Origin of the sequence: Streptomyces sp. NPDC101160 (assembly GCF_044768205.1) — a bacterium.
Taxonomy (GTDB): Bacteria; Actinomycetota; Actinomycetes; order Streptomycetales; family Streptomycetaceae; genus Streptomyces.
Window position 1 is genome coordinate 114,492 of record NZ_JBIWPJ010000005.1, and the last position, 452,796, is coordinate 567,287.

The 452,796-nt window shown below is 72.1% G+C and carries 396 protein-coding genes, 11 tRNA genes and 2 pseudogenes (2 of these 409 running past the window's edge); 233 read left to right on the top strand and 176 right to left on the bottom strand.

Translation table 11 applies throughout. From position 1 onward, the window contains the following. Positions 1-135: the final stretch of a TetR/AcrR family transcriptional regulator gene (locus ACIRSU_RS16800; protein WP_403792753.1), read on the top strand. The gene continues 567 nt to the left of window position 1, outside the view; the window shows 135 of its 702 coding nt (coding positions 568-702); its start codon lies off the left edge, out of view; the stop codon is at positions 133-135. On the opposite strand, the gene ACIRSU_RS16805 is transcribed toward ACIRSU_RS16800, so the two are convergent. From ACIRSU_RS16805 to ACIRSU_RS16820, 4 genes are all read right to left on the bottom strand, one after another. Continuing rightward, entirely contained in the window at positions 105-932 is an 828-nt protein-coding gene (locus ACIRSU_RS16805) for an L-threonylcarbamoyladenylate synthase (RefSeq protein ID WP_403792755.1), read from the bottom strand. The genes ACIRSU_RS16800 and ACIRSU_RS16805 overlap by 31 nt on opposite strands. A gap of 61 nt (positions 933-993) precedes the next feature. Beyond that, positions 994-2,040: a serine hydrolase domain-containing protein gene (locus tag ACIRSU_RS16810; RefSeq protein ID WP_403792757.1), complete on the bottom strand. Its 1,047-nt coding sequence runs from the start codon at positions 2,038-2,040 to the stop codon at positions 994-996. 270 nt (positions 2,041-2,310) lie between these two features. Beyond that, positions 2,311-2,386, bottom strand: a tRNA-Arg gene (locus tag ACIRSU_RS16815). 90 nt (positions 2,387-2,476) lie between these two features. Beyond that, positions 2,477-4,171 (bottom strand): ATP-dependent nuclease, encoded by a 1,695-nt coding sequence (locus ACIRSU_RS16820; protein ID WP_403792759.1) that lies wholly within the window; start codon positions 4,169-4,171, stop codon positions 2,477-2,479. A gap of 276 nt (positions 4,172-4,447) precedes the next feature. On the opposite strand from ACIRSU_RS16820, the gene ACIRSU_RS16825 reads away from it, so the two are divergent. Both ACIRSU_RS16825 and ACIRSU_RS16830 read left to right on the top strand, forming a co-directional pair. Further along, the gene (locus tag ACIRSU_RS16825) at positions 4,448-4,915 is read left to right on the top strand and encodes a GntR family transcriptional regulator (RefSeq protein ID WP_403792761.1); all 468 of its coding nucleotides are present in this window, start codon (positions 4,448-4,450) and stop codon (positions 4,913-4,915) included. Beyond that, positions 4,912-5,490 carry an HD domain-containing protein gene (locus ACIRSU_RS16830; RefSeq protein ID WP_403792763.1) on the top strand — a complete coding sequence of 193 codons (579 nt, stop codon included), beginning with the start codon at positions 4,912-4,914 and terminating at the stop codon, positions 5,488-5,490. Before ACIRSU_RS16825 ends, ACIRSU_RS16830 begins: the two co-directional genes overlap by 4 nt. Here the strand turns inward: ACIRSU_RS16830 and ACIRSU_RS16835 are convergent. Both ACIRSU_RS16835 and ACIRSU_RS16840 read right to left on the bottom strand, forming a co-directional pair. Next, a complete protein-coding gene (locus ACIRSU_RS16835; protein ID WP_403792765.1) occupies positions 5,478-5,951 on the bottom strand; it encodes an NUDIX domain-containing protein in 474 nt (157 codons plus the stop codon). The two genes, ACIRSU_RS16830 and ACIRSU_RS16835, sit on opposite strands and share 13 nt — an antisense overlap. A gap of 2 nt (positions 5,952-5,953) precedes the next feature. After that, a complete protein-coding gene (locus ACIRSU_RS16840; protein WP_403792767.1) occupies positions 5,954-6,670 on the bottom strand; it encodes an XRE family transcriptional regulator in 717 nt (238 codons plus the stop codon). Between the two features lie 638 nt (positions 6,671-7,308). Here ACIRSU_RS16840 and ACIRSU_RS16845 point away from each other — a divergent pair. From ACIRSU_RS16845 to ACIRSU_RS16935, 19 genes are all read left to right on the top strand, one after another. Beyond that, the gene (locus ACIRSU_RS16845; RefSeq protein ID WP_403792768.1) at positions 7,309-7,575 is read left to right on the top strand and encodes a DUF6284 family protein; all 267 of its coding nucleotides are present in this window, start codon (positions 7,309-7,311) and stop codon (positions 7,573-7,575) included. After that, positions 7,572-8,174, top strand: a complete 603-nt coding sequence (locus ACIRSU_RS16850) for a hypothetical protein (RefSeq protein ID WP_403792770.1) — start codon at positions 7,572-7,574, stop codon at positions 8,172-8,174. Before ACIRSU_RS16845 ends, ACIRSU_RS16850 begins: the two co-directional genes overlap by 4 nt. Further along, complete coding sequence (locus ACIRSU_RS16855; RefSeq protein ID WP_403792772.1) at positions 8,171-8,449, top strand: hypothetical protein; 279 nt, start codon at positions 8,171-8,173, stop codon at positions 8,447-8,449. Before ACIRSU_RS16850 ends, ACIRSU_RS16855 begins: the two co-directional genes overlap by 4 nt. Beyond that, positions 8,446-9,597 (top strand): conjugal transfer protein, encoded by a 1,152-nt coding sequence (locus ACIRSU_RS16860; protein ID WP_403792774.1) that lies wholly within the window; start codon positions 8,446-8,448, stop codon positions 9,595-9,597. The genes ACIRSU_RS16855 and ACIRSU_RS16860 overlap by 4 nt, the downstream gene beginning before the upstream one ends. Next, positions 9,594-9,932 (top strand): RRQRL motif-containing zinc-binding protein, encoded by a 339-nt coding sequence (locus tag ACIRSU_RS16865; protein WP_403792776.1) that lies wholly within the window; start codon positions 9,594-9,596, stop codon positions 9,930-9,932. The genes ACIRSU_RS16860 and ACIRSU_RS16865 overlap by 4 nt, the downstream gene beginning before the upstream one ends. A gap of 20 nt (positions 9,933-9,952) precedes the next feature. Then, on the top strand, positions 9,953-10,147 hold the full coding sequence (locus tag ACIRSU_RS16870) for a hypothetical protein (protein WP_403792778.1): 195 nt from the start codon (positions 9,953-9,955) through the stop codon (positions 10,145-10,147). After that, a complete protein-coding gene (locus ACIRSU_RS16875; protein ID WP_403792780.1) occupies positions 10,144-10,521 on the top strand; it encodes a DUF6251 family protein in 378 nt (125 codons plus the stop codon). The genes ACIRSU_RS16870 and ACIRSU_RS16875 overlap by 4 nt, the downstream gene beginning before the upstream one ends. A gap of 1 nt (position 10,522) precedes the next feature. Then, a complete protein-coding gene (locus ACIRSU_RS16880) occupies positions 10,523-10,714 on the top strand; it encodes a hypothetical protein (RefSeq protein WP_403792782.1) in 192 nt (63 codons plus the stop codon). Between the two features lie 247 nt (positions 10,715-10,961). Continuing rightward, positions 10,962-11,162, top strand: coding sequence for a DUF6257 family protein (locus ACIRSU_RS16885; protein WP_403792784.1), 201 nt, complete (start codon positions 10,962-10,964; stop codon positions 11,160-11,162). 94 nt (positions 11,163-11,256) lie between these two features. After that, positions 11,257-13,335: a cell division protein FtsK gene (locus tag ACIRSU_RS16890; RefSeq protein WP_403792786.1), complete on the top strand. Its 2,079-nt coding sequence runs from the start codon at positions 11,257-11,259 to the stop codon at positions 13,333-13,335. A gap of 152 nt (positions 13,336-13,487) precedes the next feature. Next, complete coding sequence (locus tag ACIRSU_RS16895; RefSeq protein ID WP_403792788.1) at positions 13,488-13,730, top strand: hypothetical protein; 243 nt, start codon at positions 13,488-13,490, stop codon at positions 13,728-13,730. Positions 13,731-13,884: 154 nt separating this feature from the next. Next, complete coding sequence (locus ACIRSU_RS16900; RefSeq protein WP_403792790.1) at positions 13,885-14,097, top strand: hypothetical protein; 213 nt, start codon at positions 13,885-13,887, stop codon at positions 14,095-14,097. After that, positions 14,076-14,423: a hypothetical protein gene (locus ACIRSU_RS16905; protein WP_403792792.1), complete on the top strand. Its 348-nt coding sequence runs from the start codon at positions 14,076-14,078 to the stop codon at positions 14,421-14,423. Before ACIRSU_RS16900 ends, ACIRSU_RS16905 begins: the two co-directional genes overlap by 22 nt. 78 nt (positions 14,424-14,501) lie before the next feature. After that, positions 14,502-15,230, top strand: a complete 729-nt coding sequence (locus ACIRSU_RS16910; protein WP_403792794.1) for a DNA methylase — start codon at positions 14,502-14,504, stop codon at positions 15,228-15,230. Next, positions 15,227-16,072 carry a bifunctional DNA primase/polymerase gene (locus tag ACIRSU_RS16915; protein WP_403792796.1) on the top strand — a complete coding sequence of 282 codons (846 nt, stop codon included), beginning with the start codon at positions 15,227-15,229 and terminating at the stop codon, positions 16,070-16,072. The genes ACIRSU_RS16910 and ACIRSU_RS16915 overlap by 4 nt, the downstream gene beginning before the upstream one ends. Positions 16,073-16,074: 2 nt before the next feature. Then, positions 16,075-17,550 carry an ATP-binding protein gene (locus tag ACIRSU_RS16920; RefSeq protein ID WP_403792798.1) on the top strand — a complete coding sequence of 492 codons (1,476 nt, stop codon included), beginning with the start codon at positions 16,075-16,077 and terminating at the stop codon, positions 17,548-17,550. 74 nt (positions 17,551-17,624) lie between these two features. Next, on the top strand, positions 17,625-17,921 hold the full coding sequence (locus ACIRSU_RS16925) for a hypothetical protein (RefSeq protein WP_403792800.1): 297 nt from the start codon (positions 17,625-17,627) through the stop codon (positions 17,919-17,921). Between the two features lie 565 nt (positions 17,922-18,486). Then, the gene (locus ACIRSU_RS16930; RefSeq protein ID WP_403792802.1) at positions 18,487-18,681 is read left to right on the top strand and encodes a helix-turn-helix transcriptional regulator; all 195 of its coding nucleotides are present in this window, start codon (positions 18,487-18,489) and stop codon (positions 18,679-18,681) included. Further along, positions 18,681-20,084 (top strand): tyrosine-type recombinase/integrase, encoded by a 1,404-nt coding sequence (locus ACIRSU_RS16935; RefSeq protein ID WP_403792804.1) that lies wholly within the window; start codon positions 18,681-18,683, stop codon positions 20,082-20,084. Before ACIRSU_RS16930 ends, ACIRSU_RS16935 begins: the two co-directional genes overlap by 1 nt. A 166-nt stretch (positions 20,085-20,250) precedes the next feature. Here the strand turns inward: ACIRSU_RS16935 and ACIRSU_RS16940 are convergent. Further along, positions 20,251-20,323 (bottom strand) — tRNA-Arg (locus ACIRSU_RS16940). A 273-nt stretch (positions 20,324-20,596) separates the two neighbouring features. On the opposite strand from ACIRSU_RS16940, the gene ACIRSU_RS16945 reads away from it, so the two are divergent. The 8 genes from ACIRSU_RS16945 to ACIRSU_RS16980 all read left to right on the top strand — a co-directional run bounded on the left by ACIRSU_RS16945 (position 20,597) and on the right by ACIRSU_RS16980 (position 29,746). Beyond that, positions 20,597-22,339 (top strand): dynamin family protein, encoded by a 1,743-nt coding sequence (locus tag ACIRSU_RS16945; protein ID WP_403792806.1) that lies wholly within the window; start codon positions 20,597-20,599, stop codon positions 22,337-22,339. Between the two features lie 4 nt (positions 22,340-22,343). Then, positions 22,344-24,125, top strand: a complete 1,782-nt coding sequence (locus ACIRSU_RS16950) for a GTPase (RefSeq protein ID WP_403792808.1) — start codon at positions 22,344-22,346, stop codon at positions 24,123-24,125. A 156-nt stretch (positions 24,126-24,281) separates the two neighbouring features. Next, positions 24,282-24,737, top strand: a complete 456-nt coding sequence (locus tag ACIRSU_RS16955; protein WP_403792810.1) for a single-stranded DNA-binding protein — start codon at positions 24,282-24,284, stop codon at positions 24,735-24,737. A gap of 245 nt (positions 24,738-24,982) precedes the next feature. Beyond that, positions 24,983-26,389 carry a Cys-Gln thioester bond-forming surface protein gene (locus ACIRSU_RS16960; RefSeq protein ID WP_403792812.1) on the top strand — a complete coding sequence of 469 codons (1,407 nt, stop codon included), beginning with the start codon at positions 24,983-24,985 and terminating at the stop codon, positions 26,387-26,389. Between the two features lie 199 nt (positions 26,390-26,588). Next, entirely contained in the window at positions 26,589-28,253 is a 1,665-nt protein-coding gene (gene ettA / locus ACIRSU_RS16965; protein WP_403792813.1) for an energy-dependent translational throttle protein EttA, read from the top strand. A gap of 7 nt (positions 28,254-28,260) precedes the next feature. Next, positions 28,261-28,686 (top strand): acyl-CoA thioesterase, encoded by a 426-nt coding sequence (locus ACIRSU_RS16970; protein ID WP_403792815.1) that lies wholly within the window; start codon positions 28,261-28,263, stop codon positions 28,684-28,686. After that, positions 28,683-29,360, top strand: coding sequence for a hypothetical protein (locus tag ACIRSU_RS16975; RefSeq protein ID WP_403792817.1), 678 nt, complete (start codon positions 28,683-28,685; stop codon positions 29,358-29,360). Before ACIRSU_RS16970 ends, ACIRSU_RS16975 begins: the two co-directional genes overlap by 4 nt. Further along, positions 29,357-29,746 carry a GNAT family N-acetyltransferase gene (locus ACIRSU_RS16980; protein WP_403792819.1) on the top strand — a complete coding sequence of 130 codons (390 nt, stop codon included), beginning with the start codon at positions 29,357-29,359 and terminating at the stop codon, positions 29,744-29,746. The genes ACIRSU_RS16975 and ACIRSU_RS16980 overlap by 4 nt, the downstream gene beginning before the upstream one ends. Here ACIRSU_RS16980 and ACIRSU_RS16985 read toward each other — a convergent pair. From ACIRSU_RS16985 to ACIRSU_RS17005, 5 genes are all read right to left on the bottom strand, one after another. Continuing rightward, positions 29,727-30,335 (bottom strand): hypothetical protein, encoded by a 609-nt coding sequence (locus ACIRSU_RS16985; protein ID WP_403792821.1) that lies wholly within the window; start codon positions 30,333-30,335, stop codon positions 29,727-29,729. The two genes, ACIRSU_RS16980 and ACIRSU_RS16985, sit on opposite strands and share 20 nt — an antisense overlap. Positions 30,336-30,382: 47 nt before the next feature. Continuing rightward, a complete protein-coding gene (locus ACIRSU_RS16990; RefSeq protein ID WP_403792823.1) occupies positions 30,383-31,402 on the bottom strand; it encodes an ABC transporter ATP-binding protein in 1,020 nt (339 codons plus the stop codon). Beyond that, positions 31,399-34,167, bottom strand: coding sequence for an ABC transporter permease (locus tag ACIRSU_RS16995; protein WP_403792825.1), 2,769 nt, complete (start codon positions 34,165-34,167; stop codon positions 31,399-31,401). The genes ACIRSU_RS16990 and ACIRSU_RS16995 overlap by 4 nt, the downstream gene beginning before the upstream one ends. A gap of 136 nt (positions 34,168-34,303) precedes the next feature. After that, on the bottom strand, positions 34,304-37,624 hold the full coding sequence (locus ACIRSU_RS17000; RefSeq protein ID WP_403792826.1) for an FtsX-like permease family protein: 3,321 nt from the start codon (positions 37,622-37,624) through the stop codon (positions 34,304-34,306). Positions 37,625-37,798: 174 nt separating this feature from the next. Then, on the bottom strand, positions 37,799-38,203 hold the full coding sequence (locus tag ACIRSU_RS17005) for a globin (protein WP_403792828.1): 405 nt from the start codon (positions 38,201-38,203) through the stop codon (positions 37,799-37,801). Positions 38,204-38,289: 86 nt separating this feature from the next. Here ACIRSU_RS17005 and ACIRSU_RS17010 point away from each other — a divergent pair, with 86 nt between their 5' ends. Next, positions 38,290-39,261, top strand: a complete 972-nt coding sequence (locus tag ACIRSU_RS17010) for a methyltransferase domain-containing protein (RefSeq protein WP_403792830.1) — start codon at positions 38,290-38,292, stop codon at positions 39,259-39,261. A gap of 13 nt (positions 39,262-39,274) precedes the next feature. On the opposite strand, the gene ACIRSU_RS17015 is transcribed toward ACIRSU_RS17010, so the two are convergent. From ACIRSU_RS17015 to ACIRSU_RS17085, 15 genes are all read right to left on the bottom strand, one after another. Then, positions 39,275-40,627 (bottom strand): FHA domain-containing protein, encoded by a 1,353-nt coding sequence (locus ACIRSU_RS17015; RefSeq protein WP_403792832.1) that lies wholly within the window; start codon positions 40,625-40,627, stop codon positions 39,275-39,277. 63 nt (positions 40,628-40,690) lie between these two features. After that, positions 40,691-42,031 carry a VWA domain-containing protein gene (locus ACIRSU_RS17020; protein WP_403792834.1) on the bottom strand — a complete coding sequence of 447 codons (1,341 nt, stop codon included), beginning with the start codon at positions 42,029-42,031 and terminating at the stop codon, positions 40,691-40,693. Between the two features lie 83 nt (positions 42,032-42,114). After that, positions 42,115-43,494 carry a PP2C family serine/threonine-protein phosphatase gene (locus tag ACIRSU_RS17025; RefSeq protein WP_403793610.1) on the bottom strand — a complete coding sequence of 460 codons (1,380 nt, stop codon included), beginning with the start codon at positions 43,492-43,494 and terminating at the stop codon, positions 42,115-42,117. 2 nt (positions 43,495-43,496) lie between these two features. Then, complete coding sequence (locus ACIRSU_RS17030; protein ID WP_403792836.1) at positions 43,497-46,004, bottom strand: tetratricopeptide repeat protein; 2,508 nt, start codon at positions 46,002-46,004, stop codon at positions 43,497-43,499. Further along, complete coding sequence (locus ACIRSU_RS17035) at positions 46,001-47,278, bottom strand: hypothetical protein (RefSeq protein WP_403792838.1); 1,278 nt, start codon at positions 47,276-47,278, stop codon at positions 46,001-46,003. Before ACIRSU_RS17035 ends, ACIRSU_RS17030 begins: the two co-directional genes overlap by 4 nt. A gap of 15 nt (positions 47,279-47,293) precedes the next feature. Further along, positions 47,294-48,310: a glutamate ABC transporter substrate-binding protein gene (locus tag ACIRSU_RS17040; protein ID WP_403793612.1), complete on the bottom strand. Its 1,017-nt coding sequence runs from the start codon at positions 48,308-48,310 to the stop codon at positions 47,294-47,296. A 224-nt stretch (positions 48,311-48,534) separates the two neighbouring features. Then, complete coding sequence (locus tag ACIRSU_RS17045; protein ID WP_403792840.1) at positions 48,535-49,998, bottom strand: hypothetical protein; 1,464 nt, start codon at positions 49,996-49,998, stop codon at positions 48,535-48,537. 306 nt (positions 49,999-50,304) lie between these two features. Further along, positions 50,305-51,294 (bottom strand): N-acetylglucosamine kinase, encoded by a 990-nt coding sequence (locus ACIRSU_RS17050; RefSeq protein WP_403792842.1) that lies wholly within the window; start codon positions 51,292-51,294, stop codon positions 50,305-50,307. After that, a complete protein-coding gene (locus tag ACIRSU_RS17055; RefSeq protein WP_403792843.1) occupies positions 51,285-52,628 on the bottom strand; it encodes a 6-phospho-beta-glucosidase in 1,344 nt (447 codons plus the stop codon). Before ACIRSU_RS17055 ends, ACIRSU_RS17050 begins: the two co-directional genes overlap by 10 nt. Before the next feature lie 3 nt (positions 52,629-52,631). After that, positions 52,632-53,537 (bottom strand): carbohydrate ABC transporter permease, encoded by a 906-nt coding sequence (locus ACIRSU_RS17060; protein WP_403792845.1) that lies wholly within the window; start codon positions 53,535-53,537, stop codon positions 52,632-52,634. A gap of 4 nt (positions 53,538-53,541) precedes the next feature. Then, on the bottom strand, positions 53,542-54,486 hold the full coding sequence (locus ACIRSU_RS17065) for a carbohydrate ABC transporter permease (RefSeq protein ID WP_403792846.1): 945 nt from the start codon (positions 54,484-54,486) through the stop codon (positions 53,542-53,544). 4 nt (positions 54,487-54,490) lie between these two features. Next, positions 54,491-55,840, bottom strand: coding sequence for an ABC transporter substrate-binding protein (locus tag ACIRSU_RS17070; RefSeq protein WP_403792848.1), 1,350 nt, complete (start codon positions 55,838-55,840; stop codon positions 54,491-54,493). 40 nt (positions 55,841-55,880) lie between these two features. Continuing rightward, positions 55,881-57,092, bottom strand: a complete 1,212-nt coding sequence (locus tag ACIRSU_RS17075) for an ROK family transcriptional regulator (protein WP_403792849.1) — start codon at positions 57,090-57,092, stop codon at positions 55,881-55,883. Positions 57,093-57,194: 102 nt separating this feature from the next. After that, positions 57,195-57,683, bottom strand: coding sequence for a hypothetical protein (locus ACIRSU_RS17080; RefSeq protein ID WP_403792851.1), 489 nt, complete (start codon positions 57,681-57,683; stop codon positions 57,195-57,197). Positions 57,684-59,100: 1,417 nt separating this feature from the next. After that, a complete protein-coding gene (locus ACIRSU_RS17085) occupies positions 59,101-60,174 on the bottom strand; it encodes a mechanosensitive ion channel domain-containing protein (RefSeq protein WP_403793614.1) in 1,074 nt (357 codons plus the stop codon). Between the two features lie 266 nt (positions 60,175-60,440). Between ACIRSU_RS17085 and ACIRSU_RS17090 the strand changes: the two genes are divergently transcribed. Next, on the top strand, positions 60,441-61,019 hold the full coding sequence (locus ACIRSU_RS17090; protein WP_403792853.1) for an HNH endonuclease: 579 nt from the start codon (positions 60,441-60,443) through the stop codon (positions 61,017-61,019). Between the two features lie 23 nt (positions 61,020-61,042). Here ACIRSU_RS17090 and ACIRSU_RS17095 read toward each other — a convergent pair whose 3' ends face one another. Beyond that, positions 61,043-64,105 carry a beta-N-acetylglucosaminidase domain-containing protein gene (locus tag ACIRSU_RS17095; RefSeq protein WP_403792855.1) on the bottom strand — a complete coding sequence of 1,021 codons (3,063 nt, stop codon included), beginning with the start codon at positions 64,103-64,105 and terminating at the stop codon, positions 61,043-61,045. 244 nt (positions 64,106-64,349) lie between these two features. Here ACIRSU_RS17095 and ACIRSU_RS17100 point away from each other — a divergent pair, with 244 nt between their 5' ends. From ACIRSU_RS17100 to ACIRSU_RS17110, 3 genes are read left to right on the top strand one after another with little or no spacing between them, the layout of a single operon-like run. Beyond that, the gene (locus ACIRSU_RS17100; protein ID WP_403793652.1) at positions 64,350-64,562 is read left to right on the top strand and encodes a hypothetical protein; all 213 of its coding nucleotides are present in this window, start codon (positions 64,350-64,352) and stop codon (positions 64,560-64,562) included. 1 nt (position 64,563) lies between these two features. Further along, a complete protein-coding gene (malQ, locus tag ACIRSU_RS17105) occupies positions 64,564-66,696 on the top strand; it encodes a 4-alpha-glucanotransferase (RefSeq protein WP_403792857.1) in 2,133 nt (710 codons plus the stop codon). A gap of 20 nt (positions 66,697-66,716) precedes the next feature. Continuing rightward, positions 66,717-66,947 carry a hypothetical protein gene (locus ACIRSU_RS17110; RefSeq protein ID WP_403792858.1) on the top strand — a complete coding sequence of 77 codons (231 nt, stop codon included), beginning with the start codon at positions 66,717-66,719 and terminating at the stop codon, positions 66,945-66,947. A 148-nt stretch (positions 66,948-67,095) separates the two neighbouring features. Here the strand turns inward: ACIRSU_RS17110 and ACIRSU_RS17115 are convergent, their stop codons facing one another. Further along, positions 67,096-67,617, bottom strand: a complete 522-nt coding sequence (locus tag ACIRSU_RS17115) for a MarR family winged helix-turn-helix transcriptional regulator (protein WP_403793616.1) — start codon at positions 67,615-67,617, stop codon at positions 67,096-67,098. Positions 67,618-67,807: 190 nt separating this feature from the next. Between ACIRSU_RS17115 and ACIRSU_RS17120 the strand changes: the two genes are divergently transcribed. The 5 genes from ACIRSU_RS17120 to ACIRSU_RS17140 all read left to right on the top strand — a co-directional run bounded on the left by ACIRSU_RS17120 (position 67,808) and on the right by ACIRSU_RS17140 (position 73,618). Further along, positions 67,808-68,746 carry an EamA family transporter gene (locus tag ACIRSU_RS17120; RefSeq protein WP_403792860.1) on the top strand — a complete coding sequence of 313 codons (939 nt, stop codon included), beginning with the start codon at positions 67,808-67,810 and terminating at the stop codon, positions 68,744-68,746. 4 nt (positions 68,747-68,750) lie between these two features. Continuing rightward, positions 68,751-69,707 (top strand): DMT family transporter, encoded by a 957-nt coding sequence (locus tag ACIRSU_RS17125; protein ID WP_403792862.1) that lies wholly within the window; start codon positions 68,751-68,753, stop codon positions 69,705-69,707. A gap of 20 nt (positions 69,708-69,727) precedes the next feature. Further along, the gene (locus ACIRSU_RS17130) at positions 69,728-70,642 is read left to right on the top strand and encodes a LysR family transcriptional regulator (protein ID WP_403792863.1); all 915 of its coding nucleotides are present in this window, start codon (positions 69,728-69,730) and stop codon (positions 70,640-70,642) included. A gap of 77 nt (positions 70,643-70,719) precedes the next feature. Beyond that, entirely contained in the window at positions 70,720-71,856 is a 1,137-nt protein-coding gene (gene alc, locus ACIRSU_RS17135; protein WP_403792864.1) for an allantoicase, read from the top strand. A gap of 43 nt (positions 71,857-71,899) precedes the next feature. Beyond that, positions 71,900-73,618: an FG-GAP-like repeat-containing protein gene (locus tag ACIRSU_RS17140; protein WP_403792866.1), complete on the top strand. Its 1,719-nt coding sequence runs from the start codon at positions 71,900-71,902 to the stop codon at positions 73,616-73,618. A gap of 59 nt (positions 73,619-73,677) precedes the next feature. Here the strand turns inward: ACIRSU_RS17140 and pepN (ACIRSU_RS17145) are convergent, their stop codons facing one another. The 4 genes from pepN (ACIRSU_RS17145) to ACIRSU_RS17160 form a co-directional block, all read right to left on the bottom strand. Then, entirely contained in the window at positions 73,678-76,254 is a 2,577-nt protein-coding gene (pepN, locus tag ACIRSU_RS17145; protein ID WP_403792868.1) for an aminopeptidase N, read from the bottom strand. A 153-nt stretch (positions 76,255-76,407) separates the two neighbouring features. Beyond that, the gene (locus ACIRSU_RS17150; protein ID WP_403792870.1) at positions 76,408-77,424 is read right to left on the bottom strand and encodes an aspartate-semialdehyde dehydrogenase; all 1,017 of its coding nucleotides are present in this window, start codon (positions 77,422-77,424) and stop codon (positions 76,408-76,410) included. A 182-nt stretch (positions 77,425-77,606) separates the two neighbouring features. Continuing rightward, complete coding sequence (locus tag ACIRSU_RS17155) at positions 77,607-80,936, bottom strand: S8 family serine peptidase (protein ID WP_403792872.1); 3,330 nt, start codon at positions 80,934-80,936, stop codon at positions 77,607-77,609. Positions 80,937-81,129: 193 nt separating this feature from the next. Beyond that, positions 81,130-81,672 (bottom strand): CGNR zinc finger domain-containing protein, encoded by a 543-nt coding sequence (locus tag ACIRSU_RS17160; RefSeq protein ID WP_403792874.1) that lies wholly within the window; start codon positions 81,670-81,672, stop codon positions 81,130-81,132. 143 nt (positions 81,673-81,815) lie between these two features. Here ACIRSU_RS17160 and ACIRSU_RS17165 point away from each other — a divergent pair, with 143 nt between their 5' ends. The 5 genes from ACIRSU_RS17165 (at position 81,816) to ACIRSU_RS17185 (ending at position 85,461) form a co-directional block, all read left to right on the top strand. Beyond that, the gene (locus tag ACIRSU_RS17165; protein WP_403792876.1) at positions 81,816-82,271 is read left to right on the top strand and encodes a VOC family protein; all 456 of its coding nucleotides are present in this window, start codon (positions 81,816-81,818) and stop codon (positions 82,269-82,271) included. A gap of 64 nt (positions 82,272-82,335) precedes the next feature. Beyond that, positions 82,336-83,232 (top strand): pyridoxamine 5'-phosphate oxidase family protein, encoded by an 897-nt coding sequence (locus tag ACIRSU_RS17170; protein ID WP_403792878.1) that lies wholly within the window; start codon positions 82,336-82,338, stop codon positions 83,230-83,232. Beyond that, entirely contained in the window at positions 83,229-83,735 is a 507-nt protein-coding gene (locus ACIRSU_RS17175; protein WP_403792880.1) for an HPP family protein, read from the top strand. The genes ACIRSU_RS17170 and ACIRSU_RS17175 overlap by 4 nt, the downstream gene beginning before the upstream one ends. A gap of 9 nt (positions 83,736-83,744) precedes the next feature. Then, a complete protein-coding gene (locus tag ACIRSU_RS17180) occupies positions 83,745-84,209 on the top strand; it encodes an NUDIX hydrolase (RefSeq protein ID WP_403792882.1) in 465 nt (154 codons plus the stop codon). 103 nt (positions 84,210-84,312) lie between these two features. Then, on the top strand, positions 84,313-85,461 hold the full coding sequence (locus ACIRSU_RS17185) for a serine hydrolase domain-containing protein (RefSeq protein WP_403792883.1): 1,149 nt from the start codon (positions 84,313-84,315) through the stop codon (positions 85,459-85,461). A gap of 3 nt (positions 85,462-85,464) precedes the next feature. On the opposite strand, the gene ACIRSU_RS17190 is transcribed toward ACIRSU_RS17185, so the two are convergent. Then, positions 85,465-86,316 (bottom strand): hypothetical protein, encoded by an 852-nt coding sequence (locus ACIRSU_RS17190; protein WP_403792885.1) that lies wholly within the window; start codon positions 86,314-86,316, stop codon positions 85,465-85,467. Between the two features lie 134 nt (positions 86,317-86,450). Further along, positions 86,451-89,012: an aminopeptidase N gene (gene pepN / locus ACIRSU_RS17195; protein ID WP_403792887.1), complete on the bottom strand. Its 2,562-nt coding sequence runs from the start codon at positions 89,010-89,012 to the stop codon at positions 86,451-86,453. Positions 89,013-89,173: 161 nt separating this feature from the next. On the opposite strand from pepN (ACIRSU_RS17195), the gene ACIRSU_RS17200 reads away from it, so the two are divergent. After that, entirely contained in the window at positions 89,174-89,809 is a 636-nt protein-coding gene (locus tag ACIRSU_RS17200) for a DsbA family protein (protein WP_403792888.1), read from the top strand. Positions 89,810-89,927: 118 nt separating this feature from the next. Then, the gene (locus tag ACIRSU_RS17205) at positions 89,928-90,845 is read left to right on the top strand and encodes a hypothetical protein (RefSeq protein ID WP_403792890.1); all 918 of its coding nucleotides are present in this window, start codon (positions 89,928-89,930) and stop codon (positions 90,843-90,845) included. 62 nt (positions 90,846-90,907) lie between these two features. Here ACIRSU_RS17205 and ACIRSU_RS17210 read toward each other — a convergent pair whose 3' ends face one another. Next, on the bottom strand, positions 90,908-92,344 hold the full coding sequence (locus tag ACIRSU_RS17210) for an amino acid permease (RefSeq protein ID WP_403792892.1): 1,437 nt from the start codon (positions 92,342-92,344) through the stop codon (positions 90,908-90,910). A gap of 117 nt (positions 92,345-92,461) precedes the next feature. Continuing rightward, entirely contained in the window at positions 92,462-93,892 is a 1,431-nt protein-coding gene (locus tag ACIRSU_RS17215) for an amino acid permease (protein WP_403792893.1), read from the bottom strand. Between the two features lie 260 nt (positions 93,893-94,152). Here ACIRSU_RS17215 and ACIRSU_RS17220 point away from each other — a divergent pair, with 260 nt between their 5' ends. Then, positions 94,153-94,746 carry a biotin transporter BioY gene (locus ACIRSU_RS17220; protein WP_403792895.1) on the top strand — a complete coding sequence of 198 codons (594 nt, stop codon included), beginning with the start codon at positions 94,153-94,155 and terminating at the stop codon, positions 94,744-94,746. A gap of 117 nt (positions 94,747-94,863) precedes the next feature. On the opposite strand, the gene ACIRSU_RS17225 is transcribed toward ACIRSU_RS17220, so the two are convergent. Then, positions 94,864-96,327 (bottom strand): amino acid permease, encoded by a 1,464-nt coding sequence (locus ACIRSU_RS17225; RefSeq protein ID WP_403792896.1) that lies wholly within the window; start codon positions 96,325-96,327, stop codon positions 94,864-94,866. A gap of 204 nt (positions 96,328-96,531) precedes the next feature. Here ACIRSU_RS17225 and ACIRSU_RS17230 point away from each other — a divergent pair, with 204 nt between their 5' ends. Next, positions 96,532-97,026, top strand: coding sequence for a ribose-5-phosphate isomerase (locus ACIRSU_RS17230; RefSeq protein ID WP_403792898.1), 495 nt, complete (start codon positions 96,532-96,534; stop codon positions 97,024-97,026). Next, on the top strand, positions 97,026-97,844 hold the full coding sequence (locus tag ACIRSU_RS17235; protein WP_403792900.1) for an Fpg/Nei family DNA glycosylase: 819 nt from the start codon (positions 97,026-97,028) through the stop codon (positions 97,842-97,844). Before ACIRSU_RS17230 ends, ACIRSU_RS17235 begins: the two co-directional genes overlap by 1 nt. 229 nt (positions 97,845-98,073) lie before the next feature. On the opposite strand, the gene ACIRSU_RS17240 is transcribed toward ACIRSU_RS17235, so the two are convergent. Next, positions 98,074-99,303, bottom strand: a complete 1,230-nt coding sequence (locus ACIRSU_RS17240) for a GNAT family N-acetyltransferase (RefSeq protein WP_403792901.1) — start codon at positions 99,301-99,303, stop codon at positions 98,074-98,076. 107 nt (positions 99,304-99,410) lie between these two features. Between ACIRSU_RS17240 and ACIRSU_RS17245 the strand changes: the two genes are divergently transcribed. From ACIRSU_RS17245 to ACIRSU_RS17255, 3 genes are all read left to right on the top strand, one after another. After that, positions 99,411-100,556 (top strand): PP2C family protein-serine/threonine phosphatase, encoded by a 1,146-nt coding sequence (locus tag ACIRSU_RS17245; protein ID WP_403792903.1) that lies wholly within the window; start codon positions 99,411-99,413, stop codon positions 100,554-100,556. Between the two features lie 5 nt (positions 100,557-100,561). Further along, the gene (locus ACIRSU_RS17250; protein WP_403792904.1) at positions 100,562-101,020 is read left to right on the top strand and encodes an HD domain-containing protein; all 459 of its coding nucleotides are present in this window, start codon (positions 100,562-100,564) and stop codon (positions 101,018-101,020) included. 160 nt (positions 101,021-101,180) lie between these two features. Continuing rightward, positions 101,181-101,375, top strand: a complete 195-nt coding sequence (locus ACIRSU_RS17255) for a hypothetical protein (protein ID WP_389206162.1) — start codon at positions 101,181-101,183, stop codon at positions 101,373-101,375. A 116-nt stretch (positions 101,376-101,491) separates the two neighbouring features. Here the strand turns inward: ACIRSU_RS17255 and ACIRSU_RS17260 are convergent. Beyond that, a tRNA-Gly gene (locus tag ACIRSU_RS17260) sits at positions 101,492-101,565 on the bottom strand. Positions 101,566-101,698: 133 nt separating this feature from the next. On the opposite strand from ACIRSU_RS17260, the gene ACIRSU_RS17265 reads away from it, so the two are divergent. The 5 genes from ACIRSU_RS17265 to clpX all read left to right on the top strand — a co-directional run bounded on the left by ACIRSU_RS17265 (position 101,699) and on the right by clpX (position 106,369). Then, positions 101,699-101,775, top strand: a tRNA-Pro gene (locus tag ACIRSU_RS17265). A 145-nt stretch (positions 101,776-101,920) separates the two neighbouring features. Continuing rightward, complete coding sequence (gene tig / locus ACIRSU_RS17270; protein ID WP_403792906.1) at positions 101,921-103,300, top strand: trigger factor; 1,380 nt, start codon at positions 101,921-101,923, stop codon at positions 103,298-103,300. A 260-nt stretch (positions 103,301-103,560) separates the two neighbouring features. Next, on the top strand, positions 103,561-104,178 hold the full coding sequence (locus ACIRSU_RS17275; protein ID WP_403792907.1) for an ATP-dependent Clp protease proteolytic subunit: 618 nt from the start codon (positions 103,561-103,563) through the stop codon (positions 104,176-104,178). Positions 104,179-104,251: 73 nt separating this feature from the next. Continuing rightward, entirely contained in the window at positions 104,252-104,917 is a 666-nt protein-coding gene (locus ACIRSU_RS17280; RefSeq protein ID WP_403792909.1) for an ATP-dependent Clp protease proteolytic subunit, read from the top strand. Positions 104,918-105,085: 168 nt separating this feature from the next. Further along, positions 105,086-106,369, top strand: a complete 1,284-nt coding sequence (clpX, locus tag ACIRSU_RS17285) for an ATP-dependent Clp protease ATP-binding subunit ClpX (protein WP_403792911.1) — start codon at positions 105,086-105,088, stop codon at positions 106,367-106,369. A gap of 75 nt (positions 106,370-106,444) precedes the next feature. On the opposite strand, the gene ACIRSU_RS17290 is transcribed toward clpX, so the two are convergent. Next, positions 106,445-107,437, bottom strand: coding sequence for a hypothetical protein (locus ACIRSU_RS17290; protein WP_403792912.1), 993 nt, complete (start codon positions 107,435-107,437; stop codon positions 106,445-106,447). A gap of 150 nt (positions 107,438-107,587) precedes the next feature. Between ACIRSU_RS17290 and ACIRSU_RS17295 the strand changes: the two genes are divergently transcribed. From ACIRSU_RS17295 to ACIRSU_RS17390, 20 genes are all read left to right on the top strand, one after another. Then, positions 107,588-110,209 carry a valine--tRNA ligase gene (locus ACIRSU_RS17295; protein WP_403792914.1) on the top strand — a complete coding sequence of 874 codons (2,622 nt, stop codon included), beginning with the start codon at positions 107,588-107,590 and terminating at the stop codon, positions 110,207-110,209. Between the two features lie 144 nt (positions 110,210-110,353). Then, complete coding sequence (locus ACIRSU_RS17300; protein WP_403792916.1) at positions 110,354-111,496, top strand: sensor histidine kinase; 1,143 nt, start codon at positions 110,354-110,356, stop codon at positions 111,494-111,496. A gap of 60 nt (positions 111,497-111,556) precedes the next feature. Then, positions 111,557-113,083: a bifunctional folylpolyglutamate synthase/dihydrofolate synthase gene (locus tag ACIRSU_RS17305; RefSeq protein WP_403792918.1), complete on the top strand. Its 1,527-nt coding sequence runs from the start codon at positions 111,557-111,559 to the stop codon at positions 113,081-113,083. A 5-nt stretch (positions 113,084-113,088) separates the two neighbouring features. Further along, on the top strand, positions 113,089-113,445 hold the full coding sequence (locus tag ACIRSU_RS17310) for a DUF4233 domain-containing protein (protein ID WP_403792919.1): 357 nt from the start codon (positions 113,089-113,091) through the stop codon (positions 113,443-113,445). 67 nt (positions 113,446-113,512) lie between these two features. Continuing rightward, complete coding sequence (gene ndk, locus ACIRSU_RS17315; RefSeq protein ID WP_403792921.1) at positions 113,513-113,926, top strand: nucleoside-diphosphate kinase; 414 nt, start codon at positions 113,513-113,515, stop codon at positions 113,924-113,926. 309 nt (positions 113,927-114,235) lie between these two features. After that, positions 114,236-115,255 carry a rod shape-determining protein gene (locus ACIRSU_RS17320; RefSeq protein ID WP_403792923.1) on the top strand — a complete coding sequence of 340 codons (1,020 nt, stop codon included), beginning with the start codon at positions 114,236-114,238 and terminating at the stop codon, positions 115,253-115,255. A gap of 115 nt (positions 115,256-115,370) precedes the next feature. Next, positions 115,371-116,390 carry a rod shape-determining protein MreC gene (gene mreC / locus ACIRSU_RS17325; protein ID WP_403792925.1) on the top strand — a complete coding sequence of 340 codons (1,020 nt, stop codon included), beginning with the start codon at positions 115,371-115,373 and terminating at the stop codon, positions 116,388-116,390. Continuing rightward, the gene (gene mreD, locus ACIRSU_RS17330; RefSeq protein ID WP_403792927.1) at positions 116,387-117,055 is read left to right on the top strand and encodes a rod shape-determining protein MreD; all 669 of its coding nucleotides are present in this window, start codon (positions 116,387-116,389) and stop codon (positions 117,053-117,055) included. Before mreC ends, mreD begins: the two co-directional genes overlap by 4 nt. Before the next feature lie 19 nt (positions 117,056-117,074). Continuing rightward, entirely contained in the window at positions 117,075-119,360 is a 2,286-nt protein-coding gene (gene mrdA, locus ACIRSU_RS17335) for a penicillin-binding protein 2 (RefSeq protein ID WP_403792929.1), read from the top strand. Between the two features lie 3 nt (positions 119,361-119,363). Beyond that, positions 119,364-120,563: a rod shape-determining protein RodA gene (gene rodA, locus ACIRSU_RS17340; protein WP_403792930.1), complete on the top strand. Its 1,200-nt coding sequence runs from the start codon at positions 119,364-119,366 to the stop codon at positions 120,561-120,563. Between the two features lie 92 nt (positions 120,564-120,655). Continuing rightward, positions 120,656-122,197, top strand: coding sequence for a CHAD domain-containing protein (locus ACIRSU_RS17345; RefSeq protein ID WP_403792931.1), 1,542 nt, complete (start codon positions 120,656-120,658; stop codon positions 122,195-122,197). 52 nt (positions 122,198-122,249) lie between these two features. After that, positions 122,250-124,181 (top strand): TIGR03960 family B12-binding radical SAM protein, encoded by a 1,932-nt coding sequence (locus ACIRSU_RS17350; protein WP_403792933.1) that lies wholly within the window; start codon positions 122,250-122,252, stop codon positions 124,179-124,181. Positions 124,182-124,251: 70 nt separating this feature from the next. After that, positions 124,252-125,811, top strand: a complete 1,560-nt coding sequence (locus tag ACIRSU_RS17355) for a hypothetical protein (RefSeq protein WP_403792934.1) — start codon at positions 124,252-124,254, stop codon at positions 125,809-125,811. Between the two features lie 122 nt (positions 125,812-125,933). Beyond that, positions 125,934-126,725 (top strand): TIGR03936 family radical SAM-associated protein, encoded by a 792-nt coding sequence (locus ACIRSU_RS17360; protein WP_403792936.1) that lies wholly within the window; start codon positions 125,934-125,936, stop codon positions 126,723-126,725. A 235-nt stretch (positions 126,726-126,960) separates the two neighbouring features. Next, positions 126,961-130,677, top strand: coding sequence for a ribonuclease E/G (locus ACIRSU_RS17365; RefSeq protein ID WP_403792938.1), 3,717 nt, complete (start codon positions 126,961-126,963; stop codon positions 130,675-130,677). A 97-nt stretch (positions 130,678-130,774) separates the two neighbouring features. Beyond that, positions 130,775-131,695 carry a UTP--glucose-1-phosphate uridylyltransferase GalU gene (galU, locus tag ACIRSU_RS17370; RefSeq protein ID WP_403792940.1) on the top strand — a complete coding sequence of 307 codons (921 nt, stop codon included), beginning with the start codon at positions 130,775-130,777 and terminating at the stop codon, positions 131,693-131,695. 188 nt (positions 131,696-131,883) lie between these two features. Next, positions 131,884-132,204, top strand: coding sequence for a 50S ribosomal protein L21 (gene rplU / locus ACIRSU_RS17375; protein WP_265862363.1), 321 nt, complete (start codon positions 131,884-131,886; stop codon positions 132,202-132,204). Between the two features lie 14 nt (positions 132,205-132,218). Next, positions 132,219-132,473 carry a 50S ribosomal protein L27 gene (gene rpmA, locus ACIRSU_RS17380; protein ID WP_403792942.1) on the top strand — a complete coding sequence of 85 codons (255 nt, stop codon included), beginning with the start codon at positions 132,219-132,221 and terminating at the stop codon, positions 132,471-132,473. A 107-nt stretch (positions 132,474-132,580) separates the two neighbouring features. Next, a complete protein-coding gene (gene obgE / locus ACIRSU_RS17385; protein ID WP_403792944.1) occupies positions 132,581-134,020 on the top strand; it encodes a GTPase ObgE in 1,440 nt (479 codons plus the stop codon). 69 nt (positions 134,021-134,089) lie between these two features. Further along, entirely contained in the window at positions 134,090-134,233 is a 144-nt protein-coding gene (locus tag ACIRSU_RS17390; protein WP_403792946.1) for a hypothetical protein, read from the top strand. 79 nt (positions 134,234-134,312) lie between these two features. Here the strand turns inward: ACIRSU_RS17390 and ACIRSU_RS17395 are convergent, their stop codons facing one another. The 9 genes from ACIRSU_RS17395 to rfbB all read right to left on the bottom strand — a co-directional run bounded on the left by ACIRSU_RS17395 (position 134,313) and on the right by rfbB (position 147,253). Beyond that, positions 134,313-135,863 (bottom strand): hypothetical protein, encoded by a 1,551-nt coding sequence (locus ACIRSU_RS17395; protein ID WP_403792948.1) that lies wholly within the window; start codon positions 135,861-135,863, stop codon positions 134,313-134,315. After that, positions 135,860-139,486 carry a CDP-glycerol glycerophosphotransferase family protein gene (locus tag ACIRSU_RS17400; RefSeq protein ID WP_403792950.1) on the bottom strand — a complete coding sequence of 1,209 codons (3,627 nt, stop codon included), beginning with the start codon at positions 139,484-139,486 and terminating at the stop codon, positions 135,860-135,862. The genes ACIRSU_RS17395 and ACIRSU_RS17400 overlap by 4 nt, the downstream gene beginning before the upstream one ends. Before the next feature lie 67 nt (positions 139,487-139,553). Further along, a complete protein-coding gene (locus tag ACIRSU_RS17405; protein WP_403792951.1) occupies positions 139,554-141,794 on the bottom strand; it encodes a CDP-glycerol glycerophosphotransferase family protein in 2,241 nt (746 codons plus the stop codon). Between the two features lie 95 nt (positions 141,795-141,889). Continuing rightward, complete coding sequence (locus ACIRSU_RS17410) at positions 141,890-142,795, bottom strand: glycosyltransferase family 2 protein (RefSeq protein ID WP_403792953.1); 906 nt, start codon at positions 142,793-142,795, stop codon at positions 141,890-141,892. Continuing rightward, positions 142,792-143,526: a glycosyltransferase family 2 protein gene (locus tag ACIRSU_RS17415; RefSeq protein ID WP_403792955.1), complete on the bottom strand. Its 735-nt coding sequence runs from the start codon at positions 143,524-143,526 to the stop codon at positions 142,792-142,794. The genes ACIRSU_RS17410 and ACIRSU_RS17415 overlap by 4 nt, the downstream gene beginning before the upstream one ends. Then, a complete protein-coding gene (locus ACIRSU_RS17420; RefSeq protein ID WP_403792957.1) occupies positions 143,523-143,933 on the bottom strand; it encodes a DUF2304 domain-containing protein in 411 nt (136 codons plus the stop codon). Before ACIRSU_RS17420 ends, ACIRSU_RS17415 begins: the two co-directional genes overlap by 4 nt. Before the next feature lie 172 nt (positions 143,934-144,105). Then, positions 144,106-145,380: a hypothetical protein gene (locus ACIRSU_RS17425; RefSeq protein WP_403792959.1), complete on the bottom strand. Its 1,275-nt coding sequence runs from the start codon at positions 145,378-145,380 to the stop codon at positions 144,106-144,108. Further along, positions 145,377-146,267, bottom strand: coding sequence for a dTDP-4-dehydrorhamnose reductase (gene rfbD / locus ACIRSU_RS17430; protein ID WP_403792960.1), 891 nt, complete (start codon positions 146,265-146,267; stop codon positions 145,377-145,379). Before rfbD ends, ACIRSU_RS17425 begins: the two co-directional genes overlap by 4 nt. Next, positions 146,267-147,253, bottom strand: coding sequence for a dTDP-glucose 4,6-dehydratase (gene rfbB / locus ACIRSU_RS17435; RefSeq protein ID WP_403792962.1), 987 nt, complete (start codon positions 147,251-147,253; stop codon positions 146,267-146,269). Before rfbB ends, rfbD begins: the two co-directional genes overlap by 1 nt. Before the next feature lie 80 nt (positions 147,254-147,333). Here rfbB and rfbA point away from each other — a divergent pair, with 80 nt between their 5' ends. From rfbA to ACIRSU_RS17475, 8 genes are all read left to right on the top strand, one after another. Next, positions 147,334-148,212 (top strand): glucose-1-phosphate thymidylyltransferase RfbA, encoded by an 879-nt coding sequence (gene rfbA, locus ACIRSU_RS17440; RefSeq protein WP_403792964.1) that lies wholly within the window; start codon positions 147,334-147,336, stop codon positions 148,210-148,212. A 96-nt stretch (positions 148,213-148,308) separates the two neighbouring features. After that, positions 148,309-148,914 (top strand): dTDP-4-dehydrorhamnose 3,5-epimerase, encoded by a 606-nt coding sequence (rfbC, locus tag ACIRSU_RS17445; RefSeq protein WP_403792966.1) that lies wholly within the window; start codon positions 148,309-148,311, stop codon positions 148,912-148,914. A gap of 202 nt (positions 148,915-149,116) precedes the next feature. Then, on the top strand, positions 149,117-150,136 hold the full coding sequence (gene galE / locus ACIRSU_RS17450; protein ID WP_403792968.1) for a UDP-glucose 4-epimerase GalE: 1,020 nt from the start codon (positions 149,117-149,119) through the stop codon (positions 150,134-150,136). Positions 150,137-150,257: 121 nt separating this feature from the next. Continuing rightward, positions 150,258-151,358 (top strand): glutamate 5-kinase, encoded by a 1,101-nt coding sequence (proB, locus tag ACIRSU_RS17455; protein WP_403793618.1) that lies wholly within the window; start codon positions 150,258-150,260, stop codon positions 151,356-151,358. A 206-nt stretch (positions 151,359-151,564) separates the two neighbouring features. Then, positions 151,565-152,068 (top strand): hypothetical protein, encoded by a 504-nt coding sequence (locus tag ACIRSU_RS17460; protein ID WP_403792970.1) that lies wholly within the window; start codon positions 151,565-151,567, stop codon positions 152,066-152,068. A 261-nt stretch (positions 152,069-152,329) separates the two neighbouring features. Continuing rightward, a complete protein-coding gene (locus tag ACIRSU_RS17465; RefSeq protein ID WP_403792972.1) occupies positions 152,330-153,613 on the top strand; it encodes a glutamate-5-semialdehyde dehydrogenase in 1,284 nt (427 codons plus the stop codon). 124 nt (positions 153,614-153,737) lie between these two features. Beyond that, positions 153,738-154,310: a hypothetical protein gene (locus ACIRSU_RS17470; protein ID WP_403792973.1), complete on the top strand. Its 573-nt coding sequence runs from the start codon at positions 153,738-153,740 to the stop codon at positions 154,308-154,310. 88 nt (positions 154,311-154,398) lie between these two features. Continuing rightward, positions 154,399-155,478 carry a hypothetical protein gene (locus ACIRSU_RS17475; protein ID WP_403792975.1) on the top strand — a complete coding sequence of 360 codons (1,080 nt, stop codon included), beginning with the start codon at positions 154,399-154,401 and terminating at the stop codon, positions 155,476-155,478. Here the strand turns inward: ACIRSU_RS17475 and ACIRSU_RS17480 are convergent. Then, the gene (locus ACIRSU_RS17480; RefSeq protein ID WP_403792977.1) at positions 155,463-156,683 is read right to left on the bottom strand and encodes a M48 family metallopeptidase; all 1,221 of its coding nucleotides are present in this window, start codon (positions 156,681-156,683) and stop codon (positions 155,463-155,465) included. The two genes, ACIRSU_RS17475 and ACIRSU_RS17480, sit on opposite strands and share 16 nt — an antisense overlap. 127 nt (positions 156,684-156,810) lie before the next feature. Between ACIRSU_RS17480 and ACIRSU_RS17485 the strand changes: the two genes are divergently transcribed. From ACIRSU_RS17485 to ACIRSU_RS17515, 7 genes are all read left to right on the top strand, one after another. Next, entirely contained in the window at positions 156,811-157,110 is a 300-nt protein-coding gene (locus tag ACIRSU_RS17485; protein WP_403792979.1) for a hypothetical protein, read from the top strand. Between the two features lie 83 nt (positions 157,111-157,193). Further along, complete coding sequence (locus tag ACIRSU_RS17490) at positions 157,194-157,352, top strand: hypothetical protein (RefSeq protein ID WP_403792981.1); 159 nt, start codon at positions 157,194-157,196, stop codon at positions 157,350-157,352. Positions 157,353-157,404: 52 nt separating this feature from the next. Further along, positions 157,405-158,025, top strand: coding sequence for a nicotinate-nucleotide adenylyltransferase (gene nadD / locus ACIRSU_RS17495; protein WP_403792983.1), 621 nt, complete (start codon positions 157,405-157,407; stop codon positions 158,023-158,025). A 19-nt stretch (positions 158,026-158,044) separates the two neighbouring features. Then, on the top strand, positions 158,045-159,796 hold the full coding sequence (locus ACIRSU_RS17500; protein WP_403792985.1) for an LCP family protein: 1,752 nt from the start codon (positions 158,045-158,047) through the stop codon (positions 159,794-159,796). Positions 159,797-159,876: 80 nt separating this feature from the next. After that, on the top strand, positions 159,877-160,314 hold the full coding sequence (rsfS, locus tag ACIRSU_RS17505; RefSeq protein WP_403792986.1) for a ribosome silencing factor: 438 nt from the start codon (positions 159,877-159,879) through the stop codon (positions 160,312-160,314). After that, a complete protein-coding gene (locus ACIRSU_RS17510) occupies positions 160,311-160,964 on the top strand; it encodes a histidine phosphatase family protein (RefSeq protein WP_403793620.1) in 654 nt (217 codons plus the stop codon). Before rsfS ends, ACIRSU_RS17510 begins: the two co-directional genes overlap by 4 nt. A 95-nt stretch (positions 160,965-161,059) precedes the next feature. Beyond that, positions 161,060-161,132 (top strand) — tRNA-Ala (locus ACIRSU_RS17515). Positions 161,133-161,210: 78 nt separating this feature from the next. Here the strand turns inward: ACIRSU_RS17515 and ACIRSU_RS17520 are convergent. Continuing rightward, positions 161,211-162,083, bottom strand: coding sequence for a helix-turn-helix transcriptional regulator (locus tag ACIRSU_RS17520; RefSeq protein WP_403792988.1), 873 nt, complete (start codon positions 162,081-162,083; stop codon positions 161,211-161,213). Between the two features lie 93 nt (positions 162,084-162,176). Between ACIRSU_RS17520 and ACIRSU_RS17525 the strand changes: the two genes are divergently transcribed. Both ACIRSU_RS17525 and ACIRSU_RS17530 read left to right on the top strand, forming a co-directional pair. Then, entirely contained in the window at positions 162,177-163,610 is a 1,434-nt protein-coding gene (locus ACIRSU_RS17525) for an MFS transporter (protein WP_403792990.1), read from the top strand. Between the two features lie 185 nt (positions 163,611-163,795). Next, positions 163,796-164,029, top strand: a complete 234-nt coding sequence (locus ACIRSU_RS17530; RefSeq protein WP_265862737.1) for a hypothetical protein — start codon at positions 163,796-163,798, stop codon at positions 164,027-164,029. Here ACIRSU_RS17530 and ACIRSU_RS17535 read toward each other — a convergent pair. After that, entirely contained in the window at positions 164,008-165,369 is a 1,362-nt protein-coding gene (locus ACIRSU_RS17535; RefSeq protein WP_403792992.1) for a glycosyltransferase 87 family protein, read from the bottom strand. The genes ACIRSU_RS17530 and ACIRSU_RS17535 overlap by 22 nt on opposite strands. A gap of 121 nt (positions 165,370-165,490) precedes the next feature. Between ACIRSU_RS17535 and ACIRSU_RS17540 the strand changes: the two genes are divergently transcribed. The 9 genes from ACIRSU_RS17540 (at position 165,491) to ACIRSU_RS17580 (ending at position 176,444) form a co-directional block, all read left to right on the top strand. Further along, positions 165,491-165,563 (top strand) — tRNA-Ala (locus ACIRSU_RS17540). Between the two features lie 14 nt (positions 165,564-165,577). Then, a tRNA-Ala gene (locus tag ACIRSU_RS17545) sits at positions 165,578-165,650 on the top strand. A gap of 283 nt (positions 165,651-165,933) precedes the next feature. Further along, on the top strand, positions 165,934-168,801 hold the full coding sequence (gene leuS, locus ACIRSU_RS17550; RefSeq protein ID WP_403792993.1) for a leucine--tRNA ligase: 2,868 nt from the start codon (positions 165,934-165,936) through the stop codon (positions 168,799-168,801). Between the two features lie 131 nt (positions 168,802-168,932). After that, positions 168,933-169,655 carry a hypothetical protein gene (locus tag ACIRSU_RS17555; protein WP_403792995.1) on the top strand — a complete coding sequence of 241 codons (723 nt, stop codon included), beginning with the start codon at positions 168,933-168,935 and terminating at the stop codon, positions 169,653-169,655. A gap of 102 nt (positions 169,656-169,757) precedes the next feature. After that, entirely contained in the window at positions 169,758-170,603 is an 846-nt protein-coding gene (locus tag ACIRSU_RS17560; protein ID WP_403792997.1) for a DegV family protein, read from the top strand. A 529-nt stretch (positions 170,604-171,132) separates the two neighbouring features. Beyond that, positions 171,133-171,918, top strand: coding sequence for a helix-hairpin-helix domain-containing protein (locus ACIRSU_RS17565; RefSeq protein WP_403792999.1), 786 nt, complete (start codon positions 171,133-171,135; stop codon positions 171,916-171,918). Continuing rightward, complete coding sequence (locus ACIRSU_RS17570) at positions 171,915-174,380, top strand: ComEC/Rec2 family competence protein (protein WP_403793001.1); 2,466 nt, start codon at positions 171,915-171,917, stop codon at positions 174,378-174,380. The genes ACIRSU_RS17565 and ACIRSU_RS17570 overlap by 4 nt, the downstream gene beginning before the upstream one ends. A gap of 8 nt (positions 174,381-174,388) precedes the next feature. Continuing rightward, positions 174,389-175,435, top strand: a complete 1,047-nt coding sequence (locus tag ACIRSU_RS17575) for an MFS transporter (RefSeq protein ID WP_403793003.1) — start codon at positions 174,389-174,391, stop codon at positions 175,433-175,435. Positions 175,436-175,556: 121 nt separating this feature from the next. Then, the gene (locus ACIRSU_RS17580) at positions 175,557-176,444 is read left to right on the top strand and encodes a YceI family protein (protein ID WP_403793004.1); all 888 of its coding nucleotides are present in this window, start codon (positions 175,557-175,559) and stop codon (positions 176,442-176,444) included. A gap of 6 nt (positions 176,445-176,450) precedes the next feature. Here ACIRSU_RS17580 and ACIRSU_RS17585 read toward each other — a convergent pair whose 3' ends face one another. Then, complete coding sequence (locus ACIRSU_RS17585) at positions 176,451-176,696, bottom strand: hypothetical protein (protein WP_403793006.1); 246 nt, start codon at positions 176,694-176,696, stop codon at positions 176,451-176,453. Between the two features lie 56 nt (positions 176,697-176,752). Here ACIRSU_RS17585 and holA point away from each other — a divergent pair, with 56 nt between their 5' ends. After that, the gene (holA, locus tag ACIRSU_RS17590; RefSeq protein ID WP_403793008.1) at positions 176,753-177,742 is read left to right on the top strand and encodes a DNA polymerase III subunit delta; all 990 of its coding nucleotides are present in this window, start codon (positions 176,753-176,755) and stop codon (positions 177,740-177,742) included. A 186-nt stretch (positions 177,743-177,928) separates the two neighbouring features. On the opposite strand, the gene rpsT is transcribed toward holA, so the two are convergent. Then, on the bottom strand, positions 177,929-178,195 hold the full coding sequence (gene rpsT / locus ACIRSU_RS17595; RefSeq protein ID WP_030211082.1) for a 30S ribosomal protein S20: 267 nt from the start codon (positions 178,193-178,195) through the stop codon (positions 177,929-177,931). A 186-nt stretch (positions 178,196-178,381) separates the two neighbouring features. Here rpsT and lepA point away from each other — a divergent pair, with 186 nt between their 5' ends. From lepA to hemW, 3 genes are all read left to right on the top strand, one after another. Continuing rightward, complete coding sequence (gene lepA / locus ACIRSU_RS17600; RefSeq protein ID WP_403793010.1) at positions 178,382-180,250, top strand: translation elongation factor 4; 1,869 nt, start codon at positions 178,382-178,384, stop codon at positions 180,248-180,250. Between the two features lie 235 nt (positions 180,251-180,485). After that, complete coding sequence (locus ACIRSU_RS17605) at positions 180,486-182,360, top strand: AMP-dependent synthetase/ligase (RefSeq protein WP_403793012.1); 1,875 nt, start codon at positions 180,486-180,488, stop codon at positions 182,358-182,360. Between the two features lie 73 nt (positions 182,361-182,433). Continuing rightward, the gene (gene hemW / locus ACIRSU_RS17610; RefSeq protein ID WP_403793014.1) at positions 182,434-183,666 is read left to right on the top strand and encodes a radical SAM family heme chaperone HemW; all 1,233 of its coding nucleotides are present in this window, start codon (positions 182,434-182,436) and stop codon (positions 183,664-183,666) included. A 156-nt stretch (positions 183,667-183,822) separates the two neighbouring features. On the opposite strand, the gene ACIRSU_RS17615 is transcribed toward hemW, so the two are convergent. Further along, positions 183,823-184,626: a DUF3097 domain-containing protein gene (locus ACIRSU_RS17615; protein ID WP_403793016.1), complete on the bottom strand. Its 804-nt coding sequence runs from the start codon at positions 184,624-184,626 to the stop codon at positions 183,823-183,825. Between the two features lie 10 nt (positions 184,627-184,636). Then, positions 184,637-185,359 (bottom strand): MBL fold metallo-hydrolase, encoded by a 723-nt coding sequence (locus ACIRSU_RS17620; RefSeq protein ID WP_403793018.1) that lies wholly within the window; start codon positions 185,357-185,359, stop codon positions 184,637-184,639. 156 nt (positions 185,360-185,515) lie between these two features. Between ACIRSU_RS17620 and hrcA the strand changes: the two genes are divergently transcribed. The 12 genes from hrcA to ACIRSU_RS17680 all read left to right on the top strand — a co-directional run bounded on the left by hrcA (position 185,516) and on the right by ACIRSU_RS17680 (position 197,165). After that, the gene (gene hrcA / locus ACIRSU_RS17625) at positions 185,516-186,535 is read left to right on the top strand and encodes a heat-inducible transcriptional repressor HrcA (RefSeq protein WP_403793020.1); all 1,020 of its coding nucleotides are present in this window, start codon (positions 185,516-185,518) and stop codon (positions 186,533-186,535) included. Then, on the top strand, positions 186,536-187,675 hold the full coding sequence (gene dnaJ / locus ACIRSU_RS17630; RefSeq protein WP_403793022.1) for a molecular chaperone DnaJ: 1,140 nt from the start codon (positions 186,536-186,538) through the stop codon (positions 187,673-187,675). A 111-nt stretch (positions 187,676-187,786) separates the two neighbouring features. Continuing rightward, positions 187,787-188,962 carry a nitronate monooxygenase gene (locus tag ACIRSU_RS17635; RefSeq protein ID WP_403793023.1) on the top strand — a complete coding sequence of 392 codons (1,176 nt, stop codon included), beginning with the start codon at positions 187,787-187,789 and terminating at the stop codon, positions 188,960-188,962. Further along, positions 188,959-189,702 carry a 16S rRNA (uracil(1498)-N(3))-methyltransferase gene (locus tag ACIRSU_RS17640; RefSeq protein ID WP_403793025.1) on the top strand — a complete coding sequence of 248 codons (744 nt, stop codon included), beginning with the start codon at positions 188,959-188,961 and terminating at the stop codon, positions 189,700-189,702. Before ACIRSU_RS17635 ends, ACIRSU_RS17640 begins: the two co-directional genes overlap by 4 nt. A 127-nt stretch (positions 189,703-189,829) precedes the next feature. Continuing rightward, positions 189,830-190,189 (top strand): histidine triad nucleotide-binding protein, encoded by a 360-nt coding sequence (locus ACIRSU_RS17645; protein WP_403793027.1) that lies wholly within the window; start codon positions 189,830-189,832, stop codon positions 190,187-190,189. Between the two features lie 15 nt (positions 190,190-190,204). Beyond that, entirely contained in the window at positions 190,205-191,107 is a 903-nt protein-coding gene (locus ACIRSU_RS17650; RefSeq protein ID WP_403793029.1) for a ribonuclease Z, read from the top strand. Positions 191,108-191,344: 237 nt separating this feature from the next. Further along, on the top strand, positions 191,345-192,340 hold the full coding sequence (locus ACIRSU_RS17655; protein ID WP_403793031.1) for an adenosine deaminase: 996 nt from the start codon (positions 191,345-191,347) through the stop codon (positions 192,338-192,340). 297 nt (positions 192,341-192,637) lie between these two features. Then, positions 192,638-193,774 carry a carbohydrate kinase family protein gene (locus tag ACIRSU_RS17660; RefSeq protein ID WP_403793622.1) on the top strand — a complete coding sequence of 379 codons (1,137 nt, stop codon included), beginning with the start codon at positions 192,638-192,640 and terminating at the stop codon, positions 193,772-193,774. A 107-nt stretch (positions 193,775-193,881) separates the two neighbouring features. Beyond that, complete coding sequence (locus ACIRSU_RS17665; protein ID WP_403793032.1) at positions 193,882-194,967, top strand: PhoH family protein; 1,086 nt, start codon at positions 193,882-193,884, stop codon at positions 194,965-194,967. Positions 194,968-194,979: 12 nt separating this feature from the next. Continuing rightward, a complete protein-coding gene (ybeY, locus tag ACIRSU_RS17670; RefSeq protein WP_403793034.1) occupies positions 194,980-195,477 on the top strand; it encodes an rRNA maturation RNase YbeY in 498 nt (165 codons plus the stop codon). 30 nt (positions 195,478-195,507) lie between these two features. Then, on the top strand, positions 195,508-196,815 hold the full coding sequence (locus tag ACIRSU_RS17675; protein WP_403793036.1) for a hemolysin family protein: 1,308 nt from the start codon (positions 195,508-195,510) through the stop codon (positions 196,813-196,815). Further along, complete coding sequence (locus ACIRSU_RS17680; RefSeq protein WP_403793037.1) at positions 196,812-197,165, top strand: MmcQ/YjbR family DNA-binding protein; 354 nt, start codon at positions 196,812-196,814, stop codon at positions 197,163-197,165. The genes ACIRSU_RS17675 and ACIRSU_RS17680 overlap by 4 nt, the downstream gene beginning before the upstream one ends. A gap of 1 nt (position 197,166) precedes the next feature. Here the strand turns inward: ACIRSU_RS17680 and ACIRSU_RS17685 are convergent, their stop codons facing one another. Beyond that, complete coding sequence (locus tag ACIRSU_RS17685; protein WP_403793038.1) at positions 197,167-198,585, bottom strand: MFS transporter; 1,419 nt, start codon at positions 198,583-198,585, stop codon at positions 197,167-197,169. Positions 198,586-198,711: 126 nt separating this feature from the next. Here ACIRSU_RS17685 and ACIRSU_RS17690 point away from each other — a divergent pair, with 126 nt between their 5' ends. The 7 genes from ACIRSU_RS17690 (at position 198,712) to era (ending at position 205,211) form a co-directional block, all read left to right on the top strand. Continuing rightward, positions 198,712-199,599, top strand: coding sequence for a helix-turn-helix transcriptional regulator (locus tag ACIRSU_RS17690; RefSeq protein WP_403793040.1), 888 nt, complete (start codon positions 198,712-198,714; stop codon positions 199,597-199,599). A gap of 220 nt (positions 199,600-199,819) precedes the next feature. Further along, the gene (locus ACIRSU_RS17695) at positions 199,820-200,554 is read left to right on the top strand and encodes a hypothetical protein (RefSeq protein ID WP_403793042.1); all 735 of its coding nucleotides are present in this window, start codon (positions 199,820-199,822) and stop codon (positions 200,552-200,554) included. 43 nt (positions 200,555-200,597) lie between these two features. Next, on the top strand, positions 200,598-200,960 hold the full coding sequence (locus ACIRSU_RS17700) for a cytidine deaminase (RefSeq protein WP_403793044.1): 363 nt from the start codon (positions 200,598-200,600) through the stop codon (positions 200,958-200,960). Positions 200,961-201,172: 212 nt separating this feature from the next. Continuing rightward, complete coding sequence (locus ACIRSU_RS17705; RefSeq protein WP_403793045.1) at positions 201,173-201,652, top strand: hypothetical protein; 480 nt, start codon at positions 201,173-201,175, stop codon at positions 201,650-201,652. A gap of 220 nt (positions 201,653-201,872) precedes the next feature. After that, the gene (locus tag ACIRSU_RS17710) at positions 201,873-203,207 is read left to right on the top strand and encodes a beta-xylosidase (RefSeq protein WP_403793047.1); all 1,335 of its coding nucleotides are present in this window, start codon (positions 201,873-201,875) and stop codon (positions 203,205-203,207) included. Between the two features lie 37 nt (positions 203,208-203,244). Further along, positions 203,245-204,222, top strand: a complete 978-nt coding sequence (locus ACIRSU_RS17715; RefSeq protein WP_403793048.1) for a WxL protein peptidoglycan domain-containing protein — start codon at positions 203,245-203,247, stop codon at positions 204,220-204,222. Between the two features lie 29 nt (positions 204,223-204,251). After that, a complete protein-coding gene (era, locus tag ACIRSU_RS17720) occupies positions 204,252-205,211 on the top strand; it encodes a GTPase Era (protein WP_403793050.1) in 960 nt (319 codons plus the stop codon). A gap of 51 nt (positions 205,212-205,262) precedes the next feature. Here the strand turns inward: era and ACIRSU_RS17725 are convergent, their stop codons facing one another. Beyond that, positions 205,263-205,529, bottom strand: a complete 267-nt coding sequence (locus ACIRSU_RS17725; RefSeq protein WP_403793052.1) for a protealysin inhibitor emfourin — start codon at positions 205,527-205,529, stop codon at positions 205,263-205,265. A 20-nt stretch (positions 205,530-205,549) separates the two neighbouring features. Next, positions 205,550-206,590: a M4 family metallopeptidase gene (locus ACIRSU_RS17730; protein WP_403793053.1), complete on the bottom strand. Its 1,041-nt coding sequence runs from the start codon at positions 206,588-206,590 to the stop codon at positions 205,550-205,552. Between the two features lie 295 nt (positions 206,591-206,885). On the opposite strand from ACIRSU_RS17730, the gene leuA reads away from it, so the two are divergent. The 3 genes from leuA to ACIRSU_RS17745 all read left to right on the top strand — a co-directional run bounded on the left by leuA (position 206,886) and on the right by ACIRSU_RS17745 (position 209,752). Continuing rightward, complete coding sequence (leuA, locus tag ACIRSU_RS17735; RefSeq protein WP_403793055.1) at positions 206,886-208,655, top strand: 2-isopropylmalate synthase; 1,770 nt, start codon at positions 206,886-206,888, stop codon at positions 208,653-208,655. Between the two features lie 62 nt (positions 208,656-208,717). Continuing rightward, positions 208,718-208,903: an LPXTG cell wall anchor domain-containing protein gene (locus ACIRSU_RS17740; RefSeq protein WP_403793056.1), complete on the top strand. Its 186-nt coding sequence runs from the start codon at positions 208,718-208,720 to the stop codon at positions 208,901-208,903. Positions 208,904-209,059: 156 nt separating this feature from the next. Then, positions 209,060-209,752 (top strand): TerB family tellurite resistance protein, encoded by a 693-nt coding sequence (locus tag ACIRSU_RS17745; RefSeq protein WP_403793057.1) that lies wholly within the window; start codon positions 209,060-209,062, stop codon positions 209,750-209,752. Between the two features lie 172 nt (positions 209,753-209,924). Here ACIRSU_RS17745 and ACIRSU_RS17750 read toward each other — a convergent pair whose 3' ends face one another. Continuing rightward, on the bottom strand, positions 209,925-211,421 hold the full coding sequence (locus tag ACIRSU_RS17750; protein ID WP_403793059.1) for a LuxR family transcriptional regulator: 1,497 nt from the start codon (positions 211,419-211,421) through the stop codon (positions 209,925-209,927). Between the two features lie 225 nt (positions 211,422-211,646). After that, positions 211,647-213,020, bottom strand: a complete 1,374-nt coding sequence (locus ACIRSU_RS17755) for an FAD-dependent oxidoreductase (protein WP_403793061.1) — start codon at positions 213,018-213,020, stop codon at positions 211,647-211,649. A gap of 232 nt (positions 213,021-213,252) precedes the next feature. Here ACIRSU_RS17755 and ACIRSU_RS17760 point away from each other — a divergent pair, with 232 nt between their 5' ends. Then, on the top strand, positions 213,253-213,711 hold the full coding sequence (locus ACIRSU_RS17760; RefSeq protein WP_403793063.1) for a hypothetical protein: 459 nt from the start codon (positions 213,253-213,255) through the stop codon (positions 213,709-213,711). 19 nt (positions 213,712-213,730) lie between these two features. Here the strand turns inward: ACIRSU_RS17760 and ACIRSU_RS17765 are convergent, their stop codons facing one another. The 4 genes from ACIRSU_RS17765 to ACIRSU_RS17780 all read right to left on the bottom strand — a co-directional run bounded on the left by ACIRSU_RS17765 (position 213,731) and on the right by ACIRSU_RS17780 (position 216,724). Beyond that, complete coding sequence (locus ACIRSU_RS17765; RefSeq protein WP_403793065.1) at positions 213,731-214,645, bottom strand: nuclease; 915 nt, start codon at positions 214,643-214,645, stop codon at positions 213,731-213,733. Positions 214,646-214,830: 185 nt separating this feature from the next. Next, positions 214,831-215,643, bottom strand: coding sequence for a hypothetical protein (locus ACIRSU_RS17770; RefSeq protein ID WP_403793066.1), 813 nt, complete (start codon positions 215,641-215,643; stop codon positions 214,831-214,833). Further along, entirely contained in the window at positions 215,640-215,909 is a 270-nt protein-coding gene (locus ACIRSU_RS17775) for a DUF397 domain-containing protein (protein ID WP_403793068.1), read from the bottom strand. Before ACIRSU_RS17775 ends, ACIRSU_RS17770 begins: the two co-directional genes overlap by 4 nt. Then, positions 215,891-216,724 carry a Scr1 family TA system antitoxin-like transcriptional regulator gene (locus ACIRSU_RS17780; protein WP_403793069.1) on the bottom strand — a complete coding sequence of 278 codons (834 nt, stop codon included), beginning with the start codon at positions 216,722-216,724 and terminating at the stop codon, positions 215,891-215,893. Before ACIRSU_RS17780 ends, ACIRSU_RS17775 begins: the two co-directional genes overlap by 19 nt. A 131-nt stretch (positions 216,725-216,855) precedes the next feature. Between ACIRSU_RS17780 and ACIRSU_RS17785 the strand changes: the two genes are divergently transcribed. From ACIRSU_RS17785 to ACIRSU_RS17795, 3 genes are all read left to right on the top strand, one after another. Next, positions 216,856-217,050: a hypothetical protein gene (locus tag ACIRSU_RS17785; RefSeq protein WP_403793071.1), complete on the top strand. Its 195-nt coding sequence runs from the start codon at positions 216,856-216,858 to the stop codon at positions 217,048-217,050. A 15-nt stretch (positions 217,051-217,065) separates the two neighbouring features. Continuing rightward, positions 217,066-217,281: a hypothetical protein gene (locus ACIRSU_RS17790; RefSeq protein ID WP_403793073.1), complete on the top strand. Its 216-nt coding sequence runs from the start codon at positions 217,066-217,068 to the stop codon at positions 217,279-217,281. Between the two features lie 123 nt (positions 217,282-217,404). Next, entirely contained in the window at positions 217,405-218,706 is a 1,302-nt protein-coding gene (locus tag ACIRSU_RS17795) for a S8 family serine peptidase (RefSeq protein ID WP_403793075.1), read from the top strand. A gap of 4 nt (positions 218,707-218,710) precedes the next feature. Here ACIRSU_RS17795 and ACIRSU_RS17800 read toward each other — a convergent pair whose 3' ends face one another. Beyond that, positions 218,711-219,379: a hypothetical protein gene (locus tag ACIRSU_RS17800; protein WP_403793077.1), complete on the bottom strand. Its 669-nt coding sequence runs from the start codon at positions 219,377-219,379 to the stop codon at positions 218,711-218,713. Between the two features lie 115 nt (positions 219,380-219,494). Between ACIRSU_RS17800 and recO the strand changes: the two genes are divergently transcribed. From recO to ACIRSU_RS17815, 3 genes are read left to right on the top strand one after another with little or no spacing between them, the layout of a single operon-like run. After that, the gene (recO, locus tag ACIRSU_RS17805) at positions 219,495-220,244 is read left to right on the top strand and encodes a DNA repair protein RecO (protein WP_403793079.1); all 750 of its coding nucleotides are present in this window, start codon (positions 219,495-219,497) and stop codon (positions 220,242-220,244) included. A 13-nt stretch (positions 220,245-220,257) separates the two neighbouring features. Then, positions 220,258-221,082, top strand: coding sequence for an isoprenyl transferase (locus ACIRSU_RS17810; RefSeq protein ID WP_403793081.1), 825 nt, complete (start codon positions 220,258-220,260; stop codon positions 221,080-221,082). Positions 221,083-221,105: 23 nt separating this feature from the next. Next, positions 221,106-221,612, top strand: coding sequence for a YcxB family protein (locus ACIRSU_RS17815; RefSeq protein ID WP_403793624.1), 507 nt, complete (start codon positions 221,106-221,108; stop codon positions 221,610-221,612). Positions 221,613-221,684: 72 nt separating this feature from the next. Here ACIRSU_RS17815 and ACIRSU_RS17820 read toward each other — a convergent pair whose 3' ends face one another. From ACIRSU_RS17820 to ACIRSU_RS17835, 4 genes are all read right to left on the bottom strand, one after another. Then, positions 221,685-222,095, bottom strand: coding sequence for a Fur family transcriptional regulator (locus ACIRSU_RS17820; RefSeq protein ID WP_403793083.1), 411 nt, complete (start codon positions 222,093-222,095; stop codon positions 221,685-221,687). A gap of 67 nt (positions 222,096-222,162) precedes the next feature. Beyond that, positions 222,163-223,059: a metal ABC transporter permease gene (locus ACIRSU_RS17825; protein WP_403793085.1), complete on the bottom strand. Its 897-nt coding sequence runs from the start codon at positions 223,057-223,059 to the stop codon at positions 222,163-222,165. A 15-nt stretch (positions 223,060-223,074) separates the two neighbouring features. Then, positions 223,075-223,842, bottom strand: coding sequence for a metal ABC transporter ATP-binding protein (locus ACIRSU_RS17830; protein ID WP_403793087.1), 768 nt, complete (start codon positions 223,840-223,842; stop codon positions 223,075-223,077). A gap of 32 nt (positions 223,843-223,874) precedes the next feature. Further along, positions 223,875-224,834 carry a metal ABC transporter substrate-binding protein gene (locus ACIRSU_RS17835; protein ID WP_403793089.1) on the bottom strand — a complete coding sequence of 320 codons (960 nt, stop codon included), beginning with the start codon at positions 224,832-224,834 and terminating at the stop codon, positions 223,875-223,877. A gap of 74 nt (positions 224,835-224,908) precedes the next feature. Between ACIRSU_RS17835 and ACIRSU_RS17840 the strand changes: the two genes are divergently transcribed. Together ACIRSU_RS17840 and ACIRSU_RS17845 are read left to right on the top strand one after the other, a co-directional pair. After that, the gene (locus ACIRSU_RS17840) at positions 224,909-226,372 is read left to right on the top strand and encodes a hypothetical protein (protein WP_403793091.1); all 1,464 of its coding nucleotides are present in this window, start codon (positions 224,909-224,911) and stop codon (positions 226,370-226,372) included. A 66-nt stretch (positions 226,373-226,438) separates the two neighbouring features. After that, positions 226,439-227,821 carry a glycine--tRNA ligase gene (locus ACIRSU_RS17845; protein ID WP_403793092.1) on the top strand — a complete coding sequence of 461 codons (1,383 nt, stop codon included), beginning with the start codon at positions 226,439-226,441 and terminating at the stop codon, positions 227,819-227,821. A 70-nt stretch (positions 227,822-227,891) separates the two neighbouring features. Here ACIRSU_RS17845 and ACIRSU_RS17850 read toward each other — a convergent pair whose 3' ends face one another. The 3 genes from ACIRSU_RS17850 to ACIRSU_RS17860 are packed head-to-tail and all read right to left on the bottom strand — an operon-like array spanning position 227,892 to position 231,008. After that, positions 227,892-228,482 (bottom strand): TetR family transcriptional regulator, encoded by a 591-nt coding sequence (locus ACIRSU_RS17850; RefSeq protein ID WP_403793094.1) that lies wholly within the window; start codon positions 228,480-228,482, stop codon positions 227,892-227,894. Between the two features lie 16 nt (positions 228,483-228,498). Next, positions 228,499-229,530 (bottom strand): aldo/keto reductase, encoded by a 1,032-nt coding sequence (locus ACIRSU_RS17855; protein ID WP_403793096.1) that lies wholly within the window; start codon positions 229,528-229,530, stop codon positions 228,499-228,501. A 41-nt stretch (positions 229,531-229,571) separates the two neighbouring features. After that, on the bottom strand, positions 229,572-231,008 hold the full coding sequence (locus ACIRSU_RS17860) for an MFS transporter (protein ID WP_403793098.1): 1,437 nt from the start codon (positions 231,006-231,008) through the stop codon (positions 229,572-229,574). Positions 231,009-231,109: 101 nt separating this feature from the next. Between ACIRSU_RS17860 and ACIRSU_RS17865 the strand changes: the two genes are divergently transcribed. Further along, positions 231,110-232,072: a helix-turn-helix transcriptional regulator gene (locus tag ACIRSU_RS17865; protein WP_403793100.1), complete on the top strand. Its 963-nt coding sequence runs from the start codon at positions 231,110-231,112 to the stop codon at positions 232,070-232,072. Here ACIRSU_RS17865 and ACIRSU_RS17870 read toward each other — a convergent pair. Then, a complete protein-coding gene (locus tag ACIRSU_RS17870; RefSeq protein ID WP_403793102.1) occupies positions 232,042-233,514 on the bottom strand; it encodes an MFS transporter in 1,473 nt (490 codons plus the stop codon). The two genes, ACIRSU_RS17865 and ACIRSU_RS17870, sit on opposite strands and share 31 nt — an antisense overlap. Before the next feature lie 52 nt (positions 233,515-233,566). Here ACIRSU_RS17870 and dusB point away from each other — a divergent pair, with 52 nt between their 5' ends. The 5 genes from dusB to ACIRSU_RS17895 all read left to right on the top strand — a co-directional run bounded on the left by dusB (position 233,567) and on the right by ACIRSU_RS17895 (position 241,640). Then, positions 233,567-234,703 carry a tRNA dihydrouridine synthase DusB gene (dusB, locus tag ACIRSU_RS17875; protein WP_403793104.1) on the top strand — a complete coding sequence of 379 codons (1,137 nt, stop codon included), beginning with the start codon at positions 233,567-233,569 and terminating at the stop codon, positions 234,701-234,703. A gap of 366 nt (positions 234,704-235,069) precedes the next feature. Beyond that, positions 235,070-237,781, top strand: a complete 2,712-nt coding sequence (gene ppdK / locus ACIRSU_RS17880) for a pyruvate, phosphate dikinase (RefSeq protein WP_403793106.1) — start codon at positions 235,070-235,072, stop codon at positions 237,779-237,781. A gap of 541 nt (positions 237,782-238,322) precedes the next feature. Further along, positions 238,323-239,381: an ArsR/SmtB family transcription factor gene (locus ACIRSU_RS17885; RefSeq protein WP_403793108.1), complete on the top strand. Its 1,059-nt coding sequence runs from the start codon at positions 238,323-238,325 to the stop codon at positions 239,379-239,381. A 110-nt stretch (positions 239,382-239,491) separates the two neighbouring features. After that, positions 239,492-241,114: a right-handed parallel beta-helix repeat-containing protein gene (locus tag ACIRSU_RS17890; protein ID WP_403793110.1), complete on the top strand. Its 1,623-nt coding sequence runs from the start codon at positions 239,492-239,494 to the stop codon at positions 241,112-241,114. Positions 241,115-241,217: 103 nt separating this feature from the next. Continuing rightward, entirely contained in the window at positions 241,218-241,640 is a 423-nt protein-coding gene (locus tag ACIRSU_RS17895; RefSeq protein WP_403793112.1) for a VOC family protein, read from the top strand. 54 nt (positions 241,641-241,694) lie between these two features. On the opposite strand, the gene ACIRSU_RS17900 is transcribed toward ACIRSU_RS17895, so the two are convergent. The 6 genes from ACIRSU_RS17900 to ACIRSU_RS17925 all read right to left on the bottom strand — a co-directional run bounded on the left by ACIRSU_RS17900 (position 241,695) and on the right by ACIRSU_RS17925 (position 248,660). Beyond that, positions 241,695-242,459: an SDR family NAD(P)-dependent oxidoreductase gene (locus tag ACIRSU_RS17900; RefSeq protein ID WP_403793113.1), complete on the bottom strand. Its 765-nt coding sequence runs from the start codon at positions 242,457-242,459 to the stop codon at positions 241,695-241,697. 39 nt (positions 242,460-242,498) lie between these two features. Continuing rightward, complete coding sequence (locus ACIRSU_RS17905; protein ID WP_403793115.1) at positions 242,499-243,854, bottom strand: MFS transporter; 1,356 nt, start codon at positions 243,852-243,854, stop codon at positions 242,499-242,501. Between the two features lie 84 nt (positions 243,855-243,938). After that, positions 243,939-244,523 carry a TetR/AcrR family transcriptional regulator gene (locus tag ACIRSU_RS17910; protein WP_403793117.1) on the bottom strand — a complete coding sequence of 195 codons (585 nt, stop codon included), beginning with the start codon at positions 244,521-244,523 and terminating at the stop codon, positions 243,939-243,941. A gap of 87 nt (positions 244,524-244,610) precedes the next feature. Next, a complete protein-coding gene (gene nirD / locus ACIRSU_RS17915) occupies positions 244,611-244,952 on the bottom strand; it encodes a nitrite reductase small subunit NirD (RefSeq protein WP_403793119.1) in 342 nt (113 codons plus the stop codon). Beyond that, a complete protein-coding gene (nirB, locus tag ACIRSU_RS17920) occupies positions 244,952-247,474 on the bottom strand; it encodes a nitrite reductase large subunit NirB (RefSeq protein ID WP_403793121.1) in 2,523 nt (840 codons plus the stop codon). Before nirB ends, nirD begins: the two co-directional genes overlap by 1 nt. A gap of 1 nt (position 247,475) precedes the next feature. Further along, entirely contained in the window at positions 247,476-248,660 is a 1,185-nt protein-coding gene (locus ACIRSU_RS17925; protein WP_403793122.1) for an NAD(P)/FAD-dependent oxidoreductase, read from the bottom strand. A 218-nt stretch (positions 248,661-248,878) separates the two neighbouring features. Between ACIRSU_RS17925 and ACIRSU_RS17930 the strand changes: the two genes are divergently transcribed. Then, complete coding sequence (locus ACIRSU_RS17930; protein ID WP_403793124.1) at positions 248,879-249,664, top strand: sulfite exporter TauE/SafE family protein; 786 nt, start codon at positions 248,879-248,881, stop codon at positions 249,662-249,664. Between the two features lie 16 nt (positions 249,665-249,680). Here ACIRSU_RS17930 and ACIRSU_RS17935 read toward each other — a convergent pair whose 3' ends face one another. The 3 genes from ACIRSU_RS17935 to ACIRSU_RS17945 form a co-directional block, all read right to left on the bottom strand. Continuing rightward, the gene (locus ACIRSU_RS17935) at positions 249,681-250,301 is read right to left on the bottom strand and encodes a class F sortase (RefSeq protein WP_403793126.1); all 621 of its coding nucleotides are present in this window, start codon (positions 250,299-250,301) and stop codon (positions 249,681-249,683) included. A gap of 98 nt (positions 250,302-250,399) precedes the next feature. Continuing rightward, positions 250,400-250,981, bottom strand: a complete 582-nt coding sequence (locus ACIRSU_RS17940) for a hypothetical protein (protein WP_403793128.1) — start codon at positions 250,979-250,981, stop codon at positions 250,400-250,402. Between the two features lie 222 nt (positions 250,982-251,203). Continuing rightward, positions 251,204-252,013, bottom strand: coding sequence for an aminotransferase class IV (locus ACIRSU_RS17945; RefSeq protein ID WP_403793130.1), 810 nt, complete (start codon positions 252,011-252,013; stop codon positions 251,204-251,206). Positions 252,014-252,099: 86 nt separating this feature from the next. Here ACIRSU_RS17945 and cutA point away from each other — a divergent pair, with 86 nt between their 5' ends. Further along, positions 252,100-252,831 carry a divalent cation tolerance protein CutA gene (gene cutA / locus ACIRSU_RS17950; protein WP_403793131.1) on the top strand — a complete coding sequence of 244 codons (732 nt, stop codon included), beginning with the start codon at positions 252,100-252,102 and terminating at the stop codon, positions 252,829-252,831. On the opposite strand, the gene ACIRSU_RS17955 is transcribed toward cutA, so the two are convergent. The 3 genes from ACIRSU_RS17955 to ACIRSU_RS17965 form a co-directional block, all read right to left on the bottom strand. Beyond that, the gene (locus tag ACIRSU_RS17955; RefSeq protein WP_403793132.1) at positions 252,812-255,079 is read right to left on the bottom strand and encodes a molybdopterin oxidoreductase family protein; all 2,268 of its coding nucleotides are present in this window, start codon (positions 255,077-255,079) and stop codon (positions 252,812-252,814) included. The two genes, cutA and ACIRSU_RS17955, sit on opposite strands and share 20 nt — an antisense overlap. Before the next feature lie 72 nt (positions 255,080-255,151). After that, positions 255,152-255,853, bottom strand: coding sequence for a vancomycin high temperature exclusion protein (locus tag ACIRSU_RS17960; RefSeq protein ID WP_403793133.1), 702 nt, complete (start codon positions 255,851-255,853; stop codon positions 255,152-255,154). 34 nt (positions 255,854-255,887) lie between these two features. After that, the gene (locus tag ACIRSU_RS17965; RefSeq protein WP_403793134.1) at positions 255,888-256,637 is read right to left on the bottom strand and encodes an aquaporin; all 750 of its coding nucleotides are present in this window, start codon (positions 256,635-256,637) and stop codon (positions 255,888-255,890) included. Positions 256,638-256,790: 153 nt separating this feature from the next. Here ACIRSU_RS17965 and ACIRSU_RS17970 point away from each other — a divergent pair, with 153 nt between their 5' ends. The 6 genes from ACIRSU_RS17970 to ACIRSU_RS17995 all read left to right on the top strand — a co-directional run bounded on the left by ACIRSU_RS17970 (position 256,791) and on the right by ACIRSU_RS17995 (position 264,433). After that, positions 256,791-257,438 (top strand): hypothetical protein, encoded by a 648-nt coding sequence (locus ACIRSU_RS17970; protein WP_403793626.1) that lies wholly within the window; start codon positions 256,791-256,793, stop codon positions 257,436-257,438. Between the two features lie 198 nt (positions 257,439-257,636). Continuing rightward, positions 257,637-258,515: a sirohydrochlorin chelatase gene (locus ACIRSU_RS17975; RefSeq protein WP_403793627.1), complete on the top strand. Its 879-nt coding sequence runs from the start codon at positions 257,637-257,639 to the stop codon at positions 258,513-258,515. Between the two features lie 55 nt (positions 258,516-258,570). Then, positions 258,571-259,893 (top strand): deoxyguanosinetriphosphate triphosphohydrolase, encoded by a 1,323-nt coding sequence (locus ACIRSU_RS17980; protein WP_403793135.1) that lies wholly within the window; start codon positions 258,571-258,573, stop codon positions 259,891-259,893. A gap of 149 nt (positions 259,894-260,042) precedes the next feature. Continuing rightward, positions 260,043-261,305: an NAD(P)/FAD-dependent oxidoreductase gene (locus ACIRSU_RS17985; RefSeq protein WP_403793136.1), complete on the top strand. Its 1,263-nt coding sequence runs from the start codon at positions 260,043-260,045 to the stop codon at positions 261,303-261,305. 74 nt (positions 261,306-261,379) lie between these two features. Beyond that, positions 261,380-263,278 carry a DNA primase gene (dnaG, locus tag ACIRSU_RS17990; protein WP_403793138.1) on the top strand — a complete coding sequence of 633 codons (1,899 nt, stop codon included), beginning with the start codon at positions 261,380-261,382 and terminating at the stop codon, positions 263,276-263,278. 69 nt (positions 263,279-263,347) lie between these two features. Continuing rightward, complete coding sequence (locus ACIRSU_RS17995) at positions 263,348-264,433, top strand: RNA polymerase sigma factor (protein ID WP_403793139.1); 1,086 nt, start codon at positions 263,348-263,350, stop codon at positions 264,431-264,433. Positions 264,434-264,437: 4 nt separating this feature from the next. Here ACIRSU_RS17995 and ACIRSU_RS18000 read toward each other — a convergent pair whose 3' ends face one another. The 4 genes from ACIRSU_RS18000 to ACIRSU_RS18015 form a co-directional block, all read right to left on the bottom strand. Beyond that, positions 264,438-266,366 (bottom strand): ABC transporter ATP-binding protein, encoded by a 1,929-nt coding sequence (locus tag ACIRSU_RS18000; protein ID WP_403793141.1) that lies wholly within the window; start codon positions 266,364-266,366, stop codon positions 264,438-264,440. Then, the gene (locus ACIRSU_RS18005; protein WP_403793143.1) at positions 266,366-268,099 is read right to left on the bottom strand and encodes an ABC transporter ATP-binding protein; all 1,734 of its coding nucleotides are present in this window, start codon (positions 268,097-268,099) and stop codon (positions 266,366-266,368) included. The genes ACIRSU_RS18000 and ACIRSU_RS18005 overlap by 1 nt, the downstream gene beginning before the upstream one ends. Positions 268,100-268,178: 79 nt before the next feature. Beyond that, a complete protein-coding gene (locus tag ACIRSU_RS18010) occupies positions 268,179-269,618 on the bottom strand; it encodes an FGGY family carbohydrate kinase (RefSeq protein ID WP_403793145.1) in 1,440 nt (479 codons plus the stop codon). A 43-nt stretch (positions 269,619-269,661) separates the two neighbouring features. Continuing rightward, positions 269,662-269,955 (bottom strand): YtxH domain-containing protein, encoded by a 294-nt coding sequence (locus ACIRSU_RS18015; RefSeq protein WP_403793146.1) that lies wholly within the window; start codon positions 269,953-269,955, stop codon positions 269,662-269,664. Positions 269,956-270,102: 147 nt separating this feature from the next. Here ACIRSU_RS18015 and ACIRSU_RS18020 point away from each other — a divergent pair. From ACIRSU_RS18020 to ACIRSU_RS18045, 6 genes are all read left to right on the top strand, one after another. After that, positions 270,103-270,175 (top strand) — tRNA-Asn (locus ACIRSU_RS18020). A 5-nt stretch (positions 270,176-270,180) separates the two neighbouring features. After that, positions 270,181-270,256: transfer RNA gene (locus ACIRSU_RS18025), tRNA-Asn, on the top strand. A 163-nt stretch (positions 270,257-270,419) separates the two neighbouring features. Next, positions 270,420-270,496: transfer RNA gene (locus ACIRSU_RS18030), tRNA-Ile, on the top strand. 495 nt (positions 270,497-270,991) lie between these two features. Next, positions 270,992-274,723 (top strand): LamG domain-containing protein, encoded by a 3,732-nt coding sequence (locus tag ACIRSU_RS18035; RefSeq protein ID WP_403793148.1) that lies wholly within the window; start codon positions 270,992-270,994, stop codon positions 274,721-274,723. A gap of 352 nt (positions 274,724-275,075) precedes the next feature. Beyond that, positions 275,076-281,996 carry a polymorphic toxin-type HINT domain-containing protein gene (locus ACIRSU_RS18040; RefSeq protein ID WP_403793150.1) on the top strand — a complete coding sequence of 2,307 codons (6,921 nt, stop codon included), beginning with the start codon at positions 275,076-275,078 and terminating at the stop codon, positions 281,994-281,996. Between the two features lie 11 nt (positions 281,997-282,007). Then, on the top strand, positions 282,008-282,547 hold the full coding sequence (locus ACIRSU_RS18045; protein WP_403793152.1) for a hypothetical protein: 540 nt from the start codon (positions 282,008-282,010) through the stop codon (positions 282,545-282,547). A gap of 174 nt (positions 282,548-282,721) precedes the next feature. On the opposite strand, the gene ACIRSU_RS18050 is transcribed toward ACIRSU_RS18045, so the two are convergent. Beyond that, positions 282,722-283,060 (bottom strand): tyrosine-type recombinase/integrase, encoded by a 339-nt coding sequence (locus ACIRSU_RS18050; RefSeq protein WP_403793154.1) that lies wholly within the window; start codon positions 283,058-283,060, stop codon positions 282,722-282,724. Here ACIRSU_RS18050 and ACIRSU_RS18055 point away from each other — a divergent pair. Continuing rightward, positions 283,060-283,232 (top strand): annotated as a pseudogene (locus tag ACIRSU_RS18055) (IS5/IS1182 family transposase); the annotation flags it as partial. The gene ACIRSU_RS18050 and the pseudogene ACIRSU_RS18055 overlap by 1 nt on opposite strands. Before the next feature lie 518 nt (positions 283,233-283,750). Here ACIRSU_RS18055 and ACIRSU_RS18060 read toward each other — a convergent pair. Then, a complete protein-coding gene (locus ACIRSU_RS18060; RefSeq protein WP_403793156.1) occupies positions 283,751-284,320 on the bottom strand; it encodes a carboxypeptidase-like regulatory domain-containing protein in 570 nt (189 codons plus the stop codon). A 4-nt stretch (positions 284,321-284,324) separates the two neighbouring features. On the opposite strand from ACIRSU_RS18060, the gene ACIRSU_RS18065 reads away from it, so the two are divergent. Next, positions 284,325-288,065, top strand: a complete 3,741-nt coding sequence (locus tag ACIRSU_RS18065) for a hypothetical protein (protein WP_403793157.1) — start codon at positions 284,325-284,327, stop codon at positions 288,063-288,065. A gap of 73 nt (positions 288,066-288,138) precedes the next feature. Here the strand turns inward: ACIRSU_RS18065 and ACIRSU_RS18070 are convergent, their stop codons facing one another. After that, positions 288,139-288,633 carry a hypothetical protein gene (locus ACIRSU_RS18070; RefSeq protein ID WP_403793158.1) on the bottom strand — a complete coding sequence of 165 codons (495 nt, stop codon included), beginning with the start codon at positions 288,631-288,633 and terminating at the stop codon, positions 288,139-288,141. A gap of 35 nt (positions 288,634-288,668) precedes the next feature. Next, the gene (locus tag ACIRSU_RS18075) at positions 288,669-288,998 is read right to left on the bottom strand and encodes a hypothetical protein (protein ID WP_403793160.1); all 330 of its coding nucleotides are present in this window, start codon (positions 288,996-288,998) and stop codon (positions 288,669-288,671) included. Positions 288,999-289,249: 251 nt separating this feature from the next. Here ACIRSU_RS18075 and ACIRSU_RS18080 point away from each other — a divergent pair, with 251 nt between their 5' ends. From ACIRSU_RS18080 to ACIRSU_RS18105, 6 genes are all read left to right on the top strand, one after another. Continuing rightward, on the top strand, positions 289,250-293,293 hold the full coding sequence (locus ACIRSU_RS18080; RefSeq protein WP_403793162.1) for an SGNH/GDSL hydrolase family protein: 4,044 nt from the start codon (positions 289,250-289,252) through the stop codon (positions 293,291-293,293). Positions 293,294-293,406: 113 nt separating this feature from the next. After that, positions 293,407-293,799 carry a hypothetical protein gene (locus ACIRSU_RS18085; protein ID WP_403793164.1) on the top strand — a complete coding sequence of 131 codons (393 nt, stop codon included), beginning with the start codon at positions 293,407-293,409 and terminating at the stop codon, positions 293,797-293,799. A gap of 139 nt (positions 293,800-293,938) precedes the next feature. Further along, complete coding sequence (locus ACIRSU_RS18090) at positions 293,939-295,264, top strand: ATP-grasp domain-containing protein (RefSeq protein ID WP_403793166.1); 1,326 nt, start codon at positions 293,939-293,941, stop codon at positions 295,262-295,264. Next, a complete protein-coding gene (locus tag ACIRSU_RS18095) occupies positions 295,261-296,403 on the top strand; it encodes a GNAT family N-acetyltransferase (protein ID WP_403793168.1) in 1,143 nt (380 codons plus the stop codon). The genes ACIRSU_RS18090 and ACIRSU_RS18095 overlap by 4 nt, the downstream gene beginning before the upstream one ends. Beyond that, positions 296,400-298,097 (top strand): ABC transporter substrate-binding protein, encoded by a 1,698-nt coding sequence (locus tag ACIRSU_RS18100; protein WP_403793170.1) that lies wholly within the window; start codon positions 296,400-296,402, stop codon positions 298,095-298,097. Before ACIRSU_RS18095 ends, ACIRSU_RS18100 begins: the two co-directional genes overlap by 4 nt. 9 nt (positions 298,098-298,106) lie before the next feature. After that, complete coding sequence (locus ACIRSU_RS18105) at positions 298,107-299,126, top strand: GNAT family N-acetyltransferase (RefSeq protein ID WP_403793171.1); 1,020 nt, start codon at positions 298,107-298,109, stop codon at positions 299,124-299,126. Here the strand turns inward: ACIRSU_RS18105 and ACIRSU_RS18110 are convergent. The 4 genes from ACIRSU_RS18110 to ACIRSU_RS18125 are packed head-to-tail and all read right to left on the bottom strand — an operon-like array spanning position 299,078 to position 302,843. Next, complete coding sequence (locus tag ACIRSU_RS18110; protein WP_403793172.1) at positions 299,078-300,076, bottom strand: EamA family transporter; 999 nt, start codon at positions 300,074-300,076, stop codon at positions 299,078-299,080. The genes ACIRSU_RS18105 and ACIRSU_RS18110 overlap by 49 nt on opposite strands. Continuing rightward, positions 300,073-301,431 carry a serine hydrolase gene (locus tag ACIRSU_RS18115; protein WP_403793174.1) on the bottom strand — a complete coding sequence of 453 codons (1,359 nt, stop codon included), beginning with the start codon at positions 301,429-301,431 and terminating at the stop codon, positions 300,073-300,075. The genes ACIRSU_RS18110 and ACIRSU_RS18115 overlap by 4 nt, the downstream gene beginning before the upstream one ends. A gap of 21 nt (positions 301,432-301,452) precedes the next feature. Beyond that, positions 301,453-301,680: a ferredoxin gene (locus ACIRSU_RS18120; RefSeq protein ID WP_403793176.1), complete on the bottom strand. Its 228-nt coding sequence runs from the start codon at positions 301,678-301,680 to the stop codon at positions 301,453-301,455. A gap of 5 nt (positions 301,681-301,685) precedes the next feature. After that, on the bottom strand, positions 301,686-302,843 hold the full coding sequence (locus tag ACIRSU_RS18125) for a cytochrome P450 (protein WP_403793177.1): 1,158 nt from the start codon (positions 302,841-302,843) through the stop codon (positions 301,686-301,688). A 303-nt stretch (positions 302,844-303,146) separates the two neighbouring features. On the opposite strand from ACIRSU_RS18125, the gene ACIRSU_RS18130 reads away from it, so the two are divergent. After that, on the top strand, positions 303,147-303,890 hold the full coding sequence (locus ACIRSU_RS18130; protein WP_403793179.1) for an SDR family NAD(P)-dependent oxidoreductase: 744 nt from the start codon (positions 303,147-303,149) through the stop codon (positions 303,888-303,890). Between the two features lie 241 nt (positions 303,891-304,131). Next, entirely contained in the window at positions 304,132-305,460 is a 1,329-nt protein-coding gene (locus ACIRSU_RS18135) for a LysR family transcriptional regulator (RefSeq protein WP_403793181.1), read from the top strand. Positions 305,461-305,537: 77 nt separating this feature from the next. On the opposite strand, the gene ACIRSU_RS18140 is transcribed toward ACIRSU_RS18135, so the two are convergent. The 6 genes from ACIRSU_RS18140 to ACIRSU_RS18165 form a co-directional block, all read right to left on the bottom strand. Then, the gene (locus tag ACIRSU_RS18140) at positions 305,538-307,214 is read right to left on the bottom strand and encodes an ABC transporter substrate-binding protein (protein WP_403793183.1); all 1,677 of its coding nucleotides are present in this window, start codon (positions 307,212-307,214) and stop codon (positions 305,538-305,540) included. A gap of 145 nt (positions 307,215-307,359) precedes the next feature. Beyond that, a complete protein-coding gene (argJ, locus tag ACIRSU_RS18145; RefSeq protein ID WP_403793185.1) occupies positions 307,360-308,541 on the bottom strand; it encodes a bifunctional glutamate N-acetyltransferase/amino-acid acetyltransferase ArgJ in 1,182 nt (393 codons plus the stop codon). A 189-nt stretch (positions 308,542-308,730) separates the two neighbouring features. Further along, entirely contained in the window at positions 308,731-309,708 is a 978-nt protein-coding gene (cs1, locus tag ACIRSU_RS18150) for a clavaminate synthase Cs1 (protein ID WP_403793187.1), read from the bottom strand. Positions 309,709-309,736: 28 nt separating this feature from the next. Further along, positions 309,737-310,678, bottom strand: a complete 942-nt coding sequence (gene speB, locus ACIRSU_RS18155) for an agmatinase (RefSeq protein ID WP_403793189.1) — start codon at positions 310,676-310,678, stop codon at positions 309,737-309,739. 62 nt (positions 310,679-310,740) lie between these two features. Beyond that, positions 310,741-312,273, bottom strand: a complete 1,533-nt coding sequence (locus ACIRSU_RS18160) for an asparagine synthase-related protein (protein ID WP_403793191.1) — start codon at positions 312,271-312,273, stop codon at positions 310,741-310,743. A 2-nt stretch (positions 312,274-312,275) separates the two neighbouring features. Continuing rightward, entirely contained in the window at positions 312,276-313,997 is a 1,722-nt protein-coding gene (locus ACIRSU_RS18165; protein WP_403793192.1) for a thiamine pyrophosphate-binding protein, read from the bottom strand. Between the two features lie 422 nt (positions 313,998-314,419). Here ACIRSU_RS18165 and ACIRSU_RS18170 point away from each other — a divergent pair, with 422 nt between their 5' ends. From ACIRSU_RS18170 to ACIRSU_RS18185, 4 genes are all read left to right on the top strand, one after another. Beyond that, a complete protein-coding gene (locus ACIRSU_RS18170) occupies positions 314,420-316,075 on the top strand; it encodes a penicillin-binding transpeptidase domain-containing protein (RefSeq protein WP_403793194.1) in 1,656 nt (551 codons plus the stop codon). Positions 316,076-316,267: 192 nt separating this feature from the next. Next, complete coding sequence (locus ACIRSU_RS18175; protein WP_403793196.1) at positions 316,268-317,056, top strand: BTAD domain-containing putative transcriptional regulator; 789 nt, start codon at positions 316,268-316,270, stop codon at positions 317,054-317,056. A 196-nt stretch (positions 317,057-317,252) separates the two neighbouring features. Continuing rightward, positions 317,253-318,251 carry an MBL fold metallo-hydrolase gene (locus ACIRSU_RS18180; RefSeq protein ID WP_403793197.1) on the top strand — a complete coding sequence of 333 codons (999 nt, stop codon included), beginning with the start codon at positions 317,253-317,255 and terminating at the stop codon, positions 318,249-318,251. 119 nt (positions 318,252-318,370) lie between these two features. Continuing rightward, positions 318,371-318,958, top strand: a complete 588-nt coding sequence (locus ACIRSU_RS18185) for a BLIP family protein (RefSeq protein WP_403793199.1) — start codon at positions 318,371-318,373, stop codon at positions 318,956-318,958. Between the two features lie 97 nt (positions 318,959-319,055). Here the strand turns inward: ACIRSU_RS18185 and ACIRSU_RS18190 are convergent, their stop codons facing one another. Both ACIRSU_RS18190 and ACIRSU_RS18195 read right to left on the bottom strand, forming a co-directional pair. Then, positions 319,056-321,110: a phosphocholine-specific phospholipase C gene (locus ACIRSU_RS18190; protein ID WP_403793201.1), complete on the bottom strand. Its 2,055-nt coding sequence runs from the start codon at positions 321,108-321,110 to the stop codon at positions 319,056-319,058. A 253-nt stretch (positions 321,111-321,363) separates the two neighbouring features. Next, positions 321,364-321,780: an organic hydroperoxide resistance protein gene (locus ACIRSU_RS18195; RefSeq protein ID WP_403793202.1), complete on the bottom strand. Its 417-nt coding sequence runs from the start codon at positions 321,778-321,780 to the stop codon at positions 321,364-321,366. 110 nt (positions 321,781-321,890) lie between these two features. Here ACIRSU_RS18195 and ACIRSU_RS18200 point away from each other — a divergent pair, with 110 nt between their 5' ends. The 4 genes from ACIRSU_RS18200 to ACIRSU_RS18215 all read left to right on the top strand — a co-directional run bounded on the left by ACIRSU_RS18200 (position 321,891) and on the right by ACIRSU_RS18215 (position 324,555). Further along, complete coding sequence (locus ACIRSU_RS18200; protein ID WP_403793204.1) at positions 321,891-322,463, top strand: MarR family winged helix-turn-helix transcriptional regulator; 573 nt, start codon at positions 321,891-321,893, stop codon at positions 322,461-322,463. 41 nt (positions 322,464-322,504) lie between these two features. Then, positions 322,505-322,972, top strand: coding sequence for a GNAT family N-acetyltransferase (locus tag ACIRSU_RS18205; protein ID WP_403793206.1), 468 nt, complete (start codon positions 322,505-322,507; stop codon positions 322,970-322,972). Next, a complete protein-coding gene (locus tag ACIRSU_RS18210; RefSeq protein WP_403793208.1) occupies positions 322,969-324,234 on the top strand; it encodes an MFS transporter in 1,266 nt (421 codons plus the stop codon). The genes ACIRSU_RS18205 and ACIRSU_RS18210 overlap by 4 nt, the downstream gene beginning before the upstream one ends. 147 nt (positions 324,235-324,381) lie before the next feature. Next, on the top strand, positions 324,382-324,555 hold the full coding sequence (locus ACIRSU_RS18215; protein WP_403793210.1) for a hypothetical protein: 174 nt from the start codon (positions 324,382-324,384) through the stop codon (positions 324,553-324,555). Positions 324,556-324,583: 28 nt separating this feature from the next. On the opposite strand, the gene ACIRSU_RS18220 is transcribed toward ACIRSU_RS18215, so the two are convergent. The 5 genes from ACIRSU_RS18220 to ACIRSU_RS18240 form a co-directional block, all read right to left on the bottom strand. Further along, positions 324,584-326,080: a carboxyl transferase domain-containing protein gene (locus ACIRSU_RS18220; protein ID WP_403793211.1), complete on the bottom strand. Its 1,497-nt coding sequence runs from the start codon at positions 326,078-326,080 to the stop codon at positions 324,584-324,586. Further along, positions 326,067-327,527 (bottom strand): acyl-CoA synthetase, encoded by a 1,461-nt coding sequence (locus ACIRSU_RS18225; RefSeq protein ID WP_403793213.1) that lies wholly within the window; start codon positions 327,525-327,527, stop codon positions 326,067-326,069. The genes ACIRSU_RS18220 and ACIRSU_RS18225 overlap by 14 nt, the downstream gene beginning before the upstream one ends. 183 nt (positions 327,528-327,710) lie before the next feature. Then, the gene (locus ACIRSU_RS18230; protein WP_403793629.1) at positions 327,711-329,099 is read right to left on the bottom strand and encodes a GAF domain-containing protein; all 1,389 of its coding nucleotides are present in this window, start codon (positions 329,097-329,099) and stop codon (positions 327,711-327,713) included. 110 nt (positions 329,100-329,209) lie between these two features. Next, on the bottom strand, positions 329,210-330,403 hold the full coding sequence (locus tag ACIRSU_RS18235; RefSeq protein WP_403793215.1) for a rod shape-determining protein: 1,194 nt from the start codon (positions 330,401-330,403) through the stop codon (positions 329,210-329,212). Between the two features lie 180 nt (positions 330,404-330,583). Then, entirely contained in the window at positions 330,584-331,180 is a 597-nt protein-coding gene (locus tag ACIRSU_RS18240) for a hypothetical protein (protein WP_403793216.1), read from the bottom strand. Positions 331,181-331,302: 122 nt separating this feature from the next. Here ACIRSU_RS18240 and ACIRSU_RS18245 point away from each other — a divergent pair, with 122 nt between their 5' ends. After that, the gene (locus tag ACIRSU_RS18245; RefSeq protein ID WP_403793218.1) at positions 331,303-332,145 is read left to right on the top strand and encodes a hypothetical protein; all 843 of its coding nucleotides are present in this window, start codon (positions 331,303-331,305) and stop codon (positions 332,143-332,145) included. 233 nt (positions 332,146-332,378) lie between these two features. Here ACIRSU_RS18245 and ACIRSU_RS18250 read toward each other — a convergent pair whose 3' ends face one another. After that, positions 332,379-332,825 carry a MarR family winged helix-turn-helix transcriptional regulator gene (locus ACIRSU_RS18250; protein WP_403793220.1) on the bottom strand — a complete coding sequence of 149 codons (447 nt, stop codon included), beginning with the start codon at positions 332,823-332,825 and terminating at the stop codon, positions 332,379-332,381. 89 nt (positions 332,826-332,914) lie between these two features. Between ACIRSU_RS18250 and ACIRSU_RS18255 the strand changes: the two genes are divergently transcribed. From ACIRSU_RS18255 to ACIRSU_RS18265, 3 genes are all read left to right on the top strand, one after another. Next, positions 332,915-333,934, top strand: coding sequence for an NADP-dependent oxidoreductase (locus ACIRSU_RS18255; protein ID WP_403793222.1), 1,020 nt, complete (start codon positions 332,915-332,917; stop codon positions 333,932-333,934). A 91-nt stretch (positions 333,935-334,025) separates the two neighbouring features. Next, positions 334,026-334,448 (top strand): organic hydroperoxide resistance protein, encoded by a 423-nt coding sequence (locus tag ACIRSU_RS18260; protein ID WP_190156521.1) that lies wholly within the window; start codon positions 334,026-334,028, stop codon positions 334,446-334,448. 102 nt (positions 334,449-334,550) lie between these two features. After that, positions 334,551-335,369 carry an EI24 domain-containing protein gene (locus ACIRSU_RS18265; protein ID WP_403793224.1) on the top strand — a complete coding sequence of 273 codons (819 nt, stop codon included), beginning with the start codon at positions 334,551-334,553 and terminating at the stop codon, positions 335,367-335,369. 16 nt (positions 335,370-335,385) lie between these two features. On the opposite strand, the gene ACIRSU_RS18270 is transcribed toward ACIRSU_RS18265, so the two are convergent. The 3 genes from ACIRSU_RS18270 to ACIRSU_RS18280 form a co-directional block, all read right to left on the bottom strand. Continuing rightward, complete coding sequence (locus ACIRSU_RS18270) at positions 335,386-336,636, bottom strand: serine hydrolase domain-containing protein (protein WP_403793226.1); 1,251 nt, start codon at positions 336,634-336,636, stop codon at positions 335,386-335,388. Positions 336,637-336,711: 75 nt separating this feature from the next. Beyond that, the gene (locus ACIRSU_RS18275; protein WP_403793228.1) at positions 336,712-337,932 is read right to left on the bottom strand and encodes a PP2C family protein-serine/threonine phosphatase; all 1,221 of its coding nucleotides are present in this window, start codon (positions 337,930-337,932) and stop codon (positions 336,712-336,714) included. 42 nt (positions 337,933-337,974) lie between these two features. After that, on the bottom strand, positions 337,975-338,940 hold the full coding sequence (locus tag ACIRSU_RS18280) for a LysR family transcriptional regulator (protein WP_403793230.1): 966 nt from the start codon (positions 338,938-338,940) through the stop codon (positions 337,975-337,977). Between the two features lie 144 nt (positions 338,941-339,084). On the opposite strand from ACIRSU_RS18280, the gene ACIRSU_RS18285 reads away from it, so the two are divergent. After that, on the top strand, positions 339,085-341,274 hold the full coding sequence (locus ACIRSU_RS18285; protein WP_403793232.1) for a M4 family metallopeptidase: 2,190 nt from the start codon (positions 339,085-339,087) through the stop codon (positions 341,272-341,274). A gap of 94 nt (positions 341,275-341,368) precedes the next feature. Here the strand turns inward: ACIRSU_RS18285 and ACIRSU_RS18290 are convergent, their stop codons facing one another. Next, positions 341,369-342,091 (bottom strand): carbon-nitrogen hydrolase family protein, encoded by a 723-nt coding sequence (locus ACIRSU_RS18290; protein WP_403793234.1) that lies wholly within the window; start codon positions 342,089-342,091, stop codon positions 341,369-341,371. Positions 342,092-342,402: 311 nt separating this feature from the next. Here ACIRSU_RS18290 and ACIRSU_RS18295 point away from each other — a divergent pair, with 311 nt between their 5' ends. After that, positions 342,403-343,608: a serine hydrolase domain-containing protein gene (locus ACIRSU_RS18295; RefSeq protein WP_403793236.1), complete on the top strand. Its 1,206-nt coding sequence runs from the start codon at positions 342,403-342,405 to the stop codon at positions 343,606-343,608. Here the strand turns inward: ACIRSU_RS18295 and ACIRSU_RS18300 are convergent. Continuing rightward, positions 343,605-344,201, bottom strand: a complete 597-nt coding sequence (locus tag ACIRSU_RS18300) for a TetR/AcrR family transcriptional regulator (protein ID WP_403793238.1) — start codon at positions 344,199-344,201, stop codon at positions 343,605-343,607. The genes ACIRSU_RS18295 and ACIRSU_RS18300 overlap by 4 nt on opposite strands. Positions 344,202-344,353: 152 nt before the next feature. Here ACIRSU_RS18300 and ACIRSU_RS18305 point away from each other — a divergent pair, with 152 nt between their 5' ends. Continuing rightward, a complete protein-coding gene (locus ACIRSU_RS18305) occupies positions 344,354-346,822 on the top strand; it encodes a glycoside hydrolase family 3 protein (protein ID WP_403793239.1) in 2,469 nt (822 codons plus the stop codon). Positions 346,823-346,883: 61 nt separating this feature from the next. Here the strand turns inward: ACIRSU_RS18305 and ACIRSU_RS18310 are convergent, their stop codons facing one another. Continuing rightward, positions 346,884-347,780 (bottom strand): SGNH/GDSL hydrolase family protein, encoded by an 897-nt coding sequence (locus ACIRSU_RS18310; protein WP_403793241.1) that lies wholly within the window; start codon positions 347,778-347,780, stop codon positions 346,884-346,886. A 262-nt stretch (positions 347,781-348,042) separates the two neighbouring features. On the opposite strand from ACIRSU_RS18310, the gene ACIRSU_RS18315 reads away from it, so the two are divergent. Continuing rightward, positions 348,043-348,537 carry a DUF3145 domain-containing protein gene (locus ACIRSU_RS18315; RefSeq protein ID WP_403793243.1) on the top strand — a complete coding sequence of 165 codons (495 nt, stop codon included), beginning with the start codon at positions 348,043-348,045 and terminating at the stop codon, positions 348,535-348,537. 66 nt (positions 348,538-348,603) lie between these two features. Further along, on the top strand, positions 348,604-348,876 hold the full coding sequence (locus tag ACIRSU_RS18320) for a hypothetical protein (RefSeq protein WP_403793245.1): 273 nt from the start codon (positions 348,604-348,606) through the stop codon (positions 348,874-348,876). A 227-nt stretch (positions 348,877-349,103) separates the two neighbouring features. On the opposite strand, the gene fabF is transcribed toward ACIRSU_RS18320, so the two are convergent. From fabF to fasR, 5 genes are all read right to left on the bottom strand, one after another. Then, positions 349,104-350,366 (bottom strand): beta-ketoacyl-ACP synthase II, encoded by a 1,263-nt coding sequence (fabF, locus tag ACIRSU_RS18325; RefSeq protein WP_403793246.1) that lies wholly within the window; start codon positions 350,364-350,366, stop codon positions 349,104-349,106. Between the two features lie 94 nt (positions 350,367-350,460). Beyond that, positions 350,461-350,709, bottom strand: a complete 249-nt coding sequence (locus ACIRSU_RS18330) for an acyl carrier protein (protein WP_403793247.1) — start codon at positions 350,707-350,709, stop codon at positions 350,461-350,463. Between the two features lie 57 nt (positions 350,710-350,766). Beyond that, complete coding sequence (locus ACIRSU_RS18335; protein WP_403793249.1) at positions 350,767-351,768, bottom strand: ketoacyl-ACP synthase III; 1,002 nt, start codon at positions 351,766-351,768, stop codon at positions 350,767-350,769. Between the two features lie 18 nt (positions 351,769-351,786). Then, positions 351,787-352,719 (bottom strand): ACP S-malonyltransferase, encoded by a 933-nt coding sequence (locus tag ACIRSU_RS18340; RefSeq protein WP_403793251.1) that lies wholly within the window; start codon positions 352,717-352,719, stop codon positions 351,787-351,789. Between the two features lie 89 nt (positions 352,720-352,808). Continuing rightward, positions 352,809-353,990, bottom strand: a complete 1,182-nt coding sequence (fasR, locus tag ACIRSU_RS18345; protein ID WP_403793252.1) for a fatty acid biosynthesis transcriptional regulator FasR — start codon at positions 353,988-353,990, stop codon at positions 352,809-352,811. 123 nt (positions 353,991-354,113) lie between these two features. Here fasR and ACIRSU_RS18350 point away from each other — a divergent pair, with 123 nt between their 5' ends. Further along, positions 354,114-354,782 carry a pirin family protein gene (locus ACIRSU_RS18350; RefSeq protein WP_403793254.1) on the top strand — a complete coding sequence of 223 codons (669 nt, stop codon included), beginning with the start codon at positions 354,114-354,116 and terminating at the stop codon, positions 354,780-354,782. A gap of 83 nt (positions 354,783-354,865) precedes the next feature. On the opposite strand, the gene ACIRSU_RS18355 is transcribed toward ACIRSU_RS18350, so the two are convergent. Continuing rightward, the gene (locus ACIRSU_RS18355) at positions 354,866-355,453 is read right to left on the bottom strand and encodes a helix-turn-helix domain-containing protein (RefSeq protein WP_403793256.1); all 588 of its coding nucleotides are present in this window, start codon (positions 355,451-355,453) and stop codon (positions 354,866-354,868) included. A 117-nt stretch (positions 355,454-355,570) separates the two neighbouring features. On the opposite strand from ACIRSU_RS18355, the gene ACIRSU_RS18360 reads away from it, so the two are divergent. Then, on the top strand, positions 355,571-356,986 hold the full coding sequence (locus ACIRSU_RS18360; protein ID WP_403793258.1) for an MFS transporter: 1,416 nt from the start codon (positions 355,571-355,573) through the stop codon (positions 356,984-356,986). 21 nt (positions 356,987-357,007) lie between these two features. On the opposite strand, the gene ACIRSU_RS18365 is transcribed toward ACIRSU_RS18360, so the two are convergent. Continuing rightward, complete coding sequence (locus tag ACIRSU_RS18365; RefSeq protein ID WP_403793259.1) at positions 357,008-358,183, bottom strand: Ig-like domain-containing protein; 1,176 nt, start codon at positions 358,181-358,183, stop codon at positions 357,008-357,010. Positions 358,184-358,395: 212 nt separating this feature from the next. On the opposite strand from ACIRSU_RS18365, the gene ACIRSU_RS18370 reads away from it, so the two are divergent. The 5 genes from ACIRSU_RS18370 to ACIRSU_RS18390 are packed head-to-tail and all read left to right on the top strand — an operon-like array spanning position 358,396 to position 364,003. Beyond that, positions 358,396-359,571: a lipid II:glycine glycyltransferase FemX gene (locus ACIRSU_RS18370; RefSeq protein ID WP_403793260.1), complete on the top strand. Its 1,176-nt coding sequence runs from the start codon at positions 358,396-358,398 to the stop codon at positions 359,569-359,571. Continuing rightward, complete coding sequence (gene murJ, locus ACIRSU_RS18375; RefSeq protein ID WP_403793261.1) at positions 359,568-361,190, top strand: murein biosynthesis integral membrane protein MurJ; 1,623 nt, start codon at positions 359,568-359,570, stop codon at positions 361,188-361,190. Before ACIRSU_RS18370 ends, murJ begins: the two co-directional genes overlap by 4 nt. Positions 361,191-361,233: 43 nt before the next feature. Then, on the top strand, positions 361,234-361,917 hold the full coding sequence (locus tag ACIRSU_RS18380; protein WP_403793263.1) for a response regulator: 684 nt from the start codon (positions 361,234-361,236) through the stop codon (positions 361,915-361,917). Between the two features lie 8 nt (positions 361,918-361,925). Then, positions 361,926-363,395: a sensor histidine kinase gene (locus tag ACIRSU_RS18385; protein WP_403793264.1), complete on the top strand. Its 1,470-nt coding sequence runs from the start codon at positions 361,926-361,928 to the stop codon at positions 363,393-363,395. After that, on the top strand, positions 363,392-364,003 hold the full coding sequence (locus tag ACIRSU_RS18390; protein ID WP_403793266.1) for a hypothetical protein: 612 nt from the start codon (positions 363,392-363,394) through the stop codon (positions 364,001-364,003). Before ACIRSU_RS18385 ends, ACIRSU_RS18390 begins: the two co-directional genes overlap by 4 nt. A gap of 126 nt (positions 364,004-364,129) precedes the next feature. Here ACIRSU_RS18390 and ACIRSU_RS18395 read toward each other — a convergent pair whose 3' ends face one another. Beyond that, entirely contained in the window at positions 364,130-364,951 is an 822-nt protein-coding gene (locus tag ACIRSU_RS18395) for a serine hydrolase domain-containing protein (RefSeq protein ID WP_403793631.1), read from the bottom strand. Between the two features lie 73 nt (positions 364,952-365,024). On the opposite strand from ACIRSU_RS18395, the gene ACIRSU_RS18400 reads away from it, so the two are divergent. Then, positions 365,025-365,465 (top strand): MerR family transcriptional regulator, encoded by a 441-nt coding sequence (locus ACIRSU_RS18400; protein ID WP_403793268.1) that lies wholly within the window; start codon positions 365,025-365,027, stop codon positions 365,463-365,465. Beyond that, on the top strand, positions 365,462-366,520 hold the full coding sequence (locus ACIRSU_RS18405; protein ID WP_403793269.1) for an aldo/keto reductase: 1,059 nt from the start codon (positions 365,462-365,464) through the stop codon (positions 366,518-366,520). The genes ACIRSU_RS18400 and ACIRSU_RS18405 overlap by 4 nt, the downstream gene beginning before the upstream one ends. Positions 366,521-366,555: 35 nt before the next feature. Here the strand turns inward: ACIRSU_RS18405 and ACIRSU_RS18410 are convergent, their stop codons facing one another. From ACIRSU_RS18410 to ACIRSU_RS18440, 7 genes are all read right to left on the bottom strand, one after another. Next, positions 366,556-367,761 (bottom strand): acyltransferase, encoded by a 1,206-nt coding sequence (locus ACIRSU_RS18410; protein WP_403793271.1) that lies wholly within the window; start codon positions 367,759-367,761, stop codon positions 366,556-366,558. Then, positions 367,758-368,756: an alpha/beta hydrolase gene (locus ACIRSU_RS18415; RefSeq protein ID WP_403793272.1), complete on the bottom strand. Its 999-nt coding sequence runs from the start codon at positions 368,754-368,756 to the stop codon at positions 367,758-367,760. The genes ACIRSU_RS18410 and ACIRSU_RS18415 overlap by 4 nt, the downstream gene beginning before the upstream one ends. 177 nt (positions 368,757-368,933) lie before the next feature. Continuing rightward, the gene (locus tag ACIRSU_RS18420; RefSeq protein WP_403793274.1) at positions 368,934-369,620 is read right to left on the bottom strand and encodes a response regulator; all 687 of its coding nucleotides are present in this window, start codon (positions 369,618-369,620) and stop codon (positions 368,934-368,936) included. Between the two features lie 114 nt (positions 369,621-369,734). Further along, positions 369,735-371,072 carry a sensor histidine kinase gene (locus tag ACIRSU_RS18425; protein WP_403793276.1) on the bottom strand — a complete coding sequence of 446 codons (1,338 nt, stop codon included), beginning with the start codon at positions 371,070-371,072 and terminating at the stop codon, positions 369,735-369,737. A 201-nt stretch (positions 371,073-371,273) separates the two neighbouring features. Further along, complete coding sequence (locus ACIRSU_RS18430; RefSeq protein WP_403793278.1) at positions 371,274-372,143, bottom strand: DUF4429 domain-containing protein; 870 nt, start codon at positions 372,141-372,143, stop codon at positions 371,274-371,276. Between the two features lie 97 nt (positions 372,144-372,240). Further along, positions 372,241-373,464, bottom strand: coding sequence for an alpha/beta hydrolase (locus ACIRSU_RS18435; RefSeq protein WP_403793280.1), 1,224 nt, complete (start codon positions 373,462-373,464; stop codon positions 372,241-372,243). Between the two features lie 187 nt (positions 373,465-373,651). After that, positions 373,652-374,281, bottom strand: a complete 630-nt coding sequence (locus ACIRSU_RS18440) for a TetR family transcriptional regulator (protein WP_403793282.1) — start codon at positions 374,279-374,281, stop codon at positions 373,652-373,654. A gap of 163 nt (positions 374,282-374,444) precedes the next feature. Between ACIRSU_RS18440 and ACIRSU_RS18445 the strand changes: the two genes are divergently transcribed. Both ACIRSU_RS18445 and ACIRSU_RS18450 read left to right on the top strand, forming a co-directional pair. Further along, positions 374,445-376,076: an MFS transporter gene (locus ACIRSU_RS18445; protein ID WP_403793284.1), complete on the top strand. Its 1,632-nt coding sequence runs from the start codon at positions 374,445-374,447 to the stop codon at positions 376,074-376,076. A 137-nt stretch (positions 376,077-376,213) separates the two neighbouring features. Then, positions 376,214-376,642 carry a peptidase inhibitor family I36 protein gene (locus tag ACIRSU_RS18450; protein WP_403793286.1) on the top strand — a complete coding sequence of 143 codons (429 nt, stop codon included), beginning with the start codon at positions 376,214-376,216 and terminating at the stop codon, positions 376,640-376,642. On the opposite strand, the gene ACIRSU_RS18455 is transcribed toward ACIRSU_RS18450, so the two are convergent. Then, entirely contained in the window at positions 376,623-377,573 is a 951-nt protein-coding gene (locus tag ACIRSU_RS18455) for a potassium channel family protein (protein WP_403793288.1), read from the bottom strand. The two genes, ACIRSU_RS18450 and ACIRSU_RS18455, sit on opposite strands and share 20 nt — an antisense overlap. Positions 377,574-377,711: 138 nt before the next feature. Next, on the bottom strand, positions 377,712-380,444 hold the full coding sequence (gene aceE, locus ACIRSU_RS18460) for a pyruvate dehydrogenase (acetyl-transferring), homodimeric type (protein WP_403793290.1): 2,733 nt from the start codon (positions 380,442-380,444) through the stop codon (positions 377,712-377,714). Positions 380,445-380,861: 417 nt separating this feature from the next. Between aceE and ACIRSU_RS18465 the strand changes: the two genes are divergently transcribed. The 6 genes from ACIRSU_RS18465 to ACIRSU_RS18490 all read left to right on the top strand — a co-directional run bounded on the left by ACIRSU_RS18465 (position 380,862) and on the right by ACIRSU_RS18490 (position 385,370). Next, positions 380,862-381,284 (top strand): DUF3052 domain-containing protein, encoded by a 423-nt coding sequence (locus tag ACIRSU_RS18465; protein ID WP_403793292.1) that lies wholly within the window; start codon positions 380,862-380,864, stop codon positions 381,282-381,284. A gap of 147 nt (positions 381,285-381,431) precedes the next feature. Next, on the top strand, positions 381,432-381,890 hold the full coding sequence (locus ACIRSU_RS18470) for a peroxiredoxin (RefSeq protein ID WP_403793294.1): 459 nt from the start codon (positions 381,432-381,434) through the stop codon (positions 381,888-381,890). A 152-nt stretch (positions 381,891-382,042) separates the two neighbouring features. Next, positions 382,043-382,618 (top strand): TerD family protein, encoded by a 576-nt coding sequence (locus ACIRSU_RS18475; RefSeq protein ID WP_403793296.1) that lies wholly within the window; start codon positions 382,043-382,045, stop codon positions 382,616-382,618. A gap of 135 nt (positions 382,619-382,753) precedes the next feature. Next, the gene (locus ACIRSU_RS18480) at positions 382,754-383,329 is read left to right on the top strand and encodes a TerD family protein (RefSeq protein WP_403793298.1); all 576 of its coding nucleotides are present in this window, start codon (positions 382,754-382,756) and stop codon (positions 383,327-383,329) included. 30 nt (positions 383,330-383,359) lie between these two features. Next, complete coding sequence (locus ACIRSU_RS18485; RefSeq protein ID WP_403793300.1) at positions 383,360-384,508, top strand: DUF475 domain-containing protein; 1,149 nt, start codon at positions 383,360-383,362, stop codon at positions 384,506-384,508. Between the two features lie 130 nt (positions 384,509-384,638). Continuing rightward, complete coding sequence (locus ACIRSU_RS18490; RefSeq protein ID WP_403793302.1) at positions 384,639-385,370, top strand: Tellurium resistance; 732 nt, start codon at positions 384,639-384,641, stop codon at positions 385,368-385,370. Between the two features lie 26 nt (positions 385,371-385,396). Here the strand turns inward: ACIRSU_RS18490 and ACIRSU_RS18495 are convergent, their stop codons facing one another. Then, the gene (locus tag ACIRSU_RS18495; protein ID WP_403793304.1) at positions 385,397-386,248 is read right to left on the bottom strand and encodes a TerD family protein; all 852 of its coding nucleotides are present in this window, start codon (positions 386,246-386,248) and stop codon (positions 385,397-385,399) included. 163 nt (positions 386,249-386,411) lie between these two features. Here ACIRSU_RS18495 and ACIRSU_RS18500 point away from each other — a divergent pair, with 163 nt between their 5' ends. From ACIRSU_RS18500 to ACIRSU_RS18510, 3 genes are read left to right on the top strand one after another with little or no spacing between them, the layout of a single operon-like run. Next, positions 386,412-387,731: an HpcH/HpaI aldolase/citrate lyase family protein gene (locus tag ACIRSU_RS18500; protein WP_403793306.1), complete on the top strand. Its 1,320-nt coding sequence runs from the start codon at positions 386,412-386,414 to the stop codon at positions 387,729-387,731. Positions 387,732-387,764: 33 nt separating this feature from the next. Then, on the top strand, positions 387,765-390,512 hold the full coding sequence (locus ACIRSU_RS18505; RefSeq protein WP_403793633.1) for a phosphoribosyltransferase: 2,748 nt from the start codon (positions 387,765-387,767) through the stop codon (positions 390,510-390,512). 17 nt (positions 390,513-390,529) lie between these two features. Continuing rightward, entirely contained in the window at positions 390,530-391,393 is an 864-nt protein-coding gene (locus ACIRSU_RS18510) for an HAD family hydrolase (RefSeq protein WP_403793308.1), read from the top strand. 251 nt (positions 391,394-391,644) lie between these two features. Here the strand turns inward: ACIRSU_RS18510 and ACIRSU_RS18515 are convergent, their stop codons facing one another. Continuing rightward, complete coding sequence (locus tag ACIRSU_RS18515) at positions 391,645-392,289, bottom strand: DedA family protein (protein ID WP_403793310.1); 645 nt, start codon at positions 392,287-392,289, stop codon at positions 391,645-391,647. 109 nt (positions 392,290-392,398) lie between these two features. On the opposite strand from ACIRSU_RS18515, the gene ACIRSU_RS18520 reads away from it, so the two are divergent. Beyond that, positions 392,399-393,517, top strand: coding sequence for a sensor histidine kinase (locus tag ACIRSU_RS18520; protein ID WP_403793312.1), 1,119 nt, complete (start codon positions 392,399-392,401; stop codon positions 393,515-393,517). After that, positions 393,517-394,170 carry a LuxR C-terminal-related transcriptional regulator gene (locus tag ACIRSU_RS18525; RefSeq protein WP_403793635.1) on the top strand — a complete coding sequence of 218 codons (654 nt, stop codon included), beginning with the start codon at positions 393,517-393,519 and terminating at the stop codon, positions 394,168-394,170. Before ACIRSU_RS18520 ends, ACIRSU_RS18525 begins: the two co-directional genes overlap by 1 nt. Before the next feature lie 141 nt (positions 394,171-394,311). Here the strand turns inward: ACIRSU_RS18525 and ACIRSU_RS18530 are convergent, their stop codons facing one another. After that, entirely contained in the window at positions 394,312-394,533 is a 222-nt protein-coding gene (locus tag ACIRSU_RS18530; RefSeq protein WP_403793314.1) for a zinc ribbon domain-containing protein, read from the bottom strand. A 33-nt stretch (positions 394,534-394,566) separates the two neighbouring features. Continuing rightward, positions 394,567-395,928, bottom strand: coding sequence for a hypothetical protein (locus ACIRSU_RS18535; protein ID WP_403793316.1), 1,362 nt, complete (start codon positions 395,926-395,928; stop codon positions 394,567-394,569). Positions 395,929-396,087: 159 nt separating this feature from the next. On the opposite strand from ACIRSU_RS18535, the gene ACIRSU_RS18540 reads away from it, so the two are divergent. Then, positions 396,088-396,162: transfer RNA gene (locus tag ACIRSU_RS18540), tRNA-Val, on the top strand. Between the two features lie 72 nt (positions 396,163-396,234). Here ACIRSU_RS18540 and ACIRSU_RS18545 read toward each other — a convergent pair. The 4 genes and pseudogenes from ACIRSU_RS18545 to ACIRSU_RS18560 form a co-directional block, all read right to left on the bottom strand. Further along, positions 396,235-396,895: pseudogene (locus tag ACIRSU_RS18545) on the bottom strand (tyrosine-type recombinase/integrase); the annotation flags it as partial. Between the two features lie 109 nt (positions 396,896-397,004). Beyond that, the gene (locus tag ACIRSU_RS18550) at positions 397,005-397,445 is read right to left on the bottom strand and encodes a hypothetical protein (RefSeq protein WP_403793318.1); all 441 of its coding nucleotides are present in this window, start codon (positions 397,443-397,445) and stop codon (positions 397,005-397,007) included. Between the two features lie 4 nt (positions 397,446-397,449). Then, complete coding sequence (locus ACIRSU_RS18555; RefSeq protein WP_403793320.1) at positions 397,450-398,088, bottom strand: PASTA domain-containing protein; 639 nt, start codon at positions 398,086-398,088, stop codon at positions 397,450-397,452. Between the two features lie 142 nt (positions 398,089-398,230). Further along, positions 398,231-398,518 carry a hypothetical protein gene (locus tag ACIRSU_RS18560; protein WP_403793322.1) on the bottom strand — a complete coding sequence of 96 codons (288 nt, stop codon included), beginning with the start codon at positions 398,516-398,518 and terminating at the stop codon, positions 398,231-398,233. Between the two features lie 203 nt (positions 398,519-398,721). Here ACIRSU_RS18560 and ACIRSU_RS18565 point away from each other — a divergent pair, with 203 nt between their 5' ends. The 3 genes from ACIRSU_RS18565 (at position 398,722) to ACIRSU_RS18575 (ending at position 400,289) form a co-directional block, all read left to right on the top strand. After that, the gene (locus ACIRSU_RS18565; protein ID WP_403793637.1) at positions 398,722-399,177 is read left to right on the top strand and encodes a DUF6578 domain-containing protein; all 456 of its coding nucleotides are present in this window, start codon (positions 398,722-398,724) and stop codon (positions 399,175-399,177) included. 322 nt (positions 399,178-399,499) lie between these two features. Beyond that, positions 399,500-399,907, top strand: coding sequence for a hypothetical protein (locus tag ACIRSU_RS18570; RefSeq protein WP_403793323.1), 408 nt, complete (start codon positions 399,500-399,502; stop codon positions 399,905-399,907). A 91-nt stretch (positions 399,908-399,998) separates the two neighbouring features. Continuing rightward, positions 399,999-400,289, top strand: coding sequence for a hypothetical protein (locus tag ACIRSU_RS18575; protein ID WP_403793325.1), 291 nt, complete (start codon positions 399,999-400,001; stop codon positions 400,287-400,289). A gap of 106 nt (positions 400,290-400,395) precedes the next feature. On the opposite strand, the gene ACIRSU_RS18580 is transcribed toward ACIRSU_RS18575, so the two are convergent. Continuing rightward, complete coding sequence (locus tag ACIRSU_RS18580) at positions 400,396-401,109, bottom strand: DUF4253 domain-containing protein (protein WP_403793327.1); 714 nt, start codon at positions 401,107-401,109, stop codon at positions 400,396-400,398. A 44-nt stretch (positions 401,110-401,153) separates the two neighbouring features. Here ACIRSU_RS18580 and ACIRSU_RS18585 point away from each other — a divergent pair, with 44 nt between their 5' ends. Further along, positions 401,154-401,729: a DUF4231 domain-containing protein gene (locus tag ACIRSU_RS18585; RefSeq protein ID WP_403793329.1), complete on the top strand. Its 576-nt coding sequence runs from the start codon at positions 401,154-401,156 to the stop codon at positions 401,727-401,729. On the opposite strand, the gene ACIRSU_RS18590 is transcribed toward ACIRSU_RS18585, so the two are convergent. Then, complete coding sequence (locus ACIRSU_RS18590) at positions 401,730-402,179, bottom strand: lamin tail domain-containing protein (RefSeq protein ID WP_403793331.1); 450 nt, start codon at positions 402,177-402,179, stop codon at positions 401,730-401,732. Between the two features lie 144 nt (positions 402,180-402,323). After that, positions 402,324-403,097 carry a GntR family transcriptional regulator gene (locus ACIRSU_RS18595; RefSeq protein WP_403793333.1) on the bottom strand — a complete coding sequence of 258 codons (774 nt, stop codon included), beginning with the start codon at positions 403,095-403,097 and terminating at the stop codon, positions 402,324-402,326. A 300-nt stretch (positions 403,098-403,397) separates the two neighbouring features. On the opposite strand from ACIRSU_RS18595, the gene ACIRSU_RS18600 reads away from it, so the two are divergent. Next, positions 403,398-403,622, top strand: a complete 225-nt coding sequence (locus ACIRSU_RS18600; RefSeq protein WP_403793335.1) for a hypothetical protein — start codon at positions 403,398-403,400, stop codon at positions 403,620-403,622. 41 nt (positions 403,623-403,663) lie between these two features. Beyond that, entirely contained in the window at positions 403,664-403,921 is a 258-nt protein-coding gene (locus ACIRSU_RS18605) for a DUF2277 domain-containing protein (protein ID WP_403793337.1), read from the top strand. 88 nt (positions 403,922-404,009) lie between these two features. Here the strand turns inward: ACIRSU_RS18605 and ACIRSU_RS18610 are convergent, their stop codons facing one another. The 5 genes from ACIRSU_RS18610 to ACIRSU_RS18630 all read right to left on the bottom strand — a co-directional run bounded on the left by ACIRSU_RS18610 (position 404,010) and on the right by ACIRSU_RS18630 (position 408,793). Continuing rightward, positions 404,010-404,708: a DedA family protein gene (locus tag ACIRSU_RS18610; protein ID WP_403793339.1), complete on the bottom strand. Its 699-nt coding sequence runs from the start codon at positions 404,706-404,708 to the stop codon at positions 404,010-404,012. A gap of 540 nt (positions 404,709-405,248) precedes the next feature. Beyond that, positions 405,249-405,698 carry a DoxX family protein gene (locus tag ACIRSU_RS18615; RefSeq protein ID WP_403793341.1) on the bottom strand — a complete coding sequence of 150 codons (450 nt, stop codon included), beginning with the start codon at positions 405,696-405,698 and terminating at the stop codon, positions 405,249-405,251. Positions 405,699-405,808: 110 nt separating this feature from the next. After that, on the bottom strand, positions 405,809-406,459 hold the full coding sequence (locus ACIRSU_RS18620; protein ID WP_403793342.1) for an HNH endonuclease family protein: 651 nt from the start codon (positions 406,457-406,459) through the stop codon (positions 405,809-405,811). Positions 406,460-407,089: 630 nt separating this feature from the next. Next, positions 407,090-407,761, bottom strand: a complete 672-nt coding sequence (locus ACIRSU_RS18625; RefSeq protein ID WP_403793344.1) for an HAD family hydrolase — start codon at positions 407,759-407,761, stop codon at positions 407,090-407,092. 270 nt (positions 407,762-408,031) lie between these two features. Then, positions 408,032-408,793, bottom strand: a complete 762-nt coding sequence (locus ACIRSU_RS18630) for a peptidoglycan-binding protein (protein ID WP_403793346.1) — start codon at positions 408,791-408,793, stop codon at positions 408,032-408,034. A 1,017-nt stretch (positions 408,794-409,810) separates the two neighbouring features. Between ACIRSU_RS18630 and ACIRSU_RS18635 the strand changes: the two genes are divergently transcribed. Next, complete coding sequence (locus tag ACIRSU_RS18635) at positions 409,811-411,883, top strand: DHA2 family efflux MFS transporter permease subunit (RefSeq protein ID WP_403793348.1); 2,073 nt, start codon at positions 409,811-409,813, stop codon at positions 411,881-411,883. A gap of 116 nt (positions 411,884-411,999) precedes the next feature. Here the strand turns inward: ACIRSU_RS18635 and ACIRSU_RS18640 are convergent, their stop codons facing one another. The 5 genes from ACIRSU_RS18640 to ACIRSU_RS18660 all read right to left on the bottom strand — a co-directional run bounded on the left by ACIRSU_RS18640 (position 412,000) and on the right by ACIRSU_RS18660 (position 416,582). Continuing rightward, positions 412,000-412,491 carry a GNAT family N-acetyltransferase gene (locus ACIRSU_RS18640; RefSeq protein ID WP_403793350.1) on the bottom strand — a complete coding sequence of 164 codons (492 nt, stop codon included), beginning with the start codon at positions 412,489-412,491 and terminating at the stop codon, positions 412,000-412,002. 43 nt (positions 412,492-412,534) lie between these two features. Beyond that, positions 412,535-412,846: an antibiotic biosynthesis monooxygenase family protein gene (locus ACIRSU_RS18645; protein WP_403793352.1), complete on the bottom strand. Its 312-nt coding sequence runs from the start codon at positions 412,844-412,846 to the stop codon at positions 412,535-412,537. Positions 412,847-412,873: 27 nt separating this feature from the next. Beyond that, the gene (locus ACIRSU_RS18650; protein WP_403793353.1) at positions 412,874-413,548 is read right to left on the bottom strand and encodes an O-methyltransferase; all 675 of its coding nucleotides are present in this window, start codon (positions 413,546-413,548) and stop codon (positions 412,874-412,876) included. A gap of 408 nt (positions 413,549-413,956) precedes the next feature. Continuing rightward, complete coding sequence (locus ACIRSU_RS18655) at positions 413,957-415,120, bottom strand: DUF2330 domain-containing protein (protein ID WP_403793355.1); 1,164 nt, start codon at positions 415,118-415,120, stop codon at positions 413,957-413,959. Positions 415,121-415,262: 142 nt separating this feature from the next. Then, the gene (locus ACIRSU_RS18660; protein WP_403793357.1) at positions 415,263-416,582 is read right to left on the bottom strand and encodes a cytochrome P450; all 1,320 of its coding nucleotides are present in this window, start codon (positions 416,580-416,582) and stop codon (positions 415,263-415,265) included. 240 nt (positions 416,583-416,822) lie between these two features. Here ACIRSU_RS18660 and ACIRSU_RS18665 point away from each other — a divergent pair, with 240 nt between their 5' ends. Beyond that, the gene (locus tag ACIRSU_RS18665) at positions 416,823-417,992 is read left to right on the top strand and encodes a steroid 3-ketoacyl-CoA thiolase (RefSeq protein WP_403793359.1); all 1,170 of its coding nucleotides are present in this window, start codon (positions 416,823-416,825) and stop codon (positions 417,990-417,992) included. Here ACIRSU_RS18665 and ACIRSU_RS18670 read toward each other — a convergent pair. Further along, on the bottom strand, positions 417,976-419,178 hold the full coding sequence (locus ACIRSU_RS18670; RefSeq protein ID WP_403793361.1) for an NAD(P)H-dependent flavin oxidoreductase: 1,203 nt from the start codon (positions 419,176-419,178) through the stop codon (positions 417,976-417,978). The two genes, ACIRSU_RS18665 and ACIRSU_RS18670, sit on opposite strands and share 17 nt — an antisense overlap. Before the next feature lie 120 nt (positions 419,179-419,298). Between ACIRSU_RS18670 and ACIRSU_RS18675 the strand changes: the two genes are divergently transcribed. After that, positions 419,299-419,892 (top strand): TetR/AcrR family transcriptional regulator, encoded by a 594-nt coding sequence (locus tag ACIRSU_RS18675; RefSeq protein WP_403793363.1) that lies wholly within the window; start codon positions 419,299-419,301, stop codon positions 419,890-419,892. Between the two features lie 202 nt (positions 419,893-420,094). Here the strand turns inward: ACIRSU_RS18675 and ACIRSU_RS18680 are convergent, their stop codons facing one another. The 7 genes from ACIRSU_RS18680 to ACIRSU_RS18710 all read right to left on the bottom strand — a co-directional run bounded on the left by ACIRSU_RS18680 (position 420,095) and on the right by ACIRSU_RS18710 (position 427,881). Further along, positions 420,095-420,496: a transglycosylase SLT domain-containing protein gene (locus ACIRSU_RS18680; RefSeq protein ID WP_403793365.1), complete on the bottom strand. Its 402-nt coding sequence runs from the start codon at positions 420,494-420,496 to the stop codon at positions 420,095-420,097. Between the two features lie 313 nt (positions 420,497-420,809). After that, on the bottom strand, positions 420,810-421,673 hold the full coding sequence (locus ACIRSU_RS18685) for an ECF transporter S component (protein ID WP_403793366.1): 864 nt from the start codon (positions 421,671-421,673) through the stop codon (positions 420,810-420,812). After that, a complete protein-coding gene (locus ACIRSU_RS18690; RefSeq protein WP_403793368.1) occupies positions 421,670-423,433 on the bottom strand; it encodes an ABC transporter ATP-binding protein in 1,764 nt (587 codons plus the stop codon). The genes ACIRSU_RS18685 and ACIRSU_RS18690 overlap by 4 nt, the downstream gene beginning before the upstream one ends. After that, positions 423,430-424,539: an energy-coupling factor transporter transmembrane protein EcfT gene (locus tag ACIRSU_RS18695; RefSeq protein WP_403793370.1), complete on the bottom strand. Its 1,110-nt coding sequence runs from the start codon at positions 424,537-424,539 to the stop codon at positions 423,430-423,432. The genes ACIRSU_RS18690 and ACIRSU_RS18695 overlap by 4 nt, the downstream gene beginning before the upstream one ends. Continuing rightward, positions 424,536-425,144 carry an SCO2322 family protein gene (locus ACIRSU_RS18700; RefSeq protein ID WP_403793639.1) on the bottom strand — a complete coding sequence of 203 codons (609 nt, stop codon included), beginning with the start codon at positions 425,142-425,144 and terminating at the stop codon, positions 424,536-424,538. The genes ACIRSU_RS18695 and ACIRSU_RS18700 overlap by 4 nt, the downstream gene beginning before the upstream one ends. Positions 425,145-425,179: 35 nt before the next feature. Continuing rightward, on the bottom strand, positions 425,180-426,442 hold the full coding sequence (locus tag ACIRSU_RS18705; protein ID WP_403793372.1) for a prenyltransferase/squalene oxidase repeat-containing protein: 1,263 nt from the start codon (positions 426,440-426,442) through the stop codon (positions 425,180-425,182). A gap of 380 nt (positions 426,443-426,822) precedes the next feature. Then, a complete protein-coding gene (locus tag ACIRSU_RS18710; RefSeq protein ID WP_403793374.1) occupies positions 426,823-427,881 on the bottom strand; it encodes an MBL fold metallo-hydrolase in 1,059 nt (352 codons plus the stop codon). Positions 427,882-428,085: 204 nt separating this feature from the next. Here ACIRSU_RS18710 and ACIRSU_RS18715 point away from each other — a divergent pair, with 204 nt between their 5' ends. The 3 genes from ACIRSU_RS18715 to ACIRSU_RS18725 all read left to right on the top strand — a co-directional run bounded on the left by ACIRSU_RS18715 (position 428,086) and on the right by ACIRSU_RS18725 (position 430,432). Beyond that, positions 428,086-429,558 carry an aldehyde dehydrogenase gene (locus ACIRSU_RS18715; RefSeq protein WP_403793376.1) on the top strand — a complete coding sequence of 491 codons (1,473 nt, stop codon included), beginning with the start codon at positions 428,086-428,088 and terminating at the stop codon, positions 429,556-429,558. Next, positions 429,558-429,791, top strand: coding sequence for a ferredoxin (locus tag ACIRSU_RS18720; RefSeq protein ID WP_403793377.1), 234 nt, complete (start codon positions 429,558-429,560; stop codon positions 429,789-429,791). Before ACIRSU_RS18715 ends, ACIRSU_RS18720 begins: the two co-directional genes overlap by 1 nt. Positions 429,792-429,886: 95 nt before the next feature. After that, entirely contained in the window at positions 429,887-430,432 is a 546-nt protein-coding gene (locus ACIRSU_RS18725) for a hypothetical protein (protein WP_403793379.1), read from the top strand. A gap of 17 nt (positions 430,433-430,449) precedes the next feature. Here ACIRSU_RS18725 and ACIRSU_RS18730 read toward each other — a convergent pair whose 3' ends face one another. Then, positions 430,450-431,088 carry a TetR family transcriptional regulator gene (locus tag ACIRSU_RS18730; protein ID WP_403793381.1) on the bottom strand — a complete coding sequence of 213 codons (639 nt, stop codon included), beginning with the start codon at positions 431,086-431,088 and terminating at the stop codon, positions 430,450-430,452. A gap of 260 nt (positions 431,089-431,348) precedes the next feature. Between ACIRSU_RS18730 and ACIRSU_RS18735 the strand changes: the two genes are divergently transcribed. From ACIRSU_RS18735 to ACIRSU_RS18750, 4 genes are all read left to right on the top strand, one after another. Next, entirely contained in the window at positions 431,349-432,677 is a 1,329-nt protein-coding gene (locus ACIRSU_RS18735; protein WP_403793383.1) for a glycosyltransferase family 4 protein, read from the top strand. A gap of 143 nt (positions 432,678-432,820) precedes the next feature. Further along, on the top strand, positions 432,821-433,642 hold the full coding sequence (locus tag ACIRSU_RS18740) for a class I SAM-dependent methyltransferase (protein ID WP_403793385.1): 822 nt from the start codon (positions 432,821-432,823) through the stop codon (positions 433,640-433,642). Beyond that, positions 433,639-434,715 (top strand): prenyltransferase, encoded by a 1,077-nt coding sequence (locus ACIRSU_RS18745; RefSeq protein ID WP_403793387.1) that lies wholly within the window; start codon positions 433,639-433,641, stop codon positions 434,713-434,715. The genes ACIRSU_RS18740 and ACIRSU_RS18745 overlap by 4 nt, the downstream gene beginning before the upstream one ends. Positions 434,716-434,874: 159 nt before the next feature. Further along, positions 434,875-435,780 (top strand): DUF2690 domain-containing protein, encoded by a 906-nt coding sequence (locus ACIRSU_RS18750; RefSeq protein WP_403793389.1) that lies wholly within the window; start codon positions 434,875-434,877, stop codon positions 435,778-435,780. Between the two features lie 169 nt (positions 435,781-435,949). On the opposite strand, the gene ACIRSU_RS18755 is transcribed toward ACIRSU_RS18750, so the two are convergent. Continuing rightward, positions 435,950-436,792 carry a helix-turn-helix domain-containing protein gene (locus tag ACIRSU_RS18755; RefSeq protein ID WP_403793391.1) on the bottom strand — a complete coding sequence of 281 codons (843 nt, stop codon included), beginning with the start codon at positions 436,790-436,792 and terminating at the stop codon, positions 435,950-435,952. A 332-nt stretch (positions 436,793-437,124) separates the two neighbouring features. Between ACIRSU_RS18755 and ACIRSU_RS18760 the strand changes: the two genes are divergently transcribed. After that, positions 437,125-437,712, top strand: a complete 588-nt coding sequence (locus tag ACIRSU_RS18760) for a hypothetical protein (RefSeq protein WP_403793393.1) — start codon at positions 437,125-437,127, stop codon at positions 437,710-437,712. Positions 437,713-437,810: 98 nt separating this feature from the next. Here ACIRSU_RS18760 and ACIRSU_RS18765 read toward each other — a convergent pair whose 3' ends face one another. The 3 genes from ACIRSU_RS18765 to ACIRSU_RS18775 form a co-directional block, all read right to left on the bottom strand. Beyond that, positions 437,811-438,821: an LLM class F420-dependent oxidoreductase gene (locus ACIRSU_RS18765; protein ID WP_403793395.1), complete on the bottom strand. Its 1,011-nt coding sequence runs from the start codon at positions 438,819-438,821 to the stop codon at positions 437,811-437,813. A 111-nt stretch (positions 438,822-438,932) separates the two neighbouring features. Next, a complete protein-coding gene (locus ACIRSU_RS18770; RefSeq protein ID WP_403793397.1) occupies positions 438,933-439,832 on the bottom strand; it encodes a DUF5336 domain-containing protein in 900 nt (299 codons plus the stop codon). A 152-nt stretch (positions 439,833-439,984) separates the two neighbouring features. Beyond that, positions 439,985-440,842, bottom strand: coding sequence for an N-acetylmuramoyl-L-alanine amidase (locus tag ACIRSU_RS18775; protein ID WP_403793398.1), 858 nt, complete (start codon positions 440,840-440,842; stop codon positions 439,985-439,987). A gap of 479 nt (positions 440,843-441,321) precedes the next feature. Here ACIRSU_RS18775 and ACIRSU_RS18780 point away from each other — a divergent pair, with 479 nt between their 5' ends. Beyond that, on the top strand, positions 441,322-442,797 hold the full coding sequence (locus tag ACIRSU_RS18780) for a tol-pal system YbgF family protein (protein WP_403793400.1): 1,476 nt from the start codon (positions 441,322-441,324) through the stop codon (positions 442,795-442,797). Positions 442,798-442,886: 89 nt separating this feature from the next. On the opposite strand, the gene ACIRSU_RS18785 is transcribed toward ACIRSU_RS18780, so the two are convergent. Beyond that, complete coding sequence (locus ACIRSU_RS18785; RefSeq protein WP_403793402.1) at positions 442,887-443,414, bottom strand: PadR family transcriptional regulator; 528 nt, start codon at positions 443,412-443,414, stop codon at positions 442,887-442,889. A gap of 134 nt (positions 443,415-443,548) precedes the next feature. Between ACIRSU_RS18785 and ACIRSU_RS18790 the strand changes: the two genes are divergently transcribed. Next, entirely contained in the window at positions 443,549-444,361 is an 813-nt protein-coding gene (locus ACIRSU_RS18790; RefSeq protein WP_403793404.1) for an alpha/beta fold hydrolase, read from the top strand. Here ACIRSU_RS18790 and ACIRSU_RS18795 read toward each other — a convergent pair. Then, positions 444,358-444,996 (bottom strand): class I SAM-dependent methyltransferase, encoded by a 639-nt coding sequence (locus ACIRSU_RS18795; RefSeq protein ID WP_403793406.1) that lies wholly within the window; start codon positions 444,994-444,996, stop codon positions 444,358-444,360. The two genes, ACIRSU_RS18790 and ACIRSU_RS18795, sit on opposite strands and share 4 nt — an antisense overlap. Positions 444,997-445,142: 146 nt before the next feature. Here ACIRSU_RS18795 and ACIRSU_RS18800 point away from each other — a divergent pair, with 146 nt between their 5' ends. The 3 genes from ACIRSU_RS18800 (at position 445,143) to ACIRSU_RS18810 (ending at position 449,123) form a co-directional block, all read left to right on the top strand. Continuing rightward, complete coding sequence (locus ACIRSU_RS18800; protein WP_403793408.1) at positions 445,143-445,607, top strand: cupin domain-containing protein; 465 nt, start codon at positions 445,143-445,145, stop codon at positions 445,605-445,607. Between the two features lie 89 nt (positions 445,608-445,696). Then, the gene (locus tag ACIRSU_RS18805) at positions 445,697-447,919 is read left to right on the top strand and encodes an acyl-CoA dehydrogenase (RefSeq protein ID WP_403793410.1); all 2,223 of its coding nucleotides are present in this window, start codon (positions 445,697-445,699) and stop codon (positions 447,917-447,919) included. 13 nt (positions 447,920-447,932) lie between these two features. After that, positions 447,933-449,123, top strand: coding sequence for a lipid-transfer protein (locus ACIRSU_RS18810; RefSeq protein WP_403793412.1), 1,191 nt, complete (start codon positions 447,933-447,935; stop codon positions 449,121-449,123). A 27-nt stretch (positions 449,124-449,150) separates the two neighbouring features. Here ACIRSU_RS18810 and ACIRSU_RS18815 read toward each other — a convergent pair whose 3' ends face one another. After that, a complete protein-coding gene (locus ACIRSU_RS18815) occupies positions 449,151-449,783 on the bottom strand; it encodes a response regulator (protein WP_403793641.1) in 633 nt (210 codons plus the stop codon). Positions 449,784-449,847: 64 nt separating this feature from the next. Between ACIRSU_RS18815 and ACIRSU_RS18820 the strand changes: the two genes are divergently transcribed. Continuing rightward, a complete protein-coding gene (locus tag ACIRSU_RS18820; protein ID WP_403793414.1) occupies positions 449,848-450,402 on the top strand; it encodes a GNAT family N-acetyltransferase in 555 nt (184 codons plus the stop codon). A 13-nt stretch (positions 450,403-450,415) separates the two neighbouring features. Here ACIRSU_RS18820 and ACIRSU_RS18825 read toward each other — a convergent pair whose 3' ends face one another. Then, entirely contained in the window at positions 450,416-451,243 is an 828-nt protein-coding gene (locus ACIRSU_RS18825) for a tyrosinase family protein (protein WP_403793416.1), read from the bottom strand. Positions 451,244-451,266: 23 nt separating this feature from the next. Further along, complete coding sequence (locus ACIRSU_RS18830) at positions 451,267-451,683, bottom strand: tyrosinase family oxidase copper chaperone (RefSeq protein ID WP_403793418.1); 417 nt, start codon at positions 451,681-451,683, stop codon at positions 451,267-451,269. A gap of 321 nt (positions 451,684-452,004) precedes the next feature. Here ACIRSU_RS18830 and ACIRSU_RS18835 point away from each other — a divergent pair, with 321 nt between their 5' ends. Next, entirely contained in the window at positions 452,005-452,205 is a 201-nt protein-coding gene (locus tag ACIRSU_RS18835) for a hypothetical protein (protein ID WP_403793420.1), read from the top strand. Here the strand turns inward: ACIRSU_RS18835 and ACIRSU_RS18840 are convergent. Further along, on the bottom strand, positions 452,202-452,796 hold the 3' portion of the coding sequence (locus ACIRSU_RS18840; RefSeq protein WP_403793422.1) for a sensor histidine kinase. It continues 542 nt past the right edge of the window; the window shows 595 of its 1,137 coding nt (coding positions 543-1,137); its start codon lies beyond the right edge, outside the window; it ends in the stop codon at positions 452,202-452,204. The genes ACIRSU_RS18835 and ACIRSU_RS18840 overlap by 4 nt on opposite strands.

The following is a 452,796-nucleotide window of genomic DNA, read 5'->3' on the forward strand; positions in this document are numbered from 1 at the left end:
ACCTCGGGACTGGTCCTCCAGACCTCCCACTACGGCGTCCTGCCGCTGCCGGATGACGTGACGGACCGCCTGCTCAGGGGCGGCGTGGCGGCCTTCCTGCGCGCCTACCGGGCCGAAGGCACCGAAGCCGCGTAGGTACGGGCCTGGGGCCGGGGCCCGGCGGCCCGCTCGGCCAGGACGAGCGCGAAGCCGTGGTTCGCGGCCACGGACCGGATGTGCTCGGCTGACAGCGACCCGGCCCGCTCCAGCGTCAGCGCCGGCAGCCCGCCCCGCCCGTACCCCGCCGAACGGTGGAACGACACCACGCTCACCGACACCGGCGCGTGGTACGGGTACCGCAGCCGGGCCGCCCCGTCGTCCGGGTGCACCAGGACCCGTACGCCCGGCTCGTGACCGAAGTCGCGCACGGCACCCTCGCCGCGCCAATGGGGCAGCTCGCACGAGCGGTTGGCGGAGGTGACGAAGAGGAAGTCCGTGCCGGTCCGCTCCTGGGCGGCGGCGAGGAAGGCGTTCGACGGGCAGTGCCGCCCGGGCGCGACGACCTGCACGGTCCGCACGCCGTCCCGGCCGTCCGTGAGGTGCCCGGGGATCCGGTCGGCGGCGGGCCCCCGGAAACCGAACGGGCCCAGCTCGTACAGCTCCTCCATCAGCGACCGCACCTGCCGCCGCGGCAGGTCGGCCGGCAGCCGGGTCCAGTCGAACAGGCCCGGGATGCCCGCCGGGACGGTGGTGACGCTGCCGGCCCGCCCGTCCGGGCGCCCCTTCAGCCGGTTCACCCGGGCGACCGCCTCGAGGTCGGGCCGTGCGGTCAGCGCGTAGAAGTTGGCGAAGCCGTGCACCACCGCGCGCCCCTCGCCCAGCTCCCGGGCGGCCTGCTGCACGGGCTCGGCATCGCCCAGGACCAGCTCCGTGTCCTCCCGCAACGTTGTCACTCGCACTCCTCGCTCGCCCGTCTGATCGTTTACGGCGTGCAACGATCCCGGCCCTCTTCGGTCACCTGGCCGGAAACACCGCCTCCCGGAACGCGTCCCGCACCGCCGTCACCGGGCCGGTGTCGCGCGTGAAGTACAGCTTGTTGGTGAGCAGCACCGCCCAGCGGCGACGGCTCGGACTGACCCACATCCCGGTCCCGGTGAAGCCGTAGTGCACCCACACGTCGTCCCGTACCGCCGTGCCGGGCGCCGGATGCCAGAACAGTCCGCGCACGGGGGAGAGCCGGCCGGTACGGGCCCGCAGCGAGTCCGCCGCCCACTCCGCCCCGAACGGCGGCCGCACCGGATCGAGCACCTGCCGCAGGAACCGCCCGAGGTCGCCCGCCGTCGAGAACGTCCCCGCGATCCCGCACGCACCGCCGAGCAGCCGCGTCGAGAAGTCGTGCACGGTGCCCTGGAGATGGCGCCCGGACTCCTCGTCGTACTCCGTCGGCGCGCAGCGCGCGGCCGCCGCGGCGGGCAGCGGCCCGTACCGCGTCTCCGCCATCCCGAGCGGCCCCCACACCCGCACCTCCGCCAGCTCCCTCAGCGGCCGCCCGGTCAGGAACTCCGCCAGATACCCGAGCACCAGCGCCGCCCGGTCGGTGTACTCCACCGCCTCCCCGGCCCGCCGCCGCAGCACCTCCCGCAGCACCCCGTCCCGCACGTCCTGCGGATCCGTCCCGTACAGCGCCCGGAGATTGGCCCGTAACGGCAGCCCCGCGGTGTGCGTGAGCAGCTGCAGCGCGGTGACGTCCCCGAGCGGATACCCGGCCACCTCCGGCCAGAAGCTCCCGAGCGGAGCCTCCAGCCGCAGCTTCCCCGCCTCGACGAGCGTCCCGACCACGGGCCACACGGCGATCACCTTGGTGAGGCTCGCCAGGTCGAACAGCGTGTGCGGGACGGCGGGTTCGCCGTCCGGCGCAAGGCGCCCGACCGCCCCGCCCGCCGTCCCCCCGGAGGCATCACCGACCGCCCAGACGGCCCCCGGATACACCCGGTCGCGCACCCCGTCCTGGAGGAGCCGTCCGATGCGGGCGATACGGCCTGGGCCGAGCGTCGTGTTCACATCACCTGTGTACCCGCCGCGACACGGCCGTCACCCCTCGTACGCGCGAGGGCGACCCGTCAGCGGTCCCGGGCGGCCGTGCCGGTTCCACTCGCGCCGGTCCGGCCACAGCAGGCCCGGACACCCCTCCTTACGAGGCCGCCCCTGGCCGATTCCAGCCGGACAGATCCAGCCACCCGAGGCGCACCCCCCGGGCGCCCCCGTGCCCCGGCCGAAACCCACCCCCGACCAGCAGAAAGACCCTCCCGAAGGAGGGTCTTCGTCGTGCGCCCCCGGCAGGACTCGAACCTGCGGCCAAGTGCTTAGAAGGGACTTGGCCGCACCAGGGGTGACGGCTTGCTGACCTGCTGCGTTGCCCGCCAGCGAAACTCGGCCCTCGCTCTTCTCTCGCGTATTCACCGGAGAAGGCCGTTCCGCTTCTGTGGCCAGTCCTTCGTCAAGGTCTGCGCGCTGCTGCGTCCAGTAGCGCGTTGAGGTGCTTTCGGGCGTCTTGGCCTTTGTGTGCCCCCGCTGCGATGGCCGCCGGCAGCCAGGCTGGGCCCTTGGCCACGTCTACAGAGCGTGCGAAGTGCTCAAGCTCGCCCACGTGGACGGGAACGATGCCTGCCTGCCTCAGTCCTTCGAGGAGGGAGCTGGCGGCGGCGTGTTCAGTCCGAAACGCAAGCTCGCCGTACTGCTTGAGCGCCGCCCACGGACTCTCCTTTGCCCGCAACTGGGCTGAGAACTCTCTGCGAACGGCGGACGTGTATGCGTCTCCCTTTCGGCTCTCGAAGATAGCGTTCAAGGATTGCAGGACGTCTTGAATTAGCGTCTTGTCTTGCGGTTGCCTGAACTGCGCGGTAGCTTTGGCATAGTTCCCTTCAAGCGCTCCCCAATCTGCATTCATGGCTTGAACGAGAGTGCGAAGCTTATTCTTGTCGTTCAGGATGTCGAGGTCGGGACTCACGACTACCGGAACTCTCACCGATCGCAGAAGCTTTGCCAGTCGTGGGAAACCATCCTTTCCTCCTGCGGGCACGAAGAGGATGTCGCGAGGGGGCGCTCCGGATCCTTCCGTAGTGGGCAGGCATTCGAGTGTTGAAGCGTAAAAGGTGCAATCTCTTTCTGCCTCCGCCAGGATGACGGCCTTATGAAACAATCCGTCTAGTACATTGGTGTATCTCAGGACGGGGTCTTCCCAAATCTGCTTCAAATCGTCAACGTTCAGTTGGTGTCCACGCGAAATCCATTCTTCGCTTCGATCCAATCGAATGATTGAAACCTCGGATCCGGCTTGCAGGATACCTGCAAGGATATTTCGATCGTGCGTTGCGAGGATGATTTGAGTGCTCTTTGACTGCGACAGCTCGCCAAGGATTCTTCCCAGAGCGAAGGCTTGGGGTGGGTGCAGGAATGCCTCTGGTTCGTCGATGAGTACGACTTCATGTGAGGCCGTAACGAGCGGCATCATCAACCCAATCAGACTCCTCATGCCGTCGCCTTGGGTCATTAGCTCGGGAAGGCTCTCGATATCCAACCAGTATTCTTCCGTGACTTCATCGATTTTTGGGCTCGAGAGTTTAGGCCTTCCAACGCGCAGGATCAGGTTTCTTCCGACGCTATCGAGAGTAATCTCTTGACCGAAGACTTGCTGTGAGATTGCGTTGATCTCGCGGGTAAGATCTGGTCGATCCTGAAGGACGTGCAACGGATGATCGGCGGGGTCGCTGTAGCGAACCCTTTTCTCTTGGGATTGAATGAAACTCAGTCGTTGCCAGGCGTCGCAGAAGAAGCAGAGGAATTCACTCGCCTCCTGGGCTCCGGCAGGAAGATTCATGTCAGAGAAGATGCTTTGGAGGGACGCTTTTCTGATGTGTGTCCCTGGGGCCTTAAAGTATGTATCGCCGGGTGATGGTTCATAACTCTTCGCGTGATTCGAAACCCAAGCGATAGCGTCGGCGGCACTCCCTGTGAAACTTAGTTGAACACTAGAAACCGCTGTCTGATTTCCCGATCCTTGTCCGCGGGGACCATTCTTTGCGAGGTTCGCCAAGTCTCTGAGGAATGTGGACTTGCCGACGTTGTTCGGGCCGACGACGACAGTTACGCCATTTTTCGGTAGCTGAAGGGTCTCGCCGTCCTTGAGGGTCACGGATGAAATATTGAAGGAGAATCTACTTGCGTCTCCGTCGGTAGATTTGGGGTTCATTTCTCTCCCTATGCCTAGAACCCCTCAGGGTATCGTTGCTGGCTGTGGTTTGTGGGGGAATCTCCCGGTGCATGCTCGTGCAGTCAGTGCAGCCCTCGCGGGAGGGCGCGCCGGCCCGGTTAGCCGATGCTCGACGCTCTCGCTCAAGGTCCTGGCCGGATACCGGAGAGGGGCCGTGCGAGGCTTGGGGGTCAAGGCGGGAGTGGAGAAGGAGATCAGGTGGCGGAGCAAGCGAGCCCTCGCGGGACCTTCCTGAAGATTGCGGATCAGCTCAAGGCTCAGATCGCCGCCGACGCGAGCATGACCGAGCTGCCGTCGCTGGCGGAGGTCACTGCCGAGCATGGCGTATCTCGTGGGGTGGCCCTCCGGGCGTTCCGTGCGCTCCAAAAGGAGGGCCTTGCCGAGCCGGTGCCGGGTTCCCGGTGGCGTGTGGTGCGGGCGGGGGAGTCCGTCGACCGCCGGCCGCTGCCCGAGCGGATCGCCGCGCTTATCACGGCTGAGGGTCTGGAGGTGGGGGCAGTCTTCCTCAGCGAAGGGGAACTGAGTACCCGCCTCGGGGTGTCCCGCCCCACCATCAGCAAAGCCATGGGTCAGTTGGAGGCCGCCGGCCTGCTCACCGAAGGAGGGCAGGGGAAGCGCCGGTCCGTCCGGGCCCTGCCGTCTCAACAGGAGGACTCGAAGTCTTGACCACTGCCACACTCACCGAATGGGCCTACCCGCTCGCGCAGTCGCTGCTCGCAGACCCACTCCCGCGTCGCTGGCAGCACTCCCTCGGCGTCGCCGAGCGGGCGCGAGCGATTGCGGAGATCCTGGGGCCGGACGCCGAGCTGCTGGAAGCCGCCGCGGTTCTGCACGACATCGGCTACTCGCCCGACCTCGCCAAGACCGGCTTCCATCCGCTCGACGGCGCCCGCTACCTCCGGAGTGTCGGCGCTGACGAGCGCGTCGTGCGGCTGGTCGCTCACCACTCCTGTGCCTGGATGGAGGCGGAGGCGCGCGGAATGCGGGAAGAGCTGGAAGCCGAGTTCCCTCGCGAGGAGGAGCACCTGGCGGACGCGCTCTGCTTCTGCGACATGAACACCACGCCGGACGGGACCCCCACGAACCCCCTGGACCGCATCAACGAGATCGCCGGCCGCTACGGCGCAGACAGCCTGATCGGGCAGTTCATTCGGCGCGCCGAGCCGGAGATCCTGCTGTGCACGGTCCGCGTGCTCACCAGGGTCTCCGAGGCGAAGGTTGCCGCGGCTCAGCCGATGTAGGGCGCGCTGCGGCTCCCGTCCAGCGCGTGCTGGATACGGAGCCGCATCGTGGAATGGATATCGAGTTCGGCCAGGTCCGCCGGGTCCACCCAGCGGACCTGTGTCGTCTCGTTGCTCGTGCGGATCTCCCCGCCGACCGGCCGCGCGCGAAAGCAGATGCTGAACTGCTGCCGTGCCTCGCCGTCGTCGTACAGCATCACGTGCCCGGGGTCGGTGTAGATCCCGGACAGGTCGAGCACCTCCGCCTTGATGCCGGTCTCTTCCCAGACCTCTCGCACCACGGTGTCGCTGATGGACTCGCCGACGTCGTGGCCGCCGCCTGGCAGAGCCCAACGGCCGTTGTCCGAACGCTGGATCATCAGCACCTGACCGGCGTCGTTCTGCACGAATGCCACGACTGAGGGGACCACGCTGTTCGCGGCCGGCGCGTCGGGGTCGTGAAGGTAGTCGATGCGTCCCATGCTCAGGCTCCCGTGAAGTCGTGGTCGGCGACCGGGCGCGCGCCGCCCCAGGTCTGTTCGATGCTATTGGCGTACGTGTCGAAGAGCCCGCCGCCGGGCATCCGGCGCAGGTGGAGTACGGGCGCCATGTACGCCCCAATCCCGTAGACGTGGGTGTTGACGAGCATCTCGTCGTCCGCGCGGAAGAGCGAGTTGTACAGCGTCGCGTCGTGCAGCCGGATCCCGATCTCGGGGTGGCTGGCGAGGAGCGGCCGGTAGTTCATGAGGGCGTTGCGGATCTTGCCGTCCATGATTCTGTGCCCCTCGTCGATCCCGCGCTGCCGGACCGCGTCGCACGTCGGGTCGCCGAGCAGGAGTCGCACCTGGGCAGTCGCCGAGACCTTGCTCTTCAGGATCTGGTGAAACTGGGGGTCCTCGGAGAGCCACAGCCCGGCGTAGACCAGCACGTCAACGTGCTTGGAGGCGCGGCCGTACATCTCGCGCCAGAGCCCCGCCGGCACCATGTGCCGGTGCGGGTAGACCGTCACGATCTCGGCCTTGCTCAGGTCCGTAGACGTCTCGACCGCGCGGTCGTCGTCCCACAGTGTCGTCACGTCGGTGCCGAGCTTGGCCGCCACGGCGTACTGGTGGCGCCGGTACGGAACCTTCCCCTGAGTGATCCAGCGCTCGACCGTCTTGGGGTTGACCTCGATGGTCTCGGCGAGCTGCTGAACGGTCATGCCCTTAGCGAGCAGGGCGGACCGTAAGCGCTCATTGGGCTTGGGCATCTTCACCCCCGCGTGGGACGTCTTGGGATGTCTTGACCGTAGCCAGAAGGCCCTGAGGTGTCCACGCGCGGGGTGAACAACGCCCCTGACCTGGCGCGATTCTGATGGTGCGCCAGGAAGTCCCGGCGCGAAAGCGAAGAGCCCTTGCGGCCCTGCTTGACGAGACACGATGCAGTACCTGTAATAGAGGTATCGCATCGAGCTCCCGCAAGGAGAGCTTGGGGGAGCCCTTCTTTGGGCTGCCCCACTGCACGACACAGGAGCCCCGCGTTGGTCGGGGGGAGGCGGCCCGGCGCCTTGTCATTAACCGGAGGGCTTAGACCGAAAGGTCACGTTCCCATACGCCTTCGCCAGGCATGGCGGCTCTACCTGACACGGGAGTCGCAGACCTGAAGGGGACATCGCACTACCCATCTCGCCGCAGCCGTTCGGCTGCGGCCGGTTGCCTCCTCTGCTCGTCCGGTCCCGTTGGGGCTGTACGGGCGGGGCTGAGGGGAGCCGGAGATCCCTGGTTCTAACGGCGTGAGCCCCCGGCGGTAGGACGCCGGGGGCTCGGTTCGGGCCGTTCCTGTCAGAGAGGAACACACCCAATGAAGTCCATCGCTGCACTTCAGGCCGTTGTTACGGCCGTCGCGTTCGACGGTGAGCCGTCGGGCGCGGAGCTGGACGCGATCGAGCAGGAGATGCCGCTGATCCTGGCGGAGGTCGAGCTGCTCGACGCGCAGATCATGACCATCGACCGTCCGGCGAGCGAGCTGGACGGCCGGCGCATCCGCCGTGCCCGCAACCGGGTCCTGGCCGAGCGCCGCAACCTCACGAACCGCGCCGGCCTGGCGCGGGCGGGCGGTGCCGCATGATGACCACCGCCCCCGACGAGAAGGTGCTGTTGGACCACCGGGGCAGCCGTCGTCCCACCTTCGACATCCCGCTCGACTACGAGCAGGCCCGTCTCGGCATGGCGTTCCATGAAGCCGGTCACGCGGTCGTCGCCATTTCCTACGGCGTGCACGTGAAGACCAGCGAGGTCATCGCCTGGAGCACCGGAAGCGACGGTTACGCGCTGACCGGGAACACCTCCTTCCAGTCCGACGACGTCAGTCCGTGGCACTTCGCCGCGCAGTGCGCCGCTGGCGAGATCGCGCACGTGCAGTACCTCATGGCCTACGGCCTGTGGACGCCGGAGCGTGCCGCTGCCTGCGCCGCCGACCACGACCGCGACCAGGCGATCGACGTTCTTATCCAGTTCGGCTACTGCCTCGGCCGCGACCATGTCCCGGCCGGCGGGAAGTCCTGGGGTCAGGTGCGGGGCATGGCTCGGCGCCGGGTCGGGCTGCTGTGGCGGGAGATTCGCGCCGTGGCCCACGCCATGAACGAGCAGACCAAGCTCACCGGCGAACAGATCGCCGCCATGACCGGCCTGGTCAACGCCCCGCTTCCCGAGGGAGTGGCAGCGTGAGCGAGCAGACCGAATCCATCGACGCGGTCATGGACCTGGTGGCCGCGATCGTCGAGGCGCTGACTGTGCCGTTGCCGTCGCTCGCGCCGGCCGATGAGCGAGCCCACTACCGGCTGCTCGACAACCGCACCGCGGAGCTGCGAGCGACCCTCATGGGCGTCCTGAAGCACCCCGGGCCGCTCGACGACACGGCGACCATCATCCGCCGCGGTGTGGCCGACCTTCCCGTCACCTACCCCCCGTTCCGCTTCGAGGAGCCGGAGGGTGAGGGATGAACGCCACTGGTAAGCCGCTGAGCCGAGTCCAGAAGGTGGTGCTGGGGCTCGCGTTCGTTCCGATGCTCGCCACGGGCGGCGCCGGCGCTTTCGGCACCTTCACCAACATCCGGGCCGCCTACGGCTCCGGCACCGCGGTGGGTGCGGTCGCGGCTGGCGAGGGCGCGACGGCCGTCCTGGCGATCGTGCTGCTCGGTCTGACGCTACTGGGGCAGTCTGCCCCGGTGGTGATCCGGGCGGGGCTGTGGGCTCTTCCCACTGCCGCCTCGGCGATGTCGGCGATGGCGGCCAAGACGCCGGGCGAGATGGTCATCTACGCGCTGACCCCGCTCGGCATGACCGCGTCGGCCGAGGGCGCTGCGTTCCTCGCTCGGCGGATCGTGGTCTATCGCGACGGCCGCGACGCCGAGGCTGAGCGCCGCGCGGCCGAGGTCGTTCAGTCCCTCGCCTATCACCGGGCGCGGGCCGCGAACCACCCCGACGAGAACGTCCGACGCAAGTCGGACCTGAAGTCATGGAAGCTCGCGCGGAACGTCGGCGCCGGCGACCTCGCCCTCGGCGAGCGACTGCTCGACGTCCAGCGCGCCCAGCTCACCGAGGGCGCCAACGCCGCCCTCGCCGCCATGTTCACCATCACGACCACCCCGGAGCTTCCCGCCGGACCAGTCGAGCAGCCGGGCGGCATGACGGTGGAGCTGGAGGTCGACCGGTCTACCCGACTGACCCCCTCCGCGAATGCGGAGGAAACAACCCAGATCGGCATGGAACGGTCTACCTCTGAGCAGCCCGTTCCGGCCCTGGAACCGGTCCCGCTCGACCCCGACCCGTGCGACCTGTTCGAGCCGGAAGAGTCCACCCCGCCCGTCGTGGTGGAGCCGGTGGAGTCGACCGGTCCGGCCGTGGTCCGGGCGGTCGCCGCCGAGCAGTCGACCCCGCGTCGGGTGACCCGCCGGGTGCCCGAGGCGGCCAAGACCACGGTGCCACGCCGCTCCAAGGACGAGCTGTTGGCCGAGGCACGTCAGTTCACGGAGTCGTGGCCAGTTGAGCATCTGACGGCGGACCGGATCCGCAAGGCGCTGCGCACGTCGCCGGAGAAGGGGCGGTGGCTGCGCGACACGCTGAAGGCTGAGAGGACGGCCGCGGCGTGAGCACGATCCCCGTCTACCGCTGGCGTCTCGCGCCGGAGGGGTTGGCGACGGTCGGGCAGCTCCGGGCGCAGGGTCTGCGCCCGGGTGGTCAGGACGTCGCCGCTCAGCTCGAACGGCCCCGCCGCCGGCGCGGCCCGCTCGTCGCGTTCCTCTACCGGGTCGACCTGGCGCTGCCGGTCCGCCCGATGACGCCCGCGAAGTGGGCCGCCCTGGAGCGCGCGAACGCTGCTCGCCGAGTGTGCCCGCAGTACGGCCAGGACGTGGGCTACCGCATCCCGCCGACGCTCGGCATGTGCACCCCCTGCGCCTTTCCCGACACCGCCACCGCCGCGTGAGCGGCACCGAGGAGACGACCGTGAACAACCGACGCGACGACCCGCTGTTCATCGCCTACATGCGCTCCTTCGAGGCGTCCGTCACGCACGCCGGCGCCTGCCTGGACTGCCAGGAGGAAAGGCCGTGCGCCGTGGGCGACCCCATCCACACCGAGTTCACCGCCCTCCAGGACGCCTGGACGGAGCGGGCCCGAGCCGAAGGGAAGAAGCCGTGAACAACCTCCCCGAGCCCGTCCGGGTCGTTCAGCTCCCGGACGGCACCTACACCTACGCCGACCAGCTGCCCGCCGTCTCGCAGTCGGCGGCACCGCAGGTGATCCACCAGCACATCCACCAGGCGCCGCCCGACCGCACGGTGCAGCGCATCGCGCTCGGCTCCGGGGGCGGCGCCGGCGCGGTCGCGGCCGGGGTCTACTTCGGCCCACTACTCGTCGGCGCGCTGACCGCGATCGCCGCGAACCTGGCCCTGCTCGCGTTCCTCGCCGTCGCCCTCGCCTGGGGCGTGGTCACCGTCGTCCGCAGCCTCGGCGGACCGGAGGGCAAGAGCGCGGCCAAGACCCTCAGCCGCGCCCGCCGGAAGGGGAAGTGACATGTTCCGCGCCGGAGACAAGGTGCTGATCCTGGCGTGTGAGGACGACCCGCGCGCGGTCGGCAAGACCGGCCGGGTCCTGGACGAGGTACCGCCCGGCCCGCTCACCAACGGCCGCTGGACGGTCAACCGAATCAGCATCGGGATCCGCCCGGTCCTGGTCCACAGCCACGAGATCCGCAAGGTCGACTGACGCCTGCCTGTCCACCCCCGGAGCCATCGCGCCGGGGGTGGGCGGGGAGCCGGGACAGTCCCGCGCCCACCACACCCACCTGGGAGAACCCGATGTTCGGCACCAACCGCAAGTCCATGGACTGGTCCTGCTGCCCGGGCTGCCGCAAGCCGGTCCCGCGCCCCAACCCGCCCAAGTGCCCCCGCTGCAAGTTCACCCTGCACCGCTGACCGATCCCGCCACTCACCGCATCGTCTGGAGGCATCCGATGGCCAGGAAGAACGCCGAGCCGGACCCGAACTACCCCAAGCTCACCGCCGGTGAGCACGCCCGTATCGCGTTCAACGTCGCCCGCATGTGCAAGCGCTCCCTCGCCGGCGAGAACGCCGACCGATCCGACCTGGAGCGCAGGGTCGACCGCATCATCGACCGCGCCCGTGACCGAGCCGAGAAGAACGACCGCAAGTAGCTGTGCCCCGGGGCGGCCGACAGCCGCCAAGCATCACCGGCCGCCCCGGGCTCTGCACCACCGCCCCGTTTTCGAGCAGCAGCAGGAGACCAGCATGACCGAGATGCCCGCGGCCGCGCACCTGCGCCCGGTGCCCGACCTCGACCTCGACGATGAGACGCCCACCGCGCCCACGCTGGTGGACAACCCGAACCTGCCCGACCCGAAGGTGACCGTCGAGAAGCGCAAGCCGGTTCTCGCCGGATGGCTCACCAACCGGCGTGACTTCCTCGCGACCGCCCGCCACACGTCCGCGAACGTCGGCTACGCCGCGCTCTACCACGGCGTGCGCATCCCGGTGTATGCCGGGCGTCTGGCCCTGATGTCCCCGCGCGGCGCGTGCCGGTTCGTCGCCTCCACCAACCGGTGGGTGTGGGACCGTGAGGCCGCGCCGCTGCGGGACTACGCGGTGCGGACCGAGGACGTCGAGGAGTACATGCGGCTGTCGAAGCTGCGGGCCGGACGCATCCGGCTGCGCGGTCTCGTCACCCTCGTGGCCGCGGTGTTCGGGGTCGGGTTCGCGCTGTGGCTGTACGTCGTCGCCCCCGCCTACCTGTACGTGTTCGCCGCGGGCGGGGTGCTGCTGCTTGGCGCGGCCGGCCAGCAGCCCGACGCCCCCGTCGTCGGCCCGGCCGTACTGAAGACCGAGGTGCAGAAGCTCACCGGGTCGATCGTGCTGCGCGGTCTGGACTCGATCGGCAACGCGAAGATCTCCGCCGCCATCAAGAAGGGCGGCGACATGAACGGCCTGCGGTTCGTCTCCGAGATCGTCCGGGACGGGCCCGGCTACCGCGCCGACCTCGACCTCCCCTACGGCGTGACGCCCGAGGACATCATGGACGCCCGCAAGCCCCTCGCGTCCGGCCTGCGCCGCAAGACCGGCTGCGTGTGGCCGTCCCCGGACCCGACCGAGCACGAGGGCCGCCTGACGCTGTGGGTCGGGGACAAGCCGATGAACGAGACCACCAAGCCCGCCTGGCCGCTGCTGAAGACCGGCACGGTCGACCTGTTCAAGCCGGTCGTCTTCGGCAACGACCAGCGCATGCGCGACGTCTCGGTGACGCTCATGTTCGCCTCTATCGTGATCGGCTCGATCCCCCGCATGGGCAAGACGTTCCTGATGCGGCTGCTCCTGCTGATCGCCGCCCTCGACCCGCGCGCGGAGATCCACGCGTACGACTTCAAGGGCACCGGAGACTTCGGCGCCCTGGAGCCGGTCTGCCACCGCTACCGCGCCGGCGAGGACGACGAGGACATCGAATACGTCGTCGCCTCTCTGCGAGAGCTGCGCGAGGAGCTGCGGCGCCGGGCGAAGGTCATCAAGTCACTGCCCCGCTCGCGCTGCCCGGAGTCGAAGGTCACCCCCGAGCTGGCGAGCGACAAGAGCCTCGGGCTGCACCCGATCGTCGTCGGGGCCGACGAGTGCCAGGTTCCCTTCGAGCACGACGAGTACGGGGCAGAGATCGAAGAGATCTGCACGGACATCACCAAGCGCGGTCCCGCGCTCGGCATCGTCGGCATGTTCGGCACCCAGCGCCCCGACGCCAAGTCCCTGCCGACCGGCATCAGCGCCAACGCCGTCCTGCGGTTCTGCCTGAAGGTCATGGGCCACACCGCCAACGACATGGTCCTCGGTACCGGCGCCTACAAGGCCGGATACCGGGCCACGATGTTCTCCCGCTCCGACCGCGGCATCTGCTGGATGGCCGGCGAGGGCGACGACCCCCGCATCGTCGCCTCCGCGTTCGTCGATGCCGTCGCCGCCGAACAGGTCGTCGCCCGCGCCCGCCAGGCCCGCGAGGAGTACGGCAACGTCACCGGCCACGCCATCGGCAAGGGCCCCGACAAGACCGCCGGCACCGACATCCTCGCCGACATCCTCGACGTCATCGCCGCGGACGAAAAGGCCGTGTGGTGCGAGCGGATCGCCACCCGCCTGTCCGAGCTGCGCCCGGACACCTACGCCGGGTGGAAGGGCGAGAACGTCACCGCCGCGCTCAAGCCCCACGGCATCAAGCCGGGCCAGGTCTGGGGCACCACCGACGACGGCAAGGGCGCCAACCGGCGCGGCATCGACCGCGCCGACATCACCGCCGCCGTCACGAAGCGTAAGGCCGAACGGGACGCGGCCTGACCCAGCAGCACTGCTAGACCTAGCACCCGCGCCTGCTAGGTCTAGCACCCCCGCTAGCACCCAATAGGGCCACTGACCTGCGGACTAGCGTCTAGCGGGCCATCTGCGAAAACCCCTGGAAACCGCCCCTGACGAAGGAAGGTGGCCCCTCCATGGCCATCGCTAGCCTCGCCGCCCTGCTCACCCTCGCCGGTTACGCACTGTTGTGTGCCGTGTCGCCGTTCGCCGACTGCCGCAAGTGCCGCGGACTCGGCTCCAAGGTCGTCCTCGACCGCAAGGGCCGCCCCAAGCGAGACAAGACCTGCCGCCGCTGCAAGGGCCGCGGCAAGCGACTCCGCCTTGGCCGACGCCTGCACAACCACAGCCGCGCCATCCACCACGCCGGCACCCGCTGAGGCACGAAGCGGCCGACGGCGCCCGTCATCAGACGTACCCCGCTCCTAGCTGGAGCCAGGCGGACGCGCCGTCGGCCATGCCCCGAGCTTGTCAGCACCCGGGGCCCGCGCAGCCTACCCAGCCACCCCGACCAGCCGCCAAGGAGTAACCAGCATGGCCGTGACCATATCCCTGGTCTTCCTCTTCGGACTCGTCCTGTTCTTCCTCCTGCGCTCCAACAGCCTCAGCTACGGCTCCGCGTTCATCGCCGTCGGATTCGGCTTCTTCCTCGCCTCCACCGGCGCCGCCGGACCCATCAACAACCTCGCCAACGCCGTCCTCGACGCCATCCCCCACCTCTGTGCATGGACGCCGTCCCCTACCTGAACTGGGGCGACGCTCGGCACTTCGACCGCTTCCAGGACCGGCCCTGCTGCCTGTGCGGCAGGTTGACCCCTCTGCGGTCCCATGCCGACGAGCCCGTCCACAAGGTGTGCGCGGAGGAGTGGAACGCCACCCACCCCGGTGAGCCCCGCCTCTACACCGTGCCCGACAAGAACCGCCCGGACCGCCCCCAGCACGACGTCGGCACCTGGCGCTTCCACAACGACGGCCCCACCACCCCGATCCTGTCCCGCCCGGTTGGTACCGCGACCTCGCCGTACCGCGAACCGGACGACGACGACGGCGACCTCACTCTGTTCGCCGTCTGACAACGCCGAAGGCGGCCCCCTCACGCCAATGACCGGGGCCGCCCTCATCCACCCAACTCAACAGTGGAGGTCACCAGCATGACCCATCCCGTCCTCATCCGGCGAGAGCACGGCACCCGGCCGTTGCTGCTGGATCTGTTCTGCTGCGCCGGCGGCGCCGCCATGGGCTACCACCTGGCCGGGTTCGACGTCGTCGGCGTCGACATCGCCCCGCGCCCGAACTACCCCTTCACCTTCGTTCAGGCCGACGCGCTGGAGTACCTCGCGGACCTGATCGCCACCGGTGAGATCGAGCGGTACGCGATCGCCCATTCCTCCCCGCCGTGCCAGGCCGAATGCGCCCTCACCATCGGCACCAACCGCTCCCGAGGCTGGGGTCGCGACCACGCCGACCTGGTACCCCCGACCCGCATTCTGCTGGAGGCGTCCGGCCTGCCGTACGTCATCGAGCAGCCCAACGGCCGCGCCGAGATCCGCAAGGACCTGACCCTGTGCGGCGAGATGTTCAGTCTCGGCGTCCTGCGACACCGCAACTTCGAGCTGGGCCGCTGGACGGTCGCCCGGCCCGCCCACGTGAAGCACCGGGGCCGGGTGCGCGGGTGGAGGCACGGGGAGTTCTTCGACGGCCCGTACGTCGCCGCCTACGGCAACGGCGGCGGCAAGCCCACCGTCCCGGAGCTTCAGGCGGCGATGGGCATCACGTGGACCGACGTCCGCGAGGAACTGACCGAGGCCATCCCGCCCGCGTACAGCCGCTGGATCGGCGCCGCGTTCCTCGCCCAGACCCGGACGGGGGTGGCGGCATGATGACCGCCGTCGCCCTGAGCACCGCGCTCAGGCTCGCCGCCGGCGGGCTGCCGGTGCTGCCACTGAGCATCGACAAGCGGCCGTTCGGCAACTGCCCCGAGTGCGCAGACAACGCGTGCGGCGGGCGGCCGAACATGAAGACCCCCGGCCCCTGCCTCTGCCCGCGGCCGTGCCACGGCTGGGCCGCCGCCACCCTCGACCCCGACGTGCTGTCCTCCGGCCCCTGGGCGGCCGCCTGGCGCCGCGCCGGGGCCGTTGCCTACCACCCCGGCGGCGCCGGCGTCACGGTCGTCGACCTCGACAACGCTGACGCGGTCGAGTGGGCCCGCGCGACGCTGCCGGCCACCACGACCGTGGCCACCACCCGCGGGGAGCACTGGATCTACCGGGGGACGATCCGATCGGTCAACGCCGTCCGCGATGGTGTCGACATCAAGTCCCTGATGTCCTACGCCCGCTGGCTCGGCGGCGGCACCGGCACCATGGCCGAGCTGCCGGACGTCGTGCGGGCGCTCGCAGAAGAGAAGCCCAGCGCGGTCCGGCTGGCGCCGCGCGCCGTGACCGTGCCCGCGCCGGCCGGGGGCGGCGAGTGCTGCCACCGGACGCCCGCCTACCTGGAGCGCGGCATCGCCATGGCCGAGCAGCAGATCACCGCAGCGGACAGCGCGATCCACAACACCGTGTACCGGACGTTCCTGGCGGTGCTGTCCAGGCACGGCCGGTGCGGCTGCCTCACCGAGGCGCACATCGCCCGGCTGTTCACCGCCGCGCAGGCCAAGGGGGAGTCCCCGCGGCACTGCACGGACGCCTGGACCAACGCCACCACGACGCTGGGGCTCTGACCATGTCCGAGGACGAGAAGAACCCGGCCCGCGAGATCATCACCGACTACGCACAGAGCCACTTCCGGTACTTCCGCACGGTCGACGGCACTGTCTACGCCCAGCGCAACGGCCACCCTGTCGCCCGCCCGATCCGCTCCCAGGGGACCACCGGCAGCCACCGCCAGGAACTCATGGTCGGCCTGTTCCGAGACGGGCTCGGCGTCTTCAACGGAACCGCCTTGAAGGAGGCACTCGACTTGATCGAAGCACTCGCACTCACCGAGGACGTCCAGCCCGTCCACATCCGCGTCGCCCCCGGATTCGACGGCGCCACCTGGCTCGACCTCGGCCGCGACGACGGCAAGTCCGTCCGCATCCAGCCCACCGGCTGGGACATCACCGTCCCCGACCCGCGCGAGGTCTGCTGGCGCCGCACCCAGCTCACCGGGGAACTCCCGATGCCGGTCAAGGACACCGACGGCAAGGGCATCGACCTGCTGATGCGGCTGTGCAACTTCTCCGACGCCCGCGCCGAGAGCCTGGCACTGGCCTGGCTGATCGGCTGCCTCGGCCCCGACGTCCCCGTCCCCGCCCCCTTCCTCACCGGCCCCCAGGGCGCCGGCAAGTCCACCGCCGGCAAGATGCTCGTCCGCATCATCGAGGGCATGAGCGGCGACCTGCGGCGCGCCCCGAAGGACGAGGAGAACCTGATCACCGCTGTCGCCGCCGGATGGGTCACCGGCCTGGACAACCTCTCCCACCTCGGCCCCGACCTTTCCGACCTGATGTGCTGCATCGTCACCGGCGCCGAGAACATCAAGCGCGCCCTGTTCACCGACGGCGATGTGGTGCGCGCCCGCTACCGCCGGCCGATGCTGCTGACCGGCATCGACGTGGGCGTCATCCGCCCCGACCTCGCCGAACGCCTCCTTCCCCTCCGCCTGGAGCGCCCGCGGGTGCGGCGGACCGAGGCGGAGCTGTGGGCGGAGTTCGCCCGGGACCTGCCCCTGATCCTCGGCTCGGTGCTCGACCTGGCCGTCACGGTCCGCGCGACCGAGGCCGACATCCCCACCGACCTGCGGATGGCCGACTTCGCCCACCTGTGCGCGCAGCTCGACGCATCCCGCAGCCTCGGCGCGCTGGACGCGTACCGGGCGAGCCTGGACGACCTCAACGACGACGTCATCGAGGGCGACCTCCTGGCGCAGACCGTCCTCAAGCACGCCGCCGGCATCGACCCGGGCACGGCGATCCGGATGACGTCCGCCGAGTGGCTGCACGGCCTGACCCAGCTCTACACCGGCGAGGGGGAGTTCAGGCCCCTGCCCAAGGGATGGCCCACCACCGGCAAAGTCCTCTCCGACCGCCTCAAGCGCCTCCAGCCCGTCCTCGCCGCCCGTGGCGTCCTGGTCGACTGGGGCCGCAAGAACAGCGCCCGCTACATCGAGATGACCCGGCCCAAGCTGCCGCAGGACGAGCCCCAGACGATGTTCTAGGGCACCTTGCCAGAGTGGCTCAAGGCGTTGCTCGCGCGCCCCGGGGGCCGTGGTGGCACGACCCCAGTGCGATCATGCAGCGGGTGAGCAACGAGCTGCCCGAGGGCTGGACGATCGAGCGAGTGCGCGCGGAAGCGGCGGACCCTGAAGCGGTCCTGCTGTCCCTCGACCGGCTGGTCGTGATCGAGGAGATCGGCCGCACGGACTACACATCGCTCGTCCCCGACATCATCCTGGCCCTTCCGTCCTTCAACATGAGCCTCGCCCGCGTTGACAGCGCCTGGTACTTGGGAGACCTCGAACCCGACGGCTCAATCATCTGCTGGGCCGCTTACGGCACCGACCTGGGCACCGTAATCCGAGGGCTGTGACGAATCGGGCGGGTTGACCTGCTCACCTCCCGCGTCCCTCGCCCGCGAGCCCTACCGCACAGACAAGAGGAGCACCCCGGCCCAGCGCGGGCGGGTGCTCCTCTTGCTCTTCGGCGGCTTGCCGCCGCCCAAGGGGCGTGCCGCTTCGCGGCTCCCCATTCACGCCTGAAGGCGCGCGCAACAACAGAACACAGGCCCCCCTTTTTCCTAAGTAGGAAGACGCTGCGTCACCTGCGTCACCACGGCCCCGAAGACCGCTCCTCACCTGCATGAACGAGGGTGACGCAGAGCTCGAATCTCTGCGTCACCCTTCGTCACCTGCGTCACGCCGTGACGGACGGCTCCGTCACCGGTGACGCAGGCCGCTGCTCGCTGCGTCACCGAAAAGCCACAGGTCAGACACCAAAAGTGACGCTGATGACGCAGTGACGCAGAAATTCCCACCTCGGACAGACGCGGGCTCTTGAGAAGCCCCGCTCCCGGCCGCGTGATGCCTGGTGCCGGCAGCGCGCAACCTACGCCGACCCACAGCAACCCCACCTCCATTCCCTTAGGAGGGACACCCATGGCCGCGCCTAAGACCCGCGCGATGCTCACCGTTCCCGAGCTGTGCGACGAGCTCGGCATCACCCGCTCCACCTTCTACGACTGGCGCCAGAAGCAGCGGGCCCCTCGCTGCATCAAGCTGCCGAACGGCGCCCTCCGCGTGCGCCGGCTCGACCTTGACATCTGGCTGGACGAGCACGAGGACGCTGCTTGATGGACACGACGTACGACGTGAAGTTCTGGAAGACCTCCGTGTACGTGGGCAAGAGGAAGACCACGTACACGGTCCGCTGGATCCTGGAGGGAGAGGAGTGGCGGAAGCCGTTCCACAACGTCGCTCTCGCGGACTCCTTCCGCTCCGGACTGGTGTCCGCCGCGAGGAAGGGGGAGGCGTTCAGCCTCTCCACCGGCTTGCCGGTCTCGTACCAGTCCCGAGCTGCCGGCGTGAAGTGGTACGACTTCGCAATCCAGTTCGTGGACCAGCTCTGGGAGCGGACGTCCGCGAACAATCGGAGGAACGTGGCCAAGGCGCTCACGCCCGTCACGATCGCTCTGCTCCGCTCTCAGCCGACCGCGTTCAAGGGAGTCGACGTTCGTCGGGCCCTCCGCGAGTACGCCTTCAACACCCTTCAGCGGGACCAGGCTCCGCCGGAGGTCGCAGTGATCCTGCGCTGGGTGCAGCGCAACTCGCTCGCCATGTCTGCATGGGAAGACGAGGACACCGTGGAGACGGCACTGCGCGCAGCCGGGACGAAGCTGGACGGCACGCCCGTGGCCGCCAGCTCGGCCCGGCGGACCAAGCGCGTCCTGAACGTCCTCTTCGAGTACGCGGTCAAGAAGAAGGTGCTCACGTCGAACCCCCTCCCGAAGGGCAAGGGCACCAACACCACGGCGACCAAGACGTCCTCCGCCGTCGACAAGCGGTCGCTGCTCAACAGCGAGCAGGCTGCCGGACTGCTCGCGTGGGTCTACGCGCGGCCGCGGGGCGGCCGGCGGCTGCACACCTTCTTCGCCACGATGTACTACGCCGGGGCCCGGCCCGAGGAGGTCGTGGCCATCGACGTCGGGGACGTGCGACTGCCCGCCCCGGGCGCCGAGGACCAGTGGGGAGAGCTGCTGCTTCACACCGCCCACCCCGAGGTGGGCAAGCGGTGGACGGACACGGGAGAGGTGCGAGAGAAGCGTGGGCTGAAGGCGCGGGCCGCGGACGACACCCGCACCGTGCCCTGCCGCCCGGCCCTGACGCGGATTCTCCGCGCCCACATCGAGAAGGAGGGGTTGAAGCCTGGCGATCTTCTGATGCAGGGGGAGAAGGGCGGAGACCTCGCTGGGTCCGTGATCAGGCGGGCGTGGCGGCGAGCGCGGAAGGAAGTGCTCACCCCCTACGAGTTCGGCACGCCCCTGGGCCGCCGCGTGTACGACCTCCGGCACACGTGCTTGACCAACTGGCTCAACGCCGGCGTGCCCGCCGCCACCGTGGCCGAGTGGGCGGGCAACAGCGTCCCGGTGCTGCTCACGACGTACGCCCGCTGCATCGACGGGCAGCTCGATGACCTGAAGAAGCGCATCGAGCAGGCGGGTGAGCTAAGGGATCCGGCCAAGCCCGGGGCTGCCTGAGATCTTCACCGCGTATTCTCCGCAGCCACCCGCAGAAACCCAGTCACGGCCGGACGCAGCCGGACACTCCTTGGGCCCGCCGGGGGAGTGTCCGGCGGCCCGGGACGATCGCGAAAACCCCAATTGACCAGCAAAAAGACCCTCCCGAAGGAGGGTCCTGATCTTGCGCCCCCGGCAGGACTCGAACCTGCGGCCAAGTGCTTAGAAGGCACCTGCTCTATCCGCTGAGCTACGGGGGCCCGTGATGGTGGGGTCAAGGATAGGGGTCCGACCACCCTGGCCCGGTTGCTTCACCTGCGTGGCACGATGTGGAGGTTCGGTGAAGCGGTCCGATAATCGCAGGCAGGTGCGATTCGTGCAGCGCTTTTCGCGCCACTCGGGCCGGGTGTTGTGCAGTCGTTATGCCCGGGGGTGCGGTCGAGGTCCCCGGCTACATCCGTTCGGTCGGCGCGCAGGGCCGCTATACGCTTCAAAAAGGCTCCAAAATTGGGCATTCTTCGCATGTGGTGACCTTGGACGAACGGCCTCAGCTGATCGACGCACTCTCCGCCCTGCGCGACCGTGTCGCTGCCGTGCGTCTCCCCCTCCCGCTCCCCGGCGCGCCGCGGGCCCGGCAGACCCGGGCCGAGTTGCTCGCCCAGCTCGACGACTACCTGGTGCCCCGTCTGAAAGATCCCGACGCGCCGCTGCTCGCGGTCGTCGGCGGCTCCACCGGAGCCGGGAAGTCGACGCTGGTCAACTCGCTGGTGGGACGGCGGGTCAGCGAGGCCGGGGTGCTCAGGCCGACCACGCGGACGCCCGTGCTCGTGTGCCACCCGGAGGACCACCACTGGTTCGCCGGAATGCGGGTGCTGCCGCAGCTCACCCGGGTCTGGCTGCCGGCGCAGGACGACGACCACCCGCCCGAGGAGCCGCCCGAGGACAACGCCCTGCGCCTGGAGACCGCCGCCACCCTGCCGCGCGGGCTCGCGCTGCTCGACGCGCCCGACATCGACTCGCTCGTCGTGGAGAACCGGCTCCTGGCCGCCGAACTGATCTGCGCCGCCGACATCTGGGTCATGGTCACCACCGCGTCCCGGTACGCCGACGCCGTGCCCTGGCATCTGCTCCGTACCGCCAAGGAGTACGACGCCACCCTGGTCACCGTCCTCGACCGGGTCCCGCACCAGGTCATCGGCGAGGTGTCGCGGCAGTACGAGGCGCTGCTCGACAAGGCCGGCTTCGGCGACCTGCCCCGGTTCACCATCCCCGAGCTGCCCGAGTCCACCGGCGGCGGCAGCGGGCTGCTGCCCGACAACGCCGTCGCCCCGCTGCGCAGCTGGCTCGCCCACTGCGCCCAGGACCCGGCCGCCCGCCAGCAGGCCGTCGGCCGGACCGCCGCCGGCGTGATCGACTCGCTCGACACCCGGATGCCGGAGCTGGCCGGGGCGGTCGCGGCCCAGTACGCGGCGGCCGTACGGCTCGGCGGCGCCGTCGAGGCCGCGTACGAGGAGCAGGGGCGGCGGGTCCGCGAGCAGGTCCGCCGGGGCGCCGTGCTCGCCGGGGACGCCCGGACCCGCTGGCGCGGGTACCCCCGTGACAGCTCCGCCGACGAACTCGTCGACGCCCTCGTCGAGTCCCTCGCCGCGCTCGTGCAGTGCGCCGCCGCCGCCGCCGACGAGCGGGTGCGGGACGCCTGGCGCCGCGAACCGGCCGCCGGGGCCCTCGTGTCCGGGACGATCGCGGGCGGCGCCCTCGCGTATGGCGCGCCCGCACCCGGCGGCCTCGCGTACGGCGCCCCCGCGTCCGGTGAACGGACCGGGGGGCGGAGGGACTTCGGTAAGGACTCGGGCAAGGACTCCGGCGAGCGGATCGCCATCACCGTACGGCGCTGGCGGCGCGTCCTGGAGGAGATGGTCGAGGAGGAGGTACGGGAGACGGAACGCCCGGCCGCCTCGCGGGGCCCGGTCAGGGCCGGGAAGCGCGCGACCGCCGCCGCGGCCCCCGACACCGAGACCCTCACCGCCCTCCTCGCCGCTGTCCTGCTCGGCGGGCGCCGCACCCGCGCCGCCGGCGACCGGCTCGCCGAACTCCTCGGCGCCCAGGGCGCGCTGCGCCTGCGCGACAAGGGCGGCGAGCTGCTCGCCGCGTATCTCGACCGCGCCCTGCACACCGAACGCGACCGGCTGCTCGCGCCCCTCGACGCCCTCGACGTGACCCCCGAGCCGCAGGCCGAACTGATCGCCGCGCTCTCCGTACTGCAGAAGGAGAAGTGACGCCGTGGACGACGAGAAGCGCCAGGAACCGGGCCGCTGGGACGACGGGCTCATCGCCCGGCGCGCCGCCGACCGGCCGGTCGCGCAGGACGATGCGCCCGCGGGCCAGGACGACGACTCCCTCCCCGCCCTCGGCGGCACCTACGGCGGCGCCCTGCGCAGCCGCCTCGACGCCCTCCACGAGCTCGTCGGCCTGTCCCGCACCCGCGTCGAGAGCGAGGTCCTGGCCGAGGCCGGCCGGGTCCTCGACGAGGCCGCGGCCCGGCAGCGGCTGTCCGCCCGGCACACCGTCGTCGCCATCGCCGGCGCCACCGGCAGCGGCAAGTCGACCCTCTTCAACGCCCTCGCCGGCGTCGCCGTCGCCGAGACCGGACTGCGCCGCCCCACCACCGCCGCGCCGCTCGCCCTCTCCTGGTCCGAGGGGGCCGCGGGACTGCTCGACCGGCTCGGCATCCCCGGCCGGCTGCGCCGCAGGCCGCTCGCGGGCGGCGCGGGCGACAACGACCTCCAGGGGCTCGTCCTCATCGACCTGCCCGACCACGACTCCGCCGTCACCGCCCACCGCGACCAGGTGGACCGGCTGCTCGGCCTGGTCGACGCGGTGATCTGGGTGGTGGACCCCGAGAAGTACGCGGACGCGGCGCTGCACGAGCTCTACCTGCGGCCGCTCGCCGGGCACGCCGAGGTCACCTTCGTCGTCCTCAACCAGATCGACCGGCTCGGCACCGAGGCCGCCGACCTCGTCCTCGACGACCTGCGCCGCCTCCTCGACGAGGACGGCGTGGCGCTCGGCGAGCACGGCGAACCGGGCGCGACCGTGCTCGCGCTCTCCGCGCTCACGGGCGAGGGCGTCCCCGAACTCCGCGAACTGCTCGGCCGGTTCGTGCAGGAGCGCACGGCGCCCGAGCGCCGGCTCGCCGCCGACGTCGACGCCGCCGCGGCCAGGCTCCGGCCGGTGTACGTCGCCGACGGCCGGCCCGGGCTCGGCGAGCGGGCCCGCGACGAGTTCGCCGACCGCCTCGCGCTCGCGGTCGGCGCGCAGGCGGCCGGCGAGGCCGCCGAACGCGTCTGGCGCCGCAACGCCATCCGCGCCTGCGGGACGCCCTGGCTCCGGCTCTACCGCTGGTACGAGCGGGTCCGCGCGCACGGCACCGGCACCGATCCGCGCCTCCAGGCCCCGGCCGAGGACGAGCTGACCGCCCGTCAACGGGTCGAACAGGCCGTCCGGATCGTCTCCGACGAGGCGTCGCGCGGACTGCCCGGGCCCTGGGCGCAGGCGGTGCGCGAGGCGGCGGCGCGCGGCGCGGACGGGCTGCCGGAGGCGCTGGACGAGCTGACGGTGACCATGGGCGACCCGGCGGCCCGGCCGCCCCGGCCCGCGTGGTGGCCGGCCGCCGTCCTCGGGCAGGTGGTGATGACCCTGCTGCAGTTCCTCGGCGCGCTGTGGCTGGTCGGGCAGATCGTGGGCGTCCTGCAGCCGGGGCTGCTCGCGCCCGTCCTCGTCATGGTCGCGGGCATCGTCGGCGGCCCGCTGGTGGAGTGGGCCTGCGCGGCGGCGGTACGGGGGCCGGCCCGGCGGTACGGGCAGGAGGCCGAGCGCAAGCTGCGCGAGGCGGTGGCGGCCTGCGGGCGGGCCCGGGTGCTCGACCCGATCGCGGCGGAGCTGATGCGGTACCGGGAGGTGCGCGAGCAGTTCGTGACGGCCTCCGGCGCCACCCGGGTGGCGAGCCGGATCGCGAGCGGCGGGCGCCTGGGGCCGAGGAGGGCGGGCGCCGGCCGCAGATGAGCGGGAGCGGCCCCGCTCTCGTCGCACCCCGTCACCCGGAAGGGTGGCGGGGTTTTCCACAACTCCCCGCCTGTCCACAGCTCTCAGCGGGATTTCCGGTCCGGCACCAGCATGGAATCCAGGCAACGGAAGCCCGATGAGAAAGAGGTGGGGGACATGAACGAGACGACGGTGACCCTGGTCGGCAACGTGGCGACGAACGTGGAGTACCGCGAGACGGTCACGGGCGGCGTGGCCCGGTTCCGCTTCGCGGTGTCAGCCCGGCGCTGGGACCGCGAGCGCGCGGTGTGGACGGACGGACCGACCAGCTTCTACACGGTGTGCGCCTGGCGCTCGCTGGGGGTGAACCTGGCGGCCTCGGTGTCGGTGGGCGAACCGCTGGTGGTGCACGGCAGGCTGAGGGTCCGTGAGGAGGAGCTGGAAGGGAAGCGGAAGACCTTCGTGGATGTCGACGCGATGGCCGTCGGGCACGACCTGACGCGCGGGACGGCGGCCTTCCGGCGGACCGTGCGGCAGGGGGCGGCGGAAACGCCCGTACCGGAAGGGCAAGTTCCGAAACACTCCGAATCCGAGCCCGATCCCTGGCAGACCCCCGCCGTAACCGTCCCTTGACCGACCGTTGTGGGGATTTGTCGATACCTTGACCTGCTGTTTCGCCTCAACTGGTGGCCGCTGATAACGATTTCGAGTCGGAATGGTTATCAGACCGTACGACGGGATACAGCGCGCTTCCCCGTCCTTAGGATTCCGGTTACTCATGAGGCACTTGCTTCCTGTGGGTCAGTGAGGTGCAGACAGGCGCTCCCCCCACGCGTCTCGATCGAAGGCGCGGAGCAGCCTGTCCGGAGGGGAAATCCATGTTTTCTGTACGGAGGCGCGGCGTTGCCCGCCTTGCCGCCGCGACCGTGGTCTCGGGACTCGTCGCGGCCGGTGCGATAGCTGTCGCGGGACCGGCGGCGGCGGACCAGGGCGGCCAGGGCACCGGTGGTGCCACGGCGACGCTCGGCGGCCTGAAGATCTACGACAGGGTGACCATCGAGGCGACCGGCCAGACGTACGCCGCCGGCCTCTTCAGCATGGACGTGAAGTCCGGTGGGTCCATCCAGACCTACTGCATCGACTTCCACACCAACGCCATCAACGGCGAGGACTACGACGAGGTCGGCTGGGACCAGTCGTCGCTCCACAACAACCCGGACGCCGGCAAGATCCGCTGGATCCTGCAGAACTCCTACCCGCAGGTGAACGACCTCGGTGACCTGGCCAAGAAGGCCGGCGCCGGGAAGCTCACCCCGCGCACCGCCGCCGCCGCCACCCAGGCCGCGATCTGGCACTTCTCCGACAAGGTCGAGGCCACCCCGGTCAACGGCGACGCGGCGAAGCTGACCGACTACCTGGAGGAGAAGGCGGTCGAGCTGTCGGAGCCGTCGGCCTCGCTCAGCCTGTCGCCGTCCTCGGTGGCCGGCAAGGCCGGCCAGCGCCTCGGCCCGATCACGGTCGACACCAACGCCGACAGCGCCACGGTCTCCCTCGCGCCCGGCGCCCCCGCCGGCGTGAAGATCGTCGACAAGGACGGCAAGGCCGTCAGCGGCGTCAACAAGGGCGACAGCAAGTTCTGGCTCGACGTCCCGGCCGGCACCGCCGACGGCGCCGCCGAGGTGAACGTGCAGGCGAACACCACGGTCCCGATCGGGCGTGCCTTCGTCAGCAAGCGGGTCAAGAGCCAGACGCTGATCCTGGCCGGCACCAGCACCTCGACCGTCACCGCCAAGGCGACCGCGACCTGGGCGAAGCAGGGCGCCGTCCCCGCCGTCACGGCCGTGAAGAACTGCGCCAAGGGCGGCGTCGACATCACCGCCTCCAACGAGGGCGACGAGGACTGGACCTTCGACCTGAAGGGCGAGAAGCACACCGTCGCCCCGGGCAAGTCCGAGACGTTCACCGTCCCGGTCGCCGAGGACGAGGCGTACAAGTTCACCATCACCGGCCCGAACGGGTTCGAGAAGGTCATCGAGGGCGTCCTCGACTGCAAGACGGCCACCCCCGGCCCGAAGCCGTCCGACACCCCGTCGCCGTCCCAGACCCCGGCCACCGGTGGCACCACCTCCGGCAGCACCACCTCCGGCACCACCGGTGGCGGCGACCTCGCCGAGACCGGTAGCTCCAGCGCCACCCCGATGATCGCCGGCATAGCCGTCGCGCTCGTCGTGGTCGGCGGCGGCGCGGTCTTCGTCCTCCGCAGGAAGAAGACGGCCGGCCAGTAAGCACCAGCGGCTGACGACGGCCCCGCCGCGCACCGCGCGGCGGGGCCGTCCCGCTGACGGCGCCCACCCACGGTGACCAACAGGTCGCTCAGGGAAGGCGCAGGTCAGGCCGTCCGCGCAGTACTGGTTTCCGCCGACGGGGCTCGGTCAGGCAAGATGGAGTACATCTGCCCACTCACTCCTTGCCGGACGGTTTCTCTTGGCTGAGTACATCTACACCATGCGCAAGACGCGCAAGGCGCACGGCGACAAGGTCATCCTCGATGACGTGACGCTGAGCTTCCTGCCCGGTGCGAAGATCGGTGTGGTCGGCCCGAACGGTGCCGGTAAGTCCACCGTGCTGAAGATCATGGCCGGCCTGGAGCAGCCGTCCAACGGTGACGCGTTCCTCTCCCCCGGCTACTCGGTCGGCATCCTCATGCAGGAGCCGAAGCTGGACGAGTCCAAGACCGTCCTGCAGAACGTCGAGGACGGCGTCGCCGAGATCAAGGGCAAGCTCGACCGGTTCAACGCCATCGCCGAGGAGATGGCCACGAACTACACGGACGAGCTCATGGAGGAGATGGGCAAGCTCCAGGACGACCTGGACCACGCCAACGCGTGGGACCTCGACGCCCAGCTCGAGCAGGCCATGGACGCCCTGGGCTGCCCGCCCGGCGACTGGCAGGTCGTGAACCTCTCCGGTGGCGAGAAGCGCCGCGTCGCGCTCTGCAAACTGCTGCTCGAGGCCCCCGACCTGCTGCTGCTCGACGAGCCCACCAACCACCTCGACGCCGAGTCGGTGAACTGGCTGGAGCAGCACCTCGCCCAGTACAAGGGCACCGTCGTGGCCATCACCCACGACCGGTACTTCCTCGACAACGTCGCCGAGTGGATCCTCGAGCTCGACCGCGGCCGCGCCATCCCCTACGAGGGCAACTACTCCACCTACCTGGAGAACAAGGCGTCCCGCCTCAAGGTCGAGGGCCAGAAGGACGCCAAGCGCCAGAAGCGCCTCAAGGAAGAGCTGGAGTGGGTCCGCTCCAACGCCAAGGGCCGTCAGGCCAAGTCCAAGGCGCGCCTCGCCCGCTACGAGGAGATGGCAGCCGAGGCCGACAAGATGCGGAAGCTGGACTTCGAGGAGATCCAGATCCCGCCGGGCCCGCGTCTGGGCAGCATCGTCGTCGAGGTCGAGAAGCTCAACAAGGCCTTCGGCGAGAAGGTCCTGGTCGACGACCTGTCCTTCACCCTGCCCCGTAACGGCATCGTCGGCGTGATCGGCCCGAACGGCGCCGGCAAGACCACGCTCTTCAAGATGCTGCAGGGCCTGGAGACCCCGGACTCCGGCGAGATCAAGGTCGGCGAGACCGTCAAGATCTCGTACGTCGACCAGGGCCGCGCCAACATCGACCCGAAGAAGACGCTGTGGGAGGTCGTCTCCGACGGCCTCGACTACATCAACGTCGGCCAGGTCGAGATGCCGTCCCGCGCCTACGTGTCCGCGTTCGGCTTCAAGGGCCCGGACCAGCAGAAGCCGGCCGGCGTGCTCTCCGGCGGTGAGCGCAACCGCCTCAACCTGGCGCTCACCCTCAAGCAGGGCGGCAACCTGCTGCTCCTCGACGAGCCGACCAACGACCTCGACGTCGAGACCCTGTCCTCGCTCGAGAACGCGCTGCTCGACTTCCCGGGCTGCGCCGTGGTCGTCTCCCACGACCGCTGGTTCCTCGACCGGGTCGCCACGCACATCCTGGCGTACGAGGGCGACTCCAAGTGGTTCTGGTTCGAGGGCAACTTCGAGTCGTACGAGAAGAACAAGATCGAGCGCCTCGGCCCGGACGCGGCCCGTCCGCACCGTGCCACCTACAAGAAGCTGACCCGAGGCTGATCACTTCATGGCTCGGCACATCTACTCCTGCCCCCTGCGCTGGTCGGACATGGACGCCTTCGGGCACGTCAACAACGTGGTCTTCCTCCGCTACCTGGAGGAAGCCCGGATCGACTTCATGTTCCGGCTGGCGCCGGGGGACGGGAGCCCGTCGTTCTCCGGCGGGTCCGTCGTGGCCCGGCACGAGATCGACTACCTGCGGCCGCTGGTGCACCGGCACGAGCCCGTCACCATCGAGTCCTGGGTGACGAAGCTCGGCGCGGCCTCGCTGACGATCGCGTACGAGATCAAGGACCCGGACGTCACGTACGTCCGCGCGTCCACGGTCGTCGTGCCGTTCAACCTGGAGACGCAGCGCCCGCGCCGGATCTCCGACGAGGAGAAGTCGTTCCTCAAGGAGTACATGGACGACGGGATGACCTCCGCCGCATGACCGCCATCGCGCCGCTGCACTTCGCCGACCCCAGGGAGGCGGCGGGCCTCGCCGCCTTCCTGCGCCGGCTGCTGCACTACGACCGCGCCGCCGCCGTCCGCCTCCAGGCCGGCGGGGGCGCGCTCGCCGTGTTCGGACGACCGCCGTCGTTCGAGGTCATCGCGATCCGCACGGCGCGGCTGGTCGACGCGGCCGACCTCGACGTCACCGTCTCGGCCGGCGAACTCCTCGAAGGCGTCGAGGAGACGGCCGGCAAGGCGATCCTCCCTGGCTCCGTCACCGGCCCGCCCTGGGCCGGAGTCCTGCCGCCGCGCGCCGGCTGGCAGCCGGTGACCGGGCTTCCGCCGGTCGCCGAGATACGGGGCGCGGTGGCCGCGGCCGTGACCGAGTTCCGGACCCGCGACGAGGCCCTGCCCGAGGAGCGGCGCACCCGCGCCGAGCGGGAGCGCCTCGGCCGCGAGATCTGGTCCCGCACCCTCGCCGGTACGGGCCTGCCGCTGCGCGCCGCGCACGCGGCCCAGTCCCTCGGCTTCCTGCCCGCCCTCCCCGGCGAGGAGCTGCCGGTGGCGCTGTTCGCCGCCGGGCCCTGGCTGCGGCTCCGTACCCCGTACGGCTCGGTCGCGCTGCGGACCGTTCCGATGTCGCTGAGCGTCACGCCGGGCGCCGCCCGGTGACCGCTCCCGTGGTCGAGGGACCGCTCACCGGCGCCGAGCTCAACGAGCTCTTCCACGCCTCCTGGCCCGGCCACCGGGACACCGACTTCGGCCCGGTGTTCGCGCGCCGGCTGCTGCACGTCACCGCACGCCGCGACGGGCGGCTCGTCGGCTATGTGAACGTGGCCGGCGACGGCGGCGCGCACGCCTTCGTGCTCGACACCACCGTCCACCCCGACGAGCGCCGCCGGGGGCTCGGCGTCGCACTCGTCCGCAAGGCCGCCGAGGCCGCCCGGGAGCGCGGCGCGCACTGGCTGCACGTCGACCACGAGCCGCACCTCACCGGCTTCTACGCCGCATGCGGTTTCCGGCCCACCGCCGCCGGACTCATGCCGCTGGGCCGGTAGCCCCCGGCCGCCCCTCCCGGGCGATCGTCACCACCGTCGCCACCGCGCACAGCGTCAGCAGCACCGACGGGAGGACCGGCGAACCGGTCGACACGTTGTCCTTCGCCAGGACCGGCTCCAGCCGATGGGCCGGGTCGTAGGCGATCCGGACGGTGTCGCCCGCCTCCCCGACGCGTTCCCTCGCCGTGAACTCGGACGGGTAGCCGCCCTCGCAGTCCAGCGTGTGGTGGAAGATCCAGTAGCTGCTCGGCGCGTCCTCGCCGAACGTCTCGTGGAACACCCCCTTCGGCTTGCCGACGACGACGCACGAGACGACCGCGCCGCGCACCCGCGAGTCCCGCGCCTCCACCCACACCGAACCCAGGCCCGCCACGAGAAGCAGCAGCGCGAGGATGCTCCCGCCCTCCCGGAAGAGGGCGTTGTGCGCGGCCAGGGCGATCAGGGTCAGCAGCAGACCCACGACGACCGCGACCGCCATGGGCACGCTCGTGGTCCTGAGCATGCTCCACGACGCCCACGCGTGCAGCAGCACACCGGCACCGGCGGGCACGAGCACGGCACCCGCGTACGACACGACCTTCCGGACCACGGAACCACCCCCGGTACGGGGACGGGCGTCGCCGCCCACCGGTTCCGTCAGCCCTCCGTGTCGTCCGGCCACACCCCGATGTGGTCCTGCTCCAGCTCCAGGGCCACCCGGTGCTTCATGCCGAGCGCCTCCGTGTACTCGGCGGGCAGCTGGAGCCGGCCGGCCCGGTCGAGCATCGCGTACTCCCGCGCCACCAGGGACTCCTGGCCCTCCGCGTCGATCTCCGTGCGCCGCAGCACCTCGGAGGAGGTGCGGCCGTCGCGGATGGCGACCGTGCGGCGCACCTCGGAGGCGACCGCCTGGTCGTGGGTGACGATGACGATCGTCGTGCCCAGCTCCTCGTTGGCGCGCCGGAAGGCGGCGAAGATCTGCTCACCGGTCGCCGAGTCCAGCTCACCGGTCGGCTCGTCGGCGAGCAGCACCGACGGGGCGTTGGCGAGGGCGACGGCGATCGCGACCCGCTGCTGCTGGCCGCCGGACAGCTGGTGCGGCCGCCGGTCGCGGATCTCGGCGATGCCCAGCATCGAGAGCAGCTCCTCCGCCCGCCGCGCCTTGTCCCTGGACCGGCCGCCGCCCTTCAACTGCATGGGCAGCGCCACGTTCTGCGCCGCCGTCAGGTACGGAAGGAGGTTCCGCGCGGTCTGCTGCCAGACGAAGCCGACGACCTCGCGGCGGTAGCGGAGCCGCGCCTTGCCGTCCATCGCGAGCAGGTCGCAGCCCGCGACCTTCGCCGCGCCGGCGGTCGGCACGTCGAGCCCGGCCAGGATGTTCATCAGCGTCGACTTGCCCGAGCCGGACGCGCCGACCAGGGCCATCAGCTCGCCCTCCCGCACCAGCAGGTCAAGGCCCTGGAGGGCCTGCACCTCCACCCCGTCGGTGGTGAAGATCCGTACGAGACGGTCGCAGGCGATCAGCGCGTCATGGCCGTACTCGGGCCGGTCGCGGTGCGCCGCCGCCCGCCGCTCCAGTTCCTCCAGCGTGGTGCCGGAGGCCGCGGTCCCGGAAGCCCCCGAAGTCCCCGAAGCCGCCGAGGCCGAAGCGCCTGAAGTCCCCGTGGTCGTCGTCATCGTGCGTCTCCTGCCCTGAGTTCCCGGATCGAGCCCCTGCGCGCCGCCCACCACGCCTGCACCAGCGCCGCCCCGCCCGCCAGCAGCACCACACCGGCCGCCGGAAGCCCCAGCGACCACAGGTCCGCCCGCAGCGCCGCGCCCAGGCCCATGGCCTCCTCGGGCGCCCCGGCGAGCGCGAGCCGGACCAGGTCGATGCCGGGCGCGAGCAGCAGGATCGTCGCCCAGCCCACGAGCGCGCCGCCGACCGCCGCCAGCAGCGCCTGCGGCAGCGCCTCCAGGGCGAGCAGCCGCCGGCCCTGGCCGCGGGTCAGGCCCATGGTGCGCAGCCGGGCGAGCAGCATGGCACGCTCGGGCGCGACCTGGAGCAGCGAGAGCAGCAGGGCGAGGACGGCGTAGCCGGCACCGGCGGCGATGGCGGCGAGGTAGAGCCGCTCGGCGCCGGTCTGCATCGGCGAGTCGACGTACGCGGCGCGCTTCTCGGCGGCCAGGGTCACCTGGTCGTTCCGGTCCTTCGCCGCCACCGCGGCGCGCAGCGCCGGGCCGTCGGGCCTCCCGGCCCCGTCGCCGGTGACGAGCAGCGCGGTGGGCGCCCGGTTGACCAGGTCGTCGGCGTTGACGAGGAGGAAGTCCTTGTCGGGCAGGGCCGGGGTGACGGTGCGCACGGCGACCACCCGGACGTGGAACCGCCCGGCCGCCGCCGTGATCTCCATCGGCTTGTCGCCGAGCCGGTCGGCGACCGCCGGCGAGGCGATCGCCGGGATGACCCGGGCGTTGTTGCCGACGTTGGCGGGCCCGCCGGTGCCGGTGGACTTCAGCAGGTCGGCGGGGAACGCTCCGAAGCCGGTACGGGCCGCGAGCCGGGCGTACGAGGCGGGCTCGACGCCGACCAGCGGCGCACCCATGCCGTGGTCGGTCGAGCCGCGCCTGGACGGCAGCTCCAGGCCGTACTCGATCTGCACGGGCGCCACCTCGCGCACCCCGGGGACGCCCCGCACGGTCTCGGCCAGCCCGGCGGGCAGCGGCGTCCCGCCGACGTCGTTGCTCACCCGGGCGTCCGCGCCGGTCGCCAGATGGGCCGCCTTGTCGCGGGCGTCGGCGACACCGGTGAGCACCGCGCCGCCGACCGCGGCCGTGGTCAGCGCCACGAGCAGTGCCAGCAGCGGCAGCGCGCCGGCCGCCGAGGACCGGCCGGCGCGGGCCAGCGACAGATGGCCGACCACACCGCGCAGCCGGCGCGCGGGCCGGGCCAGCCAGCGCAGCGGCAGCGGATACAGCCGTACGAGCACGAACGCGGCGATCAGCGCGACCAGCACCGGCGCGGCGCTGACCAGGTAGTCGACCGAGCCGGAGTCGCCGGTGCCGCGGCGGCGCAGCGCGGTGACGGCGCCGGCCGCGAGGACGAGGAAGGTCAGCTCGGCGACCGTGCGGCGCCGCGACGGCCGCGCCGTGATCACGTCCTCGCGGCCGCCGTGCAGCTGGGGCCGCCGGTGCAGGAGGACCGCGCGCAGCGGCAGCACGAGCGAGGCGAGCAGCGCGACCGCGACGGCCGCCGCGCAGGCCGGCCAGAGCCGGGCGCCCGGGGCATCGGTGAGCGTGATCGCGAGCAGCAGCCCGAGCGCGGCCGCCGGGACCGTGATCACGACGGTCTCGCCGAGCAGCCGGCCGCCGATGCCGGTCAGCGAGGCGCCGCGGGAGCGCAGCAGCGCCAGTTCGGCGCGCCGCCGGGCGGTGAACAGGCCGCCCGTCATCGCCAGGACGACCACCGCGACCGCGCCGACACCGAAGGCGGCGACCGCGACCACCGACGCGATGACGTCCCGCAGCCCGGCGTAACCGGCGACGAGCTCGTCCAGGTCCGTGTCGAACGCGCCGTTCTCGCCGACGGCCCGACGCAGCTTCACCAGGTCGGGACCGGCGGCCGCCGAGTCGAGCGCGGTGGCGAGGCGGTCGGTGTCCTGGGCGGTGAGGTGGCCGGTGGCGGGCGCGTACCGCCAGTACTGCTCCGGCTCGCCGAGGGTCTTGAGCAGCCCCGGCCCGCTCTCCGGCGCCACGATCAGCGTCGCCACCCAGTACCACTTGGGCTCGTCGACGCCCTTGGCCGTGAAGAGCGGCGTGTGCAGGAGCGGGTCGACCGACCAGAACGGGCGCCCGACGTCCTTCGGCTCGACGATGCCGGTGACCGTGACCGCCTTCGGCACGCCGTCGGTGCCCGGCACGTGCACGACCGAACCCACCTTCAGACGCAGCGCCCCCGCGGTCTTCGCCGTGACGGCCGCCTCCATCGAGCCGCCCGCACCGGCCCGCGGGGCGCGGCCCGCGGTGTATGTGGCGTGCGCGGCCAGGTCGGCCCGCGCGTCCAGGACCAGCTCGGGCGGCAGCCCGTCCGGCTGCGGCAGCCACCGGTCGAACGCGGGGATCCGCTTGGTGGTGCGCGCCCCGTACGCCGAGTCGGCGGGCTCCACGCGCAGCGGCGCGGGCAGCAGCGGCGTCAGCTCGTCCCGGGTCCTTCGCAGCTTCGCCGGCGCGAGCTGGTCCGCGAACTCGCTGGGCGTGGTCAGCGTCAGCGCGCTGCGGTGCGCCGGCGCGGCCGTGATGGCGTGCCGCAGCCCGTCCGTCTCGTAGGCGTCGACCGCCCGCGGCAGCGCCGCCGCCAGGAACGCCGTCACCAGGACGAGCAGCCCGAACGCGAGGGCCGCGCCCGGCGCGGTCCGCAGCCGGGTACGGACCCAGGGCGCCACGGCACGGGCGGGCTTGCGGGTCATGGCGGTCGCCTTTCCGCGGGCGGGGGCAGGGGTGGGGACGGGGGCGGGGGCGCGGGCGGCGGGCGGCATCAGCGGCCCCGGCGGGTGGAGGCGGGCTGCGGCAGCGACGGGCCGCCTTGCGCAACGGCCGGCGCCATCAGTGGCCCCCCTGCGTCCGCAGTGTCGTCGCCGGGTCCGTGCGGCGCAGGGCGATCGTCGCGACGACCGCGAGCGGCAGCGCGGCGACGCCCGCGAGGAGCAGGGCCACGTGGGCGACGGGGAGTTCGACCAGGACGCGGGGGACGGGGCGCTCGGCCTGGCCGGTGAGGACGACGAGGGGGACGACGGCCCGGGTGAGGACCGTGCCCAGGGCCACGCCGACGAGGAGGCCGATGCCGACGAGCAGGCCCTGTTCGGCGGCGATGAGGCGGGCCAGTTGGCGGCGCGGCGCGCCCAGCGCGCGCAGGACGCCGAACTCCTGCGCCCGTTCCCGCAGCGAACCGGCCGAGCCGACCGCGAAGCCCACCGCGGCGAGCGCGGCGGCGGCCGCCGCGACCGCCATCAGCGCCGAGTTGGGGCCCGCGCCGAGCGGGTCGCCGAGGAGTTCGGCCGCGGCCTCGTCCCGTACGAGCACCTGTGCGGGGTCCGCGTCCGGGCGGGCCCGCAGGGTCCTCGCGACCTCGGCGGCGCGGCCGGGCGCGGTGGCCAGCCACCATTCGGTGGGCGGCAGGGTGGCGCCGGGCGTGGCCGCGAGGGCGCGGTTGGCGGTGAACAGGTCGACGAGGAGCGCGCCGCCGTCCTGCGGCGTGGTCGCGGGGGCGGAGGCGGAGACGGCCCGGGCGCCGGGGCCGGTGGTCGGCAGCTCCCGGACGACCTCGGCGATCAGGACGCGCAGGGTGGAGCCGTTGACGGCGACCTCGACGACGTCGCCCTTCTTCGCCTTGGCGGCGGTGAGGAACGCGTCGGTGGCGAGCGCCGGGATCTGCTTCGGCGCCGCCGGGCGGGGCGCGGTGAGCGTCAGGTCGTAGTCGTCCGTGCCGGGCCAGGGGCCCGTGACCTTCCGGCTGCCCGCGTCGAAGGTGACGTCGAGCGAGCCGTCGGCGCCGGCGACCCCGCTCAGCGGGACCTCCGGCGTGTCGCCGTTCGCGAGCCGCGCCCCGTACTCCGCGGTCCACTTCGGCAGCGCCCCGCGCACGTCGATCGGCTGCGCGGCGCCGCCGTCGCGGACGGAGAACAGCCGCCCGACGGTGAGCACCCGCTGCCCGCCCGTGCCCTCGCCGAGCGTGCCGCCGATCTCCAGGCCGGCCACGCCGAAGCCGCCCGCGCCGCGGAGTTCCGGCAGCGCGACGGTGAGCCGGTGGGTGCGGCCGTCGGCGGGCAGGGTGCCGAGGAGACGGCGGTACGGGATGCCGTAACCGTCCTCCAGGACGACCGTGGCCTGCGTGCCGGGCGTCTCGCGCGGCGCCCGGTCGCGCAGCTCGACCGCGAGCGCGCGGGTGCCGGCGGGCAGCGCGATGCCCGGGTGCGGCGCGGCCCCGGGCGCGACGGCGGCGAGCCGGTCGGCGGGGGAGCCGTCGGCCAGGTCGGGCCGCAGCCGCAGGCCGTCGGCGGCGTGCCGGGTGTCCACGGCCAGGACGGTCGCGCTGTGGCCGGCGATGTCGGTGCCGGCCCGGTGCACGGGCGCCGCCGCCCGGACCCCGGGCAGCGCGGCGAGGCGTTCGGTCTCGGCCAGGTCGCCGGGGCCCGCGCTCAGCACCCGTACGTCCGCACCGGCCCTGAAGTCGGCCTGGTCGCGCTGCGAGCGGTCCCAGGAGTCGGACTGCCCGATCGCCAGCATGCCCATGGCGACGGCGAGGACGAGCAGCAGCACCGGGCCCGCGCCGCGCAGCGGACGACGGCTGAACTGCCAGCCCGCGAGCGCAGCCGGCAGACCGCGGCCGCCGGCCGCGCGCCGCTCGGCCAGCCTGGCGGCGGGCGGCAGCAGACGCAGTGTCAGGACGGTGCCGGCGAGCAGCGCGAGGGCGGGCGCGGCGACGAGGAGCGGGTCGACGCCGAGGCCGCCGGAGCGGTCACCCGCGAGCGCCCCGGCGCCGCCCGTGCCGGTCTGCCGGTCGAGCTGCCAGTAGGCGATGCCCGCGATGACGAGCAGACCGACGTCGGCGCCGGCCCGGACGGGCGCGGGCAGCGCGGCGGCCCGGCCCTTGCGCAGCGAGACGGCGGCGCCGTCCCCCGCGGCGAGCGCCGGGGCGACGACGGCCGCCGCGCAGCACAGCGCGACGGCGGCGGCGACCAGCCAGACGACCGGCGGGGGAGTGGCGTCGAGCCGGCCGAGCGCGTCGAGCGCGGTGCGGTCGGCGAAGAGCCGGGTCAGCGGAGGGGCGAGCAGCGGCGCGGCGACGGCGGCGGGCAGCGCGAGCAGCAGCGCCTCGACGGAGGCGAGCCCCGCGATCCGGCGGCGGGAGGCGCCGCGGGCGCGCAGGAGTTCGGTCTCGCCGGAGCGCTCGCTGCTGAGCAGCCGGGCGACGAGCAGCAGCGCGTAGGCGGCGAGCAGCACCAGCTGCACGGCCACGATGGAGAGGGTCGAGCGGGAGACCAGCAGCGCCCGGTCGGTCTGCTCCAGGACGGTCGGCAGCGAGGTGTAGGCGGTGACGGTGGTGCCGAAGCCCGCCGTGTCGGCGAGGACAGTCTCCGGCCCCTTGGCGGCGGAGGCCCGCAGGGCGTCGGTGCGGTCGGTGGTGACGGCGCTGTAGTCGGCGGTGCCCAGCCAGGAGGTGGTGCCGGCGGTGACCCGGCCGGACGTGAGCGTGGCGGGGTCGGCGAACAGCGGTCCGTACGTGGTGAAGGCGAGCGTCTTCACGCCACGGCCGCCCGCCGCGTCGAGCTGCCAGTACAGGTCGGCGGTGTCGACGGGCCGATAGACGCCGGTGATCCGGGTCCGCAGCGGCTTGTCGGCGAGCCGGTCGGTGAGGCCGAGGACGGTGCCGGGGGCGATCTTGAGCCGGCGCGCGACCTCCTCGGGGACGGCGCTCTCGACGGGGGCGTCCGGATCCTTGGCGGCGGGCCGCGGCCAGGCGCCGCGGACCAGGGTGATCCGGGAGCGGTCGAGCGCGGCGAAGTGGGTGAGGTCCGGGTCGCCCGCGCGGGCGGCCGGCGGCTGGAGCGAGCGCGGCAGCGCGTACGGGCCGGAGGCCGCGAGCTTCCGTACGTGCACCGGCAGCCCGGCGAAGGTCCGCTCGGTGCCCTTGCGGGCGGCCGCGTCGGCGCTCGCCCGCTTGTCCTCGGGGATCTGCCCGCTGATGACGAGCGCGGCGGCGGGCGCGGCCCGCCCCTGCAGGGTGCCCTGGAGCGCGGCGTCGCCGATCGAGCCGGAGAAGGCGGCGAGGGTCGCGAGGACGGAGGTCGTCAGGAGGACGGCGAGCAGGGCGGCGGTCAGGAGCAGCCGGTGCGCCCTGACCCGTAGCAGTACGAAGCCCGTCACCCGTTTCCCCCCTGAAAACACCGTGATCGTTCACTATCGAACTTTCATCGGATGTTTTCAGAGGGCCCCGCGTCTGGAAACCGCTTTCGAAGGCACCTTGATCCGATCGTGACCGTTATTCGGCACACGATCACCGGAATGTGTTCGTCCGGGCGCGCGGGGCAGCGAAGCGAGCTACTCCGCGGTGTTGATCATCGCCGAGGCGGCGAAGGTCAGATACCGCCACAGCTCCTGCTCGTGCTCCGGCGCGAGCCCCAGTTCGTCCACCGCGTCCCGCATGTGCCGCAGCCACGCGTCGTGCGCCGCCCGGTCCACCGTGAACGGCGCGTGCCGCATCCGCAGCCGAGGGTGGCCACGGTGGTCGCTGTAGGTCCGCGGACCGCCCCAGTACTGGATGAGGAAGAGCACAAGGCGCTCCTCGGCCGGTCCCAGGTCCTCCTCCGGGTACATCGGCCGCAGCAGCGGGTCCTCCGCCACCCCCTGGTAGAAGCGGCGGACCAGGCGCCGGAAGGTCTCCTCGCCACCCACCTGCTCGTAGAAGGTCTGCTCCTGAAGCGTGCCGCGCGGAATCTCGTTCACCGTTCCATCGTCTCAGATGCCCGGACGGAGGACCGGAGCCTTAGGACCGGTGGCCGGAAGAGGGGGCTCCCCAGCACAGTGGAGACATGCGCGACATGTTCGCCGAGGAGGGAGCGCGGGCGCGGCGAGCGCTGGTGCGCGAGATCGAGGCGTACGGCGCGCTGCGCGACCCGGCCTGGCGGGCCGCCTTCGCCGAGGTCCCGCGCCACCTCTTCGTCCCCTCCTACTACGTGCCGGGCCCGGCCGGTTACGAGCGCCTCTGGTCCGGCGACTCCGACCCGGCCCGGCGGGCCCGCTGGCTGCGCGGGGCCTACCAGGACGCCGCTCTCGCCACCCGCGTCCGGGACGGCGAGCTGCTCTCCTCCGCCAGCCAGCCGTCACTCATGGCCCGGATGCTCGAAGCCCTCGGCATCGACGACGGCCACGACGTCCTGGAGATCGGAGCCGGCAGCGGCTACGGCGCCGCGCTGCTCTGCCACCGCCTCGGCGACCGCCACGTCACCACCGTCGACCTGGACGAGGAGATCGCCGAATCCGCCCGCGTCCATCTCGCCGCCGCCGGCCACCGGCCCGCCGTGATCACCGGGGACGGCGCCCGCGGCTGCCCCGAGCGCGCCCCGTACGACCGGATCGTGGCCACCTGCGAGATCCCCGCCGTCCCGCACCCGTGGCTCGCCCAGAGCCGGCCCGGCGGCCGGATCCTCGCACCGCTCTCCACCGGCCTGATCCTGCTCGCCGTCCAGGACCCGGACCACGCCGAGGGCCGGTTCCTCGACACCTCCGCCTACTTCGTCCCGCTGCGCGGCCGCGCCGCTGCCCGGGCCCGGCCGCCCCGGGGCATGGGCGGGGTGCCGCGCCGGGCGTACGAGGACGAGCGCTTCCAGTTCCTGGCCGGGCTCGTCGGCGGGAGCCTGGACACGCGCGAAGCGCTCTCGCTCTGGCAGCGCGAACGGCGGCCGGAGCGGGAGCGCTTCGGGGTGACGGTGCGGGAGGGCCGGCAGTGGGCCTGGCTGGACGACCCCGAGGGGCCGTACGCCTGGCCGCTGCCGGGCCTCTAGACGACGTGTGTGCTCAGCCGCGGCGGACGGTGATCGTCGTCCAGGCGCCCACGTGCACCCGGTCGCCGTCGCCCAGCTGCACCGGCACATAGGGCTGGATCGGGTCGGGCGAGCCGTTGATCGTGGTGCCGTTGGTGGAGTTCTGGTCCACCACCGCCCACGAGCCGTCCGGCTGCGCCACGAGCACCGCGTGCTGGTGCGAGACGCCCGGGTCCTCCGGCGGCACCGACAGGTCGATGTCGGGCGACTCGCCGGTGGAGTGCCGGCGGCGGCCGATGCTGACCTGGTTGCCCTGGAGCGGCACGTGCTGCTCGGGGGAGTACGCGGGCAGGTTGAGCCCCGTCGCCTCCGGGCCGCTGCGGTGCATCATCGCCATGAAGTACTCGCGGTCCGGGCCGATCACGGCCGTCCAGTTCGCCGGCTGCGGACGCTGCTGCGGGGGCTGCGGCTGCTGCGGCTGGAAGGGCGCGGGCGGCGCTCCCTGCGGACCGGGACCCTGGGGACCGGAACCGTGCGGACCGGGTCCCTGGGGGCCGGGGCCGCCGTGGCCGGGCAGCGGGGGCAGGTTCGGCGGTACGGGGCCGGGCGCGGGCGCCGGCGGCTCCGGCCGGGACGGGGGCGAGAGCAGCCAGTCGTCGTCCGCGCGCGGCTGCGGCGGCGCGGGCGGCGGGGGCATGCCGGGGCCGCCCGCCGGCGGGGCCGGCTGGAACGCCTGGGGGGCCACCGGCGCCGGCGGGGCCGGCGGGCCGGACATCGGCGGGCGCTGCGGCGGGGCCTGGTGGTGCGTCGGGTCGGCGCCCAGCGGCTCGGCCGGCCGGTTCACCTGCGAGGGCCGCGAGCCCTGGTACTCGTACGGATCCGGGTGGGGCTGCTGCGGCTGCGAAGGCCGCGGCGGCGACTGGAAGCCGGGCGGCAGGTTCAGCCCGCCGGGCGCCGGGGCCGGCGGCGGGGGCATGCCCGGGCCGGGCGCCGGGGCGATCGGGGTGTACGAGGTCGCCGTGTTCGTGAGGAAGTTCCAGCGGCACTCCTCGCAGAACGGCGCCATCGGCTCGCGCGGGGTGCGGCACTGCGGGCACAGCTCGGCCTGGGCGGTCGCGTTCGGGTCGTAACCACCGGGAGCGCCGTGACCACCGGGGCCACCGGGGCCACCCGGGCCCATGGGGCCACCCGGCACCGGCGGCGGCGGAGGCGGACCGGCGGGGCCCGGGCCGGCCGGGCCGCCGGGGCCCGGGTATCCGTAGGCGGGCGGCGGCGGGGGAGGCGGCGGTACGGCACCCGTCGGCGCACCCGCCCCGGCCATGCGGTGGCCGCAGACCTCGCACCAGTCGTCGGAGACCGACTGGTGTCCGTTCGGGCAGGTCGGCATGTCGGTGCTTCCCCCTCTCGTCGTCCCTTACGGCCCTGTGTCCGTTTACTGCGTACTGTCCGTTTACTTCTTCACGCGAACGGTCTTGGTGGAACGCGTCTCGAGCGTCATCTCGTCCGCTTCCGCGACCTTCGCCTTCAACCGCACAGTACCCGTCGCGGCATCGACCACGTCCACCACCTTCGAAAGCAGTTTCGCGGTATCGGCGTTCCCGGAGGCCGCCGCGAGCTGCACCGCACGCCCCAGCTTGGCCGTCGCGCCGTCGCGGTCGCCCGATTTGCGCGCATCCAGGCCCTGCTGGATGACATCGGCCAGCTCAGCCTGCCCCGTGTAGTGCGCGACCTGCGGATTGATGGCCGTCGACATCACCATGTCGTCCGTCCACACCGCCCGTACCAGTCCTTGAGACAGCGTCACCGGAGTGCCGCCCGCGGGGTCCGGCACGATCAGCGAGACACGGGCGGCCAGCATCTCCTGGCCGACCGCGGCCTGCGGGACGCGCACGGACACGTGGTAGTCGCGGGACTCGTCGCCCCAGGAGCCGGTCGGGTAGTCCCCGGCGCGCGGGCCCGCCTCGGTGCGCCGGGCCGTCAGGTCCTCGACCGTCGGCGCGACCTGCTTCACGAAGCCGATCTCCACGCCGACCGGGGTCCACAGGCGCAGTGCGACGTCCGCGACCTCCTTGTCCATGGCGCGTTCCATCATCGTCGTGAAGTCCGCCGTGAGCCCCGCGGGGTCGGCGACGATGTCGGCGGTGCCGAGCAGCGCCCGGGCGATGCCCTTGACCTCCTCGACCTCCCAGTCGGTGCCCACACCGCGCGCGTCGCAGGTGAAGCGGCCCGCGCAGGCGTCCAGGGCGGCGCGCAGGTCGGCGGGCGCCTCGTGCTCGTTGCGGCCGTCGGTGAGCAGGATGCCGTGCCGGATCGCGGCGCCGGCCGCGTCCGCGGAGGACAGCAACCGGTCGGCGAGCCGCAGCCAGGTGCCGATGGCGGTGCCACCGCCCGCGCTCAGGCCGCGCAGCGCGTCCCTGGCCTCGGCGCGGGTGCGTGCGTCGGCCACGGCGAGCCGGCCGCCGCCCGGATACACCTCATTCGCCACGTGCGTGCCGGCGACCAGGGCGAAGGCCGTGCCGTCGCGCAGGGTGTCGATGGCGGCGGCGGCCGCGTCGCGCGCGCCCCGCATCTTGGTCGCCGGGTAGTCCATCGAACCCGAGCAGTCGAGCATCAGCACGACCGCGGCGGAGCGGCCGCCGGCGGCGGGCTGCGGCAGTCCGGCGGTGGTGCCGCCGCCGATCGCGGTGACGGTGACGATCGCGTTGACGTCCCGCCCGCCCTCCGGCAGGAACTCGTTCTGGTACACGTCCACCGAGAACTGCGGCCCGGTCGGCTTGGAGAAGTTGGCCATGGGTGATTCGGCTCCTCGGCTCACGAGAAGAGAAGTGAGGAAGAAAGTAGGAGTGGGTTCGGGATGGTGGGGCGGACGGCCGGTCAGGCCGATCCTGCCCCGGAGGCCGGAAGGCTGAACGGCAGCAGCGCGACCGTGATGTTGTCGTGGCCGCCGCCGTCGAGGGCGTGGCCGACGAGGACCTGGGCCGCGTGCAGCGGGCGGCCGGAGGCGTCGGCCGGCATGATCCGGGCCATCTCCTCGGCCGCTTCCGCGTAGTTCCACAGTCCGTCGGTGCAGACCACCACCACGCCAGGCCGGTCCGGTTTGAACGCGGCGGTGTGCGGCTCCAGTTCGTACGCGTCGGCGCCGAGCCAGCCCGTGATCGCGTGGGCGCGCTCGTCCGCGTACGCCTGCGCCTCGCTCATCAGGCCCGCCGCCACCATCTGCGCGGCCCACGAGTCGTCCTCGGTGAGCCGGGCGGGCGGCGCGGTGCGGTCGTCGGGCACCCAGTACGCCCGGCTGTCGCCGACCCAGCCGACCACGAGGAGCTCGCCCGCGACGACGGAACCGACGATGGTGCAGGCCGGCGCGTTGGTGTGGTGATCGCGCTCGCCGGAGTCCGGCCCCTGCTCCGCCAGGGAGTTGACCGCCTCGGCCGCGGCCACGATCGCCTCGTGCATCGCCTGCTGCGGGTGCGTGCCCCGTGGCAGCGCCGCCACGAGCGCCGCGTTCGCGGCGCAGGCAGCGGCGCTGGACGCCTCGTCGGGCCGGGTCGCCGACGACACGCCGTCGCAGACGACGCCGATTGCGGCGGGCGTGCCGTCGGGCAGCGCGGCCGACGCGACGGCGAAGCTGTCCTCGTTGCGGTGGTGCCGCAGCCCCCGGTCGCTCACGGCGGCGACCGCGGGCAGCTCCTCCTCCATGTGGTCCCGCTCGCGCGGCTGCGCGTGCCCGCAGTGCTCGCAGTATCCGTCCCCGTCCACCTGCCCGGTCCGGCACGCGACGCACAGCTTCCGCGCCTCACCGGGTTCGGGCGCGGGTGTGGGCTCCGGCGAGTGCGCGGGCTCGGGCCGGGGCGTGGACCCGGCCTGGAGCGCGGCGCGCGGGTCGGGCGCGGCGAGGGTGAAGTCGCCTTCGGAAGAGCCGTGTTCGGATGAGCCGTGTTCGGCGGCGGGCGCCCCCGCCTCCGGGACCTCGTCGATCCGGACCGGCAGTGTGGGCAGGTCGCGGCCGCCCGAGTCCGTGCCCGGGAGGTCGCCGGGGTGCTGGGTGGCCGTGGTCAGGGAGTTGGGGTCGCGGGGCGGGGGCTCCGGCCAGTCGACGGGGAGGGCGATCGGGACCGTCGGGCGGTCGGGCTCGGGGGCGGCGGCGGCCGACAGGTCGTAACCGCACGCGCCGCAGAAACGGTCCCCCGACTCGAGCGGCTCGGCGCACTCGGGGCAGGTCCCCAGGGGGTGCGGGGCCTTGGGCTTCAGGGACATACTCACACCCACGTCCTGGGGCGGTAGCGGTTGGCCCGCTCCACCAGTTCGATCCTCTCCTCGCCGCGCTGGGCGAGCCGGGCGAGCACCCGGTACGAGCGTTCGAGGCCGAAGCGCAGTCCGCGCTCGTCCAGTTCGCTGCCGAGCAGCACCGTGCCGGCCGGCCCCGCGCCTGGGCTCCCGGAGAGCACCCAGTCGAGCGCCGTGCCGAGCACCTCGGTGGCCAGCCGCTCGCGGCGCACCGCGTCAAGGCCGAAGCCCTGCAGCGCCGAGACCTGCGCGGCGGCCGCCGTCAGGTCGCCCCCGAGCGCCTCGTTCGCCGGGCGGCGGCGCAGCCGCGCGCGGACGGCCGCGACCCGGGCCGCCGTGTAGTGGATGGACGACTCGGGCACGGACTCCAGGGTGCGCACCGCGCCCGCCCGGTCGCCCGCCGCCAGCTGCGTCCGGGCCAGGCCGAACGCGGCGCTCACATAGCTCGGGTCGGTCGCCCACACCAGGCGGTAGTACTCCGCCGCGTTGTCCAGCTGGCCCAGCACTTCCGCGCACACGCCGAGCGCCAGCTTGGGCGCGGGCTCGCCGGGGAAGGCGTCGTAGACCGCGTCGAAGGCGAGCGCCGCGCTCTCCCGGTCGCCGGCGACCAGCGAGGTCACGCCGCGGTACCAGACCACCCGCCAGTCGTCCCCGTGCCCCTGCTCCAGGTTCTCCAGGGCCCGCCCGGCGGCCCCCAGGTCGCCCATCTCGAGCCGCGCCCGCAGCTCGCGCAGGCTCAGTTCGAGCGAGCGGACCGGCGCCGCGTGCAGGGCGGTGATCAGCTCGGCGGGCGCGGCGGCCAGCAGTCCGGCGAGGAAACCGGCGTTGGGGTCGCCCGGGTCGACCCGCGGCACCGGCAGCGCGAGCGTCGTCGCGGGCACGTCCAGCGGGCGCAGGAAGGCCCCGCCCCGTCCGGGGACGGCGGAGGGAAGCGCGCTGCGGCGCCCGCGCCGGGTCTCGCGCGCCCCGAGCACCGACACGTCGTCCGTCTGCTCGTCGAACAGCTCGGTGTCCGTGACCCGCACCTCGGCGCCGAACAGCGTCGAGAGCGCCGGCCGCGGCCGGCCCGACTGCAGCGCGACGACCTCCCGCAGCACACCCGTCAGCTGCTCGGCCATCTCCTGCGCGGAGGAGAAGCGGCGGGCCGGGTCCGGGTCGGTGGCCCGCACCAGGAGGCGGTAGAACGACTCGTACGTCCGCAGGACCTCGATGCCGTCGGGCTCCGGCAGCGAGTCGACGTAGACGTTGGTGTAGCCCTGGAAGTCGAAGGTGAGCACGGCGAGCGTGCGTGCCACCGTGTAGAGGTCGCTGGCCACGGACGGGCCGACGTCGGCGACCTCCGGCGCCTGGTAGCCGACCGTGCCGTAGATCGCCGACTCGTCGTCGTCCATCCGCCGGACCGCGCCCATGTCGATGAGCTTCAGCTGGTCCTCGGTCTGGATCGCGTTGTCGACCTTGAAGTCGCAGTAGAGCAGGTTGCGGCTGTGCAGATGGCCGAGCGCCTCCAGCGCCTCGATGCCGTACGCGCACGCCTGCTCGACCGGCAGCGGATCGCGCCGGCCGTCGGGCGTGCGGCGGTCGTTGGCGATCTCCTTGAGCGACTTGCCGCCCACGTACTCCATGACGATGTAGCCGTCCAGGGAGCCGGTGCGCGGGTCCAGGTGCTCGACGAAGTTGTAGATGCGGACGATGTTGGAGTGCTCGATCTCCGCGAGGAAGCGGCGCTCCGAGATCGCGGCCGCCATGGCGTCCTGGTCACCGGTGTCGAGCAGGCCCTTGAGGACGACCCAGCGGTCCGAGACCGCCCGGTCGACGGCGAGGTAGACCCAGCCGAGGCCGCCGTGCGCGAGGCAGCCCACCACCTCGTACTGCCCGTGCACCACGTCGCCGGCCCGCAGCTTCGGCACGAAGCTGTACGGGTGGCCGCACTTGGTGCAGAAACCCTCCGTACGGCCCGGCCGGTCACCGCGCGAACGGCCCACCGGGGCGCCGCAGTCGGAACGCGAGCAGAATCGCTTCCTCTCGGGCACCTCCGGGTTCGCCATCACCGCCGCCCGCGGATCCGGACGCGGCACCTCCGGCACCGTCACCAGACCCGCGCCCAGCCGGCCGCGCCCCGACTGCGAACCGCTCGAACCCGAGCTGCGCACCGACACCGAGCGCGCCGAGCCGCGCCCGGACAGCGAGCGCGAGAGCCGCCCGGACACCGAACGCCGGGATGCAGAGGACCGCGAGGACGCACGGGACGAGGAGCGCGATCCGCTGCGCACCGAGCCGCTGGCCGAGCCCCGGCCCGACCCCTTCGACGACTCCCGGCCCGGCACGGCCATGCCGGTCGGGTTCGACGCCAGCTGCCCGCCGGACGCGACGACCGGGGCGAGACCGCACGTGTCGCAGTACAGCTCGCCGCCGCCCATGTCCTCGTACGAGCCCTCGCACGTCGGACGCTGACACCTGCTCACTCCGGACTCCCCGCTCATGATCGGTCCCCCCGTGCGTCCTGCGGCCCGGAGAGGGTCTCGGCCGCCGCCTGCTGGTAGCGCAGCACCGCCTGCTCGGCCGCCCGCAGATCGCAGGGCGCGCTCCACAGCATCCGCCGGGCCGTGTCGTACCGCTCGATGAGGAACGGGTCCTCCGCGCCGCCGAGCCGGGCCACCTTCGCCTTGTACGCGTCGAGCCGGCCGCGCAGCTCGGCGCGCACCGCGAGCGGCGCGGTCACCGCGGTCAGCGACTCGCGGGCGCGCATCAGCTCGTCCTCCGCCTCCCGCTCCAGGGCGTCCAGGAGCGGCGACAGCCGGTGCCACCGGGCGTGCCGGCGGTGCTCGGCGGCCGTCGCGAGCCGCTCCTGCAGCGCGGTCGGCGGTCCGCTGACCGCCGGCACCTCGGAGGCGGCGATCTTCGCGAGCACCTCGCCGCGGGCCGCGCGGGCCTCGGCGAGGGTGCGGTCGGCGCGGGACAGCACGTCCCGCAGCCGCAGCAGCCGGTCCTCCGAGTCCTGCCGGACCTGCAGCACCGCCTCGATCTCCCGCCGGATGTCCTCCAGGGCGCGGGCCGCCGTGTCGTAACGTCCGGTGTCGGGCCGGCCGCCGCCGGGCGCCGAACTGCCCTCGGCCGGCCGCCAGAACGCCAGCGGGTCCGACACGACCTGCTCCCGCAGCGCCGCCAGCTCGGCCGTGATCTCCTCCAGCTCGTCCCCGGCCGGGTGCTCCCCGGGCCGCACGCCCACCGAGTGGGCGAGCGACCGGGTGCGGCCCAGCTCGGCGGCGAGCAGGTCGATCCGGGCGGGCAGCGCCGACCACACCGCGTCCGCGGTGACGACGACGTCCAGCGACTGGGCGTACAGCTCGTTCATCCGCCGGACCAGGGCGTCCAGGCTGAACGACTCGGTCAGCGCCGCCTGCTCCCGCGCCCCGCCCGGCACGTGCACGCTCGCGCCGCGCAGCCGGTCGGTCAGCTCCACCAGCTCGTCGCGGCCCGGCCAGCGGCGCCGGGCCCGCACCTCACGGGCGTCGTGCAGGGCGGCGGTGTACGCGTCGAAGTACGCCCACAGCAGGGTGATCGTCCGCTCGGTGGCGGCCCAGCGGTGCCGGGTCGTCCCGGTCAGCTCGGCACCTTCGAGCAGCCTGCGGCCGGCGTGGTCCTGCAGTGCGAGGAGCGAGTCCTCGACCGCCTTGTGCTCCGCGCCGAGCCGCGCCAGCGCACGGTCCACCTCGTCCCGGTCCATTACCGGCCCGGGGGGTCCCGCGACGCCCATCGATCACCTCTCGTTCTACTTGTACTTGGGGGCCGGCGGCCCGGATATCCCGGGCAGGTCCGCCTTCAGCCAGGTGTCGTACGCCTTCTGCCACGGGCCCTGCCGGTACTGCACGAGCACCTGGTTCACCCGGCGGACCAGGTCGTCGTTGCCGAGCTTGCCGGCCACCCCGTAGTACTCGGTGGTGAACGGCCGGCCCTTGAGCTCGACGGCCGGGTCCTGCGCGGCCTGGCCGGCCGCGAGCGCGTTGTCCGTGACGACGGCGTCGACCTCGCCCATCTGCAGCCGGGCCAGACAGTCCAGCTGGTTGGGCACGGTCAGCAGGTCCGGGTCGTCCTTGGTGTCGTCGCCGACGTCCTTGTAGACCGCGCCGAACGACTTCTCCTCCAGGGCCTCGTAGGCCGTCGAGCCCTCGGCGGTGCAGATCCGCTTGCCGCTGAGGGAGGAGTCGTAGCCGGTGATCGGGGACGACTTGGGGGCGAGGACCTGCTGGCCGGCCTGGAAGTAGGCGGTGGAGAAGGCGACCTGCTGGATCCGCTTGCAGTTGATGGTCATCGTGCGCACCACGAGGTCGACCTTGTCGCCCTCCAGGGCGGCGATGCGCTGGTTGGTCGGGATCGTGCGGAAGATGACGGCGTTCTCGTCGCCGAGGATGTCCTTCGCGATCGCCTTCGCCAGGTCGATGTCGAAGCCCTGCAGCTCGCCGGGCGTCTCCTTCACCGACCCGTCGGGCAGCCGGGTCACCGTCGGCGGCGTGCGGAAGCCCCAGTTGTAGCTGGACTGGTCGACGCCGACGACCAGCTTGCCGCGCCGCTTGATCTTCTCGACGGTCGGCCCGTCGGCGGCCGACGGCGTCAGCGACGCCTCCGGGTCCTTGCAGGTCTCCGCGCTCTCGGCGCTCTCGCCGTTCTTCGCGGTGACCTGCACCCCGTCGCCCACGCCGGCCGCCCCGAGCGGGGTCCCGGCCCGGTCCGCGGTGTGCGGCAGCGCGAGCAGCGCGAGGGAGGCGGTCAGCCCGCAGGCGACGCCCATGGCGGCGACGCCGCCCCAGCCGCGCAGCCGTCCGAGGCGGCGGCGCGCGGGTGCGGCGGAGGTGTACGCCGCCCGGACGACCAGCTCGCCCGGACCGGTCGCCGCGTCCTCGTCCGCGGCCCGCCCGGCCACCCGGCGCGGCCGGGGCATGCGCGCGGCCGTGCCGTCCGGTATCCGGCCCGCTCCGGTCGTCTGCTCGACACCGTCCGGCATGTCGCCCCCTCTCACCGGTACTCCGACAGTCTGCGGTTGACGCCGAGGACGGCGCAGGCCGCGGCGAGCACGCCGAGCACGGCCGCGCCCAGCGGCAGCCCGGTCAGTGCGTTCCGGCCGCCGTCGGCGGCGCGGGTGAACTCGTCCTGCTCGTGGGCCAGGGCGCGGCCGAGGGCCGCGTCGACCTGGTCGAAGGACTGGCCGGTGGACTCGGTCGTGCCGATGATCCGGTTCATGGCGCCGGTGAAGTCGCCGGCGTCGTCCAGCTCGCGGGCCTGCCGGTGGCGCCCCCGCCACTCCTCGGCGCGGGCGGTGGCCTCGGTGAGCGGGCCGCGCCCGGCGTCGTCGTCGGCGAGCCGGCCGGCCGCCTTCAGGGCGGTCGAGAGGCCGGCGATGCTGCTGCTGTAGTCGGCCTCGTACTTGTCGTGCTTGCCGTCGTCGGTGAGGACGGCGCCGCGGGCGACCACGGTCAGGTTCTCGTTGGCACGGGCCTTCAGGGAGCTGATCCGGGCCTCGTTGAGCACCTGGAGGGACTCCTGGCCGTGCGCGCGGGCGTCGTCGAGGCTCGCGCGGGCCAGGCCGTGGCCGGTGACGAGCCACAGCAGGGCGACGACGCAGGCGGCGGTCGCGGCGAGCATGCCCTGGTTGAACACCCGGTTCGTCATGCGGAAGTTGCGCAGCTGGGCCCAGACCAGGACGGCCAGGGCGAGCAGGCCGAGCGCGAGCGAGAGGAACGGCCAGGCGCGCGCCTCGTCGTCGTCCTCGTGCAGCCGCGCGGTCTCCGCCGCGTACAGCCGCTCGGCGGCGGGCAGCAGGTCCCGGCTCATCGTCTGGTTCGCGTACCGCAGATAGGCGCCGCCGAGCGGCAGGCCCTGCCGGTTGGCGGCGCGGGCGCGCTCGATCAGGCCCGTGTAGCGCGGCAGGTGCTCGTTGAGCGTGGCGATCTCGCTCGCGGAGGTGCCGTCGGAGTCGGTGCCGGCGGCGGCCTTGACGAGCAGCCGGGAGGCGGTCGTGATGTCGTCCGCGTATCTCTGGCGGATCTGCGCGGACTCCTGCGGGCCGGCCAGGAAGCCGCTCGCCGCGGTGGCGTCGGCGTCGGCGAGCGAGCGGTAGATGTCGGCGGCGTCGGCGCTCAGCGGCTGGCTGCGGCCCACCACGTCGTCCGCGTACGAGGACCGGTCGGCGACCTCGAAGGCCGTCACCGCCCCGAACGCCACGACGAGCAGGGCGAGTACGGCGCCGAGGATCCGCAGCCGGCCCGGCTCCGTCGTGGCCGCGCGGCGCAGCACCTCGCGGCCCTGCGCCCAGACGCCGGGCGCCGCCGGCGGCGGCACCGCGGCGGGCGCCTGCGGCCGGGCCGGCCCCGGCCCGGACTGCTGTCCCGGCTGCGCGGGCACGCCGGGACCCGGCCGCGCGGGCGCGCTGCCGGTGCCCTGCGCCACCGAGGCGGCGGGCGCGTTCGGCGGGTGTGTCACGTGACCTCCCCCTCGGTCTCAGACGTCGATCCCGTCCTGCCGCTGGAGTGGCGGACGTACTACCCGGCCAGCAGTATGGCCGCAGTATCCCGGCCACACACCGGGATTGTCTCGATCTTGTCGCTGCTGGTGCCTATGGTGCCCCACACCGCGGACACCTCCGCGAGCGATCCCCCTTTCGAACATCTGTCACTTTGAATACGTCTCCCGGCCGGGATCGGTTCCGTCTCGAACGTCGCCCGATGGGGTGAACGCGCGTGCGGGGCGCTCCTGAACAGGGGCACCCCGCACCGGCCGGGACCGCGCTCAGGCCCCGTAGTACCCGCGCAGCCGCGCCGCCGCCTCCGCGCCCGCGCCCGCCGCGTCGAGCGCGAGCAGCCCGGCGCCGAGCACCGGCGGCGCGGCGACCACGCCGACGACCGCCTTCGGGGCCTTCGTGGCGAGCAGTTCGGCGATCCGCGCGTCGAGCCGCGGGTGCCGGGCCGCGAGCACGCTGCCGCCCAGCAGCACCGGCACCGCCTCGTCGAGCAGCCCGAGCCGCGCGAGGGCGACCGAGGCCAAGGCCACGACCTCCTCCGCCAGCCGGTCCACGAGGGACTGGGCGATCGGGTCGCCCCCGGCGCTCGTACGGAAGAGGACCGGCGTCAGCTCGTGCTTGCGCTCGACCGGGATGCGCCCCAGGTGCAGCGCCTCGATCAGCGCGTACATCGTCGGCAGCCCGAAGTGCTCCGGCAGCGTCCGCGCGAGCGCCGTCGGCTCGCCGCGCCCGTCCTCGGCGCGGGCCGCGAACCACAGCGCCTCCTCCGCCAGGCCGCCGCCACCTCCCCAGTCGCCGGAGATCTTGCCGATGGCGGGGAAGCGGGCGGTGCGGCCGTCCGGGGTCATCCCGACGCAGTTGATGCCCGCGCCGCACACCACGGCCACGCCGCGCGGCTCGTCGACGCCGGCCCGCAGGATGGCGAAGGTGTCGTTGTGCACCCGTATCGAGCGGCTCCATTGCCGCGCGTACAGGGCGCGCTCCAACTCCGCCTCCTCCACCGGCAGATCGGCGTTGGCGAGACACGCCGCGACCTGCGCGAACGCGACCGGCACCCCGGCCCCGCCGGCCGCCTCCCACGCCCGTCCCACGATCTCCGCGACCGTGTCGACCGCCGCCGCCACCCCCACCACCGGGGGCTGGAACCCGCCGCCGCGCGCCTCGCCCAGGACCGTGCCGTCCGGGGCGAGGACCGCGACGTCGGTCTTGCTGTTCCCCGCGTCGACGGCGAGGAGCAGCCCGTCGAGGTTCACGCCCACGCCAGGTGCTCCCGGTTGTGCGCGATCAGCCGGTCGGTCAGCGCGTCCGCCTGCGCGAACTGCCCCACCAGCGGATGGGCGAGCAGCGCCCTGAACACCCGGTCCCGGCCGCCGCGCAGCGCCGCGTCCAGGGCCAGGTCCTCGTAGGCGGTGACGTGCGCGATCAGGCCCGCGTACAGCGGGTCGAGTTCCGGCACCGGCAGTGGCACGGCGCCCTTCGGCCCGACCGCCGCCTGCACCTCGATCACGGCGTCGTCCGGCAGGAACGGCAGCGTGCCGTTGTTGTACGTGTTCACCACCTGGTACGGCGAGCCGCCGCCCGAGCCGCCCGAGCCGCCCGAGCCGCCCGAGCCGCCCGAGCCGCCCGAGCCGCCCGAGCCGCCCGAGCCGCCCGAGCCGCCCAGCAAGGAGGCCGCGAGGTCCACCGCCGCCTCCGAGTAGAAGGCCCCGCCCCGCTTCGCCAGCAGCGCCGGCTTCTCGTCGAGTGCCGGGTCCCCGTACATCTCCAGGAGCTGCCGCTCCATCGCCGCGACCTCCGCCGCCCGCGACGGCTTGGTGCGCAGCTCCTCGACGACGGCGTCGTGCGCGTAGAAGTAGCGCAGGTAGTACGAGGGGACGACGCCGAGCCGGTCGAGGACCGCGCGCGGCAGCCGCAGGTCGTCGGCGACGGCGTCGCCGTGCTCGGCGAGCAGCCGCGGCAGCACGTCCTCGCCCTCGGGGCCCCCGAGCCGTACGCCGGTCTCCCAGGTCAGGTGGTTGAGCCCGACATGGTCGAGGTGCACGTCCGGCGGGGCCACGTCGAGCAGCGCCGCGAACTTTCGTTGGAAGCCGATGGCCACGTTGCACAGGCCGACGGCCTTGTGGCCGGCCCGGAGCAGCGCCCGCGTGACGATGCCGACGGGGTTGGTGAAGTCGATGATCCAGGCGTTCGGGTTGGTGCGGCGGACCCGCTCGGCGATGTCGAGCACCACCGGCACCGTGCGCAGTGCCTTCGCGAGGCCGCCCGCGCCGGTCGTCTCCTGCCCGACGCAGCCGCACTCCAGCGGCCAGGTCTCGTCCTGCTCGCGGGCGGCCTGCCCGCCGACCCGCAGCTGGAGCAGGACGGCGTCGGCGCCGTCGACGCCCGCGTCCAGGTCCGAGGTGGTGACGATCCTGCCCTCGTGACCGAGCCTGGCGAAGATCCGTCGGGCCAGGCCGCCGACCAGGTCGAGCCGCTCTGCGGCCGGGTCGACGAGGACGAGTTCGGTGACGGGCAGGGTGTCGCGCAACCGCGCGAATCCGTCGATCAGTTCGGGGGTGTAGGTGGAGCCGCCCCCCACGACAGCCAGTTTCATCGGTCAGCCCTTCACTCCGGTCAGCGTGACACCCTCGACGAACGCCTTCTGCGCGAAGAAGAACACGAGGATCACGGGGGCCATGACCAGGACGGTCGCGGCCATGGTCAGATTCCAGTCGGTGTGGTGCGCGCCCTTGAAGGACTCCAGGCCGTAGCTCAGCGTCCACGCGGCCGGGTTCTCGGAGGCGTAGATCTGCGGCCCGAAGTAGTCGTTCCACGCGGCGAAGAACTGGAAGAGCGCGATCGCCGCGATCCCCGGCTTCGCCATCGGCAGCACGACCCGGAGCAGGGTGCGCAGTTCGCCGCAGCCGTCGACCCGGGCCGCGTCGAGGTACTCGTTCGGGATGGTCAGCAGGAACTGGCGCAGCAGGAAGACGGAGAAGGCGTCGCCGAAGGCCATCGGGACGATCAGCGGCCACAGCGTGCCCGACAGGTTCAGCTGCTTGGCCCAGAACAGGTACATCGGGATGACCACGACCTGCGGCGGCAGCATCATCGTGGCGATGACGAGCATCAGCGCGAGCCGGCTGCCGCGGAAGCGGAACTTGGCGAGCGCGTACGCCACCGGGACGGACGACACCACGGTGAGGACGGTGCCGAGGCCCGCGTAGAGCAGGGTGTTGCGCCACCAGGTGAGGAAGCCCGGCGTGTCGAGGACACGGACGTAGTTGTCCCACTGCCAGGTGTTCGGGGTGAGGTCGCGGGTGAGCGCCTGCTGGTCGCTCATCAGCGAGGTGAGGAGGACGAAGACGAAGGGGAGGACGAAGAAGAGCGCGGCGGCGATGCCGAGCGCGTGCACCGCGATCCAGTGCAGCAGCGCCTTGCGGCGGGCGGTGCGCGCGGCGGGGGAGGCCCCGGTCTTCCGCACCTCCGGGGCGGCCGCGGCCGCGTCGAGGAGTTGGCTCATGGATTCAGTCACCTGCCTGGACGAGACCGCCGCGGCGGCGCATGAGCAGCAGGGTGAAGGCCATGGCCAGGGCGAAGAGGACGAGGGCGGTGGCGCAGGCCGCTCCGTAGTCGAAGCGCTGGAAGCCGAGGTTGTAGACGAGCTGCGGCAGGGTGAGCGTGGACTTGTCCGGGTAGCCGGGTTCGAAGGACTGCCCGGAGCCGCCGATGACGCCGGAGGCGACCTTCCCGGCGACCAGCGGCTGCGTGTAGTACTGCATCGCCTGGATGACCCCGGTGACCACGGCGAACATCACGATCGGCGAGATGTTCGGCAGCGTGACGTACCGGAACCGCTGGAACGCCGAGGCGCCGTCCAGCTCCGCCGCCTCGTACTGCTCCTTCGGTACGTCGAGCAGCGCGGCCATGAAGATGACCATGAGGTCGCCGACGCCCCACACCGCGAGCATCGTCAGCGCGGGCTTGGACCAGGCGGCGTCGGTGAACCACGCCGGGCCCGGGAGGCCGACCGCTTCGAGCAGCGAGTTCACCGGCCCGGTGCCGGGGTTGAGCAGGAAGACGAAGGCGAGCGTCGCCGCGACCGGCGGGGCCAGGTAGGGCAGGTAGAAGAGGGTCCGGAAGAGCCCGGCGCCCGTCCTGATCCTCGTGATGAGCAGGCCGACGCCGAGTCCGAAGACGACCCGGCAGGCGGTCATGATCACCACCAGCCACAGGGTGTTGCGCAGCGCCGGCCAGAACAGCGGGTAGTCCCGGAAGACGTACGTCCAGTTGGCCAGGCCGTTGAAGGACGGGGCGGCGAAGCCGTCGTAGTCCGTGAAGGAGAAGTAGACGGTCGAGACCAGCGGGTACGCGAAGAAGACGCCGAACCCGACCAGCCAGGGCGACAGGAACGCCGCCGTGCGAAGCGCGGCGCGCCGCCGCTTCGAGCGAAGGGTGATCGTGCCTGCCATCGTGCTACTTCGCCTTGGCGATGTCGGTGTCGATCTGCGCGGCGGTCTTCCTCAGCCCGCCCTGGAGGTCGGTCACCTCGCCCTTCTCGTACTGCAGGGCGAAGTCCTGGAGGGTGTTGAGGTAGGTCGCGCCGTTGACCGCGCCCGCCGCCGTGTTGGACTTCGGGTGCGCGGCGATGTCGAGGAAGGTCTTGAAGCGCGGGTCGAACTTCAGGTCCGGCGACTTCAGCGCGTCGAAGGTGGACGGCACGTTGCGGATGCCGTTGGCGAAGGCGACGACGGCGTCGGTGTCCGTGGTCATGAACTTGACCAGTTCCCAGGCGGCGTTCTGCTTCCTGCTCTGCGGCGCGATGCCCATGATCGTGCCGGACAGGTAGCCCTTGCCGTAGTCGGCCTCCTGGCCGTCCGGCACGGGCATGGGCGCGACGCCGATGTCGAACGGCACCTTGGCGTCGGTCGCCATGCCGAGCCGCCACTCGCCGTCGAGCTGCATGGCGACCTGGCCGGTCTGGAAGGGGTGCTTGGCGCCCCACTCGTCGCCGAAGGACGTCCGGAACCGCTCCAGCTTCTCGTAGCCGCCGAGCTCGTCGACCATCTTCTTCTGCGTGGTCATCATCGCGGCGATGCCGGGGTCGGTGCCGACCGTCGACCTCCCGTTCGCGTCGAAGTAGGCCGGGCCCCAACTGCCCAGGTAGTGCTCGGTGGTGGTCTCGTAGCCGTGGTAGTTCGGCATGAAGCCGAGCTGCTCGAAGCCGTCGCCCTTGGGCCTGGTGAGCCGCTTCGCGTCGGCGAGCAGCTCGGACCAGGTCCTCGGGGGCTTCTCTGGGTCGAGACCGGCGGCCTTGAAGGCGGTCTTGTTGTAGTAGAGCCCGTACGCGTCCGTCAGCAGCGGCATCGCGCAGCGCCTGCCCTCGAACTGGGTGTAGTCGAGCAGCGTCTTCGGGATCGTCTTCCCGAGGTCCAGCTTCGACTTCTCGATGAAGGGCTTCAGGTCGGCGAAGGCGCCCGACGAGCAGAACTTGCCGACGTTGGACGTGGTGAAGGACGACACCACGTCCGGGCCCTTCGAACCGCCCGTGCGCAGTGCCTGGTTGAGCTTGTCGTCGTTGATGTCGCCGACGACGTCGACCTTGATGTTGGGGTGCGCCGCCTCGAAGCGCCTGATGTTGTCGTTGATCGCCTGCACCTCGGACGGCGCCGACCAGCCGTGCCAGAAGGTGATCGTCACCTGGGCGTCGGGGTCGTCGGTGGCGGCGTTGCTCGCGGAGCCCGTACAGGCCGAGGCGAACAGCGCTATGGAGGAGGTGGCGGCGAGCGCGGCGGCGAGCCGGCGGGGACGGGAGCGTGCGGGCATGGCGGGTTCTCCCTGGGCGGGCGGGACGAGGGACGGGTGCTTACCGAGAGGTGTCGAAGACCTCGTCGCGGGTGGCGGCGAGGGCGGATTCGAGGGCCCCGCGCAGGACGGGGTGCCGCTCGACGGCGGCGAGGACGAGCCGCGGCCGCGCGGCAGCGAGATCGGCGAGCTGGGCCTGGACGCGGGCGCGCAGCGGCTCCCCGCCGGGGCTGATCGCCGCGCCGGACAGCACGATCAGCTCCGGGTCGAGTACGGCGACGAGCGCGGCGAGTCCGGTGGCGAGGCGCTCGGCGTAGACGTCGAGGAGGCGGGCGTGACGCTCGTCCTCGGCGGCGTGCGCGGCGGCGTGCGCGAGCAGCCCGGCCGCGGTCTCCACGTACGGCTGTTCGCGCGTCTCGATCCCGCACGCCCTGGCGATCCGCGGGATGGCCTGCACGCCCGCCAGCTCCTGGAAGCCGCCGGAGTTCGCCTTCGCCACGTGCCGCACGAGCGGCGTCCCGGGCACCGGCAGGAACCCGACCTCACCGGCGCCGCCGGTGAACCCGCGGTGCAGCCGGCCGCCGAGGACCAGGGCCGCGCCGAGCCCGGTCTCGTTCCACAGCAGCACGAAGTTCTCGTGGTCGCGCGCCGCGCCGAGCCGCTGCTCCGCGATGGCGACCAGGTTGACGTCGTTCTCGTACTCGAACGGCATCGGCAGCGCGACCGCCAGCTCGTCGAGCAGCGTGGGCGAGTGCCAGCCCGGCAGGTGCGAGGCGTACCGCAGCCGCCCGGTCGCCGGATCGAACGCGCCGGGCGTCCCGATCACCAGCCGCTGTACGTCCCCGAGCCCGAGCCCGGCCTCCCGCACGGCCCCGTCGAGAGCCGCGACCACCTGCCGCACCACGCCGCCGTCGGCGCCGGCCCGCCCGGGCGTCGCCACCCGGAACTCCCCGACGACCTGCCCGGTGACATCGGCGACGGCGGCATGGATCCGCTCCGGCGTCACATCCATCCCGGCCGCGTACGCGGCCCCCGGATTCACCGCGTACAACTGCGCGTTGGGCCCCGGCCGTCCTTCGGTGGTGCCGGTGGCGACCACGAGCCCGGCGGCCTCCAGCCGCGCGAGCAGCTGCGACGCGGTCGGCTTCGACAGCCCGGTCAGCTTCCCGATCCGGGTGCGGGAGAGCGGCCCGTGGGCAAGCAGCAGCTCCAGCGCGGCCCGGTCGTTCATGGCCCGCAGGACGCGGGGGGTACCGGGGGTCGTACCGGCCATGGGGCTCCACCTGCCTGCCTGCGCGTACCGCACGGTGAGGGGCACTGTTAGGAAAGTTTCCTATTGGGTTGGGAGGAAGGTAAGGCGGAGGTCAGCGGGTCGTCAATACCCTGTTCGGGGGCGGGCGGGGTCGTTGGGCCCGCCGCCCCACACGGCGTCCAGGTCCCGGCAGCGCACGGTCACGGTGGCATCGGTGAGCGCGATCTCGTGCACGCATCCAGCCGGGTCGGGCAGGACCTCGTCGAACAGCACGGTGTCCGCCGCCATCCAGTCGATGGCGTGGTCATAGTCGACGGAGAAGTGCGCGACCCCCGAGTACCGGATCCGCAGCCCTTCCTCGTGCTTCCACCGGTTCGGCGCGAAGTCGAGCACCAGCGACCCGCTCTTGTCCGTCGCGAGCCGCACCCCCGCCAGCTCCAGATCCTTCACGCACCGGTCGGCGCCCACGCGATAGTGCTCGGGATCCACGACGAACGCCCGGGCTCCGGGCGGCAGCTCGGGCCCGAGCCGTGGCAGCTCGGTGAGATAGGCGTTCGCGTCGAGTGCGAAGCCCCGGAACTCGTCGTCCCACTCGACCTTGACGTACTTCATGCGTCCCCCGTCCGCTCCGTGTCGTCGATCGCATTCCACCGACGACGTGGGTCCATGGTGCGGCTGTTGGACAGCGCCCCCGCAGGGGGAGGTGCTCCGCTGGTCGGTGGTGGCACCCTTCGACATAGGCGAGCGCCGCTCTCCTCGTTCGTCGCGAGCGTCAAGGGCGGCCGGCTCGACCATTGACCGGCGCCCCGAGCGCGGTTGTACGAGACGGAGGGCGTCCGGCGTCGCGGCGTACGAGGTGGTCGGGGCGGGCGCTGTCGACATGGGCGACGTGCGGCCCCCTCTTTCACCGCGTCAAGGGCGCTCCTTCGTCGCGTCGCTTCGCGATGGGCTGCGCCCACCCTTGACCCGGTGGCTCCGGCGGCCTTTTCACACTCGGAGGGCGGCCAGGGGCGGGGCCGCGCAGGGGGGCCGGGTATCCATTCCCGCCGTAGGCGGGCTGCGGGTGCGTGGTAGGTGGGCCCGGGTATCGCTCCCGAGCAGGGGACTTCGTACGGCCCGGCGGGTGGGGGCTCGGTTTGTGGCCGGGGCAGGTGGATCCGTTTCCCCTGTTGCGGGTGCGCGGACGTGGAATGGGGTGCCTGGTCCCGCGATAGCGGCGGCCGGTGGTCGTCCGGCGGGTGCTCATGCCCTGCTGGTCACTCCGAGTGGGTGGTGAGGCGAACCCTAACTCCGCCCTCAACCACAGCAGCCCGCCATGGCATCGCGCCCAGCCCCGCCGGAACGGCCCCGCCGTACGTTCATGGCGGAGAAAGGGCTCGCGACGGCTGGGTTTGAGCAGCCCTAAGTACGCCACACTCCCGAATTACCGCCCCTGGTGGGGCGGAAGGGGACGTCTGTGACTCCTGAGACGGTTCATGGCGCAGTTAGGGTTCGCCCTCTCCACCGACCGCGAATGACCAGCGGGGCATGAGCCCCGGCCAGACAGTGGCAGGACGCCGCCGAGCCAGGAATGGGCACCCCATTCCACTGCCGCGCACCCGGAACAGGGGAAACGGATCCACCCACCTCGCCACTGACCGAGCCCCACCCCACCGGCCTGACAGGCAGCCCCCGACCGGAGCGATACCCGAAGCCCACCCACCACCGGCCCGCCAGCCCGCCTACGGCGCCCAGGCGCTGCCCGGACCCCCTGCGTGGCCCCGCCCCTGGCCGCCCTCCGAGTGTGAAAAGGCCGCCGGAGCCACCGGGTCAAGGGTGGGCGCAGCCCATCGCGAAGCGACGCGACGAAGGAGCGCCCTTGACGCGGTGGTGGAGGGGGCCACACTCGGAGTGAGGGCGGCCGCACGTTGCCGGGAAACACAACGCCCGCCCCGACCACCTCGCACGCGCGGGCAAGCGCGGGTCACTTGCTCGTCTTGCTCAGCATCCGCTCCGCCCGGCTCTACGGGACCGGGCGGTACCGGAATAGCTACTTGCCCAGGTCCGCCTTGGGAAGCGGGGTCGCCGCCGCCGACTGCGGCGACGACGGGGAGGCGAAGACGGACGGGGCCGACATGGCGGCCGTGGGGTCGGGCTTCGGGGCGGGTTCCGCGGTCGGCTGGGGCGGGAGGCCGCCGACGATGCGGATGCCCGCCTCGTCGAGGGCGCGCTTGATGCGCCAGCGCAGTTCGCGCTCGACGCCGAGCTTCTTGCCGGGCATGGTCTTCGCGGAGACGCGGACGGTCATGGAGTCGAGGAGGACCTCCGTGAGGCCGAGGACCTCGACCGGGCCCCACAGGCGCTCGTTCCAGGGCTCGTCCTTGGACATGAGGTCGGCGGCCTCGGCGATCACCGCACGCACCTGGTCCAGGTCCTCCGTCGGGCGGACGGTGATGTCGACGCCGGCCGTGGCCCAGCCCTGGCTGAGGTTGCCGATGCGCTTGATCTCGCCGTTGCGGACGTACCAGATCTCGCCGTCGACGCCGCGCAGCTTCGTGACCCGGAGTCCGACCTCGACGACCTCGCCGGAGGCGACGCCCGCGTCGATGGAGTCGCCGACGCCGTACTGGTCCTCCAGGATCATGAAGACGCCGGAGAGGAAGTCCGTGACGAGGTTGCGGGCGCCGAAGCCGATGGCGACACCGGCGACACCGGCCGAGGCGAGGAGCGGCGCCAGGTCGATCTTGAAGGCGCCGAGCACCATCAGGCCGGCCGTGCCGAGGATGAGGAAGGACGCGACGGACCGCAGCACGGAGCCGATCGCCTCCGAGCGCTGGCGGCGGCGCTCCGCGTTGACGAGGAGGCCGCCGAGGGCCGTGCCCTCGACCGCCTGGGCCGACCGGTTCATGCGGTCTATCAGCTTGGTGAGCGCCTTGCGGACCAGCATCCGCAGGGTGAACGCCACGACCAGGATGAGGACGATCTTCAGGCCGGTGTTCAGCCAGGTGGCCCAGTTCTGCTCGACCCAGCCCGCCGCGTCGGTCGCCCGCTCGGCCGCCTCGTCAAGGGTCACCGGTACGTGCGTCGGATCGTCGGCGGCCAGCAGGGCGGCGGACCAGGACACGGCGGGCACGGGGGACCTCCAGGCAGGTGTTCGCAATCCATCCACACTAGCGGGGGACGCGCGGTGCCCCCGGCGCCTCGGCGCACATGTGCAAGGGGGAAGACGGTCCACGGCCGGGGAAGACTCCCGTAAGCGCGCCGATGTGGTCGAGAACACCTCAGGGGCATTACCCGCACGTGGTGGCGCACCGGCCCGGCATGAGGAGAGACTGGTTGCAGTTTCGTCCCGGCGCGAGCCACGCGCCGCCGGCGTCATAGGAGGCATCCGTGCCGCATGTCCTGGTCCTCAACGCGTCGTACGAGCCACTCGGCGTCGTACCGCTCCGCCGCGCGCTCGTCCTCGTCCTCGAGAACAAGGCCCTCTGCCTGGAGGAGTCCGGCGCCTTCCTGCACAGCGAGAGCCGTGTCGTCGCCGCGCCCAGTGTGGTGCGGCTGAAGCGGTTCGTGCGGGTCCCCTACCGGGGGCCCGTTCCCTTGACCCGCAGAGCCCTGTTCGCCCGCGACGGCGGGCGCTGCGTGTACTGCGGTGGCGTCGCAACCAGCGTCGACCACGTCGTTCCACGCAGCCGCGGCGGGACGCACGCCTGGGACAACGTGGTGGCGGCCTGCCGCCGCTGCAACCACGTGAAGGCCGACCGGCACCTGCGCGAGCTGGGCTGGCGGCTCCACCACCAACCCGCCCCGCCGACCGGACTGGCCTGGCGGATCATCGGCACCGGCCATCGCGACCCGCGCTGGCTGCCCTACCTCCAGCCGTACGGCGCGGACGACGTCCTGGCCCGGATCGACTCGGTCGCCACGGTTCCTCAGGGGAAGACTCCCCAGGGGGCCGTGACGACGGGTTGAGCCGGGCCTTCGACGTTCGGAGGCTACGAGGGGTCGGGCTCCGCGCCCGGCTCCTCCGCCGTCTGCTCCGGCACCGGCGCCTCCTCCACCGCGTACGCCTCCACCGCCCACAGCGAGTAGCCGTACTCCGAGCCGCGCGCGTCCCCCTGCACCCGCAGGAAGCGCGTGTCCGGCGCGTCCATCCGGACCGACTCCACCCCGCCCCGGCCGTCCCGGACCGTCGCCGCGGTGCGCCAGACGCGGCCGTCGGCGGAGACCTGGATCCGGTAGCGGGAGGCGAACGCGTCCTGCCAGTGCAGCACCACGCGGCCCACCCGGGCCGGCTCCGCCAGCTCCATCTGCCACCAGGCGCCGTCCTCCAGGGGCGAGGACCAGCGGGTCGCCGGGTCGCCGTCCAGGGCGTACGCGGCGGGGAAGTCGGGCGTCTCGTCGCCGGACGACGAGGCCGTGGCCGTACGGGCCAGGTCCGGGCCGCCCGTACGCGGGAAGGCCCGCACGGTCAGGACCCGCTCCTCGCCCTCGAACGACACGGGCACGGTGTACGAACCGGACGGCACGTCCGCCGCGACCGACACCTCGAGCGGGACGACCGACTTCGTGCCGCGGAGCACCGTGGCCTCCTTGGGCAGGCGGACCGTGATGCCCTTCGGCGGCCGGGCGGCGAGCGGCCCGCGCACCTCGCCCGCGCTGCGCCCCACCAGCGTCACGTCCACCCGCTGAGCCTCGCCGCCGATCTCGGCGTCCGTCTCGCCGCGGGCCAGTTCGAGACCGGCGCGCGGCTCGTCGGCGAACCACGGCACCAGCGAGCGCACCCGCCCCGGCGCGCCGTCCCAGACGACGCGCAGCGCGTCCGCCCGCAGGCCCTTCAGATCGGCCTGGGTCCAGCCGGAGGCGGTGAGCGGGCCGATCCGGCGCCAGCCCTCGCCCGGCACGTACGCCTCCAGGAAGCCGACCGGCCCGCCGCCCGCGCCGGCACCCGGTTCGGTCATCACCGTCAGGGCCGTCAGCGGCCGCGAGCGGTCGAGCCGCACCGTGTACGAGCCGTCCGGCGTCGCCGCCTCCGGCTTCACGTCCGGGCGGCGCTCCCGGTCCGCGCCCGTCCAGGCCGCCGACTCGGCCGCCGCGCGGGCGAGGAAGGCGTCCAGGACGCCCTTGCCGACGGTCACCTGACTGCCCGGCTGCCCCGGGCGCAGCTCGGCGCGCCGCCGCTCCAGGTCCAGCTGGGCCCGCCAGGCCCCGGCGCCGTCGCCGCGCGCCTGGGCGAGCAGCATGTCGACGGCCGCCTCGCCCGCCGCGCCGTACCGGGCGAGCCGGTCGAGCCACGGCCCGGCCTCGGTGCCGAGCGCGCCGTCCGCCGTGCCCTTGAGGCGCGCGGGCGCCTGACGCATCACGGTGAACGCGGCCCGCAGCTCGCGCGCCGCCTTCTCGCGTACGGCCGGGTCGGGACTCGTGCGCGCCGCCCAGAAGGCAGCCGTCAGCGGCTTCAGGTACGCCGACTCGCTGTTCGGGGCGAGGATCGAGCTCGCGCCGTTCCCGGCGAGCGCCCGCAGCGCCTCGCGGGCGGCCGGGTCGGGGCCGGCCAGCTCGTCGACGGCGGCGCGCCAGGACGCGTCGGGCCGGTAGCCCTTGGGGTTCCAGGCGAAGTCGGCGGTGGTGAACAGGGCGACGCGGGAGGCGGCGGCCTGCTCCATGGCGGTGGCGAGGAAGCCGGCGGAGCCGACGGCCGCGGCCGGCTCGCGGCCGGTGGTGGGGCCGAGGAAGAGCCGGTCCTGGGCGTAGTCGTTGACCGGGTAGTTGTCCATGGTGACCAGCGGGTGGCGCAGCGCGCCCTTCGCCCCGGCCAGTTCGCCGCCGGTGATGGTGCGCGGCACCACGCCGACGCCCGTCCACGCCACCTCCACGCGCGGGTCGAGCGCGTCGGCGAGCGCCGTGCGGTAGTCGGTGGCGCCGTCCTGGTAGTACTCGGTCGGCACCAGCGACAGCGGCGGCGCGGCGCCCGGGTACGTCACCCTCAGGTGCGCGGCGACCGCGTTGGCCACGCGCGCGTGCGCGCGGGCGGCGGCGCCGGGGCCGCTGCCGAAGGCGTCGGCGTCGTCGTCGCAGGACCATTCGCTGTAGCTGACGTCCTGGAACTGCAGCTGGAAGGCGCGCACCCCGAGCGCCCACATCGCGTCGATCTTGTCGTTCAGCGCGGCCACGTCCGCGTCCGAGGACAGGCACATGGCCTGCGCGGGCGCCACGGCCCAGGCGAGCGTGACGTGGTTGGCCTCGGCCCGCGCGGCCAGCTCCCGGAAGGCGGCCCGCTCGGCGGCCGGGTAGGGCTCGCGCCACAGCGCCCGGCGGTACGGGTCGTCACCGGGGGCGTAGAGATAGCGGTTCTGCTTGGTGCGGCCCATGAAGTCGATCTGGGCGAGCCGTTCGGCGGGCGACCAGGGGCGCCCGTAGAAGCCCTCGGTGAGGCCGCGCACGGCGGTGGCGGGCCAGTCGCGCACGACGACGCCGGGGAGGCTGCCCCGGGGTGCGGGCGCGGGCGCGAGGAGCTGACGGAGCGTCTGCACGGCGTGGAAGAGGCCGTCGCCGCCGGCGCCGTCGAGCGCGACCGTGTCCCGGCCCTGGAGACGGCCGGTCGCGAGGCGGTAGCCGCCGGACGGCAGGTCGCCCCGCTCGGGCGCCTTCAGGGCCCGCAGCGCCGCCTGCGTCTCGGCAGCGCCGCCCATCCGGATCACCGCGCCGCGTCCCGGCAGCGCCTCGTGCACCGTCCGCACCCCGGCCGCCCGCAGCAGCTCGCGCAGCGCGCCGACCGCGTACGGATCGGCGTCCGGGGCCGCGAGCAGGGTGACCTCGGTGCCGAGCGTGACGCCGGGGCCGCCGGTGGCGGTCAGCGACTGGGGTCGGGGCCAGACCGCGGGGGTCGCGTCGGCGGCGGGCTGCAGGTCGGGGACGGTGGCGGGGGAGGGGGCGCCCGGGGCCGCGTACGCGCCGCCCGGTACGACACCGCCGAGGAGCCCGCCGATCACCGCGACCGCCACGGCCGTCGCGGTCCGCTTCCCGCGTCCGGCACGTCCGGTCCCGCCTCCGAGGTGCACGCGCGACTCCCTTCACCCTTGAACGGTTGTGCCCCCTTGGGTCACAAGTGGATTACGAGCCCACCACCCGATCCGACGGAGTGTCAATGCGCGTGGTCGAACTGTCCGCATTGCCCGGTGGCCTTTCGGCGAGCTGGCACCGTTTCGCCGAATTCCGCCGGTAAAACGGGGAGCGGTGGGTAGGGCTCCTCCTGCTGACCCCGGCGCGTCGCACCGCGCCCGTCGAGACGAACCCGGAGACCCCGTGACCGCCACCGACCACGAGACCGACCACAACCGCGCCACCCGCAGCAAACGGATAGGGATCCCCCGCCAGGGCACCCCGCTCACCAGCGAACCGCCCCTCGCCGACACCGCGCCCCTCACCAGCGAACCGCCGCTCATCGAGGCGGCCCCCCTCACCAGCGAACCCACCGCCCGCGCCACTGCGGGCGGTTCGGAGTCCCCCGGAGTGTGACGTGACCCTGGCCCGTCTCGCCGCCCTGCACGGAGTCGCCACCGAGTACGCCCCCTCGGCGGGCGTCACGGTCACCGTGCCCGAGGCCACCGTGGTGGCCGTCCTGCGCGCCCTGGACGTCGACGCGTCCACCCCGGAGGCGGTCGCCGCGGCCCTCGGCGAGGCGGAACGGGCCGGCCGCGAGCGGCTGCTGCCGCCCACCCTGGTCCGGTGGCGGGGCGAGGAGCCCCCGGGCCCGCCCGACGGCCTGCCGCCCGGCACCCGGATCACCGTCACCACCGAGGACGGGCAGACGCTCACCGCCCCGGGGAGACCCGACGAGCCCGAGCTGCCCCCGGACCTGCCCCTCGGCGTGCACCGCCTCACCGCCGAGGCTCCCGACGGCCGCCGCTCCACCAGTACCCTCGTCGTGGCCCCCGCCCGCGCCCCGCAGCCGCCGGCCCGCGTCCACGGCCTGCTCGTCCAGCTCTACTCCCTGCTCTCCGCCCGCTCCTGGGGCATGGGCGACCTCGGCGACCTGCGGGAGCTGGCCGACTGGGCCGGCCGCACCCACGGCGCAGGATTCGTGCAGGTCAACCCGTTGCACGCGGCCGTGCCCGGCGCGCCGAGCGACCCCTCCCCGTACCGCCCGTCCTCGCGCCGCTTCCCCGACCCGGTGCATCTGCGGATCGAGGACCTGCCCGAGTACGCGTACGTCGACCCGGCCCGCCAGGGCGAGCTCGACCGGATCCTCGGCGACGCCGCCGAGCAGCGCGAACGGGTCCTCGGCAAGGGCGCCCTGATCGACCGGGACGCCGTCTGGGACGCCAAGCGGCGCGCCCTGGAGCTGATCCACACCGTGGAGCTCGGCCCCGGCCGCCGGGCCGCCTACCGCGACTTCCTCGCCGAGCGCGGCCGCGCCCTGGAGGACCACGCCACCTACCAGGCGCTCGCCGAGCGGCACGGCCACCAGTGGCGCCGCTGGCCCGAGGAGCTGCGCCGTCCCCGCACCGCCGAGGCCGCCGTACGGGCCGACGCCGAACTCGCCGAACGGGTCGACTTCCACTGCCGGCTCGCCTGGCTGACGGACGGCCAGCTCGCCGACGCGGCACGCACCGCGCGCCAGGCCGGGATGCCGGTCGGGATCGTCCACGACCTGGCCGTCGGCGTGCACCCGGACGGCTCCGACGCCTGGGCGCAGCAGCACGTCTTCGCCGCCGGCATGTCCGTCGGCGCCCCGCCCGACGCCTTCAACGCCCGCGGCCAGGACTGGGGTCTGCCGCCCTGGCGCCCCGACGCGCTCGCCGCCGAGGGCTACGCCCCGTACCGCGGAGTGCTCCGCGAACTCCTGCGGCACGCGGGCGCGCTGCGCATCGACCACGTCATGGGCCTGTTCCGGCTGTGGTGGGTGCCGGAGGGCCTGGAGCCGACCGAGGGCACGTACGTCCGGTACGACTCCGAGGCCATGCTCGCGCTCCTCGTCCTGGAGGCGCACCGGGCCGGGGCGGCGGTCGTCGGCGAGGACCTGGGCACCGTCGAGCCGGGTGTGCGGGAGGCACTCGCGCGGCGCGGGGTGCTCGGCACGTCGGTGCTGTGGTTCGAGCGCGACTGGACGGGCGGCGGACGGCCGCTGGCGCCGGAGGAGTGGCGGACCGGCTGCGTGGCCACCGTGACCACCCACGACCTGCCGTCCACCGCGGCCCGGCTCACCGGCGACCATGTGACGCTCCGCCACCGGCTCGGGCTGCTCACGGGCGACCTGGAGCGGGAGCGCGGCCGGGACGGCGCCGAGACCGCCGACTGGCTGGCCGTGCTGCAACGGCTCGGGTTCCTCCCGGAGGGACCGGGCGACGAGGCCGCCGAGGTCCGCGCCTTCCACCGCTTCCTGGCCGCCACCCCGGCCCGGATGGTCGGTGTCTGGCTGCCGGACGCGGTGGGCGACCGCCGGCCGCAGAACCTGCCGGGCACCTGGGACCAGTACCCCAACTGGCGGCTGCCGGTCGCCGGCCCCGACGGACAGCCCGTCACCCTGGAGCAACTGGCCGCCTCGCCACGCGCCCACGACCTGCTGCGGACGGTCGCGGAGCGGGTCGCGGAGGCGGGCGGAGGGGGCGTGCGCGCCCGTACGGCACCCCCGGGCGCGCGCTCCGTTTAGGTGTTCGCTACTTTTGCACCGTGGACAAGAAGAACGCCCTGCGCGCCGGCGCCGTCGCGGCCGGTACGACGCTGATGATGCTGCTCATGTCGTCCCCCGCGCTCGCGCTGACCCGCGACGACGGTGACGACCCGGCCCCGGGGCTGAGTGTCGCCCAGACCCTCGGCCTGTACGTGGGTCTGCCGATCCTGCTGTTCCTGGTCATCGCCGGTCTGGTGATGGTGCTCGACAAGTCCAAGAAGAAGGCCTGAGCCCGCGGGCTCGCGCCTCGCTCATACGTCGACGAGGGCGCCGCGCGGTACGTGAGTACCGCGCGGCGCCCTCGTGTGTCTTCGGGCGGCCCGGCGCCCCGGGCCGGCAGGCGGCGGGGCCCCGGCGCCCGCCCGCCGGCCGCCGGTGTCAGGCCGTCGTTGCGAGCAGCTTCCGCAGCAGGCCGGCCAGCTGCTCCGACTCCTCCTGCGTGAGTGCCGCCTCCAGGGCCGCGCGCTGCTCGGCGAGCCCGGCGCCGACGGCCTGGTCCACGAGGCTGCGGCCCTCGTCGGTGAGGGTGACCCGCAGGCCGCGCCGGTCGTTCGGGTCGGGACTGCGGGTGAGCAGCCCGGCCCGCTCCAGCTTGTCGAGCCGCCCGGTCATCCCGCCGGTCGTGATCATCAGCGTGGCGGTCAGCTCGCGCGGTGAGAGCGTGTACGGCTCGCCGGAGCGGCGCAGTGTGGCGAGCACGTCGAACTCGCCGAGCGACATCCCGCCGTACGGCGCGTACGCCTTGTCCACCTTGCCGCGCATGGCGGCGGCCAGGCGGTAGATGCGGCCGAAGACGGCCATCGGCAGGGTGTCGAGGTCGGGGCGGACCGCCGCCCACTGATCGGCGATGGCGTCGACGGCGTCGTGGTCGGGCCCCGGCCCGGGTGTGTGCTTCTCCATGACCTGCTCCGTCACCGTGTCCGTGCCCTGCTCCATGACCTTCTCCATGACCCCAGTTTCCCTCTCTGCTGAGTTTCTTGCAAGAAAGCCTCTTGCGCATAAGTAGCTTAGTGCTAAGTTAGTTATCGCCAAGCCGAACCGGGGCGACACCGGGGAGGCGCCCGCAACCCGCTACAGGGGGGAACCCGTCATGTCCCGCAAGGCCGCCACCATCGCCCTGACCGCTCTCGCTCCGGCGTCCTGGGGCAGCACCTACTTCGTCACCACGGAGTTCCTGCCGCCCGACCGGCCGCTCTTCACCGGCCTGATGCGAGCCCTGCCCGCCGGACTGCTGCTCCTCGGCCTCACCCGCAAGCTCCCGCAGGGCGCCTGGTGGTGGAAGTCGCTGGTGCTCGGCGTGCTGAACATCGGAGCCTTCTTCCCGCTCCTCTTCCTCGCCGCCTACCGGCTGCCCGGTGGCGTCGCCGCCGTCGTCGGCTCGGTCGGCCCGCTCTTCGTCGTCGGTCTCGCCGCCCTGTTCCTGGGCGACAAGCCCACCGTGAAGGGGCTGCTCACCGCCATCGCCGCCGCCTTCGGCGTCAGCCTTGTCGTCCTCAAGGCGGGGGCCGCGCTCGACGCGATCGGTGTGGCCGCCGGTCTGCTCTCCGCCCTGTCGATGTCCGCGGGCACCGTCTTCACCAAGCGCTGGGGCCGCCCCGAGGGGGTCGGCGCGCTCGCCCTCACCGGCTGGCAGCTCACCGCGGGCGGCCTGTTCCTGCTGCCCATCGCCTTCCTGGTCGAGGGCGCCCCGCCGGCCCTCAGCGGCACCAACCTGGCCGGCTACGCCTACCTCGCCTTCGGCAACACCGCGATCTCCTACTTCCTCTGGTTCCGCGGCATCGAGCGCCTGAGCGCCTCCTCGGTCACCCTGCTCGGCCCGCTCTCCCCGATCACCGCCGCCGTCATCGGCTGGGCCGCCCTCGGCCAGGCCCTCGGCCCGGTCCAGCTCCTCGGCATGGTGATCGCCTTCGGCGCCACCCTCCTCGGCCAGCTGGCCCCCCGAGCCGCCAAGAAGGAATCGTTCAGCACTACTGAAAAGAACGGTCAGGAAGTTTCGATGGACCTGGAGGTTTCCGGGGTGCGACGGTAGGTCCATGACAACGACTGCCGCCGAAAGCCCGACCGCCACCGCACACCACGAAGAGCACGTCACCGAGAGGCCGGCACCCGCCAAGGGCGCCGGCCTCGGCGTGCTGCTCGCCCTGCTCGCCACGGTCGTCTGGTCCGGCAGCTTCGTCGCCGCCCGCGCCCTGCACGACACCGTCCCGCCCGTCCAGGCCGCCTTCTGGCGCTGGATCGTCGCGATCCTCGCCGTCGCCCCGTTCGCCGCCCGCGCCACCTGGCGGCAGCGGCACCTGATCCGCCGTCACCTCGGCTTCGTCGCCCTGGCCTCGCTGCTCGGCATCACCGTCTACAACACCCTGGTCAACCAGGCCGGACTCACCACCTCCGCCGGCAACATGGGCATGATCATGGCCGCCTCGCCCGTCCTCATGGCGGTGTACGAGCGGCTCGGCGGCGCCCGTCTCGGCGCCCGGCGCGTCACGGGCATGCTCGTCGCCTGCGCCGGCGTGCTGCTGCTCGTCGGCCGCGGCGCGCTGCCGACCCGGTTCGGCACCGGCGACCTCTGGATGTTCGCGGCGGCCCTCGCCTTCGCCTCGTACAGCGCCCTGCTCAAGCGCCGCCCGGCCGAACTCGGCGGTGTCGTCTTCCTCTTCACCACCTTCGTCCTCGGCGCGGCGATGCTGCTGCCGGCGTACGCGGTCAGCCTCGCCACCCAGGGCGGCTTCGAGCCCACCGCCGGCACCGTCGGCCCGCTCGTCTACGTCGGCGTGCTCTCCTCCGCCGTCGCCTTCTTCTCCTGGAACCGCGCCGTCGCCCTCATCGGCGCCGCCCGCGCCGGCGCCGTCTACTACCTCCAGCCGGTCTGCGTCGCACTGCTCTCGTACCTGCTGCTCGGCGAGGAGCTGGGCATCCTCGGCGGGGCGTGCATGGCGCTGATCCTGGGCGGGGTGGCGCTGGCGTCGGCCACCCGGGAGCGGTCGCGGTAGGGCCCGGTAGGTTGCGCCTCATGACCGAGTGGGACATCAAGAAGCTCCAGATCCTCCGCACCCTCCGCGACCGCGGCACCGTCACCGCGACCGCGGAGGCGCTGCTGATGACCCCCTCGGCCGTCTCCCAGCAGCTCACCAACCTCGCCAGGCAGCTCGGCGTGCCCGTCCTGGAGGCGCACGGCCGGCGGGTCCGGCTGACCGACGCCGCGCATCTCGTACTGCGGCACGCCGAGGCGGTGTTCGCGGAGCTGGAGCGGGCGGAGGCGGAGCTCGACGGCTATCTGCGCGGTGAGGCCGGGCGGGTGCGGGTCGCCGCGTTCTCGACCGCCGTGGCCGCGCTCGTCGTGCCCGCCGTACAGACGCTGCGCGCCGCCCATCCGGGACTCGACGTGCGGGTCCGCGAGGCCGAGGCGGCGGAGGCGTACGAACTGCTCACCGCCGGCGAGGTCGACCTCGCCCTCTCGCTCGCCGCGCACGCGCCCACCGCCCGCGACCCGCAGTTCACCCGGGTGCCGCTGCTCGCCGACCCGCTCGACGTCGCCCTGCCCGCCGGTCATCCGCTCGCCGAGGCGCCCGGTCTGCGGCTCGCCGACCTGTCCGCCGAGCCCTGGATCTTCGGCGGTTCAGGGCCCTGGTCGGAGATCACCACCACCGCGTGCGAGGCCGCCGGGTTCGTGCCCGAGCAGGCGCACAGCGCCGCCGGCTGGACCGCGATCCTCGCCATGGTCGAGGCGGGGATGGGGGTGGCCCTTGTGCCGCGGATGGCCGCCGCCGAGCGCGCCAGAGGCGTGGTGATGCGGGTGCTGACGGCCGATCAGCCGCGCCGCCATGTCGTCGCTGCGGTACGGCGCGGGGCGGAGGAGGGGCCGGCGGTGGCGCGGGTGCTCGCGGCGCTGCGCCAGGCCGCCGTGCAGCGGGAGAGCCTGGCATGACCGTTCAGCAGAGCTGAAAAGCAGCCTCGGAAACATTCGATGGACCTGTGCGGTGCCCCGGCGGCACAGTCGAGGACATGAGCATCGACGACAGCGACCTCGCCCACGCCACCGACCCGCACGCCAACGACGCCGCCCCCTACGCCGGCGGCGACCCGTACGCCGACTACCGCACCCGCGACTTCGGGTTCACCGAGCTCGTCGACCTCGCCGACCGCCGCCTCGGCGCCGGAGTCGTCGCCGCCAACGACGAGTTCTTCGCCGAGCGCGAGAACCTCCTCGTCCGCGAGCGCGCCGTCTTCGACCCCGAGCACTTCGGCCACAAGGGCAAGATCATGGACGGCTGGGAGACCCGCCGCCGCCGCGGCGCCGACGCCGGCCACCCGTTCCCCGCGCCCGAGGACCACGACTGGGCGATCGTCCGCCTCGGCGCCCCCGGCGTCATCCGCGGGATCGTCGTCGACACCGCCCACTTCCGCGGCAACTACCCGCAGCGCGTGAGCATCCAGGCCGCCGCCGTCGAGGGCACCCCGAGCCCCGCCGAACTCGTCGACGCCACGTGGGAGGAGCTGCTGCCCCCCACCCCGGTGCGCGGCCACGCCGCCAACGGCTTCACGATCGACAGCGAGCGCCGCTGGACCCACGTCCGGGTCTGCCAGCACCCCGACGGCGGCATCGCCCGCCTCCGCGTCCACGGCGAGGTCGTGCCCGACCCCGAGTGGCTGGCCGTGCTCGGCACCCTCGACCTGATCTCCGTGCTCAACGGCGGTGTGTACGAGGACGCCTCGGACCGCTTCTACTCGTCGCCCACCCAGATCATCCTGCCCGGCACCTCCCGCAAGATGGACGACGGCTGGGAGAACCGCCGCCGCCGGGTGCGCGGCACCAACGACTGGGTACGGTTCCGGCTCGCCGCGCAGGGCGCGGTCCGCGCGGTCGAGATCGACACCGCGTACCTCAAGGGCAACTCGGCGGGCTGGATCGCGCTCCAGGGCCGTAACGGCGACACGGGCGAGTGGTTCGAGATCATCCCGCGCACCCGCCTCCAGCCCGACACCCTGCACCGCTTCGTGCTCCCCGCCCAGGCCGTCGTCACCCACGTCCGCCTCGACGCCTTCCCGGACGGCGGTGTCGCCCGGATGCGGCTGCACGGCGGCCTGACGGAGGACGGCGCGGCCGGACTGCGCGCGAAGTACGCCCGGCTGACCGGCTGAGCGTCTGACAGGTACACCGAAAGAGATCACTACGCTCTCGGGCATGAGACTCCCGTCCCGAAGACTCCTGCCCCGAGCCGCCACCGTGCTCGCGATGCTGGCCGCCGCGGTCCTCCCGGCCGCGGCGCCGGCCGCCGCCGACACCGTGGACCCCGCCACCGCGCCGCCGGTGCGCACCATCTCGTACAACGTGTGCGGCCAGTCCACCTGCCAGAGCGCGCTCGACCTGCCGACCTGGACGGCCAAGGTCAAGGAGCAGACGCTCGCCTGGGACACCGACGCGCTGCTCCTCCAGGAGCTGTGCTTCGGCCAGTGGGCCGCGCTGCGCGACGCCCTGCCCGGCTACACCGGCGTGTGGACCTCGACCGTCAACGACTCCGCCGGCTGCGGCAAGTGGTCCACCGACCGGCGCTTCGGCCTCGGCGTCTTCGTGAAGGCGCCGGCGGTCGACCGCTACGCCGCCAACCTCACCGTCCCGGCCGGCGAGGAGGGCCGGGCCGTGCTGTGCGCCCGCGGGCCGGTCGACGGCCGCACCACGCTCGTCTGCACCACGCACCTCGCGCAGTACATCACCCCGGACAACGGCTCCTCCCAGGCCCTCGCCAAGGTCGACACCTGGGCCGCCGGGCTCCCCGTCGTCCTCGGCGGCGACTTCAACGCCGGACCGGACTACCCCGCGCTCGACCCGATACGCGCCGGACTGCCCGGCACCGGGCCGTTCGCCGAGGCCGACGAGAACGACCGCGACTGGTTCACCCAGGCATGCCTCGGTGCCGGGGCCGGCGAGTGCCGCTCGGGCGAGCCCACCACGTACGCCGGCAAGAAGTTCGACCACGTCTTCCTCAGCGCCCGCGACTTCCACACCGTCCGCGCCGACGCCCTCGAACCCGAACCGGCCGGCACCGCCCCGCTCTCCGACCACCTGCTGCTGCGCGCCGCCGGCTACCCCGAGCCGCGGCCCGGCACCGGCACCGGCGGTGACCTCACCGGCGACGGGCGGCCCGACTTCCTCGCCGTGAAGGACGACGGCAACCTGCGCCTCTACTCCGGCACCGGCGGCGGCACCCTCGCCGGCATGCGCCAGATCGGCACCGGCGGCTGGGCCGGCGCAGCGGTCAGCCACCGCGGCGACTGGACCGGCGACGGCCGCGAGGACGTCCTCGCCCGCATCGGCGACGAGCTGTGGGTCTACCCGAACACCGGCAGCGGCGAGCTCGGCACCCGCATCGCCATGGGCGGCCGCCCCACCGGCTGGACCGGCGCCACCCCGCTCGCCGCCGGCGACGTGGACGGCGACGGCCTGCCCGACGTCCTCGCCCGCAGCGCCACCGGCCTCTGGCTGCACCGCGGTGGCGCCGCCGTCGACGGCCGGTCGACCTTCGCCGCCCGCGCCGCGCTCCACATCGGGGACGCCGAGTTCGCGAACGACGACGTCCTCCTCCCCGGCGACGTCACCGGCGACGGCAAGGCCGACATCTGGGCCCGCGACCGCGCCACCGGCCGCCTCCTCCAGTACGCGAGCCAGGGCGACCAGCACCTCGCCGCCCCGGTCGAACTCACCGGCGGCCCCTGGACCGTGGCCGACCGCCGCCTCGCCGTCTCGGCCGGCGACGTCACCGGCGACGGCCTCCCCGACCTGTGGACCACCCGCACCGCCGGCACCGCCGAGAACCTCGAGTTCCTCCCCGGCACCCCGACCGGCCTCGGCACGCCGACGACGATCGGCACGGGCGGCTGGCAGTGGCTGACGAACCTGGGCTGACGCACGCATGACGAAGGGCCCCGGACGGTGAACCGTCCGGGGCCCCTGCAGTGCGGGAATCAGGCCGCGGCCGCGTCCGCCGCCTGGGCCTTCAGGGCGCGCTCCACGCCCGCGCGGCACTCCGTCACCAGTCGGCGCAGGGCCGGGACCGGGTCGTTCGCCGCGATCCAGGCGTCCGTCGCGTCCAGGGTCTCCTGGGAGACCTGCAGCGTCGGGTAGAGGCCGACCACGATCTGCTGGACGATCTCGTGGCTGCGGGTCTCGGAGACGTGCTTGATCGAGGCGAAGTACTTCGCCGTGTACGGGGCGAGCAGCTCGCGCTGGTCGGCCTGCACGAAGCCGGCGATGACCGCCTCCTGCACCGCGTTCGCCAGCTTGTCGTCCTCGACGACCGACGCCCACGCCTCGGCCTTGGCGGCCTCGGTCGGACGGGCGGCGCGGGCGGTGGCGGCGTGGCGCTCGCCGGCCGCGGTCTTGTCGCGCTCCAGCTCGGCGGCGATCTCCGCCTCCTCGAAGCGGCCGGTCGCGGCGAGCCGCTGCACGAACGCCCAGCGCAGCTCCGCGTCGACGGCCAGGCCCTCGATGGTGGCGGAGCCGTCGAGCAGCGCGGCGAGCAGGTCGAGCTCGGCGGCCTCGCGGGCGGTGTCCGCGAAGGCGTGGGCCCACGCCAGCTGGTGGTCGCTGCCGGGGGCGGCGGCGCGCAGCTGCTCCTGGGCGAAGGCGCCCCAGCGGGCCAGGCCCTCGGCCCGCCACTCCGGCGCCGCGTACAGGTCGAGGGCGACCTTGGTCTGCCGCTGGAGCGACTGGACGACGCCGATGTCGGACTCCTTGGCGATGCCGGAGAGCACCAGGGACAGGTAGTCGCGGGTGGCGAGCTCGCCGTCGCGGGTCATGTCCCAGGCCGAGGCCCAGCACAGCGCGCGCGGCAGCGACTCGGTGAAGTCGCCGAGGTGCGCGGTGACGTTCTTCAGGGACACCTCGTCGAGGCGGACCTTGGCGTACGACAGGTCGTCGTCGTTGAGCAGGACGACGGCCGGGCGCTGCTTGCCGGCCAGCTGCGGCACGGCCGTCAGCTCGGCGGCCTCGACGTCCAGCTCCAGGCGCTCGGTGCGGACCAGCTTGCCGGCCGCGTCGAGCTCGTAGAAGCCGACGGCGATCCGGTGCGGGCGCAGCACGGCCTCGCCCTTGGCGCCGGCCGGGAGCGCCGGGGCCTCCTGGCGGATGGCGAAGGAGGTGATCGCGCCGTTCTCGTCGGTCTCGATCTCGGGCCGCAGGATGTTGATGCCCGCGGTCTCCAGCCACGCCTTCGACCAGGCCTTCAGGTCACGTCCGGAGGTCTCCTCCAGGGCGCCGAGCAGGTCGGTGAGGCGGGTGTTGCCGTACGCGTGGCGCTGGAAGTACGCCTGGACGCCCTTGAAGAACTCGTCCTGGCCGACGTACGCCACCAGCTGCTTCAGGACCGAGGCGCCCTTGGCGTAGGTGATGCCGTCGAAGTTGACGAGCACGTCCTCGAGGTCGTTGATGTCGGCCATGATCGGGTGCGTGGACGGCAGCTGGTCCTGGCGGTAGGCCCAGGTCTTCTCCGAGTTGGCGAAGGTGGTCCAGGCGTTGGGCCAGCGGGTGCCCTCGACGGACGCCTGGCAGGCGACCGAGGTGAAGGTGGCGAACGACTCGTTCAGCCACAGGTCGTTCCACCACTCCATGGTGACCAGGTCGCCGAACCACATGTGCGCCAGCTCGTGCAGGATGGTCTCGGCCCGGCGCTCGTACGCCGCGTCCGTCACCTTCGAGCGGAAGACGTACTGGTCGCGGATGGTGACCGCGCCCGCGTTCTCCATCGCGCCCGCGTTGAACTCCGGCACGAACAGCTGGTCGTACTTGGCGAACGGGTAGTCGTAGGCGAACTTCTCCTGGAACCAGTCGAAGCCCTGCCGCGTGACGTCGAAGATGTGCTCGGCGTCGAGGAACTCGGCGAGCGACGGACGGCAGTAGATGCCGAGCGGCACGACCTGGCCGTTCTTGCCCTCGTACGTCGAGTGCACCGCGTGGTACGGGCCGACGATCAGGGCCGTGATGTACGTGGAGATCCGCGGCGTCGGCGCGAACTCCCACACTCCGTCCTTCGGCTCCGGGGTCGGGCTGTTGGAGATCACGGTCCAGCCCTCGGGGGCCTTCACGGTGAACTGGAAGGTCGCCTTCAGGTCGGGCTGCTCGAACGAGGCGAACACGCGACGCGCGTCCGGCACCTCGAACTGCGTGTAGAGGTACGCCTGACCGTCGACCGGGTCGACGAAGCGGTGCAGGCCCTCACCGGTGTTGGTGTACGCGCAGTCGGCGACGACCTTGAGCTCGTTGGCGCCGGCCAGCAGGCCCGCCAGCGCGATCCGCGAGTCCTGGAAGACGGCGGCGACGTCGAGGGCGTGCCCGTTGAGCACCACCTCGTGCACGGTCGGGGCGACGAGATCGATGAAGGTCTCGGCGCCGGCCTCGGCGGAATCGAAGCGGACGAGGGTGGTGGACCGGTAGGTCCCGCCCTCCTGCGCGCCGGTGAGGTCGAGGTCGACCTCGTACGCGTCCACGGTCAGCAGCTTCGCCCGCTGCTGGGCCTCTTCACGGGTCAGGTTCGTACCAGGCACCCGGTCAACTCCTCGGTTTCGTGACGTTTGGCTCATCCTTCCACGGGGTGTGTCGGCGGCGCACGGTTCATTTCCCAGGGCGAACACGCGGGGCGCACGCAAAGAACGGCGGCCACCGTGCTCGGTGGCCGCCGTTCTTCGCGCGTGGGGGGCTCAGCCTTGCAGTTCCTTCGCCACGAGCTCCGCGATCTGCACGGCGTTGAGCGCCGCGCCCTTGCGCAGGTTGTCGTTGGAGAGGAACAGCGCGAGGCCGTGCTCGACGGTCTCGTCGACGCGGATGCGGCCCACGTAGGAGGCGTCCTTGCCGGCGGCCTGGAGCGGGGTCGGGATCTCGGAGAGCTCGACGCCCTCGGCGTCCTTCAGCAGCTCGTAGGCGCGCTCGACGCTGATCGGACGCTCGAAGCGGGCGTTGACCTGGAGGGAGTGGCCGGAGAAGACCGGGACACGGACGCAGGTGCCGGAGACCTTGAGGTCCGGGATCTCCAGGATCTTGCGGGACTCGTTGCGGAGCTTCTGCTCCTCGTCGGTCTCGAAGGTGCCGTCGTCGACGATGGAGCCGGCCAGCGGGACCACGTTGAAGGCGATCGGGCGCTTGTAGACACCGGGCTCGGGGAACTCGACGGCCTCGCCGTCGAAGGCCAGCTGGTCGGCCTTCTCGGCGACCGCGCAGGCCTGGGTGCGCAGCTCCGCGACACCGGCCACGCCCGAGCCGGAGACGGCCTGGTAGGTGGTGGCGACGAGCGCGGTCAGGTCGGCCTCCTGGTGGAGCGGCTTGAGCACCGGCATGGCGGCCATGGTGGTGCAGTTCGGGTTGGCGATGATCCCCTTGGGGCGGTCCTTGATCGCGTGCGGGTTGACCTCGGAGACGACCAGCGGGACCTCGGGGTCGCGGCGCCAGGCGGAGGAGTTGTCGATCACGACGGCGCCCTGGGAGGCGACCTTCTCGGCGAGCGCCTTGGAGGTGGTGCCGCCGGCGGAGAAGAGCACGATGTCCAGGCCGGTGTAGTCGGCGGTGGCCGCGTCCTCGATCGTGACGCCGTCGACGACCTTGCCGGCGGAGCGGGCGGAGGCGAAGAGGCGCAGCTCGTCGACCGGGAAGTTCCGTTCCGCGAGGATCCTGCGCATGACCGTGCCGACCTGACCGGTGGCTCCGACGATTCCGACCTTCACGGGGACTCCTCCGTACGTAAGTGCAGGTGCTGCGGCTTCCATGATGCGTATGTCCCGGGGCGCCTTGTCCAATCGATTGTCCAAGGGCCGGACACGTCTCGGGACGGCAAAGGGGTGGGCACCGGTTCCGGTGCCCACCCCTCCTCGTGCCCCCTCGTTACGCCATGGGGGCTACGCGGGTGCTACGGGGTGACCTTCTCGATCACCACGCTGCCGGTGCCCGCGGCGGTGCCGCGCGCGTTGAGCAGCTGCACCTGGCCGAAGAACTGCCGGCCCTCGGGGGCCGGGGCGTTCACGACGACCTCGGCGGGGACCTGCGCGGTGCCGCCGTTGGCCAGCTGGACCGGGGCCGACTCGTCGACCTTCACCGAGCCGAGCGCGGACGAGTAGTACACGTCCTTGTAGTCGAACGTGGTGCCCTCGGCGGACGGCACGTTGTAGCCGTCGATGACGACGGTGTAGGTGCCGGCGGCGGGCTTGACCAGGGAGACGGACTCCTCGGAGTCGCCGTCGGCGGACTGGCCGACCTGCTGGTCGCCGAGCTTGACCGTGAGGTCGAGGTCGGCGGCCAGGTCGGAGCTGTTGCCGATGGCGATGTCGAGGCGCTCCACGCCCTCACCGATGGTGACGGTCCTGATCTGCTGCTCGTGGTGCTTGATGGTCGGGCGCTCGGTCTTCTGCGAGCCGAGCGGGCCGCCCTTCAGGCGCCCGTCGATCGCGGCGAAGCGGTTGGTGACCTTCCACTGCACGGCGGCCGGGGTGCCGACCTTCGCCTCGGGCACCGACTGGACGGCCGGGTCGAAGGCGGAGCCGAGGACGGACACGCCGAGGGTGTACGGGTTGTCCAGGTCCGGCGAGGTGCGCCGGGCCTCGACCTCGATCTCCCAGACGCCCGGGGTCGGGTCGGTGTAGGAGCGCAGGTCGGGGCGGCAGGTGTTGGCCGGGTTGTAGTGCGGGTAGCACACGGTGGACGCGGTGGACTCCAGGGCGACGCCGTACGGGTGGATGGAGATGAACCGGGTCTGGCTCTGCTCCTTCAGCCCGCCGAGCGAGACCTCCAGGGACTTGGCGCCCTTCGGCACGGTCACGAAGTACGACTTCATGCTGTTGCGCTGCACGGAGCCGGTGGCGGAGAAGCCGTAGTCCGGCGCGACCAGGTCGTTCGAGACGACGGTGGTGGCGAGGATCTGCTTGTCGACGCCCTCGGTGAAGGGGTCGTCGGCCTCCAGGATCACGCTGTGCACGCCCGTGGTGGTGGGGCGGGCCTGCAGCTGCACGGTGACCGGCTTGTTCAGCGGCAGCGCCACCCAGTCCTCGCCGAGGATGCGGAAGGTGCCGTCGTTGTACTTCAGGCCCAGCTCGTGCCAGACCGGCCGGTCCGGGCCGTTCGTGCGCGTGACGGTGACGTCGTAGACCTTCTTCTGGCCGACCTTGAGGCCGCCCTCGCGGTCGTACACACCGGTGCCGGTGTGCGGGGCCGGGAAGATCGCGGTGTCGACCGGGGCCTCGACCTTGTAGTCGTGGGCGGTCGCGCCGAACAGGATCGAGTCCCAGGCGTCCACGATGTCGATGAGGCCGGCGCCCTGCTCGTGGGCCGCGACGCCCTTGATCCGCTTGGCGGTCGAGGTGAGCGCGGTGCGCAGGGTGAGCGGGGAGAGCGCGATGTGCTTCTGCTTCGCGGCGGAGATCAGCAGCGCGCTCGCGCCCGTCGCCTGCGGCGAGGACATCGAGGTGCCGTTGAGCATGCCGTAGCCGGCCGGCAGGGTGTAGCCGGCCTCGGGGACGCCGGCGCCGGGCAGCCAGGTCGGGATGGTGTTCACGGCCGAGCCGGGGGCGGTGATCGTCGGGGTGAAGCCGCCGTCCTCGCGCGGGCCGCGCGAGGAGAAGTTGAACATGGCGTACTTCTTCTCGACGGCCGAGCCGTAGTTGGCCGCCCAGGTCGCCTGGGAGATGCCGGCGCCGACCGAGATGACCTTGTCGGCCAGGCCGGGGTCGCCGATCGTGTTGATGCCGGGACCCTCGTTGCCGGCCGAGATGACCAGCTGGACGCCGTAGGTGTCGATGAGCCGCGTGTAGAGCCGCGAGCGCACGTTGTCGCCGTCGTTCTGCGCGGGCAGGCCGCCGATCGACATGTTGACGATGTCGACGCCGCGGTTGGCGACGAGGTCGATCATGCCCTCGGTCAGCGCGGTGTTGGTGCAGCCGCCGGTCCAGGTGCAGGCACGCATGGAGACGAGCTTCGCGCCGGGCGCGGCGCCGTTCATCCTGCCGCCGAACAGGCCGTTGGCGGCGGTGATGCCGGCGACGTGGGTGCCGTGCTCGGACTCGACGAGACCGACGTTGACGAAGTCGGCCTTCTTGCCGACCCAGGTGCCGCCCAGCGGGTCCATCGGCACGTCCTTGCGGATCTGCACGACGAACGGGGTGCGCTCGACGACCTCGGTGGCCGGGTTGTCGGTGCCGAAGTAGCCGATCTGGTAGCCGTCCTTGTACGGCTTCATCGGCTCGTTGTTCGTGAAGTCGCCGTCCTGGTCGGTGTCCACGCGGACCGTGCCGGCGACCGGGTCGTACAGCATGCCGAAGCGGTCGGTGGTGTCGCCGTCCCGGTTGATGTCGCCCTTCGGGTCGCCGCCCGCGGTGACCGACTCGCTGAAGCGGCTCCACTGGTACGAGCCCTCGGGCGCCTTCCAGCTCTGGCCGCCCGCGGTGAAGACGGGGCCGGAGACCGGGGTGATCTGGGCGCGCCAGGTGCCGTCGCTCTCGGTGAGCGGGTCGGTGGCGGTGACCCAGTCGACGATCTTGCGCTCGCCGGTGGTGGTCGTCTGCAGGGCCGGGTGACCGAGGTCGACACCGGAGTCGAGGATGCCGATGGTCACGCCGCGGCCGTCGGCCTTCGGGTGCTCCTTGACGAAGTCGACCGCACCAGTCTCGAAGGACGGGTTGTACGGGTTCCTCGCCGGGGTGTCCTTGCCGGGCGCCGGGTAGGTCTGCGTGACGGTGGTGCCCTCGACGGCACCGGTGGAGCCCGAGTCCGGGGTCGGGTCGTCGAGCTTGACCTCCGCCTGGAGGTCTACCGACTGAACCGAGGAGAGCCTGGTCGCGGCCTTGATGGCGGCGTCGGCCTTCCCGGTGGGCAGGGTGGCGCGGACGTAGCCGAGCTTGTCGTCCTGGCGGCCGACGGAGGCGCCGGGCACGGCGTCGAGCTGGCCCGCGACCTGCTCGGTGGCGCCGGGCGCGGTGGCCACGAGCACGGTGACGGTCGGCTTGCCGTCGGCCTCGGCCTCGGACAGGCGCTGGGCGTCGGTCGGGCCGAGCTTGTCGGCCGGGTCGGCGGTCTTCGCCGTGGAGTTCGCCGGGACCCCGGCCGCCGGGTCGTCGACGGCCAGGACCGGGGCGGCACCGGCCGCGACGAGCGCGGTCACGAGTCCGGCGGCGGCGGCGATGCGGGCCGCGCGTCTGGTCCCGGTGGTCGAGCGCCCGGGTATGGAGCTCTGAGATTCGGGGGTGGTCATTTACATCCCTGTTTGTGAAAGATGAGGGTCCGGATTTCGGTACCGGATGACCGCTCACCTTTTCGCAAAAGGCAGGGATTTGGGGAGAGTTGCCGGGCCCGGATATGCGCGGATGGCGCACATCCGCCACCGCGCGGGATGCGTCAGTGAGGACGAACCCGCCCCAACGGGGCAGGGCTGAGGCGGCAGCGGGTCAGTGGTCCTTCGTGCGGGCGTAGTGGCGTGACGCCTTCGCCCGGTTGCCGCACGCCGCCATCGAGCACCAGCGCCGGGTGCCGTTCCGTGAGGTGTCGAAGAAGTGCAGGATGCACGCGCCGTGGGCGCACTTGCGGATCCGGTCCGGGGCGGCGCGCAGCAGGTCGAGGTAGTCACGGGCCGCGGTCCAGCCCGGCCCCCAGGTCGCGTCGGCGAACTCCGTCTCCTCGCCCGGGCCTTCGACGGTGAGCGTGGCCCGGATGCGGCCGTGGCCGAGGACCGCGTCGACCTTGGCGGTGGCCGCGGGGTCGTCGGGGCGGTCGACGAGCGCGGCGAGGGCGTCCCGTGCGGCCAGGGTGTGGCGCAGGGTGGTGGCGTCGGCGGTGAACCGCCCGTCGAGGCCGTTGGTGGCGAGCCAGACGCCGAGGCCCGCGGGGTCGGTGAGCAGGTCCTGGCGCACGCCTTCCACGTTCCAGCGGGTGTTGAGCAGGTCCAGGGAGACGGGCTCGCCGGTGAGCGGCCGCGGGTCGGAGACGGTCATGGCGGGCGTCCTCCTCGGTGACCGAACACTGACTAACCCCTCAAGAGTACGTGACCGGTTGCGCTCCCCTCGCCTAACCCTTAAAGTCAAATTGAAGGGTTAGCCCCCGGCTGGGGGCAGAACACCGCAAGAGGGGAACAGTCATGTCGTTCAACGGAACGCTCGCCGTCGGCCACATCGGCCTCAACGTCACCGACATCGAGCGCTCACTCGGCTTCTACGGGGACGTCCTCGGCTTCGAGACCCTCGGCGAAGGCAAGGACGAGGGGCGCCGCTACGCCTTCCTCGGCCAGGGCGGGAAGCTCGTCCTCACTCTGTGGCAGCAGGCCGAGGGCGGCTACGACGCCGGACGCGCCGGTCTGCACCACCTCGCCTTCCAGGCCGGCTCCGTCGACGAGGTCCGCGCCGCCGAGGCCGCCCTCGCCGCCCGGGGCGTCACCTTCGCGTACGAGGGCGTCGTCGCCCACAGGGAGGGCGCGGCGTCCGGCGGGATCTTCTTCCACGACCCGGACGGCACCCGCCTGGAGATCTCGGTCCCGGCGGGCGCGGAGGAGGCCCCGGCGCCGTCCGGAACGGCCCCGACCTGCGGCTTCTTCTAGAACCCGGACCCCCTTCCCGTACCCGCGCCCCCGCCCCCCGACGACCGGTGTCCCTGGAGGAACCATGCGCACCTACCACCAGGGCTCCCTCGCGGTCCAGGACCGCGTCGGCGTCCGCGATCTCGCCGAGCACGTGGGCCAGTCCATCGGCCCCGGCATCCGCCCCGTCGCCGCCGCCTTCCTGGAGGCGCAGCCCATGCTCGTGCTCGGCGCCGCGGACCCGGTCGGCCGGGTCTGGGCCGGCCTGCTCACGGGCAGGCCCGGCTTCGCCCGGGCCGTCGGCCCGCACACCGTCTCCGTCGTGGGCGGCATCTCCGCCCACGACCCGCTCGCCGGCGCCGTCACCGCGGAAGGCACCCCCGTCGGCACCATCGCGCTCGACCCCCGCACCCGTCGCCGCATGCGCCTCAACGGCACCGCCCATCCCAGCGGCCGCGGCTTCGTCATCGCGGCCGAGCAGGTCTTCGCCAACTGCCCGAAGTACCTCCAGAAGCGCGAGCTGTACGGCTTCGCCGAGGACCCGGGCCCGCGGGCCGGTGCCGTCCGCCACGGCACGGCGCTCACCCCCGGCCAGGAGCGCCTCGTCCGCACCGCCGACACCTTCTTCATCGCCACCGCCGCGGCCGACGGCGTGGACGCGAGCCACCGCGGCGGCAACCCCGGCTTCGTCGAGCTCGTCTCGCCCACCGAACTGACCTGGCCCGACTACCCGGGCAACGCCATGTTCCTCACCCTCGGCAACCTGGAGTCCGACGGCCGGGCGGGCCTGCTCTTCCTCGACTGGCGCACCGGCACCACCCTCCAGCTCTCCGGCTTCGCCCACGCCGAGTTCGGCCCCGGAGGCCGCACCGTCCGCTTCCGCCTGGACACCGTCGTGGAGATCCCGGGCGCCAGCCCCCTGCGCTGGTCGGCCCCCGAGTACTCCCCGGCCAATCCGCCCTTGCCGAAGGACCGCCCATGACCACCGCCCCGGCCCCCGCCCCCGTCCCCGCTGCCGCGCCCGCCCGGCCCCGGCCGCGTGTCCTGCTCGCCTCCACCGCCGTCAGTGTCACCGCCCTGCTCCTGCTCGTCGCCGTCGGCACCTTCCTCCGCGAGCCCCTGCTCATCCCGCCGCTCGCCGCGAGCATGGCCCTCGTGGCGGGCGCCCCCGACCTGCCGCTCGCCCAGCCCCGCTCCGTCCTCGGCGGCCAGCTCCTCTCCGCCCTCACCGGTTTTGCGGTCCTCGCCCTCACCGGCCCCGGCCTGTGGGGCGCCGCCCTCGCCGGCGGCCTCGCCCTCGGCGTGATGTCCGCCGCCCGCACCCCGCACTCGCCCGCCGCAGCCACCGCCGTGATCGTGGCCCTCCAGAACCCGCCGTTCTGGAACTTTCTCGCCCTGCTCGCCCTCGCCTCCCTCCTCCTCGTCGCCACCGGCCTCGCCGGTGCCCGCCTCTCCGGTCGCCGTTACCCCGCGTACTGGCTCTAACCTCGGTCCATGAAGACCGAGTTGAGGGTGGCGGCCTACGCCGTGTGTGTACGGGACGGGCAGATACTCCTGGCCCGGTGGGTGACCCGGGACGGGCGGAAGCTGTGGACGCTGCCCGGGGGCGGCATCGACCACGGGGAGCTGCCCGTCGAGGCCGTCGTCCGGGAGGTCGAGGAGGAGACCGGCCACATCGCCGAGCCCCTCGCGCTCCTCGGCATCGACTCCATCCGCCGCACCTGGCCCCGCAAGCTCGGGCCCGTCGACTGGCAGGGGCTGAGAATCATCTACGAGGCCCGGATCACGGGCGGCGAACTCCGCAACGAGCAGGGCGGATCCACCGACCTCGCCGCCTGGTACGCGCTCGACGCCGTGCCCGCCCTCGACCGGGTCGAACTCGTCGACATCGGCCTCCAGTTGTGGCGCGACCGGCCGGCCCTCGGACACTCGCCGCTCAGCGATCCGACGAACGGCTGAAAACGGCTCAACCGTCACCTGACTGCCGGAACGGGCTCAACCCGCCGCACACCTCCCGCGGTCCCCTCTCGCGAACAGCACCTCACGATCACGGGAGTTCCGCATGTCAGCCGCACGCACCCGCCGTACCGTCGTCGCCGCCACGCTCGTGGCCGGCCTCGCCGCCGGCGCGCTCGCCGCGCCCGCCTTCGCCGCCGCACCGCCGAAGCCCTCCCACACCGCCACCCAGCAGGCCCTGGACGCGGCTGTCGCCGAGGGGGTGCCCGGCGCCGTCGCGCAGGCCCGCGACGGAAAGGCCCGCTGGACCGGCACCGCCGGCGAGCGCAAGGGCAGCGACCGCTTCCGGGTCGGCTCCATCACCAAGACCTTCACCGCCACCGTGCTGCTCCAGCTCCAGGCCGAGGGCCGCATCGACCTCGACGACCCGGTCGAGAAGTGGCTGCCCGGAGTCGTCCGGGGCCACGGCCACGACGGCCGGAAGATCACCGTCCGGCAGCTGCTCAACCACACCAGCGGCATCTACAGCTACACCTCCGACCCCTCCTTCCAGCAGACGGTCTTCGGCCCCGCGTTCCTCGAGCACCGTTACGACACCTGGACCCCGCAGCAGCTCGTCGGGATCGCGATGCAGCACGCGCCGGACTTCGCGCCCAACACCTCCTGGAAGTACTCCAACACCAACTTCGTGCTCGCCGGCATGGTCGTCGAGAAGGTCACCGGCCACTCGTACGAGAAGGAGGTCGAGCGGCGCATCATCAAGCCGCTGAAGCTGCGCGCGACCAGCGCTCCCGGCACCGGCTCCCGGATGCCGCGGCCCAACTCCCGCGCCTACTCGAAGCTCGGGTCGGCGGCCGACAGGCCCGCGTACGACGTGACCGAGCTGAACCCGTCCATCGCCGGGGCGGCGGGCGAGATGATCTCCGACGCGAACGACCTGCAGACCTTCTACCGGGCCCTGCTCAAGGGCCGGCTGCTGCCGCCCGCCGAGATGAAGGAGATGACCGACACGGTCGCGACCGGCCGGGGCACGGATGTCCGCTACGGGCTCGGGCTGTTCCAGCAGAGGCTGAGCTGCGGCAAGGAGATCTGGGGCCACAGCGGCGGCATCCACGGCTCCGCCTCCCAGGCCGTGGTCACCCGGGACGGCGAGCACTCGCTCGCCGCGAACTTCAACGCCGACTGGACCGGCGACAGCCAGGCCCTGATCGAGGCGGAGTTCTGCGGGACGACCGGAACGGCCGGCCGGAGCTGACCTTCAGCGGGGCAGGACGACCACGTAGGCGGCCGGCTGCCGGTCCGGCGCGGCCATCAGCGCCGTACGGACCACGGTCGCCTGCTGGTCCATCGTCTCGCGCAGCTTGCGCGGGGTGATGTGGACGACGGTGATGCCGAGCCGCTCCAGGTGCTCGCGCTTGCGCGTGTACTCCGACCACAGCGCGTCGTCGTCCTGCCGCGGCGCCCGGGTGTCCAGCTCCACCGCGACCGCCTGGTCCGGCCAGTAGGCGTCCACGCCGCCCAGGTGCGGGCCGCCCGGCAGCCGCAGGTCCACGTTCCACAGCGGGTCCGGCAGCGCGAACTCGCGCACCATCTCGTAGAGACGCTGCTCGGCGATCGAGCGCCCCTCGGCGAGCAGCGAGTCCACCGCGTCCACCACATGCGGACGGGTGAGCAGCCGGGCCCGGTTCAGCTCCCGTACGACCGCGCCCGGTTCGCAGTGGCCGCCGCTGACCGCCTCGGTGAGCAGCCGGCGCACCACGCCCGCGTCGTTCAGCGCCGAGACGGCGTCGGCGAGCGCCCGCTCCACCGGGGCCACCGGCAGCGCGTCGATCTCGACCGGCGTCGGCGGCTGGGCGGCCTTCACCACCCGGACGAAACCGGTCGAGCGGAGCCGGCGGGTGCGCGGCACCAGGACGTCGACCCGGTCGACCATGCCGCGCGGGGGAGCGGCGGCGAAGCGGTGCAGGGAGAGCGCGGCGAGCCCGGTGATCATCGCCTCGGCGCGGGCGTAGCGGATGGCCTCCCGGAACCGGTCGGCGCCGGTGCGGGGGAGGGGGGAGGGGGCGCTGGGGGAGGTGTTGTGGTTCATGCCGACGGTCTTCCGCCGCACGGACCGGCCCTAACCGCTGTTACGAGCCCGTCGCACAATCCGGACAACTCCGCACTAAAGTACGCGCGTTCGAGTGCCGAGGTACGAAAGCCCCCGGCGGTGCCCGCGCACCACCGGGGGCCCCTCGCACGGAGCTACGCGGCGCGCGCGTCGCACTCCTGCGCCCGCAGCGCCCGCGCCAGGTCGTCGCGGGACTCCAGGACGAGCCGGCGCAGCGCCGGAGCGGCGTCCGCGTGCCCGGCCAGCCACGCGTCCGTCGCCGCCAGGGTCTCCGGGCGGTCCTGAAGCCCCGGGAACAGGCCGCGGACCACGTCCATGCCGATCTGGATGGACCGCTCCGCCCAGATCCGCTCGATCGCCGCGAAGTACTTCTCCGCGTACGGCGCGATCAGCTCGCGCTGCGAGGGCTGCGTGAAGCCCGAGATCGTGGCCTCCGCCAGCGCGTTCGACAGCTGGTCCGACTCGACGACCTGCGCCCACGCCTGCGCCTTGACGGCGGCCGACGGGCGGGCGGCCAGGCAGCGCACCTGGTGGCGCTTGCCGGACGCCGTGTCGTCGCGGGCCAGCTCGGCGCCGATGCGGGCCTCGTCGGCGCGGCCGTGCGTGGCCAGCGGCGACAGGAACGCCCAGCGCAGCTCCTGGTCGACGTCGAGTCCGTCGATCGCGGCCGAGCCGTCGAGCAGCCCCTCCAGGAGCTGCAGGTCCGCGTCCGCCGAGGCGACGGCGGCGAAGAAGTGCGCCCAGGTCAGCTGGTGCTCGCTGCCCGGCTCGGCGAGCCGCAGCTCGCGCAGCCCGCCCTCGGCGAGCAGCCGCCCGCCCTCGGCCCGCCACTCCGGGGCCGCGTAGGAGGTGACGGCCGACTTCGCCCAGGCGTGCACCATCTGCAGCACGCCGATGTCGGTCTCGCGGCCGGCGAAGTCGAGCGCCACGCGCACGAAGTCGCGCGCCGGCATCAGCCCGTCGCGGGTCATGTTCCACAGCGCGGACCAGCACAGGGCGCGGGCCAGCGGGTCGGTGATGTCGCCGAGGTGGCCGCGCAGGGTGGCGAGCGAGCCCTCGTCGAAGCGGACCTTGCAGTAGGTCAGGTCGTCGTCGTTGACCAGGACCAGGTCCGGCTTCGCCTCGCCGGCGAGCTCGGCCACCACCGTACGGGCGCCGGTGATGTCCGTCTCGGCCCGCGCGTAGCGCACGAGGTCGCCGCCCTCGATGCGGTAGAGGCCCACGGCCGCGCGGTGCGGGCGCAGCTCGTCGCCCTCCTGGTCGACGGCCAGCTCGGTGATCCGGCCCTCGGCGTCGTAGGTGAGCACGGGCGTGAGGGAGTTGACGCCGGAGGTCTGCAGCCAGGACTTCGACCACGCCTTCATGTCCCGGCCGGAGGTCTCCTCCAGGACCGCGAGCAGGTCGGCGAGGGTGGTGTTCCCGTAGGCGTGGCGCTTGAAGTAGCGGCGCGCGCCCTCCAGGAACGCGTCCCGGCCCGCGTACGCCACCAGCTGCTTCAGGACCGAGGCGCCCTTGGCGTACGTGATGCCGTCGAAGTTCAGCTTGGCGTCCTCCAGGTCGCGGATGTCGGCCGTGACCGGGTGCGTCGACGGCAGCTGGTCGGCCCGGTACGCCCACGCCTTGCGGCTGTTGGCGAAGGTCACCCACGCGTTGCCGAAGCGGGTCGCCTCGACCTGCGAGAAGGTGCCCATGAAGTCGGCGTACGACTCCTTCAGCCACAGGTCGTCCCACCACACCATGGTGACCAGGTCGCCGAACCACATGTGGGCCATCTCGTGCAGGATCGTGTTGGCCCGGCGCTCGTACGCGGCCCGCGTCACCTTGCCCCGGTAGATGTACTCCTCCTTGAAGGTGACCATGCCGGGGTTCTCCATGGCGCCGAGGTTGTACTCGGGCACGAAGGCCTGGTCGTACTTCCCGAAGGGGTACGGGTAGTCGAAGTTGTCGTGGAAGAAGTCGAAGCCCTGCTTGGTGACCAGGAAGACGTCGTCCGCGTCGAAGTGCTTCGCGAGGCCCTTGCGGCACATCGCGCCCAGCGGGATCTCCAGCTCGGTGCCGTCGGCGAAGGTGCGCCGGTAGGTGTCGGTGACGTAGTGGTACGGGCCGGCGACCACGCACGTGACGTACGTGGAGATCGGCGCCGTCTCCGCGAACCGCCACACGCCGTCGGCGCCCTGCTCCCCGGCGCCGTTGCTCCACACCGTCCAGCCCTCGGGCGCGGCCACCTCGAAGCGGTACCGGGCCTTGAGGTCGGGCTGCTCGAAGTTGGCGTGGACCCGGCGCGCGTCGGCCGGCTCGTACTGCGTGTAGAGGTAGACCTCGCCGTCCTCCGGGTCGACGAAGCGGTGCATGCCCTCGCCGGTGCGGCTGTAGGCGCACTGGGCGTCGACCACCAGCACGTTCTCGTCGGCCAGGTCGTCGAGCGCGATCCGGGCGCCGTCGAAGACGACCGCCGGGTCGAGCTCGCGGCCGTTGAGCGTCACCGCGGTCACCGAGGGCGCGATCAGATCGGCGAAGGTGCGGTCTCCCGAGCCGGTGCGCCGGAACCGGACGGTGGTCACGGAGCGGAAGGTGCGCACGCCCTCCCCGGACTCGCCGACCGCCGAGCGCAGGTCGAGGAAGACCTCGTACCCGTCGACGGACAGCAGTGCGGCCCGCTCGTGGGCCTCGTCGCGGGACAGATTCTCACCGGGCACGGTCACTCCACTCCTTCGTGCCACACCGTCGTGGCGCGTTCGAAACAGCACCGATCCTCCCATGTGCGGCTGACACCGAACAGGCGGGAATGCGGCGGGGCCGGCCCGGCGTTGCGCCTTTCGGCGCAACACGAGACCCGAGGCCGTACCCGAGGAGACACATGTCCGAGAGCAGGACCACCGCCGAGTTCTTCTTCGACCCGCTGTGCCCGTGGGCCTGGATGACCTCCCGCTGGATGCTGGAGGTGGAGAAGGTCCGCCCCGTCGACGTGCGGTGGAAGGTGATGAGCCTCGCGGTCCTGAACGAGAACCGGCTCGACGAGGTGCCGCCGGAGTACCGCGAGATGCTGGAGACCAAGGCGTGGGGCCCGGTCCGCGTCGTCGTCGCCGCCCAGCAGCTGCACGGCGACGAGGTCGTCGGCAAGCTCTACACGGCCCTCGGCACCCGCTTCCACAACAACGGCGAGGGCCCGACCCGCGAGGCCATCGCGGGCGCCCTGAAGGACGTCGGCCTGCCCGAGAGCCTCGTCGACTACGCCGACAAGGACACCTACGACAAGGAGCTGCGCGCCTCCCACAAGGAGGGCATCGACAAGGTCGGCCAGGACGTCGGCACGCCCGTGATCTCCGTCCCCGGCCCGGACGGCGACGAGGTCGCCTTCTTCGGCCCGGTCGTCACCCCGACCCCGCGCGGCGAGGCGGCGGCGCGCCTGTGGGACGGCACGCTGCTCGTGGCGGCGACGCCCGGCTTCTACGAGATCAAGCGCACGCGGACGGAAGCGCCGAGCTTCCACTAGTCGCCCGCGGGGAGCGTGCGGCCTCGTGGTGCACCGCGAGGCCGCACGCTCCCGTGCGCTCCGCCATTGCGGTCAACCGGCGCCGGTGCGGACCGGTCAAGATCAATAGCGTGCGGGCATGCGACTCCCCCTCCACGCCCTGAAGCTCGCCGCGGCGACCCTCCTGCTCACCGCCCTCGCCGCCGCGCCCGCCGGCGCCGCGCCCCCCGACGACTGGCAGCAGGTCGGCACCGACGCCCGCAGCGGAGTCAGCGGCCTGGCCTCCGAGGGCCGGGGCAGCGACAGCGCCCTGTTCGTCAACGACAACAAGCGCTCCGGACAGCCGCGGCTCTCCCGCGTCTCGTACGCGGCCGGCGCCGTCGCCGTCGGGCGGCTCGCCTGGAACGGGGCCGAGCCCGACGACCTGGAGGCGATCGAGGCCGTCCCGGGGACGCCCGGCGAGTACCTCGCGCTCGCCAGTCGCGGCATCGTCTACCGCATCGAGGTCGACGGCCCCAGGGCCACCGTCCTCGACTACGCCCCGCTGCCGGCCATCGGCCAGGGCGACGACTACGAGAGCTTCGCGCTCGTCGCCCGGGACGGGCAGCTCGCCGCCCTGTGGGCCGACCGCGGCGAGGGCCCGGGCCGGCCGGCCACGCTGTACGCGGCGCCGCTCACCTTCGCCTCCTGGGGCCGGCCGCTGTTCGGCGCGGTGACCAAGCGCGCGTACACCTCCACGTACCCGCAGAGCGACGGCACCCGACACATCTCCGACATCTCGGTGACCGACTCCGGCCGGATCCTGGCGAGCTCGGCGACGGACGCGGGTGACGACGGCCCGTTCGACTCGGCCGTCAGCGACATCGGCCGGGTCACGGTCTCGGCCACCGGCAAGGTGCGGGTCACGCTCGCCGCGAGCCCGGCCGTGCTCGGCACCTTCCCGGGCTACAAGATCGAGGCCGTCGAGTGCCTGCCCGGCTCCGACGACGCCCTGCTCGGCACCGACGACGAGAACCACGGTGGACACGTGCGCACCGCCCCGTACTGCGGGGCGTGAAGCCAAGAGGCCCCGCCGAGCACATGGCGTGCTCGGCGGGGCCTCGTTCGGTCCGGGACGGGTCAGGCTTCCTCGGCCGCGGGCGTCACCGCACCCGCTCCGGCGCCCGCCTTCTGGCGGACGATGCCGATCACCGCGAGGACCAGCGTCATCGCGCCCGTCGCGTACAGCTGGACGCGGGTGCCCTCGTCACGGGCCATCAGATAGAAGATGACCGCCATGCCGGCGAGGGCGACGTACGTCAGGCCCGGGTAGAGCCACATCCGCACGACCAGCTTCTCGGGCGCCTCGCGGTCCAGGCGGCGGCGCAGCACCAGCTGCGAGGCGGCGATGAAGATCCAGACGACCAGGATCACGCCGCCGATCATGTTGAGCAGCCACGGGAAGATCGTCTCGGGCGACCAGTAGTTGAGGCCGACGCAGACGAAGCCGAAGAAGCAGGAGGCGAGCACGGCCGGGCGCGGCACGCCGCCGAAGACCTTGCCGAGCACCTTCGGGCCGAGGCCGCGGTGGACCAGGGAGAAGGCGATGCGCGAGGAGCCGTAGATGTTGGCGTTCATCGCGGAGAGCAGGGCGATCAGGACGACGACGTTCATGATCTGGCCGGCGCCCGGGATGCCCAGGTGGTCGAGGGCCGCGACGTACGGGCCCTTCTCGGTGATGGCCTTGTCGTCCCACGGGATGAGGGTGACGACGACGGCCATCGAGCCGATGTAGAAGAGCGAGATGCGCCACATCGCGGTGCGCACGGCCTTGGCGACGCCCTTGACCGGGTTGTCGGACTCGGCGGCCGCGATGGTGACGGTCTCCATGCCACCGTACGAGAACACCGAGGCGAGCAGACCGATGACCAGGCCCTCGCTGCCGTTGGGCAGGAAGCCGCCCTTGCCGAACAGGTTCGCGGTGCCGGGGGAGTCGGTGCCGGGCAGGACGCCCAGGACGGCGAGCACGCCCAGGCCGAGGAAGAGGGTGATCGCGCCGACCTTCAGGGCGGCGAACCAGAACTCGAACTCGCCGAAGTTCTTCACGGCCGCCAGGTTGGTGCCGCAGAAGACCAGCATGAAGAGCGCGACCCAGGCCCACTCGGGCGTGCCGGGCAGCCAGCCGGTGACGATCTTCGCCGCGCCGATGCCCTCCAGGCCGACGGCGACGCTCAGCAGCACCCAGAACGCCCAGCCGGAGGCGAAGCCGGCCCAGGAGCCGAAGGCCCGCTCGGCGTGCGAGGAGAACGAGCCGGAGGACGGGTACGCGGCCGACATCTCGCCCAGCATGCGCATCACGAGCATGACGAGCAGACCGGAGAGCGTGTAGGCGAGGACGATGGACGGGCCGGCGGCGGCGATGCCGGCGCCGGAGCCGACGAACAGGCCGGCGCCGATGACGCCGCCGAGGGCGATCATCGACAGATGACGCTGCTTGAGGCCATGGGTCAGGCCATCGGTGGGGGCGGTCGCGCCGTCCTTGCGGTCGGCCGGCGTGGGCGCGGTGGTCCGAGACATGGGCGAACCCTGTTCACTAGCTGAGACGGGGTGAGTGGCCCACAGTGTGTGGGCCCGCACCGCTCACAGGGAACAGTCGTCCGCTATACGGTCACCACCTTCACACAAGGTGAAGTTTCAGTTCCGTACCGCGCTCGCGTCCCCGGGCTCCTGCGGCTCCCGCAGCTCCCGCAGCCACGCCACCGCGAGCACCGCCGCCGTCGCACCGGCCGACCACAGCACCTGCGGGCGCGAGCCGTCGTCCAGCAGCATCAGCACGACGACCGCGGCCATCGCGGCGAGCGCGAGCCAGGTCAGCCACGGGAAGCCCCACATGCGCAGGGTCAGCGTCTCCGGCGCCTCGCGCTCGATCCGGCGGCGCAGCCGCAGCTGCGAGACCGCGATCAGCGCCCACACGAAGAGCAGCACCGCGCCGACCGCGTTGAGCATGTAGAGGAAGACGGAATCCGGCCACTTCAGATTGAGCAGTACGGAGACGAAGCCGAACACCACCGACGCCAGCACCGCCCGGCGCGGCACTCCCCCGCCCGACGGCTTCAGCAGGCTCTCGGGTGCCTCGCCGCGCTCGGCCAGCGAGAACACCATGCGCGACGACCCGTACAGATTGGCGTTGAGCGCGGACAGCAGCGCCACGAACACCACCACGTTCATGATCTGCCCGGCCCCCGGCACCCCGATCGCGTCCAGGACCGCCACGTACGGCGACTCGCCCGGCTCGATCGCGGTCCACGGCAGCAGGGTGACGATCACCAGCATGGAACCCACGTAGAAGAGGAGGATCCGCCACACCGCGCTGCGCACCGCCCGCGCCACGTTGCGCGCCGGATCGTCGGACTCGGCCGCCGCTATCGTCACGACCTCCAGGCCGCCGAAGGCGAAGACGACGGCGAGGACGCCCGACACGACCCCGGACCAGCCGTTCGGCAGGAAACCGCCCTGCCCGGTCAGGTTCGTGAGCCCCGCCGGCTCCGTGTCGGGGAGCCAGCCGACGGCCGCGAGGACACCGAGCACCAGGAAGAGGACGATCGCGCCGACCTTCAGCGCGGCGAACCAGAACTCGAACTCGCCGAAGTTCTTCACCGCCGCCAGGTTCGTGGCCGTGAACACCAACATGAAGAGCAGTACCCAGCCCCACTGCGGGATCCCGGGCACCCAGCCGTGCGCGATCCGCGCCGCGCCCGTCGCCTCCACGGCGAGGACCACGACGAGCAGGAACCAGTACAGCCAGCCCACCGAGAAGCCCGCCCAGCGCCCGAGCGCCCGCTCCGCGTGCACCGAGAAGGCGCCGGAGGCCGGCATGGCCGCCGACATCTCGCCGAGCATCCGCATGACCAGCATCGCGAGCGCGCCGGCGATCAGATACGAGACGACGATGCCGGGGCCGGCGACCGCGATGCCCGCGCCCGAACCGACGAAGAGTCCCGCGCCGATCACGCCGCCGAGGCCCAGCATCGTCAGATGACGCTGCTTCAGCCCGTGCGAGAGCGGCTCCTGTTCGGGAGCGAGGGACGACCGGGACGACTGCGGGGCGAGTGGTGCCTCGTGCATGTGGGGGGCTCGCGCTCTTCGGTTGTTTATGGGGACTCCACAGTCTCTCCGGTGAGCGGGCGTTGACGCAAAAGGGATCTCCTGGCAGGACTTCCCCGTGACAAGCGTCACGTAGCGGACGGGCGTCAGTGGTCGACTTGTCTGATCTCCACGAAAGGCCCGCCCGGGGCTTTGTGGGCGGCTGACCGTGATCGGGTGTTCACTCCTGGCATACGGTCGAGCCTGTCCCTCGTCCCTCAAGTCCCGCGGAGTACCGACCGATGAGCACCGCCGCCGCCCCCGTCTCCTCCCTCCGTTCCGGTTCGGTCCTCGCCGACCTGATCCCGGCGAGCCGCGTCCGCGACCTCGCGCTCGTCGCCGGCGGCGCCGCGCTGACCGGCCTCGCCGCGCAGCTCACCGTGCCGGTCCCGGGCTCCCCGGTCCCGGTCTCCGGTCAGACCTTCGCCGCCCTGCTCGTCGGCACCGCCCTCGGCGCCCGGCGCGGCTTCCTCTCCCTCGGCCTGTACGCCGTCGCCGGCATGGCGGGCCTGCCGTGGTTCGCCGAGGCGTCCTCCGGCTGGGCGATGCCGTCCTTCGGCTACATCCTCGGCATGCTGCTCGCCGCCACCGTGGTCGGCGCGCTCGCCCGCCGCGGCGGCGACCGCTCGATGCTGCGCACGGCCGGCACGATGGTGCTCGGCTCCGCGATCATCTACGCGGTCGGCGTGCCGTACCTGGCGCTGGCCACCGGCATGACCCTCGGCCAGGCCGTCGCCGCCGGCCTCGTCCCGTTCCTCATCGGCGACGCGGTCAAGGCGGCGCTGGCGATGGGTGCGCTGCCGACGGCCTGGAAGCTCGTCGGCCGCAAGGGCTGACGCCCCCGCCGTACAAGAGCCGTACCAGCGCCGTAAGAGTGCCGTACGAGAGCCGTACGAGAGTCGTACGAGAAGAGGCCCCGCCGAACGGCGGGGCCTCTTCTCACAGGGTCACGGTCAGACGTTCTCGAGCTCGAGCTCGGGCTCCGGACGCTTCTGGATCCGGTCCTTGACCAGGCCGATCGCGAGCACCAGGGCCGCCACCAGCAGCGAGAGCACGACCTGCTCACGGTTGCTGCCGCCGTCGTAGACCATGTAGCCGAGGACGAAGACGATCATCGCCGCCGTGGCCCAGGTCAGGTACGGGAAGAGCCACATCCGCACGATCAGCTTCTCGGGCGTCTCGCGCAGGATGATCCCGCGCATCTTCAGCTGGGTCAGGCAGATGACCAGCCAGACGAAGAGGGCGACGGCGCCGGAGGAGTTGAGCAGGAAGGCGAAGACGGTGTCCGGCCACTTGTAGTTGAAGAAGACCGCGACGAAGCCGAAGACCACGGAGGCGAGGATGGCCGTCGTCGGCACGCCGCGCTTGTTGGTGCGGGCGAACGCCTTGGGCGCGTCACCGCGCTGGCCGAGCGAGAAGGCCATGCGGGAGGCGGTGTAGAGGCCGGAGTTCAGGCAGGACAGGACGGCCGTCAGGACGATCACGTTCATGATCTGGCCGGCGGCCGGGATGCCGATGGAGTCGAGGGCGGCGACGTACGAGCCCTTGTCGACGATCGACTTGTCGTGCCACGGGAGCAGGGTGAGGACGACGAAGATCGAGCCCAGGTAGAAGACGCCGATCCGCCAGATGACGCTGTTGGTCGCCTTGGTGACGGCCTTCTGCGGGTCCTCGGACTCGCCGGCGGCGAGGGTGACGATCTCGCTGCCCATGAAGGAGAAGACGACCATCAGGACGCCGGTGAGCACCGCGCCCGCGCCCATCGGGAAGAAGCCCCCGCTGTCGGTGAGGTGCGCGAAGCCCGCGCCGGGGTTCTTCGAGCCGGGCAGCACGCCGAAGACGGCGAGCATGCCGATCACGACGAAGGCGCCGATGGCGACGACCTTGATGCCGGCGAACCAGAACTCGAACTCGCCGTACGAGGAGACCGAGGCCAGGTTGGTCGCGGTGAGCACCACCATCACGATGAGCGCCCAGCCCCACTGCGGGACGGCCGGGATCCAGCCCTCGAGGATCTTGGCGCCGGCGGTCGCCTCGACGGCGAGCACGACCACCCAGAAGAACCAGTACAGCCAGCCGATGGTGAAGCCGGCCCAGCGGCCGAGCGCGCGGTCGGCGTAGGCGGAGAAGGAGCCGGAGGACGGGCGGGCCGCGGCCATCTCGCCGAGCATCCGCATCACGAAGACGACCATCGCGCCGACGAGCGCGTAGGACAGCAGGATGGCGGGGCCGGCCGCGGCGATGCCGGAACCGGATCCGACGAAGAGTCCGGCGCCGATGACGCCGCCGATGGCGATCATCGACAGGTGGCGGTTCTTGAGACCGGCCTTGAGGCCGTTCGAGCCGTCGGAGTGCTGCGCGTCGCCGGTGGTGCCGGTGTCGCCGCCTTCCTTCGTCAGGGTCGGCTGCGTGTTCATCAACGCTTCCTTCTGCAGTGGGGGCGCTCGGGTCGCGAGCTGCGGATATGAAACCTGGCGACCGACGAGTAAGGAAGAGTTGATTCCGGATCGTGACTCAGGTCACATTCGGGACATAAATCACGAAAAACGACCGAACCCGACAGGACCAAGGTCCCGACCCCGCTGGCCCTTACCCCGGCCCCGGCGTGCCACACTCGGAACATGCGCGTCTACCTCGGTTCCGACCACGCCGGCTACGAACTCAAGAACCACCTCGTCGAGTGGCTCACGGCCCATGGCTACGAGCCCGTCGACTGCGGCCCCCACATCTACGACGCCCAGGACGACTACCCGCCGTTCTGCCTGCGCGCCGCGGAGAAGACCGCCGCCGACCCGGAGGCACTCGGCATCGTCATCGGCGGCTCCGGCAACGGCGAGCAGATCGCCGCGAACAAGGTCAAGGGGGTGCGCGCCGCCCTCGCCTGGAGCGAGCAGACCGCCGCCCTCGGCCGCGAGCACAACAACGCCAACGTCGTCGCCGTCGGCGCCCGCATGCACAGCCAGGACGAGGCCACCAGCTTCGTCGAGGTCTTCCTCAAGACCCCGTACTCCGGCGACGCGCGCCACACCCGCCGCATCGACATGCTCGCGACGTACGAGACCACCGGCGAGCTCCCGGCCATCCCGGCCCACCACCCGCAGGAGCCCACCGCCTGATGCCCGAAGGGCACACCATCCACCGGCTGGCCGCCGACTACCGGGAACGGTTCGGCGGCCGGCCTGTGCGCGTCTCCAGCCCCCAGGGCAAGTTCGCCGACTCGGCCGCGCTGCTCGACGGCACCGTCCTCGCCCGCACCGAGGCCCACGGCAAGCACCTCTTCCTGGGTTTCCCCGGCGACGAGTGGGTCCACATCCACCTCGGCCTCTTCGGCAAGGTCGGCTTCGGCGACGCCCCGGCCCCGCCGCCCACCGACACGGTCCGGCTGCGGCTCGCCAACCCCGAGTCGTACGTCGACCTGCGCGGCCCCACCACCTGCGCGCTCATCACCGACGCCGAGAAGGACGCGATACACGCCCGCCTCGGCCCCGACCCGCTGCGCGAGGACGACGAGCACGCCGATCCCACCCGCGCGTGGCAGCGCGTCTCCCGGTCCCGTACGACCGTCGCGGCGCTCCTCATGGACCAGAAGATCGTCGCGGGCGTCGGCAACGTCTACCGCGCCGAGGTCCTCTTCCGGCACGGCATCGACCCGTACCGGGCCGGCCGGGACCTGACCGCGGGGGAGTGGGACGCGATCTGGGCCGACCTGGCGATGCTCATGCGCGAGGGCGTCCGTCTCAACCGCATCGACACCGTCCGCCGCGAACACACCCCCGAGGCCATGGGCCGCCCGCCCCGCGTCGACGACCACGGCGGCGAGGTGTACGTCTACCGCCGCGCCCACCAGCCCTGCCACATCTGCGGCACGGAGATCCGCACGGCGGAACTGGCCGCGCGGAACCTGTTCTGGTGCCCGGGGTGCCAGCAGCGCTGACCGGCGCGCTAGGGGGTGTCTCGCCGATCATGCCGGGCTCGCGACTCCCCCAGAGCTTCGCCTGGGAGGTGCCCCCAGCACCGCGCCTCGCCGCGTTGTCGTCGGTCGCCGATGCTCCGCATGGACTCCCTCCTCCGCCTTGCGATGCGTCCCCTAGGCCCTGCGGGCCTGGGGAGACCCCATGCACCAGACGCCGCTCCCTGATCCGGCCTGATCGACGAGACACCCCCTAGAAACCGTGCGGCAGCCACGGCGCCACGGGTGACCCGAAGGCCACCGACGCCTCCACCAGCGCCCCGTCCCGCAGCTCGCGCACGCGGCCCGCCGCCGCCAGCGACACCAGCGACACGCCCCCCAGATACGCCGCCCCCAACTCCCGTACGGACAAGGCCAGATCCGCCGCGTCGTCCGTCCGCGCGCACACCGCGCCCTTCGCGTCCCCGGTCAGCCGCCAACGCCCCTCGTTCCAGGGGCAGAACGCGTCCTCGACCTCGAAGACCACGTCCACCGGCGCCTGGTACGCGCGCGCCTCCAGCGCCGCGCCCACGTCCACCAGCCGCACATGCAGCCTGTCCCGCAGCTTCGGCTCGCACCGGCGCACGTCGCTGACCAGGTGCTGCCAGGCGTCGTCCACCGGACGGTCGTACACGTTCACCCGCGAGGTCAGGTCCACCGAGCACACGTAGCGCCACAGCGCCGCCTCCGCCGCCGGGTCGAGGCCGGCCAGCCGGTGCAGCAGGACGGAGCCGTCGGCGCCCGCGAAGGACCAGTCCGGCTTCGTCGCGTAGTGGGCGTAGCCGACGACCTCGCCGTCCCGCTCGGCGAGCAGGCACAGCCGCTCCGAGGCGCCCTCCCGCTCGCCCGGCGGGTCGAGCAGCGCCTGCCGCTCCCAGCCGGGCCGCCGGGCCAGCATCCCGGGCCGGCCGGGCACCAGCTTCGCGTACACCGCCTCGGTCGCCTCCAGCGCCTCCGCCGGCGTCGTCACCCGCAGCGACACGTCGTCCGTGCCCGGCGGCACGGTGAGCCGCACCCGGGTCGTGTCGATCACCGCGCGCGCCTCCAGCGTCGCCACGCCGTACCCGAACCGCCCGTAGATCGCCGGCTCCGAGGCCGTGAGGACGGCGAGCGGTTCGCCCCAGGACCGTACGTCCGCCAGCTGGCGCCGCATCATCGAGGTGAGGATCCCGCGCCGCCGGTGCGTGGCGGCCACGCCGACCATCGTCACCCCGGCCGCCGGGACCGACGCCCCGCCCGGCACGGTGAGCCGGAAGGTGAACGCGCCCGCCGCACCGACGCACAGGTCCCCGTCCCAGGCGCCGAGGAACCGCTCGGGCTCGGTCAGCTCGCGCCACAGCGCGCGTGCCTCGTCCGACTCGGGAGGCCCGCCGAAGGCGCGCTCCAGGACCGCGAACCAGTTGTCCCACTCGGCAGGGTCGAGCACCCGCAGTTCGGTCGTCATATGCCACCGATATCAGCGCCCCGCGGCCCGGCGCGAACCGATTTCGCACACGTTGTCACAAGGGTCCCCCTGCACGAGCTCCGATCGGATGGATAGGGTCCAGGCCAATGGGACGACGCGGAGCGGTGCACACGTACGCGGCCCGGATGCGCAGGAGCGCAGCCCGGGCCCGCATCGGGCTGCGCCGGAGCGCGGTCGACTACTTCCGCGGCGACGGCTCCGACTGGGTCGCGCTCGCGGGACTCCTGCTCACCGTCCCGGCGATCGCCGCCGCCTCCCTGCTCAACCCGGTGTGGTGCTCGCCCGTCGCGCTCGTCCTGCCGATCGTGGCCGGCGGGCTCGTGCTGCGCCCCGCCAGCCTGCTCGGCCTGTACGCGGCGGCCGCGGGCGCGCTCATCGTCGAGTCCGTCGTCCTCGGCCCGTACACCCAGGGACCGGCCCGGGTCACGCCCGGCACCGTCCTCGTGGTCGCCGCCTGCGGCTTCTTCGGACTGCTCATCGCGCAGTTCCGGGCCCGTGTCGGCGTGCCCTGGCGGCGCGGCGGCACCATGCTCTTCGACCTGCGCGAACGCATCCGGGTGCAGAGCGCCCTGCCCCGCCTGCCCGGCGGCTGGCACCGCGAGATGGCGCTGCGCCCGGCCGGCGGCCAGTCCTTCTCCGGCGACTTCGTCGTCGCCGCCCGCACCAACGCCGGCCGCACCCTCGAAGTCGTCCTCACCGACGTCTCCGGCAAGGGCATGGACGCCGGCTCGCGCGCCCTGCTGCTCTCCGGCGCCTTCGGCGGACTGCTCGGCTCGCTGCCCCCGCACGGCTTCCTGCCCGCCGCCAACGGCTATCTGCTCCGCCAGGACTGGGACGAGGGCTTCGCCACCTCCGTCCACCTCGTCCTCGACCTCGAATCCGGCGACTACGAGCTCCTCTCCGCCGGCCACCTCCCCGCCCTCCAGCTCCACGCCGGCACCGGCCGCTGGGAGGAGAAGGCCGCCGAAGGCCCCCTCCTCGGCGTCTACGACGGCGCCGAGTTCCACCCGGTCAAGGGCTCCCTGCGCCCCGGCGACGTGCTCATGCTCTTCACCGACGGCCTCGTCGAGAGCGCCGACCGCGACCTCACCGAGGGCATCGACCGCCTCACCGGCGAGGCCGACCGCTATGTCGCCGCCGGCTTCGAGGGCGCCGCCTGGCACCTCATCGAAGCCTGCGCCAAGGACGTCAACGACGACCGCGCCCTGCTCCTCATCAGCCGCAAGGGATGACCGCCATGACCGGCCCCGCACCGCTCTCGCTCCCGGAGATCGAGGCGCTCGCCGTCGCCGCCCACGCCGGGCAGACCGACAAGGCCGGGCGGCCGTACGCCGAGCACCTGAGGGCCGTCGCCGAGGGCGTACGGGCGCGGGGCGGGAGTTCCGCGCAGATCGCGGCCGGCTGGCTGCACGACGCCGTCGAGGACCAGGCGCTGTCGGAGGAGTGGCTGGCGGGAGCGGCCCTGCCCGCCGAGGTGAAGGCCATGGTGCTCGCGCTCACCAAGCGGCCCGGCGAGGAGCTCGAGGCGTACGCGCGGCGGATCCTCGCCACCCCGGGCGCCCTGCTGGTCAAGGAGGCCGATCTCGCGCACAACGCCGACCCGGAGCGGCTCGCGGTGCTCGATCCGGCGACCCGGGACCGGCTCACCGCCAAGTACGCCCGGGTCCGGGCACTCCTCGGGATCACAGCGAAATGATCAAGACGTAATTCCGTCATGTTGGCTGGAATTCGACGTCGACGATTCGTCACCCGCCCCCGCTGGGCAAGAAGTTGGTGGCACGATAGGTGCGGCGGGGGTGTTCTGTGGCGTGCGCTCCCGGGCGGCAAGGCGAAACCGACCGAGGGTGTGATCAGTTGTGGCCATCTCACTGTCCGTGGTGCTGCTGTTGGCGATCATCCTGGTGGTGCTGATCCGTGGCGGAAACCTCAAGGCCGGCCCGGCCGTCGTCGCGGTCCTCTTCGGTTTCTTCCTCGCGTCCACCGGCATGGCGCCGAACATCCAGAACTTCCTGGACTCGATAACGGCGTCGATCGCCTCCATCAAGTTCTGAGGACCAGGTTCTGAGGACCAGGTTCTGAGGACCATGTTCCGAGGACCACGTTCTGAGGGTTCTCCGACATGACGAAAGGCCCCGCGGACACGGTCCGCGGGGCCTTTCGCCCTACCTGGAGCGGGCGACGGGAATCGAACCCGCGTAGCTAGTTTGGAAGACTAGGGCTCTACCATTGAGCTACGCCCGCAAGCACTGCGCCGCAGGCCATCAGGGCCGCGGCACGGACGCCATCGTAGCGGGTCCGGGCGGGTGCCCGCACGCTCCTCGGAAAGAGGGGGCGTCGCACCGTCCCCGTCCATGTACCCTACGTGTCGCACCGACGGGGTGTGGCGCAGCTTGGTAGCGCGTCCGCTTTGGGAGCGGAAGGCCGTGGGTTCAAATCCCGCCACCCCGACCAGCCAAGATCACGTTGTGGGGCGCGAGCCGCTTGCGGTTACTATGCAAGCTGCGTGCCCGTGTGTCTCTCTGACCGGGCCGATCGGCCGGAACCGCCCCTGGCGGCGCCGCCGGAAACCAGGAATCAGCCACAAGGAGACCGAACCGTGAAGAGCGCCGTGGAGACCCTGAACCCGACCCGGGTTCGGCTCACTGTCGAGGTGCCCTTCGAGGAGCTCAAGGACAGCCTCGACGCGGCGTACAAGAAGATCAACCAGCAGGTCACGGTCAAGGGCTTCCGCAAGGGCAAGATCCCCGCGCGCGTCATCGACCAGCGCTTCGGCCGTGGTGCGGTGCTGGAGGAGGCCGTCAACGACGCCCTCCCGAAGCTCTACAACGCCGCGGTCAACGAGGCCGAGGTCAACCCGCTGGGCCAGCCCGAGGTCGACATCACGGAGCTGAAGGACGGCGAGCTGCTCTCCTTCACCGCCGAGGTCGACGTCCGCCCGACCATCGAGATCCCGGACTACTCCGGCATCGAGGTCGAGGTCGACGCCATCGAGGTCACCGACGAGGACGTCGAGAAGTCCGTGGAGCAGCTGCGCGAGCGCTTCGCCTCCACCAACCCGGTCGAGCGCGCCGCCGCCGAGGGTGACGTCGTCACCATCGACCTCGAGGCCAAGGTCGAGGGCGAGGTCCTGCCCGACGGTGTCGCCGAGGGCGTCTCGTACACCATCGGCTCCGGCGAGCTGCTCGACGGCATCGACGCCGCCGTCACCGGCCTGGAGGCCGGCGGCGAGGCCACCTTCACCTCCGAGCTGAAGGGCGGCTCGGCCGCGGGCAAGGAGGCCGAGGTCACCGTCAAGGTCACCGCCGTCGCCGCCCGTGAGCTCCCCGAGCTGGACGACGAGTTCGCGCAGATGGCGTCGGAGTTCGACACCCTCGACGAGCTCAAGGCCGACAGCCGCAAGCGCCTCGAGAACATGAAGCAGTTCGACCAGGCCACCCAGGCCCAGGAGCGCGTCCTGGAGAAGTTCCTGGAGCTGGCGGAGATCCCCGTCCCCGAGAAGCTGCTCGAGGAGGAGATCAACACCCGCAAGCACAACCTGGAGCACCACCAGCTCGGCCAGATGGGCCTCGACCTCGCGAAGTACCTGGAGTTCCAGGGCAAGACCGAGGAAGAGTTCGACGCCGAGACGCGCGAGCAGGCCGTCAAGGGCATCAAGACCCAGTTCCTCCTCGACGAGCTGGTCTCCCAGCAGAAGCTCAACGTCGAGCAGGACGAGCTCACCGAGCACCTGATGCGCCGCGCCGCCTCCTCCGGCATGTCCCCCGACCAGTTCGCCCAGGCCGTCGTCCAGGGCGGCCAGGTGCCGATGCTCGTCGGCGAGGTCGCCCGCGGCAAGGCCCTCGCGGTCGTCGTCGAGGCCGCCAAGGTCGTCGACACCAACGGCGAGGTCGTGGACCTGTCCGACGAGGACGAGGAGCAGGCCACCGAGACGGTCGAGGCCGTCACCGGCGAGGCCGAGGTCTCCGAGGACAAGTAAGGCCCGTCGGGCGGCCCAGGCCGCCCGGTGAAGCCCGCTGATCCCGCGCCACGGGCCCGGACGCACAGCTGTGCGTCCGGGCCCGTGGACGTAGTCCGAGCCCTTTATGCGCCCCCAACTACCTTGCGCTCCCAGCGAACAGTTCGGGAACCGGGATGGCGCCCGCCTACCAGCGCGTTAGGGTCCATGGATACGGGGGCACTGCCCTCAGAACGAGACGCGAGACGGCACGGGGCCGTCGGAGACGAGCAGGTGGATACGTGACGAATCTGAAGCCTTACGCCGCGGGTGAGCCGTCCATCGGTGGTGGCCTCGGCGACCATGTCTACAACCGGCTGCTCGGCGAGCGCATCATCTTCCTCGGCCAGCAGGTCGACGACGACATCGCCAACAAGATCACCGCGCAGATGCTCCTTCTGGCCGCCGACCCGGAGAAGGACATCTACCTCTACATCAACAGCCCCGGTGGCTCCGTGACGGCCGGCATGGCCGTCTACGACACCATGCAGTACATCCCCAACGACGTCGTGACCATCGGTATGGGCATGGCAGCGTCCATGGGCCAGTTCCTGCTCACCGGCGGCGCCGCCGGCAAGCGCTTCGCGCTGCCGAACACGGACATCCTGATGCACCAGGGCTCCGCCGGCATCGGCGGCACCGCCTCGGACATCAAGATCCAGGCCGACTACCTGCTCCGCACGAAGCAGCGCATGGCCGAGATCACCGCGGAGCACTCCGGCCAGACCGTCGAGCGGATCATCCGCGACGGCGACCGCGACCGCTGGTTCACCGCGGAGGAGGCCAAGGAGTACGGCCTCATCGACGACATCATCACCCACGCCGCGGGTGTCCCGGGCGGCGGCGGCACGGGCGCCTGAGCCCCGGCAGCGCCGGCAGCCCGTTCCGACAGCCCAAGACCTCCCACCCGCCCTCAGGATGGTGAACAGCCCCATGACCACCCCGAACTTCTCCGCGAGCGGCCTCTACACGGGCCCGCAGGTGGACAACCGCTATGTCGTCCCGCGCTTCGTCGAGCGCACCTCCCAGGGCATCCGCGAGTACGACCCGTACGCGAAGCTCTTCGAGGAGCGCGTGATCTTCCTCGGCGTGCAGATCGACGACGCCTCCGCCAACGACGTCATGGCGCAGCTGCTGTGCCTGGAGTCGATGGACCCGGACCGCGACATCTCCATCTACATCAACAGCCCCGGTGGCTCCTTCACCGCGCTGACCGCCATCTACGACACGATGCAGTTCGTGAAGCCGGACATCCAGACGGTCTGCATGGGCCAGGCGGCCTCCGCCGCGGCCATCCTGCTGGCCGCCGGCACCCCCGGCAAGCGCATGGCGCTGCCGAACGCCCGCGTGCTGATCCACCAGCCGTCCGGCGGCACCGGCCGTGAGCAGCTCTCCGACCTGGAGATCGCGGCCCGCGAGATCCTGCGCATGCGCAGCCAGCTGGAGGAGATGCTGGCCAAGCACTCCACCACCCCGATCGAGAAGATCCGCGACGACATCGAGCGCGACAAGATCCTGACCGCCGAGGACGCCCTCGCGTACGGCCTGATCGACCAGATCATCTCGACCCGCAAGAGCACGGCCGCCTCGGCAGTCTGACGCTCGACGTTCCCGTGGCGCGGGAGGCAGGACGGGCGGCATGGCCGAATTCCGACCATGCCAACCGCGCCAAGGGGGGCCCGAACGGGGGGCCCGGCAAGGTACCGTCGAATATGAGGCACCAGGAGTCGCTGAACCAAGCGCTCCCAGGCGAAGGGGAAGCACCTCGTGGCACGCATCGGTGATGGCGGCGACCTGCTCAAGTGCTCGTTCTGCGGAAAGAGCCAGAAGCAGGTGAAGAAGCTCATCGCAGGACCCGGTGTGTACATCTGCGACGAGTGCATCGACCTCTGCAACGAGATCATCGAGGAAGAACTCGCCGAGACGAGCGAGGTGCGGTGGGAGGAGCTCCCCAAGCCCCGCGAGATCTACGAGTTCCTCGAGGGGTACGTCGTCGGGCAGGAGCCCGCGAAGAAGGCCCTCTCGGTCGCGGTCTACAACCACTACAAGCGCGTCCAGGCCAGCGAGAACGGCGGCGCGCAGGGCCGGGACGACGCCATCGAGCTGGCGAAGTCCAACATCCTGCTGCTCGGCCCGACCGGCTCCGGCAAGACGCTCCTGGCGCAGACCCTGGCCCGGATGCTCAACGTGCCGTTCGCGATCGCCGACGCCACCGCGCTGACGGAGGCCGGCTATGTCGGCGAGGACGTCGAGAACATCCTGCTCAAGCTGATCCAGGCGGCCGACTACGACGTCAAGAAGGCCGAGACCGGGATCATCTACATCGACGAGATCGACAAGGTCGCCCGTAAGAGCGAAAACCCGTCGATCACGCGCGACGTGAGCGGCGAGGGCGTGCAGCAGGCCCTCCTGAAGATCCTGGAAGGCACGACGGCCTCGGTTCCTCCCCAGGGCGGCCGGAAGCACCCGCACCAGGAGTTCATCCAGATCGACACGACGAACGTGCTCTTCATCGTGGGCGGCGCCTTCGCCGGCCTGGAGAAGATCATCGAGTCGCGGGCCGGCGCCAAGGGCATCGGCTTCGGGGCGACCATCCGCTCCAAGCGCGAGATCGAGGCGAGCGACCAGTTCCAGGAGGTCATGCCGGAGGACCTGGTGAAGTTCGGGATGATCCCCGAGTTCATCGGCCGTCTCCCCGTCATCACCTCGGTGCACAACCTGGACCGCGAGGCCCTGCTCAAGATCCTCGTCGAGCCCCGCAACGCGCTGGTCAAGCAGTACCAGCGCCTCTTCGAACTCGACGGCGTGGAGCTGGACTTCGACCGCCCGGCCCTGGAGGCCATCGCCGACCAGGCCATCCTCCGCGGCACCGGCGCGCGCGGCCTGCGCGCCATCATGGAGGAGGTCCTCCAGTCGGTGATGTACGAGGTCCCGTCCCGCAAGGACGTGGCCCGCGTGGTCATCACGGCGGACGTGGTCCGTGACAACGTGAACCCGACGCTGGTGCCGCGGATCGTCAAGCACGACGGCAGGCACGAGAAGTCGGCCTGATCACGGCAGACTCACGCGAAGGGGCGCCCCCGCCGAACGACTCGGCGGGGGCGCCCCTTTGGTGTGCGCCGCGGCTCAGGCCTTGACGCGGACCTCCTTGCGGAACTTGGCCGTGATGTCCGCGGCCTCCGCTCCGGTGGAGCCCTTGCCGGTGAGCATCGAGGCCATGTCGACCGGGATGACGATGCCCACGGTGCTGTGGTCGGCCCACACACAGGCCGTCATGTTCATCGCCGGGATCTTCTCGGTCGGGTCGGCCTTGGTCTTGCCCGACTGGCACTTGAGGATGGCACCGTCGAGGCCCGCCGGCGTGTACGCGACCGGGTCGCCGTCGAACGTCGGCGCGCCCTGGTCGCTGCTCTTCGTCGACTCCGCCTTGATGGTGGCGAAGATGGTGTCGACGACCTTCTCGGGGTCGTCGATCTCGCCGTAGAGGCCGTTGAACTGGATCAGCTTGCCGGCCAGCGGGTTGGCCTCGTCCTTGACCTGGTACTGGGCCCCGACCTCGGTGGCGTTCTTGACGCCGTCCTTCTCTGCCTCCTGCAGCGACTCCTTGTCCTTGGAGGACTGCTCCTTGTCGGACTTCTTGTACTCGGTGAGCACCGTGGCCGGCGTGATCAGCTTGTGCGGGCCGTCGTCCGCCACGTTCGCGCCGCCACCGCCGCCGAACGCGTAGTACGCGCCGATCGCGAGACCGACGACCGCGGCGACGATGCCGATGGTCAGCGGCGCCTTGGACTTCTTCGGCGCGGGCGGCGGCGGCATGTAGCCACCGGGGCCCTGCGGGGCGCCGTACGGGGGCTGCGGCGGCTGGCCGTACGGGCCGGGCTGGCCGGGCTGCTGGCCGTACGGGCTCGGCTGCTGCCCGTACCCGGGCTGGGCGTACGGCTGCTGCGGCGGAACACCCTGCGGAGCCTGCTGGGGGTAGCCGTAGCCGGGCTGCGGGGCCTGCGGCGGCTGACCGTACGGCGCCTGCGGCGGCTGCCCGTACGGACCGGGCTGGCCGGGCTGCTGCCCGTACGGGTTCGGCTGACCGCCGCCGTACGGCCCGGGCTGGTTGTAGCTCATCGACTGCTTCCCCTCACAAGATCCCTCACAGGATGTTTATGCGTAGCGAACATCCTGTCGGAAGCCTTGCCGCGCCGGGGCGGTGGGGGCCACACCGTTACGGAACAATCGCGTTTCTGCGCGGGCCCGGGACACCCCTAAACTGGGCCCGTGACCGAGAACACTCAGCAGCAGACAGCAGCCACCACCGAATTGCCGACCCAGTACACGCCGGCCGAGGTAGAGGGGCCGCTGTACGAGCGCTGGGTAGAGCGCGGCTACTTCGAGGCGGACGAGAAGAGCGACAAGCCTCCGTACACCATCGTCATCCCGCCGCCGAACGTCACCGGCTCGCTCCACCTGGGCCACGCCTTCGAGCACACGCTCATCGACGCCCTCACCCGCCGCAAGCGGATGCAGGGTTACGAGACGCTGTGGCAGCCCGGCATGGACCACGCCGGCATCGCCACCCAGAACGTCGTCGAGCGCGAGCTGGCCAAGGAGGGCAAGTCCCGCCACGACCTGGGCCGCGAGGCGTTCGTCGAGCGCGTCTGGAAGTGGAAGGCCGAGTCCGGCGGGCAGATCTCCGGTCAGATGCGCCGCCTCGGTGACGGCGTCGCCTGGTCGCGCGAGCGCTTCACCATGGACGAGGGCCTGTCCCAGGCCGTCCAGACCATCTTCAAGAAGCTCTACGACGACGAGCTGATCTACCGCGCCGAGCGCATCATCAACTGGTGCCCGCGCTGCCTCACCGCGATCTCGGACATCGAGGTCGAGTACCAGGACGACGACGGTGAGCTCGTCTCCATCCGGTACGGCGAGGGCGACGCGTCCATCGTCGTCGCGACGACCCGCGCCGAGACGATGCTCGGTGACACGGCCGTCGCCGTCCACCCGGACGACGAGCGGTACAAGCACCTCGTCGGCACCGAGATCGAGCTGCCGCTGACCGGCCGTCGCATCCCGGTCGTCGCCGACACCCACGTCGACCCGGAGTTCGGCACCGGCGCCGTCAAGGTGACCCCGGCGCACGACCCGAACGACTTCGAGATCGGCCAGCGGCACTCCCTGCCGTCGATCGCCGTCATGGACGAGCACGCAGTCATCACCGTCCACGGCCCCTTCCAGGGCCTGGACCGCCTGGAGGCCCGTTCCGCCATCGTCGCCGCGCTGCGCGCCGACGGCCGGATCGTCGCCGAGAAGCGCCCGTACACCCACTCCGTCGGCCACTGCTCGCGCTGCAAGACCACCATCGAACCGCGCCTGTCGATGCAGTGGTGGGTCAAGGTCGGCCCGCTCGCGAAGGCCGCCGGTGACGCGGTCCGTGACGGCAAGGTCAAGATCCACCCGCAGGAGATGGAGAAGCGGTACTTCGACTGGGTCGACAACCTGCACGACTGGTGCATCTCGCGCCAGCTGTGGTGGGGCCACCGCATCCCGGTCTGGTACGGCCCCAACGGCGAGGTCGTCTGCGTCGGACCGGACGAGCAGCCGCCCGCCGGCGAGGGCTGGTACCAGGACACCGACGTCCTGGACACCTGGTTCTCCTCCGGCCTGTGGCCGTTCTCCACGCTGGGCTGGCCCGAGCAGACCGAGAGCCTCAAGAAGTTCTATCCGAACTCCGTCCTGGTCACCGGCTACGACATCCTCTTCTTCTGGGTCGCCCGGATGATGATGTTCGGCCTCTACGCGATGGACGGCACCCCGCCGTTCCACACCATCGCCCTGCACGGCATGGTCCGTGACCAGAACGGCAAGAAGATGTCGAAGTCCTTCGGCAACGTGGTCAACCCGCTGGACTGGATGGACCAGTACGGCTCCGACGCCGTCCGCTTCACCCTGGCCAACGGCGCCAACCCCGGCGTCGACGTCCCGATCGGCGAGGACTGGGTCAAGGCGTCCCGGAACTTCGCCAACAAGATCTGGAACGCGACCCGCTTCGCGCTGATGAACGGCGCGACCATCGAGGGCGAGCTGCCGCCGGTCGAGCAGCTGTCCGCGACGGACCGCTGGATCCTGTCCCGGCTCAACAAGACGGTCGCGCAGGTCGACGCGCTCTACGAGGACTACCAGTTCGCGAAGCTCAGCGACGCCCTGTACCACTTCGCGTGGGACGAGGTCTTCGACTGGTACGTCGAGCTGTCGAAGACGACGTTCTTCGCCGGCGGCGAGCAGGCCAAGGTCTCCGGCCGGGTCCTCGGCGAGGTCCTGGACGTGATGCTGCGCCTGCTGCACCCGATCGTCCCGTTCGTCACCGACGCCCTGTGGACCACGCTCACCGGCCGCGAGTCGCTCGTCATCGCCGAGTGGCCGGCCGACAGCGGCTTCCGCGACGACGCCGCCGAGGCCGAGATCGAGAACCTCCAGCAGGTCGTCACCGAGGTCCGCCGCTTCCGCGCCGACCAGGGCCTGCAGCCCGGCCAGAAGGTCCCGGCCCGCCTGGAGCTGGACGGCACGCCGCTCGCCGCCCACGAGGCCGCCATCCGCCAGCTGCTCCGCCTCCAGCCGGAGGGCGAGGGCTTCTCCGCCACCGCCTCCCTGCCGGTCGCCGGTGCGACGGTCTCGCTCGACCTGTCGGGCACGATCGACGTGGCCGCCGAGCGCAAGCGGCTCGCGAAGGACCTGGCCGCCGCCGAGAAGGAGAAGGCACAGGCCGAGGGCAAGCTGGGCAACGAGGCCTTCCTGGCCAAGGCCCCGGACAACGTCGTGGACAAGATCAAGGGCCGGCTCGCCAAGGCGGACGAGGACATCGCCCGCATCCAGGCGCAGCTGGAGCGCCTGCCGCAGGCGTAGCCCGTACGGCAGCCGCATGACGAAGGGGCCCGGAACCGCTGACGGTTCCGGGCTCCTTCGCATATGCCTGACATGTCCGATCTCACATCCGACGGGACTTCAGGTCCTCGGCGCCGGGACCAAGGACCCGGGATGATGGAACGCATGCTTCCGCTTCCCGCCTCCGTCCGCGCGCTGCGCCGCCGCATGGACCGGTGGGCGGTGTCGCCCCGGGCGACGGACGCCGTCGCCGCGGTCTTCGCCTTCGGCCTGATGGTCCTGGACGTGCCGGGCCTCGCCCGCGCCGACAACTCGCTCACCGGCATCACCGCGACCCTGGTCCTCGCGGCCGGCGCGGCGACGCTGGTGCTGCGCCGGAAGGCGCCCTGGGTGCCCTTCGTGGTGGCGATCTTCATGATGGGCTGGCTGCACGAGCTGACGATGATCCAGTTCGCGCTGTACTCGCTCGGCCGCTTCCGGGGCCGCCGGGTCGCGGTGCTCGCCACCCTGCTCTACGTGGGCGCCGCCTACGTCTACTTCAACCTGCCCGGCTGGCCCGAGCGCCACGGCGAGACCCTCAGCGACTTCCTCAGCCTCGTCGTCCCCATCGGCGTCCTCGCCGCCGGCGTCGGCATCGCCGCCTACCGCCACGACCTGGTGCGCGCCCTGGAGGTCCAGCGCCGCGAGGCCGCCGCCCGGCAGGCCGTCCAGGAGGAGCGGATCTCCGTCGGCCGCGACGTCCACGACCTGGTCGGCCGGGAGCTGACGCTGCTCGCGGTGCGGGCCGAGGTGCTCGCCGTACGGGCCAAGGGAGAGGCGCACCAGCGGGACTTCGAGGAGCTCTCCGAGACCGCCCGGCGCGCCCACCGCATGCTCAACGAGACCATCGTGCGGCGCGGCGACGACCCCGCCGCCACGCCCGGCCTGGACGGTCTCGCCGCGCTCGCCGAGGAGAGCGAGCGGACGGGCAGCCCGGTGCACCTGGAGGTGGCGGAGGAGGCCAAGGCGCTGTCGCCGCTGCGCCAGACGGCCGTCCACCGCGTGGTGCGCGAGTGCCTCACGAACGCCGCCAAGCACGCGCCGGGCCTCCCGGTGACCGTCACGATCACGGTCGACGACCCGGACGCCCTCCGCATCGAGGTCCGCAACCCGCTGCCCCCGGCCCCGCCCGACCGCGCCCCCGTCTCCACCGGCACCGGCCTGGTCTCCATGGCCGAACGCGTCACGAGCATGGGCGGCACGCTGGACGCGGGGCGCGAGCACGGGGCGTACGTGGTGCGGGCGTCGCTGCCGGCGGGGCTGCGGTAGCCGGGGGCGCCCTGCCGGGTCCTGTGGGGTCTTGTCGGTGGCGCTTCGTAGACTGGGTGCGTGAGTGAGCCCCGCGACGACCGCGACCAGTTTGACGACAGCGACCACGGCGACGTGTTCGACGACATCGTCGACACCGAGACCGACCGCGACCCCGACCTGGCGGTGATCGAGGCCGGCAGCCGCACCCTGCGCGCCATGGCCGGTCCGCCGCAGGGCGACCCGGTGCCGAGCCGTCCCGCCGACCCCGAGGTCGACAAGGCGCTGCGCGACGTCGAGACCGAGCTTTCCACCCGCTGGGGCGAGACCAAGCTGGAGCCCTCGGTCAGGCGGATCGCGGCCCTGATGGACGTGCTGGGCGAGCCGCAGCGCGCGTACCCGTCGATCCACATCACGGGCACCAACGGCAAGACCTCCACCGCCCGCATGATCGAGTCCCTGCTCGGCGCCTTCGACCTGCGCACCGGCCGCTACACCTCGCCGCACGTGCAGACCATCACCGAGCGCATCAGCCTGGACGGCGCGCCGATCGACCCGGAGCGGTTCGTCGAGACGTACCGGGACATCGCGCCGATGGTGGAGCTGGTCGACGCGCGCGAGGAGTACCGGCTCTCCTTCTTCGAGGTCCTCACCGGAATGGCGTACGCGGCCTTCGCCGACGCCCCGGTGGACGCGGCCGTCGTCGAGGTCGGCATGGGCGGCACCTGGGACGCGACGAACGTCATCGACGCCTCCGTCGCCGTCGTCACCCCCATCGACCTCGACCACACGGACCGGCTCGGCGAGACGCCGGGCGAGATCGCCGGCGAGAAGTCCGGGATCATCAAGCCGGGCGCGACCGTGATCCTCGCCCAGCAGCCCGTGGACGCGGCCCAGGTGCTCCTGAAGAAGGCCGTCGACGTGGACGCCACCGTGGCCCGCGAGGGCATGGAGTTCGGCGTCGTCTCGCGCGAGGTCGCGGTCGGCGGGCAGCTGCTGACCCTGCGCGGCCTCGGCGGCGAGTACCCCGAGGTGTTCCTGCCGCTGTACGGGGCGCACCAGGCGCACAACGCGGCCGTGGCGCTCGCCGCCGTCGAGGCGTTCTTCGGCATCGGCGCGCAGCACGCCCGCGCGCTCGACATCGACGTGATCCGCCGCGCCTTCGCCCAGGTGGCCTCGCCGGGCCGCCTGGAGGTCGTGCGCAAGTCCCCGACGGTCGTCCTGGACGCGGCGCACAACCCGCACGGCGCCCGGGCCACCGCCGACGGCATCACCGAGTCCTTCGGCTTCTCCCGGCTCATCGGCGTCGTGGCGACCAGCTCCGACAAGGACGCCCGCGGGCTGCTCGAGGCCTTCGAGCCGATCTTCGCGGAGGTCGTGATCACCGCGAACTCCAACCCGCGCTCCACCGACGTCGACGAGCTCGCCGCGCTCGCGGTCGAGGTCTTCGGCGAGGAGCGGGTCGTGGTGGAGCCGCGGCTCGACGACGCCCTGGAGGCGGCGATCACGCTCGCCGAGGAGGAGGGCGAGTTCGGCGGCGCGGGCGTCCTCGTCACCGGTTCGATCTTCACGGTCGGCGACGCCCGGCTGCTGCTCAAGAGGGGCTGAATCCTGTGCGTACGCTCTGCGCCTCGACGCTGATCGGCGAGTTCTTCGTGATCGGCTTCGCCGGGCTCGTCGCCATGAAGGACGACTCCCTGGCGATGTCGACGGTCTGGACGGTCTGCGTGATCGCCATGGTCCTCTCGGTGCTGCTGTGCGGGATGATCACCCGTCCGGGCGGCGTGCAGCTCGGCTGGGCGCTGCAGATCGCGCTGATCGCCAGCGGCTTCTTCGTGCCGAGCATGTTCTTCCTCGGCGCGGTCTTCGCCGTGCTGTGGTGGGCCTCGGTGCACTACGGGCGCCGGATCGACGCCATCAAGGCGAGCTGGGCCGCCCACCAGGGCTCCGCAGGGCCTGACGCTGCGTGATGACGGCTGGTGCGGGACCTGTAGATTCAGTAGGGCCCCGCACACCGTTGTCTGAAGGAGTTCCACCGTGAGCCAGCGATCGCTCGTCCTGCTCAAGCCCGACGCCGTCCGCCGTGGTCTGATCGGCGAGATCATCGGCCGTATCGAGCGCAAGGCGGGCTGGACCATCACGGCCCTGGAGATGCGCGAGCTGGACCAGGCGACGCTGGAGCAGCACTACGGCGAGCACAAGGGCAAGCCCTTCTACGAGCCGCTGATGGGCTTCATGCAGTCCGGCCCGGTCGTCGCGCTCGTCGTCGAGGGCGAGCGGGTCATCGAGGGTCTGCGCACGCTGGCCGGCCCGACCGACCCGATCGCCGCCGCCCCGGGTTCGATCCGCGGCGACTTCGGCACCATCGTCCGCGAGAACCTGATCCACGCCTCGGACTCCGAGGAGTCGTCGGCCCGCGAGCTGAAGATCTTCTTCCCCGGCCTCGGCTGAGACGGAGCCGCTGTCTGACCCGTTGTCACCCGGTGTCAGCCGATCAGCGTCATGACCTGGGGGCGACCGAAGGAATTCGGTCGCCCCCAGGCATATGAACGCCGATCCCGGGAACGGATCGCCGCGTCATTCCGTCACCTATACAGAGGTGGCCTGAGGCGGTCCGCCGCGCGGTATCCGTGTGGGCGGCACTACGATGGAAAACTCCACGCCGCACCACCTTCAGCCACCACCTCGCCGACCTGAGAAGCCGTCAACGCTCCGCTAGGGAAGGCCCGACGCATCCTCATGGGAAACAAGGGGAACTCAATGTCGTTCATCGGCCGTGACATGGCTGTCGACCTCGGGACCGCCAACACGCTGGTGTACGTCAGGGGTCGAGGCATCGTTCTGAACGAGCCGTCCGTCGTCGCGATCAACACCAACACCGGCGGCATCCTCGCGGTGGGTGCCGAGGCGAAGAAGATGATCGGCCGGACGCCCGGCAACATCGTCGCCGTGCGCCCGCTGAAGGACGGCGTCATCGCCGACTTCGAGATCACGGAGCGAATGCTCCGCTACTTCATCCTCAAGATCCACAAGCGCCGCTACCTGGCCCGCCCGCGGGTCGTCGTCTGCGTGCCCTCCGGCATCACCGGTGTCGAGCGCCGCGCCGTCATCGAGGCGTCCACCCAGGCCGGTGCCCGCCAGGTGCACATCATCGAGGAGCCCATGGCCGCGGCCATCGGCTCGGGCCTCCCGGTCCACGAGGCCACCGGCAACATGGTCGTCGACATCGGCGGCGGCACCACCGAGGTGGCCGTCATCTCCCTCGGCGGAATCGTCACGGCACAGTCCATCCGGGTGGCCGGCGACGAGCTCGACAACGCGATCATCCAGCACGTCAAGAAGGAGTACTCGCTCCTCCTCGGCGAGCGCACCGCCGAGCAGATCAAGATCACCATCGGCTCCGCCTACGACCTCGGCGAGGACGAGCACACCGAGATCCGCGGCCGCGACCTGGTCTCCGGCCTGCCCAAGACCGTGGTCATCTCCGCCGCCGAGGTCCGCAAGGCCATCGAGGAACCGGTCAACGCCATCGTCGACGCGGTGAAGACCACCCTCGACAAGTGCCCGCCGGAGCTCTCCGGTGACGTCATGGACCGCGGCATCGTTCTCACGGGTGGCGGCGCGCTGCTGCGCGGCCTCGACGAGCGGCTGCGCCGCGAGACGGGCATGCCGATCCACATCGCCGAGGACCCGCTGGACTCCGTGGCCCTCGGCTCCGGCAAGTGCGTCGAGGAGTTCGAGGCGCTGCAGCAGGTCCTCGACGCCCAGCCGCGCCGCTGACCGACGGGGCGCCCACCCGGGGCGCCCCGCACCCCCGTACAACTCCATCACCGACTTCATCAACCTCATCACCCGTCACATCCCGTCTTACTGAGGAAGGGCACGGCCGCCGCACGTGAGGGACACACGAGAGAGCCGGCTGCTCCTGGTGCTGCTGATCGCCATCGCGTTCGCACTGATCACGGTGGACATCCGAGGAGGCCAGGAGTCGCCGGTCGACGGTGCCCGACAGGCCGCGGCCGCGGTCTTCGGTCCCGTCGAGAACGGAGTCGCCTCGGCGGTCGACCCGATCGGCAACGCCATAGGGGCGGTTCGCGACTCCGGCGAGCGGCACAACCGCATCGCCGCGCTCGAACAGGAGAACGCCGCCCTCAAGGCCAAGCTCGGCAGCGACGACCGCAACCGCAACCGGCTGCGCGAACTCGACGCCATGCTCAAGACCGCCGGCGCCGGCCAGTACGGCATCAAGGGCGCCGAGGTCATCGCCATAGGGGCGGCCCAGGGCTTCTCCTGGACCGTCACCATCGACGTCGGCGCCCGCGACGGCATCCGGCGCGACATGACCGTGCTCAACGGCTCGGGTCTGGTCGGCCGGGTCACCACCGTCGGCCCCTCCACGTCGACCGTGCTGCTCGCCAACGACCCCGACTTCACCGTCGGCACCCGGATGGAGAAGACCGACGAACTCGGCTTCGCCACCGGCCAGGGCGACCGCCCGCTGCTCGTCCAGCTCCTCAACGGCAAGGCCAAGGTCAAGCCCGGCGACCGGCTCGTCACCTTCGGCTCGCAGGCCGACAAGCCCTTCGTGCCCGGCGTGCCGGTCGGCCAGGTGGTCCGCGTCGACCCGTCCGGCGGCGGCCTGACCCGCAACGTCTACGTCCGCCCGTTCGTCGGCTTCACCAAGCTCGACATCGTCGGCGTCGTCGTCCAGGCCCCGCGCACCGACCCGCGCGACATGGTCCTGCCGCAGAAGCCCAAGCCCGCGCCCACCGTCACCGTGACGGTCACTCCGACGCCGACCGCGCCGGACGGACAGCAGAAGCCCGGCGAGAACAACGCGCAGCAGCCGGGCGCGGACCGGCAGCCGGGGGACCAGCAGAACCAGCAGCAGGACCAGGGGGAGACAACACGATGAAGATCAACCGCATCCTCCTCTCGGCCGCGCTGATCGTCGTCGCCCTCGTCGTCCAGGTCTCCGTCCTCGCCCGCCTCCAGCTCCCCGGCGCCGTCCCCGACCTCGTCCTGCTCACCGTCGTGGCCCTCGCCCTGGTGTACGGGCACGTCACCGGCGCCCTCGTCGGCTTCACCGCCGGCCTGCTCGCCGACCTCGCCCCGCCCGCCGACCACGCCGCCGGGCGGTACGCCCTCGTGCTCTGCGTCGTCGGCTACCTCTGCGGCCTCGCCCGGCCCGACAACGGCCGGCTCAAGTCCGCCAGCGGCCCGATGACCGTGGTCGTCGTCGCCGCCCTCGGCTCCACCCTGCTCTACGCGAGCGTCGGCGCCCTCGTCGGCGACACCGCCGCCCGCCATGTCGGCCTCGGCTTCCTGCTGTTCACCGCGGCCCTCTACGACCTGCTCCTCGCGCCGTTCACCGTGCCGCTCATCATGGCCATCGCCCGGCGCGTCGACAACGACCCGCTGGCCGGAGCCGAAGGCGCGGGCGGCGCCGACGTCTCCTCCGGCTGGCTCTCCTCCGGCACCGGCCTGAGGATCGGAACCCAGCGCGGCGGCCTGCGCGTCAAGGCCGCACGGAACCGCGCCTCGCGCGCCGGACGCATCAAGGGAGTCAAGCGACTGTGATCCAGGGGGCAGCGGCAGCATGAGCAACATCCCCGAGACCGGGCGGACCCCCCGGGTCCAGATCCGGCTCGTGATCATCCAGGTCCTCGTCTTCTCCCTGCTCTTCACCCTCGGCGGACGCCTCTGGTACCTCCAGATCCGCAACGGCAAGGAGTACACCGACGAGGCGAAGAACAACCACGTCCAGCAGGTCGTCCAGCCCGCCGTGCGCGGCTCCATCCTCGACGCCCGCGGCGTCCCGCTCGCCGACAACGAGACCCGGCTCGTGGTCTCCGCCTCGCGCACCGAGCTGATGAAGATGAAGGACGACGGCAAGGCCGTCCTCACCCGGCTCGCCGACGTCCTCGGCATGCAGCCCCAGGACGTCGTCAACAAGATCCGGCTCTGCGACTCCAAGACGCCCAAGCCCTGCTGGAACGGCTCGCCCTACCAGCCCATCCCGGTCACCGACAAGGCCACCACCCAGCAGGCCCTGCAGATCCGCGAGCGCGCCGAGGACTTCCCCGGCATCACCGCCGAACCCGCCGCCGTCCGCCGCTACCCGGCCCCCGGCAAGTCCCGCACCTCCCAGGTCCTCGGCTACCTCTCGCCCGTCACCGACCAGGAGATCGAGAAGGCCAAGGACACCGACTCGCCGTACCTGCGCTCCGACCAGGTCGGCCGCTCCGGCCTGGAGCGCACCTACGACAAGCAGCTGCGCGGCAAGGCCGGCGTCACCCGCTACGAGGTCGACAACCTCGGCCGCGTCATCGGTCAGGCCAAGAGCGACCCGGCCGAGCCCGGCGCCAACGTCGTCACCTCCATCGACGCCCGCGTCCAGGCGGTCGCCGAATGGGAGCTGCACAACGCGATGGTCGAGGCCCGCAAGACCTTCGACAAGAACACCAACGAGAACTACAAGGCCGACGCCGGCGCCGTCGTCGTCATGGAGGCCAGGACCGGCCGCATCGTCGCCATGGCCTCCCAGCCCGACTACGACCCCAACGCCTGGGTCGGCGGCATCTCCGCCAAGGACTACGCGGCCCTCACCGGCAAGAACTCCAACTTCCCGCTGCTCAACCGGGCCATCCAGGGCCAGGCCGCGCCCGGCTCCATCTTCAAGGTCGTCTCGACCGCCGCCGCCGTCAACGCGGGCTACGACTTCGACGGCCGCTACCCCTGCACCAGCTCGTACTCCATCGGCAACCAGGTCTTCAAGAACTTCGAGTCGCAGAACCACGGCCCCATCTCCCTCGGCCGCGCCCTCGAAGTCTCCTGCGACACCGTCTTCTACGCCCTCGCCCACCAGCAGTGGATCAAGGACGGCGGGATGAAGCCGAAGAAGAACCCGGGCGACTGGTTCTACAAGACGGCCCATCAGTTCGGCCTCGGCGCCGAGACCGGCATCGACCTCCCCAACGAGGTCACCGGCCGCGTCCCCGACCGCCAGTGGAAGCAGCGGTTCTGGGAGGACAACAAGGACTGGTGGTGCAAGAACGGCAAGAAGGGCGGCACCTACGTCCAGCAGCTCTCCTACGAGAACTGCCTCGAAGGCAACCTGATGCGCGCCGGTGACTCCGTCAACTACTCCATCGGACAGGGCGACACACTCGTCACCCCCATCCAGATGGCCACCATCTACGCCGCCATCTCCAACGGCGGCACCCTGTGGAACCCCACCGTCGGCAAGGCCGTCATCAGCGCCGACGGCAAGAAGGTCACCGAGATCAAGCCCAAGTCGCACGGCCGGCTGCCCTTCAACAAGGCCACCCGCGACTTGATAGACGAAGCCCTCGCGGGAGTCGCCACCCGCGGTACGGCCGCCTGGCGCTTCGCCCAGGTCGGCTGGCCGCAGGACAAGATCCCGATGCACGCCAAGACGGGTACCGCCGAGGTCTACGGCAAGCAGACGACCTCCTGGTTCGCCACGTACACCAAGGACTACGCGATCGTCATGACGATCTCCCAGGGTGGTACGGGCTCCGGCGCCTCCGGCCCCGCCGTGCGCAACATCTACGACGCGCTGTACGGCCTCGACGACTCCGGCAAGCAGGACCTGAAGCGGGCGCTGCTGCCGCAGCCGCAGCAGACGCTGCCGAAGATCGAGGCGGACGGGTCGATCGACGCGCCGAAGATCAAGCCGTACGACCCCGAGGAGCAGAAGGTCGACGAGACGAAGCAGCAGGTCGACGGCACCCAGCCCGGCGGCACCCAGCCGGGCGGCACCCAGCCGCCGGCCCCGCCGACCGACCCCGCCACGCCGACCAAGAAGCCGGACGACGACCCACGGCTCGCGGGTCCGCCCGCCACCCGCGGGAGGCTCTGACCGATGACGGCACCCCACGGCTTCTCCGTCTCGCGGTACGCACCCGAGCGCGGCGCCCTCGCCAGGCTCACCGCCCGCGACTCGGTGCTGCGCCGGCTCGACTGGCCGATCCTGCTCTCGGCGCTCGCGCTGTCGCTCGTCGGCTCGCTGCTCGTGTGGTCCGCGACCCGCGGCCGCACCCAGCTCAACCAGGGCGACCCGTACTACTTCCTGTTCCGGCACCTCCTCAACACCGGCATCGGCCTCGCCCTGATGGTCGGCACGATCTGGCTCGGCCACCGCACCCTGCGCGGGGCCGTGCCGTTCCTCTACGGCATCTCGATCCTGCTGATCCTCGCCGTCCTCACCCCGCTCGGCGCGACCATCAACGGCGCGCACGCGTGGATCGTGATCGGCGGCGGCTTCTCGCTCCAGCCGAGCGAGTTCGTCAAGATCACCATCATCCTGGTGATGGCCATGCTGCTCGCCGCGAAGGTCGACGCCGGCGACCAGCTCCACCCCGACCACCGCACCGTCGCCAAGTCCCTCGGCCTCGCCGCCCTCCCCATGGGCATCGTCATGCTGATGCCGGACCTCGGCTCCGTGATGGTCATGGGGGTCATCGTGCTCGGCGTGCTCCTCGCCTCCGGCGCCTCCAACCGCTGGGTGCTCGGCCTGATCGGCGCGGGCGTCCTCGGCGCGGTCCTCGTCACCGCGCTCGGCATGCTCGACGAGTACCAGATCAACCGCTTCGCCGCCTTCGCCAACCCCGACCTCGACCCGGCCGGCGTCGGCTACAACACCAACCAGGCCCGTATCGCCATCGGTTCCGGCGGCCTCCTCGGCGCCGGCCTCTTCAAGGGCTCCCAGACCACGGGCCAGTTCGTCCCCGAACAGCAGACCGACTTCGTCTTCACGGTCGCGGGCGAGGAACTCGGCTTCGTCGGCGCGGGCCTCATCCTCTTCCTGCTCGGCGTCATCATGTGGCGCGCCTGCCGGATAGCGCGGGAGACGAGCGAGCTGTACGGCACGATCGTGGCGGCCGGCATCATCGCGTGGTTCGCGTTCCAGTCGTTCGAGAACATCGGCATGACGCTCGGCATCATGCCGGTGGCGGGCCTGCCGCTGCCGTTCGTGTCGTACGGAGGCTCGTCGATGTTCGCGGTGTGGGTGGCGATCGGCCTGCTGCAGTCGATCAGGGTGCAGCGGCCGATAACGGCGTAGTGCGGACGGGGGCGTGGTGCGGACAACGGCGTAGTGCGGACAACGGCGTAGTTCGCCTCCCCCTCGCGGTCCTCCGGTCGTAGATTCGTTCCATGGCGGAGAAGCGGCAGGAGAAGCGGCCCGAGACGAAACGCGAGATCGAGCGCAAGTACGAGGCCACGGAGCAGACGGCGGTCCCCGACCTCGTCGGCACCGGGGGAGTGGCCGCCGTCCGGGACGAGGGCGTCATGGAACTGGACGCCGTCTACTACGACACCGAGGACCTGCGGCTCGCCGCCGACGCCCTCACGCTGCGCCGCCGCACCGGCGGCACGGACGAGGGCTGGCACCTCAAGTTCCCCGTCGCCTCCGGAATCCGCGACGAGATCAGAGCCCCGCTCTCGGAGACCCTCCCGGCCTCCCTGGCGGGGCTCCTGCGCTCCCGCGTCCGCGGCGCCGCGGTCGTCCCCGTCGTCCGCCTCCGCTCCAGCCGCGACGTCCGCCAGCTGCTCGACCTCGACGGACGCCCGCTCGCCGAACTCTCCGTCGACACCGTCCACGCCGACCGCCTCACCGGAACGGGCCGGGCCGCCTGGACCGAGATCGAGGTCGAACTCGCGGACGGCGCCGACGAGACCCTCCTCGACGCCGTCGAGAAACGCCTGAAGAAGGCCGGCATCCATCCGTCGGCGTCGGCGTCGAAGCTGGCCAGGGCCCTGGAGGAGACGGGCGCGCCCCCACCCGCGCGCGAGGACGCGGGCGGAGCCCCCGGGACCGCCGGGCACGCCGTCCTCGCCTACGTACGGGACCAGATCGACGCCGTCGTCGCGTACGACCCCGCCGTCCGGCGCGACCTGCCCGACGCCGTGCACCAGATGCGGGTCGCCTGCCGCAGGCTGCGCAGCGCCTTCAAGTCGTACCGCAAGGTGCTCGACCGCGGCGTCACCGACCGCGTCGGCGAGGAGCTGAAGTGGCTCGCCGGCGAGCTCGGCACCGCCCGCGACGAGGAGGTGCTGACCGCCCGCCTGAACGCCCGGCTCGACGAGCTGCCGAACACCCTCCGCCTCGGCCCCGTCCGCGCCCGGCTGCGCGCCCGCGGCGCTCGCCGCGCCGAGGACGCCCGGTCGAGGGCGCTCGCCGCGCTGGACTCCCCGCGCCACCTCGCGCTCCTCGACACCCTCGACGCGCTCCTCGCCGACCCGCCCCTGCGCGAAGCGGCCGCCCACGACGCCCCCGAGGTCCTCGCCCACGCCGTCCGCAAGGACTTCGACCGGCTCGCCGGCCGGGTCGAGCGCGCCCTCGCGCTCGACCCCGGCCACGAGCGCGACCTCGCCCTGCACGCCGCCCGCAAGGCCGCCAAGCGCACCCGCTACGCCGCCGACGCCGCCCGCCCCACCCTCGGCAAACCCGCGAAGCGGCTCGCCAAGCGCGTCAAGGCCGTCCAGTCGCTGCTCGGCGAGCACCAGGACAGCGTCGTCGCCCGCGTCGCGCTGCGCGAGATCGCCGTCCAGGCCCACGCGGCCGGCGAGACCGCCTTCACCTGGGGACTTCTGTACGGACGCGAGGAGGCCGCCGCCCAGGCCGGCGAGCGCGAGCTCCCCGCGCTCTGGAAGCGGGCCGCGGCCCCGCACATCCGGGCGGCGCTGGGTCACTGAGCACCGGGGTACGCTTGAGAGTCGCCCCCCTGCCAGCTCACGAAGGTTCGAGATGTCTGCTGCCGAGTCTGTCTTCCCGCAGCTCGAAGCTCTGCTCCCGCACGTGCAGAAGCCGATTCAGTACGTCGGTGGAGAGCTGAACTCCACGGTGAAGCCCTGGGAGAGCGCCGACGTCCGCTGGGCGCTGATGTACCCGGATGCGTACGAGGTCGGCCTGCCCAACCAGGGCGTCATGATCCTCTACGAGGTACTGAACGAGCGCGAGGGCGTCCTGGCCGAGCGCACGTACAGCGTGTGGCCGGACCTCGAAGAACTGATGCGCGAGCACGGTGTGCCGCAGTTCACGGTCGACAGCCACCGCCCGGTCTCGGCCTTCGACGTGTTCGGCCTGAGCTTCTCCACGGAGCTCGGCTACACGAACATGCTCACCGCCCTCGACCTCGCGGGCATCCCGCTGGAGTCGAAGGACCGCACCGTCGACCACCCGATCGTGCTCGCCGGCGGCCACGCCGCCTTCAACCCCGAGCCGATCGCGGACTTCATCGACGCGGCGATCATCGGCGACGGCGAGCAGGCCGTGCTCGACATGACCGAGATCATCCGCCAGTGGAAGGCCGAGGGCCGGCCCGGCGGCCGCGAGGAGGTCCTCTTCCGCCTCGCGAAGACCGGCAGCGTCTACGTGCCGGCGTTCTACGACGTCGAGTACCTGCCGGACGGCCGCATCGGCCGTGTCGTCCCCAACAAGTCCGGTGTGCCGTGGCGCGTCTCCAAGCACACCGTCATGGACCTCGACGAGTGGCCCTACCCCAAGCAGCCGCTCGTCCCGCTCGCGGAGACCGTCCACGAGCGCATGTCCGTCGAGATCTTCCGCGGCTGCACCCGCGGCTGCCGCTTCTGCCAGGCCGGCATGATCACGCGCCCCGTGCGGGAGCGAAGCATCACCGGCATCGGCGAGATGGTGGACCGCGGTCTGAAGGCGACCGGCTTCGAGGAGGTCGGCCTCCTCTCCCTCTCCTCCGCGGACCACACGGAGATCGGCGAGATCGCCAAGGGCCTCGCCGACCGCTACGAGGACGACAAGGTCGGCCTCTCCCTGCCCTCGACCCGCGTGGACGCGTTCAACGTCGACCTCGCCAACGAGCTCACCCGCAACGGGCGCCGTTCCGGTCTCACCTTCGCCCCCGAGGGCGGCTCCGAGCGCATGCGCAAGGTCATCAACAAGATGGTCTCGGAGGAGGACCTGATCCGGACCGTCTCCACCGCGTACGGCAACGGCTGGCGCCAGGTGAAGCTGTACTTCATGTGCGGCCTGCCGACGGAGACGGACGAGGACGTCCTGCAGATCGCCGACATGGCGATGAACGTGATCGCCGAGGGCCGCAAGGTCTCCGGCCAGAACGACATCCGCTGCACGGTCTCCATCGGCGGCTTCGTGCCCAAGCCCCACACCCCGTTCCAGTGGGCCCCGCAGCTCTCCGCCGAGGAGACCGACGAGCGCCTGGCCAAGCTCCGGGACAAGATCCGCGGCGACAAGAAGTACGGCCGCTCGATCGGCTTCCGCTACCACGACGGCAAGCCCGGCATCGTCGAGGGCCTGCTCTCCCGCGGCGACCGCCGCGTCGGCGCCGTCATCCGCGCGGTGTACGAGGACGGCGGCCGCTTCGACGGCTGGCGCGAGTACTTCTCGTACGACCGCTGGATGCAGTGCGCCGAGAAGACCCTCCCCGCCTTCGGCGTGGACGTCGCCTGGTACACGACGCGCGAGCGCACCTACGAGGAGGTCCTCCCCTGGGACCACCTGGACTCCGGCCTCGACAAGGACTGGCTCTGGGAGGACTGGCAGGACGCCCTCGACGAGACCGAGGTCGAGGACTGCCGCTGGACGCCGTGCTTCGATTGTGGCGTGTGTCCTCAGATGGACACGCACATCCAGATCGGCCCGACGGGCAAGCAGCTGCTGCCGCTGACGGTCGTGAACAAGTAGGCGTGTAACGCTGCCGTGACGGCCCGGCGGAGGGTGAACCCTCCGCCGGGCCGTCGGCGTCCTGCCGGACATGAGCACGCAAACCCCGGCCCCGCCTCCGGCCCCCGCCCCGCATGCGCTGATCCGCATCCCGGTCCGCGTCGTCGTGCTGCTCCTCGTCCTCCCGGTCCGCCTGACCTGGGACGCCCTCAAGGCCGCCGGCCACCTCCTCGAACGCACCGTCCTCCGCCCGGTGGGGCGGGGGCTGGCCTGGGCGTTCGGCCAGGTGGGCCGAGGCGTCGCGCGGGCGGCGGTCGCGATCCGGCGTGGGGGCGCCTGGGTCTTCGGCGGGGCGTGGCGGGGCCTCGCCTGGGCGTTCGGCGGCATGGGGCGGGGCTTGGCCTGGGCGCTCGCCACGACTGGGCGCGGGCTCGCCTGGGTGTTCACCGGTATCGGGCGGGGGCTGGCCTGGGGGTTCGCCGGGATCGGGCGGGGCCTCGGCTGGGCGTCCGCCGGCATCGGGCGGGGGCTCGCGGTGGCGGGCCGGTGGCTGGGCAGGGTGCTTGCCCGGCCCTTCGTCATGGTCTGGCGGTACGTGATCGTGCCGGTCGCCCGTTACGGGATCGCCGCCCCGGCCCGATGGCTCTGGCGGCAGCTGCTCGTCCCGGCCGTCGGTGCGCTCTGGCGGTACGGAGTGGTCGGCCCGGTCACCCGGCTGTACCACTGGATCCTGGCCCCGGTCGCACGCGCGACCGGCTGGCTGCTCACCCGTTCGGGGCAGGCCCTGGCCTGGGCGTTCACGGGGATCGGCCGGGGCATCGCGTGGGCGGCCGGGCACGTCTGGCGCGGGCTCACGTGGGTGTTCACCGGGCTCGGGCGCGGGGTCGTGTGGGCGTGCGCGCGGCTCGGCCGCGGGCTCGGGTGGGGCTTCAGCCGGCTCGGCCGTGGCCTCGTGCTCGTCGCCGTCGGACTCGGCACCCTCCTCTTCCTCTGGCCCTGGCGCCATCTGCTCGTCCCGTTCGTGATGTACGGCATCGTCCTCCCCGTCCGCTGGATCGCGCGGCGCGTCCTCGTCCCCCTCGGCCGGGAGATCCGCGACGCCCTCGCGATCTGCTGGCGCGCCGCCGGCTTCGTCTCCCGCGCGGTCGGCCGCGGCCTCGCCTGGCTGGCCCGGAACCTGGTCGTGCGGCCGGTGGCCTGGGCGGCCCGGAACCTGGTTGTACGGCCGGTCGCCTGGGCGGCCCGGTGGCTGGCTTGGGCGGCCCGGAACCTGGTCGTGCGGCCCGTGGTCTGGGCGGCCCGGTGGCTGGCTTGGGCGGCTCGGAATCTGGTGGTGCGGCCTGTGGGCCGGCTCGGGCGGAATCTGGTGCTGCGGCCGCTGGGCTGGGCATACCGCGAGGTGGGCACTCCCGTCGGGCACTGGGTGCGGGACGCCGTGTGGGGTCCGGCGCGCCGGGCCGTTGCCGAGGCCCGGAAGTCCGCGCGGGTCGCCCTCGCGTCCGCCCGGGACACGGTCCGGCAGGCCCGCCGTGACGCCTGGCGGGCCCTGGTCGGGGAACCGGAGGTGGCCCGGGCGCGTACTCTGGGTAGTACAACGAACGTCCCCGGCGCGGCGCCCGCACCCGAGATCTCCCCGCACGAGCGGGGGTGAGCCGGGCGGGACCCCCGGGACACACCGCATTTCGAGGGCGGCGCGTCCCCGCGCCCGCCCCGCACCGAGGAGAAGAACCACTGGGCAAGCGACAGCCCGAAGGCCCGCCGCCCGCACCTGCGGTGCAGCGCATCCGACTGCGCTACACCAAGCGCGGCCGCCTCCGGTTCACCAGCCACCGTGACTTCCAGCGCGCCTTCGAGCGTGCGCTCCGCCGTGCCGAGGTGCCCATGGCGTACTCGGCCGGCTTCACCCCTCACCCCAAGGTGTCGTACGCGAACGCCGCACCGACGGGCACCGGCTCCGAGGCCGAGTACCTGGAGATCGCCCTCACCGAGCAGCGCGACCCGGAGACCCTGCGGGCCCTGCTCGACGAGTCCATGCCGACCGGCCTCGACATCGTCGACGCCGTCGAGGCCCGGACCTCCGGTCTCGCCGACCGGCTCACCGCCTCCGTGTGGGAGCTGCGGCTCGACGGCGTGAGCGTCGACGACGCGAACAAGGCCGTCGAGGCGTTTCTCGCGGCCGAGACCGTGGAAGTACAGCGCAAGACGAAGAACGGAATCCGTACCTTCGACACCCGCGGTGCCGTAGTGGAGCTGGCCGCGGCCCCCGCCCAGGGCGATCCCCAGGGTGATAGGCCGGTGGACAGCGCCTGTGCGATACTGCGGCTGGTTGTTCGGCACGTGACACCTGCCGTGCGACCCGACGACGTCCTGTCCGGTCTCCGAGCTGTGGCCGACCTGGCGCCGCCGGTCCCCGCTGCGGTGACCAGGCTGGCGCAGGGGCTCTTCGACGAGGAGTCCGGCACGGTGACCGACCCGCTCGCGCCCGACCGCGAGGCAGTCACGGCCGCTTCATCCACGGCCGCCGCGACCGCCTCAGCGACGGCGCCGGGTGCCGGTACCGCGTAGGGAGCGGTCGTCGTAGCGCAGCCCTGGTACTCGGGAGCCACCTGGGTCGGGCAGCGCACTGACCAGGAGACTTTCGCCAGGCCGTCCGCACAAGGCGTACGGAACCGGCGAGCCAGACATACAGCTCCCGTGCGGCGCCCGCGCCCCGGACGGCGGCACCGCGCTTGACGCGCGTACGTGCCGCCGGACCGGAACCGGACGCGGCGCCCGGGGGCGTGACGGGAGAACCGCCCGCATGCTCGAACAGCACGAAGAACACGAGAACAACGCACCCGGTGACAAGCTGCCGCCGCGACGTCGTCGCCGCGCAGCTTCCCGGCCGGCCGGTCCGCCGGTGACGGCCGGGGCCGCCGCCGAGACCTCCGAGGTCGTCGAGACCGCTCCGGCCCCGGCCGCCGAGGTCGTCGAGGAGGCCGCTCCGGCTCCGCGTACCCGCCGCCGTGCCACCCGTAAGGCCACCGCGCCCGCTCCGGCCCAGGCCGAGACCGAGGCTCCGGCCGCCGAAGAGGTCGCACCTGTGGCCGAGGAGGCCGCTCCGGCCCCCCGCACCCGCCGCCGCGCCACCCGCGCCGCTGCCGCTCCGGCTCCCGAGCCGGCCGCCGAAGAGGTCGCGCCCGTGGCCGAGGAGGCCGCTCCGGCTCCGCGTACCCGCCGCCGCGCCACCCGCGCCGCTGCCGCTCCGGCTCCCGAGCCGGTCGTCGCCGAGGCCGAGGCCCCGGTCGCCGAGGTCGTCGAGGAGGCCGCTCCGGCTCCGCGTACCCGCCGCCGTGCCACCCGTAAGGCCGCCGCGCCCGAGCCGGCCGCGGCCGTGAGCCAGGACGCCGCCGCGGAGATCGCCGCCGAGACCTCCGGCGAGGGGCTGCCCGCGGACACCATCGAGGAGATCGCCTCGCACGCCGTCGAGGTCGCCGCCGCCGAGCAGGCCGCCGCCCGCGGCCGTACCCGCCGCCGCGCCACCTCGCCGCAGTTCACCCCCGCCGAGGCCGAGCCCGAGGCGCCGCGCACCCGCCGTGCCGCCCGCCCGGCCGTCGCCGTCTTCCAGCCCCCGGTCTTCGCCGAGCCGATGTTCCAGACCCCTGAGACCGCGGCCGCGGCCGTGGCCCGCGAGGCCGCCGAGCAGGAGCTCGAGGAGGAGCTCGAGGAGGTCGAGGAGCAGGCCGAGACGGCCGCCCCGGCCGTCGAGACCGCCGAGCGTGCCGAGACCGGCTCGCGCCGCCGCCGGCGTCGCCGCGGCGAGCCCGTCGCCGTCGAGCCGGTGCCGGCCACCGTCGCCGAGGAGCCCGAGGTCGAGTCGACCCCCGAGGCGGAGGCCGAGGCCGAGGCCGACGAGACCGAGGAGTACGAGGAGCGCCCGTCCCGCCGTCGCCGCCGTGGCGGCCGTCGCCGTCGCCGTGGCGAGCTCGCCGAGGCGGAGGCCGAGGCCGAGGAGGGCGAGGAGCCGGAGGAGGCCGAGGAGGCCGCCGAGGAGTTCCACGCCGAGGACGAGGAGGCCGAGGAGGAGGCCGCCGCGTTCGGCTCCAGCAGCTCCCGCCGTCGCAGGCGCCGTCGCCGTCGCTCCGGCGAGGGCGGTGCCGAGGCCGAGGCGACCGAGGAGGACGGCGTCCGCACGGTCGTCAAGGTCCGTGAGCCGCGCCCGGCCCGCGAGAAGGCCGAGCCGTCCGACGAGGTCCAGTCCATCAAGGGCTCGACCCGCCTGGAGGCCAAGAAGCAGCGCCGTCGCGAGGGCCGTGAGCAGGGCCGCCGCCGTGTGCCGATCATCACCGAGGCCGAGTTCCTGGCCCGCCGTGAGGCCGTCGAGCGCGTGATGGTCGTCCGTCAGAACGGTGAGCGCACCCAGATCGGCGTCCTCGAGGACAACGTGCTCGTCGAGCACTACGTCAACAAGGAGCAGGCCACCTCGTACGTCGGCAACGTCTACCTGGGCAAGGTCCAGAACGTGCTGCCGTCGATGGAGGCCGCCTTCGTCGACATCGGCAAGGGCCGCAACGCCGTCCTGTACGCCGGCGAGGTCAACTTCGAGGCGCTCGGCATGGGCAACGGCCCGCGCCGCATCGAGGCCGCCCTGAAGTCCGGCCAGTCGGTCCTGGTGCAGGTCACCAAGGACCCGATCGGCCACAAGGGCGCCCGCCTGACCAGCCAGGTCTCGCTGCCCGGCCGCTACCTGGTGTACGTGCCCGAGGGCTCGATGACCGGCATCAGCCGCAAGCTCCCGGACACCGAGCGCGCCCGTCTGAAGACCATCCTCAAGAAGATCGTCCCCGAGGACGCGGGCGTCATCGTGCGCACCGCCGCCGAGGGCGCGAGCGAGGACGAGCTGCGCCGTGACGTCGAGCGGCTGCAGGCGCAGTGGGCCGACATCCAGAAGAAGGCCGCGCAGATCTCGACGTCCGCGCCGAGCCTGCTCTACGGCGAGCCGGACATGACCGTCCGGGTCGTCCGCGACATCTTCAACGAGGACTTCTCCAAGGTCATCGTCAGCGGCGACGACGCGTGGGAGACCATCCACGGGTACGTCTCGCACGTCGCGCCCGACCTGGCCGACCGCCTGTCGAAGTGGACGAGCGAGGTCGACGTCTTCGCCACGTACCGGATCGACGAGCAGCTGATGAAGGCCCTGGACCGCAAGGTCTGGCTGCCGTCCGGCGGTTCGCTGGTGATCGACAAGACCGAGGCGATGGTCGTCATCGACGTCAACACCGGCAAGTTCACCGGTCAGGGCGGCAACCTCGAGGAGACCGTCACCCGGAACAACCTGGAGGCGGCCGAGGAGATCGTCCGCCAGCTGCGCCTGCGCGACCTCGGCGGCATCGTCGTCATCGACTTCATCGACATGGTCCTGGAGTCCAACCGCGACCTGGTGCTCCGGCGCCTCCTGGAGTGCCTGGGCCGGGACCGGACCAAGCACCAGGTGGCCGAGGTCACCTCGCTCGGCCTGGTGCAGATGACCCGCAAGCGGGTCGGCCAGGGCCTCCTGGAGTCCTTCTCGGAGACCTGTGTCCACTGCAACGGCCGCGGTGTGATCGTCCACATGGAGCAGCCGGCCGCGCACGGCGGCGGTGGCGGCGGCAAGCGCTCGAAGAAGCGCGGCCGCGGCGGCGAGCACGAGCACGTCCACGAGGCCGCGCACGAGGTCGAGGCCCCGGCCGAGGCCGAGCACGTCGAGACCGCGGCCGAGGTCGCGGCCGAGCTGGCCGCCCCGGTGGCGCTGCCCGAGCCGATCGGCGCGGACGAGGAGCTGTACGGCAGCGCCGCGGAGGCCGAGGCGGCCGCCACGCGCGGCCGTGGCCGTCGCCGGGCGACCCGCCGGGTCTCGGCGCCGGTGTCCTCGCCGGTCGTCACCGAGACGGAGACCTACGAGGTCGTCGTCCCGGAGCCGAAGGCCGAGGAGCACGTCGCCGCGCCCGAGCCGGCCGCCGCGCCCGTCGCCGAGGAGGAGGCCGCCCCGGCGCCTCGTACCCGCCGTCGCGCCACCCGCAAGGTCTCGGCCCCGGCCCCCGAGGCCGTCGCCGAGCCGGCCGCCGTGACCGAGGAGGCCCCGGTGGAGGCCCCGGCCGTCGCCGAGCCGGTCGCCGAGCCGGTCGCCGAGCCGGTCGCCGAGCCGGTCGCCGAGGAGGCCCCCGTGGCCGCCCCGCCGCGGGCGCGCCGCCGGGTGGTCCGCAAGGTCACCGCCCCGGCCGGTTCGCCGTCCGGTGCCGAGGAGGCCGCCGTGGTCGTCGTGCCCTCGACGGCTCCCGCCGAAGCCGCCGAGCCGGTCGCGGAAGCCGCCGAGCCGGTCGCCGAGGAGGCCGCCCCGGCCAAGAAGGCGGTCCGCAAGACCGCCAAGAAGGCCACCGCGAAGAAGGCAGCCACCAAGAAGACGGCGGCCAAGAAGACCGCGGCGAAGAAGACCACGACCGCGAAGAAGGCCGTGAAGAAGGCAGCCGAGAAGGCCGCCGCCCCCGCGCAGGACTGACTCGATCGAGTCCGTGCCGCGAACCGTGTGGACCGTCCCTCCCCCCGAGGACGGTCCACACGGCATTGCCCCCGATCGGAACCAGGAAACCCACCGGATGAACAACACCCCCGCTCCCCGCGTACGCAAGGCCGTCATCCCCGCCGCCGGTCTCGGAACGCGCTTCCTTCCCGCCACGAAGGCGACGCCGAAGGAGATGCTGCCGGTCGTCGACAAGCCGGCCATCCAGTACGTCGTGGAGGAGGCGGTCTCGGCAGGGCTTTCCGACGTCCTGATGGTCACCGGCCGAAACAAGCGTCCGCTCGAGGACCACTTCGACCGCAACTACGAGCTGGAGGAGGCGCTCACCCGCAAGGGTGACGACGAGCGCCTCGCGAGGGTCCAGGAGTCCAGCGAGCTCGCCACCATGCACTACGTGCGCCAGGGCGACCCGCGCGGCCTCGGCCACGCCGTGCTGTGCGCCGCCCCGCACGTCGGCAACGAGCCCTTCGCGGTCCTGCTCGGCGACGACCTGATCGACCCGCGCGACCCGCTGCTCGCCCGCATGCTGGAGGTCCTCGACGAGCACGGCGGCAGCGTCGTCGCGCTGATGGAGGTCGACCCGTCGCAGATCCACCTGTACGGCTGCGCCGCCGTCGACCCGACCGGTGACGCCGACGTCGTCCGCATCACCGGTCTCGTCGAGAAGCCGGACCCGGCCGAGGCGCCCAGCAACCTCGCGATCATCGGCCGTTACGTCCTCGACCCGGCCGTCTTCGACGTGCTGCGCGAGACCGAGCCGGGCCGCGGCGGCGAGATCCAGCTCACCGACGCGCTGCAGAAGATGGCGGTCGACGCGGAGGTCGGCGGCCCGGTGCACGGCGTCGTCTTCAAGGGCCGCCGCTACGACACCGGTGACCGCGGCGACTACCTGCGCGCCATCGTGCGTCTGGCCTGCGAGCGCGAGGACCTGGGCCCGGACTTCCGCGCCTGGCTGAAGGGCTTCGTGGCCGAGACGGACGCGACCGCCGGGATTTGACCCCCTACGGGAGCCGCCCGTAACCTAGACCGTCGGCGTGTCGACTGACATGCCGCATCCTCTGAGCACCTCCCTCCCGGCTCGCCGGGAGAGGCCGCTCGTCCGATTCCGGATCGCAGCGGGCCATCGGCCCGCGCGTGGGCGGCTGGCGTCAGAGGCCCCGATTACCGAGTGAGAGAGAGATCCGCGTGTACGCCATCGTGCGCAGCGGTGGTCGCCAGCACAAGGTTGCTGTCGGCGACATCGTTGAGGTTGACAAGATTTCCACCGCCAAGGCTGGCGACACGGTCGAGCTCTCGACCCTGCTCGTTGTCGACGGCGACGCCGTGACCAGCGACCCGTGGGTCCTGGCGGGCATCAAGGTCCAGGCCGAGGTCGTGGACCACACCAAGGGCGCCAAGATCGACATCCTGCGCTACAAGAACAAGACCGGCTACCGCCGTCGCCAGGGTCACCGTCAGCAGTACACGGCGATCAAGGTCACGTCCATCCCGACGGCCGCGAAGTAAAGAGGGACTGAGCAATGGCACACAAGAAGGGCGCATCGTCCACCCGGAACGGTCGCGACTCCAACGCCCAGCGGCTCGGCGTGAAGCGCTTCGGCGGTCAGGTCGTCAACGCGGGTGAGATCCTGGTCCGCCAGCGCGGCACCCACTTCCACCCGGGCGCGGGCGTCGGCCGTGGCGGCGACGACACGCTGTTCGCCCTGCAGGCCGGTGCGGTGCAGTTCGGCACCCACCACGGCCGCAAGGTCGTGAACATCGTTCCGGTCGCCTGATCGGAAACTTTGCGGAGGCGGACCTCACTTCCCGGTCGGGAAGCGGGTCCGCCTTTCGCGTGTTACTAGATAGACATTCCGACACATAGCTTTCTGGAGGCACAACCATGACCACCTTCGTGGACCGCGTCGAGCTGCACGTCGCCGCGGGTAACGGAGGCCACGGCTGCGCCTCCGTTCACCGGGAGAAGTTCAAGCCGCTCGGCGGCCCCGACGGAGGCAACGGCGGCCGTGGCGGTGACGTGATGCTGGTCGTCGACCAGTCCGTCACGACGCTCCTCGAGTACCACCACTCGCCGCACCGCAAGGCGACCAACGGCAAGCCCGGCGAGGGCGGGAACCGGGCCGGCAAGGACGGCCAGGACCTGGTCCTCACCGTTCCCGACGGCACCGTCGTCCTCGACAAGCGGGGCAACGTGCTCGCGGACCTGGTCGGCCAGGGCACCACGTACGTCGCCGCACAGGGCGGCCGCGGCGGCCTCGGCAACGCGGCGCTGTCCTCGGCGCGGCGCAAGGCGCCCGGCTTCGCGCTGCTCGGCGAGCCCGGCGACCTCCAGGACATCGTCCTGGAGCTCAAGACCGTCGCCGACGTGGCGCTCGTCGGTTACCCGAGCGCCGGCAAGTCCTCGCTGATCTCCGTCCTCTCGGCGGCCAAGCCGAAGATCGCGGACTACCCCTTCACGACGCTCGTCCCGAACCTCGGCGTGGTCACGGCCGGCTCGACCGTCTACACCATCGCCGACGTCCCCGGCCTCATCCCCGGCGCCAGCCAGGGCCGCGGCCTGGGCCTGGAGTTCCTGCGCCACGTCGAGCGCTGCTCGGTGCTCGTGCACGTCCTGGACACGGCGACGCTGGAGTCCGACCGCGACCCGGTCACCGACCTCGACGTCATCGAGGAGGAGCTGAAGCAGTACGGCGGCCTCGACGACCGGCCGCGCATCGTCGTCCTCAACAAGATCGACATCCCGGACGGCCAGGACCTCGCGGACATGATCCGCCCGGACCTGGAGTCGCGCGGCTACCGCGTCTTCGAGGTCTCCGCGGTCGCCCGCACGGGCCTGAAGGAGCTCTCCTTCGCCCTCGCCGAGATCGTCGCGCACGCGCGCGCCTCGAAGCCGAAGGAGGAGGCGACCCGTGTCGTCATCCGCCCGAAGGCGGTCGACGACGCCGGCTTCACCGTCACCTACGACGAGCACGAGGACGTCTACCGCGTGCGCGGCGAGAAGCCCGAGCGCTGGGTCCGCCAGACCGACTTCAACAACGACGAGGCCGTCGGCTACCTCGCCGACCGTCTCAACCGCCTCGGTGTCGAGGACGAACTCATGAAGGCCGGCGCCCGCGCCGGCGACGGCGTCGCGATCGGCTCCGACGAGAACTCCGTCGTCTTCGACTGGGAACCCACCATGATGGCCGGCGCCGAAATGCTCGGCCGCCGAGGCGAGGACCACCGCTTCGACGCCCCCCGCCCGGCCACCCAGCGCCGTAAGGACCGTCAGGCGGAGAAGGACGACGCGCAGCGCGAGTTCGACGAGTTCGAGACGTTCTGAGGTAGCGCCGGCGGTCACCACGACCGCCGGACGGAGTCCGGCGCAGCCGTCCGAAGCCTGTGAGGCCCCTTGGGGCCGAGCAGTGCGAGGGCGGCCGTCGGAGGTCCGGCCCACCGCTTCGACGCCCCCCGCCCGGCCACGCAGCGCCGTAAGGACCGTCAGGCGGAGAAGGACGACGCGCAGCGCGAGTTCGACGAGTTCGAGACGTTCTAGCGGGCCGCAGGGGCGCGACGTACAGCGAAAGGGCCCGGCCCCTCCACCAGGAGGGGCCGGGCCCTTTCGGCGTTCGCGGTCAGACCGCCGACACCGGTTCCTTCCGGTGCGGGTTGCCGCGGGGCGGGGACTTCGTCTCGCTCAGGGGCGTGGACTCGTCCTTGCCGCCTTTGCGGCCGAAGCGGGGCCTCGCGCCGATCAGGGGGATGCAGAGGATGCCCAGGAAGATCGGGGCGTACATGTAGCGGGCCAGCGGGGCCGGGTTCGCGGCGACCACCGTGAGCTGCAGGGACAGCGGGACCGCGAGGAGGGCGACCGGGGCCCAGGTGCGGTGGCGGCGGGAGAACGCCAGGACGACCGCGTACGCCGCGTAGCACCAGAACGCGCCGCGCACCAGCAGCCACTGGAGCTGCGGGGTGATCGAGGCCCGCCACACGAACACCGCCGCGTGGTTGAGCTTGTGCGACAGCGGGCGGATCTTGAGGATCGGCCGGTACGGGCTGTGCTTGACCTCGTCGTTCCAGACCGCCCAGCCGTACAGGTCCTTCGGCACCGAGGGCATGGTGATCAGCGTGTTGGCGGCCAGGTCCGTCGGTCCCGGGAACATGGACCAGGCGATGTGCGAGCGGCACAGCCGGGCCGAGATCATCTGGTCCGGGGTCCGCTTCAGGACCCGGAACCACAGGTCGATCAGCTGGTCGTTGTACTTCGCCGCCGCCTTGCGGTTCATCGGCTTCTGCATCGCCCAGTCGGCGTTGTAGCAGTTCGCCGCGCGCCCGCCCCAGTGCGTCAGCGGAGCGACCTTCTTCATCAGCGCCTTGTCGGCCGGCGTGAAGGTCTGCGGCACCTTGCCGTACACCACCGCGATGTCCGCGTAGTTCATCGCGTACACCTGGTCCTTCGTCGGCGTCTTGACGCCGACCGCCGGGTACACCACCAGGTTGAGCAGCGCCGAGATCAGCGCCGGGACGACCGTCGCGAACAGCATCCAGCGCCGCATCTTCGGCAGCGTCAGCAGCAGCACCGGCACCGCGATGACGGCGACGAGCAGACCGTTGTTCCGGAACAGGCCCATCGCGAGGAAGCCCAGGAACAGCATGGCGATCTCGTTGCGGAAGGCGCGGTCCCGGAGCTGGGAGTCGCCGCGCAGCCGGCGCGCGGCGAGTCGCCCCGCCGCGCCGAAGGCCACGACCGCGCCGATCGCGAACGGCACGTCCTTCCAGACGAACACCACGAAGACGCCGATCGCCGGCAGCAGCGCGCACGCCACCGCCGCGGCGAAGCCCCACTTGCCCCGGACGCCGAACATCCGCAGCATCGTCACGGCGTACGCCAGCGCCGCGGCCATGGCCACGGTCTGGGCGAAGGTGAGCAGGGCCAGGTCACCGGTGAGCTGGATGGACAGCCACACGAGGCCGTCGTAGGCCACCGAGTGGTTGGACATCCAGTGGCCGGTCGTCACGTGCCACACGTACGAGATCGAGTCGTAACTCATTCCGCCCGGGTAGAACGCCGCCCACCACACCAGGAAGATCACCTGGGTGGCGGCGTACACGGCCAGCGGCAGCCGCCGCCGGACCGGGATCCGTTCGATCGTCCGGTTCAGAAAGGGGACCGAGGGGAGTCTCAACGTTCCTCCGAAACGGGCTTGCTGTCCGGGGTCTTGGTCTTGGGGGACTTCTTGGCGGACTTCTCGGGCGTCCGGCCCGCGAGCTCCAGCATCCGGTCGATGACCCGCTCGGCGGCGTGGCCGTCGTCGAGGTCGCAGAACACGTCCTTGAACTCGCGGTACGCGTCGGTGTAGCGGGCGCTGATGCCCTCGATGTCGCGCAGTGCGTCGATCAGCTCGTCCGAGGTCTGCAGCAGCGGACCGGGAGCGCGCTTCTCGAAGTCGAAGTAGAAGCCGCGCAGCTGGTCGCGGTAGTACTCCAGGTCGTACGTGAAGAAGAGCATCGGGCGGCCGGTGTTCGCGAAGTCGAACATCAGCGACGAGTAGTCGGTGACCAGCACGTCGGTGATGAGGAACAGCTCCGCGATGTCCGGGTAGCTGGACACGTCGAAGACGAAGCCGTCTCCGGCGCCGGGCACGGCGTCCACGATGTTCGAGTGCTTGCGGACGAGCAGCACGTGGTCGTCGCCGAGCTTGGCCTTGGCCTGCTCGATGTCGACGCGCATGTCGAAGCGGTAGGCGCCGGCCTTGTAGAACTGGTCGTCGCGCCAGGTCGGCGCGTAGAGCACGACCTTCTTGCCCTCGGGCAGGCCGATCCGCTCGCGCACGGCGCGCGCCAGGTCCTCCGTCTTGTCGGAGAGCAGCCCGTCGTTGCGCGGGTAGCCGGACTCCAGGATCTCGCCGTCGTACTGGAAGGCCCGCTTCATGATCGGGGTCGAGAAGCGGTTGGGGGAGACCATGAAGCTCCAGCTCGGGGTCTCCTGGGCGACCTTCTCCAGGTACTTGCGGTCGGCGAACTGGACGCTGTCGATGTCGTGGCCGATCCGCTTGAGCGGGGTGCCGTGCCAGGTCTGCACGATGACCTGGCCCTCGCGGCGCTCGATCCAGAACGGCAGGTGGGTGTTGGTCACGATGTAGCGGCTGGTGCCGAGCGCCTCGTACCACTCGCGGCTCCAGCGGCGGATGACCCGTACGCCCTTGGGGATCTCCGCGCGCAGGTCCTCGACGACCCAGACGTGCTCCAGGTCCGAGCCCTGGCGCACCAGCTCCTCGTAGACCGCGCGCGGCGAGTCGGAGTACTGGCGGCCGGAGAAGGAGGCGTAGAGGACGACGTCCTTGAGCGGGGCGCGGCGGCCGGCCTGGTACACGGTGGTGCGCATCTCGCGCTGGCGGAACCAGCCGAGGTCCCCGCTGTCCAGGTCGGACGCGGCGTCGACGAGCAGCCGGTCGTAGAAGCGGTGGGTCAGCGCGTACTCGCGGCCGCGCAGCGTGAAGGTGGCCGGGAGGGACTCGAGCGCCGCGGGGACGGCCCGGACCGGGACCTCGACGCGGCTGCCGACGGTGCGCACGAACAGGTACCAGCGGCCCTGGCGCAGCGGCACCTCGGCGAAGCCGGCCGGCACCGGGAGGAACTCGACGCCGAAGCCGCCGTCCTCGACGGTGACCGGGTAGGTGTGCTCCTCGGCGTGCCGGCTGTGCCGCAGCACCAGCTCCAGCGGCTCGGCGGCGTCGGCGGCCAGCGGCAGCGCGCCGGACAGGCTGATCAGGCCCTCGGCGGAGACGGTCGCCTCCGCGATCATGGGCTGGACCGGCTGGGTGCGCAGCACGAGGCGGCCGGCGCCGTCGTTGGCGACGGCCACGGTGCGGGCGCCCCAGGAGGCGGACTCGGCGCCGTCCAGCGCGTACTGCCGGCCGAGGTCGCCCTGGCGGTCGTGGACGGCGACGGCGTGCGCCTTCTTGCCGAGGACGATCTCGGCGGTCCACTTGTCGGTGACCTCCAGGTCCTCCGTGTCGCGGCCGTCGACGTCGAGGCCGGTGAGCGGGACCTTCACGGCGAACTCGGCCGCACCCGGACGGGTGACCCGGTTGACGGCGAACTCCAGCTTCTTGCCGGTGGTGGCGTGGGTGAGCCGGAAGACGGGCTTGGCGGCGGCGTCGGCGGCCTCGTGGCCGAGGACACCGGTCAGCTCCAGGGCGCCGCCGTCGGCGAGCCTGTGGCCGGTCAGCTTGGCGCGGACCTTGTCGACCCGCAGGTACAGGTGCGCGTCGGCGACGAACGGCACGACCCGCACGTCCTTCTCGACCCAGTACGGGGCGGGGCTCTCGGCGTTGCCGCTCTCGCCGGCCTTCAGCCGGGTGCGGCGCACCACGCCGGCCTCGACGGTGGCGACGGTCATCCGCCACACGCCGTCGCGCCAGCCGCCGCGGCCCTTGAGCTTGGCCGGGTTGATGTCCATGGCGAAGCCGGACCAGTCGTAGCTGTGCAGCGCCTGGCCGGAGGTCTGGGTGGCCTTGGGGTCCCGGGTGCGGCTGGGCCGGACCAGGACGGTGCGCCGGCTGCCGGTCTCGCGCATCATCAGGACGCGCAGCGAGGGCTTCGGCTTGGGCGCGGGCAGGTTACGGATGTAGGCGTGGCCCTCCAGGTGCAGCCGGCCGTCCCGCCAGACGACCTCCTCCACCCGGGCGCGCGCCGAGAACTCGGAGCCGACCCGCAGCACGTCGCGCGGGACCGCGCCCTTGGCCTTGTCGAGCACCGGGTAGTCGGCGAAGTGACGCATGCCCGAGCGGGTGACCGGGATCGCCCGGCCGGTCTCGCGCTCGAAGGTGATCAGGTCGAGCAGCTCCTCGAGACGGCCCTCGCGGATCAGGTGGCACTTGAGCCGCAGCGACACGTCGAGCTGGCCGAAGACCTCGGGGTCGATCCGGCTGAGGAAGTCGCCGGCGCCGTTGAGGAACTCCTCGCGGAACTCCGCACCGCCCTCGTCGAGCACGCCCATGTAGAGCGGCAGCTCGTTGCTGATGAAGATCTGGTCGTACCAGCGCTTGTGCTCCGCGTACTCCTCGCCCGGCTGGGAGGCCAGGAAGCGGCTCACCATGTCGCAGGAGCGCATGCGGTCGCGCACGTTGACCGGCTCGGTGCGGCGCTGGGTGATCGAGGGGGCGCCGCCGGTGCGCTGCCGCCACAGGTAGACCGGCTCGGCGAGGACGTCCACGCCGGTGGCGAGGAAGTGCGCCGGGAGCGTCACCGGGGCGTCCTCGTAGAGGATGCCGGGGAACTCGAAGGCGTGCTTGTCCCAGAAGCTGCGGCGGAAGACCTTGTTCCAGGCGGTGCGGTCGTAGACCAGCGACTTGTCGCGGGTGATGTGGGTGCGATCGCGGTCCTCGGCCAGGCCCTTGTGGTGCAGCGGCGAGGGCGAGATCTCGCCCGCCTTGAGCTGGCACACGTTGCCGCTGACGAAGTCGGAGCCCGTCTCGTCGAGCTTGGCGATCATGCGCTCGTAGGCGTCCGCCACCACGATGTCGTCGCTGTCGACGAAGGTGACGAACTCGGTGCCCTCGGTGAGGTGCGCGGCACCCGTGTTACGGGCCGGGCCGAGGCCCTTGTTCTCCTGGGCGACGACCCGGATCCGCTCGTCCTTCTCCGCCCAGCGCCGCGCGATGGCGAGGCTGCCGTCCTTCGAGCCGTCGTCGACGACGACCGCCTCCCAGTCGGTGAAGGTCTGGTCGACGATCGACTGGAGGCACTCGTCGAGGAAGAGCTCCACGTTGTAGACGGGGACGACTACTGACAGGCGGGGAGGCATGGGTACTGCGCCTTTCTTCAAGGTGTTCGTCGTGGCGGCGACGTACGTCTCGCCGGACACGGTAGCTCTAGCCGTCGGTGCGAGAGGCCGGGCGCTCCGGCGGGAGAGCGACCGGCGGTACATTCTCCTGGTTCAGGAAGACCCTCCGTACCACCCGCTCCGCGGCATGACCGTCGTCGAACTCACAGAACCGCCTCCGGAACTCCGTCCGCAGCTTCGCGGACTCGGCGTCGGACCAGCGTCCGGAGAGGAAGACGTCCAAAAGGTCGGATTCGGTTGCCACGACATGGCCCGGGGATTCGACGTGGATGTCGAAATACGTGCCGCGGGTGGCGCGGTAGACGTCCCAGTCGTTGGCGTAGATCACCACGGGCCGGTCGAGCAGCGCATAGTCGAACATCAGCGACGAGTAGTCGGTGAGCAGGCAGTCCGCCGCGAGGAACAGCTCCTCCAGGGACGGGTACCGGCTGACGTCGACGATGCCGGTGCCCTTCTCGGCGCCGGCCCGCTCCTCCAGGTGGAAGTAGTGCGCCCGGGACAGCACGGTGAAGCCCTGCTCGCCGAGCCGGGCCGCCAGCTGCTCCAGGTCGAGCAGCGGCTGCGGCACGCCCTGGTAGTCGCGGTGCGTCGGCGCGTACAGCACGACCTTGGCGTCGGCGGCCAGGCCGAGCTTCTCGCGGGCCGCCGCGCGGTCCGCCTCGCCGGCCCGGACCAGGACGTCGTTGCGCGGGTAGCCGTAGTCGAGCTTGGTGTACTCGGCCGGGTAGGCGCGGTCCCAGACGGCGGTGGTGAAGCTGTTGGCGGAGATGCTGTAGTCCCAGCGGTCCACCCGCTCCATCAGCGCGTGCATGTCGAGGTCGCCCTGCGCGACCGGGAACTCGGCCAGGTCGACGCCCATCCGCTTGAGCGGGGTGCCGTGGTGCGTCTGGACGTGGATCTGGCCGGGCCGCTTGACCACCCGGGTGGGGAAGTTGACGTTGTTGACGAAGTACTTCCCGCGGGCCATCGCGCGCCAGAAGCCGAACGAGCCGGGGTGCACCACGTTCGTGCCGGGCGGCGGGGTGTTGCGCGAACCGGGCTTGATCACCCAGGTCGTCTTCACCTTCGGCGCCAGTTCGAGCAGCTTCTGGTGGATGGCGGCCGGGTTGCAGGCGTAGTCGGTGTTCCAGTACGCGGCGAAGACGGCCGTGTCGTTCTGCACCGGCAGCATCCGCTGGGCGCGGTAGTAGCCGGCCAGGACGGCGGCGCGCAGCGGCTTCTTCAGCACGCGCGGGGCGGCCTTCACGCGGCGGGCGGTGCGGTAGGCGCGGCGGGCGGCGCCGCGCAGCGGCGCGGGCAGCCTGCCGACGGCCTGGCGGGCGCCGGAGGCGGTGGAGGTGGCGGGACGGACGTGACCGGCGGGCCGGTAGCGGTCCGCGTACTGCTGGAGCGTCGTCTGGAACTCGGCGCGGGCCTCGTCGGGGAGGCGGCCGGGGGAGTTCTGCACCACCCGGAAGTGGGTGATCATGCGGTCGAAGAGGGGGCCCCGCCAGCGGTCGAACTGGGGGTGCGCGTCCAGGAACGAGAAGACCAGCTCGTACTGGTCGAACACGTCGAAGTGCTTGCGGCTGGTGCTGTGCAGGATGCTGCCCTGACGGCGCTGGCGGTAGTGCACGCACACCCGGGGGAGCACGGCGATCGACTCGGCGGCGATCAGCACCGGGTACGTCCAGGGCGTGTCCTCGTAGTAGCCGCGCGGGTACTCGAAGCCCCAGCGCTCCACGAAGTCACGGCGGTACGCCTTGTTCCAGGCGACCTGGAGCAGTTCGAGCAGGGCCGGGTTCTCGGCCAGGTTCACGGCGCCGGCCGGGCTGTCGGCGAGCACCTTCGCCTTGGCGTTCGGGGTGATCCGGCCGTCCCAGTGGGTCCGCGAGTAGTCGAAGACCAGCAGTTCCGGATCGTCCGTGTCCGCCAGGCGCTGCGCTATCGCGGCCAGCGAGCCGGGCAGCAGCGTGTCGTCGCTGTCGAGGAACAGCAGATAGGTGCCCCTGGCGCGGGCCATGCCGGCGTTGCGGGCGCGGCCCAGGCCCACGTTCTCGGTCAGCTGGAGCGCCCTGACCCTCGGGTCCACAGCCGCGTACTCGTCCATGATCACGCCGCACGCGTCGGGCGAGGCATCGTTGACCGCGATGAGCTCGAAGTCCGTGAACGACTGGCTCAGCACGGAGTCGAGACAGTCGCGCAGGTACGCCTCGACGCCGTAGGCCGGGACGATGATGCTGAACCGGGGAGCCTCGGAGGACCGGTCGGCTGCTTGCGTGGGAGTCATGGGCTGGGCTTCCGGAGGGGGCGGAGGGCAGACGGACAGAGTACGGACAGAGCTCGGCGGGGCGGCGGGAAGGTCCCGCCGCCCCGCCGGGACGGTCATCGAGCGTTGGTCAGGGCATACCTCAACAGCGTGCGTACGGCCTCCGACTGACGGTGCCGCAGGGCACCGGGCACCATCGTCAGCGCGTGCAGCCGCATCGACAGGTGCCGCCGGGCGGCCCGGGCCGCCTTGGGCCAGCCGTGCCGGTCCAGATCGCCGGCCACCTCCTGGAAGAACCGCACGGCCTCGCCGAAGCGGGCGCCGGAGACGGCCTCGGAGGAGGACAGGCTGCCGGAGTGGCGCCGGTAGCGGAAGGCGGTGGCGGGCTCGACGACGAGCCGCTCGCCGCGCCGGATCAGCTCGATGATCAGCGCCAGGTCCTGGATGACGGACAGGTCCTCACGGAAGCTGATCTCCTTGACCGCGTCCGCGCGCCACACGATCGAGGGGAAGTACAGCCAGTTCCCGCCGAGCAGGTTCGCGGCCAGCGGCTCGCCGGACAGCACCAGGCGGCGCCCGGTGTCCTTCGGCGCGTACAGCCGCTTCTTCACCTCGTCGCCGAGCGTGGTCGACGGCATGCCGTGCTCGTCGATGACCTCGACGCCCGGCTGGTAGATCGCCGCGCCGGGCACGGCCGCGATCGCGGCGCGCATGGTCGCGACGTAGTTCGGCAGCAGCAGGTCGTCGCTGCCGAGCATGGCGAAGTGGGTCGACTCCACCAGCTCCACGCACTTGCGGAAGTTCCTGGTGATGCCGAGGTTCTGCTCGTTGCGCTGGTACCGGACCCGGTCGTCGCCGAGCGAGGCGAACCATTCGGGGACGCCGGGCTCCTTGCCGTCGTCGACGACGGTCAGCCGCCAGTCCGGGTCGGTCTGCTCCAGCACGCTGCGCACCGCGGCCTGCATCAGGGCGGTGTCGCCGTAGTGCGGCAGCATGATGTCGAGGGTCTGCACCGCGGTCACTTGGTCTTTCGCTTCGGGCCGAGGGCGGAGCGGCGGCTGAGCGCGAGCAGCAGGATCATGCCGATCCGGCCCAGGTAGAGCGTGGCCTTCCACGGGGACTGGCTGGGGGTGCCGGTGGCGCGCGGACGCATGGCCACGGGCACCTGCTCGACCTGGTAGCCGGCCCGGACCACGGCGATCGTGGACTCGACCGTGTCGCCCAGGTACTCCACCGGGTACCAGTGCGCGAAGACGTCGATGAGGTCGCGGTTGGAGGCGCGGAAGCCGGACGTGACGTCGGTCAGCTTCGTCTTCGCCATCCGCGACAGCCAGAAGGCGAGCACCAGCATCGCCCACTTGCGCGGGCCGCGGGTCTCGTAGTCGCCCGTGCCGGCGAAGCGCGCGCCCATCACCAGGTCCGCGCCCGCGTCGAGACGGGCGATCAGCTCGGGCACGTTGCGCGGGTCGTGCTGGCCGTCGGCGTCGACCTGCACGGCCACGTCGTAGCCGTGCTCGTACGCGTAGCGGTAGCCGGCCCGCATGGCGCCGCCGACGCCCAGGTTGTACGGGAGCTTCATCACGGTCGCGCCGGCCGAGCGGGCGACCCGGGCGGTGTCGTCGGCCGAGCCGTCGTCGACGACGAGGACGTCGACGCCGGGCAGCGTGGTGTGGACCTCCTTGATGACGTCGGCGACGCCTTCGGCCTCGTTCCACGCGGGCATGATGATCAGGACGCGCTTGCCGTCGATCACGAGCGGTCCCCCTGTCCGGCGGCCCCTCGGCCGGCGGTCTCGTTCGCTTCCGGGAGCAGCTCCCGGGTCTCCTTCAGCCGGCCCTGCAGGTCCTGCACGTCGAGCCGGAGCAGCGCGACCTCCTCGGAGAGCGTGCGGCCCTCCTCCTCCAGATGGCCCACCTCGTTGCTCAGCTGGAGGCAGACGATGAAGAGGAAGGCGACGCTGAGGAAGAGGATCAGGCTGACGCCCGATGCCACGCCGACCTTGCGCGCGATGTTGTCGAGTCCGCTGGGGAAGAAGCCGAGCGGGATGATGACCAGGCCCGTGAGGACCCACAGGAACGCGTACTTCTCCTTGAGCTTGCGGCGGCGCAGCAGCTCCACGATGCACGCGACGAGAAAGACTCCGGTGACCGAAGTCAGCATCCACAACTTCACGCCGGGCTCCGGTCTATCGGATGACTCATGAGGAAACGGCCTGTCTACTCTTCCAAGGTGGGGGCGAAGGGCGCCGCAGGCTACACCCACTCCCCGCTGACCTCGAAGTCGCCGACCTCGAGGGCCTGCGGACCGGTCACGGAGAGCGAGGGAATGGTGATCATTCCGATGAGTGCACCGGGCGGTAGCCTACACGAGAGCGAAGAACGAGTGTCATGACGGTGACGACCGCGAGAGCCCCCAGGGCATAGGCGATCTCCACCCTGCTGCGCAGCTCCAGCGGGCTCAGCGTGACCGCCAGGAGCACCGCCGTGCCGATGATCCAGGCCAGCAGCTGCAGCCGCGCCGCGCCGCTGGTCAGCAGCGCCTGACCGAGCACCATCGCCAGCAGGTACAGCGTCGTGCCGAGCGCCAGCCAGCCGAAGTCGACCGGTCCGAGCACGTCCGGCGAGCCGAAGAGCACCGGCAGCATCCAGGGACCCAGAGTGACGGCGCCCACACCGAAGACCACGCCCAGACCCGCCGTGATCGAGCAGGCCCGCAGCAGCAGCCGCCGGTAGCGCTCGCGGTCGCCCTCGGCCTGCGCCGTGGACAGCCCCGCGAGCAGCGAGGCCTGGAAGGCGCCGAACACGAACACCGGCACGCGCGCCACGACGAGCGCCGACAGCAGGGCCGCCACCAGGGCGCTCTGGTCGGTCGCGATCAGCTTGGTGCTGACCACGGCCACGTTGACGAGGACCTGCGCGAGCAGCGTCGAGCCGACCAGCAGGCCCAGATGCTCGATCAGCTCCCGCCACTGGGCCGTCGACCCGGCCCGCGCCCCGCGCAGCACCGGCGGCAGCGTCACCAGGACCGAGATCAGCGGCGCCACGGTCATCACGGACGCGAACACGAACGGGGACGTCACCCCGGCGAACGCCAGGCCCGCCGAGAGCGCGATCCGCAGCACACCGTCGAGCCCCAGCTGGAGCCCGTACGCCTCGAAGCGGCCGAGTCCGGCCAGCATGCCGCGGGTCAGATGGGCGCAGGCGAGCGCCGCGAAGGCACCGGCGAGCGCCCCGATCAGGGAGCGGTCGCCGTGGAAGAACAGATCGGCGAGCGGGCCCGCGAACAGCACGAGCGGCAGCAGCACCGCCGCGAGCAGCCCGCCGGCCAGCACCGCCCCGCGCCGCAGCACGGGCAGCGCCCCGTCGCCGGCCACCACGCGGGCGGCCACCACGCGGGTGACCTCCTGCTCGACCGGGAAGAAGAGGCCGAGACCGATGGAGGCGACGATCGTCCACAGGACGGAGAAGCTCGCCATGTCGTCGACGGAGAGCGAGTGGCCCGCCGCCGCGAGATGGACGTAGTTCGCGCCGCCGAGCAGCGCCGTGCCGATGCCGACGAAGGCGGTGCCGCGCGGCAGCGCGGTGGTGATGCGGTCGAGCAGGGTCACGCGCCGGACCCGTTCGGTGCCATGGTCCGCAGCGCCTCGGTCAGCTGCTCGCGCCAGTGCGGCTGGGTCGCGACGCCCGCGTCGGCCCAGCGCTCGTGGGCGAGCACGCTGTACGAGGGCCGGCGGGCCGGACGTACGAACTTCTCGGACGTGGTCGGGCGCACCCGCTCCGGGTCCAGGCCGGTCAGCTCGAAGGCCGCCCGCGCCAGGTCGAACCAGGTCGCCGTCTCCGTGGCCGTGCCGTGGTAGACGCCCGCCGGGGCACGGCCCGCGAGGGCCGCCTCGCCGAGGTCGCGCAGCTGCCGGGCGAGCGCCCGGGTCCAGGTCGGCTGGCCGCGCTGGTCGTCGACCACGTCGACGGTCTCGCGCTGCCCGGCCAGGCCCAGCATGGTCGACACGAAGTTCCGGCCGTGCGCCCCGTACAGCCACGCCGTGCGGATCACGTAACCGCGCTCCGGGAGCAGCTCCAGGACGGCCTGCTCGCCGGACAGCTTGCTCCGGCCGTAGGCGTTGATCGGGGAGGTGGGGGCGTCGTGCCGGTACGGCTCGGTGGCGTCGCCCGGGAAGACGTAGTCGGTCGACACCTGGAGCAGCACCGCGCCCGAGGAGGCGCAGGCCGCGGCGAGGACGCGCGGTCCGTCGCCGTTGATCCGGGTGGCCGCGGCCTCCTCGGTCTCGGCGCCGTCGACATCGGTCCAGGCGGCGGCGTTGACGACCACGTCGTGACCGGCGACGGCCGCGCGGACCGCCTCGGCGTCGGTGATGTCGAGGTCCTTGCGGGTGAGCGCGGTGACGTCCGCGCCCGCCTCGGCCAGCACGTCGGCGAGCTCGCGGCCGAGCATGCCGGCCGCGCCGGTGATCAGCCAGCGGGTCTGTGCGGTGCCCATCAGGAGAGCGCCGCCTTGGCCTTCAGCGGCTCCCACCAGGAGCGGTTCTCGCGGTACCAGCGCACGGTGTCGGCGAGACCCTGCTCGAAGGAGACCTGCGGGGTGTAGCCCAGCTCCTCCTGGATCTTGGCGATGGAGAGCGAGTAGCGCAGGTCGTGGCCCTTGCGGTCCTCGACGTGCTCGACCATGTCCCAGCCCGCGCCGCAGGCCTCGAGCAGCAGCCCGGTCAGCTCCTTGTTGGTGACCTCGGTGCCGCCGCCGATGTGGTAGACCTCACCCGCGCGGCCGCCGCGCAGCACCATCTCGATGCCCCGGCAGTGGTCCGACACGTGCAGCCAGTCGCGGATGTTCAGGCCCTCGCCGTACAGCGGCACCTTCTTCCCGTCCAGCAGGTTCGTGGTGAACAGCGGGATCATCTTCTCGGGGAAGTGGTACTGCCCGTAGTTGTTGGAGCAGCGCGTCACGACGACGTCCATGCCGTGCGTGCGGTGGTACGACAGCGCCAGCAGGTCCGAGCCCGCCTTGGACGCCGAGTACGGGGAGTTCGGCGCGAGCGGCCAGTCCTCCGTCCACGAGCCCTCGGCGATCGAGCCGTACACCTCGTCGGTGGAGACGTGCACGAACCGGCCGACGCCGTGCCGCTTGGCGGCGTCGAGCAGCACCTGCGTGCCGAGCACGTTCGTCGTCACGAACGGGGAGGAGTCCAGGATCGACCGGTCGACGTGCGACTCGGCGGCGAAGTGCACCACCGCGTCCTGCCCGCGCATCACGTCGTCGACGACTCCGTAGTCGCGGATGTCGCCCTGCACGAAGGAGTAGCCGGGCTTGTCCGCCACCGGGGTGAGGTTCGCCTCGTTCCCCGAATAGGTGAGATTGTCCAGGACGGTGACCTGGGCGCCCTCACTCGAGGGCAGCTCCCCGGAGAGCAGCGCCCGTACGAACTGTGAACCGATGAACCCGGCGCCGCCGGTGACCAGAATCCTCATAAGGGGCACCATTCTATGGGCTGGGCTCCGGGCGCCAGGCGGTCGGTCCGTGTGGCGGAGCTGCCGTAGGCTGCTTGCCCATGCGTGGAATTTTGCTCGCCGGTGGTACCGGCTCCCGACTCTGGCCGATCACCCGGGCCGTGTCGAAGCAGCTGATGCCGGTCTTCGACAAGCCGATGATCTACTACCCCCTGACCACCCTCGTGATGGCGGGGATCCGGGAGATCCTGGTCATCACCGGCCCCGAGGAGCGCCCGCAGTTCGAGCGCCTGCTCGGCGACGGGTCCGACTTCGGGCTCGACATCACCTTCGCCACGCAGGAGCACCCCAACGGCATCGCCGAGGCGTTCGTCATCGGCGAGGAGTTCATCGGTGACGACCCCGTCGCCCTGATCCTCGGCGACAACATCTTCCACGGCGTCGGCCTCGGCCGGCAGCTCGCCGACTACAGCAAGCCCGCGGGCGGCGTGGTCTTCGCGCACGCCGTGTCCGACCCCACCGCCTACGGTGTCGTCGACTTCGACGAGAACGGCCGCGCCCGCTCCATCGAGGAGAAGCCGAAGAACCCGAAGTCCCGCTACGCGGTGCCGGGCCTCTACTTCTACGACAGCCGGGTCGTCGAGATCGCCAAGGGCCTGGAGCCGAGCGCCCGCGGCGAGCTGGAGATCACCGACGTCAACCGCTACTACCTGGACCGCGGCGAGCTCCAGGTCTCGGTCCTGGACCGCGGCACCGTCTGGCTGGACACCGGCACCTTCCAGTCCCTCGTCCAGGCGTCCGAGTACGTCCGCGTGGTCGAGGAGCGCCAGGGCATGAAGATCGGCTGCCTGGAGGAGGCCGCCTGGCGGGCCGGCTTCATCGACGACGCCCACCTGCGCCGCCTCGCCGAGCCGCTCACCAAGAGTGGATACGGCGACTACCTGCTCGACCTGCTCGCGTACGAGGCCGAGCGGGCCTGAGCGGTCCGTCCCGCGCGCGGTCCGGCACGGTCCGGTCCGGTCCGGGCCCGCGCGGTCCATTCCTGAGAAGTCCATTAAAAGGAAGCGGCACTATCCATGAAGGTCAACCCGCTCGGCATCGAAGGTGCCTGGGAGTTCGTCCCGCAGCAGCACGGTGACGCCCGCGGTCTGTTCCTGGAGTGGTACAAGGCGGACGTGCTCACCGAGGCCGTCGGTCACCCCCTGAACCTCAAGCAGGGCAACCTCTCCGTCTCCTCCGCCGGCGTCGTGCGCGGCATCCACTTCGCCGACGTGCCGCCCGGCCAGGCGAAGTACGTGACGTGCGTGCGCGGCGCGGTGCTCGACATCATCGTCGACGTCCGGGTCGGCTCGCCGACCTTCGGCCGCTGGGAGGCCGTCCGCCTCGACGACCAGGACCGCAAGGCCGTCTACCTCTCCGAGGGCCTCGGCCACGGCTTCTGCGCGCTGACGGACGACGCCACCGTCTCGTACCTCTGCTCCGAGGGGTACGCGCCGCAGCGCGAGCACGGGATCCACCCGCTCGACCCGGAGATCGCCATCGAGTGGCCGGTCGACGGCGAGCCCGAGCTGTCCGCCAAGGACGCCCAGAGCCCGACCCTCGCCCAGGCCCGCGAGGCCGGGATCCTGCCGGTGTACGAGGAGTGCGTGGCGTTCCGGACCTCGCTGGCCTCGCGGAGCTGACCCTGCCGGGCCGGTCGCGCGGGGGCTGACCTGCGGGACGGCGGCGCGGAGGCGGTCGCGTGGGGCCTGCCCCTGCGGGACCGCCGCGCGGAGGCGGTCGCGGGCCCCTGACCCTGCGGGGCCGGCCGCGCGGAGGCGGTCGCGGGGGCTGATCGTTCAGTCCCCGCGCCACCCGCCGGGCGATTCGCGTTAGGGTGCCCGAATGACGTGGCTCATCACCGGCGGCGCCGGCTACATCGGTTCCCATGTCGTCAAGTCCATGGCCGAGGCCGGCGAACGGGTCGTCGTCCTGGACGACCTGTCCACCGGCGACCCGGCGAGGGTCCCGGCGGGCGTGCCGCTGGAGCGCGGCACCGTCCTCGACCGGCCCTTCGTCGACCGCGTGCTGCGCGAGCACCGGATCCACGGGATCGTGCACCTCGCCGCGAAGAAGGCCGTCGGCGAATCCGTCGAACGCCCGCTCCTCTACTACCGCGAGAACGTGACCGGCCTCCAGATCCTCCTGGAGGCGGCCGCCGCGGCCGGTGTGCGCGGCTTCCTCTTCTCCTCCTCCGCCTCGGTGTACGGGATGCCCGACACCGACCTGGTGACCGAGGACACCCCGTGCGCCCCGCTCAGCCCGTACGGGGAGACGAAGGTCACGGGCGAGTGGATGGTGCGCGCCGTCGGCCGCGCCCACGGCATGGCCACCTCCTGTCTGCGCTACTTCAACGTGGCCGGCACCGCCGAGCCCGCGCTCGCCGACACCGGCGTGCACAACCTCGTACCGATGGTCTTCCAGCGGCTCGACGCCGGCCTGCCGCCGCTGATCTTCGGCGACGACTACGCGACCCCCGACGGCACCTGCGTCCGCGACTACATCCACGTCGCCGACCTCGCCGACGCCCATCTGGCCGCCGCCCGCCGCCTCGACGCGTACGCGGCGGCCGGCGAGCCGCGCGACCTGACCCTCAACATCGGGCGCGGCGAAGGCGTCTCCGTACGGGAGATGATCGACCTGATCCGCGAGGTGACCGGCCGCCCGGTCGCCCCCGAGGTCGTCGCGCGCCGCCCCGGCGACCCGGCGAAGGTGGTGGCGTCGGCCGAGCGGATCTCCGCCGAGCTGGACTGGAAGGCCCGCCACGACGTCCGCGCCATGATCGCCTCGGCCTGGGCGGCGCACACTGGGAGCCCCGCCGGGCCCGGGCCGGTCCGGCCGGAGCCGGTCCAGCTCGCGGAATAGGCGGGCGGCGGCCGATCCGGCTCGCGTAGATTGCCTGCCGATCAGGATCACGAGCAGGGCCGCGAGCAGGACCGCGAGCACGACGGCAAGGACGACGCAGGTGACAGTGGCAAGGCAGTACGTGACGGAAGCCCGCAGGATCGTCGTGAAGGTCGGCTCGTCCTCGCTGACCACCGCGTCCGGCGGGCTCGACGCCGACCGCGTGGACGCCCTCGTGGACGTCCTCGCCAAGGTCCGCAGCGGCGGCGAGAAGGAGATCGTCCTGGTCTCCTCCGGCGCCATCGCGGCCGGCCTCGCCCCGCTCGGCCTGACCCGCCGCCCCAAGGACCTGGCCCGGCAGCAGGCCGCCGCCAGCGTCGGTCAGGGCCTGCTCGTCGCCCGCTACACCGCCTCCTTCGCCCGCTACGGGGTGCGGGTCGGCCAGGTGCTGCTCACCACCGACGACACCAGCCGGCGCGCCCACTACCGCAACGCCTACCGGACCCTCGACCAGCTGCTCGACATGGGCGCGCTGCCGGTCGTCAACGAGAACGACACCGTCGCCACCGACGAGATCCGGTTCGGCGACAACGACCGGCTCGCCGCCCTCGTCGCCCACCTCGTCCGCGCCGACCTGCTCGTGCTGCTCTCGGACGTAGACGGGCTCTACGACGGCGACCCGGCCAAGCCCGGCACCTCGCGCATCGCGGAGGTCAGCGGCCCCGACGACATCGCCCACGTCGAGATCGGCTCGGCCGGCAAGGCGGGCGTCGGCACCGGCGGCATGGTCACCAAGGTCGAGGCGGCCCGGATCGCCGCGGCCGCCGGCATCCCCGTCGTCCTCACCTCCGCCAGCCGCGCCGCCGACGCCCTCGCCGGCCGCGACACCGGCACGTACTTCCACCGCACCGGCCGCCGCTCCGCCGACCGGCTGCTCTGGCTCGCCCACGCCTCCACCCCGCAGGGCGCGCTGGTCCTCGACGACGGGGCCGTGACGGCCGTGGTCGAGGGCAAGAAGTCGCTGCTCGCCGCCGGAATCGCCGCCGTCGAGGGCGAGTTCTCGGCCGGCGACCCGGTGGAGCTGCGCGACACCGCGGGCCGCGCCGTCGCCCGTGGCCTCGTCAACTTCGACGCCAAGGAACTGCCCCAGCTGCTCGGCCGCTCCACCCGCGACCTGGCCCGCGAACTGGGCCCCGAGTACGAGCGCGAGGTCGTGCACCGCGACGACCTCGTCGTGATGTGAGCGGCTCGTGAAACTCCCACCTGTGAACCGAAACGGCTGAAAGTCTGGTCATCCGGTAGGGACCTTTACCAAAACCGCCCCATGCCCCGCCCCGGACTGGTCAACTTTGTCTCGGGGACAAGAGGGGCGGGAGAAGACAGCACGCGCAGCAGAACGCAGCAGCATGCGACAAGCACGCAGCACAGGCATCACACAGGAGGCCGCCGGTGAGACGAGCGCGCCCAGGGGCACACCCCCGCGGGACGGCCGAACGCGCCCTGACGAGCGTCGAGGCCGGAGCCGACTTCGACGACTTCGACGACATCGACGACATGGACGAGGAATCCGCCGAGGACACAGGGGCACGGGACCGGGAGGCGGCGGTGGAGGTGTCGAAGCTCTGGCACATCACCCTCAGCGTCTCCGGGCGGGCGGCCCCGCTGAAGGAGGTGCGCCGGGCCCTGGAACAGCTGGCCCACGACCACCCCTTCCTGCTGACCAGCCGCTATGCCCACGACCACGCCGAGATCCGCTACTGGGAGGAGGCCCGCGACCTCCACGACGCCGCGGCCGTCGCGCTGCGGCTGTGGGGCGAACACCGGCTGAGCGCCCAGCTGCCGCCGTGGGAGATCGTCGGCCTGGAGGTCATCGACCGCGAGACCTACCACCAGCGGATCGCCGAGGGCTACGGCCCGCCGCCGGCCGCCCCGGTCGGCGTCCACCCCTACTGAGCGCCGGTCGGCGTCCACCCCTACTGAGCGCCGGTCGGCGTCCACCCCTACTGAGCGCCGGTCGGCGTCCACCCCTACCGAGCGCGGGGGCGGGGCAGGCCCTGCTGAGCGCCGGGGCCGGGGCAGAGCGAGACGTCGGCGTCCGGCACTCGGATCCGGCCAAAGCCGGGCCGGCCGGTGCCCGCCCGCCGACGTCTCGAAGGACGGGACGGCCGGCGGACACGTGAGGGATGTCCGCAGTGGTGCCAGTACCCTGCGGACATGACCTCGCTCATGCCCTTCGACAACATGTCCCCGGTCACCCAGGCCGCCTACCGGGCCCGCGCCGCGGCCGCCGAGATCGCGCCACTCCCGCGCGCGGCGAAGGACGACGCCCTGCTCGCCGTCGCGGACGCCCTGGAGGTCCGCACGGCCGAGATCGTCGAGGCCAACGCCGAGGACATCGCGCGCGCCCGCGAGGCCGGCACCAGCGAGGCCATCATCGACCGGCTCACCCTCACCCCCGAGCGGGTCCGGGCCATCGCCGCCGACGTCCGGCACGTGGCCGCCCTGCCCGACCCGGTCGGCGAGGTCGTCCGCGGCTCCACCCTGCCCAACGGCATCGACCTGCGCCAGATCCGCGTCCCGCTCGGCGTGGTCGGCATCATCTACGAGGCCCGGCCCAACGTCACCGTCGACGCCGCCGCCCTCTGCCTCAAGTCCGGCAACGCCGTCCTGCTGCGCGGCTCGTCCTCCGCGTACTCCTCCAACAGCGCCCTGGTGAAGGTGGTCCGCGACGCCGTCGGCGGCGCCGGGCTGCCCGCCGACGCCATCCAGCTCGTCCCCGGCGAGTCCCGTGACTCGGTGCGCGAGCTGATGCGCGCCCGCGGCCTCGTCGACGTCCTCATCCCGCGCGGCGGCGCCTCCCTCATCAAGACGGTCGTCGAGGAGTCCACCGTCCCCGTCATCGAGACCGGCACCGGCAACTGCCACGTCTACGTGGACGCCGAGGCCGACATCGACATGGCCGTCGACATCCTCGTCAACTCCAAGGCCCAGCGGGTCAGCGTCTGCAACTCCGCCGAGACCCTCCTCGTCCACCAGGACATCGCCGCCGCCTTCCTGCCGCGCGCCCTCGACGCCCTGGCCGAGGCCGGCGTCACCGTCCACGCCGACGAGCGGGTCCTCGCCCTCGCCGAGGGCAGCAAGGCCACCGTCGTCCCGGCCACCCCCGAGGACTGGGAGACCGAGTACCTCTCGTACGACATCGCCGCCGCCGTCGTCGACTCCCTGGACCGGGCCGTCGAGCACATCCGGCTCTGGACCTCCGGTCACACCGAGGCCATCGTCACCACCTCCCAGGCCGCGGCCCGCCGCTTCACCCAGCTGGTCGACTCCACCACCGTCGCCGTCAACGCCTCCACCCGCTTCACGGACGGCGGACAGTTCGGCTTCGGCGCCGAGATCGGCATCTCCACCCAGAAGCTGCACGCCCGGGGCCCGATGGGCCTCCCGGAACTCACCTCCACCAAGTACATCGTGACCGGCGACGGTCACATCCGGTAACCGGCGAACCACTCGTCCGGCAGACCCCGCCCGCCCCGGCGCAGCTCGGACGACGGCGGGTACGGGGCAGGGACGGCTCGCGCTTTCCCTGCCCAAAACGCCCCGCCGGGTCTACTCTGAACCCGTGCCGGACGACGTGGGGGGCAGGCCGTTCCAGAACGGCGGGGACCCCGAGGACTCTGTCGACCGCGGCGGCGCAGACGACGACTTCGCCACCGTGGTCTTCGACGAGGACTTCGTACGGGCCGCCGCCTTCCACGAGCCCACCGCCGTCGAGCGGCTGCTCGCCGCCGCCCAGGCCCGCGCCGAGGCCGAGGCCGCCCGCGCCCGGGCCGTGGCCGGTCTGGCCGACGACGACCTCTACGACGACGCCTACGACGGCGGCCGCCTCCCCGAGGGCTACGACCCGGACACCGCCGAGGACGAGCTCGACCCCTACGGCCCGCACGGCGGTGCCCTGCGCCCCTACCGGAGCAGCGCCCGCTGGCACCGCCCGGTCGCCTGGGTGCTCGCCCTGGTGATGGGCGTCGGCATGGTCGCCCTCGCCTTCAGCGCCGTCTACCGGGGCGCGTCCAACAACCGGCAGGACCGCATCCAGCCGCCGGCCACCACCGACGTCGACAAACCGCGCGCCGTCCCCACCATGGCCACCGCGCCGTCCGCCCCCGCCGTTCCGGCCGCACCCGGCACCCCGTGACCCGTTCGTCGCAGCGCCGGTCGGTTTCTTCCGAAGTTGTCGTGTACCTGGGCGTTTACGGGGGCTTCCGCCGACCTACCCTGAAGGTATGGCAGGGCGTGGCGACCCGCCTGAGGGGACCCCTGAGGGACTCCCCGGCGGTGAGGACGAATACCGATCCGTCGTCTTCGACGAGGCGTTCGTCCGGGCTGCCCGCCTCCAGGAGTTCTCCGCCCGGGAACGGATGGGCGAGCACGCCCAGGCCGTCCGCACCCGGTCGTCCTGGGAGGGCCGCAGCGGCTCCCGGCAGGCCCTGCTGCTCGTCCTGCTGATCCTCCTGGCCTTCGGCACCGCCGTCTATCTCGGCGTCCGCAACCCCTACCAGCCCCCCGTCGACCAGCCGGCCGAGCCGCTTCGCTCCACGGTGGTCCCGCTCACCCCCCAGGGCCCGGTTCCGGGCGGCACCCCGGAACAGCTCTTCGCGCACAGCCCCGCCGCCGAGTTCCGCGTCGGCGCCGCCGGCATCAACCTCCCGCTGGCCGGGCGCACCACCCACTTCTCCGAGTCCCAGGTCGTCACGGCCCTCGGCATCGCCAAGGACTACCTGGTCGCCTCCTCCCTCGATCCGGGCGTCCTGGCCGGTCTCACCGTCCGTCCGCCCCGCCTGCTGATCGATCCCGACCAGCAGGAGCAGTTCGACCACAGCGTCGAGTCGCCCAAGGACGACGGCCGGCACGCCGTCGCCGGCTGGCTGGTCCGCTTCGACCCCCACCGGGTCGTCCTCGCCGACCCCTCCGTCCGAGTCCAGGGCACCCTCCGCTTCGCGGAGATCAACCCGGACCTCCTGGAGGTCACGGCGGACCACACCTTCACCTACGCCGTCCGTCCCGCCACCGCCGGCAACGGCCCGGCCCCGCGGGCCTCGCTGTTCACCGTCCACCGCGAGCTGCGCTTCCGCTTCGACCGCGAGGACCTGCAGGCGCACCGCGCCGAGCTGCTCACCAGCGCCGTCCAGGCCGGCCCGCAGTCCTGCGACGCCGACACCACCGGCTCGCTGCGTCCCCTGCTGGCGGGCGAGCGGGCCGCCGACCGGAGCCGGCAGGCCGCCACCGACCCGTACGCCACGGCCGCGCCCGCCGTCTCCTCGCTCTGCGGCGTGCTCGCCCCGAGCGCTCAGCCCTCGTTCTGACCCGAGCCCTGGCCGGGCCCCTGGTCGGGCCCCTGCCCGGAGCCGCGGCCGTCGCCGGGCGTGCCCGTCGAGCCCTGAGCGGGACCCTGAGCTTCTGCGTCAGGCCCGCTCTTGCCGCCTCCGTCCTTGCCGCCTCCGTCCTTGCCGTCGCCGCCGCTGCTGCCGTTGCCGCTGCTGCCGTTGCCGAACCGGCCGAACAGCTTCCCGCCGAGGTCGCCCGCGAGGTCCCCGGCGCCGCCGGCTATGTCGCTGACCAGCTTCATCAGCGGATCCCTGCTGCTGCGCACGGAGTCCGCGTAGTGCCGTCCCGACTCGCGGAACGAGTCGGTCACCGAGGTGTCCTTGTCCTCCGAGCGCTTCGGGTAGTGGCCGTCCATGATCCGCTGGTAGTCGCGGGTCTCCGACCACTTCTTCAGCTCGGCCGCCCGGATCGTGGGGAACGGGTGCGAGCGCGGCAGCACGTTCAGGATCTTCAGCACGGAGTCGCGCAGGTCGCCGCCCTTCTCGTACTCGTCGGCCTGGGCGAGGAACGCGTCCACGTTCATCTCGTGCAGGTGGTTGCCACCCGCGATCTTCATCAGGCCGCGCATCGACGCCTGCAGGTCCTGGCCCACGAGCAGCCCGGCCCGGTCGGCCGAGAGCTCCGACTTGCGGAACCACTCGCGCAGCGCGGTGACGATCGTCATGATCGCCACGTTCCCCAGCGGTATCCAGGCGACCTTGAGGGCCAGGCTGGTGAGGAAGAGCAGCACCGTGCGGTAGACGGAGTGGCCCGAGAGCGCGTGACCCACCTCGTGCCCGACGACGGCCCGCATCTCCTCCTCGTCGAGCAGCTCCACCAGACCGGTGGTGACGACGATGATCGGCTCGTCGAGGCCGATGCACATCGCGTTCGGCTGCGGGTCCTGCGTGACGTACATCGGCGGAACCTTCTCGAGGTCCAGGATGTAACAGGCGTCCCGCAGCATGGCGTTGAGGTGCGGGAACTGGGCGTCGCTCACCCGCACGGATTCGGAGAGGAAGAGGAGCCGCAGACTGCGCTCGGGCAGCAGCCCGCTCAGCGCCTTGAAGACGGTGTCGAAGCCGCTCAGCTTGCGCAGCGCGACCAGCGCCGAGCGGTCGGCCGGGTGTTCGTAGGCCCGAGAGGAGATACCGGGGAAGCGCTTGCGCCGCCGGCCCGGCAGGTTCTCCTGGTTGTCGGTCATGGATGCCCCCTGTTCGTACGAGTCGATGCTCGTCCCCCTGACGCGACCCAGCCTAGGCGAGGGGGCTACCGTGTGCCGGAGCCTGTGGATAACTCGGGCGCTGTGGACAACCGAGGAGCACGACACCATGACGGACACCGCGACCACCGCCGTCGCCTCCCTGCTCGCCGCCGCCTCCACGCAGGGGCTGGGCGACACGCTGCGGATCGTGCTGCTCGTCTCGATGGTCGGCGGTGCCCTGCTCGTCTGGTTCCTGGTGCGCGGCTACGGCAAGGGTGCCGAGGACTCCGAAGCCCCCGAGGCGTCCGGGGCGTCCGGGGCAGAGGCCGCGGGCCGGGCCGGGGCCCCGGCCCGTGAGGACGCGGAAGGCGGGTCGCGGGCCGCCGCGACGCGCGCAGAGAACGGTCCCGGTGACGCCAACGCCTGAGTCGGCGTGAGCGCTCGGCGACGCGCCGCATACGATGTGCGCGAAGTCTCCGCTCCCATCCCCGATCGAAGGTCCTGCCGAAGATGAGCCTCCACGCCACCGCCGCCAACCTGGTCACGCTCGCCGAGGGTGCCGAAGGCGGCAACCACGAAAGCCTCAACCCGTTCATCACGGGTGGCGGCGCCCTGCTCGCGCTCCTTCTGCTGCTGTGGATCACCACCCGCTTCAACCGCGACCGCTGAGCCGGAGGCCGCTGATCCGGCGTCCGTCGCCGTGCCAGTAGGCTCTGCACGCATGGGAGAGCAGGAAATGCCTACTGGCGGTCGCGGCAAACGCCGACTCGGCGTGATGGGCGGAACGTTTGACCCGATCCATCACGGACACCTGGTGGCCGCCAGCGAGGTGGCCGCCCTGTTCCACCTCGACGAGGTGGTGTTCGTGCCGACCGGAGAGCCGTGGCAGAAGAGCCACAAGGCCGTCTCGCCGGCCGAGGACCGCTATCTGATGACGGTCATCGCCACCGCGTCCAACCCGCAGTTCTCCGTCAGCCGCATCGACATCGACCGCGGCGGCGCGACGTACACCATCGACACGCTGCGGGACCTGCGCGACCTCAATACGGACTCGGACCTCTTCTTCATCACCGGCGCCGACGCCCTGTCCCAGATCCTCACCTGGCGCGACGCCGAGGAACTGTTCGCGCTCGCGCACTTCATCGGCGTCACCCGCCCCGGTCACGACCTCACCGACGACGGCCTGCCCAAGGGCGGGGTGTCGCTGGTCGAGGTCCCCGCGCTCGCCATCTCCTCCACGGACTGCCGGGCGAGGGTCGCGCAGGGCGACCCGGTCTGGTATCTGGTCCCGGACGGTGTGGTGCGCTACATCGACAAGCGCCAGTTGTACCGCGGCGAGTGAGCCTCGGGGAGGGCCACCGGTGAACGATCAGCAGAACCCGTACGACCCGTACTACCAGCAGCCGCAGATCATCGGCTACGACGCGTACGGGCAGCCGGTGTACCAGCAGGTCCCGCAGCAGCACTACGAGTACGACCAGTACGACCCGTACGGACAGCAGCACCAGCACCAGCAGCAGCCGCAGGCCCCCCGGCCGCCGGTGGAGCAGCCCCCGGCGCAGCCCCAGGGCTACGGCTACGACCCGTACGGACAGCAGCCGCAGCAGCAGCCGCAGTACGACCCGTACGCCGCGCAGCCCTCCGCGTACGACTACACCTCCTACGACGCCACCGGTCAGACCGGGCAGCAGTGGGCCGTCCAGACCGAGCCCGCGCCCGCGCCGCAGACCCCCCAGGTCCCGCCGCAGGCGCCCGCCCCCGTCCCGGCTCCGGCCCAGGAGCGGGCGTCCGCCGGGCCCGCGCCCGCGCCCGTACCCGGGCAGCGGCCGGCGCCGGACGACGCCGGCCGCGCGTACCGCACCGAGCAGTTCTCGTTCATCGAGGAGCCCGACGAGGACTCCGAGGACGTCATCGACTGGCTGAAGTTCACCGAGAGCCGGTCCGAGCGCCGCGAGGAGGCCCGCCGCCGCGGCCGCAACCGCGTCGTCGCCCTCGTCGTCGTCCTCGCGCTCGCCGTCGTCGGCGGCGTCGGCTGGCTCTGGTCGGCCGGCAAGCTCCCCGGCACGTCCGGCGACACGCAGCAGCAGAACACCGCCACCGGGCCGCAGCAGCGCGACACCATCGTCGTCCACCTGCACAACACCAAGGGCGGCGGCACCTCCACCGCCCTCCTCGTGGACAACACCACCACCAAGCAGGGCACCACCGTCCTGCTCCCCAACTCGCTCGCCGTCGCCGACGACGAGGGCTCCACCACGACGCTCGCCAAGTCCGTCGAGGACGACGGCTCCAGCGGCACCCGCGAGGCCATCGGCAACCTCCTCGGCGCCAAGATCACCGGCACCTGGCGGCTCGACACCCCGTACCTGGAGAACCTCGTCGAGCTGGTCAGCAACATCGACATCACCACCGACACCGACGTGCCCGGCGAGAAGCCCGGCGCGGAGCCGCTGGTCAGGAAGGGCGAGAACCAGACCCTCAACGGCCGCGCCGCCGTCGCCTACGCCACCTACCGGGCGCCCGGCGAGGCCGAGGCCAAGCAGCTCCAGCGGTTCGGCCAGGTGCTGTACGGGGTGCTGCGGAAGATCTCCGACGATCCCAAGGCCGCCACGATGACCGTCGAGACCCTCGCCCAGATCCTCGACCCGTCGCTGCCCGAGAAGGACCTCGGCGCCTCCCTCGCCAAGCTCGCCGAGCACGCCAAGGTCGGCGACTACAAGACCGCCCTCCTGCCCGTCGAGCCCGACGGCTCGCTCAGCGAGGCCACCAGCGACAGCGTGGTCAAGGACATCCTCGGCGGCAAGGTCAGCGCCCCCGACCAGGGCGGCGCCACCCGGGTCGCGATCCGCGACGCCACCGGCAAGGAAGCCACCGAGGCGGCCCGCGTGGTCCTGATCAACGGCGGCTACGCCGTGGTCGGCGGCACCAAGGCCGACACCGAGGAGAAGTCCCAGGTCGTCTACGCCGACGACAGCCAGAAGGCGACCGCCGTGGAGGTCGCCAAGACCCTCGGCCTGCCCCTCGGCTCCGTGACCAAGGGCAAGCCCACCGGGAACGCCCAGGTCACGGTCGTGCTCGGCGGTGACTACAAGATCCCCGGCACCAAGCGGTGACTCTCCGATAATCGTTTTCGGGACCGTCGGCGGTACATGAGACCCTTGAGGTGACTCAGACCGCCGACGAAAGCCTGCATGTGACCGCCACGGATCGCTCCATCGAGCTCGTCAACGCCGCCGCCCAGGCGGCGGCCGACCGGCTCGCTCACGACATCATCGCGTACGACGTCAGCGACGTGCTGTCGATCACCGACGCCTTCCTGCTCGCCTCCGCACCCAACGACCGCCAGGTCAAGTCGATCGTCGACGAGATCGAGGAGCGGCTGCTCAAGGAGCTCGGCGCCAAGCCGGTGCGCCGCGAGGGCGACCGCGACGCCCGCTGGATCCTCCTCGACTACGTCGACATCGTCGTCCACGTCCAGCACAGCGAGGAGCGCGTCTTCTACGCCCTGGAGCGGCTGTGGAAGGACTGCCCCGAGCTGCCGCTGCCCGAGGACGCGCTGAAGACGCGCGGCAAGGCCGAGGAGCACGCCCGGCTGACCGGCGCCGACGGAGCGGACGGTGAGCTGAGCTGACCAGCGGCAAGGGCGGCACCGGCCGCCGCATCGTGCTGTGGCGCCACGGCCAGACCTCCTGGAACCTGGAGCGCCGCTTCCAGGGCTCCACGGACATCGAGCTGACCAGCACCGGCGTCGCCCAGGCGCGCCGGGCCGCCCGGCTGCTCGCCGCGCTGAAGCCGGACGCCATCGTCTCCTCGGACCTCAAGCGGGCGGCCGCCACGGCCGCCGAGCTGTCCGCCCTCACCGGTCACACCGTCGCCCTCGACTCCGGGCTCCGCGAGACCTACGCGGGGGAGTGGCAGGGCCTGACACACGACGAGATCACCGCGCGGTACGGCGAGCAGTACGCCGCCTGGAAGCGCGGCGAGCCGGTGCGCCGGGGTGGCGGCGAGCTGGAGACCGAGGTGGCCGACCGGGCCGCCCCGGTGGTCCTGGAGCACGCCGACAAGCTGCCCGAGGACGGCACGCTCGTCGTCGTCAGCCACGGCGGCACGATCCGCACCACGATCGGCCGGCTGCTCGACCTGGAGGCCCGGCACTGGGAGTCCCTGGGCGGCCTCTCCAACTGCTGCTGGTCCGTCCTCGGCGAGGGCGCGCGCGGCTGGCGCCTCCTGGAGCACAACGCCGGCACGCTGCCTGAGCCCGTCCTCGGCGACGACACCTGAGCCCTGGCGTGTGGCCTGCCGGATCCGATTTCACTTTCCGGCAGGTCACAGGCTAGAGTTCATCTTGTTCGCAGCGCGGAGCGCGAAGAACGCGCGGGGCTATAGCTCAGTTGGTAGAGCGCCTGCATGGCATGCAGGAGGTCAGGAGTTCAATTCTCCTTAGCTCCACAGTCACCGGATCCCGTCCCCAGCAGGGGGCGGGATTCGTCGTTTCCCGCTCCTGTCCCCTGACCGCCTTCCGCTGCGTCACCTCGCCTTCAGCAGCACGTCGATGGACCGTCGGCTCTCCTCGTCGTTCGGCGTGTAGGTGACGATCCGGCAGTCCGGCATCCCGTTGACCGACAGCGAGACCGAGGTCATCCGTATCTCGCCCACCAGGGCGTGCCGGAAGGTCTTCACCCGGGTGCCCGGCGGCAGGACGTCGCCGCTGCGCCACAGCTCCGCGAAGTACGGGCTCGCCTCGCTCAGCAGCCGTACGAAGGACTCCCAGGCCGGCTCGCCGACATGGCGCCCGTACGCACCGCGCAGCTGCGCCACCATCAGCGGCAGCTCCAGGTGCGTGTCGACCACCGGGCAGTTCGGCTCGTCCACGGTGAACAGGGTCCACAGGACGTTGCGTATGCCGAGCGGGCCGGCCATCGACCCCTGGCGGTCGCGGACGAACAGCAGGTCGTACGTGGTGTTGGTGGCCAGGATGTCGTACCGCGCGTTGTAGACCACCGCCGGAAGCGGCACCAGGGCGTCCAGGATGCCCTGGATCTCCGGGCTGACCGCCACCACGTCCTCGGGCGCCGCCTCGGGCTCGAAGGCCACCTCCGCCAGGTGGTACAGGTGCTCGCGCTCCGGCCGGTCGAGCCGCAGCGTACGGGCCACCGCGTCGAGCACCTGCGGCGAGGCGTTGATCGGCCGCCCCTGCTCCAGCCAGGTGTACCAGGTCACTCCGACACCGGAGAGCTGCGCCACCTCCTCGCGCCGCAGCCCCGGCGTGCGCCGTCTCAGCCCCGGCGGCATGCCCACGTCCGCGGGCGTCACCCGCGCCCGCCGGCTGCGCAGGAACGCCGCCAGCTCCGGCCGGCGCCGGGTCTCACTCGGTGCTGCCACAGTCGTCACACCCCCCATGGTCGAGTCCCCGTACCGCCGTTGCCAGGTGCTGTCAGTACCAGCATCGACGGGCTCTCGTTACCCGTATCGGGCCGGCGTCACGCTCCTCGTATGACGACGACCACCACACGTCCCGTACTCAGTAAAGACCCCGGCACCGACAACCGCCCCCGCGCCCTGCTCGCCGTCGTGCTCGCCGCCCAGTTCATGGCCCTGCTCGACGCCTTCATCGTCAACGTCGCCGCCCCCACCATCCGTACCGAACTCGCCGCCACCGGCGCCGGGATCCAGCTCGTCGTCGCGGGATACACCATCGCCTACGCGGTGTTGCTGATCACCGGTGCACGGCTCGGCGACCGGCTCGGCCACCGGCGCGTCTACCTCGCCGGGCTCGCGCTCTTCACCGCCGCCTCGCTCGCCTGCGGACTGGCCGCCGACACCGGCCAGTTGATCGCCTTCCGGGTCGTGCAGGGCGCCGGATCGGCCCTGATGATCCCTCAGGTGCTCAGCCTCATCCAGCGCAACTTCACCGGCGAGGGCAGGGTCCGCGCGCTCAGCGCCTACTCCGCCGTCCTCGCCACCGGCGCCGCCGCCGGCCAGGTCGTCGGCGGCGTCCTCGTCAGCGCCGACCTGTTCGGCACCGGCTGGCGCCCGGTCTTCCTGGTCAACGTGCCCATCGGCCTCGTACTGCTGGTCCTCGGCGCCCGGGCGCTGCCGCGCGACGCGGGCACCGAGGCCGAGCGGGCCCGCTCCCTCGACCTGCCCGGACTGCTGCTGCTCGCCGGCTCCGTCACGCTGCTCACCGTCCCGCTCGTCCTCGGCCAGGAGAAGGGCTGGCCGCTGTGGACCTGGCTGTCGTTCGCCGGCTCGCTGCTCCTGTTCGCCGCCTTCGGCACGTACGAGGCCGCGCTCGCCCGGCGCGGCGGCGCCCCGCTCATCGCGCCCCGGGTGCTGCGCACCCCCGGCATCGGCCAGGCCGTCCTGCGGATCGCCGCCGTGATGGCCGTCAACGCGGGATTCCTGTTCACCCTCACCCTGCACCTCCAGGGCGGGCTCGGACACAGCGCCCTGCGCACCGGCCTCACCTTCGCGCCGACCGCCGCCGTCTTCGGGCTCGTCGGCCTCACCTGGCGGCGCTGGCCGGCCCGGCTGCAGCCGTTCCTGGTGCCCGGCGGCTTCCTCCTCACGGCCGCCTCCGCGGTGGGCGTGGGCGCCGTCCTGAAGGACGGCGGCACGGGCGGCTGGGTGCTCTACCCGGTCCTGTGCGCCATGGGCGCCGGGCTTGCGCTGGCCTTCAGCCCGGCCCTGACCGGTGCGCTCGCGACCGTACGGCCCACTGATGCCGCCGACGCCAGCGGACTGCTCGCCACCGTCACCCAGCTCGGTCAGCTGATCGGCGTCGCCGCGTTCGGCGCGCTCTTCCTGGGCCGCATCACCGGACCGGGGGCACATGTGTCCGCCGACGCGCTGTGGGTATGCACCCTCGCACTGGCCGCGGCGGCGGTCCTGGGGGCATCGGCGAGCCTGCTGCGCCGACGACGCTGACCCCCTTGCGGGGCCATGGCAGAATCGGACCGCCGGAGGGGAAGAGGGTCCAGGCGGGAGGGAGCGCGCATGGCCGTGGACGGTGCCGAGGAGATCGCAGCCGATGCCGTCGCGGATTCCGCCCCAGGACCATGGACACCCCTCGCAGGAGCGGCGTGTGCCGCGACCGTGACGGGAGCCGAGTGATGGGCGCGCACCGGCGGAAGTGCGACTGGTGTGGCAGCGGGACGCCCATCGTCCGCGACATGGACCCCGTGAACCCCTCGTTCCAGTACTGGTGCGAGGAGTGCGCGCGGGCGCTGATCATAAAAGGCGACCCCATCGAGACCTACCGCGAGCTCGAGGGGGAGCCGATCTACGGCCGGCTCCTCGACGAGCACTGCACCCTGAAGCGGTTCTACTCCTTCGCGACGGCCTGAGCGGCCCGAGCGGTCTGGGGCTCCCGCGTCCCGTGCGTCTCCCGGGTCTCCTCCCGAGGGTGCGGGACCGTGGTCGGGAGGGGCTCGTTCCGCGCCCGCCGCAGCGACAGCGCGTAGCCGGCGAAGACCGCGAGCGCCGTCAGCGGGTAGACCGCCGAGAGCAGCATCTGGCCCGCGTTCTGCTCCAGTTCGGGCCGGCCCGGGTCGTGCGGCACCCACCACAGCGCGAACGAGGCGAAGGCCAGCGCCACCGCCGCCGTCACCGGCCACGCGCGCGTGCAGCGCTCGTGCAGCAGGATCAGCAGGGGCACGGCCCACACCCAGTGGTGCGACCACGAGATCGGGCTGATCATCAGCGCCGTGAACGCCGTGATCACCACGGCCACCGCGCGGTCGCCGCGCACCGCCGCCCGTACCGCGAGCACCATCGCCGCACCGCCCAGCAGCAGGGCCGCGGCCACCCACCACAGGCCCGGCGCGTCGGTGTGCATCAGCCGGGCCAGGACGCCACTGAGGGACTGGTTGGCGGTCTCCTCGGTGTGGCCGACCCGGCCCGTCTCGAACAGGGTCCGCGTCCAGAACGTCCTCGAGTCGGCCGGCAGCGCCACCGCCATCACCAGCGTCGTCGCCAGGAACACACCGGTCGCCGTCAGCGCCGTACGCAGCCACGCGTTCACGCCCCGGCCCGAACCGGCGCCCGCGGCACGGTCCCGGCGCCACAGCACCAGCCCGGCGGCGAACAGCAGGACCACGAAGAGACCAGGGGTGAGCTTCACGGCGGTGGCGAGTCCGATGCCCAGGCCGGCCCAGCGGCCGCTGCGGCTCCCCTCGCGGCGGGTGAGGTCCCACAGCACCGCCACCGCTATGAGCAGGTTGATCTGCCCGTACCGCAGCGTCGTCCACACCGGTTCGCACCACACGACGACCGCGGCGATCCACAGTGTCGTACGCCACAGGTCGGCGCGGGCGCCAGGGCGGGCGAGCGACGGGCGGACCAGCTGGAGCGACAGCTGGACCAGGGCCACCACGAGGAGCAGGTTCCCGGCGGTGTTCAGCGTCCGCATCAGGGGCACGCCCACCAGCGTCAGCGGCAGGAACAGCACGGCCGCGAACGGCGGATAGGTCATCGCGAGGTTCGCCGAGGTGGCGCGCATCGCGTACAGGTCGCCGCCGGCCCGCAGGGTCTCGGCCTCCGCGCGGTAGACCATCACGTCCAGCATGTTCACGTGGGCGAGGCGTTGCGCCACCCAGAACGCGGTGAACGAGAGCAGACAGACCGCCGCGGCGGTGACCAGAGGCCACGGTCGGGCGCGGGTGGGGGAGGGCGCGGAGACGGACACAGGTGGCGACCCTACCCGCCCGTCCGGAGCGGCCCCGGATACGGATTTGGCGATCGGCCGGGCGGCCGGTTACTGTTCTTTCCGTCGCCGCACGGGAGACCGGGCCGACACAACTAAACAAGGGGCTATAGCTCAGTTGGTAGAGCGCTTGCATGGCATGCAAGAGGTCAGGAGTTCAATTCTCCTTAGCTCCACAGAACCCGTACAAGGGGCTATAGCTCAGTTGGTAGAGCGCCTGCATGGCATGCAGGAGGTCAGGAGTTCAATTCTCCTTAGCTCCACAAAAGGAAGCGGGCCATCCGATTCGGATGGCCCGCTTCTTCGTGTGTTCATCGTGTTCTTCGTGCGTTCGGCCCCCGGAACGCCGATGCGGCCCGATCGGGCCCTGCGGTACCCTGACGCCATGCGTGCCGTACGCCTTCTGCTTAGCGGGCCGCGCTGATCAGTCCCGACGGATGAACATCCGGTCGGCATCGGCGCGGCGTCCCCTCCTGTGCGAGGGGATTTTTCATTTCGTGGCAGTGCTGGCAGTGGGCAGAGACGATCGATGGAGCTTCAAGGATCATGACCGAGATCAACACGGCTGCCGAGACGGCGGCCCCGCATCGCTACACGGCGACCATGGCCGCCGACATCGAGGCACGCTGGCAGGACGCCTGGGACGCCGAGGGCACCTACGAGGCCCCCAACCCCACCGGCGACCTCGCCGGGGACGCGGCCGTCGCGGCCCGCCCCAAGAAGTTCATCATGGACATGTTCCCGTACCCGTCGGGCGCGGGCCTGCACGTCGGCCACCCCCTGGGCTACATCGCCACCGACGTCTTCGCCCGTCACGCGCGCATGACCGGGCACAACGTCCTGCACACCCTGGGCTTCGACGCCTTCGGCCTGCCGGCCGAGCAGTACGCCGTGCAGACCGGCACCCACCCGCGGGTGTCCACCGAGGCCAACATGGAGAACATGAAGGCCCAGCTGCGCCGGCTGGGCCTGGGCCACGACAAGCGCCGGTCGTTCGCCACGATCGACCCGGAGTACTACAAGTGGACCCAGTGGATCTTCCTGCAGATCTTCAACTCCTGGTACGACGACGAGGCCAAGCAGGCCCGTCCGATCGCCGAGCTGGTCGAGCGCTTCGAGAACGGCACCCGTGAGGTCCCCGGAGGCCGTGACTGGAGCGCCCTGAGCGCCGTCGAGCGCGCCGAGGTCCTGGGCGAGTACCGCCTGGCGTACGCCTCCGACGCGCCGGTCAACTGGTGCCCCGGCCTGGGCACCGTGCTGGCCAACGAGGAGGTCACCGCCGACGGGCGCTCCGAGCGCGGCAACTTCCCCGTCTTCAAGGCCAAGCTGCGCCAGTGGAACATGCGCATCACCGCCTACGCGGACCGCCTGCTCGACGACCTGGACGCGCTGGACTGGCCCGAGGCCATCAAGCTGCAGCAGCGCAACTGGATCGGCCGCTCCGAGGGCGCTCGCGTCGACTTCCAGGTCGGCGACGCCGGCGCCATCACCGTCTTCACCACCCGCCAGGACACCCTGTTCGGCGCCACCTACATGGTGCTGGCCCCCGAGCACGACCTGGTCGAGAAGATCGTCCCGGCCGCCTGGCCCGAGGGCACCCACGAGGTGTGGACCGGCGGACACGCCACCCCCGCCGAGGCCGTCGACGCCTACCGCAAGCAGGCCGCGTCCAAGTCCGACGTCGAGCGGCAGGCCGAGGCCAAGGAGAAGACCGGCGTCTTCACCGGCGCCTACGCGACCAACCCGGTCAGCGGCGAGCAGGTCCCCGTCTTCATCGCCGACTACGTCCTGATGGGCTACGGCACCGGCGCGATCATGGCCGTCCCGGCGCACGACGCCCGCGACTTCGCCTTCGCGCGCGCCTTCGAACTGCCGATGCGCTGCGTCGTGGAGCCGTCCGACGACCGCGGCACCGACCCGTCGACGTGGGACGACGCCTTCGGCTCGTACGAGGCGAAGCTGATCAACTCCTCGAACGAGGACGTGGCCCTGGACGGCCTGGGCGTCGTCGAGGCCAAGGAACGGATCACCGCCTGGCTGACCGAGCGCGGCATCGGCGAGGGCACCGTCAACTTCCGCCTGCGCGACTGGCTGTTCAGCCGCCAGCGCTACTGGGGCGAGCCCTTCCCGATCGTCTACGACGAGGACGGCGTCGCCCACTCGCTGCCCGAGTCCATGCTGCCGCTGGAGCTGCCGGAGGTCGAGGACTACTCGCCGCGCACCTTCGACCCGGACGACGCGGACACCCAGCCGGAGACCCCGCTGTCCCGCAACGAGGACTGGGTCAACGTCACGCTGGACCTGGGCGACGGCCCGAAGAAGTACCGCCGCGAGACCAACACCATGCCCAACTGGGCCGGTTCCTGCTGGTACGAGCTGCGCTACCTGGACCCGCACAACAGCGAGAAGCTGGTCGACCCGGCCATCGAGCAGTACTGGATGGGCCCGCGCGAGGGCATGCCCACCGGCGGTGTCGACCTGTACGTCGGCGGCGCCGAGCACGCCGTGCTGCACCTGCTGTACGCGCGCTTCTGGTCCAAGATCCTGTTCGACCTGGGCCACGTCTCCTCGGCCGAGCCGTTCCACAAGCTCTACAACCAGGGCATGATCCAGGCGTTCGTCTACCGCGACGCCCGCGGCATCGCCGTCCCGGCCGCCGAGGTCGAGGAGCGCGACGGCGCGTTCTACTACCAGGGCGAGAAGGTCAGCCGCGTCCTGGGCAAGATGGGCAAGTCCCTGAAGAACGCCGTCACCCCGGACGAGATCTGCTCCGAGTACGGCGCCGACACGCTCCGCCTGTACGAAATGGCCATGGGCCCGCTGGACGTCTCCCGCCCCTGGGACACGCGTGCGGTCGTCGGCCAGTACCGGCTGCTGCAGCGCCTGTGGCGCAACATCGTCGACGAGACGACCGGCGAGGTCACCGTCGTCGACGAACCGGCCGACGAGGACACCCTGCGCGCCCTGCACAAGGCCATCGACGGGGTCTCGCAGGACATGGTCGCGATGCGCTTCAACACGGCCATCGCCAAGATCACCGAGCTGAACAACCACCTGACCAAGTCCGGCGGCGCGCTGCCCCGGCCGGTCGCCGAGCAGCTGGTGCTGCTGATCGCCCCGCTGGCCCCGCACATCGCCGAGGAGCTGTGGCACCGCCTGGGCCACACCGAGTCGGTCGTCCACCAGGACTTCCCGGTCGCCGACCCGGCCTACGTCGTGGACGAGACCGTGACCTGCGTCGTCCAGATCAAGGGCAAGGTCAAGGCCCGCCTGGAGGTCTCCCCGTCGATCACCGACGCCGACCTGGAGGCGCTGGCCCTGGCCGACCCGGCCGTGGTCGCCGCGCTGGGCGGCGCGGAGATCCGCAAGGTGATCGTCCGCGCGCCGAAGCTGGTCAACATCGTCGCTGGCTGATGCCGGGCCGCCCGTGAGGCAGGTCCCCTAGGGGACGGGTAGGGGCAGGTTGGGGGTTCCACTGGAACCGCCGGCCTGCCCCTTCCGTTTACGGTGGAAGAACCACAACCGAGGCCGGAGGGGCGAAGCACATGGAAGCCGCGATCACGATCATGGCGTTGCTCTTCGTTGCTCTCGTGGCGCTCGGGGTCTATGCCACGGTGAAGGTCGCCAAGGCGGCCAAGCGTGGCGTCGACCGCACCATCGACCACGCCCGGCGCACCGTCGAGGACACCACGCTGCGGGCCAAGAGCTTCGGCCAGGCCGGGGTCGCCGGTGAGCTGGCCCAGCTGCGGCTGGCGCTGCGCACCTCGATGCGCGCCACGCAGGACGCCCTGCACGCGGGCGTCGCCCAGGACGAATCCCTCAAGGAGTCCCTGGACCTCTTCCACCGGCTCACGGCCCATGGGCGCGAGCTGGACGAGGACCTCAAGCGCCTGGAGCGCGAGCCGGACCGGGCGCACACGGCGACCCAGCTGCCGGACCTCCGCCGGCGCACCGAGCAGATCACCCACTCCGCCGACGCCCTGCGCTTCGCCGCCCGGGACCGGGCCCGCAAGTTCGCCGCCGACGACCTGGACTCGCTGAGCGCCCAGATCGACATGGAGGCGGGCGCGCTGCGGCACTGGACCGCCGCCGACGCGACCGGTGAAGGCGTGCGCGACGGCCAGGGAACGCATGCGGGTACGGATGCGGGTGCGGCTGCTCCGGCGGCCGGGACGGCCGGGCAGGCGCAGGCCATCACCGGGCCCGCCCCGCGCGCCGCGGCCTACCCGTGGGAGAAGTCGGCCCGGCCCGAGAAGGCCACCGGCTGAGGGGCCCTGAGGGCTGCTTCGGGGCCGCCGGATTCGTGACCGGAGGTCCCGAGGGCGGGGCCGGGCTGCCGGGCGGCGGCCCCGGCGGGTAACCTCCCGCTCATGTCCCGGCATGTCGCGATCGTCACCGATTCCACGGCCTACCTGCCACCCCAGGCAATGGAGCGGCACGCCATCACCGCCGTTCCGCTCACCGTCGTCATCGGCGACCGTGCGCTGGAGGAGGGCACCGAGATCTCGGCCCGCTCGCTCGCGGAGGCGCTGCAGAAACGGCGCGCGGTGACCACCTCGCGGCCCGCCCCCGAGGTCTTCGCGGCGGCCTACCGCCGCGCCGCCGAGGCGGGTGCCGACGGCATCGTCTCGCTCCATCTGTCCGGCGAGTTCTCCGGCACGTACGACGCCGCCGTGCTCGCCGCCAAGGACGCGCCCGTGCCCGTACGGGTCGTCGACACCCGGATGGTCGGGATGGCCCTCGGCTTCTGCGCCCTGGCGGCGGCGGAGGTCGTGGAGGCGGGCGGCTCGCTCGACGAGGCCGTCGCGGCCGCCGAGAAGCGGGCCGAGAGCACCTCCGCCTACTTCTACGTCGACACCCTCGACTATCTGCGCCGCGGCGGGCGCATCGGCGCCGCCCAGGCGCTCCTCGGCTCCGCGCTGGCCGTGAAACCGCTCCTCGAACTCGAGGGCGGGCGGATCGAGCTGCGCGAGAAGGTGCGTACGGCTTCCAAGGCCATCGCCCGCCTGGAGGAGATCGCCGTCGAGCGGGCCGGAAGCGGGCCCGTCGACGTGGCCGTGCACCACCTCGCCGCGCCCGAACGGGCCGCCGTCCTGGCCGAGCGGCTGCACGAACGCCTGCCGGCCATCGAGGACCTCCAGGTCACCGAGGTCGGCGCGGTCATCGGCGCGCACACCGGGCCGGGGCTGCTCGCGGTCGTCGTCTCGCCGCGCTGACGGCCCGCCGAGGGCGTCCAAACCCGTCGGAAGGGTGACGGAGTTATCCACAACCGGGTGGTTGTCCACAGAAGTTGAGGCGCCCCGGCACAGCCCCCTTCCGGTCCCTACCGTCGGATCCATGACTCTTCGCACAGACATCGGATCACGACGCGGCGCGGCTACGAGCGGACCCGGGCGAGCGCCCGGTTCGGACGGCCGCGCCAAGCGGCGCACAAGGGCGGCACGACCCGGCAGGCACGCGGCGGGCGCGGTCTCGGAGGCGGTACGTCGCCGGGGCGAGGCGCTGTTCCCGGCGACGGCGGCCCCGCCGGAGCCCCACGTGCCCATGCCCGCACCTTCACCCATGCCCGCAGCTTCACCCGTACCCGCAGCTTCACCCGTACCCGCACCTTCACCCGTACGCGCGCCCGGACTCGCACCGGCGCCTGGACTCGCACCCGGGCGTGCACCCGCACCCGCGCCTGGACCCGGGCGTGCACCCGCACCGGCACCCGCGCCCGCCCCTGCCCGGCCTCTGCCTTCGCCGTTGCCTCCACCTCTGCCGCCGGCGGACCCACCGGACCCACCGGACGCGTCGGCACCACCGGACCCGCCGGGGATCCGGGCCCGGGAGCGGTTACGGCTCGCGCTGCGCGAGCGGATGCCGCTGTGGGTGCAGTCCCGGTGCGGGCTGGAACGGCGCTCGCTGGCCGCCCTCGCGGTGGTCCTGGTGGTGGCCGCCGGAGGAGCGGGGATCTACTTCTGGACCGGGCGGCCGCAGCAGGTCAGGGCGCCGGAGGTGGTCGTGGCGGCGCGGCCGCTGCCCGAGGCGGAGCCCGCGCTGCCGGAGTCCGCGGCCCCGTCGCCGACCGCTGCGGCCGCCGCGAGCGCGGTGGTCGTGGTGGACGTCGGCGGAAAGGTGCGCAGGCCCGGCGTGTTCACCCTGCCGGCCGGGTCCCGCGTCACCGACGCGCTGCGCGCGGCGGGCGGCGTTCGCCCGGGCACGGACATGACGGGCCTCAACCGGGCCCGGGTCCTGATGGACGGCGAGCAGGTCGTGGTCGGGCTCCCGGCCGGGGCCGCTCCGGCGGGCGGTGTGGCCACCGGTGCCGGCGGGGGCCTGGCGCCTCCAGGGCCGGCCGGTCCGCTGAGCCTCAGCACCGCGACCGTGGAGCAGCTCGACGCCCTGCCCGGGGTCGGCCCGGTCCTCGCCCGCCACATCGTCGAGCACCGAACGGAGCACGGGGGTTTCCGTTCGGTCACCGAGCTGCGCGACGTCAACGGGATCGGCGAGCGCCGGTTCGCGGACCTCGCGCCACTGGTCAGGCCATGAGCGGGGACAGCCGCCCGGCGGCGCCTTGGGACGAGGGGCCGGCCGATCTGCGGCTCGTCCCGCCGGCCCTCGCCGCGTGGGGCGGGGCGGCGCTCGCGGTGGGCGTCGCCGGCTGGTGGACGGTCGGGGGTGTGCTGCTCTGCCTGGGCGGGGCCGCGCTGCTCCTGCTGCCGGCGGCACGGGGCGGACTGCGGGCGACCGCCTGCGCCGGAGTGCTGCTGTGCGCGGCCGCCGGAGCCGCGTCCGGCGCCCTGCACGCGGCGGACCTGCGGCGCGGCCCGGTGCCCGGACTCGCCCGCGACGGCGGCCGGGTGACGGTCGACCTGACGGTCACCGCCGACCCCCGGCTCACCCGGCCACGGGTGCGCGGCAGCCGGGCGACCCCGGTGCTGGTGGTCGTCGAGGGCGAGGTGACCCGGGTCGAGGACCGCGACCGCGCGGTGCACCGGACGCGGGCGCCGGTCATGCTGCTCGTCCCCGAGTGGGACGGGCCGGGGGAGGGGCGGCTGGACTGGCAGGCGCTGCTGCCCTCGACCCGGATCGCGGTGACCGGGCGGCTCGCCCCGGCACGGGACGGGGACCCCTTCGCCGCCGTGCTGCGGGCCGACGGCGACGGGCCGCCACGGATCACCGGGCCGCCCAGCGTGCTCCAGCGCACGGCCGGGGAGCTGCGCGCCGGACTGCGCCGGGCGACGGAGGGCCTCGCACCGGACGCGCGGGCGCTGCTGCCGGGCCTGGTGGTGGGCGACACCTCACGGATCGAGCCCGAGCTGAAGGAGGCGTTCGAGGCAACGGACCTCACCCATCTCCTCGCCGTGTCGGGGTCGAACCTCACGATCGTGCTGCTGCTCCTCATCGGCCGGCCCGGCACCGCGCAGCGCGCCGAGCGGGGCGGGCTCGCTCCGAGGATCGGCATGTCGTTGCGGGTCACGGCGCTCGCCGGGGGCGGGCTGACGCTCGCGTTCGTCGTGGTGTGCCGCCCCGACCCGAGCGTGCTGCGCGCGGCGGCGTGCGGGCTCGTCACCCTGCTCGCGCTCGCGACCGGCCGGCGCCGTTCGCTGATCCCGGCGCTCGCCGCCGTGGCGCTCGTCCTGGTGCTCTACGACCCCTGGCTGGCGCGGAGTTACGGCTTCCTGCTCTCGGTCCTCGCCACCGGCGCCCTGCTCACGGTCGCCCCGCGCTGGAGCGAGGCGCTGCGGCGACGCGGGGTGCCGGGAAGGATCGCCGAGGCGCTGGGGGCGGCGCTCGCGGCGCAGGCCGTGTGCGCGCCGGTCGTGGTGGTCTTCGCGGCCCGGATGAGTCTGGTCGCGGTCCCCGCCAATCTGCTCGCGGAGCCCGCGGTGGCCCCGGCCACGGTCCTCGGCTTCGCCGTCCTCGGTCTGGCGCCACTGTGGCCGGGGGCCGCCGAGGCGGTGGCGCGTATCGCGGCCTGGCCCGCCGGGTGGATCGCGACGGTGGCCCGCACGGGCGCGGGCCTGCCGGGCGCGGAGACGGCCTGGCTGGACGGCTGGTGGGGCGGCCTGCTGCTTGCGCTGCTCACCGGGCTCGTGGTGCTCGCCGTGCGGGGGCTGCCGTACCGACGATGGCTGGGCGCGGGGTGTGCCGCGCTGTTGCTCCTGGCGGTCGTCCGGCCGCCGCCGCTGGTGCGGCTGGTCACCGGCTGGCCGCCACCGGGCTGGGTGTTCGCGATGTGCCAGGTCGGACAGGGCGACGCGACCGTGCTCGCGGCCGGCGGCGACGCCGCCGTCGTGGTGGACGCCGGACCGGATCCGGCGCTGGTCGACCGGTGCCTCAGAGAGCTCGGCGTGCGCCGGATCCCGCTCCTGGTGCTCACCCACTTCCACGCCGACCATGTGGCCGGCCTGCCCGGGGTGCTGCGCGGCCGGGCGGTGGGGGTGATCCAGACGACGGGACTCGAAGACCCGCCCTCCCAGGCCGCGTTCGTCCGGCGCACGGCGCGGGCGGCCGGGGTGCCGGTGGTGCGGGCCGCGGCGGGGGAGCGGCGCAGGCTCGGTCCGCTGGAGTGGCGGGTGCTGTGGCCGCGGGCCGGTCCGGGGGTGCGGTGGGTGGACGAGGAGGGCGAGTCGGCGGCGAACGACGCGAGCGTGACGCTGTTCGTCAGGGCCGCCGGCGGGGTGACCCTGCTGCTCCTCGGCGATCTCGAACCCACGGCCCAGCAGCGCCTGTTGCGGGCCTACCCGACGCTGCCGCCCGTGGACGTGCTCAAGGTCGCCCACCACGGCTCGGCCCATCAGGACCCCGGCCTGATACGGGCGGTGCGGCCGAGGCTGGCACTGGTGTCGGCAGGCCGGGACAACCCGTACGGCCATCCGTCCCCGCGAACGGTGGAGGCGCTGAGGGCCGGCGGGGCGCGGGTGCTGAGCACGGACCGGGACGGGGCGATCGCGGTCACGGGCGCGAGCGAAGGGCTCGCGGCGACGCCATCAGGAGAACGCTTGTAAAGGAGATCATGACGGAGCAGCCTCGCAGCATTCAGCTCACCGACCCCCGTGCCCTGCGCGCCTATGCCCATCCGACCCGGATGACCCTCGTGGGCCTGCTCCGGACCAGCGGGCCGTTCACCGTCACCAGGGCGGCCGAGCTGACCGGCGAATCGGTGGCCAGCTGGTCGTACCACGTGTGCAACAGCACGCTGTTCGTGGCGCTCGTCCCCGCCGAGCGGTACGTGCAGGCGAACTCCCTGGTCAACGGCAGCCGTTCGATGGCTTGGCTGGCGGGGCCGGCGATCGGCGGGGTGCTCGTGCAGGTGCTGACCGCGCCGCTCGCACTGCTCGCGGACGCGGCCACCTTTCTGGCCTCGGCGGGCTTTCTCGCCCGGATCAGCCCGGTCGAGCCGGCTCCCGCGCCGGTGCAGAAGGGGCACTTCACCGAGGGCTTGCGCTGGGTCGTGCGGGACCAGTCGATGCGGGCGCTGTTCGCCGCGTGCGGCACGGTGCAGTGCTTTAACTTCATGTTCCACACCCTCTTCGTGCTCTACGTGACGACCGAACTCGGGCTGAGCGCGGGCGTGCTCGGCGCGGTGCTGGCGGCCGGGGCCGTGGGCGGGCTGATCGGGGCGGCGTGTGCCGGGGCGGTGGTCCGGCGGATCGGCGTCGGACCGTCCCTGGTGGCCGGCTTCGTGGGCTTCGCGCTGCCGCTGCTCCTGGTGCCGGCGGCGAGCGGGCCGGTGCCGTCGGTGGCCGGGCTGCTGTTCGCGGCGGAGTTCCTCTCCTGCGCCGGGGTGATGCTGGCCGACATCGCGGTCGGTTCCTTCCAGATGGCGCTGATACCCGACGCGATACGCGCCCGCGCGATGGGAGCCTTCCGGACGCTCAACCACGGCTTCCGTCCACTGGGCGCGCTGCTCGGTGGTCTGCTCGGCACGGCGCTCGGGCTGCGCCCGACGCTGTGGCTGGCGACGGTGGGCACGCTGCTCGCGGTCGTCTGGGTGCTGCCCTCGCCGCTGGCGCGGCTGCGGGAGCTACCGGAGCGGACGCCCGTCGGTGTATACGAGTAAGCGGAATCCCCAATTCGGACTCTCGGTAACACTTCCGCCGTTTGCCTCGAACGGGGCAACGGTGATCGAATGCGTCTTCGTTGAAACGGAAACGTCAGCGGTTTGTCCGGGGGTACGGGAAGTGTTCGGTCTGTTCGGTAAGCGTGGTTCGGGAGCCTCCCGGGGCGGCCCGCTCGCGGGACTCGCGGTCCCGCCGTCGGCGGGTCTCCTCAGCTGCCGGGTGCTCGATCCGGTCAGCGAGCCAGTCCGTCAGGCCGAGTTCGTGGTCAGCGACGCTGCGGGCCGCAAGGTCCTGGCCGGTGAGACCGACCCGTACGGCAGCGTCCTCGCGACCGTGCCGGCCGGCGAGTACCGGCTCGCGATCACGTCCGAGGGCTACACCCCGTACCACGGCAACGCCGTCGTCAACGAGAGGGGTCACGCCGGCCTCGGCGACGTCCGGCTCCAGGTCGCGCCGCAGCAGTCGCTGCCCGCGCCCGGCGACTGGGAGATCGACCCGATGCACTCCCAGATCGGGTTCACCGCGCGGCACATCGGCCTCGCCCGCATCCACGGCCGCTTCAACAGCTTCGCCGGAGCGGTCCGGATCGCCGAGCGCATGGAGCACTCCGCGATGCACGTCGTGATCGACGCGGCCTCCATCGACACCGGCGTCCAGATGCGCGACGACCACCTGCGCTCCGGCGACTTCCTCGACGTCGGCGCGTACCCGACGATGGAGTTCTTCAGCGAGCGCTTCGTCCACAAGGGCGGCAGCCGCTGGGCCGTCACCGGGGCGCTCACCCTGCACGGCGTCAGCCGCACGGTCACCCTCGACACCCAGTACCTGGGCCTCGGCAACGGCCTCCAGGGCGAGACGCGCGGCGCCTGCCGCGCGACCACCGAGCTGCACCGCGAGGACTTCACCCTCACCTGGCAGACGCTGCTGGCCCGCGGCATCGCGGCGGTCGGCTCCAGCATCACCATCGACCTGGACATCCAGATCGTCCCGAAGGCCGCGCAGGGCTGAACCGGCCTACGGCTCCTCGCGCCAGCCCTCGTACTCGGCGGCCAGCGCGTCCAGGGCCGCCGGGTCGAGGAGGCCCTCCGGGTCCTCGACGACGACGAGCCACTGGGCGTCCTCGGCGTCGTCCTCGCCGGCGAGCGCGTCGCGGACGAGGCGGGGGTCCTCGGCGAGGACGAAACGGTCGGGGAGTGCCTCGGCGACCTCTTCGGCGGAGTCGCGGTCGGGCAGGACGAGTACGTGTCTCACATCGTTCACGTGCACATTCTCGGCGATGGGGGGAGTGTCGGTGGCGCGTGGGATCCTTGAGCACGATGGCCACCAAGAAGTCCTCCCCCGACGACCTCCTCGCCCCTGTCACGCTCGCCGTGGGCCAGGAGGACCTGCTGCTCGACCGCGCGGTCCGCGAGGTGGTGGCGGCCGCCCGGGCCTCCGACGCCGACACGGACGTGCGCGACCTCACCGCCGACCAGCTGCCGCCCGGCGCGCTCGCGGAGCTCACCAGCCCCTCGCTGTTCGCCGAGCGCAAGGTCCTGATCGTGCGGAACGCGCAGGACCTCGCCGCGGACACCGTCAAGGAGATCAAGGCGTATCTCGACGCGCCGGCCGAGGAGATCACCCTCGTGCTGCTGCACCCGGGTGGCGTCAAGGGCAAGGGGATCCTCGACGCGGCCCGCAAGGCGGGCGCGCGGGAGGTGGCCTGCCCCAAGACGACCAAACCGGCCGAGCGGCTGACGTTCGTCCGGCAGGAGTTCCGGTCGCTCGGCCGGTCCGCCACGCCCGAGGCGTGCCAGTCCCTTGTCGACGCCATCGGCAGCGACCTGCGGGAGCTGGCCTCCGCCGTGGCGCAGCTGACCGCGGACGTCGACGGCACCATCGACGAGGCGGTCGTCGGGCGCTACTACAAGGGCCGCGCCGAGGCGTCGTCCTTCACGGTCGCGGACCGCGCCGTCGAGGGCCGCGCCGCCGAGGCCCTGGAGGCCCTGCGCTGGTCCCTGTCGACCGGTGTCGCGCCCGTCCTGATCACCAGCGCCCTCGCCCAGGGCGTCCGCGCCATCGGCAAGCTCTCCTCCGCCCGCGGCGGCCGCCCGGCCGACCTCGCCCGCGAGCTCGGCATGCCCCCGTGGAAGATCGACCGCGTCCGCCAGCAGATGCGCGGCTGGACCCCCGACGGCGTCTCCCTCGCCCTGCGCGCGGTCGCCGAGGCCGACGCGGGCGTGAAGGGCGGCGGCGACGACCCGGAGTACGCCCTGGAGAAGGCCGTCGTCACGATCGCGCGCGCGGCCCGCATGCGCCGCGCCTGACAACGGGCCCGCGAGCACGACGAAGGCCCCGTCGCCTCCTGGGGAAGGAGAGCGGCGGGGCCTTCGTCGTACAGCTGGGGTGGCTCGTACACGCGTGGCGAACGCGTCTCGCGTACGGAGCCGGGTGGCCGGGCGGGAGCGGTTAGAGGGCCCGCTTGAGTCCCGTACGGCCGGTCACATCAGAGCTCAGCCCTGGAGGGAGGCAACCTTGGTGGCCAGCGCCGACTTCTTGTTGGCGGCGGCGTTCTTGTGGATGACACCCTTCGAGACAGCCTTGTCGAGCTGACGCGAGGCGGCACGAGCGGCAACGGTGGCCTTCTCGAGGTCGCCGGCGGCGACAGCCTCACGGGCCTTGCGGATCGCGGTCTTGAGCGACGACTTGACGGCCTTGTTGCGCAGGCGCGCCTTCTCGTTGGTCTTGTTCCGCTTGATCTGGGACTTGATGTTCGCCACGAAAAGAGCCTTTACAGGTTCGATGTTTCTTCAGGATGCGCCTTGCAAGCTGAGAGGGCATACAAGACACAGCTGTCCACGGTATCAGCCGCTCTCCACACCGCCCAAACCGAGCACCGGGCCGCAGTCATGGGACCATGGACCCTACGTACCCGTTCCGAACACCGCCCGAGACGAGAAGCCTGCGTGCCCGCGACTCCTACCAACGTGCCCGAGCCGAGCCGTACCGACCCGGCTCTGATCCGCAATTTCTGCATCATCGCGCACATCGACCACGGCAAGTCCACGCTCGCCGACCGGATGCTCCAGCTGACCGGTGTGGTCGACCAGCGGCAGATGCGCGCCCAGTACCTCGACCGGATGGACATCGAGCGTGAGCGCGGCATCACGATCAAGTCCCAGGCGGTCCGTCTGCCCTGGGCCCCCACCGAGGGGTCCGAGCAGGGCCGGACGCACATCCTGAACATGATCGACACGCCTGGGCACGTCGACTTCACCTACGAGGTCTCGCGCTCGCTCGCCGCCTGCGAGGGCACGATCCTGCTGGTGGACGCGGCCCAGGGCATCGAGGCGCAGACCCTGGCCAACCTCTACCTGGCGATGGAGAACGACCTCACCATCGTCCCGGTGCTCAACAAGATCGACCTGCCGGCCGCCCAGCCGGAGAAGTTCGCCGAGGAGCTGGCCAACCTCATCGGCTGCCAGCCGGAGGACGTCCTCAAGGTCTCCGCCAAGACGGGCATGGGCGTCGAGGCGCTGCTCGACCGCGTCGTCCGCGACATCCCGGCCCCCGTCGGCGTCGCCGACGCCCCGGCCCGCGCGATGATCTTCGACTCGGTCTACGACTCGTACCGCGGCGTCGTCACCTACGTCCGAGTCGTCGACGGCCAGCTCAACAAGCGCGAGCGCATCCGGATGATGTCGACCGGCGCCACCCACGAGCTCCTGGAGATCGGCACCAACTCGCCCGAGATGCTGCCGGCCGACGGCCTCGGCGTCGGCGAGGTGGGCTACCTGATCACCGGCGTGAAGGACGTCCGCCAGTCCAAGGTCGGTGACACGATCACCTCGCAGTCCAAGGGTGCCGTGGAAGCGCTCGGCGGCTACAAGGACCCGAAGCCGATGGTCTTCTCCGGTCTGTATCCGCTGGACGGCTCGGACTACCCCGAGCTGCGCGACGCGCTCGACAAGCTGCAGCTCAACGACGCCGCGCTCGTCTACGAGCCGGAGACCTCCGCCGCCCTCGGCTTCGGCTTCCGCGTCGGCTTCCTCGGCCTGCTCCACCTGGACGTGATCCGCGAGCGCCTGGAGCGCGAGTTCGGTCTCGACCTGATCGCCACCGCCCCCAACGTGGTCTACCGCGTGGTCATGGAGGACGGCAGCGAGCACACGGTCACCAACCCGAGCGAGTTCCCCGAGGGCAAGATCAGCGAGGTGTACGAGCCGGTCGTGCGCGCCACGATCCTGGCCCCCACCGAGTTCATCGGCTCGATCATGGAGCTCTGCCAGACCCGGCGCGGCACCCTCCTCGGCATGGACTACCTCTCCGAGGACCGCGTCGAGATCCGCTACACCCTGCCGCTGGCCGAGATCGTCTTCGACTTCTTCGACCAGCTGAAGTCCAAGACCCGCGGCTACGCCTCGCTCGACTACGAGCCCACCGGCGAGCAGGCGTCCAGCCTGGTCAAGGTCGACATCCTGCTGCACGGCGACAAGGTCGACGCCTTCTCGGCGATCACCCACAAGGACGCGGCCTACGCGTACGGTGTGCGGCTCGTCGCCAAGCTGCGCGAGCTCATCCCGCGGCAGGCGTTCGAGGTGCCCATCCAGGCCGCCATCGGCTCCCGGGTCATCGCCCGTGAGACCATCCGCGCCATCCGCAAGGACGTCCTCGCCAAGTGCTACGGCGGTGACATCTCCCGTAAGCGGAAGCTGCTCGAGAAGCAGAAGGAAGGCAAGAAGCGGATGAAGATGGTCGGCTCGGTGGAGGTTCCGCAGGAAGCCTTCATCGCCGTCCTGTCCAGCGACGAGTCGGCGGGCAAGGCCAAGAAGTAGCCGAGCCCCGCCCCGACGAGGTGCTCGCGAGGCCGCCACCAGGCCCTCGCGAGGTCACCACGAGGCCGACACGAACGGGTCTGCGCGCCGATGGCGTGCAGACCCGTTCGTTATATGCAAGCTCTTACGCGCCAGTCCAACGCGCTCTACTCTGAAGCCGCCTGAAGGTTACTCGCCAGTTAGATACGCCTAGTTGCGCCCCGCCTGACCGCACCGCCGCCGCCCGGAGGACGTCGTGAGCGACACCCAGACCCTGATCGAGAACCGGCCGCCGTCCGTCGCGGCGCTCTTCCTTGAGCGCGTCGAGCGGACCCCCGACGCGGAGGCGTACCGCTACCCGGTCCCCGCCGCCGGTCAGGGCCCCGACGAGTGGAAGTCGCTCAGCTGGGCGCAGGCCGCCGAGCGCGTCCACGCCATCGCCGCCGGCCTCATCGATCTCGGCGTCCAGCCGGAGGAGCGGGTCGCACTCGCCTCCGCCACCCGCGTCGAATGGATCCTCGCCGACCTCGGCGTCATGTGCGCCGGCGCCGCCGTCACCACGGTCTACCCGCAGACCAACGCCGAGGAGTCGGCCTTCATCCTCTCCGACTCCGAGTCGCGCGTGCTGATCGCCGAGAACGCCGACCAGCTCGCCAAGGCCGTCGAGCGCCGCGCCGACCTGCCCCACCTCCACCACGTCGTCGTCATCGACGCCGAGGGCGCCGACACCTCCGAGGAGTGGGTGCTGACCCTCGCCGACCTGGAGGCGCGCGGCAAGGCGTACCTGGAGAAGCACCCGGAGGTCGTCAAGGAGCGCGTCGGGGCGATCAGCCGCGAGCAGCTCGCCACCCTCATCTACACCTCCGGCACCACCGGCCGCCCGAAGGGCGTCCGGCTGCGCCACGACAGCTGGTCGTACATGGCCAAGGCCATCGCCGCCACCGGCCTCGTCACCCAGGACGACGTCCAGTACCTGTGGCTGCCGCTCGCCCACGTCTTCGGCAAGGTGCTCACCTCGGGCCAGATCGAGGTCGGCCACGTCACCGCCGTCGACGGCCGCATCGACAAGATCATCGTGAACCTGCCGATCGTGCAGCCCACCTACATGGCCGCCGTGCCGCGCATCTTCGAGAAGGTCTACAACGGCGTCGCCGCCAAGGCCCGCGAGGGCGGCGGGGCCAAGTACAAGATCTTCCAGTGGGCGGCCGGCATCGCCCGCGAGTACGCCAAGGTCACCCAGGACAACTTCCGCCGCACCGGCACCGCCTCCGCGCCCTTCGGCCTCGCCGCCAAGCACAAGGTCGCCGACGCGCTCGTCTACAAGAAGCTCCGCGAGGCCTTCGGCGGCCGGCTGCGCGCCGCCGTCTCCGGCTCCGTCGCGCTCGCCCCCGAGATCGGCTACTTCTTCTCCGGTGCCGGCATCCACATCCTGGAGGGCTACGGCCTCACCGAGTCCTCCGCCGCCTCCTTCGTCAACCCCGGCGAGGCCTACCGCACTGGTACCGTCGGCAAGCCGCTGCCCGGCACCGAGGTCCGCATCGCCGACGACGGCGAGATCCTGCTGCGCAGCCCCGGCATCATGGAGGGCTACCACGGCCTGCCGGAGAAGACCGCCGAGGTCCTGGAGTCGGACGGCTGGTTCCACACCGGCGACATCGGCGAGCTGTCCGCCGACGGCTACCTGCGCATCACCGACCGCAAGAAGGACCTCTTCAAGACCTCCGGCGGCAAGTACATCGCCCCGACGGAGATCGAGGGCCAGTTCAAGGCCGTCTGCCCGTTCGTCTCCAACATCGTGGTGCTCGGCGCCGACCGCAACTACTGCACCGCGCTCATCGCCCTCGACGAGCCCGCCATCCAGGGCTGGGCCGCCGAGCACGAGCTCGGCGGCAAGTCGTACGCCGAGGTCGTCGCCGCCCCGCAGGTCGAGAAGCTCATCGAGGGCTACGTCGGCCGCCTCAACGAGGGCCTCCAGCGCTGGCAGACGATCAAGAAGTTCCGCCTGCTGCCGCGCGACCTGGACGTCGAGCACGGCGAGCTCACGCCGAGCCTGAAGATGAAGCGGCCGGTGGTGGAGCGGACCTACCAGCACCTGATCGACGAGATGTACGAGGGCGCGCGGGAGGCGTAGGCCCCTGGCCTGCGGGTTCAGGAGTTATCCACAGGCCCGGCGGAGATGTCGGGCGGTACGGGACAATGGCTTCATGCCTTCCGTACTGCCCGATGGTGAGCCCATGCCCGAGGACGGGGCGCTGCCCGCCCACGCCCTTGAGGGCGCCGGGGAGCGACCTCTCGGGTTCTATCTGCACGTGCCGTACTGCGCCACCCGGTGCGGTTACTGCGACTTCAACACCTACACCGCGAGCGAGCTGCGCGGTGCCGGCGGCGTGCTCGCCTCCCGGGAGAACTACGCCGGGCAGGTCGCCGAGGAGATACGGCTCGCCCGCAAGGTCCTCGGCGACGACCCGCGCCCCGTGCGGACCGTCTTCGTCGGCGGCGGCACGCCCACGCTGCTCGACGCGGGCGACCTCGTGTCGATGCTCGGGGCGATCCGGGACGAGTTCGGGCTCGCCGACGACGCCGAGGTGACGACGGAGGCCAACCCGGAGTCCGTCGACCCCGCGTATCTCGCCACGCTGCGCGAGGGCGGCTTCAACCGGATCTCCTTCGGCATGCAGAGCGCCCGGCAGCACGTGCTGAAGATCCTCGACCGCAGCCATACGCCCGGGCGGCCGGAGGCGTGCGTCGCGGAGGCGCGGGCCGCCGGCTTCGAGCACGTCAACCTCGACCTGATCTACGGCACGCCCGGCGAGTCCGACGACGACTGGCGGGCCTCCCTCGACGCGGCGATCGGCGCCGGACCCGACCACATCAGCGCCTACGCGCTGATCGTCGAGGAGGGCACCCAGCTGGCCCGGCGCATCCGGCGCGGCGAGATACCCATGACGGACGACGACGCCCACGCCGACCGGTACCTGATGGCGGAGGACGTGCTCTCCGGAGCGGGCTTCCAGTGGTACGAGGTCTCCAACTGGGCCACCTCCGACGCCGGCCGCTGCCTCCACAACGAGCTCTACTGGCGCGGTGCCGACTGGTGGGGCGCCGGACCGGGCGCCCACAGCCACGTCGGCGGCGTCCGCTGGTGGAACGTGAAGCACCCGGGCGCGTACGCGGCGGCGCTGGGCTCCGGCAGGTCGCCGGGGGCCGGGCGCGAGGTCCTGTCGGACGAGGACCGGCGCGTGGAGCGGGTGCTCCTCGAGCTGCGGCTGCGGGAGGGCGTCGAGCTGGGACTGCTGAAGCCGGCGGGCCTGGCGGCGGCGGAGCGGGCGCTGGCGGACGGCCTGCTGGACGCCGCGCCGTACGCGGCGGGGCGGGCGGTGCTGACGCTGCGGGGCCGGCTGCTGGCCGACGCCGTGGTGCGGGACCTGGTGGACTAGGGCGCCGGCACCGCCGCCGCGCAGGGAGCCCAGGCGCGACAGGCGGGCGCCGTTCCGTTGTGCCCACCCGTTCCGCCCGGGGGTCCCCCCAGGCGGAGTCTGGGGGGGGAGGAACGACTGCCCACAACGGAACGGCGAGGGCCGGACAGACGCCCCCTACGGCGCCGTCACGAAATCGATCAGTTCCTCGACCCGGCCCAGCAGCTCCGGCTCCAGGTCCTTGTACGAGCGCACCCGCGACAGGATGTGCTGCCACGCCGCGCCCGTGTTCTCCGGCCAGCCGAGGGCGCGGCAGACGCCGGTCTTCCAGTCCTGGCCGCGGGGGACGGTGGGCCAGGCCGGGATGCCGAGGGCGGCGGGCTTCACGGCCTGCCAGACGTCGATGTAGGGGTGGCCGACGACGAGGACGTCGGGGGAGGAGACCCGGGCGGCGATGCGGGACTCCTTGGAGCCCTCGACCAGGTGGTCGACCAGGACGCCGAGGCGGGCGTCCGGGGCCGGGGCGAAGTCGGCGACGATGGCCGGCAGGTCGTCGACACCCTCCAGGTACTCGACGACGACGCCCTCGATCCGCAGGTCGTCGCCCCAGACGCGCTCCACCAGCTCGGCGTCGTGGCGGCCCTCGACGTAGATCCGGCCCGCCCTGGCGACCCGGGCCCGGGCGCCCGGGACGGCGATCGAGCCGGAGGCGGTACGGGTGGGGCGCGCCGGGCCGCCCGAGGAGGGGCGGACCAGGGTGACGACCCGGCCCTCCAGGAGGAAGCCGCGCGGTTCCAGAGGGAAGACCCGGTGCTTGCCGAAGCGGTCCTCCAGCGTCACCGTGCCCGCCTCGCAGCGGATCACGGCACCGCAGAACCCGGTCGTGACCTCCTCGACGACGAGGTCACGGTCCGCCGGGACCTCCGGCACGGGGGCCGATTTCTTCCAAGGAGGTGTCAGGTCCGGGTTGTAGCTGCGCATTTGGGGGACGCTACGACACCTCGAAGCGGCGTGCCAGTTCATCGCGCTGGCGTCGTACGAACGCCGCGTCCACCACCGCGCCGTGCCCCGGCACGTACACCGCCTCCTCGCCGCCCAGTGAGAGCAGCCGGTCGAGGGCGGCCGGCCAGCGGGTGGGGATGGCGTCCGGGCCCGCCTGGGGTTCGCCGGACTCCTCGACGAGGTCGCCGCAGAAGACCACCTCCGCGGCGCCGGGTACGAAAAGGGCCAGGTCGTGGCCCGTGTGGCCGGGGCCGACGTTCGCGAGGAGGACCTGGCGGCCGCCGAGGTCGAGGGTCCACTCGCCGGAGACGGTGTGCCGCGGGGCCACCAGCGCCTCGACGGCCTCCGCCGCGACCGCCTCGTCCACCCCCTGCCGTACCGAGTCCGCGCGCAGCTCGTCCGCCTCCCGCCGCAGCAGCGCGTCCACGCCCACCGCGCCGAACACCTCGGCCCCGGCGAAGACCGCCGTGCCGAGCACATGGTCGAAGTGCGGATGGCTGAGTGCGATGTGCGTCACCCTGCGGCCGCCCGTGAGAGCCGCCACATCCGCGTGGATCTCGGCGCCCTGCGCGAGCGTGGCGCCCGTGTCGTACAGCAGCACCGCGTCCCGCCCGGTCACCAGGCCCACCGTGGCGTCCCAGCCCGGCAGCCGGCGGCGCCCCACGCCCTCGCCGAGCCGCTCCCAGCCGTACGCTTCCCAGTCCGTTTCCATGGCGAGACGCTAACCGTTGCGTCGCCGTCAAGCCCGCCTCCTTGCCAGGAGCGATGTCCGCCGCCGTACACTGGCCGGGGGTTTCCTGGCACTCGGACAGGGCGAGTGCCAAAAGCGGAGCAACCGGAACCGGATCGACAGCTGGAGGTGCGCGCGATGCTCAGCGAACGCAGACTCGAGGTGCTGCGCGCCATCGTCCAGGACTACGTCGGGACGGAGGAGCCCGTCGGCTCCAAGGCGCTGACCGAGCGGCACCGGCTCGGGGTCTCGCCCGCCACCGTGCGCAACGACATGGCGGTCCTGGAGGAGGAGGGCTACATCGCCCAGCCCCACACCAGTGCCGGCCGCATCCCCACCGACAAGGGCTACCGCCTCTTCGTCGACCGACTGGCCGGCGTCAAGCCGCTGTCCACCCCCGAGCGGCGCGCCATCCACAACTTCCTCGACGGAGCCGTCGACCTCGACGACGTCGTCGGCCGCACGGTCCGGCTGCTCGCGCAGCTGACCCGGCAGGTCGCCGTCGTGCAGTACCCGTCGCTGACCCGTTCGACGGTCCGGCACGTGGAACTGCTGTCGCTCGCCCCCGCCCGGCTGATGCTCGTGCTCATCACGGACACCGGCCGGGTCGAGCAGCGCGTGATCGACTGCCCGGCGCCCTTCGGCGAGACCTCCCTCGCCGACCTGCGGGCCCGCCTCAACAGCCGCGTCGTCGGCCGCCGCTTCGCGGACGTGCCGCAGCTGGTGCAGGACCTGCCGGAGTCCTTCGAGGACAGCGAGGACCGCGGCACGGTGTCGACCGTGCTCGCGACCCTGCTCGAAACCCTGGTGGAGGAGCAGGAGGAGCGGCTCATGATCGGCGGCACCGCCAATCTGACCCGCTTCGGACACGACTTCCCCCTGACGATCAGGCCCGTCCTGGAGGCACTCGAGGAGCAGGTCGTGCTCCTCAAGCTGCTCGGCGAGGCCAAGGAGTCGGGCATGACCGTACGCATCGGGCACGAGAACGCCCACGAGGGACTGACGTCCACGTCGGTCGTCTCGGTCGGCTACGGTTCCGGCGGCGAGGCAGTCGCCAAACTCGGCGTGGTCGGACCGACCCGCATGGATTACCCCGGAACGATGGGAGCGGTACGCGCAGTGGCACGTTACGTCGGACAGATCCTGGCGGAGTCGTAAGTGGCCACCGACTACTACGCCGTACTCGGCGTTCGCCGCGACGCGTCGCAGGACGAGATCAAGAAGGCTTTCCGCCGGCTCGCCCGTGAGCTTCACCCGGACGTGAACCCGGACCCGAAGACTCAGGAGCGGTTCAAGGAGATCAACGCCGCTTACGAGGTGTTGTCGGACCCGCAGAAGAAGCAGGTCTACGACCTCGGCGGCGACCCGCTGTCCGCCTCCGGCGGCGGTGCCGGGGCCGGCGGCTTCGGCGCGGGCGGCTTCGGGAACTTCTCGGACATCATGGACGCCTTCTTCGGTACGGCGTCCCAGCGCGGCCCGCGCTCGCGCACCCGGCGCGGCCAGGACGCGATGATCCGCCTGGAGGTCACCCTCGACGAGGCGGCCTTCGGCACCACCAAGGACATCCAGGTCGACACGGCCGTCGTCTGCACCACCTGCTCCGGTGAGGGCGCCGCGCCCGGCACCTCCGCGCAGACGTGTGACATGTGCCGTGGCCGCGGTGAGGTCTCGCAGGTCACCCGGTCCTTCCTGGGCCAGGTCATGACCTCGCGCCCCTGCCCGCAGTGCCAGGGCTTCGGCACGGTCGTGCCGACCCCGTGCCCGGAGTGCGCCGGCGACGGCCGCGTGCGGTCCCGCCGTACGCTCACGGTCAAGATCCCGGCCGGTGTCGACAACGGCACCCGCATCCAGCTCGCGGGAGAGGGCGAGGTCGGCCCCGGCGGCGGCCCCGCCGGCGACCTGTACGTCGAGATCCACGAGATCCCGCACGAGACCTTCCAGCGCCGTGGCGACGACCTGCACTGCACGGTCACCATCCCGATGACGGCGGCCGCGCTCGGCACGAAGGTGCAGCTGCAGACGCTCGACGGCCTCGAGGACGTCGACATCCGCCCGGGCACCCAGTCCGGCCAGTCGATCCCGCTGCACGGCCGTGGCATCACCCACCTGCGCGGCAACGGACGCGGCGACCTCATCGTCCACGTCGAGGTGCAGACCCCGACGAAGCTCGACGCGGAGCAGGAGCGGCTGCTGCGCGAGCTGTCCAAGCTGCGCGGCGAGGAGCGCCCGCAGGGGCAGTTCCAGCCAGGACAGCAGGGGCTGTTCTCGCGCTTGAAGGATGCGTTCAACGGGCGCTGAGCCCAGGTACGCCGCTACTGAAGGGCGGCCCGCACCTCGTGCGGGCCGCCCCTTCGCGTATCGCCGCCGTACCGATTCGGCGCCGTCGCACCGGCATGGCACGATGCCTGCATGTCCACCGCTCTGAACGATCTCTCTCGGCATCCGATCGTGCAGGCCCCCATGGCGGGTGGCGCCTCCTGTCCCGAGCTCGTCGGTGCCGTGTGCGAGGCCGGCGCGCTGGGCTTCCTGGCCGGCGGGTACAAGACCGCGGGCGGGCTCTACCAGGAGATCAAGCAGGTGCGCGCGCTCACCGCGCGGCCGTTCGGGGTCAACCTGTTGATGCCGCCGGCCGGCCAGTCCGCGGATCCGGCGGCCGTCGAGGTGTACCGGCACCAGCTGGCCGGCGAGGCCACCTGGTACGAGACGGAGCTCGGTGACACCGAGCAGGGCCGGGACGACGGTTACGAGGCCAAGCTGGCGATCCTGCTCGACGACCCCGTGCCGGTCGTCTCCTTCACCTTCGGCTGCCCGGACCGCGACGCGCTGCACGCGTTCGCCCGGGTCGGTACGTACACGATCGTCACCGTCACCTCCGTCGAGGAGGCCCGGACGGCCGAGCGGGCCGGGGCCGACGCGATCTGTGTGCAGGGCACGGAGGCCGGCGGGCACCAGGGCACCCACCGGGACGATCCGGCGGACCTGCCCGGCGCCGGCAGCGGCCGCGGACTGCTTCCGCTGCTGACCGAGGTCCGCGAGGCCGTGCGGCTGCCGATCATCGCGACCGGCGGGATCATGCGGGGCCGCCAGATCGCCGCCGTGCTCGCGGCGGGCGCGGACGCGGCCCAGCTCGGCACCGCCTTCCTGGTCTGCCCCGAGTCCGGGGCGCATCCGCTGCACAAGCGCGCCCTGACCGATCCGCTCTTCACGCACACCGAGCTGACCCGGGCGTTCTCGGGGCGGCCGGCCAGGGGCCTGGTGAACCGTTTCATGCGCGAGCACGGGCCGTACGCACCCGCCGCGTACCCCGAGGTGCACCACCTCACGGCGCCGTTGCGCAAGGCCGCCGCGACCGCCGGGGACCCGCAGGGCATGGCCCTGTGGGCCGGGCAGGGCCACCGGCTGGCCCGGGAGCTGCCGGCCGGGCGGCTCGTCGAGGTCCTCGCCGAGGAACTCGCGGAAGAGCTCGCGGCCCTCGGTGCCGTCACCACGCCAGGCACCGGGCCGAGCAACAGGCCAGGCAGCACATCAAGCAACAGGCCGAGCAACAGGCCGAGCAACAGGTCGAGCAACAGGAGCACCCCGTGACCGCACCCGTCTTCGTCGTCGACGCCGTCCCCGCCGTCGGCGGGTTCCTCCTCGACGGGCCCGAGGGCCGGCACGCCGTCTCCGTGAAGCGCCTGCGCGCGGGGGAGGAGCTGGTGCTCACCGACGGGCGGGGTGTGTGGGCGCAGTGCGTGGTCGCCGCCGCCGAGGGCAAGGACCAGCTGACGGTCGAGGTCACCGCTGTCCACGAGGACCCGGAGCCCGCGCCCCGCATCACCGTCGTCCAGGCCCTGCCCAAGGGCGACCGCGGCGAACTGGCCGTCGAGACCATGACGGAGACCGGCGTCGACGCGATCGTGCCGTGGGCCGCGTCCCGCTGCATCACGCAGTGGAAGGGCGACCGAGGTCTGAAGGCGCTCGGCAAGTGGCGGGCCACCGCCCGCGAGGCCGGCAAGCAGTCGCGCCGCACCCGCTTCCCCGAGGTCGCCGAGCTGATGACGTCCAAGCAGGTCGCCGCGGTGCTCGCGGGCGCCGACTTCGCGGCCGTGCTGCACGAGGACCGCGACCACCCGAGCGGCGCGCTCGCGACGGCGGAGCTGCCCGGGAAGGGGTCGATCGTGCTCGTCGTCGGGCCCGAAGGGGGCGTGTCCCCGGTGGAGTTGGCGCTCTTCGAGGAGGCGGGCGCCCGGCCGTACCGGCTGGGGCACAGCGTGCTGCGCACGTCGACGGCGGGGACGGCGGCGGCGGCGCTGGTGCTCGGCCGTACCGGACGCTGGTCGTGAAGGGCCGGTGTCCGGCCCGCGTTGTCAGTCGGCCCCGATAGCATCTGATCGACATCGAGAGTGGCGTCGAGCGTGACGTCGACAGTGGCGTCGAGAGCGACGTCGACCGAGGCGAGGAGGCCCGGGCATGGCCGGAGAGCCGCAGAGCGACTGCCTGTTCTGCAAGATCGCGGCGGGGGAGGTCCCGGCGACGATCGTGCGCGAGACGGAGACGACGGTCGCGTTCCGCGACATAAACCCGCAGGCGCCCACGCACGTCCTGGTGATCCCGCGACGGCACTACCCGGACGCCGCGTCGCTCGCCGCCGCGGAGCCGATGGTCGCCGCGGACATACTGCGCGAGGCCGGTGAGGTCGCCGAGCAGGAGAAGATCGACGGCAGCGGATTCCGGATCGTCTTCAACACCGGTGCGGGCGCCGGCCAGACCGTCTTCCACGCCCATGCACACGTGCTCGGCGGCCGCGGCCTCAACTGGCCGCCCGGATAGGCCCGGACGGTCCCCTTGTCCGTACGTGAACTGGTCGTCCTCGGCACGGCCAGCCAGGTCCCGACCCGGCACCGCAACCACAACGGCTATCTGCTGCGCTGGGACGGGCAGGGCATCCTCTTCGACCCCGGCGAGGGCACCCAGCGGCAGATGCTGCGGGCCGGGGTCGCGGCGCACGACCTGAACCGGATCTGTGTCACGCACTTCCACGGGGACCACTCGCTGGGCCTGGCCGGGGTGATCCAGCGGATCAACCTGGACCAGGTCCCGCACCCGGTCACCGCGCACTACCCGGCGAGCGGGCAGCGCTTCTTCGAGCGGCTGCGGTACGCGACGGCCTACCGCGAGACGGTGCGGCTCGCCGAGGCGCCGGTCGCCGCCGACGGGCCGCTCGCGGTCACCGACGGATTCACGCTCGACGCACGCCGGCTCTCCCACCCCGTCGAGTCGTACGGCTACCGGCTCACCGAGCCGGACGGGCGCCGCATACTTCCGGCGCGCCTCGCCGCGCACGGCATCACCGGGCCGGACGTCGGCCGGATCCAGCGTGAGGGCGTTCTCGGCGGTGTCACGCTGGAGGACGTGAGCGAGGTGCGGCGCGGGCAGCGGTTCGCGTTCGTCATGGACACGCGGCTGTGTGACGGGGTGTACGAGCTCGCCGAGGGCGCCGACATGCTCGTCATCGAGTCGACCTTCCTCGACGAGGACGTCCAGCTCGCCGTCGACCACGGCCATCTGACCGCCGGTCAGGCCGCGGCGGTCGCGCGGGACGCGGGCGTACGGCACCTCGTGCTCACGCACTTCTCGCAGCGGTACGCCGATCCGGCGGAGTTCGAGCGGCAGGCGCGGGCGGCCGGGTTCGCGGGCGAGCTGACCGTCGCCCAGGATCTGATGAGGGTCCCCATGCCCAAGCGCTAGACGCCCGAGCGCCGGACGCCCGCGCGCCGGACGCCCAAGCGCCGGACGCCCAAGCGCCGGACGCTCACGCGCCGGACGCCCAAGTGCCAGATATTCGAGTGCCGGACGCCCGAGTGCCGGACGCCCGAGCGCCGGACGCCCGCGCGCCGGACGCCCACGCGCCGGACACCCACGCGCCGGACACCCGAGCGTCAGACCAGTACCACCCGCACGCGAGATCCAGGAAGCAGCACCACCATGCCGGTACCCAAGGCCGAACTCCACCTCCACATCGAAGGCACCCTCGAACCCGAGCTGGCCTTCGCGCTCGCCGAGCGCAACGGCGTCACCCTGCCGTACGCGGACACGGCCGCGCTGCGGGAGGCGTACAGCTTCAGCGACCTCCAGTCCTTCCTGGACCTCTACTACTCCCTCATGGCCGTGCTCCGCACCGCCGACGACTTCACCGACCTCGCCGACGCGTACCTCGCGCGCGCCGCCGCGCAGGGCGTACGGCACGCCGAGATCTTCTTCGACCCGCAGGCGCACGCCGTCCGCGGCGTCCCCATGGGTGTCGTCGTGGAGGGCCTCACGGCCGCGCTCGACCGCGCCGAGGAGCGCCACGGCATCTCCACCCGCCTCATCATGTGCTTCCTCCGCGACGAGTCCGCCGAGTCCGCGCTGGCCACCCTCGACGCGGCGAAGCCGTACCTCGACCGGATCACCGGCGTCGGCCTCGACTCGGCGGAGGTCGGGCACCCGCCGGCCAAGTTCCGCGCGGTGTACGAGGAGGCCGCGCGGCTCGGGCTGCGGCGCGTCGCCCACGCGGGCGAGGAGGGGCCCGCGGAGTACATCCGCGAGGCACTCGACGTGCTGGGCGTGGAGCGGGTGGACCACGGGCTGCGGTGCCTGGAGGACCCGGAGCTCGTGGACCGGCTGGTCCGCGAGCGGGTGCCGCTGACCCTGTGCCCGCTGTCGAACGTGCGGCTGCGCGCGGTCGACGTCCTGGAGCAGCACCCGCTGCGGCGGATGCTGGACGCGGGGCTGGTCGCGACGGTGAACTCGGACGACCCGGCGTACTTCGGCGGCTACGTCGGGGACAACTTCACCGCGGTGCGGGAGGCGCTGGGCCTGGCGCCGGAGCAGCTGCGGACGCTGGCCCGGAACTCGTTCCTGGCGTCGTTCCTGGAGGACGACGAGGAGCGGCGCGAGCGGTACCTGGCGGAGGTCGAGGCGTACGACTTCGGGGCGTAGCGGTCTTCGAGAGAGCGGGCGAGCGGGCGGGCCGGCGGGGCGCGGCGGGGCGGGCGGGACGTCTGCGCCGGGCCCCCGAGCACACGGGCGGCGCGACCGCTCGGGCGTCCCAGGAACCGAACCGGGAAATGAGACGGCGCCCGGTGATCCACCTGCGCGCGGCACCATGTGTAGCAAGCACCCGAGTGGGCGGAGACGGCGTTCATCCCCCGGGCGCGGAGTCGTCGCGTCCACCCCCCCCCACCCCCCCTTCGGGCACACTGTCCGGACCAGCACCACGTGCCGATCCGCCGCACCATGATCGGGGAGCCCGCCGTGACCGACCGCGACCGCGACCGCGAACGCCGCACCGACGTCGACCCGCTCGTGTGCCTGCGCGAGCCCACCGACCCGGACTGCGACGTCTTCCTCACCGGCACGGTCTTCCTCGACATCATCTTCACCGGCCTCGACAGCGCCCCCGTCCGCGGCACCGAGTCCTGGGCCCGCGGCATGGGCTCCAGCCCCGGCGGCGTCGCCAACATGGCCACCGCGCTCGCCCGGCTCGGCCTGCGCACCTCGCTCGCCGCCGCGTTCGGCGACGACCACTACGGCGAGTACTGCTGGGACGCCCTCGAGCAGGGCGAGGGCATCGACCTCTCGCTGTCGCGGACCGTGCCCGGCTGGCACTCGCCCGTCACCGTCTCCATGGCGTACGAGGGCGAGCGCACGATGGTCTCGCACGGCCACGCCGCCCCGCCGCTCGACGGTGCTCTGCCCGCCTACCCGCCGCACGCCCGCGCCGCCGTCGCCTCCCTCGTGCCCGGCCGCAGCGAGGAGTGGGTGGCCCGGGCCGCCCGCGGCGGGGCCAAGGTGTTCGCGGACGTCGGCTGGGACGACACGGGGCACTGGGACCTGGCCGGCCTGACCGACCTGGAGCACTGCGAGGCCTTCCTGCCGAACGCCGCCGAGGCCATGCGCTACACCCGCACCGACTGCCCGCGCGCCGCCGCCCGGGCGCTCGCGGACAAGGTCCGCTACGCCGTCGTCACCCTCGGTTCGGAGGGCGCCTACGCCGTGGACGGCGCCACCGGCGAGACCGCCGAGGTGCCCGCGATCCAGGTCGCCGCCCTCGACCCGACCGGCGCCGGGGACGTCTTCGTCGCCGGTTTCGTCACCGGCACCCTGGCCGGCTGGCCGCTCGCCGACCGGCTCGCCTTCGCCGGGCTGACGGCCGCGCTGTCCGTGCAGGAGTTCGGCGGCTCGCTGTCCGCGCCGACCTGGGGCGAGATCGCCGCCTGGTGGCAGCAGGTCCAGGGCCACGAGGGCCAGGACCCGGCCGCCCTGCGCGACCGCTACGCCTTCCTGGAGCGCCTCCTGCCGGTCCCGGCCCGCCCCTGGCCGCTCCGCCGCGCCGTCCCCACCATCGGCTTCCGCCCGGCGCCGGCCCCGTAAAAAGCGTTCAGGGTTGTCCGACCCGAGTCGTAGGCTTGGTATCCGAGAGGTTGTCGAGCAGCGAGAACCCTGCGACGGGAGGTATGTGCAGGCCACAGTGCCGGCCCATGACTCAGACACCCACAGCCCACGCCCCTGCGCCGGGGCAGGCACGCGCTCAGTTCACCGTCCCCGCGAAGCACCCGATGGTGATGGTCCTCGGATCCGGTGACGCCCTGCTGCGCGTGATCGAGGAGGCGTTCCCGTCCACGGACATCCACGTGCGGGGAAACCAGATCAGCGCCGTCGGCGACTCCAGTGAAGTCGCCCTGATACAGCGCCTGTTCGACGAGATGATGCTGGTGCTCCGCACCGGACAGCCGATGACGGAGGACGCCGTGGAACGGTCGATCGCCATGCTGCGGGAGGAGGACGGGGAGGCGGCGGCCGAGACGCCGTCCGAGGTGCTCACGCAGAACATCCTCTCCAGCCGTGGCCGCACCATCCGGCCCAAGACCCTCAACCAGAAGCGCTATGTCGACGCCATCGACAAGCACACCATCGTCTTCGGCATCGGCCCCGCCGGCACCGGCAAGACGTACCTGGCCATGGCCAAGGCGGTCCAGGCCCTGCAGTCCAAGCAGGTCACCCGGATCATCCTGACCCGGCCGGCCGTCGAGGCGGGCGAGCGGCTCGGCTTCCTGCCCGGCACGCTCTACGAGAAGATCGACCCGTACCTGCGCCCGCTGTACGACGCGCTGCACGACATGCTCGACCCGGACTCCATCCCCAAGCTGATGGCCAACGGGACGATCGAGGTCGCGCCGCTCGCGTACATGCGAGGCCGGACGCTCAACGACGCGTTCATCATCCTCGACGAGGCGCAGAACACGAACCCCGAGCAGATGAAGATGTTCCTCACCCGCCTCGGCTTCGACTCGAAGATCGTCATCACCGGTGACATCACCCAGGTCGACCTGCCCGGCGGCACGAAGAGCGGTCTGCGCCAGGTCCGCGACATCCTCGACGGGGTCCAGGACGTGCACTTCTCGACGCTCACGTCGCAGGATGTCGTCCGGCACAAGCTCGTCGGCCGTATCGTCGACGCGTACGAGCAGTACGACATCCGCAACGAGGGCAAGCGCGAGAGCCGGCACGACGGCCGCCGCGACGGCCGCCGTGAGGACCGTCGTGAGGACCGCAACGGGAAGTAGAAGCAACCGCACATGTCGATCGACGTCAACAACGAGTCCGGCACCGAGGTCGACGAGCAGGCGATCCTCGACATCGCCCGCTACGCGCTCGGGCGCATGCGCATCCACCCGCTCTCCGAGCTCTCGGTGATCGTCGTGGACGCCGAGGCGATGGAGCAGCTCCACATCCAGTGGATGGACCTGCCGGGCCCGACGGACGTCATGTCCTTCCCGATGGACGAGCTGCGCCCGCCGTCGAAGGACGACGAGGAGCCCCCGCAGGGCCTCCTCGGTGACATCGTGCTCTGCCCCGAGGTCGCCAAGAAGCAGGGCGACGAGGCCCCGACGCGGCACTCCATGGACGAGGAGCTCCAGCTGCTCACCGTCCACGGAGTGCTGCACCTGCTCGGCTACGACCACGAGGAGCCGGACGAGAAGGCCGAGATGTTCGGCCTCCAGGCCGCCATCGTGGACGGCTGGCGTGCGGAGAAGGGCCTGACCGGCCCGTCGCCGGCGCCGACCGTCTCCTGACCCGGACGGGACAGGACAGGTCCGTCCGTCATGAACGCACAACTGATCCTGGGCGCCGTCGCGCTAGTCGTCGTCGCGTGGCTCGCCGCCTGCGCCGAGGCCGGCATGGCCCGCGTCTCCAGCTTCCGCGCCGCCGAGGCCGTCCGCACCGGGCGGCGCGGCGCCGAGAAGCTGGCGCAGGTCGCCTCCGACCCGACCCGCTATCTCAACGTGGCGCTGCTCGTCCGTGTCGCCTGCGAGACGGCGGCCGGCGTCCTCGTCACGTACGCCTGCCTCGAGGCCTTCCCGGAGACCTGGCAGGCGCTGCTCGTCGCCATCGCCGTCATGGTGCTCGTCTCGTACGTCGCCGTCGGCGTCTCGCCGCGCACCATCGGCCGCCAGCACCCGCTGAACACGGCGACGGCAGCCGCGTACGTGCTGCTGCCGCTGGCCCGCATCATGGGCCCGATCCCGCAGCTGCTCATCCTCATCGGCAACGCGGTGACGCCGGGCAAGGGCTTCCGGAAGGGCCCGTTCGCCTCCGAGGCCGAGCTGCGGGCGATGGTCGACCTCGCCGAGCAGGAGTCGCTGATCGAGGACGAGGAGCGCCGCATGGTGCACTCGGTCTTCGAGCTCGGCGACACCCTCGTCCGCGAGGTGATGGTGCCCCGCACCGACCTCGTCGCCATCGAGCGCTACAAGACCGTCCGCCAGGCCCTCACCCTCGCGCTGCGCTCCGGCTTCTCCCGGATCCCGGTGACCGGTGAGAACGAGGACGACATCGTCGGCATCGTGTACCTGAAGGACCTGGTCCGCAAGACGCACATCAACCGCGACGCCGAGGCCGACCTGGTGTCCACCGCGATGCGCCCGGCGGCCTTCGTGCCCGACACCAAGAACGCCGGCGACCTGCTGCGAGAGATGCAGCAGGAGCGCAACCACGTCGCCGTCGTCATCGACGAATACGGCGGCACGGCCGGGATCGTCACCATCGAGGACATCCTGGAGGAGATCGTCGGTGAGATCACCGACGAGTACGACCGGGAGCTGCCGCCCGTCGAGGAGCTCGGCGACGAGCGCTACCGGGTCACCGCCCGCCTCGACATCGGAGACCTCGGCGAGCTCTACGGCTTCGGCCCGGACGAGTACGACGACGAGGACGTCGAGACGGTCGGCGGACTGCTCGCCAAGGCCCTCGGCCGGGTGCCGATCGCCGGCGCCAACTCGGTCGTCGAACTCCCCGACGGGCGTACCCTGCGGCTCACTGCGGAGTCCCCGGCCGGCCGCCGGAACAAGATCGTGACCGTGCTCGTCGAACCGGTCGGCACCGCCGGCCCCGAGGAGGGAACCGAGTCGTGACGCCCGACCAGCTGCGCGCCTTCTGCCTGGACTTCAACGACGCGACGGAGGAGTTCCCCTTCGGGCCCGACGTCTCCGTCTTCAAGGTGGCCGGGAAGATGTTCGCGCTGTCCTGGCTGGACGGCGACCCGCTCACGGTCAACCTCAAGTGCGACCCGGACGACGCCGTACGGCTCCGCGAGGAGTACCCGGCGATCGCCCCCGGCTACCACATGAACAAGCGGCACTGGAACACGGTGAACGTGGGAGAGCTCCCGGACCGGATGGTCCGGGAGCTCGTCGAGGACTCGTACGACCTGGTGGTCGCCGGGCTTCCGAAGGCGGTACGGCTCCGGCTCGACCGGCCGTAGCTCACTTCGAGCGCCGCAGGCCGAGCGCCACCAGGGCCGCCGTCACCAGGACGATCGCCGCGTCCAGACCGAGGACCGTGCGCACGCCCCCGTACAGGCTGTCGCCGGTGGTGGCGAGGACGCCGAGCAGCGGGATGCCGACGGTGAGACCGACCTGCTGGGTCGTGGTCACCAGACCGGTGGCCAGGCCCTGCTCCTCGTCCGGGACGCCGGAGGTGACGGTCACGCCGTACGAGATGATCGCGCCCAGGTGGCACATCGAGGCCAGCGAGACGGCGACCGTGGCCACGACGGCGCCCGAGTCGGCGCCGATGACGAGCAGACCCGCCGTGAGCACGCCCTGGCCGGTCAGGCCGAGGACCAGGGTGCGGCGGGCGCCGATCCGGCCGATGACCTTGGCGGCGAAGGAGCCGGCGAGGACCGACAGGGCGCCCTGCACACCGAAGACCAGACCGGTCTGGAAACCGGACAGGCCCAGCGTCTCCTGCAGGTAGAGAGTCAGGACGAAGACGACCGTCGACATCATCGCGAAGGTGATCAGCCCGCCCAGATTGCCGAAGGCGACCGTGCGCCGCTTCAGCATCGGCAGCGAGACGAGCGGGGCGGCGTGCCGGGACTCGACGATCACGAAGGCGACCAGCAGGGCCACGCCCGCCACGAGGGTGACCAGGACGTCCGCGCCGCCGAAGCCGCGCTGGGCCGCCGTCGACAGCGAGTAGATCAGCGACAGCAGACCGGCGGTGACGGTCACCGCGCCCGGCACGTCCAGGCGGGGCCGCTCGGGGGTCCGGGACTCGGGCAGCAGGCCCGGGGCGAAGGGCAGCACGAGCGCGCTGAACAGGGCCAGCAGACCCATGGTGGAGCGCCAGCCGAAGGTGTCGGTCATGACGCCGCCGAGGACCATGCCGATGGTGAAGCCGAGCGACAGGATGGTGCCGGAGATGCCGAGCGCCCGGTCGCGCTGCGGGCCCTCGGGGAAGGTCGTGGTCAGCAGCGCCATGCCGGTCGGCACGATCATCGCCGCGCCCAGGCCCTGCAGCGCGCGGCCGGTGAGGAAGGCGGCCGGGTTCCAGGCGAAGGTGGCGAGCAGCGAGGCCGCGCCGAAGAGCGCGAGGCCGGTGAGGAACAGCTTCTTGCGCCCGTACAGGTCGCCGATCCGGCCGGAGAGCAGCAGGAAGCCGCCGGACGGCAGGGCGAAGGCGGTGACGGCCCACTGGAGGGCGGCGGGGCTGAGGCCGAGGTCGGCGCCGAGCACGGGCAGGGCCACGTTCAGGACGGAGAAGTCCAGCGACACCATGAACTGGGCGGCGCACAGCACGATCAGGATGAGCCGGGCGCGGCCGTCGAGCGCGGGGGCCGGGGCCGGGGGCGGTGCGATCTCGGTGGGGGAAGCCTCGGGGGAGGAGGTAGCGGTTGCCATGGCCACGACTCTCGTGGCTCGGGAATGTCCGTGGGGAGCGGGTACTTATGCTGGTGGTCGTACCACCAGCCAGCACGACACAGTCACGACCAGGCACCACCACGTATCCAGGGGGAGGACGTACACGTGGCCACGGCACTGGAGAGCACGGACGGAAAGGCGCACCGACTCGCCGAACTGCGCGAGTTCCTGATGAGCCGTCGGGCCCGGGTCAGCCCCGCCGAAGCGGGCCTGCCGGACGGCGGCGCCCGACGCCGCACGCCCGGACTGCGCCGCGAGGAGGTCGCCGTCCTCGCGGGGGTCGGCGTCTCCTGGTACCAGTGGCTCGAACAGGGCCGCGACATCACCGTCTCCCCGCAGGTCATCGACTCCGTCGCCCGCGTGCTGCGGCTCAGCCCGGCCGAGCGGCGCCACCTCTACGTCCTGGCGGGCCTCAACCCGCCGGCGCCCGAGACCGCGCCCGAGGACCGGGACATGTGCCACGGGCTGCGCCGCCTCATCGACACGTGGATGCCGTTCCCCGCGCACATCATGGACGTGTACTGGAACACGGTCATGTACAACGACGCGGCGGCCATCGTGCTCGGCATGCGGCCGGAGATCGTGCAGAACTGCCTGATCGCCTTCTTCACCGATCCGCTGTACCGCACGCGGTCGAAGTCCTGGGAGGAGATCGCGCCGCAGGTCGTCGCCCAGTTCCGCGCCGCCTGCTCGGAGCACCCGGAGGACGACGGCTTCCGTGAGGTGATCGAGGAGGCGAGGGCGGCGAGCCCCGAGTTCGCCGAGCTGTGGGACCGGCAGGACATCCGGCCCGGCGGCCTCAACCGCAAGGAGCTGGAGCACCCGCTCGTCGGCCCGCTCTTCGTCGAGGCCACCCAACTGCGCGTGCCCGCTCGCCCCGACCTGGTGATCGTGCTGCACACGCCGCTCGCGGAGGCGGACACGGCGGCGAAGCTGGAGTGGCTGGTGTCGCCGGAGGGGCGGCGCGGGGCGATGTACCCGGTGGCGGGCTGAGGGGCCCGGGGGAGTCGGGCCGCCACGGGGGAGGCGGCGGTACGGGGGGAGCCCGGTACGGGGGAGGCGGCGGTACGGGGACGGCGGCCTCCGGGGTGAGTCGGCGGAACGGGGACCTCGACGAAGCGGTGTCAGAGACTCCGGATATCCTCTCGCCGCACGTCACCGCAGGACGCGGCCGTGCCCACCCCTGCCGCCTCACCCTCAAGGGCTTCGCACCATGCGTACGCGTTTCTCCCGCGGCCTGTCGGCCGCCCTCGCCGTCTCCGCGCTCTCGCTGACCGCCGCCTGTGGTGGCGGCGACTCCGACGGCGCCAAGAAGGACGGCGCCGACAAGCCGGCCGCCTCCGCCTCCGCGTCGGCCACCTCCGCCGCGCCGCAGCCGGCCGGCCCGCTGACCGACGCCCAGATGAAGGCCGCCGCGCTCGACGCCAAGGACCTGCCGGCGGGGTGGAAGGCCGGCAAGGTGGAGAAGGGCCCGGCCTTCGGAAAGGCCGACAAGCCCGAGTGCGTGGCGGTCACCGACCTGTTCGCCTCGGCCGTCAAGGGCGCGACGACCGGCGCGGACCTCCACTTCACGCAGGGCAAGAACACCACGCTCGACCAGCAGGTCCTGACCTTCCCGGGCGCCGGCGCCGCCGACTTCGCCAAGGCCGTCGGCGCGGCCGCCGACGGCTGCACCTCCTTCAACGCCACGGCCGAGGGCATGAAGCTGAAGGGCACGGTCAAGAAGCTGACCGCCCCGGCCGGTGCCGAGGAGGCGCACGCGATCCGCGTGACGGTCGCCATGCCCGACATGGGCTACCAGACGCAGGTCGACCTCCTGGTCGCCCGCCAGGGCAGCGGCGTGACCCGCATCGCCTTCGACCCGGCGAACGACGCCACCGGCCACAAGGACTTCGACGCCCTCGCCAAGGCGACGGTCGAGAAGTTCGCCAAGGCCGCTCAGGGCTGAGACCCGGCCCCGTGGCCGCCCCGCCCCGACCTATCCTCGGATCATGACACTCAACCGCGAGCACGACGACCTCGGCGCCGAGGACCTCAAGATCATCACGCTGGCGCGCAGCGCCCGCGCCCGCAACGGAGTGCCGGAGGGCGCGGCGGTACGGGACGAGACGGGGCGCACCTACGTCGCCGGCACCGTCGAGCTCGACTCGCTCAAGCTGAGCGCGCTCCAGACGGCGGTCGCCATGGCCGTCGCCAGTGGCGCCCAGTCGCTTGAGGCCGCGGCGGTCGTCTCCACCGCGGAGGTCGCCTCGGAGGCGGACCGCGCGGCGGTACGGGACCTGGGCGGGCCCGAGACCCCGGTGCTGCTCGCCGGCCCCGACGGGCGGCTGCGCGAGGCGGTCACCGCGGGCTGAGCGGATGACGGTGTGACGGGAGAGGCCCGGTGCTCGACGAGCGCCGGGCCTCTCGTGGTACCGCTCCCGCACGGCCCTTGTGCTCTTGTGAAGAATGCGCGTCAATAGCACCGGTCCGCATGATGGACCGTCAGAAACACGCCGTCAGGGGCGTGTCATCCACGCAGTGCCCGCACCCCTGCGTTCGTCATCGGAAGGGGTACGACCTCGCCATGAGAAGCAGAAGCAGCTTAGGAATCGTCGCGGTGCTGTCCGGGGCGCTCGCCGCCGCCGGGCTCGCCTTCGCGCCGGGTGCCGCCGCCGTCTCGCCGGGCTCGGCCACGGCGACGTACGACTGCGGGTCGTGGGGCGGTGGCGGTGCCACCCTCACCGCCACGCAGAGCGGCACGGCCGCGACCATCACCCTCACCTCCGCCGTGAAGACGCCGATCGCCGTCGGCGCCGACCAGATCAGCGCCAGCCTGACGATGGCCAAGGCCGGCGGCGGCACCCGGGTCTTCACCGGCAAGAAGAACCCGCCGCTCGCCGCGAACCAGTCGGTGACGATCGGCCCGCTCAGCGGGACGGTCGCCTCCGGTGACAGCCTCAACTCCTACTTCGCGGGCACCGCGCTCAAGATGGTGATCTTCGGCGTCACGGTGAACTGCGACGCGCTCACCTCGCAGTCGCCCGGGCCCTTCGTGTTCAGCTGAGCCCTCTCGGCTGGGCCTCGCCCCGCATGTCCGACCGGTACCGCCGAGTGCGGTACCGGTCCTTGCTGCGTTCGAACACCCCTGACCTGGGAAAATGCATCAAATGTGCCGATCTTGACAGTATCTGATGGGCCATCAGTCGGTGCATTTCGATTCCATTGACTTCTCTCGGCCCGCGGCCGTCAATGGCGCCCTCTCATCTCCCTCAGGAGGGGCCCACATGCTCTTCACACCACGAAGACGGCGCCGCTGGACCGCCGTCCTCGGCGCCACCGCGCTCGCCGTCACCGCGGGCGGCGCGCTCGCCGCCCCGGCCGGCGCGGCCGGCACCGCCTCCCAGGCCGTGGACTTCGCCACCCACTGCGTGCCGCCGCCGATCGCGGGCATCCCGCCCATCGACGGCACCACCACCGCGCAGATCACGGTCGACAACGCCGCGCCCAAGGTCGGCGACACGGTCACCGTCACCTACACGGTCACCAAGCCCGCCGCCTCCAACCCGGTGGACCTCCAGCTCCCGGCCGACATCATGACGCCGAGCGGCAAGGTCGCCCTCGGCGGCGCCCAGAGCGGCGCGGTCACCGTCACCGGCGAGAAGAAGAACCCGCCCGTCCCCGGCAAGGGCGCCTTCCCGGCGTTCTCCATGAAGGGCACCTTCACCGTGACCGCGCCCGGCGCGATCACGCTCTCGCCCGGCGACTACAACATCCACACCTCGTACCTGATGGAGCTGGACACCCCCTGCACCGTCAGCAACCCGCCCGCGCCCGTCTCCGAGACGGTCACCGCCGCCCCGCAGCCCGGCGCCAACGAGCGCGCTCTCCAGCTCGACAACGCCTCCGGCGCGCCGGGTGTCCGGGTCACCGTCTCCGGTGCCAAGTTCACCCCGCTCACCGAGGTCACCGTCGTCGGCCGGGCCGGCGCCGCCGAGACCGCCGACCGGATGACGGTGACGACGGACAGCGAGGGCGGTTTCGCCGCGCGCCTGAAGGTCACCGACAAGGCGACCACCGGGATCGTGGCGTACGAGGGCGCGGCCTGGGACCCCGACAAGGGCGCCGGCCCGGTCGCGTACCAGGTCATCGACGACACCCCGGCCCCGCCGAACAGCCAGAAGATCACCGCCACGGTCAAGGCGGGCACGCTGTCGATGACCCAGGCCGGTGACGCCGTCCAGCTCTCGGCCGTCGACTTCGGCCAGGGCGGCGCGGCCACCGGCGCGCTGCAGACGGTCACGGTCAAGGACTTCCGCGGCGGCCCCGCGGGCTGGTCCCTGACCGGCAAGGTCACCGACTTCACCGGACCCGGCGGCGCGTCCGTCGGCGCCGGGAAGCTCAGCTGGACCCCGGCCTGCGCCACCAGGGCCGGCAGCCCCAGCACCTGCGTCCCCGGCAGCGCCGGCCCCGTCGGCAGCGCCGGCGCGACCCTCGCCTCCACGCCCAACGGCACGCTCACGGGCGGCGAGTTCACCGTCGACGCGGGGCTCTCCCTCGACGTCCCGGCGTTCACCGCGCCGGGCTCGTACGCGGGCGTGCTGACGCTGACGCTGTCCTGACCGACACGAGAGAACCGAGCCAAAGGGGTCCGCACCCGTGCGCAAGCCGTACGTCCTCCTCCGGAACGTCCTGAACGTCCTGGCCGTTCTGGGCGCCGCGCTCCTGCTCGGCGCCCGGAACGCGCCCTCGGCCTCCGCCGCCGAGAACGGCGAATGGGCCGTCTACCCCGCCGCCTCCCGCCTCGGCAGCCGCCCGTACTTCTATCTCTCCGCCGACCCCGGGACCACCGTCACCGACCAGGTCACCGTCGCCAACAAGACCGCCGCCCCGCTCACCTTCCTCCTCTACGGCGCCGACGCCTACAACACCGAACGCGACGGCGGCTTCGCCGTGCGCACCCGGCAGGAGCGGCAGACCGGCGCCGGAGCCTGGATCAGGCCCGCCCGGGACCGGGTCACCGTGCCGCCGCGGTCCGCCGTCACCGTGCCGTACACGCTCACCGTGCCCGCCGACGCCGAGCCCGGCGACCACCCCGGCGCCGTCGTCGCCCTCGACGAGCGGATCACCAAGGGCGGCGCGGGCGCCGTCGCGCTCGGCGTGCAGCGGGCGGTCGGCGCTCGGGTCTATCTGCGGGTCGGCGGCCCGACCGTGCCGGCGCTCGCCGTCGAGGACGTCACCCTCGACCAGGACCGGCCGCTCGTCCCCGGCACCCGGACGAGCACCGCCGTCGTCTCGTACACCCTCCACAACCGCGGCAACGTCACCCTGAACCCGAAGGTCGCCATCGAGGCCCGGGGCCTCTTCGGCCGGACCCTGCTCTCCCGCGACCTGGACCGGCTGCCGGCCGAGCTGCTGCCCCGGCAGAAGATCCGGCTGACCGAGCGGTGGAGCGGATCGCCGCAGCTCGACTGGGGTGAGGTCACGCTGACGGCGACCGCGAAGGACGTCCGCGAGTCGGCCGGCGTGTCGTTCCTGGCGCTGCCCTGGCTGCCGCTCACGGTGCTCGCCACCGGCGCCGCCGGAGGCGCCGTCGCCCTCCGGATCCGTCGCCGCGCGGCGCCGGGGGCGGACTGAGTACGTGAGGAGGGCGCGCATCGGGGACAATGGCCCCCATGAGCGTTCGCACCCCCGAGACCGATGAGAACACCGCCCCCCACCGGGCGGGCTTCGCCTGCTTCGTCGGGCGCCCCAACGCGGGCAAGTCCACCCTGACGAACGCTCTGGTCGGCCAGAAGGTGGCCATCACCTCCAACCGGCCGCAGACCACCCGGCACACCGTCCGCGGCATCGTGCACCGCCCGGACGCCCAGCTGGTCCTGGTCGACACCCCCGGCCTGCACAAGCCGCGCACGCTGCTCGGCGAGCGCCTGAACGACGTCGTGCGCACCACCTGGGCCGAGGTCGACGTGATCGGCTTCTGCCTGCCCGCCGACCAGAAGCTCGGCCCCGGCGACCGCTTCATCGCCAAGGAGCTCGCCGAGATCAAGAAGACGCCCAAGGTCGCGATCATCACCAAGACCGACCTGGTCGACTCCAAGACCCTCGCCGAGCAGCTGATCGCCATCGACCAGCTCGGCAAGGAGCTGGGCTTCGAGTGGGCGCAGATCGTGCCCGTCTCGGCCGTCGGCAACAAGCAGGTCCAGCTCGTCGCCGACCTGCTCATCCCGCTGCTGCCGGAGTCCCCGCCGCTCTACCCGGAGGGCGACCTCACCGACGAGCCCGAGATGGTCATGGTCGCGGAGCTGATCCGCGAGGCCGCGCTCGAAGGCGTACGGGACGAGCTGCCGCACTCCATCGCGGTCGTCGTCGAGGAGATGATCCCGCGCGAGAACCGCCCGGCGGACCGGCCGCTGCTCGACATCCACGCCAACGTGTACATCGAGCGGCCCAGCCAGAAGGGCATCATCATCGGCCCCAAGGGCAAGCGCCTGAAGGAGGTCGGGACGAAGTCCCGCAAGCACATCGAGGCGCTGCTCGGGACCCCGGTCTTCCTCGACCTGCACGTGAAGGTCGCGAAGGACTGGCAGCGGGATCCCAAGCAGCTGCGGAAGCTCGGCTTCTAGTCCCCTCGGGGGCCGGCCCTCGGGGGGCCGGGCGCCTTCCCCCTTCGGGGGCTAGGCGCCTTCCTTCAGGACGAGCTGGATCAGCTCGCGCTGTTCGTCGGTGAGGTGCGGGTCCGCGCACTTCACCGTCTGGCCGTCGATCGTGATCTCATAGGCGAAGCCGTCGGGGACGCCGCGGGTCTGCGGCGGCGGCGGTGCGGTGAGGGTCCGCTGGGCCAGGTCCCGCAGACGCCGGTCGTCGGGCCGGCCGTCGGTGTCCACCTCCGCGTCCTTCTCGATGCCCGCGAAGCCCCCTGTGCGTACGACGCGAATTCTCATGGGGCCTGTCTACCGCAGGCTCAGCTGGTCGGCACGCCGACCGCCGACCAGGCGTCCCGCACGGCCTTGACCTCTTCGCCCTCGTTGTAGCGGGCCTTCGCCGCCGCGACCGTCGCCGCCGCGAAGTCCGCGAACTTCGCCTCCTCGTCCAGCGTGCCGCCGGTCAGGACGTCGTACCAGATCTGTCCGGCCCGTTCCCACGCGTTCCCGCCGAGCGCCGTGGCGACCAGGTAGAAGGCGTGGTTCGGGATGCCCGAGTTGATGTGGACGCCGCCGTTGTCGGAGTGCGTACGGACGTAGTCGTCCATCGTCGCGGGCTGCGGGTCCTTGCCGAGTTCGTCGTCGTCGTACGCCGTGCCCGGGGCCTTCATGGAGCGCAGCGCCACGCCCCGGTCGATGGCGGGGCCGAGCAGCCCCTCGCCGATGAGCCAGTCGGCCTGGTCGGCCGTCTGGCCGAGCGCGTACTGCTTCACCAGCGAGCCGAAGACGTCCGACACGGACTCGTTGAGCGCGCCCGACTGTCCGTAGTAGGCGAGGTTCGCGGTGCTCTGGGTGACGCCGTGGGTGAGCTCGTGGCCGATGACGTCGACCGAGACGGTGAAGTCGACGAAGAGCTGGCCGTCGCCGTCGCCGAACACCATCTGCTCGCCGTTCCAGAAGGCGTTGTCGTACTTCTCGTCGTAGTGGATGCTCGCGATCAGCGGCATGCCGTTGCCGTCGATCGACGCGCGGCCGTAGACCTTCTCGTAGAGGTCGTAGGTGGCGCCGAGGCCCGCGTAGGCCCGGTTGCCGGTGGCGTCGGCGGTCGGCTGCCCGCCCTCGTCCTGGATCTTGACGCCCGGCAGGTCGGTGCCGTTCCGGGCGTCGTAGATCGTGCGGCGGACCCCGGTGGCCGCGGCCGGCGCGAGGGGCGGGGCCAGCCGGCGGGCGGTGCGCTGCCCGGCGTCGGCCACGAGGGTCCGCCGGGCGGCCTCGGCGAAGGCGGGATTGGCGGACCGTGCGAGCCGCTCCAGGATGTGCGGCGGGACGATCGAGCAGAAGACAGACGAGTGGGGAGTCATTGCAGCAATGTGGCACTGCGTGGTGCCGGTGTCACGACCTGCGACGGCGATTGGCGAAATGGAGTGATGGGTCACCTTTTCTGCTTGACGGCGACGCCGTCCCGCATACTGAAACGGGACGTCCGCCTCCGCCGCACCTGGGCTACAGTGACGCACATCATGCGTTTCGGGCTGCTTCTCCTTAGCTGCCGCGGCGAGGGCCTGTAGTCGTAGGCCGACCCCCTCCCCGCGGGTTTCGGTGTTGCGTTCGACAGTCGGCCGTCCGTTTCCAAGGACCTCCGAGGAGCCCTACGCAATGTCCCAGTCGACCTTCAACAGCCGACCGACGCCCATCACCACCGCGACGCACACGCAGCAGCCGTCCGGGATGCCCGTCCACAAGTACGGGCAGTACGAGGCCGTCGACATCCCGGACCGCACCTGGCCCGACCGGCGCATCACCAAGGCCCCGCGCTGGCTGTCCACCGACCTGCGCGACGGCAACCAGGCCCTGATCGACCCGATGTCCCCGGCCCGCAAGCGCGAGATGTTCGACCTGCTGGTCCGTATGGGCTACAAGGAGATCGAGGTCGGCTTCCCGTCCTCCGGCGAGACCGACTTCGCGTTCGTGCGCTCGATCATCGAAGAGGGCGCGATCCCGGACGACGTCACCATCTCCGTACTGACCCAGGCCCGCGAGGACCTGATCGAGCGGACCGTGGAGTCCCTGAAGGGCGCCAAGCGGGCCACCGTGCACCTGTACAACGCGACCGCGCCGACCTTCCGCCGCGTCGTGTTCCGGGGTTCGAAGGACGACATCAAGCAGATCGCCGTCGACGGCACGCGCCTGGTGATGGAGTACGCGGAGAAGCTGCTGGGCCCGGAGACCACCTTCGGCTACCAGTACAGCCCGGAGATCTTCACCGACACCGAGCTGGACTTCGCCCTGGAGGTCTGCGAGGCGGTCTGCGACGTGTGGCAGCCCGGCCCCGGCCGCGAGATCATCCTGAACCTGCCCGCCACCGTGGAGCGCTCGACGCCGTCCACGCACGCGGACCGCTTCGAGTGGATGTCCCGCAACCTGACCCGCCGCGAGTACGTGTGCCTGTCCGTGCACCCGCACAACGACCGCGGTACGGCGGTGGCGGCGGCCGAGCTGGCGATCATGGCCGGCGCCGACCGCATCGAGGGCTGCCTGTTCGGGCAGGGCGAGCGGACCGGCAACGTCGACCTGGTCACCCTGGGCATGAACCTGTTCAGCCAGGGCGTCGACCCGCAGATCGACTTCTCGCAGATCGACGAGATCCGCCGGACCAGCGAGTACTGCAACCAGATGGAGGTCCACCCGCGCCACCCCTACGCGGGCGACCTGGTCTACACCGCCTTCTCCGGCTCCCACCAGGACGCCATCAAGAAGGGCTTCGACGCCATGGAGGCCGACGCGGCCGCCCAGGGCAAGACCGTCGACGAGATCGAGTGGGCCGTCCCGTACCTGCCGATCGACCCGAAGGACGTCGGCCGCTCCTACGAGGCCGTCATCCGCGTCAACTCGCAGTCCGGCAAGGGCGGCATCGCGTACGTCCTGAAGAACGACCACAAGCTGGACCTGCCGCGCCGCATGCAGATCGAGTTCTCGAAGATCATCCAGGCGAAGACCGACGCCGAGGGCGGCGAGGTCACGCCGAAGGAGATCTGGTCGGTCTTCCAGGACGAGTACCTGCCCGCCACGGACGCGGACAACGCCTGGGGCCGCATCCAGCTGCGCTCCGGCCAGTCGACCTCCGACACGGACGGCACCGACACGCTGACCGTCGAGGCCGTCGTGGACGGCGTCGAGACTGTCCTGACCGGCTCCGGCAACGGCCCGATCTCCGCCTTCTTCGCCGCGCTGCAGGCGGTCGGCGTGGACGCCCGCCTGCTGGACTACCAGGAGCACACGATGAGCGAGGGTGCGTCCGCGCAGGCCGCCTCGTACATCGAGTGCGCCATCGACGGCAAGGTCCTGTGGGGCATCGGCATCGACGCGAACACGACGCGCGCCTCGCTGAAGGCCGTCGTGTCGGCGGTGAACCGCTCGGCGCGCTGACGCCCGCTTCGTGAGCCGCCCCGCACCCCTTCCGAGGGGTGCGGGGCGGCTCGGTCGTTGGGGTGCGTCAAGATCGCGCGCTCCTCCTCGGCGGCCGTCCCGGCCCCGCCCCTTCGTCCACCCCGGAGGGTGATCTCGCCACGACCGGTTCGTCCGTCGGACCTGGGCTGACCGGTGCCGGCGCGGCGGCCGTCCTGGCCGGCGGCGGCCTTCTGGCCTTCGTGAAGCGCCGTAAGCGGGCCTCCTGACGCCCGGCGGAGGCCGGCCGGCGTCCCTTCCGGAGCTCGGCGGGTCTCGGCCATCTCCTTGGCGTTCTGCTGACGAGGTGCTGACGCCACATCACCGATGTGGCTAACATCACGCCAACGCCGGCAGCGACGCCGGCGCGTCGAAGGAGGTGCGGCGTGCGATCTGCGCGGAAGTCTCGTGACCGGAGCCTGGTTCTCTGCGGGATCCGGACCTCCTGGAACACGATCGGCGACGGCGAGTTCTTCTGCGAGGAGTGCGGCGGCGACCGCAACTACCGGCGCCGCACCGGCCGCCGCCGGTTCGCCCTCCTGGGCGTACCGCTGCTGCCGCGCGGCCACGCGGGCCCGGTCGTGGAGTGCGCCGCCTGCCACACCCACTTCGGTACGGACGTGCTCACGCATCCGACGACCAGCCGCTTCTCGGGCATGCTCCGCGACGCCGTGCACACCGTCGCCCTCGCCGTCCTTGCCGCGGGCGGCACCTCGTCCCGCACCGCCGTCGACACCGCCGCCACGGGCGTCCGGGCCGCCGGATACGCGGACTGTACGGCCCTCCAGCTCGTCGAACTGGTCGAGGCGCTCGCCGCCGACACGGGCCGCTTCCTGCCGGACGTCAGCAGCGGGGGAGCGGCCCTCGCCATCGAACTCCACGAGGCCCTCGAACCCCTCTCCCCGCACCTCGCCGCCGCCGGCCGCGAATCGATCCTGCTGCAGGGCGCCCGCATCGCCCTGGCGGACGGGCCCTACACACCCGCCGAGCGCGAGGTGCTGGGCACGGTGGGCAACGCGCTGGCGCTGTGCCCGGACGACACGGCGAGGCTGCTGGCGACGGCGCGGAAGGTGGGCTGACGGAGGAGACGGGGTCGGGCGGGCCGGCGCGGCATGGGCCGGCCCGGTCTGGCCAGGCCCGGCCTGACCGGTCCTGACGGTTCTCGGCCGGCCGGGTGGGCTGGGGGGTGGTCGGTACACGGCGAGGGCTGTGCAGGGGCGTCTTCCCGGCCGGCGTCCGGAAGGGGAGCGATCAGGCCGGTACGGCGCCCAGGCGGGTGAAGGCCGCGCGGGCGGCAGTCAGTTCGGCGGTCGCGGCCGGGTCGGCCGCCGCGAGCCGCATCCGTACCCGCGCCGCCTCGTACGGCACCCGCAGCTCCAGCCACAGCGCGAGTGCGCGCCGCAGCTGCCCGGGCGCGCGCGTCACCGCTCCGCGCGCCCCCGCCGCCATCGCCGCGAGCAGCGGCACCTCCCCGGCCGGGTCCAGCGCCTCGAGCCCGGTCACCGCACCCTCCGCCGCGTCCGTGTCGCCGAGCGCGAGGTGCGTCTCGACGAGCGCGGCGAGCAGCCGGGCCCGGCCGAGCACGTCGTGCGCCGGGTCGCTCTGGCAGTCCAGGGCCAGCCGCAACCCCGCCGACGCCGTGTCCGCCCGGCCCTGCGCCAGCCGGAGCAGCGCAAGCCCCGGCTGCGGCACCCGTCCCAGTTCATGCGCGTGCGCGTACGACCGTGCCGCCTCGTCGAGCCGTCCCTGCCGGCGCTGGATCTCCCCGACCGCGTACGCGGCGGCCGCCGCCGTGTCGAGCGAGTCCGACAACACCTCGTGGTACACGAGCCGGGCCTCCTCCTCGGCCCGCGTCCAGTCACCGAGCAGGTCGAGCACCTCGACGTGATGGAGGCGGAAGAGAGCGCGGAAGGGGTTGCCGGTGAGGGGCGGGGGGCCGGCCATGACGGCGGGCCCGCTGCCGGGCTCCGGCCGTTGCGACCGCGGCGCGGCGGCAGGGCGGTCACCGGCCATGACGGCGGGCTCGCCACCCGCCTCGGGCCGTTGCGACCGTGGCGCCGCGCACCACGCCAAGGCCGCGTCCGTCCACTCCACCGTCCGCGCGAGCTCGGCCGCGCGCATGCTCTCGCCGAGGGCCAGGTCGTACAGCCGGCCCGTGAAGAGGTCGCTCAGTTCGCCTGCCGTCACCGGGCGCATCGCCTCGTCGAGGAGGGCGAGCGCCTCAGCGCGGTGGGCCGGGCCCCGGGCGAGGAGGACCGAGGACTCCGCCTGGTGGCCGAGGGCGAGGAGATCGGGGCTGCCGGAGCGGGCGGCGAGGCGGGTCATGCGGCGGGCGGCGGCGAGGGCCGTGGCCGGGGCGTGGTGTTCCTCGGCGTCCGCGATGTCGGACCAGGCGAGGAGGCACTGCTCGGGGCAGTCGGGCCGGTCCTCCAGGTGGTGTCGGGCCCGGTGCAGCCAGCCCGCGGCCGCGGCGGGGCGTCCGAGCCGGCGGTACTCCGCGGACAGCTCCCACGCGGCGCGCCCGGCACCACGCGGGTCGTGCGCCGCGACGTACGCGGCATGGGCGCGCAGCCGGGCCGCGACCGACTCGTCGACGTGGCCGGACCACCAGGCGGAGTCGGCGAGGGCGTCGAGCCCGGCCGCGCCGAGGGGCGCGACAGGATGCCGGTCGGCGGCGTGCAGGAGCCCGTACAGCCCGGCCCAGTCCTCGCCGGCCGCCGCGTTCGTGGCCCGCGCGACGACAGTCACGCTTTCAGCGTAGGACCGGGAACGGAACGGGGCCCGGGGAGGCCGCGGGGCCAGACGGTGCGCGGCGCCTCGTCGCCGGAGCCGTGCCTGTACGCGGCACCAGCCCGTACGCGCCGCCAGGCCGCCGTACACGGCGCCGGGCCCGGGGATGCCCCGGCCCATACGCAACGCCGGGCCCGGGGGAATGCCCCCGGGCCCGGCGCGTCGCGTTCCTCGTCGTGCGGATCAGGCGAGTTCGACGCCGCTCGCTCGCAGCATGTCCTCGCGCTCCACGATCTTCACGCGCTCGCGGCCCTGGGGCTCGCCGAGGGCCTTTTCCGCCGCGTCGAGCTTGTACCAGCCCTCCCACGTCGTGTACGTGACGCCCTTGTCCTCCAGGAAGGCCACGATCGCGGCCTCGTCCGGGGTCTCGGGGGTGAGGAGGCGGCCGTTGGCGTGGTCGTCGAGGAGGTTCGCCACGGTCTCGTTCGCGTCGCCCTTGGTGTGGCCGATGAGGCCGACGGGGCCGCGGCGGATCCAGCCGGTGACGTAGGTGGAGGACATGTGCTCGCCGGTCTCCTCGAGGACCCGGCCGCCCTCGTCGGGGACGGTGCCGCTGACGGCGTCCCAGGGGAGCTTCGGCAGCTCGTCGGAGAGGTAGCCGACGGCGCGGTAGACGGCCTGGACGTCCCAGTCGGTCGTCCGGCCGGTGCCCTTGACGTTGCCGGTGCCGTCCAGCTCCGTGCGCTCGGTGCGCAGGCCGACGACCTTGCCGTCCTCGCCGAGGATCTCGACGGGCGACTCGAAGAAGTGCAGGAAGAGCTTGTGCGGGCGGTCGCCGACGTCGCGGATCGCCCAGTTCTCCAGGGTCTTGGCGACCATGTCGGTCTGCTTGTTCTTGCGGCGCTCGGCGATCGAGCCCTCGTCGTAGTCGATGTCCTCGGGGTTGACGATGACCTCGATGTTCGGCGAGTGGTCCAGCTCGCGCAGCTCCATGGGGCTGAACTTCGCCTGGGCCGGGCCGCGCCGCCCGAAGACGTGGATCTCGACGGCCTTGTTGGCCTTGAGGCCCTCGTAGACGTTCGCCGGGATCTCGGTCGGCAGCAGCTCGTCCGCCGTCTTCGCGAGGATGCGGGCGATGTCGAGCGCGACGTTGCCGACGCCGAGCACGGCGACCTTCTCGGCCGACAGATCCCAGGTGCGCGGGACGTCGGGGTGGCCGTCGTACCAGGAGGCGAAGTCGGCGGCGCCGAGGGAGCCGTCGAGCTCGACGCCCGGGATGCGCAGCTCGCGGTCGGCCATGGCGCCGGTGGAGAAGATCACGGCGTCGTAGAAGGCGCGCAGGTCGTCGAGGTGGACGTCGGTGCCGTAGTCGACGTTGCCGAAGAGGCGGACCTGCGGCTTGTCGAGGACCTGGTGGAGGGCGGTGATGATGCCCTTGATGCGCGGGTGGTCGGGCGCGACGCCGTAGCGGATGAGGCCGAAGGGCGCGGGCATCCGCTCGAAGAGGTCGATGGACACACCCGGTTCGGCGGCGGCCTCGGACTTCAGCAGCGCATCAGCGGCGTAGATCCCGGCGGGGCCGGCGCCGACGATCGCGACCCGGAGGGGGCGGGGCATGACGGGTTTCCCTTCGCAAGCGACGTGGCGGCGAGGGGAGCCGCCGCTTAGGTCACCCTAAATAACGCGTGTCGCGGGAGAGTACCCGCCCCCGGTCTATGGCCTCATAAGGCGGACTTATGAGATCCCAAAGGGAACCCTGGACTCCGTCGCCGGTGAGCGTACCGCCCGTGAACGCGTCCACGTCCCCGCTAAGAGGCGCCCGTTAGGGTGGGGAATCATGCGAAATTGGATGTTTGGCGGCGTTTACGGAACGGTGCTGGCGAGCGCCCTGCTCGCGGGCCTGCACAGCGAGGGCGAGACGTACACACCGCTGTACGACGCGCTCTGGATCATGGTCACGGCCCTGGCCTCGGGCCTCGTGCACGGATACGCCCACCACATGGCGAGCCACCATCCCGGCAGCGAGTCCGTCCGCTGGCGGCGCCTGTTCGTCGCGCTCGGCCAGGAATGGCCCCTCGTCACCGCCGTCGTCCCCACCGTCCTGCTGCTCCTCCTCGCCGGCGCCGCCGACTGGCCCGAACCCCCGGTCACGGCGGCCGGCCTCACGCTCAACACCCTGCTGCTCGGCGCGTGGGGCACCCTCGCCGCCCTCAAGGCGGGCTACCGCCGCCGCTCCGCGACCCTGGTGGGCGTCGCGGACGCGGCGATCGGCATGGCGATCGCGGGCGCCAACGCGCTGATCAAGTAGGGGCCGGCGGCGCAACGGCTCACTTCGGCGTGAAGAGGATCTGCTCCGAAGGGAGCGTCATCCGCACCGTGTTCGTGTCGGTGATCTCGACGAGGTTGTGCAGTCCGGTCTGCTCCTTCGGATTCACCTGCGTCAGGTCGAGGAACTTGTCCTCCGTCCCTCCGGCCAGATACGTACGGAAGGCGTCCAGCGTGGTGTTGCCGAGCGACAGGTACTCCTTCAGGCGCCGGAACAGCTTCGGAAGGATCACCACGTCGTCGGTGATCGAGTTCATTCCGGTGATCTTCGCCCCGGTGAGGGTCACGTCGCCCATCGCGTCGGCCGCCATGTTCCAAAGGCCCTTGCCGGTCCCGGCCTTCGCCAGCTCCTTCGCGGCGGCCAGTTCGTGCCGGAGCTCGGGGTCCAGGCCCGCGTAGAACGTCGGGTACGCCAACCCCTCGGCGACCAGGTAGTAGTTGGCCGTCTCCTTGAGGCGCTTCACCCCCACGTCCAGCTCGTAGCCGCTCGCCCCCGGCGGCTCGGTGCCCTTGCCGACGAACGACACGCAGCGGCCGTAGGTGTCGGTGCCGCGCGTGAGGATGTACCCCGGGACCGTGTCGGGGGTCGCGGAGATGTCGTCGTGGGGGTACTTGGGGTCGGGCGAACGACGGATGTCGCCGAAGCCGAGCCAGGTCAGCAGGGCGTCCGTGGCGGCGTCGCCGAGCTTGGCCGGCTGGCGCTTCTCCTCCCCGTAGCTGCCCGAATAGTGCGTCTCCAGCGCGTCGATGCCTTCGAGCCGGACGTCGACGTGGCCGTCCCGCGCGGGCTGGAGCTTCTTGCAGCCCCGTACGAGCTTCCACTCGCCCACGTAGTCGGGGATGAAGGGGATGGTGTCCCCGTCGGGGGCCGTATGGCCGGAGAGATGGAAAGATCCCTTGATCAGCAGCATGTACATGGTCGCTCCCACGACGATGTGCGGCACGGGTGTGGGAGGAACCGGTTCTCCTCCTTCCATGCTGCGACCGTTCGAGGCCGAATGCCATGGGAGTCACGCTCGGCGGGGTGGTGTGCGGGGCGCACGTGCTGACGCAGGGGCGTACGCCGGCGCACTTGGGCATCTCGTGGGCGTGCCCCTCGTCGTCAGACGCCGTCGATGCCCATGCGGATCATCAGGACGATGAGCCCGGTGGTCGCGCTCCACAGGGCCAGGGCCGCCAGTCCGACCAGCAGTCGCACGACGACGGGGTAGACGCCGACCTTCGAAGTGGGGGCGGCAGGGTCGTAGCTGACCTCGATCCGGCTCGCGTACCCCTTCCGTCGGTACGTGTGGGTCGCGCCGTGCTGGTCCGTGTACGCGTACGTCCCCGTCGCGCCGGACGGGCTGGTGCGCTCCGCCGTCACCGTGACGCCGCGACGGGGGAGCCGCCACATCGCGTAACCCCGTTCCGTCGCGGCCGCGCTCACGAAGTTGAGGACGACGGCGACGACACCCAGCGGCACCGAGAGGGCGAGCATGATCGCCTCGCCGTGCATGACGAGCAGCACGCTCATGACGACGAGCGCCGCGAGGCCGGGGCCGAGGGATATCAGCCCCAGAAGCAGACGCTTCGGCCCGTCGTCCGCGTCTGAGTCGGCGCCGGCGCGGGCGTTCCGCGAACTGGTCGTCACGAGCCGCGCCCCGTCGAAGGACGGGCCCGGCTCCGGAAGTCGGGCGAGCGCCGCGCCCACCGCCGAGGCGAAGGCGTACGCCGGCGTGTCGTGCACGCCCTGGACCACGTGCACGACAGGCTCGGCGCCCTCCGGCACCCGCAGCGTCACAGTGACCGCCCGGCCGCCCGGCGACACGCGCCGGACGGCCTCCAGCGGGATCCGCGTCTCCTCGTCCCCGCGCCGCAGCAAGAGCACGCCGTCCTCGTGACGGAGTACGGCGCCGCCACTGCCGCGAACGATCACGCCTTCACCGCGGCGACGAACGCCGCCCAGGCGGCGGCCGGGACGACGAGCGCGGGGCCGGTGGGGTTCTTGCTGTCACGGACGGGGACGACACCGGGGACACCGTCGAGGACCTCGACGCAGTCGCCGCCCTGCCCATTGCTGTACGAGCTCTTGCGCCAGGTGGCGCCTGCGAAGTCGTACGACACCTCGACGCAGTCGCCGCCAGACGCGTTGCTGTAGGAGCTCTTGAACCAGTGGGCGTTGTTCAGGTCGTACTCGCGCATCGTCTGAGTTCCTCCGCCGCCGACTCGATCCGTGCGAGGGACGCCTCCGGCGACAGCGTGGCGACCCTGAGCAGATCGTAGGCGCGCTGTGCCTGCTTCACCACTGCCGGATCGTCGAGGAGCGTCCCCGAAAACTCAGTTTCCGTATAGGCCGTTGGCGGCTGATCCTTGAAGTCCATGAGCTTGAGCGTTCCGGTCATGAACGCGTGCGCTCCAACTGCGATCGGCAGGACTGCGACCAGTACCCGACGTTCCCGGATCAGCGCCGCGATGTGGTCCAGCTGCCTGGCCATGACCTGCGGGCCGCCCACGGGTGTCAGCAGAACGTTCTCATGCAGGACCACCCAGTACTCGGGCCTTGTAGCGTCCTTGAGGATCGCCTGCCGTTCAACCCGCGAGCACACCTTCTCCTCGACGTACTCCTCCGACGCGAAGGGGTTCGAGGCGATCGTCAACACTCGCGCATACTCCGGCGTCTGCAACAGCCCCGGCACCACCGTCGGCGCGAACTCGCAGATCTTCGTCGCCACCGCCTCAAGTTCCGCCACCTCGTGGAAATAAGAGGCGTACGGCGAGGCGTTGATGAGCTTCAGACAAGTCCGTTCGAAAATACCGCCGGTTTGTAGCACCTCGTCGATTCTCTTCGCCACATCCAACTGCGGCTTCCGCACCCCCTGCTCGAACAGGCCGATGTACGTCCCCGAGACGAACACCCGTGCACCCAGGTCGTCCCGCGAGATCCTCGCCGCTTCCCTGCGCTCTCTCAGCAGCTCCCCGAAGAACTCCCACGTCGCCTGCTGTTTGCCCTTGGCCATGGATTAACTCACCTGCTCCACACCGCAGTTGTCTCCCCCGAGCGTCTGTCGATTCTACGGATTCCCCTTCACTCTGGTCGGCGTAACCGGGAATTGGATTCGGAAAGGAACGCGTTGTGAAAGAAGACAGCATGCGGTCGACGGAAGAGGCGCGTGAGGCGGTGCGGGAATTGCGCGAGGCGCTCGGCAGGGCCGGAATCACCCTGCCCTCGCTCGGGCTCGACGCCGTCACTCTCGCCGCCGTTCCGCCTCGGCCGCTGGTGGAACTCGGGCGCTGCACCGCGGCGACGGCGCGGCTCCTCGCCGCGGCGCTCGCGCATGCGTAACGAAGGGGGACGAGGATGAGACCGCCTATCGGGGCGTACGTGGTCGACCTCCGCACCGGAAGGGTCGGCACCGTCATGGGGCACGTGGGGCCCTGTCTCCAGCTCCGGCCCATCGGCGGCGGGCGCGAGTGGGACTGCGAGCCGGACGGCGTACGGGTCGCCACCGCGGCCGAGCGGCTGAGCGCGGCGACGGCGCACGCGAACGCGCGGAGCCGGGGTGAGGTGCCGTGAGGTCGTGAGCCGTACGGGTGTCGGTACGGGTTAGGCCAACCGCCGTGCCCGCGCTGCAGGCCCGCCAGCGCACCGGTTACGTGGTCCACGCGAAGTGGATCACTCACGGAAACGAGGTGTGGCATGGCGGGACGAAGGCGTGTCGCGGCGTCGTCGGCGGCGGCCGCGGCGGCGGCCGTGGCGCTGCTGGCGGGTGGGCTGACGGGGGCGCAGGGGGCGGCGGCCGAGCCGTTGGGGCGGTACGTGGTCGTGCTGGACGAGACGGCCCGCGGGCGGGTCGACACGATCGTGGCGGAGCACGTCAGGGCCCATGGGCTGAAGGCGGGCTTCCGGTACTCGCACGCGGTCGTCGGGTACGCGGCGGTCATCCCGGAGGGCGAGGTGGCGGCGCTGCGGGCCTCTCCGTACGTGAAGGCGGTGGCGCCGGATCTGCCCGTACGGGCGACCGCGCAGTCGCTGCCGACCGGGGTGGACCGGGTGCAGGCCGATGTGAGCGGTGCGCGCGCCGGGGACGGGAGCGGGGCCGTCGACGTCGGGGTGGCGGTCATCGACACCGGGATCGACACCCGGCACCCGGACCTCGACGTGGCGGGCGGCACGAACTGCGTGTCGCCGGTGCCCGGCGCGTCGTACCGGGACAACAACGGCCACGGCACGCACGTGGCCGGCACGATCGGGGCGCGGGACAACGGGTCCGACGTGGTCGGGATCGCGCCGGGCGCGCGGCTGTACTCGGTGAAGGTGCTGAACTCGGCCGGCCGCGGCTACACGTCGAACATCGTGTGCGGCCTCGACTGGGTGGCGGACAACGCGGCCCGGCTGGGCATCAAGGTCGCGAACATGAGCCTGGGCGGATCCGGCACGGACGACGGCGACTGCGGGCTCACCGACGGCGACCCGCAGCACCAGGCGATCTGCCGGGTGGTCAGGCAGGCGGGCGTGACCATGGTGGCGGCGGCGGGCAACAGCACGAGCGACCTGGCCGGCTTCGTCCCGGCCGCGTACGACGAGGTGCTGACGGCGACCGCGATGGCCGACTTCAACGGCAGGCCGGGCGGCGGGGCCGCCGCGACCTGCTACTCCGACGTGGACGACACCGCGGCGGACTTCTCCGGCTTCGCGGTCAGCGCGGCGGACGCGGCGCACACCATCGCGGGGCCGGGCGTGTGCATCACCTCCACGCGCCTGGGCGGCGGCACGACGGTCCTCTCCGGCACCTCGATGGCCTCCCCGCACGTCGCCGGCACGGCCGCCCTCTGCCTCGCCGGCCCGTCCTGCGCGGGCCTGACCCCGGCCCAGGTCCGCGCGAAGCTCCGCGGTGACGCGGCCGCGCAGCCCGCCTCGTACGGCTTCACGGGCGACCCGAACCACTCGCCCGTCAGTGGCCGCTTCTACGGCCACCTGGTCCACGCGGGCGGCTACTGAACGGTCAGTCCTCGAAGTAGTTCGTCAGGAAGCAGCCGTCCACCGGCGTCGGGTCCTTGCGGTAGCCGCTCGGCGGGTTGAAGCCGGGGAAGCAGTTGAGCATCATCGGGCCGCCGGGGGAGAGGAGGTAGCGGACCGCCGACTTCCGGTCGGGCAGGACGGCGAAGTCCTGGCCGACCAGGAACTTGCCCCGGTGGCCCTGGTTCGGGCTCTCCTTGCGGTCCTCGTCCATCTCGGCCTTGTACTTCGTCTCGAACGTCTTCAGGTCCTTGAACATGAAGATGCGGAGGCCGTGGTCGCAGGCGCCGCGCTCGGTGACGGACCACGTCGCGTCGTAGGCCTCGTCGCCGCCGAAGAAGTCGTCGTCGTTCGGGTCGGTGGACAGGTCGTCGCACGGCGTGAAGGTGCTGACCAGCTGCACCGCCCCCGCCATCGTGCCGGCCTTCGGCAGCCCGGCGACGCCCGTCCCGGCGGTTCCGTCGCCGTCGCCGCCGGCACCGTCCCCTTCGCCGGTGCCGCCGCCCGCCGTGTTGCCCAGGGCCTTGTCCACGCCGGCCGAGCCGGTGCCGCCGCTGCCGCCCGTGCCGTTGCCGCCTCCGCAGGCGGTGAGGGCGGTCAGGGCGAGCAGGGAGGAGGCGATGACGAACAGTGGCTTCAGCTGCTTCGTACGCATGAGTTCGGGACCCCCGGGCTGGAACGAGCGTGAACGATCATGAATGGGCGCGACTCTAGATTTGCTGGCGCGTACATGGCAAATTGCCGCCCGGCGCATACGCGAGAATGGCTCCATGAGTCTGTTCCGCGACGACGGCATCGTGCTGCGCACCCAGAAGCTGGGTGAAGCGGACCGCATCATCACCATCCTCACGCGCGGTCACGGCCGCGTACGCGCCGTCGCGCGCGGGGTCCGGCGGACCAAGTCGAAGTTCGGGGCGCGGCTCGAACCGTTCTCGCACGTGGACGTGCAGTTCTTCGCTCGCGGGAGTGAGCTGGTCGGACGCGGGCTGCCGCTCTGCACCCAGAGCGAGACCATCGCCGCGTACGGCAGCGGCATCGTCACCGACTACGCCCGGTACACCGCCGGCACCGCGATGCTGGAGACGGCGGAACGGTTCACCGACCACGAGGGCGAACCGGCCGTGCAGCAGTACCTGCTGCTCGTCGGGGGACTGCGCACCCTCGCGCGCGGGGAGCACGCCCCCCACCTCATCCTCGACGCCTTCCTACTGCGTTCGCTCGCCGTCAACGGCTACGCGCCCAGCTTCGAAGACTGTGCGAAATGCGGACTTCACGGCCCCAACCGCTTCTTTTCGGTCGCCGCGGGCGGAGTCATCTGCGCGGACTGCCGGGTGCCCGGAAGCGTCGTACCCTCAGCGGAGGCCGTAGGGCTGCTCAGCGCGCTGCTGACCGGCGACTGGGAGACGGCGGACGCGTGCGAGCCGCGTCACGTCAGGGAGGGCAGCGGACTCGTGTCCGCCTATCTGCACTGGCACCTGGAACGCGGACTGCGCTCGCTGCGGTACGTAGAGAAGAGCTAGGAGACACCACGCCATGGCCATCGCACGACTCCTCGGGCGCCAGCGACGGGAGTACAGGACCCCCGAGCCGCACCCCTCCGGTGCCCGCCCGCCGAAGCTCCAGCCGGAGCTCGTGCCCGAGCACGTCGCGATCGTCATGGACGGCAACGGCCGCTGGGCCAAGGAGCGCGGGCTGCCGCGCACCGAGGGGCACAAGGTCGGCGCCGAGCAGGTGCTCGACGTGCTCCAGGGCGCGCTCGAGATGGGCGTGGGCGCGATCTCGCTGTACGCCTTCTCCACGGAGAACTGGAAGCGCTCGCCCGAGGAGGTGCGCTTCCTGATGAACTTCAACCGCGACTTCATCCGCAAGACCCGCGACCAGCTCGACGAGCTGGGCATCCGGGTGCGCTGGGTCGGCCGCATGCCCAAGCTGTGGAAGTCCGTGGCCAAGGAGCTCCAGGTCGCCCAGGAGCAGACCAAGGACAACACCAAGCTGACGCTGTACTTCTGCATGAACTACGGCGGCCGCGCGGAGCTCACGGACGCGGCGCAGGCGCTCGCGGAGGACGTGAAGGCGGGCCGGCTCGACCCGGCGAAGATCACCGAGAAGACCATCCAGAAGTACCTCTACTACCCGGACATGCCGGACGTCGACCTCTTCCTGCGGCCCAGCGGCGAGCAGCGCACGTCCAACTACCTGATCTGGCAGAGCGCGTACGCCGAGATGGTCTTCCAGGACGTGCTGTGGCCCGACTTCGACCGCCGCGACCTGTGGCGGGCCTGCGTCGAGTACGCCCAGCGCGACCGGCGCTTCGGCGGGGTGGACCCGGCGGATCTCGCCGTGCTCGACAAGGCGTGAGCGGGGACAGGGGGGTCGTGACGATGGAGCTGGTGTACACGCCGACGCGTGCGGACGTCCTCGACGCGATACGGGTGCGGATGCGGACGCGGCCGTCCGGACGCCGGCTGCGGTGGCTGATGCCCCTCACGGCGGTCCTGGCGGCCCTGGTGATCGTCCTGAAGGTGACCCGGCCCGAGCCCGACGCCGGCGGCATCGTGCTCATGGTCTGGCTCGGGCTGACCGCCGCCCTCATGCCCACGCTGGTGCCCAGGCTCACCGCCCGGCAGATGTGGCCGATTCTGGAGCGGCAGGGCGAGTTCCGGGCCCGCGTGGACGACGAGGGGGTCCGCTACACCACGCGCGACACCGAGGTGGTCAACCGCTGGCAGATGCTGACCCGGTACGTCGAGACGCCCACGCAGTTCGTCCTGCTCACCGCCGACAAGCCCGGGGTCGGCTTCGCCACCCTGCCCAAGCGCGCCCTCACCGGTCCTGGTGACGTCGACCGGCTGCGCGCCTTCCTGGACGCGCGCACCGCCCGTATCTGACGCGTCGGGCACACGCGAGGGCCCGTACCGAATTCGTTCGGTACGGGCCCTCTCGTCTGTCACGTCACTTCGTCACTTCGCCGCGCACTCCGCGCACGTCCCGAAGATCTCCACCGTGTGCGCCACGTTCACGAAGCCGTGCTCGGACGCGATCGTCTCCGCCCACTGCTCCACCGCCGGGCCCTCGACCTCCACGGCCTTGCCGCAGACGCGGCAGACCAGGTGGTGGTGGTGGTCGCCGGTCGAGCAGCGGCGGTAGACGGTCTCGCCGTCGCTGGTGCGCAGCGCGTCGACCTCGCCGGCCTCGGCCAGGGACTGGAGCGTGCGGTAGACCGTGGTGAGACCGACGGAGTCGCCGCGGTGCTTGAGCATGTCGTGCAGCTCCTGGGCGCTGCGGAACTCGTCCACCTCGTTCAGCGCCGCCGACACGGCGGCCCGCTGCTTGGTCGAGCGGCCTCGTACGGGGGGTCCAGCCGTTGGCACGGGGGCCTCCTAATCCTTGTCTGCCCCCGCCATTCTGCCAGCCTCCCCTTCCGTCGCTTCCTCGTGATCAGACCTTCACGTCGTCCGCGGGGCGGCGGGTGGCCGGAACGGAGCGGGCGTCGCAGTCCGCGGTGGCCTGTTCGGCCGCCTTCGCCCGGCGCCGGGCGAGCGGGGCGGCGAGCAGCGCCAGGGCGATGAACACGCCGATCGCGAGCAGGACGATGGTCGCGCCGGGCGGGACGTCCTGGTAGTACGAGGTGATCGTGCCCGAAAGGGTGACGCCGGTGCCGATCAGCACGGCCAGGGCGAAGGTGGCCTTGAAGGACCGGGAGAGCTGCTGGGCGGCGGCGACCGGGATCACCATGAGCGCGCTGACCAGGAGCAGGCCGACGACGCGCATGGCGACCGTGACGGTCACGGCGGCGGTGATCGCGATGAGCAGGTTGAGGAACCGCACCGGCAGGCCGGTCACCCGGGCGAACTCCTCGTCCTGGCTGACGGCGAAGAGCTGGCGGCGCAGGCCGACCGTCACGAGCAGCACGAATCCGGCCAGGATGCTGATGGTGGTGACGTCCTCGGCGGAGACCGTCGACAGGGAGCCGAAGAGGAACGAGCTGAGGTTGGCGTTGGAGCCGGTCGGCGAGAGGTTGATCAGCAGGACGCCGCCCGCCATGCCGCCGTAGAAGAGCAGCGCGAGGGCGAGGTCGCCGCGGGTCTTGCCGTACGCCCGGATCAGCTCCATGGTGACGGCGCCGACGACGGCGACGAGGGTCGCCATCCACACCGGGTTGGTGTTCATCAGGAAGCCGAGGCCGACGCCGGTCATGGCGACGTGGCCGATGCCGTCGCCCATGAGGGCCTGGCGGCGCTGCACGAGGTAGATGCCGACAGCGGGGGCGGTGATGCCGACGAGCACGGCTGCGAGGAGCGCCCGCTGCATGAAGGCGGGTTCGAGGAAGTCCATGGTCAGTTCAGCGCCTCAGGTCAGCAGGCCGGTGCGGAGCGGCTCGTCGGCCGCGTGCGGGTGGACGTGGTCGTGGCCGGGCAGGGCGTGCTGGCCCACGGCCTCCGGCGGCGGGCCGTCGTGGACGACGCAGCCGTCGCGGAGCACGACCGCGCGGTCGATGAGGGGCTCCAGCGGGCCCAGCTCGTGCAGGACGAGGAGGACGGAGGTGCCGGCGGCGACCTGCTCGCGCAGGGTGGCGGCGAGGATCTCCTGGCTGGCGAGGTCCACGCCGGCCATCGGCTCGTCCATGATCAGCAGTTCGGGTTCGGAGGCGAGAGCGCGGGCGATCAGGACTCGCTGGTGCTGGCCGCCGGAGAGCGCGGAGACGGAGTCCTGGGCGCGGTCGGCGAGGCCGACCAGCTCGATGGCGCGCAGGACGGCGGCCTTGTCGGCCTTGGTGGGCAGGCCGAAGCGGCGGCGGGCGAGGCGGCCGGAGGCGACGACCTCGCGGACGGTGGCGGGCACGCCGGCGGCCGCGGTGGTGCGCTGCGGTACGTAGCCGACGCGGGCCCAGTCGCGGAACCGCTTCTGCTCGGTGCCGAACAGCTCGATGGTGCCGCCGGTCAGCGGCACCTGGCCGATGATCGAACGGACGGCGGTGGACTTGCCGGAGCCGTTGGCGCCGAGCAGCGCGACGACCTCGCCGTGGCGGACGGTGAGGTCGACACCGCGCAGGACGGGGCGCGCGCCGAGGGCCGCGGTGGCGCCGCGGACGGAGATGACGGGCTGGTCGTCGCTCATGATGACCCCTTCCTGCGCTTCCTGGAGTCCGGTCACTTGGCGCCGAGCGCGGTCTTCAGCGCGGCGAGGTTGGACCGCATGACCTCGAGGTAGTCGTGGCCCCGGGACTTGTTCGTGATGCCTTCGAGGGGGTCGAGCACGTCGGTCTTCAGGCCGGAGTCGCCGGCGAGCGTCTTCGCGGTTTTGTCGCTGGCCAGGGTCTCGAAGAAGACGGTGGTGACCTTGTCCTTCTTCGCGATGTCCTGGAGTTCCTTGACGTGGGCGGGGCTCGGCTCGGACTCGGGGTCCATGCCGGAGATGCCCTCCTGCTCCAGGCCGTAGCGCTCGGCGAGGTAGCCGAAGGCGGAGTGGGTGGTGATGAACGTCTTGGTGGTGGTGTTCTTCAGGCCGTTCGCGAACTCGGTGTTCAGGTCGCCGAGCTTCTTCACCAGGGCGTCGGTGTTCTTCTTGTAGTCGGCGGCGTGCGCCGGGTCGGCCTTCTCGAAGGCGGCGCCCACGCCCTTGGCGACCTCCGCGTACTTCACGGGGTCGAGCCAGATGTGCGGGTCGGCGCCGGCCTCGGACTCGTGGCCCGCCTCCTCGGCGTGCTCGTGGCCGCCGGCCTCGGTGCCGTGCTCTTCCAGCTTGGTGAGGCCGGCGGCGTCCACCGTGTTCTTCACGCCGGCCTGGGCGATCGCGTCGTCGACGGCCGGCTGGATGCCCTTGAGGTAGAGGATGACGTCGGCCTCGCCGAGCTCGCCGATCTGTCGCGGCTTGAGCTCCAGGTCGTGGGGTTCGACGCCGGGCTTGGTGAGCGTGTTGACGGCGACGTGGCCGCCGCCTATCTGCTCGGCCAGGTACTGCATGGGGTAGAACGACGCGACCACGTCCAGCCTGCCGTCCCCGTTCTTGTCGGCCGCGTCCGAGCTTCCGCCGCAGGCGGAGAGGGTGACGAGGCCGAGCGCGACGGCTCCGGCGACGGCGGTGGTGGGTATCAGTCGGCGTACGTTCATGACACTCATTTTCAACAAAGATGGAAACGGTTGTCAATTGCCGAATGTGTGTGCTGCCGCACTACTGTTCGGCCATGCGGCGCACGGAGATCAACGGCATCCCCCTCTACTGGGACGACGTCCCCGGGCCCTTCACCGCCCACCTCCTCCTCGGTACGGGCGTCGAGCACGAGCCGCTCCCGCGCCGCGGTGTGACTGCGATCGCCGAACAGCTCGCCCTCGCCTCGGCCGCCGCCGGGGCCGACGAGGTCGGCTCCGCTGTCGAGGGCGACCACACTCGCTTCTGGGTCACCGGCGAGCCCGAGGGGGTCGCCGAGGTCGTCAACCGGCTGTGCCGGGCCCTCGCCGAGCCCCCGGTCGCCGGGCTCGCCGCGGCCGTGCGGCGCGTCGAGGCGCGGCAGCTGCGCGAGGAGCGCTGGGAACGCTTCCAGGAACGGGAGCTCGGATTCCGTTACGGGCTGCGCGGCCCCGGCCGGGCCGGCTGGGGCGCCATGGCCGTCGCACACATCGGCGCCGAGACCGTGCGCGCCTGGGCCGCCGAGCGCTTCACCCGCGCCGGGGCGGTGCTCCTGCTCACCGGTCCGCCGCCCAAGGCCCTCGACCCGGAGCTGCCGGACGGGCCGCGCCCCGAGCGCCCCGCGGTCGCGCCGCTGCCCGGGACCGCGGGGCGCCGGCTGGAGGCCCCCGCCGCGGACGGCGAGGACGTGATGCTCTCCTTCGAGGTCCCCGCCGCGCCCTTCGGCTACCTCGCGGCGGACGTGGCCCGGGCCCGGGCCGCCCGCGATCCGCGGATCGCCGGGGACCTGGCCGGGGAGGTGGAGCTCCACTCGTCGTACGTGGGTGGCGGGCGCATGCTCTTCTGGCTGGTCGCCCCCACCGACGAGCTCGGTACGCAGGCCGTCGCCGACGGGCTCGACGCGGTGCTGCGCGAGCTGGCCGGGCGGGGCCCCGCCGAGGAGGAGGTGCGGCGCGCCGAGCGGGTCCGGTCGGAGCGGCTCGGCTCGGACGACGGCCGGCACGCCCAGCTGTTCGCCGCCGGCCTCGACCACCTCTCCGGTCTTGAGGTGCTCGACGTCCCGGCCGTGCGGGCCCGCCTCGCCGCGGCGGGCGCCGAGGACGTCCGCGCCGCCCTCGCCGCGTACGGCTCGACCGCCGTGCTCACCCTCCCCGCGCACTGCGCCCCCGGCCCGGACAGCCCCTTCCTGCCGGAAGAGCACGACGCCTCCGCCGAGGTGCTGCACGAGCCGTACGCGTACCGGCCGAGGCTCTTCGGGCCGGCCGGGCGTCACGAGCGGATGTATCTGAACGACGAGGGCATCGCGCACTGGAACGGGCACTGCCTGCACGGCGTGCGGTGGCACCGGGTGGCGGGGCTCGGAATCTTTCCTTCCGGGCTGCGGCGGCTCTTCGGCGAGAACGGCGCCTGCCTCGATATCCAGGCAGACTGGTACAAGTCGGGGAGCGATCTGACCGCCGCCCTCGACAGCCGCGTACCCCCCGCCCTCCGCTTCCCCCTGAGCGAGGGAGAACCGATTTGAAAGAGGGGGTGCGGGCGCCGGTAACCTGAGGCATTCGCACTTCGTCGTCGTAATGAAGAGAGCACCGTGGCCGCCGACAAGATCGACACCATCGTCAGCCTGAGCAAGCGCCGTGGCTTCGTCTACCCGTGCAGCGAGATCTACGGCGGTCAGCGTGCCGCCTGGGACTACGGGCCGCTGGGTGTCGAGCTGAAGGAGAACATCAAGCGCCAGTGGTGGCGTTACATGGTCACCTCGCGCGAGGACGTCGTCGGCATCGACTCGTCCGTCATCCTGGCCACCGAGGTGTGGGAGGCGTCCGGTCACGTCGCCACCTTCACCGACCCGCTGACCGAGTGCACCTCCTGCCACAAGCGCTACCGCGCCGACCACCTGGAGGAGGCGTACGAGGAGAAGCACGGCCGCCTCCCCGAGAACGGCCTCACCGACCTGAACTGCCCGAACTGCGGCAACAAGGGCACCTTCACCGAGCCCAAGCAGTTCTCCGGCCTGCTCTCCACGCACCTCGGCCCGACCCAGGACTCCGGCTCCGTCGCGTACCTGCGTCCCGAGACCGCCCAGGGCATCTTCACCAACTTCGGCCAGGTGCTGCAGACTTCCCGCAAGAAGCCGCCGTTCGGCATCGCGCAGATGGGCAAGTCCTTCCGGAACGAGATCACTCCGGGCAACTTCATCTTCCGCACCCGCGAGTTCGAGCAGATGGAGATGGAGTTCTTCGTCAAGCCGGGCGAGGACGAGCAGTGGCAGGAGTACTGGATGCAGCAGCGCTGGAACTGGTACACCGGCCTGGGTCTCCGTGAGGAGAACATGCGCTGGTACGAGCACCCGGCCGAGAAGCTCTCCCACTACTCGAAGCGCACCGCCGACATCGAGTACCGCTTCCAGTTCGGCGGCAGCGAGTGGGGCGAGCTCGAGGGCGTCGCCAACCGCACCGACTACGACCTCTCCGCGCACTCCAAGGCCTCCGGCACCGACCTGGTCTACTTCGACCAGGAGGCCCAGGAGCGCTGGACGCCGTACGTCATCGAGCCCGCCGCCGGTGTCGGCCGCACGATGCTCGCCTTCCTGCTCGACGCGTACATCGAGGACGAGGCCCCGAACGCCAAGGGCGTGATGGAGAAGCGCACCGTGCTGCGCCTCGACCACCGCCTGGCCCCGGTCAAGGTCGCTGTCCTGCCGCTGTCCCGCAACCCGCAGCTCTCGCCGAAGGCCAAGGGCCTCGCGGCCGACCTGCGGCAGAACTGGAACATCGAGTTCGACGACGCCGGCGCCATCGGCCGCCGCTACCGCCGCCAGGACGAGATCGGCACGCCGTTCTGCGTCACCGTCGACTTCGACACCCTCGAGGACAACGCGGTGACCGTGCGCGAGCGCGACACCATGAAGCAGGAGCGCGTCTCCCTCGACCAGATCCAGGGCTACCTGGCCAGCCGCCTCATCGGCTGCTGACCTGCCCCCTGGCACACGGCGAAGCCCCCGGTTCCGTTCTCGGAACCGGGGGCTTTCCCGCACCTGAGGCTTATGCCCTGAGCGCGCGCCGCACCAGCGACACCACCGCGTCGAACGCCGCCTCGACGCCCTCGGCCGCCCACTCCGCCGCGTGCGCCGGGTTGTGGAAGCGGTCCGTGGCGTGGAAGACGGCCCGCGCCGTCGTCGCGAAGTCCCGTTCGGGGGCAGCGAAGACGCCCTCGCGGTGCCCGTCCTCGAGGATCCGGGCGATCTGGTCGACCAGGTGCTGCTCGTGGCGGTCGACGACCGCGCTGTTCTCGCCGATCAGCACCTGGAAGGTGGCCATCAGCTCCGGGTCGCCGCCCGCCTTGCTGCGCTTGAAGCGGAAGAGGGCGGTCAGCCAGCCGGTGAGCCGCCGGTCGGCGGGCTCGGAGCCCTCGACGTACGGCGCGAGCGAGATGATCGTGCGCTCCAGCCACTGCTCGGTGACTGCCTCGCGCAGCTCGGCCTTGGTACGGAAGTGCCGGTAGACGCTGCCGTGGCTGACGCCGAGCGCCCGGGCCACGTCCACGACGGTCGCCTTCGCAGGGCCGTAGCGGCGCAGCACCTCCTCGGTGGCTTCGAGGATGCGCTCTGCGGTCAGGGTCTCCGTGGTGGCCATGGAATGACATTACCTGTCAGCGCTCGCTGTCCAGGTGGGCCATCTGCGACTCCGGGTAGCGGTCGCCGGCCGCCGCGCCCGCCGGGACGGCCGCCTCGATCGCCGTGAGGTCGGCCGCGTCGAGCGTGACGTCCAGCGCGCCGAGGGCCTCGGTGAGCCGGTCGCGGCGGCGGGCGCCGACGAGCGGGACGATGTCGGCGCCCTGCGCCAGCACCCAGGCGATGGCGAGCTGCGCCACCGAGACGCCCTTGGCCTCGGCGATGCCGCGCAGCCGGTCCACCAGGTCCAGGTTGTGGCCGAGGTTCGCGCCCTGGAAGCGCGGGCTGAAGCCGCGGAAGTCGCCGGCGGCGAGCTCGCGGTCCCGGGTGAAGTGGCCGCTGATCAGACCGCGGGAGAGCACCCCGTACGCGGTGATGCCGACGCCCAGCTCGCGGGCGGTCGGCAGGATCTTCTCCTCGATGCCGCGGGAGATCAGCGAGTACTCGATCTGGAGGTCCGCGATCGGGGCGACGGCCGCCGCCCGGCGCAGGGTGTCCGCGCCGACCTCGGAGAGTCCGATGTGCCGGACGTGCCCGGCCTCGACCAGCTCGGCGATGGCGCCGACGGTCTCCTCGATCGGGACCTCCGGGTCGAGGCGGGCGATCCGGTAGACGTCGATGTGGTCGGTGCCGAGCCGCTGCAGCGAGTACGCGAGGAAGTTCTTCACCGCGGCCGGGCGGCCGTCGACGCCGGTGAAGCCGCCCTCGACGGTGCGCAGCGCGCCGAACTTCACGCTGGTCAGCGCCCGCTCACGGGCGGCGGCCGGAGCGGTCCGCAGGGCCTCGTTGATCAGCAGCTCGTTGTGGCCCATGCCGTAGAAGTCGCCGGTGTCGAGGAGCGTGACGCCCGCGTCCAGGGCGGCGTGGATCGTCGCGATCGACTCGGCGCGGTCGGCCTCGCCGTACAGCGCGGACATGCCCATGCAGCCGAGGCCGAGCGGGAAGACGCGGGGGCCGGTGGCGCCGAGGGGACGGGAGGGATGCGCGTTCGTGTTCGTGTGCGTCGTCATGCATCAACCATGACATGTGCGATGACAGATTTCAATATCTGTCAGTCGAGGGTCTTCGGGAGGCGCACTGCGAAGGCGCCCGTCACCACCGCGAGACCCGCCTGCACCAGCAGCGTCACCGTCAGCGCCGTGTCCGTCGGGCCGGACGCCGAGAGCGACAGGAACAGCGAGCCGAGCGTCGCCACGCCCACCGCCATGGCCGACTGCTGCGCCGTCACGAGCACGCCACTGCCCACGCCCGCCCGCTCCGCCGGCATCTCCGAGAGCACCACCCGGAAGAGGACCGGCAGCTGGAGCCCCTGGCCCAGGCCCGCGACCGCCATGCCCGGCGCCAGGTCCGCCACCGACAGGTCCGGCCAGGAGCGCGCGGCCGCCCAGACGATCAGGCCGAGACCGAGGGCCTGGAGCAGGGCGCCGACCGGGACGATCCGGGTGCCCCAGCGGCGGACGAGCCGCGGGCCGGCGAGCGAGGCGCCGAAGAAGGCGAGCGCCATCGGCGCCACCGCGAGGCCCGAGGCCACCGCGCTCAGGCCCAGGGCCTGCTGGAGCGCCACCGCCATCACGAACATGAAGCCGCTGAAACCGCCCGACAGCGGCACGATCAGCGAGACCCCGCGCCGCAGCGACACCAGGTCGAACAGGCTCGGCGGCACCAGCGGGGTGGCACCCCGGCGGTCCGCCCGCCGCTCCACCCACCAGAAGGCGCCGGCCGCGAACGGGAACACGGCGAGCGCGACCCACGTCCACACCGGCCAGCCCGCGGCCCGGCCCTCGGTCAGCGGGGCGAGCAGGGTGAGCAGGGCGACGGCGAGCAGCAGCGTGCCGGGCACGTCGACGGGCGCGGGCCGGTCGGAGCGGGTCTCGGGGACGCTGCGGGCGGCGAGCGCGAGCCCGACCACCGCCACCGGCACGTTCACCAGGAACACCGAGCGCCAGCCGCTGCCCGCGATGTCGGCGGCCACGAGCACGCCGCCCAGGATCTGGCCGACCGTCATCGAGAGGCCGGCGGTCGCCCCGTAGAGGCTGAGGGCCCGCGCCCGGCGCGGTCCCGACGTCGAGGAGTGGATGGTCGCGAGGACCTGCGGCAGCATCAGCGCCGCCGCGGCACCCTGCGCCACCCGCGCGCCGACCAGCGTCCAGGCGTCCGGGGCGAGGCCGCAGGCGAGGGAGGTGAGGCCGAAGGCGGCCATGCCGGCGAGGAAGAGCCGGCGGCGGCCGAAGAGGTCGCCGAGCCGGCCGCCGAGGACGAGCAGCACGGCGTACGCCAGGCCGTACCCGGCCACGACCAGCTCCAGGAGCGCCGGTCCCGCGGCCAGGTCGTGGTCGATGGTGGGCAGGGCGACGTTGACGATGAAGAAGTCGACGAGGGGGAGCGCGGCGCCGAGCAGCACGGTGAACAGGCCGAGGGCGCTGAGGGCCGGCGGGGCCGGGGCGAGGACCGCTGAGGTGCGGGTGGACGGGTCGGTTGTCGTAGTCACGCATCCGAGGTTCCGCCGATCCTCAGCCTGGTACCAGAGGGTGTTTATCCTGGTACAAGCACTACCTGGCAACGGGCTGCGCGCCCATGCACCCTGGGAGCATGACCCTGATGGCGACCGAGACGTGGACCGACGCCCCGACGCGGACCGAGACCGGGCCGCGGAACGACACCGACATCCGGCGCCACGAGCTCGCCGCCTTCCTGCGCAGCCGGCGCGAGCGCATCACGCCCGAGCAGGTCGGGCTGCCGCGCGGGCGGCGCCGCCGCACCCCGGGGCTGCGCCGCGAGGAGGTCGCCCAGCTCTCCGCGGTCGGCGTCACCTGGTACACGTGGCTGGAGCAGGCCCGGCCCATCCAGGTCTCCCCGCAGGTCCTGGACGCCCTCGCCGACGCGCTCCAGCTCGACCCGAGCGAGCGGGCCCACCTCTTCGCCCTCGCCGGACAGGCCGACCCGCACCCCGAGGCCGCCTGCCCGGCCGTCACGCCCACCCTGCGCGCCCTGCTCGAACAGCTGGAGCCGATCCCCGCCTGCGTCCAGAACAGCCGTTACGAGTACCTCGCCTACAACCGCACCTTCGGGCGGCTCTACTGCGACCTGGACAGGCTGCCGCGCGAGGACCGCAACACCCTCTGGCTGGCCTTCACCAACGAGGACTTCCGCGCCGCCGTCACCGACCTGCCGGACATGCTGCGCACCCTGGCCGGCAAGTTCCGCGCGGCCATGGCCGAGCACCTCGCCGAACCCGCCTGGAAGGCGCTGCTCCGGCGGCTGGAGGACGCCTCCCCGGAGTTCCGCGAGATCTGGGCCCGGCACGACGTCGTCGACCCGGGCGGCCGCGCCAAGGTCGTCCGCAACGCCCACGTGGGACTGCTGCACGTGGAGCACACCAATCTCTGGCTCGGCCCGGCCGCCGGCCCCCGCCTCGCCACGTACGTCCCGCTCGACGAGGACTCCCGGGCGGGGCTCGAACGCCTCCAGGCCCTGGTCCTCGCCGAAGAGGCGGCGGCAGCGGGACAGGAGGCGGGCGGCGCTCAGCCCGAGGGCGCGGTCGCCGCCGCCTGATCCGCTTCCTCCGACTCCAGCCTGCGGGCCGTCCGCTCCGCCGTGCGCCGCGCCCACCGCCCGCTGGTCAGCGCCCCGGTGACCAGCACGCACAGACCGCAGCCGGTGATGATCCAGTACGCCGGCCTGCTCGCCGCCACGAAACCGTCGAGGTGCGCCGAGCCCGTCCCGTACGGGGCCGAGCCCAGGCCCGCCGAGAGCACCGCGCCGGCCACCGCGACGCCCAGCGTCTGGCCGATCTGCCGGCTGGTCGACGCCACGGCGGCCGCCACGCCCGCCTGGGCGCGGGGCATCCCGGAGACGGCGGTGTTCGTGATCGGGGCGTTGACCAGGCCGAAGCCGATGCCGAACACCACGTACCCGGTGAACAGCAGCGGCGTGCTGGTCTCCGCCTCGAAGGCGGCGAAGAGCAGCGCCCCGGCCGCCATCGCCGTCCCCGCGACCAGCAGCGAGGGCCGCGGGCCGCGCGCGCCGACCAGGCGGCCGGAGAGCGGCCCGAAGACGAAGGTCATCGCGGCCATCGGCAGCATGAAGAGCCCCGCGTGCAGGGCGGACAGACCCCGGACGTCCTGGAGGTAGAGGGTGTTGAGGAAGAGGAAGCCGCCGAGCGCGGCGAACGCGCTGATCGCGATCACCGTCGCCCCGCTGAACGGCGCGCTGCGGAAGAACCGCAGGTCGATCAGCGGCTCCGCGCGCCTCGGCTCGTAGACCAGGATCCCCACGAGGGCGATCGCCGCCACGACGGTGAACGGCAGGCTGTACTCGATGATCGCGTACGTGAGCGAGCCGAGCAGCGCCGCCACCAGGAGCTGGCCCACCGGGTCGGCGCGGCGGGGGCGCGGCGCGCGGGACTCGGGGACGTACCGCAGGGTCAGGACCAGCGCGACCAGGGCCACCGGCAGGTTCACCCAGAAGACCGCCCGCCAGCTGACCGACTCCACCAGGAGGCCGCCGACCAGCGGGCCCGCCGCCATGGAGACGCCGACGACCCCGCCCCAGACGCCGATGGCGCGGGCGCGGGCGGCCGGGTCGGTGAAGACGTTGGTGATGATCGACATGGCGACCGGGTTCAGCATGGAGCCGCCGACGGCCTGCACCGCCCGGAAGGCGACCAGGGTCTCCAGACTCGGCGCGAGGGAGCAGAGCAGCGAGCCGAGGGCGAAGACGACGAGCCCGGTGGAGAAGACCCGGCGGCGGCCGATCCGGTCGGCGGTGGAGCCGGCGAGCATCAGGAGCGAGGCGAGGACCAGGGTGTAGGCGTCGATGACCCACTGCATGCCGGCGACGGAGGTGCCGAACTCGCGCCGCATCGAGGGCAGCGCGACGTTCAGCGCGGTGTTGTCCAGGCTCACGATCAGCAGGCTCATGCAGCAGATCGCCAGGACGAGCCGTTGGCGGCCGGGCGTGAGCTGCTTCGGGAGCTGCTGGGTGAGCTCTGGCATAGCCGGATAGTACGGCTGTCTAAAGACTTGCGCGGTGCGCGACAATGGGCGAATGACCGCGTTCTCCCCTCTCGCCATCGGGCCGCACATCGTGCAGCCGCCGGTGGTGCTCGCGCCGATGGCCGGCATCACCAACGCCCCCTTCCGCACCCTCTGCCGTGAGTACTCCGGCGGCAAGGGGCTGTTCGTCAGCGAGATGATCACGACGCGGGCGCTGGTCGAGCGCAACGAGAAGACGATGCAGCTCATCCGCTTCGACGCGTCCGAGCAGCCGCGCTCGATCCAGCTGTACGGCGTGGACCCGGTGACCGTCGGCAAGGCGGTGCGGATGATCGTCGACGAGGACCTCGCCGACCACATCGACCTGAACTTCGGCTGTCCGGTGCCGAAGGTGACCCGCAAGGGCGGCGGCTCGGCGCTGCCGTACAAGCGGCCGCTGCTGCGGGCGATCCTGCACGAGGCCGTGGCGAACGCCGGCGACCTGCCGGTCACGATGAAGATGCGCAAGGGCATCGACGACGACCACATCACGTATCTGGACGCGGGCCGGATCGCCGTGGAGGAGGGTGTCACCGCGATCGCCCTGCACGGCCGGACCACCGCCCAGCACTACGGCGGCACGGCCGACTGGGACGCCATCGCGCGGCTGAAGGAGCACGTGCCGGAGATCCCGGTGCTCGGCAACGGCGACATCTGGTCGGCGGACGACGCGCTGCGGATGATGCGCGAGACCGGCTGCGACGGCGTCGTCGTGGGCCGTGGCTGCCTGGGCCGGCCCTGGCTCTTCGGCGACCTGGTGGCGGGCTTCGAGGGCACGGGTGCCTACGCGCAGCCGGGCTTGCGCGAGGTCGCCGACGCGATGGTGCGGCACGCTCGACTTCTTGGCGAGTGGCTGGGGGACGAGGCCCGCGGTGTCATCGACTTCCGCAAGCACGTGGCCTGGTACCTGAAGGGCTTCTCGGTGGGCTCGGAGATGCGCAAGAGCCTCGCCATCACCTCTTCCCTGGACGAACTGCGCGCTCAGTTGAGCGAGCTCGACCTGGACCAGCCGTGGCCGGTCGGCGCGGACGGCCCCCGGGGTCGTACGTCCGGAAACAACCGGGTTGTCCTTCCGGACGGCTGGCTCAAGGACCCGTACGACTGCGCCGGAGTGAGCGAGGACGCCGAGCTGGACACGTCCGGGGGGTGAGATCGGGGTCTCTCACGGGCGTTTTCGGCGAGTGATCCTCGCCACCCTTGATAGGGGTAGCGCTCAGATGAGCAGGTTACGAACCCCTCTCGCGCTTGAAGGGTGGCACTGGGTGCCACCCTTTTTGCGTTCAAGAGTTGAACGCAACTGCTCCGTTCGGCGCTCATGTGAGCGCGAGAGCCCTGCTTTGAGTCAAATGAGCTTCGGGCCCTGAAAGCGGAAGCTACTGGTCAGTTACTTTCGATGTGCTGGCGGACGGGTGGTTAAGACCGGGTGACCGCTAGGCGTACCTCCCCAGACGCCTTCGATCTGGGTATGTTCCTCGGCGTCAGGGCAGCCAACCGAGTCGTCGAGGAGTCGTGACCCGTGTCGGAAATCAATGATCAGAAGTTCGTCTACGACTTCACCGAGGGCAACAAGGACCTGAAGGACCTGCTCGGTGGCAAGGGCGCCAACCTCGCCGAGATGACCAACCTCGGCCTGCCGGTGCCCCCCGGCTTCACGATCACGACCGAGGCGTGCAAGGTCTACCTCGAATCCGGCTCCGAGCCGGCCGCGCTCCGCGACGAGGTCACCGCGCACCTCGACGCGCTCGAGCAGCGGATGGGCAAGAAGCTCGGCCAGGCCGACGACCCGCTGCTCGTCTCGGTCCGCTCCGGCGCCAAGTTCTCGATGCCGGGCATGATGGACACCGTCCTCAACATCGGCCTCTCCGACACCTCCGTCGAGGGCCTCGCCGCCCAGGCCGACAACCCGCGCTTCGCGTGGGACTCGTACCGCCGCCTGATCCAGATGTTCGGCAAGACCGTCCTCGGCGTCGACGGCGAGCTCTTCGAGGAGGCCCTCGACGAGGCCAAGGCCGCCAAGAAGGTCACCAGCGACACCGACCTGGACGCCGCCGACCTGAAGAAGGTCGTCAAGCAGTTCAAGAAGATCGTCAAGAGCGCGACCGGCCGCGACTTCCCGCAGGACCCGCGCGAGCAGATGGACCTCGCCATCGAGGCCGTCTTCAACTCCTGGAACACCGACCGCGCCAAGCTGTACCGCCGCCAGGAGCGCATCCCGGGCGACCTCGGCACCGCCGTCAACGTCTGCTCGATGGTCTTCGGCAACCTCGGCCCGGACTCCGGCACCGGTGTCGCCTTCACCCGCGACCCCGCCTCCGGCCACCAGGGCGTCTACGGCGACTACCTGCAGAACGCGCAGGGCGAGGACGTCGTCGCCGGCATCCGCAACACCGTGCCGCTCGCCGAGCTCGAGTCGATCGACAAGAAGTCGTACGACCAGCTCATGGAGATCATGTCGACCCTGGAGACCCACTACAAGGATCTCTGCGACATCGAGTTCACCATCGAGCGCGGCCAGCTGTGGATGCTGCAGACCCGCGTCGGCAAGCGCACCGCCGGTGCCGCCTTCCGCATCGCCACCCAGCTCGTGGACCAGGGCCTCATCGACGAGGCCGAGGCGCTGCAGCGCGTCAACGGCGCCCAGCTCGCCCAGCTGATGTTCCCCAAGTTCGACGAGAACGCCAAGGTCGAGCAGATCGGCCGCGGCATCGCCGCCTCCCCGGGCGCCGCCGTCGGCAAGGCCGTCTTCGACTCGTACACGGCCGTCAAGTGGTCCCGCTCCGGCGAGAAGGTCATCCTCATCCGCCGTGAGACCAACCCGGACGACCTGGACGGCATGATCGCCGCCGAGGGCATCCTCACCTCCCGCGGCGGCAAGACCTCGCACGCCGCCGTCGTCGCCCGCGGCATGGGCAAGACCTGTGTCTGCGGCGCCGAGGAGCTCGAGGTCGACACCAAGCGCCGCCGCATGACCACCGCCTCCGGCGTGGTCATCGAGGAGGGCGACGTCGTCTCCATCGACGGCTCCACCGGCAAGGTGTACGTCGGTGAGGTACCCGTCGTACCGTCCCCGGTCGTCGAGTACTTCGAGGGCCGCATGCACGCCGGCGCCGACGACGCCGACGAGCTGGTCCAGGCCGTGCACCGGATCATGGCCTACGCCGACCGCGTCCGCCGCCTGCGCGTCCGCGCCAACGCCGACAACGCCGAGGACGCCTCCCGCGCCCGCCGCTTCGGCGCCCAGGGCATCGGCCTGTGCCGCACCGAGCACATGTTCCTCGGTGAGCGCCGCCAGTACGTCGAGCGGCTCATCCTCGCGGACACCGACGAGGAGCGCGAGGAGTCGCTGAAGGCGCTGCTCCCGCTGCAGAAGCAGGACTTCGTCGAGCTCTTCGAGGCGATGGACGGCCTGCCGGTCACCGTGCGCCTGCTCGACCCGCCGCTGCACGAGTTCCTGCCCGACATCACCGAGCTGTCGGTGCGCGTCGCCCTCGCCGAGGCCCGCAAGGAGCCGCACGAGAACGACCTGCGCCTGCTCCAGGCCGTGCACCGGCTGCACGAGCAGAACCCGATGCTGGGTCTGCGCGGTGTCCGCCTCGGCCTGGTCATCCCCGGCCTGTTCACCATGCAGGTCCGCGCCATCGCCGAGGCCGCCGCCCAGCGCATCGACGCCAAGGGCGACCCGCGCGTCGAGATCATGATCCCGCTCGTCGGCACCGTCCAGGAGCTGGAGCTGGTCCGCGAGGAGGCCGAGACCGTCATCGCCGAGGTCCAGGCGCAGACCGGCGTCGAGCTGAAGCTCGCGCTCGGCACCATGATCGAGCTGCCGCGCGCCGCCGTGACCGCTGGTCAGATCGCCGAGGCCGCCGAGTTCTTCTCCTTCGGCACCAACGACCTCACCCAGACGGTCTGGGGCTTCTCCCGCGACGACGTGGAGGCCAGCTTCTTCACCGCGTACCTGGAGAAGGGCATCTTCGGCGTCAGCCCCTTCGAGACCATCGACAAGGACGGCGTCGGCTCCCTGGTCCGCCAGGCCGTCGAGGCCGGCCGCGCCACCCGCCCGGACATCAAGCTCGGTGTCTGCGGCGAGCACGGCGGCGACCCGGAGTCGGTGCACTTCTTCCACGAGGTCGGCCTCGACTACGTCTCCTGCTCGCCGTTCCGGATCCCGGTGGCGCGCCTGGAGGCCGGTCGCGCGGCGGCCGAGGCGAAGGGCAGCGACAGCCGCTGACGCCGCCGGGCCGTCATCGGCCCGAAGACCACCGGAGCCGCCGTTCGTCCCCGACCCTCAGAACCGATGGGCGGCGGCTCCGGTTTCCATGGAGACGGGGCGGACACCTTGTGCGGAGGTGTCCGCCCCGTCGTATTTCGTCCCGGCGATCCCGGTGCGGGTCGATGCATGATCGTTGGGGAAATGTGAGTTCTTGTTCAACTGCATGTGCCAGTGGTGCATTGAATTATTCGTCGTTGAACATTCGCAAAGAATGAGACGGGCGCGGCCCCCGGATCCCCACCCGGAGGCCACGCCCTTTAACTGTGTCGGGCGGGTGAGCCGCAACCTCGCCGACCGCCGCCGGACACGGCAAAGCCCCCCACGGTCTTCGCCACGTCACCTCGGTCCTGAAGGTTTCCCGTCCGACGGCCACAGCTTTTCGGTTTCCGGCCGTTCGCCGCGAGGCTTTTCAAGTGTGGCTGAAACACCCTGGTAACGTGCAGTGATGCTGTGCATACTCGTCGTCGGGGGTGGTTGCGAGTGCACAGGTGGGGGTTCCATGCTGCGGATTCATTTCACCGGAAACGACTTGGCGGGCGTCCGGATGGCCGCCCGGCCGGACGTTCTGTGGGAAACGATTCTCAGTTTTCACCGTTTAAGGGACCGGCGCGGCTCGGTCGTCTACGCCGACTGGCGGTCCGACGCCCGGACCCGGGTCGGCGCCGAGACCCGGCTGCTCGCCGCGCTCGTCCCGGGCCGCGGCTACTTCCCGGACTTCCTCACCCCGCCCGAGGGCGTGCTCGGGCTCGACGAGGGCCTTGACGCGATCCGCGCCACGCCCCCGGGAAGGCTGCACACCGAACTGGCCCTGCTCGGCGCCTCCCGCGCCGGCCGCCCCGCCGTGCCGTCCGCGCTGCGCGCCCTCGCCGACGGCGGCACCGCCGCGTTCGGCCGGATGCTCGACGCCCTGCGCGGCTACCACCGGGCCGCCGTGCAGCCGTACTGGACGCACGTCCAGGCCCACTTCGAGGCCGACCGGGCCCGGCGCGGCAGGGCACTGCTCGACGGCGGAGCCGACGAACTCCTCGCCTCCCTGCCGCCGATGCTCCGCTGGCGCAGCCCCGTCCTGGAGGCCGACTACCCCGTCGACCGGGACGTCCACCTCGACGGACGCGGACTGCTGCTCCAGCCCTCGTTCTTCTGCCGCGGCACCCCGGTCGTGCTGCGCGACCCCGGCCTGCCGCCGGTCCTGGTCTACCCGGTCACGCACTGCGAGCCGCCGACCGTCCGCGCGCCCGGCCTGCCCTCGCTCGCCAAGCTCGTCGGCCACACCCGCTCCGCCGTGCTCAGCGCGATCGGCGACGGCGGCACGACGAGCGAACTGGCCCGCCGGGCGGGCGTCTCGCTCGCCTCCGCGAGCCAGCACGCCGGAGTGCTGCGCGAGGCCGGCCTGGTCGCCACGCTCCGGTACGGCAACGCGGTGCTGCACACGCTGACACCGCTGGGTGCGGCGCTGCTCGGCGGATCGAGCCACGGCCCGGACGGGCAGTGCTACGCGCGTAGGGACAGGGAGCGGGCGGCGGGGGAGGGGCGGGGCGCTGTCAGTGGGGCGCGCTGACTTCGGGGCGTGGACGTCGTCTTCGACGCGTCACGCACGGGCGACCGAGACCGTCCACCGCTGGAAGATCGACGACTGACGTACGCTCCTCCCCTTGATACCGACATGACATGAGGGGACGGGGCATGGAACGGCGGGCGTTGATGCTGGCCATGGGCGGATTCGTGGGCGCCGCGGCCTGGGGCGGCGGCGCCGCGCCGGCGGCCGCCGCCGGCGGGAGCGGGGTGGTCGTGGACGTCACCGCCGCCCCGTACGGCGCCAAGGGCGACGGAACCACCGACGACTCGGCGGCCTTCCAGGCTGCGCTCACCGCGGTGAAGGCGGTGCCGGGCGGTGCGACGCTGCTGATCCCGCCGGGCACGTACGCGATCCGGACCAGCCTGGTGCTCGGCGCCGGGACGACCGTGATCGCGTACGGCGCCACGATCGTCCGCACCGGCGACAGCGGCGCCCTGCTGAAGAACTTCGACACGGTCACGCAGGTGTACGGCTACGAGGGCGCGGGCTCCGTCGCCGTCCTCGGCGGCACCTGGGACATGCGCGGCGGGCAGCACCCCAAGCAGAGCGACGCCATGGGCTTCGCGCACTGCGACGGCGTTCTGGTGAAGGACTGCACGATCCTCGACACGCCCTCCGCGCACGCGATCGAGCTGAACGCGGTCCGCAACGCGGCCGTCGTGAACTGCGTCTTCGACGGTCACCACCCCGGCGACGGCGCGAGCCTGACGACGAAGGAGGCCGTCCAGATCACCTGCGCCACCGAGGGCAACCTGCCCGCCCCGGCCTACGACCTCACCACCTGCGAGGACATCCTCATCACCGGCTGCACCCTGAAGGCCGGCACCACGACCGGGCCGTTCGGCGCGCTGTGCGGCGACCACTGGGGTGCCAAGGGCAAGAGCCACCGCCGGATCCGGGTCGTCGGCAACACGGTCGAGAAGAGCGGCGCGTACGGCGTGCACGTCGCCGACTGGCAGGACTCGGTCGTCGCCGACAACACGATCGACGGCGTCGCCCTGCACGGCATCTACCTCAACTCGCCGCAGGGCAACGCGCTCAGCGGCATCACGGTCTCCGGCAACACCGTCCGGAACGTCGACGGCAGCGGCGGCATCACGGTCAGCGTCCCCAAGTTCACCACCGTGCCCGTCACCTACGGCGCCCGGCACAGCGACCTCACGATCACCGGCAACACGGTCGAGTCGGTCAAGGGCGAGGCCGCGATCTACGTCTCCCGGACCGACGGCGTCGCTGTCACCCGCAACACCGTCACCGGCACCGTGCGCCTCACGGACACCGGCAACGCCCAGGGCATCCACGTCCAGGAGTGCCCGAACGCCGTCGTCACCCACAACACCGTCACCGACGTCCAGGGCGACGGCATCGGCCTGGACACGAACGTGACGGGCGCCGTCGTCGCCGGGAACACCGTCACCACCGCCACCAACTACGGCATCCACGCCGCGGCCGGCGCCGGCGCGATACGCGGCAACCGGGTAACCGGCGCCACCACGTACGGCATCCGGATCACCGGCGCCGCCGACACGATCTGCCAGGGCAACACGATCGGCACGGTCACCACCGTCTCCGGCACCGCGGCCGCGGCCGTCGCCGTGACCTCCACCTGCACGGGAGTGTGGGTCGTCGGCAACGACCTGAGCGGACGGGGCGGCGGCACGGCCGCGGTCTCCGACCTGGGGGCCGGCACCACGGTCTCCGGAAACCTGGTGTGACCTCGCGGCGCGGCGATGAGTTTTCGCCGCGCCGCCCGTCTTAACTCTCGAAAGCGCTCGCGAAAGCGGCAGCGCCACCGCACGACGGAAGAGAGAGCACACCATGGCCCCGCAGATGATCTTCGTGAACCTGCCGGTGAAGGACCTCGACGCCAGCAAGTCCTTCTACGAGAAGCTCGGCTTCTCGATCAACCCGCAGTTCACCGACGAGACCGCCGCGTGCGTGGTCATCAGCGACGCGATCTTCGTCATGCTCCTCACCGAGGAGAAGTTCCGGACGTTCACCGCGCCGGGCAAGGAGATCTCCGACGCGACCAAGTCCACCGAGGTCCTCGTCACGCTCAGCGCCGAGAGCCGCGAGAAGACGGACGAACTCGCGGACCGGGCCCTGGCGGCGGGCGGCAGCCCGGCGAAGGAGCCGACGGACCTCGGCTTCATGTACGGGCGCTCGTTCGCCGACCTGGACGGCCACCACTGGGAGGTCTTCTGGATGGACCCGGCGGCCGCCCAGGGCGGTCAGGCCTGACGCCCCGCCTGCCGCGTCAGGTGGGCGGTCAGGCCTGACGCCCCGCCTTCCACGTCAGGCGGAGACGCCGCCGTCGATCACCAGGTCCGTGCCGACGGCGGAGCCCGCCGCGTCGGAGGCGAGGTAGAGCACCGCCGCCGCGATCTCCTCGGCCGAGGAGATCCGGCCGAGCGGTGACTCCGCCTTCATCCGGACCTCGCGCTCGGCCTCCGTCTCGCCCGGCCGCAGCGACATCGAGGACTCGGACGCGCCCGGGCTGACCGCGTTGATGCGGATGCCGTCGCCGACGTGGTCGCGGGCGGCGGCGCGGGTGAGCGCGGAGACGGCCGCCTTGGAGACCTGGTAGCCGAAGACGCCGGGGATCCGGACGTGCGGGCCCAGGTTGGACGCGATGTTGACGATGGCGCCGCCGCCGTGGCCGCGCATGTGGGCGATCTCCGCCTGGAGCGCGTGCAGGACGCCGGTGACGTTGACGTCGAGCAGGGTGTGCCAGTCGTCGAGGGGGAGGTCGGCCGCGCTGTGGCCGCCGCCGCGGAACACCCCGGCGTTGTTCACGGCCACGTCGAGCCCGCCGAAGGCCGCCACCGTGTCCCGTACCAGCCGGTGCATGTCGGCGGCGACGGTCACGTCGGCGGTGAACGCGCGGGCGGTGCCGCCCGCCGCCGCGATCAGCGCCACCGTCTCGTCGAGGGTGGCGGCGCTGCGGCCGGCGACGGCGACCCGGGCGCCCTCGGCGGCGAAGGCGCGGGCGATGGCCCGGCCGAGACCGGTGCCGCCACCGGTGACGAGGACGGTGCGGTCGGTGAAACGCGAGGTCATGAGGGTTCTCCTGTCGAGGATCGGGACGGTGCCGGGAATTCAGGCGGTACGGGAGGACAGGGCGGCCAGGACGCCCAGGGCGAGCGCGGTCGCCGCGAGCGACGCCGCGTCCGAGCCGAGGGTCAGCACGGCGGCGAAGACGACGGTGGGGCCCAGCTCCATCGCGGTGTTCAGGACCCCGCCCGCGAGGCCGGCCCGCTCCGGCGGCACCCCGTCGGTGGCGAGGACGCCGGCCCCGGCGAACGCGACGGCGCCGCCGGCCGCGAGCAGCAGCAGACCGGGCAGCAGCCCGTACGCGTAGGGCACGGCCGGGTCGAGTCCGGTCGCCGCGAGCAGCGCGAGGCCCACGGCCGCGGTGCCGAGCCCGGCGGCGGTGGCGCGCCCCGCCCCGTACCGCCCGATCAGCGGCCCGGCGGCGCGGCCCGCGACGAGCAGGGCGACGGCGAAGGGCACGAAGGCGCCCGAGGTGAGCAGCGCGGACCAGCCGCGGCCGCGCTGGAGGCCGAGGGAGAGGAGCACGAAGGCACCGGCGGTGCCCGAGGCGGTGAGCGAGACGGCGGCGAGCCCGATGCCGCGGCGCCGGTCGCGCAGGAACGCGGGCGGCAGGAGCGGGTCGGCGGCGCGCCGTTCGACGAGCACGAAGCCGGTGAGCAGGACGATTCCGGTGAGCAGCGGGACCAGGACGGCGGCGGAGGTCCAGGCGCGGGCGTCGGTCAGCACGAGCCCGTAACTGGCCAGGGTGATCCCGGCGGTGGCGAGCAGCGCCCCGGGCAGGTCCAGGCCGCGCCGCGGTCCGCCTCCCGCGGTGGACGGCAGCAGGCGCGGGCCCAGGACGAGGGCGGCGGCCGCGACGGCGACCGGGACGGCGAAGCTCCAGCGCCAGGAGGTGACGGCCGAGATCACCCCGGACAGCAGATTGCCCGCGGTCGCGCCGAGGACCGAGAGTCCGCCCCAGGTGGCCATGGCCCGGCCGTACGCGGCGGGCGCCGGGTAGAGCGCGCGCAGCACGGCCATCGCGGCGGGCGCGACGAGCGCGGCGCCGAGGCCCTGGCCGAACCGGGCGGCGAGCAGCGTGCCGTAGCCGGTGGTGAGCGGGGCGAGCGCGGAGGCGGCGCCGAAGACGAGGAGTCCGCCGGTGAGGGCCCGGCGGCCGCCGTAGCGGTCGGCGAGCCGGCCGCCCAAGAGCAGCAGTCCGGCGAAGGTGAGCCCGTAGGCGGCGCTGAGCAGGATGAGCTCGGCGCGGTCCAGGCCGAGTTCGGCGCCGATCCGGGGGAGCGGCACGGCGAGCGAGGCGAGCGTGAAGATCAGCGTCATCTGCACGGCGCCGAGGAGCGCGAAGCCGGCGGCGGGCGCCGGCGTACTTCTGGTCGCGGTGAGCGTGGTGGTGGCGGTCATCTCTCCCCCTGTATTTTGACCGTACGTTCCAATATGAAGGCCGAAGAAAAGGGCGCCCGCAGGCACCCCTTCGTTCCGGGTCCGTCAGTCCAGCAGAGCCAGTGCCTGCTCCGCCGCGTCCCGCACCCGCCCCGGGTCGCTCGACGCCTTGCCGACCACCCGGAGCCCCTGCATCAGGACGAGCAGCATCCGGGCGAGGGCTCGCGGATCACGGCCCTCCGGCAGCTCGCCCTGGGCGCGGGCCCGGGCGAGCGCGGCGTGCAGCAGGGTCTCGATCTGCTCCCAGCTGAGCTCCACCCGGCGGGCCACCGTCCGGTCGTGCGGCCCCAGTTCGGCCGCCGAGTTGGTGACGAAGCAGCCGGTCAGGCGCACTTCCTCCGTCGCGGCCTCGGCGGCGAAGCGGCGGACGAGCGCGCGGACCGCCGGCAGCGCGGGGCCCGGCGCGGACAGCTCGGCCATGAGCTGCGGGTCGCGGGTCTCGCGGTAGCGGTCCAGCGCCCGCACGTACAGCTCGTGCTTGCTGCCGAAGGTCGCGTAGATGCTGGCGCGGCCGATGCCGAGACGCTCGACGAGGTCCGACATGGTCGTCGCCTCGTAGCCGCGCGCCCAGAACAGCTCGAGGGCTGCCTGGAGCGCGGCGTCGGGATCGAATTCCTTGGTCCTGGCCACGAGATGACCGTACGCCTATCGAGAACGATCAGTCAAGAACGATCGGTCAAGAAACGTCGCCAAGCACCGTCGGTCGAGAGCCGTCGGTCAGGAGCCGGCTTCGACCGTCCGTACCGGATAGACCGTCACCGTCACCTCGGCGTCGTCCAGGCACCGGCCCGTCTCCAGGTCGAAGCGCTGCTTCAGGAGCGGCGAGGCCACGAACGGGCGCCCGCCCGCCGAGCCGACCAGCCCCCGCGCGAGCACCTGCGCGCCCGTGAACGGATCGCGGTTGTCGATCGCGTACGTCCGTCCCGACCGGTCCTTGAAGACCGCGGCCTGCCGGCCGTCCGGGAGCAGCGCCGTCACGCCCCGGCCCGGGGTGAGCCGGGCCTCCTCGCAGACCGTCAGCCAGGAATCCGGCGTCGGGGAGAGTTCGAGAGTCGTCATCAGGCCATCGCCCCTTCTCGCGTGCCGATGGTGAGGACCGTCAGGTCCGGCTTGATCTGGTCGCGCTCCGGCACGAACCGCACCGACGGGTCCGGCGTCTCCGGCGCGTTGACGAAGGACACGAACCGCCGCAGCCGGTCCGGGTCGTCCAGGGTCTGGGCCCACTCGTCCCGGTAGCCCGCGACGTGCGCCGTCATCAGCGCCTCCAGCTCGTCGCACAGCCCGAGCGAGTCGTGCACGACCACGTCCCGCAGGTGGTCGAGGCCGCCCTCCAGGCGCTCCAGCCACACCGAGGTGCGCTCCAGGCGGTCCGCGGTGCGGATGTAGAACATCAGGAACCGGTCGATGAGCCGGACCAGTTCGGCGTCCGAGAGGTCCTGGGCCAGCAGATCGGCATGGCGCGGGGTCGCGCCGCCGTTGCCGCCCACGTACAGGTTCCAGCCGTTCGCCGTGGCGATGACCCCGAAGTCCTTCGACTGGGCCTCCGCGCACTCCCGGGCGCAGCCCGAGACCGCCGACTTCAGCTTGTGCGGGGCGCGCAGGCCGCGGTAGCGCAGTTCGAGCCGGATCGCCATCTTCACCGAGTCCTGCACGCCGTAGCGGCACCAGGTCTGCCCCACGCAGGACTTCACCGTGCGCAGCGCCTTGCCGTAGGCGTGCCCCGACTCGAAGCCCGCGTCGACGAGCCGCGTCCAGATCGACGGCAGCTGGTCCACCCGGGCGCCGAACAGATCGATCCGCTGGCCGCCGGTGATCTTCGTGTAGAGCCCGAAGTCGCGGGCCACCTCGCCGATCACGATCAGCTTCTCCGGGGTGATCTCGCCGCCCGGGATGCGCGGCACTACCGAGTAGGAGCCGTTGCGCTGGAGGTTGGCCAGGTGGTGGTCGTTGGTGTCCTGGAGGGCCGCCTGCTCGCCGTCCAGGATGTAACCGTTGTTGAGGGACGCCAGGATGGAGCCGACGGTCGGCTTGCAGACCTCGCAGCCCTCGCCGCCCTTCGCCTCCTCCCGCCCGTGCGAGTCGAGCAGCGCGGCGAACGACGTCACGCGGAGGGTGCGAGCGATCTCGTAGAGCTCGCTGCGGGTGTACGAGAAGCAGCCGCAGAGTCCTTTGCCGGCCGCCGCCGGCAGCAGCTTCTCGATCACCTTCACGCAACTGCCGCAGCCCGTACCGGCCTTGGTGCACTTCTTCACCTCGGGCAGCGTGGCGCACCGGGTGATGTCGTGCTTGGTCACGTTGTGGCAGGAGCAGATCACGGCGTCGTCCGGCAGCGCGGACGGGCCGAGCGCGACCGGCGCGCCCACACCCGCCGGCAGCACCAGCTGCTCCGGCGAGACGGGCGGCCTGCTGCCGGTGAGCGGGCGCAGCAGGCCGTACGACTCGGCGTCGCCGACCAGCACGCCGCCGAGCAGCACGCCGTCGCCGTCCACCACCAGCTTCTTGTAGACGCCCGAGCGCGAGTCGGAGTAGACCACGTCCAGGCTGCCCTCGGCCGTGCCGTGCGCGTCGCCGAAGGAGGCCACGTCCACGCCGAGCAGCTTCAGCTTGGTCGACAGGTCGGCGCCCGTGAAGCCCTTCGTGTCCTCCTCGGCGATCGCCGCGGCCGCCGTCTGCGCCATCTCGTAACCGGGCGCCACCAGGCCGTACACCCGGCCGTCCGAGGCCAGCGCGCACTCGCCGATCGCGAACACGGCCGGGTCCGACGTCCGGCACAGCTCGTCCACGGCGATGCCGCCGCGCTCGCCGACCGTCAGGCCGCAGTCGCGGGCCAGTTGGTCGCGCGGACGCACGCCCGCCGAGAACACCACCATCTCCGTGGCCAGTTCGGAACCGTCCGACAGGCGCATCGCCGTGACCGCGCCGTCCTCGGTCACGATCTCCTGGGTGCCGGTCCCGGTGTGCACGGTCAGGCCCATCTGCTCGATGGTGCGCAGCAGGGCCGCGCCGCCGCCCTCGTCGACCTGCACCGGCATGAGGCGCGGCGCGAACTCCACGATGTGCGTGTCGAGTCCGAGGCCCTTGAGCGCGCCGGCCGCCTCCAGGCCGAGCAGCCCGCCGCCGACCACCGCGCCGGTCGTGCGGCCCTTCGCGTACTCCTCGATCGCGAGCAGGTCCTCGATCGTCCGGTAGACGAAGCAGCCGCGGGCGTCCCTGCCGGGCACGGGCGGCACGAACGGGTACGAGCCGGTGGCGAGGACGAGCGTGTCGTAGGCGAGGACCCGGCCGGAGCGGGCGGTGACCGTCCGCGCCTCGCGGTCGACGGCGATCGCCGGGTCGTCGGTGTGCAGTTCGATGCCGTGCCGCTCCATGAAGCCGGCCTCGACCAGGGACAGGCCGTCGGGCGTCTTCCCGGAGAAGTACGAGGTCAGCTGCACGCGGTCGTAGGCCGGCCGCGGCTCCTCGCAGAGCACCACGACCCGCGCCCGCGCGGTGACGCCCCGGTCCGCGAGCGCCTCCAGGAACCGCTGGCCGACCATGCCGTGGCCGACGAGCACGATGGTGGGGGTGTGCGGGGTCGTCATCTCAGGAGCCTCCGTCGTGGGTGAGCAGGTGAAGCAGCGGGGCGTCGGGCAGGGCCTCGTCGCCCTCCCAGGCCCGGGCGAGCGTCCCGACCGCGCCGAGGTCGCCGAGCAGCACGCCGCCGACGAGCCGGTCGCCGCGGACGACGACCTTGCGGTAGGCGCTGCGGGTGGCGTCGGTGAGCTGGACGACGTGGTCGCCGGGGGCGGGCGTGGTCTCACCGAAGGCGGCGAGGTCGAGGGGATGCGGGCCGCCGAGGGTGAGCCTGGTCAGGGCGCGGGTGCCGGTGTAGCGGGGCGCGTCGCCCAGGAGCACCTCCGCCAGCACATCCGCCTGGTCGAGCGCCGGGCCCGCCAGCCCGTACACCCGTCCCGCGTGTTCCGCGCAGTCGCCGATCGCGTGGATGTACGGGTCCGAGGTGCGCAGTGCGTCGTCGACGACCACGCCCGTCCGGACGTCGAGCCCAGCCTCGCGGGCCAGGGCCACGCGGGGGCGCACCCCGCACGCCAGGACCACGATCTGCGCGTCGAGGACGAAGCCGTCGGCGAGTTCGACCGCGGTGACGGCGCCGTCCTCCTGGCAGAGGCCGGTGACGCGGCACTCGGTGTGGACCTCGACGCCGAGGGCGGTGAGGTGCTCGCGCAGCAGACCGGAGGAGGAGACGTCCAGTTGGCGCTCCATCAGGTGCTCCGCCTGCTGCGCGAGCACGACCTCCGTGCCGAGCGCCGCCAGGGCCCGCGCCGCCGAGACGCCGAGCAGACCGCCGCCGATGACCACCGCGCGTACCCCGGGCCGTACGAGCTCGCGCAGCGCCAGACAGTCGTCCATCGTGCGGAAGGGCAGCACGCCGGACGGGAGCTCGGCGCCGCGCAGGCCGCGCAGCGGGGGCAGGACGGGGGCCGCGCCGGTGGCCAGGACCAGGCGGTCGTACGGGACGAGCGAGCCGTCCGCGCACTCGACCGTGCGGGCCGCGCGGTCGATGCGCACGGCCCGGACGCCGAGCCGGGCCGGCTCGCGCGGGCCGGGCAGGGCGATGACCTCGGGGCCGTACCGGCCGGCGAGGACGTCCGCCAGCAGCACCCTGTTGTAGGGGGCGTGCGGCTCCTCGCCGAGGAGCGTGACCGGCAGGCGCTGGGCGAGCCGGGCGCCCGCCGTCCCGCCCCCGACCACCACGATCCGTGTACTCATACCGGGAAGCGTGCGGCGCCGGTGTTACCCGTCGGGATCCCGGCTGTTACCCGCACGGAACGCTGATCTCACGTCACGGCCGGACCGCTGTGAGGCGCCGGAGGAGGGGATCGGCCTCCGGCGATCGACCTTCGGCATGCCTCCGGCATAGCTCTGGCCTAGCTCAAGACTCCGGCGATCGATGGACGGCGCACCTATTCCGTTCCTAGGCTCACGCCATGCCTGACATATCCCTGACCACTCTTGTCCTGCTCTGCATCGCGGCCTTCGCCGCCGGCTGGATCGACGCCGTGGTCGGGGGCGGCGGGCTGCTCCAGCTGCCCGCGCTGCTGCTCGGGCTGCCGCACGTGCCGGCCGCGCAGATCCTCGGCACCAACAAGGCGGTGTCGATCGTCGGCACCTCCGGCGCCGCCGTCACCTACCTGCGCAAGGCGCCGGTGAAGGTGGGCACGGCGGTACGGATCGGGCTCGCCGCGCTCCTCGGGTCGATGGGCGGCGCCTTCTTCGCGGCCGGGATCAGCAGCGCCGTGCTCCGCCCGGTGATCATGGTGGTGCTGCTCGGAGTGGCCGGCTTCGTCATGTTCCGGCCGTCCTTCGGCACCCGGGCGTCGGGCGAGGAGCGGCCGGCGCTCACCCGGGCCCGGATCGTCACGGCGATCGTCGTGGTCGGCGGCGGCATCGGCTTCTACGACGGGCTCTTCGGGCCCGGCACCGGCACCTTCCTCGTGCTCGCGCTGACCGCCGTGCTCCATCTGGACCTGGTGACGGCCTCCGCCACCTCGAAGATCGTCAACGTCTGCACCAACGCGGGCGCGCTCGCGATGTTCGCCTACCAGGGGCACGTGCTGTGGCAGCTCGCCGCCGTCATGGCCCTCTTCAACCTGGCCGGCGGGACGCTCGGCGCCCGGATGGCGCTGGCGAAGGGCGCCGAGTTCGTGCGCGGGGTGCTGCTCGTGGTCGTCTTCTCGCTGGTCGCGAAGCTCGCCTTCGACCAGTGGGCGTAAGCCGTGACCGGACGGGTCACTTCACGCCGATGAGGTGGCCGAAGGCGACCACGTTGCCCTGGTAGCCACCGGCCTTGCGCGAGAAGCCGCCGCCGCAGGTGATCACCCGGATCTCGGCCCGGTCCGCCTCCCCGTACACCTTGGCGTCCGGGAAGGCGCTCTTGTCGTAGACCTCGACCGCGTCGACCGTGAAGACGGCGGTCCGGCCGTCCCGCCGGTCCACCTCGATCCGGTGGCCCTTCTTCAGCGTGCCCAGCGCGTAGAAGACGGCCGGGCCCTGCGCGTTGTCGACATGGCCGGCGACGATCGCGGTGCCCTTGGCGCCGGGCCGGGTGCCGTCCTCGTACCAGCCGGCCAGATTGCGGTCGGCGGCCGGTGGCACGGAGAGCGCGCCGTCGGCGCCCAGCCCGAGGCCCGTGAGGGGCGCGTCCACGTCGATCTCGGGGATGCGCAGCCGGACCGGGTCGGACGGCGGGAGCGGGTCGGCGGCGGCGTCGGTGTGGACGCTCGGCCCGGCGGCGAAGGCCTGCGCCGCGGACGGCGCGGGCGGGGTGACCTGGCCGGAGCCGTTCTGGATCATCCACAGACCCGCACAGGCGGCGACGGCTATGCCCCAGCCCTTGCTCCTGTTGGTCACGACCTCATGTCCTTCCCGGAGGGCCATCCCAGGGGGTGGTCCTGCCCCCGCCGGGCCGTCAGCTGGCGCGCGGCGGGGACAGGACGTCGGCGGTACGGTCAGCCGTCCTGCGCGCCGCTCGCCCGGCGGCGCAGGAACCACGTACCGCCCACGGCGGCCACGGCCAGCACCGCCGCGCCCGCCGTGACCTGGGCGGTGTCGGGGCCGACGCTGCCCCCGACACCGGTCTGCACATGGCCGCTCGGGCTCTTGTGCTTGACGAAGAGCTCGCCTCGGGCCGACCGCCCGTTGTCGCAGTGGACGCTGATCGTGTACGTCCCGGACTGGGCGTGGTGCGGCACCGTGAACTGGCCGACCACGACCTCCTTGTGGGTGCTCGGGTTCAGGTGGAACTCGCCCGCCTCGAGCCCGTCCGTCTTGCCGATGCCGTGGCCGTGGTCGCCGCAGGCGGTGGTGTTCACGGTGACGGTGGTGCCCGGCTCGGCCGAGGAGGGGAAGATCTCCAGGGACTCCGAGCCGCCGTGCTGTCCGTCGCCGCTGTGGTCGCCGCTGCTGTTGTGGTCGCTGTCGTTGTTGTTCCAGTCGCCGTTGGCGAAGGCCACGGGACCGGTGGCGAAGACGCCGAGGGCGGCGAACGTCAGCGCGGTACCGGTGAGCAGTCGGGCAGGAGTGCGGCGCATGGGGGACCTCCGGGGCGCGCGTACGGTCTGTCGGAAAGGGGCTTCCGTAGGTCCGAGATAAATGCGTGCCCGGACGGCCCGCCTGCTGATGTCCCATCAGAATTACTCCGTCCGGTGCGGCGCGTCGCCTGGATCTCCCGCGTTGACGCAGGTCAACGAGGGTTTCCAGGCGTCAGCTGACGGTCCGTGCCGAACGGGTGACCCGCCCGCGGGCCGGTTCGCCTACAGCGCGTCCCAGGGCGCCGCCTCGTACGCCGCGTACACCCGCTCCATCAGCTCCTCGTCCACCCGGAGCGGGGTGTCGTCGATCCGGTTCACCGGGGCGATCCCGCGCGCGCTCGTCACGAAGGCCGCGCGGAAGTACGGCACCTCCGCCAGCGGCACGGACCGGGTCACCGACGGCAGCCGCGGGGCCACCAGGGACATGGTGGTGCCGACGAGGTGCGGCGCGGCCGGCCAGATCACCGAAGTGCCGTCCCAGAAGGCGACGTTGGTGACCGCGCCCTCGGCGATCTCGTGCGACGGGCCGCCCGTGAGCAGCGCCTCGTCGAAGCCCGCGCGGCGGGCCGCGTCGCCGTGGTAGCGCTGCCCGAAGCCGCCCAGGTGCTTGATGTGCGCCGCCGGACGCCAGTACGGGACGGACTTCAGGGCCTTCGGCGAGCGGTCCGCCGAGAACGGCTCCCGCACGGTCACCACCGTGAGCGGCCCGCCGCCGCCGGCCCCCGCGGCCCCCTCGATTCCCTCATACACGTACACCCGCGCCGACGCGTCCTTCCGGCCCGCGCCCTGAAGCGCCCCGGCGAGCAGCGCCCGCACCCGCCCGCCGTCCAGGCCCAGGCCGAACAGCTCGCGCGTCGACCGGTCGAGCCGCTCCAGGTGCAGGCCGAGGCCCTGGACCCGGCCGTCGCGCACCTGCATCGCCGTGTAGTGGCCGTAGCCGCTCATGAGGGAAGCGAGGACGCCGGGTTCGGTGGCGGCGGGGGCGCCGTCGATCTCGACGTACAGGTCCTGGGGCTGGGGAGGCGTCGTCATGGGCCCACCGTATGCCCGGGACGCCGCACGGCCCAGGGCGCCCGCGCCCTGCTGCGCACGGCCCGGTTCGCCCGTACGGTGAAGGAGTGATCGTCACCGTCCGCACCACCACCGACGCGCGTGCCAAGGCCGAGACCCTGGCGCGCGGCGCCGTCGAGGCCCGGCTCGCCGCCTGCGCGCAGCTCTCGGGGCCCGTCACCTCCGTCTACCACTGGCAGGGCGCGGTCGAGACCGCCGAGGAGTGGGAGGTGACCTTCAAGACCACCGAGGCCCGCTACCCGGCCCTGGAGGCGCACCTCCTCGCCGCCCACGACTACGAGACGCCCGAGATCCTCGCGACCCGGGTGACCCGGGTGAGCGCGGACTATGCCCGCTGGGTCGAGCGGGAGACCGCCGAGCCCGGGGCGATCGAGGCCGGCGCGCCGGCCCCTGACGAGCGCCCGTTCTTCGTGTACGGGACGCTGCGCCCGGGCGCGTACAACCACGACCGCTTCCTCGCCGGCCGGATCGGCACGGAGGCGGACGCCGTGCTGCACGGGGCGGCCCTGTACGACGGGCCCGGTTATCCGTACGTCCTGCCGGCGGACGGCGGCCGGGTCGTCGGCACCCTGCTCACCCCCGCGCCCGGCGCCTACGGCGAGCTGTTCGGCCTGCTCGACCGGCTCGAACTGCCCGTCGGCTACGAGCGGGTGGCGATGGACGTCGAGCGGGTACGGGACGGGGCGCGGGTGTCCGCCTGGGTCTTCCTGGCGACGCCGGACGCGCCCCTGGGCGCGGTCATCGAGAGCGGGGACTGGTTCAACCGGCCGTCGTCGTAGCCGTAGCCGTCGGTTCCGTTGCCCGCTCCAGCCGGACCGCGCACACCTTGAACTCCGGCATCTTCGACACCGGGTCCAGCGCCGGGTTGGTCAGCGTGTTCGCGCGGCCCTGGCCCGGCCAGTGGAACGGCATGAAGACCGTGTCCGCCCGGATCGCGGCCGTGATCCGGGCCGGGGCCACCGCCCGGCCGCGCCGCGACACCACCGCGACGGCCTCGCCCTCCGCCACGCCGATCCGCTCGGCGAGCCGGGGGTGGAGCTCGACGAAGGAGCCGGGCGCGGCCGCGTTCAGCTCGTCGACGCGCCGGGTCTGCGCGCCCGACTGGTACTGGGAGACGACCCGCCCGGTCGTCAGGACCACCGGGTAGTCGGCGTCGGTCTCCTCGGCCGAGGCCCGGTGCACCACGGGCACGAAGCGGGCCCGCCCGTCGGGCGTGGCGAAGCGGTCGAGGAAGAGCCGCGGAGTGCCCGAACCCCCGGCCGCACCACCGCCCGAACCGCCGTCCGTGCCACCGCCCGAACCGCCGGCCGTACGACCGTCCGCACCCCCGCCCGAACCGCCGACCGAACCGCCGCCCGAACCGCCGCCCGAACCGCCGTCCCTGCCACCGCCCGTACCGCTCTCGTCCGGGCAGGGCCAGAACACGCCCTGCTCCTCCTCGATCCGGCGGTAGCTGATGCCCGCGTAGTCGGCCGGGCCGCCCGCCGAGGCGCGCCGCAGCTCCTCGAAGACCTCCTCCGGGTCGGCCGGGAAGCCCTTCTCCCAGCCGAGCAGGGCCGCGAGCCCGTGCAGCACCTCCAGGTCGCTGCGGACGCCCGGCGGCGGGGTGAGGGCGCGGCGGCGCAGCAGCACGCGGCCCTCCAGGTTGGTGGTGGTGCCGGTCTCCTCGGCCCACTGGGTCACGGGCAGGACCACGTCCGCGAGCGCCGCGGTCTCGGACAGGACGACGTCGGCGACGGCGAGGAAGTCCAGGGAGCGCAGCCGCTCCTCGACGTGCGCGGCGCGCGGGGCGGAGACCACCGGGTTGGAGCCCATGAGGAGCAGGGCCTTCACGTCCCCGCCCAGGGCGTCGAGGAGTTCGTACGCGCTCCGGCCCGGCCCGGGCAGGGACTCCGGCGGCACCCCCCACACGCCGGCGACGTGCTCCCGGGCGGCCGGGTCGTCGAGCTTGCGGTAGCCGGGCAGCTGGTCGGCCTTCTGGCCGTGCTCGCGGCCGCCCTGCCCGTTGCCCTGGCCGGTGAGGCAGCCGTAGCCGCTGTACGGGCGGCCGGCCCTGCCGGTGGCCAGGCAGAGGTTGATCCAGGCGCCGACGGTGTCGGTGCCCTTCGACTGCTGCTCGGGGCCGCGTGCGGTGAGCACCATGCCGCTGCCCGCCTCGCCGAACATCCGCACCGCTTCGCGCAGTTGCGGCACCGGCACGCCGGTGATCCGCTCCACGTGCTCGGGCCAGTGGGACATCGCCCCGGCCCGGGCCGCCGCCCAGCCCTCGGTGCGCGCGGCGACGAACTCCTCGTCGACCCGGCCCTCGGCGACGACCAGGTGCAGCATGCCGAGCGCGAGCGCCAGATCGGTGCCGGGGCGCGGGGCGAGGTGCAGGTCGGCCTGTTCGGCGGTGCGGGTGCGGCGCGGGTCGACGACGATCAGCCGGCCGCCGTTCTCCTTCAGCTCGGTGAGGTAGCGCAGCGCGGGCGGCATGGTCTCGGCGAGGTTGGAGCCGACGAGGATCACGCAGCCGGTCTTCGGGATGTCCTCCAGCGGGAAGGGCAGGCCGCGGTCGAGGCCGAAGGCCCGCTGGTGCGCGGCCGCGGCGGAGGACATGCAGAAGCGCCCGTTGTAGTCGATCTGGGAGGTGCCGAGGACGAGCCGGGCGAACTTGCCGAGCGCGTACGCCTTCTCGTTGGTGAGACCGCCGCCGCCGAAGACCCCCACGGAGTCGGCCCCGTGGCCGGCGCGGGTGCGGCGCAGTCCGTCGGCGACGGCGGCGAGGGCCTCCTCCCAGGTCGCGGGCCGCAGCGCCCCCGTGTCAGCGCGGCGGACCAGGGGCTCGGTGAGCCGGACCCGGGAGGAGAGCACGGCGGGGGCGGTGCGGCCCTTGCCGCACAGCGCGCCCCGGTTGACGGGGAAGTCGGGCCGGTCGACCACCTCGACGGGCAGCTCCCCGGCGCCTCCCGCTGTGGGGCGCAGGTTCATGCCGCACTGGAGGGCGCAGTAGGGGCAGTGCGTGGGGACGGTGGTGACCTCTGACATGCCCCGAGGATGCGGCGGCCGTGTTACGGGCGAGGACGTGCCGTATTACGGGCGCGGGGCTCTGCGCTCCTCTCAGCGCGCCGCGACGGGTGAGGCGAGGGCCTTCGTCACGCCGTCCTCCCTGGCGCCGAGGAACGTCGGGTCGGGCCGCAGGGCCGCGTCCAGGGCGGCCTTCCCCGCGGCGGCCATCTCGCGGGTGGTGCCGTAGTACCAGGTGACGTCGTGCGGTTCGCCGACCCCGACCCCGTACGCCTGCACGCCCGCCGCCCCGCACAACGCCACGGCCCGCTTCACGTGGAAGTCCTGGGTGACGAGCACGGCCCGGTCGACGCCGAAGATCTTCTTGGCGCGCACGCACGAGTCCCAGGTGTCGAAGCCGGCGTAGTCGCTGACCACCTTCGCGTCGGGCACTCCGCGCTGGGCCAGGTACGTCCGCATGGCGCTCGGCTCGTCGTACTCGGTGCGGCTGTTGTCGCCGGTGACGAGCAGGACCTTGACCTTGCCGGTGCGGTAGAGCTCGGCGGCGGTGTCGAGGCGGTGCGCGAGGTACGGGGTGGGGCGGCCCTTCCAGAGGCCGGCGCCGAAGACGACGGCGACGTCCTGGGCGGGCACGTCGGCGGTGGTACGGAGGCGGTCGGCGGTGCTGGTGTGCAGCCAGGCGGCGGGGGCGAGCGCGAGCACGGCCCCGAGCATCACGGCCTGGACGGCGCGGCGGCGGCCCCGGGTGGTGCGGGGGAGGAGGCGGGGCGGGCGGGGCAGGCGGACGCCGCGCATGGGTGGGACCTCCGGTCGGTCTTTCGGGACGTTGTCACACGGTCGGACGCGTTTCGGCGGGCTGTGGTTCGCTCCCGCCGCGTTCCGTGCCGTGCCGCCCTCCGTCCCGTCCTCCGTACAGCACGCTCGCGAGCCCCATGCCGAGGAGCATCCCGAGGAACTGCGCGGCGGCGAAGGCGGGCACCGAGCCCGGCGCGATCCCGGTGAAGGAGTCGGACAGGGAGCGGCCGACGGTGGCCGCCGGGTTGGCGAAGGAGCCGGAGGAGGTGAACCAGATCGCCGCGCCGATGTAGCAGGCGACGGCGACCGGGGCGAGCGCCGGGCGCCCGATGCGGCGCAGGCCCTGCACGACGAGGACGAGCCCGGCGGTGGCGACGGCCTCGCCGAGCAGGAGGTGGAGGTCGGCGCGCTCGGTGGTGGCGAGGGCGGCGCCCGGCGCGCGGCCGAACATGGCCTCGGCGAGCAGCGCGCCGGTGACCGCGCCGGCGAGCTGGGCGGCGATGTAGAGGACGGCCTCGCGGCCGCCGTCCTTGTGCCGGCGCGCCCACCACTCGGAGAGGGTGACGACCGGGTTGAAGTGGGCGCCGGAGAGCGGGCCGATGAGCGCGATGAGCAGACCGAGCCCGATGGCGGAGGCGGCGGCGTTGGCGATCAGCCGGACGCCGGTGTCCGGGCTGAGGGCGTCGGCGCGGAGGCCGGAGCCGACGATGACGGCGACGAGGGCGGCGGTGCCGGTGAACTCGGCGAGGGCGCGCCGGGGGAGCGGCACAGGGGAGATTCTCATAACGGAAAATGTATTCCGTGATTCGGAAGAGAAAAAGAGGGGAGGAAAGGGGCGAGGTCTCCGTAGGATCCGCTGGTGATCGACAACGCCTCGGGGCCCACCGACGCCCTGCTCTCCGCCGCCGTCCGCAACAACGCCGACTGGTGCGACACGATGTGCCGCGCCCACGGCCTGGCCGGTGCCTTCGGCCCGCGCGCCTGGTCCAGCCCGCGGCGCACCCCGCTCTACTACCCGGACGCCGTCACGCTGGCCCCGGACGCGGACGCCGGGGAACTCCTGGACGCGATCGACAGCACCGCGGGCGCCTCCGTCAAGGACAGCTACGCGCGCTTCGACCCGGCCCTCCTGGACGGGGCGGGCTTCATACAGCTCTTCGAGGCCCAGTGGATCCACCGCCCCGCCGGCCTCCCGGTCCGCGGCGAGGCCGCCGACGTCCGCGCGGTCCGCACCCCCGCCGAACTCGCCGCCTGGGCCCTCGCCTGGAGCGAGGGCGACGCCCGCGACGCCGCGCTCTTCCGTCCCGAGCTCCTCGACGACCCCACCACGACGATCGTCGCCACCCACGCCCCCGACGGCCGGATCCTCGGCGGCGCCGTCCTCACCGACAGCGCCGGTGTCACCGGCGTCTCCAACGTCTTCACGGTGGACGACCTCCCGGCCGCCCACGCCTGGTCCGCGGCCCTCACCCTCGCCTCCCCCGACCGCCCGGTCGTCGGCTACGAGTCGGGCGAGGACCTGGAACCGGCCCTGGAGGCCGGCTTCGGGACGCTCGGGCCGCTGCGGGTGTGGCTGGCGCCGTGAGCGACGCGGGGCGGGGGTGACGGAGGGCTGAGCGACGCGGGGGCGGGGTGAGCGCCCGGTGCGGGGTTGCGGCGCCGCTGTGAGGCCGCGGCAACCGGCCGTGACCCCGGGCGAAACGGCCAGGCAATCTGCCCCCGGCACGATCGGCGCATGACGACGCGTGAGCCGATCACCACGTTCGACAGCAGCGCCGCCGGGATGCTCGGCCGCATCTTCGCCCGGCCGGCCGCTCAGGGCGCCCCCACCCTCATAGCCGTCGGCCACGGCAGCCGCGACCCGCGCGCCGCCGCCGCCCTCGGCCTTCTCGCCGACCGGGTCCGGGAGCTGCGGCCCGGCCTCGACGTACGGCTCGCGCACATCGAGCTGAACGCGCCACTGCTCGCCGACACGCTCGCCGGACTCGCGCGGGCGGGCGGTGACGGCCTCGGCGGCCTCGCGTCGCCCGATGCCGGAACCCTCGCCGGGCCGGCGCGCCCGGGTCGCGGCGCCGGGCTCGCGCGGCCGCGTGCCGGCGCCGTGCTCGTGCCGCTGCTCTTCGCCCGCGGTCACCACGTCAAGCACGACCTGCCCGCCGCGGCCGCCGCCGCGCCCGCCGGCGTGCGGGTGCGGATCGCCGAACCGCTCGGCCCGCACCCGCTGCTCGTCGAGGCCCTCGCCGACCGGCTCGCCGAGGCCGGCTGGACCCCGCGGGACGGCGCCTCGCCCACCTCCGGCGTGGTCCTCGCCGCCGCGGGCTCGCGCGATCCCGAGTCCGCCGCCGGCATCCGCCGCGTCGCCGCCCGGCTCGGCGAACGCCTCGGCGGCGTGCCCGTACTCCCCGCGTTCGCCTCCGGCGCCGGCCCCACCGTCCCCGAGGCCGTCCGCGCCCTCGCCGCCCGCGGCCGCCACCGCATCGCCGTCGCCTCCTGCTTCACCGCCCCCGGCCGCTTCGCCGCCCGCGCCGCCGCCCACGCCCCCTGGCTCGCCGCCGCTCCCCTCGGCGCCCACCCGGCCCTCGCCCGGCTGATCCTGCACCGCTACGACGAGGCGGTCATGTCCCCCGTACCGGCACGGGAGTTCGCCGCCGCGGCCGGCTGACGCGCGAGCCGCGTCCTCGCCCCTTCTGTCCGTCCCGCCCGTTACCTTCGAAGACATGGAAGGCTTCGCAGACCCCACCAGGACCGGCACCCCCACCCCCACCCCCGGCTACGACCCCCTCGCACTCGAACGCTGGGCCCCCGAGCCCGACAAACGGCCCGGCCGCACCGCCTTCCAGCGCGACCGCGCGCGGGTGCTGCACTCCTCCGCGCTGCGCAGGCTCGCCGGCAAGACGCAGGTCGTGGACCCCGGCTCCCGCAGTCACGCCTGGGACGCCAGCCCGCGCACCCGGCTCACGCACTCCCTGGAGTGCGCCCAGGTCGGCCGCGAGCTGGGCGCCGCGCTCGGCTGCGACCCGGATCTGGTCGAGGCGGCGTGCCTGGCGCACGACATGGGCCACCCGCCCTTCGGGCACAACGGCGAGCAGGCGCTCAACGACGTCGCCAAGGACTGCGGCGGCTTCGAGGGCAACGCGCAGTCGCTCCGCCTGCTCACCCGGATCGAGCCCAAGCGGTTCATCGCCGACCCCGTCACCGGCGATCCGGTCAGCGTCGGCCTGAACCTGACCCGCGCCGCCCTCGACGCCGCCACCAAGTACCCGTGGCCGCGCGGCGGCCACCCCACCGACCCGGGTTCGCCGAAGTTCGGGGTGTACGAGGACGACCTGCCGGTCTTCGAGTGGGTCAGGAAGGGCGCGCCGGAGTACCGCAAGTGCTTCGAGGCGCAGGTGATGGACTGGTCCGACGACGTGGCGTACTCCGTGCACGACTTCGAGGACGGCCTGCACGCCGGGCACATCGACCCCAACATGCTGTTCTCCGAGCCCGAGCGCGCCGACATCTGGCAGGTGGCCCTCGGCCGGTACGTACCGGAGGACACCGATCCGCAGGAGCTCGCCGAGGCCCTCGACCGGCTCGTCGACCAGGACTGGTGGCCGCACGGCTACGACGGCTCGGCCGTCGCCCAGGCCCGGCTCAAGGACGCCACCAGCCAGCTCATCGGCCGCTTCTGCCTGGCCGCCGAGGGCGCCACCCGGCAGGCGTACGGCGGCGGCCGGCTCACCCGTTACGGCGCCGAGCTGGTCGTCCCGCGCGCCACCCGCAACGAGTGCGCCGTGCTCAAGGCGATCGCCGACCGGTACGTGATGCAGCGGGCCGAACAGGAGGCGCTCCGGGCCGACCAGCGGATCGTCGTCGCCGAGCTCGCCGAGGCGCTCACGGCCCGCGCGCCCGAGGGCCTCGACCCGCAGTTCCGGGCCCTGTTCGTCAGTGCGCCGGACGAGCGCTCCCGCAAGCGGGTGATCGTCGACCAGATCGCCTCCCTCACCGACGCCGCCGCCCGCAGCCTGCACGCCCGGTTCCGGTCGCCCCGCGGTTAGCCCCCGGCCAGGGGCCGTTCGCCCTCTTTCGCCGTCCCGGCCGGTGCGGGACCCTCGCATGCATGTTCCGAGGCGTCCCGAGGCGGTACGGCCCGGCCCGGGTCCGGGGGCGTAGCGTAGGGAACCGGTCGCAATGAGGAGGAATCAACGTGGTCGACGCAGATCAGACCTTTGTCATCGTCGGCGGGGGCCTGGCCGGAGCCAAGGCAGCGGAGACCCTGCGCTCCGAGGGCTTCAACGGGCGGGTGATCCTCATCTGCGACGAACGCGAGCGGCCCTACGAGCGCCCACCGCTCTCCAAGGGCTACCTCCTCGGCAAGGACGAGCGGGACTCCGTCTTCGTGCACGAGCCCGGCTGGTACGCGCAGCACGACGTCGAGCTCCACCTGGGCCAGCCCGTCACCGCCGTCGACCGCGAGGCGCACACCGTCCGCCTCGGCGACGGCACCGTCATCCACTACGACAAGCTGCTCCTCGCCACCGGCGCCGAGCCGCGCCGCCTCGACATCCCCGGCACCGACCTCGCCGGCGTGCACCACCTGCGCCGGCTCGCGCACTCCGAGCGACTCCGCGACGAGATCAAGAAGCTCGGCCGGGAGAACGGCCAGCTGGTCATCGCCGGTGCCGGCTGGATCGGCCTGGAGGTCGCCGCCGCGGCCCGTACGTACGGCGCCGAGGTCACCATCGTCGAGGCCGACCCCACCCCGCTCTACCGGGTCCTCGGCCCCGAACTCGGCCAGATCTTCGCCGACCTGCACACCGACCACGGCGTCCGCTTCCACTTCGGCGCCAGGCTCACCGAGATCACCGGCCAGGACGGCATGGTCCTCGCCGCCCGCACCGACGACGGCGAGGAGCACCCCGCCCACGCCGTCCTGATCGCCATCGGCGCCGCCCCGCGCACCGCCCTCGCCGAGAACGCCGGCCTCGCACTCGTCGACCGCGCCGACGGCGGCGGCGTCGCCGTCGACGAGGCGCTGCGCACCTCCGACCCGGACGTCTTCGCCGCCGGCGACATCGCCGCAGCCCACCACCCGCTGCTGCACACCCGGCTGCGCGTCGAGCACTGGGCCAACGCCCTCAACGGCGGCCCGGCCGCCGCCCGCGCGATGCTCGGGCAGCACGTCTCCTACGACCGGGTCCCCTACTTCTTCACCGACCAGTACGACCTGGGCATGGAGTACTCGGGCTGGGCGCCGCCCGGCTCGTACGACCAGGTCGTGGTGCGCGGCGACACCGGCAAGCGGGAGTTCATCGCCTTCTGGCTGAAGGAGGGCCGGGTGATCGCGGGCATGAACGTGAATGTGTGGGACGTCACAGACCCGATCCAGAAGCTCATCCGGTCCCGGGCGCAGGTGGACGCCGACCGCCTGGCGGACGCGTCGGTGCCGCTGGAGAGCCTCGCGGAGTAGACCGGGCAACCCCCTCCGCACCCGTAGCCGCATCTCTGCGGGGGACGACCCCCGGACCCCCGTAGAATTCATGCGTGGCAGGCAGGATCAACGATGACGACGTGAAGGCGGTACGGGACGCGGTCCCGATCGACGCCGTCGTGTCCGAGTACCTCCAGCTCCGCAACGCAGGCGGCGGGAACCTGAAGGGGCTCTGCCCCTTCCACGACGAGAAGTCGCCCTCCTTCCAGGTCAGCCCCAGCAAGGGACTCTTCCACTGCTTCGGCTGCCAGGAAGGCGGCGACACCATCGCCTTCGTGATGAAGATCGACCACCTCACCTTCTCCGAGACGGTCGAGCGCCTCGCCGCCAAGGCGGGCATCACCCTGCGCTACGAGGAGGGCGGCTACAACCCGGGCCACCAGCGCGGCGAGCGCACCCGCCTGGTCGAGGCGCACCAGGCCGCCGCCCGCTACTACGCCGAGCAACTCGGCTCCGCCGAGGCCGAGATCGGGCGCCGCTTCCTCGCCGAGCGCGGCTTCGACCAGGCCGCCGCCGAGCACTTCGGCGTCGGGTACTCCCCGGCCGGCTGGGACCACCTCACCCGCTTCCTGCGCGGCAAGGGCTTCTCCGACCGCGAGCTGATCCTCTCCGGCCTCTCCCAGGACGGCCGCCGCGGCCCCATCGACCGCTTCCGCGGCCGCCTGATGTGGCCGATCAAGGACGTCGGCGGCGACGTCGTCGGCTTCGGCGCGCGCAGGCTGCGCGACGACGACAACGGGCCCAAGTACCTCAACACGCCCGAGACGCCGATCTACAAGAAGTCCCAGGTGCTCTACGGCATCGACCTGGCCAAGAAGGACATCGCCAAGGTCAGCCGCGCGGTCGTCGTCGAGGGCTACACCGACGTCATGGCCTGCCACCTGGCCGGCGTCACCACCGCCATCGCCACCTGCGGCACCGCCTTCGGCGGCGAGCACATCAAGATCCTGCGCCGCCTCCTCATGGACAACGGCTCGGCCCGGGTGATCTTCACCTTCGACGGCGACGCCGCCGGCCAGAAGGCCGCCCTGCGGGCCTTCGAGGACGACCAGAAGTTCGCCGCCGAGACGTACATCGCCATCGCCCCCGATGGCATGGACCCCTGCGAGCTGCGCCTCGCCAAGGGCGACGAGGCCGTCGTCGACCTGGTCCAGCCGCGCACCCCGCTCTTCGAGTTCGCGCTGCGGCAGATCGTCAGCCGCTACGACCTGGAGATCCCCTCCGGCCGCGCCGCCGCGCTCGACGAGGCGGCGCCGATCGTGGCCCGGATCAAGAACGTGGCCTCGCAGCACGAGGTCGCCGTCCAGCTCGCCGGCATGCTCGGCATTCTCGACACCCAGTTCGTGGTCCGCCGGGTCGCCCAGATCGCCCGCTGGCAGCGCGGCGGCGGGGGCAAGGAGCCCGACCGGCGCGCCGACCGGCGCAAGCCGTACGACACGGCCGGCATCCAGGCACCGGTCGCCCCCGCGGGCCCCGCGCTCAACCTGCGCAGCCCCGCCCACCGCACCGAGCGCGAGCTGCTCAAGCTGGCGCTGCAGCGCCCGGAGCTGGTCTCGCCGGCCTTCGACGCGTACGGCGTCGACGAGTTCACCGCCCCGCCGTACGCGGCCGTCCGCCAGTGCATCCAGGACGCGGGCGGCGCCACCGGCGCGCCCGCCGACTACCTCGACGCGGTCCGCGAGGCCGCCCCGGACGACACCGTGCGCGCGCTCGTCACCGAACTCGCCGTCGAGACGATCTTCGCGAAGATCGTCGACGAGGCGTATGCGGGCGACCAGCTCGTGACCGTACGGCTCCGGGCCGTCGACCGCCGCATCCGCGACGTCCAGGGCACCCTCGCCCGGCTCGGCGCGCACGGCGACCCGGCCCAGGTGGCCGCCGTGCAGAACGAGCTGTGGGTGCTCACGCAGTACGGGCAGTCGCTGCGCAACCACGGGGCCGCGGCACTCTGACGGCCCGTGACCTACGGTCGGTCACGAACTGGACTCAAAAAGTCACCGCATGCCCCTCGTAGCGGTGTTGTGTCGTACGACACACTGGGTGGACGGTCCGTCCCGCCCTGGAGGTCGCCCCCCGTGCAGACCCAGCCCCAGACCCTCGCCGTGACCGACGAACCCTCCCCGGTCGAGCTCGTGGCCGTCGAACCGGAACCGGAGGTCCCGGCCCGGCGCCGGCGCGCCGACGCCGGCGGCAACGGCCCGTCGTCCGATCTCTTCCGCCAGTACCTGCGCGAGATAGGCCGGGTGCCGCTGCTCACCGCGGAGGAGGAGGTCGAGCTCGCCCGCCGGATCGAGGCCGGCCTCTTCGCCGAGGAGAAGCTCGCGAGCACCCCCGACCTGGACAGCAGCCTCGCCCACGACCTCGACCGGCTCGTCGTCCTCGGCCGGATCGCCAAACGCAGGCTGATCGAGGCCAACCTCCGGCTCGTCGTCTCCGTGGCCAAACGCTACGTGGGCCGCGGCCTCACCATGCTCGACCTGGTCCAGGAGGGGAACCTGGGCCTGATCCGCGCCGTGGAGAAGTTCGACTACGCGCGCGGCTACAAGTTCTCGACGTACGCCACCTGGTGGATCCGCCAGGCGATGTCCCGGGCCCTCGCCGACCAGGCCCGGACCATCCGCGTCCCCGTGCACGTCGTCGAACTCATCAACCGGGTCATCCGCGTCCAGCGCCGGATGCTCCAGGAACGCGGCTACGAACCGACCGCCGAGGAGGTCGCCACCCAGCTCGACCTCGCGCCCGAGCGGGTCGGCGAGGTGCTGCGGCTCGCCCAGGAACCGGTGTCGCTGCACGCGCCCGTCGGCGAGGAGGACGACGTCGCCCTCGGCGACCTCATCGAGGACGGCGACGCCGCCTCGCCCGTCGAGTCCGCCGCCTTCCTGCTGCTGCGCGAACACCTGGAGGCAGTGCTCTCGACCCTCGGCGAGCGCGAACGCAAGGTCGTGCAGCTGCGCTACGGCCTCGACGACGGCCGGCCCCGCACCCTGGAGGAGATCGGACAGATCTTCGGCGTGACGCGCGAACGCATCCGCCAGATCGAGTCCAAGACCCTCAACAAGCTGCGGGACCACGCCTACGCGGACCAGCTGCGCGGTTATCTCGACTGAGACGTCAGTCGACTTCCGCGACCGCCTGCGCGAACTGCGCCGCGTACAGCCGGGCGTACGCCCCGCCCGAGGCCAGCAGCTCCTCGTGCGTGCCCTGTTCGACGATCGAGCCGTGCTCCATCACCAGGATCACGTCCGCGTCCCGGATGGTGGAGAGCCGGTGCGCGATGACGAACGAGGTCCGGCCGTGCGCGAGGCGGGCCATCGCCTTCTGGATCAGCACCTCGGTGCGGGTGTCGACCGAGCTCGTCGCCTCGTCGAGGACCAGGATCACCGGGTCGGACAGGAACGCCCGCGCGATGGTGATCAGCTGCTTCTCGCCGGCGCTGACGCCCGCTCCGTCGTCGTCGATGACCGTGTCGTAGCCCTCGGGGAGCGTACGGATGAAGCGGTCGGCATGGGCCGCCCGCGCCGCCTCCTCGATCTCCGCCCGGGTCACCTCGCGCGTCGCGCCGTACGCGATGTTCTCGGCGATGGTGCCGCCGAACAGCCAGGTGTCCTGGAGGACCATGCCGATGCCGGCGCGCAGGTCCTCGCGGCGCATCCGCGCGATGTCGACGCCGTCGAGGGTGATCCGGCCGCCGGTGACCTCGTAGAACCGCATGAGCAGGTTCACCAGCGTGGTCTTGCCGGCGCCCGTCGGGCCGACGATCGCGACCGTCTGGCCCGGCTCCACGGTGAGCGACAGGTCCTCGATGAGCGGCTTGTCCTCCTCGTAGCGGAAGGCCACGCCCTCCAGCGCCACCTTGCCCTTGAGGTCGGCCGGCTTCTCGCTCTTCGGCGCGTCCGGCTCCTGCTCCTCCGCGTCGAGCAGCTCGAAGATCCGCTCGGCCGAGGCGACGCCCGACTGCACCAGGTTCGCCATCGAGGCGACCTGCGTCAGCGGCATCGAGAACTGCCGGGAGTACTGGATGAACGCCTGCACGTCACCGATCGACAGGGTGCCGCTCGCCACCCGCAGACCGCCCACCACGGCCACGAGGACGTAGTTCAGGTTCGAGACGAAGAGCATGACCGGCTGCATGATGCCGCTGTTGAACTGGGCCTTGAAACCGGCCTCGTACAGCGCCTCGTTCTGCTCGGCGAAGTCCCGCGCGGACTCCTCCTGCCGGCCGAAGACCTTCACCAGCGCGTGGCCGGTGTACATCTCCTCGATGTGGGCGTTGAGCTTGCCCGTGGACTTCCACTGCTGCACGAAGTGCGGCTGCGAGCGCTTGCCGATCCTCGTCGCCACGACCACCGACAGCGGCACCGTGACCAGCGCCACCAGGGCGAGCAGCGGCGAGATCCAGAACATCATCGCGAGCACGCCGACGATCGTGAGCAGCGAGTTGATCAGCTGGCCCATCGACTGCTGGAGGGTCTGCGAGATGTTGTCGATGTCGTTGGTGGCGCGGGAGAGCACCTCGCCGCGCTTGGCCTTGTCGAAGTACGACAGCGGCAGCCGCGCCAGCTTCGCCTGGACGTCCTCGCGCATCCGGAAGACGGTCCGGTTGATCACCTTGATCGACATGCGGGTCGACACCAGCATCAGCAGGCCCGCGAGCACGTAGACGCCGAGCGCCGTGCCCAGGACCTGGCCGACCGCCGTGAAGTCGATGCCCTTGCCGGGAGTGAAGTCCACCCCGGCGAGCATGTCCGCCATGCCGCCGTCGCCCTTGGCGCGCAGCGCCGCGAGCGCCTGCTCCTTCGTGGCGCCCTCGGGCATCTGCCGCCCGACCACGCCGGCGAAGACCAGGTCGGTGGCCCTGCCGAGGATCTTCGGCCCGACGACCGAGGCCGCGACCGACAGCACGCCGGCGCCCACCATCAGCCACAGCGCGCCACGCTCGGGCGCGAGCTGCCGCAGCAGCCGCTTGCCCGAGCCCTTGAAGTCCATCGACCTCTGGTCGGGGCCGCCGCCGGCCATCATTCGTCCGCCAGGACCGGCCATCAGGCTGCCTCCGCCTCGGTCAGCTGGGAGAGCACGATCTCCCGGTACGTCTCGTTCTCCGCCATCAGCTCGTGGTGCCGTCCGGTGCCCACGACCCGGCCCTCGTCGAGGACGACGATCCGGTCCGCGTCGCGGATGGTGGAGACCCGCTGGGCGACGATGACGACGGTCGCGTCGGCGGTCTCGTCGGCGAGCGCGGCCCGCAGCAGCGCGTCCGTCTCGTAGTCGAGCGCCGAGAAGGAGTCGTCGAAGAGATAGATCTCCGGTCGCTGCACGAGCGTGCGGGCGATCGCGAGGCGCTGCCGCTGGCCGCCGGAGACGTTGGTGCCGCCCTGCGCGATCGGCGCGTGCAGGCCGCCCTCCAGCTTGGACACGAAGTCCTTGGCCTGGGCCACCTCCAGGGCGTGCCACAGCTCCTCGTCGGTCGCGTCCGGCTTCCCGTACCGCAGGTTCGTCGCCACCGTCCCGGAGAACAGGTACGGCTTCTGCGGGACGAGGCCGACCGTCCGCGCCATCAGGACGGGGTCGAGCGTGCGCACGTCCACGCCGTCGACCAGGACCTCTCCGCCGGTCACGTCGAAGAGCCGCGGGACGAGCCCGAGCAGCGTCGACTTGCCGGAGCCGGTCGAGCCGATGATCGCGGTGGTCTCGCCCGGCCGGGCGACCAGCTCGACGTCCCGCAGCACCGACTCCTCGGCGCCCGGGTACCGGAAGTCCGCGCTCCTGACCTCCAGGTGCCCGCGCCGCTCCAGGGCGGTCACCGGCTCGGCCGGCGGCACGACGCTGGACTCGGTCGCCAGGACCTCCTCGATGCGCTCGGCGCACACCTCGGCCCGCGGCACCATCATGAACATGAAGGTGGCCATCATGACCGCCATCACGATCTGCATCAGATAGGCGAGGAAAGCGGTCAGCGCGCCGATCTCCATCCCGCCGCTGTCGATGCGGTGCGCGCCGAACCACACGACGGCGATCGACGACACGTTCACGACCGTCATCACGGTCGGGAACATCAGCGCCATCAGCCGCCCGGTGGCCATCGACACCTCGGTCAGCTCGGTGTTCGACCCCTTGAACCGGTCGCGCTCGTAGCCGTCCCGGACGAAGGCGCGGATGACCCGGTTGCCGGTGATCTGCTCGCGCAGCACCCGGTTCACCGTGTCGAGCCGCGTCTGCATGGTGCGGAACAGCGGCCGCATCCGCCGCACGATCAGCGACACCGCGATGCCGAGCACCGGCACCACCGCGATCAGCACGGCCGACAGCGGCACGTCCTGCCCGAGGGCCATGATGATGCCGCCGACGCACATGATCGGCGCGGAGACCATCAGCGTGAACGCCATCAGGACCAGCATCTGGACCTGCTGCACGTCGTTGGTGGTCCGGGTGATCAGCGACGGCGCCCCGAAGTTCCCGACCTCCCGGGCCGAGAACGACTGCACCCGCGCGAACACCGCGGCCCGGACGTCCCGCCCGAGCGCGGCGGCCGTCCGCGCGCCGAAGAAGACGGCGCCGATGTTGCACAGCACCTGGACGACGGAGACGCCGATCATCAGCGCGCCGAAGCGCAGGATGTAGCCGGTGTCCCCGTTGACGACACCGTGGTCGATGATGTCGGCGTTGAGGGTCGGCAGGTAGAGAGTGGCGCTGGTCTGCAGCAGCTGCAGCAGGACCAGCAGGGCGATGGGTTTCCTGTACGGCTGGAGGTGGGTTCGGAGAAGTCTTATGAGCACGGGTTCTACTATCGCCCGCGCTGCTGTGATGTTACGACCGGATTCCCCGCGTGGCGGGGAGACCGGGTGACGGCGCCCGTCAGCCGGAGAACGCCCCGGGGTGCAGCTGCTCGCGCGTCGCCGAGTACTGCTGGCGCACGGCCTGACCGACCGCCAGCTCGTCGCCCGGCTCGAAGACCTGCGCCGCCGCGCCCTGCCAGGCCGGCGGCGCGGCCGGCGACAGCGTGCCCTGCGACACCCCGAGCGCCCACGCCGCCTGCCGGGCGGCGCCGAGGGCCGCGTACTCGGCCGGCTGCGGTACGACGACCTGGGCGCCGAACAGCGCGGGCGCCAGCGCCTGTACGGCCGGCAGCCCGGCCGCCGCGCCGAGCAGGAACACCCGGCGCACCTCGACGCCCCGCCCGCGCAGTACGTCCATCGCGTCGGCGAGCGAGCACAGCATGCCCTCGAAGGCGGCCCGGGCCAGGTGCTCGGGCTTCATCGACTCGCGGCGCAGCCCGCTGAGCGTGCCGGCGGTGTGCGGCAGGTTCGGCGTCCGCTCGCCCTCCAGGTACGGCAGCAGCACCAGGCCCGAGGAGCCCGGCGTCGACTTCAGCGCGAGCGCGGACAGTTCGTCCAGGGACTCCGCGCCCAGCATCTCGGCGGTGCCGCGCAGCGCCCGCACCGCGTTGGAGACGTGCACGACCGGCAGGTGCATGCCGGTGGCGTCGGCGTACGAGGTGATCATCCCGTTCGGGTCGGTCAGCGCCTCGTGGTGGACGGCCATGACCGAGCCGGAGGCGCCGAGCGAGACGACGGCGTCGCCCGCGCCGACCCCGAGCCCGAGGGCGGCCGCCATCGTCTCCCCCGTACCGGCGGAGATCAGCAGCCCTTCGGGGGTGGTGCCGGCGGCCTCGGCCGGGGCCAGGACCTCGGGCAGCACGGCCTGGTGGCCGAGTGCCAGGTCGACCAGATCGGGCCGGTAGGCGCCGGCCCTGGCGGACCAGTAGCCGGTGGCGGAGGCGGCGCCGCGGTCGGTGGTCCGGCGCGCGGGCCGGCCGAGCAGCTGCCACACCAGCCAGTCGTGCGGCTGCAGGATCATCGCGACGCGCTGCGCGTGCTCGGGCTCGCTGCGCGCCAGCCAGCGCAGCTTGGCGATCGGCAGCCCGGACTGCGGCACGGTCCCGACCGCGTCCGCCCACGCCTGCCGCCCGCCGAGCCCCTCGACGAGATCCGCGGCGGCGACCTGCGCCCGCTTGTCGTTCCCGACCAGCGCGGGGCGCACGAGCCCGCCCTGCGCGTCCAGCGGCACGAGCCCGTGCTGCTGCGCGGACACCCCGATCGCCTGCACGCCTTCGAGCAGTCCGCCGGCCGCGGCCTCACCGAGGGAGAGCAGCCACGCCTGCGGGTCGACGTCCGTGGCCTTGGGTTCCAGGGGATGCGGGGCATGGGCCTGCCGCAGTACGGCGCCCGTGTCCGCGTCGCAGACGACGATGCGCGTGGAGTCGGAAGAACTGTCCAGACCGGCGACTATCCCCATGGCACATGATTCTGCCGCACGGGGACGGCTGCGGTGTACGAGGTCAGGTGTTGCTGGTGCCCCAGTCGTCGTCCTCGTACCGCGCGGACTGCCCGGCGTAGTGCCCGTTGTGATCGCGCCGCGACCGGATCCGCTGCGCCTGGTCACCGACCACGTGCAGCGCCTTCCCGGCCGCCTGCCGCCCGCCCTGCGCGGCGGACTCGGCGGCATTGCGCACGGCGGGGTTCTCGGCGACCCGCTGGGCGCCCCGCTTCATCCGGTCGTACCACTCGCGTCCGGCCCGCGTCCCGATCACGAAACCCACTGCCAGGCCGCTGACGAAGATCAGCTTGCGCACGCTGCGATCCTTCCCTGGAACCGTCCCGGGAGCGCTCTGGGGATACCGATTGGCGGAGCACCCCCCTGCTTGCGCTAATGTATGTCTCGCAGCGAGCGACCGCCCCCCGGCGAGGCCGAGGTGGATCCGATCGGTGCAACGCAGCAATCCCCTGTAGCTCAATTGGCAGAGCAGCCGGCTGTTAACCGGCAGGTTACTGGTTCGAGTCCAGTCGGGGGAGCGCGATCCCCTGTAGCTCAATTGGCAGAGCATTCGGCTGTTAACCGGAGGGTTACTGGTTCGAGTCCAGTCGGGGGAGCCACACGGAAGAGGACCCTTCGGGGTCCTTTTTCATTTCCCGTGGAACCGCAGGGCTTGCTGCGGAGTCTTGGTGATCGAGCATGGCCGACCATCCGGAGCAGGAGATCGTATGAGCGGCTATGCTGCGGCAGACGGCGCGCACACTTGTACGCGCCGTGGTGTTCGGGGCGGTAGCTCAGCCGGTTAGAGCAGCGGACTCATAATCCGTCGGCCGTGGGTTCGAGTCCCACCCGCCCCACCACGCCATCGCGGTGGAAGAATCGTTCTGACCAGCATGTTTGCTGGTCAGAACGATTCCTCAACATGATCACGAAGGTCCATGCTGGCGCCGTTCACACCAGTGTGTGGACAAGATGTTTGGACGCGGCGGTGCGACACGCCGAGATCGCCCGGATGGCCTGCGCCTCATGCGTCTTCCGTCATCGCCGCCCCTCGGTGCGCTGGTCCGTGACATCGGCCCGTGTCTCTTTCGCTGGGCCCCTCAACCCTTCCTTGCCGCCTGGCGCGAGACGCCACATGCGTGTGGCGGGGTTCAGGTCACTCCCGACAACGGGCGCTATGCCCGTTTTCGCAGGGGGTCAGGTTCCTGACGTGCACGTTTTTCTTGTCAGGTAGCTCTTGAGCTCCGGTGTTTCGATGCTTACGGTGCGCTGACGGATGGATGCAAGCCGTCATTCGAACATGTGTATGAGCCTGGGGAGGCTCTGGAGGGGTGGGGGGAGCTATGCCTTCTGGCATGCGACAACGTCTATTGCGCGCCGTGGGGGGTGCGTTGGGCGCGGTTCTGGTGGCGGGCGTCAGCCCCGGGGTTGCGTTCGGTACAGAAAACCTGGCTCCATCCACTGCCTCCTCGGCTGTTGCCGGGTCGCCCTCTGCGCAAGCGGCGGCATCGGGTGAACCGGTCGAGGTTATTGGCGAGCGCACCGAGTACACGACGACCACGGCGAATCCGGACGGCACCTTCACGCTGAAACAGTCGACCCTGCCTCAGCGCGCCAAGGGGCCCGACGGGGAGTGGCGTGACGTGGACGCCACGCTCGAGCGCCGTCCCGACGGCAGCATCGGGCCCAAGGCGGCGGTTGTGGATCTGCGGTTCGCGAACGGTGGCAATGGCGACAGTCTGATTCATTTGGGCGGAAAGCAGGGTTCGCTCACCTTTGGCTGGCCCAAGGCCCTGCCGACGCCCACGCTGTCCGGAGACACCGCAACGTACCCCGAGGTTCTCGACGGGGTTGACCTGCAACTTACGGCGACTGCCGAGGGATACCGCGAGGTTCTGGTCGTCAAGACCGCAGAAGCGGCCGCCAACCCGCAGCTGGAGCAGATCAAGCTCGATGTGCATGCCGATGGCCTGCGTGTGTTGCCTGGTGTCGGTGGAGGCATCGCCGCCCTGGATGAGAACGGGAACGCCGTCTTCAAGGGACCTGCGGGCCTGATGTGGGACTCCGCTGGCACTGCGCCAATCGGACCCCAGGCGATGAGCGCCAAGGCCGCGAGTCAGTCCTTGTTCTTGCAGAGCGAGGCAGCAACGACCGAGGAGGAACAGCCGGCGGACGAAGCCGATGCCCCGTCCAAGGGGGACGCCAGCGAGGGGTTGCCCGTCCAGGTACAGAACGGCACTGTCGCCGTCAAGCCCGACCTCGGATTGCTGAGAGGGCCGGACACGGTCTACCCGGTCTACATCGACCCGCCCATGGGCCTCGGGTACTCCGAGCGCACGGTGCTGTCTTCCGACGGCGACCACTTCTGGCAGTTCAGCGGCGACTACGGAGTCGGTCACTGCGGGAGCGCCGACGGCTACACGTGCGGTAACGGTTACACGAACCGCATGTACTACGAGTTCGCTCCCACCAAGCTCGCAGGAAAGAAGATCCTCGACGCCACCTTCCGCGCGTACGAGACGTGGTCGTTCAACTGCGACGCCAAGTGGGTGGACCTCGTCCGCACCGACAACATCTCCGAAGCGACCCGCTGGCCGGGGCCCACTCAGCGCGACTGGATGGGGGACCGGTACGTCGCCAATGGGCGAGGGGATCTGTGCAGTCCCTCTCAGCCTGACTCTTGGATTGAGTTCAACGACAACCCGGCGGAGACGGACGAGAACCTGACGCCAACCGTGCAGTCTTTCGCCGACGGCAAGCTCGCCCGACTGACTCTCATGCTCCGAGCGAAGGATGAGAGCGACACCCGCTCCTGGAAGCGGTTCAATCAGAACGCAGAGCTGCAGATCCAGTACGTTCCGAAGCCCGGTGTGCCCACCAGCGTTGGTGTGATCCCAGGAGACGGCACGAACGCGTACTGCGAGCCGGAGTCCAAGCCCACGATCGTCACACGGGCCGACCCGATCGTTCAGGCCATGGTGCAGACGCAGGTGGCGCCTGTCTCTGGCGAGTACCAGGGTGCGCTGCGGGCCTACATGGCGGTTGAGAAGAAGAACGCCGACGGCTCTTGGAGCGGGTCGTGGTCCACGACGTCGCCTTCGACCGGGTACCACGTCGACAACACGCTGGAGAAGGTGCGGATGTCCGCCCGCGACGACGGTGTCCTCTATCGGATGAGGGCGCTGACGCAGTCGCACTGGACGTACGCCGGCGTGACCTCGAGCGCATCGTCGGCGTACTCGTCGTGGTGCTACTTCAAGATGGACACGACCGTGCCGAAGCCGCCGCAGATCTCCCTCGAGACCGGCAACGTCTACACGTGCACACCCTCGGCCGTGTGCGAGCCCACCGGTGGCCCGGGTGTCGCGGGCAGGTTCAAGCTGACGCCGAACGTGGATGACAAGGACATCGAGGGCTACCGCTGGTACGTACAGGACCCGCATACGGTCCGCGAAACCGACCCGAACCTGACCGTCCCGATCACGACCATCGATGTCACCCCCGCTACGGGCGGCACATTGACCCTGGTGGTCGAGGCGCGAGACGTGCGGGATCGGTGGGGCTCCAAGGCCGAGTACTCCTTCAGGGTGTCACTGCCCGCCGGCCCCACCGGCGAATGGCGGTTCTCGGAGGGCACCGGAACGACCGTGGCCAACGCTGTGACGGACGGCATGCCCAAGCCCGTCACCGTCTACCCGCAGGCCGGCACGGCGGCAACGTGGTCCGATCAGGGGCGTCGCGGGATGGGGGACTACTCCCTGCGGCTGAACGACGACGTCACGGACCCGGCGAAGCGCACCGGGTACGCGGCGACGCCGATGCCCATCAACACCGCGAGTTCCTTCACGGTGTCAACGTGGGTGATGCTGACCGACGCTTCCTCCACGAAGGCGGTCCTTGCGGCGCCTGGCAACTACGGTGTCGCGTTCACCGTGTACTACTCGGCCGGCGACAAGAAGTGGGTGCTCAACCGGACGAACCATGACGGCTCGACCGGACTCGTCGCCATCCGTTCCGTGGCCGACTACGCGACGCCGCCGGTGAACGTATGGACCCATCTGGCCGGTGTCTACTCCACGGGGACGTGTGTCCAGAGCCCCTGCGCGGACGGTCGGCCCGTGGAGGCCGACGACACGCTTCAGCTCTTCGTCAACGGACGTCCTCAGGGGGCGCCGGTGAACTTGAAAAGCGTCTCATCCACCTATCAGCCGTGGTCCGCGACGGGGGACATGCAGATCGGTCGAGCGCGGGTGAACGGCACTTACACCCAGTACTTCATGGGCCGCATCGACGAAACCAAGGTCTGGCAGCGCGCGCTGAACGAGGACGAGCTGCGCTGGGAGAGCGCCCTCAGAACGGACAACGCCTCCGCCACCGAGCTGGTGGGGCAGTGGAGCGCGAAAGCCTCGGCCCCCGGTTCCACGCTGATCAGCGAGTCGACCTCGTACGCGGCCGGCGACCTGAAGATCAACAACGCAACCGTGGACGCCGAGGGCGCCGTGCCGCTGAACGGAACGTCGAGCTACCTCAGCATGCCCTCCGGTCCCGTGGCCGACGAATCCGCGTCGTTCACGGTCACCGCGCACGTCAAGCTCGACGGTGCGGCCCTGGCGAACAAGCCCGTCGGATACCGCGCCCAGGTCTTCGGCCAGGCCACCCCCGTCGGAGGCCAGTCATCGTGGTCCCTGTGGGTGGAGAAGCTGACGGCGGACGCCTACCTGTGGCGGTTCAGCCGGACGGCCGTTGACGGCACCGGATCCGTCACAGCCGCTGCCCAGACGGGGAGCGATGACGTTGCAGGGCTCGACGACTGGGTCCAGGTCACCGGGGTGTTCGACGCCGCGGAGAAGGACGAGACGACGGGCACCTACGGGAAGCTGCATCTCTTCCTGAACGATGCGGAGCAGAGCACGGATATGGCGGCCTCTGGCTTCTCGGCCTACAGCCAAGGCAGCGGTGAACTGTCGGCCGGCCGCGGTGCGGCCGGCGGAACTGTCGGCCACTACCTGCCCGGATCGGTGAGCGAGGTCCGGGTCTGGGCAGGGGCGATGTCCGCCAATCAGATCTCGGAGCTGTTCGCGCAGTAATTCCCGACCTGATGTGGGCGGCGGCACGTGTTGCAGCCGCCCACATCGCCAGCGGCCGCTTCTGTAGGGCCGATCTGTTACGACGCGCCACACATCCACTGAGGCACGCCACGGTTTGTGCTGCCTGGAAAGTGGCTCACGAGAGCGGAAGAGGATGAAACCAAACCGATTGCTGCCCGCCAGGGGCAGATCGACATCGAGGAAACGGGCCTGGGCGCGGCGCATCGCCGCGGTGGCAGGCTTCGCACTGATACCTGAGCTCCTGACGCCCCTTGCGGTGGCCGGATCAGCTGAACCGCTGGGACGAACGGCCCTTCCGACCCATCAGGCCGACAAGGTCTCCCCGTTGACCATGAAGGTCAACAAGAAGGCCGCAGCTGAAATGAAGAAGGCCGCTGCGGAGACCCGCGAGGCCGTATCCCGGGCGAAAGCTGACACGGCGAAGAAGCCGGTCTGGCCCAAGGCCGGCAAGGCGACGCTTGCCCTGCCGGCGTCCGGCAAAGCTGCCGCCGCGCCGGGATCGCTCCCCATCACACTGACATCCTCGGCCAAGAGCTTGAAGGGCACCAGGGACAGGTCCGCCGCGGGCCCGATCACGGTTGAGGTACTCGACCGGAACGCGGCCAGTCGCTCGGGCGTCAAGGGCCTGCTGGTCAAGGTCACAGGACCCGTGACCGGTGGCTCGACGGCTCTGGGCATCGACTACAGCGCCTTCGCGTCCGCCTACGGAGGGGACTGGGCCGGCCGCCTGCAGGCGGTTCGCCTGTCGGACTGTGCCCTGGCGAATCCGGCCATCGCCAAGTGCCGGACCCGCAGTCGGCTCACGTACCACAACGACCGCGAGCAGCAGCAACTCACCACGCAGCTCGATTTCGGGACCGGTGCGACCCTCCGGAGCCGTTCCCCTGCAACGGCCGCCGGGCAGACGATGCTCATAGCGGTTGAGGCCGGCGCCGCGTCCGCCCGGGGTGACTATGGGGCCACGCCGCTGGCCGCTTCCTCATCGTGGCAGGCCGGTGGTTCGTCCGGCTCGTTCACCTGGTCGTACCCGCTCACAGCCCCACCCCCCGCAGCAGGCCCGCGCCCGAGCCTGTCGATCTCGTACGACTCCGGCAGCGTGGACGGACGTACGGCGTCCTCCAACAACCAAGGCACCACGATCGGTGAGGGCTTCGACCTGACGTCGTCCTACATCGAGCGGAAGTACGGCTCGTGCGACGACGACGGTCAGACCGACAAGTTCGACCTGTGCTGGAAGTTCGAGAACGCGTCCCTCGTGCTCAACGGCAAGGCCAGTGAGCTCGTCAAGGACGACACCTACGGTGTGTGGCGGCTGAAGAATGATGACGCCTCCACCGTCACCCACTCCATCGGTGCGGACAACGGTGACCAGGGCGACGCTCTCGACAAGGGCGAGTACTGGACCGTGACGACGGGCGACGGCACCAAGTATGTCTTCGGCCTCAACAAGTTGGACGGCGCGGGTGCCACCGACCGCACCAACTCGGTCTGGACGGTCCCGGTCTTCGGGGACGACGCCGGTGAGCCCGGTTTCACGTCGGGCGACACGTTCGCAGAGCGGGCACAGAAGCAGGCTTGGCGCTGGAACCTCGACTATGTCGAGGACACTCACGGCAACGCCATGTCGTACTGGTACGAGGCCGAGTCCAACAACTACGACCAGCTCGGCGACGACAACACGGGCACTTCCTACACGCGGGGCGGATACCTCAAGGAGATCCGCTACGGGCAGCGCAAGGGTTCGCTCTTCACCACCGCTGACGCGAAGAAGCCTGCCGCATCCGACAAGGTCGTCTTCGGGTACGACGAGCGGTGCATCAAAGAGCAGGGGGCGGTGTGCAGCGAGCTGACCGAGACCAGCAAGAACGAATGGCCGGATGTGCCGTTCGACAGGATCTGCAAGGACGGCGACAAGTGCACGGGGGACGTCAGCCCGGCATTCTTCACGCGCAAGCGCCTGACGACCATCACGACCTACGCATGGAACGCCGCGGCAACCACCGCGGGCTTCGAGCCCGTCGACGAGTGGACCCTGAAGCAGACCTACCTCGACCCTGGTGACACGGGCGACTCGGCTGACCAGTCGCTCTGGCTGCAGGAGATCCGTCGTACCGGCAAGCACGGCACACCGATCTCTCCTGCGCTCGAGCCCGTGGTCTTCACCCACGAGTTCCTGTCCAACCGCGTCGACGGTCCCAACGACGACATCCTTCCGTTCTACAAGCCGCGCCTGAAGACGATCACGTCGGAGAGCGGCGCCCAGACCATCGTCAGCTACCTGCCCGAGGACTGCGTCGCAGGACAGGCGATGCCGGCGGTAGACACCAACACGCGTCGTTGCTATCCCGTCTACTGGGCCCCGAACGGCGGCAAGACTCCGATCCTCGACTGGTTCCAGAAGTACCCGGTCCAGGCAGTGTCCGAGACTGCTCCGAAGGGCGGGCTCGAGGCCGTCGAGCACAGCTACATCTACGGGACCAATGGCGGGGCCTGGCACTACAACGACGACCCCTTCACCAAGGAGACAGAACGTACCTGGTCGGGCTGGCGCGGATACGACCAGGTCACGCACCTCACCGGTAGGGCCGGCACGACGCAGTCCAAGACCGTCACGGTCTACATGCGCGGAATGAACGGCGACCGAGTCCTCGGCCCCGACGGCAAGACGCCGGACCCCACCAAGCGGAAGAGCGTCTCCGTCACCGGCATCAGTGCCGGTGCGGCGACGGATCACGACCAATATGCCGGCTTCACCCGCGAGACCGTCATCTATAACGGCACTGCGCAAGTCACAGGCACGGTCAATTCGACCTGGTACAAGCAGACTGCCGCGCAGACGCGTTCGTACGCGGACATCAAGGCCTACTTCGTGCGTACCAGTGCGGTGACGACCCGCACGTATGTGACGAGCAGCGGTGTGACGACCACCCGTACGCGCACGGTCAGCACCACGTACGACGAAAAGTACGGCATGCCGCTGACTGTCATGGACAGCGGTGACGACAGCAAGCTCGGTGACGAGACCTGCACTCGCACCTGGTACGCCCGCAACGACGCGCTCGGCATCAACAATCTGGTCTCCCGCACCCGGATCACGGCGAACGACAAGACCACCCCGGTGGCCGATCCGTGCACCATCACCGATGCCAACCTGGATCTTCCGGCGGACTCGAGCCGACCAGGGCAGGTGGTCTCGGACACGGCTATGACGTACGACGCCGCCGCCGAATGGACGGAGGCGCAGACGCCGACGGTGGGTGAGATCCGCTGGACCGGCCGGGCCAAGGGCTACAAGAGCGACGACCAGCCCCTGTGGCAGAAGACTTCTACTCTCTCCTACGACAGCCTCGGGCGGGTCGTACAAGCGAGCGACGCGAAGGGCCTCCCCACAGCCTCGACGACGTATGACCCGCCAACCTCAGGTCCACTGACGTCGACTGTCGTGAAGAATGCTCTGGAGCACGCGACAACGACGGCCGTCGACTTCGCCACAGGAGTCACCACCAAGGTCACCGACCCGAACAACAAGATCACCGAGAAGGAGTACGACGCCCTCGGGCGGGTCACAAAGGTGTGGCTGCCCAACCAATCGAAGGCACTCGGGCGATCCCCCAATTACGTCTACACGTACAACCTGACCAGCGGGGCGATGCCGTGGGTGTCCACTGCCACGATCAAGGGCGACGGCTCCGGCTACAACACGAGTTACGCGCTGTACGACTCTCTGCTGCGCCCGAGGCAGACACAGGAGCCCTCGCCCGGCGGCGGCTCGATCATTTCGCAGACCTTGTACGACTCCCGAGGGCTGGCCGTCTCCGCCCAGTCAGATATCTGGGCCAACGACAAGCAGCCGTCGTCGAACGCAGTCGAGATAGACGGAGGTCAGCCGCCGATCCAGACGGACACCGTCTACGACGGCGCCGAACGTCCGATAAAGACGATCACCAAGACGCGCAACGTCGTCCGCTGGACCATTGACACGGCATACCTCGGCGACACCGTGACCACGACAGCACCTACCGGTGGTCAAGCCACCGCCGTCGTCACGAACGCCCAGGGGCAGGTCACCGAGCGGCGCGAGTACGGTGGACCGCAGCCGACAGGCGACGACTACACGACCACGACGTACACCTACACGCCCGCCGGCAAGCAGGAGACAGTCACCGGTCCGGACAAGGCCGCTTGGTCATACACGTACGACCTGCTCGGCCGACAGACATCGGCAAAGGATCCCGACAAGGGCACGTCCACCACGGCCTACAACGAGCTCGATCAGGCGGTCAGCACCACCAACGTCGGTCTGAACAAGACGCTCATCAGCGATTACGACAGACTCGGTCGTCAGACCGGCCTGTGGGACGGCGTCAAGGATGATGGCCACAAGCTGGCCGCGTACGAGTTCGACACTCTACTGAAGGGCCAGCAGGACACCGCCATTCGCTACGAAGGCGGATCAGGCACGGGCGGCAAGGCCTATATCCAGAAGGTCACCAGCCGCGACAACCTCTACCAGGTCACCGGAAGCAGCCTTACGCTGCCGACCAGCGACCCGCTCGTCGGTGCGGGCGTACCCAGCACCCTCGCCTTCAGCACCGTCTACGGCCTCGACGGCAGCATCAAGCAATACGGCAGCCCCGCGGTGGCCGGTCTCGCCTCGGAGATCGTTTCCTATAAGTACAACTACGTCGGCGTCGGTCTTCAGACGCAGGCAAACGGAGCTACGGGTTACCAACTCGGTGCCACGTACGACCCCCTGGGCGACCTCACCGAACTCATTCTGGGTACCGACAGTACGAGTTCGGCCAAGAAGGCGTACCTGAAGTACAGCTACGAGGACGGCACGCGCCGGCTGAAGCAGTCGTACGTCACAACCGACGTTCACAGCTATGCCCCCCAGGACCTGAGCTTCGGCTACGACGACGCGGGAAATGTCACGTCGATCTTCGACAACACCACCCTCGGTGGCACGGCGAAGGCCGACTACCAGTGCTTCACCTACGACGGTCACCGCCGGCTCAAGGAAGCCTGGACTCCGAAGACCGCCGACTGCGCCACCGCCCCGGCCACTGCCAACATCGACGGCATCGCCCCGTACTGGACCAGCTACACCTACAACGCAGCCGGCCAGCGCGACACCGAGACGCAGCATGTGGCGACTGGTGACTCCGTCACCAAGTACACCTACGGCAAGACCGACGGCAGCCAGCCTCACACCCTGACCAAGACGACCACCGGCTTGCAGAGCAAGAGTTACGCGTTCGACGCGGCAGGTAACACGACGAACCGCCCCGGTTCCCAGGCCACCCAAACGCTGACCTGGAACACCGAAGGCAAGCTCGCCACGCTCACGGAGCCGGCCGCAGGCGGCAAGGCAGCCCAAGGAACGAGCTATCTCTACGACGCGAACGGTGAACTCCTCATCCGCCGCCCCACGACGACGGATGGCGACACCATCCTCTACCTGGGCGGTGGCAACGAGGTCCGCCTGACCGTCAAGGATGGCGGAGTCACCAAGACCCTGTCCGGCACCCGTTACTACACCGCAGCCGGTAGAACCATCGCTGTCCGCACCGCAGTCAAGGGTGCAACCAGTACGAATCTGAAGTTCGTCGCGAGTGATCACCACGGCACTTCCACCCTCACCATGGAGGCCGGCACCTGGGCCGTCACCCGACGTCAACTCACCCCCTTCGGCGGCTCCCGAGGCGCCGAGCCCACTAGCTGGCCCGACGACAAGGGCTTCCTGGGCATGCCTGAGGATGACATCACTGGCCTGACCCACATCGGCGCCCGCGAATATGACCCGACCTTGGGTCAGTTCATCAGCGTCGACCCGGTGTTGTCGCTGGATCAGCACCAGTCGCTGAACGGCTACAGCTATGCCAATCAGCACCCCGCCACTGCTGCAGATCCCTCTGGCATGAGGGAAACCTGCGGAGCCTACGGCAACTCCTGCTCCGGGAATGGAGAGCTCACGGGAGCCGTCCCGCCCGACCTGCAGCATCCTTCCGAGGGAGGAAATTACACCGCTAAGCCCAGTGGTAGTCACCCTGGTGAATCCGGTGGCACTCACAAGAAGAAGTGGAAGAAGGAGGGAGGTGGTTGGTTCTCTGATTACACCAACGCCCTTGTTGATGAACCGGGCAACTATTTGGGCTCCCTGAAGGATGGAGTTGTCGCCGAGCTTTCAAATATCAAGAACTGTGTCACCTGGAACGGCACCTGTGAAGAAGCAGTTCTGGCTGTTACCAATCACCTCAACCCTGCTCAGGGTATGGCCTCGGGAATTGTTGGGCGAGGTTCGGAGGTCTACGGTGACTTCAGGGATGGTAAGAGCGCCGAAGGTTCGGCGAAGATCACGTTTGACGTACTCCTTGCGCTGGCGACGAGAAAGCTGGGTCCTGGTTGCAAGAACAGCTTTGTTCCAGGAACGCTCGTCCTGGCGGAAGGAGGTAAGGCTGTCCCGATTGAAGATCTGAAGGTCGGCGACAAGGTTCTCGCCACTGACCCGCAGACCGGTGAATCGGTTGAGAAGGACGTAACAGACGTCATCATCGGTACGGGGCAGAAGAACCTTGTCAAAGTCTCCGTCGACGTAGATGGAGAGCTAGGCGACCAGGAGGCTGCCATCACGGCTACCGACAACCACCCCTTCTGGGTGGCTTCCGTCGGGAAGTGGGTCAAGGCAACCGACCTAAGGCCCGGTCAGTGGCTGCGCACGAGCTCTGGCACCCTCGTTCAGATAGCCGAGATCAGTCACTGGACCCAGCAAGCGACAGTCCGCAACCTCACTGTCGCAGACATTCACACGTACTATGTGCTGGCGGGGGCTGTGCCAGTCCTCGTTCACAATTGCAGCCTGTCCGACCGTGCCAGTGAAATTCATGGAGCGGAGCCAGACGAGTACGTCCGACAGAACATCAGTACAGTGGCTGTGGTGCGTGTGAAAACACCTCAAGGTCCAGTTGATCTGATTGCAGGTAGCGGGGACGGTTTGACACCCGCCCAGATGTCCGTTCCCCTCAAGACAGGGGAGATGCATGTTCCGAATATCCCCGGAACGCATGCCGAACAGAATGCTTTCCTCTATGCGAATGAGAATGGATGGACTCCGATTGCGGGTGGGACGTCACGCAACGTTTGCCTGTCCGTGTGCGCTCCGTGGATTCGAGGGACCGGTGGCAAGATGATGGGGAATGTCTTCCCGGGTAGTGGTGTCACTACGACGCGTCAGAGGAGTTTCGAGTGGTAGTGGATGCAGCGGTGGCTGAATGGCTGAGAGGTGGTGATCCCGGACGGCTCGCGACGTTCGTGGCAAGCTGCACCGAGCGGATGGCACAGCTCTTCACGGGTCTGCGAGGTGGAGACCCCAGCCGTGCCGAAGACGTTGAACTCTACCTGGAAGTGCTGGAAGAGCTTTGGAGCCCGGACCTGGCGGGTAACGTATTCGCCGCGCGCATAGAGGCGTTGCAGGAGTTTGCAGAACTGCAGCCCTCGGAAGAGGGGCTCGTGGCCGTAGTCGATATCTACGCCTTCTACGGTGTTCTATGTATGCGCTATGCAGTTCTGTGCCGCGCGACTGGAGATGCCGAGAATGCGGTGCGCTGTGCTCATGCGTGCCTCACTGCAATGGGGCAGCTGGATCGAAATATTTCGCAAGCTTCCTTCTTTGAGGGCGAGCATGAATATCAGCGTCGAATGATGCTCGACGCTGTTGCTGGTTTCGGCTCGCACCTGCAGCTTCGGAATAGCGATCGTGACGTCAGTCGTGAGCGGCTGCTTGCAGTGAATTCGAGGCTGTAGAAATAGAATCGCGAAAACATGCAGACGCCTCGCTGGGAAGGTGTTCCGGCGGGGCGTCTGCCCGTCTTGACGGCAACGGGTGACGGCGACGTCAACGGACGGGCGCAGCACAAAGTGGCGGATCGACCTCGGCGCCCGGCTCGGAGGCGCTTGTCTGCGGGGCGACGAAGGGCGTTACTGAGGGTGTCGCTGGCCTGGCGCTGGAGGCGGAGCCGAACGTGGGCGCAGACGGTGGCGGTGACGCCGATGCGCGTGTCCCAAAAGCTCCTTGGTCACGACTAGCTCGAGCCTCTGTTCCAGCAGGAGTGCGGCTGTCGAGTGGCGGAGGTCGTGGAAGCGGATACGGCGGAACCCGGCGGAGCGAGGCAGGCTCGCGAAGTGCCTGGACGGGGTGGCAGGTTCGACCGGGACGCCGTCCGCCCTGTGAAGACGTAGCCGCTGTTCTGCCAGTCGTCGCTTGCTGCGTCTCGTTCCTGGCGCTGCTGGCAGGGCTTCAGTTCGGGGTGACGGCAACAGCTGACAGTCAGGTCGTCAACCGATCCCAGGCAAAGGTCCGTGCAGTTGTCGAACAGTCCATCGCCACTCTCAAGTCCTGGCGAGTCCTCGGCAAGCTCCGCGGCGCGACGCCCCCGGATCATGAGACGTTCAAATCATGCTCACCCTCCATCAGGCCAGCTCGAGCTGAGGACGGAGTCCGAAGCCTCTCGCTAGCCGAGGTGACGGGCGCACGGCGCGTCGGGCGCTTCTCGGCGGGACGGGGTTTGGGCGACGTTTGGACGCAAAGATTAGGAAAGGACCGACAATGATAGGAGGTGGAGAGAGATTTCTTTACTTCATCTGACCAGGCAAAACGTCACTGCTGAGCATCAAGCGTAAGGGCCGTCAAGATCCACAGCGGACTCATAATCCGTCGGCCGTGGGTTCGAGTCCCACCCGCCCCACCACTGCCCGTGCCCGCAGGAAGGATTCTTCCGCGGGCGCGGGTTTCTTGTTCCCCACGGTGCACCCGGCGCGGCCGGCGGCATGGGAACGACACGCCGAGGTCACCCGTACGCGGCGACTCACCCTTCCGGCCGTTATCACGGAGAGTGTCGATCCGGTGCATGTCGGCTACGTAGAGTTATAGTCGCCCGCGTACGGTGAACGTTTCGTGCCGCGCCGCTGGAGGCCCGCATGTTCCGTGACGGGCCGCGGCCTCGCAGGTCAGCGCAGGCCGGAGTCGAGGACGAGGTCCAGTTGCACGGTCTCGCCGGGCCGCACGGTGACCTGGCGCGTCGCACCCGGGTTGCTGACGTTGAAGACCCGGTTCTCCACCCGGACCGTGTAGGCGCCCGCCGCGAGCCGGATGCGGTAGCGGCCCTCGCCGTCGGTCGTGGCGACTTCCGGGCCGCCGCCCCCGCCCGTCCGTGTGAAGTCGACCTTCGCCCCGGGCAACGGCCTGCCCGGGCTGGGGTGGTCCGCGGACTCCGGACCGCCGACGCGGGGCCAGAGGGTGACCTGTCCCCACACGGTGCCCGGGTTGGTGCCGCCGCCGGAGACGCCGGGGTGCGTGGTGTTCGTCGGCCCGCAGCCGACCAGTACCGCCGCGAGGACGAGAAGAAGGCCCGCGCGCCGCGCACGGAGATATCCGCCGGCCCCGCCACGGACGCCGGGAACGGCGCCGCGGCACCCGACAGCACCCAGCGGTTCCACCGGTTCCAGGAAGTCCACCGGAGCCCGGCCCGGCGGCGAGCCGGAGTACGAGGCGCGGGACTTCACTGCCAGAAGGGGCAAGGAATTGTCACGACCACAGGCCACGGCCGACCTCCAGAGGAGATGGCCCCGAAGGCCATCATCCGGCTGGGGGCGCCGGGTCGCCACCGCGGCGATCGCGCTGCTGCTCCCCGTCTCCTCGCTCGTGGCGGCCGGCACCGCGACCGCAACGGCCGCCGACGCGCCCACGCCGTCCGTGACCTCGCAGAAGGTCACGCCGGGCGAGTTCGACGGCGACCTGAGGAAGATCAGGACACGGCCGCCGCGTCCTGAGGGCCCGGCCCGGCAGGAGGACGGGCGCGTCAGGCGCCGTGTGCAGCCCGACACGCGTCCCGACCCGCTGGCCGGCCGGGCGCCCGCCCGGCTCCGGGGCCCCGGGGCGCTCTCGGACATGATCCAGGACTTCGAGGGCGTCAACAACGTCAACGGCATCTTCCCGCCGGACACCAACGGGGACGTCGGCCCGAAGCACTACATCCAGCAGGTCAACAGCTCGTTCCAGATCTACGACAAGAACAACCCGGGCAACGGCCTGCTGACGGCGGGGAGCCCGCCGGTGCCGACGCCCATGGCCACCAACCAGCTGTTCTCCACGTACCAGCCTGCGGACAGCCTCTGCCGCACCACCAACCGCGGCGACGGCGTCGTCCGGCACGACCCGATCGCCGACCGCTGGGTGATCACGTACTTCGCCTTCAACAAGGACGCCTCGAACGACCCGATCGCGCCGTACCACGAGTGCATCGCGGTGTCGAAGACCGCCGACCCGGTCACCGGGGGCTGGCACCTGTACGACTTCCTGGTCAGCAACCAGCGCTTCAACGACTACCCCAAGCTGGGCGTCTGGCCCGACGCGTACTACGTCACCTTCAACTGGGAAGGCGCCCCGGGAGCGGGCGGAGCGTACGCCTTCGACCGGGCCAACATGCTGAACGGCAACCCGGCCGGGTTCGTCTGTTTCGGCTGTGACACCGGCATCGGGCTCAACGGCGGCGACGGCTTCACCCGCCTGTCCTCCGACACCGGCATGCTGCCCGCCGACTTCGACGGCACCCGGCTGCCCACCTTCGGCGCCCCCGCGACACTGACGCGCATCACCGGCAACAACACGCTGCGCAGCTTCGCCTTCCACGTCGACTGGCAGGTGCCGGCCAACTCGACCCTCACCCAGCTCGCCGACGTCACGGTCGCGGACTTCAACACCAGCCTGAGCGGCATTCCGCAGCCGGACACCACACAGACGCTCGACCCGCTGTCCGACCGGCTGATGTACCGGCTGCAGTACCGGAACTTCGGCACCTACGAGTCGATGGTCGTCAACCACACCGTCAACGTCGACGGCGCCGGCCATGCCGGTGTGCGCTGGTACGAGCTGCACCGCCCCGCGGGCTCCATGAACTGGATCCTGCACCAGCAGGGCACCTTCGCGCCCGACGCCGCGCACCGCTGGATGGGCAGCATCGCCATGGACAAGGCCGGCAACATGGCGCTCGGCTACAGCGTGTCCAGCGCGCCCGCCACGCCGACCGCGCAGAACCCGAAGGTCTACCCCTCCATCCGGGCCGCCGCCCGGCTGGCCGGCGACCCGCTCGGGCTGCTCCCGCAGAGCGAGCTCCGGATCCGGGACGGCAAGGGCTCCCAGACCGGCGCCTCCCCGGAGGGCATCGGCCGCTGGGGCGACTACAGCGCCATGCAGGTCGACCCCACCGACGGCTGCACCTTCTGGTACACCACGGAGTACATGCAGACCACGTCGAACGCCGGCTGGCAGACGCGGGTCGCCTCCTTCAAGTTCCCGACCTGCAACCCCGCCGACGTCTCGATCACCAAGTCCGGCTCGCCCAGCCCCGCGGTCGCGGGCGCTGAGCTCCGCTGGAACCTGGTCGCCAAGAACAACGGCCCCGACGCCGCCGACAACGTGATCGTCGAGGACGAACTCCCGGCCGGCGACGTGCCGTTCAGCGTCACCCAGCCCGGCTGCACGATCACCGGCCAGAAGGTGCGGTGCGAGCTCGGCACCCTGGCCGACCAGGCGTCCGTGCCGATCCAGATCCGCAGCCAGGTCGACCCCGACTACGACGTCCCCGCCGGCGGCCCCACGCCGCTGACCGACGACGCCACGATCAAGGCCGACCAGTTCGACCCGGACCCGGCCGACAACAAGGCCACGGCCTCGGTCAACGTCAACGAGCGGGCCGACCTCGCGGTCTCCAAGTCCTGCGACAACAACGTCCTCGCCGGCCAGCCCGGCAAGTGCACCGTCTACGTCGACAACAACGGCCCCTCGACCGCCCGCGACGTCGTCCTCACCGACACCGCGACCTCGGACGGCACGTTCACGATCAGCTCGGCCACCGCCAGCCAGGGCGGCTGCGGCTCGCTGCCGCCGCCCGACCAGTCCAGCGGGACCGTCACCTGTCCCCTGGGCGACATCCGGCCGGCCACGCCCAGCGGGCCCGGCCGGGCGACGGTGGTCGTCTCGTACACCGCCACCGAAGGCCAGACCGTCCACGACTCGGCCACGGTGACCTCGGACACCCCCGACCCCAACAGCGCCAACAACACGCAGAGCACCCAGCTGCCCGTCACCTCGCTGGCCGACCTGAAGATCACGTCCGCCACGGCGAGCCCGGACCCGGTGACCGCCGGAACGGACCTGACCTTCTCGGTCACGGTGCGCAACAGCGGGCCGTCCACCGCGCAGAACGTCGTCCTCAAGGACCAGCTGCCCGCCGGCGTGACCGTCACCTCGATCACGCTGCCGTCGAGCACCAGCTGCACGGCGGGCGTGCCGGGTGACCCGTTCCAGCCGGCGAGCTGCGGCCTCGACCTGCTCAGGCCCGGTGCCACGGCGACCATGACCATCGTGACCAGGGTCAAGCCGACGACCACCGGCGTGCTGCACGCGGACGCGTCCGTGAGCAGCGTGACCCTCGACCCGAACAACTCCGACAACTACGCCCACACCGACACCACCGTCGCGACCCGGTCCGACCTGAGGGTCGCACTGGCCGACTCGCCCGACCCGGTCGTGGCCGGCACCTCGCTGACCTACACCGCGGCCATCACCAACAACGGGCCGTCCACGGCTCGTACGGTCGACCTGACGGAGGACCTCGACAACGGCGTCACCTACCAGTCCGCCAGCATCTCCAGCGGCGGCGAGGGCACGTGCGCCCAGGTCGTGGGCAACCCGCACCGGATCGAGTGCCGCCTGGGCGACCTCGACCCCGGCCAGTCGGTCATCGTCTACACCCAGGTCCTCGTCTCGCCGTCCGCGCCCGCCAACAGCACGCTGACGACGACCGCCCGGGTGAGCACGAGCAGCGGCGACCCGAACAACGCCAACGACAGCGCGTCCGCGTCGACCTCGGTACGCACCCAGGCCGACCTCGCGGCCGGGCTCACCGCCCCGTCGCACCGGTACCAGCCGTCCACCAGCGTCACGTACGCCGCGACGATCAGGAACAACGGTCCGTCCGACGCCCAGGCGGCCGTGCTCACGGTCACGCTGCCCGGCACCAAGGTCGGCAACTACGTCTCCGACACCGGCGGCGCCTCCTGCACCCACACCGCGAACACCACCGCCACCACGGTGACCTGCACCTATCCCAGCCTGGCCGCCGCGGCGAGCCACACCGTCGACGTCGTGTACTTCTTCCGGGGCAACGCCAAGCTCCAGAACACGACCGCCAAGGTGAGCTCGGCGACCCCTGACCCGATCACCGCCGACAACACCGCGAGCTGGGCGGTCGACACGAAGTAACAGCCCGGCATCGCGCACATGACGCAGCCCCAGGCCCGTCGCCTGGGGCTGCGTTCACGTCGGCGCCCGCACGTCAGCCGTCCGCCACCGTGAGGTGGTAGGTCGTGTCCACCCAGAAGCCGTCCGTCGAGACCGCCTTGATCTCCAGGACGTACTGACCCGGCAGCAGCGGCGTGAGGGCTGCCCAGAGGCCCCAGGCGAGGTGCATCTGGAGGCCCAGGCGGAAGGGGCGGGTGGTGAACTCGTGGAGGGGGAGCGGGACGCCGTTGAGGTGCGCCTTCGCGGTGGAGACGTCCAGGGGGAGCGGTTTGCGGGACCGGAGCTTGGTGTGGACCGTGTTGAGGACCGGGAAGAACACCGGGCGGTCGGCGGGGATCTCGCAACGACGTTCCACCCGGCCGCCGTAGGTGCCGGCCAGGAACCAGACGTCGCCGGGCTGTTGCCAGTCCGCGTGTTCGCCGGTCGTGTCGGCGACGGGGCTCCGGCTCTCGGGGGCGGATCGCGCCCACTGCCACCAGCGGGCGGCGAGGGTGCCGCCCTCGTCGTCGGTCAGCTGCCATTCACTCATGGCCTCACACCCTAGAGCCGTGGGGCCCGTTGGGGTCACGGAGTGTCGAGAATGCCCATGAAGAGCAGCACCGAGACCACGACCACCAGCGGCGCGGCCAGCGCCAGGGCCGGGCGGCGCGGCGGGGCCCAGGCGGCGATCAGGAGGACGAGGGCGAGAAGGAGGCCGCCGCCGAGGAGGGGGAAGGCGATGTCGAAGCTGGCGTCGAAGCGGTCGGCCTCGGCGCCGTCGCAGGAGTCGCAGGCCATCGGGGAGAGGCCCGCGAAGAAGAGGGAGACGAGGCCCAGGGGGAGCGTCACCAGGGTGGAGAGCAGGGCGGGGATCCACGAGCCGGTGGGGGCGGCGGGGGCGGGGTTCGTCGTCATGGGGACAGTCCAGCGCACCGGGGCGGCCGGGCGGATGAGTCCGCGTACTCATTCCGCCGGGCCGGATGCCCAGGGCGCGGGGTGAGAGTCGCAGAAGAGCGCGCGCTGCCAGGATGGCTCGCGCTTCCCCCCACGCGAGCACTCCGTGCCGGGTCCCGGTGTCGGATCCGGTGCGGCCGCACGCCCCGAACCGGGCGTGTCCCCCCGGAAGTTAAGGACAGACGTTGAGCCCCACGAGATCGATACGCGCCGTGTCCAGGCACGCGCGCGTCCCCGTCACCGCGGCCGTCGCGCTCGCGGTGGCCTGTGGTGTCACCACACAGGCGTACGCGAGCACCGTTCCCCCGGGTGCGGCGAACGGCTGGGCGCCGTCGGCCCCTTCGGCCGTGCCGCCCGCGCCGGGCGGCGAGCCCCGCGCCGTACCGCAGGAGAAGCGCGCCGAACTGCTCGGCGCGGGCTACCGGGCGTCGTCGGACCAGGCCTTCACGACGCTGGGCGACGGCACCGGGTTCCATGTGATGGTGGCCGCCGAGAAGGACGGCTACCGGTGGAAGACCGCGGCCTCGCTCTCCGAGCCCGGCTTCGACACGGACACCTGGATCGGCAACGCCTGCGTCACCGGCTCCGGAAAGTACGCGGCGGTCGCGTACGCGCCCCGTACCTTCACCAACAAGCCCGACCTGATGAGCCGCGGCGCCTTCACGGCTGTCATGGACCTGACTAACGGCCAGGTCCGCAAGCTGCCGTTCCAGGCCACGCTCGGCTACTTCTCGCCGGGCTGCGGCACCGGCGACGACGTCGTCTTCACCCAGTTCACCGACGAACTGACGGCGAAGAAGAACGAGACCCGGCTGGTCACCACCGACGCCCGCACCGGCCGCACCAAGAAGGCGACCGTCCCCGGACAGGTCACCTCGGCGGTCCCCGCGGGCGGTGCGATCGTCGCCGCCCGCGGCAAGCAGGTCGTGCGGATCGACGGCAGCACCGTACGCACGGTCGCCCGCACCCACGCCGTCCCCTTCCAGCTGCAGCCGGACGCCGACGGCGGTGTCACCTTCATCGACCGCCTGCCCGGCGACGCGAAGCCCTCCGCCATGGCCACCGCGAACCAGGCGGCCGTGTCCCGCGTCGACGCCGGCGCCCTGCGCGCCCCGAACGCCAAGGCGCAGGCCGCCGAGCTGGCCCGTGGCCCGCTCACCGGCTTCGACCTGGCCCGCACCCCCGCCGGCACCGTCTACGTCACCGGCCGGGCCCGGAACAACGGCCCCCTGCCCGCCGCGGTCCGCAACCCCGGCGGCATCGCCAAGGACGCCCGCGTCTCCAGCCGCGGCGGCGCCGCGCTCACCACGGCCTGGGCGGACGGCAAGGACTCGCGGATCACCCAGCGCGACTCCTTCTCGGCCCGTACGGCCCGGATCACCCTCAAGGCGCTGGACACCGGTCGTACGACCGTCCTCGACGCCATGCCGGGCGACCGGCTCGGCGACGCCGCCGCCCAGCGCTCCGCGACCGCGCTGAGCCCGGCCCTGACCGGGCCCGCGACCGGGACCGGCTCCCGGTCCGCGACCGGCTCCGCGGCCACGGGCGCGGTGAGCGCGCTCGCCTCGCCGGTCGACGACGACCGCACCTGCTCCGTGCCCCGCAACGACGTCAAGAAGCAGGCCTTCCAGCCGACCCCGCGCCAGATCGAGTGGGCCGTCGACCAGGCGGTCGTCGGCAACCTCAACGCCGGCGCCAGCAGGCCGGCGAACTGGAAGAACACCGGCATGGCGGCCTACTCGCCGCAGACGCTGTTCCCGCTCAGCACCATGACGGGCGGCAGCGGCGCCGACTGGCACGTCCCGGCGCAGGTGATGCTCGGCATCACCGCCCAGGAGTCCAACATGTGGCAGGCGACCCGGTACGCGGTGCCCGGCGTCACGGCCAACCCGCTGGTCGCCAACTTCTACGGCGTCCACTACTCGTCCAGCGGCCAGCAGGCCGACCCGTGGGCCATCGACTGGTCCAACTCCGACTGCGGCTACGGCGTCACCCAGGTCACCGACGGCATGCGACTGCCGAACAAGGGCCAGCCGGTGACGAAGACCGTGACCCAGCAGGAGGCGGTCGCGCTCGACTACGCGGCGAACATCGCGGCGGGCGTGAACATCCTCATCGAGAAGTGGAACCAGACCCGCTCCGACGGCCTGCTCATCAACGACGGCCAGCCGAAGTACATCGAGAACTGGTTCTACGCGCTGTGGGCCTACAACTCCGGCTACCACCCGCAGTCCTCCGCCGGCACCACGTCCGGCAAGTGGGGCGTGGGCTGGACCAACAACCCGGCGAACCCGCTGTGGAAGGAGAACCGCACCCCGTTCCTGGAGAACGCGGCCGGCGGCGACGACTACAGCCAGGCCGCGCACCCGCAGGACTGGCCGTACGAGGAGAAGGTCATCGGCTGGGCCGCGCGACCCATCTCCGCCATGTCCAAGCCCGGCACCTTCGCGCCCGGCTACCGCGCCGCCTGGTGGACCTCCACCATGAACCGTACGACGGCCAAGCCGCCGATCGGCCTGTTCTGCGACAGCAGCAACGACTGCGACGCCTCCAAGATCAGCACCGGCGCGACCAACAACACCGGCGGCGGCCCCTGCCTGCTGCCCGGTGACCCGAACGAGTCGGACCCGCTCTACCTCAAGTGCTGGTTCCACAAGTCCGCCACCTGGAAGAACTGCACCGCCAACGCCGAGTGCGGCAACCCGCTGCACCGCTTCGACACGACCTACCCCGAGCAGCCGGACGAGAACTCCTACCCGCCGCGGTGCAGCGCGGGTCTGCCGGCCGGCACGCTGGTCGTCGACGACGTCGCCAACGGCGTCACCCCGGCCGGATCGTCGGCCCGGAGCTGCGGAGCCGTCTCGTCCGCGGGCACCTTCGACCTGTCCTTCGCCGGCGCCTCCGGTCACATCGACCTGCACCAGATCGGCGCCGCCTACGGCAACCACTTCTGGTTCTCGCACACCAACAAGGCCGGCACGACCGACGCCGACCGGCTGAAGACCACCGGCACCTGGACCCTGGGCACCGGCAACCGCGGCTGGATGCGGGTCTGGGTGCACCTGCCCGACCACGGCGCGCACACCCGGCAGGCCGTCTACACCGTCGGCGGCAGCGACTCGACCAGCACCCAGCGGGCCAAGCCGCAGCGGCTCATGGAGAACAAGTGGGTCTCGCTCGGCGCGTTCAACTTCACCGGCACGCCCACCGTGTCGCTGTCGAACGTGACCCAGGACGGCAAGGGCACCGAGGACGTCGCCTGGGACGCGGCGGCCTTCGAGCCGCTCGGCGGCAAGCCGGCCAACCAGGTCGTCGCCATGGGCGACTCGTACTCCTCCGGTGAGGGCGCCTCGTCCAACGGCGGCGACGACTACTTCCCCGAGTCCGACTACTACGACGCGCAGCAGCCGGACACCGAGGACAAGTGCCACCGCTCCAAGTACGCCTGGTCCCGGGTGGCGGTCCTGCCCGGCTACGGCTCCTCGATCGGCGCCATGATGGACAGCATGAGTCCGAACATGGACTACCAGTTCGTGGCCTGCTCCGGCGCCCGCCACTTCAACATCCTGCGCGACGGCCAGAGCGGTGAGCTGGGCCAGATCGCCCAGGGCTACCTGGACCAGAACACCACCCTGGTCATGCTCTCCATCGGCGGCAATGACATGCGGTTCGCCGACATCATCCAGGAGTGCATCACGGCCCTGACCGTGTGCAACGACAACGAGCTCGACAACAAGAACCCGGACACCGGCGGCTCCGCCTCCGGCACCACCGGACCGCTGGACAAGTGGGCGCCGGTGTGGGCCCACGACACCGTCCGGCCGCGCCTCGCCACCACCCTGGGCGAGATCCACAAGAAGGCCCCGAAGGCGAAGATCGTGCTCATGGGCTACCCGAAGCTCCTGGAGCACGACGGCCAGTGCGTGATGGGCATCGGCACCGAGGAGGCGCCGTGGCTCAACTCGATGGCCGACACCGTCGCCACCGAGATGCAGGGCGCCGTCAACGACGCCAACACCCTCTACGCGGCGAACGCGGTCTTCTCCGACCCGCGCGACGAGTTCGCCGGCAAGGCGATCTGCGGTGACACGGAGACGGTCAACGGCATCGTCCTGTCCGGCCACTCCAAGGCGGACAACCGCGACGTGGACTGGCTGCCCGGCAACGTCATGCCGTCCATGAAGTCCTTCCACCCGAAGGTCTCCGGCGCCGCGATCTACGCCACGGCGCTGCAGAACACGCTCAACGGCCGCTGACCGGCCGGCCGACCCGGCCCGACCGAGCCGGTTCGGCTGAACCAACTCCGTTGAAAAGGGCCTGAGTACCCGTACTCAGGCCCTTTTCCCGTCCCCCGTGAAACGGTGCACCCATGACGAAGACCAGAACGTTCCGCTGGCTCAAGGGCACGCTCGTGTCCGGTCTCGCGGCCCTCCTCGGTTACGCGGTCTGGCACGCCCTGCGGCAGTGGGCCCATGCCGCCTCCGCCGGCCCCGACGCCGGCTTCGGCACCGGATTCATCGAGAGCCTCGTGGCGTCCGTCGCCGGCGTCCTCCTGGTGCCGCTGCTGCTCTGGGCCGGGATGCGGCTGACCGGCGAGCGCGGCAACCACCTGCTGGTGGCCGGCGGCGCGGCGGCGTGGGTCTTCGCCGGTGGCCGCCTGGTCGAGAACGCCGGCGTCGACACCGTGGAAATCGCCCTCACCGTCGTCCTGTTCGCGGTGCTCGGCGGTCTGCTGTCCCTCGTGGAGGTGCCCAGGAAGTGAACGGCCGGGGCGCGGTCCTTCCTATGCGCCTTGTCCGCCGCCTATGCGCTCCGCCGCCACGGCCGTGACCCCCGCCGTACCGGCGGGGTCAACTGGGGTTCCAGTCAAGTGACTGCGGTGGAATCACGGAGGCGGTTCGATGACCACACCCCTGGCCGACTATGCGAACTTCGCGGGCAAGCGCATCGCGATCGTCGAGCACATGCAGAACCACCCGTTCGTCCTGGGCCTGCACCAGGCGCGGGAGCACGGGCTCGAGGTGTGGCTGCTCACGGGTGACCGGAACTGGTACACCCACGGCCACGACTGGGACACCCACCCGCTCGGCGCGGCCGTCGACCGGGTGATCGACGTCGACACCACCGACCTGGAGGCCGTGCTCGCCGAGGTCACCGGCGAGGACGGCCGTCCGCTCGTCGACGGCCTCACCTCGTTCTCCGACTACCACACCGTCCTCGCCGCGCAGGCGGCGAAGCGGCTCGGCCTGCCCGGCCCCGACCCGGCCGCCGTGGAGACCGCCAACGTCAAGGACCGGCTGCGGGTCGCGCTCGGCGACGTGCCCTACAACATCCCGCACATGCTGGTCGCCGACCGCGCGCAGCTCCCCGAGGCGGTCGCGAAGCTCGGCTTCCCGATGATCGCCAAGCCGCCGGCCGAGGCCATCAGTTACGGCGTCCGGCGGGTCGACGACATGGCGCAGCTCGAAGAGGCCTTCGACGAGCTGTCCGGCGTACGGCAGAGCCTGCGCGGCCAGCCGCGCTCGGGCGAGGTGCTCCTGGAGACGTACGTCGAGGGCGTCGAGGTCAGCGTCGAGACGATGACCGTGAACGGGCACACCCATGTCTTCGGCGTCACCTCCAAGGACCTGTTCGGCGACCCGGCGTACATCGAGTGCGGCCACACCTTCCCCGTACCGCTGTCCGACGAGGAGCGCGACGCGCTGTACTCCGTGGTCCGCCAGACCCTCGCCGCGATCGGCTACGACCACGGGCCGTGCCACACCGAGGTGCGGCGCACCGAGTCCGGCTGGCGCATCATCGAGGCCAACCCGCGCACCCCGTCCAGCTGCATGACGATGCTGGTCACGGACGTCACCGGACGCAGCCCGATCCTCGACGCGTGGCTGCTCGCCATCGGCGAGGTCCCGCCGATCGAGCCCGTCGTGCACCGTGGCGGCGCCGCCGTACGGATGATCTACCCGCAGCGGCGCGGCACCCTGGTGCGCGTCGACGGCATCGAGGCCGCCTCCGCCGTCCCGGGCGTGCAGGTGCTGCTGCACGTGGAGAAGGGCGACAAGCTGCTCCAGCGGATGGACAACTCCTCCTGCGTCGGCTTCACCTACTGCAGCGGCGCCGACCGCGAGGAGGCCCAGGCCCTGGCCGACAAGGCGGCCGGCTACCTCGACTTCGTCGTCGAGGAGGACGCCGCGGTGGACGCCGAGGACGCCCGGGACGCGCGCTCGTGAGCGGCGACGCGACCGTGGCACGACCGGCCGGGGCGGCAGCGGCCGTGGTGGAGCACGTTCCCGGCGCGGCCGCCCTCGTCGACGCCGGCTGGGACGAGCTGGTCGGTCCCGAGGACTGCTTCCAGACCCCGCGCTGGCTCGCCGTACAGGAACGCAACTCGGGCACCACCATGGACTTCCTGGTCCGCCGGCGGGCCGGCCGGCCCGCCGCGGCCCTGGTCACCGCCTGGGCCGACGACACCGTGCCCTGGCTCCTGGCCCGCCCGGACGCGATGCTCGAACGCGCCGTCGGCGAGGAGGACCCCGAGGCCCTGGAACGGCTCCGCGACACGGCGGACGGGGACCCGGCGTCCCTGCTGCCGTCCCTGGTGTGCGGCGGCCGCCACCTGGGCCGCACCCGGCCGCTGGTGGCCGCCGACGGACTGCCCGAGGACGTGGCCGCGCTGGTCGCGGAGGCCGAGGAACTGGCGCGGCGGCGGGGCGCGGCCACGGTCTGCTTCCCGCACGTCGACGAGCGGGACACCGACCTGGTGGCCCTGCTGCGGCAGCGCGGCTACGTCTCCCACCCCTCGGCGCACTACGCCTGGCTGCCCGTGCCGCCCGGCGGCTGGGACGAGTTCCTCGCGGACATGACCGTGCACCGGCGCCGCCGGGTCCGCCTGGAGCGGCGCGCGCTGGAGGAGGCGGGCATCGAGACCCGTATCGAGCGCATCACCCCGGAGCTCGTGCCGCGGCTCGGCGAACTCGACTGCAACCTGCTGCGCAAGTACGGCAATCCCGCCTCGCCCGAGCACTCGGCCGGGCTGATCGGCTGGATCGGCGAGGTCATGGGAGACGACGCGATGGTCTCCGTCGCCCGCAAGGACGGCGTGCCCATCGGCTTCGGCATGGTGCTGCGCTCACGGGCCCGCGGCCGCGAGGAGTGGTTCGGCCACCGCGCCGGCTTCGACTACGAGGCCCAGGGCAAGCTGCCCCTCTACTACGACGTCCTGTACTACCGCGTCCTGGAGGCCGCGGCGCAGCAGGGCGTGCGGGTCCTGCACGCCGGCATCGGCAGCGTGGAGGCCAAACTCGCCCGCGGCTGCCTCGCCGCCCGGGAACACTCCTTCCTCCTCCGGCTCGAAAGGACAGCACGATGAGCACCGCCCAAGCCGCCCGCCACCCCGGAGCGGGCTGGGACACCGGCGTGGGAGCCCTCGTCAACCCCTCCGACCGGAGGGGCGGAACGCTCCGCCTGGTCTCCTCCGCCGACGTCGACTCGCTCGACCCGGCCCGCACCTACTACGTGTGGGTGTGGCTGCTCCAGCGGATGCTCAACCGGACCCTGATGGCCTACCCGACCGACCCGGGCCCCGCCGGGCTCGTCCCGGTCCCGGACCTCGCCGAGGGACCGGGCCGGGTCGACGACGGCGGCCGCACCTGGACGTACCGGCTGCGGCCCGGGCTCCGCTACGACGACGGCACCCCGATCACCGCCGCCGACGTACGCCACGCCGTGCAGCGGATCTTCGCCCAGGACGTGCTGCCGGGCGGCCCCACCTATCTGATCCCGCTGCTCGACGACCCGGCGCGGCCCTACCCCGGGCCGTACCGCACCGACCTGCCGCTGCGGTCCGTCGAGGTGCCCGACGAGCGCACGATCGTCTTCCGGCTCAGCCGGCCCTTCTCCGACTTCGACCACCTGATGGCCCAGCCGTGCACCGCGCCGGTGCCGCGGCACGCCGACACCGGCGCCGACTACGGCTCCGACCCGCGCTCCAGCGGCCCCTACCGGGTCGCCGAGCACAAGCCCGGCGCGCACCTGTGGCTGGAGCGCAACCCGCACTGGGACCGGGCCACGGATCCGCTGCGGCCCGCGCTGCCGGACCGGGTCGAGCTGACCATCGGCCTGGACGTCGACGAGCTCGACGCCCGGCTGATCGACGGCGAGTTCGACATCAACCTGGAGGGCCGGGGGCTCCAGCACGCGGCCCAGGACCGGGTGACCACCGACGAGGTGCTGCGCTCGCACACCGACAACCCGCGCACCAGCTTCCTGCACTTCGTCGCCATGCAGCCGCACATACCGCCCTTCGACAACGTGCACGTCCGCCGGGCCGTGCACTACGCCGCGGACAAGATCCTGCTCCAGCAGGCCCGCGGCGGCCCCGTCACCGGCGGCGACCTGACCACCGCCCTGTTCCCGCCGCGGCTGCCCGCGCACCAGGACCTCGACCCGTACCCGACCGGCCCCGACCTGCGCGGCGACCTGGCGGCGGCCCGCGCCGAACTGGCGGCCGCGGGGCTCCCGGACGGCTTCGAGGCGGTGATCGGCACCCAGCGCGGCAAGTTCCGGATGGTCGCCGACGCGCTGGTCGAGTCGGTGGCCCGGGTCGGCATCCGGCTCACCGTCAAGGAACTCGACGTCGCCACGTACTTCAGCCTCGGCGCCGGGCACCCCGACACCGTGCGCAAGCACCGGCTCGGGCTGATCGTCACCGACTGGGGCGCCGACTTCCCCACCGAGTACGGCTTCCTCGCCCCGCTCGTCGACGGGCGCCAGATCCGGCGCAACGGCGGCAACTGGAACCTGCCCGAACTCGACGACCCGGTGATCAACGGCCTGATCGACGAGACCCTGCACAGCACCGACCCCGACGAGCGCGCCGAGCGCTGGCGGGCCGTGGAGCGCCGGGTGATGGACCACGCCGTCCTGCTGCCCCTCGTCCACGACAAGACCCTGCACTTCCGCAACCCCTGGGTCACCAACGTCTACGTCCACCCGGCCTTCGGCCTGTACGACGTCCAGGCGATGGGCCTCGCCCCCGACGCCCCCTCCGGCACCGACTCGTAAGGACCTCGTATGAACGACGCCTTCCGCGACCTGGAGTTCGTCCCGCTCGCCGCGGACGACGACGAGACGGTCGGCCAGTGGCTCGACCTGACGGCCGTGGCGACCGCCGCCGGCCCGCGCTCCGCGCCGCCGTGCAACGTCGACCTGGTCGGCTCGCTGCGGTTCGCGCCGCCCGCCACCGTCCTGGACGACTGGGTCGTGCGCAGCGAGGGCCGGGTGGTCGGCGCGCTGCGGCTCGCGCTGCCCGAGGGGGCGCCGTCGGCCCGGGTGGACCAGCTGGTCGTCCACCCCGGGCTGCGCCGCCGCGGCATCGGCCGGGCGCTGCACGACCACGCGCTGTCCCTGGCCCGCAAGCACGGGCGGAGCTCGCTCGCCGCGACGGTCGTCGAGAGCCTGCCGGCGGGCCCGCCGCAGGACCCGGGGCCCGCCGCCTTCGCCGCCGCGACGGGCGCGAGCCGGGCCGGGACACCGGCGGGCGTGCACCAGTGGCTGGACCTGCGGCGGCACGACCCGCTGGCCGACGGCGTGCCCGCCGTGCCCGCCGGCTACTCCCTCGTCACCTGGGGCACCATCACCCCGGACGAGTACGCGGTGCCGGTCTCGCGGCTCGAACTGTCCCTGGGCGACGCGCCCGCGGACCGGGCCGAGGAGGACGTCCGCACCAGCTACGCCCGGCAGTTCGAGACCATGCGGGTCGGCCGGGGCCGGCGGGCCCACCACACCGGGGTGGTGCACCGGGCGAGCGGCACCCTGGCCGGCTACACCAGCGTGTCCAAGACCGCCGGCAATCCCGAGTACGCCCTGCAGGGCATGACGGTGGTGCACCGCGACCACCGCGGCCACCGCCTCGGCCTGCTCCTCAAGCTCGCCAACCTGGCGCAGGTGCTGCGCCACGAGCCGGAGGTGCGGCTGATCGAGACGGCGAACGCGGAGGACAACCACCCGGTGATCGCGCTCAACGCGGCCATGGGCTTCGAGCCCTACGACCGCTGGGTGTTCTGGACCCGCGCCGTCGACTCGTCGGACTGACCCGGGCCGGGGTCTGCCGGGGCCGCGGGCCCCGGCAGACCGTGGCGCGCCCCGCCGGCCGCGGCGCCGCCCGGCGCCGTGGCCGGTGTCCGGCGCTTCGTGGTGCCCACGAGCACGCCGACGACGACGGCCACGCTGGCCACCGCCGACCAGACGGAGAGCCGCTCGCCCAGGAAGATCCACGCCACCGCGACGGCGACGACCGGGACCAGCATCGAGAACGGCGCGACCGTCCCGGCCTCGTACCGCTTGAGCAGGGTCGTCCAGATGCCGGAGCCGACCACCGTGCCCGCGAGCGAGGTGTACAGCAGGGCCACCAGGCCGGCCGCCCCGTCGGGGCCGAACGACTCGCCGAGCGCCCGCCAGCCCGTGCCCGGGCCCTCCAGGAGCGCGGACAGGGCGAGCAGCGGCACCGGCGGCACGACCGACATCCACAGCGCGAAGCGCAGCGGATGCTCCGGCCGGGCCTGCCGGCTCGCGATGTTGCCCGCCGCCCAGCCGAGCGCGGCGAGCAGGGTGAGCACCAGCGGCAGCAGCGCGGCGTCCCGGGCCCGTTCCACCGCGATCGCGGTCATGCCGAGGACGGCGAGCACGATGCCCGCCACCTGCCGCCGGCTGATCCGCTCGCCGAACAGCAGGCCGAGCAGCATCGTGAACGGCGCCGACGCCTGCACCACCACCGAGGCCTGCCCGGACGGCATCCCGGCGTCGATGGCGAGGAACAGCAGCGCGAACTGCACGACGCCGAAGCCGAGTCCGTAGATCACCAGCCAGCGGACCGGCACCTTGGGCCGGGGCACGAACAGGGCCACCGGCACGGCGAGCACGAGGAACCGCATCGCCGAGAGGAACACCGGCGGGAAGTGGTCGAGCCCGATCCGTACGGCGAGGAAGTTCAGCCCCCACAGCACGGCGACGAGCCCGGCCAGCAGACGGTCGCGGACGCTCACCGGGCGGGCTTTCCTTCGGACGCCCCGGCACCGACACCGGCACCGGCCCCGGCCCCGGCGCTGTCCGGGCCCGCGGCCAGCAGGCCGGACTCGATGATCCGGCGGCCGACGCCGCGCAGGAACAGGCCGTCGCCGATGAACTTCTGCTCGGCGGAGGACTGCCGCAGCACGAGCACCCAGACCCGGCCGGCATGGTCTTCGACCAGCCAGCAGAACATCATCACGCCCGGGCTGGAACCCGCCTTGAAGTAGACCCGCGACCACCGGTCCCGGTCGACCGGAATCCCCGGGTACGCGGTGAGGATCTCCTCCACCACGCCGTCGGCGTCCCGCTCGCTGTCCTCCCGCAGCCCGTCGAGGACCCGCACCACGTCATGGGCGTCCATGAACCAGTCGAGGCCCAGCTGGTGCACGGTCTCGCCCAGGTCGCTGATGCGCACCGTGATCGGCCCGGCGATCTCGCTCAGCAGCTCGCGGCGCCCGGCCTCGTCCCGGCGCGCCCACTCCGCGCGCCGCTCCGGATCCCCCCAGCCGAGTTCGAAGACCTCGTGGCTGGTGAGGAACGGGCGTATCAGGGACGGGTCGTGATGCCCGGCGGGGGCCAGGGCGGCCTCCACCGCCTCCCGCCCGAGCAGGTCCGCGATCAGATCGGCGCCCGTGTTGTCGCTCAGCGCGATCATCTTGTGCGCCGTCTCGCGCACCGACACCCGGGCCCCGTCCGGCAGTTCCTGCATGTCGCCGGTGGGCAGGCTGCGCAGCTCCGGCGTGATCACGACCTCGTCGTCCCAGCTCACCCGGCCCTCGTCGATCGCGACGAGCAGCGCCCGCATCAGGAACAGCTTGTACGCCGAACCGGTGGGCATCGGCCGGTCCGCGGCCGACTCGTGCAACACGACCGGGCCGTCGGCGGTGAGCCGGACGGCGAGGACGGAGTGCTCCACGCCCTCGGTGCGCAGCAGGTCCTCCACCTCGTCCCAGCCGCGCACGTCCGGGATCACGGTCTCGGGCTGGAAGGTGAGCAGGCGCAGCAGGCCGCTGGAGTCGAGGGTCAGCGACAGGAAGTGCCGCGTCCCGTCGCCGCCGCGCAGCACGACCCACCCCTTGTGGGCGACGGGCTCGTACCCCTCGACCGTGAACGGGCCCTTCTCCCGCCACTCCCGGAGCCGCTGGACGAAGCCCCCGCCGAGCCCGAACGGGAAGGAGGGCACGAAGCGCCCGGCGAGGGCGTCCTCGGTGGCCAGGCCGGGCGCCGTGAGCAGCTCCACGGCCCAGCGGGCCGCCTCGCCCATGGCGGACTCGTCGGCGGCGAGCGCCGCCTCGGCGGCGGACGGGACGGAACCTGCAGCGTCGTTCATCATCGCTCCTTGTCGGCGCGGTCAGGCCTCGGTGACCGTGATGGCCGCGCACGGGCACAGCTCGGCGCACAGCCGGGCCGTCTCGTGCTGCTCGGGTGGGGGAGTGGCGTTCAGCAGGACCACGATCCCGGTGTCGGGGTCCTGGTCGAAGAGCTCCGGCGCGGTGGCCGCGCACCGGCCCATGGCGCAGCAGGCGTCCGGGTCGACGGTGACGGTGAACGGGGCCGGGGCGCCGGCGGACGGTTCCACGGCGCTCACCAGGTGACGGGCAGGGCGCCGAGGCCGTAACTCGACACCTCGTGACGGAAGTCCAGCTCGTCGAAGGGCACGGCGAGCTTGGCGCCGGGCATCCAGCGCAGGACCGCGGCGAGGATCTCCTCCAGCTCGACCCGGGCCAGCCACTGGCCCAGGCACTGGTGCATGCCGTGGCCGAAGGCGAGGTGGCGGCGGGAGTCGCGGTGCGGGTCGATCCGGTCCGGGTCGGGGAAGACCCGCTCGTCCCGGTTGCCGGCCGACAGCGAGAGCACCACGCCCTCACCGGCCCTGATCAGCACGTCGTCGAGCTGCACGTCCTCGATCGCCGCCCGGGCCAGGCCGTTCTGCACGATGGAGTGGAAGCGCAGCAGCTCGTCGACCGCCTTGGGCAGCAGCTCCGGGTCCGCGGCGAGCGCGTCGGCCAGGTGCGGGTCGGTCAGCAGGCTGAGCAGGCTCAGGCTGGCCTGGCTGGTGGTCGTGCCGTGGCCGGCCACGAGCAGCAGCCGGCACATGGGGACCAGTTCCTCGACGGTGAGGTGGCCCGGGCGCACCTGGTCGAGCACCAGCCGGCTGATCAGGTCGGAGCCGGGATCGGCGATCCGCTCCTCGACCAGCTCGCGCAGATAGCCGTCCAGTTCGTCGCGGGCCTTCCCGACCTGGTCGGGGGTGTAGCCGCGGTCGATGAGGATCGCGCTGCGGCTCTCGATGAACTCCCGGCGGTCGTCGCCGGCCCCGAACAGCAGGGTGATGACCCGGGACGGCACCGGAATGGTCAGGCCCTGCACCAGGTCGACGGGGCGCTGCCCGGTCACCAGGCCGGCGAGCGTCTCGTCGAGGAGTTCGCGGATCGCGGGCCGCAGGGCCTCGGCCCGCCGGCTCAGGAAGTCGCGGGTCAGCATGGAGCGCAGCCGCGAGTGCTCCGGGTCGTCCATGCGGATGAACGAGGCCGACTTCGGGTTGGCGCGGACCAGCGGGGAGGTGCGGGTCAGCATCGGGAAGCCGGGCGCGCTGGTGACCGCGGTGAGGCGGCGGTCGCCGAGCAGCGAGCGTACGGCGGCGTGCGAGGTCACCAGCCACACCTCGCTGCCGTCCCAGAGGGTGACCCGGCTCGCGGCCCGCCCGGCCCGCAACTCGGCGAGCCCCGGCGGGGGATCCACGGGGGAGACGCGGGGCATCGGGTACGCCGACGCCTCCTGTCGCTGCCGGGGAGCTGCCTCGCTCATCATCAACCGCCCATCGCTGCACACGGATCGCCCTGTCGTGCAGCCAATCTGCCGGAGCGGCGAAGGACCTGCCCGGCTGCGATCCGCCGGTCGCATAACCGCGCGGAAACCGTCATAACCGGGAAGGCGATGGGCGGCCCGCCGCCTTCGTATTCTCCGGTTCACCGGTTCTCTGGAACTCCGTACGTCACTATTACCGCCGGGCAGCACGACCGCGGTACCACCTGGGGAGAAACGATGTCATCCGCACTGCAGGGCAAGGTCGCGCTCGTCACCGGGGCCAGCTCGGGAATCGGCGAGGCCACGGCCCGGATGCTGGCGGCCGAGGGCGCCGCCGTGGCGGTCGCCGCGCGCCGGGTCGAGCGTCTGCGCGCGCTCGCCGACGAACTGGCCGCCGCCGGCGCGAAGGTCCACGTGGTCGAACTCGACGTCACCGACGCCGCCGCGGCGGAGGAGGCCGTGCGCTCCACCGTCGAGGCCCTCGGCGGCCTGGACGTGCTGGTGAACAACGCCGGTCTGATGCTGCTCGGGCCCATCGAGGGCGCCGACCTCACGGACTGGACCCGGATGATCGACACCAATCTGCTCGGCGTGCTCTACATGACCCGGGCCGCGCTGCCGCACCTGCTGGAGAGCAAGGGCGTCATCGTGCAGATGTCCTCCATCGCGGGCCGTACGGTCGTCCGCAACGCCGGCGTCTACCAGGCCACCAAGTTCGCCGTGAACGCCTTCAGCGAGACGCTGCGCCAGGAGGTCACCGAGCGCGGGGTGCGCGTGGTCCTCGTCGAACCGGGCACGGTCGAGACGGAGTTGCGCTCGCACATCACCCACGCGGCGACCAAGGCCGCCTTCGAGGAGAAGGTCGGCAGGATCCGCACGCTGAGCGCCGCCGACGTCGCCGAGGCCGTCCGGTACGCCGTGACCGCGCCGCCGCACGCCACCGTCCAGGAGATCCTGGTCCGCCCGACCGACACGGTCTGACCCGCCGAGGTCCGACTCCTATCCGGCCGGTCTCCGCGCGCTCTCGGCGGCCGGCCGCGAGGAGCGGCAGAAGAGAACCGCCTGTCATGATCGATTCCGCGATTCCAGAAAAGCAACGGGCAATTCGGCGTTGATTCTTCGATGGAAAAGGGAACCGAAATTGTCTCTCTTGACGGAATGGGAGCCGACCCTCGCGGACGGGACGGAATCGGTGTCGTCCCTGAGCAGGGACGATCTTTCGTTGCTCGCCGCGGTGGGACAGTACGGCGACATCGCCGAAGTGGCCCGCCGCGCGGGCACCCGGCACAGCACCGTGGACCGCCGGCTCGACCGGCTCGACCGGGCGGTCGGCGCCCCGCTGACCCTGCGCGGCCTGCACACCGCCCGGCTGACGTCGGCCGGCTCCCGCATGCTGGTCGCCGGCCGCCGCTACTTCCGCCGTGTCGACCTCGCCGCGCGCACCCAGCTGCTCGGCCACGGCTCCGAGGCCGTCGACGCCCCGGAAGTGCTCTCCCTCGCCACCACGGCGCCCCTCCTGGAGGACGTGGTGGAGGACGCCGCGGCCTGTCTCGGGCTGCTCCTCGCGGTCCGCCACGAGGAGCCGCACCAGGTGACCGCGCACCTCGCGGACTACGTCGTGGACGCCGCGTACACCTGGACCGTGGACGCGCCGCGCCACGCGCTGGAGCGGCCCACGCGGACGTACGAGGTGCTCGACGACCCGCTGTGGGTGATCCTTCCGCGCGAGCACCCGCTGGCCGCCCGGCGGCAGCTCTCGCTCGCCGACCTGCGCGAGGAGAGCTGGGTGTCCGAGTCCGGGCCGGCGTCCGAGATCCTGGTGGCCCGCGTCTTCCAGGCGGCCGGACTGCCGGCGCCCGCGCGGCTGCAGGTCGCCGACGCCTCCGTGGTGCGCGGCATCCTGAGCCGCGGCGACGCGATCGGTCTCGGCTCGCCCGCGCACCCGGCCGCGCACGCGCCTTCGCTGGTGCGCCGCTCGCTCGTGGAGCGCCCGCGCCGCACCGCGAGCCTGCTCGCGGACCCCACGGTCGTCCCGCCGGTGCTGGCCGCCCGGCTCGCCGCGCTCATCGCCCGCGGCCATCTGCGCCGCTTCGCCGCGCACCACCGCGACCTGCTCGACGAGCCCTGGTGGACCCGGTGGCACGCCGAGCAGACCCGGCGGCACGCCGACCCCGCCGGGGCCGGTCCGCACGGCGGGGCGCACCCCGACCCGTCACCGGTGCCGGCCGAGGGGCGCAAGCTGGACGTGGAGGACCTCCATCTGCTGCGGGCGGTGGCCCGGCACGGCAGCATCAACCGGGCGGCGGCCGTGCTCTCCATCAGCCAGTCGGCGCTGACCCGCCGCATCCACCGCCTGGAGCACGCCTTCGGCGCGCGTCTGCTGCTGCGCAGCCCCCGGGGCACCAGTCTGACCGGGCCCACCCGCCGCTTCCTGCGCCTCCTCGAGGGGTACGAGGCCGACTTCCGCGAGGCGGCCGTCGCCTGCGGCGGCCTCGGCCCGCGGACCCTGCCCTCCGGCGCGTGGCCCGCCGGGCACGCCGCGGCGGGCTGATCGCAGGGCACGGCCCGGACCGCCCGGATCGCCCGGTCCCGCGGCACACGGCCTGCGGGGCCGGGCGATCCGGCGGCTCACTTCGCGCCGAGCGCCACGTAGTCGTACATCCCGAAGGAGCCGGTGACGTAGACGTTGCGGACGTCGGGGTGCCGGTAGAGCAGCGAACGCGGGTAGAGATACGGGACGATCACCGCGTGATCCATCGTCAGCCGGTCGATGCGGTGCCAGATCTCCGCGCGCCGCGCCGGGTCTGCGCAGGTCGCGCCCTCGTCGAGCAGCGCGTTGATCTCGGGGTCGTCCAGCTCGCCCATGTTCTGGTTGCCGCGCTCCTTGATCGCGCGGCCGTCCGTGATCTGCTGGAGGAAGCCGTAGCCGTCGGGGAAGTCGGCACCCCAGCCGAACATGATGATCCCGATGCCGTGCTCGCGCAGGTACGACGGGGAGCCGCCGTAGCGGTCGAAGTAGTCGCCCGACGGGAAGTCGAGCACCTCGGCCTCGATGCCCACCCGGGCCAGGCCGGCGGCCAGCGCCTCGGCGGCCCGGTACTCCTTCAGCCGGTCCTTGCGGGCCGCGATCCTGGTGCGGAAGCCGTCCGGCATGCCGGCGGCCTTCAGCTCGGCGCGCGCGGCGTCCAGGTCGCCGGTGGCGTCCGGACCGACCGGGTAGCGGTCGAAGGGCCGGTAGCCGTCGAGCGTCGGCGGCAGGATCGTGGTCGCGATGTCGCCGCCCACCGGTCCGCCGTACGCGAGCTGCATCGCCGCCTTGTCGGTGGCGAACTGCACGGCCCGCCGGGCGTGCACGTTGTCGAACGGCGGGATGTTGCTCGACAGGCAGTAGATCCAGGTGAAGCCGGTGAGCGGGTTGTCGGCGTGGGCGCGCAGCACCGGGTCCGCGAGGATCTGCTCCTGCGTCGAGGGCTGCACCCCGAAGCCGGCCAGGTCGACGTGCGCCTCCCCGGCGAGCAGCATGCGGTCCACCTCGTGCGGGTCCTTGCCGAGGTGCACCTCGATCCGCTCGGCCCGGCGGACGCGCACCGGATCGGTGGCCGGATCCCAGTGCGGGTTGGGCTCCAGGACGGCGAGCTCGCCGCGGGTATAGGAGGCGACCCGGTACGGGCCGGTGGCCACCGGCCCGAGCCGGTAGTCGGCGCCGGTGTCGCGGTGGCGCGGCACCGGGGTGGTGCTCGGCATCGTCGCGAGCAGGTCGAGGCCGGCGAACGGCTCGCTCAGCCGGAAGACCAGGGTGCGCTCGTCGGGGGTCTCCAGGGTCACCGGGCCGTCGGTGTCCGGCTCGCGCCACGGGCCGCCGTAGTCGGTGCCGAGCAGGTGGCGGAAGTAGGTCGGCCCGGCGCCCAGCACGTCGGTGCCGTAGTTGCTGCGCGCGATGGCGTACTTGACGTCCGCGGAGGTGACCGGCGTGCCGTCCTCGTACCGCAGCCCCTCGCGCAGCCGATACGTCCACACCCGGCCGCCCTCGGAGGACTCGCCGAGCGACTCGGCCAGGTCGGGCACCAGGCGCTGGCCGGCCTTGCCGGGGGCGGTGTCGAAGGTGACCAGGGTCCGGCCGACGAGCCGGAGGAAGTTCCACGTGTAGGCGTAGTAGGTGTTGCCGGGGTCCAGCGAGTCGAAGTCGTCCGTGCGGACGAGCCGGAGCGTGCCGCCCGGCGTGTCGGTCGCGCCGACCACACCCCGTACCGCGGCGTCGAAACCCTCGTCCCCCTCGTCCACGGTCTTCGACCGAGTGGTCTCCATGATCCTCCAGCCTTCGTCACGATGCGTCCGTCCCATCCTGGGGGCGCCGGCGGGCGGGCGAGGAGGTGCGGCGCGGCGCGCGCATAGCCGGGGGGCGGTCGGCATATCCGGCCGCCGCCCCCGGGCCGGTTGAGCTCAGCTCACGTCAGGTGGTGTACTCCGAGTTGAGCCGCACATACCCCTCGGTGAGGTCGCAGCCGTACACGGTGAACGCCCCGTCGGCGATGGCCAGGTCGATGCCGATGACCACCTCGTCGCCCTTCAGGTGCCCGGCGACGGCGTCGCGCAGCGCGTCCTCGTCCTCGGCGCCCCGGGCGCGCGGCGGGTAGACCTCGACGTCGCCGAAGCGGACCGTGACCCGGTCCTGGTCGATGTCGGTGTCCTCGGAGCACTTGCCGATCGCCATCGTGACCCGGCCCCAGTTGGGGTCGCAGCCGTGCACCGCGGTCTTCACGAGCGGCGAGTTGACGACGGCCTTGCCCACCCGCTTGGCCTGGGCGTCGTCGCGGGCCCCGGTGACCCGGACCTCGATGAGCTTGCTCGCGCCCTCGCCGTCGCTCGCGATGTTCTTCACCAGGGCGAGCGCGACGGTGTGCAGCGCCTCCTCGAACTCGGCCGGATCCACCTCCCCGGCAAGGCCGTTGGCGAACAGCGCGGCCGTGTCGCTGGTGGAGGTGTCGGTGTCGATGCTCACCGCGTTGAAGGTCCGGTCCATCACCCGCCGGAAGATCCGGTCCTGCTCCGCCGGGTCGAGCCGGGCGTCCGTGGCGAAGAAGGTGAGCAGCGTCGCCATGTCGGGCTCCATCATCCCGACGCCCTTGGCGATGCCCACGAGGGTGGCCTCGCCGACCTTCACCCGGACCTCCTTGGGCCGGGTGTCGGTGGTCATGATGGCGCGGGCCGCCCGGTCGAAACCGCCGTCGGGGAAGGGCGGGGCGAGCGTCTTGAGGTGCTGCCGGATCCGCTCCATCGGGTACTGACGGCCGATCACTCCCGTGGAGGCGATGAGGAGTTCGCCCTCCGGAACGCCGAGGGCGCGGGCGACCGCCTCGCGCACCTCGCGCGCGTTGGCCTCGCCCTCGCGCCCGGTGGCGACGTTGGCGTTGCGGGCGATCACCACGACTCCGTGGGCCTGCCCGCCGGCCGCGGTCTCGCGGCTGAGGACGACGCTCGGGCCGGCGAACCGGGAGCGGGTGAAGACGGCGCTCACGGTGGCCGGCACGGTGGAGGCGAGCACGGTGAAGTCGTCCCGGCCGTCGTCGGCCAGTCCCACCGGCGCCGTGTGGACGGTGAAGCCCCGTGGGTCGTGCGGTGTGGGCTCGGACATGAAGGAGTCTCCTGTCACGCGGATGGCGGGCGACGGCGGTCTCCGTCGCCCCTGCATCATTTCCAGGCCTGCATTATTTCTAATAACGCAGCATACCTATGCATCGCGGGTGTGTGCAGACGATCGCACCCCGGCACCGAAGAGGTGCCGGGGCGCGACCGGAGGGGGGAGGAGGAGCGGAACGGGGGGTTACCGGCGCGGCGAGAAGGACACGACGTCGCCCGCGCGCTCGCCGCCGGAGAGCTGACCGTTGCGGTCGGTGCGGATGTAGACGCGGTGCAGCCAGCGGTCCTCGCCGTCCCAGCGCGGGCTGAACGGCGTACGGGCGTGCGTGGTGCGGAAGTTGTCGATGATCAGCACGTCACCCGGGGACAGCTTCACCCCGGTCGTCACGTCGTCCAGGGCCTTCGACAGGGCGGCCACGGCCTCCTTGTCCCGCGGGTCCTCCGGGGCGAGCAGCTCGCGGTCGTAACCCAGGTACGGGTCCTGCTCGTCGCCGTACAGCGGCTTGACCCGGGCGATGGCGCCCGGGTCCTCCTCGCCGCCGCGGAAGGCCACGTCGACACAGCAGGGCATCGGGCGGTCGAACAGCCGCGCCCGCGTCCGGTCGTCGAGCAGCGGCAGCGCCAGGCGGATCGAGCCCACCAGGGTCTCGGCCTTGCGCTCGTGGTCCGGCCGGGAGCACGCGAGCATGACGTAGTTCGGCTGGAGGACGTGGTACGCCATCTCCGTGTGGAACTCCAGCGTGGTCTCGGAGGTCTCCGAGGACAGGTAGTGCGCGCCCGGCGACGGGTACACGTCGTGGTACACCGTGCCGGAGCGCAGCTCCTGGTAGCCGGTGTGCAGGCCGAGCCGGCGCCCGGTCAGCGCCAGCATCGCCTCCATGACCAGCAGCGGCCGGTCCAGCGGCGCGGGGGTCGTGGTGGGCGTGTCGGGCAGCTCGGCCGGGTCGACGGGCAGCCCGCGCAGCAGCAGGTAACCGTCCTTGTTGCCCTCGGCGTTGAACGTGTCGAGGGCGGCGGCCAGCCCCTTGGGCAGGTCCTCCGCGAGGTCCTTCGCCTGCGCGAGGAAGTCGTACAGGTCCGCGCGCGGCACCCGGGGGAGCCGGCCCGCGAGGGCGAGCAACTCCTCGCGGTAGGGGGTGCAGTCGATGATCGGAGAAGCCATGACGCCGTGTCTCCTTACGTGCTTGGTCTTACTTCTGGTTTCGATGGGCGCGGGCGTACTGGTAGAGCAGCTCCGCGCCGATTTCGGTGGCGAGTACGGAGGTGATCCCGGCGTGGTCGTAGAGCGGGGACACCTCCATCACGTCGAAGCCGACCGGCTTGAGGTCACCCACGCAGCGCAGCAGGCCGAGCACCTCGCGGGAGCTCAGGCCGCCCGGCGCGGGAGTGCCGGTGCCGGGGGCGAAGGCCGGGTCGACCACGTCGACGTCGACGGACACGTACACGGGCCGGCCGCCGACCCGCTCGCGGACGAGGTCGGCGGTGCCGCGCACGCCGAGCTCGGCGAACTCGTCGGCGGTCACCACGCGCACCCCGTTGTCGCGGGCGTAGTCGAGCGAGTCCGGCTTCGGGTTGTGCCCGCGGATGCCGACCTGCACCATCGCCTGGGGGTCGATGAGCTTCTCGTCGATCCCGTGCCGGAACGGCGTGCCGTGGTGGTACTGGCCGCCGTAGAACGCCGGGTTGGTGTCCGAGTGCGCGTCCAGGTGCAGCACCGCCACCGGACCGTGCTGCTCGGCGACCGCGCGCAGGGCGGCCACGGTCAGCGAGTGGTCGCCGCCCAGCATCAGGAAGGCCGCGTTGGCCTTGAGGAGCTCGGCCAGGTGCTTCTGCGCCGTGTCGATCGCGATGTTCATGTCGAACGGCGTGAGGTCGATGTCCCCGCCGTCGACACAGTTGATCAGGTCGAAGGTGCCGGGGCCGCGGTCGATGCCGACCCCGTGGATCAGCCCCGACTCGTTGCGGATGGCCCGCGGGCCGAACCGGGCGCCCGGACGGTAGCTGGTGCCCCCGTCGTACGGGGCGCCGATCACCACGACGTCGTAGCCGCGCGGATCGCGGTCGTGCGGCAGCCGCATGAACGTGGGTATCTGTGCGTAGCGGGGTGAAACGTGCGAGTCGATGCGCTCCACGGATCAGTCACCCTCCTCGAAGTCGACGGCGGACGGGAACGGGGCCCGGCGGACGGATGCGCTCATGCCGTCCCCCGCCCGAGCCGCTCGACCACGGACCGCACCGCGTCGGCGGTGCTCACCTGGCCGGGGTGGAGGCCGTCCACCACGGTCCGGTCGAACAGCTCGCGCACCACCTGCCGCTTCGCCTCGTGGAGCGACTGCTCCGCGACCCCGTGCCCGGTGAGCAGCAGGGAGAACGACGACGTGGTGCCCGAGCCCTCGTGGACGCCGAGCTTCGGCCGGGTGACGGTCTCCTCGGGCAGCGCGTCGGCCATCGCCTGGCGCAGCACCCACTTGTCCCGGCCGTAGCGGCGCTTGAGGCCGGCCTCCAGGGAGACCAGCAGGTCGAGCACGTCACGGTCCCAGTACGGGTGCGTGGTCCAGTGGCCGCCGAGCAGCGAGAGCACCGGGGACATCTCGTTCAGGCCGTCGAAGGTGGCCATGTCGTACGCCACGGCCGTGTCCAGGTTCGGCAGCCGGTCCTCGCGGTGCATGCCCGCGAGCGGGATGTCCGCGCCGTACCCGGTGAGGATCCGGCGGCCCGGGCCGCCGAGCTCGCGGTAGAGCGCGACCAGCGGCAGCAGGTACTCGATGATGTCCGGGTCCACCGACTCCGAGGCCCAGACCGCGTACGGCAGCTGGGCGAGCAGGTCGGCGGTGGGCACCGTGATCTCGCGGTGCCGGGTGCCGAGGTGGTCGACGACCGCCCGGGCCTGGGCGAACTCGTCGGAGGTGTCGGTGCCCATGGAGACGGTGTCCAGGGCGCCGGCCGCCCGGTGCGCGCAGGCCGCGACGCCGGAGGAGTCGATGCCGCCGGACAGCACCACCAGGGGGGTGCCGACCGCGGGGACGCGGGCCGCGACGGCCTCTTCGAGGGCGGCGCGGACGGCCGCCACCGCCTCCGCCTCGGGCACGATCCGCCGGGACAGCGGGGGCCGCCAGGTGGGGTGGACCTCGACCGTGCCGGACTCGAGGTCGGTGTCCCACACGGTGCCGGCCGGTACCTGGTAGACGTCCGCGAGGCCCGGCATGCGCCGTGCCCCCGTCAGCGGGAAGCCCCGCGGCTGGTCGTGTCCGGCCAGCGTCTTGGCCTCGGTGGAGGCCGTGACCTCACCCGGGGCCACCCGGGCGTACAGCGGCACGGAGCCCGCGTGGTCGGTGGCGAGCAGGACCCGGCGCCCGGTGCCGACCACGGCCGCGAAGCGCCCGTTGAGCAGCCGGAAGGCATGGAGTCCGTAGCGGCGCAGCAGGTGCAGCAGCAGCTGCGCGTCGCTCTCCGGCTCGTCGCCAGGGGGCAGTACGGAGTGCAGCTCCTCGCGGTTGTAGAGCTCGCCGGCGAGCAGCACGGCGGTGTCCGCGTCCCGGGCCAGCGCGGCTTCGGGCGCGGCCTCGGGGCTGTGCACGAGCACCGCCGCGAGCGACTGGCCGGGCAGGGACGTGTCGATGTCGGTGTGGCTGCCGTGGGCGGCGAACGCCGCCCGGGGGACCCGGCCCCCGCCCGAACGGGCGGAGGCCAGGAATCCGTAGGCAGCCGGGAATTCCGGCGCCTTCATCGTCAGATGCTCAGGGCGCCGAAGCCGCCCGGCTGGAAGTCGTAGGAGATGGGGACCTCGATCAGGAAGGGGCGGCCGAGCTCGGCGCCCTTGCGCAGGGCGGCGAGGAGCTCGTCGCGGTCGGTGGCCTTGGTCGCCTCGACACCGTTGGCCTCGGCGAGGGCGACGAAGTCGACGCCGGTGAACTTCACCGCCGGGTCGTGGCTGCGGTGGTGGCCGATGTTCTGGTAGAGCTCGATCAGACCGTTGGTGTCGTTGTTGACCACGACCGTCACGATCGGCAGGTTGAGCCGGGCGATGGTCTCCAGGTCGGCGCTGTTGGAGTGGAAGCCGCCGTCACCGGCGATGAGGAAGGTCGGCTCGTCCGGGCGGGCCATCTGGGCGCCCATCGCGGCCGGGATGCCGTAGCCGAAGCTGGAGCAGCCGGCCGAGGTGAGGAAGCCGAACGGCTGGTCGGCGCGGGCGAAGAGTACGCCGTAGTGACGGAAGAAGCCGATGTCGGAGACGATCGTGCCCTTGCCGGCGCCGGCGGCCTCCTCCATGACCGTGTTCATCGAGTCGATGACCTGGTGGACCCGCATGCCGTCCTCGTACGCCTCCGGGTCGGCGAGGAACTCCGCGATGCGGGCGCGCAGCGGGGCGATGTCGTGGCGGTCCTTGGCCGCGACCGAGGACGTCGCCGCGTCGATGTGCTCCACGAACGCGAGGACGTCGGTGACGACGTCGACGGTCGGGCGGTACACGCGCGGGATCGGGTTGGCGGTGGGGGAGACGCGGACGGTCTGCTTCTCGCCGCCCTTCTGCCACATGGACGGCCGCAGGTCCTCGGCGTAGTCGTAGCCGAGGGTGAGGATGAGGTCGACCGGGGCGAACAGGGTGTCCAGGGCCGGGAAGTTGAGGATGCCGTCCATGTAGCCGGTGACGGCGCCGTAGTTCAGCTCGTGCTCGTGCGGCAGGACGCCCTTGGCGATGTACGTCGTGATGACGGGCACGTTCAGGCGCTCGGCCAGGGCGCGGATGGCCGGCACCGCGCCGGAGCGGATCGCGGCGGCGCCGACAACGAGAACCGGGTGCTCGGCCTTGGCGAGGAGCTCGGCGGCCCGGTCGGCGGCCTGCTGCCAGCCGTCGGCGACCGCGCCGATCGGCTTGGCCGGGGTGTTCGCCGGCGGGTGCTGCGCGGAGGCGTCGATGCCCTCGCTGGAACCCAGCAGGTCGACCGGCAGGGAGATGAACGACGGGCCGACCGGCTCGGTCATGGCGGCGGTCACCGCGGAGTCCACCAGGTCGGTGATCTCGTGCGGGCGCTGGAGCTCCACCGCGTACTTGGACATCGGGGCGATGATCGACACCGAGTCCAGGCACTGGTGGGTGTCGTTCGGGAAGATGTCGTGGGACTCCGACTGGGCGGCCAGGGCGATGACCGGCGAGCGGTCCAGGATCGAGGTGGCGATGCCGGTGGACAGGTTCGTCATGCCCGGGCCGAGGGTGGCCCAGCAGGCCTGGGGACGTCCGGTGATGCGGGCGAGGACGTCGGCGGCGACACCGGCGGTGAACTCGTGCCTGGTGAGGACGAAGTCGAGCCCTTCGACCTCGTCGAAGAGGATCGACGCGGCCTCTCGGCCGACGACTCCGAACACCTTCTCCACACCGTGCTCGCGCAGCCGGGACAGAAGCGCGTGCGCGGCGGTCGGTTCGGTGCTGGGGCCGGTCGATACACGGGACATGAGTTGTCTCCAGACTCGGTCGGATGTGCGATGCTCGCCACCCTCGCCGGGCCTCCTCTTCGCGCCCTCTCCCGTCCGTATCGGCGGGAGCGGGCGGAGAGCGGGCGGAGAGCGCCCGGGCCGCCGGTCGCCGTACCACCGGATGCGATCCGGACAGTTCCGTTTTTGGGAAACAGGAGTTCGAGGCGGTTTCTTCAGTGGACTAGCCCACATTCCCGCTCCCCGGATGCCCCTTTTGCATACCGTGGGAGGGGTGGGGCCGGTGGTAACGAGCCCTTTGCCGAACGCCGTTCAGCGCCACGCGCCTACCTCAGGTACGGTTCACCGATCCCGCGATTTTCACGATTCCTCTACAGCTGTGGCTGTCTTGAAATGTGCGTGAGCCCAGTGGCGCAAAAGACGGTCCGCCTAGCCTGGGAGCCATGGCACGCTATCGAAATCGGAACGGCTTACCCCCCACCCGTCAGGGCCGTTCCCGGGGCTCCTCGGTCATCGCGACGTGTGTGGTGCTGGCCGTGGTTGCCGGGGCGGGTTACTGGGGATACTCCACGCTGCTCAAGGACGACGCATCGGAGAACCCGCAGGTCGTGGAGGCGACGAAGGCGCTTGAGGGCTTCCTCGGCGCCTGGCAGGCCGGCGACGCCGCGCGGGCCGCGCAGCTGACGGACACGCCGGACGGCGCCCAGTCGCTGATCAAGTCCGTCATGTCCAACCTGAAGCCGTCCAGGACCGAGATCAAGGCGGGCGAGGGCGAGCGGAAGACCGACACGAAAGTTCTTATTCCCTTCACTGTCAAGATGGCCATACCGGGAGCGGGCGACTATTCGTGGCAGTCAAAGGCCAATGTCGTCGAGACCGGCAAGAAGTGGAAGGTCGAATTCCACACCGAGATGATCCACCCGGAGATGGTTCCGGGACAGACGCTCGCCCTCAACTCCCGTGAACGGGCCGCCATTCTGGATGCAGACGGCAAGGAGCTGCGGGCCGCGTCGCTCGTCGGCGTCGTGGATCCGCAGACCGGCAAGGGCATTTCGGGCCTGGAGGCCCGGTACGACAAGCAGCTCGCCGGCGGGGCGGGCCAGGCCAAGTCGGTCGTGGTGGTGGACCGCCAGTCCGGCCAGGTCGTCAAGAACCTCACCGGCGCCCAGAAGGGCGGTGAGGGCAAGCCGGTCCGTACGACCATCGACCCGAAGGTCCAGGAGGCCGCCGCCGACGCCCTGGACGGCGTCACGAAGAACGCGGCCCTCGTCGCGATCGATCCCACCAACGGGCACATCCTGGCCGCCGCGAACATGCCCTCGGGCATGAACCGGGGTCTGGAGGGCCGCTACCCGCCCGGCTCGACCTTCAAGGTGGTCACCGCCGCCGCGCTGCTCAAGCAGGGCATGAAGCCCTCGGACCGCGCCGACTGCCCCAAGTTCGCCCATGTCAACGGCCAGCAGTTCGAGAACCAGAACCAGTTCACGCTGCCGCCCGGCTCCACCTTCCGGGACAGCTTCGCCCACTCGTGCAACACCTTCTTCGTCAACTCCCGCGCCAAGCTGCCCCAGGCCGGGCTGCACGAGGCCGCGGAGGCCTTCGGCATCGGCGGCTCCTGGGACGTGGGCGCCATCACCTACGACGGCAGCGTCCCGGTCTCCACGAGCGACAACGACAAGGCCGCGTCCACCATCGGGCAGGCCCGGGTGCAGGCGTCGCCGCTCGTGATGGCCTCGATCGCCGCGACCGTCAAGGAGGGCGTCTTCAAGCAGCCCGTCCTCGTGCCCGACGCCGTACGCCAGAAGTACGAGGCGCCCACCCGCCTCGACCCCGGCGTCGTCGACTCGCTGCGGGACATGATGCGGGCGACCGTCACCATCGGCGCCGGCAAGGCGCTGAGAGGCATCCCCGGCGAACCGCATGCCAAGACGGGCACCGCCGAGTTCGGCACCGAGACGCCGCCGCGCACCCACGCGTGGATGATCGGCTACCAGCAGGACCGCAACCTCGCATGGGCGGTCCTCCTCGAGGACGGCGGGTCGGGCGGCCACGACGCGGGCCCCATCGCCGCCAAGTTCCTCAAGAAACTGACGGGGTGACGTCGGGCACTCCGAGTAAGGGGCGGCACCGGCCAGGGGCGGCGATGCGCGCCCACGCCGTCCGTCCGCACCACCGAGGACAGGCGCGCGCACCTGCAAGGCCTGGCAAGTACTCGCCAAACGAACGCATTCCAGCTGTGCCCGCCCACTCCCGGGTCGCGGCATGGCTTGTCTACGACGGGGGAGAACGCAATGAGTACTTGGAATGACGTGACGATCCGACTCCTCGGCCCGGTGGCCCTGGTGAGAGACGGCGTGCCGTGTCCGATGCAGGGACAGCGGCAGAGACGTTTCCTCGCCTCGGTGGCGCTGCGGGCCGGGCAGGTCGTCTCCAAGGAGGCGATCATCGAGGACTCCTGGGACGGCGAGCCGCCGCTCACCGTCTCGGGCCAGCTGCAGACCTCGGCCTGGATGGTCCGCAAGGCCCTGATGCAGGCCGGGCTGCCACGCGACATGCTCGGCTCGCACGACCGCGGCTACGAACTGAAAATCCCACAGGAGTCCATCGACCTCTTCGTGTTCCGAGAAGCCGTGCGCAAGGCCCGGGAACTGCACCAGCGCGGCAGGCACCGGGACGCGGCCGAGAAGCTCGACGCGGTCCAGGCGCTCTGGCGCGGCCCGGCCCTCGCCGACGTCACCTCCAGCCGGCTCCGGCTCAAGGCCGAGTCGCTGGAGGAGGAACGCACGGCGGCGGTCGAACTCCGCGCCCAGGCGGACCTCGGCCTCGGCTACTACACCGAGGCGATCACCCGCCTGAACGGCCTCGTCGACCACGACCCCTTCCGGGAGGACCTGTATGTCAACCTCATGAAGGCGTACTACGCCGAGGGCCGCCAGGCCGACGCGATCCAGGTCTTCCACCAGGCGAAGAAGATCCTGCGCGAGCAGATCGGGATCAACCCGGGCGTTCCCATGACGAAGGTGATGCAGGCGATCCTGCGTCAGGACGAGCACTTCCTGCGGGCCGGCACCCCGCGCTGACGTCCCTCCGCGGCCCCCGTCCCCACCCTCCGGTGCGGGACGGGGGCCCGCACGCGTGTACGGCTCCGCCGCGCCGGATCCCTCTTTCGGAGGGTCGAGGACCGAGCGTGACCTGAAAGGGCCTGTACGTACCGACACCTCCCGTATGGTCGCCGCAATCGACGGGGGCTCACGCACGGCAGGGATGGCGGCAACGTTGGCTGGACGACGGACGGTACTCAAGGGAGTTCTCGCGGCCTCGGGTGCCGCGGTCGCCGGGGCGGGCCCCTCCACCGCCGCGCCGGTGCCCGGACGCGGCGGCCCCTATTCCACGCCCGTCGAACTGCGCTGGCTGGGCGTCGCCGGCTGGGAGATCGTCATCGGCGGCGACCGCAGCATCGTCTTCGACCCGTACCTGAGCCGCATGCCCTGCCTGGGGCCCACCGGCACGCTCGACCCGCGGCTGCCGCTGCGCACCGACCGGGCCGCGGTGGAGCAGGTGGCCGCGCACCACCTGACCGGCCCACCCGAGCTGATCCTGGTCAGCCACGGCCACTTCGACCACGTGGCCGACGTGCCCCAGCTCCTCGCCCGCCCCGAGTGGCGCCGGTCGCGGATCCGCACCGTCTGCGACGAGACCGTCCGCCACCTGCTCACCGCGATGGAGACGCCGCCCGCGCGCGTCGCCGACGTGATCCAGGTCAAGGGCGGCGAGTACCTGCAGTTCGACGGGTACACCGTGGAGGTCTTCCGCAGCCTGCACAGCCAGTTCCCCGACCACGGCTACTTCGCGCCCGGCACCAGGGTCGCACCGCCGCGCCGGCCCGCCACCCTCGGCGACCTCGTCGAGGGCGACACCTTCGCCTACCAGGTGTCCGTCGACGGCGGTCCGCGGATCCTGCTCATGGGCGCCAGCAACTTCGTCGAGCGGGAACTCTCCGGCATCCGGCCGGACGTCGCCCTGGTGCCGATGAGCTCGCACGAGGCCGTGCACCGCTACCTCGAACGGCTGCTGCGCGCCACGGACAACCCGCCCCTGCTGATCCCGACCCACCACGACGACATGGTCACCCCGCTGACGGCCCTGTCCACCGCGTCCGCCCACACCGCACGCCCGTCCGCCGCCGCGCGCCTCTCCGAGGCGGCCCCGACCGGCTGCCACGTCCTCGACCCCCGCCCCCTGCGGCCCGTGTCCCTGGGCGCCACGCTCGCCTGACCCGGCGCCGCCTGCCTGGGGCCGCCCAGCACCGCCTGGATTCGGCGGAGATCACCGGAAGAGTGCCGTTCGAAAGGATGGCGCGCATCCGGAGAAATCCGTTGAGAAGGGTGGAGAACATGAAGAAGGCATGGCGCGCCGCGGTGACCTGTGTCGCGGTGGGCGCGGCGATGCTGGGCGGCACGGGCGCCGCCCAGGCCGCGCAGACGGACACCTTCAGCTTCACGGCCGAGGAGTACGCCGCGGTGCCGTTCGGCACGGACCGGGCCACCGTCTGGCAGACGGTCGTCGGGGCGCCGACGTCGCCCCCGCCCGGCAGCGCGAGCGGCTGGTGCGAGAACAGCACCATGACCATCCAGTGCTTCACCGCGAGCGGTGACTACGTGCCGTACGGGAACTTCAACTTCAACTCGGCCGGCAAGCTGGTGTCGAAGCAGAACGAGCTCCTGTACAAGCCGGTGAAGCCGTCCATGACGCTCGCCAAGTACAACAAGGTCCAGCTGGGCATGGGCGAGACGCAGTTCTGGTCGGTCGTGTCCAAGGACTCGTGCGTGGTCCAGGAGGAGGCCTACCCCAACTGGCCCGCCACCACCGGCCACAAGCTCGCCTACAAGTGCGACGCCTCGACCGGCCTGTTCCCGCCGGCCGCGTACTTCGACCTGACCGACGGCAAGGTCACGTACAAGTACCAGCGCGCCCTCAGCTGACCGGAGCGCCGGGACCGAGCCGGGGCGGACGAGCGCACTCGTCCGCCCCGGCGGCATGTCCGCCGTCAGTACGTCACTACGTCAGTACGTCAGCCGGTCAGTACGTGAGGATGCCCGGGTCCGACGTGCCCGCCGCGCCCGTCTCCACGTGGCCCGCCAGGCGGCGGAGGTAGTCCGTGCCGGCGGAGGACGTGACGGTGACGTCGTACCAGCGGGCGGAGGCGGAGAGCGGGACGGTGTACGTGACCGTCGCGCCCTTCGCGACGGACAGGGTCACCGGGCTGCCGCCGTAGGCGTTGGTGACGGTGACCGTGGCCGTGGTGCCCGCGTTCGTGAAGGTCAGGTCGAGGTCGCCGGTGGCGGCGTTGTGGCGGGCCCTGACCTCGGGGACGGCGGTCTTGCCGGGGGAGCGGAAGCGGCGCAGGAAGCCGTTGGGGCCGTGCACGGTGAGGTCGGTGAGGGACTTGGAGTACTTGGTGTTCCAGGTGTCGGTTATCGACTTGTTCGCTTCGGCCGTGTACGTCCACGGCGCGTCCGTGCGGTTCGCCGAGGTGACGTAGAACTGCGCGCCCGCCGCCGGGCCGCCGCTGAAGGTGAGGCGGTAGGTGCCCGCGGTGGTGTCGGCGGCGCCGTCGACGTACGGGGCGTAGGCGAGCGGGCGGGTGGGCTTGGCGCCCGGCTCCTGGCGGGGCATGGTGCCGACGGCCGGGGCGGTGGCCAGGAAGTCGGGGTGGCGGTTCTGGTCCGGCGGGTAGTAGCCGGCCGTGGAGGGCAGCGCGGCCGGCTGGGTCTGCGTCCGGGAGAAGTCGAAGGCGGAGGTCAGGTCGCCGCAGACGGCCCGGCGCCACGGCGAGATGTTGGGCTCGCGCACGCCGAAGCGGCTCTCCATGAAGCGGATGACCGACGTGTGGTCGAAGGTCTCGGAGCAGGTGTAGCCGCCGGTCGACCACGGGGAGACGACGATCATCGGGACGCGCGGGCCGAGGCCGTAGGGGCCGGCCACGTAACCGGTCTTGCCGGGGAAGTAGTCCAGCGCCGTGGGGGTCGTGGACAGGCCCTCGGAGGCCGAGCCCGGCGCGTACGGCGGCACCACGTGGTCGAAGAAGCCGTCGTTCTCGTCGTACGTGATGAACAGCGCCGTCCGCGCCCACACGTCCGGGTTCGAGGTGAGCGCGTCGAGGACCTGCGCGATGTACCAGGCGCCGTAGTTCGCGGGCCAGTTGGCGTGCTCGGAGAACGCCTCGGGCGCCGCGATCCAGGAGACCTGGGGCAGCCGGCCGGCCTGCACGTCGGCGCGCAGCTGGTCGAAGTAGCCCTCGCCCGCCTTGGCGTTCGTGCCGGTGCGGGCCTTGTCGTAGAGCGGGTTGCCGGGCTGGGCGTTGCGGTAGTTGTTGAAGTAGAGCAGCGAGTTGTCGCCGTAGTTGCCGCGGAAGGCGTCGTTGATCCAGCCCCACGAGCCGGCGGCGTTCAGGCCGTCGCCGATGTCCTGGTAGATCTTCCACGAGACACCCGCCGCCTCCAGGCGCTCGGGGTACGTCGTCCAGCCGTAGCCCGCCTCGGCGTTGTTGAGGACCGGGCCGCCGCCGGTGCCGTCGTTGCCGACGTAACCCGTCCACATGTAGTAGCGGTTCGGGTCGGTCGCGCCGATGAACGAGCAGTGGTACGCGTCACAGATGGTGAACGCGTCGGCGAGCGCGTAGTGGAACGGGATGTCGTCGCGCGTCAGGTGCGCCATCGTCGCCTTGGTCTTGGCCGGCACCCAGTTGTCGTACTTGCCCTTGTTGAAGGCGCTGTGGCCGCCCGCCCAGTCGTGGTTGAGGCCCTGGAGGTACTCCATGCCGAGCTTGTCGCTCGTCGGCCGGAACGGCAGCGTCTCCTTCGAGCCGTCCGACTGGTACCAGACGGGCTTGCCGCTGGGCAGCGTCACCGGGCGCGGGTCGCCGAAGCCGCGCACGCCCTTCATGGCGCCGAAATAGTGGTCGAAGGAACGGTTCTCCTGCATCAGGACCACGATGTGCTCGATGTCCTGAATAGTGCCTGTTGCGCCCTGCGCGGGTATGGACGCGGCGCGGGCGATGCTGTCGGACAGCATGGTGAACGCGGCGGTACCGCCCGCCAGTTGCAGGAACCGGCGACGATTGAGGTCGGCCATGGGGGAGTAGCCCTCCGGGATGGGAGCGGATGCGGGTGCGCGTGCCGTGGCCGGCCGGAGCCGGCGACGAGCGCCCCAAGGAGAGCGCCCGTGAACCACCGCCCGGCGGCCGCTCCATGACTGCCCGTCGTACGGCAGGCGAATCCCCCGTGCCTGAACGTGAAAACTCACAACCGAACGCCCTCGGTGGAAGGAACTCCACCGAGGGCGTCGTGAATCCTCAGAAAGCCACGCCGGAAGGCGCGCCGGTCACCTACTCGACGACCAGCTCCACCTTGATGTTGCCGCGCGTCGCCTTCGAGTACGGGCAGAACGCGTGCGTCTTCTCCAGGAGCGCCGTGCCGGCCTCGCCCTGCAGGTGCTCCGGGAACTCGGCGCGCATCACGACCGCCAGGCCGAAGCCGCCGTCGGCGGCGTCCTTGCCGATGGAGACCTCGGCGGTGATGGAGGCGTCGGAGATGTCGATCTTCTCCTGGCGGGCGACGACGCCCATGGCGCTGGCGAAGCAGGCCGCGTAGCCGGCGGCGAAGAGCTGCTCGGGGTTGGTGCCCTCGCCGTTGCCGCCGAGGGCCACCGGGTGGGCGAGCGGGAGGTCGAGGCGGCCGTCGGAGCTGACGGCGCGGCCCTCGCGGCCGTTGGCGGTGGCGACGGCGGTGTAGATGGCGTCCATGGGTTCTTCCGTTCCTCTCGGAGGGGCGAGTCCGGGCGGTCGTGCCGGTCGTGCTGTCCTGCGTTCATTTGTAGCGCGCCATTGAGTTGCGCACAACTGAATCGGGTGTGATGCGCCTCTCCCGTACCCTGGGAGTCATGGACGAGGACTTCCTCAAGCTCGACAACCAGATCTGCTTCTCCCTGCACGCCGCCTCCCGCGCCTTCAACGGCGTCTACCGCGGCGCGCTCAAGGAGCTCGGCCTCACCTACCCGCAGTACCTGGTGATGCTCGTGCTCTGGGAGCACGGCGAGCTGCCCGTCAAGGGCATCGGCGAGCGGCTCCGGCTCGACTCCGGCACCCTGTCCCCGCTGCTGAAGCGCCTTGAGGCGGCCGGCTACGTCGAGCGCCGGCGCAGCGCCGAAGACGAGCGCTCCGTCACCGTGCGGGTCACCGCCGAGGGCGCCGCGCTGCGCGAGAAGGCCCTCGGGGTGCCGCGCGGGATCGCCGCCGCGACCGGGCTCGACCTCGCGGAGATCCAGGAGCTGCGGGACCGGATCCACGCCCTCGCCGCCCGGCTCGACGCCGTCGACCCGGACGACGTGGCGCGCTGTGTCGGGGCGGACCTCGACGTGGCCGGCGGGGCGGACGCCGAAGCGGGCGGCGGAGCGGACGTCATGACGGTTCCTGCGTCCGACATCTAAATGTAAGGACCCGGTGGCAGGTGCGGTCCTATACTCGGGCCATGCCCGACGACATCACCCTGCGGCGCGCCACCGCCGCCGACTCCAAGCGGCTCAGCCGGCTCGTCCGGACCTCCTCCGCCTACGCCGGCGAATACGCCGCCATGGTCGACGGCTACCAGGTCGGCGGTTCGTACATCGAGCACCACCCCGTCTACGTCGCCGTGGACGCCGCCGGCCGCGTCCTCGGCTTCTACGCCCTCCTCCTCGACGAGGCCGAGCTCGACCTCGCCTTCGTCGCCGACGACGCCCAGGGCCTCGGCATCGGCCGGATGCTCATGGCGCACATGGCCGAGCAGGGCCGGGCCGCCGGCCTCGACTCCATACGGGTCGTGGCCCACCCGCCCGCCGAGGAGTTCTACGTGCGTACCGGAGCCCGCCGCACCGGCACCGTCCAGCCCACCGGGCGCATCCACTGGGCCCGCCCCGAGCTCCACTGGGACCTCACCGTCACGGCCGACGCCGCGTGAGCGCCACCCAGGCGGCCGAGCCCAAGGAACGCAGGCTCTTCGCCGATCTCACCCCGCTGCGCACCTCCGCCGACTACCGCCGCCTCTGGTTCGGCAACTCCGTCACCTGGGTCGGCCAGGGCATGACCACCCTGGCCATCTCGCTCCAGGTGTACGACATCACCCGCTCGCCGTTCTCGGTCGGCCTCGTCGGGCTGTTCTCGCTCGTCCCGCTCGTCGTCTTCGGGCTGTACGGCGGCGCCATCGCCGACACCGTCGACCGGCGCAGGCTCGGCCTCGCCAGCTCCACCGGCCTCGCCGTGCTCTCCGCCGCGCTCGCCACGGCCGCGTTCGCCGGCTTCCACCGCGTCTGGTTCCTGTACGGGATCGTCGCGCTCCAGGCCGTCTGCGCCGCGCTCAACGCGCCCGCCCGCAGCTCGATGATCCCCCGGCTGCTGCCCGCCGAGCAGCTGCGCGCCGCCAACGCGCTCAACTCGATGACCATGACCTTCGGCATGCTCGTCGGGCCGAGCCTCGGCGGCGTCGTCGTCGGCCTGGCCGGATACCAGGCCGCGTACCTCATCGACGCGATCGCGTTCTCCGCCTCCCTCTACGCGATGTGGCGGCTGCCCTCGATGCTGCCCGAGCGCGTCGACGGCGCCGGCGCGGCGCGGGCCTCGGTCGTCGACGGGCTGCGCTTCCTCGCCACCCGCCCCAACCTGCGCATGACGTTCTTCTCCGACTTCTGCGCGATGATCCTCGCCCACCCGCGGGCGCTCTTCCCGGCCGTCGCCGCGCTCTGGTACGACGGCGACGCCCGCACCACCGGACTCCTCGTCGCCGCGCCGGCGGTCGGCGCGCTCCTCGGCGGCGTCCTCTCCGGCTGGCAGGGCCGGATCCACCACCACGGCCAGGCGGTGCTGCTCGCCGTCGCCACCTGGGGCACCGCCATCGCGGTCTTCGGACTCACCCGCAACCTGTGGCTCGGGCTGCTGCTGCTCGCCGTCGCCGGCTACTCCGACACCGTCTCGATGATCTTCCGCAACACGATGATGCAGGTCGCGGCGCCGGACGAGATGCGCGGGCGGCTCCAGGGCGTGTTCATCGTGGTCGTCGCGGGCGGCCCCCGGCTCGGCGACTTCCTCGCCGGAACCGTCGCCGACCTCACCTCCCCGGCCGTGGCCATCACCGGCGGCGGCCTCGCCTGTGTCCTCGCGATCGGCCTGCTCGCGCTGTACGGGAAGAGCTTCCGCCGCTACGACGGACGCAACCCGACGCCGTAGCCCAGACGGGGGCGCGCGGCGGGCCGGACGTAACAGCGCTCCCGCCGAACGGGTCATCCCGGAGCATGACCAGGGCGCGTGCGCTTGCCGCGGACCTATGCCCCGGAGAGGCTCCCCCTGAGCAACTCCGCTCCTCAGGAGGTTTTCATGCGCAAGTTCATCGCCACGGCCGCCCTGGCCGCCGCCGTCGTCCTCGCGGGCTCGGGCACCGCCCTCGCCCACGGTTACGACGACGACTCCGACGGGTCCGACGTGACGGTCGTGACCAGCGCGGTCGTCGTCTGCGAGGACTTCAGCATCTGTCAGGGCATCGGCGGCTGACGACGGCCTGAACCACCGCGAAGCCCCCTCACCGCGAGGGGGCTTCGTGCTGTCCCGGGGTCTGCCCGGGTCCGACGATCCCGCGCGCGACGCCGAGGTCCACCAGGTCCTGCGGCCGCAGCCGGAGCTGGCAGGCCGTCTCCGGCACCTGGTCCGGCGTCCGCTTCAGGATCTGCGCGGCCAGCTCCGGCGCGATCACCGAGAAGTAACCGTCCGGCGTCACCCAGGTGCTGCCCGGCGCGGCCAGCGCCAGCGCCCCGCCCGAACCGCCCTCACCGACGAGCAGCGAGGTCACGGGCGTCCGCGCCCCGGCGATCGCCGTGAACACCTCCGCGATGGCCGGGCCCGCCCCGGCCCGCTCCGCCTCGGCGTCGTTGGCCGCGCCCGGCGTGTCGATCAGCGTCAGCACCGGGATCCCCAGCCGGTCGGCCATCCCGATCAGCCGCGCCACGGTCCGGAACCCGGCCGGCCGCGTCGCCCCGCCCGACTGCGCCGCGTACGCCACCACCTGCCCGCCCCGCCGCACCCCGAACCCGCACTCCACCCCGGCATCCACCCCACCGGCCCGGTCCCCACTGATGGCCGCGCGCGTCTCGAAGTACGCGTCGAGATAGGCGCCGGCGCGCGGCCGGCCCGCCTCCCGGGCGCGGAGCACGGCGTCCCACCCGGTGGGAGGGAGGGGAAGGTCACGGAGGGCGGGCGGTGGGGGAGCGGGCGCGGGGCCGGCCACTCGGGCTTCACCGGCGTCGTCCGGCGCCGCCGGGCCGGGCCGCGGCGACAGCAGGCGGAGCCACTGCGCCAGGGTCTCCCGCAGTTGCTCCGGTGCGACGAGCGCGTCCACGTGGCCGTGGGCGTGCTGGTCCTCCGCCGTGTAGGCGGCCGGGTCGGCGTGGGCGGGGCGGACGCGGGAGCCCGCGAAGGCGACCTGGGCGGTGGGGAGGGCGAGCACGAGGTCGGCGGCGGCGCCGAGGGTGGCCCAGCCGCCGCCGGTGGTGGGGTCGCGGAGGACGGCGAGGTGGGGGACGCCGGCGGCGCGCAGGCGGACGGAGGCGGCGGCGACGCGCTGGAGCTGGGTGAGGGCGATCATGCCCTCCTGCATGCGACTGCCGCCGGTCGCCACGAGCGACACCAGCGGCAGCCGGCGCTCGGCCGCCGTGCGGAACGCGGCGACGAGCCGGTCACCGGCCGCCCGGCCCAGCGAGCCGCCCAGGAAGCCGAACTCGAAGACGACGAGGACGCAGGGATGCCCGCCGATGCGCGCCGTGCCGTGGAGGACCGACTCGTCCGTGCCGGTGCGTTCGGCGGCCCGGGCGCGGGAGGCGTCGTAACCGGCCCAGCCGATCGGCCCGTCGGCGACGAGCGGCGCCTTCGGCTCCTCCTCCGGTGTCCAGTCGTCCGCCGGCCCGCGTCCCTCGTCCTCCGGGAGCCAGTCGTCGTCCGCCCGCGGCGGCCCGGCCGCGGGCGTGAAGTCGTCCGTGACCAGGGCGATCCAGGACCGCGCCGGCCGCCGCTCAGCCCCGGTCACGGAGCGCCTTCTTCAGGATCTTGCCCATGTCGTTGCGGGGCAGCGCCTCCAGGTACCGCACCTCGCGCGGGCGCTTGTGCGGGGCGAGGAGCGCGGCCACGTGGTCGGCGAGGGAACGGGCGGGCGGTGGGTCCGCCGGGTCGGCCGGGACGACCCAGGCCACGATCCGCTCGCCCAGGTCCGGGTCCGGCGCGCCGGTCACCGCCGCCTCGCGCACACCCGGATGGTCCAGGAGCGCGTTCTCGATCTCGCCCGCGCCGATCTTGTAGCCGCCGCTCTTGATGAGGTCGGTGGCCTTGCGGCCGACGATCCGGACATAGCCGTCGGGCTCCCGCACCGCCATGTCGCCGGTACGGAACCAGCCGTCCGCCGTGAAGGCCGCGGCCGTCGCGTCCGGCCGGTTCAGATACTCGGTGAAGAGGTTCGGGCCCCGCACCTGGATCTCGCCGACCGTCTCGCCGTCGGAGGCGTCCGGGCCGAGCACCGAGCCGTCCTCCTCCACCAGGCGCAGTTCGACGCCGTCGAGCGGCAGACCCACCGACCCCGGGCGCGGGCCCGATCCGACGGGGACCGAGGTGTTCATGAGGGTCTCCGTCATCCCGTACCGCTCGATCACCGTCCGCCCCGTCGCCGCCGTGATCCGCTCGTGGTCGTGCACCGGCAGCGCCGCCGAACCGGAGACGAGCAGCCGCGCCGCCGTCAGCGCCCGGACGAGCGCGGGCTCGTGGGGGAGGGCCTCGGCGAGGCGGTGGTACATGGTCGGCACGCCGAACAGCATCGTCCCGCCGCCGTCGCCCAGCTCCTTCGCGACGCCCTCGACGGAGAAGCCGCCCAGGTGCCGCACCTCGCCGCCGCGCCGCAGCGGGCCGAGGACGCCGAGGACCAGGCCGTGCACATGGAAGAGGGGAAGGCCGTGCACGAGGACGTCGTCGCCGGTCCAGGCCCAGGCGGCCGCGAGGGCGTCGAGGGAGGCGGCGACGGCCCGCCGGGAGAGCACGACGCCCTTGGGCGGGCCGGTGGTGCCGGAGGTGTAGACGATCAGGGCGGGGGCCTCCGGGTCCGTCACCTTCTCCTGCGCCTGCTGCCGCCCCGGCGCCCGTACGTCGACGTCGATCCTCGTCAGGCCCGCCATCTCGCGCGGCAGTTCGTCCCCCGCCCCGGCGAGCACCGCGCCGGGCCGGCTGTCGCCGAGGATGTGGTGCAGCTCGCGCGAGCCGATCCGCGGGTTCAGCGGGATCACCGGCACCCCGGCGAGCAGGGCCGCCACCACCGCGACGGCCGTCTCCGGCGTCGGCGTGGCCCAGACGGCGACCTTCCAGGGGCCCGCGAGCCGGGCCGCCAGGGTTCCGGCGGCCCGGGCCAGCCCGTCGTACGTCAACGTCTCCGCGCCGAACCGCAGGGCGGGTCGGTCGGTCGCGGCCCGCAGGGCCGGGAACAGGGCACTCATGGGCGCATTCTGCCCAGCCGTCAGGGCCGGCGTGCTGCGACCTTGCTCACGTCGGGCGCGGGCGTGTCGCCACCGGGGCGGACGGCCGCGGGGATCTTCGCTTCGGTGTCCACGCCCTCAGTCAAGATCGGGGAACGGAGACCGGGCGCACGGGGCTACTCCGTACGGGCGCCCGTACGTCTCTCACGGCCAGGTCACCACGGTCGGCGGCCGCCCGTCGTCCGTGACCCGCAGCCGCAGCCCCTCCGTGCCCACGTCCCGGCCCCCGCCCCCGCCCGCATCCGTGCCCGCGCTCACCTCGACCGTCACGGCCCCGACGCCCGGCCGCCGGTGGGCCGCGGCGAGTGCGCCGCGCAGCGCCGCCAGCAACCGGTCCGCTCCGGCGTCCCCTTCGGCGAGGGTGTCGACGGCGCCGGAGAAGTGCACGGACGGCTGGAAGCCGAGCAGTGCGGCCGCGCCGCCGGTCTCGCGCAGGACCCGGCCGCGGAAGGAGGTCGGGGCGGCGGCGGGCGGCTGCTGGAGCGCGAAGATCGTGGTGCGGACCTCCTGGATCGTCGAGTCCAGCTCGTCCACGGCCCGCCCGAGCAGCGTGTCCACCTCGTGCACGGCGGCCCGGCGGCGGGTGGACTCCAGCATCATCTCGGTGGCGAAGAGGCGTTGGACCACGAGGTCGTGCAGGTCGCGGGCGATCCGGTCGCGGTCCTCGTAGACGGCGAGCTGCTCGCGGTCGGCCTGCGCGTCGGCGAGGACGAGGGCGAGCGCCGCCTGGGAGGCGAACTGGGAGGCGAGCAGCCGGTCGACGGCGGTGTACGGGCGGCCGCCGCGGCGGCGGGGCAGCGCGAGGGTGCCGATGAGCTTCCCGCCGCTCTGCAGCGGCAGCATCATCGACGGCCCGAACCGGCTGCGTACGTGCGTGGTCATCCGCGGGTCGGTCGCCGAGTCCTCGACGAACACCGGCTCGCCGCCGAGCAGCTGGACCAGGACGGGGGAGCCGGGCGCGATCGTGGTGCCGACGAGGTCGCCGGGGTCGTCCGGGGTGGAGGCGGCGACGATCTCCATGCCGCCCTCGGCGGTGGGCTGGAGGACGACACCGGCGGAGGCGTCGGCGAGCAGTCTGGCCCGTTCGGCGACGGTCGTCAGGGCGTCCTCGGCCGGCCTTCCGGCGAGGAGGGCGGTGGTGACGGCGGCGGCGCCCTCGATCCAGCGCTCGCGCTGGCGGGCGGTCTCGTAGAGCCGCGCGTTGCCGATGGCGATGCCGGCCTGGGAGGCGAGGACCCGGAGGAGGGCGAGGTCATCCTCGGTGAAGGCGCCGGTCTCCTTGCCGGTGAGGTGGAGGTGGCCGAAGACCTCGGTGTGGACGCGGATGGGCACGTCGAGGGCGGGCCGCGGGACGGGACCGTCCTCGAGCCCGCCGCAGGTGAACAGCTCGGTGACGCGGCCGCGCTCGGGGTCGAGGACCCCGAGCGTGCCGTGGCGGGCGCCGGTCAGCGCGGTGGCGGTCTCCACGATGTGCTGCAGGGTGGCGTGGAGTTCGAGTTCGCTGCCGACGCCGAGGACGGCGTCGAGGAGCATGGGCAGGCGGGGTTCCGGCTCGTCCCCGGCTCCGGCGCCCGCACCCGTGATCGACACGGTCTCATTGTCGTACAAAACGACCTGGCCTGGCCTCGTGAGGGCGGGCGGGGCTACTCGTCCTCCGCCGGCCGGTCCCCGGTCGGACGGTCCTCCGTCAGGCGGTCTCCCACCAGACGGTCTCCCGCCAGGCGGTCTCCCGTCAGGCGGTCTCCCACCAGACGGTCTCCCGCCAGGCGGTCCTCCTTCGGACGGTCCTCCGCCGGGCGGTCCTCGGCCAGCGGGTCGAGGACCAGCGACTGGACCCGGCCCTCCAGCATCGCGCCGAGCCCGAGCACGGCGCAGACGTCCGGCCGTTCGGCGATCTGCACGGGCATGCCGGTCGCCTCGCGCAGCATCTGGTCGAGGCCCGGCAGCAGGGCGCTGCCGCCGACCATCATGATGCCGCGGTCGGCGAGGTCGGCCACCAGGTCGGGCGGGCAGTCGCGGAGGATCTTGCCGATGCCGTCGAGGACGGCGGTGAGCGGGGTCTGGATGGCATGGCGCACGGCGGCGGTGTCGACGGTCACCGAGCGGGCGAGGCCGGTGGCGACGTCACGGCCGTGGATCTCGGTGAACGTGGGGCCCTGCAGCGTCAGGCCGTTGCCGTGCAGGGCGACCTGGAGCGGGCGGACCGACTGGCTCGGCAGCATCAGTTCGTGCTGGTGGCGCAGGTGCTGGATGACCGCGTGGTCGATGGCGTCGCCGCCGACCGGGATGCGCTCGGCGGTGACGATCGCGCCGAGCGAGAGGACCGCGACCTGGGTGGTGGCCGCCCCGCACACCATGATCATGGTCGCGGTCGGCTGCTCGACCGGGAGTCCGCAGCCCACGGCCGCCGCGATCAGGGTGTCGACCAGCTCGACCCGGCGGGCGCCGAGGCCGACCAGGGTCTCCACGGCCGCGCGCTGGGCGAGCGGATCGCTGTCGTGCGGGGTGCAGGCGGCGGCGCGCAGCCGGGGCTTGCGGCGCAGCTGGCGGCGGAGCTTGTCACCGAGGAGGTGACGGAGCATCCGCTGGGCCATCTCGATGTCGACGACGGTGCCGCCGGAGACGGGTCTGACCACCCGGATGTAGTCAGGGGTGCGTCCGGTCATCTTCTCGGCGAGCGCGCCGACGGCGATGAGCGCGCCGGTGCGGGTGTTCACGGCGGCGACGGACGGCTCGTCGACGACGAGTCCGGCGCCCTTCACGAAGACCCGGGTGCGGGCGGCGCCCAGGTCGACGGCGACATGGCAGCGGCGCAGCTGCTCAAGGCTGACGGTCACGGCGGTCCTCCGAAGTGCGGTGCTGGCGCGAGCGGCGAGGCGGCGCGGAGTGCGTGTTCCTGTGCTTCCGGCTTCCTGCTGGTTGCTTCCTGCTTCCCTCGCATCGTCCTGCCGCCCCGGCCCGGGCGCGCGCCGAACTGAGCCGCCAGGGGGGTGCCGTCGTACTGACGGAAAGTCAGGTCAGGGGGTGGGTTCGGGTCCCTGCCGCGCGTCCAGCGGGGGCACCAGGCGCTGCAGCAGTCCCCAGGCGAACTCCGCGCCGTGTTCCGTGCCGTCGGGGAGGGTGAAGTCGAGGCGGGTGAGGGCGGGGGAGACGCCCTCGCGGGGGCGGGGGTGCTCGGTGGCGCGCCAGAGTTCGTCGGCGGTGACCTGCCAGGGGATCAGATCGGCCGCGGTGCGCAGCGGCGGTACGGGGGCGCCGGGGGCGCGGGTGAGGGAGCGGGCCCAGACGGTGCGGCGGGGCGGGCCGGCCAGGACGGTGAAGCGCAGCTCGGGCCAGAGCGGCACCGGCCAGATCCACGCCTCGCTGCCGGGGAAACCGGGCGCCGCCTCGCGGCGCTCCGGTTCGCCGAGGGCCTGCCGGTAGCGGTCGAACTCGCCCGGGCCGCGCCCCGCGTGCGCCCACGCCTGCCAGCGCTTGTTCGCCTCCCGCATCTCGGCTCGCGTGGCGCCCAGTTCGCGCAGCGCGTCCTCGACGAGCCCCGGCTGGTGATCGGCCATCCGGCGCAGCAGGACGAGTTGGAACTCGTACGGCCCAAAGGGGGCGGCAGGGGTCATGCGCCCATCCTGCCCGAACGGGGAGATACGCGACGACACGCCGTCGACCTGCGGTTTCCTCACAGGATCCTCACTTCCGCGCCTTCAGCCGGGCCCACGCCGCCGCATAGCCTGCGGGCGCCATGGACTACTGCCTCCAGTGCCGACGGCATCTCAACGGCGCCCTGGCCTGTGCGGGCTGTGGGACCCCCGCCGAGGAGCTGCGGTACTTCTCCCCCCCACCGTTCTCCCCCGCGCCCACGGAACCGGCCGAGACCCCGGCGCCCGTCGCGCCGGAGTTCAGCTACGAGCTGGAACTGGACCCGGTCGAGCCGCCCCGCCCCACCGGAGGGCGCGCCGCCGCGCGCCGCCAGGACCAGCGAGGCGGCCGGAAGAGTGGCGGACGGAGGGCGCGCTCCCGCAGTGGGCGCGCGGTGCTGCTCGGCGCGCTCGGCGTCGCGCTCGCGGCCGGGTCGCTGAGCCTGGCCAAGGCGGCCCTGGAGCCGTCGGTCGACGGCGGGGCCGCGACCGCCGTCCAGGAGGACGACGTCTCCCGGACGACCCTCGACCCGGAGCCGCCGCCCCCGGCCGATTCCACCGGCCCGTCCGACGGTCCCGCCCCCGTCGCCTCCGGCTCGCCGCGCCCGGAGGGCAGCGGCCACGCGACCCGCGGCTCAGGCCGTGGAGACGCCGACGGCTCGGGGGACGGCGCGGGAGCCGGTACGGGTACGGGCACGGGTACGGGCTCCGGTACGGGTACGGGTACGGGCGGCGGGACCGGTCTCGCGCCCAGCGGCACCGCGGGCCCCGGCGACGCCACGCCGTCCGGCACGCCCTCGGGTTCCGCCTCGCCCTCCGCGAGCGGCACGGCCTCCGACCCGCGCACCGGCACACCGGCACCGGGCGACGGCGGCCCGAGCGGCAGCCCGAGCCCGAGCCCCAGTCCGACGAAGACCTGCACGCCCTTCCTGTGGTGGTGCGTCTAGCCGTCGGCCCCCCTAGGGGGTGTCTCGTCGATCATGCCGGGCTCGCGACTCCCCCAGAGCTTCGCCTGGGAGGTGCCCCCAGCACCGCGCCTCGCCGCGTTGTCGTCGGTCGCCGATGCTCCGCATGGACTCCCTCCTCCGCCTTGCGATGCGTCCCCTAGGCCCTGCGGGCCTGGGGAGACCCCATGCACCAGACGCCGCTCCCTGATCCGGCCTGATCGACAAGACACCCCCTAGCTCCCCGCGTCCTCGCCCAGCATCCGCTTCAGCAGGTCGCGCAGGAGCGTGCGCTCCGCCGCCGTGAGCTCGCCCAGCGGCTCGCGCGCGAAGCGCAGCGACTCGCGCAGGCGGCGGGCGGTGGCGCGGCCCTCGTCGGTGGGTGCGGCGACCTTGACCCGGCGGTCGGCGGGATCGGGGCGGCGCTCGACCAGGCCGCGGGACTCCAGGCGGTCGATGATCCCCGTGACGTTCGACGGCTCGCACTTGAGCTTGTCGGCGATCTTCCGCATCGGCGTGGGCTCCAGGGCGAGCAGGCCGAGCACGCGCGCCTGCGCGCCGGTCAGCGCGTGCGCCGCCGCGGCCTCCTCGTACTCCTCGTGGTACCGCGCCACGACCGTGCCGATCAGCTCGACGACTTCGAGGGTCAGCGGGTCCGTGCGCGGGATGGGCGTTGCGGGCATGCCCACCATCGTACTCCGATACTTGACAACCTGAAATATTCAGGAGCATGGTTGTTTCACTAGCTGAAGCTTTTCTGGAGGTCCCGACGATGTCCGTCCTTCCCGCGTCCAGCCGCGAGTGGCACCTGGTCTCCCGTCCGCACGGCTGGCCCGTGCCCGCGGACTTCGCCCTGCGCGAGGTGCCGGTCGGCGAGCCCGCCGAGGGCCGGATCCTCGTGCGCAACCTGCACTTCTCCGTCGACCCGTACATGCGCGGCCGGATGAACGACGTGAAGTCGTACATCGCCCCCTTCAGGCTCGACCACCCCATGGACGGCGGCGCGGTCGGCGAGGTCATCGCCTCCAACGCCGAGGGCTTCGCGGTCGGCGACCACGTCCTGCACGGCCTCGGCTGGCGCGAGTACGCGGACGTGCCCGCGCAGCACGCCACCAAGGTCGACCCGGAGCTCGCCCCACTCTCCACGTACCTCGGCGTGCTCGGCATGCCCGGCCTGACGGCCTACGCGGGCCTGTTCGAGGTCGCCTCCTTCAAGGAGGGCGACGCCGTCTTCGTGTCCGGCGCGGCCGGCGCGGTCGGCAGCCAGGTCGGCCAGATGGCGAAGCTCAGGGGCGCCTCCCGGGTCATCGGCTCGGCCGGCTCCGACGAGAAGGTCAAGTGGCTCGTCGAGGAGCTCGGCTTCGACGCCGCCTTCAACTACAAGAACGGCCCGGTCAAGGACCAGCTCCGCGAGGCCGCCCCGGACGGCATCGACGTCTACTTCGACAACGTCGGCGGCGACCACCTGGAAGCCGCGATCTCCACGCTCAACGTGCACGGCCGGGCCACCATCTGCGGCATGATCGCCCAGTACAACGACACCGAGCCGGTCCCCGGCCCGCGCAACATGGCCATGATCATCGGCAAGCGGCTCCGCCTCCAGGGCGTCCTCGTCGGCGACCACTACGGCCTGCAGCAGCAGTTCGTCCAGGAGGTCGGCGGCTGGCTGCGCTCCGGTGAGCTCAAGTACGGCGAGACCGTGGTCGACGGCATCGAGAACGGCGTGGACGCCTTCCTCGGCCTGCTCCGCGGCGACAACACCGGCAAGATGGTCGTCTCGATCGCCCGCTAGTTCGACCGGTCCGCCGGGCGACCCGTTAGTCTTCCCTCAGCCGTCGCGATCGTGGGCGCGAGTCGCGGCGAACGAAAAGGAAGACAACAGCATGTCGATTCAGCAGTCCGACGTCCTGTACACCGCCGTCGCCACCGCCGAGAACGGACGCGACGGCCGTGTCGCCACCGACGACGGCCAGCTCGACGTCGTCGTCAACCCGCCCAAGGCCATGGGCGGCTCCGGCGCCGGCACCAACCCCGAGCAGCTCTTCGCGGCCGGCTACAGCGCCTGCTTCCAGGGCGCGCTGGGCGTCGTGGCCCGCAACGAGAACGCCGACGTCTCCGGCTCGACGGTCACCGCCGAGGTCGGCATCGGCAAGAACGACGAGGGCTTCGGCATCATCGTGAAGATCTCGGCGACCATTCCCAACGTGGACGCCGAGACCGCCAAGAGCCTGATCGAGAAGGCCCACCAGGTCTGCCCGTACTCCAAGGCGACCCGCGGCAACATCACGGTCGAGCTCGCGGTCTGAGCCGTAGCCGGGCAGACTGTGCACGAGGGCCGCACCCTGACCGACCAGGGTGCGGCCCTCCCTCGTACGGGTGAGGCCGGAGCAAGCCCTAGAGTGATCGCCATGCGTGATTTCGGGGCGGGGTTCGGTTACCTGCTGCAGGGCCAGAAGTGGGTCGGCAGGCACGGCCGGTGGTTCGGGTTCGGGCTGCTGCCCGGGCTCGTCACCTTCGTGCTGTACGTGGGGGCGCTCGTCGGCCTCTTCTACGGCGCCGACGACCTGACCGCCTGGGCCACCCCGTTCGCCGACGACTGGGGCTCGCCCTGGCAGGGCCTGCTCCGCGGCACGCTGGACTTCCTCGTCTACGCGCTCGGTCTCTTCCTCGCCGTGATCAGCTTCACCGCCGTCACGCTCCTCGTCGGCCAGCCCTTCTACGAGTCGCTGTCCGAGGCGGTCGACCACACCGAGGGCGGCGAGGTGCCCGAGTCCGGGCTGCCGCTCTGGCGCGAGCTGTGGATCTCGGCCCGGGACAGCCTGCGGGTCCTGGTGCGGGTCGCGTTCTACGGCATCCTGCTCTTCGCGGCCGGGTTCGTCCCGGTCGTGGGCCAGACCGTCGTGCCGGCCGTCGGCTTCTGCGTCTCCGGCTTCTTCCTCACCGAGGAGCTGACGGCGGTCGCGCTCCAGCGCCGGGGCGTCGAGTTCAAGCAGCGCCTCGGACTGCTGCGCGGCCGCCGGATGGCCGCCCTCGGCTTCGGAGTCCCGCTCACCCTCGCCTTCCTAGTCCCCTTCGTCGCCGTCCTGCTGATGCCGGGCGCGGTCGCCGGGGCCACCCTGATGGCCCGCGACCTGAACGGCGAGACGGCGGCCGGGGGCCAGGACGACGACGAGACGAACGGCAGGACGAACGACGGGACGCACGGCGTGACGCACCTGACCGCCTGACCCGCACCGCGTCGGGTCAGGGCTGCAGCGGGTGCTCCGGGGCCAGCGCCGCCGCGATCCGCTTCGCGACCACCTCGGCCATGTTGCCCTCGGCGGTGTCCGGCGTCTTGGTCGCGGACACCGCGATGGCCAGGCGCTTCGACGGCAGATACGCCTGGATCGCCGCGTACCCGGAGAACGACGGGTTCTGCAGCAGCCAGGTGTTCGCGACGATGACCCCGAGCCCGAAGTGCTTGGCCTCGGTCTGCTTCAGACAGATGTCGGCCGGGCACTTCTTGGTGGGGTGACCGAGGCCGACCGTGCCCGGGTTCAGCAGGGTGCGGTACGAGTGCCGCGAGATCAGCTCACCGCTGCCGATGCCCTGCGCGGAGCGGGTCATGTCGCAGACGTCCGACGTGATCACCGCGCCGGGGCCGGTGGTCCACGACGGGTTCCAGAAGGTCGACTCCTCGTAGAGGCCGCGGTCCGAGGTGAAGGCGTGCAGCACCGGCCGCGGGATCTCCGGGGTGAAGTTGTTCTGTGTGTTGCGCAGCCCGAGCGGGCCGGTGACCAGCTCCTCCACCAGCTCGTCGATCCGCTGACCGGTGATCCGCTCCAGGGCGCGCTCCAGGAGCAGGTAGTTGGCGTGCGAGTAGCTCCAGTTGGTCCCCGGGTCGTACCAGAAGTCGTGGGAGAAGGGGAACGCGAGCAGCTCGTCCGGCGTCCAGTGGCGGAACGGGTGCGCCGTCAGCTCCTTGTCGAACTTCGGGTCGGTCACGTAGTCGTGCAGGCCGCTGGTGTTGTTCGCCAGCATGCGGATCGTGATCTCGTTCGCCCGCGGCACCTCCGGCAGCCAGGGCTCCACGGTGGCGTCGAGGTCGACCCGGCCCTGCTCGACCAGCCGGAGGAGGGCCGTGCCGATGTGCGCGAAGGCCACCGAACCGGCCCGGAAGTGCATGTCCGGCTCGGCCGGCACGCCGGTCATCGACTCGCCGAGGGCGTCGGTGACGACCTCCCGCCCGTCCTCGGTGACCCGGAGCAGCACGGCCTTCAGCTTGAGGTCCTGCTGCGCCTTGCGCGCGATGTCGAGGACCAGCCGGCCCTCGTCGTCCGGGTGCTCGGTGCGGACGCAGTCGTGGCGGCCGTGGCCGCCGTGGCCACCGTGGCCGGGGTCATCGGGCGGGCCGGGGTGCGAGCGGGCGACGGCGGCCGTGACCGTGGCCGGGAGTGCGGCGGCGAGCAGGGCGGCGGCGAGGAGGGCCGCGCGGATGCGGGGGGTGGGTGCCATGCCCGCACTATGTCCGCAAGGCCCGCCCGATCCCGTCGAACACTCCGCGCGGGGCGCGGGACCCGCCCGGACGCCTCACAGCCCGACCACGATCAGCGCCGTGTCGTCCGTCGCCCCGCCCACCGGCAGCATCTCGAAGAGCAGCGCGTCCGCCAGCGCCTCCGGGCCCGCCTCACCGTGCCGCCGCAGGGTCTCGGCGAGCCGGGCGAGCCCGGCGTCGATGTCCTCGTCGCGCCGCTCGACCAGGCCGTCCGTGTAGAGGACGAGCGCGGCGCCCGTGCCGAACGCGGTCTCGGCCTGCGGCCGGCGGATGTGCGCCGGGCGCGCGCCGAGCGGCGGATCCGTCGCCCGGTCCAGGAACTCCACGCTGCCGTCCGGGTGCCGCAGCGCGGGCGGCGGGTGCCCGGCGCTGCTGTACGTGACGACGCCCCGCTCGTAGTCGATCCAGGTCTCGACGGCGGTCGAGTTCTCGGCGCCCTCCACCGAGCGGGCGTACAGATCGAGCACGTCCAGGGCCTGCGCGGGCCCCTTCGTCACGCGCGAGGCGGCGCTGAGCGCGCTGCGCAGCTGGCCCATCACCCCGGCGGCGGCCAGACCGTGCCCGACCACGTCGCCGACCGCCACGCCGATCCGGTCGCCGCCGCCGAGCGCGACCAGGTCGTACCAGTCGCCGCACACGTTCAGCGTGCCCGCCGCGGGCCGGTAGCGGACCGCGGCCCGGTGCGGCCCGATCGGCCCGGGCGCCGGCAGCATCGCCTCCTGGAGGGCGAGCGCCACCTCGCGCTCCCGGGCGTGCGCGGCGCGCAGCCGCTCGTTGACCTCCTGGAGCTCGCGCGCCCGCGTGTACAGCTCGGCCTCCAGGACCCGGGTGCGGCCGTCGCCGGCGGCCTCGCCACGGGACCGGATCAGCTCGGTGATCTCCTCCACCCGGTGGACGAGCAGCTCGACCCGCCCGTCGGGACCGAGCACCGGCGCGTTGACCGCGCTCCAGTACCGCACGTCCCACTCCCCGGGCCGCTCGGGCGACTCGACGTCGTAGCGCTGCGGGGCCAAGGAGTCCCGCTCGCCGCTCTCCAGGACCCGCCGGAGCGACGCCGCCAGGTTCTGCGCCCCGGTCGCGGCCGGGTCCTGCGGGTTGTCGGGGAACACGTCGAAGACGTGGTGGCCGACCAGCTGCTCCCGGGTGCGGCCCGACAGGCGCAGGAAGTCGTCGTTGGCGTCCACGTACAGCAGGTCCGGGGTGAGCAGCGCGACCATGCCCGGCAGCGCCCGGAACACCTTCGCGTAGTCGGTCACCGTCGCTCACCTCTGACACCCGCGCTCTGACACCAGCGTCGCTCAGTCGAGGACCGGGTGCAGCTCCGGACGCGCCTCCCACCACGTGCGGTGGAACTCGTTGTGCGCCACGTTGTCCAGGTACGCGAGCCCCGCCGCCCGGTAGAGGAGGCGGGCCCGGCGCTCGGAGACGGCGGCGCGGTTCCAGGCGAGGCGGATCCGGCCGGTGATCGGGTCGCCGGCCAGCGGGCGGAGCACGGTGCCCTCGGCGGGCGGGGCGGTCGGCTGGGAGACGGAGATCGCGCGGCCGGCCGCGATCAGGTCGTAGTGCATCTTGCGGTCGGCGATCCGGTAGCGCAGCGACGGGGTGAAGCCGGCCCTCCGGCACGCCTCGACCAGTGCCTCCGGGCCGCCGTCGTCGTCCTCGACCATGGTCATCCAGGTCTCGCCGGCCAGGTCGGCGAGGTCGACCCGGTCCCGGCCGGCCAGCGGGTGCGCCGCCGACATGCGCACGCAGAAGGGTTCCTTCGGGACGAGGGTGCGGGCCGCGACGCCCTCGGGCAGCGGCACCTCGTGGTCGTCGACCTCGCCGTACACGATCGCGTCGTACTGTCCGGCGCCGAGCATCCGGCTGAGCGTGGTCACCGAGTGCTCGACGTCGATGCTGACGGCGATCTCCTGCCCGGAGAGCTCCTCGTCCAGGCGCCCGATCAGCCGGTCCACGAGGACCAGCAGGATGCAGCCCAGCCGCAGCGTCGCGTGCGGCGCGGCGGCCCGGGCGCCGGCCGCGAGGGCGTCCATCTCGCCGAGCACCCGGCGCGCCTTGGAGAGCACGAACTCGCCCAGCGGCGTCGGCTCCACCCCGTGCCGCCCGCGCGTGAACAGCTCGCCGCCCGCGGCCCGTTCGATCCGCCGCAACTGCGCGGACAGGGCCGGCTGGGACACCCCGAGCCGGGCCGCCGCGCGCCCCAGACTGCCCGCTTCCGCTATCCGGCAGACGGCCTCTAGATGCCTCAACTCCAGCTGCATTTCGCCAGGTTAGACAGGGGTCGGGGCGGAGGACAGGCTTCGCCATAACTCCGGTCTTATGGCGGCTGAGAGGTCCCCGACTTGCCATGTCCACACCCATACTCGGCGCGTCCCACCGTCTCCCCCCACCCGAACGGAGCAGACGTGCACCCCACCAGACTCCCGGCGGCCCTGGCCGCGCTCGCCCTGACGGCGAGCCTCGCGGGCACCTTCGCGGCCACCGCCTCCGCCGCGGCCCCGCAGGCGCGGCCCGTACCGCCCGGGCACGGCAAGTCGCTCGCGCTCGCCGCCGCCGACAAGGCCGCGGACAGCGGACTCGACGGGCTGCGCCACGGCGCCGACGAGGAACTCGTCCGCACCGCCGTCACCCCGTGGGCCGGCGGCCTCTACTACGCCGCCTACCAGCGCACCTACAAGGGCCTGCCGGTGGCCGGCGGTGACGCCGTCGTCGTCTCCGACAGCGCCGGCAAGGTCCGCGACATCGCCGCCGCACCCACCCCGGCGGCCCTCACGCTCTCCACCAGGGCCACGGTGACCGCGTCCGCCGCCCTCGCCACCGCCAAGGCGCGCCTGGCCCGCGTCGAGAGCGCGAGCACGCCCGAACTGACCGTGCTGCTCAAGGGGAACAAGCCGGTCCTCACCTGGCACACGCTGGTCGTGGGCCGCACCGCCAAGGGCCTGCCGAGCTCGCTCGACACCTATGTCGACGCCCGCACCGGCGCCGTCGCCCGCGTCCACGACAAGGTCGTGGACGCCGACGGCCGCGGCTACCACAACGGCAACGTCACCATCGACACCGCCGCCACCTCGATGACCGACCCGAACCGCTCCGGCCTGCGCTGCGGCGGGCAGAACGGCGGCACGTACACCGGCTCCTCGCCGTGGGGCAACGGCGGCGCCAACGACCTGGTGACGGCCTGCGTCGACATCATGTACGCGGCCCAGCGCGAGTACGACATGCTCAAGCAGTGGTTCGGCTACAACGGCCAGAACGGGCAGGGCGGGATGGTCCCGGCCCAGGCGGGCCTGGGCGACGTCAACGCCTACTACGACGGCACCAAGACCACCTTCGGCCACAACCAGCAGAACGCCAACCAGCTCACCGCCATCGACGTCGTCGCCCACGAGTACGGCCACGAGGTCTTCGACAAGACCCCCGGCAGCTCCGGCTCGTCCAACGAGAACGGCGGGATGAACGAGTCGACCGGCGACATCTTCGGCGCGCTCACCGAGGCCTTCGCCAACAACGCGAACGACACCCCGGACTACACCGTCGGCGAGAAGGTCAACTTCTTCGGCGACGGCAAGCCGATCCGCTACATGTACAACCCCTCGCTCGCCGGCGACCCCAACTGCTACCCGCAGCTGACCTCCGGCACCGAGGTGCACGCGGCGGCCGGCCCGCAGAACCACTGGTTCTACCTGCTCGCCGAGGGCTCCAACCCGGGCGGCGGCAAGCCCGCCAGCCCCATATGTTCCGGCGGCCCGTCCTCGGTGACCGGCATCGGCGTGCAGAAGGCCGGCAAGATCTTCATGGGCGCGCTGCTCATGAAGACCTCCTCCTGGAACCACCTCGCGGCCCGCAAGGCGACCCTGGCCAGCGCCAAGAACACCTACGGCAGCGCCGAGTGCAACGCGGTGAAGGCCGCCTGGAACGCCGTCGGCGTCCCGGCCCAGTCCGGTGAGACCGACTGCGGCGGCACCACCACTCCGGACTTCTCGCTCTCCCTGAACCCGGCCTCCGGCTCGGTCCAGCCGGGCGCCTCGGCCACCTCCACGGTCAGCACGGCCACCACCGGCGGCAGCGCGCAGACCGTGCAGCTCTCCGCGAGCGGCGCCCCGAGCGGCGTCACCGTCTCCTTCAGCCCGTCCTCGGTGACCTCCGGCGGCTCCTCGACCATGACGGTCCAGGTCGCGTCCGGCGCGGCGAACGGCACCTACCCGATCACCGTCACCGGTACGGGCTCCGCCACGCACACCGTGACCTACCAGCTGACGGTCGGCGGCACGACGCCGCCCACCGGCTGCGACAACACCGAGTACACGTACCGGGGCACGCTCGCCGACGGTCAGGCCCAGGCCCAGCCGGACGGCTCGTACTACTACTCGGCGACCTCCGGCACCCACGTGGGCTGCCTGCGCGGCCCGGCCGGCGCCGACTTCGACCTGTACCTGCAGAAGTGGAACGGGTCGGGCTGGGCGGACGTGGCGGTCGGCGGCACGGCGAGCGCCGACGAGGACATCACGTACAACGGCACCGCGGGCTACTACCGCTATCTGGTCCACGCCTACAGCGGCTCCGGCGCGTACACGCTGGGCCTGAGCGCCCCGTAGGGGGAGGACCGAAGAGCCCCTGACGGGCGCGGCGGTGGGTCACGGACCGGTGGTTCCGTGACCCTCCGTCAGGACCGGACGGCCGGTGAGGCGATCACCGGCCGTCCGGCACGTCCACGAGCACGTGCCCCGGCTTGTCCGGGCCGGCGTCCGCGAGCCGCTCGCCGTCCGGGCCCCAGGCGCCGGCCAGACCGCCGGCCACCCCGTCCTCGTTGGGCCCGAGGACGTTCGCCAGCACCACGTGCAGACCGAAGTCCCGGGCCCGCACCGGGTAGACGGCCTCGAAGGAGTCGTTGTCGGCGCCCAGCACCGAACTCGCCAGATAGGCCGCGCAGCCGTCGGCGGCGGCCCGCTCGGCGAGCGCGGGGAAGCGGTTGTCGTAGCAGGTGGCGGTCGCGAACCGGACGCCGTCGAGCTCGAAGCGCCCGTCGGCCGTGCCCGCCTCGAAGACCTCGGCCTCGATGCCGTACAGGTGCTGCTTGTCATAGCGGGCGAGCAGCGTGCCGTCCGGGCCGATCACCAGGCTGGTGATGGCGGGGCGCGAACCGGCGGCCCGCACCGGCCCGTTGACCACGGCCGCAGCCGAGACCGCCCGGCACGCCTCCCGTACGGGTTCGAGGCGCGGGTCGTCCTCGGTGAGGACGAGCTCGGGGTTGTCCCGGACGAGGCTCGGCTCGTAGCCGGTGAGGGACAGCTCGGCGAAGACGACGAGCCGGGCGCCCTCGGCACCGGCGGCGCGGACGAGGCCGGCGACGGCGCGGACGTTGGCGGCGATGTCCCCGGCGACCGGGGCGAACTGCGTGGCGGCGACGATCATGGCCTTCAGCTTCCCATGCCGACCTGTAAGGATCAATGGCGGGTTGGAGGTATTAACTCCGGCGAGTCGGGTCACGCGCCTCCCGTGCACAAGCTCCCTGCCCCGGAGCCGTGCACGCGGCCCTCACCGCCCACCCGTCGCTCGCCGGCGAGGGCCTGGCGGCGGTGGCGCGGTAGGGGCGCCGTCCGGGGCGCCCGGGGCGCCGAACGAGTGGACTCACCGGAACGCGGACCACGGGCGGCGTTCCGGCGCGGGTTCCGGTGGTGATCTGTGGCCGTCCGACCCCGTGAACCTGGAAGAGGCGCCCCACCATGCCACGTACCCACCGCCGTCGGCTGCTCGCCGCCACCCTGCTCGCGGCCTCCGTCATGGCCCCGTTCGCGACGGCCCCCGCCACGGCCGTCCCGGCGGCCGTCGGCGCCGGCCCGCACCACGGCGACGACTGCCCGCCCGGCGGCCTCGGACACGAGCTCACCGCCAAGCTGGACAGGACCGTCGAGGACGTCCGCAAGCAGGCCGCCGTCCCCGGACTCGTCGTCGGCCTGTGGCTGCCCGGCAGGGGCTGCTACGTCCGTACCAGCGGCGTCGCCGACAAGGCCACCGGACAGCCGATGTTCGCCGACACCTACGTCCGGATCGGCAGCGAGACCAAGACCTTCACGGTCACCGCGCTGCTCGAACTCGTCGACGAGGGCAGGGTGAGGCTGGACGACCCCATCGACACGTACATCCGCGGCGTTCCCAACGGCAAGAAGATCACGCTGCGCCACCTCGCCGAGATGCGCAGCGGCCTCTTCCCGTACACCTCCGACCCCGAGTTCATCCACGACCTGTACAGCGAGCCGGAGCGGCAGCTCGAACCGTGGGAGGCCCTCTCCTACGGCTACCGGCACAAGAACATCGCCGAGCCCGGCAAGACGTTCCAGTACTGCAACTCCAACCTCGTCCTGCTCGGCCTGGTGATCGAGAAGGTGACCGGCCGGCCGCTCAGGGACGTCATCCATGAGCGCGTCGTCCGCCCGGGCGGCCTGCGCCACACCTTCCTGCCGGAGGGTGCCGAGTTCCCCGAGCCGCACGCGCACGGCTACAGCAACCAGACGCTCACCGGGGCCGTCGCCGACACCACGGACTGGAACCCCAGCTGGGCCTGGGCGGCCGGCGGGATGATCTCCAACCTGCGGGACCTGCGCCACTGGGCCCCGGTCCTCGCCACCGGAGAGCTGCTCAGCCCCGAGACCCAGAAGCAGCGCCTGAAGCTGCTGCCGACCGGCTTCCCCGGTACCAGCTACGGCCTCGGCATCCTCAAGACCAACGGCTGGATCGGGCACAACGGCTCACTGCCGGGCTACGAGACCGTGACCGTCTACCTGCCCGAGCAGAAGGCGACCATGGTCCTCATCCTGAACACCGACTCCCTCGTCGCCGGAGGCCAGGAGCCGTCGACCCTGGTGGCCCGGGCGATCACCCGCGTCATCACCCCCGACCACGTGTACGCGGGCGGGATCACCCCGCGCTAGGGGGTGTCTCGACCCGCGCCGGCCGGACGGCCCGCCGGGGCGAGCAGCGCCAGGAAGTCCCGGAACGACGCCGGCATGTCCACCGCGTCCGGGTCGAGCAGCCACTGGAACTGGAGGCCGTCCATCACCGCCGTGAGCAGCGGCGCCACCCGCTCCGGGGTCAGGCCGCCGGGCAGCTCGGCGCCGTACTCGGCGCGCAGCACGTCGGCCATGTTCTCCCGCACCTGGACGTAGCGTTCGGTGAAGAAGGCGCGGGCCGGGTGGTCCTCCGTGACGCTCTCGCCGAGCAGCGCGGAGAAGGTCTGCACGATGCCGGGGCGCATGGCGTTGTACTCGACGAGCGACTCCATCAGGTCGAGGCGCCAGCGCTCCCGGTCCCGGCCGCCGCTGGTGTCCCAGCGGTCGCGCTCCTCCAGGACGGCGACGAGCAGCGCCTCCTTGGTCGGGAAGTAGTGCAGCAGGCCCTGCTGGGTGAGCCCGACCCGCTCCGCGACGGCGCCGAGTGACGCGCCCCGGTAGCCGCGCTCGGCGATCACTTCGAGGGCGGCCCGGACGATCTCCGTCCGCCGCTCCTCGCTCCTGGCCCGTGCCATCGCACTCGCCCCCTTCCGACGCCCTGACTCTGACAGGACCGTACGGCATCCCCACGAACTGAAGATAACGAAATGCTAACGTAACCTACCGATCTACAGGTAGGCGAGTCACCATGGCCGCACCCCAGCACTTCGGACCAGGAGGAACGGCCATGGCAGAGACGACGCCGCGGACCGACGCGGACACCGAGCGCGAGCAGGCCGTCGAGGCGGCCCTCGCCAAGCTCGACCTGGATGCCAAGACCCGGCTGCTCGCCGGCCAGGACATGTGGTCGCTGCCGGCCCTGCCCGAGATCGGCCTGGCCTCCCTGGTCATGTCCGACGGCCCGATCGGCGTCCGCGGCGTCCGCTGGACCGCCGACGACCCGTCCGTCGCGCTGCCCTCCCCCACCGCGCTCGCCGCCACCTGGGACCCGGCGCTCGCCCGCCGGGCCGGCCGGCTGCTCGCCCAGGAGGCCCGCCGCAAGCGCGTCCACGTCCTCCTCGCGCCCACCGTCAACCTGCACCGCAGCCCGCTGGGCGGCCGCCACTTCGAGGCGTACAGCGAGGACCCGTACCTCACCGGCGCCATCGCCACCGGCTACGTCCAGGGCGTCCAGGACGGCGGCGTCGGCACCACCGTCAAGCACTTCGTCGGCAACGACGCCGAGACCGACCGGTTCACCGTCGACAACCGGATCGCCCCGCGCCCGCTGCGCGAGCTCTACCTCGCGCCCTTCGAGGCCATCGTCAGGAACGCCCACCCGTGGGGCATCATGACCGCCTACAACCAGGTCAACGGCGTGACGATGACCGAGCACCACCACCTCGTCAACGAGGTGCTGCGCGGCGAGTGGGGCTTCGACGGCTACAACGTCTCCGACTGGATGGCCGCCCGCTCCACCAGGGCCGGCATCGAGGGCGGCCTCGACGTGGCCATGCCCGGCCCGCAGACCGTGTACGGCGAGGCGCTCGCCGCCGCCGTCCGGGCCGGCGAGGTCGACGAGAGCACCGTCGACACCGCCGTGCGCAACGTCCTCCGGCTCGCCGCCCGCGTCGGCGCCCTCGACGGCGTCCCGCCGGTCGTCGCCGAGCCGCCCGCCGGCATCGACGGCGACGCGCTGGCCCGCGAGATCGCCCGCCGCGGTTTCGTGCTCGTACGGAACGAGGGCCGGGCCCTGCCGCTCGCGGCCGGCGCGACCGTCGCCCTCTCCGGCGCCGCCGCCCGCGACGCCCGCGTCCTCGGCGGCGGCTCCGCGCAGGTCTTCCCCGAGCACACCGTCTCCCCGCTCGACGGCCTCACCGCCGCCCTCCCGGAGGGCACCCTCTCGTACGCGATCGGCGCCGACCCGAGCGACGAGCTCGCCCCGGCCGGCTCCCTCTCGCCCGGGTTCACCCTGCGCGCGGTGTGCCGTGACGCCCACGGCACGGTCATCGGCGAGGGCAGCCTGCCCAACGGCCAGGTCCAGTGGATCGGCGACGACCTGCCGGCCGGCGTCACCCACGACACCCTCGCCTCCATCGAGGTCACCGGCACCTTCACCCCGCGCGAGAGCGGCGAGCACGCCTTCGGCACCCGCGGCCTCGGCGCCTTCACGCTCACCGTCGACGGGCGGACGCTCTTCGACGGCGTGCAGACCATGGGCCCCGAGACCGACCCCTTCGAGGCGTTCTTCGGCTCGCCCGTCGAGCGCGGCCGGGTCGCCCTCACGGCCGGGCGGACCGTCGAGGTCTCCCTGCGGCACACCCTCGACAAGGAGTTCGCGGCCCCGCTGCCCGCAGTCATGTTCTCCTTCGTCCACCTCGGTCCGCGCCGTGACCCCGACGAACTGATCGCCGAAGCCGTCGAGGCCGCCCGCGCCGCCGACACCGCCGTCGTGGTCGTCGCCACCACCGAGCGCGTCGAGTCCGAGGGCTTCGACCGCAAGGACCTCGCCCTGCCCGGCCGCCAGGACGACCTCGTCCGGGCCGTCGCCGCCGCCAACCCGAACACCGTGGTCGTCGTCAACGCCGGCTCCCCGGTCGAGATGCCGTGGCGCGAGGACGTCGCCGCGATCCTGCTCAGCTGGTTCCCGGGCCAGGAGGGCGGCGCCGCCCTCGCCGACGTGCTCACCGGCGCCGAGGAGCCCGGCGGCCGGCTGCCCACCACCTGGCCGGCCGCCCTCGCCGACGTGCCCGTCACCGAGGTCACCCCGACCGACGGCCGACTCGACTACGCCGAGGGCGTGTTCATCGGCTACCGCGCCTGGGACAAGTCCGGCGCCGTCCCCGCGTACCCCTTCGGCCACGGCCTCGGCTACACCACCTGGTCGTACGACTCCCTCGTCGTCACCCCGGACAGCGCCACCGTCGCCCTCACCAACACCGGCGAGCGCACCGGCCGCGAGGTCGTCCAGATCTACCTCGCCCCGGTCGCCGGCGGCGCCGGACGCCCGGCGCGCTGGCTGGCCGGCTTCGGATGCGTCGAGGCCGCCGCGGGCGAGACCGTCGAGGTCAGGATCGAACTCCCGCGCCGCGCCTTCGAGATCTGGGACGAGGAGGCCGGCGAGCGGGGGGCCTGGACCCTCGTCACCGGTGCGTACGAGGTGCGGGCCGCCCACTCGCTGACCGACACCCGCCTCACGGCGACCCTGGAGATCTGACGTCTCTCCCCACCGGCCGGCCCCGGGGCGGAACCTGACACCGCCCCGGGGCCCTCGGCGTCTACTCCCGCGTGACCTGCCGGTACGCGAGCTCCGCGAGCCGCGCCTGGCCGTCCCGGCTCGGATGGAACCAGTCCCACGGGCTCAGCTGACCGTCGTCGAAGGCGAAGCCGAAGACCGCGCCGCCGTCGTAACGGCAGCGGGTGTCCTTCGCGCACACCTCCTGGAGCACCCGGTTGTACGCCACCACCCGCTCGCTCACCTGCGCGCGGCGCCGCTCGGCGGCCGGGCCCAGGTCCTCGGCGTCCTTCAGCATCGAGCCGCAGATGCCCAGTCGCCACACCTGACGGCCCATCGGGTTCACCCGGCCGGTCGCCCACAGCCGCTTCAGGTCCGGCACGCTCGACACGTACACCTGCGCCTTCGGCGCCCCGGTTCGCAGCCGGGCGAGGGCCGTCGTGAAGGAGGCGCGGAAGTCGGCGACCGGGGTCATCAGCTCGGGCCGGTCCCGGCAGACGTCGTTCGCGCCCATCATCACCGTGACCAGCTCCGGGCGCCGGGCCGCCGCCCGCGCCATCTGCGCGGGCAGTTCGGCCATCCGGGCCCCGGTCCTGGCCAGGTTCCAGCTCCGGCCCGCGACCCGTTCCGGGCCGAGCAGCCGCAGCGCGAGGCTGTTGACGGCCGCGTCCGTGCCGGTCGCCCACGAGACCTCGGGGCAGTCGGCGAGGACCGTACAGGCGTCGAAGGCGCGGGTGATGGAGTCGCCGACAGCGGCGACGGAGCCGGGGGCCGTGTTCCACACCGGCTTCGGCTTCGGCTTCGGCTTGGGCCTCGGCTGGGCCGCCGGGCGGGTGGCGTCCGCCGCGTCGCCGGCCGAGCAGCCCGCCAGGGCCGCCGTACCGAGCAGCGCCGCCGTCACCGCGGCGACAGCGGTGCTGAAACGTTTTCGCCCGCGCATTCGGGAGCCCCTCCTCCGGCGTCCTGGCGGGTGAAAGCTTGGTGCTCACCCGCCCCCGACCGACCGTACGTCACCCCGACGCGGGCCCGGCACGGTAGCTTTTCCCCCGTCGAACCAGAGGCGCCCCCGCCGATCGGCTCCGGTAAATTACATCACGTCACATGCTGTCCCCTTTTTGGGGGTTTGCGAAGACTGCTTCTCGTGATGATGTTTACTGAGGCCGCTGGGTACGGCGAACCTCGTCCCCACACTGGAGGTCCCGGTGACGACACGTGGAGTCCTGTACGTACACTCCGCACCGCGCGCGCTCTGCCCGCACGTCGAATGGGCGGTCGCGGGCGTCCTCGGTGCGAGGGTCCAGCTCGACTGGATCCGTCAGCCGGCGTCCCCCGGGACCTGGAGAGCCGAGTTCTCCTGGCAGGGCGAGACCGGCACGGCCTCCAAACTCGCCTCCGCGCTGCGCGGCTGGCAGATGCTCCGCTTCGAGGTCACCGCGGAACCCTGCTCCAACGCCGAGGGCGAGCGGTACAGCGCCACGCCCGAGCTCGGCATCTTCCACGCGGTGACCGGCATCCACGGCGACATCCTCGTCCCCGAGGACCGGCTGCGCGCCGCCCTGGCCCGCGCCACCCACGGCGAGACGCAGCTGGAGGCCGAGATCGCCAAGCTGCTCGGCAAGCCCTGGGACGACGAGCTGGAGCCCTTCCGATACGCGGGCGAGGGCGCCCCGGTCCGCTGGCTGCACCAGGTGGTCTGAGGAACCCGGCTGCTCTGGATTCCCCGCCGGGGGCCCGCAGGGGGCGGGCCCGGGGCAGGGGGCGAGATGCGTAGACGTCCGGCGGCCGCGACGGCCGCCGTTCTGCTGTCCGGGGCGCTCTTCGGCGCGGCCGCGGTGCTGCTCGGCGGCTTCGTCGTCGAGGGGCTCGGCGAGATGAACTTCGCCTGCGAGGGCTCCTGGCCCGACGGCGGCACCGTGTGGTGGTGGCTCCTCGCGGGCGCCGCCCTGCTCGCGGCGGGCCGCGCGGGCTTCGTGCTGGCCGTCGAGGACCGCGCCGTCCGGGGCCGCGCAGCCGAGAGCGTCGTCGGCGTCAACTGAGACTTCTGCTCGCACATGCAGAGGCCCCCTGCCGGGACGTTCCGGCAGGGGGCCTTCAGCAGGCGTGTGACGGCGGATCAGACCGTACGGAAAGCCAGCACCACGTTGTGGCCGCCGAAACCGAACGAGTTGACCTCTCCCCCGTGCGCCCCTCGCACCGCTTCGCGGGCTTCGGAGCGCTGTGCCGGACTCCGTCCGGCGGGCCGTGGGGGCCCGGCCGAGGCGGATCAGACCGTACGGAAGGCCAGCACCACGTTGTGGCCGCCGAAACCGAACGAGTTGTTGATCGCGGCGATCGTGCCCTGCGGCAGCTCGCGCGGGGTGTCGCGGACGATGTCGGCCTCGACCTCCGGGTCCAGCTCGTCGACGTTGATCGTCGGCGGGGCGATGCGGTTGTGCAGCGCCAGGACCGTGGCGACGGTCTCGATGCCGCCGGCGCCGCCGAGCAGGTGGCCGGTCATCGACTTGGTCGCGGAGACCGCGACGTGGTCCAGGTCGTCGCCCAGGACCTTGCGCAGCGCCTTGATCTCGGCGACGTCGCCCTGCGGGGTCGACGTGGCGTGGGCGTTGAGGTGCACGACCTCGGACGGCTTGAGGTCCGTGTCGTCGAGCAGGTTCTGCAGCGCGGCGGCGATGCCGCGGCCGGTCGGCTCGGGCTGCGCGATGTGGTGGCTGTCGGCGGACAGGCCCTGGCCCAGCGCCTCGCAGTAGATCCGCGCGCCGCGCGCCTTGGCGAACTCCTCGGACTCGAGCACGACGACGCCCGCGCCCTCGCCCAGGATGAAGCCGTCACGGCCCTTGTCGTAGGGGCGGGAGGCCTTCTGGGGCTCGTCGTTGTTCTTGGACATCGCCATCATGTTGGCGAAGGCCGCGATCGGCAGCGGGTGGATCGCCGCCTCGGTGCCACCGGCGACGACCACGTCGGCACGGCCGGAGCGGATCATCTCGATGGCGTAGCCGATGGCCTCGGCACCCGACGCGCACGCGGAGACCGGGGTGTGCACGCCCGCCCGGGCGTTCACCTCCAGGCCGACGTTGGCGGAGGGGCTGTTGGGCATGAGCATCGGCACGGTGTGCGGGGAGACACGGCGGACGCCGGACTCCTTCAGCACGTCGTACTGGTCGAGCAGCGTGGTGACACCGCCGATGCCGGAGGCGATGACGGAGCCGAGCCGCTCGGGCTCGATCTTCTCGTCCTCACCGGCCGGGGCGGTGTAGCCGGCGTCGGCCCACGCCTCGCGGGCCGCGATCAGCGCGAACTGCGCCGAGCGGTCCAGCTTGCGGGCCAGCGGCCGGGGGAGCACCTCGGAGGGGTCCACCGCGGCGAGCGCGGCGATCCGGACGGGCAGCTCGGCGAAGCGCTCGCCCTCCAGGGGCTTCACGCCGGAGCGGCCCGCGAGGAGGCCCTCCCACGTGGAAGCGGAGTCGCCACCCAGCGGAGTGGTTGCGCCGATACCGGTGACGACCACGGTGCGATTGGTCGAGCTCACAGGAATTCTTTCTCCATGTGTGTGATGGTCGAAAAACGGCGCCACCGCCGGGTGGCGAACCGGTTCAGCCGGACCAGGTCCGGCTGCGGCCGAATCAGGCCTGGTGCTCGAGGATGTAGTTCGTGGCGTCGCCGACGGTGCGGAGACCCTTGACGTCCTCGTCGGGGATCTTGACGTCGAAGCGCTCTTCGGCGGCCACGACGACCTCGACCATGGACAGGGAGTCGACGTCCAGGTCGTCGGTGAAGGACTTGTCGATCTCGACGTCCTCGACCGGGATGCCGGCGATCTCGTTCACGATCTCGGCGAGGCCCTTGACGATCTCGTCCTGGGTGAAGGCCATGGTGGCGCTCCTTCTGGTGTGTTCTGTAGAAAAGGGCTTCCGGATGATCCGGAGTGCCTAGGGGAGAGTAACGACCGTCGCGGCGAAGACGAGACCCGCCCCGAAGCCGATGATGAGCGCCGTATCGCCGCTCTTGGCCTTGCCGGTCGCCAGGAGCCGCTCCATCGCGAGCGGGATCGAGGCGGCCGAGGTGTTGCCGGTGGTCTCCACGTCACGGGCGACCGTGACGTGCTCCGGCAGTTTGAGCGTCTTCACCATCGAGTCGATGATCCGCATGTTGGCCTGGTGCGGGATGAAGACGTCCAGGTCGTCCGCCGAGATGCCGGCGGCGTCCAGAGCCTGCTGGGCGACCTTCGCCATCTCGAAGACGGCCCAGCGGAACACCGCCTGGCCCTCCTGCGTGATGGCCGGGAACCGCTCCACGGAGCCTTCACGGTAGTCGTTCCACGGCACCGTCTGCTTGATGGTCTCGGACTTGTCGCCCTCGGAACCCCACACGGTGGGACCGATGTGCGGCTCCGGCGAGGGGCCGACGACCACGGCACCGGCGCCGTCACCGAACAGGAAGGCCGTCGCGCGGTCCTCCAGGTCCGTCAGGTCGCTGAGCCGCTCCACGCCGATGACGAGGACGTACTCGGCGGAACCCTCGACGATCATGCCCTTGGCGAGGGTCAGGCCGTAGCCGAAGCCCGCGCAGCCGGCGGAGATGTCGAAGGCGGCCGGCTTGCCGGCGCCGATCTTGTCGGCGATCTCGGTGGCCACCGCCGGGGTCTGCTTGAAGTGCGAGACCGTGGAGACGACGACCGCGCCGACCTGCTCGGGGGTGATCCCGGCGTCGGCGATGGCCTTGCCCGCGGCCTCCACCGACATCGCGGTGACGGTCTCCTCGGGCGACGCCCAGTGGCGGGTCGCGATGCCGGAGCGGGAGCGGATCCACTCGTCGGACGAGTCGATCTTCTCCAGGATCACCTCGTTGGGCACCACACGGGTCGGGCGGTAGCCGCCGACGCCCATGATGCGCGCGTAGGGGTGGCCCTTGCTGGGCTGGATCTTCGCCATGCTTCTCGACACTCCTTGTCAGGCCGTGGCCGTGTCAGTGGACGTCGACTCTGCGATAAGCGTGCGGGCTGCGTCGAGGTCGTCGGGGGTCTTCAGCGCCACGGTGGGGACACCGGGCAGGGCGCGCTTGGCGAGACCGGTCAGGGTGCCGCCGGGGCACACCTCGACGAGACCGGTGACGCCGAGTTCCTTGAAGGTCTCCATGCACAGGTCCCAGCGGACCGGGTTGGCGACCTGGCCGACCAGGCGCGCGATGACCTCCGCGCCGGTGGTCACGACCTGGCCGTCCTTGTTGGAGACGTAGCGCGTGGTCGGGGCGGCCGGGGACAGCTGCTTCGCCGCCTCCTCCAGCTTGGCCACCGCGGGGGCCATGTGGTGCGTGTGGAACGCGCCCGCGACCTTCAGGGCCACGACGCGGCGGACGCCCTCGGGCTTGTCCGCCTCCAGGGCGGCCAGCTGCTCCAGGGTGCCGGCGGCGACGATCTGGCCGGCTCCGTTCACGTTCGCCGGGGTCAGGCCGAGCTTCTCGAGGTGCGGGACGGTCACCTCGGGGTCGCCGCCGAGCAGCGCCGACATGCCGGTCTGCGTGATCGCGGCGGCCTCGGCCATCGCCAGACCGCGGGTGCGTACGAGACGCAGCGCGGCGAGGTCGTCGAGGACGCCCGCGAAGGCGGCCGCGGTGATCTCGCCGACGCTGTGACCGGCGACGGCGCCGGGCGTGACGTCACCGAGGGCGGCGGCGGACAGCAGGCCGGCCGCGACGAGCAGCGGCTGGGCCACGGCGGTGTCGCGGATCTCGTCCGCGTCCGCCTTCGTGCCGTAGTGGGCAAGGTCGAGCCCGATGGCGTCGGACCAGGCCGCGACGCGGTCGGCGGCACCGGGGAGTTCGAGCCAGGGAGTCAGGAAGCCGGGCGTCTGGGCGCCTTGGCCGGGAGCGACGAGTACGAGCACCCTCACACTCTCTCTTGGGGACGGTCCCTGACGCCCGTGGGGACAAGGACGAAGAACCGTCGGGGGAATTGTTGGTGTTCGACAAAAGTCTAGGACTGCGTATCTGCGTCGGCCAAGCGCCCCAGAATCAGCGCGATCCGCAGAGTGAACGCGGAGCGGACATCGGAGGGTGACCATCCGGTGACGTCGGTCACACGTCGAAGCCGGTAGCGCACGGTGTTCGGGTGTACGAAGAGCATCCGCGCCGCGCCCTCCAGGCTGCTCGCCTGCTCCAGATAGACACTCAGCGTTTCGAGCAGCGCCGAACCCGCCTCCTCCAGCGGTCTGTAGATCTCCTCCACCAACTGCTCGCGCGCCGAAGGGTCGGAGGCGATCGCGCGCTCCGGGAGGAGATCATCCGCGAGGACCGGCCGCGGGGCGTCCTGCCACGCCGAAGCGGCCTTCAGACCGGCCGCGGCGGCCTGCGCGGACCGGGTCGCGGCGAGCAGGTCGGGTACGACGGGACCGGCCACGACCGGGCCGGCGGCGTACGGGCCGATCAGCGCCTTCGCCACGGCCAGCGGGTTGTCGTTGCCGCCCGCGATGACGACCAGACGGTCGCCGAGGACACCGGTGAGCACCTGGAGCTTGGCGTGCCGGGCGGCGCGGCGGATCGCCTCCACCGTCAGCTCGGAGTCGCCGTCCGGGGCGGTGCCGAGGACCACGCACACGTGCTCCGGCGAGTTCCAGCCGAGCGCTGCGGCGCGGGACACGGCGCCCTCGTCGGCCTCGCCGGACAGCACCGCGTTCACGACCAGGGACTCGAGCCGGGCGTCCCAGGCACCGCGCGCCTCCGCCGCCTGCGCGTACACCTGGGCGGTCGCGAAGGCGATCTCCCGCGCGTACACGAGCAGCGCCTCGCGCAGCACGCTCTCGTCGCCCGGCGCCGCGACCTCCTCGATCGCGGCCTCCATGACCTCGATCGTCGTCCGCACCATCTCGACGGTCTGACGCAGCGTGATCGCCCGGGTCAGTTCGCGCGGCGCTGTGCCGAAGACGTCGGTGGAGATCGCCTGCGGGGTCTCCGGGTGCCGGAACCACTCCGTGAACGCGGCGATACCGGCCTGCGCGACCAGACCGATCCACGACCGGTTCTCGGGCGGCATCGCCCGGTACCACGGCAGCGACTCGTCCATGCGGGCAATGGCGTTGGCGGCGAGCCGCCCGGAGGACTGTTCGAGGCGCTTCAGGGTCGCGGCATGCGGGTGAGCGGCGTTCACGGGTTCAGACACGGGGACAAGACTGCCTTATCGGGACGGCCGTGTGCGGGGGCGGGGCGGAGTCGGGACGGAGTCGGGTCGGAGTCGGGACGGTTTCGCGGGGCGCGCGGGCCCCCGACGACTACCGTGGGCGCCGTGATACGCATCCAGCGCGCCGGCGAGCGCTACTCCGGCGGCGACCCCGAGGCCGGCATCGACACCCGGCACGCCTTCTCCTTCGGTTCGCACTACGACCCCGACAACCTGCGCTTCGGGGCGCTGATCGCCTGCAACGAGGAGCGTCTCGCGCCGGGCGCGGGCTTCGACGAGCACCCGCACAGCCACACCGAGATCGTCACGTGGGTGGTGGAGGGCGAGCTGACCCACCGCGACTCGGCGGGCCACGCGACGGTCGTCGGGCCGGGGGACGTGCAGCACCTGAGCTCGGCGGCCGGGGTGCGGCACGTGGAGCGCAACGACGGCACCGAGCCGCTCGTCTTCGTCCAGATGTGGCTGGCGCCGGCCGAGCCCGGCGGGGAGCCCTCGTACGACGTCGTCCGCGGCATCGCCGACGCCACCCCGTACGCCCTGCCGGCGGCGGGCGCGATGCTGCACGTGCGCCGCCTGGAGACGGGCGAGCGGGCGGCGCTGCCGGACGCGGACCTCCTGTACGTGCACGTGGTGCGCGGCACGGTCCGGCTGGCGGGCGAGGAGCTGGCGGCGGGGGACGCGGCGCGCGTCTCCGCCGAGCGGGACCTCGCGCTGCTCGCGACGGGGGACGCGGAGGTCCTGGTGTGGGAGATGCGGAGCGCTTCCGGCGGCTAGGGCACCAGGTGGACGGTCGGCGCGGACGACGGCCTACAAGGGCACCAGATGGGTGGTCGGCGCGGACGACGGCCTGCTGGGCGCTAGGCGGACGGTCCGGCGCGGACGACGGCCTGGTCTCCGCGGGGACCGAAGAGGTGCAGGATCTCCACGGCGCTGTCGTCCGCGGGGCCGAACCAGTGGGGCTCCGTGGTGTCGAACTCGGCCACCTCGCCGGGCAGCAGTGTGACGTCCCGCGCCCCGAGGATCAGGCGCAGCCGGCCGGCGAGGACGTAGAGCCATTCGTAGCCCTCGTGCGTGACCGGTTCCGGCGGGCGGGGTGACAGCACCTGCTTGAAGACCTGCACGCGGCCCGGGTACTGCGTCAGCGGCACGAGGACGCTCCCGCGCTGCTTGCGCAGGGGCTGGAGGTGCACCCGCGGGTCGCCGCTGGCCGGCGCCGCCACCAGCTGGTCGAGCGCGACGCGGTGCGCCCGGGCCAGCGGGATGAGCAGGTCGAGGGTCGGGCGCCGGATGCCCGACTCCACCCGGGACAGTGTGCTGACCGAGATCCCGGTGGTGGCCGCGAGGGCCTCGAGGGTGAGTCCCCGGTCCTTGCGCAGCCTGCGCAGCCGGGGCCCGATGCCGTCGAGGATCTGCTCCAGCTCCGTGTCCCTGGCTTCTGTGTCCATGGACCCAGTCTCGCAGTCCGCTTTGCGGTTCTCGCAAAAACGATGGGTCGCGGCCGTCGTCCGGTCCGAACCTTGCCTGGCGTTCGTTCCCAGACAACCGGACACCGGAGGAAGACCGTGACCGCGACGACCCACCCCGTGCCACCCCTCGCTCCACCCGTGCTGAGCGCGCGCAGACGCTGGACGGTCCTGGCCGTCTGCTGCCTGAGCATGTTCCTGGTGGGCCTGGACACCACCATCGTCAACGTGGGCCTGCCGGCCATCGGACGCGGCCTGGACACCGACACCCGCGGCCTCGAATGGATCGTGGACGCCTACACCCTCGTCCTGGCCGGCCTCCTGATCTCCTCCGGCGCGCTGGCGGACCGCTTCGGACGACGCCGGGTGTTCCAGTGCGGGCTCGCCATATTCGGCGCGGCGTCCCTGGTCTGCGCGCTCGCCCCGTCGGCCGGCGTGCTCGTGGCGGCCCGCGCCGTGCAGGGCGTCGGCGCCTCGATGCTCAGCCCCGTGGCGCTCGCGATCGTGGTGAACGCGATGCCCGACCCGAAGGAACGGGCGCAGGCGATCGGCATCTGGGCGTCGGTGTTCGGCCTGAGCATGGCCGCCGGACCCGTCACGGGCGGCGCGCTGCTCGCCGGGCTCGACTGGCGGGCGCTGTTCTGGATCAACGCGCCCGTCATCGTGGCCGCCCTGCTGCTCAGCGCGGTCTTCGTGCCCGAGTCCCGGGGGCCGCGGGCCCGGCGCCTCGACCTGCCCGGCCAGCTCCTCCTGACCGTCGCCCTCGCGGCCGTCGTCGGCGTCCTGATCGAAGGACCGCGCATCGGCTGGACGTCGCCGGCGGCGCTCGCGGGATACGCGGGGGCCGCCGCGGCGACGGCCGCGTTCGTGTGGGTCGAGGCCCGCCGCCCCGAGCCGCTCATGGACCTGCGGCTCTTCCGGCGCCCGGTCTTCAGCGGCGCCGTCGTGGGCGCGGTGGCGGTCTTCGTCGCCCTGAACACGGCCCTGCTGCTCAACACCCTCTACCTGCAGCACACCCGGGGCTGGTCGGCGCTGGCGGCCGGCGTGGCGACCCTGCCCCTGGCCCTCGGAGCGACCGTCTGCGCCCCCTGGTCCGGCCGCATGGTCGGCCGCACGGGACCACGGCTGCCGCTGCTCCTCGCCGGCGGCTTCGTCACGGCCGGCGGGGCCTGCCTCGTCCGGCTCACCCCGCACACGAGCGTGCTCCTGCTGCTGGCCGCGTACGCGCTCATCGGCGTCGGCTTCGGCTTCGCCAACGCCCCGATCACCAACACCGCCGTCAACGGACTGCCGCCCGAACGCGCCGGTGTGGCCGGGGCGATCACCTCCACCGCCCGCCAGATCGGCGCCGCCCTCGGCATCGCCATCGCCGGCGGCCTGGTCACGGGCGCCGGCCCGACGGGACTCGCGCACGCGTCCCGGCCGGGCTGGATGCTGGTCGCGGCCTGTGGCGTACTGCTTCTCGCCGTGGCCCAGGTGTCCCGGCCGAAGGAGGCGCCCAAGGGCTCCGTCTAGCGAGAGCCGTCCACGACGTGGTCAGCGCAGCGCGCTCTTCGCCTGCCACTGCTGCCAGCTCAGGTTCCACGCGCCGTAGCCGTTGCCCTCCGCCACCTCGCCCTTCGTCTCCTCGCCCTTGATCTCGAAGGGGTCGCCGGGGCGGACCGTGGCGAAGAGGGAGGAGGCGTTGGCGTCGCTCATGCCGATGCAGCCGGAGCTGTGGTTCTCGCGCCCGAAGTAGGCCGCGTTCCAGGGGGCCGCGTGGGCGTACATGCCCGACCAGGTCAGACGCATCGAGTAGTTGACCATCTTGTTGTACGCGTCGCCAAGGCCCACCGTCTCGGAGTTCATGCGGATCGTGCCCTCCTTGGCCATGAGGACGGCCGTGCCGCGCCACGAGCGCTTGTCGCCGCCGGGTGTGCCGCCGGAGACGGGGATGGTGCGGACGGGGCGGTCGTTCTCCAGGAGCGTGAGCTTCTTGCGGTCGAGGTCGACCTTCACGACGCGCGAGGTCGTGTCGACGGTGAAGCCCGTGTGGTAGTCGCGGACGAACCAACCGCCGCCGGAGTCCGTGCCGTTCAGCGTCGCGTCGAGGGTCACCTTGGTGCCGGGCTTCCAGTACTGCTTGGGCCGCCAGTCGACGCGGTCCTTGCCGGAGTAGTCCGTGAGCCAGCCCCAGGAGCCCTCGGTGGGGTTGGAGGTGGTGACCTTCAACTGGCGTTCCACCTCCGCCTTGTTCCGCACCGGACGGTCGAAGACGATCGACAGCGGCTGGGCGACACCGACGGTGGTGTTCTTGCCGGGGGCGAGGGTGAGCTTGTTGACCTTGTCGGCGGCCGGCGTGGAGAAGGACGAGCGGGAGGTCGTCTCCTTGCCGCCGGTGCCACGGGCCGTGACCTCGACGGTGTACGAGGTGCCGGGCGCGGCCTTGCGGTCGGAGGTCCAGGAGCCGCCGCCCGAGGCGGTACGGCCCGCGAGCTCGCCGCCCTCGGCGTCGACGACCTTGACCCGGGCGAGCGAGCCGCCGCTCGCCGTCACGGTGACGGGCTTCCCGGCGGTCGGCGGGACCACGGTCACCTTCGCGGGCGCGCCGCCGGCAGGGGAGTCGCCCGCGGCGGACGACGACGGCTGCTCCGCGGTCGCCGCCGAACAGGCGGTCAGCGTCAGGGCCGACAGCAGGAGCAGGGGTATGTGTATGCGGACACGAGCACGCACGGAGCGGACCTCCGGGAGAGGCGGACAAAAGGTGGGATGCCTCGGACTGTAGGCCGCCCGACCAGCTCTCCGCCCGGCCCGCGGCCTGTATGACGACGCCTGAAGAGAAACGGTCATCGTCCGGTCACATTCCTCGCGCGGAGCGGTCAAGACCGGCTGTGAGTCTCCTGTGCGCCCCACACCGAACGGGGCGGAACAAGGAGGCTCCCGTTGTGTCAGCGCTGCTCATGACTCCCGCACCCGCCCGCACCACGCTCCGGCTCGGACCCGTCACCCCTGAGGCGTACCGCGCGTTCCTCGCCGCCCGCTCCACCGGCCCCGACGGGCCGAGCTTCCTCCAACTCCCGGCCTGGGCCGGGGTGAAGGAGGGCTGGAATCACCAACTCATAGGCTGGGGGAAGGAGTCGGGCGAGCTGAACGGTGTCGCCCTCGTGCTGCTCCGCCCCTTCCCCGGCACCCGCAAGTACTTCGCCTATCTCCCCGAAGGGCCGGTCGCCGACTGGGCCGACCCCGATCTGGACGGCTGGCTCGACCCGCTCCTCCACCATCTCCGCGCGGCCGGCGCCTTCGCCGTACGCATGGGTCCGGGACCCTCGTACCGCCGGTGGACCGCCGCCACCCTCAAGGCGCACACCGGGCCCGGCCGCCGTCTCGCCGACGTCCTCGCCACCGAGGTCGACCCGCTCGGCTCGGCCGTCGCCGAACGGCTCCGCGCCCGCGGGTGGCGGCGGTGCGGCGGCGAGTCCGAGGACGGCGCGGACGCCCAGCCCCGGCTCGTCTTCCAGGTCCCGCTCACCGGCCGCAGCTCCGACGAGCTGTGGTCCGGCCTCAACCAGGAGTGGCGGCGCAACATCCGCAAGGCCCGCAAGAGCGGTGTCGAGGTCGTCGTCGGCTCGGCGGCGGACCTGCCCGAGTTCCACCGGCTGCTGCGCATCACCGAGGAACGTGACGGATTCCGGCTCGGCCGCTCCCTCGCGTACTACGAGCGCCAGTACGCCGTCCTCAACGCCGAGCAGCCCGGCCGCATGAAGCTCTACCTCGCCCGCCACGAGGGCGAGATCCTCGCCGCGCACACCATGATCACCGTCGGCCGGCGGGTCTGGTACCAGACCGGTGCCTCCGCCGACCACCGCCGCGAGGTCCGCCCCTCCAACGCGCTGCAGTGGCGCATGCTGCTCGACGCGCACGCCCAGGGCGCCGACGTCTACGACCTGCGCGGGGTACCCTCCACCCTCGACCCGGACGACCGCGCCCACGGGCTGCTGCGCTGGAAGCTCGGCACCGGCGGACAGGTCGTCGAGACCCTGGGGGAGTGGGAGATTCCGTTGCCCGGCACGACCAACCACACGCTGTACCGCGCCTTCCAGGCGTACCTGGCCCGCCGATGACGGCGTCCGTCACCGGGACGAGGGAACAGGCCGGCCAGTCCGTCCTCCGCAGCGGCGCGCTCATGGCCGCCGGTTCGCTCGTCTCCCGCGCCACCGGATTCGTACGGTCCGCCGTCGTCGCCGCGGCCATCGGCACCGGATTCGTCGCCGACGGATACGCGGTCGGCAACTCCGTGCCCACCATCGTCTACATGCTGCTCCTCGGCGGCGCGCTCAACGCGGTCTTCGTGCCCGAGCTGGTGAAGGCGGCCAAGGAGCACGAGGACGGCGGCGCCGCCTACACCGACCGGCTGCTCACCATCTGCGTGCTCGCGCTCGCGGTGCTCACCGCCGCCGCCGTGCTCGCCGCGCCCGCGATCGTCGACGCGTACACCGACTACACCGGCCCGCAGCGGGACATGACGATCGCGTTCACCCGCTCCTGCCTGCCGCAGATCTTCTTCCTCGGTCTCTTCACGCTGCTCGGGCAGGTGCTCAACGCGCGCGGCCGGTTCGGCGCGATGATGTGGACGCCGGTCCTCAACAACGTCGTCGTGGTCGCCGTCTTCGGCCTCTTCCTGGCGGTGTCGGACGGCGGCGGACTCACCGCCGGCGAGACCGCGCTGCTGGGCTGGGGCACCACCGCCGGCATCGCCCTCCAGGCCGTCGCCCTCCGGCCCGCGCTGCGCGCCGCCGGCTTCCGCTTCCGGCCCCGCCTCGACTGGCGCGGCAGCGGACTGACCGCGCCGCTGCGCTCGGCCGGCTGGCTGGTGCTGCTCGTGCTCACCAACCAGGCCGCGTTCTGGGTCACGACGAAGGTCGCCACGGCGGCCGGCCAGCGCGCCGAGGGCGCCGGGCTCAGCGCGTACAACAACGCCTACCAGCTGTGGATGGTCCCGCACGGCATCATCACCGTCGCCCTCGTCACCGCGCTGATGCCCCGGATGAGCGGCGCCTCGGCCGAGGGCGACCTCGCCGCCGTCCGCGGTGACGTCGCCTACGCGCAGCGCGGCAGCATGGCGGCGATCGTCCCCGCCGCCTGCGCGCTCTTCGCGCTCGCCGTGCCGCTGATGGGCACGGTCTTCCAGTACGGCCGGACGGACGCCGGCGCGGTCCGCTCGATGGCCTGGATCCTGATGGCCCTCGCGCCCGGACTCGTCGCACTCTCCGGCCAGTACGTGTGCACCCGCGCCTTCTACGCCCTGCGCGACACCCGCACCCCGTTCCTCCTCAACCTGGTCATCGCCGCCCTGAACGCCCTGCTCGCGGTCGGCTCGTACGCCTTCCTGCCGGCCCGCTGGGCCGTCGCCGGCATGGCCGCCGGCTACTCGCTCGCGCTCTGGGCGGGCTGGGGCCTCACCGCGTACGTGCTCTCGCGACGCCTGCGCGGCGCCGAGCGGACGGGTACGGGAGCGGGCGGCGCGCTCGTACGGCTCCTCGTCGCCGCCCTGCCCGCCGCCGCGCTCGGCCTGCTGACCGCCGAACGCACCGCCCCGGCGGGCCGGGTCGTGTCGGGCCTCGCGGGCGCGCTCGTCATCGTCGCGGTGTTCGCCCTCCTCGCCCGGCCGCTGCGGCTCACCGAAGTGCAGGCGCTGACCGGGAACGTGACCGGCCGCCTCCGGCGTCTCGCAGGACGATGACCACCCCTCATCCCCACCGCCCCGACCTTGGGATACTCACCAGATGCCACGCGTGCTGCTGATCGAAGACGACCCCTCCGTCCGCGAGGGCGTCGAGCTCGGGCTCCGGCGCCGCGGGCACGAGGTGCGCACCGCCGCGACCGGCGAGGCGGGGCTCGCCGCGCTCGGCGAGTTCCGGCCCGACCTGCTGCTGCTCGACCTGATGCTGCCCGGCATGAACGGCGTTCAGGTCTGCCGCCGGGTCCGCGAGACCAGCCAGCTGCCGATCATCATGCTCACCGCGCGCGGCGACGACTTCGACGTGGTCGTCGGCCTGGAGGCGGGCGCCGACGACTACATCGTCAAGCCCGCCCGTACCGAGGTCATCGAGGCCCGCATCCGCGCCGTGCTCCGCCGCATCGAGGAACCCGGCGGCGGCCGGCCGGCCGTGGAGTTCCACGGCGAGCTGGCCGTCGACCGGGCCGGGCTCACCGTCGCCAAGAACGGCGAGCGGGTCGCCCTCGCCCCCTCCGAGCTCAAGCTGCTCCTCCACCTCAGCGCCGCACCCGAGCAGGTCTTCAGCCGCCAGCAGCTCCTCGAACACGTCTGGGAGCACAGCTTCCACGGCGACGCCCGGCTCGTCGACGCCTGCGTCCGCCGGCTGCGCACCAAGATCGAGGACCCGGGGGAGCCGCGCTACATCCAGACCCTGCGCGGCTTCGGCTACCGCTTCGGACCGATCCAGTGAGAGCCCACGTGCCGGGCGACGACGGTGACCGGCCCGCACGACACCTCCGCCGGCCGCGCCCCTTCGGGCTGCGCACCCGGCTCGTCCTCGCCTTCCTCCTGGTCGCCGCCGTCGGCTGCGGCACGACGGCCGCGCTCACCTACCGGGCCGCCCGCACCGCGATCCTGGAACAGACCCAGGACACCGCCGTCTCCGCCTTCCGCCAGCAGGTCGAGACCCTGAACGTGCAACTGCCCGTCGACCGCGACGGCCTGCGCAACGAGCTCCAGCGGATCGCCCGGCAGGGCAAGCCGCGGCCCTGGCGGGTCTACGCGGAGTACGGCGACCTGCGCGTGTCGTCCACCGACCGGGACGAGTCGAGCGTCCTCACGCCCGAGCTGCGCCGCCGGGCCGGCGCGGCCGGCACCACCCACGGCAGCTTCCAGCGGGTGGTCAAGGACGGCACCCCGTATCTCACCGTCGCCGTCCCCGCCCTCTTCGGGAACTTCAAGGGCTATCCGCAGGACCACCCCACCGGTCTCGTGCTCTACGCGGTGATGGACCTCGGCGAGGAGGACGCCAACATCGCGGCCATGCTGGTCGCCGCCCGCGACGGCGCCCTGCCCGCCCTGCTCGTCGCACTGGTCCCGGCCCTGGTCGCGGCCCGGGGCGTGCTGCGCCCCGTGCGGGAGCTGCGGCGCGCCGCCCACAGCATGGGACGGGGCCGCCTGGACACCCGTATCCACGCCAAGGGCAGCGACGAACTCGCCGACCTGGCCAGGACCTTCAACGAGTCCGCCGCCGAGCTGGAACGTTCCGTCACCGAACTGCGGCGCGCCGAGGCCCGCGCCCGCCGCTTCGCCTCCGACGTCTCGCACGAGCTGCGCACCCCGCTCGCCGGCATGCTCGCCGTCACCGAGGTTCTCGACGAGGACGCCGGCACGCTCGACTCCGACACCGCGCGGGCCGTACGCCTGATCAGCGCCGAGACCGGCAAACTGGCCGTGCTCGTCGAGGACCTGATGGAGATCTCCCGCTTCGACGCCCGCGCCGCCGAACTGCACACCGACGAGGTCGACGCGGCGGAGATGGTCCGCAAGACGCTCCTGAACCGCCACTGGACCGACCCGCAGCAGATCACGGCGGAGCTCACCGACGGCATCCGCGCCCGACTCGACCCGCGCCGCTTCGACGTCGTCGTCGCCAACCTGGTCGGCAACGCGCTGCGGCACGGCGCCCCGCCGGTGACGGTCCGGGTGCACGCGGAGGGGGACTGGCTCGTGACGGAGGTCGCCGACCGGGGCCCGGGCATCCCGGCGGACGTCCTGCCGCACGTCTTCGACCGCTTCTACAAGGCCGACCAGGCCCGTACCCGCTCGGCGGGCAGCGGCCTCGGGCTCGCCATCACCCAGGAGAACGTGCGGCTGCACGGCGGCACCGTCGTCGCCGCCGACCGCCCGGACGGCGGCGCCGTCTTCACCGTCAGGATCCCGCTGTGAGCCGCCGTCCCGCGAGCCGCCGCATCTGCCGGGGACTGTGTGTCGCCGCACTCCTCGCCCTGCTGCCGGGCCTCGCGGCCTGCGGCATCCAGGGCAGCGACGTCGTGGAGGCCGGCGGCGCGGCACCGGTCACCGTGCAGCCGACCAGCGAACCCCGGCTGCTGCTGTTCTTCGTCGGCAAGGACGGGCGGCTGATGCCGGTCGCCCGGGAGCTCCACTTCGCCTTCGGGCAGGACTGGGGCGAGGGCTCCGGCACCGACGTGACCGTGATGCCCAGCCACCCGGTCGAGGTCGTCGGCTACCGGGTCCCCACCGACAAGGTGCTCAGCACCCTCCTCGACGGGCCGGAGGAGAAGGAGCGCGCCGCCGGCCTCACCACCCGGCTCACCCTGCACGGCGGCGGCGATCCCCATGTCGAGCCGCCCGCCAAGGACGGAAGCGGGGGGCTGCGCCTCCGGCTCTCCGTCCGGGTCCGGGACATGGACCCGGTGGCCGTGCAGCAGCTGGTGTGCACGACCGCCTTCGCCGAGAGGTGGGGCAGCGGGGTTCCGGTCGTGATCTCGGGCGCGGACGGCTCGTTGCCCGCGACCACGTGCAGGGTGGGTTAGCGAAGTAGGCCGGCCCAGCAGCGCCGCGACGAGCGGTGGGCGGCACGGCACGGCACGGTACGGCTGCGCAGCGCGGCCCGGCTGGTCACGGCCGAGCTGGTCACGGCCGGCCGGGGCTGAGCCGGGCTACCGGCCGCCGCGCAGCTCCGCGAGCACCGCGTCCGTGAACGGCGGCCACGCCTCGATCGCCCACGGCCCGAAGGGCCGGTCGGTCAGCGCCACGCACGCGGCGCGCGCGTCGGGGTCGATCCACAGGAAGGTGCCGGACTGGCCGAAGTGTCCGAACGTCCGCGGCGAGGACGTGGCACCGGTCCAGTGCGGCGCCTTTCCGTCGCGGATCTCGAAGCCGAGGCCCCAGTCGTTCGGCCGCTGGTGCCCGTAGCCCGGCAGGATGCCGGTCAGGCCGGGGTGCACGACGGTCATCGCGTCCAGGACCGTGCGCGCGTCGAGCAGCCGCGGCGCCTGCACCTCGGCGGCGAAGCGCACCAGGTCGTCGACGGTCGACACGCCGTCCTTGGCGGGCGAGCCGTCGAGGGTCGTGTCCGTCATGCCGAGCGGCTCCAGGACGGCCTGGTGCAGATACTCGGCGAAGGGGATGTCGGTGGCCTTGGCGACATGGTCACCGAGCGCCTCGAAGCCGGCGTTGGAGTAGATCCGGCGGGTGCCGGGCGCGGCCATGACGCGGTTCTCGTCGAAGGCGAGCCCGGAGGTGTGGGCGAGCAGGTGCCGTACGGTCGCGCCCTCGGGCCCGGCCGGCTCGTCCAGGTCGATCGCCCCCTCCTCGTACGCGACGAGCACCGCGTACGCCGCGAGCGGCTTGGTCACGGAGGCGAGCGGGAAGCGCCGGTTCGTGGGGCCGTGGGACCCGGCCAGGGTGCCGTCCGCGCGGACGACGGCGGCGGCCGCGGTGGGGACGGGCCAGTTCTCGACGGCCTTCAGGCTCTGCATGCTGCTCTGCATGCGGCCGAGCCTACTTCGCCCGCTTGCTTAGAGTGGACTCCAAGTCTCTAGCGTGGAGGTCATGAGCGTGATCGACAGCACGAGTACGAGCACGAGCACGAGCACGAGCACCAAGTCGGTGATGGCGCCGGAGCGGTTCACCATCAGCGAGGTGGCGGCGCTGACCGGACTCTCGGCGCACACCCTGCGCTGGTACGAGCGGATCGGCCTCATGCCGCACGTGGACCGCTCGCACACCGGCCAGCGCCGGTTCGGCCGGCGGGACCTGGACTGGCTCGCCTTCGTCGGCAAGCTGCGGCTCACCGGCATGGCGGTGGCGGACATGGTCCGCTACGCGGAGCTGGTGCGCGAGGGCGCGCACACCCACGACCAGCGCCGGGCGATCCTGGAGGCCACCCGGACCGACGTCGTCGCCCGGATCGCCGAGCTCCAGGACGCCCTGGCCGTGCTCGACCTCAAGATCGATCACTACGGCACCGTCTGCGGAGGCACCTCTTCATGAGCAGCAACACCAGCGGCATCAGCAACAACAGCGGCATCAGCGGAAAGATCGACACCGTCCGCCTCGGCGGCCCCGACGGACCCGAGATCGGCGTCCAGGGCTTCGGCGCCATGGGCATCAGCGAGTTCTACGGCGACACCGACGAGGCCGCGGCCCGCGACACCCTCGACGCGGCCCTGGAGGCCGGCGTCACCCTCATCGACACGGCCGACGTCTACGGGCAGGGCGCCAACGAGGAGTTCCTGGCCCCGTTCGTCGCCGCGCACCGCGACGAGATCGTCATCGCCACCAAGTTCGCCATCGAGCGGCGCGCCGACGACCCCGCGTACCGGGGCGTCAACAACGACCCCGCGTACATCCGCACGTCCGTCGAGGGCAGCCTGCGCCGCCTCGGCATCGAGACCATCGACCTCTACTACATGCACCGCCGCGACCCGCAGGTCCCGCTCGCCGAGTCCGTCGGCGCCATGGCCGAGCTGGTGAAGGAGGGCAAGGTCCGGTACCTGGGCCTGAGCGAGGTGACCGGGGCCGAGCTGCGCGAGGCGCACGCGGTGCACCCGATCACCGCCCTCCAGTCGGAGTGGTCGCTGTTCTCCCGGGACGTCGAGCGCAGCGCGGTCGGCGCGGCCGCCGAGCTGGGCGTGACCTTCGTGCCGTACTCGCCGCTCGGCCGCGGCTTCCTCACCGGTGCCTTCGCCGACGCCGGCAAGGAGCTCCCGGCCACGGACTTCCGCCGCCACCAGCCCCGCTTCTCCGGCGAGAACGCCGAGCGCAACGCGGCCCTGCTCGCACCGCTCCGCGCCATCGCGGCCGAGCACGACGCCACCCCCGCCCAGATCGCCCTCGCCTGGGTGCAGCAGCGCGCCGCCGTCCACGGCCTGACCGTCGTCCCGATCCCCGGCACCCGCAAGCGCTCCCGCCTCCTCGAGAACGCGGCCGCCACCCGGATCACGCTCACGGACGAGCAGCTCGCGGCCCTGGAGCCGATCGCGGGCCAGGTGGCGGGCGACCGCTACCCGGACATGACCTTCACCTCGGCGGCCCGCGAGGGCTGAGGTAGCACCCGCTCCGCGGCTCCCGCGAGCCGCGGTCACGCGAGCCCCAGCGCGAACACCGCGAAGCCCGTCGCGAGCACCCCCGCCGCCGCGCGGGGGGCCGGCCCGGTGCGCGTCCACGGGGACTCGAAGCCCCGCGCGTACCGGCCGACGAGGACGAGCAGCCCGGCGAAGAGCGGCATCCAGGCGAGCCGCGCCAGGATCCAGCCGACCGAGTCGGGCGCGCCGACCAGGCCGGTCAGCTCGCCCGCGTACGAGGCGGGGATCGCGGCCGCGAGCATCGCGGTCTGGTGCCAGCACAGGATGGTCATCGCGGACAGGTTGATCACGACCACCGGCGCCCACAGCCCGGGCCGCCGCTTCAGGAGCCCGCCGAGCCGCTCGCGCAGCAGGATCGCGGCGCCGCTCTGCGCGGCGGCGAGGGCGAGGACGAGCAGCGACGGCGGGTGCGAGTTGGTGCGGGCCTCGCCGGGCACGCCGACCATCGAGGCCGGGTAGCCGAACCACAGCAGCAGCGTGGCGAACAGCGCGACGCCGCCGGCCAGCAGCCCCCAGGCGTGCCGCCGGGTGATCCGGCCCTCGCCCCAGGAGACGCCGAGCTGGTACGCGAAGAGCCAGCCGGGCAGGATGTTCAGGACGCTCAGCCAGGACGGCACGGCGGCCGAGTCGGCGTACGGCCCGTAGCGCAGGAAGTCGACCACCGCGACCGAGCCGAGCAGCGGGGCCGCCGCCCACACCCCGAGCCGCCGCGCGGCGCGCACGCAGTACGGCGTGAGCGCGGTGACGACCACGTACACGCCCACGAACCACAGCGGCTGGACGACCAGCGTCGACGCCGTCCGCAGGGTGTCGTACGGCACCCCGAAGCCGTAGTGCAGCAGCGGCAGCAGCGCCGCCCACACGGCGGTCACGCCGAGCACCGGCCGCCCGAGCCGGGCCAGCCGGCCGCCGAGCCAGGCGCGGGTGCTGCCCTGGTGGCGGCGGAAGGAGAGGACCGAGGCGTAGCCGCCGACCAGGAAGAAGATCCCCAGCATCTGCAGGAGCCAGCTGACCGGCGCGAGTCCGCCGAACGACGACAGCGGGCTCGCGTTGTGGATCGCGCCGTCGGCGGAGAGCGTGAAGCCGCCGAGCAGCCAGTGCCCGGTCGGCACGGCCAGCAGCGCGAGCGCGCGCAGCCCGTCGATCGCGCGGTCGCGGTGGGCGGGGGTGGATGCCTCGATCTTCTCGACGAGCCTGTTCATCGGACGTCCCCCTCGGCGATCGCGGCGAAGGCGCGGAGCGAGGACGTGCCCGGCGCGAAGTAGCCGTCGTGGCCCTGCGCGTCGGCGGCGGGGACGCGGCGGGCGCCGAACTCCGGCGCGGCGGGGTCGGAGCCGTGGCCGAGGCCGGCGAACTCGACGTACGGGACCCGGTCGATCCAGTCGGTCGGGTCCTTGGCGGCCCACACCCGGGCCGTGGTGTTCAGGGCGGTCACATCGTCGGCGCGCATTCCGGGCGAGGCGATGGCGACGACGTCCTTGGCCTTGAGCCGGTGCGCGGCCACCCCGCAGACCACCGAGCCGTAGCTGTGGCAGAACAGCGCGGGCTCGGCGGCGCCGACCGCCCGCAGGCCCTCGGTGAAGCGGACGAGGCGGCCCGCGCCCGCCTCCGCGAGGTCGCCGGTGGCGGCGTCGATCCCGACCCCTACGGGGGTGGTGTACCCGGCCCAGGCGACGACGGCGGTCCGGTCGTTCGTGGCCGCGCGCAGCGCCGTCGCCTTGCGGGTGAGCGGCGCGAGGTCGCCGGCGTCGATGTCCGACCCGGGCACGATCACGGCCACGTGCTCGGCCCTGGCCAGGTCCCCGTAGACGAGTACGGCCTGGCCGCGGCCCCGTGGGTCGTACGCGAGGACCTGGCCCTCTCCGGCGAACCGGCCGCCGGTCGTACGGGCGTTGGCCGCGTACCGCAGGGCGAGCGGGACGCCGTCGAGGTTGCCGACGACGGTCGGGTGGGACCGTACGAGCTCCCGCTGCCGCGCCGGGCTCAACCCGTGGAAGTAGGCCGCGACCTGATCGGGCGTCATGCGCTCCGGGTCCGGCAGTCCGTCGGCCCGCCAGGCCGCCGTCCCGACCGGCGCCCCGGTCACCGGCTCCTGGGAGCTCCCGGACGCCCAGCCCGCGGTGCCGGCCACCACGGCGGCGCTGAGTGCGGCGGCGACCAGGGTCCTGCCGAACCGGGTCCTGGTGATGGGGCGCATGCGGCCCTCCCTTTCCGTTCCTGTCTCTCTCGTCGCTGGCGAGAGGAAGGTAGGAACGAAGTGGGTGACGGCACGTCACACCGGGGCGCCAAGCCCGGACTCATACCGGGGTAGGGGCCGGAGGAGCAGCCGGCCCGAGGCCGGGGGTGGGGTTGTCCCCCGGGGGCTACCCGGTGGTCAGCGGCCTCCGCCCGGTGTGACCAGGCCCGACTCGTACGCGAAGACCACCGCCTGCGCCCGGTCGCGCAGGTCCAGCTTGGCGAGCACCCGCCCGATGTGGGTCTTCACGGTCTGCTCGGCTACCACCAGACGATCGGCGATCTCCTGGTTCGACAGGCCCTGCGCGATCAGCTCCAGGACCTCGGTCTCGCGCGGAGTGAGCCCGTTGAGGCGGAGCGCCGCCCGGTCGCCGCGCGGCGCGGCGGGCCGGGACGCGGCGAAGTCGGCGATCAGGCGCCGGGTCACGGACGGCGCGAGCAGCGCGTCGCCCGCCGCCACCACCCGTACCGCCGCGATCAGGTCGGCCGGCGGCGCGTCCTTGAGGAGGAAGCCGGAGGCGCCGGCGCGCAGCGCCTCGTACACGTAGTCGTCCACGTCGAAGGTGGTGAGCATGAGCACCTTCGGCCGGTGCACCACGCCCGGCGGAGGGTCGAGGATCTCGCGCGCCGCCGCGAGCCCGTCCAGCTCCGGCATCCGCACATCCATGAGGACCACGTCCGGGTGCGTCGTCCGGGCCACCTCGACGCCCTGCCGGCCGTCGGGCGCCTCGCCCACCACGTCGATGTCGGGCTGCGCGGCGAGCAGGGCGGCGAAACCCGCCCGCACCATGGCCTGGTCGTCGACGATGATCACGCGGATGGTCACAAGGCGCCCTCTGGGTCGGTCGGTTCGGGTCGGGTCCCGGGCCGGGCCCACCGGGTCGGTCGGCTCGGGTGGGGCCGGTGGGTCGGTCGGCCCGGGTCGGGCCCACCGGGCCGGTCAGCCCGGGTCGGTCAGCGGCATCCGGGCGGCGACCCGGAAGCCCCCGTCCGGCAGCGGTCCGGTGTCGAGCGAGCCGCCCGTCAACCGTACGCGCTCCCGCATCCCGACGAGCCCGTGCCCGGTGCCGTCCCCGCTCTCGACCGGCCCTGAACCGTTCCCCGAACCGTTCCCCGCCGGCGGCCCGTTGACGACCAGGACGTTCAACCAGCCCTCGGCGTCGCCCCGTACGGACACCCGGGTGGTCGCCCCCGGCGCGTGCCGGACGACATTGGCCAGCGCCTCCTGCACGATCCGGTACGCCGACAGGTCCACCGCCGGCGGCAGCCCGGCCAGGTCCAGGTCGGCCGCGAGCGACAGCTCGGCCGGCACCCCGGCCCGTACCGTCGCCTCCACCAGCTGCTGCACCCGGTCGAGCCCCGGCTGCGGCGCCCGCTCGCCCTCCGCGCCCTCGCTGCGCAGCACCGCGAGCAGCCGCCGCATCTCGGCCAGCGACTCGCGCGCCCCGGCCGCGATCGACGCGAACTCCTCGCGGGCCGGCTCCGGCAGGTCCGGGATGCGGTACGGGGCGGAGTCGGCCTGCACGGTGATCACCGACATGTGGTGGGCGACCACGTCGTGCAGCTCGCGGGCGATCCGGGTCCGCTCCTCCAGGAGCGTGCGGCGGGACCGTTCGGCCTCGCTGATCGTCTCCTGCTCGACGAGCCGCCGTTCCGCCTCGCCGCGGCCGCGCAGGGTCGCGGTGAGCAGCAGCAGGACACCGCTGAGCACGAAGAGGACGATGGGGATGCCGTCCACCCGGGACGGTGAGACCAGCGCGAACATCGCCCCGGCGGCGCCGGTCATCAGCCACACCCCGAACAGCGCGCGCCGCGACTCGCGCGGCCCGAGCGCCACCATCAGGGCGAGGTAGCCGACCACGACCATCGGCGTCCACGGCCAGGGCTGTCCGGCGACCGGGTCGCCGATGAGCAGCACCAGGCCGCCGACGACGTCCGCCGTGAAGATCACCCACCAGGCCTGCAGCGGCCGCGTGACGGCGACGAGCAGCGGCACGGTCTGGGCCGTGCCCAGCGCTCCGGCGACGGCGCCGTTCACCCCGTACTCGTTGATGAGCACGGCGATGGTGACGGGCAGCAGCACGGCGACGAAGACGAAGGCGACCGCGTACGGCAGCCACCGCACCCACGGCTTCGCCGCCCGCGCGAGCAGCGCCTCGCCGTGCCCGGTGGGCGTGGCGAGGGCGACACCGATGCTCCGTACGCCTTCGCGGGCCCGGTACAGGCCCCGGACCAGGGGACGCGGCATGTGCGGCCTGCGCCGCTTCGTTTCCTTCATGGTGCGCCCAGCGTAGGCAGCGTGACCGGCGGGCTACGTCATACCGGAGTGCGGGCCTCGGGGTCATACCGGGGTACGACCCCGAGAGACGGCCTCGTTCGGGGCTCTGAGCCCAGCGCCCAGGGCTCAGGGCCTCAGAGCTCCGGGCTTCTGGCCCGGGTTCGGGCTCAGGGCTCCGGCTCCGGCCTCAGCCACAAGAGCTCAGAGCTCCGCCAGGAGTTCCGCCTTCTTCGAGGAGAACTCCTCGTCCGTGACAAGCCCCGCGCGGTGCAGCTCGCCCAGGTGGCGAATCCTTTCCGCAATGCCCGCCGGATCGCGCTGCGGCACCGTCACCGGCACCCGCGCCGACGCCCCGCGGACCGCCGCGAGGACCGAGGCCGCGAACGGCAGGGACTGGTGGACCGGCCCGTAGCCGAAGCCGAAGACGACGGACGCCGGGTCGTGGTCGGGCTGCGCCGGCCGCCCGTCCGGGCCGTCCGCCGCGCCGTCCCGGGCGAGCAGTCGCAGATAGCCGTCGAAGATCTCGGGCGAGCGCCACTCGACGCCGCTCAGCTCGCGCACCCGGAAGGTCTGGTCGCCGGCCTTCCACTTCTCCGAGGACGCTCCGGACCACGACCAGCGGAAGGACACCTCCGACACCCCGTCGAAGCTCGCCTTCCCGTCGTACGCCTTGAAGGACTGCGGGCCCTCCGGCGCCGCCACCAGGAAGCCGTCCGCGGGCAGGTCGGCGTCCTCCGGCGGGAGGAGCGCGCGCAGCTCGTCGCGGTAGTACTCGGCGAGGGTCTCCTTGTCGGCGGGCAGCACCAGACGGTACGGGTCGCACCCGTCCTTCAGCTGCCCCGCCGCCGCCTCCATCAGCGGATCGGCCCCCGCCCGCGGCACGGCGTGCAGCACGACGGTGCCCCGCGCCCCCGGCGACAGCGTCACCGACGCCAGCGCCTCGTGCGGGACGCGTCGTTCGCGCAGCGCCTGGAAGAGCTTCGGAGTGCGGATCCCCCGTTCGAAGCGGATGACGACTGCGTCGCTCTCGAACTCCCAGGTGGCATGAATTCCGGCCAGCACATCACCCATGCGCCTCATCGTATGCGGCGTATGCCCCGACGTCGCCCCTCCGTAACCACCGTAAATCCGCCGCGACGCACCGGTGCCCCTCGGCGCGCTACGCGCGTCAGGAGGCCGCCGCGCCGAAGATTCCACGGAGACAGGCGTTGTCGGCGGTCGAGCAGGTCAGCGAACGGTACGAGCCGACCCCTATCGCCGCGAAGTTCTGCAGGCTGAGCGTGCCCGGCACGAAGTAGCCCGCGTGGCCGTCCGCGCCGGCCGCCGAGAGCAGCCGCGCGCCGAACTCCGGCGCCACCGGATCGGTGCCGTGCCCGACCCCGCCCAGCTCCAGGTGCGGCACGTCCGCGATCCAGTCGTCGGCGTCCCGCATGGCCCAGACCCGGGCCCCGGTGTCCAGGTCGGCGGCCCGCTCGACGCGCATCCCGGGGCTGCCGGCCACCACCACGTCGGACACCCGGGCGGGCAGCCGGGGCGCGGCGACCCCGCACAGGACGGAGCCGTAGCTGTGGCAGAAGAGCGTGACCCGCGAGTCCCCCGGCAGCGCCCCGGTGAGGTCGACGAGCCGGACCGCGCCCCGCTCCGCCAGCTCCCCGATGGCCGCGTCGATGCCGACGCCCACGGGCGCGGTGTAGTCCGCCCAGGCGATCACGGCCGTACGGGCGCCCGGGTCGGCCCGCCGCTCGGCGTCGTACAGCGACTCGGCCATCCCGACGACCGCCGAATAGCGGCGCGCGCTCTTCTGGAAGGTCAGCAGGTTGGTGTCGACGCCGGGCACGATCACGGACACCCGCCGGGCCCGCTCCAGGTCGCCCAGGACCTCCGCCGTCCGCCCCGTACCGCTCGGGTCGAAGGCGAGTATCTGGCGGCCCGGCCGCATCAGCGACCGGAAGCGGTCGACCCGGCGCTGCGCCTCGTGGCGGCCGTCGGCGCTGAGCCTCGGGTCGTCGACCCGGCCCCGCTCGGCGGCCAGCGCACGGCCGAGCGAGACCCGGTTGGCGCGGTAGCGCAGGGTGACGGGGGCGCCGTTGAGATTGCCCACGACGAACGGGTGGGCGGTGGCGAGCCGGGCGCCCTGCGCGGGGCCGACGGCGGCGAAGAACGCGGCGATCGTACGGGCCGGCGCCACCGGGTCCGGCAGCGCGCGGCCGCCGACCCGGTCGCGCGCCCAGGCGGCGAGCGCCTGCGCCCGGGTGTCGCCCTGCGTGGGCTGATGCCGGATCGTGGTCCATCCCGTGGTCGCGAGGAGCACGAACACCACGGCCAGCGCGAGCAGCGCGCGCCAGACGGAGAGGGCGACCGAGAGGGCGGGGTCGGAGTCGAAGGAAGACATTGGGGGTCACCCTAGGGGCCGCCCCGGGGCGGCCGTGCCACGAGTGACGCGGATCACGCGGGGCGGGGGCGGGACGGTGACGGTGGGTGAGGGGTGTACGTACGGGAGTGCGGGTGACCGGGCGGGCGTGCGGACCGCCTGACGGGCCGGCGGGCTTACGGGCCAGTGGGCTTACGGGCCGGCGGGCTCACGGGCGCCAGCGCGGGGCGAGTGCGGCGCCCAGATGGTCGAGGTACCGCTCGGTGAGCGCGCGGATCGAGTCCAGGGTCAGGTCCTCGCCGCGGACCCAGAGCTGGCCGGTCACCCGCATCACGCCACCGAACGCGGCGACGGCGATCCGCGGCCGCGGGTCCTCGTCGACGTCGAGCCCCTCGCGCTCGGCGATCATCCGGGCGAGGGTGTCCTCCATCTCGTTGGAGCGGCGCAGATGGACGGCGAGCAGGGCCGGCGTGGACTCGATGAGGTGGAAGGTGCGCAGGTACAGCTCGACGGGGACGACCTCCTCGATCGCCTCGCCGATCGTGTCCCAGCCGCCGAGCACCGCGTTGCGCAGCGCGTCGAACGGGCCCTCCTCGGGCGGCCGCTCGGCCAGCGAGCGGAGGAAGCGCTGCTCCACCATCTGCTGGACGGCGAAGGCCACGTCCTCCTTGGTGGCGAAGTAGCGGAAGAAGGTGCGCTGGGAGACGTCGACGGCGTCGGCGATCTCGTCGACGGTGGTCCGCTCGTACCCCTGGGTGGTGAACAGCTCCAGGGCCACCCGGATCAGCGCGTCGCGGGTGCGCTGCTTCTTGCGCTCGCGCAGACCGGGAGCGGTCACGTCCGGCGCCCCTCTTCCGTCACGTTCTCGGCCACGTCTTCCGTCTTTTTCTCGCCGCTTCCTCGCCGCTCGGACCTGCTCAGCGTACCTGTGAGCTACGTGACAGTTACCGGCGCGTGAATCGCTTTGTCAATTGTCAGCGGCTGACACTAGCCTCGTTTTCATGACTAGTCAGATCACCGTGGAAAAGGCCCCGCAGGGTCAGGGGGGTGCCCCGGAGCCGGAGCCGGCCGACGCGGCTCCGGCGAGGGGACTGCGCGGTCACCCGTGGCTGACCCTGTTCTCCGTCGCAGTGGGCGTGATGATGGTCGCGCTCGACGGCACGATCGTCGCCATCGCCAACCCCGCCATCAAGGAAGACCTCCAGGCGTCGCTCGCCCAGGTCCAGTGGATAACCAACGGCTACCTGCTCGCGCTCGCCGTCGCCCTCGTCACCGCCGGCAAGCTCGGTGACCGCTTCGGCCACCGGCAGACCTTCCTCATCGGCATCACCGGCTTCGCCGCCGCCTCCGGCGCCATCGGACTGTCCGGCTCGATCGCGCTCGTGATCGCCTTCCGGGTCCTCCAGGGCCTCTTCGGCGCCCTGCTCATGCCGGCCGCGCTCGGCCTGCTGCGCGCCACCTTCCCGGCCGAGAAGCTCAACATGGCCATCGGCATCTGGGGCATGGTCATCGGCGCCTCGACGGCGGGCGGCCCGATCGTCGGCGGCCTGCTCGTGGAGAAGGTCAGCTGGCAGTCCGTCTTCTTCATCAACGTGCCGGTCGGCGCCCTCGCGCTCGTCCTCGGCCTCGTGATCCTCAAGGACCACCGCGCCGAGAACGCCCCGCGCTCCTTCGACGTCTTCGGCATCCTGCTGCTCTCCGCCGCGATGGCCGCCCTCATCTGGGGCATCATCAAGGCCGGCGAGTCCTGGGGCTGGGGCGGCGGCAAGACCTGGGGCTGCCTGATCGGCGCGCTCGTCCTCTTCGCCGTGTTCGCGGTGTGGGAGACCAGGGCCAAGGAGCCGCTGATCCCGCTGAAGATGTTCCGCTCCGTGCCGCTGTCGGCCGGTGTGGTGCTCATGGTCCTGATGGCGTTCGCCTTCATGGGCGGCCTGTTCTTCGTCACCTTCTACCTGCAGGGCGTGAAGGGGCTCAAGCCGGTCGACGCCGGTCTGCACCTGCTGCCGCTCACCGGCATGATGATCGTCTCCTCGCCGCTGGCGGGTGCGCTGATCACCCGGTTCGGCCCGCGGGTCCCGCTGGTCGGCGGCATGGTGTGCACCGCCGTCGCCATGTTCGGCATGATCAGCCTGACCCCCGGCACCGGCACCCTCGCCATGTCGCTGTGGTTCGCGCTCCTCGGACTCGGCCTCGCCCCGGTCATGGTCGGCGCCACCGAGGTCATCGTCGGCAACGCGCCGCTGGAGCTGTCCGGCGTGGCCGGCGGCCTGCAGCAGGCCGCGATGCAGGTCGGCGGCGCGCTCGGGACGGCGGTGCTCGGCGCCGTCATGTCCTCGAAGGTGTCCAGCGCCTTCGGCGAGAACTGGCAGGCGGCCCACCTGCCCGGGCCGGCCGACCCGCGCCTGGAGCAGGCCGCCGAGTTCGGCATGGTGCCCCCGGAGCTGGCCAAGGCGCCGGGCGTGACGCCGGAGATCGTCCAGGTCATCGGCAAGGTCATCCACGACACCTTCATGGACGGCATGGGCCTCGCCTTCACCGTCGCCGGTGTCGTGGCGGTCGCCGCCGCGCTGGTCGCCACACTCACCAAGCGCGGCGAGAACGCGGAGGCGGGCGCGGGCGCGGCCCACATCTAGGAGTCGCAGGCTCATCTCGGGGTTCCCGTAGGGGGCCGTCACCTGTTCGCGTGAACGGGGGCGGCCCCTCTTCCGTTGCGCCGGACTCTCCGCCATGCTTTTGATTACAGAGAGTTACGAGACGGGGGTTCACCTGCATGTATACGAAGACGCTTCTCGCCGCCGGAGTCCTGCTGACCGCCCTGGCGGTACCGGCGCTCCCGGCCCAGGCCGCACCCACCGCGGCCACCGTGCAGGCCGCGCAGGCCGCGCCCAGCGCACTCGCGAGGTCGGCCGGCACGGCCCTCGGCGCCTGCGGGCCCGGCCAGCTGTGCCTGTGGCCGAAGGCCGACTTCAAGGGCAAGGCCCAGATCCACGAGCTGGCCTCGGTCGACATCGAGAGCTGCGTCGCCCTGCCGGCCGGGACCAGCGCCCAGTCCCTCGCCAACCGGACCGGGCGGCCGGTCACCACCTACCAGTCGGCCGAGTGCGCGGAGACCGGGGAGTTCGAGACCTATCCGGGCAGAGGGACGTGGGCACCCCAGACGCCGTACCAGGTCCGGGCGTTCAAGATCTGGGAGAGGTAGGCGCAGCCGCGGGCGCGGGGACCTCGGGGCTGCCCGGACCCGGGACCGGGCCCGCGTCCGTGCCAGGGCACGAGCCCCTGCCCCTGCCCGTGCCCGTGCCCGTGCTCGTGCCCGTTCCCGTGCCCGGGCCCGCGTCCACGCCACGGTCCGGGTCCGCGCCACGGTCCGGGTCCGCGCCAGGGCCCGCGTCCGCGCCACGGTCCGGGTCCGCCGGCGGGGCCGAGAGGCGCGCGACCTCGGCCCGCAGGGCGCGTACCTCGGCGGTCAGCGCCTCCAGGAGCTCGGTCTGCCGGCGCTCGGCCTCGTCGTCCCGGTCGAAGCGGGAGATGAACCAGGCCGCGATGTTGGCCGTCACCACACCGAGCAGCGCGATCCCGGACAGCATCAGGCCCACCGCGAGCACCCGGCCCAGACCGGTCGTCGGGGCGTGGTCGCCGTAGCCGACGGTGGTCATCGTGGTGAAGGACCACCAGAGCGCGTCCCCGAGCGTCTTGATGTTGCCGTTCGGCGCGTCCCGCTCCACGTGCAGCACCGCGAGCGAGCCGAACATCATCAGCCCGACCACCGCGCCCGCCACGTACGTGGTGAGCGTCATCTGCGGGGCCATCCTGGCCCGCCGGCCCACCAGGAGGAGTGTGGAGACCACCCTGAGCAGCCGCAGCGGCTGCACCATCGGCAGTATCACCGCGATCAGGTCCAGCGGATGGCCGCGTACGAAGGCCCAGCGGGCCGGGGCGAGCGCGAGCCGCACGAGGTAGTCGAGGGCGAAGGCCGCCCACACCGTCCACTCCACGTGGGTGCACAGCCGGTGCACCCACGGCTCGGCGCCCGGCGCCACGATCGGCACGGCGTAGGCGGCACCGAACGCCACGGCGAGCACGAGCAGCGGCTTCTGGGTGAGCTCCTCCCAGCGATCTCTCATGCCCCGCATCGTAGGGAAAACCGGGGAACGCCGAAGGGCGGCGGGACCGTGGTCCCACCGCCCTCACCAGGCACGACGCGCCGTGGCGCGGTGCTGTGCCGCGGTGCCGTGCCGCGTGCTGTTACGCGGTGCTGTTACGTCGCGCTGTCACGCGTCGCCGCCGGCGGCGCCCGGGTGGGCGGCCGAGACGTCGAGCAGCTGGTAGCGGTCGATGGCCTGCTTCAGGGCCGAGCGGTCGACCTTGCCGTCGCGGGCCAGCTCCGTGAGGACCGCGAGCACGATCGACTGGGCGTCGATGTGGAAGAAGCGCCGGGCCGCGCCGCGCGTGTCCGCGAAGCCGAAGCCGTCCGCGCCCAGCGAGGTGTAGCGGCCCGGCACCCAGCGGGAGATCTGGTCCGGCACCGAGCGCATCCAGTCGGAGACCGCCACGAACGGGCCCTCGGCACCCTGGAGCTTCCGCGTCACGTACGGGACGCGCTGCTCCTCCTCCGGGTGGAGCAGGTTGTGCTCCTCGACGGCCACGGCGTCGCGGCGCAGCTCGTTCCAGGAGGTCGCGGACCAGACGTCGGCGCGGACGTTCCACTCCTCGGCGAGGATCCGCTGGGCCTCCAGGGCCCACGGCACGCCGACGCCGGAGGCCATGATCTGCGCCGGGATCGTGCCGGCCTCGCCGCGCCGGTAGCGGTGGATGCCCTTGAGGATGCCCTCGACGTCCACGTCCGCCGGCTCGGCCGGGTGCTGGATCGGCTCGTTGTAGACCGTCAGGTAGTAGAAGACGTCCTCGGCCTCGGGGCCGTACATGCGGCGCAGACCGTCCTGGACGATGTGCGCGATCTCGAAGCCGAAGGCCGGGTCGTAGGCGACACAGCCCGGGTTCGTCGACGCGAGGAGGTGGGAGTGGCCGTCGGCGTGCTGGAGGCCCTCGCCGGTCAGCGTGGTGCGGCCGGCGGTGGCGCCCAGCACGAAGCCGCGGGCGAGCTGGTCGGCCATCTGCCAGAACTGGTCGCCGGTGCGCTGGAAGCCGAACATCGAGTAGAAGACGTAGACCGGGATGAGCGGTTCGCCGTGCGTGGCGTAGGCCGAGCCGGCGGCGATCAGCGAGGCGGTGCAGCCCGCCTCGGAGATGCCGTCGTGCAGCATCTGGCCGGTCGGGGACTCCTTGTAGGCGAGGAGCAGTTCGCGGTCCACGGCCTCGTACTGCTGGCCGAGCGGGTTGTAGATCTTGGCGCTCGGGAAGAACGAGTCCATGCCGAAGGTGCGGTACTCGTCCGGCGCGATCAGCACGAAGCGCCTGCCGATCTCCTTGTCCCGCATCAGGTCCTTGAGCAGCCGGACGAAGGCCATCGTGGTGGCGATCTGCTGCTGGCCGGAGCCCTTCCTCACCGCCGAGTAGGCCTTGTCGTCGGGCAGCACCAGCGGCTTGGCGCGGACCACACGGGTGGGCACGTACCCGCCGAGCGCCTTGCGGCGGTCGTGCATGTACTGGATCTCCTCGGAGTTCCGGCCCGGGTGGTAGTAGGGCGGCAGGCCGTCCTCCAGCTGCTTGTCCGTGACCGGGATGTGCAGCCGGTCGCGGAAGCGCTTCAGGTCGTCGACCGTCAGCTTCTTCATCTGGTGCGTGGCGTTGCGGCCCTCGAAGTTGGGGCCGAGCGTCCAGCCCTTGACGGTCTTGGCGAGGATCACCGTCGGCTGGCCCTGGTGGGCCTTGGCCGCGGAGAAGGCGGCGAAGATCTTCCTGTGGTCGTGACCGCCGCGGCCCAGGTGCAGGATCTGGTCGTCGGTCATGCCCTCGACCATGGCCCGCAGCCGCTGGTCGTCGCCGAAGAAGTGGTCGCGGATGTAGCCGCCGGTCTCCGTCGCGTACGTCTGGAACTGCCCGTCCGGCGTGTTGTTCATCTTGTTGACCAGGATGCCGTCGCGGTCCTGGGCGAGCAGCGGGTCCCAGGAGCGGTCCCAGATCAGCTTGATGACGTTCCAGCCGGCCCCTCGGAAGACCGACTCCAGCTCCTGGATGACCTTGCCGTTGCCGCGCACCGGGCCGTCGAGGCGCTGCAGGTTGCAGTTGACGACGAAGGTCAGGTTGTCCAGGTTCTCGCGGGCCGCGAGGGTGAGCTGGCCGAGCGACTCCGGCTCGTCCATCTCGCCGTCGCCGAGGAAGGCCCACACGTGCGACTTGGAGGTGTCGGCGATGCCGCGCGCCTCCATGTAACGGTTCATCCGGGCCTGGTAGATCGCGCCGAGCGGGCCGAGGCCCATCGACACGGTCGGGAACTCCCAGAAGTCCGGCATGAGCCGCGGGTGCGGGTAGGAGGACAGGCCGTCGGGGAACTTCGACTTCTCCTGGCGGAAGGCGTCGAGCTGCGTCTCGCTCAGCCGGTCGAGCAGGAAGGCGCGGGCGTAGATGCCGGGGGAGGCGTGGCCCTGGAAGAAGATCTGGTCGCCGCCGTCGCCCTCGTCCTTGCCGCGGAAGAAGTGGTTGAAGCCGACGTCGTAGAGGGAGGCGGAGGAGGCGAAGGTCGCGATGTGGCCGCCGACGCCGATCCCGGGGCGCTGGGCGCGCGAGACCATCACGGCCGCGTTCCACCGGGTGGCGTTGAGGACCTTGCGCTCGATCTCCTCGTTGCCGGGGAAGAAGGGCTCGTCCTTGGTGGCGATGGTGTTGACGTAGTCCGTGCTGCGCATCTCGGGCACGGCCACCCGCTTCTCGCGGGCCCGCTCGATCAGCCGCAGCATGAGATAGCGGGCGCGCTCCCGGCCCCGCTCGTCGACGGCGGCGTCCAGGGAGTCGAGCCATTCCCGGGTCTCTTCCGGGTCGAAGTCCGGGACCTGGCTGGGAAGGCCGCCAATGATGATCGGGTTGCGATCGGATGCGGAAGCCACGCTGTTCCTTCGCTGGTCGGTGGAGCCCGCGGGGGAGGGGGACCCCGCTGCGGCCGGGATGTTCATCGTGTACCCCGCCGACGGCAAACGTCATCTTTACCGAGCGGTAACCCTCTCGGGGCGCCTTGTTCGGTCAAATCGCAACCTTACGCCCATCCCGCGCATGCGTTTCGTCAGCCTGTTCGGCAGACTGAAGCCACAGAAGCCCACAATGCCGGGCGAAGAGTGCACGACCTGTCACGCAGTGCGACGGGTGTTCGCCGGAAGTTGCGGCGAGACGGCCCCAAAAGTCACCGTTTCGGCGGTCTCATCGGCCGGGTACTTGCGCGATCCGCCCCGGCACGTGTGGACTACGGCCAGCGCCGCGCGTACGCGCGTGGCCGAAGCATTTTCCGATACATGATCAGGAGGCAAGCCGTGAGCGCGACCGCGGACCACGCGGAGGAGCGGACCAACCCGGCAGCGAGGCTGGGGTTCGAGCCCGGACAGGTGGTCCAGGAGATCGGTTACGACGACGACGTCGACCAGGATCTCCGTGAAGGCATCGAGTCCCTCATCGCCCAGGATCTCGTCGACGAGGACTACGACGACGTCGCCGACGTCGTGCTGCTGTGGTTCCGCGACGAGGACGGTGACCTCACCGACGCACTGGTGGACGCCATCGGACTCCTGGAGGACGGCGGCATGATCTGGCTGCTGACCCCGAAGACGGGCCGCGACGGCTACATCGAGCCGAGCGACATCAGCGATGCCGCGCAGACCGCAGGTCTCTCCCAGTCCAAGAGCATCAGCGTCGCCAAGGACTGGACGGGCACCCGCCTGGTCACCCCCAAGCGCTGACTCCCCGAACGCAGCACGGAGCCCCCGCCGGACATACCGGCGGGGGCTCCGCGCATCCCCTGTCGAGCTCCGTCCCGACCGCCCCTTAGGGTGGGTTTCACCGATTCGGCCCAAGGGCCGGCCCGCCGGCGAAGGGATGCGTACGCGATGGCGATCGAGATCGGCGCCGAGGCCCCCGACTTCGAGCTGAAGGACAACCACGGCCGCACTGTGCGGCTCTCCGCCTTCCGTGGCGAGCGCAACGTGGTCCTGTTCTTCTACCCCTTCGCCTTCACCAGCGTGTGCACCGGCGAGCTGCGCGAGCTGCGCGACCACCTCGACGCCTTCGTCAACGACGACACCCAGCTGCTCGCCGTCTCCAACGACTCCATCCACACCCTGCGCGTCTACGGCGACCAGGAGCAGCTGGAGTTCCCGCTGCTCTCCGACTTCTGGCCGCACGGCGCCGCCTCGCGCGCGTACGGCGTCCTCGACGAGGACAAGGGCTGCGCGGTGCGTGGCACCTTCGTCATCGACAAGGCGGGCACGGTCCGCTGGTCCGTCGTCAACGCCCTGCCCGACGCCCGCGACCTCGACGACTGCCTCAAGGCGCTCGCGGCGCTCTGAGCCGCGTCGTCCGGGTCCGTACGGGGAGCGCTCCCCGCCACTCGGGCGAAACGTCTGTTTCGGCGGGGAACCCGTCACTAGGATCCAGACGTTGATCCGAATGCCAACGCACGACTGGGGGCGCTGCCCCTGGAACACCACTGGAGGGACTCGTGGGAGTCAGCCTCAGCAAGGGCGGCAACGTCTCGCTGACCAAGGAGGCCCCTGGCCTGACCGCCGTCACCGTCGGTCTGGGCTGGGACGTCCGCACCACCACCGGTACGGACTTCGACCTCGACGCCAGCGCCATCCTGGTGAGCGAGGCCGGCAAGGTCCGCAACGACCAGGACTTCGTCTTCTTCAACAACCTGAAGAGCGCCGACGGCTCCGTCGAGCACACCGGCGACAACCTCACCGGCGAGGGCGAGGGCGACGACGAGCAGGTCAAGGTCAACCTGGCCGGCGTGCCGGCCGACGTCGCCAAGATCGTCTTCCCGGTGTCCATCTACGACGCCGAGAACCGCCAGCAGTCCTTCGGCCAGGTCCGCAACGCGTTCATCCGCGTCGTGAACCAGAACGGCGGCGCCGAGATCGCGCGGTACGACCTCTCCGAGGACGCCTCCACCGAGACCGCCATGGTCTTCGGCGAGCTGTACCGCCACGGCACGGAGTGGAAGTTCCGCGCCGTCGGCCAGGGTTACGCCTCGGGCCTGCGCGGCATCGCGCAGGACTTCGGCGTCAACGTCTGAGCCGACGCCGACGCCTGAGACAGGCCGTCAGCACCCGTCCGGCGCCGCACCTCCGTGCGGCGCCGGACGTGCCTCATCGTGCGACCGGGTTCCGCCGGGCCGCATTCGCAGAACCCTCGGGGAGGAACCACCGTCATGGGCGTCACGCTCGCCAAGGGAGGCAATGTCTCCCTCTCCAAGGCCGCACCCAACCTCACCCAGGTGCTCGTGGGTCTCGGCTGGGACGCGCGCTCCACCACCGGAGCCCCGTTCGACCTCGACGCCAGCGCCCTGCTGTGCCAGTCGGGCCGGGTGCTCGGCGACGAGTACTTCGTGTTCTACAACAACCTCAGGAGCCCCGAGGGCTCCGTCGAACACACCGGCGACAACCTCACCGGCGAGGGTGAGGGCGACGACGAGTCGCTGATCGTGGACCTCACCCGGGTTCCCGAGGTCTGCGACAAGATCGTCTTCCCGGTCTCGATCCACGAGGCCGACCTCCGCGGCCAGTCCTTCGGTCAGGTCAGCAACGCCTTCATCCGGGTCGTGAACCAGGCCGACGGCCAGGAACTCGCGCGCTACGACCTCTCCGAGGACGCCTCCACCGAGACCGCGATGATCTTCGGCGAGCTCTACCGCTACAACGGCGAATGGAAGTTCCGGGCGGTCGGTCAGGGGTACGCGTCCGGACTTCGGGGCATCGCTCTAGACTTCGGGGTCAACGTTTCGTAAAGCCGCGTAAATATCACGATGGGGTAGACAGTGATTCTGAAAACCTTCGGCTGGTCGTTCGCGATCACCGCCCTCGGCCTGGCCGCCGCGGTGCTCTACGGGGGGTGGGAGGCTTTCGGGGTCGTCGCGATCCTCTGCGTCCTCGAGATCTCGTTGTCCTTCGACAACGCGGTGGTCAACGCCGGAATCCTGAAGAAGATGAACGCCTTCTGGCAGAAGATCTTCCTCACGGTCGGTGTGCTCATCGCGGTCTTCGGCATGCGGCTGGTCTTCCCCGTCGTGATCGTCGCGATCAGCGCCAAGATCGGCCCGATCGAGGCCGTCGACCTTGCCCTCAACGACGCCGACAAGTACCAGCAGCTCGTCACCGACGCCCACCCGTCGATCGCGGCCTTCGGCGGCATGTTCCTGCTGATGATCTTCCTCGACTTCATCTTCGAGGACCGTGACATCCAGTGGCTGCGCTGGATCGAGCGCCCGCTCGCCAAGCTCGGCAAGGTCGACATGCTGTCGGTCTGCATCGCGCTGATCGCCCTGCTCGTCACCTCGATGACCTTCGCCACCCAGGCCCACCAGCACGGCGGCATGCACGTCGACAAGGCGCAGACGGTGCTCGTCTCCGGCATCGCCGGCCTCATCACGTACCTCGTCGTCGGCGGTCTCTCCGGCTACTTCGAGAACAAGCTGGAGGAGGAAGAGGAGGCCGAGCACGAGGCCGAGGAAGAGGCCAAGCGCTCCGGCAAGAAGGTTTCGGCAGTCGTGCTCGCCGGCAAGGCCGCCTTCTTCATGTTCCTCTACCTGGAGGTCCTCGACGCCTCCTTCTCCTTCGACGGAGTCATCGGCGCCTTCGCCATCACCAACGACATCGTCCTGATGGCCCTCGGCCTCGGCGTCGGCGCCATGTACGTCCGCTCGCTCACCGTCTACCTGGTCCGCCAGGGCACCCTCGACGACTACGTCTACCTGGAGCACGGCGCCCACTACGCGATCGGCGCCCTCGCCGTCCTGCTCCTGGTCACCATCCAGTACGAGATCAACGAGGTCATCACCGGCCTCGTCGGCGTCGTCCTCATCGCCTGGTCCTTCTGGTCCTCCGTCCGCCGCAACAAGGCGCTCGCGGCGGCCGAGGGAAAAGCTGACGCCTCGGACGGCAAGGCCGAGGTGACTTCCGGGGTGTGACACCCCTGAGAATGAGGAACGCTTCACTGGGGCGGTCGGGTCACCCGGCCGCCCCGTGGCATGTTCAGAGTGCATGTTCAGCGCGATGTGACGACAGTCGGCAGATGACGACAGTGGGGGGTGGGGGCCCGTGGGCTTCTTCGACAATCTCTTCCCGGGCCGGGACCCGTTCGACTCCGGCGGCGCCGCCGCGAACTCCATCGACCTGACCCGCCGCCACCCCACGGTCTCCCTCACCAAGCAGGGCGCCGCCACCGGCAACCTCCGGGTCAACCTCTCCTGGCGGATGCGCACCTCCGACATCGAGGGCCCACGCCACTCCACGAGCCTGCTGCGCCACCCCCTCAGGCTCTTCAAGCCCGAGGAGGTCCAGGCCCACACCCAGGGCGTGGTCAACGTCGACCTCGACCTCGGCTGCCTCTATGAGCTGACCGACGGCAGCAAGGGCGTGATCCAGCCACTCGGCAACTTCTTCGGCGAGCTGAACGAGCCGCCGTACGTGAAGCTCAGCGGCGACGACCGGTTCGGCGCGCCCTCCGGCGAGACGATCTTCGTCAACCTCGACCACCGCGACGAGATCAAGCGCCTGCTGTTCTTCGTCTACATCTACGACCAGACCCCGGCCTTCGACCGCACCCACGCCAAGGTCACGCTCTACCCGAGCAACGGCCCGCGCATCGAGATCGAACTCGACGAGCGCGCCCCGCAGGCCCGCTCCTGCGCCGTCTTCAGCGTCGACAACGTCAAGGGCGAGCTGATGGTGCGGCGCGAGGTGCGGTTCGTGTACGGCTTCCAGGCCGAGCTGGACCGGCTCTACGGCTGGGGCATGCAGTGGGGCCGGGGCTTCAAGACGAAGACCTGACCCGGCCTGCCGTGCGCGTCAGCGGGTCAGCGGCCGACGAACTGCGGCCCCATCGGCGGCATCCGGAACTCCGGGGCCGCGTGCGGATAGCCGTACGCGGGAGCGGGCGCCGGCGCGCCCGTGGGCTGCGGGTACCCGTACGCCGGGGGCTGCGCCGGAACCGGGGGAGCGGGAGGAGCGGTGGGCTGCGGCGGTACGGCCGGGGTGTGGACGACCGTCGCGTCGGGGTCGTGCGCCGAGGCGGGAGCGGTGGCCGAGGCGGGAGCGGTGGCCGGGGCGGGAGCGGGGGTGGGGGCCGGGGCCTCGGGGGCGTCGGCGGCGCCCTCCGCGCCGTCGTCGACCGACACCCCGAAGTCGGTGGCCAGGCCGACCAGACCGGTCGGGTAGCCCTGCCCCACCGCCCGGAACTTCCAGCCGTCCCCGCGCCGGTACAGCTCGCCGCAGATGATCGCCGTCTCCTCGCCGGTCTCGGCCGACACGTCGAACACCGCGAGCGGCTCGCCGCCCGCCGCGCCCGGAGTGGCGTCGTACACGAGGATCCGCAGGTCGGAGACGGACCGGAAGGTGCCGCCGTCCGAGGAGGCGGCGATCACCACACGGTCGACCGAGGTGTCCAGAGCGCCCAGATCGGCCTCCACGGGATCGGTCAGCCCCTCGGGCTCCCGCTTCTTCGCGAGCCGCCGCACCATCCCGGAGGGGTGCCGGGGCTGGTTGTAGAAGACGAAGTCCTCGTCGGAGCGGACGCGCCCGTCCACACCGAGCAGCAGGGCCGACGCGTCCACGTCGGGCACCCCGGGGCCGGGGGTCCAGCGGAGCACGGCCCGTACGGCCGCGGTGTCGAGAGGGACGTTGGAGCCCTTCAGCATCGCGTGCGTCATGCCCGTCATCTTCCCTGCCCGCCCGCCATCCGGACAACGCGGGGGGCCGGAAGCGGACGAGTTACCCGAACTTCACGTGCGGGGGGAACTGAGGACACCCTCCCCTACGTACTATTACCGGCCACATGTCGTCAGCGGCCGCGAGCCCAGTCGGGGGATATATATGCGTCATTTCGGGCACATTCCGGCCGCCACGCGGGCCGGACTGTTCCACCAGGAGCCGGCCGAGTTCACGGCCGACTCCCCCGCGCGCACCCTCGCCGCGGCCCTCGGCGCCACGCTCTACAGCCCCGCCACCCGACCCCGGCTCGCCGCCGACATCCGCAAGCAGGCGGCCCGTGGAGTCGTCTCCATGGTCCTCTGCCTGGAGGACTCCATCAGCGACGCGGACGTGGCGGCGGGCGAGGACAACCTGGTCCGGCAGTTCGCCGAACTGCACGCGAGCGCCGGGGCCGGGTACGAGGCGGCGGACGGGACCGAGGACGTGCCCGGCGACGAGGCCGGGTCCGGGCCCGGGGCCGGGGCCGGGCCTGGCCTGCAGGCCCGGTCCGGGACCGGCGCCCAGCCCGGCCGCGAAGTCGGTGCCGGTGCCGGTGCGGGTGCCGCGGACCTGCCCCTGCTCTTCGTCCGGGTCCGCGAGCCGCGCCAGATCACCGACCTGGTCGCCCGGTTCGGCGCGAGCGTCCGGCTGCTGTCCGGATTCGTACTACCCAAGTTCACCGAGAGCCGTGGCCGGCCCTTCCTCGAAGCGCTCACCGCCGCCGAGCAGAGCTGCGGCCGCCGCCTCTTCGCCATGCCCGTCCTGGAGTCTCCCGAGCTGCTCCACCTGGAGACGCGGGTCGAGACCCTGGCCGGAATCGCCTCCCTCACCGACAAGTACCGCGAGCGGATCCTCGCGCTCCGCCTCGGTGTGACCGACTTCTGCTCCCACTACGGGCTGCGCCGCTCGCCCGACATGACCGCGTACGACGTCCAGATCGTCTCCGCCGTCATCGGCGACGTCGTCAACGTCCTCGGCCGCTCCGACGGCACCGGCTTCACCATCACCGGACCCGTGTGGGAGTACTTCCGGCCCGGCGAGCGCATGTTCAAGCCCCAGTTGCGCCGCAGCCCCTTCCTGGAGGGCCGCGCCGAGGACCTGCGCACCGCGCTCATCGAGCACGACCTCGACGGACTGCTCCGCGAGATCGAGCTCGATCGCGCCAACGGCCTACTCGGCAAGACCTGCATCCACCCCAGCCATGTGGTGCCGGTGCACGCGCTCTCCGTGGTCACCCACGAGGAGTTCAGCGACGCCCAGGACATCCTGCGGCCGGAACGCGACGGCGGCGGGGTGCTCCGCTCGGCGTACACGAACAAGATGAACGAGGTGAAGCCGCACCGCGCCTGGGCCGAGCGCACCCTCCGGCGCGCCGAGGTCTTCGGCGTGGCCCGCGAGGACGTCGGCTTCGTGGAGCTGCTCACCGCCGGCCTCGCGGCATAGCGACCGGCACGGGAAAGGAAGACGAACGACGTGGTGTGGACCGGAACGTGGGTCGCGGAGCGACTGGGCGTCGAACTGGTCGGCGACGAACAGTTGCGTGACCTGCTGGGCCTGGCGCTGCGCCGCAACCCCAAGCGGGCGCACCTGCTCGTCTCCAACGTCCTGGGCAAGCACGTGCCCCAGTGGCCCTCCGTGGTCCGCGACGCCGGCTACGACCTGGGTGTGCGGGTACGACGGCTGCTCGGCGACACCGAGGCCGCCCGCGCGGTCGTCCTCGGATACGCGGAGACCGCCACCGGCCTCGGCCACAGCGTCGCCGACGGCCTCGCCCTCGCCCCCTACCTCCACTCCACCCGCCGCCCCGTCCCGGGCGTCGCCTCCGCCGGCGGTTTCGAGGAGTCCCACTCCCACGCCACCTCCCACCTCCTCCTCCCCGAGAACCCCGCCCTCCTCGCCGCCCCCGGCCCCCTCGTCCTCGTCGACGACGAGTTCTCCACCGGCAACACCGTCCTCAACACCATCCGCGACCTCCACGCCCGCTACCCGCGCGACCGCTACGTCATCGTCGCCCTCGTCGACATGCGCGCCCCGGCCGACCGCGCCCGCCTGACGGCGTTCGCGACGGAACTCGGCGCCCGGGTCGACCTCATCACCCGGGCAGCGGGCACGGTGGATCTGCCCGAGGGCGTACTGGCGAAGGGCCAGGAGCTGGTGGCGCGGCACGAGACGAACGCGGCGAACGCGGTGAACGCGGCGAACGCGGTGAACGAGGCGAGTACGGGTAACGAGACGAACGCGGCGAGCACGGCGAGCGCGGCGAGTACGGCGAGCACGGCGCCGCGGGACGCGAAGGACGCGAAGGACGCGACGAAGGACGCGTCGCCGATGCCGGCGCCGGCGCCAGTCGTGGCGGCCGCCCCGGCAGCGGCCGCACACCCTGCTCCTCAGGCGCCCCGCCCCGCCCCCCTCCGCGTCGACCTCGACTGGCCCGCAGGCGTTCCCGACGGCGGGCGGCACGGCTTCACGCCCGAGCACCGGGGCCTCCTGGAGACGGCGCTGCCCGGTATGGCGGCGCGGATCAGCGAGGCGCTGCCGGGGCCCGGCCGGGGCGGGCGCGTGCTCGTCCTCGGCTTCGAGGAGCTCATGTACGCCCCGCTGCGCCTCGCCGGCGAGCTGGAGGCGGCCGGGCACGACGTGCGGTACTCGACGACGACCCGCTCGCCCGTCCTCGCCGTCGACGATCCCGGGTACGCGATACGGACCCGGCTCGTCTTCCCCGCGCACGACGCGCCCGCCGACGGGCCGGGGGAACGGTACGCGTACAACGTCGCCGGCAACGGCTTCGACGCGGTCGTGGCCGTCGTCGACTCGGTCGGCGACACGCCCGAGCTGCACGCGCCGGACGGACTGCTCGCGCAGCTCGCCGCGCATGTGCCGCACGTCGTGCTGGCCGTCGTGCCCTCCCACGTACCGGGGACTCCGGCGGAACCGGCAGCACCCGTGACTCAGCCGACTCCCACGACTCCCACGACTTCCGCGACTCACGACGCTCCTGGAAGGAGCTCCATGCTGTCCGAGCCCCTGCGCGGCCCCGCGTTCTCCTCGTACGCGCCGGAGGAGGTGGGCTGGCTGCTCCAGGACCTGTCGGACGTACGGCTCGAGGCGCCGACCGAGGAGCGCGAGGAGGCGATCCAGAGCGGCGGGGCGCACTACGCGGAGTCGCTGCCGGTGGAGTACCAGCCGAGCGCGGCGTACCAGGAGCTGTTCCGCACCGCGCTGGAGAGCTCGGCGTCCCGGATCGCCCGGGCCGTCGGCACGGTCACGGAGACCGTGCTCGCCGAGCGGTCACCGCGCCCGGTCCTGGTCTCGCTGGCCCGGGCCGGGACGCCCGTCGGGGTGCTGATGCGCCGGTGGGCGCAGCACCGGCACGGGCTGGAGCTGCCGCACTACGCGGTGTCGATCGTGCGCGGCCGCGGCATCGACGCCAACGCGCTGCGCTGGCTGGCCGAGCACCACGACCCGACCGACGTCGTGTTCGTCGACGGCTGGACCGGCAAGGGCGCGATCACCCGCGAACTGGCCGAGGCCATAAAGGACTTCGCCGGATCCGGAGCGGGATCTGGCACCGGATCCGGCACCGGACCCGGAGCGGGATCCGGCTCCGGTTCCGGCTCCGGGTTCGACCCGGAGATCGCGGTGCTCGCCGACCCCGGCTCCTGCGTCCGCACCTACGGCACCCGCGAGGACTTCCTCATCCCCTCCGCCTGCCTCAACTCCACCGTCTCCGGCCTGATATCGCGCACCGTCCTGCGCGCCGACCTCGTCGGCCCGCACGACTTCCACGGTGCGAAGTTCTACCGCGAGCTGGCCGGCGCCGACGTCTCCGGCGCCTTCCTCGACGCCGTCGCCGCCCGCTTCGACGAGGTCGCGGCGGCTGTCGACGCCGACGTGAAGGAGCTGCTCGCCGCCGACCGCACCCCCACCTGGGAAGGCTGGGCGGCCGTCGAGCGGATCAGCGAGGAGTACGGCATCCACGACGTCAACCTGGTCAAGCCGGGCGTCGGCGAGACGACCCGGGTGCTGCTGCGCCGCGTGCCGTGGAAGATCCTGGCCAAGCGGGGCGCGGGCGCCGACCTGGCACACGTACGGCTGCTGGCCGAGCAGCGCGGCGTACCGGTCGAGGAGGTCGACGAACTGCCGTACAGCTGCGTCGGATTGATCCACCCCAGGTACACGCGCGGGGCGACCGGCGCCGACGGCAAGGCGGTGGCGTCCCAGTGACCAGCACCATGACGACCATGACCACCATGACGACCATGGCCACCAAGAACACCACGAACACCAAGGTCCTCGTCGCGAGCGACCTCGACCGCACCCTCATCTACTCCAGCGCCGCCCTCGCCCTCGGCATGCCCGACCCGCAGGCCCCCCGCCTGCTCTGCGTCGAGGTCCACGAGTCCAAGCCGCTCTCGTACGTCACCGAGCACGCCGCCGCCCAGCTGCGCGAACTCGCCGCCGAGACGGTCTTCGTGCCGACCACCACCCGCACCCGCAAGCAGTACCAGCGCATCCGCCTGCTCGGCGCCGGCGCGCCCCCGCCCACGTACGCGATCTGCGCCAACGGCGGCCACCTCCTCGTCGACGGCGTCTCCGACCCCGACTGGCACACCGAGGTGCTCCGCCGGGTCGCGGAGGCGTGCGCCCCGCTCGCCGAGGTCCGGGCACACCTCGCCGCCACCACCGACCCGTCCTGGGTACGCAAGCACCGCGTCGCCGAGGACCTGTTCGCCTACCTGGTCGTCGAGCGCGAGCGGCTCCCGGAGGAGTGGCTGGCCGGCTTCACCGCGTGGGCGGACGAGCGCGGCTGGACGGTCTCGCTCCAGGGCCGGAAGGTGTACGCGGTGCCGAAGCCGCTGACCAAGAGCGCGGCCGTGCGCGAGGTCGCCCGCCGCACCGGCGCCACCCTCACCCTCGCCGCCGGCGACTCCCTCCTCGACGCGGACCTGCTCCTCGCCGCCGACCGCGCCTGGCGCCCGGGCCACGGCGAACTCGCCGACTCGGACTGGACCGCACCACACGTGGAGGCGCTGGCCGAGCGGGGCGTGGCGGCGGGAGAGGAGATCCTCCGCCGCTTCCGGGCGGCGGTGCGCGACCATCGCTAGCCCGGGGCTCGGCGCCGGGCCCAGCCGGGCCCGCCTCCGACTCGGCGTCGGGGGCGCTCCCGGACTCAGGGTCGGGCCCTGACCCGGGGCTCGGAGTCGGGCCCGGCCCCGGACTCCGTACCTGGCCCGGCCCCCGACTCGGTGTCGGCCGCGCCCCCGCACTCAGCGTCGGGCCCCGGCTCGCTCCCGGACTCAGCGTCGGGCCCCGGCGCGCTCCCGGACTCAGCGTCGGGCCCGGCGCGCTCCCGGACTCAGCGTCGGGCCCGGCGCGCTCCCGGACCCGGCCTGACCGCCCGTACGACGCGGACCGCCACGAAGCACGCGACCGCGGCGAGTGCCGCGAGGAGCACCGCCTCCGAGTAGACCGAGACGTAGTCCGTGACCTGCTCCCAGTTCTCGCCGAGGACGTACCCGGCGAGCACGAAGACGGTGTTCCACAGGGCGCTGCCCAGCGTGGTGAGAGCAAGGAAGACGGGCAGGCGCATCCGTTCGACCCCAGCCGGCACCGAGATCAGGCTGCGGAAGATCGGCACCATCCGGCCGAGCAGCACCGCCTTCGTGCCGTGCCGGGCGAACCACGCCTCCGTCCGTTCGACGTCCGCGACCTTCACCAGCGGCAGCCGGGTCGCGATCGCGAGCACCCGCTCCCGGCCGAACAGTGCCCCTGCCCCGTACAGGGCGAGCGCGCCGAGCACCGAGCCGGCCGTGGTCCACAGCAGTGCGGCGAGCAGGTTCATCCGGCCCGACGCGGCGGCGAAGCCGGCGAGCGGCAGGATGACCTCGCTCGGGATGGGCGGGAAGAGGTTCTCCAGGGCGACGGCGAGGCCCGCGCCGGGCGCGCCGAGGGTGTCCATGAGGCTGTTGATCCAGCCCTCCATGTTCATGGCTTCGTTCATGCCTTCGACGCTAGGAAGCGGTACGGCACGGGGGACTGCTGCCGACCGCAGTGATAGGTGGGGTTTTCCGCAGGGTGCGGACCGCACGAGCCCGGTAGCGTGGCCGATCATGAAGAGGCTTCGGAGTGCGGCGGCGCTCGCGCTCACGACGGGGCTCGCGCTCGGGGCGCTGCTCGTGGTCCTGGAGGCGGCGGCCGGGCTGCTCCTGCTTCCACTCGCGGTCCGGCCGGGCGGGCGGCGCGCGGCGACCGGGGCGGTGGACCGGCTCGTACGGGTCGAGCGGTGGCGGCTGGACCGGCTGCTCGGCATCCGCGTACCACCGTTCGCCCACCCGCGCACGCTCCCGTACCTCCTCTCCCGCTGGCCGGTCGGCGTCCTCGGCGCGGTGGTCCTCGGGTGCGCGGCGGCCGGCTTGGCGTACCTCGTCTTCGCGCTCGCCGGCTGGCTCGTCGTCGACATTCGGCAGCCGCTGCCGGTAGTCCTCGGCGGACTGGGCGGGCTGCTGCTGCTCTTCCTCTCCGTCCAGGGGCTCGGTCAAGTCGTCCGGATGGAGGGCGAGTTGGCTCGGCGCATGCTCGGGCCGAGCCAGGCCGAAGCGCTGGAGGCCCGGATCGCCGAACTCGCCGCGAGCCGTGCCGAGATCATGGACGTCGTCCACGAGGAGCGGCGCCGCATCGAGCGCGACCTCCACGACGGCGTCCAGCAGCGGCTCGTCGCCCTCGGCATGCTCATCGGCCGCGCCCGCCGCGGCCGGGACCCCGAGCGCGCCGCCGAGTTGCTGCTCCAGGCGCACGAGGAGAGCCGGCTGGCCCTCGCCGAACTCCGCGAGGTGGCCTGGCGGGTGCACCCGGCGATCCTGGACCAGGCCGGTCTGCGGACGGCCCTGGAAGCGGTCGTAGAACGCAGCCCGCTGCCGGTGCGGCTCGGGTACGCGGTGCCGGGGCCGCTGCCCAAGTCCGTGGAGGCCGCGGCCTACTTCGTCGTTGCGGAGGCGGTGACGAACGTCGTCAAGCACGCCGGGGCAGGCATCGTGGACGTACAAGTGACCGGGAAGGGGAAGGTGTTGGACATACGGGTACGGGACGACGGCGCGGGCGGCGCGGACCCGGGCCGAGGCAGCGGCCTCGCGGGCCTCGCGAGCCGGGTGGCGGCACTCGACGGACGCCTCACGGTCGACAGCCCGCCGGGCGGGCCGACGGTGATCGGGGCGGAGCTGCCGTGCGCGTGATGCTCGCCGAGGACTCGACCCTGCTGCGGGAGGGGCTCGTACGGCTCCTGGCCGAGGAGGGCCACGAGGTGCGGGCGGCCTTCGGCACCGCCGTCGAACTCCTCGCGGCCGTCGCGGCCGACCCGCCGGACGTGGTCGTCGCCGATGTGCGCATGCCGCCCAGCCACACCGACGAGGGGCTGCGCGCGGCTCTGGAGATCCGGACCCGGTGGCCGGAGGTGGGGGTGCTCGTGCTGTCACAGTACGTGGAGAAGCGCTGTGCGACGGAGCTGCTGACCGGCGCGGCGGACGGGCCCGGCAGGGGCGGCGTGGGCTATCTGCTGAAGGACCGGGTGGCCCAGGTCGACGAGTTCCTCGACGCCCTGGACCGGGTGGGGGAGGGGCGCACCGCCTTCGACCCGGAGGTCGTGCGCCGCCTCCTCGTCCGCTCCTCCCACACCGACCCGCTGGCCCGGCTCACCCCGCGCGAGAGCGAGGTCCTGGCGGCGATGGCGCAGGGCCACACAAACGCGACGGTGGCGGCTCGGCTCCACGTGTCGCAGAGCGCGGTGGAGAAACACATCAACGCGATCTTCGACAAGCTGGAGCTGACGGGCCGGAGCGAGGGCTACAGCAAGCGGGTGCTGGCGGTGCTGAGATATCTGGACAGTTAGGCATCCGGGCGCCTAGGCATCCGGGCACTGAGGCGTCCGGACGGTCAGACATCCGGAGAGTCAGGCGTCCGGAGAGTCAGACATCCGGAGAGTCAGACATCCGGACAGCCAGTCATCCGGACAGTCAGGCCGGCCGTCGGCTCAGCCGCAGCAGCCCCCACCGCAGCACCCGCCACCGCCACCCCCACCGCCGCCCGCACTCGGGGCGGGGGACTTGCTGCCGCCGACGGCGACGGCGGAGAGCAGCTTGACGGTGTCGTCGTGGCCGGCGGGGCAGGCGGCGGGGGCGGCGGACTCGGCCATGGGGCGGCTGAGCTCGAAGGTGTCGCCGCAGGTCCGGCAGCGGTACTCGTAACGAGGCATGGCCACAGGGTACGGCCTGCCGTGGCCCGCCGGTCAGGGCTTGGCGCGCTCCTCGCGGATCTGCTCGACGACCCGGGCGGCGGTCGCGCGGATCGCCTCCAGTTCGGTGAGGAAGGCCCAGTAGTCGGGGTGCCGGCCGGTGTCGAGCATGCCGACGGCCCGGTCGATACGGGCCACGGCCTCGTCGAGCGGTCCGGCGTGCCGCGGCTCGGGGGTGGTGCGGCCGGACATGGCGAGGCGTTGGGCGTCCCGTACGGCGAAGCGGGTGCGGTCGATCTCGTCGTGCGGGTCCTTGGCGACCGCGTTCAGCCGGCGCAGCCGCTCGCCGGCGGCAGCGACGCCCTCGTCGGCGGTGTTGAGCAGGGCACGGACGGTGGAGAGCAGGGAGGTGGCGTCGGGCCAGCGCTGCTCGTCGCGGGCCTTCGCCGCCTCGGCGAGCCGCTCCTCGGCCTGCCGGGCGGCGGTGCCGGCCTGCTCGGGCACGTGCTGGAGGTCCTGCCAGCAGGCGGCGGAGAAGCGGCGGCGCAGCTCGGAAAGGACGGGCTCGACACCGGCGGCACGGGTGGCGAGCGCCTGGGTGCGGGTACGGAGGGAGACAAGGCGTTTGTCGATCTCGGCGGCCCGCTCGGGCACCTGCTCGGCCTCGGCCCGCACCGCCTCGGCCTCGCGCAGCACCTGGTCCGCGCGCTGCAGGGTCTCGGCGACACCGTGCCGGCCGGCGCCCTCGTTGAGCCGGGTGAGCTCGGGGCCGAGCCGGGCGAGCCGGACGGCGAGGTCGTCGGCCCGGAACCCACCCTCCCGCACCGCGTCGAGAGCACCGCTCGCGTTCCGGAGCGCCTGTCGCGCCCGCTCTACGGCTGGGGCCAGCCGGGCCAGCTGGGTCTCGGCCCGCCCGAGCAGCGGCGCGAGCCCCTGCTCGAACCGGTCCAGCTCCCCCTTGACCCGTACCAGCTCGTCCCTGGCCCTTTCCATGTCCGCCCGGGCCCGCCCGGCGGCTGCCGCGTCCAGCTCGTCACGGTCCAGGTCATGGCTGTCGACGGCGGTGATGTACGCGCCACTGACCTCGTCGATCCGCCGCCCCAGCGCCGCGAAGCCCTCGACCGCGCGGCGCGCCTCCGCCGAGTCGTCGACCGCGGTGATCGTCTCTATCGAGATCCGCAGCCCCCGCTGCGCGGTGTCCAGCTCGTAGAACGCGGCCGCCGCAGCATCCTTGGCCGCCTGCGCCGCCGCCCGCCGCCCCTCGTCCCGCCCCCCGAACCAACGCCGCCCCCCGCCCCCGCCCCCGGCGAAGGCGTGCGGCACCACAGCGGCCACGACCAGCGGCAACGCGACGACCAGCCCGAACACCCCGGAGCTCCCGCGCGTCGCCCCACCCCTGCCCACGGTCGCCGCCACGTTCCCTCTCCCGCGCTCTCTCAGCCGCCCTGCCCGGACCGCTACATTCTCCCACCCACCCTGGACGAACACACGACCCCATCGGTTGCCCCACCACACCCCAGCCACCGGTTTGCCGCACCCACCGGTCCGCCATGTACGCTGTTGCTTCACTTCCACGGGTGCGTAGCTCAGGGGTAGAGCGCTGCTCTTACAAAGCAGATGTCGGCGGTTCGAAACCGTCCGCGCCCACCAGCACAAAGGCCCCGGACCGATCATGGTCCGGGGCCTTTGACATCCACTTCTGACATCCACGGGGACGGTCGATCACGACCGGGGACGGCTCCTGAGCAGCCGCTCCACGTGACTCACGGCTTCGCGCGTGCGTGTCCTGGACGACGTGCGTGTACACGTTCATCGTCACGGCGATCTGGCTGTGACCGAGGATCTCCATCACGACGCGGGGCGGGACGCCGGCGGCGGTGAGGAGCGTCGCCGTGCCGTGCCGGGCATCGTGCAGCCGGACGACGCGAAGGCCGGCGTTCTTCGCGACGCGGGTGAACGAGCGGTAGAGGTTGCGCGGCTCGATGGGCTGCCCGGTGCGGGTGGTGAAGACGTACCCGGTCTCCGTCCACTTCTCCCCGGCACGCTCGCGAGCAGCGGCCTGCTTGAGGGGTTGCCACCGCAGGGGAGCGACGCAGATCGCGGGGAGCGGAAGCGTCTGCTTCCGCCGGCGCCCCTTGGGGTCGTCCTCGTACACCTCCCCGGCGACCCGTTGACGCTGCGTCCTGACCCGGGTCTCCCGCTTGTCGAGGTCGACGTTCTCCCATCGAAGGCCGACGACCTCACCGCGGCGGAAGCCGAAGGCGATGGCGAGCACGAAGGCGGCGTACAGCGGGTCCTTCCGAGCAGCGGCAAGGAAGTCGAGCGTCTCGTCGAGGGACCAGGGCGAGAGCTCCCGGGCGGCGACGGTCGGCGGCTCGACGATTGTCCCTGCCTCCTGGTGCGAGATCGTCTACGAGGTTCCGATCAACCAGCACTGACATCTGTGGCTCGAACCGCGTAAGGCCGCGCGCGAGAGCGCGGCCCGTCAGCGATCAGAAGTCAGGGCAGAGGTGCGTGTGCACGGCCTGGTTGATTTTCCGGCCGGTCTCCTGGCTGGCGATATCGGGAAGCCGAGTGTCGACGGTGAACCGCTGGAGCGCGGTCTGCGCGAGCCTGGCCTCGTCCTCGGTGGTCCTGATGGAGCTGCACTGGTTGATGCCGCGACTGACGGCCTGGTCTTCCTTGCCCGGCTTGATGATGCGTGGGTCGATGGCGTTCAGCGCGTCGAGGTAGGCCTGTCGGGTCTTGGCGTCGGGCTCGGACGGAAGGTCGGCAGCAGCGCGGGCGCTCGCGAGGGCCTCGGGGCTGAGGTTGGCCTCGGTGGCAGTCGGCTTAGTGGCGGGCTTTTCCGTGCTCTCGTCGCTGCTGCCGCAGGAAGTGAGCGTGAGCGTGAGCGTGACTGCTATGAGGCCAGTGGTGGTCTTCGTTCGCATCAGGTCAGCAGCTTTCATCGAACTTCACGGCGGTAAGGGTGACGGGCTGGCCGTCGAGCTTGGTGCCGGCAGCGGGTCCCTGGGTGCAGACCTGCCAGTTAGATTCGACGATGACCATGCGGCCCTGGGGCGATGCGTCGGTGACGGTGAGGCTGGTGGAAGTGTCGAGTGACTCCCGGGCGACCTTGACGGACTTTCCGGTGAAGTCGGGCATGGTTGCACTGACCTGAGGGTCCGTGCCGCCCTGGTCATTGGTCGGGCAGCTCTCTTCGAGCTTGACCGCCGCGAAGTCGATCTTGACGTCAGTGGGGTGCTCGCCTGCGGTCGGGGATTGGCCGCAGACCTTCCAGTTCCTGTCGAGTGCCTGCATACGTCCACGACCGAGAGCGTCGTGTGAGTGCAGGTTGTAAAAGCCGGCGGCCTGCGCTTGGTCCTGCGCTGATTGAAGGCCCTTGCCGGTCATGTCTGGCAGAGCGCCTACCTCAGCGTCAGCCTTGGGGGCCTTGGTCGTGGCGGCCGCAGTTGGCTTGGCGGACTGGGCGGAACTTGGCTTGTCCGAGCCGGTCTTGCTGCCCCCTTCGCAGGCGGTGAGGGTGAGCACGAGAGCGGCGCCCGCGATGAGGGTGGTGGTCTTGATGCGCATCAGGTCAGCCTGCCGGAATGTGTACAGCCTGTGTGGGGCTTTGATCAGGTTGTGATGATCCGGCCGTCGGTCTTGCCCTAGGCAGGAGTCGACCAGGGGTAGAGCGGCTGCCTCAACGGGCCATGTGCGGGCGCCACCTCCTCTACTTGGCCGGCACCGCCCATTCGACGGGCGCGTCGGCGCTCTCGGGGGCGTAGGCGATGGTCTCCGGGCGGCTGTTACCGGGTACGGGGTACACGACCTTGCCGCGTACGCACTTGCCAGGGGTCAGCTTGGTCTCGATGGGGAACTCCGGCTTGGGGAAGTCGTCCCAGGTGCTGCCCGATGGTTCAACGCGCGCGCCGTCGGCGTACGCAAGGGTCCACGGGGACGTGGTGGCGAGGAAGATGCCCTTTGTGCTGCACACCTTGAGCTCGAGGGCGGCCCACACGTATCCGGGGTTACCGGTCTCTTCGGCTGCGGAACCGACGGACTTGATCCCCTGCTGGTAGCTGAGGGCGGTGCTGGTGCCGCTGACGCCAGCCTCGGGGTCGTACCACCTGTGCGCGGCGCCGAGATTCAGGGGTGCGGCCGTGGTCGGCTCGGGGGTGGCGGTGGGGCTCGTGCTGGCGGTGTCGGTGGCGGTAGTGCTGGCTGGCTTGTCCGCAGGCTTCTCGGCAGTGGGCGTGTCGTTGCTGCCGCAGGCGGAGACTCCGAGGAGCAGGGCAGCCGCGAGAGGAGAGCTTCGCGCCGGGGGACGTTGTCTTGTGGACGCTGCTGGAGGTCGATCCGGAGGACTACGCCGACGTCGTCGGTAGCGAACGTGCGGATGAGATCGACTTTCGCGAGGAGCACCACGGCCAGGAAGAGGGACACGCACCCACCTCGTTAGAGGTGGTCTCGATCGTCGAGGTGCACTGCTGTTACGGGGTACCCCCGGGCGCCACAGATAAGGTGAACTACCCCGTTCCGGAGACGACCGTACTGGTACCGGTTGAGAAGGCGGACGGGTGGGCGAAGGCCAAGCCGGACGTCAAGTTCGCGGGCTACCTGGTGACCGCCCACCGTGTCACCGACCTGCCGGAAGGTGCGGCTGCTCGCGGTCAATGAGGGCCCGGCGGCACGCGTGCCAGATGCGTGCCAGATCGAGCGGTCAACCACGGTCGCTGGAGGGTCGCTGCGGCGTCCACAGATTGTGACAGCCGCCCCAGCGCGCAGAGGGGATGAGCTGCCAGGACGGATCAGCTGCGGGCGCCAGGCTTACAAAACAGATGTCGGCGGTTCGAAACCGTCGGCGCCCACCAGTGCAAAGGCCCCTGCAGCGTCTCGCTGCGGGGGCCTTTGACGGTAGTGGCTGACGGTAGCCCAATTCGTCACGTGGGTTGCTTCGCCGTTCAGGGCGGTTGTCAGTGCTTCGGCGTACCTTCCCGCCATGGCGAACAGACCCCCTGAGAACTGGCGTGCCTGGATGGCGGAGGTGGCCCGCGATGTCGAGGCTGGGATCGTGGGGCCCGAGTGTGTCGGCGCGGCGGAGATGTACCCGGAGTCCTTGCTGAGGGCCACGGATGCAGTGCTGGTGGCGTTCGAGGCTGAGGTGGGCGGGCTTGTGGAGCTCTCCGACGAAGAGGTCTTCGGAGCGGTCGAGAGGGTTGTTGTCGCGCTCAACGGTGTCGACGGGGACGCCAGCCATGGCGGGGTCGGCTACTGCACGGAGGAGCGGGAGCAGCTGTGTGAGTACATCGATCTCACCTTGGGTGAGCATGGTGTGGACGTGGCTGCTCTGGCGGCGAGGAGGGGTATCAGTCGTGCCGAGATCACGGATGCCTGGCGAGATTGGTGAACGGGCTTTCTCGGCTTCCGCCGATGCCTGAATGCGTGGGACAAGTCTCCGGGCTCCGGGCTCCTGCCCATGCAGCGGCATCATGAGTTCTATGACTTCTGGGACCGGCTCAGCGCCGATCGAGAGCACTCATGCCACGGTCGCCGTCGAGGGCAGGGGGCTCCGCTTCACGTGGGATGCCGATGCCCGGATCGAAGTGCGAAACCTCGGGGGCGAGGTCGTCATCGAGGCGAATGCTGCAGGTCTCAGGACGCTTGCAGGGCATCTGATGGTGCTGGCCGGCGAGGGAGTTCCGGATGGAGCCCATCTCCACCTCGAGGACGGCAACGGACTGGAGGACGGGTCCGTCGGCCTGGTTCTGGAGCGCAGCGACGAAGAGTGAGTGGCCCTGTCGTATGCGTTGGGGTTGTCCCGCCGATAAAGAGGCCCCCGACCGGTCCCGGTTTGGGGGCCTCGTCGTGCCTGCTGCCCTGGTGGTCCCGGGGCGGTCAGTCCCACCAGAAGTACCAGCTGCCGGCGAGTAGCTGGCCTGCGGCGAGGGCCTCCAGGGAGCCGACGCCCTGGTCGACGATGTCCGGGCAGTAGGCGTAGTGCTCCAGGGTGGCGGTCGCTACCGCTTGCGGGGTGGTGGGGCGGTGGTGGACGAGGAGTTCGAGGATGTCGTCTTGGAGGGTGACCAGTTCGGCGCCGTAGTGGGTGTGGAAGTGGCGGAGGACGGAGCGGTGATCGGCGCCGGTGAGGTCGTAGTTGCAGGCACCCGGCCAGTTGAGGAGGGCGGGGACGTCGTGGCCGGCGGGGGCCTGGACGAGGCAGAGGGTCGTGCGGGACTGGCGGATCGCGGAGATGTGGGTGCCGCCGACCCGGGTGAGGTCCACGTCGGCGGCGATGTGGGCGGCGAGGGCGTGTACGGCATCGGCCGTCACCTCTGCCGAGAGGAGGTCGGGGTTGTCGGGGGCCGTGCCCTCGGGCGCGAAGTCGGGGCGCAGGCCGATCAGGACTCTCGCCAGGTCGTCCGGCTCGCCGGCGAGGACGGGCCACCATCCTGTGCGCTCGTGCAGCAGGCGCAGGTCGCTCCACAGCCGGAACGCGTCGACGCCGTCGACCTCGCCCACGTACACGGGCGTGCCGTCCATCGCCGTGGCCGCCTCGCGGAGCGGGGGCAGGGCGCAGAGCTGCTGGAGGTCGTCGATCGTCATCGCCATGCGGCCACCGTAACGACCGGGTCCGACAGTGCCATACTCCCCGCATGGAGAACATGGGGGACGGGCCCGAAGTGCAGCTGCATGACGGGGAGATGACGCCGAAGGCGTACGTCGACGAGCGGCTCGGGCAGTACCAGGCGTGGTACGACCGCAAGGCCACCAAGATGAAGGCGATGCATCTGAGGATGCGGACCGTGTCGGTGGTCGGGGGTGCGCTGGTACCCGTGCTCGTGAATCTGGATCTGGGGTTCGCGCGAGTGACGGCGACCGTGCTGAGTCTGGTCGTGGTGGCGTCGGTGTCGCTGGAGAGCGTGTACCGGTTCCGGGAGCAGTGGAAGAACTACCGGTCGACCGAGCAGCTGCTCGGGCATGAGCGGGTGTACTTCGCTGCGCGCGTGGGGCCGTACCAGGGGAAGTCGGAGCGGGACGCGTTCACGACGCTCGTCGCGCGCGTGGAGAAGGCGATCGCGAGCGAGAACTCGGCGACGCTCAATGTCATGACCCTGGGCGGGCAGGTCAACTCCGAGCTGCAGCAGTACGGGCTGCCCTCGCAGCGCGAGGGGAGCGCCGGTGACGCCGGCAACGCCAGCAACGCCAGCAACGCCGGCGTCAGCGCCTGATCAGCACCAGACGTAGTCGACCCGGGTCGAGTTGTACGAGCAGGTGTCCACCCGCGTGCCGTTCGACTTCTTCAGGGTGGCCGTGTCCCGGTCGTTGTTCCACACGTACGCGGCGCGGCCCTGATAGAGATGCGCGGCGGTGTTCGTGCCGCGGCCGGTGTGGACGGTGACGGTCTTGCCCCTGCCGAGGGTGAAGTTGCCGAAGGTGTACTTGTGGCTGGACGCGTCCGTCAGCGTCCAGCCGCGCAGGTTGACCGCGTAGGCGGTCGTGTTGGCTATCTGGACCCACTCGCCGTTGAGGCTGGTGTTGGAGCGGGTGTCCGTCCCCGGGCTGTCGTAGTAGATCTTGTAGAGGTGGACGGAGCCTGCGGCCTGGGCCTGCGAGGGGAGCAGGAGCAGGCCTGCCGCGGCGGCCGTGGCGGCAGCGGCGATCGTGCGCGTACGGAACATGGGTGTCCCTCAATCACGGGTCAAGTGGCGTTCGGTGAGCGCGCGTCGGGAATCGTCCCCCGTTCAACCATCCCTGACGCGCTCACAGAATACGCACGTTCTTCACGCCTTCTCCGTGAAAGGAAGGGAATCGGCCACTGGCCGTCAGGCGTCGAAGTCGTACTCCAGGACGTACGACGACGCGTCCAGCGTCATCTCGTTCAGCTCGACCGCGACTCCCGCCTCCGTCACCGCCGTTCGGCCGATGAGGATCACCGGCGTGCCGAACTCCAGGGCGAGCCGCGCCGATTCCTCCGAGGAGGGCATCCGGCAGCGGATCTCCTCGCGGAAGCGGGTCGGACGGTGGCCCAGTTCGGTGAGGCGGGCGTAGGTGCCGCCGGGGCCGGTGTCCGGTTCGGTGATGGGGGTGCCCTCGGTGAGGGCGGCCGGCAGGTACGAGACGGAGAGCAGCACCGGCCGGTCGTCGAGCACGAAGCGGCGGCTGCGGACGCAGACCGCGGCGTCGGGGGAGTCCAGGCCGAGCACCCGGGCCACCCGCGCGCCCGCCGGCGCGGCCGGGGTCACCTCGATCTGGTCGACGACGAGCGCGCGGTCCTCGATGTCCGCCGACCACACCGAACGGCCGCTGCCCCAGTGCTCCCGGGCCAGCCGAGGGATGCCGCGGCGGCGCAGCGGGCGGAACGAGCGGACGAAGACCCCGGCGCCCTTGCGGGCCTCGGTCAGACCCTCGTTGCGCAGGACGGACAGGGCCTGACGGGCGGTCATGCGGGCCACGTCGTACGTGGACATGAGGTCGTTCTCGCCGGGGAGCCGGTCCCCCGGCGCGAAGGTGCCCGACTGGATCGCTGTTCTCAACTCGTCGGCGATGCGCTGGTACTTGGGCCGACGACCGGCGTCCTGGTCGGTCTGGTCAGTCATGGGTGGACCACTCCCTTCCGTCTGCGGGACACCCTAAGGCCCGGTTCTCGCGGCTGGTGCACACGTGTACGCGGGCCCGCGCCGCCGATCCGTCCTTCGGGGGACATCTCTAGAGATGCGTTGACAGAGGGGGGTCTCGGCGATTCTCTGGGTGTATCTATCTGATCTCCGCGAATGGATGGATGGCGGATGCGGGATGCGGGATGCGGGATGCCAGATGGCGGGTGGTGGGTGGCGGATCGTGGGTGGTGGGTGACGGACGGATGGACGGTTGGATGGACGGTTGGACGGGAGGGATACATGCAGCCAGTGCCCGAGGTCGGTGACCTCGTCCGGGACACGGCCACCGGGAAGGTGGGCTTCTACGTCGCCACCGTCGCCGGCCGCTTCCTGATCCGCCCTGTCCACGGCGGCCACGAGTGGGAGGCCGAGCCCGTCGACGTCCAGCCCGCCACGCCCCTGCGCGAGCTCCGGGCCCGCGCCGCCGAGATCAACGCCCGCAGCCGGCGGGCCTGGGAAAACTGACGCGGCCTGGCATTGTCAGTGGTGCGCGCCACACTGGAGGCATGTGCCGAAGCATCAAGACACTCCGCCCGCCCGCGCTGTCCCACGAGGCCACCGAGGACGACATCCGCGCCGCCGCGCTGCAGTACGTCCGTAAGGTCTCCGGCTTCCGCGCGCCCGCCGCCCACAACCGGGAGGTGTTCGACCGCGCCGTGGAGGAGATGGCGGACGCCACTGCCAGGCTTCTGGCCGGTCTCCGGATACGAGGGGCTCACCCGGTCAGACCGGAACCGGTCGGATCGGAGCCGGTCGGGTCGTAACCGGGCGGGTCGGAGTCGGTCGGGTCGTAACCGGGCGGGTCGGAGCCGGTCAGGTAGTAACCGGTCGGTCGGAGCGGGTCGCAGCCGGTCAGGCCGCAGGTGCCGGAGTCGCAGCCGGACGCCGTATGACGAAGGCCGCGAGCGAGCCGACAAGGAACAGCGCCAGTACTGGTACGCAGGCGCCGAGCCAGGTCGCGCCCAGCCAGCGGCCGCCCAGCCAGCCCAGGCCCACGCCGTAGCTCGCCCAGATCACCGCGGCCAGCGCCGACCAGGGCAGGAAGTCGCGCAGCCGGCGCCCGGTCGCGCCCGCACCGAGGGAGACGACCGAGCGGCCGGCGGGGGCGAAGCGGGCGAGGACGACGAGCAGGCCGCCGCCGCGGGCGAGCGTCTCGCCGAGACGTTCCTGCGCGGCGGTCAGGCGGCGCGAGCGGGCGACGGCCTGGCCGAAGCGCGTTCCGCCGCGCCGGGCCAGGTGGTATGCGGCGAGGTCGCCGAGCATCGAGGCGGTGGCCGCGCAGAGCAGCAGCGCGAGGAGGGAGGGTGCGTACGGGGCTGCCGCGCCGGCCATCGCGGTCGCCTTCGCCGCGACCGGGACGGAGAGCGGGGCCGGGACGGGGGCGGCGGCCGAGGCCCCGGCTGCCGCCGTGGCGGCCGTGACGACCAGGATTCCGCTCGGCAGCACCGGCAGGAAGACGTCGAGCAGGATCGACGTCGTCACCGCCGCGTAGATCCACGGGCCCGCGGTCAGCGCCTGCAGCGACCACCCCGTGCCGTCGAGCACGTTCACAGCGCCAGAGCCTACGCGGGCAGCCGTTCGGGGGCGGCGACCGGGGCCGGGAACCGGCATCGCGGGCCCGGTCCGGGTTCCGGTTTCGGCCCGCGCGTTGGTTTTGGGCCCGGTGCGGGTTTCGGCCCGGCCGCCGGTCTCGGCGGGGGCTTCGGCTCGGGTTCCGGGCGTGGGCCTGGGAGGCGGTGCTGGCTTGGGGCCCGGCGCTGGCCTGGAACCCGATGCTGGCCTGGAAACCGACGCTGGCCCTGGCTTGGCCTCGGTCTCGGCTTCGGCGTCGGCCTGGCCTCGACCTGACCATGGGCCCCCGGTCTGGCCCCGGTCTGGCCTCGGCCTCGGCCTCGGCTTCGGCGTCGGCCTGGGCCTGGCACCGGCCCTGGCCTAGGCCCCGGTCTGGCCCGGGCTCGGGCCTGGGTCTTGCCATGGCCTCGAACCCAGACAAGGCCCGGCCCGGCCTGACTGGCCAGGGCCCGGACCTCGGCCCTGGCCTTGGCCCCGGCCTGGCTTCGCCTTGGCCCCCGCCCGTAGACCTCTCCGTCGTTACGCGGTCACGGCCGCGTTCTTCTCCGGCTGCTCCGCTCGCTGTCCGGTGAACAGCGTGTCGAGCGCGAACGCGCCCGGGCCCGTGAAGACGAGGAGGAGGAACGCCCAGCAGAACAGGGCCGCGCCGTCGCCGCCGTTCTGGAGCGGGAACAGGCCTTCGGGCTGGTGGACGGAGAAGTACGCGTACGCCATCGAGCCGGAGGCTATGAACGCGGCCGCGCGCGTGCCCAGGCCCACCAGGACCAGGACGCCGGCGACCAGTTGGATGACGGCCGCGTACCAGCCCGGCCAGCTGCCGGCCGGTACCGTGCCGCCGCCCATGGCGCCGCCGAGCACTCCGAAGAGCGAGGCGGCGCCATGGCATGCGAAGAGCAGGCCGACGACGACCCGGAACAGTCCGAGGGCGTAGGGCTGGGCCTGGTTGAGACGGCTCGCAAGCGCATTCATGGGGGAGGACTCCTTCGGCCTTGGGGGGACGGTGAACCGATGAAGACCTTAGGTTAGGCAGCCCTCACTAGTGCTTGCAAGTTCAACATTCGGACGCTCGTGGGCGAGACCTAGCAGCCGTTGAGGATCGACTGGAGCGCGCTCTTCTCCGCCGAGTCCACGCTGAGGTCGTAGTAGTACTTCACCTGCACCCACATCCGGGCGTACGTGCAGTGGTACGCCGTGCGCGGCGGCATCCACTGGGCCGGGTCCTTGTCGCCCTTGGCCTGGTTGACGTTGTCGGTGACCGCGATGAGCTGCGGACGGGTCAGGTCGTTGGCGAAGCCCTGCCGCTTCGTGGTGGTCCAGGTGTTGGCGCCCGAGCGCCACGCCTCGGCGAGCGGGACGACGTGGTCGATGTCGACGTCGGAGGCGAGGGTCCAGGTGGCGCCGTCGTACTCGGAGTACCAGCTGCCGCTCGTGGCCGCGCAGTTGGCGTCCGTGGTGACGTTGACGCCGTCGCGCTTGAGCACCACCTCGCGGGTGTTGCAGGTGCCGTACTGGGTGATCCAGTGCGGGAAGAGGTCGCGGCTGTAACCGGTGGTCGAGCCGGCCGGCTGGACCGTCAGGGCGGCGAGGTAGCTGCGGGCGGTGGCGGCGTCGACCGGGGTGGGCGGGGATGCCTGGGCGGCCGGGGCGGTGGCGAGGAGACCGGTGACGGTCAGGGCTGCGGAGGCGGCGAGCGTGGCTATTCGACGCGCGTAGACACTGGCGGCGGACATGCGAACTCCCTTGGTGTGGGGGCCGGTGCCGGGTGGTCGGCCCGGTCATCGTGGCGGCGCGACGTTTCCGTCGGGGGTGCGCCAGGTGACAGCGTGGCGACATGTGCACGTCACATCAAGGGGTGGCGGGTGCGGAGGTGTGGTGAAGGTGTGGCGGGGTGGCAGGTCTCGTGAGGGGGCGCCAGTTCCCGTGTGGAGGTGGGAGGTTGGTGGCTGCGTTGGGTCGGCGCGCGCGGGGTCGCTGCTCGCGCAGGCCTCTGGGGTGCGGTGTTCTCGCCCTTGTCGCGCGCGCGGGCCGCACCTGCTCCGGGAGGGTGGGTTTCAGGGTAGGGCGGGGGCGGCGGCGGGCGCCCCGGGTCCGGGCAGGGGTGAGGCCGGGGCGGGGCTCAGGGCCGTGACGGGCCTCGTGGCCGGGGGCAGGTCCCGGGATGCCGGATCGAGGGCAGGGGTGAGGGCGGGACGGGCCTCGTGGCCGGGGTGGCGTTGAGGTCGGGGGCAGGTCCCGGGATGCCGGATCGAGGGCAGGGGTGAGGGCGGGGCGGGGCTCCGGTGCTGATCGAGCGGAGAGGTCAGGCCGAGGCGGGGTCAGGGGCCGCCTGGGGCCGCCCCGGGTCGAAGGGTTCCTCGGGGTTACTCGCCCGCGAAAGTGAGGGTGATCGTGCCGTCGGCCGCGGCCTCGATCCGTACGCCCGTCAGGTCCCCCACCTGTACGTCCGGGCCGAACGCGGCTGCCCGCGGGCCCACGCCGACCACTCGCATGCCGGCGGCGCGACCGGCCTGGATGCCGGCCTCCGAGTCCTCGAAGACGACGCAGTCCTCGGACGCGAAGCCCAGTTCGGCGGCGCCCTTCAGGAAGCCCTCCGGGTCCGGCTTGCTGGCACTCACGTCCTCGGCGGTTATGCGGGTCACGGGCATCGGCAGTCCCGCCGCGCCCATTCGGGCCGCGGAGAGGGCCCGGTCGGCCGAGGTCACCAGGGCGTGCGGGAGTGAGGTCAGTGCGGCCAGGAACGCGGGGGCGCCGGGGACCGGGACGACGCCGTCGAGATCGGCGGTCTCCTCGGCCAGCATGACCCGGTTGTCGGCGTAGTTCTGCTCCATGGGCCGGTCCGGCAGCAGGACGGCCATCGTGGCGTACCCCTGACGGCCGTGCACCACCGTCATGACCTCGTCCGGGTCGAGCCCCTGCCGCTCCGCCCAGCGGCGCCAGCAGCGCTCCACGACGGCGTCGGAGTTGACGAGCGTGCCGTCCATGTCGAGGAGCAGGGCACGGGCGGTGAGCGACGCCGGGGTGGTGGCGGTCATGGGGATCTCCAGGAGGGTGGTCGGAGATGAGGCGGTGCGAGGCCGTACGGATCAGCGCGAAGCGGTACGAAGCGGTCCCGCCCGCCGGTCAGGGGGTGCGGGCGGGGCCACTTTGTTTCTCTACGATACAAAACGCTGCGCCGTGACCGCCACCCACGTCCGCATCCCGGACCGCGCCGGTCCGCCAATCCGCCAATCCGCCGGTCCGTCGGACCGCCACGCCGCGGGGCTTCCGGGCTTCCGGGCCTGCGCGCCTCCGCGCCTGCGGGCCTACTGGCCGTCCCCCTGGCCGCTCGTCACCTCTTCCAGCTCGCGCCGCGTCGTCGGCCCGTACACCCCCCTCGGGTCCTCGGTGATGTCCATGTACGACTGGAAGACCTCGACCCCGTGCTTGACCTTCTTGCCGTACCGGCCGTCGATCGGCCCGCTGTACAGCCCCGCCTCGCGCAGTCGCCACTGGAGGTCCTCCACCTCCGGTCCCGTCGAGCCCATGCTCAGGGTCTCGGGCTCCGGCGTCGCGCTCTCGGTCGGCGCGACCCCGCTCGCCGGCGCCGTGGCCGTCGGCCGGGCCGGGCCGGTCGGCGCGGTGGACGTCGTGGCGGTGGCGGTACGGGTCGCCTTCGGCGACGGCGAGGCGGACGCCGAGCTCCGGCTCGCGGTCGGCGACGCGGACGTGGACGCCGAGGAGGAGGGCGTCGCGGTCGGCGCCTCGGACACCGCGAGGTTCAGGGACGCGCTGGTGGTGACGATGGGGACGTCGGCCCGGTCGTCGGTGCCCTCGTCGCCGCCGATCAGCGCGGTCGCGAGGACCGCGGTGCCGACGACCGCCGCCGCGACCACGCCCGCGATCAGCACGCCCCGGCTCCGGCCGCGACCCCGCTCCTCGTACCCGTCGGGGGCGTACGCGAGGGTGTGCGCCGGCTCGTAGGCGTCGCCGCCCTCGTACCCGCCCGCGGGCGGACGCGCGGGGGCGTACGCGCCCGCGTACCCGGCCTCGGCCCGAGGCGCATAGCCGCTCTCGGCCCCCGCCACGTACCCGGCCCCGCCGTGCTCGGCCGCCTCCCCAGCCCCAGCCCCGGCCCCGTCGTACTCGGCCGCTTCCCCGGCTCCGTACCCGGTCGCTGCCCCAGACCCAGCCCCGTACCCGGTCGCCGCCCCAACCCCAACCCCAACCCCAGCCCCAACCCCGTACTCGGCCGTCGCAGTCCCGGGCCCGTACCCGCCGGCCGCCGTTCCGGCCCCGTACTCGGCGCCGTACCCGGCGCCGTACCCCTCCGCGTACCCTCCGGCCGGGTACGCCGCCTGCACCTGAGTCGGAAGCTCCCCGGGTAGCGCGCCCGGCGCCATGTCCGAAACCGCACCCGGCCCGGCATCCGGCAGCGCGCCCGCAGCCGCGCCCTGACCGGCGCCCGCTCCCGCCCCCGGCCCGTCGCCCGCTCCCGCACCCGACGCCGCACCCGCTCCCGCACCCGACGCCGCACCCGCTCCCGCCCCCGACGCCGCGCCCGGCGGAGCCTCCGGCGGCAACGGTCCCGCCGGGGTCATCGGAACCCCCGCCGTCATCGGAGCCCCCGCCGTCATCGGAGCCCCCGGGCCCCCCGCCGCCCACGGCACGCCCGCCGCTCCCGGCACGTCCTCCACCCCTGCTGCCCCCGGCGCCCCCGGCACACCCGCCGCGCCCGCCCCAGGCGGTACCGGGGTCATCACCGCCGTGTCGTCGTCCGGCGCGCCCAGTGACACGTACGGCCGGATGCGCAGCGGGTCGAAGTCCTCCGCCGCGGCCCGTGCGGCAGCCTGTGCCTGTGTGCGTTCGCAGGCGCAGCCGGGTCTGTGTGCACCGCACTCAGGACAGACGTTTCCGGACATGGTTGGAGCCCCTCCCCAGTCAACTGCGAGCGATTATGCAGCCCGCCCGACACGGCGAGGTGAATGCCTGCACCCCTCCGCAGGCCATAACAGGCCATAACCGTGTGAACCATCCACGATGGATCCACGAAGGACGCGTCCGGAGGACCCGCAGCACCTGCGCACCCGCAGGACCCGGAGGAGATGCCCATGGCCCAGGACACCCACGCTCCGCAGCCCGCCGGAGGCCCCCCACCGGGGGCGGCGCCGGGGGAGAGGCGGAGCCACCGGACCGTCCTCGTGGCGATCGGCGCGCTGCTGCTCGGCCTGCTGCTCGCCGCGCTCGACCAGACGATCGTCTCCACCGCCCTGCCGACCATCGTCAGCGAACTCGGCGGCATGGAGCACCTGTCCTGGGTCGTCACCGCCTACATGCTGGCCTCGACCGCCGCCACCCCGCTCTGGGGCAAGCTCGGCGACCAGTACGGGCGCAAGAGGCTCTTCCAGGGCGCGATCGTCCTGTTCCTCATCGGTTCGGCGCTCTGCGGCATCGCCCAGAACATGCCGCAGCTCATCGCCTTCCGCGCCGTCCAGGGCCTCGGCGGCGGCGGGCTGATGGTGCTGTCCATGGCGATCGTCGGCGACCTCGTCTCGCCGCGCGAACGTGGCCGCTACCAGGGCATGTTCGGTGCCGTCTTCGGTTCCGCCAACGTTCTCGGGCCGCTGCTCGGCGGACTGTTCACCGAGCACCTCTCCTGGCGCTGGGTCTTCTACATCAACCTTCCCATCGGCGTCGTCGCGCTCTTCGTCATCGCCGCCGTGCTGCACATCCCGGTCGGGGCCACCCGCCACACCATCGACTACCTCGGCACCTTCCTCATCGCCTCGGTCGCCACCTGCCTGGTCCTCGTCGCCTCCCTCGGCGGCACCACCTGGGCCTGGGGCTCGGCGCAGATCGTCGGACTCGTCGTCCTCGGCGCCGTCCTCCTCGGCTGCTTCGTCCTCGTCGAGCGGCGCGCCGCCGAACCCGTGCTGCCGCTCAAGCTGTTCCGGATCCGCACCTTCGGCCTCGTCGCCGTCATCAGCTTCGTCGTCGGCTTCGCGATGTTCGGCACGATGACCTATCTGCCGACCTTCCTCCAGGTCGTGCAGGGCGTCAGCCCCACCATGTCCGGCGTGCACATGCTGCCCATGGTGGTCGGCATCCTGCTCACCTCCAACGCCTCCGGGCAGATCGTCTCCCGCACCGGCCGCTGGAAGGTCTTCCCCATCGCCGGCACCGCCGTCACGGCGCTCGGCATGCTGCTCCTGAACCGGCTCACCGAAACCAGCAGCACCCGGGAGATGAGCGTCTACTTCTTCGTCTTCGGCGCCGGACTCGGCCTCGTCATTCAGGTCCTCGTCCTCGTCGTGCAGAACGCGGTACCGTACGCGGACCTCGGCGTCGCCACCTCCGGAGTCACCTTCTTCCGCTCCATCGGCGCGTCCTTCGGCGTCGCCGTCTTCGGCACGATCTTCACCAACCGCCTCACCGGCCAACTCCAGGACGCCATCGCCGGAGAGCCGCTGCCGCCCGGCGTCAGCCCCGACCGCATCGCCGCCGACCCGCGCGCCATCGCCGCGCTCCCGGCCGGCCTCCGGCCCGCCGTCCTGCACGCGTACGCCACGTCCATCACCGACGTGTTCCTGTACGCGGCGCCGGTGGTCCTCGTCGCCTTCGTCGTCGCCTGGTGCCTCAAGGAGGACCCGCTGCGTGGCTCCGTCACCGCGCCCGACGCCGGCCCGACCGTCGCTGCCAACCCCGTCGAGCGCTCCTCCTACGACGAGTGCGCCCGCGCGCTGTCCGTGCTCGGAACCCGCGAGGGCCGCAAACGCGTCTACGAGAAGATCACCGCCCGCGCCGGACTCGACCTGCTGCCCGCCGCCAGCTGGCTGCTGCTGCGCGTACGCCGCCACGGCGCCGTCGAACCCGCCCGCCTGGCCGAGGCGACCCCCGTACCGCTGCGCGCCATCACCGAGGCCGCCCGCCAGCTGGAGGAACGGCGGCTCGTGGCGCGCGAAGGGCTCCAGCTGGTGCTCACCGCGCCCGGCGCGGAGACCGCCGTACGGCTGGCGAAGGCCCGTGAGGACTCCCTCGCCGACCTCCTCGGCGACTGGTGGGGGCCGGACCGGCCCACCGACCTCGTCCGGCTCGTCGAACTCCTCACCGCCGAGCTCGCCGGCTCGGACGCGGAACAGCCCCGCGAACCGGAGCCGCCCCGCGACCACCGCGCCTAGCGGGCCGGTCAGCCGTCGTCCAACGCCGGTCAGCCACCGTCCAACGCCGGTCAGCCACCGTCTAACACCGGTCAACCGCAGTCCAACACCGGTCAACCGCTGGTCAACCAGGCGGGTCAGAGCTCCTTGCCGTACCAGATCTCCATGTACGGGCCCGTGCAGTACGCCGGGATCTCCGCGTACCCGTTGCGCGTGTACAGCGCCCGCGCCTCCACCAGGTCCAGGCGCGTGTTCAGCACCATGCGCTTGGCGCCGAGCTCGCGCGCCGCGTCCTCCAGGTGCGCGAGGAGCGCGCCGGCGCCGCCGAGACCCCGGTACGCGTGGCGCAGGAAGACGCGGGTCAGCTCGGCGCGTTCGGCGTCGAGCATCAGCACCCCGCCGCAGCCGGCGGCCTCGGCGCCCTCCCCGTACCGGGCCACCAGGAACTGCCCGGTGGGCGGCGTGAGCAGCTCGACGCCGTCGTTCGTCAGGCCCTCGTCTATCTCCGCCTCAGTGGCGGGCCGCTTCCAGTAGCGGCCGGCGACATCGCCGTAGTAGTCGCGGCGCAGGGCGGTGGCGTCCGGGGTGTCGACGCGCTCAGGCGAGAAGATCCAGGTCATGCGCGCCATTCTCGGCGCGCATGACCGCGGGGCGCCCCTGAATTACCCCGGACTACTTCGGGGACGCCTGCTGCACAACCTCGAACGACCACAGCGTGGACCCGGTCGAGGCGGGCTTCGGCCGGTCCGCACCGCCCTGGTGAGCCTCCTTCATGGAACCGCTCATCCAGTTCTGGAAGTCCTCCTCGCTGCGCCACCGCGTGTACACGAGGTACTGGTCCGTGCCCTCCAGCGGCCGAAGCAGCTCGAACCACTCGAAGCCGTCCGACCCCTCGACGGCACCGGCACGGGAGGCGAAGCGCTGCTCCAGGACCTCGCGCTGCTCGGCCGGGACGGTCAGGACGTTGATCTTTACGATGCTCATGGAGGCAGCATAGGCCGGGGGTGGCGGCTAGCCGACGACCCGGGCGACGAGCATGCCGTCGTAGCCCTTCGTGCCCACCGTCTGGAACGCCGTCGCGTCCAACCTCGGCTCGCGCGCCACCATTTCGAACATCTCCCGGGTCGCGGTGATCACCTCGTCGTCGGGGTCCGGATCGGCGACCTTGCCGTTCCGGACCACGTTGTCGACGACGACGAGGCTGCCCGGGCGGGAGAGCTTCAGGGCCCAGGTGACGTAGTGCGGGTTGTTGACCTTGTCGGCGTCGATGAAGAAGAAGTCGAAGGGGCCCGCGCCCTCCTGCTCCAGGAGCGGCAGGGTGTCCAGGGCCGCGCCCGTGCGCACCTCGACGGTCTTGCCGAGGCCGGCGCGGGCGAGGTTGGCGCGGGCCACGTCGGCGTGGACGGGGGAGTACTCGAGGGTGACGAGCCGGCCGTCGGCGGGCAGGGCGCGGGCCAGCCAGATGGTGCTGTAGCCGCCGAGGGTGCCGATCTCCAGGACGTTCCGCGCGCCCTGCGCGGCGACGAGGAGGTGGAGCAGCTTGCCCTGGTTGGGGGCGACGGCGATCTCAGGGAGTCCGGCGGCGGTGGAGTCGGCGAGGGCGGCGGTCAGGGCCTCGTCGGCGGGGGCGAGCAGGTCGGTGAGGTAGTGGTCGACAGCGGTCCAACGCGCGTGGTCGTTGCTCATGCGGCCGAACGTACACCGGGCCCGGCCCCGGGCCAGGGCCGCGGAGCCCGAGTCGGCATGCGCGCCGTCGCGTAGGGCCCCTGCGGGAGGGCGTGCACCGGCCTCGGATCGCGCCGCCCCGAGCCCGTACACACGCCGTCCGTAGGGCCCCTGCGGTAGGGCGTGCACGGCGTGCACCGGCCTCGGACCGCGCCGCCCGAAGCCCGTACACACGCCGCCGCGTAGGGCCCCTGCGGCCGGGCGTGCACCCGGCCCGGGCCGCAGCGCCCGAGCCCGTACAGGCCTCCGCTGCCCGAGCCCGTACGCCCCGCCGCCGCGCGGAACTCGGCCTGCCGGACCCGCCCCCGGCCTCGCGCCGCCGAGCCCGACCCCGTACAGACGCCCCGGCGTCTCGCGTCCGCGCCGCCGTCAGGCGCTCAGCCGGCCGAGCGCACGCTTGGCCCCGGTCCCGGCCCGCGTCGCGCCGCCCCGTACGCGTGCCGTCGCCAAGCCCGCCGACGCGAGCACCAGCAGGGCGCCGCCCGCGGTGAGCAGCCAGACCGGGATGCCGCCGGCGACCGTCCACAGGCGGTCGTGCCAGACGATCACGCGGTACGGGGTGTCGGCGGCGGTCCGGACGAGTTCGTGGTCGCCGTCGATGCGGGCGGGCTCGGGGAAGTACTGGTCGACGGCGGTGAGGAACACCGGGCCGGGGCCGGCCAGGCGGGCGAGTTCGCCCTCCCGCTTCGGCGTGACGGAGCCCGCGAAGAGGACCTCGGGCCGGGCGCCGCCGATGGCGCCGCGCGGCTCCATGCGGTGGCCGGCGACCACGTACAGGCCCAGCGACTGCGGGGTCTTCGCGAGCCGGGAGAGCCGCATCGGGTAGACGGGCCGGTCGTTGGGGAAGCGGATCCGGATCGGGTCGAGGGCGCCGTACAGCTTCTCGCCGGCCTTCTCGGGGGCGAGGCGCACGGCCACGTACTCCCACTTCCGCTCCACGTACGGCCGGAGTTCGCCGGAGAGCCGGTCGGAGAGCTCGAAGCCGTTGCGGTGCAGCCAGTCGCCGAGCGCGGTCGGGTCGGTGGCGGTGAGCCGGGCGACGTCGAAGGGGCCGAGCCGCTCGCGGCCGACGACGCCGACGCCCGGGCCGCGCGCGCCGGGCGGGGCGGCGCCGGCCATGCCGTCGCCGCCGGAGAAGGGCCAGTCGGAGCCGCGCGGCCAGAAGTAGTCGCGGTCGCGGTGCTCGGGCGCGGTGAGCCCTTCGAGTTCGCCGAAGAGGTCCGGGTCGCCGAGGCTGACGTCGGCGCGGTGCGGTACGGGCATGATCCAGGCGGCCTGTTCGGCGTCGCCGTGCACGGTGAAGCGCATGACGATCTGTTCCACCCGCGCCCGCTCGTCCCAGCGCACGACCGAGGTCTCCCGGTCGACGCCGAGCTGCGCCATCCGGTTGGTGACCATGGCGCCGCAGCCGCAGGCGTACGCCGGCGCGACGAGCGAGCCGAGCTGGAGCGCGAGCAGCGCGACGAGCACGGCCAGGATGCGTGCCGTAAGAGTTCTCGTCGCCAGGATTCGTCGTGTGGTTGTCCCCCGCATGCCTGCTCGGACGCGCGAACGGACCTGCCGGTTCCGTTCGCCCGCTCCGTTCGCCCGCTCCGTTCGCCCGCTCCGTTCGCGCGCCCGCTCCGCCCGCCCGCTCCCTCCGCTCCGCCCGCCCGCTCCGTCCGCCCGGGACCGCCTACCCCACCCTGACCTTGAGCTCCTTGATCCCGTTGAGCCAGGCCGCCCGCAGCCGGCGCGGATCGCCCGCCAGGGTCAGGTCGGGCAGCTCGTCGGCGAGCGCCTCGAAGATCAGCTCGATCTCCTTGACGGCGAGGGACTTGCCGAGGCAGAAGTGCGGTCCGCCGCCGCCGAAGCCGAGGTGCGGGTTCGGGTCCCGGGTGATGTCGAAGCTCTCGGGGTTCTCGAAGACCTCGGGGTCGTTGTTGGCGGAGGAGTAGAAGAGGCCGACGCGGTCGCCGCGGCGGATCTTCTGGCCGCCGATTTCGGTGTCCTGGGTGGCGGTGCGCTGGAAGGAGACGACCGGGGTGGCCCAGCGCACGATCTCCTCGGCGGCGGTGGCCGGCCGCTCCCGCTTGTAGAGCTCCCACTGCTCGGGGTGGGTGAGGAAGGCGTGCATGCCGTGGCTGATGGCGTTGCGGGTGGTCTCGTTGCCGGCGACGGCGAGCAGCAGCACGAAGAAGCCGAACTCGTCGGAGGAGAGGTTGCCCTGGCCCTCGGCGGCGACGAGCTGCGACACGATGTCCTTGGCCGGGCACTCCTTGCGGGCGGCGGCGAGGTTCATGGAGTAGCCGATGAGCTCCATGGCCGCCTCGGCGCCGATCTCCTCGGTGATGGCGTACTCGGGGTCGTCGTACGCGACCATCTTGTTCGACCAGTCGAAGATCCGGGCCCGGTCCTCCTGCGGTACGCCGATGAGTTCGGCGATCGCCTGGAGCGGCAGCTCGACGGCGACGCGGGTGACGAAGTCGAAGGTGCCGTCCGCGTAGCCGGCCGTCGCCTTCGCCTCGGCGACGATGGCCCGGGCGCGGTCGCGCAGCGCGGTCTCCAGGCTGCGGATGGCGCGCGGGGTGAAGCCGCGCTGGACGATCTGGCGGACCCGGGTGTGCTCGGGCGGGTCCATGTTGAGCATGATCAGCTTCTGGACCTCGATCTGGTCCCGGGTGATGTGCTCGTTGAAGCGGATGACGGCGGTGTTCTCGTTCGAGGAGAACAACTCGGGGTGCGTGGAGACGTACTTGACGTCGGCGTGGCGGGTCACGGCCCAGTAGCCCTCGTCGGCGAAGCCGGTGACGCCCGGGGGCTGGGCGCACCACCAGACGGGGGCGGTCTGCCGCAGCCGCGCGAACTCCGGGTGGGGGACGCGGGCTTGGAGCAGATCGGGGTCGGTGGCGTCGAACCCTTCGGAGATCCCTTCGGAGATCGCTCCGGAGATCCCTTCGGGGATCCCTCCGGAGACCCCTTCGGAGGCCCCTGAGTCGAGGTGGGGGCAGCTCATCGGCAACACACTCCATATCTGATGGACCATCAGAAGTTGCCGGGAAAGGTAGTAACGAGTTCTACAAGTAGCAAGGCGCACGGCGGGAACTGTTGCGTCCCGGACCCTTGCGTACCGGCGGTAGCAGTCATAAGACTGCTACCGGAACTAGAACACGTACTAGTTCGGCACCAGTTCCACGTGACCCGTCGACCGGTGAGGGTGCCGGGACACCCGCCCGGGCGAGGAGAGGACGAGCTCATGGCCGCGGAACCCGTCATCGTCGAAGCCGTACGCACCCCCATCGGCAAGCGCGGAGGCGCGCTCGCCAACCTCCACCCCGCCTATCTCCTCGGCGAGACCTACCGTGAACTCCTCGGCCGCACCGGCATCCACGCCGACTGCGTCGAGCAGATCGTCGGCGGCACGGTCACCCACGCCGGCGAGCAGTCCATGAACCCCGCCCGCACCGCCTGGCTCGCCATGGGCCTGCCGTACGAGACCGCCGCCACCACCGTCGACTGCCAGTGCGGCTCCTCGCAGCAGGCCAGCCACATGGTGGCCAACATGGTCGCCGCCGGCGTCATCGACATCGGCATCTCGTGCGGCGTCGAGGCCATGTCGCGGGTCCCGCTCGGCTCCGGCTCCAAGCACGGGCCCGGCAAGCCCTTCCCGGACGAGTGGAACGTCGACCTGCCCAACCAGTTCGAGGCCGCCGAGCGCATCGCCCGCCGCCGCGGTCTCACCCGCGAGCGCGTCGACTCGCTCGGCCTGCTCTCCCAGGAACGCGCCGCCGTCGCCTGGTCCGAGGAACGCTTCAAGCGCGAGACCTTCGCCGTCCAGGTCCCGACCACCGAGGAGGAGCAGCACGCCGGGCAGGGCATGTGGCGGCTCGTCGACCGTGACGAGGGGCTGCGCGACACCACCATGGAGGGGCTCGCCCGGCTCAAGCCGGTCATGCCCACCGCCGTCCACACCGCCGGCAACGCCTCCCAGATCTCCGACGGCGCCGCCGCGATCATGTGGGCCTCCAAGCGCATGGCCCGCGCCCTGAAGCTGCGGCCGCGCGCCCGGATCGTCGCCCAGGCCCTGGTCGGCGCCGACCCGCACTACCACCTCGACGGACCCGTGGACGCGACCCGGGCGGTGCTCGGCAAGGCCGGGATGTCACTCAAGGACATCGACCTCGTCGAGATCAACGAGGCCTTCGCGTCGGTGGTGCTGAGCTGGGCGCAGGTCTTCGACCAGGACCTGGAGAAGGTGAACGTCAACGGCGGCGCCATCGCCCTCGGTCACCCCGTCGGCGCCACCGGGGCCCGTCTGATCACCACGGCCCTGCACGAACTGGAGCGCACGGACAAGGAGTTCGCGCTGATCACGATGTGCGCGGGCGGGGCGCTGGCGACCGGCACGATCATCCAGCGGTTGTAGCTGGACCGGTTGCAGCCGGATCAGTTGTAGCTGGATCCGGAACGGCGGGGCTCCCCGTCCACTTGTCCGCGTCGGCGTCGGCGTCGGCGGCGACGGCGGCGGCGACGGCGGCGTCGGCATCGGCTGCGAGCGCCGCCAGGTACTCGGCCGCCGGTACGCCCGGCCGGCTGAGTCCGGCGGCCTGGCCGGCCCACAGATTGACGTATTCCGGGCGGTCCTGCGCGGCCGCGGCCCGCCGGATCGGCTGCATCAGGGCGTTCTGCAGCGGATACGGCGGTACGTGTTCCTCGTGGGCGGTCATGTCCCGGACGAAGCGGTTCGGGATGCCGCGCGCCGTGCGGCCCGAGAAGACCCGGGTCAGCACCGTCGTACGGGCCTCCGGCGTGCCGAGGGCCCGGCGGTGGACCGGGCTCGCGCCGGACTCGCGGGTGGCGAGGAAACCGGTGCCGATCTGTACGGCGTCGGCGCCGAGCGCGAGGGCGGCGGCCACGCCCCGCCCGTCGGCGATGCCGCCCGCGGCGACGACCGGCACCGCGACCGCGTCCGCCACCTGCGGGACGAGTGAGAACGTACCGACCAGGGACTCCCGTACGGGCCGGAGGAAGGCGCCGCGGTGCCCGCCCGCGTCGCTGCCCGAGGCGACCACCACGTCCACGCCGGCCGCTTCGAGGGCGACGGCCTCCGCGACCGTGGTCGCCGTGCCGATCAGGACGATGCCCTGGCGCCGGGCCGCCGTGACCAAGCGGGCCGGGGGCAGCCCCATGACCAGGCTGACGACGGGCGGGGCGGCGGCGATCAGCGCGTCGAGCTGGGCGTCGAAATCGGGGTGCGCGGCCAGGACGGAGGCGAGCCCGGCGGTGCTGGGGGCGGTCACGCCGAGCTCGTCGTAGTAAGGGCGGATCCGGTCCAGGTGCCGGCCGAGGGCGGCGGGGTCGGTGTCCGGGCCGGGCTCGCCCTCCTGCGGCACCCACAGGTTGACGGCGAAGGGCCGGTCCGTCGCCGCCTTCAGCCGGGCCACCAGGGCGGTGATCCCGTCCGGGGCGAGGACATGGGCCCCGTACGAGCCGAGGCCGCCGCCCTCCGAGACGGCGACGGTCAGTTCGACTGAGGACAGGCCCCCGCCGAACGGTCCTTGGACGATGGGGAGTTCGAGGGAGAGGAGCTCTCCCAGACGGCCCGGCCGCATACAGCCTCCTCGGTCCCGGCGGGCGCGGTGCCCGCCTGTGTGGAGGACAGTAGGAGGGTATAGACGACCGGTCAACTAAAAGCCGGGACGGCGCGTCCCGTCACGCCTATAGTCACCGTCATGGGACGCACCAGCACGGCACGTGAACGACTCCTCGACGCCACCGGCGAGCTCATGCGCGGCCGCGGTTACGCGAGCCTCGGCGTCGCCGAGATCTGTGCCAGGGCGGACGTGAAGAAGGGCAGCTTCTACTACTTCTTCGCCTCCAAGCAGGCCCTGACCGTCGAGGTCGCGAGCGCCTACTGGGCCGCCGAGCGCGCCTGCTGGACCGCTGCCCTGACCGCGCCGGGCCCCGCCCTCGACCGGCTGCGGGCCCTGCTCACCGGCCCGGCGGAGACCCAGCGGCGGCTCAAGGAGACCGGGGGCACGGTCGACGGCTGCCTGCTCGGCAACCTCGCCCTGGAGCTGAGCACCCAGGAGCCGGACGTCCGGGCCCGGCTCGACGAGATCTTCGACGAGCAGATCGAGCTGATCGCCGGTGTGCTCGGGGAGGCGGCGGCCGAGGGGGCGATCCCGGCGGACCGGGCGGGCGCGGAGGTGGCCCGGGCGGTGGTGGCCCAGCTGGAAGGGCTCGTGCTGCTGGCCAAGCTGAAGAACGACCCGGCTGTCCTGGACGGGCTGTGGCCGCAGGTCCGGATGCTGCTGGGCGTCTGACCGACGGAGGGACGGATCGGCGGAGGGACGGATCGACGGACCGGACGGATCGACGGACCGGACGCATCGACGGATGGACGGACCGGACGCATCGACGGATGGACGGACCGGCGGATGGACGGCATGAGAAAACGCCGCAGGCCCCGGTTCCTCCGCTGGGGAGGACGGGGCCTTGCGACGTCTGGGTGCTACCGGGTCCGGCTTAGTACCAGCCGTGGGTCTGCCAGAAGGCCCAGGCGGCGTTCGGGGAGCCGTAGCGCTCGTTCATGTAGTTGAGACCCCACTTGATCTGGGTGGCGGGGTTCGTCTTCCAGTCGGCACCGGCCGAGGCCATCTTGGAGCCCGGCAGGGCCTGGACCAGGCCGTAGGCGCCGGAGGACGAGTTGGTGGCGGTGTGGTTCCAGCCGGACTCGTGCTCGACGATCTTGCTGAACGACGCGAACTGCGCCGGCGGGACGATCTGGCGGGCGATCTCCTGCTCCGTGGCGGCCGAGGCCGTACCCGTCGTGCCGAGCACCGCGCCGGACGCGCCGATGAGGACGGCGGCGGAAACGGCGAAGGTCTTCTTGCGGGAGTTGACACGAGTGGCGATCGAGCGGAACAAAACGTCTTACCTAACGTCGGGGGCAAAGGTCGCGCCGGGCGCTTTCGGCATGCCGGAACCAGGGCCCGGGAGTCCCGGGAACTGGGGGGAACCGGCCTGCCGTGATGCTCTCGAACGAGAAGTCCCGAGCACCGGCTGCCTGGCGACGTCCACCAGAGAAGCAGCCCGGCGAGGCCGTGGCAACGACCCCCAGTACGAGGCCGGTTCGGAGGACGGGGGTGCGGTACCGGGCCCGTGTGATATGTCCGGCCCATGACATCACCGCAGCTCATGGCGGTGTATGGGTGGATTTGGGTGGTCTCGCCCGGGTCTACTATTCCGGTTCGGACGTGACGTGGGTCCTATGAGGGGCCTCACCCTGGAGGGCCCTCCCGGGGGCCTCGAATGTGACCTGGGCCTCGAAGTTCGCCCGCCGCGTGGCCCGGCGCAGCGCCCTCAGGAGCGCGCCGCCGGCGGTGAGGGTCAGCACGACGGTGAGCAGCGCCCGGCCCAGGTCCCAGCCGAGCGAGGTGGCGGCCACGTACGCCGCAAACCGCACCAGGTTCTCCCGCACCGGATCCCCCGGCTGGAAGGAGATGCCCTGGCCCATGCCGCCGACCGTCACCCAGCCGTAGAGGTTGGTGACCGTGCCGTACGCGAACGCCGCCACGAAGCCGTACGCCGCCAGCACCAGCCGCTCGCCGCGCCCCCTCAGCCGGTCGGAGCCCGGCAGCAGACCCGCGCCCATCGCGAACCAGCCCATCGCCAGCATCTGCGTCGGCAGCCACGGCCCCACCCCGCCCGTGAGCAGCGCCGACGCGAACATCGTCACCGCGCCGAGCACGAAGCCGAAGCCCGGCCCGAGGACCCGGCCGCTCAGCACCATCAGGAAGAACATCGGCTCCAGGCCCGCCGTCCCCGCCCCGATCGGCCGCAGCGCCGCCCCCACGGCGGCCAGCACGCCCAGCATCGCCACCGCCTTCGCGTCCATCCCGCAGTCGGCGATCGTCGCCACGACGACGGCGATGAGCAGCGGCAGCATCAGCGCGAAGAACCACGGCGCGTCGGCGGCGTGGTCCGTCAGCGTGGACCCCGCGTCGGCGAAGAGGGGCCAGCCGACGGCGATCAGCCCGACGACGGAGACCAGGACGAGGGCGGCGATCGAACGGGGCCCCAGCCGGACGGGACGCGAGCTCATGCGCGCAGCGCCTCCTCCACCTGCTCCACCGTGAGCCACGGCTCCGGCGCCAGGATCTTCGCCACCTGCGGCGAGAACGCCGGCGAGGACACGACCACCTCGGCTGTCGGCCCGTCCGCCACCACCTCACCGCCCGCGACGACCACGACACGGTCCGCGAGATCCGCGGCGAGCTCCACGTCGTGCGTGGCGAGCACGATGGCGTGGCCGTCCGCCGCGAGGGCACGCAGACGCGTGACGAGACGCGCCTTCGCCGCGTAGTCCAGACCACGGGTCGGCTCGTCGAGCAGGAGCAGCGGCGGGCGTGCGGTCAGTACGACGGCGAGCGCGAGGGCGAGTCGCTGCCCCTCGGACAGGTCCCGCGGATGCGTTCCGTCCGCGACGCCCGGCAGCAGCTCGGACACCAGGGCCCGGCAGCTCCCGGGCGCGGCGCCCGCGTCCTGGTCGGCCGCGGCGCACTCGGCGGCGACGGTGTCCGCGTAGAGGAGGTCGCGCGGCTCCTGCGGCACGAGCCCCACGTGCCTGATCAGCGCCCGCGGGTCCGTGGCATGCGGGGTGAGCCCGGCGACCCGCACGGTCCCGCCCGTCGGCGCGATCATCCCGACGAGGGTCCCGAGCAGCGTCGACTTCCCGGCGCCGTTGCGGCCCATGAGGGCGACGGTCTCGCCGGCGCGGACCTGGAGGTCGACGCGGCGGAGGGCCTCGACGCGGCCGCGGCGGACGGCGAGCCGGGTGACGGAGAGGAGGGGGGTGGTGGGGTCGGGGAACGGGGCTGGGCTGGTGCGGCGCCGTGTGAACAAGGGGAAGCCGCCACCCCGCCCCTTCCCGGCTGTGACCTGTGCGGCTCCGCCACGTGAGGGGGCTCCGCCCCCGGACCCCCGCGCCTCAAGCGCCGGCAGGGCTGGATTCCGGCGGGCGGGCTGAGAGTCCAGCCCCGCCGCAGGCGCCGGCTCCCGCCCCGCCAGCCGCTCCCTCAGCGCCCCCGCGCGCCGCCTCGCGTCGCGCACCGTCAGCGGCAGCGGGTCCCAGCCCGCCGCCCGGCCCAGGGCCACCACCGGCGGACGCACCGGCGACACCGCCATGATCTCGGCCGGCGGGCCCAGCACGGCCTCCGGGAGGAGCAGAACCTGGTCCGCGTACTGGACCACTCGCTCCAGGCGGTGCTCCGCCATCAGCACCGTCGTGCCCAGGTCGTGCACGAGACGCTGCAGCACGGCCAGCACGTCCTCCGCCGCCGACGGGTCGAGCGCCGAGGTCGGCTCGTCGAGGACCAGCACCTTCGGGTGCGGGGTGAGGACGGAACCGATCGCGACCCGCTGCTGCTGTCCGCCGGAGAGGGTGGCGATCGGCCGGTCGCGGAGCTCGGCAAGCCCCAGCAGATCGAGCGTCTCCTCCACGCGCCGCCGCATCACCGCGGGCGGGAGCCCGAGCGACTCCATGCCGTACGCGAGCTCGTCCTCGACGGTGTCCGTGACGAAGTGGGCGAGCGGGTCCTGCCCGACCGTGCCCACGACGTCGGCCAGCTCGCGCGGCGGATGCGTCCGGGTGTCCCGGCCGTCGACCGTGACGCGGCCCCGCAGGGTGCCGCCAGTGAAGTGGGGGACGAGACCGGAGACGGCGCCGAGCAGGGTGGACTTGCCGACGCCGGACGGGCCGACGAGGAGGACCAGCTCGCCCTCGGGCACCACGAGGTCCACGTCCCTCAGCGTGGGCGCGGCCTCGCCGTCGTACGTCACCGAGACGTCCTCGAAACGGATCACCGGTTCGCCTCCTTCGGATCCTTCGGCACCGGGGCCACGAACGCGGGCAGCAGACCGAGCAGTACGGACACCGCCGGCCACAGCGGCAGCTGGGGGGCTTCCAGGGGTACGACCCCGGGATGCAGGGCCTCCGGCGCCACCGACCCCGCCCGGATCATCGCCACCGCCACGGCGACGCCCGACCCGGCGACGAGCCAGGCCCGCGCGCCCCACCGGTCCGGGCGGTAGCGGGTACGGGCGGCGCGGCGGCCGCCGAGTCGCAGGCCCGCGAAGGCGGCGAGGAGGCCGGCGGCGAGGAGCGGCAGCCCGTAGCCCGCGCCTTCGGCGGCGAGCAGCCCGTACGAACCGGCGCACACGCCGAGCAGCCCGCCGATGGTGAGGATGTTGGTGGTGCGCCGGACGGCGGGCGGGACCTGGGCCGTACGGCCGTAGCCGCGCGCGTCCATGGAGGCGGCGACGGCCACCGACCGTTCCAGGGCGCCTTCGAGCACGGGCAGCCCGATCTGGAGGAGCGCCCGGACACCGCCCGTGGGGCGGCCGCGCAGCCGGCGCGCGGTGCGCAGGCGCAGCACGTCGGCGACGAGGTTCGGGGCGAACGTCATGGCGACCACGACGGCGACGCCGGCCTCGTACAGCGCGCCCGGCAGCGACTTGAGCAGCCGCGCCGGGTTGGCGAGAGCGTTCGCCGCGCCCACGCAGATGAGCAGGGCGGCCAGCTTCAGGCCGTCGTACAGGGCGAAGACGACCTGCTCGGCGGTGACCCGGCCGCCGATCCGCACGCCCTGCGCCCAGTCGGGCAGCGGCAGTTCGGGCAGCGTGAAGAGAAGCCGCGAGCCCGGGATCGGCGAGCCGAGGACGAGCGAGAACGCGACGCGCAGGGCGACGACGAACAGGCCGAGCTTGACGAAGGCGCCGTACGAGCGGGCCCAGGGCGCGTCCGTACGGCGGGCCGCCACGACATAACCGGCGACGCCGACGACCAGGCCGAGCAGGAGCGGGTTGGTGGTGCGGGAGGCGGCCACGGCGAGGCCGAGCGCCCAGAGCCACCAGGCGCCGGGGTGCAGGGCGTTGGAACGGTTCGCCTCGGGGGCGCGCAGCGGCGTCATCCGCGACGGCGGCGGGCCTGCCAGACACCGGCGGCGCCGAGCAGGAGCACGGCCGCCCCGCCCGCGACGAGCCCGAGCGACGGACCACCGGAGCCCTTCGTGGCGGCGGGCTTCGGGGACGCCTCCGTGGACTCCGCCGACACCTGCTCGCCGCACCCCTTCGCCGGATAGCCCGCGATCCCGCACAGCAGCGCGTTCGTGTCGTACCGCAGCGGCTTCGCGACCTCCGCCAGCGCCTCCGCCGCCGTGGCGTCCTCGCGGACCCGCGGGCAGCCGGTCCGCAGGCCGGGCTCGGGCGGGGTCTCGCCGGCCGCGGCGTCCTCGGGGCGGCCGAAGTCGATGACGACGGCGACCCGCTTGGTGCCCGCCTGCTCCGGCACGCCCGCGCACAGTCGCGCGAAGTCGGGCCGGGCGGAGGGGCGCGCGGCGTCGTTCGAGTCCTGGCTGACGGCGAAGCGGAAGCCGACGACGTCGCCGTCGGCGGGCCGGGCGCTCGCGGGGCCCAGGGTGGCGTAGGCCCACGTACCGCCCTTGCCGCCGCCGTCCCAGAAGGACCAGTAGCGGTAGCCGACGGCCTGGGCGGGCGCGGCCGCCGCGACGGACATCAGCAGGGCGGCCGCGCCCACCGCGAGCTGCGGCCTCACTTCTTGCGGCCGCTCAGGAGGAAGCCGATGCCGACGCCGACGACCATGCCGATGCCGATGATCCACCACACGTCGAAACCGCCCTCGTCCTCGTCCGCGCCGGCCGACGCCTCCGAGTTGTCGGGGGCCTTCGGGGCCGGGCCGGTGGCGTTGAGCTGCTCCAGCAGGTCGACGGTGCCGAAGCTGCGCGGGTCGGTGTCCATGGCGTGCGCGGCGAAGACCAGCTGGGCGTACGCGGCGGGGCCGCCGGTCTTCGCCCAGGGCGCGGAGTTCTTCTCCAGCCAGGCGAGGGCGCCGGTGGCCTCCTTCTTCGCCCCGGCGGCGGCGAGCGCGACGACGGCGTCGGCGGTGTTGCCGTAGTCGGGCAGCTCGGCGCTCTCGGCGGCGCCGGGCAGCGGCGGGGTGGAGAGGTGGGGCGCCTTGGCGAGCTGGGCGGCGAGCCAGGCGGCGCCGTTGCGGGCGGCCTGGTCGGGCGCCGGCTTGGCCGCGTCCGTGCAGACCGGCCGCTGCTCGGGGTCGGCGCCGCGCGCGGTGATGCCCTTGCCGAGGCCGGCGAGGGTGGCGGCGGCGGTCGCGTCGGCGTTGGCGAGGAGCTTGCCGGTCTTGTCGGGCTGGTACGCGAAGGCTCCCGCGCCGCTGTCCTTCGCGGCCGCGCCCGCGCAGGGCAGGGCGAAGGTGAGGAGGGCGTCGTACGGGTTCCTGCCGGCGGCGGACCGCACGTCGGCGGGCCGGACGCCGGCCGAGGCGAGGGAGCCGATGACGACGGAGGTGGAGTTGGCGTCGCTGGCGCCGCCGGGGTTGTAGCTCCAGCCGCCGTCCTTGTTCTGCACGCTCTTCAGCCAGGCGGCGCCGTCCTTCGCGGCCTGCGCGGTCTTCTCCGGGGCGCCGGACTGGCGGGCCACGGCGCCGAGGGCCTGGACGGCGACGGCGGTGGCGTTGGTGTCGAGCATCGTCTTCGCGTCGCACGGCTTGGCCGGCTCGGCGCGGTACGAGGCGAAGGCGCCGTTGGCGCACTGCTGGCCGAGCAGCCAGTTCACCGCCTGGTCGGCGGGCTGGATGCCGGAGGTGCGCTGGGCGAGGAAGGCGAGCGACTGGCGCCAGACGCCGTCGTAAGTGGGGTCGCCCGTGCCGTAAAGACCGGCGGGGATCTTCACGGGGACGGGGGAGGGGGCGGGCGCGGCGGCGGCCGTTCCGGCGGCGGTGGTGCTGAGCACGGCACCGGCCGCGAGTGCGGCGGCGGCGCGGCGAACGCTGATCATGGGTCCCTCTCCTGCGGGCACCGGACACCGGCACCCGGGGAGCCGGCCTCCGGCGCCGTATTCCTCGACGGTGCCGGCGCTCACGTCCCGTACCGGGCATTCCGACGCCACCGGTGACGGTGGCTCACGGCATGGGGCATCCCCGGCCCGCGCGGAGCGCCGGGCGAGGGGAGGGGACAGTGCCGGTTTCCCACCGGCTTCCCCAGTACGGGCATGACGACGGCCGCCCACTTTACCGGCCGGGCCCCAGGCGCCCCCCGGCGCCGTAGGTCACACCGCGCCCGTGACGCCGCGCCCGTCACTCCGCGCCCGTGACTCCGCGCCGTGACTCCGCTCCCGTGACTCCGCTCCCGTGACGCCGCGCCGTGACGCCGCGCCCGTCACACCGCCACGTACCGCACCGGCTCCGTCCCTGCCACCGCCTCCGCGCGGCCCAGCTTCACCAGGCGCCGCACATGGGCCTCGGCCTCGCTGACGGCGATGTTGCGGGAGCCGTGCGGGATGCGGTCCCAGGGGCGGTTCCACTCCATGCGCTCGGCGAGCTGCCAGGGGGTGAGCGGGGTGGCGAGGAGGGCGAGCAGGTCCGCGAGCCGGGCCTCGTGGTGGGTGAGGAGTTCGCGGACGCGGCCGGCGGCGTCGGGGAAGGCGTGCTGGTGGGCGGGGAGCACCTCGGCGACGCCGAGGCGGCCGATGCGTTCGAGGGAGTCGAGGTAGTCGCCGAGGGGGTCGGTGTCTGTCGCGTCGTCGGGGTCCTCGTAGAGACCGATGTGCGGGCTGATCCCGGGCAGCAGGTGGTCGCCGGAGAAGAGCCGGCCGTGGCCGGGCAGGCCGGCCGGGTGGGCCTCCTCCAGATGGAGGCAGACGTGGCCCGGGGTGTGGCCGGGGGTCCAGACGGCGCGCAGCCGGCGGCCGGCCAGGTCGAGGAGTTCGCCGGGCACGATCTCGCGGTCGGGCAGGGCGGAGCGCAGGCCGGGCAGCGTGCGCGTCCGGCCGTCGCGGCGGGCGGCGCGGGCGGCGAGCAGCGGGGCGGTGTGCTCCTCGGGGGCGCCGACGGCTTCGAGCTTGCGGGCGAGGTAGTCGAGCCAGGTGCCGGGCTCGGCCTCGCGGGTGCGGCGGACGACGGCGATGTCGGCGGCGTGCATGGCGATCCAGGCGCCGGATTCCTCCCGGACCCGGCCGGACAGGCCGTGGTGGTCGGGGTGGTGGTGGGTGACGACCACGCCGTGGACGTCCCGTACGCCGATGCCCAGGGCGCCGAGCCCACCCGTGAGCTCGGCCCATGACCGGGGGTCGTCCCAGCCGGTGTCGACGAGGACGGGCCCGCGGTCGGTGTCGACGACGTGGACGAGGGTGTGGCCGAGCGGGTTGTCCGGGATGGGGACCCGCAGGGACCAGACGCCGCCGCCGTGGTCCGTCACCGTCTCGGTCACCTGCGCCATGAGCGTCCTCATCTCTGCGTACCGGTACGGCCGTTGACCACTATAACGAGAACTGATGGATCGTCAGGCGAGCCTGGGTCCAGGAGGCCTTCCGGCCGTTTCGGCCGTGGTCGCCCGCGCCGTGGTCTGGCGCCCTGGAACTGGAACTGGTATCAGTTCTGACACACCGTCAGAAGAGGCGTGGGTTCCGGGAGGCAGTCGGCCATGACCGAGCTTGTGGAGCACGGAAAACTGTTCATCGGCGGCGAGTTGACCGATCCCCTCGGAGGCGGGGTCATCGAGGTGGTCTCCCCGCACACCGAGAAGGTCATCGGCCGGGTCCCGCACGCCTCCGAGGCCGACGTCGACCGGGCCGTCGCCGCCGCGCGCCGGGCCTTCGACGAGGGGCCCTGGCCGCGGACGACGCTGGAGGAGCGGATCGAGGTCGTCGGCCGGATCAAGGACGCGATCGCCGTACGGCACGAGGAGATAGCGCGCTCGATCAGCGCGCAGAACGGCTCCCCGTACTCCTGGTCCGTCCTCGCCCAGGCGCTCGGCGCGATGATGGTGTGGGACGCGGCGATCACGGTCGCGCGGCAGTACGCGTACGAGGAGCGGCGTCCCGGTGTCCTCGGGCCGCTGCTCGTGCGGCGCGAGCCGGTCGGGGTGGTCGCGGCGGTCGTGCCGTGGAACGTGCCGCAGTTCACCGCCGCCGCCAAGCTCGGACCCGCGCTGCTCGCGGGGTGCACGGTGATCCTCAAGCCGTCGCCGGAGTCACCGCTCGACTCGTACATCCTCGGCGAGATCGCGGCGGAGGCCGGGCTGCCGGAGGGGGTGCTCAGCATCCTTCCCGCGGACCGGGAGGTCAGCGAGTACCTGGTCGGGCACCCGGGCGTCGACAAGGTCTCCTTCACCGGCTCGGTCGCGGCCGGCAAACGCGTGATGGAGGTCGCCTCCCGCAACCTCACCCGGGTCACCCTCGAACTCGGCGGCAAGTCCGCGGCCGTCGTCCTGCCGGACGCCGACCTGGCCGCGGCCGTCGCCGGGATCGTCCCGGCCGCGTGGATGAACAACGGCCAGGCGTGCGTCGCCCAGACCCGGATCCTGGTCCCGCGCTCCCGCTACGAGGAGACCGCGGAGGCGTTCGCGGCGGCGGCCGGCGCGCTCGTGGTCGGCGACCCGCTCGACCCGGCCACCCAGGTCGGCCCGCTCGTCGCCCGCCGCCAGCAGCAGCGCTCCCTCGACTACATCGGCATCGGCCAGGCCGAGGGCGCCAAGGTGCTCACCGGCGGCGGCCGCCCGGCCGGCCTGGACCGCGGCTGGTACGTCGAGCCGACCCTCTTCGGCGGCGTCGACAACTCCATGCGGATCGCCCGCGAGGAGATCTTCGGCCCGGTCATCTGCCTCCTCCCGTACGGGGACGAGGCCGACGCGCTGCGCATCGCGAACGACTCCGACTACGGCCTCTCCGGCAGCGTCTGGACCGCCGACGTCGAACACGGCGTCGACTTCGCCCGCAAGGTCCGCACCGGCACCTTCAACGTCAACACCTTCAGCCTCGACATGCTCGGCCCCTTCGGCGGCTACAAGAACTCCGGCCTGGGCCGCGAGTTCGGCCCCGAGGGCCTCTCCGAGTACCTGGAACACAAGATGATCCACCTCCCGGCCGGCTACGAGGGCCCGGGGAGTGCTGCCTGATGGGCGACCGCTGGCACGTGGAGGTCGACCGCACCGTCTGCATCGGCTCCGGCATGTGCCTCAACCACGCCCCCGACGCCTTCCGCCTCGACAGCGCCCGCCAGTCCCACCCCCGTGACCCGGACCCCGACGCGAACGAGAAGGTCCTGGCGGCGGCGGAGGGCTGCCCGGTGGAAGCGATCACGATCACCCTGGCGGACGGCGGGGAGCAGATCTTCCCGCCCGAGGACTAGGGCCGGAGCAGGCCGGAGGACCGGTTTCCGTATGCAAAACTACTCCCTTGGTCACGGGGGCAAGGGGCCTTCGTGCGCACGTATTTGGGAGAGTTGTGCGCAAGGCGAGGATGGTGGCCGCGGCCGCCGGTGTGGTGCTGCTGGTCGCGGGCTGCGGGAGCAACGGCGGTTCGGACAAGGGTGGTTCGAGCGGTGGCAACACCTCTGTCACGTCCGGCGGTTCGACCGGCGGTTCGACCGGCGGGTCGGGTGGCGGCGAGGAGCTGACCGCCGAGGCCGTGAAGAAGGAGATCGATACCGCGGCCACCGGCGCCGGCTTCACCCAGGACGCCTCCGGCGACAAGGTGCCGGCCGGCACGGAGCAGTGCATGGTCATGTGGACCGCCGACTCCGCGAAGGCCGCCGACCAGAAGAAGTCCTACAAGGAGACCGTCACGGCCCTCGGCCAGGCCGGCTGGAACATCGACAAGAACTTCGAGCAGAGCGGCTCGACCATCAAGAGCCTCAGCAAGGGCACCTGGCTGCTCAAGGCCAGCGACCACAGCATGGGCATGCTCAAGATGGACATGTTCATCGCCACCGACGCCAAGCCCGAGTGCGAGGCCGCGCTCAAGGCCGCCGGCCCGCAGAAGACCCCCTGACGCAGCGCGGCAGGACGTCAGCCGCGCCCGCGCCCGTCGGGGCGCGCGGGCGCGGCCCCCGGCGCCGTCAGGTCGATCAGCCGGCACACCGTCTCGATGTCGATCTTCACCTGTGCGATCGACGCCCGCCCCGACAGCCACGTGATCAGCGCCGAGTGCCACGTGTGCTCGATCACCCGCACCGCCGACAGCTGTTCCGGCGTCGGATGCTCCGCCCCCATCGCGTCCAGGATGATCGCGGTCGTCAGCCGTGACACCGTGTCCACCTCGGGGCTCACGCTCCGGTCCGCGAAGGTCAGCGCCCGCACCATCGCGTCCGCGAGCTGCGGCTCGCGCTGCAGCGCCCGGAAGGCCCGCATCAGCGTCTCCGCCACCCGCTCCGCCGGGTCCGCACCCGCCGGCGGCCGCTTCCGCAGCATGGTGTGCATGTGCTGGAGCTGGTCCTGCATGGTCGCGACCAGCAGATGGATCTTCGACGGGAAGTAGCGGTAGAGCGTGCCGAGCGCGACCCCGGCCGCCTCCGCGACCTCGCGCATCTGGACGGCGTCGAAACCGCCCCGCCCGGCGAGCTGCGCACTGGCGTGCAGGATGCGCCGCCGACGGGCCTCCTGGCGCTCTGTCAGGGGCGGTGACGCAGGTCTGGCTTCCGCGGTCATGGGTCCCGTTCCGTGCGGTGTCCGTGCGTTGTCGGTGCGTTTGACGGTGCTTTGTCGGTGGTTGTCCGTGCGTTGTCCGTGCGTGGAGGGGCGACAGTATGGCGGGTCGGCGGCCGTGGTGCGAATCACCTGACGCGCCTCTTACGGCTGAGCTACCTGCCGGTAGATTCAGTGCTCGTCGCAGGATCGATCTGTAACTTGTTCTAGGTTAGCGCGGGCGGTTACGCTCCCGCGAAACGCACGCTCGAAGGGGGTCCCAGTTGACCGCGGAGGCCATAGAGGCGAGCCCCCGGCAGGGCGGCGCCACCGCGGACGGTGACCGTGACCGTCCGCTGCGGATCGCTCTCCTCACGTACAAGGGGAATCCGTTCTGCGGCGGCCAGGGCGTCTACGTCCGCCACCTCTCCCGGGAGCTCGCCCGGCTCGGCCACACCGTCGAGGTCGTCGGCTCCCAGCCGTACCCCACCCTCGACGAGGGCGTCCCGCTCACCGAGATCGCCAGCCTCGACCTCTACCGCCAGCCCGACCCCTTCCGCACGCCCGCGCGCGAGGAGTACCGGGACTGGATCGACGCCCTCGAGGTAGGCACCATGTGGACCGGCGGCTTCCCCGAGCCGCTCACCTTCTCGCTCCGGGCCCGGCGCATGCTCGCCGCCCGCCGCGGCGACTTCGACGTGATCCACGACAACCAGACGCTCGGTTACGGGCTCCTCGGCGGCCCGCGCGCCCTCGGCGCCCCGCTCGTCACCACGATCCACCACCCCATCACCGTCGACCGGCAGCTCGAACTCGACGCCGCCGCCGACTGGAAGCGCCGCGCCTCCGTCCGCCGCTGGTACGCCTTCACCCGCATGCAGAAGCGGGTCGCCCGCCGGCTGCCCTCCGTCCTCACCGTCTCCGGCACCTCGCGCCAGGAGATCGTCGAGCACCTGGGCGTACGGGAGGACCGCATCCGGGTCGTCCACATCGGCGCCGACACCGAACTGTGGTCCCCGGACCCGTCCGTCGCCGAGGTCCCCGGCCGGATCGTCACCACCTCCAGCGCCGACGTCCCGCTCAAGGGCCTGGTCTTCCTGATCGAGGCGCTCGCCAAGCTCCGCACCGAGCAGCCCGACGCCCACCTCGTCGTCGTCGGCAAGCGCGCCGAGGACGGGCCGGTGGCCCAGGCCATCGAGCGGTACGGGCTCGACGGCGCCGTCCGCTTCGTCAAGGGCATCAGCGACGCCGAGCTCGTCGACCTCTACCGCTCCGCCCAGGTCGCCTGCGTGCCCTCGCTCTACGAGGGCTTCTCGCTGCCGGCCGCCGAGGGTATGGCCACCGGCACCCCGCTGGTCGCCACCACCGGCGGCGCGATCCCGGAGGTCGCCGGACCCGACGGCGAGACCTGCCTCGCCGTGCCGACCGGCGACGCGGGCGCGCTGGCCGCGGCGCTCGGGCGGGTGCTCGGCGACGCGGAGCTGCGGGCGCGGCTGGGCCGGGCCGGCCGGGAGCGGGTGCTGGCCAACTTCACCTGGGCGCGCGCCGCCCAGGGCACCGCCGAGCTGTACCGCGAGGCCCTCGCCCGGCAGGGCGCCGGGGCCCGCCGGTGATGTTCGAGCTTCGCGTGCCGGGTGCGGCCAGGTGGGTGGGTCGTGCCCACCCGTTCCTCCCCCTGGGGCTCCGTCCTGGGGGGACCCCCATGGCGGAACGTATGCCCACAACCTGACCTCAACCCCCCGAAAGGCAGACCCCCGTGCTGACCGTCGACTTCACCCGCTTCCCGCTCGCCCCCGGCGACCGCGTGCTCGACTTGGGCTGTGGCGGGGGCCGGCACGCCTTCGAGTGCTACCGGCGCGGCGCCCAGGTCGTCGCCCTCGACCAGAACGGCGAGGAGATCCGCGAGGTCGCCAAGTGGTTCGCGGCCATGAAGGAGGCCGGCGAGGCCCCGGCCGGCGCGAGCGCCACCGCGATGGAGGGCGACGCGCTCAACCTGCCCTTCCCCGACGAGTCCTTCGACGTCGTCATCATCTCCGAGGTGATGGAGCACATCCCGGACGACAAGGGCGTGCTCGCCGAGATGGTCCGGGTCCTCAAGCCCGGCGGCCGGATCGCCGTCACCGTCCCGCGCTACGGCCCGGAGAAGGTCTGCTGGGCGCTGTCCGACGAGTACCACGAGGTCGAGGGCGGCCACATCCGCATCTACAAGGCCGACGAGCTCCTCGCCAAGATGCGCGAGGCGGGCCTGCGGCCGTACGGCACCCACCACGCCCACGCCCTGCACGCGCCGTACTGGTGGCTCAAGTGCGCGTTCGGCGTGGACAACGACAAGGCGCTGCCGGTCCGCGCGTACCACAAGCTGCTCGTCTGGGACATCATGAAGAAGCCCGCCGTGACCCGGATCGCCGAGCAGCTGCTCAACCCCGTCGTCGGCAAGAGCTTCGTCGCCTACGCGACCAAGCCCCACCTGCCGAAGGCCGCCGCCGCGGATGCCGCACTGGACTCCGCTGCCGCCGATGCCGTGGACTCCGCCGATGCCGTGGACTCCGCCGACACCACGAAGGCCGACGCCAAGTGACCAGCCCCGAGCGGATCGCGGAGCACCTGGTGCTCCCCGGCGTCCTGACCGCCGAGCAGGCCGCCCGGACCGTGGCCGGCATCCTCGCCGCACAGCGCGAGGACGGCGCCATACCGTGGTTCCGCGGTCACCACCTCGACCCCTGGGACCACACCGAGGCCGCGATGGCCCTGGACACGGCCGGCAAGCACGAGGCGGCGCGGCGGGCGTACGAGTGGCTGGCCCGGCACCAGAACGGCGACGGCTCCTGGTACGCGGCCTACCAGGACGGCGACCCGGACGACGTCACCGACCACGGCCGGGAGTCCAACTTCGTCGCGTACATAGCCGTCGGCGTCTGGCACCACTACCTGTCGACGGGCGACGACGCCTTCCTCGACCGCATGTGGCCCGTCGTCTACGCGGCCGTCGAGTTCGTCCTCGGGCTGCAGCAGCCCGGCGGGCAGATCGGCTGGAAGCGCGAGGCGGACGGCACGCCGGTGAACGACGCGCTGCTGACCGGCAGTTCGTCGATCCACCAGGCGCTGCGCTGCGCGCTGGCCATCGCCGACGAGCGCGAGGAGCCGCAGCCCGACTGGGAGTTGGCGGCCGGCGCGCTCGGCCACGCGATACGCCGTCACCCGGAGCGCTTCCTCGACAAGTCCCGCTACTCGATGGACTGGTACTACCCGGTCCTCGGCGGCGCGGTGACCGGCACGGAGGCGAAGGCGCGGATCGAGGAGAAGTGGGACGACTTCGTCGTGCCCGGCCTGGGCGTGCGCTGCGTGCTGCCCAACCCCTGGGTCACCGGCGGCGAGAGCTGCGAACTCGCGCTCACGCTCTGGGCGATGGGGGAGTCGGACCGGGCCCTGGAGATCCTCCAGTCGATCCAGCACCTGCGGGCCGACAACGGCAACTACTGGACCGGTTACGTCTTCGAGGGCAACCGGGCCGTCTGGCCGGAGGAGCAGACCACCTGGACCGCGGGTTCGCTGCTGCTCGCGGTGTCGGCGCTCGGCGGCGAGGAGGCGACGGTGGCGGTCTTCGGCGGCGAGCGGTTGCCGCGGGGCCTGGAGCCCGACTGCTGTAAGTGACAGTTGTAGGTGCCTGATACACCTGTTTGATGCGCGAACTTTGTGCACGATGCACAAAACCGGTTGCTCAGCCGGTGGCGCGAAATCGCCCGCACGTGGCCCTAATATGTGCGTGTTCATGGCTGGCATGAACACGCATGACAGGAGTACCGGTCAAAGATGGACCGTGCGGGGTCGGTCAAGGACCTGGCAAGCGAACTGCTTGCCTTGAAGAAGGCGTCGGGATCGAGCTTCGCTCAGCTCAGCAAGAAGACGCACTACGCCAAATCGTCGTGGGAACGCTGGGTCAACGGCAAGCAGTTCCCGCCGCGGGACGCCGTCGAGAGCCTGGCCCGGCTCTGTGCGACGGACCCGGAGCCGCTGCTCGCGCTCTGGGACGAGGAGGAGGCGCGGCGTACCGCGCCCGAGCCGGAGGCCGGTTCCCAGTCGGACCCCGAGTCCGTACCGGAGTCGGAGTCGGATTCGGGGCCGGAGGGGCCGGAGTCGGAGTCGGAGTCGGGGTCGGGGTCGGGGTCGGGGCCGGAGGAGGGTCGGAATCCGGCCACGGGCCGCCGTCGCCGGACGTTGTGGGGCTCGCTCGGCCTCGCGGCGCTCCTGACGGCCGGCGCCGCCACGTACGCGGTCGTCGCCCTCACCGGCGACCCCGCGCCGCCGCCCAAGCCCAAGCCGGTCGTGAAGGTCGCGGGCCCGGCCACCGGCTGCAAGCTCACGGGCTGCGAGGGCAAGGACCCGAAGAAGATGAACTGCGGAGCCGACGCGGTCACCGTCCGCACCGGCTCCATCCCCAAGGACCTCGTGATCGAGCTGCGCTACAGCCGCGCCTGCCAGGCCGCCTGGGGCCGCATCACCTTCGCCGAGATCGGTGCCACCGTCGTCGTCAACAACTCCGACGGCGCCGCCCAGGCCGATGTCGTCCACTACGACCGGGACGTCTACACGCCGCTGATCGCGGCACCGGACGACGGCTCGGTCTGGGTCTGCTCGGCCCTGCCCAAGAAGGGCGACAAGGACAGCGCGCCCACCTGTACGGGCCGCTTCATCCCGAGCCAGGAGAAGAACTCCTGACCGGCTGAGTCGACCGGTTGAATGTGCGGGCCCCGGTGCACCCCTGTCGCACCGGGACCCGCCCATCTGTTGAGGCGAAAGCCCCCGCAAGATCAACAATGACATCCGCGGCCGGTTTTCGCATTGGAAAAAACCGCAGGGTCCGCGGAGAGGCCGCCCGGCGCCCCCGTCAGCCCGCTATCCAGGCGCTCGCCGTCTCCCGGCCCGCCAGGAACCGCCCCGGCGGCAACCCCGTCAGGGCCTTGAACTCCCGGCTCAGATGCGCCTGGTCGTAGAGCCCGCACTCCGCCGCCGTGTCCGCCGCCGGCCTGCCCGAGGTGAGCAGGCGGATCGCCCGGTTGAGGCGCAGGACGCGGGCGAGCCGCTTCGGGCTGATGCCGAGCTGCTCACGGAAGCGGCTCTCCAGGTGCCGCATGCTCCACCCCGTCTCGGACGCCACCTCGTGGATCGGGATGGCGCCGCCGGAGCGCTCCAGGACCCGCCACGCCTCCAGGACGGCCGGTGCGGGCCCGGGCGCCGCTTCCGCCTCCGCCGTCCAGCGCAGCAGCGTCGCGTCGAGCAGCGCGAACCGCTCCGGCCAGCCCGGCGTCTCCGCCAGGGCCTCGCCCAGGTGCCGGGCGCGGGCGCCGAGCACGTCGGCCGGGTCGGCGAGCGTGTCGGCGAGCTCGCCGAGCGGGCTGCCGAAGATCCGGTACGCCGCCCAGGGCGCGAGCGCGAGCTCCACGCCGTACGCCTCGCCCCCGTGCCCGAGGACCCGGGCCCGGGTGTGCAGCCCGGACACGAGCGACCGGTGCCGCCCCACGCTCGTACCCCCGCCGGAACCGGCTCCGAACCGGGCCCCGGACGCGGCCCCGGCACCGGCCCCGAACCCGGCCCCGGCACCGGCCACGAACCCCCCGCCGGAACCCTTGCCGGAGCCTCCGCCGGAACCCCCTCGGACCCGCAGCTCCCCGCCGAAGCCGATGAGCAGCGACACCCGCCCGCTCGGCACCACCAGACGCTCCTGCGGCACGCCCGCGGTCGTCCGGAACCCCCGGTACGTTCCGATGCCCGGCCGCAGCCGGGCGTCGGGCGCCCCGTAATACCACTGGCACCGGCCCCCACCGGTGCACACGCGGCTTCTGACCATCTATCCCTCGAACCTCTCGTTCCGCTCTCGGTGATCACTCTCCGAGGGGCCCGGCGGTGAGGGCCAGAGGTCTCGCCGTCCCAGGGACGTGGAGGGACGTCCCACGGCTCTGACCTGCGGGGATATCCATGGCTGCGGGTGCAGGAAGGGACGGCGGAACCCGTACGGACTCACTCCGCTGGCACACCCGGGGGGCTCCGGGCGAGGCTGACGCCATGCCCACCGTGCCCCGCTTCCCGCGTGTCCGCCGCGCCCTCGTCGCCGTCCTCCTGTCCGGCGCGCTGCTCTCGACCACGGCCGCCTGCGGCGGCGACAGCTCGCAGAACATGACGACGAGTGCCGACGTGCAGGGGACCGCGCCCGCGACCCCGACGGCGAGCGCGAGCTTCGAGAAGCAGAAGCTGGCCAAGACCCGCTTCGTGGCGAACGCGGGCCTCGCGGCGGGCGCCACGTACCAGTGGATCGTGAAGCCCTATCGGGCGGGCAAGTTCAAGAAGGGTGCCGACGGCCGCACCTTCGCCCTCGCCAAGGCGGGCCTCGCGGGCGCGTTCACCTACAACCGCCTCAAGGCCGCCGTGAACAACGCCAAGGGTGACCCGCTCCTGTCGAAGGCGGTCGCGCCGCTGAGCGCCGGCATCGAGTCGCTGAAGGGGCTCGGTACGAAGCTCCGCAAGGGCGACGCGACCGACGGCGACGTCGGTGCCTTCGAGGGCGTCATCAACAGCGTGAAGGACGCGGGGAAGAGCGCGGGCGCCGAGGTCGTCGACAAGGTGCCGAGCGCCTCCCAGCTCAGCGGCGGCTGACGCCCGTCACGAGTGCCCGCTACGAGTGCCCGCTACGAGCCTCCGCCACAGGTGCCCGCGACGAGTTGCCCGTCACGAGTGCCCGCCAAGGGCGCCCGCTACGAGGCGAGCTCGGCGAGCGCACGCAGCGTCGCCGGGTCCGGTGCCGTGACCAGCAGGTCCGTCACCGGGCCCTTCCGCCATTCCGCGAGCCGCTCCGCGATCCGTTCCCGCGGCCCCACGAGCGAGATCTCGTCCGCGAAGGCGTCCGGCACGGCGAGCACGGCCTCCTCGCGGCGCCCGGCCGCGAACAGTTCCTGGATGTGCCGGGCCTCCGCCTCGTATCCCATGCGCGCCATCAGGTCCGCGTGGAAGTTGCGGGCCGCGTGCCCCATGCCCCCGATGTAGAAGCCCAGCATCGCCTTGACGGGCAGCAGCCCCGCGGCGACGTCGTCGCAGAGCTGTGCCCGTACCAGCGGCGCGACCAGGAAGTCTTCGGGGAGCGCGGCCGGCAGGGCGTAGACCTCGGCCCAGCGGCTGGGCGACCAGTAGAGGGGCAGCCAGCCGTCGGCGATCCGGAGCGTCTGCGCGATGTTCTTGGGGCCCTCGGCACCGAGCAGCACGGGCAGGCCGGCGCGGAGCGGATGCGTGATGGGCTTGAGCGGCTTGCCGAGGCCGGTGCCGTCCGGTCCGGTGTACGGGTGCGGGTGGTAGCGCCCGTCGAGCGTGACGGGCCCCTCGCGGCGCAGTACCTGCCGCACCACGTCCACGTACTCCCGGGTCGCGGTGAGCGGCGAGCGCGGGAACGGGCGCCCGTACCAGCCCTCCACCACCTGCGGCCCCGAGAGCCCGAGCCCGAGCATCATCCGGCCGCCGGAGAGGTGGTCGAGCGTCAGCGCGTGCATCGCAGTCGCGGTCGGCGTCCGGGCGGCCATCTGCGCGACCGCCGTGCCCAGCCGGATCCGCGAGGTGTGCGCGGCGATCCAGGTGAGCGCGGTGAAGGCGTCGGATCCCCATGCCTCGGCCGTCCACACCGAGTGGTAGCCGAGCGCCTCGGCCTCGCGGGCGAGTTCGAGATGCGTGGGGGAGGGGCCGCGGCCCCAGTAGCCGAGGGCGAGTCCGAGTCGCATGCCGAGCAGCCTTTCTGACGATACGTCAGCCAAGTCGGCCGGGTCGGCACTGTACGGCAACGGCCCCCCGCCCGGAAGAGATCCGGGCGAGGGGCCGTTGCTCAGCGGACGTCAGCCGCGCTGGATGCCCGTCGTGTCCTGGAGCACACCGCGCCGGCCGTCCTGCGTCTGCGCCACCAGGGCCTGACCGCGCTGGTCGACCGCCAGGTACCAGGTGCCGGGCGCCAGCTCGGCGATCGGGGCGGTGCCGCCGTCCTCGCTGTAGAGCGGACGGGCCACCGGGACCGCGAACCAGAACGGCGCGAAGTCCGAAGCCGCCGGAGCCGGAGTGGCCGCCGGGCCCGCGGCCGGCGTCGGGGCCGGGGCCTGTGCGGCCTGCGGCTGGGCCTGCGCGGCCTGGGGCTGAGCGGACTGCGGCTGGGGCTGCGGCTGGGCGCCGAAGGGCTGGCCGCCGCCGAGCGACGGGTCCGGCTGCGCGCCGTACGGCTGCTGCGCGCCCGGGTAGCCGTAACCGCCCGGGACGCCCTGCTGGGCACCCGGCTGCACGCCGTACGGCTGCGGGGTCTGCGGCTTCGGCGCACCGACCAGCGGCGCTTGGAGCGCCGGGACCAGCGGGCCGGCCACGGCGGCGCCGGCGATGACGAGTGAGGCGATGAGGCCGAGGATCAGGCCGGCGCCGGCGTTGCCGGACTCGAAGACCCACATGAGCATGGACCACGCCGAGGCGACGGTGAAGGCCGCGCCGACCTGCCCGAGCTCCAGGCCGAGCACCTTGCGCGGCTGCGCCTGCGGCAGCGCGCGCGTGAGGATCACGAGCGCGGCACCGGCGATGCCGAGGAAGACGGCGCCCCAGCCGAGCGGCGAGATCTCCCACGAGTACGCGGAGTCGTACCCCTTGCACATGTCGTCCGGGCCGCTACAGCCGGAGATGCCCAGGAACGAGGCGATGAAAAGCAGCACCGCAGCACCGGCCAGCACGCCGTCGCCTCGGGTGAGGGAGCGGATATTCACGTAAGAGTCCTTCGTCGGGTCGTCTCGTCGGGGTGGCGCGAAGCACGGGGGCGGCCCCATCGTACGGAAGCGTACGGAGAGCATGGAGCGTACGGAGCGTACCGATCGAATCTATCGTTCGCCCGATCGTTCGCAGGCTCCGGCCCTGGGTCCTACCCCTTGAGATAGGCCGCGATGCCGTTCGCGATCCCCTGCGCCGCCTTCTGGCGCCACGCGGCGTCGGTGAACAGCGTGGCGTCCTTCGGATCACGCATATTGCCGCATTCGATGAACACCTTGGGAACGGTGGAGAGATTGAGGCCCCCGAGATCGTCGCGGACGTCCAACCCGGTGCCGGATCCGATGTAGTTGGCGGGCTTCGTCCCGGTCGCGCGGGCGAACTGCGCGACCAGCGCCTCGCCGAGGGTACGGGACGGGCCCACGATCTTCGCGGTGTCGGCGCTCCCGCCCCGCACCTTCGCGGGCAGGATCACATGGAATCCGCGGTTCCCGGCCGCCGAACCGTCCGCGTGGACGGACACGACGGCGTCGGCCTTCGCCTCGTTCCCGATCCGCGCGCGCTCGTCGATGCAGGGCCCGTACGGGCGGTCGGCGTCGTGGACGAGGACGACCCTGGCGCCCTGCTTCTTGAGGAGATCGCGAAGACGGTGTGAAACGTCGAGGGTGTAGGCGGCCTCGGTGTAACCGTTGTTCGTGGACGTGCCGGTGGTGTCGCACTCCTTGCGGTTCGTGCCGATATCCACCTTCTTGTTGATTTCTGCGGAATGCCGGAAATTGCCGGGGTTGTGCCCGGGGTCGATCACGATCGTCCGCCCGGCGAGAGGCGCGGCGGGCGCCGCGGGCGCAGCAGCGGGCGTACGACTGGGTGCGGCCGTGGCCTTGGCGTCGACGTCGACGGTACGAGCCGGCCGCGGCGCCGCGGACTCGGCGGCGCCGCCGCAGGCCGTCAGGGCGAGCGCCAGAGCGGACGGCAGGGCGAGCGCGAGAAGCTTCCGGTGGTGGTGGGGCACCCCGCGACGGTAACGGTTTCCGGCCGGGATTGCCTGCACCGGAACCGTGTGTGTAAAGGGATCGTGAAGGGTAAGTGCGGGGAACTGCCGCGACGAGCAGAGGGGGCACGGTGACGGGCGAAGAGCATCGCGACCACAGCGACGAGTCCGACGAGACCAACGCAACACCCAGACCTTGGGAGTACACGGGAGGGACGGCGACGCCGGGCGGTGCTTCGGGCGGGGCGCCGGAAGGGGCCTCGGGCGGCGCTTCGGGAGGTGCCTCGGGCAGTGCGACTGGCGGATCGCCGGAGGGAGCCCCGGTCGGGGCCCCGAGCGGAGCGCCGGAAGGGGCGCCGGGCGGGAGTCCGTTACCGCCGCCGCCTCCCGCGCACCCGCCCGTCTACGACGCGGTGCCGCCGGCCTTCCAGGGCCCGCCGCCCGCACCCGCACCGCCCGCGCCCGCGCCGCCGCCCGGTCCCGCGAACCCTGCCCAGGCAGTGGCCGTCGCCCTGCTCAACCTCTCGTGCCTGGGCCTCGGTTACGTCTTCCTCAAGCACTGGAAGTCCGCCGCCGTGTGCTGGGCCGCCACCGTCGCCCTGCTCGTCGTCGCGCTGCCCGCCGACCCCGACGGCGTCCCGCTCGGCGCGCTCGTCGCGTACGGGCTCTTCCTCCTTCTCGCCGCCGCCGACGGCGCCCGCCGCGGCCTGCGCGCGAACCCCGACACCCTGGCGCTCCCGGCCCCGCGCCGCGGCCTCGCGCTGCCGGCCGCGCTCGCGCTGCTGCTCGTCGTCCCCGGCGGCGGCACCTTCGCGTACGGCGCGGCGCGCGACGAGGCCATCGAGCAGTCGCTGCTCGACCGCCTGGCCGCCGCCGACACCCAGGTGAAGCAGGGCGAGGGCCAGTCCTTCCCGAGCGTCGAGACGACCTACCGCCAGGCCCTGGCCACGTACCAGGACATCGGCGCCCGGCACGCCGGCTCGCGCGCCGCGAAGCAGGTCCCCGACCGGCTCGTCACCTACTACAAGACGGTCTCCGCCCCGTACGACAAGCAGGACTACTGCAACGCCGTCGCCCCCCTCAAGCATCTGCGGGCCCTCCCCGAGACGGTGGACCGCAAGCTGCTCGGCAGCCTCGTCGGTAAGGCCGACGACCCGCTCGCCCAGTCGCTCTTCGAGTGCGGCACACGCACGATCGGCCTGGCCGGCCAGGAGAGCACCTCCGGCGACCAGCTCAACGAGCTGCTGAGCACCTTCCCGCAGTCGCCGTACGCGACGAAGGTCGAGCCGACCCTCCGCGAGGGCCTGCGCACCCGAGACAAGTCCCTCGCCGTCTCGCCCTGCGACGGCGTCGCCGAACTGCGCCGCTTCGACACCACCGTCGGCCTCCTCCCCAACACGACCTTCGCCGCGCTCGGCCAGGACGCCAAGCGGTCGATCCAGCGCGGCGACTTCGCGTGCGGGATCGACCACTTCAAGAAGAAGGAGTACGACGAGGCCGTCTCGGCGATGAACGACTACGTCAAGGCGTACCCCGGCAGCCCGCAGAACGCCCAGGCCCGCAACGTCGCCATCGCCGCCGAGATCGCCCAGGAGACCCCGGCCGCCGGCGACAAGGTCCCCTCCGGGGACACCGCCGACGGCTCGGGCCAGCCCATGGTCGTCAGCAACGACGGCCCGGGCGAGGTCGAACTCCTCTACACCGGCCCCGTCACCGGCCGCATCACCATTCCGGCCTGTGGCAGCTGCAAGACCTACCCGACCCTCCTCATCCCCAAGGGCGGCAGCCTGAAGCCCTGCTCCGGCTCGTCCTCGAAGTACCCGAAGCGGACGCTGACGCTGCCGCCGGGCAACTACCAGATGCTCCAGAAGCGCGCGGGCACGACCACGTCGCAGGAGGTGAAGAAGGGCAGCACGACGAAGATCGAGTCGGGCTACACGTACACGAACTGCCTGTACGTGACGTCGCTGTACTAGACGGGCCGGATACGCCGCTTGCGCACGGTGCGCCGGGCCGCCCCGGTGCGCCGGGCGTACTGGTCGGTAGTGGTCGGAACCGGCTGGTGCTAGTCGGTCTCCAGGTCGGCGAGGGTGGCCCGGAGCCACGCCAGCTCCGCTTCGGTGGTGGCCCGGGCCACGGTCAGCACGCCGCGCCGGAAGGGGTCGTCCAACTCCTCGGCGCGCAACGGCCGTTCGCCGTCGTAGAAGAAGCTCGCCGGCTCCTCCAGGAACTCCAGCCGGCGCCGCAGTACGCCGGCCTGCGCCACCGGGTCGTCCAGGTGGCGCAGGAACGTGAGCAGCGTGAACCAGCGGTTCTCGTCCGTGATGCCGGTGCCCTCCGCCTCGCCGAGCCGGCGGCGCAGCTCGCGCCTGCCCTCGGCGGTCAGGCTGAGGACGTGCCGGGGTGCGGCGGCGGGACCCTGCTGGGTCTCGCGCGCCAGCAGCCCGGCCTTCTCCAGGCGCTTGATCGCCGGATAGAGCGTGGACTCCCCGACCGGGCGCACGTGGCCGGTGAGGGCGGTGATGCGCTTGCGCAGCTCGTAGCCGTGCAAGGGGGCTTCGTAGAGGAATCCGAGGATCGACAGTTCCAGCATGGCCGCATTGTCTCGCACCGTCATGCACGCCGGTGTACATCGGTGGCGTAGTACTACGTCGTCGTTATATGGTCCTGCGCGTGGTCATCAGGTCGGTGGCCCGAGCCGGGGAAGCGGAAGCGGGGGAGTGGGCAGTGCGTGAGGCGCGATTCGACGCTCGGGGCAGCGTGATCCGGTGGACCGAGGCACCCGGGGAGGGGCCGGCGACGGTGTTCGTGCACGGTCTGGGCGCCGCCTCGACCGTCTACCACGCCCACATCGCGGCCCGCCCGGAGCTCGCGGGCCGGCGGGTCCTCTTCGTCGACCTGCCGGGGCACGGCATCAGCGACCGCCCCGCCGACTTCGGCTACACCCTGGAGGACCACGCGGACGCGCTGGCCGCTGCACTCGACGAAGCGGGGGTGAGCGGCGGAGTGATCGCGGGACACAGCATGGGCGGCGCGGTCGCCATCGTCCTCGCTCACCGCAGGCCCGACCTGGTGACGCGCCTCGTCGTCACCGAGGGGAATCTCGACGCGTTTCCCCCGCTCTCGGCGGGCAGCAGCGGCATCGCGTCGTACACGGAGGAGGAGTTCGTGCGGGGCGGCGGCTTCGCCCGGGTCCTTGAGCGCGTGGGCCCCACCTGGGCGGCGACCATGCGGCTCGCGGACCCGCTCGCCCTCCACCGCACGGCCGCGCATCTGCGGCGCGGCACCGAGCCGATGATGCGGGAGATGTTCCGCGAGGCCCGCGTCGAGCGCGTCTACCTCCAGGGCGAGTTGAGCGGCGAGCTGCCCGGCGCCGACGGCCTCAGGGCCGCCGGCGTGGGCGTGGTGACCGTTCCCGGCGCCGGCCACAACATCATGTTCGACAATCCCGCCGCCTTCGCGCGCGCGGTGGCGGGCACCGCGACGGGCACGGCGACGGGCGTGGCGGCAGGCCGGGGACGGGAGGCGCCGGCCGCCTAGGCGACCGGGCGGCGGCGCAGGACCCGGAGGGAGTCCGTGACCGAGATCTCCTCGAAGTCGCCGGACTCCAGGGCGCGGAGGTAGATGCGGTACGGGGCCTGGCCGCCGTCCTCCGGGTTCGGGAAGACGTCGTGGATGACGAGCAGGCCCCCGGGCGCGACCTTGGGGGCCCAGCCCTCGTAGTCGGCGGTGGCGTGTTCGTCGGTGTGGCCGCCGTCGATGAAGACGAAGCCGAGCTGCCCGCCCCACACGGCCGCGACCTGCGGGGACCGGCCGACGACCGCGATGACGTGGTCCTCCAGGCCGGCCTTGCGCAGGGTGCGGCGGAAGGTGGGCAGCGTGTCCATGACGCCGACCTCGGGGTCGACGACGCTCGCGTCGTGGTACTCCCAGCCCGGCTGCTGCTCCTCGCTGCCCCGGTGGTGGTCCACGGTGACGGCCACGGTCCCGGCCGCCCGCGCCACGTCGGCGAGGAGGATGGTCGAGCGCCCGCAGTACGTGCCGACCTCAAGGAGCGGGAGGCCGAGCGCGGCGGCCTCGGCGGCGGCCTCGTACAGCGCGAGCCCTTCCTTCACCGGCATGAAGCCCTTGGCGGCCTCGAAGGCGGCGAGGATCTCGGGGGTGGGCTCGGACATGCTGGCTCCTACTGGCGAGTACGGACGTACGGGCGCCCATGGTACGTACGGAGCGCACGGGGCGGCGGCTCGCGGCGGTTGCGGGGCGCTCCGGGCGGCCGGACGCTGGAAGGAGCAAGGCCGAGAGCGAGAGGAGGTCTGTCCTCATGGCTGAGAAGGTCTCGCTGAAGTTCGGTGAAGGCAGATCGTTCTGGTTCATGAACGGGCTGTACACGGTGAAGCTCTCCGGCGAGGAGTCCGGGGACGTGTGCAGCGTCATGGAGATGTGGCTGCGCGAGGGCTGGGGCCCGCCGCCGCACACGCACGACGTGGCCGAGTCCATCTACGTGCTGGAGGGCCGGCTGCGCATGCACCTCGCCGGCGAGGTGGTGGACGCCGGACCGGGTTCCTTCTTCCACATCCCCGTCGGGACCGACGAGCAGCCGGAGGTGGTGGAGGAGTGCAGGATCCTGGCCGTCTACACACCGGGCGGCTTCGACAAGTTCTTCGCCGAGGTGGGCGAGCCCGCCGAGTCGAACACCCTGCCCCCGCTGTCGGAGGAGCCGCCCGACTACGCGCGGATCGCCGAGATCGGCAAGCGCCACGGACTCGAACTGAAGCCGCCGGACTGAGGCGCCGAAGTTCTGTGGTGCGCAAGTTCCGCAGCACACATGGTTTCTGACCTTCCGTCAGATTGGAACGTGTTCTAGTCTGCGATGCCATGGGCATCGCCATCACGCATGAACAGCGGGAGCTCGCCCGATCCGTACGCGGCTGGCTCACCCGCGCCGTACCGCCCGAGGCGGTGCGCAAGCACCTCGACGTCCCCGACCTGGCTCTGGGCCGCCCCGCGTACTGGGACGGCGCGGCGGCGCAGGGCCTGCTCGGGATCCATCTGCCCGAGGAGTACGGGGGCGGGGGCGGCGACCTCGTCGACCTCGCCGTGGTCCTGGAGGAGGCGGGGCGCGCGCTGCTGCCCGGCCCGTACCTGCCGACCGTGCTCGCCGCCGAGCTGCTGCGGCGGGCCGGGCACGGGGAGTCGGCGGGCGCGCTGGCGGCCGGGGAGCGGATCGCGGCGGTGGCGTTCGGGGCCGGGACCCTCACGGTCGCCTCCTCCCTCGTCGACGACGGCCTGGTCCTCGACGGCCTGGCCCCGCCCGTCCTCGGCGCCGGCCACGCCGACCTGATCGTCCTGGCCGCGCGTTCGGCGTCGCACGGCGTCGTCTGGCTGGCGGTGGACGCCGACACCGTGGACGTACGCCCGGACGGCGACAGCGCCGACCCGACGCGGCCCACGGGGAAGGTCGCCGCCGACGGCGTCTTCGTCCCCGCCGACCGGCTGCTCGCGGGCGTCGACTCCGGCCTCGTACGGGATCTGGCCGCGGTGCTGTACGCGGCGGACGCGTGCGGAACGGCCGCGCGGGCGGTGGAGACAGCGGCGGAACACGCCCGAACCCGCGTCCAGTTCGGCCGCCCCATCGGTCAGTTCCAAGGCGTCAAGCACCTCTGCGCCGACATGCTCGTCCGCCTCGAACAGGCGCGGGCGCTGGTGTGGGACGCGGCGCGGGCGGCGCGCGAGGACGGCGGCGCGTCCGGGGTGACCGGCGGGGTGCCCGCAGGGCCCGGGGGGATGGCCGCCGGGGCGGCCGCCGCCGAGGTCCGCTCGTACACGGCCGCGCTCGCCGCCGCGACCGCCCTCGACGCCGCGTACGGCTGCGCCAAGGACTGCGTCCAGGTGCTCGGCGGCATCGGCTTCACGTGGGAGCACGACGCCCATGTCTACCTGCGGCGGGCGCTGGTCGCGCGCGAGCTCCTCGGCACGGGCGACGCGCACCGGCTGACGGCCGTACGGCACGCGGCGGCGGGGACGCGGCGCGAGCTGCGCGTCGAACTCCCGGAGGAGGCGCGGGCTTTCCGGCGCGAGGCGCGCGAAGCCCTCGCGGCAGCCGCCGGGTTGGACCCACGGGAAGCCCGGCGGGTTCTTGCCGGGACGGGTTACGCGGCGCCGCACCTGCCGAAGCCGTACGGCCTGGGCGCCGGCCCGGTCCAACAGCTGGCCGTGCAGCGCGAGATGGAGTCCCTGGGGATCCGTCTGTCGCCCCTCTCCATCGCCACGTGGGTGATCCCGTCTCTGATCGCGTACGGGACGGCCGAGCAGCAGGCCCGCCACCTCGGCCCGACCCTGCGCGGCGAGCAGCAGTGGTGCCAGCTCTTCTCCGAGCCGGAGGCGGGTTCGGACCTCGCCTCCCTGCGCACCCGGGCGGAGCGCGGCGCCGACGGCTCCTGGCGGGTGAACGGCCAGAAGGTGTGGACGAGCGCGGCCCAGTGGGCCGACTACGGCATCCTGCTCGCCCGTACCGACCCCGACGCGCCCAAGCACCGCGGCCTCACCTACTTCGTCGTCGACATGAGGAACACGCCCGGGATCACCATCCGCCCGCTGAAGGAGATCACCGGCGACTCCCTCTTCAACGAGGTCTTCCTCGACGACGTGCCGCTGCCGGCCGACGCCGTCGTCGGCGAGGTCGGGGGCGGCTGGCAGGTCGCCCGCAACACGCTCGGCAACGAGCGCGTGCACATGGCCGACCAGGTCGCCTTCGACTCGGGTCTGGAGTCCCTGATAGCGGCGTGCGATTCCGTCGACGGTTCCGTCCGGGTCCGGATCGGCGCCCTCGTCGCCGAGGCCCACGCCCTGGCCTGCATCGGCCTGCGGACGACCCTGCTCCAGGTCTCCGGCCTGGAACCCGGCCCGGGCGCGAGCGTCCGCAAGCTCGTCCAGACCCTGCACCAGCAGAAGGTCGCCGAGCTGACGCTGGAACTCCTGCCGTCACCACGGGCGGTGCACGGGATGTTGATGTCGCGGTGTCTGACGATCGCGGGCGGAACGACGCAAGTGCAGCTGAACGTGGTGGCCGAGCGCCTGCTCGGCCTGCCGAGGGACTGAGGGGGCTTTCGCTATGCGGTCATTCATCGTCGGTGTGGGCATGACGAAGTTCGAGAAGCCGGAGACGCGCGACTGGCAGTACTGGGACATGGCCAGGGAGGCCGGCACGGCCGCCCTGACCGACGCGGGCATCCCGTACTCACGGGTGGAGCAGGTCCCGGTCGGCTACTGCTTCCAGCCCTCGACGGCCGGCCAGCGCGCCACGTACGAACTCGGGCTCACCGGCGTACCCGTCTACAACGTCAACAACAACTGTGCCACCGGTTCGAGCGCCCTGATGCTCGCCCGCCAGCTGGTGGAGGGCGGCGCGGCCGACTGCGTGCTCGCGCTGGGCTTCGAGAAGATGGCGCGGGGTGCGCTGGGCGGCGGCGCGGAGGGTGCCGGTGACTTCAAGACGTCACCGGTCGCCCGCCACTACGGCATCATGGCCGCCGGCCACGGCTTCGAGATGAGCCCGCCCACCGCCCAGATCTTCGGCAACGCCGCCCGCGAACACATGGACCGCTACGGCACCACCGAGGTCCAGCTCGCCGCCGTGGCCGCCAAGAACCACCGCCACTCGTCCCAGAACCCCAACGCCCAGTTCCAGGACGTCTACACGGTCGACGAGATCCTCGCCGCCAAGACCATCCACCGTCCCCTCACCAAGCTCCAGTGCTCCCCGACCTCGGACGGCGCCGCAGCGGCGCTGGTGGTGTCGGAACGCTTCGTGGCGGAACACGCCCTGGCCGACCGCGCGGTGGAGATCGCCGCCCAGGCCATGACCACCGACACGGAGGAGTCCTTCTCCTCCGGCTCCTGCATCGACGTCGTGGGCCGCCCGATGTCGAGGGCGGCTGCCCGCCAGGTCTACGAGACGTCCGGCCTGGGCATCGAGGATGTCGATGTGGTGGAACTCCACGACTGCTTCTCCATCAACGAGCTCCTGACGTACGAGGCCCTGGGCATGTGCGAGGAAGGCGCCTCGGGGAAGTTGGTGGAATCGGGCGCGACCACGTACGGCGGCCGCTGGGTCGTCAACCCCTCCGGCGGCCTCATCTCCAAGGGCCACCCCCTGGGCGCCACGGGCCTGGCCCAGGCGGCGGAGCTGGTCTGGCAGCTCCGGGGCGAGGCGGGCGCGCGCCAGGTGGCGGGGGCGCGGGTGGGCCTGGCGCACAACATCGGGCTGGGCGGGGCGGCGGTGGTGACGCTGCTGCGGCGCTAGCGGCTTGGCTGCCTGGCGCCTGGCGGCCTAGAGCCAGCCCTGCTGGCGGGCCGCCCGCACCGCTTCCATGCGGTTGCGGGTGCCCGTCTTGCCGATGGCCGAGGAGAGGTAGTTGCGGACCGTCGACTCCGAGAGGTGGAGGGTGGCCGCGATGTCGGCGATCGTCGCACCGTCGACGGAGGCGCCCAGGGCGTCGCGTTCGCGGGCCGTCAGGGGGTTCGGGCCGGCGCTGAGGGCGGCTGCGGCGAGAGCCGGGTCGATGACGGTCTCGCCGCGGAGGGCCTTGCGGATGGCCTCGGCCAGGTCCTCGACCGGCCCGTCCTTGACCAGGAAGCCGGCCGCGCCGGCCTCCATCGCGCGGCGGAGGTAGCCGGGGCGGCCGAAGGTGGTGAGGATCAGGACGCGGCAGTCGGGCACCTCGTCGCGCAGGTCGGCGGCGGCGTCGAGGCCCGAGCGGCCCGGCAGTTCGATGTCCAGGAGGGCGACGTCCGGCCTAGCCGTGAGCGCCGTGGGGACGATCTCGTCGCCCCGGCCGACCTGGGCCACGACCTCGATGTCCGGCTCCATGCCGAGGAGGAGGGCGAGCGCGCCTCGCATCATTCCCTGGTCCTCGGCGAGGAGGACCCGGACGGACTTCGAGGGGCGGTGGTCCTGCGGCATCTCGTTCACGAGGAACAGCCTAGTTCGGGCGGCCCGTTGGGGCGCGCCGTGTAGGTTGCCCGCCATGACCGAACGTGGATCCGTTCCCTGGCCGCCCGCGCCGATAGCGACCGGGCGGCTCGTGCTCCGCGGGGCCGAGGCCCGGGACCGGGCGGTGTTCGTCGAGCTGTTCGCGTCGCCGGAGGTGGGGACGTACGTGGGTGGCGCTCGGCCGCGTGATGAGCTGGAGCGGGCGATGCCCGAGGTGCCTGGACGGCGGTTCGGGCTGTTCGTGGTCGAGGCGGACGGGGCGATGATCGGCATGGTCACGTTCGACCGGCGCGACGCGGAGCGGCCGGGGCGGGTCCGGGCGGAGGGCGGGGAGGCCGAGCTCGGGTACATGTTCCTGCCGCAGGCGTGGGGGCGGGGGTACGGTGCCGAGGCGTGCGCGGCGGCGCTCGGTTGGTTCGCCGGGACACATCCGGGCGAGCCGGTGGTGCTCGGCACCCAGACCGCCAACCAGCGCGCGATGCGGCTCGCGGCGAAGCTGGGGTTCCGCGAGGTGGAGCGGTTCGAGGAGTACGGCGCCGAGCAGTGGTTCGGGGTGTGGTCCTCGGTCACGTCGGCGCCGTCCGCTTGAGCCGGTGCGGCGGTCAGGCCGCCGTGTCGAAGGTGTAGTGGGCCGTGTGGTCGAGCATGTCGGCCGGGGTCACGTCGTTCCAGGGGCGCATCGTGTCGTGGAGGTCGACGACGTTCGGGGTGCCGGCCGCCGGGAGGTAGGGCGAGGCGGGGTGGCGGGCCTGCCAGGTGGCCCAGAGCTTGTCGATGAAGGCGTGGTGGAGCCAGAAGACCGGGTCGTTCGGGGAGACGCCGGTGGCCATCTGGCCGCCGACCCAGACGTGGACGCGGTTGTGGAGGTTCACGCCGCGCCAGCCTTCGAGGTGGTTGCGGAAGCCATCGGAGGCGCTGTTCCAGGGGGCCGAGTCGTACGTCTCCATCGCCAGGACCGAGTCGACCTCGGCGCGCGTCGGCAGCTGGCGGCCGCCGGCGCCCAGGTCGCGGCGGAGGTAGTCACGGCCGTCGACGCGGACGTTGATCGTCCAGCGGTTGCCGGAGCGGGCGAACGGGCCGTCGGTGACCTGGCCGTCGCGGGCGCGGCCGGTGCCGCCGAGGAAGTCGGGGGCCCAGAGCGAGGCGGCGGTGGTGCGGTCGGCCGTCCAGTCCCAGTAGGGGAGCGTGACGGTCGGGTCCACGGACTGCAGCGCCTGCTCGAACTGTATGAGGAAGCGCCGGTGCCAGGGCAGGAACGACGGCGAACGGTGCCCGACCCGGTCGCCGTTGTCCGTGTCGCCTATGATGAAGGCGTTGTGCGTCGTCACGAAGGTGTCGTAGCGGCCGTTCCGCTTCAGTTCGAGGAGGGCGTTGACGAAGCGGCGCTTCTCGTCGGCGGTGAGCGCGGCCTGGTTCTTGCGTACGGTCATGGTGGTGCGGCTCCTGCTGCGGGTCAGGCGTGGGGGAGGGTGACGGGTACGAGCGCGGCGCCCTGGAGTTCGCGTACGGCCGCGCGGGCCGCGGCCCTGGGCGAGGCGACCGGCTCGTAATGGGTGATCACGCTGATCCAGGTGCCGTCGACGTTCTGCATGACGTGCAGTTCCTCGCCGTCGATCGTGACGCTGTAACCGCCGCCGTGATGCCCCTCGTGTCCCCCGTGGTGGCCGCCTTCGCCGCCCCCGTTCGACGGGCCGCCCTTGATGCGGCGGCCCTGGTAGACCTCGTCGAACGAGCCCGGAGCGGGAACGGGAGTGGGAGCCGGAGCGGTCGCGGCCTGCGCCGGGCTCGCCAGGGCGAGGCCCGCGGCCGCGCCGGCGGCCGCGCCCGCGGCGACGCCCAACGCCGTACGGCGGGTGATGCTCGAAGACATGGAAACCCCCTCATGGTCTGTGCGGCCGAGGGTTGGTCATATGCCCCCGGCGGTTTCCATCCGTACTAGGGGTGCCGGTCCGGCGGAAATCGCCGCAATTCGGTTGGGTGTGAAGCGGACAACTTCCCGCGAAATGTGCAAACTTGAACGAAGTTGATCTTGCTGTTCGGGGGGTCCGCGGGCGCTCCGGAGTGAAATCCTCCGCCCGTATGGCCGCGTCCCGGAAATGATCTTGCGGTCGCGTGCTCCGGGTGTGGCGGGGCGCACTCCCGCAGACTGTCCGGATCGCATCCCCCGCCCCGCCCCGCTCGTTGGCACGGCATGAACACCACCCAGCGCGGCCTCGCCGCCGCCCTCCTCGCCGCTGCCGCCCTCGGCCTCGCCGCCGCACCGCACGCCCTCGCCGCTGACGAAGCCCCGGGAGCCGGACTCGTCGGCCTCCTCGGGCTCGATCACGGCCCCGAGTCCGGAGATCAGCAGGCCACCGTCAGCGGGAATGACTCCCAGCAGAGCATCGGCTAGGCCGCACCGGCAGGTTCGGCAGCCTCCACCGGCAGTTCCGCCGTCACCCGGAAGCCGCCCCGCGGACCCGGTCCCGACTCCAGCGTGCCGCCCGCCGCCGCGACCCGCTCGCGCAGGCCCTTCAGGCCGCTGCCCGGCGTGCCCGAGCCCGTGCCCCGCCCGTTGTCCGTCACCGTCAGGCGGACCCGTTCCGGTCCGCCGCCCACCTCGATCTCGCAGCGGGTCGCGCCACTGTGGCGTACGGCGTTGGTCGCCGACTCGCGGACCACCCAGCTCAGGAGCGCCTCCGTCGGCGGCTCCAGGGGAGGGCCCGACTGGCGTACGACGGGCTCGATGCCGGCCGAGGAGAGCGCGTCGCGGGCCCGGTCGAGCTCTGTCGTCAGACTGCCCTCGCGGTAGCCGGTGACCGCCTCCCGGATCTCGGTCAGTGCCTGCCGGCCGACCGACTCGATGTCCGCCAGCTGCGCGAGCGCCGCGTCCAGGTCGCGCGGGGCGAGCCGGCGGGCCGCCTCCGACTTCACGACGATCACCGAGAGGGTGTGTCCGAGGAGGTCGTGGAGGTCACGGGAGAAGCGGAGCCGTTCCTTCTCG

What these genes read in the sequence shown, in the direction of transcription:
- ACIRSU_RS16835 (WP_403792765.1), bottom strand. Translation starts at nt 5,951, where the DNA reads ATGGGACGCATCGACTACCTTCACGACCCCGACGCGCCGGCCGCGAAC.
- ACIRSU_RS16840 (WP_403792767.1), bottom strand. Translation starts at nt 6,670, where the DNA reads ATGACCGTTCAGCAGCTCGCCGAGACCATCGAGGTCAACCCCAAGACG.
- ACIRSU_RS16845 (WP_403792768.1), top strand. Translation starts at nt 7,309, where the DNA reads ATGAAGTCCATCGCTGCACTTCAGGCCGTTGTTACGGCCGTCGCGTTC.
- ACIRSU_RS16850 (WP_403792770.1), top strand. Translation starts at nt 7,572, where the DNA reads ATGATGACCACCGCCCCCGACGAGAAGGTGCTGTTGGACCACCGGGGC.
- ACIRSU_RS16860 (WP_403792774.1), top strand. Translation starts at nt 8,446, where the DNA reads ATGAACGCCACTGGTAAGCCGCTGAGCCGAGTCCAGAAGGTGGTGCTG.
- ACIRSU_RS16880 (WP_403792782.1), top strand. Translation starts at nt 10,523, where the DNA reads ATGTTCCGCGCCGGAGACAAGGTGCTGATCCTGGCGTGTGAGGACGAC.
- ACIRSU_RS16885 (WP_403792784.1), top strand. Translation starts at nt 10,962, where the DNA reads ATGGCCAGGAAGAACGCCGAGCCGGACCCGAACTACCCCAAGCTCACC.
- ACIRSU_RS16890 (WP_403792786.1), top strand. Translation starts at nt 11,257, where the DNA reads ATGACCGAGATGCCCGCGGCCGCGCACCTGCGCCCGGTGCCCGACCTC.
- ACIRSU_RS16895 (WP_403792788.1), top strand. Translation starts at nt 13,488, where the DNA reads ATGGCCATCGCTAGCCTCGCCGCCCTGCTCACCCTCGCCGGTTACGCA.
- ACIRSU_RS16900 (WP_403792790.1), top strand. Translation starts at nt 13,885, where the DNA reads ATGGCCGTGACCATATCCCTGGTCTTCCTCTTCGGACTCGTCCTGTTC.
- ACIRSU_RS16905 (WP_403792792.1), top strand. Translation starts at nt 14,076, where the DNA reads ATGGACGCCGTCCCCTACCTGAACTGGGGCGACGCTCGGCACTTCGAC.
- ACIRSU_RS16910 (WP_403792794.1), top strand. Translation starts at nt 14,502, where the DNA reads ATGACCCATCCCGTCCTCATCCGGCGAGAGCACGGCACCCGGCCGTTG.
- ACIRSU_RS16915 (WP_403792796.1), top strand. Translation starts at nt 15,227, where the DNA reads ATGATGACCGCCGTCGCCCTGAGCACCGCGCTCAGGCTCGCCGCCGGC.
- ACIRSU_RS16920 (WP_403792798.1), top strand. Translation starts at nt 16,075, where the DNA reads ATGTCCGAGGACGAGAAGAACCCGGCCCGCGAGATCATCACCGACTAC.
- ACIRSU_RS16925 (WP_403792800.1), top strand. Translation starts at nt 17,625, where the DNA reads ATGCAGCGGGTGAGCAACGAGCTGCCCGAGGGCTGGACGATCGAGCGA.
- ACIRSU_RS16930 (WP_403792802.1), top strand. Translation starts at nt 18,487, where the DNA reads ATGGCCGCGCCTAAGACCCGCGCGATGCTCACCGTTCCCGAGCTGTGC.
- ACIRSU_RS16935 (WP_403792804.1), top strand. Translation starts at nt 18,681, where the DNA reads ATGGACACGACGTACGACGTGAAGTTCTGGAAGACCTCCGTGTACGTG.
- ACIRSU_RS16955 (WP_403792810.1), top strand. Translation starts at nt 24,282, where the DNA reads ATGAACGAGACGACGGTGACCCTGGTCGGCAACGTGGCGACGAACGTG.
- ACIRSU_RS16960 (WP_403792812.1), top strand. Translation starts at nt 24,983, where the DNA reads ATGTTTTCTGTACGGAGGCGCGGCGTTGCCCGCCTTGCCGCCGCGACC.
- ACIRSU_RS16970 (WP_403792815.1), top strand. Translation starts at nt 28,261, where the DNA reads ATGGCTCGGCACATCTACTCCTGCCCCCTGCGCTGGTCGGACATGGAC.
- ACIRSU_RS16975 (WP_403792817.1), top strand. Translation starts at nt 28,683, where the DNA reads ATGACCGCCATCGCGCCGCTGCACTTCGCCGACCCCAGGGAGGCGGCG.
- ACIRSU_RS16990 (WP_403792823.1), bottom strand. Translation starts at nt 31,402, where the DNA reads ATGACGACGACCACGGGGACTTCAGGCGCTTCGGCCTCGGCGGCTTCG.
- ACIRSU_RS16995 (WP_403792825.1), bottom strand. Translation starts at nt 34,167, where the DNA reads ATGACCCGCAAGCCCGCCCGTGCCGTGGCGCCCTGGGTCCGTACCCGG.
- ACIRSU_RS17010 (WP_403792830.1), top strand. Translation starts at nt 38,290, where the DNA reads ATGCGCGACATGTTCGCCGAGGAGGGAGCGCGGGCGCGGCGAGCGCTG.
- ACIRSU_RS17015 (WP_403792832.1), bottom strand. Translation starts at nt 40,627, where the DNA reads ATGCCGACCTGCCCGAACGGACACCAGTCGGTCTCCGACGACTGGTGC.
- ACIRSU_RS17020 (WP_403792834.1), bottom strand. Translation starts at nt 42,031, where the DNA reads ATGGCCAACTTCTCCAAGCCGACCGGGCCGCAGTTCTCGGTGGACGTG.
- ACIRSU_RS17025 (WP_403793610.1), bottom strand. Translation starts at nt 43,494, where the DNA reads ATGTCCCTGAAGCCCAAGGCCCCGCACCCCCTGGGGACCTGCCCCGAG.
- ACIRSU_RS17030 (WP_403792836.1), bottom strand. Translation starts at nt 46,004, where the DNA reads ATGAGCGGGGAGTCCGGAGTGAGCAGGTGTCAGCGTCCGACGTGCGAG.
- ACIRSU_RS17035 (WP_403792838.1), bottom strand. Translation starts at nt 47,278, where the DNA reads ATGGGCGTCGCGGGACCCCCCGGGCCGGTAATGGACCGGGACGAGGTG.
- ACIRSU_RS17040 (WP_403793612.1), bottom strand. Translation starts at nt 48,310, where the DNA reads ATGGGCGTCGCCTGCGGGCTGACCGCCTCCCTCGCGCTGCTCGCGCTG.
- ACIRSU_RS17055 (WP_403792843.1), bottom strand. Translation starts at nt 52,628, where the DNA reads ATGAAACTGGCTGTCGTGGGGGGCGGCTCCACCTACACCCCCGAACTG.
- ACIRSU_RS17060 (WP_403792845.1), bottom strand. Translation starts at nt 53,537, where the DNA reads ATGAGCCAACTCCTCGACGCGGCCGCGGCCGCCCCGGAGGTGCGGAAG.
- ACIRSU_RS17065 (WP_403792846.1), bottom strand. Translation starts at nt 54,486, where the DNA reads ATGGCAGGCACGATCACCCTTCGCTCGAAGCGGCGGCGCGCCGCGCTT.
- ACIRSU_RS17070 (WP_403792848.1), bottom strand. Translation starts at nt 55,840, where the DNA reads ATGCCCGCACGCTCCCGTCCCCGCCGGCTCGCCGCCGCGCTCGCCGCC.
- ACIRSU_RS17075 (WP_403792849.1), bottom strand. Translation starts at nt 57,092, where the DNA reads ATGGCCGGTACGACCCCCGGTACCCCCCGCGTCCTGCGGGCCATGAAC.
- ACIRSU_RS17080 (WP_403792851.1), bottom strand. Translation starts at nt 57,683, where the DNA reads ATGAAGTACGTCAAGGTCGAGTGGGACGACGAGTTCCGGGGCTTCGCA.
- ACIRSU_RS17115 (WP_403793616.1), bottom strand. Translation starts at nt 67,617, where the DNA reads ATGGAGAAGCACACACCCGGGCCGGGGCCCGACCACGACGCCGTCGAC.
- ACIRSU_RS17120 (WP_403792860.1), top strand. Translation starts at nt 67,808, where the DNA reads ATGTCCCGCAAGGCCGCCACCATCGCCCTGACCGCTCTCGCTCCGGCG.
- ACIRSU_RS17125 (WP_403792862.1), top strand. Translation starts at nt 68,751, where the DNA reads ATGACAACGACTGCCGCCGAAAGCCCGACCGCCACCGCACACCACGAA.
- ACIRSU_RS17130 (WP_403792863.1), top strand. Translation starts at nt 69,728, where the DNA reads ATGACCGAGTGGGACATCAAGAAGCTCCAGATCCTCCGCACCCTCCGC.
- alc (WP_403792864.1), top strand. Translation starts at nt 70,720, where the DNA reads ATGAGCATCGACGACAGCGACCTCGCCCACGCCACCGACCCGCACGCC.
- ACIRSU_RS17140 (WP_403792866.1), top strand. Translation starts at nt 71,900, where the DNA reads ATGAGACTCCCGTCCCGAAGACTCCTGCCCCGAGCCGCCACCGTGCTC.
- ACIRSU_RS17155 (WP_403792872.1), bottom strand. Translation starts at nt 80,936, where the DNA reads ATGACCACCCCCGAATCTCAGAGCTCCATACCCGGGCGCTCGACCACC.
- ACIRSU_RS17160 (WP_403792874.1), bottom strand. Translation starts at nt 81,672, where the DNA reads ATGACCGTCTCCGACCCGCGGCCGCTCACCGGCGAGCCCGTCTCCCTG.
- ACIRSU_RS17165 (WP_403792876.1), top strand. Translation starts at nt 81,816, where the DNA reads ATGTCGTTCAACGGAACGCTCGCCGTCGGCCACATCGGCCTCAACGTC.
- ACIRSU_RS17170 (WP_403792878.1), top strand. Translation starts at nt 82,336, where the DNA reads ATGCGCACCTACCACCAGGGCTCCCTCGCGGTCCAGGACCGCGTCGGC.
- ACIRSU_RS17175 (WP_403792880.1), top strand. Translation starts at nt 83,229, where the DNA reads ATGACCACCGCCCCGGCCCCCGCCCCCGTCCCCGCTGCCGCGCCCGCC.
- ACIRSU_RS17180 (WP_403792882.1), top strand. Translation starts at nt 83,745, where the DNA reads ATGAAGACCGAGTTGAGGGTGGCGGCCTACGCCGTGTGTGTACGGGAC.
- ACIRSU_RS17185 (WP_403792883.1), top strand. Translation starts at nt 84,313, where the DNA reads ATGTCAGCCGCACGCACCCGCCGTACCGTCGTCGCCGCCACGCTCGTG.
- ACIRSU_RS17200 (WP_403792888.1), top strand. Translation starts at nt 89,174, where the DNA reads ATGTCCGAGAGCAGGACCACCGCCGAGTTCTTCTTCGACCCGCTGTGC.
- ACIRSU_RS17205 (WP_403792890.1), top strand. Translation starts at nt 89,928, where the DNA reads ATGCGACTCCCCCTCCACGCCCTGAAGCTCGCCGCGGCGACCCTCCTG.
- ACIRSU_RS17210 (WP_403792892.1), bottom strand. Translation starts at nt 92,344, where the DNA reads ATGTCTCGGACCACCGCGCCCACGCCGGCCGACCGCAAGGACGGCGCG.
- ACIRSU_RS17215 (WP_403792893.1), bottom strand. Translation starts at nt 93,892, where the DNA reads ATGCACGAGGCACCACTCGCCCCGCAGTCGTCCCGGTCGTCCCTCGCT.
- ACIRSU_RS17220 (WP_403792895.1), top strand. Translation starts at nt 94,153, where the DNA reads ATGAGCACCGCCGCCGCCCCCGTCTCCTCCCTCCGTTCCGGTTCGGTC.
- ACIRSU_RS17225 (WP_403792896.1), bottom strand. Translation starts at nt 96,327, where the DNA reads ATGAACACGCAGCCGACCCTGACGAAGGAAGGCGGCGACACCGGCACC.
- ACIRSU_RS17230 (WP_403792898.1), top strand. Translation starts at nt 96,532, where the DNA reads ATGCGCGTCTACCTCGGTTCCGACCACGCCGGCTACGAACTCAAGAAC.
- ACIRSU_RS17235 (WP_403792900.1), top strand. Translation starts at nt 97,026, where the DNA reads ATGCCCGAAGGGCACACCATCCACCGGCTGGCCGCCGACTACCGGGAA.
- ACIRSU_RS17240 (WP_403792901.1), bottom strand. Translation starts at nt 99,303, where the DNA reads ATGACGACCGAACTGCGGGTGCTCGACCCTGCCGAGTGGGACAACTGG.
- ACIRSU_RS17245 (WP_403792903.1), top strand. Translation starts at nt 99,411, where the DNA reads ATGGGACGACGCGGAGCGGTGCACACGTACGCGGCCCGGATGCGCAGG.
- ACIRSU_RS17250 (WP_403792904.1), top strand. Translation starts at nt 100,562, where the DNA reads ATGACCGGCCCCGCACCGCTCTCGCTCCCGGAGATCGAGGCGCTCGCC.
- ACIRSU_RS17280 (WP_403792909.1), top strand. Translation starts at nt 104,252, where the DNA reads ATGACCACCCCGAACTTCTCCGCGAGCGGCCTCTACACGGGCCCGCAG.
- ACIRSU_RS17290 (WP_403792912.1), bottom strand. Translation starts at nt 107,437, where the DNA reads ATGAGCTACAACCAGCCCGGGCCGTACGGCGGCGGTCAGCCGAACCCG.
- ACIRSU_RS17300 (WP_403792916.1), top strand. Translation starts at nt 110,354, where the DNA reads ATGCTTCCGCTTCCCGCCTCCGTCCGCGCGCTGCGCCGCCGCATGGAC.
- ACIRSU_RS17320 (WP_403792923.1), top strand. Translation starts at nt 114,236, where the DNA reads ATGTCGTTCATCGGCCGTGACATGGCTGTCGACCTCGGGACCGCCAAC.
- mreD (WP_403792927.1), top strand. Translation starts at nt 116,387, where the DNA reads ATGAAGATCAACCGCATCCTCCTCTCGGCCGCGCTGATCGTCGTCGCC.
- mrdA (WP_403792929.1), top strand. Translation starts at nt 117,075, where the DNA reads ATGAGCAACATCCCCGAGACCGGGCGGACCCCCCGGGTCCAGATCCGG.
- rodA (WP_403792930.1), top strand. Translation starts at nt 119,364, where the DNA reads ATGACGGCACCCCACGGCTTCTCCGTCTCGCGGTACGCACCCGAGCGC.
- ACIRSU_RS17345 (WP_403792931.1), top strand. Translation starts at nt 120,656, where the DNA reads ATGGCGGAGAAGCGGCAGGAGAAGCGGCCCGAGACGAAACGCGAGATC.
- ACIRSU_RS17350 (WP_403792933.1), top strand. Translation starts at nt 122,250, where the DNA reads ATGTCTGCTGCCGAGTCTGTCTTCCCGCAGCTCGAAGCTCTGCTCCCG.
- ACIRSU_RS17355 (WP_403792934.1), top strand. Translation starts at nt 124,252, where the DNA reads ATGAGCACGCAAACCCCGGCCCCGCCTCCGGCCCCCGCCCCGCATGCG.
- ACIRSU_RS17365 (WP_403792938.1), top strand. Translation starts at nt 126,961, where the DNA reads ATGCTCGAACAGCACGAAGAACACGAGAACAACGCACCCGGTGACAAG.
- galU (WP_403792940.1), top strand. Translation starts at nt 130,775, where the DNA reads ATGAACAACACCCCCGCTCCCCGCGTACGCAAGGCCGTCATCCCCGCC.
- rpmA (WP_403792942.1), top strand. Translation starts at nt 132,219, where the DNA reads ATGGCACACAAGAAGGGCGCATCGTCCACCCGGAACGGTCGCGACTCC.
- obgE (WP_403792944.1), top strand. Translation starts at nt 132,581, where the DNA reads ATGACCACCTTCGTGGACCGCGTCGAGCTGCACGTCGCCGCGGGTAAC.
- ACIRSU_RS17400 (WP_403792950.1), bottom strand. Translation starts at nt 139,486, where the DNA reads ATGCCTCCCCGCCTGTCAGTAGTCGTCCCCGTCTACAACGTGGAGCTC.
- ACIRSU_RS17405 (WP_403792951.1), bottom strand. Translation starts at nt 141,794, where the DNA reads ATGACTCCCACGCAAGCAGCCGACCGGTCCTCCGAGGCTCCCCGGTTC.
- ACIRSU_RS17420 (WP_403792957.1), bottom strand. Translation starts at nt 143,933, where the DNA reads ATGCTGACTTCGGTCACCGGAGTCTTTCTCGTCGCGTGCATCGTGGAG.
- rfbD (WP_403792960.1), bottom strand. Translation starts at nt 146,267, where the DNA reads ATGGGCACCGCACAGACCCGCTGGCTGATCACCGGCGCGGCCGGCATG.
- rfbB (WP_403792962.1), bottom strand. Translation starts at nt 147,253, where the DNA reads ATGAGGATTCTGGTCACCGGCGGCGCCGGGTTCATCGGTTCACAGTTC.
- rfbA (WP_403792964.1), top strand. Translation starts at nt 147,334, where the DNA reads ATGCGTGGAATTTTGCTCGCCGGTGGTACCGGCTCCCGACTCTGGCCG.
- rfbC (WP_403792966.1), top strand. Translation starts at nt 148,309, where the DNA reads ATGAAGGTCAACCCGCTCGGCATCGAAGGTGCCTGGGAGTTCGTCCCG.
- galE (WP_403792968.1), top strand. Translation starts at nt 149,117, where the DNA reads ATGACGTGGCTCATCACCGGCGGCGCCGGCTACATCGGTTCCCATGTC.
- ACIRSU_RS17465 (WP_403792972.1), top strand. Translation starts at nt 152,330, where the DNA reads ATGACCTCGCTCATGCCCTTCGACAACATGTCCCCGGTCACCCAGGCC.
- ACIRSU_RS17475 (WP_403792975.1), top strand. Translation starts at nt 154,399, where the DNA reads ATGGCAGGGCGTGGCGACCCGCCTGAGGGGACCCCTGAGGGACTCCCC.
- ACIRSU_RS17480 (WP_403792977.1), bottom strand. Translation starts at nt 156,683, where the DNA reads ATGACCGACAACCAGGAGAACCTGCCGGGCCGGCGGCGCAAGCGCTTC.
- ACIRSU_RS17485 (WP_403792979.1), top strand. Translation starts at nt 156,811, where the DNA reads ATGACGGACACCGCGACCACCGCCGTCGCCTCCCTGCTCGCCGCCGCC.
- ACIRSU_RS17490 (WP_403792981.1), top strand. Translation starts at nt 157,194, where the DNA reads ATGAGCCTCCACGCCACCGCCGCCAACCTGGTCACGCTCGCCGAGGGT.
- nadD (WP_403792983.1), top strand. Translation starts at nt 157,405, where the DNA reads ATGGGAGAGCAGGAAATGCCTACTGGCGGTCGCGGCAAACGCCGACTC.
- ACIRSU_RS17520 (WP_403792988.1), bottom strand. Translation starts at nt 162,083, where the DNA reads ATGGGGGGTGTGACGACTGTGGCAGCACCGAGTGAGACCCGGCGCCGG.
- ACIRSU_RS17525 (WP_403792990.1), top strand. Translation starts at nt 162,177, where the DNA reads ATGACGACGACCACCACACGTCCCGTACTCAGTAAAGACCCCGGCACC.
- ACIRSU_RS17530 (WP_265862737.1), top strand. Translation starts at nt 163,796, where the DNA reads ATGGGCGCGCACCGGCGGAAGTGCGACTGGTGTGGCAGCGGGACGCCC.
- leuS (WP_403792993.1), top strand. Translation starts at nt 165,934, where the DNA reads ATGACCGAGATCAACACGGCTGCCGAGACGGCGGCCCCGCATCGCTAC.
- ACIRSU_RS17555 (WP_403792995.1), top strand. Translation starts at nt 168,933, where the DNA reads ATGGAAGCCGCGATCACGATCATGGCGTTGCTCTTCGTTGCTCTCGTG.
- ACIRSU_RS17560 (WP_403792997.1), top strand. Translation starts at nt 169,758, where the DNA reads ATGTCCCGGCATGTCGCGATCGTCACCGATTCCACGGCCTACCTGCCA.
- ACIRSU_RS17570 (WP_403793001.1), top strand. Translation starts at nt 171,915, where the DNA reads ATGAGCGGGGACAGCCGCCCGGCGGCGCCTTGGGACGAGGGGCCGGCC.
- ACIRSU_RS17575 (WP_403793003.1), top strand. Translation starts at nt 174,389, where the DNA reads ATGACGGAGCAGCCTCGCAGCATTCAGCTCACCGACCCCCGTGCCCTG.
- holA (WP_403793008.1), top strand. Translation starts at nt 176,753, where the DNA reads ATGGCCACCAAGAAGTCCTCCCCCGACGACCTCCTCGCCCCTGTCACG.
- hemW (WP_403793014.1), top strand. Translation starts at nt 182,434, where the DNA reads ATGCCTTCCGTACTGCCCGATGGTGAGCCCATGCCCGAGGACGGGGCG.
- ACIRSU_RS17615 (WP_403793016.1), bottom strand. Translation starts at nt 184,626, where the DNA reads ATGCGCAGCTACAACCCGGACCTGACACCTCCTTGGAAGAAATCGGCC.
- ACIRSU_RS17620 (WP_403793018.1), bottom strand. Translation starts at nt 185,359, where the DNA reads ATGGAAACGGACTGGGAAGCGTACGGCTGGGAGCGGCTCGGCGAGGGC.
- hrcA (WP_403793020.1), top strand. Translation starts at nt 185,516, where the DNA reads ATGCTCAGCGAACGCAGACTCGAGGTGCTGCGCGCCATCGTCCAGGAC.
- ACIRSU_RS17635 (WP_403793023.1), top strand. Translation starts at nt 187,787, where the DNA reads ATGTCCACCGCTCTGAACGATCTCTCTCGGCATCCGATCGTGCAGGCC.
- ACIRSU_RS17645 (WP_403793027.1), top strand. Translation starts at nt 189,830, where the DNA reads ATGGCCGGAGAGCCGCAGAGCGACTGCCTGTTCTGCAAGATCGCGGCG.
- ACIRSU_RS17655 (WP_403793031.1), top strand. Translation starts at nt 191,345, where the DNA reads ATGCCGGTACCCAAGGCCGAACTCCACCTCCACATCGAAGGCACCCTC.
- ACIRSU_RS17660 (WP_403793622.1), top strand. Translation starts at nt 192,638, where the DNA reads ATGATCGGGGAGCCCGCCGTGACCGACCGCGACCGCGACCGCGAACGC.
- ACIRSU_RS17665 (WP_403793032.1), top strand. Translation starts at nt 193,882, where the DNA reads ATGACTCAGACACCCACAGCCCACGCCCCTGCGCCGGGGCAGGCACGC.
- ybeY (WP_403793034.1), top strand. Translation starts at nt 194,980, where the DNA reads ATGTCGATCGACGTCAACAACGAGTCCGGCACCGAGGTCGACGAGCAG.
- ACIRSU_RS17675 (WP_403793036.1), top strand. Translation starts at nt 195,508, where the DNA reads ATGAACGCACAACTGATCCTGGGCGCCGTCGCGCTAGTCGTCGTCGCG.
- ACIRSU_RS17685 (WP_403793038.1), bottom strand. Translation starts at nt 198,585, where the DNA reads ATGGCAACCGCTACCTCCTCCCCCGAGGCTTCCCCCACCGAGATCGCA.
- ACIRSU_RS17695 (WP_403793042.1), top strand. Translation starts at nt 199,820, where the DNA reads ATGCGTACGCGTTTCTCCCGCGGCCTGTCGGCCGCCCTCGCCGTCTCC.
- ACIRSU_RS17700 (WP_403793044.1), top strand. Translation starts at nt 200,598, where the DNA reads ATGACACTCAACCGCGAGCACGACGACCTCGGCGCCGAGGACCTCAAG.
- ACIRSU_RS17705 (WP_403793045.1), top strand. Translation starts at nt 201,173, where the DNA reads ATGAGAAGCAGAAGCAGCTTAGGAATCGTCGCGGTGCTGTCCGGGGCG.
- ACIRSU_RS17710 (WP_403793047.1), top strand. Translation starts at nt 201,873, where the DNA reads ATGCTCTTCACACCACGAAGACGGCGCCGCTGGACCGCCGTCCTCGGC.
- era (WP_403793050.1), top strand. Translation starts at nt 204,252, where the DNA reads ATGGCCCCCATGAGCGTTCGCACCCCCGAGACCGATGAGAACACCGCC.
- ACIRSU_RS17725 (WP_403793052.1), bottom strand. Translation starts at nt 205,529, where the DNA reads ATGAGAATTCGCGTCGTACGCACAGGGGGCTTCGCGGGCATCGAGAAG.
- ACIRSU_RS17730 (WP_403793053.1), bottom strand. Translation starts at nt 206,590, where the DNA reads ATGACTCCCCACTCGTCTGTCTTCTGCTCGATCGTCCCGCCGCACATC.
- leuA (WP_403793055.1), top strand. Translation starts at nt 206,886, where the DNA reads ATGTCCCAGTCGACCTTCAACAGCCGACCGACGCCCATCACCACCGCG.
- ACIRSU_RS17755 (WP_403793061.1), bottom strand. Translation starts at nt 213,020, where the DNA reads ATGCCCCGCCCCCTCCGGGTCGCGATCGTCGGCGCCGGCCCCGCCGGG.
- ACIRSU_RS17760 (WP_403793063.1), top strand. Translation starts at nt 213,253, where the DNA reads ATGTTTGGCGGCGTTTACGGAACGGTGCTGGCGAGCGCCCTGCTCGCG.
- ACIRSU_RS17765 (WP_403793065.1), bottom strand. Translation starts at nt 214,645, where the DNA reads ATGTACATGCTGCTGATCAAGGGATCTTTCCATCTCTCCGGCCATACG.
- ACIRSU_RS17775 (WP_403793068.1), bottom strand. Translation starts at nt 215,909, where the DNA reads ATGCGCGAGTACGACCTGAACAACGCCCACTGGTTCAAGAGCTCCTAC.
- ACIRSU_RS17780 (WP_403793069.1), bottom strand. Translation starts at nt 216,724, where the DNA reads ATGGCCAAGGGCAAACAGCAGGCGACGTGGGAGTTCTTCGGGGAGCTG.
- ACIRSU_RS17785 (WP_403793071.1), top strand. Translation starts at nt 216,856, where the DNA reads ATGCGGTCGACGGAAGAGGCGCGTGAGGCGGTGCGGGAATTGCGCGAG.
- ACIRSU_RS17790 (WP_403793073.1), top strand. Translation starts at nt 217,066, where the DNA reads ATGAGACCGCCTATCGGGGCGTACGTGGTCGACCTCCGCACCGGAAGG.
- ACIRSU_RS17795 (WP_403793075.1), top strand. Translation starts at nt 217,405, where the DNA reads ATGGCGGGACGAAGGCGTGTCGCGGCGTCGTCGGCGGCGGCCGCGGCG.
- ACIRSU_RS17800 (WP_403793077.1), bottom strand. Translation starts at nt 219,379, where the DNA reads ATGCGTACGAAGCAGCTGAAGCCACTGTTCGTCATCGCCTCCTCCCTG.
- recO (WP_403793079.1), top strand. Translation starts at nt 219,495, where the DNA reads ATGAGTCTGTTCCGCGACGACGGCATCGTGCTGCGCACCCAGAAGCTG.
- ACIRSU_RS17810 (WP_403793081.1), top strand. Translation starts at nt 220,258, where the DNA reads ATGGCCATCGCACGACTCCTCGGGCGCCAGCGACGGGAGTACAGGACC.
- ACIRSU_RS17815 (WP_403793624.1), top strand. Translation starts at nt 221,106, where the DNA reads ATGGAGCTGGTGTACACGCCGACGCGTGCGGACGTCCTCGACGCGATA.
- ACIRSU_RS17825 (WP_403793085.1), bottom strand. Translation starts at nt 223,059, where the DNA reads ATGGACTTCCTCGAACCCGCCTTCATGCAGCGGGCGCTCCTCGCAGCC.
- ACIRSU_RS17830 (WP_403793087.1), bottom strand. Translation starts at nt 223,842, where the DNA reads ATGAGCGACGACCAGCCCGTCATCTCCGTCCGCGGCGCCACCGCGGCC.
- ACIRSU_RS17835 (WP_403793089.1), bottom strand. Translation starts at nt 224,834, where the DNA reads ATGAACGTACGCCGACTGATACCCACCACCGCCGTCGCCGGAGCCGTC.
- ACIRSU_RS17840 (WP_403793091.1), top strand. Translation starts at nt 224,909, where the DNA reads ATGCGGCGCACGGAGATCAACGGCATCCCCCTCTACTGGGACGACGTC.
- ACIRSU_RS17850 (WP_403793094.1), bottom strand. Translation starts at nt 228,482, where the DNA reads ATGGCCACCACGGAGACCCTGACCGCAGAGCGCATCCTCGAAGCCACC.
- ACIRSU_RS17855 (WP_403793096.1), bottom strand. Translation starts at nt 229,530, where the DNA reads ATGACGACGCACACGAACACGAACGCGCATCCCTCCCGTCCCCTCGGC.
- ACIRSU_RS17865 (WP_403793100.1), top strand. Translation starts at nt 231,110, where the DNA reads ATGACCCTGATGGCGACCGAGACGTGGACCGACGCCCCGACGCGGACC.
- ACIRSU_RS17870 (WP_403793102.1), bottom strand. Translation starts at nt 233,514, where the DNA reads ATGCCAGAGCTCACCCAGCAGCTCCCGAAGCAGCTCACGCCCGGCCGC.
- dusB (WP_403793104.1), top strand. Translation starts at nt 233,567, where the DNA reads ATGACCGCGTTCTCCCCTCTCGCCATCGGGCCGCACATCGTGCAGCCG.
- ACIRSU_RS17885 (WP_403793108.1), top strand. Translation starts at nt 238,323, where the DNA reads ATGCTGCGGATTCATTTCACCGGAAACGACTTGGCGGGCGTCCGGATG.
- ACIRSU_RS17890 (WP_403793110.1), top strand. Translation starts at nt 239,492, where the DNA reads ATGAGGGGACGGGGCATGGAACGGCGGGCGTTGATGCTGGCCATGGGC.
- ACIRSU_RS17895 (WP_403793112.1), top strand. Translation starts at nt 241,218, where the DNA reads ATGGCCCCGCAGATGATCTTCGTGAACCTGCCGGTGAAGGACCTCGAC.
- ACIRSU_RS17900 (WP_403793113.1), bottom strand. Translation starts at nt 242,459, where the DNA reads ATGACCTCGCGTTTCACCGACCGCACCGTCCTCGTCACCGGTGGCGGC.
- ACIRSU_RS17905 (WP_403793115.1), bottom strand. Translation starts at nt 243,854, where the DNA reads ATGACCGCCACCACCACGCTCACCGCGACCAGAAGTACGCCGGCGCCC.
- nirD (WP_403793119.1), bottom strand. Translation starts at nt 244,952, where the DNA reads ATGACGACTCTCGAACTCTCCCCGACGCCGGATTCCTGGCTGACGGTC.
- nirB (WP_403793121.1), bottom strand. Translation starts at nt 247,474, where the DNA reads ATGACGACCCCGCACACCCCCACCATCGTGCTCGTCGGCCACGGCATG.
- ACIRSU_RS17925 (WP_403793122.1), bottom strand. Translation starts at nt 248,660, where the DNA reads ATGAGTACACGGATCGTGGTGGTCGGGGGCGGGACGGCGGGCGCCCGG.
- ACIRSU_RS17930 (WP_403793124.1), top strand. Translation starts at nt 248,879, where the DNA reads ATGCCTGACATATCCCTGACCACTCTTGTCCTGCTCTGCATCGCGGCC.
- ACIRSU_RS17940 (WP_403793128.1), bottom strand. Translation starts at nt 250,981, where the DNA reads ATGCGCCGCACTCCTGCCCGACTGCTCACCGGTACCGCGCTGACGTTC.
- ACIRSU_RS17945 (WP_403793130.1), bottom strand. Translation starts at nt 252,013, where the DNA reads ATGACGACGCCTCCCCAGCCCCAGGACCTGTACGTCGAGATCGACGGC.
- ACIRSU_RS17955 (WP_403793132.1), bottom strand. Translation starts at nt 255,079, where the DNA reads ATGTCAGAGGTCACCACCGTCCCCACGCACTGCCCCTACTGCGCCCTC.
- ACIRSU_RS17960 (WP_403793133.1), bottom strand. Translation starts at nt 255,853, where the DNA reads ATGCGCGGCGTCCGCCTGCCCCGCCCGCCCCGCCTCCTCCCCCGCACC.
- ACIRSU_RS17965 (WP_403793134.1), bottom strand. Translation starts at nt 256,637, where the DNA reads ATGAGAATCTCCCCTGTGCCGCTCCCCCGGCGCGCCCTCGCCGAGTTC.
- ACIRSU_RS17970 (WP_403793626.1), top strand. Translation starts at nt 256,791, where the DNA reads ATGTGCCGCGCCCACGGCCTGGCCGGTGCCTTCGGCCCGCGCGCCTGG.
- ACIRSU_RS17975 (WP_403793627.1), top strand. Translation starts at nt 257,637, where the DNA reads ATGCTCGGCCGCATCTTCGCCCGGCCGGCCGCTCAGGGCGCCCCCACC.
- ACIRSU_RS17980 (WP_403793135.1), top strand. Translation starts at nt 258,571, where the DNA reads ATGGAAGGCTTCGCAGACCCCACCAGGACCGGCACCCCCACCCCCACC.
- ACIRSU_RS18000 (WP_403793141.1), bottom strand. Translation starts at nt 266,366, where the DNA reads ATGGCCGGTCCTGGCGGACGAATGATGGCCGGCGGCGGCCCCGACCAG.
- ACIRSU_RS18010 (WP_403793145.1), bottom strand. Translation starts at nt 269,618, where the DNA reads ATGGGGATAGTCGCCGGTCTGGACAGTTCTTCCGACTCCACGCGCATC.
- ACIRSU_RS18035 (WP_403793148.1), top strand. Translation starts at nt 270,992, where the DNA reads ATGCGACAACGTCTATTGCGCGCCGTGGGGGGTGCGTTGGGCGCGGTT.
- ACIRSU_RS18040 (WP_403793150.1), top strand. Translation starts at nt 275,076, where the DNA reads ATGAAGGTCAACAAGAAGGCCGCAGCTGAAATGAAGAAGGCCGCTGCG.
- ACIRSU_RS18070 (WP_403793158.1), bottom strand. Translation starts at nt 288,633, where the DNA reads ATGAGTGAATGGCAGCTGACCGACGACGAGGGCGGCACCCTCGCCGCC.
- ACIRSU_RS18075 (WP_403793160.1), bottom strand. Translation starts at nt 288,998, where the DNA reads ATGACGACGAACCCCGCCCCCGCCGCCCCCACCGGCTCGTGGATCCCC.
- ACIRSU_RS18085 (WP_403793164.1), top strand. Translation starts at nt 293,407, where the DNA reads ATGACGAAGACCAGAACGTTCCGCTGGCTCAAGGGCACGCTCGTGTCC.
- ACIRSU_RS18090 (WP_403793166.1), top strand. Translation starts at nt 293,939, where the DNA reads ATGACCACACCCCTGGCCGACTATGCGAACTTCGCGGGCAAGCGCATC.
- ACIRSU_RS18100 (WP_403793170.1), top strand. Translation starts at nt 296,400, where the DNA reads ATGAGCACCGCCCAAGCCGCCCGCCACCCCGGAGCGGGCTGGGACACC.
- ACIRSU_RS18105 (WP_403793171.1), top strand. Translation starts at nt 298,107, where the DNA reads ATGAACGACGCCTTCCGCGACCTGGAGTTCGTCCCGCTCGCCGCGGAC.
- ACIRSU_RS18115 (WP_403793174.1), bottom strand. Translation starts at nt 301,431, where the DNA reads ATGAACGACGCTGCAGGTTCCGTCCCGTCCGCCGCCGAGGCGGCGCTC.
- ACIRSU_RS18130 (WP_403793179.1), top strand. Translation starts at nt 303,147, where the DNA reads ATGTCATCCGCACTGCAGGGCAAGGTCGCGCTCGTCACCGGGGCCAGC.
- ACIRSU_RS18140 (WP_403793183.1), bottom strand. Translation starts at nt 307,214, where the DNA reads ATGGAGACCACTCGGTCGAAGACCGTGGACGAGGGGGACGAGGGTTTC.
- argJ (WP_403793185.1), bottom strand. Translation starts at nt 308,541, where the DNA reads ATGTCCGAGCCCACACCGCACGACCCACGGGGCTTCACCGTCCACACG.
- cs1 (WP_403793187.1), bottom strand. Translation starts at nt 309,708, where the DNA reads ATGGCTTCTCCGATCATCGACTGCACCCCCTACCGCGAGGAGTTGCTC.
- ACIRSU_RS18160 (WP_403793191.1), bottom strand. Translation starts at nt 312,273, where the DNA reads ATGAAGGCGCCGGAATTCCCGGCTGCCTACGGATTCCTGGCCTCCGCC.
- ACIRSU_RS18165 (WP_403793192.1), bottom strand. Translation starts at nt 313,997, where the DNA reads ATGTCCCGTGTATCGACCGGCCCCAGCACCGAACCGACCGCCGCGCAC.
- ACIRSU_RS18170 (WP_403793194.1), top strand. Translation starts at nt 314,420, where the DNA reads ATGGCACGCTATCGAAATCGGAACGGCTTACCCCCCACCCGTCAGGGC.
- ACIRSU_RS18175 (WP_403793196.1), top strand. Translation starts at nt 316,268, where the DNA reads ATGAGTACTTGGAATGACGTGACGATCCGACTCCTCGGCCCGGTGGCC.
- ACIRSU_RS18185 (WP_403793199.1), top strand. Translation starts at nt 318,371, where the DNA reads ATGAAGAAGGCATGGCGCGCCGCGGTGACCTGTGTCGCGGTGGGCGCG.
- ACIRSU_RS18190 (WP_403793201.1), bottom strand. Translation starts at nt 321,110, where the DNA reads ATGGCCGACCTCAATCGTCGCCGGTTCCTGCAACTGGCGGGCGGTACC.
- ACIRSU_RS18195 (WP_403793202.1), bottom strand. Translation starts at nt 321,780, where the DNA reads ATGGACGCCATCTACACCGCCGTCGCCACCGCCAACGGCCGCGAGGGC.
- ACIRSU_RS18200 (WP_403793204.1), top strand. Translation starts at nt 321,891, where the DNA reads ATGCGCCTCTCCCGTACCCTGGGAGTCATGGACGAGGACTTCCTCAAG.
- ACIRSU_RS18205 (WP_403793206.1), top strand. Translation starts at nt 322,505, where the DNA reads ATGCCCGACGACATCACCCTGCGGCGCGCCACCGCCGCCGACTCCAAG.
- ACIRSU_RS18215 (WP_403793210.1), top strand. Translation starts at nt 324,382, where the DNA reads ATGCGCAAGTTCATCGCCACGGCCGCCCTGGCCGCCGCCGTCGTCCTC.
- ACIRSU_RS18225 (WP_403793213.1), bottom strand. Translation starts at nt 327,527, where the DNA reads ATGAGTGCCCTGTTCCCGGCCCTGCGGGCCGCGACCGACCGACCCGCC.
- ACIRSU_RS18230 (WP_403793629.1), bottom strand. Translation starts at nt 329,099, where the DNA reads ATGCTCCTCGACGCCGTCCTCGGCGTCGGCAGCGAACTCGAACTCCAC.
- ACIRSU_RS18240 (WP_403793216.1), bottom strand. Translation starts at nt 331,180, where the DNA reads ATGACCCCTGCCGCCCCCTTTGGGCCGTACGAGTTCCAACTCGTCCTG.
- ACIRSU_RS18245 (WP_403793218.1), top strand. Translation starts at nt 331,303, where the DNA reads ATGGACTACTGCCTCCAGTGCCGACGGCATCTCAACGGCGCCCTGGCC.
- ACIRSU_RS18250 (WP_403793220.1), bottom strand. Translation starts at nt 332,825, where the DNA reads ATGCCCGCAACGCCCATCCCGCGCACGGACCCGCTGACCCTCGAAGTC.
- ACIRSU_RS18255 (WP_403793222.1), top strand. Translation starts at nt 332,915, where the DNA reads ATGTCCGTCCTTCCCGCGTCCAGCCGCGAGTGGCACCTGGTCTCCCGT.
- ACIRSU_RS18260 (WP_190156521.1), top strand. Translation starts at nt 334,026, where the DNA reads ATGTCGATTCAGCAGTCCGACGTCCTGTACACCGCCGTCGCCACCGCC.
- ACIRSU_RS18265 (WP_403793224.1), top strand. Translation starts at nt 334,551, where the DNA reads ATGCGTGATTTCGGGGCGGGGTTCGGTTACCTGCTGCAGGGCCAGAAG.
- ACIRSU_RS18270 (WP_403793226.1), bottom strand. Translation starts at nt 336,636, where the DNA reads ATGGCACCCACCCCCCGCATCCGCGCGGCCCTCCTCGCCGCCGCCCTG.
- ACIRSU_RS18280 (WP_403793230.1), bottom strand. Translation starts at nt 338,940, where the DNA reads ATGCAGCTGGAGTTGAGGCATCTAGAGGCCGTCTGCCGGATAGCGGAA.
- ACIRSU_RS18290 (WP_403793234.1), bottom strand. Translation starts at nt 342,091, where the DNA reads ATGATCGTCGCCGCCACGCAGTTCGCCCCGGTCGCCGGGGACATCGCC.
- ACIRSU_RS18295 (WP_403793236.1), top strand. Translation starts at nt 342,403, where the DNA reads ATGCCACGTACCCACCGCCGTCGGCTGCTCGCCGCCACCCTGCTCGCG.
- ACIRSU_RS18300 (WP_403793238.1), bottom strand. Translation starts at nt 344,201, where the DNA reads ATGGCACGGGCCAGGAGCGAGGAGCGGCGGACGGAGATCGTCCGGGCC.
- ACIRSU_RS18305 (WP_403793239.1), top strand. Translation starts at nt 344,354, where the DNA reads ATGGCAGAGACGACGCCGCGGACCGACGCGGACACCGAGCGCGAGCAG.
- ACIRSU_RS18310 (WP_403793241.1), bottom strand. Translation starts at nt 347,780, where the DNA reads ATGCGCGGGCGAAAACGTTTCAGCACCGCTGTCGCCGCGGTGACGGCG.
- ACIRSU_RS18320 (WP_403793245.1), top strand. Translation starts at nt 348,604, where the DNA reads ATGCGTAGACGTCCGGCGGCCGCGACGGCCGCCGTTCTGCTGTCCGGG.
- ACIRSU_RS18330 (WP_403793247.1), bottom strand. Translation starts at nt 350,709, where the DNA reads ATGGCCTTCACCCAGGACGAGATCGTCAAGGGCCTCGCCGAGATCGTG.
- ACIRSU_RS18335 (WP_403793249.1), bottom strand. Translation starts at nt 351,768, where the DNA reads ATGGCGAAGATCCAGCCCAGCAAGGGCCACCCCTACGCGCGCATCATG.
- ACIRSU_RS18355 (WP_403793256.1), bottom strand. Translation starts at nt 355,453, where the DNA reads ATGGACACAGAAGCCAGGGACACGGAGCTGGAGCAGATCCTCGACGGC.
- murJ (WP_403793261.1), top strand. Translation starts at nt 359,568, where the DNA reads ATGACGGCGTCCGTCACCGGGACGAGGGAACAGGCCGGCCAGTCCGTC.
- ACIRSU_RS18380 (WP_403793263.1), top strand. Translation starts at nt 361,234, where the DNA reads ATGCCACGCGTGCTGCTGATCGAAGACGACCCCTCCGTCCGCGAGGGC.
- ACIRSU_RS18395 (WP_403793631.1), bottom strand. Translation starts at nt 364,951, where the DNA reads ATGCAGAGCCTGAAGGCCGTCGAGAACTGGCCCGTCCCCACCGCGGCC.
- ACIRSU_RS18400 (WP_403793268.1), top strand. Translation starts at nt 365,025, where the DNA reads ATGAGCGTGATCGACAGCACGAGTACGAGCACGAGCACGAGCACGAGC.
- ACIRSU_RS18405 (WP_403793269.1), top strand. Translation starts at nt 365,462, where the DNA reads ATGAGCAGCAACACCAGCGGCATCAGCAACAACAGCGGCATCAGCGGA.
- ACIRSU_RS18410 (WP_403793271.1), bottom strand. Translation starts at nt 367,761, where the DNA reads ATGAACAGGCTCGTCGAGAAGATCGAGGCATCCACCCCCGCCCACCGC.
- ACIRSU_RS18415 (WP_403793272.1), bottom strand. Translation starts at nt 368,756, where the DNA reads ATGCGCCCCATCACCAGGACCCGGTTCGGCAGGACCCTGGTCGCCGCC.
- ACIRSU_RS18425 (WP_403793276.1), bottom strand. Translation starts at nt 371,072, where the DNA reads ATGAAGGAAACGAAGCGGCGCAGGCCGCACATGCCGCGTCCCCTGGTC.
- ACIRSU_RS18430 (WP_403793278.1), bottom strand. Translation starts at nt 372,143, where the DNA reads ATGGGTGATGTGCTGGCCGGAATTCATGCCACCTGGGAGTTCGAGAGC.
- ACIRSU_RS18435 (WP_403793280.1), bottom strand. Translation starts at nt 373,464, where the DNA reads ATGTCTTCCTTCGACTCCGACCCCGCCCTCTCGGTCGCCCTCTCCGTC.
- ACIRSU_RS18445 (WP_403793284.1), top strand. Translation starts at nt 374,445, where the DNA reads ATGACTAGTCAGATCACCGTGGAAAAGGCCCCGCAGGGTCAGGGGGGT.
- ACIRSU_RS18450 (WP_403793286.1), top strand. Translation starts at nt 376,214, where the DNA reads ATGTATACGAAGACGCTTCTCGCCGCCGGAGTCCTGCTGACCGCCCTG.
- ACIRSU_RS18455 (WP_403793288.1), bottom strand. Translation starts at nt 377,573, where the DNA reads ATGCGGGGCATGAGAGATCGCTGGGAGGAGCTCACCCAGAAGCCGCTG.
- ACIRSU_RS18470 (WP_403793294.1), top strand. Translation starts at nt 381,432, where the DNA reads ATGGCGATCGAGATCGGCGCCGAGGCCCCCGACTTCGAGCTGAAGGAC.
- ACIRSU_RS18480 (WP_403793298.1), top strand. Translation starts at nt 382,754, where the DNA reads ATGGGCGTCACGCTCGCCAAGGGAGGCAATGTCTCCCTCTCCAAGGCC.
- ACIRSU_RS18495 (WP_403793304.1), bottom strand. Translation starts at nt 386,248, where the DNA reads ATGACGCACGCGATGCTGAAGGGCTCCAACGTCCCTCTCGACACCGCG.
- ACIRSU_RS18500 (WP_403793306.1), top strand. Translation starts at nt 386,412, where the DNA reads ATGCGTCATTTCGGGCACATTCCGGCCGCCACGCGGGCCGGACTGTTC.
- ACIRSU_RS18510 (WP_403793308.1), top strand. Translation starts at nt 390,530, where the DNA reads ATGACCACCATGACGACCATGGCCACCAAGAACACCACGAACACCAAG.
- ACIRSU_RS18515 (WP_403793310.1), bottom strand. Translation starts at nt 392,289, where the DNA reads ATGAACGAAGCCATGAACATGGAGGGCTGGATCAACAGCCTCATGGAC.
- ACIRSU_RS18520 (WP_403793312.1), top strand. Translation starts at nt 392,399, where the DNA reads ATGAAGAGGCTTCGGAGTGCGGCGGCGCTCGCGCTCACGACGGGGCTC.
- ACIRSU_RS18525 (WP_403793635.1), top strand. Translation starts at nt 393,517, where the DNA reads ATGCTCGCCGAGGACTCGACCCTGCTGCGGGAGGGGCTCGTACGGCTC.
- ACIRSU_RS18530 (WP_403793314.1), bottom strand. Translation starts at nt 394,533, where the DNA reads ATGCCTCGTTACGAGTACCGCTGCCGGACCTGCGGCGACACCTTCGAG.
- ACIRSU_RS18550 (WP_403793318.1), bottom strand. Translation starts at nt 397,445, where the DNA reads ATGCGAACGAAGACCACCACTGGCCTCATAGCAGTCACGCTCACGCTC.
- ACIRSU_RS18555 (WP_403793320.1), bottom strand. Translation starts at nt 398,088, where the DNA reads ATGCGCATCAAGACCACCACCCTCATCGCGGGCGCCGCTCTCGTGCTC.
- ACIRSU_RS18570 (WP_403793323.1), top strand. Translation starts at nt 399,500, where the DNA reads ATGGCGAACAGACCCCCTGAGAACTGGCGTGCCTGGATGGCGGAGGTG.
- ACIRSU_RS18575 (WP_403793325.1), top strand. Translation starts at nt 399,999, where the DNA reads ATGACTTCTGGGACCGGCTCAGCGCCGATCGAGAGCACTCATGCCACG.
- ACIRSU_RS18580 (WP_403793327.1), bottom strand. Translation starts at nt 401,109, where the DNA reads ATGGCGATGACGATCGACGACCTCCAGCAGCTCTGCGCCCTGCCCCCG.
- ACIRSU_RS18585 (WP_403793329.1), top strand. Translation starts at nt 401,154, where the DNA reads ATGGAGAACATGGGGGACGGGCCCGAAGTGCAGCTGCATGACGGGGAG.
- ACIRSU_RS18590 (WP_403793331.1), bottom strand. Translation starts at nt 402,179, where the DNA reads ATGTTCCGTACGCGCACGATCGCCGCTGCCGCCACGGCCGCCGCGGCA.
- ACIRSU_RS18595 (WP_403793333.1), bottom strand. Translation starts at nt 403,097, where the DNA reads ATGACTGACCAGACCGACCAGGACGCCGGTCGTCGGCCCAAGTACCAG.
- ACIRSU_RS18600 (WP_403793335.1), top strand. Translation starts at nt 403,398, where the DNA reads ATGCAGCCAGTGCCCGAGGTCGGTGACCTCGTCCGGGACACGGCCACC.
- ACIRSU_RS18605 (WP_403793337.1), top strand. Translation starts at nt 403,664, where the DNA reads ATGTGCCGAAGCATCAAGACACTCCGCCCGCCCGCGCTGTCCCACGAG.
- ACIRSU_RS18615 (WP_403793341.1), bottom strand. Translation starts at nt 405,698, where the DNA reads ATGAATGCGCTTGCGAGCCGTCTCAACCAGGCCCAGCCCTACGCCCTC.
- ACIRSU_RS18620 (WP_403793342.1), bottom strand. Translation starts at nt 406,459, where the DNA reads ATGTCCGCCGCCAGTGTCTACGCGCGTCGAATAGCCACGCTCGCCGCC.
- ACIRSU_RS18625 (WP_403793344.1), bottom strand. Translation starts at nt 407,761, where the DNA reads ATGACCGCCACCACCCCGGCGTCGCTCACCGCCCGTGCCCTGCTCCTC.
- ACIRSU_RS18635 (WP_403793348.1), top strand. Translation starts at nt 409,811, where the DNA reads ATGCCCATGGCCCAGGACACCCACGCTCCGCAGCCCGCCGGAGGCCCC.
- ACIRSU_RS18640 (WP_403793350.1), bottom strand. Translation starts at nt 412,491, where the DNA reads ATGGCGCGCATGACCTGGATCTTCTCGCCTGAGCGCGTCGACACCCCG.
- ACIRSU_RS18645 (WP_403793352.1), bottom strand. Translation starts at nt 412,846, where the DNA reads ATGAGCATCGTAAAGATCAACGTCCTGACCGTCCCGGCCGAGCAGCGC.
- ACIRSU_RS18650 (WP_403793353.1), bottom strand. Translation starts at nt 413,548, where the DNA reads ATGAGCAACGACCACGCGCGTTGGACCGCTGTCGACCACTACCTCACC.
- ACIRSU_RS18655 (WP_403793355.1), bottom strand. Translation starts at nt 415,120, where the DNA reads ATGCGGGGGACAACCACACGACGAATCCTGGCGACGAGAACTCTTACG.
- ACIRSU_RS18660 (WP_403793357.1), bottom strand. Translation starts at nt 416,582, where the DNA reads ATGAGCTGCCCCCACCTCGACTCAGGGGCCTCCGAAGGGGTCTCCGGA.
- ACIRSU_RS18665 (WP_403793359.1), top strand. Translation starts at nt 416,823, where the DNA reads ATGGCCGCGGAACCCGTCATCGTCGAAGCCGTACGCACCCCCATCGGC.
- ACIRSU_RS18670 (WP_403793361.1), bottom strand. Translation starts at nt 419,178, where the DNA reads ATGCGGCCGGGCCGTCTGGGAGAGCTCCTCTCCCTCGAACTCCCCATC.
- ACIRSU_RS18675 (WP_403793363.1), top strand. Translation starts at nt 419,299, where the DNA reads ATGGGACGCACCAGCACGGCACGTGAACGACTCCTCGACGCCACCGGC.
- ACIRSU_RS18685 (WP_403793366.1), bottom strand. Translation starts at nt 421,673, where the DNA reads ATGAGCTCGCGTCCCGTCCGGCTGGGGCCCCGTTCGATCGCCGCCCTC.
- ACIRSU_RS18695 (WP_403793370.1), bottom strand. Translation starts at nt 424,539, where the DNA reads ATGACGCCGCTGCGCGCCCCCGAGGCGAACCGTTCCAACGCCCTGCAC.
- ACIRSU_RS18700 (WP_403793639.1), bottom strand. Translation starts at nt 425,144, where the DNA reads ATGTCCGTCGCGGCGGCCGCGCCCGCCCAGGCCGTCGGCTACCGCTAC.
- ACIRSU_RS18705 (WP_403793372.1), bottom strand. Translation starts at nt 426,442, where the DNA reads ATGATCAGCGTTCGCCGCGCCGCCGCCGCACTCGCGGCCGGTGCCGTG.
- ACIRSU_RS18710 (WP_403793374.1), bottom strand. Translation starts at nt 427,881, where the DNA reads ATGGCGCAGGTGACCGAGACGGTGACGGACCACGGCGGCGGCGTCTGG.
- ACIRSU_RS18715 (WP_403793376.1), top strand. Translation starts at nt 428,086, where the DNA reads ATGACCGAGCTTGTGGAGCACGGAAAACTGTTCATCGGCGGCGAGTTG.
- ACIRSU_RS18720 (WP_403793377.1), top strand. Translation starts at nt 429,558, where the DNA reads ATGGGCGACCGCTGGCACGTGGAGGTCGACCGCACCGTCTGCATCGGC.
- ACIRSU_RS18730 (WP_403793381.1), bottom strand. Translation starts at nt 431,088, where the DNA reads ATGACCGCGGAAGCCAGACCTGCGTCACCGCCCCTGACAGAGCGCCAG.
- ACIRSU_RS18750 (WP_403793389.1), top strand. Translation starts at nt 434,875, where the DNA reads ATGGACCGTGCGGGGTCGGTCAAGGACCTGGCAAGCGAACTGCTTGCC.
- ACIRSU_RS18760 (WP_403793393.1), top strand. Translation starts at nt 437,125, where the DNA reads ATGCCCACCGTGCCCCGCTTCCCGCGTGTCCGCCGCGCCCTCGTCGCC.
- ACIRSU_RS18765 (WP_403793395.1), bottom strand. Translation starts at nt 438,821, where the DNA reads ATGCGACTCGGACTCGCCCTCGGCTACTGGGGCCGCGGCCCCTCCCCC.
- ACIRSU_RS18785 (WP_403793402.1), bottom strand. Translation starts at nt 443,414, where the DNA reads ATGCTGGAACTGTCGATCCTCGGATTCCTCTACGAAGCCCCCTTGCAC.
- ACIRSU_RS18795 (WP_403793406.1), bottom strand. Translation starts at nt 444,996, where the DNA reads ATGTCCGAGCCCACCCCCGAGATCCTCGCCGCCTTCGAGGCCGCCAAG.
- ACIRSU_RS18800 (WP_403793408.1), top strand. Translation starts at nt 445,143, where the DNA reads ATGGCTGAGAAGGTCTCGCTGAAGTTCGGTGAAGGCAGATCGTTCTGG.
- ACIRSU_RS18805 (WP_403793410.1), top strand. Translation starts at nt 445,697, where the DNA reads ATGGGCATCGCCATCACGCATGAACAGCGGGAGCTCGCCCGATCCGTA.
- ACIRSU_RS18810 (WP_403793412.1), top strand. Translation starts at nt 447,933, where the DNA reads ATGCGGTCATTCATCGTCGGTGTGGGCATGACGAAGTTCGAGAAGCCG.
- ACIRSU_RS18815 (WP_403793641.1), bottom strand. Translation starts at nt 449,783, where the DNA reads ATGCCGCAGGACCACCGCCCCTCGAAGTCCGTCCGGGTCCTCCTCGCC.
- ACIRSU_RS18820 (WP_403793414.1), top strand. Translation starts at nt 449,848, where the DNA reads ATGACCGAACGTGGATCCGTTCCCTGGCCGCCCGCGCCGATAGCGACC.
- ACIRSU_RS18825 (WP_403793416.1), bottom strand. Translation starts at nt 451,243, where the DNA reads ATGACCGTACGCAAGAACCAGGCCGCGCTCACCGCCGACGAGAAGCGC.
- ACIRSU_RS18830 (WP_403793418.1), bottom strand. Translation starts at nt 451,683, where the DNA reads ATGTCTTCGAGCATCACCCGCCGTACGGCGTTGGGCGTCGCCGCGGGC.
- ACIRSU_RS18835 (WP_403793420.1), top strand. Translation starts at nt 452,005, where the DNA reads ATGAACACCACCCAGCGCGGCCTCGCCGCCGCCCTCCTCGCCGCTGCC.